This is a genomic window from Bradyrhizobium centrosematis, from assembly GCF_045571495.1.
GTDB lineage: Bacteria > Pseudomonadota > Alphaproteobacteria > Rhizobiales > Xanthobacteraceae > Bradyrhizobium > Bradyrhizobium centrosematis.
This window is the reverse complement of the sequence record NZ_CP120703.1, coordinates 6248772-6710144: the sequence shown is the minus strand read 5'-3', so window position 1 is coordinate 6710144 and position 461373 is coordinate 6248772. Positions and strand designations below refer to the sequence as shown.

Genomic DNA, 461373 nt, shown 5'->3' with positions numbered 1-461373 from the left:
CGAAATAGCCGCGCAGCGCCGCGGTATCGAGCTCGCCCATCAGCGTCACCGACATCGCACGGCTGGCGCTCGGCGACAGCATCACGATCTTGAGCCAGATGCTCTCGCTCTTGGCGGCGGAGAGGCGGGTCGCGGTCGCGACCAAGCCGTCGACGCTCTTGCCGACCACGGTGTTGATCTCGCTCGCCTGAGCGAGGTTGCGCGACGAGGCGGGGCGGGCGGAGCGCGGGATCGGTGCCGAGGCAGCGACGACATTGGCGCGGTCAACCGGGGAGGCGGCCGGCGCGAATGCCAGCGCCTGAAGGGCCGCGTTGGACACGCTCGCCGTTGGCTGCGGATCGGTGGCGGCTGCAAGGGCCTGGCGGGCTTTCAATGCGGCGACCTGAGCCGGCGTCGCCTGCTGCGGTGCGGCCGGGACATCATCCCAGAAGCCGCGGGCATTGATGATGTCGGCCGGGGTCTCGGGCTTGCCGGCTACAGGCTTCTCAGCCACCGGTGCGGGCTTCGTCTTGGGCGGCGCAGCGAGCTGCGCATCGGCCGATGCGAGCTGGATCGTGGTGGCGATCTGCGGCTTGGCGCGGGGCGTCGGCACCGGTTCAGCCGGCTTGGCTGCGGCTGCGACGACGGTCGGTGCCGCCGGCTTCGCGGCCGGCGCGGGCGCGCTCTCGTCATCCTCGTCGCTGGCGGCCGGAGCTGCCGACTTGCCCTTGAACAGCGCGGCGAAGAAATTCGGCTTGCTGCCGGAATCGTCGCCGCTGCCGCGTCGCTCGATCTCGGCCTTGGCGAGCTCATAGCCCTTCAGCGGCACGCCGTCGGTCGGCAGGTGCACTGTCTTGCCGTCCGGGAACACGCGGGCGAGCTGGTCATGCGTCATGCGCGGCCAGTGCCGGATGCTGCCGGTGTCCAGATGCACGAACGGCGAGCCTGAGGTCGGGTAGAAGCCGACGCCGCCGCGCTGCAGGCGCAGGCCGGCGAAGCGGATCTGCTCCAGCGGCACGCCCGGAATGTAGAAATCCATCGCATGTCCCAGCATGTGCTGGCTGAAGCGCGCCACCCCGGAGGAGCGGCGGCGGAGCATGGCGTTGGTGGCGGGAGAGCGGTAGGAGGAGATGATCTGGATCGGCTGCTTGCCGTCGACGTCGCGGTAGACTTCCCAGAGGATGTCGAACAGGCGACGGTCCATCACCGTCTCGTCCTGGGTGCGCCAGTCGCGCAGGAAATGGTTGAGCTGCTTCAGCGCCGCTTCGTCATAGCGGCCGTCGCGCTTGAAGGTGACGGTGAGGTCTTCGCCGGAATGGGTGTGGTGGAAGGAGAGCGTCTTGGTTTCGTTCAGCGCGGCGGCGTTATGAACCGAGCCCGCGCCAGCAAGCAGCAGGACGGCAGTGAGGCCGATCCGCGAACCGGCCTTCACTCCCGCATGGGACAACGACAGCACAGCGAATTGGCGTGCGAGACCAGTCAGCACGTATGAGCCCACCCAGTCGACGAGCGTTCAAAATGGACTCTCCCGCCAACCCCGTAGCGCGCGAAAGAGGATGAACGCTTTCTTAAAGCGAGAAGGTTAATTCGAGGTTGACCTTCCCGCCCCCAAACCAAGTCAGAATACAATCCTAAACGGTTGACTGTGGCAAAAAAACGCCCGCCGGCCGGGAAGCACGGTGGCAGATGGTTAACGCTAAACGACCCCTTCCAGGGGAAGGGGTCGCTGATCTCATTGAAGAATTCTCGTTGAAGCGGCGCCGAGCCGGGCTCAGCGGGTAAACACCCGTTGCGGCCGGCGGCCCACCGGCGCCGGCGGCGCGGTCGGGGTTGGTGCCCCGAACAGCCGCTCGAAGAAGTTTGGCCCCGACGAGCCGAAGCCGCCGCCATTGTTGGCCACCGCCACACCCGAGGGCAGGGTCGTCGCCGGGCGCGAATAGCTCGGCTGGGAATGCGCCACGACGGCCTCGAGGTCCTTGCCGCGGTTATTCTTCAGGATGTTGATCATGGTCGCGTCCCGGCCATAGACGTCCTTGCGGAACTGCAGCTTGCCGGCCTCATCCACGAACGCGGTCTGGTAGGTGATGTTGACCGGGATCGGCGTCGGGAATTTCAGATCGATCTCGCTCTTGCCGTACATGCTGCGCACGCGCTCGGGCGTGTATTTCTCGTTCGGCATGGTGATGTTGAGCAGCACGGACGCATATTGATCCGGATTCTGCACGCGCATGCAGCCGTGGCTGAAGGCGCGCTCCTCGCGAGCGAACAAATGCTTGTCCGGCGTGTCGTGCTGATAGACCAGGAACTTGTTCGGGAAGTTGAAGCGGATGCGGCCGAGCGCGTTGGCTTCGCCGGGCGGCTGGGAAATGTGCACCGAGCCGTCGCGGTTCTGCTCGAGCTTGAGGCCCATGCGCTGGAGCACGGTCGGGTCCTGCTGCAGCGCCGGCAAATATTCGTTGTAGACGATCGACGGCGGCACGTTCCAGGTCGGATTGACCGTGATGTACTTCATCGTCTCGGTGAGCAGCGGGGTCGCGTGCGTGCCCGGCTTGCCGGTGACGACGCGGGTGGTCCAGACCTGCTGGCCGCGCTGCATCACTTTCAGCGTGTAGTCGGGAATGTTGAGGATCACATAGGCATCGCCGAGCGCGGGCGCACCGAGGTCGCGCGGTAGCCAGCGCCAACGCTCCATGTTGACCAGCACCACGTCGATCTGCTTGTCCCGCTTCGGGGTGTTGAGCGCCTTCACCGTCTTGTCGTCGAGAATGCCGGTCGGCTTCATCTCGGCGCTGTTCTGGAATTTGCGCACGGCTTCGGCGACGGCGGCGTCATAGCGGGCGTCGCCGGGGTTCTCGGCGAGGCCGAGCTTGGCGCGCAGCTGCGGCACGCGCGGATCTTCCACGACGACTTCGGCCTGCTTCTTGCCGGCCGGGGTGTATTTCAGCGTCGGGCCCTCGGCGATCTCGATCGCCGGGCCGTTGCCCTGACCGCGAAGCTCGGCGAGCTTCGCCTTCAGCTCCTTGTAGAGCTTGTGCGGTGGGTTGTAGCTCTCGAGCGCCGCGGAGGCGTCGGCCGCAGTCGTGACCTTGGCGAGCACCTCGTTCGGGTCGACCGGATGGTCGGGATAGAGGATGTCGCCGCTGACCTGCGACCAATGCATGCGGCCGCTCTGAGCCTGGCGCGCATAGTCGAACATGCTGGCGGTGAGCTTCAGCTCGGCGTCGGCCAGCGCGTCGGGCGTGGTGGCGCTGGCGAAATCCGGCACGGGATAGTCGGCGGGATTGAGGCCGTCGGAGGCCGCGTCCTTCAGCCGTGCGATGACGCCCTTGGCCGCAGCGGTCAGGCTGCCGCCTTGAGTCCAGACCGGCGCGTAGTCGCGTGCGCCATAGAACTTCTCGATCGCCGCGCGCTCGTTCTTCCGATCGAAATGGCGCGAAGTCTTGGCGCCGATGATGTCCTTGAGCTTGTCGGCGACCGGCTGATCGGCGGCGGGAACGTTGCTGGCGGCCTTCACCGGCTCGGCGGCCGGAGCCGCCGCGGGTGCCGCAGGCGCAGCCGGCGTTGCCGTCGCAGTGTCGGCCTTGGCAGGCTCCGTCTTTGCCGGCTCGGTCTTGGCAGCCTCGGTGTTGCCAGGCTCGCTCTTTGCGGTTTCGCTCTTCGGCGCCTCGGTGGCGGGCGTGGTTGCGACGTCGGAAGGCTTGGTCTCGACCTTGTTCGGGGCCGGTGCAGCGTCAGCCTTGACGGGTTCCTGTGCTGGCTCCTTGGCGGAGTCCTGGATCGTTGCGGTGGTGTCGAGCTTGATGTCGGCTGCTGTCGGGGGCGGGACGTTGGCCGGCTCGGGACGCGGGATCGCGGCTTCGATCGCAAGCTCGGCAGCGCTGCTGCGCGCCTGATCCTGCGCCAGGGCTGAGCTGGCCGACACCGTGAGGAAGGTTGCCGCGACCGTCATCAAGACACGGTCAAAGCCCGCACGGTGGTTCAAACAGTCACGCATTGTGTCGCACCCCTCGGGTGAACTGTCCCTCATGGAACAGCTTCGTTTCGCCAATTGAGCTTCGGCTAAATCGCGCCGGCCTCTCGAAAGTTGCACGCCTGCACGCAACGATTCCCACGCAGACGATATACAGGCCCCGATTTTGCAGCCAGCGCTAACCGGGACAACTCACGCCAAACTGACTTCAAGGGAGCCTCTTGGCAACGGATTGTGCGCTTGCCGCACGCGCTTTTCCCTATGTCTGTCACTTCCAAGTCACGGTTCAAGACACAGTCGAATTCCGTCGTCATGCGAATGGCTTACGGCCTGTCCCGCATCGCCCGCGAACCCTCGCTTGCATCAAGCTCAGTGCGTCTCCTCGCCGCCTTTCCCGCCATGTCCGGGAACCCCGGCTTCGTCGAGTTTTCGGTAGAGGGTGGACCGGCCGATTTTGAGGCGGCGGGCAACCTCGGACATCTGGCCGCGATAGTGCGAGATCGCGAAGCGGATGATCTCGCTTTCCATCTCCTCCAGTGCGCGGACATCGCCGGTCGGGGTCAGCATGGCGAGGGTTCCCGCGGCCGGCAGGGGCGCGATCGGTATTTCACTACCTGACACCACGGAAGGGGTCGCCGCCGGCTCGAGCATCAGCGGCGCGGTCGGAATCTCCGTGACGGGATGCGGCTGCGAGGCGAGCAGCGGGAAATCACTGAGGTCGAGCTGATCGCCCTCGCTCATCACCACCGCACGATAAACGGCGTTCTCAAGCTGGCGGATGTTGCCGGGCCAATCGAGCCGGGCGAGATGCGCCATGGCCTCGCCGCTGATGCCGGTGATCTGGCGGTTCTCCTCGGCGGCAAAGCGCGCCAGGAAATGCCGGAGCAGATGCGGGATGTCCTCGCGCCGGGCCCGAAGCGAGGGGATCGTCAGCGGCAGTACGTGCAGGCGATAGAACAGGTCCTCGCGGAAGTGCCCTTGTTTCACCCGCTCCAGCAGCCGGCGATTGGTTGCCGAGACGATGCGGACGTCAACCTTGACGGGCTTGCGGCCGCCCACGGCCTCGACGGCGCCTTCCTGGAGCGCGCGCAGCAGCTTGACTTGAGCGGTCAGCGGCAGCTCGCTGACCTCGTCCAGGAACAGCGTCCCGCCATGGGCTTCGACGAACTTGCCCATGTGCCGTTCGGTGGCACCGGTGAAAGCGCCCTTCTCGTGGCCGAACAGAATGGACTCGACGAGGTTATCTGGGATCGCGCCGCAATTGACGGCGACGAACGGCTTTGCCTTTCGCTCGCCGCTGCCATGGATGGCACGCGCGAACATCTCCTTGCCGACGCCGGACTCGCCTTCGATCAGAACGGGTATCGAGGAGTTCGCCGCCTTCTGCGCGGCGCGCATCACCGGCGCCATCGCCTCGGCGCGGGTGATGATATCGGAGAAGGTCAGCCGGCCCTCGCGGCTGTGGCGGATGCGTTGCAATTCGCCCTTGAGCGCCGAGGTGTTGAGAGCATTGCGCAGCGAAACCTGAAGTCGCTCCAGGCCGACCGGCTTGACGACGAAATCGGCTGCGCCTGCGCGCATCGCCGAGATCACGTTGTCGATGCCGCCGTGGGCAGTCTGCACGATGACCGGCACGCTGAGACCCGCTTCGCGGATTTTGGCCAGCACGCCCATGCCGTCGAGGCCGGGCATCACGAGATCGAGGATGACGCCGTCGATGCCCGGAGCATCGGGGGCGGTGAGGGCGGCGATGGCCGCATCACCGGAATCGACGACGACCGTCTCATAGCCGCATTTCTGCACCATGTTCTCGACCAGCCGGCGGGCTACAGCGTCGTCGTCGGCGATCAAAATACAGGCAGCCATGGTGTTCCCCGCACGCTACTACTATCTGTCTCGAATCGGGGCACTCTGGCCGAAGCCGATTAACACACTCTTAAACCTTGATGCCCCAGCCCGCCGTCGCGATTGTTGAACACAGGTTTCCCACACAATGAATTCGCGCTCCAAGTCTGCCTTGAACAAGCCCGCTTCCAAGAAGTCCGCCTCCAACAAGCCCGCTCTCCGCAAGCCAAGCACCAAGAAATCCGCCGCCAAGGCAAAACCCTCCAAAGCTGCGAGCAAGACCGGCAAGCTTCCGGAGTGGAACCTCTCCGACCTCTATTCCGGGATCGACGCGCCGCAAGTGGCGCGCGATCTCGACAGGATGGATGCCGACTGCGTCGCGTTCGAGACGGACTACAAGGGCAAGCTGGCGACAGGGACAGCAAACGAAGATGGCGGAAAGTGGCTCGCGGAGGCCGTGCGACGCTATGAGGCGATCGACGATCTCGCCGGCCGGCTCGGCTCCTACGCCGGCCTCGTTCACGCCGGTGACAGCGTGGACCCAGCGATTTCAAAGTTTTACGGCGACGTCTCCGAGCGGCTGACGGCGGCGTCCACGCATCTTCTGTTCTTCGCGCTCGAGCTCAATCGCATCGATGACGATATTTTGAACCGCGCGATGCAGGCGCCTGAGCTCGCGCACTACCGCCCATGGATCGAGGATCTGCGCAAGGAGAAGCCGTATCAGCTCGACGACAAGCTCGAGCAGCTTTTCCTGGAGAAGGCGCAGACCGGCTATTCCGCCTTCAACCGGCTGTTCGACCAGACCATCTCCGGCTTGCGTTTCAAGGTCGGCTCCAAGGAGCTCGCGATCGAGCCGACGCTCAACCTGCTGCAGGATCGCGACGGCGCCAAGCGCAAGAGCGCAGCGGAAGCGCTGGCAAAAACCTTCAAGGCCAATGAGCGCACCTTTGCGCTGATCACCAATACGCTTGCCAAGGACAAGGACATCTCGGACCGCTGGCGCGGTTTTCAGGACGTCGCCGATTCCCGGCACCTCAACAACCGCGTCGAGCGCGAGGTGGTCGATGCGCTGGTGGCCTCCGTGCGCGCGGCCTATCCAAGATTGTCACATCGCTATTACGCGCTGAAGGCAAAGTGGTTCGGCAAGAAGCGGCTGGCCTATTGGGACCGCAATGCGCCGCTGCCGTTTGCCGCGACCGACGTCATCGCCTGGCCGGAGGCGCAACGCATGGTGCTGACGGCCTATCGCGGCTTCTCGCCCAAAATGGCCGACATTGCCGAGCGCTTCTTCACCGATCATTGGATCGACGCGCCGGTGCGGCCGGGCAAGGCGCCGGGCGCGTTCTCGCATCCGACCACGCCGTCCGCGCACCCCTATGTGCTGATGAATTATCAGGGCAAGCCGCGCGACGTGATGACGCTCGCCCACGAGCTCGGCCATGGCGTGCATCAGGTGCTGGCGGCGAAGAACGGCGCGCTGATGGCGCCGACGCCGCTGACGCTGGCCGAGACCGCCAGCGTGTTCGGCGAGATGCTGACGTTCCGGCGGCTGCTGGCGCAGACCAAGAGCGCCAAGCAGCGCCAGGCGCTGCTCGCCGGCAAGGTCGAGGACATGATCAACACCGTGGTGCGGCAGATCGCGTTCTACTCCTTCGAACGCGCGGTCCACACCGAGCGTAAGAACGGCGAGCTCACCGCGACGCGGCTCGGCGAGATCTGGCTGTCGGTGCAGGGCGAGAGTCTCGGGCCGGCGATCGAGATCAAGGCGGGCTACGAGAACTACTGGATGTACATCCCGCATTTCATTCACTCGCCGTTCTACGTCTACGCCTACGCCTTCGGCGATTGTCTCGTGAACTCGCTTTATGCCGTCTATGAGAATGCGGCCGAAGGATTCGCCGAGCGCTATCTCGACATGCTCGCCGCCGGCGGCACCAAGCATTATTCCGAGCTGCTGCGGCCGTTCGGGCTCGATGCGAAGGACCCGAAGTTCTGGGACGGTGGTCTGTCCGTCATCGCCGGGATGATCGACGAGCTGGAGGCGATGGGCTGAGCGTGAGCGCGGACGCTTCACCTTAGCCGGTGGCGTTGGGGCTGCCGGGGTCGCCTATCGACAGCATCATCAGCTTCCTGCGCGAGGCCGGCTTCTCCGATCGCGAGGCCGCCATCTCTTCTCACGAGCCCGGCTATCATCTCACCGGTGCCGCGCTGGATGAGACGGCGGGCTACGCCCGCGGTCCCTCATCGGGGGAGGCGGTCTTGCATGAAGCCATTTTGACGCGGCCTTCGAGACCGGTCTCGAGATCCTGCTCGCCGGCATTGAACGTTCGGGCCAGAGGCGAGACTAACCCTATAGATATTTGAGCTGTTTCCTCAACTTCTGATTGCTGATCGCCCATCGCCGTCCGGGAGGTCATGATGCCCGACCAGGGACAAGTCCCGCGACCTGAAGCCGCGCGGAACGCCGCGGCCTTCGAGGAGGAAACGCCCTGGTGCGAGAAGCACCAGCAGATCGTGCGCGACGAGATCGAGGCGATCAACACGCGCCGCGATAAGACGCGGCAGATCAATCCCGACGGCGTCGAAGCCTGCCAGATGCTCGACGTCGTCGGGCTCGCTTTGTCCGGCGGCGGCATCCGCTCCTCGGCGATGTGTCTCGGCGTGCTCCAGGCGTTGAACCACCACGATCTGATCGGGCGGATCGACTATCTCTCCACCGTGTCGGGCGGCGGCTACATCGGCACTTCGCTCAGCACGACCATGACGGTGACGGGGCGTTTCGTGTTTGGCCAGCGGCCGGCCGGCGGCACGGTGACCGCAAGCGAGATCAGCGATACGCCGTCGGTCGGCCATATCAGGAATTACTCCAATTACCTGATCCCGGCCGGCTTCCGCGATCTTCTGACCGGGATCGCGATCGTGATGCGCGGCCTGATCGCCAATATCGGACTGACGCTGCCGGCCGTGCTGCTGCTCGCTGCGGTCACGATCTGGTCGACGCCGCTGCGGAGCTGCTTGACGGTCGCGAACTTCTTCGGCGTCGATCTCGCAGACGGCGCGCTGCCGCAGTGCGAGCTACACCATTTCGGCGGGATCGCGGACCGCTTCGGCTTCACGGCGATCGGCACCATCGTCGCGCTGGTGCTGCTTGCCTGCGGCGGAGTTGCCTATCTGCTCGCCCGCGCCGAGCGCGGCATCGGCCCGACCGTCTTCTTCACCTATGCCGCGGCCATCGCGTTCCTGCTTGGTATCGCCTGTGATTTCGCGCGTGTCCTGCAGATCAAGCATTTCGCGCTGACGCTGGCGACCGCGATCATCGGCGTCGGCCTGTTCTTCGGCTGGGCGCTCAAGCAGTCGTTTGCAAGCCCCGAAAAGCGCCAGGAGTTTCGCTCACATTGGCCGACCGCCGGCGCCACCTTCCTGGTGCTGCTTGCGGCGATCGCATTCTTCGAGTTCCAGCCGTTCATGCTGTCGCAGATGTTCGATGTCGTCGACGGCGATGCGATCGGCAGCCCGGTCGGTGGTGTCGCGGTCACCTGGATCAAGTCGCTCGCCGCGCTCGCCGCGCCGATCGGCGTGTTCGTCACGGCCTTCAGGCAGCAATTCGCCGAATTCCTCAAGGGCAACGGCGCGTCTTCGCAATGGGGCTCACTGGTGCTCGCGATCGCTGCCAAGGTCGCGCTATGGATCGCAGGCCTCGCGCTGCCGCTGATCATCTGGGTCGTCTACCTCTATCTGTCCTATTGGGGCATCGCCAATGACCCGATCGAGAAATGCCAGGCGCCGCTCGCCACCATCGGGCAGAGGAGCTGCCTTGCCGCCAGCAAATCGACCGTGCCTGCTTCGGGCAATCTGGCCGGCAAAATCGCATTCGACGCGGGCGCGGGCACCTTCTCGGCCGAGATCACGCCGCAGCCCGCCGCACCGACGGCGGCGATGGAGTGGCTGACGCCGGTCTCTCACGTGCCGGCCTGGCTCAGATTCGCTGCGGGCAACATCGCACGGCAATTCCATTGGGCGGATGCAGGCTCCGGCTATTCGCACAGCCTGCCCCTGGTGATCCTTTATGCGCTCGTCGGCCTGCTGTTGTTTGCGATCTCCTGGTCCTTGACGCCGAACGCGAATTCGCTGCACCGCCTGTATCGCGATCGGCTCAGCAAGGCTTTTCTGTTCAACCCCGACCGTTCGGCGGACGGCAATATCGCGCGCGCCGAGGCAAGCCTCGACCAGGGCCGAGATTTCAAGCCGCTCGACCGCATGAAGCTGAGTGAGCTCTACGCTATCGGCAATGACGGCGCTGCGCAGGGCGAGCAACCGGCCGCACCGAAGCTGGGGGCGCCCTATCACCTCATCAACACCGCGCTGAACATCCAGGGCTCCGACTTCGCCAATCGGCGCGGCCGCAACGCGGACTTCTTCATCTTCTCGCCGCTCTATGTCGGCAGCGAGGCGACGCGCTACGCCAGGACAAAGGCTGTCGAGCGTCTCGAGCAGAGCCTCGACCTCGCCACCGCCATGGCGATCTCGGGGGCGGCGGCGTCCTCGAACATGGGCTCGAACTCGATCAAGGCGCTGACGCCGACGCTCGCGTTGTTGAACGTGCGGCTCGGCTATTGGCTGACCAACCCGCGCTATGTCGAGGTCACCACCCGGCCGCAGCGCCGCTCCACGCCGCTGTTCCTGTGGTCGGAAATCTCGGGCCGCCTCTATGAGAACAGCGATGGCGTCTATCTCACCGACGGCGGCCACATCGAAAATCTCGGTGTCTATGAGCTGCTGCGCCGCCGCTGCCGCGTCATCGTCGCGGTCGACGCCGAGGCCGATGCGCCGATGACTTTCGCCTCGCTGATGAAGCTGCAGCGCTACGCCCGCATCGATCTCGGCGTCCGGATCGATCTGCCCTGGACCCCGATCCGCGACCGCACGCGCGCCATCATGGCCGAGAATGCAGACAAGACCTCCGCGCCAACGTCCCCGGGGACATCGGAGGATCACGTCCATGTCGCGATCGGCGTCATCGATTATGGCGGCGATGACAAAGGCTATCTCGTCTACATCAAGTCATCGCTCTCGAACGATGAGAATGACTACATCCGCGACTATGCGCGGCGGAACGACACGTTCCCCCACGAGACCACCGGCGATCAGTTCTTCTCGGAGGAGCAGTTCGAAGTTTATCGCGCGCTCGGGTTTCACATGACCCATGGCTTCCTGGCCGGGGACCATGCCGTGGCGGTCGGTCCCGGTACGGCCCCGCGCATGGCGCGGTTCACCGCGGCCGGGGAGCCGGCCGTCGACGAGGTGCGCGAGGCGCTCGGCCTTCCGCCGCTCCAGTCACGGACCGAGAGCACCGCTGCCCCGATGATCGATCAGGGCTGAGCACGACAACTGCCCGATTCGTGGCAATTGGAATTCCAAATGACCTGATTTGCGGCAAAACCCCGCCCGCGTGCCGTTGCCCTGCCCGAAACTTTGCGGTATCCCAGCCCAAGAATTGAACTTTCGACTGGGGACATTCCATGGCTGACCATAGCGAAGTGGCGTACAGCACCGCCGACGGCAACGACTACGTTGCTCACGAGCAGACCTACGAGGGCTTCATCAAGCTGGTGAAGTACGGCACGGCCTCGGTCGCGCTCATCGTGATCCTGATGGCGATCTTCCTGACCTGATCTGTCGGCAGCTGCACACGCCAGCGGCAGCAGCTGCCCAGAATATTTGCATCCAAGCCGGTGCCAAAACCGGTATCGAACGCCGCGGGAGTAACGCTCAAGTTTGCGCGCGCGCTGTCCTGCGCCGCCGGAGGACCTATGAAGATCGCCGTTGCCAAGGAAATCGATCCGTCGGAGCCGCGGGTCGCCGCTTCGCCTGATACGGTGAAGAAGTTTAGGGCGTTAGGGGCCGAGATCGCCGTCGAGCCCGGCGCCGGCATCAAGTCGGGCCTGCCGGATTCCGAATTCACCGCAGCCGGCGCCACCGTCAGCGCAGACGCGCTGAAGGATGCCGACATCATCATCAAGGTGAAGCGTCCCGAAGCCTCCGAGCTGTCGCAGTACAAGCGCGGTGCGCTCGTCATCGCTATCATGGATCCCTACGGCAACGAGGCCGCGCTGAAGGCGATGGCCGATGCCGGCGTCTCCGCCTTCGCGATGGAACTGATGCCGCGCATCACCCGCGCTCAAGTGATGGACGTGCTGTCATCCCAGGCCAACCTTGCCGGCTATCGCGCCGTGATCGAGGGCGCGGAAGCCTTCGGCCGCGCCTTCCCGATGATGATGACCGCGGCCGGCACCGTGCCTGCAGCAAAGGTGTTCGTGATGGGCGTCGGTGTCGCCGGCCTCCAGGCGATCGCGACCGCGCGCCGCCTTGGCGCCGTCGTGACCGCCACCGACGTGCGTCCCGCCACCAAGGAGCAGGTCGAATCGCTCGGTGCGAAATTCCTCGCCGTCGAGGACGAAGAGTTCAAGAACGCACAGACCGCCGGCGGCTACGCCAAGGAAATGTCCAAAGAGTACCAGGCCAAGCAGGCCGCGCTCACCGCCGAGCACATCAAGAAGCAGGACATCGTTATCACCACCGCTTTGATTCCGGGCCGCCCGGCGCCGAAGCTCGTCAGCGCCGAGATGGTCAAGTCGATGAAGCCGGGCTCGGTGCTGGTCGATCTCGCCGTCGAGCGCGGCGGCAATGTCGAGGGTGCGAAAGCGGGTGAGGTCGTCGACGTCGATGGCATCAAGATCGTCGGCTACACCAACGTTGCCGGCCGCGTTGCCGCCTCGGCCTCCAGCCTCTACGCACGCAACCTGTTCTCTTTCATCGAGACCATGGTCGACAAGAAAGAGAAGAAGCTCGCCGTGAACTGGGACGACGAGCTGGTCAAGGCCACCGCGCTGACGAAAGACGGCGCCGTGATCCACCCGAACTTCCAGCCGAAGGTTTAAGGAGAGCCGCCATGGAGCATGCTGCACAGGTCGTCGACCCCTTCATCTTCCGGCTGTCGATCTTCGTCCTCGCCGTCTTCGTCGGCTATTTCGTGGTGTGGTCGGTGACCCCGGCGCTGCACACGCCGCTGATGAGCGTGACCAACGCGATCTCCTCGGTGATCGTGGTCGGCGCGCTGCTTGCGGTCGGCGTGGGCATGGTCTCAAGCGGCTCGGGCTGGGCGCGCGGCTTCGGCTTCGTCGCGCTCATCTTTGCCTGCGTGAATATCTTTGGCGGCTTTCTTGTCACCCAGCGCATGCTGGCGATGTACAAGAAGAAGTCGAAGTAAGCGGCCACCTCGGGCTGATGGGATAATGGGGACCTGAGATGAGCGCCAACCTCTCTGCATTTTTGTATCTCGTGGCGGGAGTGCTGTTCATCCTGTCGCTGCGCGGGCTGTCGAGCCCGGCTTCGTCGCGCCAGGGCAATCTGTTCGGCATGATCGGCATGGCGATTGCGGTCGCCACCACGCTCGCAAGCCATCCGCCTGCTGACGGTCTGGCATGGGTGCTGGTCATCCTCGCGGTCGCGATCGGCGGCGGCATTGGCGCGGTGATCGCCCGCCGCGTGCCGATGACCTCGATGCCCGAGCTCGTCGCCGCCTTCCACTCGCTGGTCGGCATGGCCGCGGTGCTGGTCGCCGCCGGCGCGTTCTACGCGCCCGAGGCCTTCGACATCGGCACCCCCGGCAACATCCATCCGCAGAGCCTGGTCGAAATGTCGCTCGGCGTCGCGATCGGCGCGCTGACCTTCACCGGCTCGGTGATCGCGTTCCTGAAGCTGTCCGCTAGGATGAGCGGCGCGCCGATCATTCTGCCGTTCCGCCATATCATCAACATCGCGCTCGCCGCGGCGCTGGTCTTCTTCATCGTCGGCCTCGTGCTATCAGGCAGCGCGTTCGACTTCTGGATGATCACCATCCTGGCGCTGGCGCTCGGCGTGCTCATGATCATCCCGATCGGCGGCGCCGACATGCCGGTCGTCATCTCGATGCTGAACTCCTACTCCGGCTGGGCCGCAGCCGGCATCGGCTTCACGCTGGGTAACTCGGCGCTGATCATCACCGGCGCGCTGGTCGGCTCCTCCGGCGCGATCCTGTCCTACATCATGTGCCACGCGATGAACCGGTCCTTCATCTCGGTCATCCTCGGCGGCTTCGGCGGAGAGACCGCCGCAGCCGGCGGTGGTACGGGCGAGCAGAAGCCCGCCAAGCTCGGCTCGGCGGATGACGCCGCCTTCATCATGAAGAACGCCTCCAAGGTCATCATCGTGCCCGGCTACGGCATGGCGGTGGCGCAGGCCCAGCATGCGCTGCGCGAGATGGCCGACATCCTCAAGAAGGAAGGCGTCGAGGTGAAGTACGCCATTCACCCGGTCGCCGGCCGCATGCCCGGCCACATGAACGTGCTGCTCGCCGAAGCCAACGTGCCCTATGACGAGGTGTTCGAGCTCGAGGACATCAACTCCGAATTCGCGCAGGCCGACATCGCCTTCGTCATCGGCGCCAACGACGTCACCAACCCGGCGGCCGAAGAGGACAAGTCCTCGCCGATCTACGGCATGCCCGTGCTCCAGGTCTGGAAGGCCGGCACCGTGATGTTCATCAAGCGCTCGCTCGCCTCCGGCTATGCCGGTATCGACAATCCGCTGTTCTACCGCGACAACACCATGATGCTGCTCGGCGACGCCAAGAAGGTCACCGAGAACATCGTGAAGGCGATGTAACGCGAAGGAAGCGGACCGTGGCCATCAACAAGGAATGGCACCGGTCTCATCGCATGCCAGTGAAGGCGACGCGCGAACAGCGCATCCAATGGCATGCCGCCCACAAGGCGGCATGCGGCTGTCGCGAGGTACCGGCAAGCCTTCGGTCCGATGTCATCAAATTGCTGCGGAGCCGCCCCAAGCCCTGAGAGAGGATCCAGGGCAGGCCGCGCAATGATCACCATCGCCAAATGGACAGTCATCCTGCTCGTGACCGTCTATCTTGCCGCGCTCGTCGTTCTGTACGTCCGCCAGCGCGAGATGCTGTTTCCCATCCCGACAGCCGCGCGGACTTCCCCTGATGCGGCGAATTATCCCGAGGCGGAAGAGCATGTCCTGACCACGTCCGACGGCGAAAAAATCATCGTCTGGCACGTCCCGGCCAAGCCCGGCCGTCCGGTGATCCTGTACTTCCCAGGCAACGGCGATTTTCTCGCCGGCCGCATCGATCGCTTCAAGGCGATGACGGCCGACGGTACCGGCCTCATCGCGCTGTCCTACGCGGCTATGCCGGCTCGAGCGGGGCGCCGAGCGAACAGGGCCTGCTGCGCGATGCCGCAGCCGCCTATGCCTTCACCACTGCGCGCTATGAAGCGGAACGAATCGTCGCCTGGGGCTTTTCGCTGGGGACAGGCGTGGCGGTCGCGCTTGCCTCGGAGCATCGAGTTGGAAAGCTCATCCTGGAAGCCCCCTATACATCGACGGTCGATGTTGCAGCTTCCTCGTTCTGGTTCGTTCCGGTGCGCCTGCTGATGCGCGATCCATTTCGCTCCGACCGGCGCATCGGACGCGTCACGGTGCCGCTGTTGGTCATGCATGGCACCATTGACCTTGCGATTTCGATCGTGTTCGGAGAGCGTCTGTTCGCGCGCGCGCATGAACCGAAGCAGTTCGTTCGCTTTGCGGGCGGCGGACATGACAATCTCGATAGTTTCGGTGCGATCGAAACGGCAAGGCGCTTCATTGAACAATAACCCACTCGCCACCCGGCTCCGGGGCGTATCCCTCGCCGCCATTCTCACCCTGCTGCCGCAGCAGGCATGGGCCGCAACCGGGCTCGATGGCGCGGCGATGCGCTGGCCCTATGCGCTGCCCTTTGCCGGTCTGCTGCTGTCGATCGCGCTCGGACCGTTGTTGTTTCCGAAAATCTGGCATCATCACTATGGCAAGATTGCCGCGGTCTGGTCGCTGCTGGCGCTCGTCTCGATCGTGATCTTCGCCGGCACCATGGCGACGCTGGTCGCGCTCGTGCACGCCCTGCTCGCAGAATATCTCGGTTTCATCGTGCTGCTGTTCTCGCTTTATGTCGTCGCCGGCGGCATTCTCATCACCGGCGATATCAAGGCCACGCCGGCGATCAATGTCGGCATCCTCGCGCTCGGAACGCTGGGTGCGAGCATTGTCGGCACCACGGGTGCGGCGATGATCCTGATCCGTCCGCTGATCCGCGCCAACCGGCCGAGGCGCCACAACGCCCATGTCGTCATCTTCTTCATCATTCTGGTTGCCAATGTCGGCGGCGCATTGACCCCGCTCGGCGATCCCCCGCTGTTCGTCGGCTTCCTGCACGGGGTCGACTTCTTCTGGACCACGCGGACCATCTGGTTGCAGACCGCGATCGTGGCCGGGCTGCTGCTCGCGATCTTCGCGGTCATCGACGTCTGGCGTTTCCGCAGCGAGCCGCCGCCGGGCGACGCCGTTCCCGGGCAGCCGGTTCGCATCCGCGGCCTCGTCAACCTGGTGCTGATCGCGGCCATCGTCGCCAGCCTCCTGATGTCGGCGATGTGGAAGCCCGGCGTTGCCTTCGACCTTCTCGGGACGAAGCTCGAGCTGGAGGATCTCGCGCGCAATCTGGTGCTGCTGGCCATCGCGGCGCTGTCGGTGTGGCTGACGCCGGACGAGCACAGGCAGGCCAACGGCTTCACCTGGGAGCCGATCCGCGAGGTGGCAAAACTGTTCGCGGGCATCTTCGTCGCCATCATCCCGGTCATTGCCATGCTCAATGCCGGCCACGACGGCGCCTTCGCTTGGCTGTTGTCGGCCGTGACGGGGCCGGACGGCGCGCCGCGCGAGGTCGCCTATTTCTGGTTCACGGGACTGATGTCGGCATTCCTCGACAATGCGCCGACCTATCTGTTGTTCTTCGAGCTCGCCGGCGGCGACCCGCAAGTGCTGATGCATCAGCTCTCGGGCACGCTCGCATCGATCTCGATGGGCGCGGTCTATATGGGGGCGCTCACCTATATCGGCAACGCGCCGAACTTCATGGTGAGCAGCATCGCCAGCGAGAACGGCATCGAGATGCCGAGCTTCTTCGGCTATCTCCTGCGGGCCGGTGCCGTGCTGATCCCGCTGTTCCTGCTGCTGACGTTGCTGCCCGTCGCGCCGATCCTGCGCTGGCATTGAATCTCGCGTCTGATTTGATACTGCTCATCCAGCAAATGGAGCCGGTGGATGAGCACGCATGACCAGATGCCCCGGTCGGCCTGGATCTTTCCGGCGCTGGCCGTGCTGTTGTTCGCAGCCGTCGGCGCGACGGACTATGTGTTCACGCTCTCGCTGAGCGGGCTCGTCTTCGCGGCCGTCCTGCTCGTCATCCTGTTCGGCACGGTGTTCGCTGCGGTCCATCATGCCGAAGTGATCGCCGAACGGGTCGGCGAACCCTATGGCACGCTGGTGCTGACGCTCTCGGTGACCATCATCGAGGTGGCGCTGATCACCACGATCATGCTCGGTGACAAGCCCGCGCCGGAACTGGCGCGCGACACGGTGTTCGCCGTGGTCATGATCGTCTGCAATGGCCTTGTCGGACTTTGCATCTTCATCGGCGGCCTACGCTATCGCGAGCAGGGTTTTCAGCTCTCCGGCGCCAACGTCTATCTCAGCGTCCTGTTTGCGCTCGCGACCATCACGCTGATCATGCCGAACTATACGACCAGCACACCGGGGCCGGTCTATTCGGCCGCTCAGCTCGGTTTCGTCGACGTGGTCACACTCGCATTGTACGGGGTGTTCCTCTACACCCAGACCGTCCTGCACAAGGATTACTTCGTCCACGAACGGGCGGACGGGGGGAGCGGCGGGGCGCATCTGTCCGGCAGGATGTTCGCGCTCAGCGTCGTGCTGCTGCTGATTGCGCTCCTGGCGGTGGTGCTGCTTGCGAAGAAGTTCTCGCTGGTGGTCGATGCCGTTGCGGCCAAGATCGGGGCGCCGCCGGCCTTTGCCGGCCTTTTGGTCGCGCTCCTGATCCTGATGCCGGAAGGTGTCGCGGCCGTTGCTGCGGCCCGCAAGAACGACCTCCAGAAGAGCATCAACCTCGCGCTCGGCTCGTCATTGGCCACGATCGGGCTGACGATCCCGGCCGTCGGCATTGCCACCTACGCGCTCGACAAGGAGCTCGAGCTTGGCCTCAGCGCCCAGGGCAGCGTGCTCTTGCTCCTGACCTTCTTCCTGAGCATGCTGACCTTCGGCACGGGCAGAACAAACGTCCTGTTCGGGCTGGTCCATATGGTGGTATTTGCCGTCTACGTGTTCATGGTTTTCGTGCCCTAAAGCGCAATCGCGTTAGGTCACGGCTTGGGCGTGATCGCTCCAGAAGGCCGCCCGAGCGCTCTGCGCCAAGGCGGCCCTGCAGGGTCGGATCATGCCGTAGGGGGAGTTTCCGATGCTTGCTGCCAAGTCCGAGGTTCAGGTCGACAACGAGGAGGTCCGGGTGACGGAGTGGCGCCTTCCGCCCGGCGGAGCCACCGGACATCACACCCATGGCATGGACTACGTCATTGTTCCCGTCGTGGCGGGGGAAATGACCATCGTGGCCCCCGGCGGTGAACGGTCCAAGGCCCAGCTGGCGGCCGGCAAATCCTATTTCCGCAAGGCCGGCGTCCAGCATGACGTACTTAACGAAACCTCAACCGAGATCGTGTTCCTTGAGATCGAGCTAAAGCCCTAAATCCGACCTTACCACTTGCCATCGATCCGTCGCAGTTGATCCCTTACAATGCCCCAAAGTTCCCGCATCAGATCGCGCGGGGAGTGGCCGGAATGCTGAAATACCTCGCTAAAATTTCGATGGATATTTTCCCCTCGGTGCTCGCGACGATCATCGGGGCTTACATCGTTAACCACTACATCAACGCCAAGCCGGCGGTTGATGCCCCTGCGGCCGTCGTGGCGCCTGCCGAGGCCGGCAAGAACGCCAAGCCCGCCGATGTCGCCAATCTCCCGGGCCCCGGCGTCAAGGCCAAGGGCATTTCCGAGAAGAGTGTAACGGACAAGCCGGCCGCCGAGAAGACCGCCGATCAGCCGGCTCCCGAGCACAAGGCGGCGGATGTGACCCCGACCGAGGCTGGCCCCCGCGGCAAGCCGACGGCGCGCGAGAAGACGGTCGCCAAGTCCAGTCCGGCCTCCGGTGCACCCGCTCCCGCTTCTCCGGTGGCAGAGGCCAATTCTGCGCCGGCCGCGGCTCCCGATGCCAACGATCTCGTGCGTGCCGCGATCGAGCGTCTGCGCAAGACGCCTGAGGGCAAGTCCGCCGAGGCCCGCTCTTCCGAAACCAAGGCGGCCGAGGTTCGGCCGTCCGAGACCAGGTCAGCCGAGAGGCCGGCGGAGCCCGCGGTGCGCGAAGCTGTCCGCACGCCGGAAGCCCCGCGGGTTGTCAATGCGGAGCCGACCGCCGTCCGTCCGTTGCCGCCGCCGATCACGGTATCGACGCCCCCGACTGAGGCCTATGGCAATGACGGCTCCTCGTCGGCCAATCCGGCCTACACAGCCTCGCTCGGCAATGACGACCCGAATCGGATCACGCCGCCGGCTGACATTCCCGTGCCGGTGATTGCGCCGCCGCTTGATCTGCGCGCTGACGCCGGCGCCTCCATGCCGCGGCCGAGGAAGACCAATGTCGCCGACGAGATGCTGTCGGGCATGAAGTCGATGTTCCACTCCGTTCTGCCGAAGAGCGCCACCCCCGACTAAGACCGCGCGTGCGCTGCGCCCGAACCGTCAGCCGCCGACGCGGGCGAGGCCGCTGCGCGCGGTGTCGTCGCGCGGACGCAGCGAGACAGCCCTGGTGTAGGACGCCGCCGCCTTGGCCTTGTCGCCCAGCCGTTCGTAGGCCTGTCCGCGCGCGGTCCAGACCTGGGCGTTGTGCGGGTCGGCCTCGGAGGCCTCATCCAGATCGGCTGCGGCTTCCTTGACCTTGCCGAGCGCGAGATAGCTGGTGGCGCGGCCGAGCAGCGGCTCGACCTTCTGCGGGTTGAGCCCGCTCGCGGCGCTGAAATCGGCGATCGCGAAATCGTGCTGGTTATTGGCCTGGTAGATCAGGGCGCGACCGTAGAGCGCCTGCGCGTTGTAGGGGTCGAGCCCGACCGCCCGATTGAACTCATCGAGCGCTGCTGCGGTCTCGCCCGATTTCGCCAGCGATTGGGCCTTTGCGGTGTGAGCCTGGGCCTCGGCGACATTGCCCGCGCTGACCGCGCTCTCAGCGGGCGCGGCGGCCTTGGGGGCTTCCTGCGGCTTGTCCTTCTCCGGCGTCAATGATCCCAGATCGAAGGAGCAGCCGCCGAGCGCGATCCCCATCAAAGCCAGCGCGAACGGCCGCTGCCAGATCTGGCGTAGCCGTGCCAAGCCGCGCTGGGGGAAAGGGGAGGCCATCTGCGGTTCGCTCGCGCTAGAGCCTGATCCGGAACAGTGTGAAGCGGCTTTACCTCGCGACAAACGCCGAACGCATTTGCGCGGAGATCGTGCCCGAGCAAACTAAAGCGCGATGATCGTTCGTCCTAGTGTCATCGCAGCTGCAGCGCCGCATCGGGAGCGCCCCATCTCAGAAGGCACCGCTCACAAACAATAACGCGGGCCACTGGCCCGCGTCATCGGAAACTGAAGAACTTGCAAGATCCGGTAAGATCAGCGCGGTCCGCGCGGACCTGCACCCGGGCCGCCACGACCGCCGCGATCACCGCCGGGACCTGCGCCGAACACCGGCTTCGGCTTCATCGGCAGCAGGCCCTCACGCTGCAGCTTCTTGCGGGCCAGCTTGCGCGCGCGGCGCACGGCTTCGGCCTTTTCGCGGGCCTTCTTCTCGGAGGGCTTTTCGTAGTGACCGCGGAGCTTCATCTCGCGGAAAATCCCCTCGCGCTGCATCTTCTTCTTCAGCGCCTTGAGGGCTTGATCGACATTGTTATCGCGAACGAGAACCTGCACGCGGCATCCTCTTCAGTGGATCGGATTTGAATTCTGGTAAGACGAAGGGGATGGCGAAACGCGCAAGCCCTTAACCTTGAGCGCGCGGATGTATCAGACAAAACCCGGGATGTCCACCGGCCAAGCGGGGATTCGGGCCAAGTTCAGCCATTAAATAAGGCAAAATATCTCCGTGCGGCCCTGATTTGGGAGATTTGAGGCCAAGGGTGGGGCCGTTTCCGGAGCTTTGTTCCGGAATCTTTGAAAGTAGGGGACGACAATGGACATGAAAAAATATGCTGCCGAAGCCATCGGTACCTTTTGGCTCACATTCGCAGGTTGCGGGAGTGCGGTGATCGCGGCGGGCTTCCCCCAGGTCGGCATCGGCTTGGTGGGCGTCTCCCTGGCCTTTGGACTGAGCGTGGTCACCATGGCCTATGCGATCGGCCATATCTCCGGCTGCCACCTCAATCCGGCCGTCACCGTCGGTCTCGCCGCCGGCGGGCGATTCCCGGCGGGCCAGATCCTGCCCTATGTGATCGCCCAGGTGCTTGGCGCGATCGTGGCCGCATGGCTGCTCTATGTGATCGCGAGCGGGGCCCCCGGATTCGACGTCGGCAAGGGCTTCGCATCCAACGGCTATGATGCGCATTCGCCCGGCCAGTACAGCATGATCGTATGCTTCCTCACCGAGGTGGTGATGACCATGATGTTCCTGTTCATCATCATGGGCGCCACCCATGGCCGCGCGCCCGCAGGATTCGCACCGCTCGCGATCGGGCTTGCGCTGGTGATGATCCATCTCGTCAGCATCCCCGTCACCAACACCTCGGTGAACCCGGCGCGCAGCACGGGCCCCGCGCTGTTCGTCGGCGGCTGGGCGACGGCGCAGCTCTGGCTGTTCTGGGTCGCACCGCTGATCGGCGGCGCGCTGGGCGGGGTGATCTATCGCTGGCTGAGCGAGGAGCCCGCAGGCGTCGTCGCGGGCGTGAAGACGGCGTAATCGCCAAGCGGGGATCGCAGCGGTCGCTGCGGCCCCGTCACTTGCCTTTCGATGGCCTGACCTCGGTGACGTGACCCATCTTGCGGCCGGGGCGCGGTGCCCCCTTGCCGTAGATGTGCACGGTCGCGCCCGGCACACCCAGCCATTTCTCGTAGTCGTTGATCTCGTCGCCGATCAGATTGGTCATGGTGACGACCTCGCCGTGGCGCACCGGCTTGCCGAGCGGCCAGCCGGCAATGGCGCGGATGTGCTGCTCGAACTGCGAGACCGAGGCGCCGTCCAGCGTCCAATGTCCGGAATTGTGCACGCGTGGTGCGATCTCGTTGACCAGCACCTTCGGTCCGGCGCCATTGGCGAGCACGAACATCTCGACGGCGAGCACACCGACATAGTCGAGCGCGCTCGCGATCTTGCCGGCGATGCTGCGCGCTTCTTCGGCGAGGGCGTCCGGGATCGGTGCGGGCGCGCGCGAGATCTTCAGGATGTGGTCGCGGTGCTCGTTCTCGGTGACATCGAAACACTCGACCTCGCCTGTGGCGGAGCGCGCGGCGATCACGGAGATCTCGCGCTCGTACGGCACAAAGGCTTCCAGGATCGCCGACTTGGTGGCGAGGCTGGTCCACGCCTTCGCGATGTCGTCGCCCTCGCGGATGATGGCCTGACCTTTGCCGTCGTAGCCGAAGCGGCGGGTCTTGAGCACGGCCGGAAGGCCGATCCTGGCAATCGCCTCGCGCAATGAAGAGACGGAGGTGACGTCGGCATAGGCCGCGGTGCCGATGCCGAGCCGGGTCACGAAATCCTTCTCGGCGAGACGGTCTTGGGTGGTCTCGAGAATCTTTCGGTTGGGCAGCACCGGTCGGCGCGCATCGAGCACCATCGCGGCCGCAGCGGGCACGTTCTCGAATTCGTAGGTGATGACGTCGACGTCGTTGGCGAACAGTTCGAGCGCTTCGACATCGGCATATTCGGCGCAGGTCGCGTTCAAGACGACGTCGAAGGCCGGCGAGTCCGGATCGGGCGAGAACACCTGGCAGCGCAGGCCGAGCCGCGCCGCAGCCATGGCCAGCATCCGGCCCAATTGTCCGCCGCCGAGGATTCCGATGGTGTCACCGGGCTTCAGCTTCACGTGCCTGGTGTCGGTCACGCCTTGTCCTCCGGGCGCTCGGCGACCGCCTCGGTCTGCTCCTTGCGCCAGGCGGCGAGACGATCGGACAAGGCCGGGTCGGACAATGCCAGCACGGACGCTGCCAGCAGCGCGGCGTTGGTGGCTCCGGCCTTGCCGATGGCGAGAGTGCCGACCGGGATGCCGGCAGGCATCTGGACGATCGAATAGAGCGAATCGAGGCCCTTGAGGCTCTTGGATTCGACGGGAACTCCGAACACCGGAAGCTCGGTCAGTGCAGCCGCCATGCCGGGCAGATGTGCAGCGCCTCCGGCGCCTGCGATGATGACCTTGTACCCCGCAGCCTTGGCGCCCTTGGCGAATGCAAACAGCCGGTCGGGCGTGCGGTGGGCCGAAACGATGCGGGTGTCGGCGGCCACGCCGAGCGCAGCAAGCGTATCGGCGGCATGCCGCATCGTGTCCCAGTCCGACTGGCTTCCCATGATGATGGCGATCGGCGCGGTCATGACGTTAATTGTGCCCGAAAAACAGAAGGATAGGCCAGATTAACGGTTCCGGCCGGCGGCTCGCAAGGCGGTGGCAAGGAGAAGGGAATCCACTATCCTGTCTTGGTGAATCCCCGCAAGCCTTCATTGAGCAGGATGCCCATGAAGAAACCAAAAAGGGCGAGCGCTGCGAAGGCCAAAAAGGGCCGAAAGACCAGCGCCCGCCGATCCAAAGCCGCCCCCGGGCAGCCGGCCAAGCCTCCGGCGAAGCGGCCTCCGCGGCGCGGTTCCCCGGGCGATGATGGAGCCAGGGAAACGGCCCAGGCGACGATCCGGGGCTTGCGGATCAAGCTCAAGAAGGCGCAGCGCCGGGTCGCGGAGCTGGAAGCGGCGGCCGATACCGATTTCCTGCTCGAGATTCCGAACCGGCGCGGCTTCAAGCGCGAGCTCGCGCGCGCCATCGCCTACATGAAGCGCTACCGTGCCAGTGGGGCGCTGATCGTGCTCGACGTCGACCGCTTGAAGCCGATCAACGATTCCTTCGGCCACGCCGCCGGTGACGAGGTGCTCAAGGCGATTGCCGCCACGCTGACGCGGCAGGTCCGCGCCTCCGACGTGGTCGGCCGGCTCGGCGGCGACGAGTTCGCGCTGCTGCTCTGGAATCTCAGCGAGACCGACGCCAAGGCCAAGGCGGCGGCCTTCGAGCAGGCGATCGATGAATTGTCCTTCATCTTTCGCGGCCAGCACGTGACCGCGGGCGCCTCCGCCGGTGTCGCGCTATTGGGAGCGCATTCCGATGCGGGCCGCGCCCTGGAGGAAGCCGATGCTGCGATGTATGTGCGCAAGGCACACCGGCGGCACGAGCCGCGGATCAGGCTGGTTGGCAGCTGACCGACGCTACAGCGTGGCGAGATCTTCCGGCACGTTGCCGAACTTGCGCAGCAGCGTGGCGTCGCCGAACTCCCCGGTCATGGGATCGCCGCGGCGGCTGAAGGCCACTGCGCCGATGTTGCCGGCTCCGCGCGACAAGATCTCGGCGCGCCGTAACGCCGCTGTGGAACTCTGGCACTCCTCGGCGGCGCCGGCGACTGGCGAGCCGTCGGCATCGATCAGAAAGGGCATTGCAACGTAGTAGGTCACATCCGACATGGCGTTGCTCCGGTTTTGAAGTCAGGCGGCGCTGCTCTTGCTTCGCATTCCGCTGCGTGGGGAGTCCGGGATGCAGCCGGCGGAAATCGCCGCCTGCAATTCCTCCAGTTCGGCTTCCAGATATTCGTTGGCCATGATCAGCGCCTTGATAGTGCTCCGCAGATTGCCGTCGCACATCGCGATGGCCTGGTCGCAGGCCTGTTCATAATGGCTGTTGTCGAAAAGGGCCGGTGCCGACATCTGGGGTGTCCTTCGATTGTCCTTGGTCGTTTCCTGGGGTGTTCAAATGTTCCTCTTTTGTTCTTTTTGAGTCAAGCGGATTCATGCGGCGAGCCAGCGGACAAACCGGCTCACGGATCAGGCGATGATGTCCGGGGTGATCTGGTCTTCGATGAACGCGATGCGGTCACGCAACAACAGCTTGCGTTTCTTCAACCGCTGCAACCGCAACAGGTCGGGGGCGGGCGATTGATGCAGTGCATCGATCGCCGCGTCGAGATCTCGGTGTTCCTGCTGCAACCGGGTGAGCTCGGCTTCGAGCTCACGCTCATCTTCATTGGTCATGTCTGCGGTGGCCGAAAACCGATAGGCGTGAGACTTAAGGCTGTGGATGCCCTGTGGAAATTATCGTCCTTGCGTGGCGTGATCGCAAGCGATCTGCGATCCCTCTTCGCTGATCTCCAGCAACATATTTCTGCGGGGCACCGAGGTGCCGCGCAAGTGTATTGATATCACGGATTTTTCCCGCGCGGTTCCTTTACTCACGCTTCGTTACATATGAATTTTCAAAAATGAAGCTGCGACGACGGATACCCATCGACAGAACGAATCGGTGATGTAGACTTCCTTGTCCGGATCGAATCCTAAGGTTCAACCCTACCGAGGAGGTTTCGAATGACAATTCAGGCACATCTCGTTGAATTGGAGCGGAAACACAAACTTCTCGAAAACGAATTGCACGAAGCTCTCGTGCACCTTTCAACAGACGACCTGCAAATTGTTGAGTTGAAGCGCCGGAAGTTGATGGTCAAGGACCAGATCGAGCGTCTGAAGCACGGCGACACGCTCCACTAGTGACCCCCATAACAGCGTAGAGTTGATCGTACCCTTATCACGCAGGGGTGAGAGTCTTTGCACTCATCCCTGCTGCAGGGTGCGCGCCGTGCAGAGATGTCTGCGCGGCGCGTCGTTCTTGCTTGTATGCGCCTCTTAGCGCGACCCAGCTCCATCGCGCTCGAAGACGCTCTAGACGTCTGCGAGCTCGGCGACGTGGTCTGCAATCGCGAGTGACGACGTCAGTCCCGGCGATTCGATGCCGAACAGATTGACCAAGCCTGCGACGCCGTGATCGCGCGGGCCCTGCATCAAGAAGTCCTGCGTCGCCACCGCGGGTGGTACGATCTTCGGCCGGATCCCCGAATAGCTCGGCATCAACGCGCCGTCGGGCAGCGTCGGCCAATATTTGCGGATCGCCGGGTAGAAGCGCTCAGCGCGGGACGGATCGACCTCGTAATTGATCGTCTCGATCCATTCGACGTCGGGCCCGAAGCGCGCCTGACCAGCCATGTCCAGCGTCAGATGCACCCCCAAACCGCCGGGCTCCGGCACTGGATAGATCAGCCGCGAGAACGGTGCCTTGGCATTGCAGCTGAAGTAATTTCCCTTGGCCAGATAGGCCGGCGGAATTCGCTCCAGCGGCATGCCGTCGATGTTGCGCGCCACCGTCGTCGCCGAGAGTCCGGCGGCGTTGACGAGCAGGCTGCATTGCAGCGTCATCGGTGCCTCGCCGCCCGCCTCGATCTCGATGATGCCACCACTCGCCTTGGCACGGATCAGCGGGGTGTGAAACGCGAAGGCCGTGCCGGCCTCCTCGGCTTCACCGCGCAGCGACAGCATGTAGGCGTGACTGTCGATGATGCCCGTTGACGGCGACAGCAGGGCGGCATCGCAGGCCAGCGCCGGCTCCAGCGCGCGTGCCGCCTCGCCCGTGAGCAGCTGCATGTCGAGCACGCCATTGGCCTCGGCATGGGCCTTGATGGACTGCAGCTTCGCGGTCTCCTGCGGGCTGGTCGCGACGATCAGCTTGCCGCAATTCTTGTGCGGGATGCCGCGCTCGGCACAATAGCGGTAGAGCGCGTGCTTGCCGTCGACGCACATGCGCGCCATCCAGCTCCCGGCGCGATAGTAGATGCCGGCATGGATCACCTCACTGTTGCGCGAGGAGGTGACGGTGCCGATCGCCTCGGCCTCCTCGAGCACGATGACCTCGCGCCCGGCCTGCGCAAGCTTTCGGGCCACCGCGAGCCCGACCACGCCGGCTCCGATGACGACGCAATCGACCCTATCCATTGTCGTGCAGGATCTCCGCTGGATGCGCCGGTGGCGCCAGGCCTGGAACGAATGGCTCGGGGCCGTTTTCCGTTAAGGAAGAATTTATCATGTCAGGGCAATTGCCGTATTTTACGTCACATTTTTCTGTTGCGCGTACAGGCGTTTACCCGATCCAAACCCGTGAAGCCAGACAATCCGACGTTGAGATCGCGGGTGGCTGATGGCTGAGAAGAACTGGCACGAGGGCAGCACGCTTCCGATTGCTGTGCAGGCCGTTGTGTGCCTGGCCGGCACGGTTGCGCCCGCGCGAGCCTTTGCGCTGCCGGACGGCTTCGCCCCGCCGAGCTATCTCGGCCAGCTCGACCCCGTCGTGGTCTGGGAGGCCCTGATCGCGGGCATCGTCGTCTGCGCCTTCCTCGCCGCGGTTGCGCTGTGGATCCATTCCTCGCTGCGCCGGACCAGGCGCCTGCAGCTGCGGCGCAATGCCTTCATCTCCTCCGCCATGAACAATCTCAACCAGGGCGTGGTGATGACGGATGTGCAGCGCCGCATCATCTTCTGCAACGATCGCTATCTCGAGATCTACGGCCTGACGCGCTCGGACCTCTGGACCAACATGAGCGGAGATGAGCTCCTCGAGCTGCGCCGCAAGCGCGGGGTGCTCGGCGTCGCTTCAGACGATGAGTTCTACGAGAAGGCGGCTAGCAGCAATGGCCTGATTACCGAGCTGCCGGACGGGCGGGCCATCCTGGTGAAATATTTCGTGCTGCCGAACGGCGGCTCGGTCGCGACGCATCTCGACCTCAGCGAGCAGCGCCGACTGTCGCGACAGCTCGCCTCGACCAAGCAGTTCCTTGAAACGGTGCTGGACAACGTCCCGGCCTGCGTGGCCGCGAAGAACATCGAGAATGGCCGCTATATCTTCGCCAACAGCGCCTATGAGCGGTTCTGGGGCTTCTCGCGTGACCAGGTCGTCGGCAAGAATGCGCGCGAGCTGTTCGCGCCCGTCTCCGCGGCCAGCATCGAGGCGACCGACCAGGCGGCGCTCAATTCGCCGGACGGCCAGTTCCGCAACGAATTCGAGGTCGACCGCGGCGGCGAGCGCCGCATGGTCGCCTCGATCCGCATCGTAGTCCGGGACGAGAGCAACAAGCCCGAATTTCTGATGCTCGTGTTTGAGGACATCACCGACCGCCGCTCGCTGTCGAAGGAGCTGGAGAGTGCCAAGAAGTTCCTCGAGCTGGTGGTCGACAACATCCCAGTGGCGCTGATCGTCGAGCAGGTCAAAGACGGCCGCTATCTGCTCGCAAATCGCAGCGCAGAGACGATCCTCAACCGTCGGCGCGAGGAAGCCACGGGCCTGACCGCCGCCGACATCTTCAACCCCAAGGAAGCCAAGCTGATCATCGCGCGCGACGAGGCCGCGATCAAGAAACGCGGGATGATCACCGAGGAGCATCCGATCTCCACCAAGGACGGCTTGCGGCTGTTCCTGACCCGCCGCGCCACCGTGCTCGGCGAAGCCGGCGAGCCGCAATATCTGATCAAGACCCACGAGGACGTCACCGACCGCCGGCAGACCGAATCGCGCATGGCGCACATGGCCTATCATGATGGCCTCACCGATTTGCCGAACCGCGCCGCCTTCCTTCAGGCATTGACCCAGATGATCGAGGCCTGCGAAGGCACCGGCGAGGAGTTCGCCGTCCTCTGCGTCGACCTCGACGGCCTCAAGGAGGTCAACGACGTCTTCGGCCACGCGCTCGGCGACAAGCTCCTGATCGAAGTGGCCCAGCGTCTGCAGGATTCCGCCCGCGGCGGCGTCGTGGCGCGCCTGTCCGGCGACGAATTCGGTCTCATCATCGACGGCAAGCAGCCGGACGCGGGCCTTGCGCTGGCGCAGCAGCTCGGCGAGGCCGTAGCGAAGGAGTTCCAGATCGACGGCCGGTCGGTGCGCGCCGGCGCCACCACGGGCATGGCAATCTTCCCGCACAACGGCGCCGACGGTGCCTCGCTGCTCGCCAATGCCGGTGCGGCGCTGTTCCGCGCCAAGCAGAAGTCTCGCGGCACGATCAGCCTGTACCAGCCGGAGATGGATCAGCAGATCCGTGATCGCCGCGTGCTGCACCAGGACCTGTCGATGGCGATCAAGAATGGCGAGCTCTCGCTGGCCTTCCAGCCGCAGGGAGCCGCGGGTCACAGCGTCGCCGAGACCGAGATCATCGGTTTCGAGGCGCTGGCACGCTGGCAGCATCCGGTGCGCGGCCAGGTCTCGCCGGCCGAATTCATCCCGATCGCCGAGGAGAGCGGCCTGATCGTGGAGATGGGCGAGTGGATCCTGCGCGAAGCCTGCCGCGAGGCGGCGTCCTGGCCGAAGCCGCTCCAGGTCGCGGTCAATCTGTCGCCGGCGCAGTTCATGCATGGCGACGTGGTTGGTCTCGTCCATTCGATCCTGATCGAGACCGGCCTTCCACCCGGCCGGCTCGAGCTGGAAATCACCGAGGGCGTGCTGATCGAAGATTTCGATCGGGGTCTTGCGCTGCTGCGCCGTCTCAAGGCGCTCGGCGTGCGCATCTCCATGGACGATTTCGGCAGCGGTTACTCCTCGCTCAGCTACCTCCAGGCGTTCCCATTCGACAAGATCAAGATCGACCGCGCCTTCATCATCAATCTCGGCCGCAACCCGCAATCGGCTGCGATCGTCCGCGCGGTGATCGATCTCGGCCATGGCCTGGACATGTCGATCATCGCCGAGGGCGTCGAGACGGTCGAGCAGCTCGCCTTCCTCGCCAAGGAAGGCTGCGACGGCGTGCAGGGCTATCTGCTCGGCAAGCCGCTGCCGATCGGAAAATATGCCGGTCTCGTCGGCCGCGCCGAAATGATGGAGCTTGCGCTCAAGACCGGCTAGCGAGAGCGCGTTCAAGCGAAGCGAATTCCCGTTTCGCGTCAAGAAAACCCGTCAGAAGCCAAATCCAAAGCTCCGTTCCGATTTCATCGGAGCGGAAATCGCTTTAGTGATGATGGGGCGCTTCGCTCCTTCTCGACGGCTCATGGCGGATTACGACCTTGCGATCATCGGCGGCGGCTTGAACGGTGTCAGCCTCGCGCGCGATGCGGCCGGCCGCGGTCTGCGGGTCATCCTGTTTGAGCAGGGCGATCTCGCCGCTGCGGCGTCCTCGGCAACACCGCGGCTGATCCACGGCGATCTGTCGGTGCTGGAGCGGCGAGGGTTCCGGCGGGTGCGCAGGGCTCTGGCCGAGCGCCGGATCTGGCTTCGGATCGCGCCGCATCTGGTCCGGCCGATGCGCTTCGTGATCCCCGCGCACGCCGAAGAGCGTCCGCCCTGGGTGCTGCGGGCCGCTCTGTATGTCTATGATCGCCTGACGAACCGGGGCGGCTTGCCGCCCTCAGTGACCCTCGACATCACGCATCATCCGGTCGGCGACGCACTGAAGCGCCCGTTCGGCACGGCCTTCGAATATTGGGACTGCGTGGTCGACGATTCCCGCCTGGTGGTTCTAACGGCGCTGGATGCGTCCGAGCGCGGCGCGGCGATCCGCACCGGGGCGCGTTGCGTCCGCGCCGATCGAACCGACATCTGGCGGCTCGCGGTGGTCGATCGCGGCCATCGCCGCACCATCACGGCCCGAGCGCTCGCCAACGCGACCGGAGGCTGGACATCGATGGTCGCCGACACCGTGCTGCGGCAACCGCAGCCTGCGATGGCGGCCACGCAGATGAGCCAGATCATCGTGCCCAGGCTGTTCGATTCCGAGAACGTCTACGTCTTCCAGAGCCATGATGGACGGCTAATTTTCGCCCGGCCGTTCGAGCGCGAGTTCACGTTAATCGGCACGGTCACGCATGCTTTCACCGGAGATCCCGCGATCGTGGCGATGCGAGGGGCCGACGTCAGCTATCTCTGCGACGCCGCCAGCCGCTATTTCCGCGAGCGCATTGCGCCGACCGACGTGGTCCGGACGGTCTCCGGCGTCAACCTGACGCTGGCGTCCGCACGAGGGCGCGACGGAACGACGCTGTTCCATGCCCGCCGGCGCAAGGCGCCGTTGATCACGATGTTCGGCGGCGACGTTACCACCTCGCGTCTTCGCGCCGAGCGGGCGGTGACCAAGCTGACGCCGTTCTATCCGATGTCGCCGCCCTGGACCGCCGCCGCCGCGCTGCCCGGCGGGGATTTCGCGTGGGACCGCTTCGATACCGAGGTTGACCTTGCGCGCGACCGCTGGCGCTTTCTGTCGGAGCCGGAGGCTCTGCGCCTGGTTGCGGCCTACGGCTCGCGGCTATCGGCGGTGCTGGGCGAAGCCAAGACCCGCGGCGAGCTCGGTCTCGCCTTCGGCCCTGAGCTGACCGCCGCCGAGGTGCGCTATCTCATGACCCACGAATGGGCACGCTTTCCGGATGACATCCTGTGGCGCCGCTCCAAGCTCGGTCTGACCCTGCCCGCGGCAGCGCACGATGCGCTGGCGGCGTTCATGGCTACGGGGTTGCAATGACGCTACCTCCGAACGGGTTGAGCTAGGGACGATCGGCCGCTAGCGTGCGGCGGAATCGGGGTTGGCAGGGATCATGGCGGAAGAGTTGCCCGGAACGGATATCGCGGCTGACGTAGCCGCCAAAGATGCGCTTCCCGCAGCCGGGCAACCGTTGCTGCGCATCGAGGGCGTCGCGAAGAGCTTCGGGACGTTTCGGGCCGTCGACGCCGTCTCGCTCGACATCAAAACCGGGGAGTTCTTCGCGCTGCTGGGCCCGAGCGGCTGCGGCAAGACCACGCTTCTGCGGATGCTCGCGGGATTCGAGGCGCCGGACGAGGGGCGCATATTGCTCGGCGGCAAGGACATTGCGCAGGCGCTGCCGCATGAGCGTCCCATCAACATGATGTTCCAGAACTACGCGCTGTTCCCGCATTTGTCGGTGCGCGATAACATCGCCTTCGGCCTGAAGCGAGCCGGCATGGCGCGCGCCGACATCGCCACGCGCGTGGCGGAGATGGTCGCGCTGGTGAAGCTCGAAGGGTTGGAGAAGCGCAAGCCGGACCAGTTGTCCGGCGGCCAGCGTCAGCGCGTGGCGCTCGCCCGCGCATTGGCGCGCCAGCCGCAGCTGCTGCTGCTCGACGAGCCGCTCGCGGCACTCGACAAGAAGCTGCGCGAGAGCACGCAAGTCGAATTGATGGAGCTGCAGCGCCGCCTCGGCATGACTTTCATCATCGTCACCCACGATCAGGAGGAGGCGATGACGATGGCGAGCCGGATCGGCGTGATGAAATCAGGCAAGCTTGCCCAGGTCGCACCCCCCCGCGAGCTCTACGAGGCGCCGCGCTCGCGCTGGATCGCGGAATTCGTCGGCGACGTCAATCTGTTCGACGGCGAGACCAAATTGCGCGACGGTCATCGTCTGGTCATTGGCACGCGTGATGCGGGTACGCTGGTGGTGGCCGAGCCGCGCGAGCCGCTCGGCGCGGGACGATTCTCGATCGCAATTCGTCCCGAGAAGATCAAGCTATCGCGCCGCGGGCCGGTGAGCGAGGCCGGTCGTGGAACCGTCATCAACGCTCTGGACGGCGTGATCGCCGACATCTGCTATCTCGGCGGCACCACCACTTATAAGGTGAGGCTCGACACCGGCGGGATAGTGCAGGCCTCCGTCGCCAACAGCGCCCGGCTCGACGTCGATGCCTACAGCCTGAACCAGCATGTCGTCGCCTGGTTCACGCCTGACGATTGCGTGGTGCTGCAATCATGAGCGCCCGCCGCATCTTCGCAAGGCCAGCGCGCTTTGCCGCGATCGCGCCTTATGTCTGGATGGTGCTGTTCTTCCTGGTGCCGTTCGCCTTCGTGCTGAAGATCAGCCTGTCGCAGACCGCGATCGCGCAGCCGCCTTATGAACCCGTGTTCGATCTGACGGCGGGGTGGGGAGCACTCGAGACGGCTTTTGCCGCGCTGTCGCTCGACAATTTCAGGCTGCTCGCCTCCGACGAGATCTACGTGTTTGCCTATGTGCGCAGCCTCACCGTCGCCGTGACGGCGACTGCCCTGCTGCTTTTGATCGGCTACCCCACCGCCTACGGCATGGCGCGGCTGCCGAGGAGTTGGCAGGCGGTGGCGATGGTGCTGGTGATCGTGCCGTTCTGGACCTCGTTCCTGATCCGCATCTATGCCTGGATCAACATCCTCCAGCACGACGGCCTGCTCAACCAGATCCTGCTGGCGCTGCACCTGGTCAGCCAGCCTGTGGTCTGGCTCTCCACCGACAGCGCGATGTATGTCGGCATCGTCTATTCCTACCTGCCGTTCATGATCCTGCCGCTTTACGCCACGCTCGCCAAGATGGAGCCTGCGCTGGAGGAGGCGGCCTCTGATCTCGGCGCGCCGCCCTGGCAGGTGTTCTGGCTTGTCACCTTCCCGCTGTCGCTGCCCGGGGTCGGCGCCGGCGTGCTCTTGTGTTTCATCCCTGTTGTCGGCGAGTTCGTCATTCCGGACCTTCTGGCCGGCTCCAATTCGCTGATGATCGGCCAGACCCTCTGGCTCGAGTTCTTCACCAACAAGGACTGGCCGGTCGCCTCCGCCGCGGCCATCGTGCTGCTGGTGGTGCTGCTGGTGCCGCTCTTGCTGTACGAGCGGCTGCAGAAACGGCAATTGGAACAGGGGCGTTGAGACATGCGGATGGCCCTTCGTCTCACCCGCTTCAACATCGCCTCGCTCGCGCTGGGGCTGGCCTTCCTTTACCTGCCGATCCTCGTCCTCATTATTTATTCGTTCAACGCCTCGCGCCTGGTGACGGTATGGGGCGGCTGGTCGCTGCGCTGGTATCACGAGTTCTTCAATGACCGTGCCATGATCGAGGCGGCCTGGATGAGCCTGCGGGTCGCGGTCTCCTCCGCCACCATCGCGACACTGCTCGGCACGCTTGCGGCGATTGCGCTCTCGCGCGGCGAGCGTTTTCGCGGCCGCACGCTGTTCTCCGGCATGCTCTATGCGCCGCTGGTGATGCCTGAGGTGATCACCGGATTGTCGCTGCTGCTGTTGTTCGTGGCGCTGAACGCCGAGCGCGGGTTCTGGACAGTGACGATCGCCCACACCACGCTGACGATGTGCTTCGTTGCCGTGGTGGTGCAGTCCCGGCTCGGCTCGCTCGATCGTTCGCTCGAGGAGGCCGCGATGGACCTCGGCTGCGACCCGGTCCGTGCCTTTCTTTCGGTGACGTTGCCGCTGATCGCCCCTGCGATCGTCGCGGGCTGGATGCTAGCCTTCACGCTGTCGCTGGACGATCTCGTGATCGCGAGCTTCACCACCGGCCCTGGCTCGGCCACCTTGCCGATCCGCATCTATTCCGAGGTACGTCTGGGGGTAAAGCCGGAGATCAACGCAATCTGCACGCTGGTGATTGCGCTGATCGCGGTCGTCATCGTCGTGGCTTCGCTCGCCTCGAAGCTATCGAGCTCGCAGGGCGAGAGCGCAGCGCCGCTGTAAACAGGGAAACTGACCGGGATGTTCGCCTATCAGGTGCTGATCCACACGCCGCCCTGGGTTTGGGTACTGCTGGCCTATCTGGTCTGGCAGGGCATCCAGTCGATGCAGCCTCGCAAGATGCCGATCTGGCGTGCGCTGATCCTGCCGGTCGTGTTCATCGTCTGGGGGATGTCGCGGATCGGCTTCGGGCCTCAGGGCAGTGCCTGGCCGCTGATCGCCTGGATTGCAGCCGCGCTGGCACTTCTGCCGCTGGGTGTGCTGACGCCACGCCCTTTCGATGTGGATCACGAGACGGGCGAGATCATCCGCCCCGGCAGCGCGCTTGGCTTGATCCGCAACCTCGTCGTGTTCTCGCTGCAATATGGGGTCGGCGTGATCTCGGCAATCGATGCGGCCGACCGCGCGTTGGCGATCATTGTCGGCCGTGCCATCTCGGGCGCGACCGCCGGCTATTTCATCGGCTCGACGATCGCGCTTCTTGTCGCCTATCGCCGGAAGCGCGCGGAGATTGCTTAGAGCGTTTTCGAGCGAAGAGGACACCGGTTCGCGTGAAGAAAACGCGTCAAAACAAGAATCTGGAGCTTCGGTTCTGAGTCAATCAGAACCGAAAATGCTCTAGGACTTCACCGCGCCCGCCGTGAGCCCGCCCACCATGTAGCGGCGGAAGGCGTAATAGACTGCGGCCGGCGGCAGCGCATAGATGAAGCCGGTGGTCATCAGCAGCTCCCACGGCGAATCGTCGGCAGCGAGGAAGTTGCCGAGCGCGACGGGGAGGGTGATCTCGCGGTCATTGGAGAGCAGCAGGAACGCGTAGAGGTATTCGTTCCAGGCCAGCAGCACCGCGTAGGTGCCGATCGCGACCAGCGAGGGCATCATCAGCGGCAGGTAGACCAGGCGGAAGATCTGCAGCGTCGTCGCGCCGTCCATCACGGCGGCTTCGTCCAGCTCGACCGGCAGCTTGTCGGAAGCCTGCTTGAGCACCCAGATCGCGTACGGGCTCGCGATCGTCACCATCGCCAGGATCAGCGACCAGTGATTGTTGAGCAGGCCGTAATTGCCCATGGTCCGGTACATCGGCACGGCGAGGAACGCTGCTGGGATGAAGTAGGTGAACAGCGCGAGGTTCAACACCATGCGACCGCCCGGCACCTTCAGCCGCGAGATCGAGAAAGCCGCGGCGGTCGCGATGAACAGCGTCAGCACGCCGACGGACGCCGCGATCACCGTCGAATTCCAGAACTGGACGTAGAAGTCGCGCAGGAAATAATGCTGCTGCTTGAACACGATCTCGAAGTTGTGCAGCGTCGGATGATCCGGCCACAGCTTGCCCGAGAACGCGTCCTCCTTCGGGGAGATCGCGAACAGGAACATGTGATAGATCGGGATCATCGTCCACAGGAAGACGGGAATGCCGATCAGCAGGAGCCGCGCTTCGGTCGCGACTTCACGCAAGGAGGGGAGCTTCATCGCGACAACCGTTTCATCATGAAGTACACGAGCGGCAGGACGAACGGCATCGCGCAGACGATGGACGCCATTGCCAGCGAGAGCTGGTCGAGCCGGAGATAGCGGATGCCGAGCGTCGACAGCACGTGGGTGAGGTCGGCCGGGCCACCGCCGGTGAGCAGGTAGACGCTGTTGAAATCGCCGAGCGTCCAGATCATCGAGAGCAGCGTGCAGGTGACGTAGAGCGTCTGCATCGACGGCCAGGTGATGTAGCGGAATTTCTGCCACCAGCTCGCGCCATCGACCTCGGCGGCCTCGAACAAATCGTGCGAGATCGCAAGGCGGCCGGTGATCAGGATCAGCGTCCAGAACGGCAGCGACTTCCAGATGTGCACGCCGATCGCCATGCTGAGCGCGACGGTCGGGTCGTTCAGCCAGTTCGGGCCGTCGTCGCCGGTGAAGGAGAAGATGAGGTGGTTGATCACGCCCCATTCGGGGTTGAGCATGAATCGCACCGACAGGATGGTCGGGATCGACGGCACGGCCCAGGGCAGGATGAAGATCACCGAGAGCCATTTGATCCAGGGGCGCTGCACGGCGAAGAAGCCTGACAGGAACAGCGCGATCAGCATCTTGATGTTGATGCCGATGACCAGGAAGATCAGCGTGTTGACCGCGGCACGTGCGAAGATCGGATCGTTGTAGAGCGCGACGTAATTCTCCGGAGCGCGCGCCAGCCAAAGCCCGTAGCAGACTGGATAGACGACGAAGGCAAGGAAAACGAGCAGATAGGGTGCGAGCAGCACGATGCCCCACACCTGCGCCGGGGTCAGCCGCGACGACAGGGGCGGGCTCGGAAGTGCCTGATCGCCTGAGAGCGTAATCGCCATTCTTTTTGGACTCTTCAAAGAGAAGCCGGCCGCGAAACGCGGCCGGTGTTGTTCTAACACCTCTCCCCGCGAGGCGGGGAGAGGGGCGGATGAATTAACCCGCGACCTGCTTGATGCGGGCGATCAGCTCGTCGACGGCCTTGTCGACCGGAACCTTCTCGCTGACGACGCGGTTCATCGCCTTGGCCCACACGTTCTCGTTGTTCAGGATCGTGAACTTCCAGTTCTTGGTGAAATCGAACGCCGCCGTGCCGCCCTTGAACTGCGTGTAGACGGCCTTGCGGTGCTTGTCAGCCTGCCAGAACGGGCTTTCCTGGCTCTCCTTCGTCACCGGGAACCAGCGGCCGAGCGCGCCTTCGATGTAGGGACGGACGTTCTCTTCCTGGAGCAGGAAGCTGATGAACTGCTTGGCCTCGGCCTTGTTCTTGGCCGCGGTGAAGATCAGTCCGGTCTTGACGTCGGAACGGTAGCGGATGGTCGAACCATCGGGCGCCTTCGGGAAGGACGCGGTGATGATGTCCTGCTCATAGGCCTTCTTGCCGGCGTCGCGCTGCTCCTGGGTAAGCGCCTGGTTCTGCGAGTCCTCGAACCATTTCGCCGCGATCGAGATCGTGAAATTGTGGGTCATCACGATGGTTTTGTTGTGGAAGGCGACGTTGTTGTCGGGATCCTTCCAGGTCGTCGAGGACGGCGGCGTGCAGCCCTTGATGTAGGTGTCGGTATAGTCCTTCATCGCCTTGATCAGGTTCTCGCGAACCTTGGGGTCGTCGACCAGCAGCTTGCCGTCGTCGTCGACCAGCTTGACGTGGTAGGCGTCCATGAAGGTGTAGAACGACTGGAAGGCGTCGGTGGATTCCACGCCCATCGGCTGGCCGACGGCGTAAATGCGCTGGCCGGTCGCCTTGCGGATCGCCGGCTGCACCTTGTCGCACCAGAACGTCCAGTAGCCCGACCAGTCGTTCGGGATATCGGCCTGCTTGAAGCCGGCCTTCTCCAGCATGTCGTTCCAGATCTGGACGTGCATGCTCTGCTGCTTCAGCGGGAAGCCATAATAGGCCTTCTTCTTGGTGACGTCATTGTAGAGGATCGACGCATCCAGCGTGTTCTGCACGAACCGATCCTTGATCGGCTCCATGACGTCGGAGAGATCCTCGAGCTTGCCTTCATAGGCCCACTTGCCCTGAGCCTGGACGTCATAGGAATCGGAATAGGCGACGTCGGGCACGGTGCCGGCATCGAGCGCGGCGACCGTCTTCGGGATCATGTCCTGGATCGCGTATTGCGACAATTCGACCTTGATGCCGGTCTTGGCCTCGAATTTCTTGATTGTCTCGATCAGTGCGTCGTCTTCGGAGCGATAAAAGCCCTTGCCCCACCAGACCGTGATCGTCTTCTGCTGCGCAAATGCGGGTGCAGCGGCTGCAAACAGCCCGGCCGCAGCGACCGCCAATGATACTGCGCCAATAACCTTGGATTTCACGTTTTTCTCCCTCAAACGGCCGGTGTTTTTAACCGGTCGTATAAAACACTAGCGCATGGCCGTCATCCGATCTAGCGGCTTCTTGTCAGACCTATGTCGCGGTTGAAGAGTGGCTGTGGGCATGCGAATTCGCGCATCGATCCAAAGGCCGCATCGATACATGCCAATCAATTCGCTTCGTGTCGTGTGGCCTTGTCAGCGTTTCCCTCTGGGGGCGGTCGCGGCGGCGTCTGAACCCGTGTCGGCAGATCGGGAGCGCGGCCTGGCTTGCACGCTCGTCCGGGCAGGCGAGCGCCACGCCTCGAGCAGCATCTTGAGAAACTGGTTGGCGTGAGGGGACAGAGTCGCCCCGCGCCTGCGCACGATGCCGATCGTTCGCGACACTTCCGGCTCGATCAGGCGAATGGTGTGAATGATGGGATGGCCGGCCGCGGGCGTCGCGAGCTTCGGTAATACGGCGATGCCGAGCCCCGCTTCGACCAGGCCGAGCGAACCGGAGAGGTGAGCGACTTCATAGGACCAGTTCAGCTGCAGGCCGTGTCGTGCCAGCGCATTGTCGATCAGCGCACGATTGCCACTGTTGCGACCGACGGTGATGACCCGGTGAGCCACGATCTCGGACCAACTGACCTGCTTGCGCGATGCCAGCGGATGATCATGACGGCAGGCCAGGACGAAAGGATCCTCGAGAAGCTTCTCGAATTCGATTTCGGCATGCGATGCACCGATGAAATTGATGCCGAAATCGGCTTCGCCGCGCGCGACCGCTTCCAATCCCTCATTGGCACCGATGTCGAGAATCCGGATGCGAATGCGTGGATAGGCTTCGGCAAACCGGCCGATCGCACGCGGCAGGAAGTAGAACACCGCCGTCGGCACCGCAGCCACCGAGACCAGGCCTGAACTTCGCGCCCCGATATCGTGAATGGCGAGCACGGAGGTCTCGAACTCATCGATCAGGCGGCGCACTTTCGGCAGGAAGTCGCGGCCGGTCATGGTGAGATTGACGTGGCGCGTCGACCGTTCGAGCAGCGGCGCACCGAGGCCTTCTTCCAGCTTCTGAATGCGTCGGCTGAGTGCGGGTTGCGACAAGTTGAGCGCCCGCGCGGTGCGGACGAAGCTTCCCGTCTCCGCCACGGTGATGAACGCCTTGAGATCGAGCAGTTCCGCGTTCATGGCAGCCTCCAATTATACCGATAAACGAAATAATACATCAGATATTTGCATTTCACAAAAGAGTTCTGCCGAGAGATGCTCTGGCCGCGCGAAATAGTCGCCAAACGGAACAGCTCCATGAACGATCAGATTGCCATCCCCTGCGTAGTCATGCGCGGCGGTACCTCGCGCGGGCCGTTTTTCCTGGCCCGCGATCTTCCGGCCGACGCAAGGTCACGCGACGCGGTCCTGCTGTCCGTCATGGGAGGAGGGCACGATCTGGGAATCGACGGGATCGGCGGCGGCAATGCCGTCATCAACAAGGTCGCGATCGTTGGGCCGGCGTCGGTGCCCGGTGCCGACGTCGACTACCTGTTTGCCCAGGTGCGTGTTCGTGAAGGGATCGTCGATACCTCGCCGAATTGCGGAAACATGCTGGCGGGGGTGGGGCCATTCGCAATCGAAGCCGGCCTCATCGCCGCCGCCGCAGATCGCACCCATGTGCGCATCCACAACGTCAACACCGGCAAGCTGATTGACGCAACGGTCGCCACGCCGGGAGGGCGCGTGACTTACGAGGGCGAGGCGCGGATCGACGGTGTGCCGGGAACCGCCGCGCCGGTCGAGTTGTCGTTCCCCGACGCGGCCGGCGCACGCACCGGCCGCCTCCTGCCGACGGGACGGGCGGTCGACCGCATCGGGGGAATCGATGTGACCTGCCTCGACGCGGCGATGCCGGTCATGCTGGTCCGTGCGGCAGATCTGGGATGGAGCGGCCGCGAGGCGCCCTCCGACTTTGCCGACAGTGGCTTCCACGCGCGTCTCGAAGAGTTGCGGATCGAAGCGGGACGCCGGATGGGCTTTCCCAATGCCGCGACGATGGTGATCCCGAAACCGGTTCTGATCGCCCCCGCGAGCGGAGCGACGTTGAACGTCAGGTACTTCATGCCGCATGACTGCCATACCGCGCTGGCGGTGACCGGCGCTGTCGCGATCGCCACGGCGTGCGTCACGCCCGGAACGATCGCTGCAGAGATGGTCGGACCACTGGCGCCGCCGGTGCCGATCACGCTTGCCCATCCCTCCGGCCAGCTCGTGGTCAGGCTTGAGCCCGGCCCGGTTGCCCGGGTGCTGCGGACGGCCCGGCGAATCTTCGAGGGCCACGTGTTCGCCCGCCGGTCACACGTGCCTCATTCGGTGCTGGCGGCCTGACGCTCGCGCCGCCAAACCAACAGAAAAAATCAGAGCCATGGGAGAAACGAGAATGCACAAGGAAGCGCTGGCTGGACACGCGAACACCGAGGCGAGAAAACCCTTCTACCGGATCCTCTACGTCCAGGTGCTGATCGGCCTCATGCTCGGTGTCGCTACGGGCCATTTCTGGCCCGAATTCGGCGCCGCGCTGAAGCCCCTTGGCGACGGCTTCGTCAAGCTGGTCAAGATGATGATCGCGCCGATCGTGTTCTGCACCATCGTGAGCGGCATCAACAGCATCAGCGATTCCCGCGAGGTCGGCCGCACGCTCGTGAAGTCCATGGCGTTGTTCTACCTGCTGACCGTGTTCGCGCTTCTGGCCGGGCTGATCGCCGTATCGTTGATCCAGCCGGGCGGCGGCATGCACGTTTCCGTCAGTACGCTGGATCCCTCGGTGGCTGCGAAATTCACCAAGCAGGCCGGTGCGACCGGATTTGCGGACTTCATGCTGCACATCATTCCGCATTCATTCTTCGGAGCGTTTGCGGATGGCGAGGTGCTGCCTGTCCTGCTGATCTCCATCCTGATCGCCTTTGGCCTCAGCCGTGCCGGCGATGGCGGCGTCGTGGTGACGAAGGCCGTGGCCTCGTTCTCTCATGTGCTGTTCGTGTCCTTTGGCTTCATCATGAAGCTCGCGCCGCTCGGCGCCTTTGGCGCCATGGCATTCACGGTGGGCCGCTACGGCATCCGCTCGATCGGCTCGCTCGGACTTCTGATCCTGACATTCTATATCGCCTGTTCCGTGTTCGTGGTGGTCGTGCTTGGTACGCTGGCACGGCTGAACGGCTTCAGCCTGTGGAAGACCATCCGCTACTTCAAGGAAGAATTGCTGATCGTGCTCGGCACGTCGTCCTCGGAGCCGGCGCTGCCTGGCGCGCTGCGCAAGCTGGAGCAGCTCGGATGCCGGAAGGGCGTATCGGGCCTCGTGCTGCCGATGGGCTATTCCTTCAACCTGGACGGCAGCGCCATCTATCTCACCCTGGCGTCCATGTTCATCGCGCAGGCCTGCGACATCCATCTGACGTGGGGACAAATCGCGGCGATGCTCGGACTGATGCTGCTGACGTCCAAAGGGGCGGCCGGCGTCACCGGCAGCGGCTTCGTCGCGCTTGTCGCGACGCTTTCGGTGATGCCGGACTTGCCCGTGACCGGCGTGGCACTGCTGGTCGGCATCGACCGGTTCATGTCGGAGGCGCGGGCACTGACCAGCATGATCAGCAATTGCGTCGCGTCCATCACGATTTCGCTGTGGGAGAACGCCTGTGACCGCGAGGTGTTGGCCCGCGAGCTAGGCCAGGGCAGCACGCCTGCGGTGGCGACCGGGCCGAAGATCGCTCCGGTCCTGGTGCGGGAGGACAAGAGCTGGATTTCGACGACCCAATCGGCCGCGTGAGGTGGATCGGATGAAGTCGGACGAGCGTTGAACTTGGCAGGCCGGCCGTTCACGCGCAGGCCGCCGAGCCAAGACGACGCTTTCATCGTTCCAAAGCGCGATGACGATGACTAGTCATCGCGCCTCAGGCCTGTTGTCGTTTGAGGATGATCTCTTCGCAGCGCCGCACAAGGCTCCGGATCATGGATTAGTTCGACTTGGCGTTTTCCTTGGCATTCTCCGCCGTCGGCGATCCCTCGGGACGCTTTCCGCCGCCCGTAATGCGCTGCTTCAGGAGATCGAGGAAGGGAGACGCCGCCGGCGATTGCCGGATCAGGCTTTCTGGGTCGGGGAAAATCAGTGGATCGTCCCAGGGGCCCTGCACCATGAAGGGCAACTGAAAGCCTGACGTCGTATTGAGGCTCGCCACGCCTTTCATGTCGTATTCGCGCGTCGGCACCGAGGCGGTGCCGGTCAGCGTGATCTTCGCCGCCGGCCCTTCGATGCGGATGTCCTCGGCGGTGGCGATCCCGTCGGAAAATCTCACCGCAATGGTGAGATTGTTGTACGGCGTCGAACCGTTGCGGAAATTGCCGCCGCCCGACAGCGGCCGCCGCTCCAGCCGCTTCAGGAGCTGCTCGGCGTTGAAGCCCGAGATCGCGCCGTCGTGACCGGTGACGGTGGCGCTGCCGTCGAGCGACTGCACGAGGCCGAACGGGCTCGAGCCCGAGGCGAACAGCGAGACGTTGATGTTGCCGCGGCCGGACAGCTTGTTGAGGCCGAACAGTTCGGTGGCGCAGGCCTGGAGATCGACGTCGGTGAACTGGAATTGCGCCTTGATGTCGGCGACCGTGTCGGAGCGGGCGATGCCGAACGAACCCTTGGCGATGCCGCCATAGACCTGCGCCTCGCCGACCGAGAGCGCCAGCGTGCCGTTGCGCAAATTAGCACCGATCGCGGTGCGGCCGAGCTTTGTCGGCCCGACCGTCAGTTTTGCTGCCGACAGGCGCATGTCGAGATCGGTGGTCGACAATCCGTTGAGATCGAACAGCTGCCTGTTCCAGTCGCGCGCCCCGCTCGCGAGCAGGCGGAAAGTGGAGATATAAGGCGTGAAGTCGAGCGCGTCGGCGGCCAGCGTCGCCTGCAGCATCTGCCGGCCGTTATTGGCGTAGGTCATCACGCCCTCGGCGGCGTTGCCGTCGAGCTCGACATTGACATTGGTGAGCGCGATCGAGGCGCCGATGACGTTGGCGCGCGCCTTCAGCGCGAAGCGGCCGAAGCCGCCGCTGGCGGGCTGCGGCTGTCCGGTCCAGCGCAGCGCGTTGCGCAAGGACGGGCTGTCGATCGTCAGCGTGCCCTCCATCATCGGGCTGGTGCGATTGGCAACGCTGCCGTCGAAGGCGAGCTTGAGCGGCGCACTGGCGATGCGCGCCTTCAACCCGGAGCGATCGCCGGAGAGGGCGGCGACGAAATCGGAAAAGCTGATCGAGCCGTCGACGCGCTCGCCGCGCCAGTCGAACTGTCCGGTGGCGGCGAAGGAGCGCGAGATCGAGGGCCAGGCCAGCGACAGGTCGATGTCGTCGAACTGCTCGGTGGCGTGCGTGGCGGCGTCCTCGTAATCGAGCACGCCGTCCTGGATCCGGATCTCGGAAAACGAGACCTGGTTCTCGGCTCCCGGCTTCATGGTGCGCGCGATGGTCTGGATGAAGGGCGTCCAGTTGCTCTCGCCATCCGGCTTCAGGCTGACATGGATGCGCGGTCGCAGCAGCGTCAGGTCGGCGATCTCGAACCGCTGTAGCAAGAGCGGCAGCAGCCGCAGATTGGCGGTAAGCACGTCGATATGGAGCGCGGAATCGCTGGTGCTGCCGCCCTTGAGGCCGACGTCATGGAAGGAGATGTAGCTCGCCGGCAGCAGCGAGATGTCGATGTTGCCTGCGACATTGAGCTCGAGCCCGGTGACGTCGCGGATCTGAGCTTCGACCGCCTTGCGCAGCGCGTCGCGGTTGATGAGCCAGGAGGTCGCGATCAGGACGATCAGCACGACGCCGAGCAGCGCCGCGATCGGCGTCCCGAGGCGCTTCATTCCTTGGGCCATGGTCAATGGCATGTCCTGATCGGGTTGGTCGTTGGAGCCAGAAGGGCGGGTCGGGAAACCTGCGTGCCCACGCCCAACCCTCGCAACTTGATGGGTTTTCTTGTCGCTTTCAAGGCCGCGGACGGTTCTGCCCACGGTGTGGGCAGCTTCTATCACCCGGGCGCGGTGCAGAGAACCCCGTATCATTGACGGCTTTGGAGGATTTCGCCTAATAATCGCCGCCAATAGGGCGCGAGGCCTCCAAGCCGCAGGTTCAGTCGAAGGTTTTTTGCATGAACAAGGTCTATCCCGACGCCAAGTCGGCTCTGTCAGGCATTCTGAAGGACAACATGATGATCATGTCGGGAGGCTTCGGGCTCTGCGGCATCGCCGAGGAGCTGTCGGATGCGATCCGCGAGTCCGGCGTCAAGGGCCTGACGGTGGTCTCCAACAATGCCGGCGTCGACGGCATCGGCCTCAGCCGCCTGTTGGAAACGCGGCAGATCAAGAAGATGATCTCGTCCTATGTCGGCGAGAACAAGCTGTTCGCCCAACAATTCCTCGCCGGCGAGCTGGAACTCGAGTTCAATCCGCAGGGCACGCTGGCCGAGCGTATCCGCGCCGGTGGCGCCGGTATCCCGGCCTTCTACACCAAGACCGGCGTCGGTACGCTGATCGCCGAAGGCAAGGAAGTGAAGGAATTCGACGGCGAGAAATATCTGATGGAGCGCGGCCTGTTCGCCGACCTCGCCATCGTGCATGCCTGGAAGGGCGACACCGCCGGCAACCTGATCTACCGCAAGACCGCGCGCAACTTTAACCCGATGATGGCGACCGCCGCCAAGATCACGGTCGCCGAGGTCGAGCATCTGGTTCCGGCCGGTGAACTCAATCCCGACCACATCCACACGCCCGGCATCTTCGTGAAGCGCATCGTCGAGGTCGGCACGGCCAAGAAGCGCATCGAATTCCGCAACACCCGTCCCCGTCCGACGAAGGCGGCGGCGGCCGGCACTGGAGTTGAAATCTGATGGCCTGGACCCGTGAACAGATGGCCGCGCGTGCCGCGAAGGAATTGCGCGACGGCTATTACGTCAATCTCGGCATCGGCATCCCGACGCTGGTCTCGAATTATATCCCCGACGGCATGGACGTCAGCCTGCAGAGCGAGAACGGCATGCTCGGCATGGGCCCGTTTCCCTATGAGGGCGAGGAAGATCCGGACCTGATCAACGCCGGCAAGCAGACGGTCAGCGAGCTGCCGTCCACCTCGTATTTCTCGAGCGCGGATTCCTTCGGCATGATCCGCGGCGGCCACATGGATCTGTCGATCCTCGGCGCCATGCAGGTGGCCCAGAACGGCGATCTCGCCAACTGGATGATCCCGGGCAAGATGGTCAAGGGCATGGGCGGCGCGATGGACCTCGTCGCCGGCGTCAAGCGCGTCGTCGTGGTGATGGAGCACTCGGCCAAGGATGGCGCAAAGCTCTTGAAGAAGTGCAATTTGCCGCTGACCGGCGAGCGCGTGGTCGACATGGTCGTCACGGATCTCGCCGTCTTTACGATCGACAAGCACGGCGACGGCGGCATGGCCTTGATCGAACTCGCCGACGGCGTTTCGCTCGACGAGGTCAAGGCCAAGACCGAAGCCGAATTCCGCGTCGCGCTGAAAAACACGTAAGGTCGGCGTGATTGGGGGGCGCGCATGACGATACGGTCGGCGCGTCCCCACGACGCCGAGTTCATCGCTCAAACCATCCTGTCGTCACAGCGCGGCTACCGGCCGCGCGGATGGTTCGACGTCGCCCTCGCGCTCCCCGACGCGCAGTGCCGTAACTTCATCGCGCGCATCGCGCTCGCGCGTGCCGTGTCGATGTGGCACGTCTCGCAATTCCTGGTCGCCGAGGTCGATGGCAAGCCGGCGGCGGCGCTTTGCGCCCTGCCTGCAGCGGGCACCGGAGTTGCGGCTTGGCGCGCGATCGAAGAGGTCGCGGCCGCGATCGGGCTCACTCCGCCGGAGCTCGAGGCGATCCGCCGCCGCGGCGCCTATACACGCGCCTGCTGGGTTCAGGGCGGCGAGGGCGATTGGATGATCGAGCATGTTGCGACCGATCCGGCCTCTCGCGGTCGCGGTCTCGTGCAAGCACTGATCGCCCACGCGCTGGACAAGGGGCGGGCGGCTGGATTCACCCGGGCGACGATATCGTTCCTGATCGGCAACGAGCCCGCCGAGCGCGCCTATGCCAAGGCGGGCTTTGTCTTTGCGGAAGAGAAGCGCGATCCCGCCTTCGAGACGATCATCGGCGCGCCCGGCTTTCGCATGTTCGCGCGCGCGATTTGATCCTCCGCGCGTTCAGGTGACTGTTGGGAGCAGGATGTCTGCCTCAATCTCGTCGTTGCGAGGAACTCTTGCGGCGAAGCCGTCCAGGCATCGCCGCGGCAAGATTCTGGATCGCTTCGCTCCGCTCGCAATTGACGGAGCATGAGGCTCCGTCGTCGCTCGTCCTAATATCTCGGAGCTAGTCACGACCTCGCTGCCCGCGCCTTGCTCCATCGCGCCGACAGGCTCGCCACCCACGACGTCTCCTCGCGCACCAGACGGAAGCCGAGATTGGCGGGCGGTACGCCTTGGGCGCAGCCGCCGGCGCGAGCGTCGCGGATGAAGTCGGTGACATAGGCGCGGTGCGCGCCCTCGGCGACGCGCACGCCGCAGTTCACGGTCGGGCGGCCGGCATTGCCGGCCTCATCGACACGGGAGCGCACGAAGCAGGTCGAGGTCCATTCCCAGACATTGCCGGCGAGATCTTCGATACCGTGCTCGTTAGGGCCGAACTTGCCGAACGGATAGGCCGTGGTGTCGGAGAGGTCGCGCTCGGCTTCACGCTCATAGCGGCTGATCCAGCGCTTTGAAGGATCGTTCGCATCAACCGCTACGCCGTCATCCTTGAATCTGGATCCGGCCGCGAAAGCCCATTCCTCGTCGCTCGGCAGCCGGTAGTGCCGGCCTGTCTTGCGCGACAGCCAACCGGCATAGGCTTCGGCGTCGTGCCAGTTCACCTGCACTGCGGGACGATCGTGGGCGATTGCCACGTCGCGATCGAGCGCGCGGCAGACGCCGTCCTGCACGCAAAGCTGATAGTCGGAAGACGAGACCTGATTTCGCATGATATGCAGCGGCCGTTCCATGCGCATCGCGCGCAGCGGTGCCTCGGCCTGCTGCCCGCCGCGCGTGAAATCGCCGGCTTCGCGGTAGGCCAGGCTGCCCGGCGCGACTTCGACGATCGCTGGTTCTCCCGCCGTGCCGTGAACCGCCATGCTCGAGACCAGCGGCGTGATCGCGATCGGTCCTGCGAGCCCGGCGACGCAGGCGAGTGCCAGTTTGAGCTTGAATGCGATCAGCATGGCCATCCCTCGAAGGAAGAAGGGGCCGGTGATGACCGGCCCCTTGTCGCGTCTAGTTGGTGCTGGCCGCCGGTATTTCGGCAGGTGCCTTTACTTGCATCATCAGATCGTCGTTCCACTTGCCTTCGACCTTGAAATGCGCGGTGGCACCGAGATCCGCGGCCTCGATCAGATTGTGCGTAACGTAGGCGTAGATGCCCGGCTGCTGGAACTTGTACAGCGCAGCTCCCGCCGAACCGCCGCGGATGAACCAAGTCTCGAGCCCGACCTCAGGTGCATTGCCGAACTTGCCGGTCTCCCAGACATAGTCGCCATGGCCGCCGATCAGATGCGGACGGCTGTCGCGATTGGCCTGCGAATGCACGATCAGCACGTTCTCGCCGACGTTCGCGGTCAGTGCGTTCTTGCCGGTGAGCGCGCCGACCTTGCCGTTGAACACGACGTGGGTGGGGGTCAGCTTCTTCATCACCTCTTCGGTCTCGGTGAAGGCTTCGCCCGGCGAGTCGTAGGACTTGAAGTTGCCCTTCTCGTCGCGGGGCACATACATGTCCTGCTCGCCGATATAGTAGATCTTGTCGTATTTCAGCGCGTGGCCCTTGCCGTCGTTCAGTCCGTCGCGCGGCAGCACCATCACGGCGCCGTTCATGCCGGAAACGACGTGCCAGGGGATCATCGGGCCGCCCGGGGCGCAGTGATAGACGAACACGCCGGTCTTGGTCGCCTTCCAGCGCAGCACGACCTGCTCGCCGGGATTGATCAACGTAAGCGCTCCGCCGCCGAGCGCGCCGGTCGCGGAATGGAAGTCGATATTGTGCGGCATGGTGTTGGTCGAGGGATTGACCAGCGTCGTTTCGACGTAGTCGCCCTCATGCACGACCATTAGCGGGCCCGGCATCGAGCCGTTGAAGGTCATTGCCTGGAAGGTGGTGCCCTTCTCGTCGATCACGACCTTCTTCTCCTGGATCGTGAGCTTGAACTCGATGATCTTGGGGCCCTGCTTGGTCGCCTGCTCGTGCGCATGCACGAAGGGCGGAGCCACCAGCTCGACCTTTTGACGCGGCAGTTTGAGATCATCAGCAGCCAAGACGGGGGGCGCCAGCATCAGAGCTGTCGCGGCGGCGCCGATCAATGCGACTCTGCGGGTGAACATCGGAAGCATCCTTCATCTGAAATGGTCTTTGATGACGGGATGCAGTGTGCGCCTGTTACGGCAAGCGTGTTTGCGCTGCGACAAGCTTTCGCCGGATTCGTCTCCGGTAAATTCCTCAAGCGATGCGCCGAAGCCCGCATCGATCATGCGAGGGACATGATGTTGTGCGGTGTCGGCCGCTCAAGCAGCAAATCGTTCGCATGTTCAGCTCCATTCGGCCGCGATCGTCTAGATGCATCCGATCAGAGCAGGTGTATCGCCATCCAGACCGTGCCCCAGACCGCGAGCGACAGTGCGGTGAAAACGGCAGCCATGAGGGCCAGGACCCGTGCGAGGTGACCGGCGCCGGTCACCGGCGCGGCGGGGACAGGACGAAAATCGTCGAAGCGCGGGATATGGCCACGAATACCGGTGAACCAGAGAACAAGATCGAGCGCGAACGACGCCATGGCCTATCTCCCGGAGGCAATGATTGAACCTCACCATGGCCCCAATCCGGCGCCCGAACTTTGAGCGAACGCAAAGCGAGCGCGCCGCAAGCGGGTAAATTGAGGCTTATCCGGGACTTGCCGCGATGGTTCGCGGTCGGAATTTACGAATAGGTAACAGCATGAGGACTGATCTCGCAGCGAATTACGGCGAAGAGAGACTGCCGCGCTACACGAGCTATCCGACCGCGCCTCACTTCTCGTCGGCGATCGGTGCCGATAGCTACGCCCGGTGGCTGTCCGAGCTCCCTGCCGGCGGCAGCGCGTCGCTCTATCTCCACGTGCCGTTCTGCCGCGAAATGTGCTGGTATTGCGGCTGTCATACCCAGATCGTCCGCCGCGACGAGCTCATCGCAGGCTATCAACGGACGCTGCGCAACGAGATCGTGCAGGTCGCCGAAACCATCGGCCGCCGCATCAAGGTGGAGCATATCCATTTCGGCGGCGGCACGCCGACGATCATGGCACCGGAAGCTTTCGCCGAGTTGATGGCGACGATGCGCCATGAGTTCTTCGTGCTGCCGTCGGCCGAGATCGCGGTCGAGATCGATCCTCGCACGTTGACCGCCGAGATGGTCGAGGCGATGCGGCTCTCCGGCGTCAACCGCGCGAGCCTTGGCGTGCAGAGCTTCGATCCGGTGGTACAGCGCGCGATCAACCGCGTGCAGAGCTTCGAGCAGACCGCTTCCGTGGTCGACATGCTCAGGCGTGCCGGCATCGCGGGAATCAATTTCGACCTGATCTACGGCTTGCCGCACCAGACCGTCGCGTCGTGTCTGGATACCGTTCGGCGCAGCCTCTCGCTCGCGCCCGACCGCTTCTCCGTGTTCGGCTACGCCCACGTGCCCGAATTCAAGAAGCACCAGCGCATGATCAACGAGGCCGTGCTGCCGGACAGCCTCGCGCGCCACGACCAGGCCTGCGCGATCGCGAATGCGCTGAAGGAGGCCGGTTACGTGCAGATCGGGCTCGATCATTTCGCGAAGCCAGAGGATTCCATGGCGGTGGCCTTCGAGGAGCGCACGCTGCGGCGCAATTTTCAGGGCTACACCACCGACAAGAGTGACGTCTTGCTCGGTTTCGGCGCGAGTGCAATCGGGCATTTGCCGCAGGGCTACGTCCAGAACGAGGTGCAGATCGGCGCCTATGCGCAGAGCATCGCCGCAGGCCACCTCGCCACCGCGAAGGGCTATGGGCTCACCGATGACGACCGGCTGCGTGCCGATATCATCGAGCGCATCATGTGCGAGTTCAGCGCCGATCTCGGCGACATCTGTGCGCGCCATGGCGCAGAGGCCGGGGCGATGCTGAACTCGGCGGCGCGCCTGAAACCGCTGATCTCCGATGGCGTCGTGAAACTGGAGGGCAACCGCCTCGCAGTTGCAACGGATTCGCGCTTTCTGGTCCGCAGCGTCGCCGCCGCGTTCGACGCGCATCTGAATCCGGCAAAGCAGCTGCACAGCCGCGCTGTGTAAGGTCTCTCGTCCCGTTATTCCGGGGCGCGCCCCTGCGGCGCGAGCCCGGAATCCATTCCTCCACGTCATCTGCTGCGCAGTAGAGCTCAGACGCGCAATTGCGCATCTGAGATCGTGCGCCGCGCGCCCCGGAATGACACGGCAGCTTGCGCTTCGACAAGGAGGCTCCGGCCCGTTCTGCTATCGTCGTATCGGAACGGAGTTATCCATGTCTTTCCGATCCGACGATCTGGTCGATGACATCATGCGCACGGCGCCGCACACGATCCGCGTGTTTCTGGCCTTCAGGATGGCCTGCGTGGGTTGCCCCATCGCAACCTTCCACACGGTGGACGATGCCTGCCGCGAGCATGGCATCGACCGCGCGAAATTCCTGGCAGCGCTGAGTGATTGCGTGCCGGCGTGAAGCGGTCTGGCATTCGCGCGGGGGCGCGCGGATTCCCGGGTGAGGGACGGCTTTCGCCGTAAGCGGAAGCCTTCCCCCCCCCTATTTTGGGCCGAGTCGTCCTGGTACGGCTGTCACGCCGCCCCGTCGGCGCTCCGCTCCGCCAGGACGACGATCCCATGCGGATCGCGCAGGATGATGCGCTGGCGGCCGCTCTCGACGAGGCCTTGGCTTTCCCAACCACTCAGGATGCGGCTGACGGTGTGCAGCGTGGTGCCGGTCATCTGTGCGATGTCCTGGCGGCTGATCGGGAAGTCGATCTTGATGCCGTGGTCGAGCTTCTTGCCGGACTGTTTGGCGAGGCGCAGCAACGCATGTGCGACGCGCTGCTCGACCTGCTGAGTCGACATTTCCAGAATGCGGGTGTGGCTCTCCTGCAGGCGCGTTCCGACCGTCTGGAGCGTGTTGGCGGCCAGCGAGGGAAATCGCTCGATCAGCCGCGGCCAGGCTGAGGTCGGCCAGATCAGCACCACGCTGTCGTCGACCGCGGTCGCGGTCGCTGGATACCGCGCGGCGCCGATCGCCATGGCAAGCCCGAACGTTTCGCCGGGTGCGACATAGCGCACCACGATCTGTTCGCCGGTCGGCGTGGTCTTGGCCGCGCGGACATGGCCATGCAGCAGCAGGAAAAAGGACTGGGCGTCCGCGCCCTGCTCGAAGATAGCACTGTTCTTCGGGTAACGCGCCGAACGGGCCTCGCGCAGGATCTCCTCCAGAGCTTCCGGGCTGACCCCGGCAAACAGCGGCAAATGCGCAACCAGCGATATGTCGACCTTGGCCATTGTGCCTCCTTGACGCTCGGGAGTGTGATGGCACCTGCAATCGCAGGATAGTTTGCGATAGCGCAAAACGAGAGGCGCGGCTGGCAGTATTTTTCCAGACAACCGTCTGAATTCATTGGAGTTGACCCATGGCTGGCGCCCGATCCCGTAACTCTGCGGGCTGGCCGCTGTTTGCGAACAGTTTTCGGCCCTTCTTCCTGCTCGCTGCGATTCAGGCGGGATTATCGATCCTGGCCTGGCTGCCGATGTTCTATGGCGAATTGTCGGTGAGCTCCGCATTCGCGCCGCGCGACTGGCACGTCCACGAGATGCTTTATGGCTTCCTGCCGGCGGTCATCACCGGGTTCCTGTTCACGGCGATTCCGAACTGGACCGGGCGGCTGCCGATCCAGGGCCCCTCGCTCGGGGCGCTGCTGATGGTTTGGCTGGCCGGGCGTGTCGCGGTCACACTGTCGGCCGATACCGGCTGGGCATTTGCGCTGGTCGTCGATGCTGCCTTCCTGGCGCTGGTCCTCGCCGCCGCGGCGCGCGAGATCGTCGCAGGCGGCAATTGGCGCAACTTGCCCGTGGTGGGGCTGGTGTTCGTTCTGCTCGGCGGCAACGTCGCTTTTCATCTCGAGGCGCACGACCAGGGCGCGGCCGATGTCAGCATCCGCGTCGGCATCGGCGTGGTTGTGCTGCTGATCGCGCTGATCGGCGGCCGCATCATCCCGAGCTTCACCCGCAACTGGCTGGTCAAGTTCAATCCTGGCCGTCTGCCGGTGCCGTTTGGCCGCTTCGACGGCGCCGTGATCGGATGCAGCGCGCTCGCGCTCATCTGCTGGGTCGTGGCGCCGCTGAATGCCGTCACCGGTGCCCTGATGGCGCTGGTCGGCGGGCTGCATCTGGTGCGGCTGGCGCGCTGGGCCGGCGATCGCACCTTCCGCGAGCGGCTGCTGGTGATCCTGCATGTCGGTTACGTCTTCGTGCCGCTCGGCTTCATCCTGCACGCCCTGGCGGTCCTCGGAGCGCTGCCGTCGAGCGCCGGCATCCACGCCTGGATGACAGGAGCGGCGGGAACCATGACGCTCGCGGTGATGACCCGCGCGAGCCTTGGCCATACCGGACAGGCGTTGACGGCTTCGCCGGCGGTTCAGGCAATCTATGCCGCGGTCATCATTGCAGCTCTGGCCCGGATCGCCGCTGTGGCGTTACCCGCGCATGGCGATCTGTTGCTGCACCTCGCCGCCTGTGGGTGGATCGTCGCGTTCCTCGGATTTGCCGTCGCGTTCGGCCCACTGCTTGCCGGCCGCCGCCGGCGTGCGCTCGCCATAATGGGCTTGCCCGCTCCCGCGCGCTGAACTCAAGCTGCAGTCGCCGAGGGCGTATCGGGCGGTATCGGGGGCCGCACGCCCTTGCGCCAATCGGTGATGCTGCAGCCGAACCGGCCGCGGAACCAGCGCGCCATGGCGCTCTGCGCAGAAAAGCCAAGCTGCACCGCGATGTCAGCCAGCGGCCGGCCGGGGTCGTCGATCAACTGAGTCACGAGATCGGCGCGTTGCGCATCCAGGATGGCCGAGAAGCTGGTGCCAGAGGCGGCAAGGCGGCGGTGGATGGTGCGACGGGTGCAGGCAAGATGCTCGGCTACGCGCTCGACGGTGCAGTCGCCGCTGGCGAGCAGGGTCCGCACGACCTCGTCGACTTTCCCCTCCCAATTTGCCGGCCGGGTTTCGATCGCCTCGATCCGCTTGCGCAGATAGGTCGCGATCAGGGGATGCGCGCTCGGGACCCGGCGATCCATGTCGTGCGCCGACAGCAGGATCGCATCGTCCTCGGCATTGAAGATCACGCGGCAGCCGAAGAAGTCGCGATAGCGCTTGCGATCGTGCGGCGGCGGGTAATGCAGATGCACCTCCAGCGGCCGCCAGTCATGGCCGTACAGCGACTGGATGATGCGGTGGATGCTGCCGAGCGCCATGTCGATCGACTGGCGCGGCGCGATCGGCCGACGGCCGCGCAGATGCAGCGTGACCGTGACGGTCTGCTTGCCGCGCGTCACGTCCAACCGCATGCCGTCGTGATGGGTATGGATGAAGCGCGAGAACGCCTCGATCGCCTCGCCGACAGTTGCCTGTTCGCGCACGATCAGGCCGACCGCGCCGAAATTGGTCAGGCCGCCGCGCTCGGCGAGGCGCAAGCCGAAATCTTCGGCGCCGGACGCTTCTGCCGACAATTCGAGCAGGCGACGCAGGCCAGCGACGGCAATAGGAGTGTCGGGCTTATCGAGGCAGGCCAGCGGCAGCCTGGCCTTGCGCATCATCTGTTTCGGATCGAGCCCGACCGACCGGGCGATTTCCGGGTAATAGCTCAAGCCTGCGCTGCGAACGAGATCGGGCATGCGAACCGTTCCTGCCAGCCATTCCCGCAGATGTCCCGAAATGTAAAGTTTCTGTCCCGATCCGTCAAATCCAGGAACCAGACGGAACATACATACGGGAAACCGAAGCACTGGCGTGAATGCCGTGCTCATGACGGCGCGGCGAGGCGATGCGGCCTGCTTCCGTCTCGGGCCATTTGACCAAGACATTGCTGGATCGGGATTATGCCGGGGAACATGCTTTCCAAGGGTGAGGTATTCGTCATCGACACCGACGCGGCCTCCCGCGAACAACTTTCGACTGCGCTCCAACAGAACGCCTATGACGTGATCTGCTTCGCCGATGGCGCGTCGCTGTTGTCCGAGGCAAAGGCGCGGATGCCGGCCTGCGTGCTGCTAGAGCTGCCGTCCGATCGCTCCGGTCTCGATGTGCTCAAGCGGTTGCGCGAGGAAAACTGCATGGCGCCGGTACTGGTGACCTCGGCGAATGGCAGCATTGCCTTGGCGGTCGACGCCATCAAGAGCGGCGCGGCCGACTTCATCGAAAAGCCGTTCCGTACCCACGACGTCATCGGTCGGATCGATGCCGCCATCGATGAATTCGCGCAGCCCGGCACAAGCCGGCAGGGCTGGCTGCCCGGCTGCGAGCCGCTGACAGCGCGCGAAGTCGACGTGCTCGAGCACCTTGCCGCCGGCCTGACCAACAAGGAGATCGCCCGGCGCATGCATCTGAGTGCGCGGACGGTCGAAGGTTACCGCGCCAGCATCCTGAAGAAGGGGTGTGCCAAGAACGTGACCGATCTGCTCCGGCGCATCTTCGGCCAGGGCGCGCCGACCCAGGCCTAGGCCTGCCGCGGGACTGTTGCACGTTCCGCGGCCTTTGTGCCGCCGCGGCGGCGCCCCACGGAAACCCCAATCGAACCGGTTCCTTTCCCGCCGCGTCCAACCATCTTGGCGAGGCATCTTTCGCGCGTCTGGCTGGCGGCGCGTCGATATCGGCAGAGAGGAATTTCATGCGCATCACCGCAAAATGTCTGGCCACAACGAGCCTGGTCCTGGTGACCACGGCCTTCGCGCTGCCTTCATGGGCCGCCGACGTCGACGCGACGTCGGCCATCGACACCGTCACCGTTTATCCGGATGGTGCCACCGTCACCCGCGTCATTTCGCTCGACCTCGCTTCCGGCGACTCAACACTCGTTGCCAAGGACTTTCCGCTTTCGCTCGATCCGTCCTCGCTCCGCGTCGAAGGCGAGGCGGGGGCCAAGCTCACCATCGGCACGATCGACGCGCGGCCGCCGCGCGCGGCGTCTCCCGTCAACCTGCCCGAGCTCGACAGGCGCATCGAGGCGTTGACGGACCAGCGCGCGGATCTGCAGGGCGCGATCGACTCGGCCACCGCCCGGCGCAAATTCGCGCAGCATTTTGCCGAAGCCGCGCCGGCCGGCCTCGGGGAGAAGGGCGAGGCAAGGCCGATCACCGAATGGCGCGCAGCATTTGCGGCGATCGCCGAGGAGGTCGCGACCGCCGACACCGCAATTCGCGATGCGACGCGTAAGCAGCGCGAGATCGACCGCCAGATTGCGCAATTGGAAGCCGAGCGCTCGGTCAAACCGCCGAGCAAGCTGGAGGTGCGGATCGACGTCGCCTCCGCCGCCGCGACCAAAGCGACGCTGCGGGTGACCTATGCCGTGCGCAACGCGCGCTGGGTGCCGCTCTATGACGCGCGCCTCGACACCGGCGCCAAGGACCGCAAGCCGCAGCTCGAGCTGGTCCGCCGCGCCGAGGTCACGCAGTCGACCGGCGAGGACTGGTCGAACGTCGCGCTCGGCGTCTCCACGGTTCGTATCGGCCGCGGCGGCAGTGCCCCGGAGCTGAACTCGCTTCTCGCGCAATATCCGCAGCTGCCCAAGCCGCTGGCGCTCGGCACCGCCTCGGATCTTGTGCGGCCTGCTCCCATGACACGACAGGCGCAATCGCCGGCGATGGCCAAGATCGCGGAGGCGGCCGAGCCGCGCGAACGCGCCGACGAGCAGCAGGCCGTCGCCGAGATCGGCGACTTCCAGGTCACGTTCAAGATTCCCGGCCGTGTCAGCCTCGGCGCCCAGGAGGGCGCCAAGAGCATGCGCATCGCGGCGATAACCGTGCCGGCCGATCTCGCTGTGCGCGCGGCGCCAGTGCTGGACCCGACCGCTTTCCTCGAAGCCAGCTTCAAGCAGACCGACGACACGGCGCTGCTGCCGGGCAAGGTCGCGATCTACCGCGACGGTGTCTTTGTCGGCCGCGGCAAGATTTCGGCGTCTGCCAAGGACGACATCGTGCGGCTCGGCTTCGGCGCCGACGACAGGATCAGGATCGAGCGCGCCGTGCTCAAGCGCAACGAAGGTTCGGCAGGCCTGCTGGTCACGACGTCCAAGACCGACGAGCGTTCGTTCAAGACCACGATCCGCAACGGACACGATTTCCCGATCAAGATTGCGATCGAGGATCAGCTGCCGGTCAGTGAGAGCGAGGACATCATGGTCGAGATGCTGCCCTCGAGCACCCAGCCGACCGCGAGCAACATCCGCGACAAGCGCGGCGTGCTGGAATGGTCGTTCGACGCCAAGCCCGGCGAAGTCCGCGACATCAACTTCGCCTGGCGCATCCGCTGGCCGAAGGACAAGAGCATGGTGATCGTGCCGGCGGGATAGGGGGCAGTGCTGGCTGTGAGGCGGAACGACTCCGCCGCGGTCTCTCTAAACCTCTCCCGCTTGCGGGAGAGGTCGGCGCGAGGCAATGCGGGGGGATGATGCGCCGTTCCGACCCTCTCCCCGCAAGCGGGGAGAGGGAGAGAAATCTTACTTCGCCTTCAGGAAGTCCGCGACTTCGAGCAGCATGAACTCGTCGTCGTCGGCCTTGTTGGGGTCGCGGCTGGAGGAGAACGGCAGGTTGTTGTCGTTGCCGACGATGATGTGAGTCTCGTCGACGCGATCGACGTTCTCGATAGTGAAGAACGGGAAGGTGTAGACGCCGTCATTGAGCGGCTTTCGCGCCTTCTTGTCGGGATCCTTGATCTTCATCAGGTCGATATAGCCGATCTTGCGCACGGGCTTGCCGACATTGGCATCGCTGAGCTCGATCTTGTAGATGCGCTTGAACTTGGCGAGATCCGGGAAGCAGTTCTCGCCGCGGGTGCCCTGCGGGCAAGCCTTGTCAGCCGTGCCTTCGCCGTTGTCGCGCTCGATGATGAGGCCGGAGTCCTGATCGATCATGTTGAAGTCGCCGATGGCGTTGCCGTTCTGCTCGAACACATACTGCCAGTAGCGGCCGGTGAACTTCTCGGCAGTGACGTCGAATTCGAGGATGCGCGAGGCTTCCTTGCCGTCGACCTTCTCCCAGTCCTTCTTCTCGGCATCCCACAGGGGGCCCTCGAGCAGGCCGTAGATGAACTTGCCGTCCTTCGACGCGGCGAAGCCCTCATAGCCCTTGGAGCGGCGGAGATTGACATTGGTGTAGGTCTGGCCTGGCGCGCCGGGCGTCGCGACGGCCCAGTTGTCCGGCGAGCGCACCGGCTTGCCGTCGGCAACCGTCTCGAACACGCCAAGGATCTTTCCAGTTTTGTCGGCCTTCAGGATGTAGGGGCCGAACTCGTCGCCGATCCAGAAGACATCGCCGATGATCTGGAAGCCTTCGGTGTCGAAATCGGAGCCGGTGAGGTAGCGCTTCTCTGTGTCCTCGTGGACGATGCGGAACGGCACCTTCTTGTCGGGATCGTGTAGGAAGACGGTCTCCAGCCGCTCGATCTTGCCGCTGGCCCAGTCCATCTTGTAGCGGTTGAGGTACAGCATCGAATCCGGCGAATTGGCGCGCGCGCCCATGCCGTTGTCGGTGATGACCCAGAACGTGCCGTCGGGCATGGTCTTGATGCCGGAATGGCCCTGCAGCGGCTGACCCTTGAACGGCAGGGAGATGCCGGTCGGACGCTCATAGGACTTGCCCATCACGGTGCCGAGCGCATCGACGCGCTTGCCGGTGGTATATTTGCCCGAGGTCTTGAGATCGGCGGGAGCGTCGGCCGGGGCATCGATGAAGGTCGCGGCCGGCATCACCACGTGGCCGGCGAGCTTGGCGGGGAATTCGCCTTCGCTCTGCGCGAGCGCGGTGCTCGCGGTGAGAATGATCGTTGCGACGGTGCTGAGAAAAGTCGCGCGCATGTGCGTCTCCTGTTGGCGGACGCACGCGTTATGCGGATCGCGTGTTGCAGTTTTGTGAAGCCGGGCCAAACGCCGCAGCTCACTCCCCCTTTCCCCATTAGAACGGCGAGAGGGCACGAGAGAGCGGATCTATTCCTTGACCGCGCCGGTCAACGAGGACACGTAATAGTCCACGAACAGCGAGTAGAAGATCGCAACCGGCAGCGAGCCGAGCAGCGATCCCGCCATCAGCGCGCCCCATTGGTAGACGTCGCCGGTGACGAGCTCGGTCAGGATCGCGACCGGCACGGTCTTCTTGGCGCCGCTCTGGATGAAGGCGAGCGCATAGATGAATTCGTTCCAGGACAGCGTGAACGAGAAGATGCCGGCCGAGATCAGGCCAGGCACCGCCAGCGGCAGCGTGATCCGCCGCAGGATCTGCAGCCGCGTGGCACCATCGACCAGTGCGCATTCCTCGAGCTCGTAGGGGATCGACTTGAAATAGCCGATCAGGAGCCAGGTGCAGAACGGCACGAGGAAGGTCGGATACACCAGGATCAGGGCAAGCGGCGAGTCGAACAGGCCGAACTGCACCACAACGGTGGCGAGCGGAATGAACAGGATCGATGGCGGCACGAGATAGGCGAGATAGATGCCGAGGCCGACATAGGGGCTGCCGCGGAAGCGCAGGCGCTCGATGGCATAGGCGGCGAGGGTGCTCGCGATCAAGGACAGCGTGGTCGAGCCGATTGCGACCAGCATCGTCGTCTTCAGCCAACGCGGATAGGCGGTATCGAACAACAGATGCTTGATATGGGCGAGCGTCGGCGAGGAGATCCAGAACGGGTTGTGCTCCCTGTAGTTCATCAGCTCCGCGTTCGGCTTGAACGAGGTGATCGCCATCCAGTAGAACGGAAACAGCAGGATCAGCACGAAGCAGCCGAGCGGCAAATAGATCATCATCAACCGCCGCAACCCGGAATCCCAGGCCATGGTGTCGGGTGCGGCCTTGGCGTCGGCGACGTCCGGTTGCGCGACGGTATCAGTCATTGGCCTCTCCCTGCTGCCATTTGCGGCGCGCCAGGCCGAAATAGGAAAACACCGTCGCGAACACCAGGAACGGGATCATCGACACCGCGATCGCGGCGCCTTCACCGAGCTCGCCGCCGGCGATGCCGCGCTGGAAGGCGAGGGTGGCCAGCAGATGCGTCGAGTTCACGGGACCGCCGCGGGTGATGGCGTAGACGAGCTGGAAGTCGGTGAAGGTGAAGATGATCGAGAAGGTCATGACGATGGCGAGGATCGGCATCATCATCGGGAAGGTGATGTAGCGGAAGCGCTGCCAGGCGCTGGCGCCGTCCAGCATCGCGGCCTCGTAGAGCGATGGCGAGATGGTCTGCAGGCCCGCCAGCAGCGAAATCGCGACGAAGGGAATGCCGCGCCAGATGTTGGCGGCGATCAGCGAGAAACGAGCCGGCCAGGGTGAGCCGAGGAAGTCGATATTGCTCGACCGCCAGTGCAGTACGTCGACGAGAAGGTAGGAGATGATCGAGAATTGCGGATCGTAGATCCACCAGAACGCCAGTGCCGAGAGCACCGTCGGCACGATCCAGGGCAGCAGCACGATGGCGCGCAGCAGGCTCTTGAATGGGAAATGGTTGTTGAGCAGTACCGCGAGCCAGAAGCCGAGCGCGAACTTTCCGAAGGTCGCGATTCCGGTATAGACCACGCTGTAGAACACCGCGTTCCACCACAGGGGATCGGTGAGCAGATACTGGAAGTTCTCGAGGCCGACGAAGATGCCGCGCCGGCCGATCGTGGTGTCGGTAAAGGCGAGCCAGACGCCGAGGCCGAGCGGATAAGTGAGGAAGACGGCGAGCAGCCCGAGCGCCGGTGCAAGGCACATCACGATCAGGAACGGCTTGTAGTCGAACAGCCGCACCAGCCAGTTCGGTTGCCGCTGGGCCAGCGCGGGAGAGGAAAGCGTGGTCACGGACATAGATTGGTTTGTCCCGTCTGAAGTGTCACCACACCGTCATTGCGAGCGAAGCGACTTGTCCGCCGAAGCCCCGGCGAAGGCGGAAGCAATCCAGTCTGTCTGCGCGGTGATCGTCTGGATAGCTTCGTCGCAAGTGTTGCTCGCAATGACGGCGGCTCTGTCGTCGTCGTTTGGCTCTATCTCTGCCGCCTGAAGTACCGCTTGCAGCGCTGCTCGGCTTCCGCGGCCGCGGCTTCCGGCGTGGCGGCGCCGGTGGCGACGGACGCGCACATCTGAATCAGCACGTAATCGGCGCTGACCGCGCCGGTCGCGGTCGAGATCGGGCCCTTGTAACCATCATAGTAAGTGCTGTTCATCGTGTCCTTGAACAGCCTCACTTTGGGATCCTGCGACCACACGGCGGCGTCGGCATAGGCACCTAGCGGCTGCGACCAGTAACCGGAATTGGCGTTGAGCCAGGGCTCGTACTGGTCCTTTTCCATCATGTATTGCAGGAAGGCTTTTGCGGCGTTCGGGTACGGGCTGTGCTTGAACACCATGGCATTCAGGGTCAGGCCTGCCATCGGGGAGACCTTGGCCAGGCCCTTGGGCAGAAGCTGGTGCTCGCTGTCCTCGGCGATCGCCTTGGTCGCAGGGTCGTTCTTGAGCGAGAAATACAGCGAGACGCCGTTGGCCGTCAGCGAGATTTCCTGCGAGGAATAGGCGCGGTTGTTGCTGACATCGTTCCACGACGTCGTGCCGGCGATGAAGGTCGGGTACAGCTCCTTGACCCAGTTCAGTGCGGCGACCGTCTCCTTGCTGTTGATGGTGACGTTGCCCTCCTCGTCGAGCAGGGAGGCGTTGTGCGACCACAGCGCCCAGTTGGCGAAGCCGTTGCCGTCGCCCTTGGCGTTGCCAAGTGCGAATCCGGCCGGCTTGCCGGCCTTGTGCAACTTGCGGCACAGATCGACCACGCCGGCATGATCTTCCGGAACTTTGTCGAAGCCGACCGATTGCAGAACCGATTTGCGGTAGATCAGGGGACCTGCGGTGGCGCCGAACGGCAGTCCGATCCAGGTATCGCTCTTGTTCTTCTTGCCGTAGCGTTGCGCCAGCGGCAGCCAGCCCCCGTAGCGCTTGCCGAGATAGTCGGCGACGTCGGTGAGCTCGATCAGCTTGTCGACATAAATGTGCGGCGCGTCGGAGAAGCCGATGATGATGTCGGGGCCGGCGCCGGAGTTCGAGGTCACGGCCGTCTGCTGGTTGATGTCTTCCCAGCCGACGAAGTCGACCTTGACCTCGACCCCGGTGTCCTTGGTGAACTTTGCCGCGTTGGCGCGGAACACGTCCTCGTCGGCCTGCACGAAGCGCACCGGGCGCAGCATGCGCAAGGAAGCGCCCTTCTCGATCTCCCGTTTCGGCGCAGCAACATCGGCCGCTTTGATATTGGATGTTTGCGCTGCAGCACCTGCGGCCGCGAGCGTTGCAGCGGATAGGCCCAGCGCCAAGGCATCACGACGTGTGATGTCGTTCCTCATCAGTACCTCCCTATATGTTCCCTTCCCGGCGTTGATCGCCGGTGAAGGGTCGTTTCGGTCGTTGGCGCCTTTGCGCCGGCCGTCTAGCTGTTCGGCCCGCGATCCATGCTGACGGGCTGCCAGCGGCGGAGCGCGGTCGTCTGCAGCACCGACGGATTGACGCAGCTTACCGGCCACATGCCCTGCAGCACCAGTGACAATTCGTAGCCCACCCGCCGCTTGCGCGCCTCGTCAAACCGTGCCGAGGCGGAGGCGACGTGGGCGGTCAGGGTCACGTTCTCCATGCCGAGCAGCGGATTGTTGCGCGACGGCGGTTCTTTCTCCAGCACGTCGAGCGCGGCATGCGCGATCCAGCCCTCCTGCAGCGCCTTGATCAGGCTCTCCTCGTCCACGGTGGCGCCGCGCCCGGTGTTGATGAAGATCGAGTCCTTCTTCATCTGCCGGAAGTGCTTCTCGGTCAGCATGTGGTGCACCTCGGGCCGCGCGGGGGCATGCATCGAGACGAAGTCGGATTGCGACAGCACCTCGTTCAGCGTCGCGGGGATGACGCCGTGGTCGTACATCAGCGTTTCCTGGATGAAGGGATCGTAGGCCATCATGCGCAGGCCGAACGGCGCCGCGCGTTTCGCAACCGCACGCGCCACGCGGCCGAACGAGATGAAGCCGAGCGTCTGGCCCATCAGCCTCGGGATCTTGAGCAGCGCCGGCCGGCCCTCGGCCCAGCGGCCGTCGCGTACCATGCGGTCCTGCTCGACCAGGCGGCGGAAGCCGGCGAGCAGCAGCATCATGGCGTGGTCGGCGACCTCCTCGATGAAGGTGTCGGGGATGTTGGTCACCGGAATTCCACGGGCGGTGGCGGCCTTGACGTCGACGCTGTCGACGCCGACCGAGCCGAGCGTGATGACCTTGCAGCTCTGCAGGCTGTCGATGATCGTCTTGGTGATGGGAATGCCCTTGGCATAGATGGCGTCGGCGTCTTTCGCGGCGGCGATGAACCCGGCCTCGTCGGCGGGCGCCTCGACGATCTCGGCGTCGATCGGATCGAGCGCCTCTCGTTCATAGGAATAATCGCTGCCCGCGACGGTGAAGCTCGCACCCTTCGGCGTCACCACCCTGTATTTCGGCATATCCTGCTCCCGATTTGGTTTCTTGTTGTGACCCGCCTTCGTGGCAGGCCTTTGCGTCTTTTACGCGAAATCGAGGTGATGGCGTACAATTCCCGGTTGTTGGATGAGAGATAAATTGCCGGTTTCGGCAGCTGCGTCCGGGCTTCTACGGAGGCACGTAAGTAACTTGCTAAGGGCTTCGCCCCTAAAAATTGATTCGATTTTGATCGATCTGGTCGCGTGCCCGTAGCCCTTTATTGCCGGAGCCATCCCGTGAAGTTGAGCAATCTGAAGATCGCCCCGAAGCTCGGCATTCTTGTCGGCGTCACCCTGTTCGGCCTGTGCATCTCCGGTGTCCTCGCCGGCTATCTGATGAAGCAGGAGATGGTGAACGCCCGCATCGACCAGGCCAAAGCGATCGTCGAACTGGGGCGCAACTATGCGGCCGCGCTGAAGAAGCGCGTCGATGCCGGCGAGCTGACGAAGGACGCGGCGATGGCCGAGCTGCGCCGCTACGGCAATGCGATGACCTATGACAACGGCGCGGGCTATCTGTTCGGCACGTCGTATGACGGCATCACCCAGCTCGCGCCCGATCCGAAGCAGATCGGCGCCAACCGCATGGACGTCGTGACCAACGGCCGCAAGCTGTCCGTCGAGCTGATGGATGGCGTGAAGGCGAACGGCTCGATCCTGCTGCACTATGAATATGTGAAGCCTGGGCAGGAGAAGCCGATCCGCAAGATCGGCTACGCCGTCGCTGTTCCCGGTTTCGACATGTATCTCGGCACCGGCGCCTATCTCGACGATATCGACGCCAAGATGGGTCCGGTCTATTGGCTGCTCGGCCTCGCCATGCTCGGCATCTTCATTGTCGCCGGCAGTGTCGCCTGGCTGATCGGACGCGGCATCAGCCGTCCGCTGGCGCTGCTCGGCACCCGGATGCGGGAGCTCGCCGATGGCAGGCTCGAGGGCGACATTCCCGGCGTCGGCCGCGGCGACGAGATCGGCGCGATGGCGGCCACCGTCCAGATATTCAAGGACAATGCGGTTCGCATCCGCGATCTCGAGAAGACCGAAGCCGATGCCAAGGAGCGCGCCGCGGCGGAACGTCGTAGCGCGATGGAAGAGATCGCCAACGACTTCGAGCGCAGCGTCAACGGCATCGTCCGCTCGGTCTCTTCGGCCGCCGCCGGCATGCAGTCGACGGCACAGTCGATGACTGCAACCGCCAGCGACGCCTCGTCGCGCGCGGCGACGGTCGGCGCCGCGTCGCAAAAGGCGTCCGGCAATGTCGGCACGGTCGCGGCGGCCGCCGAGGAGCTGTCGAGCTCGGTTGCGGAAATCTCCCGTCAGGTCACGCGCTCGACCGAAGTGGCGAGCCGCGCCGTCAACGACGCCGAGCGTACCAACGCCACCGTTCAGGTGCTCTCGTCCGGCGCCGAGAAGATCGGTGAGGTCGTCAAGCTGATCCACTCGATCGCGGCACAGACCAACCTGCTCGCGCTCAACGCCACCATCGAGGCGGCCCGCGCCGGCGAGTCCGGCCGCGGCTTTGCCGTCGTCGCCTCCGAGGTCAAGGCGCTGGCCAACCAGACTGCCAAGGCGACCGAGGAGATCTCGGCGCAAGTGGCGGCGATGCAGACTTCGACCAGCGACGCGGTCGCGGCCATATCCGGCATCACGCAGACGATCGCCGAGATGAGCGAGATCACCGCGGGCATTTCCGCGTCGATCGAGCAGCAGGGTGAGGCGACCCGCGAGATCGCCCGTAACATCCAGTCGGTCGCAGCCGGCTCGAGCGAGATCAACGCCCATATCGGCAGCGTCACCTCCGCTGCGGAAGCAACCGGCAGCGCGGCCACCGACGTTCTCACCAACGCTCGCGAGCTGGACAACCAGTCCGGCGCGCTGCGCAATGCCGTTGACGGCTTCCTCGCCAAGGTGCGCGCGGCGTAAATTCTTGCACTGAATTCGGAGGGTGGGCAAAGACGCGCAGGCGTCGTGCCCACCCTCTTCTCTTTGGATTCGCAATCTGGGTCCTGGCTCTGCGTCATGTCATTTCATGCCGCGCCCTGTCCGGGACCTGCGAACCCTACTGTTTCTCGATCTTCGCGTTGGTGATCAGCTTCTCCCACAGCACCAGCTGATCGTTGACGAACTTGCCGAGCTCCTCCGGAGTGCCGGAAAAGGCGTCCATGCCGAGCGTGGCGAGCTTGGCTTTGATCTCCGGGTTCTCGATGATCTTCCTGATCTCGGTATTGAGCCGGGTCACGATCTCCTTGGGCATGCCGGCCGGGCCGAAATAGCCCTGCCAGGACGAGATGTCGAAATCAGGCACGCCGGCCTCCTGCATCGAGGGCAGATGCGGCACCAGCGGCGAACGCTCCTTGGTGGTGACGGCGAGCGCGCGCAGCGCGTTGCCGTTGACGTGCGGAAGGCCGGTCAGGATGTCGACGAACATCATCGAGACGCGGCCGCCCATGACGTCGTTGAGCGCCGGCGGCGAGCTCTTGTAGGGCACATGCAGCAGGTCGAGCCCGGCATTGTGCGCAAAGGTCGCGCCGGAGACGATCGCGGAGGACGATCCCGAGGCGTAGCTCAGCTTGCCTGGATTGGCCTTGCCATAGGCGACGAGCTCCCCGACGGTCTTTGCCGGCACCTCGGGATTGACCACCAGCATGAAGGGGAGGTCACCGGTGCGCGCGATCGGAGTGAAGTCCTTGACCGGGTCGTAAGTCAGGTTCTTGAGCAGGAAGGGATTGGCCGAATGCGTGGTGTTGGTCGTGACCAGCAGCGTGTAACCGTCCGGGGCGGCCTTTGCGACATAGGTCGCGGCGAGCATGCCGTTGGCCCCTGCCTTGTTCTCGACGATGATGCCGACGCCGAGCGCCTGCGACAGATGCTGCGAGATCAGCCGAGTCGTCGTGTCGGTGCCGCTACCGGCTGCGAACGGCAGCACCAACGTGATGTTGCGGCTCGGATAATTGTCGGCCTGGGCCGTGGATGCGGCGGCTAGACACAGTGCGGCGGTACCGACGGCACGCAGGTTACGAATCAGCCCTGAAATCATCTTTGGACGTTCCCTCTTTTTGGTTGGCGGGGAACCTAGCTTGTTCATGCAAAAATCAAAAGACGCGAATTCACTCGGTCTCGTGCCCTGGACGCAGCGTAGCGCTCGCGCTGCGTCCGGGAGTCGAGAGCTGTCGTGCGTCCGCCGCGCGGAATTACTTCACCGCCGAACCCTGGCGCGAGGCGATCACGACGCCGGCGAGCACCAGCACATAGCCGATCAGATGAAACGGCTGGAGCTTTTCGCCGAGCAGCAGGATCGCCATCGCCGAGCCGAACACCGGCACCAGATGGAAGAACGGCGCGGCCCGGTTCGGCCCGATCAGCGCCACGCCGCGGTTGAAGAACAGATAGGCCAGCGTCGAAGGAAAGATCAGAATGTAGCCCAGCGTCGCCAGCGTCACCCCGTCCAATTGCAGCACGCGGCCGCTGGCCGCCTCCCAGATCGCCGCGGGGACCAGCATCGTCGCGCCGCAGCAGGTGGTGAAGGACAGGAAGGAAAGCTGATGGATCTTTGGCCGGCGCGGAATGAACGCGGAGTAGATCCCGAACGCGACCAGCGAGGAGGCGAACATGATGTCGCCCCTGTTGAAGCTGATGCTCGCAAGCGCGGCGAAATCGCCCCGCAGGATGATGACCAGCACCCCGACGAGCGAAATCGCGATGCCGGCGAATTGCGCGCCCGTCAGCCGCACGCCGAACAGCACCAGCGACCACAGCGCCACGAACAGGGGACCTGCCGACTGGATCAGCAGGGCGTTCAGCGCCTCCGTATATTGCATGGCCCAGTACGAGATCGCGTTGTTGAAGGCAAAGCCGACCAGCGACAGGAACAGCATCAGCGGCAGGCTGCTCCGCAACGCAGGCCAGTCCCGCTTCAGATGCGGCCAGGCGAACGGCAGCAGAATCAGGAAGACGCCGAACCAGCGGATCGTGGTCACCGTCAGCGGCGGCACATGCGCGCCGACATGGCGCGCGAGCACGATGTTGCCCGCCCAGAACAGCGAGCTCAGGCTGAGCAGCAGATAAGGCTGGTTGTTGAGCCAACCGACCGGATTGGCGGCCTTCGGCGCGGGGGGAGCAATCGTCATCGGCGTTAATACGAGCTTGCGCCGGATCGCGATCATGACACAAGTCACAGGGCCGCAATGCTACAATGCAGCTATGACCCCGGGAGGTGCCATTGGCGGTTAATATGTTGAACATCGAGGGCCTCGAGCGGCTCGATCCGAATGCGCCTGTGGTGATGGTGAACCTGATGCGCTTCCACGCGCGCTCGCGCGACGGCAATGGATCGGGCTGGGACGCCTATCTGCGCTACAGTGCCGTCACGGTGCCGATGATCAAGGCGCGCGGCGGCACCCTGCTCTGGACCGGCGAGGCCAAGGCCGTGGCGCTCGGACCGCAAGCCGGCAACGATTGGGATTTCGTCGCGCTGGTCTATTACCCGACTCTCACGGCCTTCCTGGACATGATGACGTCGGAAGCCTACGAGACGCAGGCCGACCTGCACCGCGTCAACGGTTGCGCCGAGCACGTCATCCTTGCGACCAGCGAGGCCTACAGCAAGATCAAGGTGAAATAGCGGGGCGCTCTTGCTTACCCTCCCCCTCCAGGGGAGGGCTATCGCATATGAGAATGATGTCGCGTGCGGCCATCCTTCGAGACGCCCGCCGTTGGCGGGCCCTCAGGATGAGGACCGAGTGCGTTTCGCTGGTTTCGACAGGCTCCGATGCCGCTTAGCCTCATCCTGAGGAGACCGCGGAGCGGTCGTCTCGAAGGACGAGGCGCTTGCTCAGCTCGTGCAAAGAGCCACATGCGATTCCCCTGCCCTCCAGGGGAGGGCAAGAGGCTCTTGCGTGTTTGGATAGAGCACTTGCCTACGTCGACTGCTTCCGCGACGCCGCGAACACGCCCGACAGCACCAATGCAAAGCCGATGAAGTGGAACGCCTGCGGACGCTCGCCGAGGAAGACCATCGCCATGATCGAGCCGAACACCGGCACCACGTGGAAGAATGGCGCGGCGCGGTTGGCGCCGATCAGGCGTACGCCCCGATTGAAGCAGAGATAGGCAAGCGTCGAGGGGAACACCGAGACGTAGAACAGCGTCAGCAGGTTCGGCCCGTCGAGCTTCATCACCGGGCGTGCACATAGTTCCCAGATCTCCAGCGGAATGAGACAGGCGGCGCCGCAGCCGAAAGTGAACGCGAGAAACGACAGGCCGTGCATCGCCGGTCGCTTCAGGCTCAGCACCGAATAGAGCGCGAAGATCAAGAGCGCGAGCAGGAAGATGAGATCGCCCTTGTTGAACTCGATGTTCGACAGCGTGGTGAAGTCGCCATGCAGGAGGATGGTCAGCACGCCGCACATCGACAGCAGCACGCCGAAGGCCTGCGCCGCGGTGAGGCGGATGCCGAGAATGACCAGCGACCACAGCGCCACCAGCAGCGGCGCAGCCGATTGCAGCAGCAGCGTGTTGAGCGCCTGGGTGTGTTCCAGCGCCCAATATTGCAGCGTGTTGAAGGCGCCGATGCCGGTGACGGAGAGCGTGACCATCAGGCCGAGCTTGCCACGGATCGCGGGCCAGTCCTGGGCAAGATGTTTCCAGGCGAACGGCAGCACCAGCAGGAAGGCGAACAACCAGCGCAGGAACGACAAGGTGACCGGCGGGATGTGGCCGGCGGCGAGCCGCCCGACGATGGCGTTGCCGGCCCAGCACAGTGCGGTGATGCTGAGCAGGATGTACGGCTGATTGGCGATCCAGCTGTGGCCGGACGTCTCGGTGCCGGTGGTCTGGCCGGTGGCGGACATTGTGATTGTTATGGCCCCGCGTCATACACGCCAGGCCCGACCCGGTGGCGGGCCGCTTCGTCGCCCGGCCCGACTCAAAGACACGGAAACGCAGCGAATATCAATGGGGCTGGTGCATCGCCTCCATGCGCTGACCTGATGCGGCGGGAACCTGGTCTATCTCGGCTGCAACAGCGAAGCGCAACCAAGCGTGCTCCTAAATTCGGCGTAACCTATTGACCTAAAACAACCTCGACCTCCGCCTCCGCGCTAGCGTGCTTTCATTGGCTGGCCCGCCCGGTCGGCAATCGAAACGAGGTGGAGCGCGTCGGCTTTTGCGCGGTCCGCATGGCAGTGTCATGGTCGAGCAAACAATCATCCTGCAGCAGAACAAGGGCCGGCTGTCCGTCGCGGCGCTGTGGTCGGGATTCCTCACGCACAAATGGTTCATCCTCGTCGTGATCGTTCTGCTCGGCCTCGGCGCCTGGCAGAGCGTGCGCGTCCTGCTGGGGCCGGCGATCGTTGTCGACCAGGTGAGGCGCGGCCGGTTGGTCGAGACTGTGGTGGCGAGCGGCCATGTCGAGACGCCTTACCGGGTCGAGATCGGCAGTCAGATCACCGCCACCGTGCAGGAGGTGCTGGTTCGGGAGGGCGAAAAGGTCAGCAAGGGCCAGCCGCTGATCTCGCTCGAGTCGCGCGAATTGAAGGCGGCCGTGGTGCAGGCGGAAGGCGCGTTGGCGCAGGCCGAGGCGCGAATCAGGCAGCTCGAGGAACTTACGTTGCCCTCGGCCAAGGAAGCGTTGGCCCAGGCGCAGGCGACGCTGCTCAACGCCCAGCAGACATATGACCGCACCGCCCAGCTCGAGCGCAACGGCTACGCGACCCGGGCCGCGCTCGATGATGCCCAGAAGACGCTCGACGTTGCACGAGCCGCAACGCGTGCGGCGCAATTCCAGGTCTACACCGCAAGCCCTGGCGGCAGCGACTACGTGATGGCGCAGACGCAAGCCAAGCAGGCGCACGCCAATCTCGATACCGCTGACTCCCGCCTCGGATATGCGACGATCACCGCGCCCCGCGACGGCGTCCTGATCACGCGCAGCGTCGAGCGCGGCACGGTGGTTCAGCCCGGCAAGGTGCTGCTGGTGCTGGCGCCCGCCGGTGACGTGCAGCTCGTGCTGCAGATCGACGAGCGCAATCTCGACAAGATTGCCCTCGGGCAGAATGCGCTCGCCTCGGCGGACGCCTATCCGGACCGGCGGTTTGGCGCCACGATCACCTATATCAACCCCGGGATCGACATTTCGCGTGCCTCGGTGGAGGTGAAGCTGACGGTCGCCGACCCTCCTGATTATCTGCGCCAGGATATGACGGTCTCGGTCGACATCGAGACCGCCGCAAAGGACGAGGCGCTGATCTTGCCCTTGCGCACGGTGCATGATGCGCTGTCCGGCAAGCCCTGGGTGCTCGGAATCAAGGACGGCCGCGCCATTCCGCGGGTGGTCAAGCTCGGGCTGCGCGGCAACAGCCAGGTCGAGATTACGGAAGGTGTCGCCGCCGGCGACGTCGCGATTCCCCAGAGCTCCGGTGTTCTGGCCGGCCAGCGCCTGCGGCCGGTATTGCAATGAACCACTGGCTGCCCATCGAATGGACCATGGCGGTTCGGTTCCTGCGCGAGGGGCGGCTCCAAACGATCTTCATCATCGGCGGCATATCGATCGGCGTCGGCGTCATCGTCTTCATGTCGGCGATGCTTGCTGGACTTCAGGCGAATTTCATCAAGCGCGTGCTGACCTCACAGCCCCAGATCCAGCTGCTCGCGCCCGATCAGGTCGCGCGCCCGCTGCGTAACGGGGCCGGCGAGATCGAGGATGCGGTGGTGCAGCGTCCGAGCCAACGTGTGATCTCGATCGATCAATGGCCGAAGATCGTGGCACAGATGCAGGCGATGGCGGAGGTCGTCACGGTCGCGCCAACGATCCTCGGCTCGGTGCTTGCGGTCCGTGGCGACGCCAGCCGCTCGGTGAGCCTGTCGGGTGTCGAGCCGGACTCCTATTTCAGGATCGTCAAAGTGCCGGACTACATCGTTGCCGGCGAGCCCCGGCTCACCAGCGAGAACGTCATCGTCGGGATCGAGCTCGCCAAGGAGTTGGGCGCCACCGTCGGCGACAAGCTCAACATCCGCGCCGCCTCCGGAGCAACCCGCGTCCTGACGATCTCCGGCCTCGTCGATCTCGGCAACAAGGGCGTCAACCAGCGGGTATGCTATGCCGCGCTGCGGACTGCACAGTCTTTGCTGGGCATGATCGGCGGCGTCACCACCATCGATCTGACGGTGAGCGATATCTATGCGGCCGAGCAAATCGCCCAACGCATCCAGGCGGCCAACGTGGTCGAGGCCGACAGCTGGATCAAGACCAATGCTCAGTTCTTCACCGCCGTGCAGGCCCAGCAGAACACCAACACGCTGATTCGCCTGTTCGTCGGCCTCTCCGTCGCGTTCGGAATCGCGGCCGTGCTGATCGTGTCGGTGATCCAGCGCTCGAAGGATATCGGCATCTTGCGCGCCATGGGGACGACACGCGGCCAGATCCTGCGCGTCTTCCTGGTTCAGGGCGGGCTGCTCGGCTTCGTCGGTTCGCTGTTCGGGGCGGCGATGGGTGCGTTCGCGTTGGTCTATTGGCACTCGGTCGCGCGTCAGGCCGACGGTACCGAGCTGTTTCCTTTGATCCTGGAGCACAGCCTGTTCGTCTACACGGCGCTGCTGGCTACTGCGACCGGTCTCCTCGCCGCGATGGCGCCGGCGGTGCGGGCTTCCAAACTCGATCCGGTGGAGGCGATCCGTGGCTGACCAGATCCTCCGTCTCGAAAGCGTCTGCAAGGCCTACAATGTCGGGCTGCCCACCGAAACCCAGGTGCTGCACGACATCGACCTCGAGCTCGACCACGGCGAGTTTCTGGCCCTCATCGGTCCGTCCGGCTCGGGCAAGAGTACGCTGCTCAACATCGTCGGGCTGCTCGACCGACCGACCTCGGGCCGCCTCCTGATCAAGGGCCAAGACACCGCGGCTCTCGACGATGCCAAGATTACCCGCCTGCGCGGCCACACCATCGGCTTCGTTTTCCAATATCATCTGCTGATATCCGCGTTCACGGCGCGGGAAAACGTCATGATGCCGATGCTGGTCGACAGTGGCTTCCCATCGGCGGGCATCGAAGCGCGAGCCAATCAGCTGCTGGCTCAGGTTGGATTGGAGAAATTCGCCGGCAATCTCGCCAACAACATGTCCGGCGGCCAGCAGCAGCGTGTCGCGGTGGCTCGTGCGCTCGCCATGAATCCCGATCTCGTGCTGGCGGACGAGCCGACCGGCAATCTCGACACCAGTTCGGCCGAGGCCGTGTTCAAGCTGATGCGCCAGGTGAACCGCGACAGCGGCACGAGCTTCCTTCTGGTGACCCATAATATGGACCTGGCGCGCCGCTGCGACCGGATCATCGAAGTGATCGACGGCCGCATTCGCGCCTGACGTTCCGGCAAGGCGGATTTTTCGGGGATATCAAAGGCTTGGGTCGGGCATTGGGGCATCGAAAAAGCCCCGTTCTTGCTTGCCTAGAGCGGCTGCTTCCTTTATCCGGTTGGCTGCCTTGCGTGCGGGCGGCTACGGCCGCCGCTTGGGCTGGGCGCAGGCATGACCCGGAAGAGTGGGCACCGGTTTTCCGCGAGGATCATGCCCGAGAGACAGATCGAATAGGATTACCCGCGAATGGCCAATGTTGTCGTCGTCGGCGCCCAGTGGGGCGACGAAGGGAAGGGCAAGATCGTCGACTGGTTGTCGGAGCAGGCGGATATCGTCGTCCGCTTCCAGGGCGGCCATAACGCCGGCCACACGCTGGTGATCAACGGCAAGACCTACAAGCTCGCGCTGCTGCCCTCGGGCGTTCTGCGCGAGGGCAAGCTGTCGGTGATCGGCAATGGCGTCGTGTTCGATCCCGCCGCCTTCCTCGACGAGGTCGCAAAGCTCAGGGCGCAGGGCGTCGATGTCAGTCCCGACAACCTGCGCGTTGCGGAAAACGTCACGTTGATCCTGCCGCTGCACCGCGAGCTCGATGCGCACCGCGAATCCGCAAGCGCGGCGACCGCGATCGGCACCACCCGTCGCGGCATCGGCCCGGCCTATGAGGACAAGGTCGGCCGCCGTGCCATCCGCCTGATGGATCTCGCCGATCACCAGACGCTGCCGCACAAGATCGACCGCCTGCTGGCGCATCACAACGCGCTGCGCCGCGGCCTCAACCTGCCGGAGTTCGACAGCGCGGTGATCCTGAAGGAGCTGATGGCGATGGCGCCGCAGCTTCTGCCCTACGCCGAGACGGTCTGGCGGCTGCTCGATATCGAGCGGCGCGCCGGCAAGCGCATGTTGTTCGAGGGCGCGCAAGGCGCGCTGCTCGACGTCGACCACGGTACCTATCCCTACGTCACCTCGTCCAACACGGTGGCGGCGCAGGCCGCCACCGGTGCCGGCCTTGGGCCGGGCGCGGTCGGCTACGTGCTCGGCCTGTGCAAGGCCTACACGACCCGCGTCGGCCAGGGCCCGTTCCCGACCGAGCAGGACAACGAGATCGGCCGCAAGATCGGCGAGCGCGGCCGCGAGTTCGGCACCAATACCGGCCGTCCGCGCCGCTGCGGCTGGTTCGACGCCGTGCTGGTCCGCCAGGCTGTCCGGACCTGCGGCATCAACGGCCTCGCGCTGACAAAGCTCGACATCCTCGATGGCTTCGACACCATCGAGGTCTGCACCGGCTACAGGCTCGACGGCAAGGAGATCGATCACTTCCCGGCCGGCGAGGGTGCCCAGGCCCGGGTCGAGCCGATCTACGAGACGATCGAGGGCTGGAAGGAGCCGACAGCCAGTGCGCGCTCCTGGGCCGACCTGCCGGCCCAGGCCATCAAATATGTCCGGCGGATCGAGGAATTGGTGGGATGTCCGGTCGCGCTGCTTTCCACCAGCCCCGAACGCGAAGATACTATCCTCGTGCAAAACCCGTTTGAGGCTTAACGATCTCTTACCAGGACGCGGGTATAGTTGAGTAGAAATGGCTGATTACTATCCGCTGATCGCCCGCGCTATTGCCGCCCTGGACCCCAACGCTCCCGGCGAAAGCCGTCGCGCGCTCTATGAGCGGGCGCGCACCGCCCTGATCGCGCAGCTGCGCAGCGTGCAGCCGCCGCTCTCCGAATCCGAGATCACCCGCGAAAGGTTGTCGCTGGAAGAGGCCGTCCGCAAGGTCGAATCGGAGGCTGCCCAGCGCGCCCGCGATGCCTCGCGCCCCGGCAGCGGACGCAGCGGCGGAAGCGGCGATGCGTTTCGACGCGCCAGCACCCGGGCCGCCGAGGGCAACCCGCCTGCGGCGCCGCCGCGGACGCGTCCGGCTCCGCCGCCGCCGCGGGCCGATCGGCCGTCCGTCAACGTCGACGACCAGGGCGATGCCCAGCGTACTCCACGCGCGCCCCGTTTCGACGCCCCGCGGCAGCCCGGACCGTCCGCGCCGCCGCCGATGCCGGAGCCGCCAGCGGCCGGACGCGATCGCGGCGGAGCGCGCCGTCCGCCCGATCTTGGGCCTCCGCCGCCGCTGCCGCCGGCACCGGGCGTGCGCGGCTTCCGCGACATCACGGCCGATGCCAATGATCTCGGCGGCGCTGCCGCGCAGGCCAACCGCGCCGCGCGCCGAACTTACGCCAACGTGCCTTCGCCCTCGCCGGAATTCGACCGGCTCGAGCCGAGCCTGGAAAACCGCGCCGGCGAGTCCGAGGCGCCCTATTCCTACGACGAGTCGATCGAGGAGGCCGAGCGTTACACGCCGCAGCCGCCTTCGCCGCGTCCGCGCGTCGCCCCCGAGCGCGAGGCCAAGAAGCGCGCCCGCACCGGCTCCGCCTTCCCGTTCAAGAGCGCGATCGCCGTCGGCATCGTGCTGATCCTGGTCGGCGCCGGCATCCTCTGGGGCAAGCCGCTGCTCCAGATTGCGACCAATCTGTTCAAGTCCTCGCCGACCCAGGTGGTGGAGGCGCCGAAGGATGCCTCGCAGCCGCAGACCAAGCCGAAGATCCCCGATCGCGTCGGTCAGCCTTCGGCCAGCGAACAGCCGGTCGCGCCGGTGGCGCAGAAGGTCGTGCTCTACGACGAGGATCCGTCCGATCCGAAGGGCAAGCAATATGTCGGCTCGGTGGTGTGGCGGCTGGAGCCGATCAAGGCGTCGGGCAACCAGAAGGCCGACGTTGCCGTGCGCGCCGACATCGAGATTCCCGACCGCAAGTTCAAGATGACGATGTCGTTCCGCCGCAATACCGACTCCTCGCTGCCGGCGAGCCACACGGCGGAGCTGACCTTCATCCTGCCGCCGGATTTTCCGGGCGGTAGCGTCTCCAACGTGCCGGGCATTCTGATGAAGTCCAACGAGCAGGCGCGCGGCACGCCGCTCGCCGGCCTCGCGGTCAAGGTCACCGACGGCTTCTTCCTGGTCGGCCTGTCCAACGTCGACGCCGACCGCGCCCGCAACGTCCAGCTGCTGAAGGAGCGCTCGTGGTTCGACGTGCCGCTGGTCTATGCCAACCAGCGCCGCGCCATCATCGCCATCGAGAAGGGCGCGCCCGGCGAGCGCGCCTTCAACGACGCCTTCGCCCAGTGGGGCGATTAGGCGAGCGCTGTCATTCCGGGGCGACGCGTAGCGTCGAGCCCGGAATCCATCTTCCCACATCACGTTCTGCGCGATCGATTCCGGGCTCGCGCTCCGCGCGCCCCGGAATGACTCGGAGCAGCTACTGCGCCGTTGCTTCCCGCTTGCGCGATGCGACCGCCTCGCGGTCCATCACGGCGCGGCAGCCGGGACTGACCTGCGCCTTGTTCCGCACCATGCAGGCCCTGACCCTGGGGATGTCAGGAATTTCGCTGGAGCACAGCCGCATCGCATCGCCCGTGCACATCTGCTGCGCTTCGGACGAGAAGGCGAGGCCGGGTGAGGTCTGGAATGCGATGGCGGTGGTTGCGATGGCGAAGAGCGAAGTGATCGTCTGATAGCGTGTCATGCAGAATGGGTCCCCGATTCCCTGGGCTTGAGCCACTTGGTTTTGGGGCGCCGCACGCGACTTGATCTGCCGCATGTCACAGCCTTCACGCCGGGAACTCACTCCCGCGTGTGGTCGCTCGATTTCTTGATGTTCGAATCGAAAAGTGCTGCGCCGCCCGAGCGAAGTATGCGCCATTGTCGCGCGGCTGCAATGGTCGGCATGAATGAATTTGCAGTTGTTGCGTGGACGTCACGCAGAATGCGCGCGCACGCGATCAGATCAGCCGATCGGAGGACGCGCTCGCTTGTTCCCCGTCGCTTGCGCCGAGCGCGGCGGCGTGTTCCTCGACGGCGGTGACGCCCTTGGCCGTGAGCTCGAACAGGTCGCCGTCCTTCATGACGTAGCCGTCGGCGATCAATTGTCCCATCTTGCCGTGGCGGTCGTCGGCGAAGGCAACGGATTGGCTGATGTCCCGCAGGATTGAGAGTTCTTCGTCGTGCAACATGGCGTCACTCTCCCTTGCGGAAATCGGTCCGATCCTCACATGCCGTGGCTTTGGAAGACCTTGCTGCACGCGCGCGACAGCTTGGCCCGGTTGGCCTGCAGACAGCCCTGCACTGCGCCGTCATTGCCGAGGTCCTTGCGACAGAAGCGCGATGCGTCCCGCGAGCAGGCCTGCTGTTCCTGCGGCGAACCCATGTGGCCCTGCGCAAGCGCGGGAGCATTCGACAGGGCGGTCAGGGCGATTGTCGCCAGAAGAAGTTTGCGGGCCATCGGTGGCTCCAATTTGCCAAAGGTAAATTCAGGTCCTGCATGAACTCATCGCCTTGCCACTTGTTCCCCTGGCGCCGCGCCCGCTATTCAATGTTCCCGCGGCGCTGCTATAATCCACCGCAGACGTGTGAGGGTGTTTGATGAAACGCTATCTGGTGTTTGCGCTGGTTGGCCCGTTCGTCGGCGGGTTCCTGCTGCTGCTGACGACGACTTATCAGTCCGGCTATTGGACCCAAACCAATCTCGCCGAGGTCGGCAAGCTGTTCGCAGTGTTCTTCAAGACCCTGCAATACAGCTATCTGTTCGGCCTGCTGCCCTCCCTGATGATCGGGGCGATCGATGACATCCTGATCCACGTCAGGCGCGTCGGCCCGGGCCTGCGGATGCTGCTGGTCGGCCTGTTCGCCTTCGTGCTGGCCTCGCTCACCTACAGCTCGCGCGGACCGGATTCGGGAGCGGTGCAGTTCGTTCTGTACGGCCTCGTCGGATTCGTGCCGGCGGTGATTTCGTCCTGGCTCGTGCATAAATACGTCGAGGAGCCGCAGCCGGTCGCGGCGTCGACCTGAGCGCGACGTTCGGGCGCGGCGCAGCAACTTCAGCCGAGCCGGCGCGTTTCCCTGAGGTCATGACCATGTCCGATGACGAGATCCTCGCTCCGCGCCGGCCCCGTTCGGGGAGCGGCCCGCACGCGACCTCTTCGGACGCCGAGGCGCGCGGGCCGATCATCGACCAGGAGGGGCGAGAAATCCGACCCGAAACGCTGGAGCAGGGCTTTCGCGAGTTCCGGTTCGAGTTCGGCAAGGACAATCCATTCGCCGGCAGCCCGTTCGGCAATCTGACGCGCGAGCAGCGGATCGCGCGGCTCGAGGCGATCGCAAAGCTGCTCGACGTCGCCTTCATCCTGCCCGGCACCAATATTCGCTACGGCATCGACGGGCTGATCGGCCTGATCCCGGTCATCGGCGACATCATCACCACGGCGATCTCGCTGTGGCTGGTGCGCGAGGCCCGTGCGCTGGGCGCGCCCTGGTATATCACCGCGCGCATGCTCGGGAATGTCGCGCTCGACGGCGTGGTCGGAATGGTGCCGTTCGCCGGCGACGCTTTCGACGTGATGTTCCGCGCCAACATGCGCAACGTGCGCCTGTTGCGCCGCTGGCTCGACAGGCAGCCGCGGCTTTAGTTCTTCTTCCCCTCTCCCCGCAGGCCGGAAGAGGGAGAGTAATGAGCGTCGCCAAAACGCAGAAAGCGCGACGGCCTTTCGGCCGTCGCGCCTTCTACGCACATCGTAAGGCTCAGCGAAAAACTTACGCCGCGTCCGCGTCGGTCTCGGCTGCCGGTGCCGGCTTGGGGCGGCGGGGCAGCGGGAAGGCTTCGCTCTCATAGAGCGAGCGGATGCCGTTCTGGTCGAACCGCGCTTCCTCGACCTGGAGATAGGCGCCGTTCAGCGAATCCGTCGGCAACTGCTCCATCGCGAACTGCACGGCTTCGGCCGCGGTGCCGAACCGGCGATAGGTGAAGCCGGCACGCTTCTTCTTGCGGATCGCAGCGGGGAAGAGTTCGGCGGAAGTGTTGAAGTTGAACGGACGCAGTGGACGCATGGTCAAAGACCTCGTGATCTTCTCTGGGGCTTTAAGCGCGTGGGGTTGGGGAGGGCAGGGGCCGCGATCAAGCGGGCCCGCCGCGCATGTCATTTTCGTCCTCTAATATAGGCCGATTTGACGGAAATGCGACCCCTGCGATGGGAGATGATGAATCCGCGCATGGCAGCCCCGCGGCTGGAATAAGTCTAGCTATTTCAATTAGTTATATGGCTCAAACCTTGCCGAGAAGCAGCAGGACCACCAACACCACCAGCACGACCCCGCCGATGCCCATGCCGGAATGGCCGAGGCCATAGCCGTAGCCGCCGAACCGGCCGGACAGGCCGCCGACAAGATAGATGATCACCAGGATGATCAAGACGGTCCCAAGGGTCATGGCATCCTCCCCGGCGGCCGCCAAGTTGCGCTGATCGGCCGCACCGCCAAAGAAGAAAAGCACATCGAGCGGCCGGGTTCCACGAAGGAACCCGACCGTTTAAGTCTCTTATTTGGGCTCCAGCTTCAATGCGGCCGAGTTGATGCAATAGCGCAGGCCGGTCGGCCCGGGTCCGTCGGGGAAGACGTGGCCGAGATGGCCACTGCACTTGGCGCAGAGCACCTCGGTGCGGATCATGCCGTGGCTGGTGTCGTTCTCCTCGTCGATATGGCTCTCGACCGCAGGCTGGGTGAAGCTCGGCCAGCCGCAGCCGGAATCGAACTTGGCGTCGGACTCGAACAGCACATTGCCGCAACCGGCGCAGACATAGGTTCCGGCGCGGTGGTCATGCTCGTACTCGCCCGAGAAGGGACGTTCGGTCGCCTTCTCGCGCAGCACCGCGTACTGCATCGGCGTCAATTCGCGCCGCCATTGCTCTTCGCTCTTGATGACCTTGTCGTCCGTGGCCTTCGTTTTGGTGTCGGGCATGGGTCTCCCGTTCGTAAGATGATCTTGCGATCAGTTGGTGGCCTTGCTGGCGCTCACCAGCGTCGGCTTTTCAATGTAGTTATCCGCGAACAGCTTTTTCAGGTTCTCGACCTTGGGGAGGTCGTTATAGGCGATGTAAGGCTGGTTCGGGTGCAGTGTCAGATAGTCCTGATGGTAGGCTTCCGCCGGGTAGAACGCCTCCAGCGCGCCGACCTTGGTCACGATCGGCTTGCCGAACACCTTGGCGCTGTTGAGCTGGGCAATGTAGGCCTCCGCCACCTTCTTCTGCTCGTCGGAGGTGGTGAAGATCGCCGAGCGATATTGCGGTCCGGTGTCGGGGCCCTGGCGGTTGAGCTGGGTCGGGTCGTGCACCACCGAGAAGTAAATCTGGAGGATCTTGCCGTAGGAGATCTTCTTCGGGTCGTACTTGATCTCGACAGACTCGGCATGGCCGGTTCGGCCGCTCGAGACCGTCTGGTAGTCGGCGGTCGCCTTGGTGCCGCCGGCATAGCCGGAGACCGCGTTGATGACGCCTGCGGTGTGCTGGAAGACGCCTTGCACGCCCCAGAAGCAGCCGCCGGCAACCACGGCGGTCTGGGTCCCGCTCGCCGGGGCAACATCCAGGGCGGGGGCAGGAATTACCACGGCGTCCTCCGCAGCTTGGGACGGCGCGGCAAAGGCCAGCGCAAAGGTGAGCGAGATGGCGGTGGTTGCGGCCAGCAGGGAGGCGAGGGCAGGTCGGCGCATGGCGGATCCTCTTTCTGAAGGTCTGACAGTCTAGGGCGGTCGGGGCCGGACGAACAGTTGCCCGGCCGCCTTTTCGCATCATCCGAGGTACGGACGCAGCCGCCGATTGTTACGACGGGGCGGACACGAGTCCGTGAAAGGAGCTGCCAGGAAGCGGTTCGATATCATCCGCGACGACGTCTGGGCCGCGACCAGGCACGGGCAGCAGCCTACCTACGGCTCGCCGCCGGGACGGGAAGACTTCTTTCTATTTCGTCGCGGGGCAATGAAGACCGGCGCCGCGCGCGGTCAGATCAGCGAATTGAACCAATCGAACGCGGTGGAATGTCCGTTCAACGCGGAACTGTCGCCATAGAGACTCGCCAGGAACGTGACGCGATGGCTTGCACCACCAACCGCCACGCCGTCCGCAAAATGTCCACCGGCGGCGATCGCCGGCTTGACCAGTCGCGGGTGCAGCGCTTCGTCAGCCAATCCGTAATAGAACCGGATCGGGGAATCGTAGTCCCAGAAAGTCGCGCCGTTGCGACCGAGCTGGCGCAGCAGCCTGCTGTTGGTGTCATGGGTGAAGCGGTCGAAAAACCCGTCCACCAGGAAGTCCGCGGCCGGCGGAACACTCTTCGCGCTCTCGCCGTCCAGGCTGTAGTCGGCCCAGTATTTTTCCGCGAACGCCTGGTATTGGGGCTTGATGGCCGTCTTGAACAGATCGCTTAGGCCGTAATACTGGCGATAGCTTCCGAGCAGCACGATCAGGCATGGCGTGATCCAGGCCGGAGGCATCGGGTACGTCACCGTCGACGGGATAAAGGATGTCGGGTCGACCCAGTAATGGAAGCTCTCGGCGAGATTGTTGAACGGGCTCTGGGCCGCGGTTGCCGTCACCTTCATGCCGCGGCGCTGCATCTCCTGCTTGAGCCATTGCGTGTTCAGCGCGCCCTGCGACCAGCCGTTCAGAAACAATGCGGATCGGCGGAGGCCGAGCGTTTTCAGCTCGAGGAGGCCGGCCTCGAGCACGTCGAGGCAGCACCGCGCGGTGGCGCCCTTCACCGCGTAGGCTTCGCCGCGGCCGTTGCGGTATGGGCCCTTGCCGATGTAGTCGGCGGCGATGACGGCATAGCCGTTGCCGGCGAAGCGCTGGACGTTGAACAGCGTCTCCAGCGAGTCGACGTTGTCGCGAAGCTGGTAGGCTTCGTCGCCAAGCCGCAACAGGTTCGACGGAACCTGGTCGAACGACAGGATCGTGCCGTGCTGCCAGGACAGCACCGGCAGCGCGCCGCGCACGCCGACGGGGACAGCGACGAGCCCGCTGACCTTCACGCGCTCACTCGTCTCAGGCACGTGCGTCGTGGTGGTGATACGCCGCAGCTCGACATCGTAGCGGGCGGCATGCTTGTCGGAAAAATCCTTGGGCAGGACGTCGTGTTCGTTGAACACCGCGTAGAATTGCGCCGCCAGTGCGTCGAGCCGCTGCTTCGAGACCCGCACCGGCTTGTCCGGCCGCGCATGCGCCGCGGGCAACGGGGCCGATCGCGCAAGTCTCGGCGCCGCGATCGACGCGGCAAGCGCGCCGGCCGCAATGCCTGCCGATTTCAGAAACCCGCGACGGCTCGCGTCGGAGGGATCACCACGCGCATCGCGGTAATCGGGTCTTGGTTCAGCCATGCGTGCCCTCCTGCCGACGGCGCGGTGATACATCGCAAAGCCTAGCGTTTGGTGAATGTATCTGTGCCGTCCGAGTTACGGCATCACACCACGACGCTCAGCCGTTTCGCCGCGCGCGTTATGCCCGTGTACAGCCATCTGGCGCGGCTGTCCTGGAACGCAAAGCTCTCGTCGAACAGCACGACGTCGTCCCATTGCGAGCCCTGCGACTTGTGCACGGTGAGCACGTAGCCGTAGTCGAACTCGTCATAGGGCTTGCGCTGCTCCCAGGCGATCTGCTCAATGCCGCCCTCGAAGCAATCGGCGCGCACCGATACCTTCGTCACCTTGTGGCCGAAATCCTCGTCGGGCGACAGCCGCATGCTGAGGATGCGTGACTTCGAGCGCGAGGTGTTGCGCGACTTCACGCGCCACAGGCCGCCGTTGAACAGGCCCTTCTTGCGATTGTTGCGCAGGCACACCAGCTTGTCGCCGGCCACGGGAAAAACGTCCTCGATGTTCTGGCGCTGGCGCACCCGCATGTTGTAGGCGCGGCGGGTGTTGTTGCGGCCGACGAGGACCTGGTCGGCGCCCATGACCCGATCGGGGTCGAGCTCCTTGCGCGAGACCACCTCGCTCTCGCCGTAGCGGCCGATGTCGAGCTCGCGGCCTTCGCGAACGTCCATCGACATCCGCACGATCGGATCGTCCTGCGCCTGGCGGTGCACCTCGGTCAGCATCGCGTCCGGCTCCGAATTGGTGAAGAAGCCGCCGCCCTGGATCGGCGGCAGCTGCGCGGGATCTCCCAACACGAGCAGCGGGCAGTCGAACGACATCAGGTCGCGTCCCAGTTCGGCGTCGACCATCGAGCATTCGTCGATCACGATCAGCTTGGCCTTGGACGCGGGCGCGTCGTCCCACAATTCGAAGCTCGGCTGCTCCTCGCCGGACTCGCGGGCGCGGTAGATCAGCGAGTGGATGGTGGAGGCGTCGTCGCAACCCTTGTTGCGCATGACGAGAGCGGCCTTGCCGGTGAAGGCGGCGAACTTCACCTCGCCGTCGACGCCTTCGGCGATGTGCCGGGCTAGAGTCGTCTTGCCGGTCCCGGCGAAGCCGAACAGGCGGAACACCGGCGGCGTGCCGTTGCGGCCGGGCTTGGCCTTGAGCCAGTCGCCGACGGCCTTGAGCGCGGCATCTTGATGCGGGGTGAAAGTGGCCATGTGTGACTTGAGGAGGGGCGAAACAACGCGATTCGCCTCCCTCAAAACTAACCATTCACGCCGGCCGTTCAAGTCGGCCTGACGGTCCTACTGCCAGCCGGGAACGCCGCGCATGTCGGGCAGCTGGTGGGCGATGCCCTTGTGGCAGTCGATGCAGGTCTTTTCCTTGGTGAACAGGAAGCGCTGGTGCGCCACCGAGGCACGCGGCGATTGCTTGGTGATGTCCATGGAATCGGCGCTGTGGCAGTTGCGGCATTCCAGGGAGTCGTTGGCCTTGAAGCGCGCCCATTCGTGGATGGCGAGCTCGAGCCGATGGTCCTGGAATTTTTCGCGCGTGTCGATGGTGCCGAAGATCTTGCCCCAGACCTCCTTCGAAGCCTGCATCTTGCGCGCGATCTTGTCGGTCCAGTTGTGCGGCACGTGGCAATCCGGGCAGGTCGCGCGAACGCCGGAGCGATTGCTGAAGTGGATGGTCGATTTCAGCTCGGCGTAGACGTTGTCCTTCATCTCGTGGCAGCCGGTGCAGAACTTCTCGGTGTTGGTAAGTTCCAGCGCGGTGTTGAAGCCACCCCAGAAGATCACGCCGGCAACGAAGCCGGCCAGCACCAGGGTGCCGAGCGCGAACACCGAGCTCGGCCGCGTCAGCACCCGCCAGAGCTCCAGCGCAAAGCCCCAGCTTCGCGCGATGAAGCCGCGCTTGACCTTCATCTCGGCATCGGGCTCGTCAGCAGTCGTCGTCATCGCCGACCACCGGGGCTGGAGCGAGACAGCAGCGTGTCGATGTCGGTGAAATCGTTGCTGACCGGCGGATTGGCCGTATTCTGCGGCACGTGGCATTCCGTGCAGAAGAAGCGGCGCGGCGAGACCGAGCCCAGGAACTGGCCGTCGCGATCCATGAAGTGCGTGATCGAAACCATCGGCGCCTGCGATTCCGCCGTGCGCGCACGCGCATGGCACGACAGGCATTTGTTGCCGTTGAGATCGATCTGGTAGCCGTCGATGGTGTGCGGAATCACCGGCGGCTGCTCGGGATAGTTTCGGACTTCCTTCTCCGAGGTGTTGCGGTTCGGCAGCATCGGCGGGGCCGGACCCTCGTCATTGAGCGGGGCCGGGCCGCGCAGGCCCGACGTTACGGTCTGCGCCGTCAATGAGCTCGCGCCCGCTGCGATCGCGAAGGCGATGAGGACGATTGCGGATCGTTTCATCATGACAGGTTCACCCGCTCGATGCGCACGGCGCATTTCTTGAAGTCGGTTTGCAGCGAGATCGGATCGGTGGCGTCGAGCGTCACCTTGTTGATCAGCTTGGATTCGTCGAACCACGGCACGAAGACGAGGCCACGCGGCGGCCGGTCGCGGCCGCGCGTCTCGATGCGGGCACGGATGAAGCCGCGGCGGGAGACCACCTTCACCTCGTCGCCCCGGCGCAGCTTCATGTCCTGGGCGTCATCGGGGTGCATGAAGCAGACCGCTTCGGGGAAGGCCTTGTAAAGCTCGGGCACGCGGCGCGTCATGGTGCCGGAATGCCAGTGCTCCAGCACGCGGCCGGTCGAGAGCCAATAGGGGTATTCGTTGTCCGGCGATTCCGCCGGCGGCTCGTAAGGCAACGCGAAGATCCGGGCCTTGCCATCGGAATGGCCGTAGAACTGCACGTCGGTGCCTGCCTTGACGTAAGGGTCGCTGCCTTCGCGGAAGCGCCACTTCGTCTCCTGGCCGTTGACGACCGGCCAGCGCAGGCCCCGCTCGCGGTGATAGCTGTCGAACGGCGCAAGGTCGTGGCCGTGGCCACGACCGAATTGGGCATATTCCTCGAACAGGCCCTTGTGGACGTAGAAGCCGAACGCCTTGGATTCGTCGTTGGCGTAGCCCGGCTCGATATCGGTCACGGGGAATTTGTCGACCTGGCCGTTCCTGTAGAGCACGTCGAACAAGGTCTTTCCGCGATATTCGGGCTTCTTGGCGATCAGTTCCTCGGGCCACACTTCCTCGACCTTGAAACGCTTGGAGAACTCCATGAGCTGCCAGAGATCCGACTTCGACTCGCCTGGCGCCGAAACCAGCTGATGCCAGAACTGGGTGCGTCGCTCGGCATTGCCATAGGCGCCTTCCTTCTCGACCCACATTGCGGTCGGCAGGATCAGATCTGCGGCAAGCGCCGTTACCGACGGGTAGGCATCCGAGACCACGATGAAATTGTCGGGGTTGCGGAAACCCGGATAGGTCTCCTCGTTGGCGTTAGGGCCGGCCTGCAAATTGTTGTTGACCTGCACCCAGTAGGCGTTGATCAGGCCATCCTTCAGCATCCGGCTCTGCAGCACGGCGTGTGCGCCGTTCTTGTCGGGAATGGTGCCTTCGGGCAGCTGCCAGATGTGCTCGGCGTGGTCGCGATGCGCCTTGTTGGTCACGACCATGTCGGCAGGCAGACGATGCGAGAAGGTGCCGACCTCGCGCGCGGTGCCGCAGGCCGAGGGCTGGCCGGTCAGCGAGAACGGGCTGTTGCCGGGTGAGCAGATCTTTCCGGTCAACAGATGGATGTTGTAGACGAGGTTATTGCACCAGACGCCGCGGGTGTGCTGGTTGAAGCCCATGGTCCAGAACGAGACCACCTTCGTCTTCGGATCGGCATAGAGCTCGGCCAGGGCTTCGAGCCGGTTCAGCGGCACGCCCGACATCTGTGCCGCCTGCTCCAGCGTGTACTCCGAGACGAACTTGACGAAGTCGTCGTAGCTCATGTCGGTGGAGTCGTTGGCTTTTGCTGCCCCCGTCGCCTTCTTTTGCAGCGGGTGGTCGGGGCGCAGCCCGTAGCCGATGTCGGTCTGGCCGCGTTTGAACACCGTATGCTTGGCGACGAAGTCCTTGTTGACCCGGCCGGTCTTGATGATGTGATTGGCGATGGCGTTGAGGATGTAGAGGTCGGTCTGCGGCTTGAACACCATGCCGATGTCGGCAAGGTCGAACGAGCGGTGCTCGAAGGTCGAGAGCACGGCGACGCGCACATGCGGCGCCGAGAGCCGGCGGTCGGCGAGGCGTGTCCACAGAATGGGGTGCATTTCCGCCATGTTGGAGCCCCACAGCACGAACGCATCGGTGGCTTCGATGTCGTCATAGCAGCCGGGCGGCTCGTCGATGCCGAAGGTGCGCATCATGCCGGCCACGGCCGACGCCATGCAGTGGCGCGCATTCGGATCGATGTTGTTGGTGCGGAAGCCGGCCTTGAACAGCTTCGAGGCCGCATAGCCTTCCCAGATCGTCCACTGGCCGGAGCCGAACATGGCGACGCCGCTGGGCCCGCGCTTCTTGATCGCCTCCTTCCACTTCAGCTCCATGATGTCGAAGGCTTCGGTCCAGGACACCGGCGTGAACTCGCCGTTCTTGTCGTACTTGCCGCCCGTCTTGCGCAGCATGGGCTGCGTCAGGCGGTCATGGCCGTACATGATCTTGGAGAGGAAGTAGCCCTTGACGCAGTTGAGGCCGCGATTGACCTCGGCCTTGATGTCGCCATGGGTGGCGACGACGCGATTGTCCTTGGTGGCGACCATCACCGAGCAGCCGGTGCCGCAAAAGCGGCAGGCGGCCTTGTCCCATTTCATTTCGCTGTTATTGCGCTCGGTGACAAGGTTGGCGGCGAGGGCCGGAGCCGGAATGCCGGCAGCGGCCGCGGCGATCGCGGCAGCTTCCAACTTCAACATCTGGCGGCGGTCGAGCTTGGGCGATGTCATGACGGCTCTTCCTGACTCAGGTGGTTTCGATGGCGTGGAAGACGAGCGCTGCGGAATAGACGTTGGGCAGCGACTGGATGGTATTGAGCAGTGAGCCGAGGCTGCCCGCGTCCGGCGCTTCGGTGACGACGACCAGCTTGCCGCGCGGATCGCGGCCGTGGATCTCGCAGCCCGGCAGGGCGGCGATCTCGGCTTCGAGCTCGCCGAGACGCTCGGGTCGCGCCTGCACCAGGATGCTGGCGATCTCGGCGCCGGGCGGCGCGATGACGCGGTCGGCGCTGAGCACGCGGCCGGTGATCAAGGCGCGGCGGTTGAGTGTGGCGTGAGCCATGATGCCTGTCCTTGGTTGCAGGGGAATCAATGCGGGGAGGGCGGCGGGCCGGGAGGGCCGGCAAACATCTGGTAGATCCAGACGCCGAGCCCGTAAGAGCCGACGGTCCCGATCGCGAGGACGGGCATCACGACTGCGGTCAGGAACAGGAAGGCGAAGATCTCCATGCGCTTACGGCGCATGCGGGGAGGCATGTCGTCAGCGGCCGACATATTCGGTCTCTCTGAATGGTATGGGAATCATGACGGCTTCCGGGCCGTCGCCTCGTTGCACTTTTAAGTGCAATCCAGGAACAAACGCGTTGATTTGAATCAACGGGTCAATTTGCGGGGATGTCGCGCCGGAGCTTACCGGATCCGTCGCGCTGCTTCGTAAACGCGACGGATGGATGCATCTCCCGCGTGGCGGAATTGTGCTCCCGTAGACAGCGCCGCCTTACGCATTAAGATGCGCGTAACAACAATAATGCGGGAGAGCGGCGCCATGAAGTTCGGCATCTTCTACGAGCTGCAACTGCCGCGGCCCTGGGAAGCCGGCGACGAGTTGAGGCTCTATCAAAACGCGCTGACGCAGATGGAGCTCGCCGACAGGCTCGGCTACGATCATGCCTGGGTGGTCGAGCATCACTTCCTCGAGGAATATTCGCACTCGCCGTCGCCCGAATCGTTTCTCGCGGCGGCCAGCCAGCGCACGCAGAAGATCCGGCTCGGCCACGGCATTCTTCAGCTCACCACCAACCATCCGGCCCGTGTCGCCGAACGCGTCGCGGTGCTCGACCTGCTCTCGAACGGCCGCTGCGAGTTCGGCATGGGCGAGAGCGCGTCCATCACCGAGCTCACCCCGTTCGGCCGCGACATGGAGACCAAGAAGGAAGTGTTCGAGGAAGCGGTCGCCGCGATCTTCCCGATGTTTCGCGATGGTGGCAGCGAGCATCACGGTAAATACTTCGACATCCCCCTGCGCAACGTCGTGCCCAAGCCCGTGCAGAAGCCGCATCCGCCGCTGTGGATGGCGTGCTCGCAGCTGCCGACCATCGAGCGTGCCGGCCGGCACGGCTTTGGCGCGCTCGGCTTCCAGTTCGTCAGCGCGGACGCGGCGCATGCCTGGGTGCACGCCTATTACAATGCCATGACCAAACGGCTCACCAAGCTGGCGGATTACGAGATCAATCCGAACATGGCGCTGGTGTCGTTCTTCATGTGCGCCAAGACGGACGAGGAAGCGCGGGCGCGCGCCGACGGTGCCACCTTCTTCCAGTTCGCGCTGCGCTTCTACGGCGCCTCGCAGAACCGCCAGCGCCCCGCGCCCGGCACCGTCAACATGTGGGACGAGTACAACAAGTGGAAGCGCGACAATCCCGAGGCGCAGGAAGCGGCGCTGCGCGGCGGCCTGATCGGCTCGCCCGAGACGATCCGCAAGAAGCTGAAGCGCTTCCAGAGCTCGCATATCGACCAGGTCATCCTGCTCAACCAGGCGGGCAAGAACAGCCACGAGCACATCTGCGAATCGCTCGAGCTGTTCGGCCGCGAGGTGATGCCGGAGTTCCAGAACGATCCGGCCCAGGAAGCCTGGAAGCGGGGCGTGATGAGCGGTGAGATCCAGCTGGAAGAGATCGACACGCAGGCTTTCACCGACCGCTACGGCAAGCTCGCGATCAATGTGGCCCCGGTGAAGGCGGCAGGATAGGAGCCACTCTAATCCCAGTACGGAATGGCCGGGCGGGCGATCATCAGCCAGAAGATGACCAGCACGGCGGCGAACGCCGGGAATCCGAACGCAAACCACCAGCGGAAGAGTTGGTGATACCTGCTAGGCAGCTCGGTATTGCTCGCGACAGCTGCAATGGCAAGGTCGCGCATTTGCATCTGCATCCACACCACCGGAAGCCAGAATGCGCCGGTCACCAGATAAAGGACGATGGAGGCCGCAACCCAGCCGTCGCCAAGCGAATACCCGCTCGACCAGGCGAGCCATGTGCCGGTGATCGGCTGCAGGACCACGGCACTCGCCGTGAACATGAAGTCGGCCAGCACCACCGTCCGGGCCACCGCCGCGATCTCGCGGCAATCGCCGCGCAGATGCGCCACCAGCATGAAGAAGGCGATGCCGGCTCCGGTGCCGAGCAGGACCGCGGCACCGATGATGTGCAGCATCTTTACGAGGAAATAGAGCATCAGCGATCCTCCCGGATCGCCATGGCCACCAGGTTGAGCATGATCACCGGCCAGATCTTCAGCATCGGGCCGAGCGGATCGGCCCACAGCCGCGGCACCAGAACGGTCCCGATCACGGCATAGGTGAGCGAGATCATCAATGCTGCCCACAGCCCGTAGCGGCTCAGCGGCCGCCAGAGAACGGCGAGGCCGATCACGATGTCCGCCAGCGCGCCTGCGGTGACGGTGAGCGCCGCGACGTTCCCTTGCAGTCCGCCCTCCCGCAGCAGCGACATGCCGATGTTCCAACCGGCGCTCAGCGAGACAATGCCCGTGGCGATCCAGAACACGCCGAAAACGCCGAAGATCATCGGCTTGAGCGCATACAGCCGAGCAAACCAGCGCTCCTGCACCGAGGCGGGCTCACGTGCGAGCGCCGCCTCGAGATCGCGCGGATTTACGCCGGTGGCCTGACGCCACGGCCCGGGATCGCCGGTCGCGCCGCGCCGCATTTCCGCCTGCGCGGTCGAGTTGATGGGGGCTGCCCAACCCAGCATCTGCGCGACGTCGCCGGCGCGATAAGCCGCTGAAGCCGCCCAAGATGGCAGGTGCAGGCGGTAAGCCGGCCGCCAGCGCAGCCAGGAACGAAACAGCGCGACCACGTCGCTGAAGTCAATCCGCTCTGGACCGGCCAATTCAAGGGCGACGCGGGATGGAGCCTCCGATCGCAGGAAGAACACCGCCGTCTCGACCACGTCGTCGAGATGGACGGGTTGAATAGCTGCCGTGTCGGGCATGACGGGAAGGATCGGGAGGGACGCCAGACCTCGCAACAGCGCGCTGCCACCGTACGCTGGACGACCCACAACGACAGAAGGCCGCAGCACGACCCAATCGAGATCCCGCGCCATCAAGACGGATTCGCCCTCGCGCTTGCTGCGGGAAAAATCGCTGCGCGCATCGACATTGCTGCCGATCGCCGAGAACAGGATGACCCGGCGGACGCCTGCACTTTCGCAGGCCGCATAGAGCGCCGCACTGCCCGCGACATGGACGCCTTGCATGTCTTGTCCCTGCAGCGCACCAGCCGTATTGACCACGGCATCGACACCGGCGAGAAGGCTTGTCCACTTGTACGGATCTGTGGTCCGGGCGAGATCGAGACTGATGTGGCGTGGATCGCGCGCCGTCGCCGGATTGCGCGAGACCAATATGCATTCGTGCCCGTCTGCGGTCAGTCTGGCGTAGATGGCCGATCCAATAAGCCCTGTGCCGCCGACGAGCAGGATACGCATCTCCCGATCCTTCGATAGCGGCCCGGATACTGCAACCGCTGATGAAACTCTCGAGATCCAGAGCGATAAATCGGGACTGGTGCGATCGTTCCTGCCACGGGAGCGGAAGATTCGCTGTCGGCAACGCCTTTCGCGGGGAGCATGTGACGTTGCAACGCGGACGGGTGCTGTGCATTTGGTGCCAAGGGCCGTTACGGCCTGGGGCCTGTGACCTCAAGTGGGGCTCGGATTGTGAAGAAGGGTTGAATTCGCAAGTCGCTCCGACTTCCGTCGCAATTCCCTTGCTGTTATCCTCCAGCAAAACAAGCGCCTTTCGGAGGAAGCGATGCGACCGGGTGGGATGCCCTCAAGTCTGGCGGCTGGCGACGTGACGTCCGCGGTGCTCGCCATCGGTCGTCCCGACTTCCCGAACATCCTCATCGACACGTTGCGGGGCCAGGCCGGTGTCGGCCATTGCATGGTGTTCGCGCTCTACCGCTCTGGTAGCGCGACCTGCCTGCTCGATGCCGGCAACATTCCGATCGGCGGCGATCTCGGTGCGGCCTATGCCGGCCAGTTCCACGAATCCGACCCCAACCGCGATGTGCTGTTCGAAGGCGAGCGAGGCGGGCCGATCATGTTGCCCGCGTTCGCGCCGCGCATGTACGGCGCGCGCTACCGAAAGATATTCTTCCACGATTCCGGCATCGTCGACAAATGCGCCACCGCGATCTGGGCTGGCGACACCTGCTTCTACGTCAACTTCTATCGCATTGCGGCCCAGGGCCGCTTCACCACGGCGCAGCGCGAGCGGCTTCAGGCGATCGCACCGGCGATCGGCGCGAGCGTGGCGCGCCATTTTCAGGGCAAAGCAACGCCCGAGCAGTCTCTCGCCGAATTGTTCGCGACCCGGGCGCCGCTCGCTTCTCTCACGCCGCGCGAGCAGGAGGTTTGCCGGCGCATCCTCGCGGGCTTCAGCTCCGAGGCGATCTCGCAAGGACTCGGCATCAGCCTGCATTCGACATTGACTTATCGCAAGCGCGCCTATCAGCGGCTCGGCATCTCCTCGCAAGGAGAGCTGTTCGCGATCGTGCTGCAGCTGCTGACGCGCAGCCTGAACTGAGGCATCCTTGAGATCGGTGATGCCCGGTTCCGAGAGCAGGCGACCGCGTAGATCCCGTTCGGGCCCTGCGGGATGCGTCGAACCGCATCCGCATCGCGTCACGAGCGATCTGAGGCGGTCAACGCCCACGGATGTCTTTCATATCTGAGCCTGTCGCGGCATTGGCAGTCCGTCAGGAGGAGCGCCGCGGTGAAGATCGGAGTGATTTCGGATACGCATGGCCTGCTTCGGCCGGAGGTGGCGCACTTGTTCGCCGGCGCGTCGCATATCATTCATGCCGGCGATATCGGCGCCGAACATGTGCTCCAGGGGCTACGCCGGATTGCGCCTGTCACGGCTATCCGCGGCAATGTCGATAGCGGCGGCTGGACGCAGAGCTATCGGGATACGGAAACCGTCCGCCTCGGGCGGCACGTCTTCTATGTCCTGCACGATCTGAACGAACTGCAGAGCAAGCCAGCCTCCGATGGCACCGACGTCGTGATTTGCGGCCATTCGCATCGCGCGAGCATCAGGACGGTCGACGGGGTCCTTTATCTGAATCCCGGAAGCGCCGGGCCACGGCGCTTCAAGCTTCCAATCACAGTGGCGACGCTCGATCTCGATGACGGGACCGCACCTCGGCCGGTCCTGCACACGCTGGGCGGGACCTAGCAGAGGGTGATTTTCGCAGATGGCGGTGGACCGACCTGCAATTGGGTGCACGCCGTCCGTTGACCAGGAGGCAACGCGCCTTGGAGACACTTCGCCAGCTTCTGTCCGCGGAGGACATTGTCCAGTTTGTGATCTCAACCCGGTGAGCGCCGCTAGGCTCCAATCCCGTGAATATCGCGGGCCGGCTGCTCCTCGAGGATTCGCCTCACCGCTTGTGAGCATCGTCCGCACCTGACCGTGCAGCCCAGGCAGTCGTAGACCTGCGCGGCCGAGCAAAGCTCGTCGTCGATCGACACGGCGCCTCTGATGTCGTGATCGCTGATGACGTTGCAGGAACAGACGATCATGCCGGATTCCAGTGTATCGAGCGCCGAGCAGCGTGGAGCCTGATGGCGGCGGCTATCGCCTCGGCAATGGCGCGTCCGCGCTGATCCGTTCCCGTCCATTGGGCATCGCGGCTGCGGGGATCGACCTCCAGCAGCTTCACGCCGGCAGGGACCTCGCTGCCGTCGCGGGCGATACCGCGCAAAACACCGTCACGCGGCGCAAGCACCGGAACGCCGGACAGATGGCCGAGCACCAGATCCCTGTAGACGCGGGTGCCGATCTCGATCGGCGTGTGCCAGCGTCCCGCGGACTGTGAGTAGACGAAACGTTCTGCACCGACTTCGCCCAGCGAACTCGCCACGCCGTCGGCGACATCCGTCCAGCGCGTGTCGGTCACGAGCCCGATCTTGCCGGGCCGGGTCTCCACCGCAACGTCGCAATTGAAGGTCGAGGAGAAGCCGGGGCCGAGCCCGATCGTCAGCCGGGCGAGCCGTCGGAGGTCGGGTGTGATGCGGCGCTTCTGCAGACGGGCGTCGATCAGTAGGTCGATGTGCCGGACCGGAAGCAGGTCGAGCAGGCCGAGCCAGGTTACCAGGATCTGCGGCGGCCGGCCCAGTGCCTGATAGACCTGCAGGCCGTCATCCACCCGTTCCGCCACGAACTCCTCGAGCTCCGCGGTGTCGGTGTAGAGCGCGTCATGGAAGGCCATCTTGCGCCGGATCACAGGTGGATCGGGATCGTGTGACAGCACCACACAATATCCCGCACGGACGAGCTGGATGGCGGCCGCGGAGGCGATCTCGTTGGTGCCGAGGATAACGGCAAAGAGACGTTGGTCGTTCGGCTGGGACATTTGAAACCACGGTTGCAGAGAAATGTGCAAGGCGCGAGCCGGCCCGGACCAGGAAGAGCAAGAGCCGGGCCATTTGGAACGATTGAAAAAGAGCGCTCAACTGCCGATCAACATTCACGAACCCGTCGCGTACCGATCTGGTCCGAAAGCACACGCGCGCGTGTTGCAAACCTTCCATCGTGTCGAAAAGCCGACATCAAGCCGGGAAAACCGCAACGATTGGAGGCGTGGCCCAAATCCTGCAAAGTTGATCCTGTCGTAATCGCCGAGCGTCCGATCGGACGCAGTGAGGAGTTGACGTGAGGCTCGATCTGCTTGATCGCGATGCTGCGCCGGGTGGCGCCTCCGCGCCAGATCTCGCTTTGTGCCCGTTTCACGGCGACAAATCGCGCGCACAAGGCGGGCAACGAAAGACGCTGGTGCTGACCGGCGCGTCTCGCGGCATCGGCCACGCGACGGGGAAACTGTTCTCGGAGGCTGGCTGGCGGATCATCACCTGCTCCCGGCAACCCTTCGATGGCGAGCGATGTCCGTGGGATTCCGGGACGGACAATCACGTGCAGGTCGAATTGAGCGACCACCGCGCGCTGCCGCGCGCAGTCGCCGACATCAAGGAGCGGCTCGGGGGCGGGCCGCTGCATGCGTTGATCAACAATGCCGGCATTTCGCCGAAATCCGTCGACGGCTCGCGGCTGAATTCGCTGACGACGCCGGTGGAAACCTGGATGAGCGTGTTCCACGTCAACCTCCTCGCGCCGGTCCTGTTCGCTCAGGGCCTCGTGGAGGAATTGAAGCGGGCTGCCGGTTCGATCGTCAACGTCACCTCGATCGTGGGCTCGCGGGTACATCCGTTTGCCGGCACGGCCTATGCGACGTCGAAGGCCGCGCTCGCGTGCCTCACCCGCGAGATGGCGCACGACTACGCGCCGTTCGGAATCCGCGTCAACGCGATCGCGCCTGGCGAGATCAAGACCGATATCCTGTCGCCGGAGACCGAGGCCCAGCTGGCGCCGATCATCCCGCTGCACCGTGTCGGGACGCCCGACGAGGTGGCGAAGGTGATCTTCTTCCTGTGCTCGGATGCGGCCAGCTACGTCACAGGTGCTGAAGTACCTATCAACGGAGGGCAGCACGTGTGATCAACCGGCAGGCGCCGGTCGCCAAAGAAACTTTGCCGATTTGCGCTGGATCAATGCGGTGATCCCACTTTCGTGCGTGTCGCCCATTCCGACGGTAAATTCCGCGAAGCGGATCACAAAGCGTGCAAGTGCGACGGAATCTTTTTGCAGCGATGCTGACAAGTTGAGCGCGACTCATGTCCGGTCTTCGTCTTGAAGACGGCAGCGATCTCCTTGGCGGCATCGGTAAAGTTGGCGGCCACGGCGACGTTGGTCTGTGCGGCCTGCGCCTCGGCGAATGCGAGCAGCAGCCCTGCGGCGACGGCGATCGTACGAAACAGTTTCATGAATGAACTCCAGCTGACGGTAACTGCCTCCGCGCGAGCTCGATTGCTGCGAGGCGCCGGTCAGGGAAGGCTCAGCAATCGGCGTGCCGGATGCGCGGGTGAAATCTGGTGTGCGGATTGCAGCAATGAGCGTCGAAACACGGCTATTGCCGCCCCTGGGGGCGGCGAGATCGCGGATCCGTGTCGGGTTCACGACAATTGGTCGAGAAGCCGACACCGGCGAAAGGAACGAGGCTATGGCAACCGTTGCATCGCGCGCCGAGCTCGAGCGTCTGCTCGAAGACGATGTGCCCTACGGCGACCTCACCACCGAGGCGCTCGGGATCGGCAGGATCGACGGCGTCATGCAGTTTACCGCGCGTGCGCCGATGGTGCTGGCGCTCGCCGAGGATGCCGCCGCGATCATCGCGCTCGCCGGCTGCAAGGTCGAGCTGTTCGCCGCATCCGGCGCGTCGCTGGAGCAGGGCGCGCCGATCCTCGAGGCGCGCGGCCCGGCCGCCGGCCTGCTCAGGAGCTGGAAGGTCGCGCAGACGCTGATCGAGATCTGGTCGGGTGTCGCCAGCGAGACCCGCGCCATCGTCGACGCGGCGAGGGCGGTGGCCCCGCAAATTCCGGTTGCCTGCACGCGCAAGAACGTGCCGGGTATCAAGCGCTTTGCGGTCGCGGCGGTGAAAGCCGGCGGCGCCGTGATGCATCGGCTCGGCCTGTCGGAGACGGTGTTGGTGTTTCCAGAGCATCGCGCCTTTCTCGGCGAGCTGCCGCTGTTTCTGGCGGTCGAACGGTTGCGCCAGGCGGCGCCGGAGAAGAAGCTCGTGATCGAGGTCAAGTCCGCCGATGCCGCCCTTGCCGCGGCGGTCGCCGGCTTCGACGTCATTCAGGCCGAGAAGTTCTCACCAGCCGAGATCGCCGCGCTGGTGAAGCGCATCGCGTCAATGGCCTATGCGCGAGTGCGCCCGATCATTGCTGCCGCCGGCGGAGTCAATGCGGCGAATGCCAGGGAATATGCAGAGGCGGGCGCTGATGTCCTGGTCACCTCGTCGCCGTATCTGGCGAAACCGAGGGATGTGCAGGTGCGGATTGCGGCAGCCGATGAAACAGAATCTCCTCTTCATCACGATCGTGCCAATGCCCTGCTGCGTTCCTGAGCCGCCTGCTGCGATGAAGTGCCCGTAGCGCCGGCACCTGCGCGCTGCGGCCGAGCCGTCGCGCGGTCTCGGTCGCTGCACAGATTTGCTGCATGGCGATATGAATTGGAGCAGTCTGCGCTGCAACAACGCGCTTGACTTCGCTTTCGATCTCAACGACCGTATCGTCCAAGCGTTGGGCAGCTCAGCCCGTCAACGCGACGAGTTCAAACCATTTCCAACACCACGCTCATGTCGCGTGTTTGGTTGGCGGCGAGGGCGCCCTCGGCTTAACGGCCGGCGGGCGCTTTTTTGTTTTGGATCGAGTGATGACGCGAACGCGATATCGTATCGGTGTGATGTTCTCGACGACAGGGTCGTACGGCGTCGTCGCGCGTTCGATGCTCAACGGGGCGCTGCTCGCCTTCAATGAGACAAATGCCGGCTCCGACACGGTCGCGCTGGAGCCGGTCGTGGTCAATCCCAGCGGCGATCTTGCCCGCTACCGCTCCCTCAGCCTGGAGCTGCTCAATTCCGGGGTCCGTCACGTCGTCGGCTGCTACACCTCCTCGAGCCGCAAGGAGGTCATTCCCTGCTTCGAGAAGTTCGACGGCATGCTCTGGTACCCGTCCCACTACGAAGGGTTCGAGAGCTCCGACAATGTCGTCTATACCGGCGCCGCGCCGAACCAGCACGTTCTTCCGTTGGTGGACTATCTCGCCACGCGCGTCGGCAAGCGCGCCTTCTGCGTCGGCTCCAACTATATCTGGGCATGGGAGAACAACCGCATCTTCCGCGAGGCGCTCGTCGCGCGCGGCGGCGTCGTGCTCGCCGAGCGCTATCTCTCGGTCGGTGATACCGAAGTCGACCAGGTGATCGCGGCGATCATCGACCAGCGGCCCGACTTCGTCTTCAACAATCTGATCGGCACCAGCGCCTACGCCTTCTTTCGCGCGTTCCGTGCCGCCTGCCGCGCGCGCGGCATCGACCAGGCTGCGGACATCCCGGTTGCCAGCTGCACGCTTTCGGAGCCGGAGCTGCCGGAGATCGGACCGGACGCGGTCGATGGTCATTTGTCGTCGAGCGTCTATTTCTCGTCGCTGAACTCCCCTGAAAATGCCGCCTTCATCGCCGCCTATACCCGATCCTTTCCGGAGGGACCGGTGTCGTCGGCCGATGCCGAGGCGTCCTACATCGCCGTCAAGCTGCTCGCAGCGGCCCTGTCGCAGGCCGGCACCGACGACGCGCGCACGGTGCGGGCCGCGGTTGCCGACCAGCGGCTGCGAGCGCCGCAAGGGGAGGTCCGTATCGACCGGCAGACGTTGCACGCCTGGCTCACGCCGCGGATCGGCCGCTCCTCCGCCGACGGGCAATTCGAAGTGCTGCTGGAATCGCGCGAGCCGATCGCGCCCGATCCCTATCTCGTCCAGTCGTCGCCGCGCTTTGCCAGCGCGATGCGCTCTCCGCTGTTGAAGGTGGTGCAATCATGAGCTCTCGACTGCTGCAGAACTTCAAGGGCGGCCGTGCCATCGTCGTCACAAGGCGAGGGGGATGGGAAAGCACGCTCGAAACCACGCTGGCCAAGCTCGGCGTCTCCACCGAATATCCCGAGATCGTCGATGGCCGCGCCCGGATCGACGTCGCCAGCCTCCAGGCCGATCGCGACATCCTGTTCGTCGACGGCGACCTCGAAGGCGCAGTCGCAATCGAGGTCAACCCGGCCTCGCGGCTGCCGCCGGTGCCGGTGATCGGCCTCGTCGGGGTCGAGGCGCCGAGCCGGTTGAAGGCGCTGGTCAATCTCGGCGCCACCTCGTTCCTGCGCAAGCCGGTGCATGGCGGGGCGGTCTATACCTCCCTGTTCATGGGCATCAACCAGTTCCTGCTGCGCGCCGAAATGTATGAGCGCCTGCAGGGCCTCGAGGAGCGCCGGCGCGGTCGCCGCGCGGTGATCCGGGCGGTCATCCTGCTGGTGCAGCAGGACGGTCTCGACGAGGAAGGTGCCTATTCCCAACTCCGCCGCGACAGCATGCGCGCGCGGCAGAGCATGGAGCTCTATTGCGAGGAGTTTCTGAGCAAGCGGGCGAAGCCGCCCGATACGACCGGCCGCACGACCGGCATGACGCTGCAAGGCGGCAATAAGCAGGCCATCTAGGAGAAGCAACATGAGCAAGTCTGTATTGCGGGGGCTGCGCGCCGCAGCCCTCACGGGGACGCTTGTCCTCGGATCACCCATCGGATCAAACTTGGCGCTTGGAGCGGAAAACCCGATCAAGCTCGGCGTGCTGGAGGACCAGTCCGGCGACTTCGCCGCGGCCACGATCGGCAAGATTCACGCCATCCAGCTCGCCGCAGACGAGATCAACAAGGCCGGCGGCATCATGGGCCGGCCGCTGGAGCTCGTCGCCTACGACACCCAGTCCGACAACACCCGCTACCAGGAGTTCATGCGTCGCGTGCTCCAGCGCGACAAGGTCGACGTCGTGTTCGCGGGCTTCTCCTCGGCCTCGCGCGAGGCGTATCGCCCGATCGTCGACCAGTTCAACGGCTTCGCCTTCTACAACAACCAGTACGAGGGCGGCGTCTGCGACGGCCACATGATCGTCACTGGTGCCGTGCCCGAGCAGCAGTTCTCGACGCTCATTCCATACATGATGGAGAAGTACGGCAAGAACGTCTACACGCTCGCCGCCGACTACAATTTCGGCCAGATCTCGGCCGAATGGGTGCGCAAGATCGTCAAGGAGAACGGTGGCAAGATGGCAGGCGAGGAGTTCATCCCGCTCGGCGTCTCGCAGTTCTCGCAGAGCATCCAGAACATCCAGAAGGCCAAGCCCGACTTCGTGGTCACGCTGCTGGTCGGCACCGCGCAGGCCTCCTATTACGAGCAGGCGGCGTCCGCCAACGTCAACCTGCCGATGGCGTCCTCGGTGAACGTCGGCCAGGGCTACGAGCACAAGCGCTTCAAGCCGCCGAGCCTGAAAGACATGTACGTCACCACCAACTACATCGAAGAGATCGACTCGCCCAAGAGCAAGGAATTCTACGCCAAGTTCAAGGCCAAGTTCCCGAGCGAGCCCTATGTGAACCAGGAGGCGGAGAACTCCTATCTCGCGGTCTATCTCTACAAGCAGATGGTGGAGCGCGCGAAATCGACCAAGCGCGAGGAGATCCGCAAGGTGATCGCGCTGGGTGACGTCTGCATGGACGCGCCGGAGGGCAAGGTCTGCATCGACCCGAAGAGCCAGCACATGTCGCATACGATCTATCTCGCCAAGGTCGGCGCCGATCACTCGATCTCCTTCCCGAAGACCTGGGAAGACATCAAGCCGTACTGGCTGGGTGAAGCCGGCTGCGACCTCACCAAGAAGGATCCGATGGCTCAGTACACGCCGTCGAACCCGCCGCCGAAACCCTGACCCGGCGGCCGATCGCTCCGGCCCTCCCGGCACGCCTCCGGCGTTGCCGGTGGGCCGGGGCGATCACGGACATCTGCGACGACAATTCTGCGTCTTCCCTCAGACCTGGTTGGTTCATGGACATCGCGACCCACGTCTTCTCGGCGCTCTATCAATTCGGCGACGCCTTCGCGTTTCTGGTGCTCTCGGCCTGCGGGCTCGCGGTGATCTTCGGCATGATGGGCGTGATCAATCTCGCCCATGGCGAGTTCATCATGTGCGGTGCCTACGTCACCGCCGCGACCGTGCATGCGGGCCTGCCGCTGCCGCTGGGAATACTGGCGGGCACCCTGGTCTCGGCGCTGGTCGGCGTCCTGGTCGAGCTTGCGGTGATCCGCCATCTCTACGACCGGCCGCTCGACACCATCGTCGCCACCTGGGGCCTCAGCCTGATCGCAACGCAGGGCACGCTGATCATGGTGGGCTCGACCATGGCCGGCGTCGGCACGCCGTTCGGCAGCTTCCAGGTCGGCGACTACTCCTATTCGATCTATCGCATCGTGCTGTTCTGCGCCGCTCTCGGCGTGCTCGCCGCGCTCTACGCGCTGTTCAACTGGACGCGCTTCGGCGTGCTGGCGCGCGCCACCATCCAGGTGCCGCACATGGCGGCGGCGCTCGGCGTCGACACCCGGCTGATCTACAGCCTCACCTTCGCTTGCGGGGCAGGGCTCGCCGGCCTTGCCGGCGGTCTCTACGCGCCGACCATGACGCTGGTGCCGACCATGGGGGCGACCTTCATCATGGAGGCTTTCGTCACCGTCGTGATCGGCGGCGCCGACGTCTTCCTCGGCACGGCGCCGGCCGGCGGTGTGCTCGCGGTGGTGAAGTCGGTCATGACCTCCTGGCAGGGGCAGCTGTTCGGACAGATCGGCCTGCTGGTGGCCGTCATCATCGTGGTCCGGGTGCTGCCGAAGGGCATTTCCGGCTTCGTGCTGCGCGAGCGCACCTGACGGAGTGATGGCGTCGTGACCGGTCTCCTCTCGCTGTTTCGCCGTCTCGAAGGCCCGCAGACCGCAGGTCGCGGTCCGGCCTTCTGGAGCCTGTTCGCACTCGTGCTCGCTGTCGCATTCGCCTATCCGCTGTTCAGCGACGGCTATACCGTCGGCAACACCGTGTACTTCTTCGTCTGGGTGTTCATCGCGCTCAGCCTGTGCCTGATCTGGGGCTATGGCGGCTCGCTCTCCTTCGGCCAGACCGCCTTCTTCGGGATTGCGGGTTATGGCTACGGCATCCTCACCATCAATTTTGGCGCGGCCTACGGCTTCACGCTGCTGGCTTTGGTCGCGGCGGTGGCGATCGCCGCGCTTTTCGCCGTGCTGCTCGGCTACTTCATGTTCTTCGGCCGCATCGCCGGCGTCTTCCTCGGCATCGTCACGCTCGCCGTCACCTTGATGCTGGAACGCTTCATGGCGCAGACCGCGGGGCCGGAATGGCACATCGGAGCTGCGCGCCTCAACGGCTTCAACGGCATGAGCGCGATGCCGCCGCTGACCATCCCCTGGCCGGGCGAGCCCATCGTGCTGTTCGCCGATGTCGGGCTCTACTATTTCGTGCTCGGCCTTCTGGTCCTGGTTTACCTCGCCTTGCGCATCCTGATGAACTCCTCCTTCGGCAACGTCATCGTCGCCATCCGCGAGAACCCTGAACGCGCCGAGATGCTCGGCTACGACGTCCGCAAATACCAGCTCATCACCTTCGTGATCGGCGCGGCGCTCGCAGGGCTCTCCGGCGTGCTTTACACGGTGTGGGGCCAGTACATCACGCCGTCGAGCATGGGCATGACCGCCGCTGCGCTGCCGTTGATCTGGGTCGCGGTCGGCGGCCGCAGCGATCTGACCTCGACCGTGATCGGCACACTGGTGGTTCTTGCCGCGTTCCAGGCGCTGACGATCTACGGCAGCCAGTACGCGCTGGTCTTCATGGGCGTGCTGCTCGTGCTCACGGTGCTGATCGCGCCCAACGGCCTGGTGCTGGGGGTCATGAACTGGTTGGGCCGCATCGCCTCCCGCCTCATGCAGAGGGCCGGCTGATGTCGCTGCTGGAGCTGCGCAAGCTGAACAAGCATTTCGGTGGCCTGCACGTGACCAATTCCGTGGATCTCACGCTGCGAGCCGGCGAGATCCATTGCCTGATCGGCCCCAACGGCGCCGGCAAGAGCACGCTGTTCCGCCTGATCCTCGGCGAGCATCATCCCGGCAGCGGCGACATTCTCTTTGCCGGAGAGAACATCACCGCGCTGAAATCCTTTGCCCGGATCCACCGCGGCCTGTCGGTCAAGTTCCAGGTGCCCGGGGTTTTCAAGGGTCTCTCGGTCCGTCAGAACCTCGAGATTGCCTTGCAGAGCCGGCACCGCGGCGCCGAGCTCGAAGCCGAGATCGGGCGGCTGCTCGCCTTCCTCGGCCTCGAATCCGAGCAGGCGCAGACCGCCGGCAATCTCAGCCACGGCCAGAAGCAATGGCTCGAGATCGGCATGGCAATCAGCCTGAAGCCGCGCCTGTTGCTGCTGGACGAGCCCACCGCCGGCATGTCGCCGGAGGAAACCCATATGACGGGCGAGATGGTGCAGCGGCTCAATGCCGACGGCATGACGGTGCTCGCGATCGAGCACGACATGGCCTTCGTCCGGCAGGTCGCGCACCGCGTCACCGTGCTGCATCTCGGCCAGGTCTTCGCGCAGGGCTCCATCGACGAGATCGTGGCCGATGAGCGCGTGGCGGCAATCTATCTGGGACAGGCCCATGCTTGATATGCCGCGCAAGGAAGTGATCCTCTCGACCCTGGGCTTGCGCGCCGGCTATGGCGGCAAGCCGGTGCTCCAGGGCCTCGAGATCGAGGTGCGCGAAGGCGAGATCGTCGCCGTGATCGGCCGCAACGGCGTCGGCAAGTCGACGCTGATGAAGAGCCTGATCGGGCTCGTGCCGGCGATGAGCGGCTCGATCGTCTATCGCGGTGATCCCGTGGAATCCTTGGCCGCCCACAAGCGGGCGCGTCTCGGCATGGGCTATGTACCGCAGGGGCGCGACGTGTTTCCGCGCCTGACCGTCGGCGAGAACGTCGCGGTCGGCGCGGCGATCAAGGGCGGCGGCATTCCCGAAGCGGGGCGGCGCAAGATCGTCGAGGCTTTTCCGATTCTCGAAGAGCGCTGGCATCAGCGCGCCGGCACCATGTCCGGGGGCCAGCAGCAGCAGCTTGCGATCGGTCGGGTGCTGATTGCCGATCCAAGTCTGATCCTGCTCGACGAGCCCTCGGAGGGCATCCAGCCCAACATCGTCCAGGACATTGCGCGCAACATGGTCGAGCTCAACCGCAGGACCGGCGTGACCATCATCCTGGTCGAGCAGAACCTCGACATGATCCGCGCCATGGCGCAGCGCTGCTACGTCATGGACAAGGGCCGCATCGTCGCAAACCTCGATCGCGCGGCGCTCGACGATGCGGCCGAGATGCGTCGCCATCTTGCGGTTTGAAGGCGAGCCAACGGCAGAAGGAGAAAAGCAAATGTCCTGGCAGAAAGACTCCATCATGGCCCGCAAGGGCGTCGCCAAAGGCGAGCGCGGCACGGCCTACACCATCACCGAGAGCGAGCAGGGCAAGTACCACTATGTCTACGGCCCCTATGTGAAGCCGGTGCTGACCGTCGATCCCGGTGCCGTCGTCTCCGCGGAGACCCATGATGCCTTCGAGGGCGCCATCAAGACCGAGACCGACAGCCCCTCGAAGATCCTCAACTTCCCCTTCCTCAATCCGCAGAACGGGCCGATCCACGTCAACGGCGCCGAGAAGGGCGACACGCTCGCTGTTTATATCGAGAGCATCGTGCCGCGCGGCCCGCAGCCGCGTGGCACCACGGTGATCATGCCGGAGTTCGGTGGCCTGGTCAGCACGGGCAACACGGCGCTGCTCAACCCGGCGCTGCCAGAGCGGGTCAAGAAGCTCGAGATCGACGCCAAGACCGGCACCAAATGGAACGACAAGATCACGCTGCCCTATGAGCCGTTCATCGGCACCATCGGCACCTCGCCGGAGATCGAAGCGATCTCCTCGCTGGTCCCCGATTACTATGGCGGCAACATGGACCTGCCTGACATCGGCGTCGGCGCCGTCATCTACCTGCCGGTCAACACCAAGGGCGCGCTCCTTTATCTCGGCGATTGCCACGCGGCGCAAGGCGATGGCGAGCTCTGCGGCGTCGCCATCGAGCATCCGACCGTGACCACGGTGCAGGTCGATCTCATCAAGAACTGGACCATCGCCTGGCCGCGCCTGGAAACAAAGGACTTCATCATGACCATCGGCTCGGCCCGGCCAATGGAGGATGCGGCCCGCATCGCCTATCGCGAGCTCTGCCGCTGGATGGCCGCCGACTACGGTTTCGACGAGATCGACGCCTACATGCTGTTGACCCAGGCCGGCCGGGTCAGGCTCGGCAACATGGTCGATCCCAAATACACGTTGGGTGCTTCGATCAAGAAGTCCTATCTCGGTTGAGCCAGGCCTGTTCATGTCCACCATTCACAAGGTCGCCGCCATCCAGTTCGAGCCGACCATGTTCGAGAAGGCGGGCAACATCGCCCGCCTGCTCGAGCTCTGCGAGCAGGCGGCGGCCGCCGGTGCAAAGCTGATCGTCACGCCGGAAATGGGAACGACCGGTTATTGCTGGTTCGACCGGGCCGAGGTTGCACCGTTCGTCGAGACCATTCCGGGGCCGACCACGAGCCGCTTTGCGGCGCTGGCGCGCAAGCATGGCTGCTACATCGTGGTCGGCATGCCTGAGGTCGATGAGGACAACATCTATTTTAACACCGCCGTCCTGATCGGGCCGGACGGCATCGTCGGCCGGCACCGCAAGACGCATCCTTACATTTCCGAGCCGAAATGGGCCGCGGCCGGCGACCTCCACAACCAGGTGTTCGAGACCCCGATCGGCCGCATCGCGCTGCTGATCTGCATGGACATCCACTTCGTGGAGACCGCGCGGCTGATGGCGCTGGGCGGCGCCGACGTCATCTGCCACATTTCGAACTGGCTGTCGGAGCGCACGCCGGCGCCTTACTGGATCAGCCGCGCCTTCGAGAACGGCTGCTATGTCATCGAGAGCAACCGCTGGGGGCTCGAGCGCACCGTGCAGTTCAGCGGCGGAAGCTGCGTGATCGCGCCGGACGGGAAGGTGATCGCGGTGCTCGACAAGGGCGACGGCGTGCTGCTGTCGGAGATCGACCTCGACGCCGCGCGCGCCCGCCGCGTGCTCGGCGAAGCTGTCTTTGCGCAGCGCCGGCCGGAACTCTATCCGGAGCTGCTGACCGATACGTTCAGCTGGAATCCGCGCGACTTCTTTGGTCTCTACGGCCACGAGCCGTGGCCGCCCGGCAAGACGTCGCGGGTCAGCGTCGCGCAATTTGCGCCTGGTGACGACATCGACCAGAATCTTGCGGAGATCGCGGCACTCGCGCGCAAGGCCGGCGCGGAAGGTGCGGATCTCGTCGTCTTCCCGGAGCTTGCGGTCACCGGTTTCGGCGATCCCGCGACGTCGGCGCAGCCGATACCAGGTGCGGTGACCGATCGCCTCGAGGAACTCGCCGCGGAGCTGGGTCTCTACCTCGTCTGTGGCCTGGCGGAGCGCGCCGGCGACACGCTTTACAACAGCGCCTGCCTTGTCGCTCCGGACGGGGACATCTCGGTCTATCGCAAGACGCATCTCACCGCCGACGAGCGAAGCTGGGCGACCGCGGGAGAAGGCTGGACCGTCGTCGACACGCCGATCGGCCGCATCGGGATGTTGATCGGCCATGACACCTCGTTTCCGGAGGCAGGCCGGGTGCTGGCGCTGCGCGGCTGCGATCTCATCGCCTGTCCTGCCGCAATCAAGGGCCGCTTCAGTTCGTCCCATGCCGGCACGGAGGTCGAGCAGCCGAAGCCGATTCCCACGGGGCCGGATCCGCATCACTGGCATCATCTGCGCGTTCGCGCCGGCGAGAACAATTTGTTCTTCGCCTTCGCCAATGTCGCCGATGCCGAACGCCTCTATCCCGGGCTGAGCGGCGTGTTCGGGCCCGACACGTTCGCGTTTCCGCGGCGCGAGGCGATTGCCGCCGGCGGCACAGGGCTTGCAACTGCGCTGATCGACACCACCAATCTCGACAGCGTCTATCCGACCAATGTGGTGCGCCGAAAGGATCTGGTCTCGATGCGCATGCCGCACAGCTATCGCGGATTGGTCAAAATGGCTGCGAGCAACTACTGAACCAAGAAGAAGGAAGCGGACCATGGATCTGGGACTCAAGGGCGCAAAAGTTCTCGTCACGGGAAGCACCAAGGGAATCGGCCGCGCGATCGCCGAGACATTTGCCGCCGAGGGCGCCGATGTCGGGGTATGCTCCCGTAATCCCGCCGAAGTCGAAAGCACCGTCGCTGCGCTCAAAGCCAAGGGCGTTGCGGCCTATGGCGGCGCGGTCGACGTGGCAGATGCGGCGGTCCTGAAGGCCTGGGTCGAAGATATGGCGTCCAAGCTCGGCGGCATCGACGTCGTCGTCGCCAATGTCAGCGCGCTTGCGATCGGGCAGGACGACGAGAGCTGGCAGAAGGAATTTTCGACCGACATGATGGGCACGGTGCGGCTGGTGAACGTGGCCATGCCGTATCTGGAGAAGAGCAAGGCCGGCGCGATCGTCACCATCTCCAGCGTCTCCGGCCGCGAAGTCGATTTCGCCGCCGGCCCCTATGGCACCTTCAAGGCCGCGATCATCCATTACACGCAAGGACTGGCCAACCAGCTCGCGGCGAAGGGCATTCGCGCCAATTCGGTCTCGCCCGGCAATACTTATTTCGAGGGTGGGGTCTGGAACATGATCAAGGACAACAACCCCGAGCTCTACAAGACCGCGCTGGCTCTCAATCCGACGGGACGGATGGGCACGCCGCAGGAAATGGCCAATGCGGTGGTGTTCCTCGCAAGCCGCGCGGCGAGCTTCATCACCGGGACGAACCTCGTCGTCGACGGCGCATTGACGCGTGGCGTCCAGTTTTAGCGAGACTGCGACCAGAGCATGCGGAGCCTTGGCAGGATGCAGTCGACGTCCTTGTTGCCGTCGACCACCTGCGTGCCCTTGAGATCGACCGCAATCACGCGGAGCCGATAGACATCCTGTGCGCCGAGGCCGCTTGTCCAGCCCATCCGTCCGGTGATATCGCCCGGCACGCCTTTGGCGCGCCGAACGCGTCCGGAATCCGAACGATCAGATATGCGCTTGAATATGCTGGGGAAAAATTCAGTCGCGCGCCGTTGCATTAGGGCGACAATTCGTTTAAGCCGTTGATATGAAATACAAATTTAGTGTTGCCCCGATGATGGATTGGACCGACCGGCACTGCCGGGTGTTCCATCGCCACCTATCGCGGCGGGCGCTGCTCTACACGGAGATGCTGACGACCGGAGCCGTCATCCACGGTGACCGCGAGCGGCTGCTTGGGTTCGACGCGGTCGAGCATCCGGTCGCGCTTCAGCTTGGCGGGTCGGATCCCGACGAGCTGGCGCAGGCGGCGCAGATCGGCGAGGCGTTCGGCTATGACGAGATCAATCTCAATGTCGGCTGCCCGTCCGACCGCGTGAAGGACGGCCGCTTCGGCGCCTGCCTGATGGCGGAGCCGGAGCTGGTGGCGAGGTGCGTCGAGGCGATGAAGCGCGCGGTCGCGGTGCCCGTCACGGTGAAATGCCGGATCGGGATCGACGACCAGGATCCTGAAGCTGCGCTCGACGAACTTGCGCGCGCGGTGGTCGCCTCAGGCTGCGATGCGCTGATCGTGCATGCCCGCAAGGCCTGGCTCAACGGTCTGTCGCCGAAGGAGAATCGCGATATCCCGCCGCTCGACTACGACCGCGTCTATCGGCTCAAGCGCGCGATGCCCGACTTGCCCGTCATCATCAACGGCGGCATCCCCGGTGTAGACGAAGCGAAGGCGCATCTCGAACATGTCGACGGCGTGATGCTCGGCCGTGCCGCCTATCAGGAACCGTGGCGGCTGCTCTCCGTCGATTCCGAGATCTTCGGCGAAGCGGCTCCGCATGCCTCCATGCAGGCCGCGCTCGAGGCGATGATGCCTTATATCGAGCAGCAGCTCGCGCGCGGCACGCGGCTGCACGCGATCACGCGGCATTTCGTCGGCGCATTTCACGCCGTGCCCGGCGCGCGGGCCTTCCGCCGCCATCTCGCCGAGCAGGGCACGCGTCCCGGAGCAGGCGGCGATGTCCTGAGCGATGCGATCGCCAAAGTCGGATTTAGGCAGGCTGCTTAGCCCTGTCCCAATCGCTGGGGACAGACGGCGGCGCCTGAACGCGCTAAGAGCTGACCCGGACAAGGACCGCGCAAGGGAGCGAAGCTTGAGCACCGCGCCACGCATCGACATCGATCCCGTCGCATTCTGGTGCGATCCTTATCCCATGCTCGCAAAAATGCGCAAGGAGGCACCGATCGCCTTCGTGCCGCAGCTCGGCTCGACGCTACTGACCAGCCGGGACGACATCTCGATCTCCGAGAAGCAGATCGACGTGTTCTCCTCGCACCAGCCCGCCGGCCTGATGAACCGGCTGATGGGCCACAACATGATGCGCAAGGACGGCGAGGCGCATCAGGTCGAGCGCCGCGCGATGTTCCCGACGGTGTCGCCGAAAACGGTGAAGGCGCACTGGACAGCGGTGTTTCAGGCCCATGCCGATCGCATCATCGATTCGATCGCGCCGGGACGGGTCGATTTCATGCGCGACTTCGCGCTGCCGTTCTCCGGCGAATGCCTGAAATCGATCACCGGTCTCACCAATATCGGCTTTGGCGATATGGACGCCTGGTCGCAGGGCATGATCGAGGGCATCGCCAATTACGCCGGCGATCCCGATGTCGAGGCGCGCTGTCATGCGGCGACGTCGGGCATCGACGCCGCGATCGATGACATCCTGCCGGTGATGCGCAAGCACCCCGACCAGAGCATCCTCGGCGTTCTTCTCGCCTCGGGCATGCCGATGGAGAGCGTGCGCGCCAACGTCAAGCTCGCAATATCAGGCGGACAGAACGAGCCGCGCAAGGCTATCGCCGGCACGGTGTGGGCGCTTTTGACCCATCCCGACCAGCTCGACCTGGTCCTTCGCGGTGAAGTGACCTGGCTGCAGGCGTTCGAGGAATACGCCCGCTGGATCTCGCCGATCGGGATGTCGCCGCGCCGGATCGCAAAGCCCTGGAGCATCCCTGACGTCGCCTTCGAAACTGATGAGCGCGTGTTCCTGATGTTCGGCTCCGCCAACCGCGACGAGAAGCATTTCGACCGCGCCGACGAGTTCGATCTGCGCCGCGACGTGACCAAGAGCGTCGCCTTCGGCGCCGGCCCCCATTTCTGCGCCGGCGCCTTCGCCTCCCGTGCCATGATCGCCGACGTCGCGCTGCCGACCGTGTTCGCGCGGGCGAAGAGGCTCGAGATCGCCGATGACGAGCCGGTGCGGATCGGCGGCTGGGCGTTTCGGGGCCTGCAGAATTTGCCGGTGCGGTGGCTGCATTAGGCCTAGCGCGCGTCTTGCCCGAACGCTCGCAAGGCCGCGATCATGCCATCATGCTCCTGTTTTGCCCGACAGAGCAAATTGTCTTGCCTGCGGCGCAAATCGCCGCCTCGTAAGTCATTGATCCTGCTATCGCCGTCTACTGTGCATGGGGTTGTTTTCGACGTTTTGAGCTCCAGCGCTCCGCCGCGCCTGGGCAGACTCGCGCGGCGCTCACATTCGCGTGCGATAAAAATCCCTCTGCATCATCGCGCGAGCTTGAAAGATTACTCATGCGCATCGCCGCACGCGCAGTGCTCGCATCGCTATTTTCCTGGACGCCTCGACACATCTCGCGCGCCGCACCATCATTTGCCGGCACGTGAACGATGGCGGCCGCAGGCGGCCGGGAGAGTGGAATGCAGCGTCGTGACTTCCTCAAACTGTCTGCCGGAACCGCAGTTGCCGCCGCGTTGACGGGGCGCGCGAATGCGCAAGGCGCGGTGAAGGAAATTCGTATCGGCTACCAGAAGACCGGCGTGCTGGTGATCGCGCGCCAGCAGGCTTCCCTGGAAAAACATTTCACGCCGCAAGGCATCGACGTGAAATGGATAGAGTTCTCCTCGGGCCCGCCGATGATGGAAGCGATGAACGTCGGCAGCGTGGACTTTGGCGCGGTCGGCGATTCCCCGCCGGTGTTCGCGCAGGCCGCGGGCGCCGCGATCGTCTATGCCGCCGGTCAGCCCATCACCAACGGGCAGGGCATCCTGGTGCCCAAGGATTCGCCGATCCGCGACATCGCTGAGCTGAAGGGCAAGCGCGTCGGCTTCACCAAGGGCTCCAGTGCCCACAACGTCGTGGTGCAGACGCTGGAGAAGGCCGGCCTCACCTATGCCGACATCACCCCGGTCTATCTGACGCCGCCGGATGCGGGCCCGGCCTTTGCCAATGGCAGCATCGAGGCTTGGGCGATCTGGGATCCGTATTTTGCGATCGGCGAGACCAGGCAGAACGGCCGCATCCTGATCAATGCGCGCGAGGTCACCAAGACCAACTCCTTCTACATCGCCAATCGCGCGTTCGCGAAGAACCATGCGGCGATCCTGCAGCAGATCGTCGACGTGACGACCGCGGCGGGCCAATGGGCCGAGCAGCACCGCGACGAGGTCGCCAGATCGCTCGCCGCGATCACCGGCGTTCCCCTGGATATTCAGACCGTCGCGGCCAACCGCGCGAACTTCGTGGTCGGCCCCGTCACCGACGACATCGTCGCAACCCAGCAGGGCGTCGCCGATCGCTTCTACAAGCTCGGCCTGATCCCCAAGCCGGTTCAGATCCGCGACATCGTCTGGCGCAACCCGGCGGCCTGACCGTGCCGACTACATTTCCCACGCACAAGGGCTTGAACATGAAGCGTATCATTCAGCGCGTGATCGCGGCCATCGTGCTGTCGATCGGCATCGTTGCCGCCGCGGTCGGCACGTCGTTCGGCTAGGGGGCAGATCGATGAGCCAACCAAACGCCAACATCCTCTGGTTCCTGCCGACCCACGGTGACGGCCGCTATCTCGGCACCGGCATCGGCGGCCGCGAGGTCAACTTCAACTATCTGCGCCAGATCGCACAGGCTGCCGATCAGCTCGGTTATTTCGGCGTGCTGTTGCCGACCGGGAGGTCCTGCGAGGATTCGTGGATCGTCGCTTCCTCGGTCGCCCCGTTCACCGAGCGGCTGCGCTATCTGGTCGCCGTTCGTCCCGGCCTGCAATCGCCGAGCGTGGCCGCGCGCATGACCGCGACGCTCGACCGCATCTCGAACGGCCGGCTGCTCGTCAACGTCGTCACCGGCGGCGATCCGGTCGAGAACAAGGGCGACGGCATCTTCCTCGGCCATGACGAACGCTACGAGGTCACCCGCGAGTTCCTGAACGTCTATAGCGACCTGCTCGCGGGCAGGACCGTCAATGCCGCGGGCAAGCACATCCGCATCGAGGACGGCAAGCTGCTGTTTCACCCGGTGCAGTCGCCGCGGCCGCCGCTCTATTTCGGCGGCTCCTCGGATGCCGGCATCGACGTCGCCGTCGACACCGTCGACAAATATCTCACCTGGGGCGAGCCGCCGGCGCTCGTTGCCGAGAAGATCGCGAAGGTGAGGGAGGTCGCCGCCGCCCGCGGCCGAAAATTCTCCTTCGGCATCCGTCTACATGTCATTGTCCGCGAGACCAACGAAGAAGCCTGGCGTGCTGCGAATGAGCTGATCAGGCATGTCAGCGACGCCACCATCGCGCTGGCGCAGAAGAACTTTGCCCGCATGGATTCGGTCGGTCAGCAGCGCATGGCGCAGCTCCATGGCGGCAAGCGCGACAAGCTCGAGATCGCCCCGAACCTGTGGGCTGGCATCGGCCTCGTCCGCGGCGGCGCCGGGACGGCGCTGGTCGGCGACGCCGAGACGGTGGCGGCCCGCATCAGGGAGTATCAGGATCTCGGCATCGATACCTTCATCATGTCGGGCTACCCGCATCTGGAGGAAGCCTATCGCTTTGCCGAGCTGGTCTTCCCGCTGCTCTCGCTGGAGCGGCCGAGCAACGTCACGAAGCTCCACTTCAACGGCGGTCCTTTCGGCGAGACGGTCGGCAGCGATTTCCGCCCGCAGCACCGGGTGTCGCAATCATGAGCCTGATCGACAGCATTCCCCTTCCACGCAGGGTCCGCCTGCCGCGCGTCGATGGCCTGGTCCAGTGGATCGTGCCGCTTGTCATCATCGCGATCTGGCAGGTCGCGAGCGTCACCGGCTTCGTGCCGACGCGCGTGCTGCCGGCCCCGAGCGACGTCGTGCTCTCGGGGTGGAAGCTGCTGCTCTCCGGCGAGCTCGGTCGCAACATCTGGGTCTCGTTCTGGCGCGCCTCGATCGGCTTCTTGATCGGCGGCAGCATCGGCTTTGCGTTCGGCCTCGCCAATGGCCTGTCGCAGCTCTCGGCGAAGCTCACCGATACGACGCTGCAGATGGTACGTAACGTGCCGCATCTGGCGCTGATCCCGCTGGTCATCCTCTGGTTCGGCATCGACGAGAGCGCCAAGCTGTTCCTGGTGGCGCTGGGGGTGTTCTTTCCGATCTATCTCAACACGCTGCACGGGATCCGCACCGTCGATCCGCAGCTGATCGAGATGGGACGCATCTACGGCATGACCGACGGCGAACTGTTCCGCCGCGTGATCTTCCCGGGCGCGCTGCCTTCGATCTTCGTCGGCATCCGCTTTGCGCTCGGCATCATGTGGCTGACGCTGATCGTCGCCGAGACCATCGCGGCGTCTTCGGGACTCGGCTATATGGCGATGCAGGCGCGCGAGTTCATGCTGATCGACGTCGTCGTGCTCTCGATCCTGATCTACGCCCTGCTCGGCAAGCTCGCCGACAGCGCCTCCCGCGTGCTGGAGCGTCTGACGCTTTCTTGGCACCCCGCCTTTCAGAAACGTTGAGCAAGAATACTGGGAATCACATGCAGACAGCGCTTCGTACCTCCCTTCCCGAGACCGAGCTCGCCAGCCGCGCCAATTTCGCGCCACATGCCCGCGTGGTGCGCGAGGAGCGGCCGGTTCAGGCCAGCGGCCTGCCGCTCAGCATCCGGGGCTTGCGCAAATCCTTCGGCAGCAACGAGGTGCTGCGCGGTATCGATCTGCACATCCCCGCCGGCCAGTTCGTCGCCATCGTGGGCAAGAGCGGCTGCGGCAAGAGCACCTTGCTGCGCTTGATCGCCGGCCTCGACAAGATCGACGCCGGCAGCATCAGCTTCGGCCAGGACATTCAGCCAAAAGACATTCAGCCCGAGGACATCCGTGTGATGTTTCAGGAGCCGCGGCTGCTGCCCTGGGCCCGTGTGCTCGCCAATGTCGAGGTCGGCCTCGGCCGCGATCGCGCCTCTCAAGACGCGCATGCGCGCGCCGAAAAGGCGTTGACGGAGGTCGGGCTCGCCGACAAGCGCGACCAGTGGCCTTCGGTGCTGTCGGGCGGGCAGAAGCAGCGTGTTGCGCTCGGCCGCGCGCTGGTGTCCCGGCCGCGCGTGCTCGCCTTCGACGAGCCGCTCGGCGCGCTCGATGCGCTGACCCGTATCTCGATGCAGCGCCTGCTGGAGCGCGTCTGGCGCGACCAGGGCTTTACCGCGATCCTGGTCACCCATGACGTCGCCGAGGCGGTCGCCCTGGCAGATCGCGTGCTCGTGATCGAGGAAGGCCGCATCGCCCATGACGTCACGGTTAACGCCGCCCGGCCGCGCCAGCGCGGTTCGGCCGAGCTCGCGGGCCTTGAAGGCTCGATCCTGAGCCACCTGTTATCGGCGGACGATCGTACCTAAATACTGGGAACCCCGCTTTCGGGGAGCGATGCCATGAATGTAGTGCCCCGCGATCTCATGACCGAAATCCCCGTCTCGTCCGCCGATTTCCGCGGCGCCATGCGCCACCTCACCGGCGGCGTCAGTGTCATCACCGCCGGCCGGGGCAAGGACATCACCGGCATGACCGTGACCTCGGTGACCTCGCTGTCGGTCGAGCCGCCGACACTGCTGGTCAGCGTCAACCGCGATGCCTCGTCGTTTCCCTTGATCCGGCGCCACGGCGCCTTCGGCGTGAACATCCTCAACGCCGACCAGCTCGATGTCGCCGAACGTTTTGCCGGCAAGGGTGGGTTGAAGGGGGCCGATCGGTTCGCGGGTGCCAAATGGGTGACGTCGGTCTCCGGCGTTCCGCTCCTGGTCGGCGCGCTGTCGGCCTTCGATTGCGAGGTCGAGGAGATCGTGGAGCGGCACTCGCACGGCATCGTCATTGGCCGTGTCAGGGACATCAGGAGTTCGACCCGCACGGCGGCGCTGGCCTATTGGCAGGGCCAGTACGTGGCGGTCGACCAGGACGAGGACGCGGCAACGCTTGCGGATGTCAGCGTTCCCGCGCGCAGCCGGCGCGGCGTTTGATTGGCACCGGTAGGCTGGCCTTTTTCGTTTCATCGCTCTAGAAGCGCCCGGAGCCTCCCGTTTCGGGACGGCAATGGAGCGGATCGATGAAGCGTATCGCGACCTTCGCTTTCTACGCCGTCGGCGCGCTCGCGATCGCCTATCTCGCGCTCTACGCCTATGCGATGTTCTCGGGCCAGCCGGTGATCATCCCCGGCGATCCCATCCACATCTTCCGCAAGCCGGACGCGCCGAGTTATACGTGACGACACGCTCTCCCCGTCATGGCCGGGCTTGACCCGGCCATCGACGTGCATCGCAATTTGGGATCGACATGGATGCCCGGGGGCAAGCCGGACGTGGCGGCGGGTGTGTGCCGCGGCTAGCCCCGCAAAATCGCCAGCGCCAGCGCCTGCGCACGCGGCACGATGCTGTCGATCTCGAGATATTCCTCCGGGGTGTGCGCCAGCCCTCCGACCGGTCCGAGGCCGCAGATGGTCGGCGTGCCGACCGCGGCGGTGAAGCCGGAATCGGCGCAGCCGCCTGAGAACTCGCCCTGCAGCGTGGTGAGGCCGACCTGCCGTGCGGCCGCTTGATAGCCCTCGAACAGCGCCTTCGACTCCGCGCTCTGCACCACCGGCACGAACTCACCCTTGATGGTCAGCGTTGCGGTCGTGCCCGGCACGTAGGACGTCGCGACGATCTTTTCGATCGCTGCCATCACGGTCGCCCGATCTCTGGGCTCGACGTAGCGGAGGTCGATCTGGCCCTCCGCGTAAGGCGCCGTCGTGTTGACGGACTGCCCGCCCGCGACGAGGCCGACATTGAGCGTGATGCCCTTGTCGAGATCGGTCAATGCGTGGATCTGCACGATCTTATGCGCGAGCTCGCCGATCGCGCTAACTCCGGCGGCGAAATTGGCACCGGAATGCGCGGCTTTGCCGGTGATGGCGAGATGCATGAAGATGCCGCCCTTGCGCCCCGTGACGACGTTGCCCGTGGGCCGGCCCGGCTCTGAATTGAATACGGCACGCGCGGCGCGCCCTTCGCGCTCGATCACCGGCCGGGAGGAGGGCGAGCCGATCTCCTCGTCTGAGGTGATCAGCACCTTGATCGGATGCGGTGAGCCGCCGAATTTGTGGAAAGCGGTCGCGACGAACACGTTCATGACGAGGCCGGACTTCATGTCGGCGACGCCGGGTCCATAGGCGCGTCCGTCCTTGATGGTGAACGGTCGTCGCCCGGCCTCGCCCTTGCCGAACACGGTGTCGCGATGTCCCATCAAAAGCACCGGCTTCTCGTTGCTGCCGGGCTTTGCCACCTCGGCGTGGATCGCATCGCCGAAGGTGGCATCGGCCTCGCGCCGGAACGGAATGCCGTGCTCGGCAAAATGCCGCTCGAACCGCGCACCGACCGCATCGACGCCTTCCTTGTCATACGAGCCGGAATCGATGTTCACGACGTCGCGGAGCAGATCGATCATGGCCTGCTTCTGCGACGCCAGCCAGTCCGTGATTTGAGCTTCAGACATGTGGTTTCCTCGCGTTGTTTTCGCAGGTGGGGTTATAGGGCCTGCCCAGAAGATGGCCTAGTCGCGTAGCGCGGTCCCGTTATGCGGGCAACGCTCTCAACGCCGTCATTGCGAGGAGCCCTTGCGACGAAGCAATCCAGACTGCCCGCGCTGAAAGACTCTGGATTGCTTCGCTGCGCTCGCAATGACGAGGTTGGCAGCTTGCACTCAAGCAAAATGCCCGGGACCGGCCCGGGCATTCGTTATCTCGACCAGCGTGGACCTCCTACGCCCCCATCATCGGCATCCTTGGATATTCGCCGGGCGTGCCCGCCGGCGGGATCGGGATGCCGCCGTCGGAATATTCGTTGAGCTTGTTGCGCAGCGTGCGGATCGAAATGCCGAGGATGTTGGCGGCATGCGTCCGGTTGCCGAGGCAGTGCTTCAGCGTCTCCAGGATCAGGTCACGCTCGACATCGGCAACAGTGCGTCCTACCAGCGCCCGCGTTACCTGCTCGGCGGCCATCGTGGCGTGGGCCACGGCCGGTGCGGTCTTGGCGAGGTCGAGACGGTCGCCGTCCGGCGTGATGATGGCATCGGGACCGATCTCATCGCCCTGAGCCATCAGCACCGCGCGGTGCATGGTGTTCTCGAGCTCGCGGACGTTGCCCTGCCAACGGTTGACCGAGAGCACGCGGCGCGCCTCCGCGGAGATCGGGCGCACCGGCACGCCGTTGGCCTCGGCGTATTTCTTCACGAAATGCTGGGCGAGCTCCAGAATGTCGGCCGGGCGTTCGCGCAGCGGCGGGATCTTCAGGTTCACGACGTTGAGGCGGAACAGCAGATCCTCGCGGAACGTGCCTTCGCGCACGGCCTCGGCGAGGTTGCGGTTCGAAGTCGCGATGATGCGGATGTCGACCGGCACCGGCTTGGTGCCGCCGACGCGGTCGATCACGCGCTCCTGGATGGCGCGCAGCAGTTTCGATTGCAGACGGACGTCCATCTCCGAGATTTCGTCGAGCAGCAGAGTGCCGCCGGTCGCTTCCTCGAACTTGCCGATGCGGCGCGCGACCGCGCCGGTGAAGGCGCCCTTCTCGTGGCCGAACAGCTCGGATTCCAGGAGATGCTCGGGGATCGCGGCGCAGTTGATCGAGATGAACGGGCGCCGGGCGCGGGCCGAGCGGGTGTGGACGTAGCGCGCCAGCACTTCCTTGCCGGTGCCGGATTCGCCGGTGATCATCACCGAGGCGTCGGAGCCCGCGATCTGCTGCGCCAGCTTGATGACGCGGGCCATGGCCTCGTCGCGATAGACCAGCTCGCGGGAATCGTTGGCGACGGCGGCCAGCACTGCGGCGATCAGCTCCGGATCCGGCGGCAGCGGGATGTACTCCTTGGCGCCGGCGTGAATCGCGGCAACCGCGGCGCGGGCGTCGTTGGTGATGCCGCAGGCGACGATCGGAGCGTGGATGTGCTCGGCTTCCAGCCGCAGCACGAGGTCGCGGATGTCGAGGGCGACGTCGACCAGTAGGAGGTCGGCGCCCTTGCCCCCGCGCAGCACGCGCATCGCCTGCTCGTGATCCTCGGCGTGGGTCACGGTGGCGCCGTTCTCCATCGCGATCTTGGTGGCCGTGGTGAGCTGGCCCTTCAATGTGCCAACGATGAGAAGCCGCATGTCAGTCTCCTGTCCGTCTGTTCGCGCCGTCGCGCGTCATTTCCTTGTGCTAGCCGCGTTCGGCCTTGATGATTTCCGTCATGGTCACGCCGAGCTTGTCCTCGACCAGGACGACCTCGCCGCGGGCGACCAGCTTGTTGTTGACGTAGATGTCGATGGCCTCGCCGACGCGCCGGTCGAGCTCGAGCACGGTGCCGGGTCCGAGCTTCAGCAGCTCGCCGACATCCATCTTGGAGCGGCCGAGCACGGCCGAGACCTGTACGGGAACGTCGAACACCGCCTCGAGGTCGGCGGCGGCGCGCGCCGCATATTCGTCCTCGTTGTAGCCGACGTCCGCGCCGGCGGGCGGCATCGGGCCGTTGAGATCGGGCAGCGGGACCTGTCCGTCGGTGTCGCTCATGGGTTAGCTCCCCCTCCGGGACGCGATATAGCGTCCGACCATTTCGTCGATCTTGGCCGCGATGGCGCCGCGTTCCAGCACGATGCCGCCATCGGCCCATTCGATCCGGCAGTCGCCGGTGGCAATTTCAGGCTCGGCCAGGATCACCAGCCGTCCCTCGAAGCCGCTCTGCTTGGCGAGCCGCTCGATCTTCTCGCGCGCGCTGTCGTAGAGCGAATCGTTGATACGGACGACGAGATGCGGCGTCGCGACCAGATGCGAGAAGCAGTCCTTGACCAGCGCGACAATCTCGCCGAGCGGCTCGGCGGCGACCAGGTCGGCGCACAGCTTGCGCGCGACGGCGACCGCGACGTCGACCGCCTCAGTTTCCATCTTGGATTCGATGCTGCCGATACCGGCCGCGATGCCGCGGATGCCGATATTGATCTCCTCCATAGCGAGCGCGACGCGGCGGTCGCTCTCGGCCTTGGCCTCGCGCTGGCCGGCGGCGAAGCCCTCCTGATAGGCGCGCGCTTCGGCTTCCGCGACCTTCTGGGCGATCTCGGCGGCAGTCGCGGCCTTCTCGCGCGTCGCCCGCTCAGGCGCCGCGAAGTCGGTATCGAACAGGAATTTCGCCGGAGCTGCCATCAGTACACCAGCTCGTCGTCGGCGCGGTTCTTGGTCAGCATGATCTCACCCTTGGCGGCGAGGTCCTTGGCGAGGTTGACCAGCAGCGCCTGGGCCTCGTCGACGTCGCGCAGGCGGACCGGGCCCATCGCCGCCATGTCGTCCTGCAGCATCTTGGCCGCGCGCGAGGACATGTTGCCGAAGAAGAAGTTGCGAACATCCTCGTTGGCGCTCTTGAGCGCGACGCCGAGCTTGTCCTTGTCGACGTTGCGCATCAGCGTCTGGGCGGAGCCGGAATCGAGCTTCACGAGGTCGTCGAAGGTGAACATCAGCGCCTTGATGCGCTCGGCCGATTCGCGGTTGTCCTCTTCCAGCGAGGTGATGAAACGGGTTTCGGTCTGGCGGTCGAAATTGTTGAAGATTTCGGCCATGACCTCGTGGGCGTCGCGGCGGCGGGTCTGCGACAGGTTGGACATGAATTCGGTGCGCAGCGTCTTCTCCACGCTCTCGATCACCTCCTTCTGCACCGCCTCCATCTTCAGCATGCGGTTGACGACGTCGAGCGCAAGCTCTTCCGGCAGGATGCCGAGCACGCGGGCGGCATGCTCAGACTTCAGCTTCGACAGCACCACGGCGATGGTCTGCGGATATTCGTTCTTCAGGTAGTTGGCGAGAACCTCTTCCTGCACGTTGGAGAGCTTCTCCCACATGTTGCGCCCCGCGGGGCCGCGGATCTCGTCCATGATGCCGTTGACGCGCTCCGGCGGCAGATATTGCTGCAGCAGCCGCTCGGTGGCGTCGAAATTACCCATCAGCGCGCCAGAGGCCGACATGCGCGAGACGAATTCGAGCAGCATGTCCTCGACCGTGTCGACCTCGACGGTGCCGAGCGTCGACATCTCGAGCGAGAGCTGGCGGACTTCGTCGTCGTCGAGCAGGCTCCAGATCTTGCCGCCATATTGCTCGCCGAGCGCCAGCATCAGGATCGCGGCACGCTTCGGCCCGGGCAGCTGCGCGAGCCCCTTGCCGTCGGCGGCGCGGCTGCCGGCGCGCTGACCGAGCGTGGAAATCACGCTGGTGATGTCGTTCGAATTGGCGTTTTGCAGACTGGCGGCCATGTCAGATCACTTCTTGATTCACTTGGCGGGTTACTTGGCTGGTTCGGTCAGCCACTGGCGGATGATGGCGACGGTCTCGTTGGGGTTGCGCTCGGCGAGCTCGCCGACGCGGTGAACGGATTGGGCGTGGACCTGGCCCTGGATGGTGGCGACGTCGATCGCGCTGGCGGCGCCGCTCGGCAGCATCGGCTGGCCGGAGGCCGGTGCCGCCTCGTCCGAGGCGGCGGGGCCGGCGAGGACGCCGGAAATGGCGGCGGCGACCTCGTCGGAGGCGAGGATGCGCTTGACCAGCGGGCGGATCACCAGGAACAGCACGACCAGGCCGAGCAGCATCATCACGCCGAGCTCGACGAAATACATGACGTCGTCCTTGGTGAACTGCAGCATGCCGAGGAAGCCTGAGGGCTCGCCGATCGGGGCGGTGGAGGGCGCATCGGCAAAGCGCAGGTTGACGACCTCGACCTGGTCGCCGCGCTTCTGGTCGAAGCCGATCGCCGAGCGCACCAGCGTGGCGATGCGGTCGAGCTGCTCCTTGGTCCGGTCCTGATAGGCCAGCTCGCCCTTCTCGTTCTTGGAATAGATGCCGTCGACCAGCACCGCGACCGAGATGCGGTTGACCCGGCCGGCCTCGGTCACTTCGGTCTTGGTGGTGCGGGAGATTTCGTAATTGTTGGTCTCTTCGGTCTTCTTGCTCTGGTCCTTGGCCGTGGCACCGCTGTTCTGCTGGTTGCCGGGCAGCTCGTTATTGACGGTGACCTGGCCGTTGTTGTCGGCGGTCATGCTCTGCTCTTCGCGGGTCTGGCTCGAGCGCAGCACGCGGCCTTCGGGGTCATACTTGTCCGAGGTCTGGGTGACCTTGTTGAAGTCGAAATCGGCGGAGAGCTGCACGCGGGCACGGCCCGAGCCGACCACGGAGGAGACGATGTCCTCGACCTGCTTACGCATCCGCTTCTCGAAGGCGATGCGGCGCTCGTCGCCGACCGCCTGCTCCGGATCGGTCGCAGCGCCGTCGGCGAGCAGCTGGCCGGCCTCGTCGACGATCGAGACCCGCTGCGGCTTCAGACCGTTGACGGCGGAGGCGACGAGGTGGCGGATGGCGCGGATCTGCTGGGCTTCCAGCGCGCCGCGAACGCGCACCACAATCGAGGCCGACGGCTCCGGCGCTTCGCGCGCAAACAGCGGGCGCTCGGGCAGCACCAGGTGGACGCGGGCGGCCTGGATGCGGTCGATGGCGCGGATGGTGCGGGCGAGCTCGCCTTCCAGGGCGCGAAGGTGATTGATGTTCTGGACGAAGGAGGTGGTGCCGAGGGCGTCGGACTTGTCGAACACCTCGTAGCCGACGCCGCCGCCCTTGGGCAGGCCGCCCTCGGCGAGCTTCATCCGCAGCCGCGTCACCTTGTCCTTGGGCACCATGATAATGCTGCCCTCATTGCGGATCTCGAACTGGATGCCTTGGCGTTCCAGGTCCTTGATAATGCTCGATGAATCTTCGACGCTGAGATCGGTGAACAACGTCGTCATCTGCGGCGTGGTGACGCGCATGATGACGAAGGCGAAGAAGCCGATGAGCGCGGCGGTGACCGCGATCATCGCCCCGAACCGGGCGGCACCGATACTCTTCAGAAAGTCCGCAAGCCCTTGCAAGCAACCGCCCCACAGCTTCGGCCGCTTCACTGGAAAGGCCGACTGGGCAATTATTGCCTAGGTGATGGTTTCGATATGGTTAACGAAGGTTAAGAGATCGGACAAAAGTGGCGACATGAAAAAAATCGGCCTCGCAGGGCGAGGCCGATTTTCGTCAAAGACCGCAGATTTCCGGATCGCTTACTGGCGATATTGCTGAATGCGGGTGGTGCGAAGACCCGCCAGACCGTGCTGGTCGATGGAAAACTGCCAGGAGAGGAATTCGTCGACCGTCAGGGTATAACGGCTGCAGGCCTCCTCAAGGGAGAGAAGTCCACCACGGACAGCGGCGACGACTTCAGCCTTGCGGCGGATGACCCAGCGTTTGGTGCCGGGTGCAGGCAGATCCGCGATCGTCAACGGACTGCCGTCCGGCCCGATGACGTATTTTACCCTCGGGCGATGGGGTTCTGTCATGGCGTACTCACAAACTCTCAACCACTGAACTCACGCCCGTAACCCTACGCCCGGCGGCTTAAAAATCCGCTAAGCCTAAGGCTTCAATACAATTCTCGTTGAAAATGCTGAAACGGCGCCCTGTTGGCCGGCGGAACGGTGGCATCCGGACCGGTCGAGCGGGTCTTCGTAAATACTTTACTAACGCCGAACGACCTTTGCGGCTCGCGCGAATCCGGAACTCTGATCCACCGCCGGGGCGAGGTGGATCACCTCGCAAGTCTTCAATTGCTGCCGGTCGCGATAATGCTCTTCACCTGGCTCAGGGTGTAGCTGGCGCCGTCGATAGTCAGCAGCGGCGGCGACTGGGTCAGGTCGACGGACGACACGGTGCCCTGCACCTGCGCGGCGATGCCGACATTGTTGTTCGCCACGTCCTTGCCCGTGGCCGAGATCGTGTACTTGCCGTCGGGCCATTGCGTGCCGTCATTGCCCTGGCCATTCCAGGTGAAGGGAATGTCGGTGCCGGCCGCGGCAGTATATTTGCCGGTGAACACGGTCTGGCCGCTGGCATTGGAGACCGTGATGTCGACGGTCGAGTCGGTCGGCACGTTGAGATGCCAGGTGGCCGACGCGTTCTTCATGGTCGCCGTCGAGCCGTCGACCAGGGCGGTCTTGCCGACGAAGCCCAGCGCCTGGGTCGCCTGCGTGGTCTGCTGCAGGGTGACGAGCTGGGACAGCGAATCGTTGGTCTTGAGCTGCTGCTCGACGCCGGCAAACTGCACCAGCTGCTGGGTGAACTGGTTGGTGTCGAGCGGATCCAGCGGGTTCTGGTTCTGCAGCTGCGTGGTCAGCAGCGTCAGGAAGGTCTGGAAGTTGCCGGCGAGCGTCGATCCCGTGGTCGAGCTCAGCGAGTTCGACGAGGAGGATTTCGGCAGCTCCGTCGTGCCGGAGACGACAGCAGGGGCCGTGGCGCCAGTCGTGGTGGTCATGTCGGATACTCCTTACACTCTGATGTCGACGCCGCTGCTCGGCCCGTACATGCGGCCATAGCCGCGGCCGACGGGCGCGGCTATGGCGGTGTCGTCCTCGCTGATGATCAGCCGGCGGGCATTGCCGCCATTGTCGCTGTTCTGGCCGGAATTCTGGCCCGATGAATTCTGGTCACGCAGACTGAAGGACAGTCCGTTGCTGCCGGTCTTCAGGCCGGCATCGTCGAGCGCGCGCTGCAATTGCGGCGCGTCCTGGCGCAGCATCTGCAGCGTCTCAGGCTTCTCCACCGTGAGATGCGAGGTGACGTTGCCGGCGCGGTCGACATTAATGCGCACGTCGATGCGGCCGAGCTCGGCTGGATCGAGGCTGATGTCGAAGCGCGACTTGCCGGAGCGGATCGCTGCCGCGATCTCGATCGGAACGCCGCTGATCGGCACGGCCGTGTTGGTTGCCGCGGTCGCGGTCAATGTCGCGGTCGATGCGGACGCGGTCGAGGTCGTATTGGTCAGCGGAGCCTGCACGGCGGAAGCGGCCTGCGCGCCAGCGTCGGTGGCGTTGAACGCGGCCTGCGCGTTGGCATGAGCCTGGGCGGCCGGTGCGGCCGGGATCGCATCGGGGCTTCGGTCTGCGGCGCCGGGCTTCGCATCGGTCGCGTTGGCGTCTGCCTGCGGCTTGGCGGCTTGCGAATGCGCGGCGGTGTCGGTGGTCGTCGGGCCCGGCACTTGCGCCGGCGCGGTCTTCGCCTTGCCGGTGTCCTGGCCGATATTGGAGACGTCGGACTGTCCTTGCGCGGTGGCGACGGCCTGGAACGAGGTCTTCGGCGTGCCGGGATTGACGGGGATCAGTCCGCCGTTGGTCTTGCCGCCGGATGCGGTCTCGTCGGTGGTCCCGGTCGCGGCATCGCCCAGCGTTGCCGAAGTATCGGCGTCGACCTTGGCGCCTGCGGTCTTGGCGCTCTTGTCGCCCGGCGTCGCGGTGTCGGTCTTGGCGCCCGTGATCTGCGCCGCGGTCGAGGCGCTGGCCGCGAGGCCGGCGGCAGCGATCGTCAGCGGCGAGGAGGCGGCGGACTGGTTTGACGTGGCGTTCGGAGCGGCCGGGACGACCGGCGCGGCGACCACGATCGCATTGGGATCGGGCAGGGCGGCCTGCGCCGCATCGGTCGTCGCGGCGGCCGTGGCGTCGACGGCGGTGGCGAGTCCGTCGGTGGCCTCGGCCTTGCCGCCCTTGCTCTCTGCGGATGTGTCAGCCGATTTGGCGTCCGACGTTTCGGTCTTGCCCTTGTCATGGGCCTTGGCGGCGTCCTTGACCGGATCGGAGGTCGTATCGCTGGGCTTGTCGTTGTCGGTCGCCGCGGATGCGCTGTCTCCGCTCGCCTTGCTCTTTGCAGGCTGATCCGCGGCGGAGCTGTCGCGCGGGCCCTTGTCCACGGAGGACGAGGCGGGATCGCTCCGGCGCGGCGCGTTGTCCTGGGCTTGGGTCTGGGCCTGCGCGGCCGCATTGGTGTTGATGGCCTGGGTGTTGCTGTCGACCAGCGAGCCGAAGGAGTCGTTCGCGGACGTCTCCTTGGCACTCTGCGACCGGGCAGGCTTTTGCTGCGTGCCGGGAACTTGCACGCTTGCTGCGACATCTGACGTACGACCGACCACAGGCAACCCCTCGGAAACAACTTCGGCATCAGGGGAGCAAGGAGCGGGCCAGTGTCGCGTTGCGTCTATTTCTCCTTAAAATTCAATATCTTGCCAATTTTACTCGCCGCCGCGAGGCCGCCCGCGACCCCGTCATTTCTGCCGCCCCGGCAAGAATTGCCCTGACCTCGTGACCCCCGTGATTGCTTCACCGGAATGCCGCCTATATTAAAGACGTTACTCTCAGCCGCTTTCGACCGGGCAATCGGCCTTTCGGGAACCGAAGTTCCCGGAGATTGCCGATGTCCCGCGAGAAGCATGAAATCGCGGATCGCCGCACGCCGCCGTCACAACCCCTTGAAGGCCCATGCTCAACAGTCTGGATCTCGAAGGCCGTCCTGAGGACACCAGGGTCGTCGTCGCCATGTCGGGCGGCGTCGATTCATCGACGACGGCTGCGCTCTTGAAGGCGGAAGGCTACGACGTCGTCGGCATCACGCTGCAGCTCTACGATCATGGCGCGGCGACCCACCGCAAGGGCGCCTGCTGTGCCGGCCAGGACATCCACGACGCGCGCGACGTCGCTGCCAAGCTCGGCATCCCTCATTACGTGCTCGATTACGAAGATCGCTTTCGCGAGTCCGTCATCGACAATTTCGCCGACTCCTACGCGCTGGGTGAAACGCCGGTGCCGTGCATCGAGTGCAATCGCTCGGTCAAATTTCGCGACCTCTTGAAGACCGCGCGCGAACTGGGAGCGCAGGCGCTCGCCACCGGGCACTACGTCGCCTCGCGTCGCCGTGACGACGGCTCGCGCGCGCTGGTCTGCGCGGCCGACGCCGACCGCGACCAGAGCTATTTCCTGTTCGCGACCACGCAGGAGCAGCTCGACTTCCTGCGCTTCCCGCTCGGCGACATGACCAAGCCAGAGACGCGCGAGCTCGCGCGGCGCTTCGGCCTTGCCGTCGCCGACAAGCACGACAGCCAGGACATCTGCTTCGTGCCGACGGGGCGCTATACCGACATCATCACCCGCCTGCGTCCCAACGCGATGGACCCCGGCGACATCGTCGATCTCGACGGGCGCGTGCTCGGCCGGCACAACGGCATTGCCAACTTCACCGTCGGCCAGCGCCGCGGCCTCGGCATTGCGGCTCACGCGCCGCTGTTCGTGGTGCGGCTGGAGGCCGCGACGCGCCGCGTCGTCGTCGGCCCGCGCGATGCCCTCAAGATGCACCGCATCTGCCTGCGCGACGTCAACTGGATCGGCGGCGGCGACATCGACCGCGCCATCGGCGGCGGCCTCGAGCTGTTCGTGCGCGTGCGCTCGACCCGCAGTCCGCAGCCGGCCTGGCTGCGCGGCGGCCACGGCCATTACGAGGTCGAGCTCGTCGCCGGCGAGGAGGGCGTCTCGCCCGGACAGGCCTGCGTGTTCTACGACGCACCTTCAGGGCAAGCGCGCGTGCTCGGCGGCGGATTTATTCAAAGCGCCGCGGCTAAGGTCGCAGGCCACACGTCGCGCCCGCTCGCGGAAGCCGTGCGCGGCTGAACGAGATGAGATCGAGCCCAAGTCGAGCCGCGGCAAAGCTGCTCCCCCTCTCCCGTCTGCGGGAGAGGACGGGGGAGAGGGCTCTCTCCACACGCGATATCTCGCGAGAGGAAAGGACCCTCACCCGGCGCTTCGCGCCGATCTCTCCCGCACGGCAAGCGGGAGAGGCGCTAGACTGAGTTCGGGGCGAGGACCGACATCACCAATGAACATCACCTGAGTAAGAGTATCCGGGGTAGGGCAGGGGCATGGCAGCAGACATCTCGCGGGCCGGGGTCGAGAAGGCCTATGGCCGCTGGGCGCCGGTCTATGATCTGGTGTTCGGCAAGGTGTTCGACGCCGGCCGGCAGTCGACCATCGCCGAGGCCGACCGCATCGGCGGCCGCATCCTCGACGTCGGCGTCGGTACCGGGCTCTCGCTCTCCGACTATGCGCGCAGCACGAAGATCTGCGGCGTCGACATTTCAGAGCCGATGCTGCGCAAGGCGCAGGCGCGCGTGCGGGCGCTTCACCTCTCCAATGTCGAAGTGCTCTCGGTGATGGATGCGAAGAACCTCGCCTTCCCGACAAACTTCTTCGACGCGGTGGTGGCGCAATATGTCATCACCGCCGTGCCGGATCCCGAAGGCACGCTCGACGAGTTCGTGCGCGTGCTCAAGCCCGGTGGCGAGCTGATCCTGGTCAACCATATCGGCGCCGAGGCGGGTCCGCGAAAACTGTTCGAGCTGGCCTTCGCTCCCGTTGCCCGCCGCCTTGGCTGGCGACCGGAATTCCCGTGGCAGCGCCTGGTCGATTGGGCCGCCAAGCACGGCGGCGTCACACTCAGCGAGCGGCGCCCGATGCCGCCGATGGGGCACTTTTCGCTGATCCGATACCGCAAATCGTGATCGAGCCGCGGGAACAGGCGCCGTGATCGGCGCGTTTTGCTCCCATGCGCACGACATCAATCATTCTGGCCAGCCTCCTGATCGCCGCTTCAGGCACTGCGATCGCGCAGGCTCCGCCCGCCCCGGCGACGCCGCCGCAACAGACCGCGCCGCCATCCCCGCAACATACGGCCAACTGCACACCGCAGGACCGGCCTAACCGGCAAGCCGATGGCACCACCACCGGCCAGTCCCGGGAACCGCTCGGCGACAAATTGGCCAAATCCGATGGCGTGCTCTGCCCGCCCGCTGGCGTTGACCCGGAGATGCACGCGCCGGCTCCCGACACCGGCGGCAACACCCCCGTCATCCCGCCCCCGGGCAGCCCCGGAGGCGACCCGAATGTGAGGCCGAAATAGGTTCGTTCCCCGGCCCAATGCCGTCATGTTCGGGCTCGGTCCGGGTACCCCACGTTGCTGAACCAGCGAGGAAAGGCGTGGATGGCCGGGACGAGCCCCGGAGAGGACGGATTCAACAGGAAACTCCACCCAAAACAGCCATTTTGGCCCGCCAGCGGACTTGTCCGGTCGAAGCTTTCGCGAGACCGGAAGCAATGGCGGATTGACTTCCCGCCGCCCCCTTCCTTATATGCCGCGCGTTCGCGAGATCGGCGTTATTCGCCGCCGCGATCCCTGTGGCGGGGTAGCTCAGCTGGTTAGAGCACGGGAATCATAATCCTGGGGTCGGGGGTTCGAGTCCCTCCCCCGCTACCACGTATCCCCCACTACGATGGTGGGCCTTGGGAAAGAACCCTCCGCCGACCAAGGCGGCCAGTTTTCCCTTGACCTCGACCTCGAAGCCTTCCCCTGGGCCTTTCGGGTAAACAATGACGCTGTGCACAAGGGACCTGAAGTCGGCGACCAACGGTCCGCGGTCGTCCTCTGCGCTTGCGTGGCTTGCCATCGCGTCAGCAAGCGCATTGACCGTCTCGATATAGCGGTCCAGCGTCGCCGGATGCAGTGAGATAGGGGTAGGGGCCTCCTCAAGGGCAGCTATTTCCGCCTCGACGCGCAACCGTTCTTGCTTCAACTCGGCGATCCGTTGCTTGGCATCCTCCTCAGAAATCACGTACTTGATCACGAGATCAATGTTGCGCTGACGCTCGCCTTCGATCCGGTCACGTTTGGCCTCTAGCCGTAGGCGCTCCGCGGAAGCGTTTCCCGCAAGCCGCTCTCGTTCAGTGTTATAGTTGCGGACGTAGGTTCCGATCAGCCGTGGGTCCTTCAACTCCTCGACCATCCCACTGAGCACAAGTGTTTCGATGTCGCGCAAGTAGATGATCCTGCGATTCGAGCAACTGCCACTCTCGCGCACAGCTGAGCAACGAATCCTGGTCTTTCCGGTCTTGTCGCGGTCGTGAACTGACAGGCCAGATCCGCAACAACCGCACCGAAGAAGGCCCGATAGGAGATGCGGGGCGCGTCGCTTCATGTGACTGGCCAAATGCCCCTTCTCAGTCTTCAAGGCGTGCGCCTGCTCCCAAACTGACTGTTCGACGATCCGCAGTCGGGGCGCATCGATGCTCTGCCACTCCTCACGAGGGTTTGGACGAGACAATCGCTTGCCTGTTTCGGGATCCTTCACCATCCTGACCTTGTTCCAGACAATACGGCCAGCATAGAGCTCATTGAAGATGAGTCCCGCACCGCGCTTGGCGTTGCCATTGATCGTCGACGCATTCCATCGCCGACCTCGCGGTGGATGGATATTTTCCCGATTGAGATCCTGCGCGATCTCTCGTGGTGCCCGTCCCGCTGCGTATGCCGCAAAAATCCGTCGTACAATCGCAGCTTCAGTCTCGATGATTTCGAGCTCGCCGGGTTTGCCGGCTACCGCTCGATATCCGTAAGCTCGCCCTCCTGCGTGTCGGCCGTCGCGTACCACGCCGGCCATGCCGCGGCGGACCTTCTTCGCGCCGTCCTCGCGCTGCATCTGCCCGACGAGGCCGCGGATTCCAATCAAGATTGAGTCCGCAGTGCCATCGTGGACGGCCTGGATCTCAATCCCCTGGAAAGACAACCTTTTGTGAATGCCGGCCAGATCCTCCATGTCACGTGAGAGCCGGTCCAATGCTTCTACAATCACCACCTTGAAGCGATGCTGACGTGCAGCGTCCATAAGCTGCATCAAGCCATCGCGGCCGAATACCGATGCCCCAGAACGCGCCTTGTCTTCAAACGTAGCAACGACATCGAGTTGGTGACACGCCGCATAAGAACGGCACAGCGCAATCTGGTCTTCAGTCGATTTTTCGTTTTGAAGCTCGGTCGAGAACCGAGCATAGATCGCCGCGGGTTTCATCTCGAATACCACTCCTGATGGGCGTGTCGTCAGCGGCATCAAGAGGATTATTCATGAGGCGCTTGCTGTCGAGAAGATGATCGCGCCTAGCATCGGCGATTGCAAGTGCTTCTACAAATTGGACCAAAGCAGGATCTAGTTCGCCTGAGGTTGCGCGCCCGGGTCCACGATCGCATACTTCCACCAATCTCGCGCGCTTCATCTCAGTAGGATGCATCGATCACTTGAGAAACGGCAGCGCGTTTTCGCTCGATCGTAGAATTGAAGGCTATGGCGTAGAGAAAGGACGGCCACTTCGAAACTCAATATATAAGTCTCGACCAGCTATCGGTAAAGTAAGCTCGCTACGAGCAGCGTGGTTAGTACCGGGATCGCTCCCAGCACCAGAATTGAACCACGACTTTGACGCTGGCGGCTAAAAGCTGGCTGAGCGCCGGATCCTCAACTCCATAGCGCCGAACCGCGCTACCTATTCGATTGTACCGCTCGACTGGCAGACGCGCTGCGACCCAAGCGCAGTTTGCATCGCTAACAAACCGTTTTTGTGTCATTGCCCACTTGGGCGGATTCGCGATGGCAGAACATTCCAGCTCGCGCCATCCGCGTTCTGACGAAATGGTAGGTTTAAGCGATGCTTTAGCGATCGGTCTCTATTACTTACGGCAACTGAAATGGAGATATCGGTACATAGTGGCACCTAGGCGCCATCTGATCGCTCAGGAGGACTGAGCGGCGTTAACTCGCTCGATCGTCAATTTTGGCCAACGATTTTTCGATTGGTGTTGTATGACCACCAATGTTGGTAGGCCACCCAAGGCTGCTCTCTCGCTAAAAGTTCTTTATCCCGAGGCTGCGAGCTTCACGGGAAAGTAGGGTGGGCTAGCCTGTGATCCCCCGGGCTACCCACTGAGCCGGCGGCACGTGATGAACAGCGCCCTTCTACGTCGGATGGCGGGTTCCCAGTCATGTCGCCTTTAGCTATCCGGCGAAGCGGATGCGGCAGAGATGGCGCGTTTATCCATCCTCCCCCGGTGGAAATAGGCGCTGAGTCGCATCCGTACTGCCTTCTCGAAGCGCCGATTGTGCCTAGCTTTAGCTGCTGGCGGTTGATGGGTGTGATGGAACCTGACAAGTTCATTTTGAGGAATCGGACCCATCGTCATCGAGATAAGAAACCAGCGTGGAGCGCGCCACGGTAAACTGCGCGAGGTATTTGGGTTCGGAAGCAACTGACGAGCGATCCGAATAATTCTGCTCCGTCGATAAGCCGCACCGTCCGCAGCATGAAGTCATAGCGGCGATCGGTCTTAAACTTGCAGTGGACTGGCTGAGTGCCAATCCGGCGCGTAGATCTCCCGCGGCTGCCGGTGATTGTATATGCGGCGGAGCGTTTGAGGCGTAAACGTCGATACCTACTTTGGCAAGTGGCCGCGCTGGGCCGCGCGTTTGCAAAGTTGCTGTGCGAGTCTGTCAGCTTTCGGTAAGCCAGCTCCGATAAAGAACCGCTGGGCTTAACGGGGCGTGGCAGGGACAGCACATGAGCTGAAGGACCACCATGTGCCGAGTTACGCTTTCGTTAAGCTCATTGCAGTGCGGACGCGGCAGAGATAATGCCTCATGATGCCCCCAAGCCGTCAGGCGCCGAGCCGCGTTCGCACTGCCTCCAACTCACGAGTTAGGTCTAGTTCTGGCCATCTCGCTCGCCTTGCGAGCGATGGGCGACCAATCTGGTTGTTGCAGCCCCATGAGGCTGAATTTGGAGGTAGCTAAGTGGCGGAGACAGAGCTCTGTCCCTGAGGCGTGCCCTCACGGCCTCCGATCAATCACCACATGGAGGATGGCTGAAATCTGTCGCTTTTGTCTCCGTGCAACTTTGTACCCCAATTGGGAGCCAATTGCGACGCCAATCCTTCAACGCGGTAGTCCTGTCGGGGCTTTCAAGGTCGGATCAGCATGACAACGTACTTCTTCTATCGCGCTCATCTGGATTTACCCGCCAACATTTTTACGTCGTTCACGTGCGGTAGGGCCTGTCATTCTCTTGCACGCAACGTGCCGTGTCTGACATGCTGCTGTCTCCAATGTTCAAAATGCAAAGACCCAGTTTAGGAAGACGGCGAAGAGGGTGGGGCCGACCGATTTTGGTAGGTGCCCTTTGACACTTTTCGAAGGTACTACTTTGGAGCCCTGAGAATTTGAGCCTCATGGGAGCAAAGGTGGCCAGCCCAGATTTTCGTGCCTGGGTTGGCCACCAGCGCTTGCGACATTCGTCCGCCGAGGTAGTTATAAGCTAAGAGATGCATATGTTTGAGCGGCATATTGCCTCTCTGCGGTCGCAAGCGTCTGCGGTACTTGCAGCCAACCAGGCCGCGCCGCCGTCGGTCCTTGGGATCATCAGACCGCAAAGTCATCACATTCAATATCGACGAAGTTCAGACGATGCTAGGCATACTCGATTGCGTGAACCCCAACCTGCGGCCAAAGGAAGCACGATAGGTCGCGCGCGCATAGGCCCGGCGGCGCATGGGGGACAACTGGTTCGGGTAGGATGTCTGTGAGACTAGGTCTGGGCTTTCAGCGGGTTGGCCAGCAGATCATGAAAGAGAAGCTTAACTTATCGAAGCTTTGGCTCACCCGGGCAGGAACGAATACGCTTCTAATCAAGAAGGTCGAGAGGCTATTGTGCCAAGCTCGGTCGTACATGGTCTGAAAGAATATAGCCGCGCTGCAATTCGATATCTCGGCGAAGAACGTGGCCACTCAGCGAGCCTTCCGCAAAGGTAAGGCGTGCATGGATGTGATCGATCAATAAGGCATCGCCAAGCCAAATCCTGCCTACCGCTCGCGCTAAGGAGCGTTGCGAAGAAAGGGCCATACTGGCAAATAAATCGCAATCGATGTCATCATCTCGTCGGCGACCGTCGGCTTCCAGCGGGCTGAACAATTGCACACCTGGCCAAGCTGAGGCGGCGCGGCACTATGAACGTAGGCATCAAGCAGATTGATCTACGCCGATACCAAAAGGTCCGGCAAGTTCAACGTGCGGGCTCACGGCGAACGTTCTGGCCTGGAAGGAATAGATTAGTGTCTGTGGACGATGCCTCCCGAAATTCCTTTAGCAACCGAATGAGCGCACGCAAAGGGGTTGCGCCGTGGCCTACATCAAGATCGCGATCCCCTAGAAATCATGGCTCGGCGTCAACGTCGCGCCGGAAATGGCCGACAAAATCTTGATAAATCGTTCGCTTTTCGTATAGCCTGGCAAGCTCTTCGGTGTCAGGCACCTCTGCACAAAACCGTGTCAGAGCTCTTAGCGATGGAGATCTGCTGCCCGCCCGGTTGGAACCAAGATCTATCATGCCGCCGTGTATTGGATCACCTCGGCGGATTTCGAACAAATCTGCATCGCAATTTATCGATGCAGTAAATCCAGACGCAGAACCGAGTGGTTGCAAATCGCGAAGATGGTCAGCGAATCGGCCGACGCCGAAGACGCGCGCCTGAGGCATGCAAGCTAAGAAAGGGTTCTGGCCTTGGTGGCGCAACCAAAAGGGATTTCCATCCACTAGCGAGCCTTTTTCGAGGTGTGATTTCTTTTCCTTGTGGGGAGGTTGACAATTTTCTTCTGCACTTCGTAGGAAGGTGCGGCCTGCGGGAGGCTTAACGTTCTTCAAATGAGAAGCGTATTCACTTCCAAACTCAGAGAGGGAGGCCAACCTTCATTGTCGCGTCTCGATCACCCACGATCCAAATCCAATTTCAGCGACCATTCGATCAAAGAGATTCGTGAAGCTCCGGAACAAGACCTCCCGGCTGCGGATATTCGCCTTTGTCACTGTGGGTGCATGCAGCTTGCGCTGCTGTATTCTCAACGGCACTAGTGCGCAGATCCGCCAAGCCTGTGACCACCTCATTGCTTGCTGTCGTCCTGTAGACGAGCATCAGATAGCTGAGTTGAGGTCGAAGACATTAACCCTCGCTTGCAGCAACAAGATTGCGGAAGGTCTGGCGTACTCGACAGGTTCGAATGCCGCGGATCGCTCGGCCAGTCGAATTCAGAGCTTTGCAATTTCCCACCGCAAAAATGAACTGAGGTCAAATGAGCCACGTTTCAGAACAGCCGATCGACCGAGTTACAATTCCCTTTCTGCAGCGATGGAAACAAGGCGGCCGGCGTATCGTCATGACAACTGCTTACGACGTGATTTCGGCGCGTATCGCGGATCCTTTCGTGGATATCATTCTCGTCGGTGACAGTGTAGGTAACGTTTGCCTTGGCTTCGAAAACACGCTTCCAGTGAGCGTTGCGATGATGAACCATCATCTGGAAGCCGTAGCCCGCAGTAAGCCTCATGCTCTGCTCGTCGCCGATATGCCTTACCTCAGCTTCCACGTCAGCGTCGGGAAAACCATACGCAATGCTGGTGGATTTCTGCAGCGAGGCGCAGCTGCGGTGAAACTCGAGGGCGGCGGCAGGAGAATCGACATGGTGCGTGCCCTGGTCGATTGCGAGATTCCCGTGATGGGCCACCTTGGCCTTATGCCCCAAAGCGTCAACGTCATGGGTGGGTTCAAAGTGCAGGGACGGAAGGCGGACGAGGCGCTGCGGCTGCTTGATGATGCTCACCGTCTGCAGGAGGCCGGTTGTTTCGCTTTGGTATTGGAGGGAATCCCTGCGGAGCTTGCCGCTCGAGCGACGGATTCCTTAACAATACCAACGATAGGAATCGGTGCTGGCCCGGAGTGTTCGGGGCAGGTGCTCGTGTTTCACGACGTGCTCGGCCTAACTGAAGGTCATCGTCCCAAATTCGTCCGCGCCTATGCAGATGGCTTTCAGCAGTTGAGTGATGCGCTTTCTCGCTGGGCCGCTGATGTCCGCGGTAGGGCATTCCCGGGACCGCAAGAATCCTATCGACTTCCGGAAGGCGTTGGCGAGGCCATTGCCAACTGGGTGCCACCCAACGCCATTTAATGTAGAGCTCAAGATGCAAACAATCACCTCGCTCGCTGAACTTCGCCGCACTGTTGAAGAAATCCGCAGTGCGGATCAACACATCGGATTCGTGCCGACAATGGGTTATTTGCACGATGGTCACTTATCGCTCATCGCGGCGAGTCAAGCGAAATGCGACGTCACGGTCGTAAGCATCTTCGTCAACCCGACTCAGTTCGGACCAAATGAAGATCTCGTCAGCTATCGGCGCGACTTCTTGCGCGATGAACAGCTGTGCCGCGATCGAGGGGTTGCAATTCTCTTCGCGCCAGATGCTCATGACGTTTATCCGAGCTATTTCGAAACCTTCGTTGAACCGGGCGCTCTCGCGAAGCCACTGTGTGGAGCTTTCAGGCCGGGACATTTTCGCGGTGTCGCGACTGTCGTATGCAAATTGTTCAACATGGTGCAGCCCGACGTCGCGTTTTTTGGGCAGAAGGATTTTCAGCAATGCGCAGTCGTGCATCGCATGGTAATTGATCTCAATCTCCCGATCGAAATTGTCACCGTACCAACCTATCGCGAGCAGGACGGCCTCGCGATGAGCAGTCGCAACCGGTATCTCAGCGAAGAGGAGCGTCAGCGGGCCCTTGCGATCAGTCGCGGACTATCCGCAGCGCTCGCTGAATTTATCTCGGGAGAGCGCAACGTTGAAAACCTGATTGCAGTCGCGAAGAAGCATCTAGGGATAGTCGACAGACTAGAATATCTTGAACTTGTTGACGGCGAGACGCTCAAAACGGCGGACAGTCCACTGCGGCGCTCCGCGGTGCTTTGTGTGGCTGCTTACGTTGGCTCAACGCGGCTGATCGACAACGTAATATTGACGTTACCAACTCGGTAGAGCAAAGCGCAGCTACCTGCTTCCAGTATATCGAGCTGGAATAAATGCGGAGGCTTCTTTTGCGATAGCCATGACGCGCTGGCGGCAGAACGCGAGCTCCGAAACGACGTTGTTCGGCGAGCTCGCGTAGCGGTAGTACATGCGCGCGAACCACCGCCCCCTCGACAAACCTTGGTATAGTGCTTCACTGCCGATGCTTTATCACCTACTTACCTTTGTAGAGTTGAGGATGCGTTAGATCGTTTGTAATTTCGATGGCGAGCCTAGATCATCCGATCGGAGCGGCGGAGCGAAGTCATACGTCATGCCTTCGCAAGTCGACGCATCCCAATCAGGGGTTGGGACGAACATCGGAGACGCCCCTTCTTGGCCGATTTGCACGCAAAAATGGGCGGGAGCCCCATACAAGGTGCCGTTGTTGAGATCGCGATCGGCTGCCCGCTCGGCGGAACAGAGTTCAATTGAGCTTCGAAAATTGGAAGTGGAGAATTGAGGACCTGCGCGCGTGAGGCATATGAGCCCTTTAGAGAACCAAACGCGTCGCTGGCCTCTCTAGTGTAGTAGCCGTCTTGATGATCATCGTCGCGGTTAATGTGCCGGCGAATTAGCGTTACAGCGTTGAAGGAAAAGCTACGTGGCATTTACCGAGCTATTCATCAAGCGCCCGGTGCTGTCTATTGTCATCAGTCTCTTGATCTTGCTGACCGGCCTGCGTGCCGCTACCCTCCTACCGATCCGGCAATATCCGAAGCTATCCAATACAGTCATCAGTATCACAACTTCCTATCCTGGTGCCTCCGCGGACATGATCCAGGGGTTCATCACCGCACCCCTCGAGCAGGCAGTCTCGTCCGCGGAGGGCGTTGACTACATCACTTCCTCGTCGGTGCTTGGTACCTCAACCATCCAAGTGCACGTCAAGCTCAATTTTGACTCCAACGAAGCGCTGACGGAGCTGCTCTCCAAGGTTAACTCAGTCAAATACCTAATCCCTAAGGAATCAAACGATCCGGTCGTCTCGAAGTCGACCGGGCAGGCCACGCCTGTCATGTTTGTCGGATTCTCCAGCGAGGAACTTGGCGCCAGCGCGATCTCCGACTACCTCTCCCGCGTGGTACAGCCGGCTATCTCAACCGTGGACGGCGTGGCATCAGCAGAACTGCTAGGCGGCCAGAGTTTTGCGATGCGGCTGTGGCTCGATCCTGCGCGAATGGCAGGGCACGACGTGTCGCCGGCTGAGGTTTCTGCTGCAATCGCCGCCAACAACTTCCAGGCCGCGGCGGGCCAGATCAAAGGCTATTTCACAATCTCCGATATTACGGCCGATACCGATTTGCGGAGTGTCGGCGATTTTAAGCGGATGGTCGTCAAGGCAAAAGACGGTGGACTCGTGCGCATCGAGGACATTGCGTCAGTTGAGCTTGCCGCGCAGACGACAGACACCAGCGTCACGATGAACGGCGAGCATGCGGTCTTTATAGGTGTGCAGGCAAGCCCGCAGGGCAATCCACTAAAAATAGTGCAAGGCGTCCGGGCGCTATTCCCGGAAATAGAGCGTAACCTGCCGCCATCTATAAGGATGAAAATCGCCTACGATTCTACCACATTTATTCAATCGTCTATCGACGAGGTGAAGAAGACGCTCATTGAGGCAGCCGTAGTCGTCGTGGTTGTAATCTTTCTGTTCCTGGCATCGCTGCGATCGGTCATCGTTCCTGTCGTCACCATTCCGTTGTCGCTCATTGGCGTTTGTACCATGATGCTAGCGCTGGGATTTTCGTTTAATCTGCTCACTCTCCTTGCGATGGTTCTCGCGATCGGTCTTGTGGTCGACGACGCCATAGTGGTGGTGGAGAACATTCATCGCCACTTGGAAGAAGGTACGACGCCCCTAGAGGCGGCTAAAAGCGGCGCGCGCGAGATTGTCCGTCCCGTTATCTCCATGACGATCACCTTGGCTGCGGTATATGCCCCAATTGGGTTTCTCGGCGGCCTGACCGGTGCGTTATTTCGGGAGTTCGCGTTTACGCTCGCAGGAGCGGTTATTGTGTCAGGGGTAATTGCCTTGACGCTATCGCCCATGATGTGTTCTCTATTCCTAGAGCGCGCCGACGCCGGAAAAGTTTCTAGGCTCGTAAATCGCGGCTTCGGTGTCCTAACTCGATGGTATGGCCGCCAGCTCGACCGCTCGCTTGACTATCGTCCAGTTTCCGGCCTGTTTGCGCTGACCATGCTGGGCCTCGTCGGTTTTTTCTATGTGAATATTTCGAAGGAACTTGCGCCGGAGGAGGATGAAGGCATCGTATTCGCTCTGATGAAAGCGCCGAAATACGCCAATATCGACTACCTCGATTACTACGGCACCAAGCTTGGAAACATCTTCAAGAAGTTTCCAGAGACTGATCTAAGCTTCGTGCTCAATGGCATAAGCGGAAATCAGAGCGGCATGGCCGGCATGTTGCTCAAGGCGTGGGATGAGCGCAAGCGATCGTCGATTGTACTAAAGTGGCTTGTCCAGACAGAGCTATCCAAGATCGAAGGCATTAACGCGTTTGCCTTTAGCTTGCCTTCCCATCCCGGTGGTGCGGATGGCTTACCAGTGCAAATGGTCCTCAATTCGACGCTAGGCTTTCAATCTATTTACGAGCAGATGGCGAAGCTGAAAGATGCTGCGCAGAAGAGCGGTCTTTTCATGGTTACCGACTCCGATCTCGAGTTCAACCAGCCGGTAGTACGAATCAAGGTAGATCGTTCCAAGGCTAACGAGCTTGGCATCACCATGCAGACTATCGGTAACGCGCTCGCGACGTTACTTGGGGGGAACTACGTCAACCGCTTCAATTTGCAGGGTCGCTCCTACCAAGTAATTCCGCAAGTGCCACGAGAAGAGCGCTTAGCGCCGCATGCGATTGGAGGCTATTACGTAAAGACTGCGACCGGATCGTTGCTTCCACTGTCTACCGTGGTCTCCACCGAGACTGCGACCGATCCGAACGCGCTCACCCACTATAACCAGCTAAATTGCGCGACGTTTCAGGCCGTGCCAATGCCGGGCGTCACGATGGAAAAGGCATTGGATTTCTTGGAAGCCGAGGCCAAGAAACTGCCTGCGGGGTACAGTTACGACTTCCTGGCCGATGCCCGCCAGTATGTACACGAGGGTAACCAACTCGCGATTACATTTGGATTTGCATTGATCATCATATTCTTGGTGCTTTCGGCGCAGTTCGAAAGTCTTCGCGATCCGCTCATCGTTATGATCAGCGTACCAATGGCAATGGTCGGCGCCTTGCTTCCGCTATTCTTTGGCTGGGCGACCATGAACATCTACACCCAGGTTGGTTTATTGACATTGGTCGGGCTGATTTCTAAGCACGGCATTCTAATGGTTGAGTTTGCCAATGAGCTTCAAATCAAGGAGAGACTTGACCCTCGCTCGGCTATCGAGATAGCGGCACGCGTCCGATTGCGCCCTATCTTAATGACCACCGCGGCAATGGTCGCGGGCTTCATACCCTTGTTGAACGCAACGGGACCTGGCGCAGCGAGCCGCTTCTCGATTGGGCTCGTCCTCTCCGCCGGCATGTCTGTTGGCACGCTGGTTACGCTATTCGTGCTCCCAGCGCTCTATGTCGCGATCTCGTCCAATCATCGCGACCCCGCGAACGCCAACCGCGCGAAACTTGTCGAGCTCGACCTGACCGACGCTTCTGGTGCAGAGATGGCCAAGCAATGATAGTCAAACCATCAGGTGTGCTATTGGCGCACTAGGATCACTTCGCGCTTCTAGGTGCATCGTGACCATCGCGGCTGCAGAGTTAGGGATTTCATCTGCTTGGCCCAGCAAGATCGCCGATCGGCTGCCGCCGTTCAGTGCTGCAACTGAACGTTTAAGCTCGATTTAGCGGGGGCCTAGGGAGAGTGTGGGCTCTCTTGCTAAACCGCGGACCACCTACCACGCACGGCTCTGCCGGCGATGCGGATCGTTGTTTGCTATACGATATTCGGGGCGCAGAGCGCGCTATTGTGATCAAGCCCATCACTCTGGTGTCGTCGATCGTTCTCAGCGCAAAAAGCTCGGTATGCCAGCTCGATGCCGTCCCTGAGGGACGTGCTGGCACGCCAGCCGAGCCCGGACAGCCGACCGACGTCGAGCAGCTTGCGGGGCATTCCGTCGGGGCGCGACGTGTCGAAGCTGATCTCACCGCGAAAGCCCACGGCGGCGGCAACTATGAGCGCCAGTTCGGCGATGCTGATGTCTTCGCCTGTGCCGATATTGACCGGTTCTGGCGATGAATAGGCCTTCATCAAATGAACGCAGGCGTCGGCGAGATCGTCGACGTAGAGAAATTCGCGGCGCGGCGTGCCAGTACCCCACACCACGACTGTGCTAGCGCCCGATATCTTCGCCTCGTGGAACCGGCGGATCAGAGCGGCAAAAACGTGGCTGTACTCAGGGTGATAATTATCGCCGGGGCCGTACAGATTTGTCGGCATCACGCTGATGAAATCGGCGCCATACTGAATGCGATAAGCTTCGGCCATCTTGATGCCAGCGATCTTGGCGATGGCGTAGGGCTCGTTGGTCAGCTCCAGCGGGCCGGTCAACAGGGAACTCTCTCGCAGCGGTTGCGGCGCCAGGCGCGGATAGATGCAGGAGGAGCCAAAGAACATCAGCTTCTGGCATCTGTTGGCGTAAGCTGCCTGGATCACGTTGCTCGATATTGCTAGATTATCACGGAGGAACTCCGCGCGCAGGGTGTTATGGCGACGATGCCGCCGACTTTGGCGGCCGCCAGGAATACGACCTGCGGCCGCTTCGTGGCAAACCAGGCATTTACTGCGGACTGGTCCCGCAAATCAAGCTGGCCACGCGACACTGTCAAGAGATCAACCTGCTCGCTTGCAAGTCGCCGCATCAACGCTGCGCCGACCATGCCGCGATGGCCCCCGACGAACACTGTCTTGCCCTTCAGCTCAAACACTGCGCTGCCCATTTGCTGCGTCCTTTCTGGCTTGGATGAGATCGCTGGCGACCATTTCCTTCACCATTTGTGAGAACGGCGTCTTCGGTGTCCAGCCAAGTTTCGCGCTCGCCTTGCTGGGCTCGCCGATCAGCAGGTCGACTTCGGTTGGACGGAAATAATTGGGGTCGACTTGCACCAGGGTCTGGCCAGTCGCCTTGTCGATTCCGATCTCCTCAGTGCCCTTGCCGCGCCATTCAATGCGGCGACCGACCTCAGCAAACGCCCGCTCGACGAACTCTCGGACCGACCTTGTCTGGCCGGTCGCGAGCACGAAGTCATCGGGCTCGTCGACCTGCAGGATCCTATGCATCCCCTCGACATAGTCGCGGGCATGACCCCAGTCGCGCTTTGCATCCAGATTTCCGAGATAAAGCTTGTTCTCGATGCCGACCTCGATGCGAGCGACGCCGCGGGTGATCTTGCGGGTCACGAACGTCTCGCCGCGGATTGGACTCTCATGGTTGAATAGGATGCCGTTGCTGGCGAACATGCCATAGGCTTCACGATAGTTTACCGTGATCCAATAGCCATAGAGCTTGGCTACACCATAGGGAGAGCGCGGATAAAATGGCGTGGTTTCCTTCTGTGGCACCTCTTGCACCAGCCCGTAAAGCTCGGAGGTTGAAGCTTGGTAGAAGCGCGTCTCCTTTTCCATGCCGAGGATACGGATGGCTTCCAACAGCCGCAGCACACCAACTGCGTCCGCATTGGCGGTGTATTCCGGGCTCTCAAAACTGACTTGGACGTGGCTCTGGGCAGCCAGGTTATAAATCTCCGTCGGCCTGATCTGCTGCACGAGCCGGATCAAATTGGACGAATCCGTCATGTCCCCATAGTGCATTAGGAACGGCACGTCGCGAGCATGTGGATCCTTGTAGAGATGATCGACGCGCGCCGTGTTGAAGGAGGACGACCGGCGCTTGACCCCATGTACCGTGTAGCCGAGACCGATCAAATACTCGGCGAGATATGCGCCATCCTGGCCCGTAACGCCCGTGACTAACGCAACGCGCCGCTTGGAGTTTTCAGTCGTCATAGTCTCCCTTAATTTTGCGGGAAGGGGTCTCGCCCTGAAATGTCTGTTCCGATGACGCGTCCTAGAATATCTAGAACCGCACGTGCGTTCTGCACTCAACTGAAGGCGCGATCGTCCGTCCCAGTCATACACGCCCTGCAGCAATCCACATCATATACATTGATTTATTTGCCGACTTGCTTATGCCAAGTCATTGATCTTAGAGACGGAAGTCAGGCGGAATCGCAACGACGATGATCCTGAGCAGCCGAGATGAGCTGTAAGCGCTGTTAAGTCCGCTCGTTCGCCTAGCGATCTTGGGTAAAAGATGACATCCATTTGCGAACGCTATCTATCCTCACGTGCGTGCATGCATTCGCGTGGGGCCTTGAGCATCCGCGCGTTGAGGCTTCCGAATAGAATGCCTACTCTCAACCGACGGCCTCGTCCTTAGAACTAGTGTCTCCACTCATACGGGATTTGTACGGCAGGCGATGGACAACGTCGCGAGACGAGTGGGGAGTGGTGTAAACGTCTGTATAAATCTTCGAACATTTCGATATCGAAAGCTTACGTTCGTACGATAGAGCTTTGTCGCCGATCCTATAACCTTGCCCAATGTGAGGGGCTTGGGACTCGACGACTGAACTGCCGTCATTTCAATTGCGTAGGTAAATCATTGTCGTGGGCCAGGTTGTTTGCAAACGTTAGCTGCGGGCCGCGAAAGAGAGCGCCAGGGTGGGCGAGTTAATCAAGACGGCTACCGGAGGATAGTAGACGCTTGATCTGCTGCTATCGCGCGGGAGGCTGCTTGCGCAAACTTAGATGTCACGGTGCGTCGTGCTGGACGTTTGGTTGGCTGACCAGATGAGGAATTTGGTCAGCAGCAGCGTATGATGGCTGAAGGAGACTTAATCAAGCCCGCGAATGCGGATGTGATGAGACTTTCTCGGAAAAGTTCGAAGTTTTAAACCGGTTGCTCACGCACGTAGTGGGCACTTCGACCTCGTAAGTTTGGGATTACATGGATTCGAATGTGTGGAATTGTTGGCATTTTGGGACGGGGGCCGGTCGTTGGGAATCTGGTCGCCTCACTTCAGCGACTGGAGTATCGTGGTTACGACTCAGCGGGTATTGCGACTCTAGAAGATCTGCATATTGAGCGCCGCCGCGCTCAAGGTAAGCTGAGAAATCTTGAAGAGCGGCTCAGCCATTGTGCCCCGGCGGGTCAAAGTGGCATTGGTCACACGCGCTGGGCAACTCACGGAAAGCCAACGGAGAGCAACGCCCACCCGCATGCGACTGAAAATGTTGCGGTGGTCCATAACGGCATCATCGAGAATTTTCGCGAGCTAAGAGCCGAGTTGGAGCGGAATGGAGCCGCCTTCAATTCAGAGACGGACACCGAGGTGGTGCCGCATCTGGTCGATTCCTATCTGAAGAAGGGCTACTCACCGCAAAATGCTGTGCAGGCGTCGCTGCCGCGGCTGCGCGGTGCTTTCGCCTTGGCATTTCTCTTCAGGGGGCACGACGATCTCTTGATCGGAGCGTGCAAAGGCTCGCCCCTCGCGATCGGACATGGAAACGGCGAAGTGTACCTAGGATCAGACGCGATTGCGCTTGCGCCTTTGACCGACATCATTACCTATCTTGAAGACGGAGATTGTGCCGTGCTTACGCGCGCGACGTGCGTGATCTACGACAAAGGGGGCTCTGTCATTGAGCGGAAAGCATCGAAGCATGTTGTCTCGTCGCTCGTAAACGATAAGGCGAATTATCGCCACTTCATGGCCAAAGAGATTCACGAGCAGCCGGCAGTAGTCGGCAAGACATTGCTCAACTATCTGGATAGTACAGCCAAGCGCGTCGCCATGCCGACGACACTGCCGTTCGAATTCAATTCCATTCAACGAATTTCAATCATCGCGTGTGGCACCGCAAGTTACGCTGGCCACATCGCCAAATATTGGTTCGAGCGGCTGGCGCGCTTGCCTGTCGAGATCGATGTAGCGTCCGAGTTCCGGTACCGGGAAGCGCCTCTGCGCCGTGACGACCTCGCAATCGTCATATCGCAGTCGGGCGAGACCGCCGACACGTTAGCTGCTCTGCGATACGCCAAGGATCAGGGCATACACACGATATCTGTGGTCAATGTCGCGACGTCAACGATTGCTCGCGAGAGCGAATCCGTTCTGCCGACGCTGGCAGGACCGGAGATCGGCGTTGCGTCCACCAAGGCCTTCATCTGTCAGCTGATGGTATTAGCCGTCCTCGCCGTCAAAGCAGGTCAAGAGCGAGGCGAGCTGTCTGCAATTGATGAATCGAACTTCGTGCGAGAACTCGTTGAAGTGCCGCGTTTGATTGCTGCGGCCCTGCTGGTGGAGCCGCTGATTGAGAAACTCGCGCATTATATGGCCGGCGCGAGGGCCGCAATCTTTCTCGGTCGCGGCACATCGGCCCCTCTGGCGTTCGAGGGCTCGCTCAAGCTAAAGGAAATTTCCTATATACACTCAGAAGGGTATGCCGCCGGGGAGCTTAAGCACGGGCCGATCGCGCTGATCGATGAGGCTGTTCCTGTAGTTGTGATCGCGCCTTACGACCGCGTCTTCGAAAAGACCGTCTCTAACATGCAGGAAGTGGCCGCTCGTGGCGGCAAGATAATCCTGATCACCGATGCAAGGGGGGCTTCGCAAGCGACCGTGGAGACGCTCGAGACCATCGTGCTCCCGACAATGTCCGCAACCTTTACACCGATGGTCTATGCTATTCCGGTCCAGCTCTTGGCTTACCATACCGCCGTCGCAAGGGGCACGGACGTGGATCAGCCGCGGAATCTCGCGAAATCAGTCACTGTAGAATGAAGCTGCGGCGTTGTTTTTCAAGCGATGAGGTCTCGGCGGCGCCCCATCCAGCTTGCGCTTCGTTGCCTCGGTTTGTGGGAATGCAACCAGGTTCCAGTCCGGAAATCCGTCATACCTGCCGGGTAGCTGCCCGCATTAATCGATGCGACGGTCGCCCACGAGGTAGGGCAGGATCCTCGGGTACCGCGTTGGACGCGGGGCACCGTTTCGTTGCTCGCGCGCTCCACAGATATCCGGAGCGTTTAGGTCTGGTTGCATCAAAAATCAAATGCCGTGTCGGGTGCGGTTTTGGCTGTGCTTGCCGGTGATTGATAAGGTTCGGTAATGGAACGCAGAGAGCGATCTTGCCGGAAAGTGGCTTCAGAAGCTGAACTTACGTTCTGGTGCAAGCTTGGCGGTGCCGCCAGAAGCAAGCGCGATGTCAGCTAGCCTAAACTTGGCCAACAGAACCATGTCTGAGCTGCTGCCGGTTTGATGGACACCGAGATTAGGTGTTTCATGGAGCCGGAGGTGGGCGATGAAGAGACGGAAGTTCAGTCGCGAGTTCAAGATCGAGGCGGTCAAACTGGTCAGGGAGCGTGGGGTGTCGGTGGCGCAAGCCGGCCGCGACCTGGATGTTCATGAGAACGTTCTGCGCAAATGGGTAAAGGAGTTCGGCTGCGACCCGGCGCAAGCCTTTCCTGGCCACGGGCAGGTGAAGCCGGAGCAGCAGGAGATCGAGCAGTTGCGCCGTGAGGTCGCCAAGTTGAAGGCCGAGCGGGATATCCTAAAAAACCATCACGGGCCCCGGCCCGCCTGTGCGCAGTAGAAACAGCCAGCGTCGATGCTATCTTCTCGAGCTGGAGGGTAGCGGCCGTCAGCTTATTGGAGGCACAGTCCCCGTTAAAAAACGTGGTCCATGGGTGGATGCGAACTTGAGAATGGTGACGCTGTTCGGACGGCGATCCCGATTAGGAAGATGACGATTGGCATAACCCAGACCCTCCAGCCCCATGACTGGACGGAGGAGTTGCAATGCCGAAGACGCCTGCCGGTGGCCGCCCGGAGTTAAAGCCGGTCAACGTAGGGGCCGCCGCCATCGACATTGGGTCAAAAATGCACATGGCGGCGGTCGACCCAGGCGGCACCGACACGCCGGTGCGTGCGTTTGGCACATTCACGCAGGACCTGCACGAACTAGCGGATTGGTTCAAAGCGTGCGGGGTGATCAGTGTCGCGATGGAATCGACGGGGGTCTATTGGATCCCAGTCTACGAGATTCTCGAGCAGCGAGGGTTCGAGGTCATTCTGGTCAACGCACGTTACGCCAAGAACGTGCCTGGACGCAAAACTGATGTCAGTGATGCCGCTTGGCTACGCCAGCTTCATTCCTACGGTTTGCTGCGCGGCAGCTTTCGGCCTGATGCCGATATCGCGACGCTACGCGCCTATCTCCGCCAGCGAGAGCGGCTAGTCGAATATGCAGCCGCCCATATCCAGCACATGCAGAAGGCCCTGATGGAGATGAACCTGCAACTTCATCACGTCGTCTCCGACATCACGGGCGCGACCGGGATGCGGATTATCCGAGCCATTGTCGCAGGCGAGCGGAATCCTGACGTGTTGGCGACCTACCGTGAAGTGCGCTGCCATTCCACCATCGAGACCATCCGCGCCGCGCTGGTGGGCAACAATCGGGACGAACATGTCTTCGCACTGACCCAGTCGCTGGAGCTCTACGACACCTACCAGGCCAAGATGCTCGACTGTGACCGTAAGCTGGAATCGTTGATCACGGCGCTGACTGGCAAAGGAGCCAAGCCGATCGGCAAGCTCTCCAAGCCGCGGGTGAAGACCAAGCAGGTTAACACACCGTCGTTCGACGTCAGGACCGCGTTATATGGCGTCCTCGGCGTTGATCTGACTGAAATCCATGGGTTGGGCCCATCACTCGCGTTGAAGCTCATCGGCGAGTGCGGCACGGATCTGAAGGCTTGGCCGACCGCCAAGCACTTCACCTCCTGGCTATGCCTCGCGCCGGGTAACAAGATCTCCGGTGGGAAGGTGCTATCTTCGCGCACGCGACGATCGTCTAGTCGAGCAGCGGCACTGCTGCGGCTTGCGGCTACCACGGTTGGGCGGAGCGATACGGCGCTTGGCGCATTCTATCGACGGCTGGCTTTGCGCGCCGGCAAGGCAAAGGCGGTCACGGCGACCGCTCGCAAAATAGCCGTTCTGTTCTACAATACGCTCAGGCACGGCATGACCTACAGGGATCCGGGTGCTGATCACTACGAGAAACAATATCGCAGCCGCGTCGTCGCCAATCTGAGGCGACGTGCCAAGTCACTCGGCTTCGTCCTGCAAGTGGACCCGGGCGGCCAATTGGCTGTTTCTTAGGAAGGCCGCAGCCTTCTTCGCGAAGGAAGCGACATGAAGTTCGTCTTCATCGCGAAGCACCGGGCGGTCTGGCCGGTGGCATGGCTATGCGATGCGCTGGGGGTGTCGCGGTCGGGCTTCCATGCCTGGCTGAATCGCTCGCCCAGCGCCAGATCCCGCAGCGACGAAGAGCTCGGCGGCAAGGTGAAGGCCAGCTTCATGGCGAGCGACCGCACCTATGGTGCGCGCTGGGTGTGGCGTGATCTGCTCGCCGATGGGGCGGACTGCGGCCTGCACCAAATCGAACGGCTGATGCGCTTGCAAGGTTTGCGGGCGCGGCCGCGGCGCCGGCGCTTGCCGAAGGACAGCGGCGATCGACAGCTCGAGACCGTGCCGGCGAACCTCCTTGACCGGCAGTTCGCCGCCGAGCGGCCGAACCAGAAGTGGATCGCCGACTTCACCTACATCTGGACGGCCGAGGGTTGGCTCTACGTCGCAGCAGTGATCGACTTGTTCTCACGCCGGGTGGTGGGTTGGTCGATGAGCGCCGCCATGACAGCTCAGTTAGTAACCGATGCCCTACTCATGGCCGTCTGGCGACGCGGCAAGCCGGACGCCCTGTTGCACCACTCCGACCAGGGCAGTCAGTACACCAGCGAGCAGTTCCAGCGTTTGATGGCCGACCACGGCATTGCCTGCAGCATGAGCCGTTCCGGCAACGTCTGGGACAACGCGGCGATGGAGAGCTTCTTCTCGTCGCTCAAGACCGAACGGACCGCCAACAAGATCTACCGAACCAGAGACGAGGCACGAGCCGATGTGTTCGACTACATCGAAAGATTTTACAACACGATCCGCAGGCACTCGACCATCGGCTATCTCAGCCCGGTTGAGTTCGAGCGCAAGGTGGGTTTAGCTTAACCCGGTGTCCATCAAACCGGCAGCAGCTCAGTCAGGCTTTGGTAAGCCAAGCTCGGTATCAATAGAGCTGGGCCAAAGGCCTAACGATGGGCTTTGTTGGGGTTGACGTCGACAACATGGTCTCAACCCCGAAAAGTCAGACAGGTGGGTAAGAAACAGCGATGGCGAATGGCAAAGACAAGGCACTGCTGCGCGGTATGTCTCTAAAGCTGAAGACAGTGATGTTAGTGATACCGACATCCCTGGCAGCCAGACAGCATACGATTATGAGGATGATTTCATGTGACGATGAAACAGCGAGGATAGAGGAGGCGATCTAGGTGGCGCGGTGCTCCTGGTGGCCGTTTAAGCCCAGGGTTCTTTGTGGGGCTCAGGACGCGTTTCCTCAGGGTTCCTAGGGAAAAAGTTGCTGACTTGTTTGCCCTCCGAAAGTAGCGAACACAGGCCAATCGCTGATGATGCTGCCTAGGCGCGGCCGTTTCGCGACTATCCAGCCGGGGAGCGGCCGGGACGTGTCGCGAAACAAGCTGGACGGCTTGCACCAGAAGTCTTCCTCAGATCAGGCCTACGAAGTAGGGAAGGCGCTCGTCTGATCATAACCGCAGGTAAACAATTGCCGGCGAGGCGGCGGCGCGATCGACAAGTGGGCCCTCGTCTACGGGGCTAACGATATCGCAAACGCAATCTTCGTGCAGAGCCACTCGCCAGAAAGCGGTGAGCAAAACAACGCACGGTGCCGGCGAAGCTCCATTGCTACCGTTAAGGTGGTCGAGTTGAGCAGAGCCAAGCTCGTGTCGCCGGGCGCTGTCAGGCAACTACGCACCGCAATGGAACATGGCCTCGCCCGAGATGAATGAAGATGTGCTTTGGCGCGTCGTCAGCGACGCTGCCGTGGGCTTATAAAGGTTAAGCCGACAGGCAACCAGCGTCCGTGTGGGACAAAAGGTTGCTGTCAGCTGGCAGAATTTAGAGCCAGTTGGGAATCCGAATCAATGCTTGTTGGTGGGATGTTCATTCCGAGACGTTGAATCGGACATACACTCGAGAAAGGGGTGTAATCAAACGCCGCCTTGAGCGCCATCTGCCTTCAGTGCGGTGTCGAGACATTTGAGTAACTCTTGGCCGGCAAACGGTTTGGCAAGAAATCCCATCGCTCCGGCGCCCAGGGCTGACGCACGCACGCGCTCGTCGGGGAAGGCTGTAATGAAGATGAACGGTGCGTCAAACCCGCGCCTGCGCACCTCGGCCAGAAGTTCCAACCCGCTCATCGTCGACATCTGCACATCGGTAATGACACAGGAGGTCTCGGATAACTGCGGCGACCGCAGAAAGGCCTCGGCCGACGCAAATATTTTCACGACGTAGCCACGCGATTTCAAAAGATTTTCTGTCGCCGCACGGACTGAGGCATCGTCGTCAACGACGGAAATCAATGGCGTGGACAAGATGAGCCCTCCCGACGCAGTACAGCGGCGATCAAAGCGTTAGCTGCTTTCGGAGCAACGTGGGCTCAAGTAATGGAATTGTAAAATCATACTTGGGTTTGTTCAGAACGATTGGTGCCAATTCCCAGCGTCTCGCTCATCCTGATCAAGTCAGCCAGGGAGCGGGCACGCATCTTTTTCATGACGTGTCCTCGGTAGATTTTGACGGTAATCTCGGCGAGCCCAAGTTCCGCGGCTACCTGTTTGTTCATTAGGCCGGCCGCGACGAGTTTCATCACCGCTTGCTCTCGTGGGCTCAGGGTCTCAAATAGCGACTGCAGATTTGCGATGGTTCGCTGCGCTTCTCGTCGTTTGCGGTCGCGCTCGGTCGCCGCAACCACCGCATCAAGCAGCTCCTGGTCGCGAAATGGCTTGCTGAGAAAATCGACCGCACCTCCCTTCATGGCCCTGACGGTCATGGGAATGTCGCCATGGCCGGTAATAAAAATGATCGGGATGTGTATGTTCAATCTAGCTAGCTCCGTCTGGAAGTCTAGGCCGCTCAAGCCTGGCAGCCGGACATCAAGAACTAGACAGCTTGTGATGTCTGGAATTGCGCTCTGCAGCATCTCGCGCGCCGATCCGAATGCCTCGACCTCTAACCCTACCGATTGGAAAAGGTTCGTGAGCGATCGACGCATGGAGTTGTCATCCTCGACGACAAAGACGATCGCCTTTGTCGAAGCTTCGGCATTGCCGACTTCTCCTGACGAGTTAAATCGTCCTGTCACGAGACGGCCTCCTTATGCAACGGCAGAGCGAACTGGAAAGTCGCGCCCGGTCCTTGTTTCTGAATAACGGAAATCCGCCCTCCGTGAGCTTCCACGATCGACCGGCAGATCGAAAGGCCCATACCTAATCCGCTTGGCTTAGTGGTGAAGAACGGATCCAAGACGCGGTCGGCGTCGTTCTCGGCGATCCCGATGCCGCAATCGCTTACCGCAACCTGCACGTAACCCAGATCGTCCGTAGAAGACCGGATCAGAAGCTCGCGCGGCCGCTCTGTAACTGATTCCATGGCCTCTATTCCGTTCATCACTAGATTGATGATCACCTGTTGAAGCTGAACTCTATCTCCGAGGACCCTGGGCGGCGCGAACATCAACTCACTTGTCAACGTTACTCGGTGGCTTGACAGCTCTCGTGTTACCAGTGCAACGACGTCCTTCACCACCTCATTGATATCGAGCGGCACCATCTCAATCTCGCCCTTTTTCGCAAGCGCGCGAATACTACGGATGACTTCGCTCGCCCGATTTGCATCTTCGATGATCCACTCCACTGAAGAGCGTGCGGCGGCAAGATTGGGAGCTTCGCGAACCATCCAGCCGAGACAGGCATCGGCGTTGCTGAGAATAGCGGCGAGTGGTTGGTTTATCTCGTGGGCGATAGAAGTTGTCAGTTCCCCCAAGGTCGTTATACGCGTCACATGTGTAAGCTCCGCCTGTGCCTTGCGCAGCTCTTGTTCGGCTTGGTCGGCGCGAATAATAGCCGTGATGTCCGTGCTGACTCCACGGTAGCCAAGAAAATTGCCCTTTCCGTCGAAGAAGGGCTTGCCGCTCGTGCGCACGTAGATTGGAGATCCCATTCTATTCACGGTACGATAGACGAGATCACGAAACGGCAGATGTGCCTTCAACGTCTCCCGATGCTGACGCCACTTCTCGGGTTCTTCTTCCGTGTCGCACGCAATGTCCCAGCGAAGCGAGCCAATCAATCCTGTCGCTAAGATTCCCGCAGCGCTAGTGTGTTGGGATAAGCGAGTGACACGATGATCTAGCCCGGTTTCCCAGAGCCAATCGGAAGCTGTTTCGGCGTAGTCGCGAAAACGCTGTTCACTTTCGCGCAGCGCGACAAGGGTGTTTTCCAAGCGCTCCCTTGTTGCGTGCTGCTCTGTGACATCCATATGTGTTCCGATCAGCTCGCTGATGTGACCATCGCCGCCGAGGACAACGTGTGCAACGGAGTGTATGCGCCTTATCCCGCCATCTGGTAGAAGAATGCGGAAATCATATTCGAACTGTTCCTGCTCGTGTTCACGCGCCTGGCGCTGCACCTCCTGTAGCCGCGGCAGGTCGTCTGGGTGGATCCGCGATCGGATGGTCTCGATCGATATGGGCTCTTGTGGCCTAAAGCCAAACAGACGGTCGACCTCGGCGGAGCGATAGATGAAATCTAGAACGTAGACGTCCCAGGACCAGCTGCCTGTGTGAGTGAGATGCTGGGCCTCGGCCAGATAGGCTTCGCTGCGGCGCAGCTGCTGTTCTGCTGTCCTTGCTGCCGTAACATCGGTGGCTGCGCCAACAAACTCAATCTCACCAGAGGCGGTTCGCGTGGTACGCGCCTGCGCCAGAATGTACTTTACCGAGCCGTCTGGTAGAAGAAGCCGGTATTCGTGCTCGAAGTCGCTCGGGTCTCGCATCGCGCGCTCGATAGTGTCTCGAACCGAGTCCCTATCGTCTGGATGAGTGCGCTCAATGACCAGCTGCGGCCCCGGTGGCCCTGCCTGAGGGTCTAATTGGAAAATGCGAAACGTTTCCTTTGACCAGAAGGCCTCGCCCGTCGCGGGTTTCCAGCCGAAGCTGCCTGTGTGGCTTAACTCCTGCGCCTGGGCCAAATGTGCTTCGCTCCGTTGCAGGGCAAGTTCGGTCCGCCTTCGTTCCGTGATGTCTTCGCAGGCGATAAGGACGATTGGGCGTTCGTCCGCCCAGAGCGTAGCCTTGGCGTTTTCACTTACCCACAACACCGAGCCGTCCTTCCTGACTTTCTGGGCCTCCCACGTGCGCGTTTGTCCAATATTCTCAAGGCACGTCGAAATGCATTCGCGAGCGAACGCGCGATCCTTTTCAAGAAATACGTCCAGCACCGATCGGCCGATCAGTTCGGCGCGAGTATAGCCAAGTTGTGTCGCGCCGAGCGTATTGACGTTGAGGACAGTGCCGGCTTCATCGACCATGAGGTACATGGCCGGATTGTGCTCGAAGATGGCGCGCCATCGTTTTTCACGATCCTCCAAATCTGAGGCGGTCTGCTGAAGCTTGGCAGCAGTTACACGTGCGGCTTCTCTTTCCTGGCGAAGCTTTCCGATCAGGTACGTTCCCACAATTGAGACAACAAAGAATGCAATAACGACAGGAATATCGCGGGGATCATCGATTCCCAGACTGAGCGGCGGCGGTGTAGAGAAGTAAGCGAGAGCAGCGATTGCGACGACACAAAGCGCCGATGAGGCGGCAAAGCTGCCCATCAACGAAAACAGTAAGACTACCAACAAATAAGCGAACGCTGTGGCAGCGAAATGCGCATCAAAGTACAAGCAAGTCAGCGTAACCGCGGCTAACGTTAAGCTGCCTAAAGTCAACTGAGGAGCCGAACCTTTGAAAGTGCTGATCCTATGCATGTTTAGACCGTCCGGCCTATCATCCGGCGGGGAGAGCTATAACATTTTAGGCAAAAATGGGGCGGTCGTCGACATCGCGCTCTCAGGAGAACGTAATTCCACTTTGATCACCTATTGCGGAACTCAGCATGCGCGGGGAAAAAACGCATTATAAACATACGTATAATTGTCCTAAACCTTTCGATAAGTGCCGTTGAGACGGCCGTAGCCGACGCCCAGATGTCTGTTTTGCGGCCGCTGCTAGTAGCGTCGGCCCGGTTGCTCGATGGTATGGCGATGCTCCTCCTTACGGCCCGGAGCACTGCCGAATCACTCATCTCACTGGCACGGCTCTTGCGCGAAGAAGCGCAAGCCCGCGGTGCGAGCGTCCTCCCTCTCCGATCAGACCATTACTAGGAGCAAAAGTCTCGTCCCAGCTATCGGTCGCTCGGACCGAGCGCCGACTCTGTCGAGCCAGGTCGCCTTGTACAACCTGCTCCGAGTGCCATCTTACACCGCCCATGATTTGGTGGCGGAGCGCGCAACTTACGGCTGATGATAAGTTGCAAGATCCTTGCGACGTCCTTACTCGCACAAAGCAAGACCGCGCGTATCAGTATTGGTAGGCGGAGCAATAACGAGACCGTCACGCCGGCCACGTCGTTCAGTGCTAGCCCTGTTATCCGGCTCGGCGAGCCTTGTGCAAGAGTTACACTGCCGGTGAGGCGAAGTGAAAAAAAACGACCTCTGAGCTCGCCCGCTTCTTAGCGACCGCCAAGTTGCAACGCTTATCCAGGGCTGCACACTGGCAGTGCACGAGATAGAAGTCGTGTTCAACGGGCGCGGTTAAGATCCCGACCTAGCTCATTGTGCTTGTGGTGTCCCTAGTTGAGGAACGGGGAGGCCGGTTGAGCCGAGCCTGCAGCATCACGTGATCGAGCTCGCCCTCCCACCAGGATACAAAAACGCATGCAATGCCATTGCCGATGATGTTGGTAAGGGCGCGCACCTCGCTCATGAACTTGTCGATCGAGAACACGATTGCCATGCCGGGCACCAGAGCCGGGTTGACCACCGATAATGTCGCAGCGAGCGTGATGAAGCCGGCGCCGGTGACGCCGCTGGCTCCCTTGGACGTTAGCATTGCTACGAGCAGGATCGTAAGCTGCTGGCCAAAGGTGAGATCGACGCCGAGCGCCTGGGCGATGAACAATGTTGCTAGCGTCATATAGATATTGGTGCCGTCAAGATTAAAGGAGTAGCCAGTTGGCACCACCAGCCCGACCACCGGCTTGGAGCAGCCCAGCCGCTCGAGCTTTTCCATCAATTGCGGCAGCGCGCTTTCGGAGGACGAAGTGCCGAGCACGATCAGGATCTCGTCTTTTATGTAGACAAGGAACTTGAATATCGAAAAGCCGACGAGGCGCGCAATTAGACCGAGCACCACCACCACAAATAGCGCCGCCGTCACATAAAATAGCGCGATCAGGCCGATAAGGTTGCCGAGTGCTGCGGGCCCGAACTTACCGACAGTGAAAGCCATGGCGCCGAAGGCGCCGATCGGGGCCGCTTTCATTATGATAGCGATCACTCCGAACGCCGCGTGCGCGACATCGTCAATCATGCCGCGCAAACGCTCGCCCCGCTTTCCCAGCGCCATCAGTGAGAAGCCGAAAAGGATCGCGAATAGGAGAACTTGCAGAATATCGCCGCGAGCGAAGGCACCGACCACGCTATCGGGAATGATATTGAGAATAAAGTCGACGGTCTTCGAGCTTTCCGCCTGCTTGACGTAACCGGCGACCGCCGCAGCATCCGGCCTGACCGCAAGGCCGTGTCCGATCCGCACCAAGTTACCCATGACGAGGCCCAATAGTAAGGCAAAGCTAGAGACGATCTCGAAATAGAACAGCGCCTTGACGCCAACGGATCCGACTTTCTTTGCATCCTGAATATGAGCGATACCAGATGCGACGGTGCAGAATATGATCGGCGCAATCACCATCTTGATGAGCTTGATGAAGCCGTCACCGAGCGCTTTAACCCAATCGTTCGTGGCGATAGACGGCCATAGGCAACCGAGGATGGCGCCGATCAGAATCGCGATTAGAACTTGGACGTAGAGTATTTTATACCAAACGCGCGAGGCGCGTACAGGCGCCGCAGCTGCCATGGTAGTCATGACGCTTCCTTCCCTTGCTCGAATGTCAGCCGTCGCGCATTGAGAGGCGACAGCATCATACGAGGCTCATCATTTTAGCCGTGTCCGATCGAACGCGGTTCCGGGAACCGGCGCGTCCCAAGGCAGGCGTTTAGTTGCGTTATCCATTATCGGTAAGCAAGATATGCACCAGATGTCCAAACTGCGGCCGCCCCAATCTGCCGGCACTCTGCTGCATCGGCCGATTGTTACGAGCGGATTGTCAAGGTCGAACACGAAACTGCAGGGCAACGCGCATCAACCGGAGTTGCTCGTCGGCTGGTAGGCGTCCAGTGCTGAGATCGATGCATCAATTCGTGCGATCGGTAAAATTGATAGTTTGGATTGCATGCATTCGGCGTGTGGAAGGGCGGATTAGTAACTAGGTTGTGCGAAGGAGTCTTCGTAAGTGTTGCGTTTTGGCTACCAGCAAAGCCCGTTCATGTGGGGTAGGCCAAGCCTTGCGCTAATGGATCCGTCTTTTGCCTGGTTTCAGAGGCGCGGCATTCGCCCGCGGCGCCTCGCGCCGTTTGCCACCTCGCAGAAGCAGCTCTACCTGCCCAAGTGGTCGACCAATCCTTTGACATTCTACGAGCGGCAAATTCGTTGCGCGGTCACTGTGCGCTCAGAAACAAAAGATGCCACAACCCTGACAGAGCGTTAGGTCCGCTCCAAAGTAACGATCGCGCACCGCGAATTTTTCTCCTTGGGCAAAGAGCCGCCATGTTTCGCAAGCGGCATAAGAATTGCTGATCGCAAAGGAGAAGCGACCGTTGTCAAACGGATCGACGCATATCTGCCACAGGGGTTCTCGATGACGTTCCCGATACTGCTTTTGCCCGCAGTCTCGACGAGTGTGAATTTCGCAGCCGTCACGACCTGCGGTGCGACCAAATCTCGATACGTGCCACATCGCCAAGTGAGTCCGGCATACGGGCAATCGCTGTCAGGATACGGCAGTCTGCGCCGATCTGTGAGCTGACGCACATGGATTTCGCTGGGGCAGAGATTTTGCAATCCGTTGCGCTTACGATCGAGCTCGCCAGTGTAACGACGGCAATCGCTCTCGTGGTTGGAGTGCCCCTCGCTTGGTGGTTGGCGCGTTCAAAGACGCTCGCTAGTGAGGCAGTGTCCGCGTTGATCCTCCTGCCGCTAGTGCTACCGCCAACGGCTCTCGGCTTTGGCGTATTTGTTCTGCTTGGCGCCCACGGACCGGGTGGCGTTATCGCCTCTTTCTGGGGCCAGCACACGCTCGCATTTACCTTTAGCGGAATCGTGATCGGATCGGCGCTCTCGGCGCTGCCGCTGGTGGTGCAGCCGATCCGCAATGCCTTTGTTGCGATAGGCCATTTCCCTTTAAAGACAACCGGGCGCGTTTCGTCGCTAAATCCTTTCATGGCCATCAGCGAGCCATCGGCGCGACTGGAGTTTGTAAAAGCCGCCTTGGTTGGCTTTTCTCATACGATCGGCACATTCGGCGTCGTGATGATAATCGGCGGCAATATTCCAGGGCGCACCAAGGTGGTGTCGGCCTATATAGTAGACTACGTTCAGGCGTCGCGCTGGCATGAGGCAAGTATCCTCGCAGGAGGGATGATAATGTTCGCCTGGGCGGTAATCTCCACTTTGGCGCTGATCAACAGGCATTGTGCCGGTAGGAGTACCTCGTTGTCTTAGACCTGCCTCCTGACCTATTGGCTGATGTCAAGCAGCAGTCTTTCAAATTGAATTATCCATCCTTCTGAGGTTGCAGTGAACAAACTTGTTATGGCCGCAGCGGTTGCTGGTGTCGGTCTCAGCTCAGTGCACTCCGCGCCGCTGCCCGAAGCGCCAGCCGATGAGGTTGGCGTTTCTCAGCAGCGCCTTGCCAAGCTAGACGAGTTCTTCGCTAGCGAGATCGCGAGCAAACGCCTTCCGGGTGCGGTGATTGCAATCGCGCGAGACGGCAAGCTAATTCATTACAAGGCGTACGGGCAACTCGATCCGGCAACCGGTAAAGCGATGAGGTTCGATGCCGTATTTGCGCTTGCTTCCATGACTAAACCAATGGTGGCCGTTGCGGGCCTTATTCTTATGGAGCAAGGGCGCCTGCCTCTACAGGCCAAGCTGACGGACTATTTCCCCGAGTTCGCAAAGATGCAGGTGGCCACGGCGGAGCGTGATGGCTCATTAAGGTTCCAAGCGCAGAGTTCTCCGATCTACATCCACGATCTTTATCGCCACACATCTGGGCTTACGTACGGCGGACCTCTCGACGGCCCTGACCAAGTGGCGCGTCTCTATCCCGATTTCGCCGGGCCGTCCCTAGTGGGCGATCAGCAGGCTTTTATCGAGGCGATTACCAAGCTGCCCTTAGCCCACCAACCGGGAACGGAATTCGAATACGGTTTCTCGACCGATGTGCTGGGAGTGGTCGTTGAAAAAGTTAGCGGACAGCGATTGGGTGACTATCTCGCCCGTAATCTATGGAAGCCTATCAAAATGCACGATGCCGCTTTCCATCTGTCGCAGTCGCAGCGCGAGCGCCTCGCACGCCCATTTCCAGACGATCCTCTGACGGGAAGGCCACAACACATCGAGCTCCTGGAGAGACAGACGAAATTTGACTGTGGGGGGGCCTGCGCATTTGCGACAGTCGGTGACTACGTGCGCTTTGGACAAATGCTGCTCAATGGCGGGGAGCTCGAGGGGCAGCGAATCCTTGGTCCGAGGACGGTGCGCCACATGATCTCCAACCACCTTGGGCCAGGGATCAAAAATAAAGTCGCCAATGTGGAGGCGCATCGTGCCGGTTTCGGATTCGGGCTCGGTGTGGCCGTACGTGTCACGGAGGGGCTCTCGGCGGTCCCGGGCAATCCAGGTGAGTTCACCTGGACCGGCGCTTACGGGACACAATTCTTTTGCGACCCGAAAGAGCGTTTGGTTGTGGTGGTCGGAACGGCTGCCCCTGGAGAAATCCGGAGGTACTATCGCGAACAGGTCCAGTATATGGTCTACGCTGCAATAATCCGATAGTTCGCTTTTCGCCAAAGAACTGAATGATCGTTGTGAGGCGCAGGCAGAACGCATTGCTGGTAAGCCGGGTCAACTGAATACAGCGTCGTCGGCTTCTACGCGTCGAAGATATGACTCCTAGGGTCGAAAGCGCGATCGCTACTTCTATTGCGAAGAGCAGTCTGCGAGAGGCCGAGTGCCGCATTGTGCCGAGAGGCCAGTTTTGTGATCGATCGACTTGCGCGATGAAAAGCTCCTCGACGCTAGTTTTAAATCCGATCTCTCGCTCATAGTGGTGCAACGAACGCTTGCGACTATGAGACCTTTTACCCTCCTCGATCATATGCGGCAAGCTTGCTGAAATGGGGCGGCGCCATGCCCGTCAAAGGGACTATTCAACAATTGCATTAACAAGTGAACGAATGTGGCGGTCATATAAGAGCAGGTACGGGGTAGTTCGTTTGAGGAGAACCATCGCGCCGATTGGTTTACTCAGATCGGCGTCGAGAGCTGGGCACCGTTGGTATTTTACATCAATGGCGCAGCTCCGGGCAGTACTGGCGGGGTTCAGCAAGCTGCAGCCTCGAAGGCGCTGCTCGATACCCTTCGAGCGGTCCATTTGTTTGATGGCCCAGTTTCTGCTGAATGTCGGAAATCGTAAGGGGCGACGACTGCTCAGTTGAGTTGTTTCATGAGTGATGTAACGGAAACCTTCTACAGCGTGATCAGAGGTCAGGGGGTCTCGCGTCGTAGCTTCCACAAACTCTGTTGTTTGGCGGCCGCGAGCTTTGGGCTTAGTCCGCTCGCCGCAAGCAGTATTGCCCACGCTCTGGAAACCAAACCACGCGTGCCCATCATCTGGTTGCATGGGCTCGAATGCACCTGTTGCTCGGAAAGTTTTATCCGCTCGGCCCATCCCCTGATTAAAGACGCACTGCTGTCTCTGATTTCGCTCGACTACGACGATACGATCATGGCGGCGGCCGGGCACCAGGCAGAGGCCATCCTGGACGAAACCCGCATGAAGTACAAAGGCAAATATGTGCTCGCCGTGGAAGGTAATCCGCCGCTGGACGAGCAAGGGATGTTCTGGATTGACGGCGGCAGACCTTTCGTTGAAAAGCTCAGGTCGATGGCGGAAGAGGCCATGGCGATCATCGCGTGGGGCACGTGTGCGTCCTGGGGATGTGTGCAAGCAGCCAAGCCCAATCCGACTGGTGCTGCGCCAATCGATAAGGTGATCACCAACAGGCCGATCATAAAGGTGCCCGGGTGCCCTCCGATTGCAGAGGTCATGAGTGGCCTGGTGACCTTCATGGTCAGCTTCAGATGACGACTGGTTTTGGCGGCCAACGAATTGTCGACTGGCTATGGGGCGAGCAATTGCCTCGGATCTGTTGAGCAGGCTGCGCAATGTCCATTTGCTGGAAGCAAATTTACCCTCAATAGTCATATGCCCATCCGTTATGAAAGCGCTTCGATTGATACGCAACCTTGCTTAATTGGCAAATCGCGATCCTCGCCGCTTGAGAACCCAGCCCGGATTTCGCTTGTCATTGGGAGACCTGCAATTCTGAACGATGTATCGCCATCGCGTAGTTTCAACGGATAATTTCGCCCTCAGGCCGCTCCGTTCAGCACCCAGAGTCTGAAATCCTGCGAAGCCTTTCAAATATCGCTGAATTCCTGCGCCATTTTAGTCGGCTGCGTCGCGATATTGCTTCGGGCTTCCGATAAGAATGGGCATCAGGCAGGGAGTTTTCAAATGAAAGTCGGAGTTCCGAAGGAAATCAAGACGCACGAATATCGCGTGGGCCTCACTCCTGGAGCTGCTCGCGAGTACGTGGCAGCCGGTCACCGCGTGATGATGGAAACCAACGCCGGCGCTGGCATTGGCGCAACCGATGACGATTATCGCAAGGCTGGCGCGACGATCCTAACCTCCGCAGCTGAAGTATTCGCATCAAGCGAGATGATCGTGAAGGTCAAGGAACCTCAGCCGTCAGAATGGTCTCAGCTTCGTGAGGATCATATCCTGTTCACCTATCTGCATCTGGCTCCCGACCCGGATCAGGCCAAAGGCCTTATGAAATCTGGATGCACCGCGATCGCTTATGAGACCGTGACGGATGTGCATGGTGGTCTTCCGCTGTTGGCGCCGATGAGCGAGGTCGCGGGTAGGCTTGCGATCGAAGCGGCGGGTAGTGCGTTGAAGCGCAGTACCGGTGGACGAGGGCTTCTGATCGGCGGGGTGCCCGGTGTCCAGCCTGCCCGAATTGTGGTGATCGGAGGTGGTGTCGTTGGGACGCATGCGGCACGCATGGCAGTCGGTTTGGGCGCAGAAGTGACCATCATCGATCGCTCGATAATTCGGTTGCGCGAGCTGGACGAGCTATTTGGAGGACGCGTCCGCACGAGATTTTCGACCATCGAGTCCGTAGAAGAAGAGGTGTTTGCGGCGGATGTGGTGATTGGTGCGGTACTCGTCCCAGGTGCGAGCGCGCCGAAGCTGGTTAGCCGGAGCATGCTGCGCTCGATGCGCAAGAGGGCGGTGCTCGTCGACGTTGCTATCGACCAGGGCGGTTGCTTTGAGACATCGCACCCGACCACTCATGCCGATCCAACTTACGAAGTGGATGACGTCATTCACTATTGTGTGGCCAATATGCCGGGAGCGGTGCCGCTGACATCCAGCCAAGCCCTGAATAACGCGACCCTACCGTTTGGTTTGGCTCTGGCTAGCAAGGGTTTTTCAGCCGTCCTCGAGAATCCGCATCTGCGCGCTGGCCTCAACGTGTATCGGGGGCGGCTAACTTACAAAGCGGTGGCTGAGAGTCTCGGGCTGCCCTTCTCACCGATCGAACAGGCTGCAGCCTGATCCCAGAGGCCCTAGTGGGCGTTTCCTCCCTGACTTAAGGGCCACCCTTCGGGGTGGCCTTTTTTTCGAGGTACATCAATCGGATGAACTCCACTTATTGGGGAGTTCGGATAGATGCAGGGGATCACTACAGGCGCGCCTGTCTTCAAAGGGCGTCACGATGGAAGTTTAGTGTGCCGCGCCGTGCGGCGTCCATGGATGTCGGTGTCCCTGCGGTACAGTTCAACTGAGACGGCATCCCTCGGTCCAGGAATGCTTAAGGCCGCTGCGATCTTATCTGAGGCAATCGCTTGCTCTGACCGGCTATGGAGAGGCGGACTCTACCTGCGACGACGACCGGCTGTTCGTCGGAATACTGTAAAATGAGCTGCGGCCCTCTCGATGAGTGGACCGAAGGTGATGAGTTCGGGCTTGACCTGAACGTCCGCGCAGAACCTGGTGATGTGCGCGTTTGGTGAATTGTAACTGCGCCACGGCTGATTTTTGAAGCTCTTAGATCGCTCGGTGATGGTGGCGAAGATGGTAACCGCGGGTTGCCGTCACACGGCCATGCGCAAACACCAGCACCAATACAAGCCGTCATGTCTCGCTGTAGGGTTTGCTCCACTTTGTTGGGGCGGCGACTTGCTACATCGAAAAATCGTCAGACGATTCAAGTTTAGACCATTTGGCACAAGACTTGTTAGCAAGGAACTGTCGCGCAACTTTGCTCATGGAATCCAAGTGATGGCCTACAAGATAATCGCATCCCAGTGCACCGTCTGCGGAGCTTGTGAGTTCGAGTGTCCAAATGCCGCGATCGGCCTAAAGAACGACATATATGTGATCAATCCGTCCAAGTGTACCCAATGTGAGGGGCAGTTCGACGCGCCACAATGCGCCGTCGTCTGCCCCGTGCCTGATACTTGCGTGCCAGCACAGGGGAGCTAGCCGATGAGCGGATCTCCTGCACGGCACATCATGACGGCGCTCTCGACAAACTGCCGGCTCTTCGCTTGGTCTCCTGAGTCTTTATTGGCTGCTCCCATATTCGAAATGGCTTACGCGAGCCGCTCGTGGCGCTTCCTGCGCAATGCCCGCTGGTGGCAGCCGTTCCGGCGCGGGTGGAGCGGGCAATTTGAGCCGTTCGAGAGACAGCCGAGCACGTCAAGCCCGTCGAAGCTGACCGGTATCGTTGTGGGATTGAGACCTTGATCGACCCCGGGCAGGCTCCTAAGGGGCTTTCGGAAGAGATAGTCAAGTTCATCTCGCGGAACGAGAACGAATCCGCCTCGATGCTTGAGCTGGTTAAGGCTTATCGCCGCGGGCTGACCATGCAGGACTTAACCTGGGGCCGCGTCGATTGTCTCAAACTCGACTTCCAGGACTTGTGTTCCTGCGCGGCGCCGAAGCCAAAGAAAGCGGTCGCCTCGCTCGACGAGATCGATCCGGAAATCTTGAAGACCTACGAGAAGCTCGGCATCTCCTTGAGGGAAGTCGCGATGCTTCGAAAGGAATCGAGCCGAAGCCCGGGGAGGAAAATGCCGCGCGCCGAAAGATCGCGCGCGATGCGCTCTTCGATTCGGTCTCAGCTGCGACTACCTTCAAGGCGGAGCTGAAGAAGGCCGGCGTGATCTTCATGCCGTCTCGGACGTCATCCGCGAGCATCTTGAACCGGTGCAGAAATATCTATGATCGGCGTTCTCAGCTTCTGACAATTTGAACGCGACGCTGAACTCGCCCGCTTTTACCGGAGACTCGCTGGTCTACGTGCAAGCGAACGTACGCTGCCCCATGGAGCGATCGACATATTTTAGCATGACGAGCCTAACACAGCCCGGTTCGAGCGCAGCCCGACCATCGCAAAGAAGAGATCTCCAATGTCAAGGGCTATACCGCGATACGCGCGATGCTGCGATCCGCCCAGGCCGAGGTCGACACGAGCCGGAGCTCGAGATCGTGGCTGACGTCGGGACCTGAGGCCGGAAGCGACATCGGGCGCACTCAACGGCAATCTCGCATTCCATTTGCACGCTCGGAGGCCCTTCGAAAGGGATGCGCAGATGTTACTGAGTTCCTTGGCGAGCGATTGACGGAATTGCCAGCAATCAATCCCGCGAGTTCGTGACCGAGCGATCTGAACACTGGCTACAGTTGGGGTCCAATCAGATTGAGGCTTGGCCAGCCGGGATCGGTCAGCGCGCATTGCACGCAACCTCCGCCTTGAGCGGATCGGGCTGCTACCACTGGCAAGCTCCGGGGCGGCACGAAGATTCAGGCCTCGACCAGCTTTGTTCCATTTTGAAAAGAAGCAAAGTGAGAGTTCTCAGAGAAAGCGTGATGTCGGATTCGCAACAACACGTCCGCTATTGGACTAAGTGAGCTAAGCAATGTTGATCGTTGTGCTTTTTGTACTCACAAGGCGCTGGCATGCTGGTTGCAAAGTCTTGGGGGCACCAAGCCGCACTCACAACAGCTAATCGTCAAAGGACATCAGATGAGTCTCGTCACGACCAAGAGCACCGCGGAAATAAGGGCTCGCAACAAAGAGCTGATCGAGGATGTGCTGAAGGTCTATCCGGAGAAAACCGCGAAACGGCGTGCCAAGCACCTCAGTGTTCACACGGCCGGAAAGGCCGATTGCGGTGTGAAGTCCAATATTAAGTCCATACCTGGCGTAATGACGATCAGAGGGTGCGCCTATGCAGGCTCTAAGGGGGTGGTCTGGGGACCAATCAAGGACATGGTCCATATCAGTCATGGCCCGGTCGGCTGCGGCCAGTATTCATGGGGCTCGCGGCGAAACTACTACGTTGGTACGACGGGAATCGATAGCTTCGTGACGCTGCAGTTCACCTCCGACTTTCAGGAAAAGGATATCGTATTCGGCGGCGACAAAAAGCTTGTCAAAATCCTTGACGAGATCCAGGAGCTGTTTCCACTCAACAACGGCATCACGATTCAGTCGGAATGCCCGATCGGCCTGATCGGTGACGATATCGAGGCTGTCTCAAGAGCGAAATCCAAGGAATATGGTGGCAAGACCATCGTTCCTGTCCGTTGCGAGGGCTTCCGCGGCGTATCGCAGTCACTGGGCCATCACATTGCGAACGATGCGGTCCGCGACTGGGTTTTTGACAATCTGGATGTCGACCAGAGGCCAAAGTTCGAGCCGACCCCGTACGATGTTGCGATCATCGGAGACTACAATATCGGTGGCGATGCTTGGTCGTCGCGAATCCTGCTGGAGGAAATGGGCCTGCGCGTCATCGCGCAGTGGTCCGGCGACGGTTCACTGGCAGAGCTCGAAGCAACCCCGAAAGCAAAACTCAATATTCTTCATTGCTATCGTTCAATGAACTATATCTCGCGCCACATGGAAGAAAAGTTCGGCATTCCGTGGTGCGAGTATAACTTCTTCGGGCCCTCAAAAATCTCGGAGTCACTGCGCAAGATCGCGGGATACTTCGACGACAAGATCAAGGAGGGGGCCGAGCGAGTGATCGAGAAATATCAGCCGTTGGTGGATGCCGTGATCGCAAAATATCGGCCGCGTCTGGAGGGCAAGACAGTGATGTTGTACGTCGGTGGCCTCCGTCCACGTCATGTGATCGGCGCCTACGAGGACCTCGGCATGGACGTCATTGGCACCGGCTACGAGTTCGGCCACAACGACGACTATCAGCGCACCGCCCAGCACTACGTGAAGGACAGCACACTTATTTACGACGACGTCAATGGCTACGAGTTCGAGCGCTTCGTCGAAAAGCTCCAGCCCGATCTTGTCGGCTCGGGCATCAAGGAAAAATATGTTTTCCAAAAGATGGGTGTGCCGTTCCGGCAGATGCATTCATGGGACTATTCGGGGCCATATCACGGCTATGATGGATTTGCGATCTTTGCGCGCGATATGGACATGGCCGTTAACTCGCCGATTTGGAGAAAAACGAAGGCTCCCTGGAAGAAAGCGCCCGCCGCCGGCCTCCAGGCTGCAGAATAGAGCAACCCATCTCGCCCTGTGGAAGCACACGGGCGGTACCAATATCGATACCGAAGGAGTTCACCAATGGCGCAGAGTGCAGAACACGTAGTCGATCATTTCGAACTGTTCCGCGGTCCAGAATACCAGAAAATGCTGGAGAACAAGAAGATATTCGAGAATCCTCGCGATCCAGCCGAGGTCGAACGTATCAAGGAGTGGACCAAAACGACTGAATACCGCGAAAAGAACTTTGCGCGCGAGGCGCTGACGGTCAATCCGGCCAAAGCGTGCCAGCCGCTCGGCGCAGTATTTGCCTCTGTCGGTTTCGAACGCACGTTGCCCTTCGTTCACGGGTCGCAAGGCTGTGTGGCCTATTATCGCAGTCATTTGTCGCGGCACTTCAAGGAGCCGAGCTCCTGCGTCTCTTCATCAATGACGGAAGACGCCGCCGTATTCGGCGGTCTGAACAACATGACCGATGGGCTTGCGAACAGCTACAACATGTACAAGCCCAAGATGATTGCGGTCTCCACAACCTGCATGGCCGAGGTGATCGGCGATGACCTTAACGCCTTCATCAAGACGTCGAAAGAGAAAGGTTCGGTTCCAGCGGACTTCGACGTGCCGTTCGCCCATACGCCGGCGTTTGTTGGTAGTCATGTCACCGGTTATGACAATGCGCTCAAGGGGATTCTTGAGCATTTTTGGGACGGTAAGGCCGGAACAGCGCCAAAGCTACAGCGCAAACCCAATGGGGCAATTAACATCATTGGCGGGTTCGATGGCTACACTGTTGGAAATCTTCGCGAGATCAAGCGCATCTTGGAACTGATGGGCATCCAACACACAATTCTAGCTGACAACTCTGAGGTGTTCGATACTCCTACAGACGGCGAATTCCGGATGTATGATGGTGGCACGACACTAGAGGATACTGCGAACGCCATTCACGCAAAGGCGACGATCTCCATGCAGCAATGGTGCACGGAGAAAACCCTATCGTTCGTGGCGGAGCATGGCCATGACGTCTTATCCCTTAATTATCCGGTGGGCTTATCCGCAACAGATGACTTCGTCGTGGGGCTGTCACGCATCAGCGGCAAGGAAATTCCCGAGCAGATCGCGCGAGAACGTGGTCGCCTGGTTGATGCTATCGCCGACTCCGGCGCTCACGTTCATGGCAAGAAGTTCGCGATCTATGGCGACCCGGATCTTTGCGTCGGATTGGCTGCGTTTCTGCTCGAACTCGGCGCCGAACCGACCCATGTACTGTGCACGAACGGGAACAAGGCCTGGCAAGAGAAAATGCAGGCTCTGTTTGCAAGCTCGCCATTCGGGAAGGATTGCCGAGCTTATCCGGGCCGGGACCTCTGGCATATGCGCTCACTCTTGTTCACCGAGCCCGTCGATTTTCTGATTGGCAACACCTACGGGAAGTACCTGGAACGCGATACCGGAACACCGCTGATTCGCATCGGCTTTCCGATTTTTGATCGGCATCACCATCACCGCTCGCCAGTGTGGGGCTATCAAGGCGGCCTCAACGTGCTGGTGAAGATCCTGGATAAGATCTTCGACGAAATCGACAAGAATAGCAGCGCTCTCGGCAAGACGGACTACAGCTTCGATATCATTCGCTGACGGGTCGTTGTGCGTGCCGTCGCGCAAGAGCAATGGCGCGTTCATACGAGGTTGGCTGTTCGGTTGTCGCCCTGAGAGGACACATGATGAGCTCACTAACGGCCGCGATCCAGAATATCTTCGATGAGCCGGGCTGCGCGAAGAATGGTAGTAAGTCGCAGGCCGAGCGCAGGAACGGCTGTACCAGACAATTGCAACCGGGTAGTGCCGCCGGCGGGTGCGCTTTCGATGGCGCCAAGATCGCGCTGCAACCGTTCACCGATGTCGCCCACTTGGTGCATGGTCCGATCGCGTGTGAAGGCAATTCGTGGGACAATCGCGGCGCTGCTTCATCGGGATCGAATCTATGGCGCACCGCGTTCACAACCGATTTGACCGAAACCGATATTGTGTTCGGTGGCGAGAAGCGGCTCTGCAAAGCGATTAAGGAGATCGTCGACAAGTGGGATCCGCCCGCAATCTTTGTCTATCAAACCTGCATTCCGGCGATGATCGGCGACGACATCAGCGCAGTTTGCAAGGCGGCATCTCAAAGATTTTCCAAGCCCATCATCCCAATCAATTCACCGGGCTTCGTTGGTTCAAAGAACCTCGGTAACAAGCTGGCGGGCGAGGCTTTACTTGACTATGTGATCGGGACGCGAGAGCCCGACCACACCACACCGTACGACATTAACTTAATCGGAGAATACAATCTTTCGGGCGAGCTCTGGCAAGTGAAGCCGTTGCTGGACGAGCTTGGACTGCGGATTCTCTCCTGCATCTCTGGCGATGGCAAGTATCACGAAGTCGCCTCATCTCATCGCGCGCGCGCGGCCATGTTGGTGTGTTCAAAATCCATGATCAACGTGGCGCGCAAGATGGAGCAACGCTACGGGATCCCGTTCTTCGAGGGGTCGTTCTACGGTATTCAAGACTCCAGTGAATCGCTACGGCAGCTCGCCCGCTTGCTGGTTGAACGCGGCGCACCGGCAGATCTGTTCGGGCGCACTGAAGCGGTGATCGCGCGCGAGGAAGCGCAGGCCTGGGCTGCCATCAAACCGTACAAGACGCGTCTTAAAGGCAAAAAGGCCTTGTTGATGACGGGCGGTGTTAAATCATGGTCGGTCGTCGCGGCACTCCAGGAAGCAGGGCTAGAGTTAGTCGGAACCAGTATCAAGAAATCGACTCGAGAAGACAGGGAGCGCATTAAGGAGCTGATGGGGCAGGGCGCTCACATGATCGAGGACATGACGGCGCGCGAAATGTACAGGATGCTGAAGGAGGCAAAAGCGGACATCATGCTGTCGGGCGGCAAATCGCAGTTTGTTGCGCTGAAGGCGGCTGTGCCCTGGCTGGATATCAACCAGGAGCGTTGCCATGCCTATATGGGCTATGTCGGAATGGTCAAGCTGGTGAAGGAGATCGATAAGTCACTCTCCAGCCCGATGTGGGAGGAGCTACGCCGACCCGCGCCATGGGACGCATTGGCGAAGGCCAGAGAGCATATGCAATCTCAGATTGTTGCGTCTACACGCGGTCCCGCACACGCCGAAGAGGTGCGCCGCTCGCGAAAGATTTGCGTGTGTAACAGCATTGATCTAGGTACGATTGAGGATGCAATTAGTACGCATGGCCTGAGGAGCGTCGCAGCGGTCAGCGAGCATACCAATGCGGTCGGTGGCTGCTGTCAAAGGCGCATCGAAGCGGTGTTGGCGTCTGAGCCATCTGACATGCGACAGGCTGCAGAGTAGGAACTGGTAGTGGCCCTGGTCCTTTCGCCATCAAAGGCCTGCGCGGTCAACCCGCTAAAGATGAGCCAGCCGATTGGCGGGGCATACGCCTTCATGGGGCTGCGCGGGGCAATGCCGCTTCTGCACGGCTCCCAGGGGTGCACATCCTTTGGATTGACGCTCTTTGTCCGGCATTTCAAAGAGGCAATACCGTTGCAGACCACGGCGATGAGTGAGGTGGCAACCGTCCTGGGCGGCTTTGAAAATCTCGAGCAGGCGATACTGAACATCTCCAACCGTGCCAAGCCGAAAATCATCGGAATTTGTTCGACCGGTGTCACCGAGACCAATGGCGACGATGTGGATGCGTACTTGAAGCTCATCCGGAGCAAGTATCCACAGCTCGCAAAGTTACCACTCGTTTATGTATCGACGCCTGATTTCAAGGGGGCGTTCCAGGACGGTTGGGAGAAGGCAGTTACGCGCATGGTGGAGGTACTGGTGGACGGGCCTAGCGCCCATGGCCTGCGGGATCCATTGAAGGTCAATGTTCTGCCGGGGTGTCACCTCACCCCCGGCGACCTTGATGAACTCCGTGTCGTCCTGGAGGATTTCGGATTGTGCGCCTCCTTTCTTCCTGATCTTGCAGGGTCGCTCGATGGGCATATCCCCGATGAGTTCACGTCAACGACCATCGGCGGCATTGAGGTCGACGAAATCGCCAGCATGGGACGCGCGGGGTGGACGATCGCAATCGGCGCGCAGATGCGGCGGCCAGCTGAGGTTATGAAGGCTAAGACCGGCGTACCTTTTCGTGTCTTCGAGCGGTTGTGTGGTCTCGGCCCAATCGACGAATTCATGACGGTTCTGAGCGAGATTAGCGGTCGTCCAATTCCGTTAAAGTACAGACGTCAGCGCAGCCAGCTTGCGGATGCCATGCTTGATGCTCACTTCCATATTGGCGGTCGCAAACTCGCAATCGGTGCTGAGCCAGACCTGCTGTTTGATTTGTCCAACTTGCTACACGATATGGGCGCGCATGTAACCGTCGCCGTGACGACCACTCAGTCGGAGGTGATCCAACGGATTAAGACCAAGCAGGTTCTCATCGGCGACCTCGAAGATCTGGAAGAACTTGCCAAGAAGAGGCATTGCGACCTGCTGATCACGCATTCGCATGGAAGGCAAGCGGCGGCGCGACTGGAGGTGCCGTTTCACCGCGCAGGCTTTCCGACGTTCGATCGACTTGGAGCGGGCCAGCGAGTGTCCGTGGGCTATCGTGGTACCCGCAATCTGATCTTCGAGATCGCCAATCTCGTGATCGCACATCGTGACGAGAGCGAGAGGCCTACGCCGGATAGCTGGCGAAGCACGCCCGAACTCTCGCAATGTTCTCGATATGGCCACTCAATCGGTGAGGCTGAAAGGTCAATTTCATGAAGGTCGCTTTTGCCACTCAGGACCTGAGGCACGTCGACGCTCATTTTGGCTGGGCAAAGAATATCGCAATCTACGATGTCTCGCCTAGCGGGCATGTATTGTTGAATGCGATAGAGTTTCAGGGCGATCTCAAGGAAGGCGGCATCGATGATAAGTTGGTCCCAAAGATTGACGCGATCAAGGACTGCGCAATCCTTTACGTCGCGGCCATCGGTGGTGCCGCGGCGGCGCGAGTGGTGGCTAACAAAGTCCATCCCATCAAGGTGAGTAAGCCAGAAAGCATTCTGGTGTTGCTGGAAAGGCTCGAGCGGGTGCTGAAGGGCACACCGCCTCCCTGGCTGCGAAAGGTCCTGGCAAAGGACCAACGGCGCACGTTCGAGTTCGATGAATGAGGTGATATGAGCACGAAAGGAGAGCAGCAGGGCAGTATTATCGAGGCACCGTTCCTAGTCGAACTGATCAAGATCTGGCGTGCTCAGGACCTCAACGGAGCCTGGGACCGGAAGAGCGATCTTGATCTGCTAGAACCCTATATCCTGAACAAGGAGAAACGGCGAGCCTTGCCGATTATTGGTGATCCCGATCCCAAGACACTGTGGCGGTTGGAGCTGTTCTTCAATGCGGTCGCGCTGTCAGTAGAGCGGGAGACCGGCGTTATGATCCAGCCGATATTGAAGCTGCATCCTGAAGGGTTCGGCCGCATAGTGCTCATCGCAGGGCGGTTGGTCGCCGTAAACAAGCAATTACGCGATGTGCATCGTTTTGGATTTGATAGTTGCTCCAACCTGGCTCAGGAGGGCGATAAATATGTCAGCGAGGGAACCCGCCTGATCCGGAAATTTCCAGACGTGGCGAACTATTGAGGATACTCACTCATGGGCGATCGTGAAACACTTAAGGCCGAGCTAAGAAAATTGTCCGTCAAGGCGGTACAAGCCAAGATGGATCTGCATGATCTTGCGGAAGAATTACCCATCAACTGGATCTCGATCATGAGGGTGGCGCAGGAGGCGTACGATGCCTATGCCGAACTTGATCGCAAGGGTCGTGACTTGAAGGCGCTCGAAAATACCTTAAATGGGCAGCGCAATGTCGTTTAAAACACGAGACGGGCGCGACTGGATACCACAATACCTGATCTCGATCGATCCCAAGAAGTGCATTGGGTGTGGCCGCTGCTTCAAGGTGTGTGGCCGAGCCGTCATGACGTTGAAGGGACTGAGCGAGAACGGCGAACTTGTCACTCTCGACGACGATGACGATGAGATCGAAAAGAAGATCATGGTCCTGGATGATCAGGGCGCTTGCGTTGGTTGCGGTGCGTGCGCCAGGGTATGCCCGGCCAACTGCCAGACTCACAGCTCCGCGGAGGCTGAGGCGGCTTGAGCCAAGCCTGTTAGCAGGTGGACTGATCGCGACGCGGCGCGCCAGGAAAGTGTCGATCAAACATCGAATATTTGGATTGACGGGTTAGTGCGCGAGTGTGGACCGCACGACGGGCGGGCGACAGCTATACATGCTGACAAAAGATCCGTTGCTCAAAAAACGCTCGCAAAGTCTACGCATTGTGAACTGCGTGTCGAGCAATATGACGTGTATCAAAGTGCATCTCATAACGAGCCCAGTTCAAAGGCAGCTAGACACCATATCGGGCCGTGCGATCGAAGCGGATGCACGGATCGGGAGAAAGCTAATTGGCCGTCGCTGCCGTGCGCAATGATGATGTGCGCCTAGATGGTGAATTCCTGGCAAAGGTGATCCGGGAACACTTTAGTTAGTTGATCCTTGGGCATGGCAGGCGCTGGACGGCATTTCGCTGCTCAGGTGGTCCTTGCAATAGAGCCGGGGTCATCGAGAGCACACTGCAAAGGCACAGCACAGTTCTAGGGTTCAGACTCAATTGATCCAATAGGCGACAATGGCGGCGATGTGGACCGCAGCCAAGAAGTTCCTGGCGAGCTTGTCGTAGCGAGTTGCGACACGCCTGAAATCCTTGAGGCGGCAGAAGCAACGCTCGATGACATTGCGCCCTTTATAGGCGCGCTTGCTGAAGCTGTGGAGAGTCACCCTGTTGGATTTGTTTGGAATGACGGGCTTCGCACCACGATTGACGATTTTGGCGCGAAAGCCGTCGCCGTCGTAGCCTTTGTCGCCAATGAGGGCAGACATGGGCGGCGCGAGTTCTAAAAGGGCCGGCGCCGCGGCGATATCTGCGTCCTGGCCTGGAGTGAGATGAAATGCGTAAGGTTTGCAATCAGGGTCGCTCAGCGCGTGAATTTTCGTGGTTCGCCCGCCGCGGGAGCGGCCGATCCCCTGTTCATGCTCCCCCCTTTTCCGCCGCTCGCCGAGCGATGCGCCTTGATCGAAGTGGAGTCGATGGACAAAGTCACGCGATCCTTGCCGCAGCGGGCGAGCGCTTCAAAGATCGCCTGCCAATGCCCGCGCTTGGCCCAGCGATTAAAGCGATTGTAGATCGTCGTGTAAGGACCATAGTCGGGCGGGCAATCGCGCCAGCGCGCGCCGCACTGAAGCATGTGAATGACACCGCTGATAATGCGTCGATCGTCATCGCGCGCCGGTCCGGTCTGGTTCGTTGGCAGATGCGGCTCTATCCGAGCCCACTGCTTGTCGTTCAGCCAGAACAGTCCATTGCGCATCGAAGTCCCCGAGCCCGAATTAACTCCGTGCGACGGAATCAGAGATCGCTAATTAGGTACAGACCCTAGTTTTCATTCCCGTTGTGTGCGTTCATGGGCAATGCGCCTGATTGGACCACGCACCGCGTGCTGGTGGGAACACTCGAGCCATTAAGCGTTGGCACTTAGAAAGTCCGGTGCCTGTTTATTGAGGTCGACTTCGTCTCTAGATCGCCGCCGTTGTTGCAAGGTAACGCTAACGTGCAGATTGTGTTCATAGCCGCGAGGCGGCGCAGAAGGGTTGGACAGGTTGTGGTCAGCTAGGAATATTATCCTTGTCGGCGGAGCTTGCACGGCAGTCGGCGGAGCTTGCACGGCACGAGCCCGATTGCGTGCAATTTTGCCGATAGGAGAGCGGTCTGATGTATGGCGGAATCGCTGGCTCATCCAGCCAGTTCAAGCGGTAACCAAACTGACGATTCGTCAGATGCGGGAGATAGCCCCCGGTTCGCGCAAACGGTTGCGGGAATGGAGCGAGGTGGGTCGTCATCCGAACCGGCGGGGTCATACTCTCTCGTCTCCGAACCACCGATTAGAGAAATCGACCGCGAAACGTTCAATGACGAAGTTCGCAGATACTTGGGCAGTGATATCAGGCACATCGCCGAGAACCCAGAAGAGTATTCGGACTTCGTCTCCGAGAAGGCTGAGCGCGCAGCAACAGTTGCTGGAAGTTACGCCAACACGTACGACAATCCAAACAAGTCAGCACGATTTTACAGCTACCGGTTGGGCGACGAAATTGTCGGCCTTCTAAGAGCGGGAGGTCCGGCCAGGATTAAGGGAGACCATTTTCAACAGCAGTTTGGGCGCAACGATATCACGTCCGTGGTGGATCTTAGGCTTACTCATCCTCTGGTCGAGAACGCCGGCGATATCCTGCTAGAACATCAACTGCGAGAGGAAGGCGAACATCCGCTGATTATGTCGCGGCCGGCCTTGCCAGGCATGGAACCGCGTCTGGCGGAAATGGGCTTTATTCACCTGGGTCGTAACCACTGGGTGCTCGATCCTCACCAGCACCCGGAGGTGTGGACGGAGAACGATAACGACGAGTGGCAGCGGGTAGGCAAGCCTACGAAGTATCTTTCGAAAGAGGGGGGCGGTGACGTCGGTCCTCAGAGAAGCAACGAATCGGATTCGTCGGACGATAACCCTTCATTCTACCTGGAGCGCGCTCTTGGAAGGATGCGCATGGAGTGAATTGATGACAATGACAGCGGGGGGCTCCGAGACGAACATTTTGCTGTGCAATCCGGGACCCAGCGGTCTTGCTTAAAAGGGGGGCGCGCTCGCCGCGTCCCCTCTGCTGGTTGAAATGACTGTTTATCCCTTCTCAGAAGGCTTATCCCGTCGGGGCTGGTAGCCACTAACGGGAAGCAACGACCGGTCACCGCATCAAAGCTATCCGGCAAATGAGGTTGAACGCATGGAGCGCCAAGCTGCAGTTGCGCTGCCTGGACGGAAACGGCAGACGAGGCCAATTGCCGAACGATGTTTCCGAAATTGTGCGCCGGAGCGTTAAACCAGCCAGCTCCTGCCTTGCGGGTTGGACGATCACGGCACGATACGCTCCAGCACTTGTGCGGTTCTTGCAAGTTGATTGCACATTCACATGACAGCGTCTTGTAATAACGTGCGATCAATGCAGCCAAAGCCAATCTACGCCATTTGCGGCTTTAAAGACATTCCGAACCGCCAGGCCATAGGATTCCATCTCATGGTCATCGAAGATGACGGTAAGCAGCGGCCATGGTCCGTTATTGTGGTGCGGTGGGGCAAAAAGGTGCTTGGCTATGTCAATAAATGTCCGCACAACAGCGTCCGATTGGATTGGGAGCAGAACCAATTCTTCGATCCATGCGGTATCCGGCTGATGTGCGGCAAGCACGGTTCGACCTTCGAACTCGGCACCGGCCGGTGCATCGATGGCCCATGTCAGGGTAGCGCGCTCACGCCGATCGCGCTGGCCGTTCTAGATGGTGATATTTGCGTCGTTGGTGTGCATCTTGTCGAAGAGGATGCATCGACCATCGGCTGATAGTCCCGCTCAGACCGGGCGGTTCTCATTCCGGTTTTTCACAGCTTCCATCCTCTCTAGTCCGTGCTCGTAGGAGAGTTCTTCATAGGACAGATCGAGATCCTTTGCTGCATCGAGGATGAAATCAAGCTTGCCGCCTGGATCGAGCTTCTTGATGTCGTCCTTGCTAAGTCCGGCCAAGTCCATCATCTCTTTCCAAACTGTCGATTCGTCACAGGGTAATACCTGGAAGTTAATCTCGCCAAATCTAACCCGGTACTTCGCCAGTAGATCGATGTTGTTGCAGAACAAAAAATAGCTGCCTGTTGGGCTTAATACGCCGTCGAGCACGCTCGCAACGTCGCCGAGATAAGCAAATGAGTGCAGGTAGCCGGCCAGCACCGGAATGGTGCGTTCTCCCTCCTGCGCGACGGTCAGAACTTGTTCGATCGAGTAGTCCGGCGGCCGTTTCTCATCCGCAACCTGAGTTTGGAACTTCAGTGCGATATCACCGCGGAATCCAAATCGGCCCGGCTTGGTGGTCGGGCCTTTAAGTACGGCGTTGAGCAAGCGGCCCTCCTTTTCAAGTCTGCCGAGTGCAGTGTTTTCGATTGAAGTCATTAAAGTCGTCCTCGATCTTTGCCATTCCCCGATCCACTGATCGGGTGCCAAATGCGATGCAATTTGCCTGCCGCCGAATATGTAGCGGCCGAGCCTAGAGAAAGACGGGTGGGTGACCCGGGGGCGGCCTCACCGAGCTGTCGGGTACCCGACATCTGTTCCAAATCCAACGGCGCCAAAGCAAGCATCACTAAGGGACCGCGCGCTGGCACGTGACTTGCACTTGGCGAGGTCCACACTCATGAGCAAAGACATGATCAACCTGACGGACAGTGCGGTGAATGCGATCAAGAGTGCGATGTCGTTATCGCCGCACTCAGCCGGCGGTCTGCGCCTGATTATTGAAGCGGGCGGCTGCAATGGATTCAAATACAAGATGGGCTTGGCCGAAGAACCAAAGCCTGACGAGACCGTGATCGAGTGCGGTGGTTTGAAGGTGTTTGTCGATAATAACTGCCGAGAGTATCTGGTCGGCACGACTATCGATTTCGTGCTGGGCCCGGAAAGCTCCGGCTTTACCTTTTGCAACCCGAACGCGACGGCAACCTGCTCCTGCGGAAAATCATTTGGCTGATGGAAAAAGCTCTGATCAGACGATGGGGATTGGATATTGAACAATGCCGGCCGAGCCACAGCAACTGGGGACATTGTGGTTCGCTACAGAGGGCTAGCGTTGCATTCGCCGCGCGCTCGAAGAACCCCCCCGATCTGCAAGCCAGAGATGCCCATCATCAGCTGATCTCCGCAATAGCTGTATGCTGTTTGCGAGGCTGGCTGGAGCTGCCACATCGAAAAAGGCTTTCAAGTACACGGTTGAGACGAATTCAGGCGCGATTGGCGATAAGACTAGAGGAGTGGACCGCCAAGTCCTTTTAGCTGCTGCAGACGGGGTGACGGATTGAGCGAAAATCGAGTGCCGATCTACCTTGATAACAATGCAACGACGCGGACGGACCCAGCCGTCGTACAAGCAATGTTGCCTTTCTTCACTGAGCAATTCGGCAATGCTTCGTCCACACATGCGTTCGGAAACGAAGTCGCAATCGCCCTGAGGCAGGCCCGGCGAAGCTTGAAGGCGCTGTTAGGCAGCGCCTTCGATCACGAAATCGTCTTCACCTCGGGAGGGACCGAAGCCAATAATGCCGCAATTCTCTCTGCGCTTGCGACTGAGGACGGTAGAGACGAAGTGGTCACCACTTCGGTTGAGCACTCCGCCGTACTTGCGCTGACGGAGCGACTGGCGACAAGGGGTGTCAAGACGCGTATTGTGCCCGTAGATGCTTGCGGGCGGCTCGACATAGGGGCGTTTCGCTGCGCGCTTGGACCGCGGACAGCGATCGCCTCTGTTATGCTAGCCAACAACGAGACCGGGACCATGTTTCCCGTGGAGTTTTTGGCCGGCTTAACACGTGCGGCGGGCGCGCTCTTTCACACGGATGCGGTCCAGGCCGTTGGTAAGGTGCGCTTGAACCTAAAGGACAGCGCGATCGACATGCTGTCGCTCTCCGCGCACAAACTTCATGGTCCCAAGGGGGTCGGCGCGTTATATTTGCGTAAAGGCACTAAATTCCGGCCGCTGATTTGCGGCGGATCGCAGGAACGAGGGCGTCGCGGGGGGACCGAGAATATTCCCGGAATCGTCGGCCTGGGAAAAGCTGCCGAGCTTGCGGCGGAGCGCCTTGAGCCTGAGAGCATTCGCATCGGTGTCTTGCGCGACCGACTTGAGCAAGGGATTTTGCACAATAGCAACTGCGCTGTGCTCGGCGACGTCAGCAATCGGTTGGCGAACACGACCAACATTGCCTTCGACCATCTCGAAGGCGAAGCCATTGCCCACCATCTCAATCAGGCAGGCATCGCCGTGTCGCTCGGATCAGCCTGCAGCTCCGGCTCAATGCAGCCATCGCACGTCCTGCGCGCCATGCAGGTGCCGACCTGGCGGATCCACGGTGCTGTGCGCTTTTCTCTTTCCCGTGAGATCTCCTTCGCTCAAGTCGATGAGGTCGTCTGCGCCGTATCGGATATCGTGACTCGCATGCGCGCCGGATCACGAGTTACAGCTGAAGGGTGGACCGAATGAAAATTATGATCCGTCGCTCTCCGGACACGGGGCTGTCGATTTACGTCCCGAAAAAGGATCTCGAAGAGCCAATCGTAGCCTCAGAGTTCGAGACCCTTTGGGGCGGCTGGATCAAGGCAGCTAACGGCTGGGTGTTCGATCTGCCCGAGATGGCGATAGACACGCGGTTACCGATCACGATTGACGCTAAAATGCGGGACGAGAGCGGCGGTGATCCATGAAGTCACTTTCGCCAATGGGCTTTATCGATGCGGATGCAACAGTCACTCTCTTGGTCCCCGCCGCGGGCCCTGGGGACCGCTAGCATTGCCACCTATCCGTTCGGGCGTCGTAACTATGCAGGTGCCAGTTTCTGGGACGCCGCCAGAGGCCCGAGCGGCTTAAACGGCAGTAAGTTCCCAGCGGCCTTTGGGAAAAGGAATGATTGTCCGCGTAGTACAAAGAAAAATGCACTTCGAAGGCATCAATGATGGGAGCTTTGCTCCACCAGCGGGCGGAGGAGATTTCACCATCACTTTTGGCCCCGATTGATCTGCGCGTCGTCGTACAACGCGTCGTGCGAGCTATGGTCCTAACAAGTCTGGATGTGCTGGTTCGGATCCTCTTTTGTGAGAGAGGCGGGGCGTGAAGGCCATTTAGATGGAGGCGGGTGACTGAACCGCGTGCGTACGTGAAAGCGAAAGCCATGGAGCGCTGGGTCAGAATGGCGACGCATCTGTTGTTTTGCCAACAAGTTAATCATTGCCGCCCTGCAAGCGCCAACGCCAGTTGCGCTAACTCAATGGACTACAACTGCAATTGCATCGTCTTCGCTATGGCATGCGCGTTGCTAGATGCCTTCGCGAGGCTCGCTCAAGAATAAGCTTGGGAGGGCGACGATGGCGGGAAGAATTGGAGTGAACGCGGTCGTGGAACGCGAAAAATATGCAAAAGCTGCGGCGAATGGCCGGGAGACGATGGGGCCTGTCGCCGAGCGGGAGAGCTGCAGCACTATTGTCAAGATCGGACAGGCGAGCTGCGGTTCCAGGGCCGGCCAAGGCGAGCTGCCGAACAAGCTCTGGGAGAAGGTCAAAAATCACCCCTGCTATAGCGAGGATGCCCACCACTATTACGCGCGCATGCATGTCGCTGTCGCGCCCGCTTGCAACATCCAATGCAATTACTGCAACCGAAAATACGACTGCGCCAATGAATCGCGTCCAGGTGTGGTGAGCGAGAAGCTGACCCCGGAGCAGGCGTTGAGAAAAGTGATCGCAGTCGCGACGACAATTCCGCAGATGACTGTGCTTGGCATCGCTGGTCCCGGAGATCCTCTGGCAAATCCAGCAAAGACATTCAAAACGTTCGAGCTGGTCACCAAGGCTGCTCCCGACATCAAGCTCTGTCTGTCGACCAACGGGCTGGCGTTGCCGGACTATGTCGACACCATCGTGAAGGCCAAAATTGACCATGTCACCATCACCGTCAACATGATTGATCCGCAAATAGGCGCCAAGATTTATCCGTGGATCTTCTTTAATCACAAGCGGTATACCGGCGTCGAGGCGGCAAGGATACTCACTCAGCGCCAGCTGCTAGGCCTCGAGATGCTGAGCGATCACGGCATCTTGTGCAAGATCAACTCAGTGATGATCCCCGGCATCAACGATGACCACCTGGTCGAGGTCAACAAGGCGGTCACCTCGCGGGGGGCCTTCCTCCACAATATCATGCCGCTGATCTCCGCGCCCGATCACGGCACAGCATTTGGCCTCAAAGGTCAGCGCGGGCCGACGGCGCAAGAACTCAAGGCTCTGCAAGATGCTTGTGAAGGGCAGATCAGCATGATGCGGCATTGCCGCCAGTGCCGCGCTGATGCCGTCGGTTTACTCGGCGAAGATCGTAGTGCGCAGTTCAGTATGGATCAGGTGATGAAAATGGACGTCCGCTATGACCTAGAGAAGCGCAAGGCTTACCAAAAGAGAATGGAAGACAAGCGAGTTTCCAAGGTCGCGATCGGTCAACATGGACTGACCGAGGTCCGTGAAGAGATGAGTGCGATAACTCTTCTAGTGGCTGTCGCAACCAAGGGCTCTGGGCTGATTAACGAGCACTTTGGACACGCTAAGGAGCTCCTGGTGTACGAACTTTCCACATCGGGCGCCAAGCTCATCGGTCCACGTCGCGTGCAGGGATACTGTCAGGGGGGATATGGCGAGGAAGAGAAGCTATCCGCCATCATGCGCGACATTCGCGACTGCCATGCGGTCTTCGTGGCTAAGATCGGCGGCAGCCCGAAGACCAATTTGATCAAGGAGGGGATCGAGCCGGTCGATCAATTTGCTTATGAGCTCATTGAGAAATCGATGATGGCGTGGTTCAGAGCCTATCTAGGCAGGGTGAAGCGCGGTGAGGTCCACCACGCGCAGCGCGGCAATGACGCGTGTCGTTTGGTGGATCGTATCTCTGCGGCATGAGGAGGATTATGTGCCATTCAAAATCATAGCCTCGCAGTGCACGAGTTGCTCAGCCTGCGAACCTTTATGCCCGAACGTTGCTATCTCTGAGAAGGGCGGGAACTTTGTCATTGAAGCGGCGAAATGCACCGAATGTGTCGGCCACTTTGACGAGCCGCAATGTGTCGCTGCCTGTCCGGTCGAGAATACCTGCGTGGTTGATAAGTCCTTGCCTCGCTCCGAAGCGCGGGTCTGAAGCGTGAAGCCTCATGACCCGTTCCACAAGGCGATTCATGAGCAGAATTGTTCGAGATAGCGACGTCGTCGAGCTCAACGGCCCGCCAGTCTTCAGCTTCGGCCAAAGGCTTCGGGCCAATCGGGTCATTCGAAATGATGGCACCTATCGCGGCAAGGATATAGGCGATGTCCTGGTCCAAAAGGGGGAAGTCGGTTACGTCGTCTCGATCGGGACATTCTTGCAGCAATTCTACATCTACGGCGTAGAGTTTTTGGGGAGCGGTCACCGCGTTGGTATGAAACGCAGCGAGCTTGAGCCGGTGGACTCCTACGAGGAGGTCGATGATTTGCCATTACCGGAGGAGTCATGACCGTTTTGGGCGATCATACATGAAGCTCACGAGCCGATCGACGTTGTTGGATCTTGGGGAGGAGTCGCTTATCGGTCGTCTTGACGAAAAACTACGCTGCTTTTTGAAGGGAGGCTTTCGCAATGAATGCCGCGCTGATGAGGAACGTAAAGGCGGGGATGTTGCATCACCCCAACGAGCTTGATCGCAAGAGAATCGAGCGCGGCTTGTGCGCGAGAAAGCGTTACCTCTACGTTTCACCTAGTGTGAGGCCGGTGAGAGGCGGCTACCTCATCGAGAGCCCTTGCTGCTCGCGCAACGTCGACAAGAATGGTGCGCTCGTCGATGTCGCGCTGATTCTCTATGATGCCGTGAGCGGCATTTGGAAGCTGTTTCGCAAGAATCACGCGGTCGGAACTTGGGAATTTTATAGTCTTTACCATCGCTTGGCACCTGCAATCGACGAATTGAGTGCGGATCCGGAGCGTCTGTTTTGGCAGTGAGTGGCGACCTTACTCGCGGCATGAAGCAAGCGAGGATCGCGCTCACCGCGGAGCAATTAATTGAAATAGAGAGATTGCTTTCTGCCGATGCAGCCGAGATGGGTGTGTTGTCTGAACTGTGCCGCCGCTTTCCGCAGCTTGCATGGGTACCGTGTGATGCGTCAGACTTATCAGATAAACCGTTTCGGTAATTTCGTCGCTTCGATCTTCACCTGCTCGATAGTTCGGATCACTGCGTGCAGATCACGGCCGACCCAATGCGAGCAACTGAGATGGTATTGGCCAGAAAAACGTTGCAGGTTGAGTACGCCGCAGGCTTTCCGGCGATATTCTGGACCTGTGTTGGATGGTTGGGCAGCGTTACGAGGGCGCATCTTATGCCTAAACGACCGTTACCGACGCTATCAGGAGCTGATTGTTAGATGGGAAAAAGACAGCCGATAGCATCACGGGTCGTCCATTTCAGGCCTATCTCGCGAATAGGCGGCTCGAGTTCATGGTTGAGACCATGGCGGGAGGCGTCGGTAAACATGGCGGCGTGCGCGGCGGTCATCCGCATAAAATGGATTGTCGGCATCCAAGGCGTAATCGTTTGTAACTGGAAAAAGGAGACCGATATGGACTCGCAGGAAATCATAATCCACGTCCGCTTCGCCCCGAACGGGAGAGTGATACAGATCAGCGAGCGTCCAGCAAAGCTCACTCCAAACCAATGGTTTGACGTCCTAAATTCTCGAGCGGGATCGGCTTATCGAGCGCTTGCTCGTGGTCGGGCGCTCTTCCGGTTGAGCCGGACTGCAGTAGATAAGTTCAAGCAGCAAACCGTGGGGCTTGGATGAAGGAACCGAGAGTCGGCGATTTAATGAACGAGAAGATCGCGTCTATTGGACGATGCCATCCTTCTAGGCGAGGCAATGGCCTTTTATCATTCTTAACGGCTTTCGCACGCGAGAGCAGGAATGAGTAGCATGTGCGGCCAATGGGCATTCCGTCGTTAGGCCTTGTGGCTGACCTTGTCGCTCAACCATCACTTTAGCTGAATGTATAGCAGAGGATAGTCGCGTGAGCTCGGAAGCAGAAGTCGTTCTCCCTCAGATCTACAGGCATCATGTCTTTGCGTGCGACACGCAGCGTCCGCCAGACCATCCCCACGGCAGTTGTGGAGCCTCCGGAGCCCAAACTTTGTGGGACCGGATGAGCAAAGCGATCGAAGCGAAAGGCCTCAACGATACTGGCTTCGCGACAGCTGGGTGCCTTGGCTTTTGTAACACTGGTCCCTTACTGGTCGTCTATCCTGACGGCGTATGGTATCGCGTGCGCACGCCTGAGGACGTTGACGAGATCGTCAACTCTCACCTCGATCAGGGCAAACGTGTCGATCGACTTGTCGTGGTGCTCAAGCGAAGCTAACGGCGTGGCTTGGCGTCCTCCTCCCAGGTCTTGCAGCATGGACGGTGTGGTCGTCCAGAGCTGGCCTATTGGAGCCCGGATAGTCTATGGTAGCGAGGCACGATACGCTCGCTGGTACGCTGACAGCGGGTCATTAAGGGGCTTGCGGCGTACCGCAGGTTAGTCGGGTCAACGAAAAGAGCGCCTCATACAATGTGCAACAAATAAAACATCGGATATGTCGGATCGAGTCATCTATTTGTTAGTTGTACCGTTGCACCCACGCGTGGCGCGATCGCTTAACCCGAAGGGTTAGCGATGCTGCGAAAAGGCTTTCTCTGTCGCTGGTTCTGTCTCGTGTGCGCGCCAGCGGGCTCCCACCATGCTGCGGGAAAAGTGGTAGAAGCCCTGCATGGCTTCGTTGCGTTCCGCGTTGATCAAACAGAGCCTTCTTTCCTGCCCTGTTCCGACCTCAGAATTTGTAAGCGACGCCACCGCTGACGAGCCATGGGTCAATATTGGCGCGTCAGGTGACGTCAATCGCATTGTTGACGGTCGCCGAGTACTCAGGCCGCAGCCACAGCTTCTTCACGTCAAAGTTGAGGCCCCAGTGGCGATCAAGCATGTAGTCGAAGCCGAATTGGACCGCTGCGCCGAATTGATTGCTGATGTGGAGATTGGTGACGGCAAGACCCGCGAACGACGTGTTGGCTGCCGACTGGTTGAGGAAGACAATGTAGTTGATGCCCGCGCCGATATAGGGCTTAAGCGGGCCGAAATCGGTGAAGTGATATTGCAGGGTCAGTGTCGGCGGCCACAGCCAGGCTTTGCCGATATCGAGTCCCGTGAGCACAGCACGGCATTACCGCTGATGTGATGGCTCGTCACGCTGAGAATCAATTCAGCGGCCAGGTTCTTTGTGAAAAAATAGGTGATATCGAGTTCGGGTATGGCTTGATCGCTGATCGAAAGCCCAGCTCGCGGCGAGGACAGCGAGGGTGCCCCCGCAACGTTGACCGAGCTGCCCTCGGCATCCGGCAAAACGCCAAGCACGCGCAAGCGGATCATCCACGGATTGGAGGGTTCGATAGGGGGGCTTTACAGTAGACCGGCGCCGGGCCGAGGTCAGCACCAGGTGCCGAGTTACTCGCCAACGAGGTCGCTAGAGCGAGGACCGATGCCGCCGCCAGAACTGTTCTTGCCCTCATCGTATTCTCCATCCAAAAATTGCGCGTAGCCGCGCAAGGTCTCTGTCCCATACAGGCAACGGCCGAAGATTTGACAGCAATCAAATATGGGGACAACCGCTAGCAGAATTGTGCCGGTCAGTTGCATTAGGGTCACGGCCGCGAAGCGTCCAAAGGCAACAGCACAGACTGCTGTTAAGGTTCTCGCACATTTCAAAGGTGGTGAGCATGCATTGTGAGCACCAGCCGGCGCCGAGCTAAGAGGCTACTCGTGCGTGTCTTCAAGGTCACCGTCGCTCAAGTACTTCCCGTGAGGAAAGCCGCAAGTGGAGAACGTCGTTCGTCGTCTGGTTTGCTTGCCTGGAGGACGCTCGTTGCCGTCCACGTCTGCGGGCAACGCATGCAGCTTGCTTCGTGCAAGGATCTCTGGCCATCGTCTTGCGTGTCGCGGCCAAGAAGCGACGGCGCGGGCTAACGATCGCTTCCGGCGCTTCGTGCCCCGTCTACGTCGATCAACGGTCGTCGTATCAGGAGCGGATCGGATAGCATCAACGCGACTGCGCGCGGCGCGTCGATGAACTCGGGATTGAGCTCGCCTGGCTTGATGCGAGGCGCGGCTCGGCTGAACCGGGCGTTGACCGGCATCCTGAGGAAGAAGCTGCGCAATTCGTCCGCTTGCCATGGCTCCTTCATGGTGTCCTTAACGACGACGTCGTGCCTACGGACCTGAGCGACCGAATCTGGCGCGCGTTCGTGGCGCAGCCGGGCTTTTGAAAAAAGATGATAATCGCCACGGCGTACCTACCTATGTGTGCCAGGCCGAACGAGTGGCACCGCGCTGCCGCATCCGCGAGCCTCTCTGGAGTGTCCGCCGGCCATCGCCGAAATCAGCGCCAAGTGTCACAGTGCATTTCCGACATTCGCCGCTGTTCGGGCCGACGCTTTGGGTTGATGGTGGGTTGTTTGTTATTTGTCCGACAACGACGCAGGTGCTGTCAGATCCAAAACAGCCAACGAACACGCGAACGGCGGGGTGCATTGTGCAGTGCGATCATGAACTTAAGCTGCGCAGTCAAGTGTTGGCACAGGCATTGCTAATGAGGGGTAGCAACACAGAGTGAGGGCTGAGTGCACGCCGGCGTGTAAGGCGAGCGATGCGCTCCTTCCCTTGGACCCGTGTGCCCTCGCTTTTGTGAGAGAAACAAGCTCTCACAAGAAGCGCGCAACTTTTGGCAAATCGGTTGATGGAGAGCAGGATGTCTTCACTAAGACAAATCGCGTTCTACGGAAAGGGTGGCATCGGCAAGTCCACCACTTCGCAGAACACACTGGCGGCGCTGGCTGAGATGGGTCAGAAAATTCTCATTGTGGGCTGCGATCCGAAGGCGGACTCGACCCGGCTGATCCTCCACGCCAAGGCGCAAGATACGATTCTGAGCCTTGCAGCGAGCGCCGGCAGTGTGGAGGACCTCGAACTCGAAGACGTAATGAAGGTCGGCTACAGGGACATTCGCTGCGTGGAGTCCGGCGGTCCTGAGCCAGGTGTCGGCTGTGCGGGGCGCGGTGTCATCACCTCAATCAATTTTCTGGAAGAGAACGGCGCTTATGAGAACATTGACTATGTCTCATACGACGTGCTTGGCGACGTCGTTTGCGGTGGCTTCGCCATGCCGATCCGCGAGAACAAGGCGCAGGAAATCTATATCGTAATGTCCGGTGAAATGATGGCGATGTATGCTGCAAACAACATCTCCAAGGGCATTTTGAAGTATGCGAACTCCGGTGGGGTGCGGCTGGGAGGGCTGGTCTGCAATGAGCGGCAGACCGACAAGGAATTGGAACTGGCAGAAGCGTTGGCCAAGAAGCTGGGCACGCAGTTGATCTACTTCGTGCCGCGCGACAACGTGGTGCAACATGCAGAACTCCGCCGTATGACGGTGCTTGAATATGCACCCGACTCCCAACAAGCAGATCACTATCGGAAGCTCGCTCAAAAGGTTCACAACAATGGCGGTAAAGGCATCATCCCGACCCCAATCTCCATGGATGAGCTCGAGGACATGCTGATGGAGCACGGCATCATGAAGCCGGTGGATGAAGCGATCATCGGCAAAACCGCTGCGGAGCTCGCAGCCTCGTAAAGGTTGCGGGTCGCGGCCTTGTAAAGTCGCGCGACAGATGCCGGTCTCCTTCAACGTCTCTCCCTCCCTGGAGACCGGCATACTGATGATCGACTTTTGCCGAGGTCAGTGCGCCGTGGCAGACCTCAGGATAGTGAAAACGAATAAAATGATGCCCGAGCTGCACAAGCGTCCGTTGATGGCTGTGGGTGCTGCTACTGCTACTGCGACCGGCTTGCACAGCGGGGTTACGGCCTACCGTTTGCTCACCGGTGAGGCTCCTGCAAACGCAAATATCTCGACCGACACTAAGCTCGATCGCCATGTCCTGGCATCCATCCTGGCGGCTGCGACGATAGACGGTGGCTGCCTTCTTGAGAAGGTCGGCCTGTCATACGTCGAACTGACGGCCCTGCTGGAGCGGTACTTTCCCTCAACCAAGATCAATGCCGCGGAGCAGGCGTCGCCCATCAAGCAGGAAGACCAGGAGGAAATCGCAATGCTTCGCGATCTTTTGCTCGAGCACCGCTCGACGCAAGGAGATATCGGCCGTTGGCTGGCTGCAATGATCGCACGTCGCGCCATGGAGCCGGACCATTTGTGGAAAGCGCTCGGCCTGCGCAATCGTGGCGAACTCGTTCTTGTGCTGCGCCGTCATTTCGGGCCGCTCGCCGCGCGCAATGTCAATAATATGCGGTGGAAGCGGTTCTTCTACCGCATGCTTTGTGAGAATGATGGGCTTGTGATGTGCACGACACCCGTGTGCGACCAATGTGGCGAATTCAACATCTGCTTCGGTGAGGAAAGCGGCGAGAGCCGGTTGGCCGAGCGGCGCCTTGATTTGCTGTTGCAGGAGGCTGCTCGCCCGGTTGGTCGGCGACCCGGCGTTTGAACAGCCGAAACGGACCGCAATTGCATCGGCATCGGAGACGGCCGCCCAGGATCTACAGTCGAAGCCGGGGGAGGCTGGGTAAGACATCGGCCGCAAGCCTTTTGCTATGAGTATAAGGCGGCAGCATCGAGGCTCGTAACCCAGATCATGATACCTGCGATGAAGGCTGGGCGCGAACAACGCACCAACGATCATCACAGGGCTCGGCAAGGCGGCTGAACATACGGATTAAGCAACGTGAGATTCAAGCGAATTTACTTGAGGCGGACGTCTTGCTCCCGGAGTTCAAGAGCCTCGACCAAGGGCCAGCCAGCCGCGCCGCAGGTGCGATCGGCATGACTGGAGCGATTGCCGATAAGGGTGGGTATTTGCGCACGAGGCCGGCGTTTATGCCCTTCGAAAGGCCAGAACTTCTATCGATCGCGCGATCACCCTTTGCTCGAGCGCTGCCCAGAGTTAATCTGAAGGAGAATGGTTGATGATCAACTCGTCCAATGCAGCCGGTATCCTGGATCGGCTCGGCAAGGCCGCAGCGGCGGAAGAGTTTTTCTCGCTGCTTGGCGTCGAGTATGACCCTAAGATCGTCAATGTCGCGCGCCTTCACATCTTAAGGCGCATGGGACAATACCTCGCTCAAGAGCAATTTGCTCACGCGCCGGAGGCGGAAATCAGAGCGCGGTGCAAGGCGATGCTGGAACGAGCCTATGCCGATTTCGTAGCATCGTCGCCGATCGAGCAGCGAGTTTTCAAGGTTTTGAAGGATGCCGTCGCAGACCATAAGAGGGCTGTGGCCTTTGTCCCCTTGAGTGATTTGAAGTGATGTCGCGTTCCACCGTAAGGGAAGCGTTCCCGACGGGCGCCGGGACGCTCCGTTTTGTGAGCGTTCTCTTTATCGGAAGCTAGTCTCCGCGGCCGTGACCCAATCAGTGGCTATTGTATTGCCGACCGATGTCTGGATTGTTCGTGCAACCAGCATCGTCGCAGTGTCACGGAATACGTTCGCTGAGTGTCCGTCTTTGCCACTGGTATGACACTTGCTTTTTATTGTGCTGATCCGATGATCGATGCCGACAGGCGTGGCGCTCGCGATGAGTTTGAAGGAGGAGCAATGATGTTACGTTTACTGCCCGCCGAGTCGCGCGGCGCCATCAAATCGAGACCAATTCTTTCGTCAGGTTCGTTTGCATCTGTCTTGAACGCGGTCAGGGTCTCGTGGCGACGGTGAGATAGTGCCGATGGATAGGTGTTCGCTCTGTTCGATTCCTGCAGCGGGTATGCCCAGCAGCATTCGCATAAAAGCGGCCCCCGCTTCCGCACGGGGTTATTTCCATCTCATGGCAGATAGAGACCAGGCCACGAAGAGCAGTAGCACCGACCCTTTCGGACCGGTGGCACTGGAGACGCCACATGGGCGTCACGGCAGAAGCGCAGCCGCGAGCGACTTTCTTGCCACCGTCGATGTTGAGCCGCTGGGCCGAACTGAGACGGAGTTACGGCGCAACGAACGGACTCGGCGGTTCGGACCACGAAGTCGCGGGTCAGGATTATCGCGACGCCGAGCCAGTCGGGACCGCGCTTGTCGATCCAATGTGCAAGCGCTCAGCGTGCAAGAGGTCTCCAATCCGGTCGGGCGCTACGCCTATCGCGAGGATGCGTGTTGTTGTGCGACTGGTCCTAACAAGCCGGCCGGGCAGAGAAGCCGACCAGTTTCTGACCGAAAGTGATCTTCAGTTAAAGAAAGCAAAAACGCAACCGTGGCGCGGGCGCGCCTATCGTTGAGAGGAATTGGACATGAGCAACGTCAGCAGAACGGCCATGCCACCGGGTGCCAGCCGCGCGGCAGCAAAAAAGGACCTTCCGGAGCGCTTCAAATCCTACAAGCACGTCTGGGTCTTCGTCGAGTTGGAGCGTGACCAGGTGCATCCCGTTTCCTGGGAGCTCATGGGTGCAGGGCGCGGTCTTGCTGACAAGCTCAACGTGAATCTTGCGGCGGTCGTTATCGGCCCGGAGGGGCAGCACACACGCAACGCCGCGCTTGACGCCTTCTGCTATGGCGCCGATCTGGCCTATCTCGTAAGCGACAATATCTTGTCGAACTATCGCAACGAATCTTATACCAAAGCGCTCACCGATCTCGTCGACACCTACAAGCCCGAGATCCTGCTGCTGGGGGCGACGACGCTCGGTCGCGATCTCGCAGGTTCCGTTGCGACGACCCTGTCGACTGGACTTACGGCCGACTGCACCGCGCTGGAAGTCGACGCAGATGGTTCGCTTGCGGCAACGCGCCCGACCTTTGGGGGATCGCTGCTCTGCACGATCTATACCCTGAATTATCGCCCACAGATGGCAACCGTCCGCCCGCGAGTCATGCCGATGCCTGAGCGCGTTGCGCGCGACGCCGCTCATATCATCGTTCATCCGCTCGGCCTTGTGGAAGACGACATAGTGACAAAGGTATTGTCGTTCCTACCCGACCGTGATGCGGAGACGTCTAACCTGGCCTATGCTGATGTGGTGGTTGCGGGCGGCTTAGGGCTCGGATCTTCCGAGAACTTTCAGTTGGTGCGCGAGCTGGCAACACTGCTTGGGGCGGAATATGGCTGCTCGCGCCCCGTCGTACAAAAAGGTTGGCTTACGCCTGACCGGCAAATCGGCCAGACAGGGAAAACGATCCGGCCCAAGCTCTATATTGCCGCCGGCATATCAGGGGCGATCCAGCACCGGGTTGGCGTCGAGAGCGCGGATCTGATCGTTGCTGTCAATACCGACAAGAACGCTCCGATCTTCGACTTCGCCCATCTGGCGATCGTCAGTGATGCCATGCAATTGCTGCCGGCGCTGACGGCCGCATTTCGCGCGCGGCTTTTGCCGGAGTCGCGTGCTCGGATTGCGGTTTAGAGGAGATTCTGATGATTGAAGAGAGATTCGATGCAATCGTGGTCGGAGCCGGTATGGCCGGCAACGCGGCGGCATTGACGATGGCGAAACGCGGCATGAAAGTGCTGCAGCTTGAGCGGGGCGAATATCCCGGGTCTAAGAATGTGCAAGGCGCTATCCTCTATGCCGATATGATGGAAGAGCTTGTTCCAAACTTTCGTGAGGAGGCGCCCCTCGAACGCCACCTCATCGAACAGCGGTTCTGGATGATGGACGATCGCTCCCATGTCGGCATGCATTACCGGTCGGAGGACTTCAACGAGGAGCGGCCGAACCGCTATACGATTATACGCGCCCAGTTTGACAAATGGTTTTCTTCCAAGGTGCGGGAGGCCGGCGCGATCGTGCTGTGCGAGACCACCGTCACCGAGCTCGTGCAAGACGAGCGGAAGAGGGTCGTCGGTGTTCGAACAGATCGCCGAGGCGGCGAAATACATGCCGACGTCGTCGTCCTGGCAGAAGGGGTCAATGGCCTGCTCGGCACGCGCGCGGCTCTGCGCGCACGTCCGACACCCGATAACGTTGCGCTGGCGGTGAAAGAAATGCACTTTTTACCTCGCGAGACTATCGAGGCGCGTTTCAATCTCAAGGGTGACGAAGGGGTCGTGATCGAGGCGGCAGGTACGATTTCCCGCGGCATGACCGGAATGGGATTTATCTACGCCAATAAAGAGTGCATTTCGCTCGGAATCGGTTGTCTCGTAGCAGAATTCCAACGCACAGGCCAAACGCCGTACGGCTTACTCGAGCAATTCAAGAGGCATCCCTCGGTGGCGCCTTTGATAGCAAGGTCGGAAGTGAAGGAATATGCCGCCCATCTCATTCCCGAGGGCGGTTACAACTCAATTCCGCAGCTCTATGGAGAAGGCTGGGTCGTGGCGGGCGATGCGGCCCAACTCAATAATGCTGTTCACCGTGAAGGCTCCAATCTGGCGCTGACCTCCGGCCGTATCGCTGCCGAAGCAATAGGGCTAGCTAAATCGCGCGGCGAATCGATGAGTGCAGCAAATCTGTCAATCTATAAGAAGATGCTGGATGATTCCTTCGTCATCAAGGATCTGAAAAAGTACAAGGATTTGCCGCCCCTAATGCACACTCACTCCCAGAACTTCTTTCTTACCTATCCGCAGCTCATCTCTAAGGCGATGCAGAACTTTGTGCGCGTCGATGGGACGCCAAAGGTTGAGAAGGAAAGGGCCAGCCTGAAATCCTTTGTCAAGGCCAGGTCGTGGTCAGGCCTGGTTGGCGATGCGTATCGCTTTGCTCGCGCCTGGCGCTGACGCAACAGGAGAGAAGTTAAACAATGGAAGGCCAAAGCATGAATTGCGCCCCCCCGGTGCGCGTCGAAGACAAGCTGTATTTCAACCGCTATCTTGTCGACGTCGGACACCCTCACGTTAAGGTCCGTGCGCATACAACTCCATCGCCTCAGCTACTTGCACTTTTGAAAGTCTGCCCCGCGCGATGTTATCAGCTCAACGATAACGGCCAGGTCGAGATAGCGGTTGACGGCTGCATCGAGTGCGGCACCTGCCGCGTGATCGCCGAGCCGACCGGCGACATCGAATGGAGCCATCCGCGCGGCGGATATGGCGTGTTGTTCAAGTTTGGATGATGGTCGACCAGCTGGCGTCAAGGATCGTGCAGGCTGGCTGAGGCCAGGCGAGGGAACTCATCCTATCGGAGGGGTGCATTCCCTGTCGCTCGCCGGGCGGCGGGAGTTTATGGACGACGCCTAGAACGCAGCGCTGCCGAAGCACCGAAGGGGACGTTGGTTTGGCAGCCGCAGGGGGACTCGACGTGGCGCCATCGTTGGCACTCTAGCTCGGCTGATGGGAGCTTAGCGTAGCGATCAGCCTCTCGCCTGAGGGGCGACGGCCCCAGGCGTTTCGATTGCGATCGCCACCGATTGAGTGACCGCGGCAAAGCGAACGGCGGTGTGTATCGCTTCAGAATCGACGCCCGCGGCTCTCAATGTCTTCTCATGGGCATCAATGCAGGTACCGCAGCCATTTATGACAGCGACCCCAAGCGACCGAAGCTCGAAATCTGACTTGTCCACGCCAGGACTGCCGGTCACGTCCATACATAGCCGTGGCGGCATCGTCTTGTATTCCGGCGCGGAAACGAGGTGAGCGAAGCGGTAGTAGACGTTGTTCATTGCCTCCACCGGAGCTGCGGCTTTCGCAGCGGCAATCGCTTCAGAGGTCATCACCGCGGACGCAGCGGATTCCATCCAGCAACCAGCGCTGCATTGCGGGTGGCCGTCGCACTCGCTAGCAGCAGCCCGTATTTTCGTTGCGGCGAAAGCGTCTCATCGGCCACCAAGGAGGTCAGGTTAAGCCCGACATCTTTCGCGAAGTCGGGAATCCTGGCATAGATCTGGTCGAGCGACGACATGCTGGGTCAGGCAACTTTCAAGGTTTCGCCGCCGATTTCGCGGTTGCAGGGACAGAGCTCGTCCGTTTGCAGCGCGTCGAGAACGCGGAGCGTGTCCGTAGGACTGCGTCCAACACGGAGATTGGTCGCATAGACGTGCTGAATCGTGTTTTCGGGGTCCACAATATAAGTGTAACGGTAGGCGACGCCTTCGGGTGATCGCACGCCAAGGCCGTCGACGAGCGTTCCCTTTGTGTCGGCAAACTGCCAGATGGGCAGATTGTGCAAGTCAACATGGGATCGCCGCCAAGCAAGCTTGCAGAATTCGTTGTCAGTCGAACCACCAAGAACGACCGCGTCGCGGTCAGCGAATTCCTTGGCAAGCCGGGCAAACTCAGCAATCTCCGTTGGGCAGACGAAGGTAAAATCTTTGGGATAGAAGAAGATGATCTTCCATTTCCTCGGAAAGCTCATTTCGGTCAACGTCTCAAATGCACTCTGCCCTTCTTCTTCCTGCGCTTGAAAACCGGGCTTGACGCCTGTGATGTCGAATGGCGGCAACTGACTTCCAATTCCGAGCATGCTGTCCTCATGCAACGTTCGTTCGCTAGATCGCGACCTCACCGTTGAAGCAAGCCACATGCCATCCGGTCGCAGGAGGAGGATAAATCGGTGTTGTTCAGGAATGCTCGTACGCTGGGAGCATCGATCAGCGCGCCTCGGAGCAAATTGTAGCCCATCGCTTCTTTGATAAACGCAACGAGCCGTCAATTGTAGGCAGCGCACTGAACACGTGAGAACAGTCTAGCGTCGCCAAGAGCGACCAGAATGTTGGTCCAAGCGGGTTGATGTTTCCTGCTATGGCTCGCGTGGGAGACTGCTTCACCTCGCGCCCCGGCAGATGCGATGACATTGCTCACAACGGGCCGGCGGTCTTCATCACAAGATGTGTAGCATCAGGTATGCGAAGAACGGCTAATCAAACCGGCCCCCTTTATATTTGTCGTAGAGTTTCACTAAATAGTAAAGTACGAATGCGCCGATTCCAAAAAAGGCGGCTAAGAATTCTACGACGTGCAACGTCGCCGGCCTCAATGTTCCCAGCGGATTGCCGCATAGATAATCGTCCATCTTAATTGGGATATTGATGGCGCCGCCAAGTTGCGCTCGGGGACCCCAGCGAAAGGTCGAACGACATCGTGGGTTGACCAAATGTTGGTCGCTCCAGAGGCTCTCTCCAGAGGAAGCGGACGGCGACGTAAAATTGGTGGCGGAAGCCGGTACCGGTGCAGTGAGCGCGACAATGCTCAAGATCAGGAGCAGATGAAGTTGCTCTTGCTTGCGAGATATCGTGGTCCATTGCGGTGGAACCTTGCCGTCCCTAGCCCGATGTACTTCCCGCGACCCGCGCCATCTTGTGCTTGCTAGAACCGCCATTGGGCGCACGACAGGGTTCAGTGGTAGTTGCTGCGGCAGGAATGCGGATCAATGACTTCTGAGCTTGATCTGCTGAGTTGAAAGTTGTCGCGGGTGCGATAATCACGGCCCGCGCATTTTTCGGGTGCCAGCAGAGTCAAAGCGAAATCCAATAGGATGAATCGGATAAGTCTCATTGGAACTCCGGCCGCAGCGACGGCTACTTTCGTTTGCGACATGTGCTTGATGTGTACGCCAGCAATTCGCGTGCCGCTTGTAGAAATATCTCCGTAATTTCCTCGAGAGGCGCTTTGTCGCTCTCGCATGCATTCTTCACCCGCCGCAAGTCATCGTAGGGCTTTCGACGCTCGCGTCGTCAACCGTACATGCAGGGACTACGTGACGAAGTGAGGATCGATAGCCTCCCGCACGGGAAATGGTGCCTAGGTGGAACAGTGTTGCCGAGCTGATCGACGCAAGTTGTCGCTGATCGAGTCGATGGATGCTCTTTGCGCCTTGACCCCTTGACCTTAGCGATAGGCTAGGGGTGATCCAGGCAGATCGGGACTTTCGCAAGCGGGAGCGGGCAGTAGCCTGAAGTCGTCGTAAATCGATTGTGCGGCCCCCAAGGAGGGGTACCCTCTTAGAGCATATTTACAATTGCCGAACACGAGAAAGGGCTTGAATCGATCGTAGCGTCAGGTTGTACGCCCTTATGAAGGAGAGCGCGATGTTCGAAGCGAGCACCGGCACAAAGCCGTTAAGTGCCAACTATGTCTTGCCGGCGACAGTGTTGCACTTATCGAGACGCTGATCCCAGAGGCCTTAATCAGTGCGTTCCGCACATCGCGCTGGCCGCAGCCGACGCGGCAGCCAATCGGGTGAACAGAACATGCTTGGGGAGAAACAACAACGGTGAAGCAGATGCGGCCTAGAACAGGATGCGCGGATCAAGAGCTAAGAATGAACTGCATCCGCGATGTCCATCCGTGTGTGGTCGCTCTTGCTGTGATAGTGATCGCGGCGTCATTGTGGACAGGACGCGCTGATGCGCGCGACCGTCGGTCTGAGCAGGTCTTTGCATTATGCAGATCAGAAATGGTGCGTTTCTGTGGCCAGTTTACAGAGCGCGGCGATAAGGAGGTAGCAATTTTTTGTCTTAGGGACAATTTCGAGAACTTGCGCAGCAGATGCCGCCGCATGATTCCGACCGCGGCAGAGAGAAGTGACGGACCGGTACGGCGTATCGGCAAGTTTCCACTCGTCCTCCATCGAGAGAGGGAACGGTCCGAGCGGAAGTTGCAAAATCCGAGCGGCAGTAAGGAATTCAGACGGCCGGCGCCTGAACTTGGCCAGCTTGGTAACCGAAAGCCCATCTGCCTGGAGCAGTCCGCCTGTCCAGCGACCACTCGTCAACCGGCAGACTGATGTCCCTGCATCAATTGGCCTCCATCACGACAATTGGAAACAATTGCCATGACGATTGTCCTTGTGCACGGAAATCCTGAGACAGACGTAATAGGGGCCGATCTAGTCCCACATCTGGGTGATCACGATATCAAACGTTTGTCTCCACCCGGATTTGGGCGGCTATTCCGTCGATGTTTAACTGCAGGGCTGATTCATACCGTGACTGACTAGCGGCCGAGCTCGGCAAATTGGCCTTCGGCGACTTTACAAGAGGGCTTTTGACAATACGGGCTCTTGCTCGAAGGATCAGTAGCGATTAGTTCGCTCGATCGTAGCGCCCTTGGAGGAATTCAATTTAGAACTCAAGATCAACGGGAATGCGGTCGACAAGAGCTGTTCAAAGGCAAGAAGCTGTTCAACGAGACGCTTCTCAATGACAATGCGCTCTGCGTCGGACCGACCACCTTTAAGCAATCGACGGCAGCGCCAGATTTCGTTCCGTCGCCATCTGATTTCACTTAGCGTATCGTCAATTAAAGTCATCACAGAATGGCTCGCTCGTGTTTGGAGTATCAAGCATGGCAGTCGTTATCGAGGGGCACATGAGTTGGCTACGCATTGCGTCCACATGATGTGATTTAGGACCTGTGGTCTCCCTGCTTTTAAGCGAAGAGCTCAACATAAGCAGCCCATATCGATCAATATCACCCTCGCGCCCCGGCGATGACGAGGAATCTACAGGAATCCTGGCGCTTTGCTGCGCTCCGGTTGGTTGACACGCATAATTCCTGCGCGGCATATCGATTGGTGTGCGACAGAATATCCAAGGTCCGGAAAGGAGCTGATCAAAGTGGGACGACGGCGCATCAGGATGCGTAAATGCAGTGGGATCGGAATTTCAAGTAGCCCTTGTGTAACGCAGACTGTCGATATCGGTCCCCCGAGATCGGAAGGGCTTTCGCAGCACCACGCTCGCGTCCAGGTCGCGGAAAATGTTGTAATTGCAGCGTATCCACTGATGTAGCTCAGTAGACCAGTCCTTCTCGCTACGTAGATACTCAGTGAAGGAAAAGCCGAGCCTGTCTATATATCTGTTGAGGAACCGCGGAAGCGCGGCGATCCGCAATAGCCGATCGCCATCCATCGCTTCAGAGAATCTGCCCCGCAACACGTATTCATTATGAATAGTGACCAACGACGCTGGCGGAATCCGCCGCTGTAGCATTTCGTAACCGCGGAGGGAAATGCGTTCAACGCTTGCAACGAAGAGGATTATCGGAGCGACATAGCGGCGTGCCGTCTCCTTCATGAAGCCAATCTCTTCGCACATTTTGAAAAACTCGTCGAAGGCGTGAAAGCCGAGATCGATTACCTTCGGCACCCCGTCGTGGATGACAAGTGGGTCCATCAGCTTCATCTTGCTGTAAGTGTCGATCAGGTCCGCGGTTTTTGTGGTGCTGGGTAGGTAGTCGAGCAGTGACGGCTCGTTCAGGTTGACGTCTAACGATAGCGCCGTGCCATGTCTTAGCAACAAGAACTCGCTCAAGATACGGGCGATGAGAGTTTTACCGACTTGCGGGCTAGGGGAGCAGATGATGTAGATGGGGGTTGCTAACATAGCCAGCAAGTCAGTCTTGATTTGTACGAGGTTAGCCGGAGCTCACCGAATATGAGGCTAATTCTCGCCGGCCCGAGCAGTGGGCTTGGCGCCGGCTAACTCCGTTAAATTGATGCGATCAAATTCGCTCCAGACACGTGCAAGCCAGTGTCGAACATAGCCGCGAAGCACGAACGAGTTGTTCGCAGGTTCATCGTTGCGCCCTTTGTTAGCCACGAAGTCTACAAAAGGTACGGATGCGACTTCCACCTGCTCATATGCCATCTCGTTGAGCTTTGGTATTACCAACTCGGTCGCATGCTTGATGCGGTGGAAATATGAATTGTAGGTCGCTTGGTCCCATTGGAAGAATTGAGTGTCGTTGATGAAGTTTTTGACGAGATAGTACTTCGCGCCGCTCATGAAAGTCGCGGTTTCCGCGATCTCGTCTAACGAAGCGATAGATGATCCAAGGATATGGAACACTGCGAAAGTAATCTGGCCAGAACGCGCCGAGTCCAGAAATCCAATGTCCCGCAGGGAAGCCAGCGCCGACGATAGTAACCCTGCGCGAGCGTCGATGACAGTGACGGACAGACCTGCATTGAGTGTGTCGAATATCTTCATCTGGTCTGTCGTCGTTGTCATGTCGACGATCTCGGTGATATCTGGATAAAAACGTTTCAGCGTTCCTCGCGGCGACTCCGTATCAAAGGCGCGTGTCTCGATGTTATTGACGCTGAAGTAGTCCAGCAGTGTTCGTGATACGGTCGTCTTGCCGACCCCACCCTTATCCGCACCTACCACAATTACAACTGGCTTCACCATGTAGATCTCCTGAGGCACTCTTGTGCTGTGCGCAAGATGCGCAATCGGCGCGCCTCTGCTTTGGGCGCGAACATGGCAGAAAGAAGGGACAATGAACCGCCGCTGCGAGCACTCTGCTCTTGATGAACGTTTTCAACACAAAGCGAGTGACGCCAACAGATCGTGACGACGTAGCCGGCCGGGCTTGTCGAGCAAATCACTCGGGCTGTTGATCTACGTGAGGTTTGTGTACGCTCGGCTCAGTTTCAAAAATGTCGAATAGCTTGGGTGTCGCTATTACTGCCGTCAGCATGGGTGGCTCGCGCGTCCGCAGTCCGGACCGACCTAAATCGTACGCGGCGTTTGGTTGAAAAGCTCGGTGCCTGATCGAGGCAGGTGCTGCCCGTTTGGATGAATGCTTGCAAATCCTGAGAGATCGCCGAGATCAAATCTCGTCTGTCGAGTGGTGCCGAACGTCTGGGAGATATCGTGCACGAAACAAGCTCTGAGTCTGTCGACTTACCCACGTGATATATAAGAGAGCCGCAGTGCGTTGATAATGCAAATTGCAGGCGACGATTACGCGCTCGATTAAACCCGGGACGGTGGAACTAATAAAGCGCCGAAAAGTCCGTTTGAACAGCGACAACGCCGATACAAGGCGGGCGCACATATTGCGGGCTGGCTACTTGAGGGGATTGGAAATATTTCTGATGGTTGCGAGGCGCGAATCGGCGAGCAGCTCTTTGGAGTACACCGCGCCGAAGTAGTCCAGGACGAATGTACCTGAATAGCGAAGAGTGTCCGCCGCGCTGATGAGGTTATCCAGGATCGTGCCGACTTGACCAATGCGGTCGCGATAGCGCACGCGGATAACGTTAACGGCGTTCATTGAGTGCACCGCCTCGTCCGCAATGAGTTCTCGTAACCAATGATGGAAAGCGCTATTCCCCAAGTTGTCGTAAAAGGGCTTCTCTGCTGCATAAGCGCGGCACGTGCACATCTCATCAAAAGCGATCAAAACCGTCAGAGAGAATTCGTCGTTCAGGTGTTCAAGAACTGGACCAAAGTCGTGCGATCGGCTTTCCAATTGTTCCCGAAGAGCCTGCTCGCATCCACCAGCTACAAGCTCAATGACCCGAATGAAACCATCGGTGTGGCGTTCTTCGTCAATCGCCCAGGCATTGAAGAACGCTGCAGCTTCGTTCGATGCGATGAGATTTCGTGTCTCTAATTCTTGTTTCAAGTACCGAGCGTCATCCTCCGTATATAGATCAGGCCACAATTTGGTCCAACGCGCGCGAACGTCCGAAGGACTGGCGGCGAACATCGCTGAGGTAAGACCCATGAACAACTCCCTTGCATCCCAGCGCCGCCGGACCGGTGTGAACATCTGAGTGCTCCTGATCGTCCTGAAGGTGTGCGGTGCGGTATTTTCGAGTAAAACGTCTGGGCAGACTTCCACAGGCGGGCCCTCCCGTCGCTTATTCGTCTTGGGAATTGATTGTGGGCCAGAGAGCCTAGGCGTTGGATCGATGTCTTGCCTTTCGTCGGGCAGTGGTTGCTTGCGGACGGGGGCCGAAAGTTGGAATAAACGAACGGTGCGCTGAAGCTGAAGAGCTAGAAGCCGAATGTGCCTTCGGCCGGTGTCAGCCACGGTGTCAAATAGTCTCGCGATTGAGCAAACGATTGGATCAACTTGGTGTCCGTTCTCAGGAACAAAGCACTCTTCTTGTCGGCGGTAGATGAATGATCTTGCTTGTTCGGACCGCCGTCATGCCGAAGTCAATGGCGAAATTGTCTCTGCCTTTTGGGGTTTTGGCGGACGGAATGCGGATCCGCGGCAGCATGACGTAACTCGCGGCGACAACCCCTCGCTAGGCGTCCTTCGGTTCATGCACTCGGCCCTGCGCGAGCTGACGTCGCGCCGCGAGCCTCTGCGATTCGCTTGTTCCTCGCCGCGCTATCTCGATCGAGCCAAGGTGTTTCGGCCGCCAGCGGCTTGTGCTGGGTCGGCTGTCTCAGCCTGCGGCTCGCCTTCAAGCACGTGCGAAAATCTAAGATTATTGCGAAGCATAGAATTTGAGGGGGCAGTCGCCAGCGCTTGATTATAGAGCTCCTGAGCATCCCGGTGACGGCCTTTGTAATCAAGCACAACAGCTTTCGCATTTAACGCGCGCAGATTGCCCGGAGCCACCAGGAGGGCGCTATCAAGCACCTCAAGCGCCTCATCCGGGCACTTGCGCTTCAGCATGGATCGGGCAAGCGCGATTGCTGCGTCGATGTTGCCTGGTCGTTCCTTTAACGCATCACGGAGCGCTCCCTCGTCAGCATCCCGACCGATCGTCTCTATAATCCGCTCGCGCGCGGCAGGATCGACATCCCTGGTATCTGCCAGCTCAGATGTGGGTGGATGCTGCGGTGAAAAATCATGTCTGTCGGGAGGAGCGCAGCCAACAAGCAGCACTAGAGCCAGCATCGCAAGCAAAGCTCGCCGCGGCCCTGAGCTGGCAGAGCACGAGCAGCGCTGGCGAATGGTGTTATTTGGAATCATCGCCTGCTCACGAGAAGATGCAGCTCACGCTTAGCTTGCGGCCGTTAGGAATGAGGAGGGCGCCTTGGGCAGCTTAACGGATCCGATCGGTTGAACCGTGAAGTCCGCGGCTAGGTCCTGATAGGACAGGACGGGCAGGTCTATCCCGTTGCGCGTGAGAAAACCGCGGACAAAGCGCCGAATATCCATCGAACCGAGAACGACAGGCTGGCTCTTACTTTGTGCAATGGTCGCATGGATCTGACGAAACTGAGCAAGCAGCTTCTCGCTCTGCCAATCATCCAAGACGAGGTATGGGCCGATCGCCGTTTCTCGTACTGCGCCGCGGATGGTCTCCTCGCTTTCACGCTCGATGATAAACGCGACTACGACGCGATGCGCGTTAGCATACCTGAAACAGATTTGCCGCTTTAAAGTAGCGCGAACATATTCCGTGAGCAGGACGGCGTTTTGCTCGCGCTCGCTCCACTCAGCCAATGCCTCCAGGAGCAAGCGCGTATTGCGGATCGGAATGCCTTCATCGAGCAAGCGGCGCAGCACCTCGGCGATCCGAGGGACAGTCGCCGTGCGCAGCACTTCTTTCACAAGATCAGGATATTCCTGCTCCATTCGGGCGAGCAACTGGCGGGTTTCCTGAATGCCCACCCAGCGCTGAGCATAACGTGTCAATGTGGAATGAAGACGCAAGGCAAGAACTTCGCTAGGCCGATGATATCCGATGCCGGCGGCTTTGAGAGCCGTTGCATGCCGTTCTTCGATCCAGATCCGATTGGTCTCGGGGTCTTGTCTAAAGGGGATGCCGCTCAATTCGATGTTCGCCACATCGTCGTTGAGCGCCAGGTGGCCCGGATTGATCACATCGCGCTCAACTGGTACACTGTCGACATCCACCCTGAATTGCGACGCGGACAAGCTCTCGCCGATCTGGGCCGGGATGCGCGGAATGGTGATGCCAAGGTCCGCCGACACGAGCGTTGAAACACGCGCAATGCTCTCTTCCAACTCGTCTTTGTCGATAGAATCCGTCAGGTTCGGTGCAAGGAACAACGCGATAGGAAGTGCTTCCGCATGTACGGGCTGCTTCTGAGGCGCTGCGGGAGCCGGAGCGGACGTGCCGGGGCGTACTCCTGCCTTGGCTTCACGCTTGTCACCTTTCGCGTTGACCTTGATGTAGCTGGCCCCAGCGAATAGAGCGGCCAGAATGATAAACGGGGGCAGGGGAAAGCCAGGCACGAGGCCCATGAATACCAAAACGCAGGCCGCTAGCCTGAGCGCCTGCGTGCTTGCGGTGAGTTGTTGAACGATATCGGCGCCGAGCTTGAGCTTGGATGGCCCGTTGACGCGCGTGACAATCGTTGCCGCGGTGATTGACAGAAGCAACGCAGGAATCTGTGAAATGAGCGCATCACCAATCGTCAAGATCGTATAGTGATGCAGCGCTTCATCGAGCGACATGCCCTTGGTGAGCAGGCCGATGCTGATACCGCCCAACATGTTGATGCAGATGACAATCAGTCCTGCGATCGCATCCCCCTTGACAAACTTCATGGCACCATCCATCGCGCCATGAAGTTGGCTCTCTTTCTCCAGCGCGGCCCGCCGGCGGCGTGCTTCGTGTTGGTCAATGTGGCTGTTACGCAATTCCGCATCGATCGCCATTTGCTTGCCTGGGAGTGCGTCAAGCGTGAAGCGCGCAGATACCTCTGCGACGCGTTCGGCGCCCTTGGCGAGAACCATGAATTGGACCATGGTCACGATCAAGAATATGACGATTCCGACCGCGATATTTCCTGAAATAACGAAGTCGCCGAAGGTGTGAATGATGCTGCCGGCCTCGCCCTCTGCAAGGATCAGCCGCGTTGTTGCGATCGTTAGCGAGAGGCGAAATACTGTGGAGATCAGGATAACGCCCGGCAAGGACGAGAAGTCGAGAGGTGTGCTGAGATAGAGCGCGACCATCAGCAGCAAAACGGCAAAGCCAAGATTGAACCCGATCAGCATGTCGATCACGATGATGGGGATCGGCATGATCATCATGCCGATCGCCAGGAGCAGCATCAAAGCAACGATGAAATCTGGGTGGGCCGGAGCGCGCGCCACGAAGTCACGCAAGACGTTGTGCATAAGAGAGCTCTATTGCTGTTTGATGAGGGCTGTGCTCGCGCGCAATGACACATAGGCCTGGAAGACCTCGCGGGCCTCGGCCATGCGTCCAGCTTGCCGCAGAGCGTGGCTGCGCAGTAACGTCATCGGTATGCGCGAAGAGGGATGAACATCGAGTGCCTGTAGCCGGTCGAGCACCTGAAGTGCTTCCTCGCCAAGGCGTTCCGAGATCAGCGTATAGGCGAAAATCCGGAGCAGCCCGACGTCATTGGAATGCTCACGAGCTGCAATTCGCAACAAGGCCAGGCTCTGTGTGCTCTGTCCGCATGCGAGATGGACATAAGAGAGGGCGCAAAGCAGGTCGCGCTCCGGGCCGGAGATCGACAAAATGTCGGCGGACTTGGAGGGGTCTGATGCGGGGGGAGCGGGGAGATGCTTGAGTCCGTCAGGATTGGCCATAGTTAGCCCTTGATCAAGCTGTTTTGATTTTGCCGGAGCATTAATAACCGTTGAAGTTCCTGCCGCAGGATTGCCAAGCCCTCTCGGGCGGTCTTGTCTTCCGGCGTCGCCTCCAGCATTCGGGTCAGGCGTTCCAGGAGAGCACCGTGCTTGTCGGCGCGCAGTACGTCGGGATGGCGGAGGCGTGGAACGACGAATGAGAGTAGTCCGCGGGACAGACTTGGACCATAGAGCGAAGCCAATATCGCGCGTGGATCTATTTCATCGGCGCCTGTCTCGCTTTCGAACAGGGCGACGCGCGAAATAGCGCCGACGGAATTAACCTCCAGCGCGGCCTCGCTAGCATCATCGATCGTCAGATCGTGCGCAGTCGGAATCCGCCACGACGCGCGTTTCGTGCCACCATCCGCATGGATGCCTCCGACTTCAGGTCTATTGCCTTGCGGGGTAGGCGAGCCGTTGACCGGTGCGTGCTGGCCTGCATCTAATCCCTGCGATGAGGTGCCGGGCCCTACGGGGTGCTGAGGCAACCTAGCCATCGCTTTCTCCTTCGTTCTTGCGGGGTATAGACCTTAATAGGGCAAAGCGGCGGATCGGCCATTGCGGCTGAGCAGGACTCGTCCGTCTTCAATTCGATCAACGGTCCATCCATTACTCAATAGCGCGCCGACGAAATACTTCTGGCCGGCAATGAGCAGATAAGGCTCGGTTCCGCGCCAGACGGCTTGGACGGCGATCGGAGAGGGCACCTTCTCCTCTTTGACCGTGACAGCATTCACAAGGGTAGGAGCGCCGTTGGTCTGACGATCGAACCATTGCTGGATTTCCTTCCATTTTGCGACGACGCCCGGCGGAATTGTGCCTTCTGCGGTCACGACACCGGGGTTGCGTCCAATTTTGATGTCTAAAATACCTGCTCGCTCGATCTGTTGGCGTAGTGCGTCGGCTATTTCGTCTGCCAGTCTCGAATCAGATTGAACGGCGGTTGGCTTGGCGGCCGTCTCCGCCGCACGCGTCGACTCTCTACTTGGCGCCGGCGGCTTGTCGCTCGGAGTGAGGAGAATTGAAACGGCGCCGATAACGACGGAGCTCAGCAAGACCAGGCCGAGTGCCATGATCGAGCGGGGAGAGCGGTTTCTGGAAGCGACTAGGTGGACTGTCTCAGTCGACCAACGGATGGACATCGCGCCGACTTGAACGATCGCGGGAAGGGGCACGCTCACGCGCTCGCCTGAAATGATTCCCGCGTGACCGTCTATGTTGATATTGGCGGCGAGTGCCTCGACCTCAATCGAATCGTTCTGGTGGATGACGCGAAAGTGGTGCGGTTCAAGCCCTTGTTCAACAAAGATCATGTCGGCATCGAGGGCGCTGCCGACGATGACGTTGGATCCCGCCGCCTTTCCGTTGAGCCCCGTATAGAGGCCGGAAAGCACCTCAAACTCGAGCGAAGTAGACTCCTTCACGGATAATCTCCTGAATAACGACAGAAGCCGTACGGCAGTGCCGTACGGCTCATCCAGATTTCGTCATTCACAGCGCAGCAACGCGGTGAGCCACCCGTCTTGCGGAATTACTGCACGCGCTCGTCTGCGACCTTTTTCTCGGACGAGAGTTCGGTCGTAATTCTGCGCATCGCTACCGCCTGCGCCTGAACCTTTTCGCTCACTCGCTCGAATTCTGCCATCTGGTTCTGGAAGCCGGAGTCGCCGGTCTGCTGTGCACCACCAGCGCCGCCATTGCCGCCAACATTGTCAACCGCCATGTCTATCTACCTTTCGTTTGGGGGGACGTAAGTCTAACTTGTTACGAGATGCGCGCCGGCGAAACGATCGCAGGAATGGAAAGGAACATGGGCGCGCCGCCGAGGGTGCTGAGCCCAAGGTTCAGCTCCGGGCTCTTGCCGGAAGTATCGGGCTTGGCTTGCACCTCACTCTTTTCGCCGGCATCTTTGTGTTCTGCGGCGTTATCGTGGTCGCCTGTCTCGGGCACGAGGGTGTGGACCACTTTGTCAAAGACCTTGTCCACGGTCCCCCCCAGTGCCGAACCAATGGCCGCCCCGGCCGGGCCGCCAAGGTATCCGCCGGCAGCGCTTCCGATCATTTCTCCGATCATCGCATTCTCCTATGCTCGTTTCGCTCGATAGACGACTGCTCGCCTAGATTCCAGCGGCCTTATCCTAGGATTGGTAGCTTTCGAAAAGCTGACGAGCCTTACGTAGAGGCGGGTGGTCGATTGTTTTTGTGATCGCAATGCATCTGCTCACGATCACCGATTCGCCGGCAAGTTCCTGGCCCTGTCTGAGAATGCGCTTGAGATAGTGAGACACTTACTTGCGCGTTAAGCAATGAGTTGACCAGGAAAAACCTGCGCACTCGTACGGCCACCTGTGGGCTTGCGAGAAAGCCGGTGTCTCTAAGTGCTTCATGATGGCGAAATTCATCGTGCCTTCGCGGTTTAAGCTATTAATTGATTCACGAGTACAATGTGCGCTTCCGACGGAAGCGCTGGCTGCGCGCTAGCATGGGATGATGGGCCTATAAGCAGACGTCGCATCCTTGGCCGTGGTGACGTAAGCCTCTGGCACTTAATGAGCTTACCCAAAAACGCGCGAGGCTCGAAGCTTGTGGTTCCATTCAGCAAATATTCGTCGCTTACGTCCGATCGATGCCAAAGCGGATGAGGCTTCGCTCGTCAGCTTTTCGACAGCTGTTCGGGCTAGCGTTTCTGTGAGTTAAATGCGCGTGATGTGGTTGTGCTGTTACCGCAGTGCGGTGGGAGGAAGGAGTTCGTCAAAGCTGATGGCCTTTGGCACAAGCGCATGTTCGCCCGGATGGGACAATGGTGCGTTCTTGTCCAGATCTGAAGCCGCGTGCCCTGGTTGACTATGCGCGTGATGCTCGCAGTTTTACAATCTCGTCTATGCAACAGGAGTGAACTAAATGCCGTATGTTCCCATGGCCGCTCTACCCGTGGTGGGCGCGCTCGACCCGACGAACGGAGTGTTGCCAGAAGGCGCGGTTGTCGTTCCCTCCTTCAACGCCTTTGTGGGCCAGTATGCTCCGGCGGGTTACCAGTACCTACCAGTGGCCCCGCCGGCGCTCGTCGGTTCGGTCGTTGCGAGCGTCGCGCCCGGCGCCGTGACACCTGTTGTTGCGACCCAGGCCTACATGATGGCGCCCCCCCCTCCGACCGCGCTGACGAGCCAGCTAAATCAGAGTTCTGAGTCTTCTGTCGATCCAGTCTGGACGCATGAAGTCAAGGATGGCAAAGCCACGATCAACCTTGGCGACAAGTATACGATTACGGCCAATGAGAAGGATGGTACGTGGACTGTTCGCAATAATCAGACTGGCCATGTCACCGTCATCCACGGCGACCCCCACGTCGATGCCAACGGAGACGGAAAGGATGACTTCGATTTCAAGAAGGACATGACGTTTCAGCTCGACGACGGCACGAAAATTACAGTCAACAATGTAGACTATGGCAATGGTCAGGCCATCTCCTCCAAGCTTACCATTACGAACGGTCATAATGCGATGGTTGTCGAGGGGCTCGGCGATGACAAGGACGGAAAAGATAATCTGAGGGTGACTCAATCTAATGCCGGCATGACCCTCGACGAACTAACGCCTGACGGAGCCCAAACGATCCATGAGAGTGGACAGGGCTGGGTGGATGGCGCCGGCCGCGCGGTAAACCAGGCGAGTATCGATGCCGGCGAACGAGGGCGCGGGCCGGGCAACAGCCAGTATGCGAGCGCAGCGCCTTCGTCTATGGCGCCCGTATTCTTCGTTCCTCCTCCGCCGCCGACTCTTGCTATGGTGCCGGTTGCGATGGCTCAGGCGCCGACGCAGTCCTCACAGCCCGCGCCGGTATGGTCGCACGAGGTCAGGGGCCATCAGGCGGAAATCAAGCTTGGCGATAAATACTCGATGTTGGTCGACGAGCATGACGGGACGGTGCGCATCCGTAACAATCAAACGGGCAAGGTCACAACGATTAAGGGCGATCCTCATGTCGATGCCGACGGTGACGGCAAGATCGATTTTGATTTTAAGAAGGATATGACCTTCCAACTTGACGACGGCACGAAAATTACCGTCGACACCGTCGATATCGGTAAAGGCAAAACAATGGCCTCGAAGCTGACGATTACCAATGGCGACAATGCCATCGTCGTCGAGGGACTCGCAGACCGCTTCGACGGTAAGAACAATCTCAAGGTGACGCAGTCGAATGCGGGGCGCACGCTTGATCAGCTGACTTCGGATGGAGGACAGACGATTTACGAACAACCAGGCTCGGGTTGGGTAGACCGGTCTGGACGCCAGGTAAACCAGGCGAGCATCGACAGCAATGAGAACTCGGACGCATCGTTTGATGCTTGAGCCGGCCGCATGCTTGGCCTGCCACTGAAGCGGGCGCTAGCGTCCGCTTCAGTTGAGATGAGATAAAGGCTGCGGGAGCGTAACGATCCAGGATCGCCGCTCCCGTGGCGCGCCTGGACGTTTGGCGGAATCGTACCGACAAACGGGCTAGCGCGGGACGATACGGCATCATCTTCAAGGCTGATGTCAGCCAACCACGCGTCGCGCACCCATGAGCGCAGCCAGTGCCTAGGCCGCCGATCGTACGATGAATCCTAGAGGCGCTCTCGCACGGACCGATCTGGCAGCTACAGCCCAGAACAGCCTAGCTAGATGTAAGATAGCGGTCCGTTGCAGCTTAAACCGTACGCCATCAAAGTCTAGGAGCCCGCCTGAAGCCGCATAGGAATACATGAGGTGCACAAGCAACTTGCGTGTTGTTAAGCTTGTGTGACTGCTAAGCCTCCGGCGTGCACATCTGCCCGCAGCAGAAGGAAAATTGAACCTCTACGGCGATTTCCGAACTTTCAAATAGGATCGGTTTGCGGTCCGGATCTCGCGTCGCCGGCATGGAGGACCGCCAGAGACGCGCCTTCGTGCTGCTATTTGTCAGGTCGGCTTGCTTCACCCGATCGTTCTCGATCTAGCCGGTCCTCGGACATACGCTTTCCTAGACGTATTCGAAAATCCGGGCTCACCCATCATCCAGCTCGCTCATCGCGTCGTCCATATCCGACTGGGACTCGCTGATGACTTGGTTCGCGACGGCAAACAGGGCCTTCTCGAAGGCTCGCTGCAACATTGCTGCACGCGAGTTGTCGCCACCGTTCCCGGCGTTATCGGTGTTGGTGGCAGCTTGTGTGGTCGTTTCTGCGATATCGGCTGCGCCTGCGTCCACGTTGTAACATCCAAGATAGCGGCTTTGCCGTGAGATGACGTATCTTCATCATGCTAGCAGGCGCAGCTTGCGAGAAGCTGACAAGGAGCAAGGCCGGATGCGACGATTCCTGCGATCAATGATAGCTGGTTGGTGCCGTGTTTTCGACCTTTGATGCAAAAGGACCGTGTTAGCTCGCAATATTCGGCAGCGGTGCGTCGTCGAAAAGTGGACCGGATCGATGCGCCTGAGAGCTGCGGGTCGGCTGCGCCCGCGTTCACCACCTTGCAACAGTGAGCTTGGTCCTCTGTCTCTCGATACGAGACTGAAAAAGTGCGATGGAGGTGCATCTTGCCCAATTTCGGCGATAGGTCATCGCGTAGTTGAAGCAGCGGCCTGACCGGGCCGCACCATGAGATAGGAGACATTTGGGTGCAAACAGAGTTTTTGCGGATCAATCGGTCTAAAGCGATCTTCGATGATATCTATGCTTTGGATGATCCGAGGCCTATTTTTCTGTCCTTGGAGACTTGGATTATATGGTCCCGGATGTGGCTGAGCCGGTTGTGCGGCAAATTCTGACAGCCAAAGCTTTGGAAGCCGGCTCTAAGCCGTTGGTGCTTGACGTCGGCTGTTCATACGGGGTCAACGCTGCGGTGCACCGCTTTCCCCTGACCTTCGGAGGCCTGCGTCACCGTTACGCTCGGCGCGAAATGAGAGCGATCAGTTCTGAGACACTGGTGCGTCTTGATCGACATTTTTATGCAGCTTGGCCTGATGCTGGTTTGGCGCGATTTATCGGACTGGACGTCTCGGCGCCGGCAATCAGCTACGCAACAAATGTAGGTCTGCTGGAGCAGGGGATTGTCGCTGACCTTGAAAAGAATGCGCTATCGACAGACAGCGCACACATTCTCCGCTCTGCGGATGTCGTCATGTCTACCGGTTGCATCGGCTACGTCACGGAGAAGACGTTCAGTAAAATTCTCGATGCGACCGACAAATGTCCATGGATCATCTCCTTCGTGCTTCGCATGTTCCCATTTGAGTCTTCGGCCTCGACGTTCTCCAGTCGTGGCCTTGTGACAGAGCGACTTGCCGGCGCGACCTTTATCCAGCGTCGGTTGCGCGATGCTGACGAGTTTGAAGGGTGTTTGGCCAGCTTGGCGGCTCTTGGCCTTAATGCGACCGGTCTTGAATCAGAAGGGCTGTTTCACGCCGATCTGTTCTTGTCCCGCCCAGAGGCGGACGCTCGTGCCGCTCCTCTGGAAAGCATTGTTACCGTTGCCAGCGGCAGGGGGCGGCCGATTGGGCCGCGTTACGTTCATGTTGAAGGCGCCGAGGGCCTGCAGGTCGAGCTTGAGCCGTGACAGGTGGCCGCCGCGGTCCATTCCTCGCTGGATCAAGAGATCGAGACGAAGCCTGTCTGGTCGACAGCGCGGCCGCAGCAAATGTCATTTGATTGATGGATAAGACTTCATCCGGATGTCCGGTGTGGAAGAACGCGTGATCTTACCGCCACAAGTGGCCGCTCCGCTCGGTAAGACCCCACCTTCTTCCACACCTATTGTCGCCGGGGTCGTTAAGCGCTAGCGAATGCCCTTCGTTCCCGACTGACGTTCCCTCACATCGACTCTCACGAGGGGCAGCATTTGCCTCAGCCAGGTGCAAGCGCAAGCGAGAATCGGAAAATGCAGTTTGCGGCATAGCCAACCATTTCGGATCAGGAAGGAAGGCAATGCTCTTCCAAGGCGCATTTTTCATTATGACAATGAGCGCGTCTATTTCGTACGCCCAGCCCGCGCTGTCATTGCCGTGAACGCAGCCCTCGCGACCTGGTCTAGGCATTTCTGAAGTGACCCGGAAAGAAAAGCTTGGCAGCGGTATACCCGCCGGCGACGACGCCTCTCACGAGCTGTCCCGCGGTTGGCAGGTTGCTGCCGGCCTGTGGAGATCACCTGCCGGTACCTGTCTGCAGCCATCAGCGGATGGGCGGATCTTCGGCTTCTAAAGGCTGGTCCTGCTGTGCATCTGCAGGCCAAAGGCTCGGATCTAGCGAGGGCGTAATGCGAATGAAGCCCTCCTCTCTCCATTCGGCGGTGTGAGGCACCCCGAGAAGAATAAAAACTGTCGTCGAGTGGTCCTTGCTCGGCTTCACTCCGCTGCGCTCCAGCATGTCGATCTGAGCGTCCGTGGCCGTTTGACCAGTAAACACCCAGTCATACTTGGCGAGATGTCCGTCCCGCATACGGAACTCTGACAGTTATGGTGGTCGAGCTGCGGAAGACGGAGGTTGGGGCGGTCCCGCCTGCAATGGTCGGGCAAGGCTGGGGCCGACGTGCGACGGCTCGCCCTTGAATAAGGGCGATGGGACATGGTCCTGCCTGCAATGGCCCCGCTTGTGGCAAAGCGTGCGGTGGCCCGGCTTCCAGCGGGCCGTCGTCCAGATTCTGCCATATCAGATCTTGATCGAAACCGGGATGTTCCTCGATCGCCTGAGCGATAGCCTGTCGCGAGAGATGCTGGGGACCGTTTTCCGGATCTGGCGCGGCCTCGGCCGCAGGCGCGGCATTTGGATTATCTTGCCAATTCGTGTCTGGCCAATGGGGGCGCGCCAAATCTGGATATCGCGGATAGAGGTGTCCGGTATCAAGATATTCAGAGTAGGGATGACCAGCGTCCAGATAAGGTGAATATGGCTCACCCGACGCCGTCGGACGAAGCGCCGGTATGTGCACCGTTGAGCTGCCGTTCGAATTCGGTTGTATCTGTACCTGTCCCTGCTGTGTTGGGCTCCCGGCTGGTATTCGCCGAGGTGACTGCGTCGAAATCCACCCTGTTCCTCCTTTCAACTCATGAGGCTCATTGAGCATGCGAAGACTCAGCGAGCTCCGAAGCAGGGGGTTCGAAGGCTCACACTGATCTTTGAGGACTCGCGCCGCGTGCAAAGATCGCTGCCCACCTTGCCTCGAGCACCCGGTCTGCGTTCATCTTTCGGGGGCTGTCACAGGCAAGGCAGGCGCCCAGACCACGAATGACCATGCTGAGCACCTCAGCTTTCTGAAACCTGACGGTCGGACGAATATATCCGGCGACGGATCGACCGCCTTACGTCGGAGAGCGTCTCGCATTTGCGAGCCGTCACTTCTGGCCTGGGTCGGCTCCGCCCAAAGCGCCCTCATGGTGCGGCGTTTCGGGAGAAACTTCCGGCCGCCCATCCCGGAAGACCGTGCTCGAGGAGCCGCGGAACAACATTAAGACCGACTCACGTTGTGGCTTCTCGGCTACGACAGGACCGCGCCGTGCCTGCGCTTCCGCCACCAGGCCTTTGAGCGTCTGGTCCACCAGCGCAACAAATCGGGGTGGGCCAGAAGCAAGGATGAGACCCTCGCCGGGTGCCGGTTTCATGATGTAGCGCTGATCAGAGATGTTGAGCGTGTCGAGCGCGGACTTGAACGTATCGAAGCTGATCGGGCTCAATACAATTAGCCGGCTTTGCGCCTCGTGGGCGGCCGAAATATAAAGGACGAGCCCGTCGTAATACCACTGAAGATTGTAAAGGGCAGTCAAGCGGTCGAGGAATTCTTGTGGCGGCAGCTCCGGCATCCGTCCGCGAATCCGGCCCCTGACCTCGGCGCTGACATTGATCCTTATATTGAGATTGTTCCCGAACTCCTGCAGAGCCGCAGAAAGATCCTGATCGAGAACGGTGTAGGTATAAGGGGTGGACGGCAGCGAAAGGGATGCAGCAGCCGAGCCCGTAATTCTGATGCAGGCGAAAACGCCGAGGCAAAGAATTGTTTTCGAGATATGTACGATCGTGGATCGCGCGAGCATTGCCGGCCGCCTCCCGCTCATCATGAGTTTGAGTTTGGTCTCAGCTTGGGAGCCAAACGTGATCTTTAGATGACGCAGTCAGCGCGATCTCCGTCAGGTATTCGTCAGCTCGCCAGCCTATGAACCTTGGTCGGTTCATCGGTCAAACGCCTAGGTCTCATCGCGAGCACAATGACGCATCCCATGTTGTTAGGCACAATGTCGATCTCTCCGAATTCGACCGACTGTCTTTCCAGCGCCTGCTCGCCGGTACCGGCTGGCGAGCAAGCGAGCTTTGAACAGTCCTTGGCGCAAGCCGCTCCCACTCAAGGATCTGCTTCTCCGCTCGCGGACAAGCCCGCGGCCGCTCCGCCGATATTGGAGATTGAGCGCACGAATGTGCTGGCCGCTCCCCCGGGTGACCGAATCCTTCAAACTCTCTCCAGTATGTATCGCGGGCCCGCCGTACCGCCGGCGACGGCGCCCGCAGCCGTCGCCGGCGTACAGCCTGGACCGGCTACGCAAGCGCTTTTACAGGCGGATCACGTCAGTGCACCTGCGTCTGTCAAGCCGGTCGGTGCCGATTTTGACTTGATGATGACGAGCCTGCGAGACGTGTACAGGGATGTCATTCAGGTTTCGCTGGTCTCCAAGGGCACTAGCGCGGTCAGCTCGTCGCTGAACAAGCTGCTATCTGCCGGGTGAGCAAACCAGATGATCAGTGTGATGAGAAGGGCTGGATTCGGCGGCCGTCAATCGTGGCGGCGGCTTCGCGTGTGTTTCGCGCTCCCTTTTCTGATCTCGCTAATCGGCTGTAAAGCCGATCTCTACACCAAAATTCAGGAACGCGAGGCCAACGAAATGCTCGCGCTTCTTCTTGGCAAGGGCGTTGATGCCGTCCGAGTTGTTGCCAAAGACGGAACCAGTACCATCCAGGTCGAGGACAAGCAGCTTGCTTATTCGATCGACCTGCTAAATGTTGAGGGCTTGCCGCGCCAAACCTTCAAAAATCTTGGCGAGGTTTTCAAAGGATCGGGCCTCGTCGCCTCGCCGATCGAAGAGCGGGCTCGGTACGTTTATGCTCTAAGCGAAGAATTGTCGCGCACGATCAGCGATATTGATGGTGTCCTCTCAGCACGTGTTCACGTCGTTCTGCCTAAGAACGATTTGTTACGGCAAGACGCGACGCCGTCCTCAGCCTCGGTCTTCATTCGGCATGGCTCCAGCGCGAAACTTTCGGCACTGTTGCCGCAAATCAAAATGCTTGTGGCAAACAGCATTGAAGGCCTCTCCTACGACAAAGTCGCGGTCGTCTTCGTGCCGGTCGAGCGCACACCAATGGAGCAGTTGGTCGCGCCCGTCGTTGCAACGGCTCAGTCAGTGAGCGCCGGCTCACTGCCGATACTCGCGCTGGCTGTGGGCGGCGCCGGAGCAGTATTCGGAATCGTGTGTTGGATACTGCTGAGCCCCCGCTTGCGTCAATTCGGACAATCGTCGCGTAAACTGAGCATGCTTGATAGAGGCTCGCGCGTGTCTGCTGATGAAGAGGCCGGCAAAAAGATGATTGCTGATGCGACGTAGCAGGGGCACCCATGTCGGCATCGAAGTCATCCCCCGAACCTAATCGTTCGTTCATGCTCCCTGCCGATCAGCTGCGCGAGCTTGTGGCCTCGGTTGACCCCAGTCGTGTTGCTGAACGTCTCGATCCGCTGCTTTCGCCGTCCACATTGGGCCGGCTGCAGCAGAGTGCCAGGCTGCAGCCAAGGCTGGCCGAATTGCTCCTGGGAAGCAAGGTGGAGATAGGGAACGTCGATTGGAAAGAGGATCTTCTCCTCGGGCATGACCCACGCCGCGCTGCGCTGCTCGCGGGCAGCATTTGGCATGCTCGCTCCATTCTAAAACTGGTTTCAAGGCCCAACCTGTCAATATTAGTCGAGATGATCGGTGCGGAAGTGCATGCTTTTGCAATTCGACATCTATCGAACGCCATCGCAACGAGCCCGATCGCCGATCCCCAGGAATTGTCACGACAGCTCGAATATGACGGGTATGCCTGTCTCGGTGCCTGGCTCGAACAGGTGTCATCGCTTGACCGTATCCGCGTGCTTCTACGCGTTCCCGCTGGGACCATGGCGGACAATCCGGCGGCTGAACATCGTAACGCAGCAGGCACGCTGCTCTCCCATGTGATCGCCCATTTGCGCACGGAGGCCATCGGGGCATGACAGCCGAAGCTCCAGCATCGCCCCCGGCACCGCAGATCCGACCTCTCGGACCGCTGATCTCAGCTGAGCAGCTGGAGATCTGGCACGATGCGGTACGCGCGCGGACCGCTGCCGAGCGGCATCTGCAGCGGGTTCGCAGATGGGCTCGTCAAGCTTATGAGCGGGAACGGGCGCGAGGTCACGCTGAGGGTACACAGGCGGGTGCAGAGGAAATGGCCCGGCTGATCGCGCAGGCCACTTGTGAACTGGCTCAGCGGAAGGCGCTTCTGGAGCAGGAATTGCCGCAACTGGTGTTTGAGATCGTCCGTGATCTGCTTGGTGCGTTTGATCCCGGCGAGATGCTGATCCAAGGTGTTCGTCATGCTATCGAGCAAAGATATAAGAACACGGAAGTCTGCCTTCATGTTTCTCCGCTGAAAGCTGATCTGCTCGCCCGTGAGTTCAAGGACTGTGATGGTCTGGAAGGCCGCCCGAAGGTGAGGATTGAGGCGGATCCGGCGCTGAGCGAGGACCAATGTGTCCTGTGGAGCGAGTTTGGCAATGTCGATCTCGGGCTTGCCGCGCAGCTGCGCGCGCTGCGTCTCGGGTTTGGCCTAGCGCAGGAAGCTCGATCATGACCGCGCAACGACCCACCCGCGATGGCGCGGCCGAATACGGAGCTGTGAAGGCTGCACTCTCTTCCTTGAGATCTTCCACCAAGCACATCGATACACGCGCCGTCCGCGGCCGGATCACGCGAGCCGTGGGGACGTTGCTGCACGCCGTCTTGCCGGAGGCACGGGTCGGAGAACTCTGCCTCTTGCAGGATCCTCGCAGCGGCTGGTCGCTTGAAGCCGAGGTGATCGGCCTATTGCCGGATGGGGTGTTACTCACGCCCATCGGGGACATGGTGGGGCTGTCCAATCGTGCAGAGGTGGTCACGACCGGGCGAATGCAGGAAGTGGCGGTCGGTGCCGATTTGCTCGGCCGCGTCATCGATAGTTTTGGCCGCCCGCTCGACGGCAAGGGCCCTATAAAAATCAACGAAACCAGGCCGCTACGCGGCAGGGCGCCCAATCCGATGAAACGGCGCGGGATTGAACAGCCGCTTCCGCTCGGCGTCCGAGTCCTGGATGGCCTTCTGACATGTGGAGAAGGTCAGCGGATCGGAATCTATGGTGATGCCGGTTGCGGCAAGTCGACGCTGATGTCCCAAATCGTAAGAGGAGCGGCTGCCGACGTTACTATTGTTGCACTGATCGGCGAACGCGGCCGGGAGGTTCGTGAATTCATCGAACGTCAACTTGGCGAAGCTCTTCGACGTTCGGTCGTCGTGGTGGAGACCTCCGACCGCTCGGCGATGGAGCGAGCTCAATGTGCCCACATGGCGACGGCGCTTGCCGAGTATTTTCGTGACCAGGGGCTGCGCGTCGTTCTGATGATGGATTCTTTGACGCGATTTAGCCGCGCCATGCGTGAAATCGGCCTTGCCGCAGGAGAGCCTCCCACGCGGCGTGGCTTTCCGCCCTCCGTTTTTGCGCTGCTGCCGGGCTTGTTGGAGCGCGCCGGCATGGGCGATCACGGTTCCATCACGGCCTTCTATACCGTGCTTGTCGAAGGTGACGGGACGGGTGATCCAATAGCGGAAGAGTCCCGCGGCATCCTTGATGGCCACATCATTTTATCTCGGGCGCTGGCCTCGCGAGAGCACTTTCCTGCCATCGATGTTTTAGCGAGCCGCAGTCGCCTGATGGATGCGATCGTGTCCGCGCCGCATCGGAAGGCGGCATCCTTCTTCCGTGATCTCCTCTCACGCTATGCTGAGGCCGAGTTCTTGATCAAAGTCGGTGAATACAAGCAAGGCTCTGATCCGCTGACCGATCGGGCGATCGCCTCGATCGAGCAGCTGCGAGCCTTTTTGCGGCAGGGGCAGGGTGAGTCGTGCAGCTTTGACGAGACGGTCGCATGGATATCGCGCCTGACCGCCTAAACCCTGTTCACGCCTCAAAGCTGCGGCTGGTCAAGGACATGCGGGAGCGAAGCGCCATCCGTGAATTGTCCAACGCGGAGGCCAAGCGCCGCCTTGCGGTCCAGGTTGTTGAACAAGCTCGCGAGCGTCTTGCAGATGCTGAACAGTGTCGTGCAAAAGTCGAGGCTGATCTCTACCGGGAGATGCTGGCGGCCGATGCAATATCTGTGTGCGAGCTACAACGGCGCCATCATCTCATCATCGGGCGGCTCACAGACGAGAGCACGGCGGCGCAGCGCAATTTTGAAGAGGCCTGTACTGCTCAGGAGCAAGCGGAGGCCGCGGTTTTTCAGGCGCGAGGCGTCTGGGCCAAGCGTTCAGCTGCGAGCCAGAAATGGCGAGAGATCGACCACGAAGTTCAGCGCATCACGAATGCTCATTTCGAAAGCGTCGCCGAAACCGAAGCCGATGACGAAGTCTTGCTCCGCTACCGCCGGGGACCATCAGGGCAGACCGGAGGCGAGGCAACTTGATTGCAGAATCTCTCCAACGGCAGCTAGGGGCCCTCGACGCAGAAGTTGCGCCGCTGTCATATCGGCCCGCCGAACCGGCAGCGTTCATGCCGGCGCCGACCCTCTCGCTCGCCGCGGCCTCGTGGCTCAACGAAGTCGCTGCCTTGCGTGCGCCTCTGCAAGGCGTCCTCGGCGAGAAGCCGATATCTGTGCGCGTGAGCCGAACCGTCTGGCAGGCGGAGCAGGCTGCGGCGTCAATGCTTGACTGCACCTTCGAAGTAGATGGTGAAGCCTTGATCTTGTCCTTGCCCCAAGCGCTCGTGCAGGCGCTACTTGGGACGGTGCAGGATGGCCTTACCTTACCTTCCGAGCCGTCGCTTTCGCTGGTTCTTGAACTTGCGATTGAACCTTTGCTTGCTCCGTTGGAAATAATAGTGGAGCGGAATCTGCAGCTTGTTCGCACTGGCGAGGCGTCTACTCCGAGGCCGTATCTTGAGATCGACGTGGCCTATGGCGAGTTCGTCGGCAAGGCCAGGCTGGTCCTATTCCCGGGCCTTGACGGTCCCGTACCGCCGGCGTTCCGTGCGCTCGGCGAGCTAATTGGCCGGTTATCGCGACCCGCGCCCAGGCTGCTTTCAGAACTCTCGGTCATCGTTGCAGGACATATCGGTTCGCTCCGCGTCTCGACCGGCATTCTTCGTCGAGCACGACAAGGCGATGCGCTGCTTCCCGACGCAATTCCACTCGCGCAAGGCCAGATCATTCTCACTGCAGACCATTTGTGGGCCGCTGCAGCGATCGACAGCGATAGGCTAGTGCTGCGAGGACCCTTTCGCTTGCGATCCAACCCCCTAAAAAGTGAAGATGTGATGACCAAAGGCCAGGTGCAACAACAACCGCCGTCTGAAGCAGATATCGATAGCATCGAGATAACTCTTATATTCGAGTGCGGGCGCTGGCCGATGCAGCTAGGGATCTTGCGGACCATCAACGAGGGCCACGTGTTCCAGCTTGGCCGGCCTCTTGATGGCCCAGTCGATATCCTTGCCAACGGTCAACGCATTGGCCGCGGCGACATTGTGCGGATTGGCGATGAACTGGCGGTCAGATTGCGCGGCGGGTTGGCGTTCAATGACTGAGATTCAGCCCAGTATCCTTACGCTTCTTGCAATAACAGTCGGCCTTGGTCTCCTGGCGTTTGCCATCGTTACGACGACTGCTTTCATCAAGGTGTCGGTGGTTCTCTTTCTCGTGCGCAATGCGCTGGGGACTCAATCGATCCCGCCAAACATCGTCCTTTACGGAGCGGCATTGATCCTCACTGTCTTCATTAGCGCTCCGGTCTTCGAGCAGACGTATAACCGTCTTACCGATCCACAACGTCGCTACCAAAGCTTCGATGACTGGGTGACGGCCGCCAAGGAAGGTCAGGAGCCGTTGCGTGCGCATTTGAAAAAATTCACCAATGAAGAGCAGCGCCGCTTCTTTCTGTCGTCAACAGAACGCGTGTGGTCGGAGGAGATGCGCGGCAGCGCAACGGCAGACGATTTTGCCATTCTTGTGCCGTCGTTCTTGATCTCCGAACTCAAGCGAGGGTTCGAGATCGGATTTCTTCTCTATCTTCCCTTCATCACGATTGATCTGATCGTTACAACGATTTTGATGGCCATGGGCATGTCGATGGTATCGCCCACGGTAATATCCGTCCCATTCAAGCTATTTTTGTTCGTCACTATCGACGGCTGGTCGCGTCTTATGCACGGGCTGGTACTAAGCTACACGACGACAGGAGGTTGACCATGAACGAAACCAGCATCCTCACGCATTTGAGCCAATCGCTCGTGCTCTTCATGATCTGGGTTCTGCCGCCGCTGCTCGCAGCTCTTATCTCTGGCCTGATCATTGGCCTTATCCAGACCGCGACCCAGCTCCAGGATCAAACCTTGCCACTGACGGTCAAGCTTTTGGTCGTCGTGGCCGTCCTCGTGGGGTTTTCGCCAGTGCTCAGCGCGCCACTGATCGATCAGGCTGAGCACATCTTCAGCGAATTTCCAGCAATCACAGCAAGATACTAGAGAGCTTGGATGGCTGGCCCGACCCCCTCAGAGGCGCAAGCTCTCGTTCAGGGCACGATCGAATTCGTCGCCGCAACGGGCCTCAGTGCGGCCCGCGCCCTCGGCATCATGTTGGTGCTCCCCGTCTTTACCCGGCCGCGAATTAGCGGCCTCATCCGGGGATGCCTGACAATTGCGATCGCCCTACCGTACCTCGTTCCGATCAAGCTCGGTCTGCAGGCTCTCGACCCGAACACGCGGCTCGTCAGCGTGACCGTGCTCGGCCTAAAGGAGGTGTTTGTCGGTCTGATACTTGGCATCCTGCTCAGCATCCCGTTATGGAGCATACAGGCGGTCGGCGACATCATCGATACCCAACGAGGAATTTCGAGCCAAGTCGCGGGGGAGGATCCCGCGACGCATAGCCAAGCATCCGGAACCGGACTTTTCCTTGGTGTTATGGCGGTTACGATCTTCGTTCTGGTGGGCGGGCTGAAGACCATGGTGAGCGGCCTTTATGGCAGCTATCTGGTGTGGCCCGTCTATCAATTTCTGCCTGCCGTGACAGCGCAAGGTGCAATGGCATGCCTGGCTCTACTCGACCGCATCATGATGACGACCTTGTTGGTCGCCGGGCCGGTGCTGGCCTTGCTGCTGCTTGTCGATATCTCGGTCATGATGCTCGGCCGTTTTGCAGCTCAGCTGAAGATGAACGATCTCTCCCCGATGCTCAAGAATATTGCATTCGGGATCATTATGGTCAGCTACACGGTCTATCTTCTCGAATACGCCGGAGCTGAAATCCTGACCTCGAACAACATGCTCGAGCATCTGAAAAAGCTCTTGAAATGAGCGGTACGAGCGAGGAGAAAAAGCTTCCTCCGACGCAAAAGAAGCTACGCGATGCCCGCAAGAAGGGACAAAGCGCGCGCAGCTCCGATCTTGTCAGCGGCGTCAGCGCCTGTGCCGGCTTTGGCTGCCTTTGGTGGCGAGCGGGTGCGATTGAAGACAAGTGGAAAGAAACTGTACAATTGGTCGACAAATTGCAAGGACAGCCGTTCGCGAGCGCGGCGCCGGAAGCGCTTAGCGGTCTGCTAGAACTATCCATTGCGACTGTCGCGCCCTTGCTCGCCGCCGCCGTCTTAGCAGCGCTTCTGGCCAATGTCCTCGCCAATGGCGGCTTCATGTTTGCCTCGGAGCCGCTCAAGCCGAAGCTTGAGAAACTCGATCCCGTCAAAGGCTTAAAGCGCATTGTCTCGAAGCGTTCGGCGATAGAGCTTGGCAAAACCTTGGTAAAAGTGGTTTTGCTTGGCGCGATCTTCTTTTTCATCGTGGTCGCGAGCTGGAAAGCCTTAGTCTATCTGCCGGTCTGCGGCCAAGGCTGCCTTGGCCTTGTCTTCGCCGAGGTCAAAATTCTGACCGGGATTGCGGCTGGAGCGTTTCTGGTGGGCGGATTGGCTGACTTGCTGATCCAGCGCTGGTTATTCATGCAGGATATGCGCATGACTGAAACCGAGGCCAAGCGCGAGAACAAGGAGCAGCAAGGCAATCCGCAGGTGAAACGCGAGCACCGGCGCCTGCGGCAGGAGTCCGCGAACGAGGCTCCTCTCGGTGTCCATCGCGCCACGTTGATACTGAAGGGCGCGGCAATGTTGATCGGGCTACGCTATGTTCGTGGCGAGACCGGCGTACCCGTCCTGGTCTGCCGCGGCGAAGGTGAGGCGGCTTCACAGTTGCTGGGCGAGGCGCGCGCGATGCACCTCTGCGTTGTCGATGACGAGTCACTGGCGCGTCAATTGCTTGGCAAGGCAAGGCTCGGCAACCCAGTCCCTTCGCAATATTTCGAAGCGGTCGCCAAAGCACTCTATGCCGCAGGACTGGTTTAGCATCGGCAACGAACAATGTGCCGGCGGACCGGGCAGTTGGTGACCAAACCTCCCGCGCATAGGGGGCTGGATGGTAAAGCTGGTGTATTGCCTGGCAATACGGACCCGCATCCCATCTCCGTTGTTGCCGACAACGTATTGCCGGGGTATCGCGGCCGATCATTGCCGAAGATCGACGGCATTGTTCTAGTTGCGCTATGGGACGCGCGATGCAATTGTCCGGGGTCTAGGGCCTTAGAAACTTCGACGATCGCTTCAAACGGGGACGGCTGTCGTTGGGGCTCGGGAACAACCTCTCTATCTTGGGTCGAGCGGAATGTATGGATCGGCATCTGTCGACCTCGCCTACATTCAGGCCGATCTTTCGGCACAAGGCGGGGGGCATTGAAGGACGCTATCGGCTATCAAGCAACAAGAGGCAGCAAGGCAGCATCGTGACGGACGAGATCGGCACCTGTGTCTTGTTGGACTTGGCCCGGAGCGATACAAAAGTGCACGCTATTGGCCGACGATCGGAAGGTCGGCCCAATAAACGTTTGCGGATCGACCTACGGTTTCGGTGGAGAAAAACCGTGCGCCGGCTGGTCGACAAGACGGTCATGCCCCCGACGTGCCTTGCAGGCATCCCTATTCAAGAACGAGCCCTCCTACAAGGGACGGGATCTCATCGTGGCATGCTCTGCCGCTTCAAAGAGGTCCAGTGCTTCGCAATCTTTATAACAAGCGAAGTCGTCTTGGCTGTACCCTGACCTCATGGATCGACTGTGTCCGACCCTGGTCGGCTTGGGCGACATCGCAAACCTTGCGCTAGCGAAACGGCTGGTTGTCCCTTGTTTTAGCGCCTGCTGCATCGGGTCCTACCTTGTCGCCTGCGCCATCTTCTCCCTTGCTCTTGCTGCGCGGGGCGAAGGTACCCTCCCGGGCGAGCGGATCTGCGGCACGTTCCCCATTGCTTGGCATTGTTGATCGATTCTCCAGTAAATCGACCGGATCATTGACCATGGTTGCAAGATTGTTTCTGGTCGAGCAGCCAAGTGTCGGGTCGAACGAATTGTCGTTCACAGCTGGACCAACGATGGAAAGCGATGGACAGGACGGAGGATAGGCTTCGAAGGTGATTGCCTCGATTTTTGCCCCGGCACGGGTGGACAAATCCAGAGCGGATGCAGACAGTCGGATGTTGTAGGGCGCAACACCCATCGCCCGAGCTTGGTGAGCCACCTGAGCGATGATGCGCGGCGCGCCGATGACATTGAGATGCAGTGCGTCCGGCCGACCGCGACTGGAAGTTGCAATGAAACACCGCAGCCGATTCGCTTCGGGGCGGCGAAGGCTTTGTAAGAACAAGATACTGCGCTTCTGCTCCACCTGGACCGTTTGCTCCGCGGGTCCGTAATGGACCGAAGCAGTGCTTGCGCAGCCACCCAATGTTGCCGCAATGCCGATTAAATGGCACATCTGTCGCAAGATCATTTGGCGATCCTCATTCGATAATAAAGCCCGCGCCGCCGGTTAATCCCGGCGCGCTGGCACGAGGCGCATCACGGTCTCGCGGCGGTCGGGCCACCGTATTCGTCAGAATGCGCCCTGCGTCTGAGGGCGGTGAGATGCGGTCGCTCGGCGCACTCAGCTTGTTGGGGCTCGATGCGGGCCGCACGATGTAGGGCGTGACAATAATCACCAGCTCGGTTTCACGTTTTTGAAACGATGAGGACCGAAACAGCGCACCCAGGATTGGGACATCGCCGAGCCAGGGAAATTCGCCGATATCGGTGTTGAAGTTGCGCCTGATGAGGCCGCCGATTGCAAAGCTCTGACCGCTGGCGAGCTCGACCACCGTGCTCGCCCGCCGAGTCGAGAGAGCCGGGACCGACATGCCATTGATTTTGACTTCGCCTTCACTCGACAGCTCGCTGACTTCGGGCTTCACCCGCACATTGATTTGATTGTTGTTGAGAACCGTTGGAACGAACTCGAGGCTCACGCCGAACTGGCGAAATTGGACTGAGACCTGTCGGTTGTCCTGCATCACCGGAATGGGGAATTCGCCTCCGGCAAGGAAGCTTGCGGCTTCGCCAGACATTGCTGTCAGATTCGGCTCAGCCAGAATTGAGGCGAGATGTTCGCTCGCGAGCGCATCGAGGACAGCGCTCAAATTCACTTTCCCAGCGCTAAACCCGATCCCGATCGTGCCGCCGCCGGCTGCCGCGCCGGCGCCGCTCGGTTTGCCGGTGACTAGGGAGGCCCCGTTTGGGCTCGAGGCGCTGAAGTTGATATTGAGATCTTTGACCGCGCTGCGTGAGACTTCCGCCACCCTTACGCTGAGATTCACCTGAAGGGAGCCGGCGACCTGAATTTTATTGACGACCAGCGCGCCGGCCCCAAGAAACTGGTCAGTAACTTTCTTGGCTAGCTCGACAATGTCGGCATTCGGCGCTGTACCGCTAAGGATCGCGCCGCGCGGGGTATAGCTGACCTGAATTGGATAGTCGCCGACCTCAGCCCTGAGCGCGGCTCGCAGATCCTCAATCGGCTGGGTAACCACAACGCGCAGCTCGGCCAGAGCCTCTCCCTTGTCGTTCAGAGCGAATAGGCTCGTCCGACCTGACTTCTTGCCAAACACGAAAATCGTCGTGTTCGACGGTGCCTGGTAATCAGCAATTGCGGGGTCGGCGACAAAGATGCTCGCTGCCGGTCCGTTCAGACGAACTGTCTTACCTTGAGAGGAGGTAAGATTGAGCGTGCCAGTGTTGCTGCCAGGCGCAACACGTGACGGCTCTTCATTGCGGTTTGTCTGAGCTGTGACAGGAAGTGGAAATAGCAAAGCAGCCGCGCACAGGGTGCGGGCGAGGCGGGGAAGCGCGACACGATAGGAGCCGCTGGCGACCACCGACGGCCCATCAGAGCCGTAGTCCGTGCTAAAGAGATTCAAGGGAGTTTGCCTTCGAAGTTCGATCGGCTAGGCAGCCGATGCTGCGCCAATGAGTTCTAGGGTGTAGCCGACACCACGCGCTGTCTTGATCCTGAGCGTTGCCCCCGCCTGGCTCAAATGCGTGCGTAAGCGATAAATGCCGACTTCCAGCGCATTGGTCGAGACTTCGTCGTCAAATGCATACAAGCTATCTTCAAGCGATGTGCGCGGCACGGTACGGCCCGCACGGTTGAGCAGATGCTCAAGAATGCATACTTCACGGCGCGCGATCCTCAGTACTCGGCCTCCGACCGACACCTGTCTCGCGATGGGATCAAAATGCAAATTCCCGAATGTCACCACCGGCGCCGTCATCTGCGTTGACCGGCGTAGAATAGCCCGCATGCGAGCAATGAGCTCGTCGATAGAAAAAGGCTTGGGTAGAAAATCATCCGCGCCGGCATTGAAGATGGCAATCCGCTGACTGAGATCGTTGAAATCGCTCATCATCATAGTCGGCATAGACCGCCCGTCACGCCGCAGCTGCTTCAGCCAGTCCAATCCATCTCCATCGGGTAAAGCCAATTCGAGCAGCACCATGTGATAATTCGCGCAATCGAGCGCCGCCGCGGCCTCATCCAGCGTGCGTGTTACGTCAACGGCGAAGCCGCTATTCAGCAGCTCGTCCTTCACGTGGCGGATGAAGTCCGCGTGATTGTCAACCAGAAGAATTCGCATCGCATCGCCTTTCGTCCAACCACGCCACGACCTGAGCACGTCACGATCGATCCGGGCATTCGATAGAACCGAGAGGCGGTTGCACTGATGTGAATACGAAGGACTCGAAACGAGTGGGCGGAACATGCGGCGAGGCCATCATAACTTGCCAATCCCTCGTTATCGGCCCAACTGCTGAACGTCGCGGTCCTTTTTTAACCCTGTCAGTGCTCGGCATGCTTCCGGTGTCAGCGATAGATCTGACCTTGTTTAGAGAGATCAAGGCCGCAGTAGCCTGCCGACGGGCTTGTGGCCTGATTACAGCCTCTCTTCCGCGCACTGACGGGTTGCCTGCAGTGTAAATAGCGCCAGGTTGCGCAATCAAAGCCAAACCGCAACAGACGATTGGATTTATGGCCGAACGAAAGAGCGAAACTGACATGTAAGAAGCCTTCCGAATTCGTTGGGTCCGAGGCGAAGCTTGCTGGGCTGTTGGGTCGACATGTCGCGGAGATCTCGCCAATGCAAAAGCATCGGCGTTAGGAGAGCGTCTGGCAATGTTTCCACGGGCCGACATATGAGATTTGAGCGACCAATGCAGTACTCGGCTTGAGGAGGACGCTCGCGATAGGCCTGCACGACGCCATATTGATGCGAGTGTCAATTGTGACATAGCTTGGTGTACGACAGAGGGGAGACCGCAAGCGACTTGCTCGCGCGGCGCCTCCCTCTTCTTGCCTGAGTAGTAGCGCTGGGTGCTCTGCTCCCCACATAAGCGATCACGAGCCATAGCACGCGAGGGAGATATGGCAGTCGCGCGACGGGGCGGAGTGGCCGAGCTTGGTGTTTTTGAGACGTTCGCAATTCTTGCTACCTGTCAGGAACGGTTCACGCGTTGGTGGGCTGTGTCACGGTCTGTAGGAAATCCTACAATCTGACGCTATGTGAGATTCAAGTGCCTTTGGCCGCTGGTTGTAGCATTCGCGACGATGCGAGCATTCTTAAGTGAAGGCGGACGCAGTCCGGGCCAGACAATTGGCCTCCGGGCAACGCTCGCGTCTCTCGCCATGTCATATGCGTTTCATCGATTCGATCGAGGCGTCGCTCGAGCCACAGCCGACTACAGCGAAGACAGTCGTCTTTGCTGGTCCTTGAGACGTGACGTCCCGCTGGTTCGGTCAAGCCCGTAGTTGTTATTTTTGCTCAGCAGACGCTGACGTGAGGGCCAATATTTCTCTGGGAAGCGGGAAAACGAACCTTTGGGAAGCGAGCGCGCAAGCACGCGGGCCGGCCCAAGCGGTTGGGGGCTATAAAGGAAACGATTGCCACGCGACATTCTTGAATGCTGCCTCCATAGATTCCGATCGATTATGCGACTGCTGGATGAGCAGGGCAAAATCGATTGTTTTGATGGAACACATCCAAGCAGCGAATACAGAATTGTGCGACCACACGACGTGCCGCAAAGCTATGCACTCTTGAGCTTCGCCGTTGAACCTATCGAGCTCCGGCTCTTTTGATCGATAGGCTACCGACGACAGGTCAATATTGCGAAGGGATCAATGATCCGTCGCCTCTCCAGTCTCCGGCGTCCTTCAGATGTGTCGGCGGCCATGGGGTCGAAATCGACGAAATCTAAGCACCTAAGTCATGGCGGTGCGAGCAATAGCGGCACGTGCGTTTCCCCCCCGGAAAGTGCCAGCGACCTCTTAGGACGCCGCTGCGCTTTATCCTTCGCGGATTTGGAGTGATGTAGTCGCGAGGCGATTATCTGGGGCGTGAAACGGCACCGCGGGGCCGAGGGTTCTTTAGGGTGGCGTGTGCTTAGAGGACGGAATCACCGAGAACTGCGCGCTCGCGGCTGGTCCAATCATTCCTCTCCACTTTCCCGCTTGTAGGGTTATCTTCTTCGCTATAGATTCGGTAGCTGTCCAAATTGCCGCCCACGAATAAGCGTTCGGTCTCACGCGTCGGCGTTCTGCCCAGCGAGCACATCAGATCCACGTCCGCGTCGACGTTGTCCTGGTCCTCCGCGTTCATTCCAATGGCAATACTGCACAGCAAGTCGTCAGTGTCCAGACCGCGGACTTTGGTACCGCATAAGTGTGCAGCGTATTTGCATTGTTGGCTATCGCCCTCGCCCAAGTGTCACGCGAAACTGTCAGTTTGGAGGGGTCTTCGACCAAAGACACGAATGGGGAAGCCGTTGTTTTGCCGCGCATATGCCACCCAGCCTGGCGTGCCCGATCGATGGGATCGCTCCAGAGGATCTCCAATGAAGGAATGATCCCTCGCCCTGTTTCGGACATGGGATATCGCACTTGTGCTGGTTTCTGCCCTTGCTATGCAATCGCCGCCCTGATTCTGAAAACGATGCAGCTTGAGATAGGACGATGTCGCGACATTTCCGAAGATGCGGTCCCGATCGTCCCGGTCCTCCTCTGGTGCGTCTGCTGGCGCCCATCGTGCTGACTGTTGCTCCGCAATGGCTATTTCGTTTTTGAGCGCTTCGAGCGCGGCACCTGTTAACGTTGCCCCAAGTTGAGCACGCGCGCCGACGAAGGATGCAGCCGGATAGTGAAGGGACATCGGCGGTGTCTCACTCTGCAAACTCGGTGATCCGGCAGCAGGAGCCGATACTCGGTGATCCGTATGCAAGGCATGCAGCGGCTCTCCGAATTCTGCTTGATGGTCTGACAGCCCCGTCGATGAGCCGGCCTTCAGGCTCAATTGGTCCGCTTGCTGATCTGGCTGGCGCGGTTCCGGCAGCGCTTCGTAATCGTCAGACAAGGCTTCTGCGGCATTTCGTGGATCGATGTTTATCCGTTTCCTCGCAGCGCGGTGTTAGTGAGTATCTCATCGCAAAAACAGCTTTCGAGAAGCTGACGGGTTTAATGCTGCTGCGTTGTTATTCGTGCATTGGCGAGTGGGCTGAAGCGCACGGCGCGAGTCAAAGCCGCAAGTCGCTATACTATGTGGAGGGGTGAGTTCAGCTGCCTCGATAGGACTGGCGCGGGAGGTTCGTGGCAGCCGGACCCCGGACCTATGCTCAGGCGGCAGATACCTGTTTGCGGTTATCAACGGCCCGGCTCGATCTGTCGTTTCTCCTGTTGAAACTTGCAAGCAAGCAATTTCATCGAACCTGACCCACGAGGTTGTGACGTCGGAATAGCTGGCACAACCTCTTGCATCTGATTACGGCAGGTCGTCTTGTTCGAAATGCGATGACGCTTCATGTCTGTGATCCGTCAAAACGGTTTGCGACGATCACGCGTTGTGACGTTTTGCTCGCGCGAACTGTAGTCCCTTGGAGAAAGAAGAGCATATGAACTTAGTCGGCAGAGCCATGTTAATCCTGTTGTCCATGCTTTCTGCCATCTCCGTGAGCGAGGTGGCCAAAGCAGAAGAGACTTCCCCGAAATACGCTGAGGTGCTCAATGCCCTGCTAGAGGGCAAGAGCGTGAAACTCATACTGGACATGAGTCGCTGTGCTCCCGCCGAAGGTGGAAAGCCCAGCTCTGCGACGCAAGCAGGATTGGCGATCAATGCATTCAGGGTGACCGCCCAGAATGGCATCAGCTTTGCCAATGCGCACCAAACGGTGGATAGTTCTGGACATGCCGTGACGGAATACATCCGCCATAGCCTCAGCCGCGAAGGCAAGCTTACCTTGCGAGCTTCGAAGCTTGTCGTCGGAAGCGCCGAATTAGTGAACCAGGGCGAGTTCATCTGCGAAGTGCCTGATGGGGCAAGGTTCGTTTGGTAGGTCAAAGATTGGATCGGGGTCTGGATCCGCGTTTGCCTTGGCTGTTTTAGCGGTCTGGCCGGCACTGCGCGCCCATCGGCTGATGGTCTCGATAAGTGACGACGGCCAGATTGCTTCTGGCCGTTTCGCAGCGATGCCGGTGATGAGCGAACTTGTGTCTCTTCGCTCGATGATCCTGAGGGACCGCGGCCGCGGATCTCATTGATCAGAAGGCCGTCACGGCCGTGCACGGATTGCGAGGCACCAGTGCTCACTTTTGATCGAGAACATAAGCCGGTGACAACTTATCTTCGCGTGTTTGTATACCTTTCCTGCGAGCGCATATTTACGTTCAATCTGTTGCCCCGATGATTACGACTGATCGAGAGCCGAGTCTCGGCGAGGGAGAACGCCCTTGTGTTTCCTTCCGGCCCTTTCGGCTGAAATGGACCCCGCCGGTTGAGCTAACCATTTGATTGATGCGTCCCACTTGAGATCACGCGCGAGCTGGCGGAGTAGCATTCTCTCGTAGCGTGGACGTCGTTCGCACGCAGGCCCAACAGCCCAGAAGTAGGCCTTAGTCGGGCAAGCCCATCAAAACGGCGATGGCTCTCGTTCAGTCAAACTGTGGCCGATGGAAGAGAAGAACGCCGCCTCCGTGAAGGCTTTCGGCCGTGTAGGGCTCCCCGTGGATCAAGAAACGAGTCATTGGGATATCTTGGTCCAGCAAAAGACCAAGGTTTTGCAGCATGTCCATCATGACTGGCGAAGCTTCTCGGGGGCCGTGCCTCCAGTCGTCGCCAAACAACGCTCCGAGTTCAAATATTTGCGGAGTTGGCTAAAGACCCGGTTGGTTGGACGTCAGTAGAAGTCTAGGCGCGAAGGCCGAAGGAGCCCTTTTGCAAGTCGAACGCTGTTGCGCTGTGGCATCAGGCGCCGTGAAAGTGCTGTCGGTTTGGTTGATATCGGTAAGTCGGTCCATGGTCCCGTCCGCTGACTGAGCTGCTGCTGGTTTGATGGACGCCGAGATTAGGTGTTTCATGAAGCCGGAGGTGGGCGATAAAGAGACGGAAGTTCAGTCGCGAGTTCAAGATTGAGGCGGTCAAGCTGGTCCGGGAACGCGGGCTGTCGGTGGCACAGGCCGGCCGCGACCTGGACGTTCACGAGAACGTCCTGCGCAAGTAGGTCAAGGAGTTTGGCACCGACCCGGTGCAGGCCTTTCCCGGCCACGGCCAGATAAACTCGGAGCAGCAGGAGATCGAGCGGCTGCGCCGTGAGGTCGCCAAGCTGAAGGCAGAGCGGGATATCCTAAAAAACTGTCACGGTCCGTTGCCCACCTGCGCGCGGTAGAAACAGCCCGTGCTATCCTCGTATCTCGGAGGGTAGCGGCCGTCAGCTTATTGGAGGCACTAGTCCCCGTTAAAAAACGTGGTCCATGGGTGCATGCGAACTTGAGAGTGGTGACGCTTTCCTGCGGCGACCCCGATTAGGAAGATGACGATTGGCATAGCCCAGACCCTCCTGCCCACAATCGGATGGAGGATCTGCGATGCCCAAGAGGACGACCGGTGACCGCCCGGAATTGAATCCCGTCAATGTTGGCGCAGCCGCCATCGACATTGGATCAAAAATACACATGGCAGCGGTCGACCCGATCTGCACCGACACTCCGGTACGTGCGTTCGGCACATTTACGCAGGACCTGCATGATTTGGCAGACTGGTTCAAAGCCTGCGGCGTGACTAGCGTCGCGATGGAATCCACCGGGGTCTATTGGATCCCAGCCTACGAGATTCTCGAGCAGCGCGGGTTCGAGGTCATTTTGGTCAACGCGCGTTACGCCAAGAACGTGCCTGGGCGCAAGACAGACGTCAGCGATGCCGCATGGCTGCGCCAGCTCCATTCCTATGGTCTGTTGCGCGGAAGCTTCCGCCCTGATGCCGAGATCGCAACCTTGCGGGCTTATCTGCGTCAGCGCGAGCGGCTAGTGGAATACGCAGCCGCTCACATCCAGCACATGCAAAAGGCCCTGATGGAGATGAATCTGCAACTTCATCACGTTGTCTCTGACATCACCGGTGCGACCGGGATGCGAATTATCCGAGCGATTGTCGCGGGCGAACGCAATCCCGACGTGTTGGCGACCTACCGTGATGTACGCTGCCACTCCTCAATTGAGACGATCCGCGCCGCACTGGTGGGCAATGATCGGGATGAACACGTCTTCGCGCTCACCCAGTCGCTGGAACTCTATGACACCTACCAGGCCAAGATGCTCGACTGCGATCGCAAGCTGGAATCCTTGATAACGGCGCTGACGGACAAAGGGGCCAAGCCAGTCGGCAAGCTCCCCAAACCGCGGGTGAAGACCAAGCAGGGCAATACACCATCGTTCGATGTGAGGGCCGCTCTATACGGCGTCCTCGGCGTCGATCTGACCGAGATCCATGGGCTAGGTCCATCAGCCGTATCGAGTTGTCGATCGCCACTATCCTTCGGCAAGCGCCGCCGGCGCGGGCGTGCCCGCAAGCCCTGTAGGCGCATCAGCCGCTCGATCTGGTGCAGGCCACAGTCAGCCCCATCGGCGAGCAGATCGCGCCACACCCGGCGCACCATAGGTGCGGTCGCTCGCCATGAAGCTGGCTTTCACCTTGCCGCCGAGCTCTTCGTCGCTGCGGGATCTGGCGCTGGGAGAGCGGTTCAGCCAGGTATGGAAGCCCGACCGCGATACCCCCAGCGCATCGCATAGCCATGCCACCGGCTAGATCGCCCGGTGCTTCGCGATGAAGACAAACTTCATGTCGCTTCCTTCGCGAAGAAGGCTGCGGCCTTCCTAAGAAACAGCCACCTCAGGGCCGCAGGGAACAGCTTGCAAAACGAAGCCCAGCGATTTGGCGCGCCGCTTCAGATTGGCGAGGACGCGGCTACGATATTGTTCCTCATAGTGGTCGGCACCCGGATCTCTGTAGGATATGCCGTGCCGGAGGGTGTTGTAGAACAGGACCGCAATTTTACGGGCGGTCGCCGTCACGGCCTTCGCTTTACCCGCACGAGAGGACAACCGACGATAAAATACGCCGAGCGCCGTATCGCTCCGTCCGATGGTGGTGGCCGCCAGCCGCAACAGCGCAGCTGCCCGACTGGATGATCTCCGAGTACGCGAAGAGAGCACCTTGCCGCCCGAGATTTTGTTGCCCGGTGCCAAGCACAGCCAGGAGGTGAAGTGCTTGGCGGTCGGCCAAGCCCTCAAATCGGTGCCGCACTCGCCAATGAGCTTCAATGCAAGTGAAAGGATCCGCCATCTATAACCGTCGAAAAGGGCATCGGCTCCTGCCGTATCCGAAGGCCGGTACCGTTATGTGGGTGCATTCGGCTCGATGTTGCCTCCAGCTCCTTGCCATCTCTAATCAGTCGTCCGTTAAGAAGCCGGATCGAGCTGGACTGGAGAGGCGAGCGTTCGCCATAGCAATCCCAGGAACAGATGCAAGAATTCCCTGAGCCAGGCCAAGATGCGGCGCAAGTTGTGGCCGACGGCTGAGAGGATAACGTTGGCGGCGTCGCCGGCACGGCCTTTGAGGTAGCAACGGCCGAGATGGCCTTCCGCTTTCATGTGTCCGATGATGGGCTCGATGGCGGAGCGGCGGCGCAGTTCGCGCTTGATGACGCCGAAGACGCCGCGCTTCTGACCGGAGATGAAGACGCGACGGGGATTTTGAGCGTCGTGGCCGCGATACCCCTTGTCGACATGGGCCCGCTCGATCGGACAGCCAGTGAGTGTCTCGGTGCGGTCGATGACGTCACGCAAGGTGTGACCGTCGTAAGGGTTGTCGGGCAGCGACCTGGCGTGCAGCACGAACAAGCCACCGGGAGCCCGGCGGTTGTTGGTGACGATAGAGGCCTTCACGCCGAACTCGTAAGGGGCAGCGGCCTTGCCCTTGCCGATGCACTCCACCTCCGGGGCATGGAAAGAATGCAGCTTCCAGCCACGTTGGCGCTGCTGCTGCGAGCGGATCTGCGAGGCGCGGCCAAGCGGCAGGGCGAACGCTTCCTCCAGTGCTGGCTGGCCCTCGATCTTGCGGCGGATGTCGCGAATGATCCGACCGAGCCGGCTGCGCAGGATGCGCAACTGCCGCTGGTGCCGCCCGAACTGCTTTGCATGAGCGTAGCGCCCCGCCATCATCGCCGCCGCCTTGGCCACGCGACAATAGGATTGCCGCAGCCTGACGCCGTGCTGTCTCGCCAGGCGGTTGAGCCCCCTGATGGCTGCATGCAAGAGCTTGGCATCGGTCGGAAAGGTGATGGCCTTCGGCTGTACCGTCGTGTCGACCGTGACGCGCTTGAGGTCCTGGCTGCGCAATGCGCCGGTCGCGTGCGCCACCCGCAGGCTCTCGGCCAGCAGCAGCTCCAGCTTGTCGCCGAGCCGCTTGCGCCAATGGCTCAGGTCCGAGCGCTCGTGCGGAAAGGTGTGCTGGAAGAACTCTTCGCCGGTGAAGAACTGGAAGTACGGATCGTGGACCCAGCGCTCGCACACCCCCTCATCGGATAGCCCATAAATGTGTTTGAGCAACAACAGCCCAATCATGAAGCGGGTCTCGATCCCGGGCCGACCGTTCTCGCTGTAGAGCGGAGCGATCTCGCTGTCGATCCAGTCCCAATCGATCTTGCCGGCGAGCAGAACCAACTCGTGCTTCATGTTGATGATCTGGTCCAGCCGTGCCCGGAACAGGTCATTCGATCCCGTGGTCTTGTGCTTCTTCGGCCGCATCGTCTTCTCCGATGCACCACAGAATCATGGCCCGCAGCAAATGGAAATCCAAAAACCAATTTGCAGGGTTTGGAAGCCTCAAGCCCCAAATCCCTGCAATCTCAAATGCCTCCAAAACCCGAAAACAGACTCCAGCTCAATCGCTTAGAGCCTTGTTCACCGGCGACTAATCAACGCTGAAAGCGCGCCCTCTGATCCACTGAGTAGACCGACGTGGAAGTCAATGCGTTACTTCCCGCCTGACCTGGTAGGGCGGGCTAGCTGCCATGTAAGGTATTCTGGCTGGGCGGCCCGCGCAGCGCAAGCTCGAAGCGATAAAACGCGCCCCTAGACCGCAAACTCTCGAGCGCAAAATCTGCAGAGATGATCATGACAACGCTATCTGAAGATTACAGGGCTGGCGATGCGTGCGTTGTGCCGCTGAGCAAGCTGGATGTAAGCGACGGCAAGCGCTTTCAGGACGACAGCATATGGACTTGCTTCGAGCGCCTGCGCAAGGAAGATCCCGTTCACTACTGTCAAGACGGCGCTCATGGTCCATATTGGTCGGTAACGAAATATCGGGATATCGTAGCCGTCGACACAAACCATAAGGCGTTCTCGTCAGAGCAAGGGGTTACCATTGTCGACGTGCCTGGAGAGCACTGGACCCCGAGTTTCATCAAGATGGGACCTCCCAAGCATGCCGAGCAGCGCAATACCGTAAGCCCAATCGTCGGTCCGGAGAGCTTGTCGAAGCTCGAATGCTTGATCCGGTCCCGGGTCAGGGCGATCCTCGCGGGCTTACCGCGCAATGAGACCTTCAACTGGGTGGACATGGTCTCCATAGAGTTGACGACGCAAATGCTGGCGACGCTATTCGACTTCCCATTTGAGGATCGGCGACTGTTGACCTATTGGTCGGACGTAGCTGTTACAGCTCCAAAAGCAGGCCATGCCATCGACAATTGGGAGAAGCGAAGTACCATTTTGTCCGAGTGCCTGGACTATTTCACCCAGCTTTGGAAGGAGCGCGTCACAGCCGAGCCGCGCCTCGACTTGATTTCCCTGATGGCGCATTCGCCAGCCACGCGCCGCATGGATCCGAGTGAGTTTCTCGGAAATCTGATTCTGCTGATCGTTGGGGGCAATGACACCACGCGCAACTCGATTACCGGCGGCCTCCTGTTTATGAATCAGTACCCCTCCGAGCTGCTAAAGCTAATTGACAATCCCAAGCTGATATCGAGCGCCGTGTCCGAGATTATCCGGTATCAAACGCCGATTGCGCATATGCGCCGTACCGCCGCGATCGACAGCATCGTAGGCGGAAAGCAGATCAGGAAGGGCGACAAGGTCGTCATGTGGTACATTTCCGGCAACAGGGACGATGAGGTCATTGAGAATGCCAACAGATTCGCGATAGATCGCAAGAATGTCAGGCAGCATCTCGCGTTCGGATTCGGCATCCATCGCTGTCTTGGGCGACATCTTGCGGAGCTGCAGCTGAGGGTCCTCTGGGAAGAAATTTTATCAGCGGAATTGTGGTTCGAAGTTGTCGGCGAACCCGAGCGGATTGCGTCCAACTTCGTGCACGGCTATTCCGCTCTCCCCGTGCGGCTTGCAGCCTAGGCACAAATTGCTCTGCTCACACAGACGGCGGGCGGCGGAGCGAGCGTGTCACGAACCATCGTTGGTGTCTGGAGAGCGCAGATGGGGTGAGCGGCGCGAAACAATGCTGCAGGTCGGAAGCCGATTGCCGGCCCGGCAGACGATTGGAAGGACCTACGAGAAGCGATAGGTCAGGCGTGTCCCGGCTCGCAAGCGCTTGGCATGCTGGTAATTGAACCTCGACGGCTACTCCGGGGTGGTTTCCAGGCTGACTTAAATAGTCGGAACCGTAAAGGCCGATGATCTTGATGCTGAAAATTGTAGCGTGTGGCAGCGATCTTCCTTGGAGAAGCGCTTTCGATATTGGCCGAGTTGGTTGCTTCAAGGCAATTCGGACGCACCGGTGGCGATCTAAAGATGCTGTGACCGATGTGTCTCCTGACATGCTTCGGTGGCATCCTCCTCGTTTGCGGATATGCGTTGGGCTACATGCATCTGAGGAATATCTGGATCATTGTCGCGATATCGGTTGGCGCCATCCTGGTCGTGGAGCCGATGCTCACGGTTCTGCTCTTTAGAGACGTGCCAGCCACCGGTTCGCTAATTGGACTGGTGCTTGGTGAGTTTGGTATCCTCGCTGCCATGTTTCTATGAAGCCGATCTGATCGAGCCTAAATCGACGCCGAACTTTTGCGAAACGCAGATGACAACCGAAGCTGCGGAAGGCCGGGTCTGCCAATTCGAACGAAAAATATCCTTGCTGATCGGCCCTTTCGGACTCATCGTCGTCGGTGAAATGATCACCGGTCCGCTACACTCGCTGGCAAGGTCCTCTTACCGTTTGCAAGACCAGACGGCGATCTTAAATCTTTCAATCGATACAAACTCATTTGCGTTTGACCATATTTTGCGGTGCAAGCTGCGAGCGTTCCCCGCGGTGCCCAACCGTTTCGGGATAACTTGCCGCTATTGGCGGGATCGAACCTTAAAAAAGCGGGCGGGACTGGCGCCGAACAGCATCGCGCCCAGCACACGTCCCTCGCGATCACGTCTTGGCAAGATTTGACTGATGCGTTACCGGCATCGCTCTCTTCAGGAACATGAGAGCTGCACCGGACCTGGAACCCTCGGCGATATCGGGCTTTCCGGTGCATCCCCAAGAATGCTTTTGGTCAGCTAGTCGTCAGTCACGCGGTCTATCCAGACGGGCTGCACATTCGTGACTTTCATCGGAGACAGAGTATGACGGGGATTAGCCGAGCTGGCACATCGGAAGTGGGGCCCACAGCAGCCGGCAGCAGCGGGGACGTAGGCCGTTCGAGCCCGGGGCCCAGCCTCGTCCCGGGAGGACGCAGCCAGGCCTTCGATGCCGTCATCGAGCGGATTCGTTCTGGGTCTCAAGACAGAACCGCGGAGCTTGGCAAGCGAACTTCGGATCTGGCAGCGCCAACGCGCGGAGAGATCAAGGCAGCAAGGCAAAAGATGGACAGCCTACTTGGGGAGCTTGAGACTAGCCGTCAAGCGGCGACGCAAGCCCGGAGCGAGCCAGAAGCGCAAGACTTGATTGATCAAGTCGTCAAAGCAGGCTCGACAGTTCTGGAGTACTACGCGGATCTGCCTGCCAATTTGGCGCGCCGTATTCTGCCCGATGATCAGGCTCGCCGGCTCCGCGATGACACGCTGCACGCTGCCGATAGATGTAACGAAATCGCCACCAGGATTGTCTACAAGCTGGAGGAGGACAGAAAGAGAGCCAAATTGTGGCTAGGGAGGATCAGAAACACCGGTACGCCTGCCCAGGTGAGCGGCGCGTTTGCAAGCGTGGCGAACTACTATGCAGCCTGCATGGAATGGTGGGGAAAGAAGGTGTTGCGCTTGGAGCGGATGCAGTCTGTCTGGGCAGCTACTGCCAACTTGCCAAGTAGCACGCCCGAGATGCGCAGCACCGAAGAGGCCGCACTAAGACTGCAAACCGGCTGGGCTGTCAATATGAAGTGCATGTATCTGCAATCGCGGATCGCTCTCACGGAGCTCTTGATCGACTCGCGCGCGAGCACGCTTGAGCGAGGCGTGCGCGATGCTCTCATGGACGAGATCGGGCGGGTGCGTCTGCTCGGAACTTTCATCGATGATGTTTTTCCGGCCTTCGTCTCGACGGGCCAAGCCGTTCTAAACAGCGAAGGAGCAGTGCTCGACGCGGAGCATCGCGCCGTTCTGGAAGGCGTCATGGAGCGGCTTTCGGAATTTGCATCAGGGCTGAGCGGCATCGTTGCCAATTTGCGGGGGGCCGGAACGGGAGCAGACCTTCCGCTGCAGTTGTTGGACGGGATTGTGGAAGGTGCGTGGGCGACAGCGAACGAGGTCATGCGGCTGCTGGCATTACAGCCAACAACGCCGGCGACGATGGAACCGCCGGATTGGGCTGCGCTGCCCGAAAATGCCGACGTCAGGGGTGAAGTCAATCCGCGGCGCCGAAAGGACAAAGGAAGGCGCCCAGCGCCTGGAGGCGAGGGGAGTTCAACGGCCGACTCATCCGAGCCACAACTCGCTGGGCCCGATAGCTCTGCGGCTCCGGCGCGAAAGGTTATCGTGCGCTCCGATCTCGGAACAAAGAAGCTTGCCACCGCGGAGGAAGCACGCGCCTCTTCCGCCGCATCCCGGCACCTCCAGATGTGGCAGGCGCCGCCGTCCAAGGAAGCGCTGGCGGGATTACTTGACCGATTGGACAAGCTGCTGCAGTTCGAGCTGCCGGCTCAGCAAAGGATTGTCTCGCAGACGCGCCAGATGAAGCCTGAGGACGCCGAACATGTTTTGGATCGCGTAATTTCGCGCTTGCAGACCCAGGCCGACGAAAGTGAGGCCTGTGTTTCCGCGCTGCGGGAGCCTCGCCGACGTGGCCTGCTCGCACCTTCGCAAGTTCCCGAAGTGCATGACAAGTTATTCCGGCTCAACGGGATGTTGTCTGAGCTCCAGGGACAGGCAAACTCATTAATAGCGCGGAAGTCAGCAATCACGAGCGATTGTATGAAGACCTACTCGTTTCCATCGCAAAAGTATCTCGAACAGTTGCGCGCGGCGGGGGAACTTGAGTCCGTAGGACTCCCGCATGCGCTGAAGGGCGAGCCAGGTAGGCTATTCGAGATCAAGCTGCAGCCCAAGGCGCTGCGCAGCGGCGCGATGCCAAGGCCGATGTGGGTGCACATCCATACCGAGCGGCCAGTTCATGCCTGGCAATTGGCAACGCTTGGCGATCGCGATTTCGCCGCATGCCACGTCAAGTCCGACGAACAGCGCGGATACAATAAGAATTGGCAGAACGCTCGAGCCGCCGAGGGCCACGACAAAGTCGTGATCCACCGCGGCAAGCTCACGCCTGCGTTTTGTAGGTCCTTGCTAAGCAGCGCAGCTGGCCATCCGTGGCAGCCCTTTCCCGATCCGGAGCACGTTTCGGCGCAGATGGCTCAACTACGGATCTAGTGAGCTGGCTGCCTTGCGGCGGTGGCCCATTCGGTGGCCGCGTTGATCCCTGCGGATCGGCTCGGCGCATCGCTTGAGCAGCGCCGAGCTCCTTCGACTTGATATTACAAAAGGGCGGGGCCCCGGGAGAGAGCACACATGACGACTGGCTTACCAGCGGGCGGTCCGGACGATCATCGGTCGTCGCACAAGCAAGCTGCTATTTCCGGGCAGCTGCTATTTCCGGGTGGGGCGAGGATCGGCGTTCGGCCAAGAAGGTATGCCAGTGAAGGTTGCAGATGAAAGCATGTCTCCGACCTATTCCGCTCGGACATTCCTTCGCTTGACGGCGCGCGACAAGCTGGTGCGCGATGCCCCGGCGCAACGTCGACCGATTGCGGATGGCCCGGATGCACGCGAGCTGAGCATCCCGGTCGCTTTGACGAATCGGGCCGAGCGGTGCACAACGAGGCTGCCTGTTGCTACACTTGCATAAGGCTACCACGGCCCCGGCATCACGCCTCTTTGGCCCCCAAAAGATGCTGGGGTCGTCTTCCTCAATGGAGCGTCTCAGTCCGAGATGAGTTGATTGCCGTCCCGCAAGGTGCCTGGCGTGGCGGCGGCCAGCCCCTCGAAGCTTTCTCTTGTGGCCTGCAGCGCATCCGAACAAAGAATGGCTAAGCCATCTTCGCAGTCCTCAACAGCACGCTTTGAAGCGCAACGCAGGCGGGTTCGGGCGAGGCATGTTGGCGACCATGCACATGAACTATGTCTTTGTTCGAGCCACACAAGTCACATTCAAGAGCACACCGTGCCCCGGGCGCTCCGAGACACGCAGTCAATCGGTCCGAGGCTCGTCGAGCGTTCGATCATCAAACCGGTTTGCAAATTCCGAGTTGCGGCCGATGGGGCCATATGGCGATCCGAACTTATTAATGCCGTAGACAGATCTCATCGAGAAAATCAATTTTACCGCTCACAGCGTCGTCATATAGACGTTGCAAGCGCGAGGGCGCTCGCTGTTACTAACACAGACATTTTCATCCGAGAATTCGCTTCCCTAGCTTGGCCCCAACCGTCCCCGACGGCTGCGGTGCCCCCTTTCGCTGCAACAAGTTGCTGCGCAGCCGGTCACCCCCAGGGTACAGGTAGCCGATACATCATATCCACAGTGCGCGGATGACCCGTTGGATGGTATCTGCGACCTGTTTTTTTGCTTGACCGATCTGTCGTGCGTGCGACGCTGATAGCGGAAAGCCAATCAAGCATAGAATGAGGATCGAGCCTCGTGCGGCCGCTTGCTCCGACAGCGGCCGCTTCCTCATGCCGTTCGTTTAAGCTGGCCGATGGTGCAACCGGCGCCATCCTTTTCTTGGAATGGCTAAAGTGATTGCTCACTTTTCGCTAGCCGGTGTGACCGCCAGTTGCGCAGTTGCCGTGTCGACGGAGATTGAGCAAGTGGGGAAGTCGTTTTAGACGGCCAGACTGTGTTCCGATGCGAGCTTTCGTTCGATCTAAACTTGGTCGAATGTCTAATATTTTGCTGTCCATGCGGCGTCCATAACGCCTTCGGTTTCGAAGATTTGTATTTGGGATCATGGATGTTCATCCTTACCGCTAGGCGTTGGTGGCGGTTGTCGCGTTACGAACGTTGCCTTATCGTCAGTCGTAAAATTGAGTGGCGCCGTCTCAGGCATCATGAGCATGGCAAAGAGCCCGGCCGCGCTCGCTAAAAGCATGTACCAGGCGGGAACGAGGGCGCTCCCTGTAAGGTGGATCAGCCATGTGACGATCGGTTGAGCTGTGCCTCCAAAAATCGCTATCGCAAAAGCGTAGATCATCGCGAAGGCGCCACCGCGAATGTTCCTGGGCAGACCTTCGGCCATGCTCACATAGAAGGCGCTATACGGAATTGTTCCGATCAAGGTGAGGGCGCCGAGACCTCCGAGCAGTGCGAAGGCACTGCGGCTCTCTGCAATCCATAAGAATACCGGGTAAGTCATCAGCAATGCCGTGATCTGCGGCCATATCATGACGTGCCGACGGCCGGCGCGGTCGGCGAGCAGACCGCCCAGCAGTGCTGCAGCAATTCCGACCGCATTGCTGAAGAGTGCGGTACCAAAAGCGAGGGGCGCGGAAACGTGGAGGGTGTCCATCGCGTAGGTGGTCATATACCCAGTAACATAGGTGGTGATCGTGCAACTGGCCAAGATGACAAATCCCAAGCACATGATGCGGCGATCGGTACGCGATTGGCCTCCAGGCCGGGCGGTCAGATCGGATGGTTGGGAAAGGTGCAGGGTTTCGGGTAGTGCGCTCCGCAACCAAAGTCCAAGTGGCAGCGTCGCGGCACCCAGCAACAGCGCGATGCGCCATCCGTACGCATTGAGCGCCTCGCTTGTCATGGTGACCGAGAGTATTTCTCCAACCAGCGCTCCGGTGGTCGCAGCTATCTGTTGGCTCGCGGGCTGAAAGGAGACAGCAAGTCCGCGCGCGTCAGCAGGGGCCGCTTCCATCAAGTAGGCTGTCGTCGGACCCACCTCGCCCCCGAGAGCAAAGCCTTGCAGCAAGCGCGCGAAGACGATCAGTGACGGAGCGGCAAGTCCTATTGTCTCGTACGATGGCGTGAGAGCTAACAACAGAACCGCGGCACCCATCATGGTGAAGCTGGCGGTCATCGCGGGCCGGCGGCCAGCCCGATCCGAATACGATCCGAGTACAATGGCTCCGATCGGCCTGGTCACAAAACCGGCGCCGAAGGTTGCGAGTGACAGCATAAGGCTGGCGAACGGGTCGCTTGCCGGGAAAAACGCCTGTCCGATCGGCATCGCAAAGAAGCTGTACGTCCCGAAGTCGTAGAATTCGAGAATATTGCCGATGGTTGCGCCCAACACCGCGCGGCTCGTCAAGCGTTCGTCTGAGGGGGCGAGGACCGGATCCAGCCTCTCTCGACTAAGTTGCCTCGACATCCTCGACCTAATCTGAAGCGTGATCCCTGACCGAAACATTTTGGCAGGCAGCTCGCACTGTTGCATTCAACCTGCCGTACTCGTCCCTCCCGGCCAGTCAACACGTAGACCTGTGGCATGCGAGGGCGAAGCGCACCATAACGTCTGCAGTTAGGATGCCTGTCTCTGCGCTAATCGGCTGACTTGGCGGAAAGACAAATCTGAGAAGTTGCGGAGTTCGTTGGCGAATGCAGACGTTCACGTGCTTTGGCGAGCGTGCGACAAAATTGGCGGACGCTGTACACAACTGACCACGAGCCGAACCATTCGGCCTACGCCAGATTGCGTCCGCTGACCAAAAATCAACGAGCTACGCGCCTGCATCGCCAATGCGTTTGCTGCCGCTCTTCGCACCTGCAACGCTTTTCGCGCATGCGGGATCAGCATTTTCTGGTGCTCCGTCTACGGCCGCAGACGCAAACGACGCGTCTGTTCAGAGGCTGCTCGCACCTGACGACAATCAAGACCCACTATCCGTCATCTGTGCGTTCGGTACGTCGCATTGCATTGTCTCTCCTCGAAGCGTGCCCTGACACGAGCGCTTTCTGCATGACGGAGCGGGCCAATAGCAGCCGGAACAAAGCTTGGTGACATTCGGATTGCCTTACCCCCAGTCGACCGATGTAGGCTCCGGCCGTCTCTTCCGAGGGGGCATCATGGCGCGCTGGATTGGAGGATCCGGGCGGGGCGGAGTGTCTATCGCCCGTAGTGGCAGCCGCAGCCCGGGATCAGCGGCAGCGCCGCACCCGTTTGCAATGCGCAAGATGATTGTCTCGGCTGCTTTGGGCGTGAGCGATTTTGTAGTGAGCTGCACAGTTCGCTTCGCGGCTACCGCACTCTCACGTGTCGGGCTCTCGTTTGTTCTCGGGCTGGCGCGGCTCCGATTAGCGGCCCGGGCACAGGATCGAAGAGTAAGGTGGACGACTGGTCGAGAGCAGAGATCGAAATGCGGAGATCAGATGCCCAGCTGGGGCTTGCGGCGGTCCACATCGCCAGACTTCCCAACCAGCTTTAGCGGCGGCTGAATGCGACGTACGACACAGACCTGCGCGCCAACTGGGGAGTCAGGCGGAATGAGCCTTGGCTCGGAGATGTTCGCCTCCGGCGTGGCAGTTGTGGCGGCGGGTTTCCTCCCTTCTTCGAGCTTTGTCAGCTTCTAGAAAGCCAGCCTCTTTAACATTCAAACTCGGCCTCTTGATGACATAGCCCCAATGTCTGAGTTCGCAACGAAGTTCAGCTCACTCCCGGGGAAACTCTTCAAGAGGCCTTTGTACTCATAGTAGACAGGAGAGCTCTATGGATCCGAACCAGATCGATAATGCCGGTTCACCAGAAACACCCCCGGCGCACGTCTGGACACAGGAAGATCGTGATTTGTTCAATCAGATCATGAATGAATCTGTGCCATCATCACCTGTAGCACCTGTAGCTCCTGTATCACCTGAGGAAGCGGTGGATGTCTCGTTCGCTGCTCCCCAGAGATTTTCACACGGTTCGCAATTCGCCCCCAACTTCATGGTCGAGAGGCTGTTCCACCAGGGTCTCTTGCCGGACTCGGACCAGCCGACGATGACCTACGAAATCCGAGGTCACCGTTACACGGCCGGTTTGGATGGGTCCAATCGCGTTCTTCTTGTTCACAACCCGGCCGAAGACCAAGTGGTTGGGGTCGGCCGGGCAGGGATACCGGACTTCGGAGCATTCTTCTCGGAGCACCAGCGCTACGGAACGCCGCTACCGGAGCAATGGGCCACGCCTGCCTTGATGGACAAGCTGCGCGAAGAGGGTTTCATGCCAACCGCTAACAACTCGCCAACAATCCTGCTTGACGGACGCGCCTACAAGGCCGAATTAGCTGAAGCTGGGTTCGTTAAGCTTACGCGGGTATAAGACGTAACTGGCGCGATCGTGCGGGACTGGAGTCCTGCGGTCGCTGCGGTTGTCCTTACCTGGATGGACAATTCACCGCTTGGAAGTGGAGTGCTGGCGCCGCCAGCGTGGACGCGCTGGCGGCATCGCCGCAATGAACGGATATCCGGGCCACATCGTTGCCGTGGAGCCGACCTTTCGTCCGGGCTTCAATATTGCCCCCAGATTTGGCTCACCTGGGGATGTTACTAACCCATGACCGATGCAACTTCGGTTGTTGGGTAGTGCGGTGTTGCACATTGCACACAGCATCGGAGGACTAGAGGACCTCGTGCAATGCCGATGACATGCGTCAGCGTCGTACCTTAGCTGTGCGCGGGGATGATCGTCCTGAGTTGCTTTGCGTCTCTGCGGTTCCAACAAGCGCTGCGCCATGGTGTGCTGCGCCGGGGAAACTATCCTTGGCGTTGTCAACGGGGGCGGAAAGGTGCAAACGCGACTCGGCCGCCAAGCCGGCGCTCGATATCGGCGCCGGGGTTCGCGCGAATTTGGCGAGAAAAAGCCGGTGACCGTGGAGGCATGCTCGGATTGAGCGTAATCTTGGCCGGGAGCGAACTTCCATAGTCACGCCGCCACCACTGATCGACGCAATTGGTGCAGTTGCTTTGCCTAGCAGTGCGACTGCGTGAGCGAATCTTTCGAGTGGAATTCCCGTGAGTTGGCCCTACCAGATCTGGGCGTTTTGCAAGCAGTACCTCCATCGTAGGGTGATCCTAGGTCGCATGCATATAGACGTGTGCAGCCAGCTTCGAAACGCGGGAAAGTGCCATGACAAACGCCAACCTCAGCTCCCAATTCTATTCTATTGCGGATGCACGCGCACGGCGAGTCATCACCGATCAAAAAGTAACGGAATGTAGAGTGGCCCCGCGACGTCGAGGCTTTCAGATCATACGTGGAATGAAGCCGATGGCGCGGATGGCTGTAGCAATTAAACGTGCACTTGCCATTGCCGACCTCGACCGGTGCTGCGCAATCTGGTGGCTCTACCGCATCCATTTCGGATTCACAGGCGAGGTGATGTTGGGGCTCGCCGCGGTCACTGTTGCCCAGGAGAGATCCCGCAGCGGAATTTAGGAACGTAACCTCCAGCGTATACCGGCTAGGTCGTCGAAGCGTTAGCTCGCGGACAAAAGCGTTGTCCGACGCCAATCGCCTCAATACTCCCCCAGCCAACAGGCCGCAATCACATACCGGCTGCAGAATGCCTGCCGCTGACAATACGTGTCCTTTATCCTGACGCGTCTTGCGTCTCTGGTAAGCCCGAAGTGTTTGCGGCCATAATTGTTACCCGGCCGACGCGTCAGCTGAGGGGCCGTCGAGGAGTGGCGCGTCGAGGCTTTCTATTTCAGGCATGGCCTTACCCGCAATGCCTTGCAGATCACCATACATTCCAATCGTGGACTCAATGACACTAGTCAACTGGCTTTCGCGCTTCGCCCACGCTCGCGTCATGAACTTCTTTTCCTTATCCAGATCCTCACGCATGTCGTTGAAGCGTTCAACAATCGCCTCTAAGCGCTGACGGAATCGTTTTCCGGTCAGATAGCGATAAACCTCCTCAGCCTTGCTGAGTTGCCCCTGCTGCATTGTTCGCGCACTGTTGACTGCTACAAGAGATTGGCGCAAGGCCAGGGCGACCGGGATTGCACAGCGCGGATGAGCCACCCAAATCCCGTCCACATAGTCGAAGTTTTCGATGTCCTTGGGAAGGGCGTTCGAGATCACCAACGCAATATCGGCCCCGCAGCGTCTCTGATCGTCGCGCAACTTGGGAAGCCATCCATCCGACCAATTTTTGGTACGCTTCGTTTCCCACAAGATTACCCCCGCAGGAACCCCGATCGTACCATTGACACGTTGAACAAGATCAGCGCCGAGCTCGCCTTTCGCAACTGGCTCAATTACATCGGTCGGAAATCGCGCCTTGAGCACTTCTTCAAGTTCAAGCTCTAGGACCTCACCTTGAGTCTGTTGTGAGGTTTGCTCCGCCTTTCGCTTCAACTCCTCGATCGTGCGCGCCATGCCCGCGATCTGCTGGTCTTTTTCCGAGACCTTGAGCTTTAGCTCGTCCTCGGCTTCCTGCCTGGCCTTCGTCCTAACGCCGGCTAGTTCCTCCTGAACCCTTTTCTGAATCGTGAGATCCAGCTCCCTGTGGGCGTCCTCGAGTTCGCGCTGTTTGCGCAAAAGCTCTGCCTGGTCCTTCTGGGCGACAGCAAGTTTCTCGTTATTCTTTGCCAGTAGCTCGCGAAGCTCTGAAGTTTCTCTGTCTTTGGTCTCGAGCTCGAGTGCTGTTGCATCGCGGGCCTTCTTGGCCTCGCTCGCGATGATTTGCGAGCGCTCGTTTTTCATCTTGGAGGCTACCAGCTCGTCAATTTTTTCTCGTGCTTTCACGATCTCATCTTGCTGTGCGCGAAGCTCTTCGGATCTCCTCGCGAACTCTGTTTCCTTGGCAGCAAGCTGGTGTTGGAACTGCTTCTGAGCTTGCGCAAGCAAGGGGGCAGCGAGCGACTCAGTCAGCTTTATTTCGCTGCTGCACTTCGGGCAGGTGATGGTCGGTTCGATCATATGTGTCTCTGTCCTTCCGGGTTTCTCCTCTATCTGACTCGCTTGACCCGGTAACCGGCATCCTTGATAAATTTGTTTAGGTAGCGCCCGACTGAGGACGCACTCCGAAGGCCATCAAACAGGGCCCTAGGGACCGCAAAGTAGTGGTATTCACTGCCGTTGAGAAATTGCACGCCGAGAGCCCCTGCCGTTTCGTCGTAACCGACCGCCGCCACCGTGCTGGATTTTACGTTCACGTAATCCATCATTTCTCAAATCTCCTATGTCAGCGCTAGAATTGCTGCACAAAGCCTGTCGAGCGTGGGAATCTTTGCGCCTTTGCTTCTCAAGATCGCCAGATGCTCGCCAATATGGACGGTATTCTTGATGAAGCTGCCCGAGGGATTGCCCAATCCTTTCGTGGCCGACGAATAGGAACTGTCCCACAGCGTTGCGCCCGCCTCTTGCTTGAGAATGGAGCCGAGATTCTCAGGCCAGACCGCATAGCTGCTGGTCCACACCGGATGGTCTGGAAAAGGCGTGTTTACATCGCCGTCCAAAAGGGTCAGAATTTTCAGATTGTCCAGTTTATGAAGGTTTCGCCGACCCGGGTCCTGGACGTTGCCGTCGGCATCGAAGACGACGAACGTCGGTATCCCAAGTTCCTTCGCTATGAGAAGTGGCTCTATGAGCGAGCTCTTTCCGTTCGCGGCGACAATGTTGCATCCGGACTTACGGTAGTCGTCCCACTGTTTCGAATACGAAAGCCACGCCGTGATATAGGCCGTATCTTCCAACCCCTCCACGAGCACCAACTTCTGCGTGAAGAACATCTCGTTGATGTGGGGTTGCAAGGCTTGGTGAAGCTGGGCGCGTTCAGCTTCAATGGGCGCCACCTTGTCTCCGGAGATTTCAGATAACCTCTGGGCGACCTTCTGGCAGGTGGTCCACCGTATGCCGGACTCCTTTTTCGTCTCATCCCTGCGAACAAGGCGTACATGTTCGAAGTGCCGCCCCGACACGAAATGGGGACTGTGCGTCGAAACCAGAATTTGAGCGTTTTTCTGACTCAGCTTTTTGAAAACTGAAGCCAGATGGCGTGCCTGAGGCGGATGCTGATAAAGCTCCGGTTCTTCGCACCCAAGAATCAAACGAGGCTGGGCTGTTTCGTTCGTGGCGGCAAGCTCCTGTAGGAGAGCAAGGAGATAAGATCGCTGGAGGCCGTGCCCAAATCTGGCAAGCTCGCCGGAAAACGCACCCTCGCTGGCGAAGAGCCGCGCAATTGGATCGGCTATTTGCACAGACTTGACCGGATCCTCGGTCCATTCCAGCCGCGCAACCGCTTCGGGATGTGCCCATTCGCCGAGCTTGGCTGTCAACGCCTGCGAGAGATGGTCTAACGCAGTCTGCTGCTTCTGGATTATCTTCTTGTAAGAGTCGAGTGTCAAATCCCGGAGCGAGGCGATCTCTTCGTCGAAATTTACCTTTGAGCGCACTGTCCGGGCGAGCAGTTTGCCAAGGGCGGTGTTACGGCCCTCAACGTTCTCTTTGGTCGCGTCCTTGACGGCAGGAACATAAACCCACTGGATGTAGCGGGATAGGCGATCACCCCCTTTGCTGAAGCCGTAGAATTGATCTTCGCTATCAATCAAAATACAACGCTCGGGATGATCTTCCTCGTAGGATCGAAGGGCTTGTCGATTTGCTTCCTTGCTGCCTTTCTTGGGGAGGCCAAATTCAGGGTGCCTCTCTCGAAGCTCCTCATAGATTCCTGCCAATTCCCCCGCTGGCGCTCCATCATTGTATCTGCGGAAGAATTCACTGAACTCCTTCATTGCGCTTCGCTTGGCAAACTGGCGCACAGGTGCCTTGCGGGTGGCCTCACTGAATTCCGCCAACGCTGACACCACCAACATGCCTGATCGGTAATATTCGGAGAAATCTGCCTGAGCTTCCGGTTCGAGATCGTGGAACGTCAACGTAATCTCGATCGGCTCCTTGACGTTGCCGTTGTGAAAATCTTCGATATCCAGCTCGATGAGATTCGTCGGCGCTTCTTCTGTCTGGCGAAAGAAGATATTCAGGGCGCACAGCACGGTCGACTTTCCAGCCCCGTTAGGACCGACGAAAGCGGTATAATCATCCAGATCAACAACCATGTTCTTGAAAGAGCGAAAGTTCTTGATCGCGATAGACTTTATCTTCAACTGTCGATCCCCAAAATACGACAGACCGACTTGGTGCGGATCTCTCGTGCGTGTTGTTAAGCACAACTGCAGGGTTGGAGTGCCCGCCGCAGGCGACACCAATCGCTACGTCAATCAAGAATGCTTGCGCGTTCGCATCTCGCGTTCTGCGTCCATCGCAGCATAGGTCTGGTAAAAATACTCGGCCGCTTCGCATGATTGTCGCCAAATTGCGATCGGTCGCGCTTAACTGGGGCGCATAGATTGAGCTCGGCGCAGCTTTCCTGCGTTGCTATCGTTGTGGCGCTACATCGCCAAATATCCCTAAAGGAGATCGGCTCTCGGTTTTGAAGGCCGTGTGTCGCTGTCGCCACTGTCTTCCTTTGACGCGCCCTCGGTGGCTCTTCTGTTCTCCTTGGAAGTCGCTATTCCAATCGTCCCGTTGGCCAGTCTCACGCAATGCATTCGTGCGTATTCGGCGACATCGGGTCGTTCAGCCTTGCGTTGGGCCGAATGCGCTCGCTAAGAATTTTTCTTGGGTCCATTGCTTCAGCGCGTCGTCGTTGAGTACCGAGTTGACCAAGGCCTTCCAATTCTCTCCAGCCTCCTTCCATTTCGCTTTTCGGTCCGGAATGGTCCGCAGCAATCGAAATGCCTTCATCGCGATCTTGCTTGCCTCTTTCCCTTCGGCGGCCTCGCGGATCAAGTCTTTGAACAACTGCTCGGGAAAGGTCCAGCTGGCGTCTGTGAAGCGGTCGGCAAAGATGTATTCAAACGAGGCGCGAAACACGACCGCTGCTAACGCGTCCTCATGTTCCGACCCTGCGCTGCGCAGGTCGAACCATTGCAACAATCTTCGAACGGCCGCAGCAGGCGAAAGCTGGCAGTCGCCCAACGTCAGAGATACAAACATATACGCGATGTCTGTTTGAAGTTCGTCGTCAAGGGCCGCGTACCAACGTTTGATGGCTTTGACAGGGGTCATCTGAAATTACTAGAGAAAGCGCAAGAATTCGGATAGGCCCGGTCAGGAGTGCTTGTTGGCGTAGCGCATGGTCTGCAATACGGGTGTCCGCAGAGGCTCAGCTGTTCGGGAGTTCCTGTTTCTCTGGAGGACATTGACGATGGTGCTGCCGCAATTCGATCTCACGTCGCGGTCCGCTGCAAAACAAGGGAGGTCTTCAGAGAAGAGAAGTATGAAATGGTATGCGGTGCGGCCCGCTGCAAAATGAAGGCACTCGGTCAGTTGTCCTCACAATAGACGGGAAATCATTCTTGCGACTGGTCCGAACCGCCGAACCGAGAAAACACGCGACGAGCTCAAGTCGTCGGCCCGCTAAGGTGCCCGGCAGCTCTTTTATTGGGGTTCTCACATCCTTAGCATGGCGTGTAAGCAGGCCGTTTCCAGTCATTGCCACTCCGCAAGGCAACTAGCTAGCTTTGCAAAGTCCGTCATATAAGATGATCAGAAACAGGCCGAGTTCCTCCTGCTGCGTCGCGATCCTTGCATGTCTTCTGCGAGTTCTGGCTGCAGCCATGGGTGAAACAATCTACCAAACGCGGGTGAATATATCGGTACCCTTCGTCTGGCCGGGCTTGCCGTTCTTATCAACGTAGAAAAGCGTCCACGACGTAGGCATGCTCGACCCCTTAAGCGCCCCAACCCACCTCGTAAAGGAATTGCACTGGGCGAAGGTCACGACAAAATACAGTCTGGTTGAACGAACGGTTCCGGATGCGGGATACGGAATGCCCCGGCACGCAAATCCTTGGGCGTGGTTTGTGAAAGTCCCTTGAATCGCCCCGCTGTTAGCGGACCAAACAAATAGTTCCGATCCTCGTTCATTCTTCCAGTACGAGGGCGTCGGAAGTCCCTGCGCCGTGGCTCCTGCGGGAAGAAAGAACGAATGGGCGAGAAGCAAGAATCCCAAAAGTCTCGTCATATCGCAGCCCCACGAAGATAGGAAAAGGTAGCAACCTGCATCACGACTTTGCTCCAGGTTGAGTTCACGTTCACTGCTCTTATCTGCTGTTCGACGATGGAACGCGGCTTTTCTAGCGAATTTGCGCTGAATTTCGGCGTACTCTCTCTACGCAGCAATGCCGTAACTTCTATCGACTTCGGGATTGGAGCGGAATTATTCCAGCGTCGGGGCCCAACTGGTTAGTGACAACCGCTCTCGTACTTTGCTCCTATCCTCCCAGCGCGCTAGATTTTGTGGAATTGAGCCGGCGCTTTACGCCGAGGACAATTGGACGCGGCCATGGCTTCGTGTGTTGATCAGTGTGACGCATCCACAAAAAAGGTGCCTTGCGAACAGCTGGTCATAGGCGTCCCAAAGCACAACCAGTGCAGCGTGAGGGCTCTACAGGTCCGGCTTCGCCGCTGCGGCACGCTCGATCCCGATGCTCGTCCGTCGACGATCGTCGGGCCGCGTGCTTGCGATGTCATCCCATGATGGCGCAAAGCTCTTCCAGGATCATCGAGGATTTGCGAGAACGGTCCGGGTCAACTGCGGCATGGCCGCCATGCGTGCACCTGCGCCCGGTCCGCTGTTTGCAACCCGGAGCAATGATGAGGCATTGCTCCCGTGCCGCCGCCGGCTTCATCGGCCGCGAGGGCGGGTTGTGAACCCCATGAAACACGGCCATGATTAGCAGCCGCGGGAAGTTTCGTTTTGCAGATATGCCGATGCCTTGCTTCGGCGATGGTCTCGTCAGCTTCTGGAAAGCCTATCCATAATACGATCAGCTCAATTGTTTTCTTGGGCGTGAGGCTAGCATGGACCCGGTCGATCTATCCAATGTCCCAGATCGGTCTCGGGCGCAGCAAGCTGTCCGGGACGAGCACCAGGGGAGCCATGAAGCGCAGGAAGTCTTTGAGCAACACGTGGCCCAGGCGCGCCCAACAAATCCGGGTCATGTCTCCGGTGGCGGCCGCAACTACCATTCCGACCTCTCTAAAGAACACCGGGACACTATCGACAAGGCGATTGCCCAATATGTGGCTCAGAAGAGCCCGACGGTGAAGACGGTTAAGCGCTACACTCAGGCGCTTCGTCGACTAGGAAATCATCTTGGCGCTCATCACCAAGCGATTGATCTGGGGGATCATGACGCCTTGGTCCGTTACGTCAAGGCTCACTTCCCAAAGGACGAAGACATGAAGAAGGGGTTGAGTGTTCTTCGTGCATACCATGATCCAAGCTTTGTCTCTTCTGGCGGGCGCCCGCGCACGATGCCCTCAGCGGAAGACGCGCCCCTCTCACAGCGGCTTAGTGCCAGTGGCATGACGTCAGGCAGCGCCGCTCGTCATGATCGAAGTCTTCGCAGATTTTCTAACGCGCTTGATCGTGCAGGCTACTCGATATCCGGGCTAGACCACGCTGCGCGCATTGAATTCGCTCAAAAGTCATTCCCGAAGGACGAGCATCTATTGTTCGCGTTAAAGAAGGTTGGCGAGGCTGAGGGCGTTTCCGGAGCGGGTGCGTCTCGGAAGCCAAGAGGTCGTGTTGTCCCGTCGCCCACATTGCATCTTTACCCTGATGACGCTCGCATCATAGATGACCTCGAAAAGACAGAGTTGAGCATGCTCAAACCCGGGGACAGCCGGAGAACAGTTGTCCGAGATCTAGCCCACAATCAACGAAGATTCGGGGCTTGGCTCCAAAGGGAGGGGCGAGGGAACATAGTGAGCCGACTCACCGGCACCAGTGAGCAGCAGAAGTCTTTGAACGACGATCACAGGGACTTTAAAAAAGCCAGTCGAAACGCCGACATGGGCTTCGATCGTCTTCGGAGCTACCTATTGCTCGTCAAGGCGAACGCTGTGCTGGGCGTCTCCCTCGACCAGGCGGGTGGAGAGCCGACGCGTGGCGAGCCGAACTCAACGTGGTCGCCGCACTTGCCGTCCGATTTCGAGTGGCCGACTCCGGAAGCGGTGCCCGATGGGTCGTCCGCGATCTACCGAGGTCTCGACTCTTTGGTTGATCTGCCGTCCACCTCGCGGGAGGTGAGAGACGATGCTCAGTCCGCGCCGGTGGGTAAGGCTGCCGCCGGACCGCCGCTCCTCACCGGACCATCTGGCACGCCAGCTCAGTCGTCGGACATCTACCGCGGTCTCAACTCTTTCGTTGATCTCCCATACACACCGCAGCAGATGCAAGACGATGCTCAGTCAGCGGCGGTGGGTAGGGTTGTCGCCAGACCGCCGGCCTTCACGGAACCATCAGACGCGCCAGTCCAGTCGTCAGATATCTACCGCGGTCTCAATTCTCTTGTTGATTTGCCGTACACACCGCAGCAGATGCGAGACGATGCTCAGTCAGCACCGATGGGTGAGGCTGCAGGCAGACCGCCGCTCTTCGCCGAACCATCATACTCCCGAGCTCAGTCGTCCGATATCTACCGCGGTCTCGACCCTTTGGTTGACTTGCCCTACACACCGCAGCAGATGCGAGACGATGCTCAGTCAGCGCCGGTGGGTGAGGCTGCAGGCAGGCCGCTGCTCTTCGCCGAACCATCATACACGCGAGCTCAGTCGTCCGACATCTACCGCGGTCTCGACTCTTTGGTTGACTTGCCGTACACACCGCAGCAGATGGGAGACGATGCTCAATCAGCGCCCTTGGGTGGGGCTGCCGCCAGACCGCCGCGATCCACCGAACCACCAGACACCCCAGCTCAGTCGTCGAACATCTACCGCGGGCTCAACTCTTTCGTTGACTTGCCGTACACACCGCAGCAGATGCAAGAAGATGCTCAGTCAGCGCCGGTGCTCAGCCCCGGCGGTAAACCCGCGTTCTCCGTCGGACAGTCGCGCGTACCTCGGGGCTTTGAGGACATCGGATACCGAGCCGGCGAGGATTGGCAGCATGGCTTCCAGCCAGTACCGGATGTTCTGATCGGTGTTTTGGACAACATCGAGGGCCTGCCGTCCCAGTTCAGCGGCCCAACAAAGGTCTCCATGAACGATGAGATCTACTCGATCACATTGGGGTCCCGAGGAAGCCGAGACGCGCAATTCGCCCATGATCCTTGCCCGTCCCCTGTCCCAGGCGCTCAGATCGCCCCTTCGGCTAGCATTGCCTATTCCGATCACCCCAGCGGACTCGTGCTGGGCCCCACGCAGTGGCTGGGCGACGAGCATATTCAGCGGGATTTTGAGGTCTTGGCGCATGAGTTGCAGCAAAGCAATCCAGATCTCGCCGCCCGAACGCGGTTCGTCGATCCCCTGATAGCCCAGATGTTGCGATCCCCCTCCAAGGAGGTCGCCGAACGAGCATTAGGGTGGCTTCGCTATGGTACAGCCGACTTCGTGTTCCTGCCGGTGAGCGATGCTAGTAATACGGATAGACATCGGCGCGGCAGTCACTGGTCGCTGCTGCTGGTTGATCGCCGCGATCGGGGCCGGCCGGCCGCCTACAACTATGACTCCACTCAGGGGTATAATGACAAGCCGGCAGCGGAGCTCGCAGCTCGGCTCGGCGCTCACCTGCAACGAGCCCCGATAAGACAGCAGCAGAACGGTTATGACTGCGGCGTATTTGTCGTGGACGGCACCCGGGAACTTGTTAGGCGATTGGCAGCAAGACGGCCGGACCTGAACCTGAGCAATCTTGTCATTAGCCGGCAGGCACTGCAAGACCGACTAGGCGTTGGTGTCGGCTTCAATTGAACGGGGTGCGACCGCGCAAGATGCTGTTCTCGCTAATCGAAGATCCGAAATCGGTGCGTTCGCAGACCATCATGGTGTCTCACGTGAGGAACTGAGACGCATACGATCAAGACCGCCTGGTTGGCACAAGCGCCCGGGCACAGCGAGCCCTATGATCGCTTGGGTGAAGTTCAGGCAGCCTGTTGACCGGCGGGCTTATCGGCCCTGGCGCGGGAGCTTTCATTCCCAAGGCAGCAGTTGGTGCAGTGATGACGCGGGAAGATCGGCGATCCGGGCCAGGACTTTGGCGAGCCAGGCTTCCGATCGACCTCGTTGAGGGACAGTCGTGATCAACGCCAGGCACCACGTCGCCTGCCAGCGAAGATCCAGTTGCGCCTTCCCAAGGCGCGCCTGCGCGCAGTATCGAGGGGGAAAGATCGAGCCGCGATCGGCAGTCGCACGCATTTGCGGACAGCACATCTGCGACTGTCAAGCGGCACGATCAGCGTATGATAATACGCTATCAAACTCAATTCCTGCGCTATCTCAGCGGCGATTGGGAATTGATCCAGCGCCACCAAAGGCTGAAAAAAGTGCGACATCCGCATTCGCGGAGAGATTGCCTCGCGCAGACTCTACGGATGGCGTGAAATCCGCGTCACGTCAATACGTCATCGAAAGTATGTTGCCGACTGTGCGCCATGCTCTGTGCGTGCCGGGGATGTCGGACAGGCTGAGCCCGTAATCATCTTCAATCTCGCGGAGGCAGCCGAAAAAAAGCTGCGTCGATCGTTGCTCAAAACAGTCGCCGAACTCTTCCCGTGTATAATCGCAGGCCAACCAAATCGTCAGATCGCGAACTCAATCCACTGCCGCCTAGCCCGTTGGGGCGTCAACATTCGTTGGGGGTTCTCTATTCCACGATAGGTCACCCCTGGGGTCGAACGACAAGTAGTCGCAAGTCAGTTCTTCACCAGGTTGTACGTCGCGCGCCGTTAAAATGCGGCGATGATCGTCTTCATATGTGTTTGGCAGACCGCTGTGGTTCATGAAGCGGGCGTTGTCGGCATTGTACTCTATCACACCATCGTTTGCCTGATAGTCTCTTGGATAGGCATGCTTATCAAGCAGAGCTTGAAATGTTGGAGCCAGACCTTCGTACTGCTCAGGCGTTACCGCGATGTCGACGATCGGGTTGTGAATCCAAATCAACGAATCTTTGGGTAAATGAGTAGCGGAAAAAAGTCCGATACCGCCAAATTGGTCTGGCTTCAAAATAGTTTCAACGATCAACATTAAAGAAGTCTCCCAGAGTCACCTGGCAACCTAACTGACCTCAGTCCTGAAATCTCCTGCACGGGTTGGTAGGTACGTTTATGGCGCCTCTATCGCAAAGTGGAGTTCTCAGCTTTCGTTTCTCGGCCTACGCGGATCGCGATCCGTGACACCGCCATCGTGTTGACGCTGGAGGGGTGGAAAATCCGTAAGATTCCGAGCAAAGATCCCCGTTGATCAAGGCGCCGCTTTTATGCCGCGCGACCACGACCTGTGGACCTATGAGCGCGGCGGCACGTCGGAATTTCTGGCACTCGGCAAGCCGCCGACAAGTCCTTCATCGAAGCTTTAAAGAGGCGTTGTGACGCCGAATGCGTCAATGCGCGATGATTCCTGGATCTTGTACCGCACAGCACAAAGCGGAGACATGGGCAGGTATTGCGGCACAGAGCGCGCGGTTGGGGGCCGGCGGCAGACCGCCGGTCCCGCTGCACAATCGCCTCCGTGCAACTCGTTCGCCAACGTGATCACGCGCTTCGCAAGGAACAGAGGGTAAGAGCTGCTTGGCTCGACGAGGAGCCGCTAATCGATGGCGTTTGCGGGTGCATCGGGGCCGCGCCGGTTATCCGCAGCGCGCCGAGCCTTACTAAGCCTCGTAAGAGTAGCTGAAGCAAGCGATAGCCCATCAATAAGTCCGCAACCCGAGCTATCGGTCCTGGCTCCTCACATAGGGCTGTCACTGACGTCTACATTTGCGGATGATGGATGAGCCGAACGTCATTGGGTCCTCCCGGCCCCAGGAGGCCGGTGTAGAGCTCCCCGAGAATATCATATTGCTTCATCGGTTGCGCTGCGTCCGGCAAGAGACCCCACTGGCCGAGCCTCTCGATCATCGTGATTGGGGCGGGCTGGGTGCCGTGCGAAAAGCCCTCAGGAACGGCAAATGATGCGGCGTAAACGTCGCGGGCCGCGGGGACCGTCGTCTCAGTTCTGGCGGACAGTGGCGCGGCTTGCTCCATCGTCTGGGCAAGCAGGGCTGGCGAAGGCTGACCCGCAGGGTCTGCGCCGGGCTGGGAAGCGTTTTCCAGTCGAGATCCGAAATAAATGGGTGCGCTCGACAAATTGAGTGGGGAGCCGCCCCTCACCGCTGCCGCGGGCACGAACAGCGCCGTGAAGCGGTCGTTGTGAACTATGAAAGGAGCGGATGGGGTGTCCTGGCTGGGCAGGATGCTGCTAACAGGCACTCCCAAATCGCCTGGCGGATCATGACGTTCGGCTGGCGCGCCAGACGACGAGGGGCCGGCGCTCTCCATCATGGCCCAAAGCAGATCCTGATCGTAGCCTTCCGGAGGAAGGACTAACCGATCGCTGGCCCGAAACGGGGTGCCGATGTCTTCCATCGGCTCGCGAGCGGCAGAATTACCCTTATCACTGGGCTGGCGATCAATAGCATTTCCTTCCGGCTGGTCGAGTGTCCTCTGCCTCATCGCAGGCCTCAACGACAAGCTCAAATCATCACCAGTGAGGACATCGTAACCTGGAAAAGAGGCGATCCCGGATGGCGCGTTCGTGGCCTGCTGGTGACCGTCGATCCAGTTGAAGTAACGAACGCCGCCATCTGGTGCCCCGTGATGGGGCGCAGGTGGGAGGAGAGACGATGCCAGGATGGCTTGGAGCGGATTCCGATCGTGACCTTCTGCAGCAAGCTCATGTGGCCAAGTCAATGCTTGTGATGGCGCGCCAAGCAGCGCGTTAGCGTTTTCGCGCCCGGTGACAGCGCGTTCCGGATAAAAACCATCCGCCGTCTGGTGATCAAGCCCAAGAGCTTCGGCGAGCCTACGGCCTTCTTCAGACAGGTGAGGCTGGTAAGGGCCTGGAGCAGCAGGATGCTCTGCGACGGCGGTGTCAGGATGAGGCAGTTGATCGACGTATGGATCAAACTCCATTTGTTGCTGCTGCGGTTGTGGCGCGCCAGCGTGGGGAGCGAAATTCCGGTCGAATGGATTGATGTTGTTGAATGGGTCCATGGACCACCTCATTCGAATAAGTTGCTCTCTGCTTCCATCTCTATAAGGATCAGCTGTCAGAAAGCTGACGCGGTTTTGAGACTCAAAGGCGAAAATGGCTTGGCCCGATTGCTGCACGTCTTCTAGGCAACACGGGAGAAGATGCTGGATTGCGACTTGTGCACCTACTGCCGGGTAAGTTGGAGTTGGCGGATGCATTCAATTTTGTAGAGAACGGTCGGGAGGGCTACAATCCATACAAAACCAGAGTTTCCTGATCTGAATCCTTGCTGGTGCTGCCCGGATCGTGCCTGAGCTCAGGGGAACATCCACGAAGCATGCCTTCGCGAGATGGCCCTGACATAATCGTCGTTAGACCGTGAATCAAATCAAGCCGTCTTGGCAGAGTCGCCCTTGCGGACCCCGCGGGAATCTTGCAGCTACCACGAACTCTGAAGCCGAGAGAGTAAGAAGGCCTGCGATCCGTTGCGGCCATCGTCATGGATTGCCGGCTTTTTCCGACCGAGGACCGACAGGTTTCAGCGCCCGCAACGGCGTGGTGTCTTTCGGAAGGAAGATGTTTCCGACCAAGCGTATAAGACGGTGCGGCCAATCATTAGGCTATTGATGGCTGGCCAGTCCACCGCGTCGAGCAACTACAGTTAGTCCCGCCGTACCGGCGAAACGCAGATCTGTAGACAGCTCATAGTCAGCGGCAAAGCGCAACTCCCGGAGTGGTCGTACGCACCTGATGGCTTCTTGATACAACTCGTGCGCTTTGTAGGCGGCGAGATCCGTCTCGCTCACAAACTCACCGTACACCACGATGTCGATGTCATTGCCCAGCTGATCGCTCTTGCGATTGCACGCAATCTCCAGCCGGTGTGCATGTGGGATTGAGATGAGAACCGACAGGCCTTTGAGGATTTGGTCGATACCGGCCTTGTCCCTGGCTGTGAAGAAGACAATGTGACGGATCATGGTGGCCGCAAACGTGATGCCGCAAATTTTGGCGCGTTCTTATATCGAGATCGAGCTCAAGGCAATGCTTGAACAGACGCCGGCAGTGCGGTTGTTCTTCACCTAAGAGACGCCGCTAATGTGCAGCTAATGCCTCGTTTGCGCAGAAAACCATTATGCATGCCTGCGTAAATAGGCCATGACCGGCGTCGCGCACTCTAAGCGTTCAAGGGCCTGATCCGAATCGCGAACTCTGCGGGAACTCGTTGCTCTCGCGAGGGCGCTTGGTGAATGGCATGGCCCCCGCAAGCCTCCAGCGTGCTACTTGGCGGGATCGCCTGCGACGGTGACCGAACCCGCTCGCGCCTCAGTGAAGAGGCGCGCGCAAAAGGAATAGGAAAATACCAAACTGGCGGAGCTGATCACGTCTCACCCGACCTTCTCAAGGGTGGGGTGGCTCCACACTCATCCAATGTCTAAAATCTCCGGTGAAATCAGTCACCTCTCGTAGAGTTGTCGCCCGATGCGTACCGACCTGCATCTAGTAAGGGGTTCTGTGAACGCCCATGCTTTCGTCCGATCTGGACACCAGATACCGATCTCGGCCGGCAAGAGGAGAGGAAAACGATTCTTGAGGGCGCAATGGTGAGTGGCGGCCAAATTGGTTCAATGTATTGCTTAGCGTCCGGCAGCTTTTGAAAATCCGCGCGGCGGAGTGGACCGCGACGGGTGTCTTGTATGCATTGTGCTCGCTCGCAAGCTGTGAGAAGGGCAGGAGCGATGATGCTCGACCGATGAGGTGCGAGCAGCTTGCGTTCAAGTCCGTCGACGAGTAAAGGCGTTCTCGTTGATCGGCGTTCGCTTTGCGACCTGTCGCTGCATTGTTGGAGGATGAGTTGCGTACAACGCCAGACATTTGGCCGAGCTCGACGAGCCAGCAGCGCATTGTGGTGACGGGAACAGGCCCTGGAGTTGGAAAGACCGTGTTCTGCGCAGGGCTTGTCAATCTCCTCGGCGCGACCTTTTGGAAGCCGATTCAAGTTGGCCTCGAAGGCGAAACGGACACGGAGCGCGTCGCTCGTCTTGCAGGTCTTTCGCCAGATCGCATCATGCCTGAGAGCTACCGGCTGCAAGCAATCATTTGGCCGAACTATTCCGTAGGCCCTGACGAGGGCTGTATCAAGACGGATACGCTGGACCTGCCGGACAGCGGAGGACAGCCACTCGTCATCGAGGCAACCGGCGGACTCATGGAGCCGTTGAATTGCGCCTCGCTCTATATTGACCTTCTGGAAAGATGGCGGCTTCCTGTCGTACTATGTGCAAGCACAGCTTTGGGCACGATCAATTGCTCGCTGCTGTCCATAGAGGCACTCCGAAGACGCCATATCGACATTCTTGGAATTGCTTTCGTCGGCGAAAGGAATTCGGATGCCGTGACGGCCATTTGCGAGATCGGACGGGTGCGGTGGTTAGGGCGACTACCTTGGATCCATTCTCTGTCAGCAGAGGCGCTGCAAGCTGCGTTCAACGCCTCCTTCTTGCGCGATGATTTCCAGGTTATAAAGCGAGCACCGGATCAATCATAAGGTCTTGAGATATTCGATAAGGGCTCGCCGCTCGACGTCGGTCAACCCTGGTCCGATCACGCCAGGTGGCAACTTCGATAAGTCGGTTTGCTTGCCTTCGAAGGAATGACCGCGGTTGCTGTTCCCAAGCAGCGACACATCAAAGTTTGTCAAGCCAGCCGCGCAGCCCTCACTCGACTTTGCTTTCGTAACAAGACCGACTTTGATCGGATCGAACGCGCGGCTGCCGACACAAAACGACGTGGGCCGTTCGGCTTGCGGCACCAACATGTCTGCCAGCGTCGGAACGGAGCCGTTGTGCAGATAAGGAGCTGTTGCCCAAACACCGTCCAAGGGGCGCGCCCGGTACTGAGGTTCAAGGGCGAGCACAAGTTCGTCCTTGCCGTTACGGCTCGCTCGAGCCGAGACATAGACTCGCTGGTTTTGGCAGTTCTTCCGTGGCCCCCACATCTGCCGCTTGATGTCTTCAGAAGTGCCGTTCGCAATCATCCATTGGTCGATCGTTTTGCCGACCAGGTCCATAAGCGCCAGGACAAACAGAGGATCTGCCCCTTTATCTACCAGAAGGCCGCAACCTCCGGCCTTGTTGAGGTCATCTGCGGGATTTAACCCCAGGGACTCTGGCAGGTGAACGCGACGCGTCGTGAGGACGTTGGATTGTTGGCGGTCTGTGCCGATCGCCGAGACCGGCATCTGGACCACATTGAAATAATGCCGCCCGCCAATCTCCACCCAATTCTTCTCGTTCTTGGCTGAGCGATCGGGGTTTTCCTCGTTCCAAAACGAGTCTTGCGGCCATTTTTTATCGAACGCAGCATCGTTGACCGGGCCTCGGTGGCATTCAAAGCAGTGAGCGCGATAAAGTTCGCGGCCCTGTTCAACGAGTGTTTCATTGATCGCCCAGGCCGGGTCACCACGGAACTTCTCCTGCGCATCCTTCCACCTCGGCGCTACAAGGCCTGTGAATTGTCTGCCCGATGCATCGGCGGACGAAAAGGGATCAGTCCCGCGCAGAAGCTCTTCAAACCGCGCGATGTCAGATAGATGTATCGATGAGGCAAAAAGCGGCCGCCCGGGCGCGGCCGCTCTCATATTGATTTTCGCGCTGACACCAAGGGCTTCGCCAGAATTGCGAACGAGTTCGTTGAGAACGGAGGCGTCATACTGTGCCCAGAGGAAATACGGCGTGTCCCAGATTGGCGGGAAGCTCACGGGCGCGTCATGGCGCGCGAAGTTGCCCTTGAGCAGTGGCTCGGAGAGTTTGCCGGTCACGGGATCAAGTAGGTTGGTATAGAAGACCTGGTTTCCGATCCGATTCAGCGCGTCAAGTCTTCCGAACCCTTCATCGAGATCTGTGGCGCCCTGTCCGGTCAAAAGTCTGTCGGTCGCTGCCTTCTCATTCCTGATCTTTCGAAGTGCCAGCTCAAGATCGTTCCGCAGCTGCTTTCGATCGACGCTCTGCCCTTTGATCTGCTCCAGTCTGCTGGCGAAACGCTCGAAACGCCATGGCAAGATCAGCGTGTAGCCGATCGACAGCCCGATGGCTCTTTCGACCTCGCCAAGATTGACCATCGCCGGCCCGCCGTCGAACCGTATGCTGACATTGTTGTATTCGAGATGACCCGTATGACAGGCGGCGCAGGTTAGCCCGATCTGGTCTTCATAGGCGGCCCCGGTGGTCGGATCGATACCGCCCTTGAGGATGGCAAAGCCGACCGGCAAAGCATTGGGATTCTCGGGCGTGTTTGGAACCCAGTCGGGGCGGGCTGTGTCTCCATTCCGCGCGTCGTCGTGATAACCGTATGCGGGGGCATTACCGCCGAAGTCCTTTGATCCAGGACTCGGAATGAAGCCGAGCCGACGCAGGTAATTCTCGTCCGTCAAGCTCGTGTAAGAGAAGGAAAGCTCCGGGCGTTCTAGGGCCAAAAACCACTGATAAGGAACCGGTATGGTGGCTGTGCCCTGCGAGGTATGGTGAAACCAGTAACGTTGGCGGAAACTCCAATTTTGAGGCAGCCAATAAGCGCCTCTAATTTTTGATGGCTCAGGCAGGGTCGCGGGCAGCAACTGAGCGACTAGATTGGCATCGTTCTTGATTTTAAGGGCTGCATCGCGAACTTTCTCTGGTGCGAAATACACCAGGCCCGCCGCTACCATCACGATAGCGACGATTGCCAATAACAGGCTGGTAATATGAGGCCAGCGCGTCACCCAGGAATAAAGACGAGAGCCAAAAGAAGGTCTGCCCATAGCAAGGACTCCATCCATCTTTTTTCGTGCGTCCAGCGAGTCCAGCAGGCTAGCGGAAGCATCGACGGCGTTTGTTACTTATTCAACAATTGACTGTTGATGAAGGCGACCACGTCTGTCGTCTCGGCTGCCGCGCGCCTGGTCACCGTCGCCGCGGCCGGGCCCCCGTGCAAAAAGGAAGGGAACCAACCGAAGTTGCGAACATTCCAGTCTTCCTTCGGCCAGACCGCGCGGTTCACGCCTGCGACTGCGAAGTTTGGAAGTTTCCTGGCGAGTGGCTGTGCCGTCTCGGTGTGGCAGCTCACGCAATCGGTATTGAAGAAGTGGCTCTTTCTCGGATCGGCAATGGTATTGACGATTTCGATGATGCGGCTATTGGGCACGTGACCGTCGATGAATTCCGAGGTCGAAACGCCCTTGCGATCAGCTTGGGGTAAGGGCGGATTTTGCAACGCGGCGTGTCGGCAAGTGATTGGATTTTGATTGTTAGGGCCCGGTTGCGGGACCACGTGCTTTCCGCCGATGGCGCTGAACATCTGCGCCGCGTGCATACCATCAAGCGTCGGGCCGGGCACCGTTATTAGGTCTGCTTGCGGGACCCTCAACATCGACACGAAAATCCAGGGTTCGGGTGGTGAGATGCCCATCACTGCCATGGTATTGAGGCGCTGGGGCGAGAGATGCTTCTCAATCAAGGCTTTGAGTGAATCGCGAAACGGTTTCGCCGATGCCCCCACAAGACCCGGATGCACGTTCAGATCACCGGCAGTGGAGACCTTGACATTGCCAAACTGTCCGGCCGCAAGCTGATCGCGCAAGGTCGCCACATCCCGAACGATTGCCTTGAATGCTTCGTCGTCCGGTTTGAACCGCGGGAACGGCGCGCAACCGTTGAGGGGCGCGTCCGGGTCGAGAGTAAAGCTGAAGATAAGATGGCTTGCAGTGTCGTGGACCTTGAAGCCATCAGCCCCGTTGGTCACCGGCTGAATGATCAGGCGGATTTGTGGTTGCCGACCAAACTGGGCGATGATCTCCGGCGACAATCCCGGCGCGCCCGGATCGATTCGGATGCCGGCCACAAACCAGGCTTCGATCTTTTTCACAGCATCCGGGAACTGAATGTGCCGTACCCCCGAATCTGGCACGCTCGGATGTTCGGGATTTTCCGCGTTGGCGATAAAGCGCGCAAAGTCCGCGTCGGAAAACAGTCGCTGCGGCGAGGTGGACGGGCCGGCGAGATCTGATACGGCGATCAGATTGGCAAGATCGGCCGCAGACTTCGGTGGTGGAAAGAGAATGGACACATCATTGGGTGCAAGCGGCCTTGACGCCGCTCGCGCCGAGATCGTTCCTACCTGCAACGCTGCGCCGAACATCATCGCCGCCGATAACAAGCGCGCGAGCCGTCGCGGAAACAGCGATCCCTTGATTTGGATCCTCGCGATCATTGGAAATCCCCCTGTAGACTGAAATGGAAAACATCGATTGTCGAATAACTATGATGGGTCACTAAGAAGACTTGCCTCCGCAATCCGGGCGAGTGGATCAAACCCCTCATTCCTCCCCGTAAAATCGGCTTTGCAAGGTCTTGAACTTCGTCGGGTGCAGCGCCTCCTCGATGCAGCCGAGAAACATCTCACTGCGTGCTTTGACCCGCGCGTGGTCGGCTGGATGCGCCATGTCTGTTTGCAAGGCGCGCACTTTTATCCAATCGTTCGCGCGATCCTAGAGTAACTCGAACAGCGTTCGGCGATTGTTGGGCGGTGATAGCCGATCGTCCTTGTACCGGTGCAACCGGAAGTGAGCGAAAGTGACCATGGCCGAAATCTTCGCGTCCCATAGCGCGTCTGGAAGCGTTAGTAGATCAAGTCCTTGTAGTTCGCCCAATTGCTGGATTTGATCCTGCGCTTCCTGATACTGCTCACGGCCGACCAATTGATACACACCGCGCGGTCGAAACAGCCAACCGTCTTCCGTTCCGGGCTGGTTGCCGAAGTCGTTGCCCTCGTAAGCGAGCACGAAATCGGCAAGTTCCTTGGGATGATTAAGCAACGAGTTCACGTCGACCGGGGGCTTGTTGGCGGCCACAAGCCTAGCGTTGTTCATGTCAATTCGATCGCGCCATTTCTGTGGGAGCTGAGAAACCGCGCTGTAGGAGAAATTCTCGCTGGTGCGAGTAAAGTCGGCGCTGTCGTAGGAGACCGATCCCAGGATGTAGGCCAGGACACGGGTATCCGTCTCCTCGACCCGATCCCATTCCTGCAACAGAGCCTTCACCTGCTCGGCCTGATAGTAGGCCATATAGGTCTTGCGATAAGGCGCAACGGGTGGAGGAGCCGGCGAATGATCCTTGCTTGATTGGCTCAGTTGACGCTCGTAAGCGGCGACGTTTTCCAGATAGTCCTCATAACCGCGCTTCTGCAACCAATTGCTCTCATAACAAGCAAGTAATGGCTGCGGCTTGATCTTTGAACTCAGTTGATATCCCTTCGCGAGCTCCTCGGCGTAGGCAGCTCGTGCGAGCTTGGCATCTTTGAGGGTCTCAAACGCGGTCGCGACCGATCCATTCAGAAGATGGAATAACTTCACTTGCAGGCAGTCAGCATTGCTCTGCCTTTCGCGAGACTGATCAAAATCGTCCTTCGGCACGCAGTCCCAAAAGCGGCCGCTGCTCAATGAGATGATATCCTCGGTCTTCTGGGATAACGTCCAGCCGAGGGGAAGGCTGTAAAACAAACCTGTGATGTCCGTCCGGCCGAACGTTGGAAAGCGCTGAACACTGGGCGTTACTTCGGCCTCGAGCCCACGGTCGATGCTGGTTGCATGATTGAGCGCGACATAGGTCCGGGAGGTTCGCGTGCTCAAAAGCGCGCGTACCGGCTCCATGAGCTCACCAAACATGAATGACCCATGATCACCAAATTGCCCGCTGACGAGAGACAGCAGGTAAATCCTAAACTTCGGCGCGTCGGAGGTGCCTTTGATGGCGTTAAGCTTCTGAATCAGGTCGAGCGCGGTCTCAATGCCAGAGTTCTCCACATATCCGCCGTCCACCAAGCGCGCCTGCGGATGAGAGGTTATGCAGTCGTTTTTGACCGAGACTGTCGCCGCCGGCGTCACCCAGGGGAACCGAGCGCTCGTGAAGGCGGCTGTGCTGAGCGGAATATGAAGCGACCGGCTTTTGACCCTTTGGTCGGCCCCGGTGCCCGCGCGTTCAAGCGCCACAAGAACGCATAAGTCGGTGTCTCTCGGGTGCTGCGAATCGAAATCAAAGGGAGAGAAAACGGCCCGTTTGCCGCTGCCGGCATCCGTCGTGTTGAACAACAGCGCCGGCATGTTGTTGCCAGGCGCCCAATGGGATTGAAAATCGGCCCTGAACAGATTGGATTGAACGCCAATGGTCTTCTGGTTGCCGAGCATCCTGTCACCGGCATTCTCCAAAGTGTATTCGAGAAAGCGGGCGCGATCGAAGGCGGGAATCGCAAATGGTGAAAACATCTGGGTGAAATCAGTAAACAGGAAGCCAGCCACCAAAGGGGACAGGAAATCGGTTGCCAAAACGCTTGCAACGCGCTGCTCGACCGGCCCAGGCGCATCCAGATCTTTGACCCCCCCAACCCCCGCAAGGAAATCTGCGATTTTGGGGCATGTCTTGGCGTCAACAGCATTCAAATTTAGGGACGCATTTTCGGCGTGGAGCGCAGCGGCAAAGATTGCCGAACCGACGCTGCCTCCGGAAACACCGCTGATTGCAAACAGATGCTGGCGAAATGCCGGGCAAAGATCCTGCAGCCGTGCAAGAAACCGTGCCGCGTTATTGGCGGCATAAATCCCTCCGCCTTGAGCTGCCACAATGAACACGGGATATTCACCGAGCCTGTTGGCTTCTTCCACCCGGGGTTTTTGTAGAAGCCACTCGCGGAACGCGGCGGCTGCGGACATGCGCGGCTTTTCTGGCTGGCTGTTTGCTTCAGAGACGGTCCGCAGCTCGTGGTCGTCGCCTCCCAGTAAGGAGGCAAGCAGAAATAAGCCGCCAAAGACAACCGGAATAAATGGAAACGCAAGTCTGATCGTCAAGAGAGAAAAATGAACCGTAAGGCCAACGATGCAAATCGCAAACAGAGCGATCACGCCGAATGATCCAAAGAATTGAGCGAGCCTATCCGGCAGCATGAGGAATGCTGCTGTCAACAGCACGATGCCGGCGATCGAGAGTGCGAGAAACCTGTAACGTATGAAGTAAGCGTTGTTGGCGCGACTCGCCACAGCAATCGAGCGATCCCTTGATCCGATTCGCCAAGTCAATACCACGAAACAGACAAGCGTGATCAGCATGCCAATTGCCAGGATCAGGAGCATGTTCCGCTCAAACGCGAGCGCCTGGTCTTGAATACGGAAGATGCTGCCGACTTCCTCGACTTCACCAATCTTTCGCGCCGGCCGTGATGCGAATTGGCCTGCTGTGGCGGCGATGATCGGCAGTGCTCCAAGCAGAACTGGAGCAAGTCGTATATAGAAGGCTAGGCGCCCGGTAGGGTGGGGAATTTGAGGCAGGGTTGCAGTTGTGAGCTGAAACGCGCTAGCCCAGATTGCTATGGCGATCACGCCCAAGGCAGCGAATTCCCGGAACGTCACCCAACCTAGGTCGTCAGCGGCGATCCGGTAGAGTTCCTGAATCTGATCCGGTAGGTACAGCAAGACTGAGAGGGCTCCCGAGAGAACGATGATCCATCGAAGGTTGCGCAATAAAGTAAATAGCTGCTCGCGCACAGTCATGGCGTCATCTCCCTCACGCTATTCATGGAGATCGCTGGCAAGCCACTGAAACAGGCTCGGATAGTAGGCATTCGCGCCAGCTCACATTGAAAAGTATTGAGCCCGTGGAGTACGGGGCGAATTGAAACAGATAGAACGGCGTGACACGCTCTTAGGTAGCGCGCTTCCTATTGTGCACTTACCTACAGCAGTGTTCCGGGTTTGTCGATATGTTCAGGGTACGTGCGCAGAGTTTTCCTCCGAATGACTTTCTACTTTTTGCCTCGCGTGCAAATGCCTGCCGTCATACGACCGCAAACGCTCGGCGCCGACTGCACGCTTGCTCCTACGGAGAATACACGCTTACCCGGCACGCGCGAATTGGGTCCGCGACGAGGCTTCGAATCGCTCTCAACAGCGAGGTCTTGCTGCTCAAAAATAAGGTCTTGCGCTCTTGTTCATCGTGACTGCGCGCTGGAACGCAAGAAAGCGGCGTCGTCGCTGCTCTAGTCTAGCGGACTTGTGAAGTGAGGTCCGCGGTAGTTTGCGCCCCGTTCCGAGCGGCATCGGTGACGCATGCAGCGAGCCCGGGAGCGATGCTCGTCAGTAGTGACGTGCGTCAGCCTCACATTGAGCTATGTCCAAGCCGGATTCCTCTCGGAGGGCGGGCGACGTCGGGAGCCTTGCAGTTGAAGTTCTTTCGTTGGGTTGAGCGTATCGGGCACACGATCGGGCTGTTGCTAGCGATCGTGGCCATTGTCGCTATCGGAGTGATCGTCGGTCGCCCTGCAGAGAAGAGTGGCAATCAGCCGAATTTTGCAGGCGCAGAGCAGCAGCAAAAACGTCTCGCGGTCTTTCTCGACGGGACATGGAATAGTGTCAACAGCAACACCAACGTCTGGCGAATGCGCGCTCTGTGCACAAGTAAAAGCGCGGATGGCAAGCCTCAACTTGTCTACTATGAGGTGGGCGTTAATGGCTTTTTGGGCGGTGTTTTCGGTCAGGGGCTCGATGAGAACATTCGTCTAGCCTATGAGTGGCTCATCGAAAACTACAACGAGGGCGACGAGATTTTCATTTTTGGCTTTAGCCGTGGAGCCTTCACAGCCAGGGCGTTGGCAGGATTGGTTGCCATAAACGGGGTCCTGAAAGCTGGCTCTCCGATCGGAGTGACAGAGCTATTTGATCGCTACAAAAAGGGCGATGAGGAGAGCATTTGGCGATTGAAGGAGATCGCAGCGAGTGGAGACACCAGCAAGCTGACAGAGCAAGAAAAGTGGCTCTTGAAATACTCTCAGCCAGCCCAGGTAAAGATGATGGGCGTGTGGGATACCGTAGGGTCAGTCGGCTTGGCGGCAGGGAATATTCCAGGCATTAGCCGTTCCCAGTTCGATTATCTCCAGACAGGATTGCGGATCCATATCTTAAACGCCTATCACGCCCTTGCCATCGATGAGCACCGCAACGACTTTGCCCCCACGCTTTGGGATGTTCGTCACCCAAAAGATCCAAATGCGGTTGTTGCAAAGCCGCGCCCCCTTCTAGGTGTTGAGCAGCGATGGTTCGTTGGTGCACATGCTAATGTTGGAGGCGGCTATCAGACCGATCTTCTCGCCCAGGCACCGTTGCGCTGGATGATGAAGAAGGCAGAAATGCACGGGCTATCGTTTCGTTCGGAAGTCGATCTCGATGGCGACGCTGTGACTGCGGGAATCGCCGATTCGTACGCGTCCTTTGGCTCTGGTCTCTATGCCTTGTTCACTTCGCCTCTGTATCGCGCCATCGGAAAGGAGCCGGATATCAGGGAAGACGGTAGCCACATCAACGTCAATGAGAGCATCGACGCCAACGTATTCAAGCGATGGCGAGCTGATCCAAGTTATCGCCCGGCGAACCTCGTTGAGTGGGCGCGGCGCAAGAACGTTGACCCCGCCCAGTTTCAAACAAGCGTGCGGGCTGACAACCCCATGGTCGAGGTGCCAGACCCATAGTGAAGCGAGGGCGTCGCGAGGTGAAAAATCTAGGCCATTTTACCGCGACAGGTGACTTCGCTCGAACGTCGTGTGAATCTTTTGACGATTGCAGGGGGGATGTCAGAAGACCATCGGGTTCGAGTTCGGTCCGATGAACGTCACGCGCCTTGGTATGAAGGGCGAACTCATTTCGCATCAAGCCTCTCCTCGACGGCACCGAGCGCGGCGCTCACGCCGAGTATTGCTCTACGATCGCTTTGCCCCGTGCCGAGATTCCGTCCAGCATCGTGTCAAGCACCGGCTCTTTCAGCCCTTCGACCCTCGCCTGCTTCACGACGGCGCTGAGCGCGTCGGGAATTTTCTCTCCAAGCCCCACCAATCGCGCGATCATCTCGTCGGGATCCATTCTCATCAGTTCCGCCTGGCGCCTCCAATGCCGCGGCAGGATTTCTGAGAACTTGTAGTCGCCGCCGATCTTCATCGCCATGCGCAGCCGCCGCCGCTCATACTCGTCGTCGTCGTAAGGCACAAAGCTCAGGACGTCGTAGAGTGGCGCAAGAAACATCCGCCGGCCCGGCAGGTGGATGACTGAGAAGTTTTTCGCGTGCGCGTCGGTACCGAGCACCAGGAAGCTGAAGGAGATCATGTCAGCGAACGCCGCTTTGTCGGACTCCGCATCGGTGCTGTAGCGCAGCACGTCGTTAGAGATTTGCTCGATCGAGGGGCCACCCTCGCTCTGGTACTTGATGGCGGGATGCACGCCGAGGGCCTGGCACATGTCCTCCTGGTGGAAGCGTCTAACGACACCGTCCTTGTCGATCTCGCGGTCATACCGGGTGACGACGACCGCGACCTCCTCACCAAACGTGCCGACCCTGGCTTCGGCTGCCGTGATCCCGAGCTGGTTCGCAAGGCGCAGGCACACGTACTCGTTCTCGGTCGTGCCTCGCAGGTGAGGCATTGGCGGCTTGAGGATGTGTGTGGTCGCGCGGCGTCCGCTCGGCACGCCCCACCGCTTTCCGTCGAACAATAAGGCCATCTTCGGCTGCGCACCGGCGAGACTGAAATGCCCCCGGTCGCCGTCGCGGCGTCCCGTCCAGGTCCTTTCCTCGCGCAGGCGCTTGAGGCGGCTTGCGACCTCCGCCTCTTCGATCCACTAGACCTCCCGGGCGAATCTGCGTTGGCGTCCATCCACTCATCGGTGACAATCTGGATCGCGCCGGCGCAGTCCTCTCCGACCTTCGATAGCAGAGCGAACGCGCTGTTCGGCGACACGCCGTAGGTCTGTCCCCATTTCTGCAGAGTCTGGTCGTTATCCGGAAGCAGATTCCAGAGATAATTGGCTACCTTCGCGCCGGTGTGCTTCTTGGCTGCGAGAGGCAGGGACATCGAAAGCGGAATTTGAACCCTGTCGGCTGCGAGCCAACGATCGGCGTACTCGATGGCGAGGACGCCGTATCCGTCTGCTCGAGACGGCCGATCGGGATCCCGCCCATCAGGACGTTCATGAATTTACTCATCGCTGCCGTTTCCTGAGGAAGCTGGGCTCGCCGAGCGCGAGATCACCAGTGTCCAAGTCGTCGTCCCGGACAGGCCCCGGCAGACCCGCGATGTTCAGGTCGATCCCTAGCGTGGCAAAGGCCTTTAGCACCGTTCCGAGGCTTGGATTCTCGAGGCGGCCGGTCTCGAATTGCGAGATCCACTCCTGGGTGGTCCCCAGCTTCTCAGCAAGTTGCTTTTGGGTCAGCTTCCGCTGATGGCGGGCTTCCCGGACAGCCAGGCCTAGGTCGCCGATCGTCTTCAAAATCATGCCGGTGAGCCCATATGAGATTTAAAACATATGGCGGGTATATGATTTTTACGCAATAGCGGATCTTTATTAGTTTTACATGATAAGATGGAGATATGAGCTAAAACTCATGCCGGGGCGGTGAGTGCTCGTCCAGGTCTTGGATTAGCCCCGAGCGATCCGAAGACTTCGCCGTTGCGGGTCTTGCCGCACGCTAACCGTCCCGCCGCTGGAGTAAGTACCTTGGGGGACGTGCTATGCCCCGGCTTGAAAGCGGTAACGTCGGATGTCCCGGCCTCTGAGGGGGCGGTGGAACTCTATGGCATACAAAATGAGCCCTTCGCGGCCTCGACAGAACGCGCGAAGCGAGAGTATACCGGAACATACTGTGAACCATTCTTCCGGTTGCAAATCGTAAATCTGCTCTCGGCTTTAAGTCTTACGCCTTTTCCTGGGCTTAAGGCCGACTTGATAAGCTCTGGGATGTCGGCGCAAGGAGCGTGTGATCATTGTCCCTGTTCCGCCATTTGCATGACGACGCGTTCTTGGCCTTCTCGCGCGATCACAAGCACCTCTATGCTGCTTGTCTGCTCGATCTCCATGAGCGTTTTTTCTCGGGGGCGCCAGCATTCCCGACCCCTCAGCAGGTTGTGCACGTGATCTACGACGTCATGCGTGCCAATCCCACGATGTGGAGCGAAACCGATGATTTCGGCAGCCTGCCGGAAATGATTTCGGCCGGTCGCCGCCGCATTCGCAAGGCGGATGTCGCGCTCGCCTCTGAGAAAGGGGAGAAGGCGCTTGGCCTGGCACGGCAGCTCTATGCCCGGCTCCTTGCCTGGGGGTGGCTCGAGGAGGAGGAATATGGTCTGCGCGTCACCGTGGACATGGCGATGGGACCTCTCCTCGTCATCCAGCGGTTGGCCAGCCTCAACAAGGATCTGTCGCAGCGCTTTGGGGGGCTGATCGTCCAGATACGCCTTAATCTCGAAGCGGTTGAGAAGCTTACGCCCGAGGTCACCGATCGCAAGCAGCGCGAAGCCGCGCTCGCAGTCCGAGAGGCTCGCAACCAAGCGGACCAATTCACCAAGAGCTTGCGCGCCATTCTCGCCGACCTCAAGCGCATCAGGCGAACGGTGATGGAATCAAAGACCGTCGGCAGCCGGCTTGAGGCCTTCTTCGAGGAATTCGTCGACCAGCTGTTGCTGAAGGATTTCGAGTCCATCCTGACCGTCAACCATCCTTACCGGTTCCGCGACGCCATCGTCGACCTGGCGCGCAGAATTTCCTACACGCCGGCCACCATGCAGGTGCTGGCTGAGGAGTACGTCGCCGCCAGCATGGCATCCGACCTTGAAGACGGCCACACGGCGGCGGCCGACGACCTGCTGGCCATCGAGAACATCTTCGAACAGATCGGCGAGATGTTCGACCGGATCGAGACCTTCCGGCGGCAACTGGAGGCCCGCGTCCGCAACACCATCAAGTACGCGGAGCGCGGCGCACAAGGTCTGGTCGGCCGCGCCGGCGATCTCGTCCGTCGTCTCGACGCGCTCTTGCGAGACGGACGTCATGAACGCGCTACCGTCGAGTGGAACATCGAACCGCTTCGTTCTCCCTGGTCGGAACACCACCAGGCACCGACCCGTCAGCCGCGCCGGCCAGTCGAGGCGAGGGAGCTTTCGGCGCCGCCTTCGGATCCGCTCTATGAGCTCAGGAAGCAACTCCGGCTCGAATACATCGCGCGCATCGCGCCGCGTCCGGAGGACGTCCGAAGGTTTCTCGAGGGTCAGGTCCCGCCGTTCGGAACGAAGGAGGCGCGCTTCTTCGAAATCGGAACGGTCGACGACTTCCTCGCGTTCGACTGCGCTCGCCGCTACGCCCTGACCGGCGACGTGCCTGCGCAGATCGCCGGAAACTTCGAACTCGAACCGTCGCCAGATACGCCGCCTCACGACAGCGAATGGGTGCGATGCGCGAATTTCGTGATCCGTCGTCGCGGTCTTGGCAGCGGCTCTGGCAAAGGAGCGGCGCATGCTTAGCGAATTCGAGAACATCGAGCGCTCCGCGGGCGCCGACAAGGCGGCTGACCTGCGCAAGGCGCTGCACTTCCTGCTGCGCCGGCAGTTCGTGTTCGCGGGCGATCCCCGGACCGGCACCGTCTACAACTCCATCATGGACGGGCGCTTCCGTGACGCAGTCGACGGGTTTTTCGATACCTGCGGTTACCGCGTCCACCGCGATCCCGAGGCGCAGTGGGCGGGCATCGTCGCCATGGATGAAGACGTGCCGCTGCCGCGGATGAAATTGGACGAAACCATCGTGATGCTCGTCCTCGCCGCGTACTGGCAGCAGGAGATCAACGCAGGTGCGATGGAAGACCGCGCGGTCGTGGTCGCCACCCTGAACGATCTGTTCGACCGCTATCGGGAGATGGTGCAGCCCAACGGCGGCAGCGCCATCTCCAGTCAGCGTTTCCGCGACATTCTCAAGGAGGCTGCGCAGCGCAGCCTGGTCGAGATCGGCGACTTCGACAACGAGCAGCAGGACTGCGAGGTCAGGATCCGCCCCATGATCAAGCTGATCAGCGGTGGCGACGCCCTGCAGCGGCTGGAGCGATACATCCGCAGCGAGGAGGTACGCTTTCCCCGCGACGTGGGAGATCAGTCATGATGGAGTTGCGGCATCTCGCGATGGTGAACTGGCACCTGTTCGACGTCGCCGACATCGCCGTCGCCGGTCACATCGGCGTGCTGGGCGAGAACCGGTCGGGCAAGTCGACCATCCTGGACATGGCCCAGGTCGTTCTCACCGGCGGCAACCGTCGCTTCCTGCGCCTGAACGCGGTCGCCGGCGACAGCGGAAAGTCCCGCAGCGGATCCAAGCGCAGCGTCGTCGACTACTGCCTCGGTACGCTCGGCGAGGACCAGCGACGCCGGGACGAGGCCAGAACCTACGTTGCGCTCGGATTCGAGGATACCGACGGGGAGCGGCCTCCGGTCACGATCGGCATGGCTCTCGAGGCACGGAAATCCGACAGCAAGGAGACGGTGCTCGCGCTTTTTGTCGCCGTCGGTGCGGTCCTGACCGCAAAGGACTTCATCGAGCGCAAGGGCGCGCAGCAGTTCCCGGCTCAGTGGGAGGACGTGCGTGCGCGGATCGTGTCGACGGTCGGCGAGGCGAACTTCGTCAATCACCGGGACCGGGCCGGAGACTACGTGCGCGAATACATGCGTCATCTGGTGCCCCACGCGCCTTGGGGCGAGCAGAACGCGAGCGCTTTGCAGAAGTCCATCGTGAACGCGATGACGCTCGACCACAATCAGACCGCCACCCAATTCGTACGGGACTACATCCTCGAGGATAGCCGCATCGGCATCAAGGAGCTGCGCGAGTCCATCCAGACCTACCGGAACATCAGCGAGACGATCCGGAAGATGCGGGAGAAGCTCGACGCGCTGAAGGCGCTGCGGGCGATCCTGGCAAGTCTCGAGGAGACTCTGGAGACCAGGTTCCGCGAAGAGTGGATCGCCAAGCGGGCCAATTGGCTTGCGGCCAGGGCGACCAATCGCGACCTGCGGGCCAGGTTGCGCGACGAGTCGGAGCGGCGTGCTGCGGCGACGATCGAGCTCGCCGACATCGACGAGGACGTCAAGGCCATCGATAAGGAGATCGAACGGCTCACGACGGCGATCGCGGAACACGACGCCAAGACGGGCCGGAAGGAATTATCGCAGACCGCCATGATGGCGGACCACGCCGCGCAGCGGGCCCTATCCGAATTCAGTGGCCGGGTGGAAAGCATACGGCGGCTGCGCCCGCTGCTCGCCATGTACGGCTGCGGCTTTGATGAGTTCATTCCCGCCATCGAGAAGCTCGTCGGCGAGGCCAAAGCTGCGGAGATCGGCGCGGTGTCCGATGGACTCTCAGCGGCCGAGCAGGCGTTCGTGTCGTCGGCTCCGGCATGGTCGGCCAAGGTCGACGAGGCGCGGCAGGCGATCATGGCCGAAGCGTCTCGGCTGCGCGCGCAGCGCGGAGAACTGCTCGAACGCATCCGACAGCACGACTCGGGAAGTGCACGCGCGCACCTCGAGCCGGACACCGAACGACTGTGCCTCAGGCTCCGTCAAAAGGGCATGGCGCCGCGGGTGCTCTGCGAACTGATCGAGGTCGCCGATCCGGAGTGGGTGGGAGCCGCCGAGGCACTTCTCGGTCGTGACCGGGACGCAGTTTTCGTGGACAGGCCGGACATCGGCGCGGCGACCTCGATCTTCAAGGAGGGGCGCCGCGAGTTTCGGCACACCTCGCTGGTCAGCCTCAACAAGCTGGAGCAATTCAGAGCCAAGCCGGACCGCGGAACGTTTCCTTCGATCTTCCGTACGGATGATCCGGATGCCTTGTCGTTCATCATGCGGCGATACGGCTCCGTGCGCCTGGCCGAAACGGTCGAACAGTTCAACAAGCCGGGCAGGGCCCTCATGAAGGATGGCCTGTACGACGATGGCCTGGTGCGGACTCACCGTTCGATCGATCCCTCGCAGCACAAGATCGGCAAGGTGGCCCAGGCGAACGCGCTGCGGGCGCTGCAGGACCAGGCGGACGCGATTGACGACGCGCTTTCGCAGAAGGCGAGGGAGGTCGAGGCGGCCGATGGCGCATTCGCGGCCCTGAAGTCCCTTTGCGCCGACGGGAGCGCCAGCCTGAAGGCCTGCGCGGTAGCCTTCTCCGCCGCGCGAGCCGAGAAGATCGACGCGCAGGCAAGATTGTCGGCGCTTGACGGGGCCGGCGATGGCGGGCTTCGGGCGAAGAAGAAGGCTCAGCTCGACCTGAAGGAGCGCCGCCGCATCGAGCGGGAAACGCAGCAGAAGGCCTTCAACAAGCACAATGGCGAGGTGCGGCTCATCGAGGGCAAGCTCGGCGACGGCGAGAATGTGCCCGGCTCCGAGCTCAACTTGCGGGTCGCCCGCTCGATCTTCCTCAAGAACCGGCCGCTCTACGCCGCAAGCAAGGGCCGCGCGGCGTACCGGTCCCGCCTCGACGCTCGGGCGCAGAAAAGCGAAGCGGAGAAGCATCGTTCCATCGCCGAGAAGGCGCTGAAGGATGCAGGGGCCTCGGATGTGGAGCGTAACCGCATCGAGCGCCGAGTACGGGAATTCCTGAGCGGCTACTTCGACGATTTCGGAATGAGCTCCCAGGTCGGCATCGAAAGCGAGCCCCTGCGTGAAGTGAAGCCCTGGATGAAGCAGTTGATCGACGACATCGAGTCCAACGAGCTGCGCAGGTACGAACGCCAGGCGCGCGAGGCCGCCGAGAAGGCTTCGACGCTGCTCCGCGGAGAATTCATCAATGCGCTGACATCCCGGATCGGAAAGATGGAACGGGACCTGCAGTCGCTCAACCGTAGCCTCCATGCCCATCCCTTCCATAACGAGCGCTATTCGTTTCATCGCACCCAGGTCGTGGAATTCCAACCGATCCTCAAGATCATCGAGATCGGCAAGACCTCTCCTGAGGCCTTGGACATGCTGTTCCGGGGCGACGTGCCCGACGACTTTCCGCACAAGGACACGATCAAGGCGCTGGAGGCTTTGCTCGAGGATACCGAGAAGGACTTTACCCAATTCGAGGACTACCGAAATTTCTACACCTTCGAGATCCACATGGAGGACGTGGCGACCGGTCGCTCGACCCGATGGGAGCAACGTCGTGGCACCGGCTCCGGCGCCGAACAGCAGGTGCCGATCTACGTCGCCATAGGCGCTTCGCTCGCCGCCGTCTACGGAAGTGCCGAACGGCGCGCCGGCAAGCCCTCGGGCTTCGCGCTCGCGATGTTCGACGAGGCGTTCTCCAAGATGGACGGCCGAAACCAGCGCCAAATGATGGCGTTCTACAAAAAACTCGGCCTGCAGTTCGTGATCGCGGCGCCGTTCGAGAAGCGGGTGGCGGTGCTGGAGCACATGGATACGATCGTGGAAGTTGACCGGATCGGGGAGCAGTCGAGGGCAACGGTGGTTTCGCTGAAAGAAAAGGCCAAACGCGAACTCATGGCGATCGATCCCGACCTCATGTCCGACCAGGATCTCGCCGCCCGGCTCGCTGCCGAATAATCATGCCTCGCCGCTTCACAGACGCGAAGGAGCTGCTTGGCGATCTTCTCGACCGTTTCGAAGCCGGTGCCGCAAGTCCGATCGCGCATCCGGACTATGCGGCTTTCGCCTCCGTTGTCGCTGCCGACGCCTTCCTGAAGCGTATTCGAGAAGCGGAGGCTGCCGGCGCAGTCTCCCTTGGTTGGGGCCGCGGCGGCAAGCGGGACCAGGTCGCCCACGTGAGGCTGGCCTCGGCGGAGAGCTTATACCAATACCTCGGCCGCACCCCGGCGCCGCAGATCGCGCAAGGCGCCGCCACGAGGCTTGTCGGCGGATCGGCGCTGCACGATTCGCTGAAGACGAGCGCTGCTCAGATTGCCGAAGTGTGGGCACGGGGAAAAACATGGCACGGCTTTGCTTCGTCCGATGTCGATACACTGCGCCACGCGTTCGATCTTGCCCAGGCTATCCTGGACAACAAGCATCTCGACGTCGACTACAAGACGTTCTCGCGACGGACGGTGAAGCACAGTAAGACGCTGGAACGCCTCGAAGGCGTTGTGGTTCGGCTCCTGAGCGGCGTCCTGGAGTTTCCTCCCGGCGCGCGGCCTCGCGAGGCACTGCGGGCGATCGGGCTGGAACGTTTTGCGCCGCCGCTGCTGATCGCGGGTAAGATCGATCTTCATGGGGCCGATCTCTCCGGAGCCTCTCCGCTCTATCTGGGGATCGCGCCTAAGGAGGCGGATCATCTCCGCTTCCGGGAGCCGCCGGGTTACGTTTTGACAATCGAAAACTTCGCAAGCTTCAACAGGCACGTCGCCGAGGCCGACCCGGGTCGACAGGGCGCTACGCTATATATTGGCGGGTATCCCTCGCTTGCCACTCAACAGGCCCTGCGCACGATTTCGGCCATGGTGTCCGAACAAACCCCGTTCTTTCATTGGTCGGATATCGATCCGGACGGCACCTGGATATTCCACACAATCGAGCGCGCTGTCGGACGACCGATCCTGCCGCATCTCATGAGCGTCGAGATCGCGGAACGCTTTGGCCAGGTGCCGACCCAAAAGTCTGCTCCCGCTCGTTGCCCACCAAATTCCGGCATCGCTTCACTGGCGGCATATTTAGCCGAAGACGGAGCTAAAACCCTCGAGCAGGAAGAGCTTGATCCGGTTCTTCCCACGCCCCCGTAAGCGTTCGGACAGACGAGGGCGCCAGCCTGCGTAGCGGACACGCTTGGCCATTGGCTTAAAGCGAGTCGTGACAAGCCGGAGTTTTTGCTGGTTGAGGGGACACATGAGACCGGGCGTTGCGGACGCGCGATCCCAAGCATGTGACGGGAGACCACCGTTCGGCCAAGGCCATCACCTCTCGACTGCCAAGCTGGACTGTGCGGCGATCAATCGGCTGCCCCGAGAGTGCGGCCTTTGGCTGCGGCAATCCTATCTGCGCATCGGCTCAGTTACCGCTCAATCATCGAGCCTGTGATCGGCCACGTGGAGAGCGATGGGCACCTTGGCCGCTGTCATCTTAAGGGCGGGGACGAGCACGCCGCCAGCGTGGTCTTCACCGCCGCCGACCACAATCTCCGCCGAATCCTCAACCTGGCTGAGGCTTCCGTGGCGGCTATCCGAAGCGCCTTGTTGCTGACGCTCGCGGTCGTGCTCGAGCTTCGCCCCGCAATATGGAGAGTTGAGAGACCAGATTGTGCGGATCAAGAAGATTGCGACAATGAATCGAGCACTCGTCCCTTAAAGCCAGCAAAATCAAGAACTGATTTACGCGTCGGTAGCGAGCGGTGAGATCAACGGAGTATTTGAACGAGCTACGATGCAACAGCTCGTGCGGTTAGTCCGGCTCATCCCTCGTTAGCAAGCCGGCCGCGCAGGCCCGAACATGTGTCTGCCATGATCATCTCCCCATGGCTTTTGCAACGGCTGCTGCCACACTGTTTCCCTGACTTACCCAAAAATACCCAACTTCGATCTGAATGGGTGCATATGGGCGGAAGATCACGGCTAGCGTTCCCAACACTCGCGCCCCTGTAAGACGACAGGCACGTGAATTTGAGGGCCGAAGAGCCCAGAGGAGGGACTGATGCCAAGGACGCTAGCCGCACCGCGCGGCCATTCTTCTCACTTCGTCAAGGCTACTCTGATTTGCTCAACTCTCTTGTCCGGTGCGGCCGCATCTTTCGGCCAGGCGAAAGCGGAGGAGATCAACTGGCGCCAATTCGAGGGCGCTTCGATCGTTTGGGCTTACGACATCCATCCGTATGCTGACGCCGTTGCAGCACAGCTTCCTGAGTTCGAGAAGTTGACCGGCATCAAGGTGACGCCCGAGCTTTATCCGGACGATGCCTATTGGAATAAGCTAACCATCCAGCTGAGCACAAAATCGCCCTCGTGGGACGTCGTCGGCACGGGAATTCAACCGGCTTGGGATCTTGCACCCGGTCAACTGCTTGAGCCGCTCGATCGCTATCTGAACGACCCGAAGCTCACATCGGCAAGCTATGACTACAAGGACTTCTTCCCCGCATTGCGTGATGCGCTGACCTGGCAAGTCAATGGCGGCCAGATCGAACCGGGCCGGGGGCAGGTGTGGGCCATTCCGCACGGGTTCGAGAACATCCAATTGTTCTACCGCAAGGACATTCTGGACAAATACGGTATCAAGGTTCCGACGACCCCGCCGGAAATGTCGGCGGCATGCGAAAAGCTGAAATCTGCCGATCCGGCGATCACGCCCTTAGGGGTGCGGGGCGTTCGCTTTTGGAGCAGCATCCACACAGCTGCGATCTCGATCGCCAAGTCCTATGGTGTACATGACTTCGTCATGAAGGACGGCAAGTTGGAAACCGGTCTCGATTCTCCCGAGTCGATCGCCTTCCACAAAGACTATGTGGACATGATCAAGAAGTGTGCCGCCCCATCCTTTGCCAACGACAACTGGTACCAGGTGGTCGACGGCATCAATTCGGGTCGGACGGCGATGGCGATCGATTCCAACATGTTCGGGTTCTGGAACGATGTTGCCGGCAAGCCCGCTTCGGGCAAGATTGCCTTCGCTCCGCCACTGCGCGCGCCGAGCGGTAAGACTTTCGAATCGAACATTTGGATCTGGTCCTTAGCCATGAATGCTGCTTCCCAGAAAAAGGGCGCGGCCTGGCTGTTCATTCAGTGGGCGACGTCTAAGCAGGTCGAGCTGAACGGTGCCATCGCCGGCAAGCTCGTCAACTCGCCGCGCGCTTCGACCTGGAGCGACAAGGTTTGGCTCGACTATGCAGCCAAACCGGAATTCACAAATTTCGTGGATACCTTCAAGAGTGTCCAGGACAGGGCTGCGCTCGCTTTTACGCCGCGCGTAGGGTTCGCCGAGGCTATGAATGCCTGGGCAGTTGCCATGCAGAAAATGGTGAATGGTGCGGACGTGAAGGCGACATTGGCCGACCTCGCCTCCGAGATCCGCTCCTCCATGTAAGGCAACCGGGGGCGGCATCAGCGGATTGCCGCCCTCACCATGCCCGCGCATCTTTCGAGACGTGAGCGATGAACCTTCGAGGCATCGACGCAACCGTGACGCTACAATCATCGGTAGGCCAACTGGCACCGTCCAAAAAAGAGCAGATGCAAAACGCCAAGCAGCATGCTCTTGACTGGGGGAGCCTTGCTGCGATCGCTCCTGCGATCATCATACTGCTTGGATTTCTTTTTCTATTTTTCTATGGCGTCTTCCAATCGCTGACCGATCTCAGGTTTGGCCGTCCCCTGGTTCGCTTCGTTGGATTCACTAACTATGAAGTCGCAATCAAGACCCAAGATTTTTGGAACAGCGTGCGTGCGACCACCGTGTATGCCTGCTCCGCCGTGCTCGCGGAAGCGTGCTTTGGGCTTGCGCTCGCCAAGTTGTTTGCAAGCCGCGTGTTTCTTGCACAACTGATGCGGCCTGTCATTCTTCTTCCGTTGGTATTGCCGCCAATGAGTGTTGCCTTGATGTGGACCACAATGATGGATCCACAAAACGGGATCCTGAACTATTTGCTTTCACTCGTCGGAATTGGCCGCTTTGCCTGGATTTCGGACGCCGGTACGGCGATGTTCTCGCTGGTTGTCATCGACATCTGGACTTACACACCATTTTATGCGCTCATCATCTTCGCCGGTTTGCAGGGCATTAACGAAGAGGTCAGAGAGGCCGCGCGGATCAATGGTGCCAAGGGTTGGGCGACGTTTCTCCATATCGAGCTTCCGCTCGTCGCACCGTATATCCTGATCGCCGCAGTCTTCCGGCTGATCGAATCGCTCAATCAGTTTGATATCATCTTCGGAACAACGCAAGGAGGCCCGGGCGACAGTACCTCCGTGCTCTCGGTTCGCGCCTATATCACGGCCTTTCAAAACCTTGCCTTCGGGCGTGGGGCCGCGCTCATGGTCGTCAACTGGTTGATGGTGCTTCTCGGGACCTTGGCCATGGTAAGATTGTGGCGGTTGGTCCGGCAGCGCGTAAGCTAGAGGAGGCCGGCAATGCGCTTCAATCGTTCAACGCCTGCAAGCTTGGTTCTCAATGGGCTGGTTGTTGCATGTACGCTCATCCTAACGTTCCCTCTGGTCTGGATCGTAATGATGTCGCTGAAGCAGCAGGCCGATGTCATGACCTGGCCGCCGCGCTTTGTCTTCACTCCCACATTTGAAAATTTCCGCGTTCTGTTCGATGCCGCCCAGGCGGGGGCAACAAGCTACGGCACCATCAAGGTTGATTTCCTGACGCCGGTCACCAACAGCGTCGTGATCTCGCTTGGCGCGGTGCTCGTATCGCTGATCGCCGGCGTGCCCGCAGGTTACGTCTTGGCAAGGCGTGAGATTCCTATGAAGGAGGACATCGCGTTCTTTATTTTGGGCTTCCGTTTCGCGCCGGCACTCCTTGTCGTCATACCGCTGTTCAGCGTGTTCCAGTCGATGGGCCTTTATGACACTTATTTCGGTATGATCTGGGTTTATCAGGTGGTCACGCTGCCAATGATCATCTGGCTGAGCCGATCATATATCGAGGACATCCCAAGGGACATTGAGGAGGCGGCGGCCATGGATGGTGCAAAGCCATTCCGTGTCGTCTGGCACATCGTTCTTCCGCTTCTCAAGCCCGGCCTCATAGGCGCTTCATTGCTCATTTTCTTGCTTGCCTGGCACAATTTTGCTCTCGGCTTGATCCTCAGTTCAACGAAAGCACCGGTCACCGTCGCCCTGCTCAAGCTGCTCAATCCAGGCGTTCAGTTCTATCCGGTTATGGCTGCGGGTCTGGTGGTGACCATGATTGTGCCGGTCATCCTGATCATGCTTGGCCAGCGTCATCTCGAACGTGGCCTAACCTTTGGGGCCGTGAAATGAGCCCCAGGCCATTGATGTTCTTCGGAACGACCAATCTTGACCTCTGCTTCAACGTCGAGCGGCTTCCGACGCCGGGTGAAAGCCTGATGGGTAGCTTGAAACAGAATGCCGGAGGCAAGGGCGCCAATCAGGCGGTCGCCGCTGCTCGGTTAGGGCTTCGGCCGAGCTTCTATACCCGGCTTGGCGATGATGGCGCCGGCCAGTCGTTGCTGCAAGCGCTGCGTGAGGCAGGTGTCTGCCTTGATGCTATTGAGGTGTGCCCAGGCGAGATATCTGGTTCTGCTCTCGTCCTCGTCGGCGACGACGGCTCCAACATGATTGTCATAGACCCGGGAGCCAATGCAAATGTCACCCCGAGCATGATCGAGAAGGCGGCCGAATTCATTGAGCGGGACGCAATCATCGTAGCCGAGATGGGCATGCCGGTCCCCGCGCTCAATCACCTTTTTGCGTTGAAGAGCGTCAAGGGATTCGATCTCATTTTCAATCCGGCTCCCGTGAGGGCGGGTCTGTCGCCGGAGGCGTGGAGAAGTGTCGATTTCGTCACGCCAAACCAGACCGAAGCGTTCGAGCTCACCGGTGTCGAGGTGCATGACTTCGACGGTGCCGCTCGTGCGGCTGGAAAGCTTCTCGATCTCGGGCCGAAAGCCGCGCTGATCACGCTCGGGGCGCAGGGAGCTTACTACGCCGATGGCAGCGCGACATTCGCGCTCCGGGCATTTCCTGTGAAGGTCGTTGATACGACCGCGGCAGGCGATGCTTTTAATGGCGCTTTCGCGGCCTCTCTTGCTCACCGGTTGCCGGTACGAGAAGCAGTCAAAAAGGCGCTCGCGGTTGCCGCCTTGTGTGTGACGCGACGCGGCGCCCAGAGCTCGATGCCTAGCAGTCGGGCCGTGGACGAATTTCTGAATTCACAATCGATCTTGGAGTTGGAATGACCGAACAGTTCTCAGTTGCAGACAGGACCGTGCTTGTGACCGGTGCAGGTGGAGGCATTGGCTCAGCGATCGCCAATGCTTTTCGTCAAGGTGGTGCGAACGTCCTGGCAACCGACACAAATGTCGACAGCCTACGGGAAATTCTGACTCGTTTGCCGCACGGCAACGGCATCCTGCCGATGAGCATGGACGTGTCACGAGAAGATGATGTCGGCAAGGTGCTTGATGAGATCGCCAAGCGCTTCGGCAGGCTTGATGTGCTAATCAACAACGCCGGAATAAAGTCGGCTCAGGCGCTTCTGACCGGAAATGTCGATCGAATAGAAAAAACCATCCAGATCAATTCCGTCGCCGTGCTTCGTTGCGCGAAGCAAGTCATCGAGCGCTTCATGAAAAGCAAGGGCGGCCGCATCGTCAATATCGGGTCTTCGTTGTCATCCCAGGGTGCTGTTTTCAACTACCAAGCCGGCGGCGCCGACTATTGCTTGTCAAAAGCCATTGTACACGATGTGACAAAGCTGCTCGCTTACGAATGTGCTCCGCTCCAGATCAACGTCAACGCAATTGCTCCTGGAATTATCGATACACCCATGCATGGGCGTCCGCGGGAGGAAACCGAAGCACGCCATAGTGGCCGAATTCCGCTGGGCCGGGTTGGACTACCGGAAGATATCGCAGGGCTTGCAGTGTTCCTGGCCAGCCCGGCAGCCTCCTACATGACCGGGCAAATTGTCCATGTGAATGGTGGGATGCTGATGAATGGTTAGCGTTAGCTCCAATATCAACTGGCCGCCGATAGACGGGATCATCTCCGATTTGGATGGCGTCGTTTATCGTGGCGGCACCGCAATAGCGGATGCCATAGAAGCGTTTGCGAGATGGCAGAAAGCCGGCGTGCCATTCTGCTTTGCGACCAACAATTCAACGCATAGTCCGCAGGACGTCGTCGGCAGGCTGAGAGGATGTGGTCTTTCGATCGCGCCGTCTCAGGTCGTTACAAGTGCAATCACCGCCGCAGAACTCGTTCGAACCGACTATCCGCAGCTGACGCGAATCTATGTCATCGGAGCTCCCTCGCTTGTGACGGCCCTGCGAGATGTCGGGCTGGAGGTCACTGATCGAGCGCCTGAAGCCGTGGTGATGGGGCTAGACCGGGGTATCACGCATGACAAGTTGCGGATTGCGGTTGAGGCGATTCTCGATGGAGCTGTGTTCATAGGAACCAATCCCGATCTTCTGCTGCCAACGGCCAGCGGGTTCGAGCCCGGCGCGGGTGCGACGATTGCAGCAGTCGCCGCTGCGACGCAAGTGCAGCCTTTGATCGTTGGAAAGCCGCAAGTGCCGATGATCGAGTCAGCGCTCTCACGCCTGGGTACGAAGCGAGGGTCGACCATCATGATCGGAGATCAAGTTCCTACCGATATTCAAGCCGGAAAGAGGGCGGGGCTTGCCACGGTGCTTGTTACAACCGGTGTGCCAACGCGTCAGGATCCGTCCTTGATGGCCCCCGACTTCACCGTATCGAGCTTGCGCGAGATTGAGGTCAGTGCTGCTCGCGCGACTCAACCGCGACAGAGGAGGGCCTAATGGCCGACGTTCGCCTAGAGGGCCTCAAGAAGACGTTTGGGACGATCGAGATCCTGCATAACATCGACCTGACTATCGATCACGGCGAATTTGTCGTCTTCGTTGGCCCGTCCGGGTCGGGCAAGTCCACGCTTCTGCGAATGATCGGCGGGCTCGAGCCCATCAGCGGTGGGCGTCTCCTCATCGACAACGAGGTCGTCAACGACATCGATGCGGCCGATCGGAACCTCGGGATGGTCTTTCAAAGCTACGCTCTCTATCCGCATATGACGGTGAAGGAGAACCTGGCCTTTCCCCTACGCATGGCCAAAGCCCCGAAAGCCGAGATCGCCGCCAAGATAGCCAAAACAGCCTCGCTCTTGCAGATCGGCCATCTATTGGAACGCAAGCCTCGACAGCTTTCAGGAGGGCAACGCCAGCGCGTCGCGATCGGGCGAGCCATCATGCGAGAACCCAAAGTGTTCCTGTTCGATGAGCCCCTGTCCAACTTGGACACCGAGTTGCGCGTGCAAATGCGTGTTCAGATCGCCAAGCTTCACAACCAGCTCGGAAATACCATGATCTATGTGACGCATGACCAAGTCGAGGCGATGACCATGGCCGACAAGATCGTCGTCCTCAAGGACGGCAACATCGAACAGGTCGGCAGCCCCCACGATCTCTATCACAATCCGGCGTCGCGCTTTGTGGCAGGATTCATCGGCTCGCCGAAGATGAACTTCCTGGGCGGCAAGGTCGAGACGGCCCACGAACATGGCCTAGACGTGCGACTGGAGGCCGGTTCTACAATCTTCGTTCCGGTCCAGCCGGACCAAAGCCTGGTTGGCAAGCCGGTCACTGTTGGTATTCGCCCTGATGACTTCTCCTCGCCGGCACCGGGGCAGCAGGCAATCTCTCTTGGGCTCGACGTGGATTTCGTTGAGCATCTCGGTAACGTCACGTACGTCTACGGTGTTGTTGGAGATGAAGCGGTCGTTGCCAGGGCGCCAAAATCCGGTTCGCGCAATGGCGCCGAAAAGCTCACTCTCGCAGCTGCTCCAGCCGACTGCCACCTGTTCCTCAGCAATGGAAGGGCCGTCCGACGGTTGCAAGCGCCTGCGACTTGGAGCTAGTCTCGACGTTAGCCGTGCAATGATGCCGGCTCAGGACCTTTAATCGGACGGCTGAGGTGAAGGGAGCTGGCATCAGGCAGTTCTTCCGGAATTCCCGCTCGTTTGTGCTTGGAGCAGGAATCGGGTCGGGCATGACCGCCAGGGCCGCGGAGCGGGCGGGCGCAGATTTCGTGCTCGCGCTCAACGCTGGCCGGTTTCGCGCGATGGGAGGGTCGTCACCCGCCTCAATCCTTCCCATACGAAACACGAACGAGTTCGTAGCTAGTTTTGGTCGAACCGAGATCCTGCCCAGCACGAAACTGCCGGTGTTTTTTGGCGCCTGTACCTTCGATCCGCAACTCGATGTCGATCGCTTTCTCGATCGCATCATCGGGTGGGGCTTTTCCGGCGTAACAAACTTCCCCTCCAATATCCATATTGACGACGTCAGGAGGGCAATTCTTGAGAAGTGTGGGCTCGGTTATGAGCGGGAAATCGAACTCCTGGTGAAGGCGGCAAGACGTGGCCTCATGACGGTTGCCTATACCCGCACCCAGTCGGAAGCAAGACGCATGGTTGACGCCGGAGCCGAGGCGATCTGCATCAACTTCAATCTCAACCGGGAGTACGAAGGTGGCGCCGATCCGTCCATCAGCCTATCGGAGCTGGCTGCACGGACAAGCGCGGTCGTGCGCGCGGCTCAATCTATCGACAAGGGCGTGATCTGTTTGCTTGGTGGCGGGCCGATTACGAAGCCGGACGAATTGCTGGACATATGTCGCGAAACGGGTGTTAAGGGGTTCATCGGCGGCTCATCGCTCGATCGCGTCCCACTGGAGATGTCGGTCCTTGAAGTTACCTCCGGGTTCAAGACCATCCATTTGCTGCGCGAGAAAGTTGATTTGCTCGAGCGCCAGCTCCAGCTGAGCGGCTTCACGCACGGCATCGTTGCGCAGTCCTCAAGCATGAAGCGTGTACTCGAGACCGCAAGGCGCTTGGCTGGTAACACAAATCCTGTGCTGGTGTGGGGCGAGGCGGGATCAGGCAAACGACGCGTAGCGAGCCTCATCCATGCTTTCAGCGATCGAAAGCACACGAAGCCGGCGCTGTTTCAGTGTCGCCGCGGCCCGGCGATCGACACGATCGGTGCGCTGTTCGGCTCCGAGGGCCATGCAAACAGGAAGCGACAACTGTCGCTCCTCGAAGCCGCGAGCAATTCTGCGATCTTGCTGATGCATGTCGATCAGTTGAGCTCGGATGGGCAAGAGCGTCTGGCCGACTATCTCGAGACGGGTAGTTTCACCCCCCTGTACGGCGTATCGGCTCTGAGATCGAATGCTCGCATTGTCGCAACCGCAACTGTCGCTCGCGGAGCCGGTTTGGAGAGTGTTCTATCCCCACGCCTTCTTTCACTTTTTGTCGGGTTAGACATCGAGCTTCCCGCGTTGCCGAATCGGCTGGAGGACCTTCCGCAACTCATTCAGCATTTTACCGTAGAGGCCAAGGGGGATTCGAACGCTCAAATCTTGGCGATCGAAAAATCTGCGTTCTTAGCGCTGGCAGGCCATCATTGGCCCGGAAACTTGAGAGAACTACGCCAGATCGTCAATCAACTTGTCGCGCAGAAAGATGCTCATATAGTCGCGGAGGTACTTAAGCCGTTATTGAGCAGTGGCGTACACCCCAAGCCCACATCGGCGTTCTCGGAGCGCGAATGGATCATCGAGGGCCTGAAAAGAAACAGGCTTCATCGCGGAAAGACTGCAGATTTTTTAGGACTTTCGAGAAAGACACTTTACAACAAGATGAAGAAGCTGCGGATCTTAGAGTAGCCTGATTTCGCTTTTTTCGGTCTGTTTCCTTCGAAGTGGCCCGCCCGCCAGCAAGAATTGTGGTCGCGATAATTCTTGTTGGCCACCGCTGACTAACTCCATCTCGTCCTCAATCCTCATCGCAAGATCCTCTTCCCGCACATGCAATATACCTTGCAAACTGGAACTAAGTCGTCTCTCGGCCACCGAGATTTCGGATTCAGTAGCAGCAGCGAACATCGTTTTGAAGTTTAGGCTTGCGAACCATTCCATACGCCGAAGCTCGATCTCCCGGCCTGGACTTACCGCCATGCCAACCGTCGGCCACTCAACGATCGATGCAGGTGGGAAATTAATTACGCCGGAAATTCCCGCACCTTTTAGTGCGTCCCGAAAATCTTCCCAGCAAGCAAAAGGGTCTATCATGACCATCGCCGCATAAACGTGAGCACCTCCCGTGTCGGACAGTGCTCGCAAATCTCGCAAAAGGCAGTCGTTCCAGTCAATGACAGGCAACGTTGCCATCACAAGCAACGATCCTTCTGGCAGGCTTCGCAAGGAAGGAGCATAGATCCGCAGCGGCAAGCCATCGACTGCTGCCGAGACATCGGTGGCAAGCCTGGAGACAATTTTAGCCTTCACGGATCTATCCGATCTGCTCATCTCGAAGTCATAACCCTTATATAGACGATTTTTCGATCTCGTGTAGACCACCGTTGAGACGCAGAATCGTATCGATACGAAGCGAGGCGGGCAACTCAGGCTCCCCCTCCCGCCGGTAAGCCAATCCTAAGAAAGGTTGCAGAGACGCCGCCGCACACTAATTCAATGACGGCCAGATCCGTACCTGAAGTCATGGCGCCCGGATTGCTCTACAGGGCGGACGATGCTGCGCAATCCTCTACATAACGGCGTGGCCTGACTTTCAAAGACCCGATTGAGCCGGAGCTGCCCATCGCGATGAGACGGAGTCTTGGGTGGACTGTTGAGGCATCCAGAAGTAGAGGAACAACAACCTACCTCGGATCCTAGCGGTCTAAGAGTCCATCTGTGAGACAAATGAGGTCGCGTCAGTTCGGCGTTTCCGTCAAACGGATCGTGTCCCGTGGCGTGGTGTAGCTGAGTGCGGGTCACCGCGTTCGCCGGCATGGGCCGGATCGGTCAGCTGGCGATTGCCGGGAAGCTGACGGCGGGATCATCGCCCAACGGGGCGATGGTTTCCAGTGTCATGTAGCGGCCGCGTTGGACCGCCCACTCGTCGTTCTGTTCGAGCAGGATGGCGCCGATCAGGCGGGTGATGGCGTCCTCATTTGGGAAAATGCCGACCACTTCGGTTCGGCGCTTGATCTCGCCATTGACCCGTTCGAGCGGATTGGTCGAGTGCAGCTTGGCGCGATGCGCGGCCGGAAAGCTCATATAGGCGAGCACGTCGGTCTCGGCCTCGTCGAGGAAGCCGGCGAGCTTCGGCAGTTTGGGGCGGAGCTGATCGGCGATGCGCCGCCACTGGGCCTTCGCTGCCTCCGCATCGTCCTGGGCGAATGCGGTGGCGATGAAGGCGGAGACGACGCGCCGGCCGCTCTTGCCCGCATGCGCCAGCGCGTTGCGCATGAAGTGGACGCGGCAGCGCTGCCAGGTGGCATTGAGAACCTTTCCGATCGTGGCCTTGATCCCCTCATGGGCGTCGGAGACCACGAGCTTGACGCCGCGAAGTCCGCGGCGGGCGAGCTTGCGCAGGAACGCGGTCCAGAACGTCTCGGCCTCGGACGGGCCGATATCCATGCCGATCACCTCGCGCCGGCCGTCGCTGTTGACGCCGACCGCGATGATCACCGCGACCGAGACGATGCGCCCGTTCTGGCGCACCTTCACGTAGGTCGCGTCGATCCACAGAGAGGGCCAATCGCCCTCGATCGGGCGATTGAGGAAGGCCTTCACCTTGTCGTCGATCTCGCCGCACAGCCGCGACACCTGGCTCTTGGAAATCCCGCTCATGCCCATCGCCTGCACCAGATCGTCGACCGAGCGGGTGGAGACGCCCTGCACGTAGGCCTCCTGCACCACGGCGGTCAGCGCCTTCTCGGCCATCCGCCGCGGCTCCAGGAAGCCGGGGAAGTAGGAGCCTTTGCGCAGCTTGGGAATGCGCAGCTCGACCGTGCCGGCGCGGGTCTCCCAGCTCCGGTCGCGGTAGCCGTTGCGCTGGACCTGCCGTTCCTGGCTCTTCTCCCCATAGGCCGCCCCGGTCAGGCCCTCGACCTCCAGCTCCATCAGCCGGTGGGCGGCAAAGCCGATCATCTCGCGCAAGAGATCTGCATCGGGGGTCTTCTCTACGAGCGTGCGCAGGTTCATCATGTCGTCGGTCATCGGTGGTTCCTCGAATCAGGTTGGCTGTCGCAATCCAAACCTTACCGACGAATCATCGATGACCACCCGCAAAGCCGCTCGCTCGCTACGGCGCTATTGAGGGCGCGCTTCGCGAGCGGCTTTGCTAATCAGCTACACCACTCTCTGGGAGTACGTCATGCCAAGCTGATGGTTGCTTGTGGGTGGAAGTCCCATCCGGCCAAAGCCGCAGCAGGCAAGCCGGGACCGAGTCTTGCGGGCGTCGCGGCAACGCGGGGTTCGAAGTGTAGACAGGAATCATGCGGGGTGCGGGAATGAGCCTCGAAAGGTGGATGTTCGCGGAGGCCGAGTGTGTTCCCTAGTCACGAAGGCAGCATGAGCATTGTCGTTATGCGAGACGATGCCGCTCCGTCGGGGTCGATGGCCGCATCACGCATGGAAGGCAATCCTCGGAACATGAGAGGCCCGACCGGGTCCATTGGATTGGTCTCCAGTGGGGGACAGCGGCAAGGCACTGCCAGAGCCGCGGTCCGAGCTGAGGTCGGGAGTCGGACTGGTCAATAGTACCTGTGAAGTCGTCGAAGGAAACGAGACGTATGGAGGGAAGGGGCCGGCCCGAGGGGAGCCCGCGCGAGAAGGCCAGGGTCCGGACCCAGAGACGGGTTGCCTTGCCGCCGAACCTCGATCGGGTGAACGCGGCGGCCAAGCAGGCTGCCCAAACCCGGTTCACAGCCTTGCTGCACCACATCGACGAGGACGCTCTGCTTCGGGCGTTTCGACGACAAAAGCGGCAGGCCAGCGCGGGGGTCGATGGGGTAACGGTGGCGAAGTACGAAGAGGAGCTCACGGATAACATCCGCGACCTCTGCGGACGGGTCCACACTGGTCGCTACCGGCCACAGCCGGTGCGGCGAGTCTACATCCCCAAAGCCGATGGCGGTAAGCGACCTCTCGGTGTGCCGGCGCTAGAGGACAAGATTGTCCAAAGCGCCGTGGCCGAGATGTTGAGCGCTGTCTATGAGGCCGACTTCCTCGGCTTCTCCTACGGCTTCCGGCCGGGGCGGAATCCTCATATGGCGCTTGATGCCCTGCATACGGCGATCATGAGCCAGCGTGTGAACTGGGTGCTCGATGCCGACATACGCAGCTTCTTCGACTCGGTCGACCACGAGTGGCTGTTGCGGATGGTGGCGCACAGGATCGCCGATCCTCGCATCCTACGGCTCATTGAGCTGTGGCTGCGGGCCGGTGTTCTGGAGAGCGGCGAGAAGCAAGAAACGGACAGGGGTACGCCGCAAGGCGCGGGCATCAGCCCGCTCCTTGCCAACGTCTTCCTGCACTACGTCCTCGATCTCTGGGCCCACCAATGGCGCCGTCGCCATGCACGCGGTCGCGTTGTGACCGTGCGCTATGCCGACGACTTCGTCATGGGCTTCGAGAGCAAGGCGGATGCGCAGGAGATGCTCTTGGCCCTCAAGGTGCGGCTGGCCAGCTTTGGCCTGATGCTTCATGAGGGCAAGACGCGACTGATCGAGTTCGGCCGGTTCGCGGCCCTCTCGCGTCAGCGGCGCGGCGAGCGGCGACCCGAGACCTTCGCCTTCCTCGGCTTCACCCACTACTGCGGACGGACCCGGGACGGCCGGTTCATCGTGAAGCACAAGACGGAAGGGAAACGCCTGACGCGCAAGCTGACGGCGTTGCGCCAGGACGCCTGGCGGCTCATGCACGAGTCATTGGCCACGCAGCACGAGTGGTTCGCCGCTGTTCTGCGTGGACACTACGGCTACTACGGCAGGCCGCACAATTATCCAGCGCTCAACGGCTTCTACCGCGAAGTGCGTCGGACCTGGATGCGCTGTCTGAGACGGCGCAGCCAGAAAAGTCGGCGCATGGGCTGGTCGGAGTTCGAGACCCTGACGGCTCGCTTCCGTCTGCCCGTTCCACGCATCACTCGCACTTGGGCGCAGGCACGGCTATGACGCGGGTTACCCTCGGGAAGAGCCGGGTGCGGGAAAGCCGCCTGCCCGGATCTGTGAGGGCGAAAGCCAAATGGCTGAGCTACTCGACCACGATCGATCGAGCTTTGCGTTGTTCCCAATGTGGTGGCCGCACGCGTGACGCTTCCTTCCCTGGCAACTGTCACAAAAGCCCGGATGGCATTTAAAGGAACTTCGTCGTCTTGAGCCGTCATGATCTGCTCCGGGACCAGAATCAAAGCCCATCACAATATCTGATGCCATGGCCGGATCGCCACGCATAAAATCCTCGTGGGGGCACGCCTGCGCCGTGAGCGCGCGACATCAGTGTCTCGCTGGTTTGTCAGGCTTAAGTCTTTTTGCCGCGTGCTGGCTTCGGCTTACGGCCTTTAGGTAAGGTTGCGGGCGGCGGGGAGCCCTTGGATGGCCGAACAAACAGCTCGGAGACCTCTACGCCGAGCGTATCGGCAAGGCGATCAAGAAGATCGACTGTCGGGTTCGCTTGTTGGCGCTCAAGTCGGCTCATGTAGGAGCCATCAACTCCTGCATCGTAAGCCAATTGCTCTAGCGGAATACCGCGCTGGACGTGGATCCGGCGCACATGTAAGCCACGAGCGCACGAGCTCTCATGCGCGACAGCAGCCATTTCGAGGGTCATCAAACCACTGGCTATAACCGACCTAAAACACCAACAAATTGGCGGTTCTAGGCCGACTCGAGAATGGGAGTGCTACAAGCGAGCACTGGCGGCGCCGTCTGCTAGAGCGAGTTGTGGATCAGATTTCTCGGCAGATGACTTCCGTCGTGCTTGCAACCACTAGGCAGGAAATCGGTTTCAGCATTGTGCACATCTTCCCTTCAGCGTACCGAACCGAACGGGCGTTCGAGCATGCGTCTGATGCGCACCGGCTGAGCACCGATGTGGAAAGCCACCGCTTCGCGGTCCAGCGCGCGCTCCGACTGCGTCGAACGGTTTCGCTGGCGCAAATAGTCTAGCCACGTCGGGCAATGATACCGCTCCGTCCACAGTTCGGGATCCGCTATATCGCGCGCAATCGACCACCCGTAGGCACCGTTACGCCGTCGAATCAGCTGGATCTCCTGCATGAGATTGTGGAAGCGGTGCGCATTCTCCTGTGCGACCCGATATTCAATCTCCACCACAAGCGGTCCACTGCGGCCGGTCAGCGCTAGCCGCACCTCTGGGTCGGCCAGGAATTCAGCCTGTTGGCCCCGTTCGCCAATGTGCGGCATGGGAAGCCAAAGCCCAAGGACTGGGGAGACGAGCATTAAAACTGCCGAAACCATGAGCGCTGTATCCACTCCAGCGGCATCAGTTAGTTGGCCCCAACCCCAGCTACCAATAGCTATCCCGCCCGAGCTCACGGCCTGATAGGCCGCGAGCGACCGTCCCGCCACCCAGCGTGGCGCCGAAAGCTGCACCCCAACGCTAAACAGCACCCAGGACATCATCCACACCACCCCCGCCAAGATCAGAGCGGCTGCTGTGAGAACTGGCTCGCGACTCAGTGCCACTGCGGCCATGGCGCCACCCATGGAGAGAGTGCACGCGCGTATCGCTGCCTCTCCATTCATGAGCTTTCGCAATCTCGTGATACTCAGGGCGCCGATCACAGCGCCCAGACCGAACGCGCTGAGCATGATGCCATAGGTCTGCGCGCCGCCATGCAAGAGATCGCGAGCTACCAGGGGCATGAGGGCAATGATCGCCCCGCCGATCACTCCAATGACCATTGAGCGCGTCAGCACGGTCCTGATCGGTGGAGAATTGATGATGTAGCGCACACCCGACACGATGGCACGGTTTAGCTTTTCGGGCGGAAGAGGAGCGGGTTCCGAGATGCGCTTCCAAAAGAAAAGCGCGAGTATGAGCGGCAGATAGAGTAGCGCGTTGAGGGCGAACGCTGCCCTCGCCCCAGCTGATGCAACGACAATGCCACCAATCGCCGGGCCAACGCTTCGCGCGATGTTATAACTGATGCCGTTAAGTGCGACCGCCGCAGGCAGTGCTTCTGAGGGTACCTGCTCGCTCACCGAAGATTGCCAAGCGGGGCCCATGAGGGCCATGCCGCTGCCGACCGAAAAGCAGAACGCTAGCAAGAGAGTCGGTGTAGTGAAACCCGACCAGTCAAGGACGGTCAGCGCGGTTGCTCCGCATAGCTCAATCGAGAGTGCAACTAGCCCCACGATACGACGGTCGTGCATGTCGGCAATTGCGCCTGCAGGCATCGCAATCAGCATAACAGGCAGCAGGAGTGCCGTCTGCACCAGCGCAACCTGATCCGCCGAAGAGGTCATCTGGGTCATCGCCCAGGCCGCGCCGACGCCTTGGATCAAAATGCCAAGATTGGTTAGCAAACTCGCAAGCCAGATGCGGCGGAAAGTTGGGTACCGCAGCGGCGCTGTGATGCCATCGGTGCCGGCCGGCACAGGCTTGGAGAGGTGCGTCATCTCGGCTTCTGGTTGCCTCCCATACCTTCTCGTGACCACGATCAGTAATGCCGTGGTGGAGTTAGCCGCCACCAAATTGTTGACCTCGGCATCAATGTCATTCGAGTTGTGTATGCTGCTTCACTGGCCTCCTGAATCGACCAAGACTCCGCTTGGCCAGCGACTCGCAACTGCCCCGGCCCGCGAGACTTCGCCTCTCGCCGTGACTGACTAATCGATAAGCGCTCCTCGCATCGGTTGGAGTTTGACAGCTGAGTGGCGCTATTGCCCGATTTCGGCGCGCCGATCTCGCGCGTGCTGTTTTGGAGTTTGATGCCAATCGCGCAGCAGGTGGGCATTACGTTGCATCTCGGTCAGTTAGGGTTAGGGTCGATCGAGCAAAACGAACCTCTTCAACCGCCGAGCTCCTGTCTTATGGGCCTGGTCAAGGGTGGATGGTTCACGCTACGAAAATGCAAACGCAATATTCATGAGACAGCTTGCGCATCGCACTTCCATCCGAGAAGAACTCTCCTGAGCTCGTCGATGGGAGCATACAGTAGCTGAACGCGGGTGTCGGTTTTGTGCGTTCTAAGCGAATAAGTAACGGAAAAGCGCGGGCGCACGATTAGGTGAGGTGAAGTAGCAGTATAGGTCGCATGATGAGGCTCGATCGTAGCGGCCGGGCTCTAGGCGATCTCTTATTAGCCGCTTTTTGCGATCAGACTTTCATAGCAGACTCGCCACGTGATTTGGTCGCGCTCTACCATGCCAAGCGCGTAAAGAAAGGATCGGCGTGCAAGAGCTAACGCAAGATCCATTAACATCTTAAACCGAAGATTTGGTCGCCTGTAAACCTATTTGATTTTATGGGGCACGCGAATTCAAATGCTGGATCAGAACAGGATTGCCCCGTGTTATGGAATCTCGCCACTGATGCGGCTCACTGATGTATCTCTCGACATTTTTCAGTGCTGCGGTAGCTTTTGGCGGCCAGAGATGAATACACGCCCTTCTGTAATGGGCCCGATGATGTCAAGCCCTCCCGAGTGAACGCCACGCCGCCGAGCTCATGCTTCTGTTCCCGGTCGACGCCTGGCCGCCTTTTGAGAATCGCGTTATGCGCGATAGCAGAACGTTGGTGGCTTCATACAAGCCCGTCCGCACCGTCTCATCACCGGCCAGCGTGATTCCGCCCGTGACGTCCTTTTCTCTCGATTGATATTTCTTTGGCGTGAGCCCGAACAGCGCGCCTGCTGCCTTTGACTTTACAATGCGATGAGGATCATCAATCGCCGATTTGTAGGTGATGGCCACTAGGGCACCAACGCCTGGTACTGTCATAAGCCGGCGGCAGACTGCATCATCACGCCCAATTGCCAGCACAGCCTCGTGTAGTCTTCCGTATTCTGCCTTCAGGGCCGATCGTGCCGAAAGCATCGCACCAGCAATGCGCTCCAATGTCGCCTGGCCTGCCGCAAAATCCCTCGGATACTTAATTCTACATCGATCAGCCGTCCGAGAAGCTGTTTGCGTGCGATCAGGAGTGCCCAGATCTCTTGCACATCAACTGACTTTGCGTGTACCTGCCGAAACCATCCTATCCGGATCAACTGGGCGATCCCGCGGGCATCCTTGCGATCCGTCTTGACCGTCGTTGCAGATAATGCGGCCTTCACGTGCCGCGTTTCCAGGAGAACTGTTTCAAACCCTGCACTTTTCAAGCCTGCATGCAGCCATTGCGACAGCGGCCCAGCCTCAAGCCCGATCCGCTTCACTGCAAAGCCGAGCGTCTTAAAAAACTCAAGTAAGGCGTCGGGTCCGCTTGTGACCTTCATTTCCTTCAGGATCTTACCCCGGGCGTCCACAACACACACACGCTCGCCAGTTCCAATGACACGTCGATTCCGGCATAATTCTTCAAGGCTGTCCTCCGTCTCCAGATGCTTGGGGCCGACTCAAGTCGGGGGACGCCACCATCATGACCCTTGCTCCGGAGCCGGGCCGGGCCCATTACCGCATCTAGTCGTTAGGCGGAGGCTCAATCGGAACAGCAAAGCCCGCCTTCACGCGATCCATTATGACCATCGTCTTGAAACCCTTGATGTCAGAATTTTCATAGAAGAACCGTCGGGTGAACTGCTCATAGTCTTCCATCGTACGAGCGGTGATGTAGAGGACGAAGTCAGCATCGCCGGTGACGTAGAAGCCATTGACGACTTCATCTGACGTTTTGATGGCCTTCTTGAATCTGTCGATGATATCTGAACGCTCCCGTTCCAGGTTCACAAGCACAAGCATCTGAATAGGTCGTCCTACAGCCCTTGCGGAGACGATCGAAACGTCCGCCTCAATGATACCTTCCGAACGGAGTCTCTTCAGTCGGCGCTGACACGCGGTCGGCGAAAGCCCCGCCATTTCGCCGATCACCTCGGAAGTCAGACGGTTGTTCTTCTGCACGATCTCCAGGATCCGGGCGTCTATTCGATCGTAACTCATAGTTGTCTCAGCCCCCAGCTGCATTCCCTCGCAAACTGTCGGCGTGCTGCAGGAAATCCTCCGAACGGAAGGAAAATGCGACGCAAATCTGTTTGCGACATCAGTATCCTCATTGCTCCGGCAATTTCAAGAAATGACCGCACGGTTCAGATGGCTCATCCAGCTTTTCGCCACAAAAATCCTCGTTTGTCCGGTCTTGCGATCCGACACCTAGAGAATCTCCGTCGCCGCGATTTTGTAGCGGGAAATGCGCTGATCGACGGTCAATGGATTGCGGGCAAGCAAAGAGGGATTGTTGTCGATCCCGCGACCGGGGAAGAGATCGCGGAGGTCGCCTCTTGCTCTGCCGCAGACATGAGTCTGGCCATCGTGGCGGCTGAACGGTCGTTTGCTTCTTGGCGCGATTTGTTGTCAGTGCAGCGTGGAGAGGTCCTGAGGTCTTGGGCCTCATTGATGCGCGACCATTCGGAAGAGCTCGCGATCCTGGTGACAAGCGAACAGGGCAAGCCACTGGCTGAGGCGCGCCATGAAATTGCCTACGGTGCCGGATTCCTCGAATGGTTCGCTGCAGAAGGAGAGCGTGCCTACGGTGAGACAATCCCCAGCCACAAGCTCGGTAGTCTGCTTCACGTCAGGATGCAGCCAATCGGTGTTGCTGCGGCCATTACTCCATGGAATTTTCCTGTCGCGATGATCACTCGAAAGGCAGGGGCCGCTCTTGCGGCCGGTTGTCCGATTATCGTGAAGCCTGCTCCTGAGACGCCGCTCTCGGCTTTGGCCCTGGCCAGACTGGCCGAAGAGGCCGGGGTTCCGCGCGGTGTACTTCAGGTGCTCGTTGGTAAGCCTGTCGAACTGTCGCCGCCGTTGTTGCGCGATACAAGAATACGCGCGCTGTCGTTCACGGGCTCAACGGAGGTCGGGCGTTTGCTCCTGGAGGGGGCGGCGGACACGGTCAAGAAGGTGTCGCTCGAGCTGGGCGGACATGCCCCTTTCATCATCTTCGATGATGTGGACCTCGAAAAGGCTGTAAAGGGGGCGATGGCCGCAAAATTTGCAACCTCCGGTCAGGACTGTCTCGCCGCAAACCGAATCTACGTACAAAAGAGCATCTATGGTCCTTTCGTCGAGGCATTTGCTCGGGCAGTCGGTCAACTGAAGGTCGGTCACGGCCTGGAATCTGCGACCGACATCGGTCCGATGACCAAGTTGTCGGTCGCCGACAAATGTCTGTCTCAAATTGACGATGCGGTGAAAAAGGGCGCGCAAGTATTCTCTACCAATCAGGGAGCTGGTTTGGGTCCAAACTTCGTTCCTCCGACGCTGCTGAGTGACGTCACGGAAGACATGCTGGTTGCGCAGGACGAGACGTTCGGGCCAGTGGCTGCTGTTCTCCCGTTTGAATCTGAAGAAGAAGTCATAGGCCGAGCCAATGCTAATGAGATGGGGCTGGCCGGGTACGTCTACACGGACAGCTTACGCCGGGCACTCCGGCTTTCTGAGCGAATCGAGTGCGGGATGCTGGGTATCAATACGGCATCATTCACCGGGCCGCCGATTCCGTTCGGCGGGTGGAAGCAGTCCGGTCTCGGTCGTGAGGGTTCGAGACACGGCTTAGCCGAATACATGGAATTCAAGTACGTCTGCTTCGGCGATCTAGCGAATTAGGAGAACTGGCATGACTGATATCAAGGCTATCGCTGAGCTAGATCGCTCCAGTGTTCTGCATCCCTTTACTCAGCTCAAGGATTTCGCGACGGGTAAAATCGGCGATCCCACCATCGTAACGGACGGCAAGGGTGTCAGGATCAAGGATGCTGAAGGGCGAAATTATATTGACGGGTTCGCTGGTCTCTATTGTGTAAACGTCGGCTACGGGCGTACCGAGGTCGCCGAGGCGATCGCGCGGCAGGCATACAAGCTGGCTTACTATCATACATATGCTGCTCATACGACCGAAGAACTGGCGACACTGTCTGATCGTCTCGTGCGCATGGCACCAGGCGCCCCGAGTAAGGTCTTTTATGGGCTGTCTGGATCTGATGCCAATGAGACACAAGCGAAGCTCGTCTGGTACTACAATAATCTGCGTGGTCAGCCCAAGAAAAAGAAGATCATCGCGCGCGAGCGGGGTTACCATGGCTGTTCGGTGGTTTCCGGTTCGATGACCGGGATGTCGTTTTACCATGACCACATGAATCTACCCTTTCCGGGCATTCTGCACACTGGAAGTCCGCATCACTACTGGGGAGCTGAGCCGGGTGAAACGGAGGAGTCTTTCTCTCGCCGACGTGCGGCTGAACTTGAGGAGCTGATCCTGCGCGAGGGGCCGGAAACCATCGGCGCCTTTATCGCTGAGCCTGTACTGGGTACGGGGGGCATCACGCCGCCGCCGACCGGGTACTGGCGAGAAATCCAGATAGTTCTCAGGCGGTACGATGTGCTTTTGATCGCCGACGAGGTGATCTGTGGCTTCGGCCGAACGGGCGCAGACTTCGGCAGCATCCTCTATGGGATGGAGCCAGATTTGGTGACTGTCGCCAAAGGTCTGACATCAGGTTATATGCCGCTCTCGGCCGTCATCGTCGGTCAGCGGGTCTACAACGTCATGGAGGAGGCGGCCGATCGAGTGGGTGCATTCTCCCATGGGTATACTTATTCTGGGCATCCAATTGCGGCCGCTGCAGCAAACGCAGTACTCGACATCTTCGAAAAGGAGCAGCTAACCAACCGCGCCAAGACAGTTGGCTCGCACTTCCAAAAGCGACTGATGGAACGGTTTGCCCAGCTCGAGATCGTCGGGGAAGTACGAGGCGTGGGCTTGCTCGGCGCGATCGAGTTCGTTGCAGATCGCCAGACGAAACGGCGATTTGATCCGCAGATGAAGGTGGGCGCCCGCATATCGAAGGCGGCCCGTGATAGAGGCCTGATTGCGCGAGCAATGCCGCACGGAGATATTCTTGGTTTCGCACCCCCTCTCATTGTATCTGAGGCTGAGATAGATGAGATGATTGATCTTGCGTACCGAGCGACGAAGCAGGTGATGGACGAGCTTGCGAAAGAATCACAAACCACTTGAAGGAAGAGAGACCAAGCTTGACGAGATTGCTGGGCGGAGTCGTTGACTAATGGTCCACCGGCAACGTCAAAATGTTGCAGAACCCTGTTCGCGCCGCGCGCGGGAAATTCGGTGTGCTCGGCGGACTTGATTGCGGCCGAGGCAAGGCTGCTATCCATCCGATCATGCCGTCTGATCGAAAGATGGCCACTACGGCGACGTGTCAAAAATTCCGCATGTCGCGGTTAGGTGAAACGCGCAAGTATCGACTCCGTACCCGAGTGGCGCGAACCGAGATCCTTCATCGGTCCGCTGACGCAGTCGATTAATGGGTGGCCATCGTCCGTCGACGCCTGACGTCTACCGTGCATTAGCTCTACCTCGTGTGACGGCTTATTCCATGGATTCGGCCGCAGCCACTCCGAGTGGCGCAGGCACTGCAACGACAAAGCTGACATTTGTTGCGGGCCGCAGCCTCACCGAAATAGCCGCCAAGGGGCGCTAAAGCGGGATGGTTTTAGTCTGAATCGATTTGGGATTCCCAAATCAGTCTGTTTCTGATTCACCATGCTGGCTGGGTAGGAGGCCAGCATGGATGGGCAAGCCTTACTCTCTGGACCTTCGCAAGCGCGTCGTGGCTGCGATTGAAGGCGGGATGTCCCGTAACCGGGCCGCCAAGCATTTTGGAGTGGCGATCAGCACGGCGATCGGTTGAATGAAGCGGTCGATGAGACCGGTAGCGTTGAGCCAAGCCAGATCGGCGGCTACAAGCCGAAGGCCATGCCGGGCGATCACGCGGTCTGGCTGTCGCAGCGGATCAAGAGTGACGACTTCACCCTGCGCGGACTCGTAGCCGAGCTGGCCGGTCGCGGCTTGAAGGTCGACTACCACTCGGTGTGGGATTTCGTGCATGCTGAGAAGCTCAGCTTCAAAAAAAAGCGTGGCGGCTGGCGAGCGCGATCGACCCGAGGTCGCGCGGCGGCGGGCCCAGTGGACAAAATATCAAGGTCGGGTCGAGGCTGAGCGGCTGGTCTTTATCGACGAGAGTGTGCTGCAGACAGCGGAAGGAGTTCAACATGAACTAAGACCGATGGTGAAGCTGCGGGCAAGATGGGGGATGGCCCCCCGAGATCGGCTTTCAGGAGCGGGTCTCAAACCAGTCCGAGCTGCTGCGGTAAAGAGCCGTGGTGGTGAGCGTCGGATCAAAAGTTCGGATTAAACCGAGCAGGTGAGTGTTCGAAAGACGAACGAAAGTGAACCCTCCGAAGACGCGTCGTTATGAATCAAAGTGTCGTCAAAACCAGGACCGTTTCGTTATCCTGGGACAAGTCCGCCAGATGCCTGACGACCGGGCGGGCGGCGACCGGCGTAGAGGGGGCGTGAGTCGGACACAGGCTTTCACGCGGAACTGCAGGAACCAGGCTCTTGATGCAAGGGAGAAGCGCAAGCGGCACCAACCGTGAGGCGAGAGTACCGATGCAAGAGACTGGGGCGGACCGATCCGTAGGAGCGTTGAGGGCCCTGTAATGGGGTCGGAGCAAAGGGATCGGGTCAGGTAGTTGTACTACTCTTGAACCAACTGGAAACAGGATGACTTCGAACGGTGCGACAAACAAGCCGTTCTCGATAGAGAAGCGGCGAGTGTACGAAGCGTACAAGGGGGTCAAATCCAATCGCGGAGCGGCCGGAGTGGACGGACAGACCTTGGAGATGTTCGAGGCAGATCTTGCAGGGAATCTCTACAAGATCTGGAATCGCATGTCGTCAGGGACCTACTTTCCACCTCCGGTGCGTGCCGTCTCCATTCCAAAGAAGACGGGTGGCGAAAGGATTTTAGGTGTACCCACGATTAGCGATCGGATCGCGCAGATGGTGGTCAAACAGATGATTGAGCCGGAACTGGAATCCATCTTCCTGCCGGACTCTTACGGATACAGGCCGGGAAAATCGGCTCTGGACGCTGTGGGCGTCACGCGTCAGCGGTGCTGGAAATATGATTGGGTCCTGGAGTTCGACATCAAAGGACTGTTCGACAATCTTCCGCATGATCTTCTGCTGAAGGCGGTTCGGAGACACGTGAAATGCAAATGGGCGCTGCTCTACATCGAAAGGTGGCTGACGGCGCCAATTGAACAGGACGGGCGGCTCGTTGAGCGGACTCGCGGAACCCCGCAAGGGGGCGTGATCAGCCCAATACTGGCCAACCTGTTCCTGCATTATACGTTCGATCTCTGGATGGCGCGGACACATCCCGACCTCCCTTGGTGTCGGTATGCTGACGACGGACTGGTGCACTGCCGGACGGAGCAAGAAGCAGAAGCCCTGAGGGCGGAGCTTCAAGCGAGGCTGGAGGTGTGCGGACTTCAGATGCACCCGACAAAGACGCAGATCGTCTATTGCAAGGACAACAGGCGTCGGCGAACATATCCGCAGGTCAAGTTTGACTTTCTTGGATATCAGTTCAGGCCGCGGCAGGTGGCAACGTCACAGCGGAAGGAGTTCTTCTGTGGATACACCCCGGCGGTCAGTCCGACAGCTTTGAAGGCCATGCGAGCGACGATCCGAAGCTTGCACATTCCCCGGCAAACGCCGGGGACGCTGGCTGAGATCGCCCAACAGATCAATCCGCTCCTCCGGGGGTGGATAGGTTATTACGGTCGGTTCAGCCGTTCGGCGCTGTTCTCTCTGGTCGACTACGTCAATCAGAAGCTGAAGGCGTGGATCATGCGAAAGTACAAGCGCTTCCGGCTCCACAAAACTCGCGCTTCGCTGTTCTTGCGAAAGCTGGCTCGGGACAATGCGGAGCTGTTCGTACACTGGCAGTTGTTCGGAACGACCACGTTCACCTGATGGGAGCGGTGTGAATCGAGAGGTTCACGCACCGTTCGGCGAGAGGCTGGAGGTGAAAATCCTCTGGCCTACTCACCCCTGGACCAGGACCGATATGGCTCCGTTGCGGGGATGGGCGCTGCGCGGGAGCAGACTTCCCGCCAAGGTTCCCCACGGCCGCTGGAAGACCATGACCTTCCTAGCTGCCCTGCGCCATGACCGGATCGATGCGCCGTGGTTCATCGAGGGGCCGATCGATAGTGTGAGCTTCCGCACCTATGTCGAGAAGGTTCTCCTACCCGTCCTTCGACCCGGCGATATCGTCGTCATGGACAATCTCGGCAGCCACAGAAGCAAGGCCGTGCGCCAGCTCATCCGCTCCGCCGGCGCCAAGCTCTTCTTCCTGCCAAAATACTCGCCCGACCTGAACCCGATCGAACAGGTCTTTGCAAAGCTCAAACACTTGCTCCGCAAAGCCGCGGCACGAACCGTCGACAACGTCTGCGCCGCAATCGGCCACGCACTCGATGCCTTCACCTCAGAGGAATGCGCCAACTACCTCAGAAATTCAGGCTATCGAACTTAATGCCATCAGGCTTTAGTCGATGCTGATGAGCGACTACGACGCCTGCTTTCGGTCCGAAGTGCATTGCTTGGATAATGACCATACGATCCCTGCCTGCAGCGAGACACGGGCAAGAATCGTGGCTTCGGCCCGCCAGAATGTAATCGTCCCGATCCTGCTGATCGTGTGGAGGTCACGAAAACGAATAAGAGTCCTAAGGACCTAAACGACTCATTGCCGCCGGTCCAGGGTCGTCCTTGTTGATAGCGCGCGCAATTTTGCTGGCCGGCACCGCGGGTTCGCTGCTTCGATAGTGCAAATACACGGCCAGCCGCGGCGAGCACTTGGTGCAGGTCTCCAGTTCCGAATTGAACTAGGGTCTGTACTCAATAGGGATTCCCGCTGAGGCGGAGTTGTGATTCAAGACCTCCGAGTCGAAGGGGGGCTTGATGGGGCAAAAGCTATATTGGCTGAGTGAGGCGGAGTGGAAGCGGATTGAACCGCTGTTGCCAAGTGGGCGGCGCGGCGCCCATCGCGTGGATGACCGACGCGTGATCAGCGGGATCCTCCACATGCTGCGATCGGGCGCACGCTGGCGAGACTGCCCGGCAGATTACGGCCCCTACACGACCATCTATAACCGCTTCAATCGCTGGAGCCGCCAAGGCGTGTGGGGCAATATTTTCTACGCCTTGACTGGCTCAACCAGCCGGGTCGGGACAATGTCCATCGACGCGACCCACATCAAAGCCCACCGCTCGGCGGCGGGCGCAAAAGGGGGGACTTCCAGCAGGCGGTCGGCCGCTCGCGAGGCGGACGCACCACCAAAATCCACGCGCTGACCGAGGATTATGGACGTCCGATCGCCTTCGTGATCACGCCTGGCAACTGCCATGACCTCACGGCGGCGCGCGATCTGCTGCCTGCCGTCTCACCTGCTCGACGATTGCTTGCTGACAGGGCCTATGACGCCAATAGCCTGCGTGAGTGGTTGGCCGAGCGCGGAACAAAGGCAGTAATTCCGCCCAACCCAACTCGCAAGCATCCGCACCGGTACGACGTGAAGGCCTACAAAGGACGCAATCTCATCGAACGCATGTTTTGCCGCCTCAAGGACTTCAGGCGGATTGCGACCCGCTACGACAAGCGAGCCGACAACTTCCTCTCGGCCATCCTCTTGGTCGCCGCCGTTACTTGGTGGATCAATTGAGTCCGGACCCTAATTCCACGCCGAGACGAAGCGGGATGTTTGGAAGCACCAAGTTCTCTGGATATCGTGCATAATTTCTGCATTGGGTGGTCATCAATAAGCGAAAATCACCTCTCGTCCCGAATAAAATTGACACAATGATGAGTGGACACGCGGCAAAAGATCGCGGATCAAAGCCATTGGGAGTGAAACAATGAGAGACGTGACGTGAACCGCAAGCGCGCAGAGCTAGGGAGCTGGTCCATATTCCCAAGTGAATGGGCTAAATTCTCTGCCGTTGAGGTTTCGGCTAGCCACCTCTCCAATCAACGCGATTGTGCAGGGTATGATCCAGCCGAGTTGCGGAAGATCGGCGTTAATGCGGAACTTGCGCCGAGCGACTGGGGCGGTGTTGTTACGCGCCGTGCCAACAAAGGACCCATCGAGAAAGGCAGCTTTTCATCACGAGCGGTAGCGGTATGGCAGCCAAGGCGATCCAATTGACAATGTTTTCTTCCTTGCGAACTGCGACCAGCTTGGGTCGGCTGGCCGAAAAGCGATGAATTTGAGACTCTTCGTACCAAATGGGGCAGACGTCGATGCGCTCGAAGCGCGCAAGGAGCGAGCCCGCAAGATGCAAAACGTATGGTGGGATTTCGTCGGTTCCGTCAAGTTGGGTCAGGCGTTCTGGCCTATCCCGCGACGGGAGAACCTCGCCAGTGTCACTGGCATGCCGTCGAACATCCCGATGTAGAACATGCAGAAGGTTTGACAAAAAGTGGGCGCTTACATCCTTCATAGGTTAGGCTGGACCGTCGTAGTGATGGTCATGGTCGGGATCTTCGTCTTCCTGCTCCTCAGGCTGGCCCCTGGAGATCCTGCGGCTATCCTCGCGGGCGATTCTGCCACGCAACAGATGATAGATGGCATCCGCGAAAAACTCGGATTCAGCGACCCTCTCCCGGTTCAGTTCGTGCATTGGGCAACGGCCATCCTTCGCGGCGATTTCGGGACGTCAATTTTTACGGGGCGGCCGGTGCTAGAACTTATCTCCCAGAGGGCGGAGCCGACCATTTCCCTGACAACGTTGACAATGATTGTTTCGGTGACGATCGGGGTCTCCTTCGGCGTTTGCGCCGCTTGGCAAAGTGGCGGCCTCATTGATCGCTTTCTTTCGGCCTTTGCGACGCTCGGATTTTCGGTCCCTGTGTTTGTGGTCGGCTATTTTCTCATCTACCTCTTCGCCATCAACTCGCAATGGTTACCGGTTCAAGGTTATGAATCTGTTGGCCACGGCATCGGGCGTTGGCTCTTGCGTCTGATCCTACCAACCGTCGCCTTGAGTATCCCCTATATTGCGTTCATCGCCCGGATCGCGCGGGCGAGCATGCTCGAAGTTCTGTCAGAAGATTATATGCGAACCGCCGCTGCCAAGGGTGCTTCGTCATACTCCATGCTTTTCCATCACGCTCTGAAAAATGCGGGTGTTCCGATTCTCACCGTCATTGGCTTAAGCTTCACCTCTTTAATCGGCGGGGTGGTCATCACAGAAACTGTGTTCAATATCCCTGGTGTCGGCCGCTTGGTAGTCGATGCAATTAACAATCGCGACTATCCCATCATTCAAGGCGCGCTGATCCTCATTTCCGGCCTGTATGTTATCGTCAACTTGTTGGTCGACCTTGCATACACTCTGGTCGATCCTCGCATCCGGTACTGATATGACCATCTCCTTCGTTTCAGTTGACGCCGTGCCAATGTCCCGGCTGCGAATATCAGACATTTCTCGTCTGGCGAAGCGGCATCCGCTGGTCTTTGCAGGCGCCGGCCTCCTAATACTGTTGAGCACTCTGACGCTGTGTGCCCCGTTTTTCGCTGGCGATCCACTGAATATGGATCCACTCAAGCGCCTTCGGCCTCCTTCAGCCGAGTTGTGGTTTGGAAGCGACAACTTGGGTCGTGACGTGTTTGCCCGAACGATCTTCGGCGCTCGGATCTCACTGGCAGTGGGATTAATGTCGGCGGCGAGCGCGGCTGTTTGCGGGCTTCTGATCGGCGTTATCGCCGGCTATGTTCGCTGGTTGGATAATGTTATAATGCGAATGATGGACTGTCTGATGTCCATCCCGACGATTCTGCTCGCGATTGCCCTTATTTTTCTGATGGGCCCTGGGCTGGGCATTCTCGTCATCGCCATTACGATCCGCGAAATCCCAAGCGTGACGCGTCTTGTTCGATCGGTCGTTCTCGGCGTACGGGAACGTCCCTATGTGGAGGCCGCGCTCTGCGGCGGAGCGCACCTGCCGAAGGTGCTGTGGCGGCATATCCTGCCGAGTACAATTCCCGCTCTTATGGTCCAGAGTGCAAATGTGTGCGCAAGTGCGATTCTGATAGAAGCCGGGCTAAGCTTTCTTGGGTTCGGTGTGCCGCCTGAGATCCCCAGCTGGGGCAACATGATATCAACATCTCGCTTGTATCTCGCCATTGCCCCGTTGACGGTCTTCGCCCCCGGCACCTGCCTTGCAATCACGGTGCTTGCCGCCAACCTGCTCGGGGACGGCTTGCGCGACCTGTTCGATGTCCGCTCACGGCGGAGACGCTGACATGAATATGCATGAAAAACCTGGTGACGTCCTTCTGACAGTTCGAGGCCTGGAGACACACTTTTACGGGCAAGAAAGCGTCACACGTGCCCTCGGTGGTGTCAGCTTCGAAGTAAGGCGTGGTGAAACCCTCGGCGTTGTCGGCGAATCCGGGTGTGGGAAAAGCGTTACTGCTCTTTCAATTCTTCGTCTGCTGCCGAAGCAGAACGCCAAGACCATTGGCGGCGAGATCCTCTTTCACGGACGTGATCTCCTGAAGCTCTCCGAATGCGAGATGCGAAAAATTCGTGGCGACCGGATAGCAATGATCTTCCAGGAGCCGATGACAAGCCTGAACCCAGTTCATACCGTCGGTCGTCAGATTGCTGAAGCGGTGCAGATCCACAGGAAAGCCTCACGTTCAGTTGCGAAAGAAAAGGCCCAAGAGATGCTCCGTCTCGTCCGCATCGCGGACCCGGAACGTCGGGTAGACAATTATCCCCACGAACTATCCGGCGGCATGCGCCAACGTGCCATGATCGCCATGGCTCTTGCCTGCTCACCGGAACTATTGATTGCCGATGAGCCGACGACTGCCCTTGACGTTACCATCCAGGCGCAGATCCTGCGGCTCATCATCGATCTGAAGAAGCAGATGGGAACGGCTGTAATGTTCATCACGCACGATCTGGGGGTTGTAGCCGAAACATGCCAACGGGTGATCGTGATGTATGCAGGGCAAATCGTCGAGCAAGCGACCGTAGTAGATCTGTTCGCGCGCCCAACGCACCCCTACACCTTGGGACTCATGCGCTCGGTGCCTCATCGACGGCATGGTCCTCGGCGCCGTTTGTCAGAGATTCCCGGCATTGTACCAAGCTTGCATGATCCGATCGTTGGTTGCAGCTTCGCGCCTCGTTGCCCATTCGCGATAGACATTTGCCGCGAAAAGACACCCACCATGCGTGATGTCGGGCCTGGCCATGCTGCGGCTTGCTGGCGTTCAGAAGAGGTGGCGCGCGCATGAGCGATCCTCTGCTGAAGGTTGAGAACCTGACGAAGCATTATGCGCTTGGTGCAGGTTTTCTGAAAAGGACTACCCCTGTGGTGCGGGCTGTCCAGGACGTATCCTTCTCCGTTCAGGCTGGTGAAACGCTCTGCATTGTGGGCGAATCCGGTTGTGGGAAGTCCACAATCGCGCGGCTTTTGATGCGGATTGCAGAGCCTACGAGTGGGCGCGTTCTGATCGACGGGACCGACATTGCCGGTTTGAGGGGGCGGGCGCTTCGGGCCTGGCGCCGCAGGATGCAGATGGTTTTTCAGGATCCGTACTCATCGCTCAATCCACGCCTCACTGCCGGACAAATCATTACTGAACCTGCCGAGAATTTTGAGCGCCTCAGTACAAACCAGCGCAAAGCGCTTGCTGCCGACCTTCTGAGCAAGGTCGGAATGTCGCCCGAGATGATGCATAGACTTCCGTCTGAGTTGTCGGGCGGCCAGCGGCAGCGTCTCGGCATCGCTCGGGCGCTGTCCCTTCAACCCTCGCTGATTATTGCCGATGAGGCAGTGTCCGCCCTTGACGTTTCCGTGCAGGCACAAATCTTGAATTTGCTTGTGGATCTCCAGCAGCAGATGGGCATCGCCTTCATTTTTATCTCGCATGACCTCAGCGTTGTGGAGCATATCGGTGATCGTGTGGCAGTTATGTATCTCGGGCGCATTGTGGAACTCGCCCCATGTGACGCCCTCTTCGCCAACCCGGTCCACCCCTATACCGAGGCGCTGATTGCGGCCGCTCCGGTGCCGGATCCCACGCGGGTTCGGCTTGAGGTGCCTGTGGAGGGCGAGGTGCCGAGCCCGATTAACCCACCTAGTGGCTGCGCCTTTCACCCGCGCTGCCCGCTTGCCCTTGAGCGTTGCCGCCTGGAAGTGCCGCCTCTGGTACCGATGGCAGACGGCCGCGTCGTGGCCTGTCATGTGCGCGCTCCCGCCTCGCTCATCCGGGCCGAGTTGACTGCTGGGAAGAGCTCCTGGGACGCGACCGTCGCGCAGCCCTAGCCCCTTTCGTGAGAAGGCGTTTCGCAGGTTTCGCGCTTTACTCCGAATCCAGGCACCCGAGCCCGATCCGGGTCGAATCGGAACTTTGTTTTGTACGCCGGGAAGTATAGCACCAACAGCCTGAGGCACGATCGGGATGGCGAGCGTCGCCGTTTATCAAACACGTGTTCATCAGCGGCCAAATATCTATAAAGGTCTAGTCATGTTGGCTTCGGGAGAAAAGCAGCGTCGACGACGGCCGACAGATTGAGAAGCTATATTGTCCCCCGTGGAGTGCGAACAGGCTGAAGCTAATTCAAGGGGCGCCTGCGATTGCTGGCAATCGCGATAGCGTGGCCGATTTCCTTGCAAAATCGAATGAGGGAAACCGTCGAATCGGCGGTCGTGATTCTCTGCTCGTCAGAGTGCGCGGGGCGGAGGTGGACGCGGCCACGGGAGCGGCGCGAGACCTGTGAGCCCTGTTTTCGCTCCCGGCTCGATCAGATCATCGACATGGAGCACGCGCTGGCGAAGCGGCGCGCACGGCGGATTGGGGTTTCCTTGACCGGAAGTTCGGAGCGGTCCCGGACGGCCCCGGCCAGCCGCCGCTGCCGACACGCCTGATGGCCGCTCGCGATCCTCAAGCACATCTGTGATCTGTCCCGACGAGTGCTGTGCGAGCAATGGGTGGAGAACTCCTATTACCAGTTCTTCTGCGGCGAGGAGTTTTTCCAGACCGGCTGGTGTTCGATTTGACGCGCTGGCGCAACCGGATGGGCGAGGAGCGGCTTCAGGCCCTGCTGCAGGAGAATCTGTCGGTTGCCGTCAAGACGAAGGCGATCAATTCGTCCGAGCTCTCCCGGGTGATCGTCGACACGACGGTGCAGCCCAAGAACGTGATGTTGTCGACCAATGCGAAGCTCCTGAACCGGGCGCGCGAGAAGCTGGTGGGCTGGCGCAGCTCACGGGGTGGATTTACGCCAGCCCCATGCGAGGGTGGGGCAAGTTCGCCCTGATCAAGCACCAACGCTAATATGCCAAGAAGTTCAAGCGTGCCAGGCGGGCGAAGACGTTGCGGACCATCTCGGCCGGTTGATGCGCGGCATCTGCCGCTAGTTGTAGGCGAAGCTGTGCTAGAGGAGAGGTTCTCCAAGCTGTTATTGCTGACGCGCCGCGTCCACGAACAGCGGCAAGGCCAGCGCGGAGCCGAAGGTCTATTCGCTGCATGCGCCGGACGTCGAATGCATCGGCAAGACGGCCCATCGCCCTTACGAGTTCGGCGTCGAGGTCTCCGTCGCAAGCACCCTCAGCGACGCCTAGGGCGGCCAGTTCGTCACTCATATCAAGGCGCTGCCGGGCAATCCCTATGACGGTCATACTACGCTGCAAACCTTGATTCCAGACATGGAGGAGCTCGTCGGGAACATCATCCAGGAGCTTCTCCTCGACAAGGGATATCGCGGCCACAACGCGCCGCCAGACTACAAGTTCAGGGTCTTCATCTCGGGCCAAAAACGAGGCGTCACGCCGTCCATCAAGCGAAACAAGCGCCGTAGGTCCGCGATCGAGCCTGTCATCGCCCATCTCAAGGCCGAGCACCGCATGGAACGCAACTATTTCTGGTTCAAGCAAGGTGATCCCAACAACGCCCTGTTTGCCACCCTCGGCTACAACTTCCGCCGTCTTCTCCGCTGGCTCAGACATTTGTTGCATTAAATCCTGGCCGCACTCTTCGCCAAGCCGCTGCTCCAACCTAAACCGGGAATCTTCACGGTGACTATATTGCTTTCGGCGCAATCGACGTTCGTCGTGACAACAGCTCCACACAAGGCCAGGTCCGGGCAACACTTGTTTACAACACCTATCCTCTCACGGGAGCGTCAGAGGCGGCCCCGCTCCGATCGCGTGCCCATACTCCAGGACGGATATCTCGCCTGGAATGAAGATACACTGGAATGAGTCATTGCGAGTCCCGTGTGAGCGGCTCAACGGCGACTAGCCGAGCTAGGTTTCGAATCGCCATCTCTGCTTTGAACTCACCATCGACGAGTACACTTGAAAGCTTTGCCTGATCCGCAGAATTTCGGCAACGGACGGCCAAAATTAGGGAAAATTCGGCTCATGCCACTCAGTAGAATACAACAAAGAAGAGGGTTCCGTTCGGCGGTGTCACTGGCTTTGAGCGGTGTGCCGGCGAGCTTTGGGAAGAGCTTTGAATGAATGCTAGAGGATGGCTCCCTACGTACTCTCATGGGTTCGATCATGTGCACGGCGGCCGGCCTCAGATATCAAAGAGGTAGAAGTTCCGCCCATTTGCGAAGTTCTCAATCCAGTCGCTTCGCGAGCCAAGAGAAGGAGACTGAATGATGATTGACCTGAAACGGATTAGTCGGCTTCTCGACGCTCGGGTCCCGGGATACAGCTTTCCGCAGGAATTCTACACGGATCCGGAAATATTCGAGTTCGATCTGGAGGCCATCCACGCGCGCTGTTGGTTCTTCGTTGGGCTGGAGGCTGAGCTTCCGGTCCCTGGGAGTTACTTGGCTACGACGATCGGGCGCTCTCCCATCGTAGTGGTTCGCAATGATAATGGAGAATTGCGAGCTTTTCACAACACTTGTCGCCACCGTGGTGCGCAAATTTGCGAGACGGGATATGGCCGCAAATCGCGGCTCGTTTGTCCCTATCACCAATGGACATATCGGCTCGACGGTTCATTGCAGGGGGCCGGCAGGATGCAAGAGAGCTTCGATCGTAAGAGCGTCCATCTGTTACCGATTCACGTCGAAGCGGTCGCCGGGACCATCTATGTTTGCGTTGCAGAGGAGCCGCCGCCCTTCGACGAATTCAGAGAGAAGGTCGGGCCGATGATGGCCCCAAGCCACCTCACGAATGTCAAGCTTGCGTATGAGGCCACTCTCGTGGAGCGGGCGAACTGGAAGCTCGTCCTCGAAAATGCAAATGAATGCTATCACTGCGCGGTGGGTCATGCGAGCCTTACCTCCTCGGCCTACCCGTTCGCGACCCGCCGAGATATCAATAGCTGGCGTCCGGTTGCGGATGAATTCGCGGCCCGCATGGCCGCCGCTGGAGTAGCGACGGGTCAAGCGCCAGGAGAGCCGCTCAATGCTGTGGCAGGGGACTGGTGGCGCGCGCATCGCTTTCCACTCAAGGCAGGCTGCAGCTCGCTTACAATAGACGGAAAACCTTCGGTCAGCAAACTGCTCTGCGAGCCGGAGATCGGCTGGTTTCGCTGGTCCCTAAACCCGCATGCCTATTTGCACGCGCTTTGCGATTACGTTGTTACGTTCAGTGCTATGCCGACAGCGGCTCAGGAGACCGTCGTCACCTGGAAAATGTTTGTCCACAAGGATGCGAAAGAAGGCGTCGATTACACCCTCGATGGACTCACCACGCTTTGGGCAAAAACCAACCAAGAGGACAAAGATCTTTCCGAGGTGAACCAGCGAGGCGTGAATGGCAAGGGATATCGGCCAGGTCCCTACTCGCAGGAGGCAGAGACGATGCTCATACGTTATGCCGACTGGTATTGCGCGGAAGCTCGGAAATATCTCGATCTTGCTACGAACCACAAAGCCGCCGCCGCGTAGGACGTGACGAGGCGATAGACATGTCTGCGAGCTGCCGCACAATTCATCTTTTCCGATAAGCAAAGCGCATCAGCGGTGATGGTGAATTCTGTCAACCAGAGGGTAAGTCACGGAGCGGCGACACCTGGGAGGACGCTGGAAGTTTTTGCCGAGGCGAAAGCCCTTGAGCAAGCAAGGCGTACCATGATCAAGCCGGTCCAGACGCTCGACGGCCGAACGTAGCGGTTGCGCTCGCTTCTGCCATAGGCTCCTTAAGTGGAGAAGTCGGGCCCTGGGGAACTCGTCCGCGATCACGTCTCAGCTGAGTTCTTCATTCCCGTGGCTGTGTGGAATGCCCACGATTTTGGCGATACGATCAGGCGTGACGCAAAAGTGCGACATTCGAAGGCGGTTCCTGCTCCTTAATTGATATCTCGACAGAATTGCAGAATAGAGAAGGGAGGGGTGAGCGCCGCATGCGCGTCCTCGTGAAGCAAATGAAAGGGCCTCGCTGCACGGGATTGTACATCCGCAATCTTCTACAAAATCGGGCGAATGTCGAGGTCTATCCGACGCACCACATAGGCATCGCTTCCAGACCTGAGCTGAAATTCACCGCGAAGCCTCTCTGTGATGCAGTAAATCCTTCGATTTACAAGAAAGCTGCGAAATAGCCGCCTCTGACGAGTCTATCTTGAATGCATCAATAATAGTTCGTCACGCTCGCCGATGGCAGGCGACGAAAAATCGTGGTCGCCGCTACTGCAAGAGCGAACTCGACGCAAATCCTCAGGTATCTATCATGAATGCTATCCAAATAGACGGAAAGGCGATCGCGGAGGCTATTCGGGTCCACGTGGCCCGTGATCTGGCGTTGCTCCGACGCGAATTCAACGTTATCCCGGGCTTGGCCGTCGTATTGGTGGGGGAGAATCCGGCCAGCGCGGTCTATGTGAAAACGAAAGCCAAACAGGCTCAGGCGGTGGGGTTCAAGTCTCAACAATTCCTGCTGCCGAGTAACGTTGACGAGGCCAAGCTGCTGCGGCTGATCGAGGAGCTCAACGTTGATGATACCATCGACGGCATCTTGGTTCAGCTTCCGCTGCCCGAGCACATTGACCGTTGGCGGGTCCTGGAGACCATCGATCCGGCCAAGGACGTCGATGGCTTTCATCCCTACAATGCTGGCCGATTGGCAGTGGGGCGGCCTGCTCTCGCCCCTTGCACACCGCTCGGGGTTGTCCATCTCATCAAGACGGTCGTGAGCGATTTGAACGGGCTGGACGTTGTTGTCATTGGTCGCTCAAACATTGTCGGAAAACCTCTTGGACTTCTGCTTGGCGACGCCGGGTGTACCGTGACCAGCGCGCAGCTTCAGACGCGAGATCTGCCGGACCTCTGTCGAAAGGCTGACATTGTCGTCGCTGCCGCCGGCTGCGCGGGTCTGGTGCGGGGCGATTGGCTCAAGCAGGGGGCGATCGTTATAGATGTCGGCATCAATCGTGCGATGGATTCGGCCGGCACCGCTAAGCTAGTCGGAGATGTAGCCTTCACTGAGGCGAGCAAGCGCGCAAGCTACATAACGCCAGTACCAGGCGGGGTGGGGCCGATGACTGTAGCTTATTTGCTCGCGAACACCGTTAGCGCGGCGGTGTCCCGCCGGCGGTTGTCATTGGTGGATAGTCATCCTGAAAGCCAACGCGTTTGGCCATGCGACTCCGAAAACAAGCTCGTACAACTCAATTCGCAGAACGATCTCAAGAACTGCGACATGGTCGATGGTTCTGCGCCTGGCTTGTTCTGCTGATTGACCTGCAATGTGCCAATTATGAGAAAGATGTGTTTGCATTGGCCGGCGCAAGCCGCTCGAGATTAGTAGGAATATTGACGCGAACTAGGGTCCGGACTCAATTGATCCACCAAGTAACGGCGGCGACCAAGAGGATGGCCGAGAGGAAGTTGTCGGCTCGCTTGTCGTAGCGGGTCGCAATCCGCCTGAAGTCCTTGAGGCGGCAAAACATGCGTTCGATGAGATTGCGTCCTTTGTAGGCCTTCACGTCGTACCGGTGCGGATGCTTGCGAGTTGGGTTGGGCGGAATTACTGCCTTTGTTCCGCGCTCGGCCAACCACTCACGCAGGCTATTGGCGTCATAGGCCCTGTCAGCAAGCAATCGTCGAGCAGGTGAGACGGCAGGCAGCAGATCGCGCGCCGCCGTGAGGTCATGGCAGTTGCCAGGCGTGATCACGAAGGCGATCGGACGTCCATAATCCTCGGTCAGCGCGTGGATTTTGGTGGTGCGTCCGCCTCGCGAGCGGCCGACCGCCTGCTGGAAGTCCCCCCTTTTGCGCCCGCCGCCGAGCGGTGGGCTTTGATGTGGGTCGCGTCGATGGACATTGTCCCGACCCGGCTGGTTGAGCCAGTCAAGGCGTAGAAAATATTGCCCCACACGCCTTGGCGGCTCCAGCGATTGAAGCGGTTATAGATGGTCGTGTAGGGGCCGTAATCTGCCGGGCAGTCTCGCCAGCGTGCGCCCGATCGCAGCATGTGGAGGATCCCGCTGATCACGCGTCGGTCATCCACGCGATGGGCGCCGCGCCGCCCACTTGGCAACAGCGGTTCAATCCGCTTCCACTCCGCCTCACTCAGCCAATATAGCTTTTGCCCCATCAAGCCCCCCTTCGACTCGGAGGTCTTGAATCACAACTCCGCCTCAGCGGGAATCCCTATTGAGTACAGACCCTAGAGCTCTCCTGCAAAGCCGGAATTCTGTAGAATTGCGTGCCAGGGCACATCACGCCACGCGGCGAGCGTGCGTGATGTCGAAGCGGGATGCTCCAGGACCCCGGTCGCTTTTCGAGCTAATGCCGATTGGCGATCTAACCGTCTGCGAACACATCGATGCGCCCCGCCGATCCGATCGTTTCCAGCCTTAGCTTACCTATGTGGGCGGTGTGAGTGCCGCGGTGGACGATACAAAAGCTTCACGCTTTATCGGTCACGCGCAGACTTCCTGCTGCGCGAAGCCCCACATTGATTAAATTCGGATCTCGAGCTCGATAATATGGCGGACAGATTCAGCTTCCTCGTTGACCCAAGTCACGGAAGGAAATGCGCGGAAAGGTGGTCGATTTTGCCTGCATTTGAACGCCTTGGGCTGCGCCACCCTTATTCGCTGGTAAGCGGGTCCTGCGCGGCAATCATGTTGATTCGCTCGAAATCGCGCAACTTGCTCCGACGCGCCACACAACCAACTTCGGTATGTTCGGTGCCTATGAGCGCGTCAACGCTGGCAACCACACTGATGCTGGCTAGCCCACACGTCCCTGTAGTCTTTTTTTCTGAGTCGTAGAATGCAAAGCAAGCTGCCCTCCCACGCGGAATACGTCATTATCGGCGGTGGTATCATTGGCTTGTCCATCGCCTATCACCTCACTCGGCTCGGACATCGCGATGTTCTGCTGCTCGAGCGCGATCAGCTGACCTGCGGGACCACTTGGCACGCGGCCGGCTTGGTTACTCAGCTTCGAGCCAGTGAGAACATGGCTAAACTGGCTCAGTACACCGCGGGGCTCTTCCGAGAACTTGAAGAGCTGACGGGGCAGCACACCGGATTTCGGCAATGTGGGTCGATTACCGTCGCGGCGACGCCCGAGCGGCTCGAGGAGCTTAATCGAGGTGCGTCAATGGGGCGTTCCTTTGGCCTCGATGTCGAGATTATCGATGCAGCCGAAACCAAGCGACGCATGCCCTTGCTCGACGTGGCAGATGTACTTGGTGCGGCGTGGATCCCCTCCGATGGCAAGACGAATCCGGTGGACACGGCGCGCGCTTTCGCAGCGGGCGCGCGGCAGGGAGGGGCGAGAATCTTGGAGCGGACTCCTGTGACGCGCGTCCTGCTCAAAGAAGGAAAGATTTCCGGTATTGAGACCGCGGAAGGAGTCGTGCGCACGGAAAAGGTCGTGATCTGCGCGGGGATGTGGAGCCGGGAGTTGGCTGCCGAGCTGAATTGGACGGTGCCGTTGCACGCGGCAGAGCACTTTTACGTCGTGACAGAGTCCATTGCGGGTTTGTTGCCCGATACTCCCACCGTCCGTGATCTTGATGCGTGTTTCTACGCAAAAGAAGATGCCGGCAAATTGCTTGTAGGTTTCTTCGAACCTAAGGGGAAGCCTTGGGGCATGGAGGGGATTCCGCGTGAGTTCAGTTTCGATTCTTTGCCCGACGACTTCGAACATATCGAGCCTCACCTTGCCAATGCCTTGCGACGTATGCCGGCGCTGGAAAATGTGGGGCTGCAGCTGAACTTCAATGGCCCGGAGAGTTTTACGCCCGACAATCGATTCCTGTTAGGGCCTGCGCCCGACATCGATGGGCTCTATGTCGCCTCGGGCTTTAATTCGTGCGGGATCGAGTCGTCTGGCGGCGCCGGCAAGGTAATGGCTGACTGGATGTCGACTGGTATGCCCGCCAGTGACTACTGGGAAATGGACGTGCGACGCGCCATGCCATTCCAGCGCAATCGACGATATCTGCGCGATCGGACGGGAGAGGCAGTTGGGCTACTTTACGCTTTGCATTGGCCTCATAAGTCGCCGGAGACTGCTCGCAGAGTGCGCGTCTCGCCGCTGCACGATCGATTGGCAGCCGCTGGCGCGAAGTTCGGCGAGGCTGCTGGGTGGGAGCGGGCCCAATGGTTTGGTGCGCCCGAGACCCCGGCGAACGCCCGCGCCACGTTCGCTCGCGACGACTGGTTCAAGGCGAGTGCGGCGGAGCACGAGGCAACTCGTTCCGGGGTCACGCTGTTTGATCAGACTTCATTCGCGCACCTGCTGGTACAAGGCCGTGATGCGCTAGCCCTTCTCCAGCGCCTCTCCACCAATGACGTTGATGTTCCGGTTGGTCGCATTGTGTACACGCCGTGGCTTAACGAGCGGGGTGGCATGGAGTCCGACGTTACGATCGCACGAACCGGTGATGAGGAGTTTTTAGTAGTGACTGCGGCGGTGCAGCGCATCCGGGATCTCGCTTGGCTGCGAAAGCATGCAAAAGGTGCCGGACACGTATTCGCGACCGACGTCTCGTCGGGATACACGTGCCTTTCCGTCATGGGCCCGCGCTCGCGAGAGCTGCTTATGCGCGTGAGTCCGGCGGATTTTTCTGACGCTGCCTTCCCTTTCGCTGCAGCCCGAGAAGTCGAGATTGGCTATGGCATGGCGCTCGCTTTCCGCATGACCTTTGTGGGAGAGCTTGGGTGGGAGCTGCACGTTCCGACTGAACAGGCACTGGGTGTCTACGATGCGCTTATCGCCGCGGGAGGCGACCTCGGTCTGCGCCACGCTGGTTACGTGGCGCTGAATACGTTGCGTCTTGAGGCGGGTTACCGCGACTGGGGCGCGGATGTAAGTGATGAGGATTCTCCGCTCGAAGCGGGATTGGGCTTTACGGTCGCCTGGAACAAGGCTGAGAATTTCATCGGGCGGGCGGTTCTTGAGTCGCAGCGTGGGCAGGTCCCGCACCGACGGCTTGTGCAATTGGCCGCGCCCCGGGCGGCGCCGTTGATGTTCGGAACGGAGCCTGTCTGGCGCAATGGATCGCTCGTCGGCTACCTGCGTTCCGCGGGCTTCGGCCATACCTTGGGCTGCGGTGTCGGTATGGGATATCTACGCTCGGAGCACGGAGTGACTGCCGAATGGCTGGCCAAAGGATCCTTTGAAATAGAAATCGCGGGTGAACGGCACGCCGCCATCGCGTCCCTTCGCGCTTTCTACGACTCAAACCGCACCAGAGTAAAGGGCGAGTATCGTAAGATCCAAGACTTGGTCGCCCAAGAGCTGCTCACAGCACGCTCCGAAGGATAACTTCCAACCCTCTTTTGTTTCAGCCAAATCCACGAGAGGCCGCCGTCGGGCGGTAACAGCAATGTCAGACCGCTCCATGGTCCTCGTTTTGTCCTGCCCCGATCGTCCAGGCATCGTGTCGGCGGTCTCAAGTCTTTTGTTTGAAGCTGGTTGCAATATCCTCGATGCTCAGCAGTTTGACGACACCGAGACAGGCCAATTCTTCATGCGCGTTGTCTTCGATCGCCTTGAGCAGGCTAGATCGGAGGCGGAAATCGCTGCGTCGATTGAGGAACTCGCGAAGCGTGTCGCCATGACATTCACTTTGCGGAAAAGCTCCGCAAAAAAACGTACTATGTTACTCGTTTCGAAATTCGACCATTGTCTGGCGGATTTGCTTTACCGCTGGCGCATCGGCGAACTGGCCATGGAAGTGACGGCGATCGTTTCCAATCACGACCAGGAGCATCTGGCTTCCACTGATCTAGGCGGGCTGCCCTTCCACCATTTCCCCATCACCAAGCAGACGAAAATGGAGCAAGAGGGGCGAATCTGGCAGCTCGTCCAGGAGACTAACACAGACCTCGTTATCCTCGCGCGCTACATGCAGATTCTGTCCGATGGGCTGTCGGCAAAGTTGGCGGGGCGCTGCATCAACATTCATCACTCGTTTCTGCCAGGCTTCAAAGGATCCAAGCCTTATCATCAGGCCCATGAGCGGGGTGTGAAATTGATCGGTGCGACAGCCCATTATGTCACCTCCGATCTCGACGAGGGCCCGATTATTGAGCAGGATGTCGAGCGGATCTCGCATCGAGATACTCCCGATGATCTCGTGCGCAAAGGGCGCGACATAGAGCGGCGGGTACTCGCCAGCGCGGTGCGCCATCATCTTGAGGATCGCGTGGTGCTCAATCGTAAGAAGACTGTCGTCTTCACCGGTTGACCGGAGCTGTAACCGGCAAGAGCCGAATCTATCAAGTTGCCCTTATGCTGCCCAAGACCCTTCAGGTCGCCTCGTCCTAGGTCGTGTCACCTCTATCGGAATAGTACGAGAAGGGACGCTCCCCGCTTCGCGCCAGGGTTGCACGCCAACCCATTGAGACGACATTGGCTCGAAAACCTACTGTCCTCCATTTGGCAACATTCGTATCATGTCGCGCAAGTGGTTCATGCGTTTGAGCCTGGGATCCCGCGCGTGGTTGTCGCGGAGAGCAGTCACCCCGTTCGCCGACTTCGGCCGGAGCCACTCGTCGTTTTGCTCGAGCAGGTTGCCGGCGGGCGGCTGATAGAGTCCTCATTGCGGAAAGGCCGACTATCTCGGTTAAGCTTTGATCTCGTCGTTGACCCGTTCGAGCGGATTGCTAACCCGTATGAGATTGCGGTGCCAGCTTTTCGCTGCGGAATTCTAATTAGTGGCGGATAGTGCGACGATTGAGACAGAAGTACCGAGAGCACGATGGCGACCTTGAAGCGAAATTCATCTGTGTCCACGGCGATAAGCAGGCGGCCGTTGGCCATCGCTCAGGCGCTCCGCGACAAGCTGGTCTCGGCTGGCATGAAACCGAGCAGCTTGTCGATGACTCAGCGCCTGCGAGCCTGACGCAGAATTCCTGCAGAATCTACGCAAGACGGTCAGGTTTTTGCGTCTAAAGGCGGAGAATTGCGGAGAGTCTGAAGAGAACCCGCAATAACATCGAAGCAGGTGCCAAGTGGGAGGAAGTTGAAGTACATGACAATCTCGCGACGCGACCTCATGAAGGCGAGCCTAGTGGCGGGAGCCGGTTTATCGATCCCTTCGGTCCTGCCGGCACAGACAGCCCCAACCGCCACGCGGACGGTCCGCATGGTGAAGGCAAGCGACCTGCGGATCTTCGATCCGATCTTTACGACAGCTGTTATAACCCAGGACCATGGCTTGGCGGTTTACGACACGTTGTTCGCGCTTGACTCCAAGTTCATGCCGCAGCCGCAAATGGTGGGGAAGTGGGGTGTTTCCGACGACAAGAAGACCTACACGTTCGAGCTGCGCGATGGTCTGGGTTGGCACGATGGCACCCCTGTCATGGCCGCGGACTGTGTGGCCTCAATCCATCGCTGGGCTCAGATAGCGGCCGGCGGACAACTGATCATGGAGCGGGCCAAGGATATCTCGAAGAAAGATGACAAGACTTTCACGATCGCGCTCAAGGAGCCGCTTGGGCTTCTGACCGAGATCCTCGGGAGATACTCGTCGCCGGACTTGTTCATCATGCGCGAGAAGGACGCAAAGCGGCCCCCAACCGAGCAGGTGACCGCGAACATCGGATCTGGGCCGTTCAAGTTCAACGAAGCTCTCGCCAAGCCGGGGGTCAGCTTCGCCTATGACCGCAACGAGAAATACGTGCCGCGCAGTGAACCGGCCGATGGGTTCGCCGGCGGGAAGCTCGTCAACGTGGATCGGGTCATCTGGGACAATATCGCTGATCAGCATACTGCGATAGCGGCCTTACGGCGCGGCGAGATTGATTACGTTGAGGGGCCGCCCGCCGATTTATACTCGGCGATCGAGAGCGATCCCGATCTTGCACTCCAGGTCCGAAATAAGACAGGTTCGGTCATGCACCTGCGGTTGAACTGTTTGCGGAAGCCGTTCGACAACGTGAAGGCGCGTCAGGCCATGCTTCACCTCGTCGATCAGGAGGTGTTCATGCGCGCGGCGATTGGCGATCCAAAATACTTCCAAACCGTCACGTCGATATTCGGAAATGGCACGCCCTATTCCAACGATGAAAACACGGGATGGTACAAGAAAGGTGGCGATCCGGAAAAGGCCAAACAGCTCTTCAAGGAGGCCGGATATGCCGGCGAGAAAATTGTCATTCTCCAGCCCACGAATCTGCCCGCGTTCGACAATGCCGTGCAGCTTCTAGCGGCTTCACTGCGAAAAATAGGCATATTTGCCGAACTCGCGCCGAGCGACTGGGGCGGGGTTGTCGCACGCCGTGCTAACAAGGGCTCCATAGAGAACGGTGGCTGGAACATCTTCATCACGAGCGAATCCGGTTTCTCCCGCACCGATCCGCTTGGGAACCCTGCTTTGCTCGCGAATGGCGACAGGGGCTGGTACGGCTGGCCGAGTAGCGAAGAGTATGAGGCTCTTCGAGCCAGATGGGCCGATGTCGAAACGCTCGACGAGCGCAAAGCGCTGGCCTGCCAGATGCAGCGCGTGTGGTGGGACTTCGTCGGCGACATTCTGCTGGGTCAGTATGTTTCGCCAATCGCGCGGCGCACGACGCTCGCCGGCCTGATCGAGATGCCCGCGGTTAATCCAATGTGGAACATGTACAAGACCTGACGGCACGATTGCCGCTTACATCCTGTGCAGGATCGACCGCCGGGCTCTTATTAAACGCTTGCACGGCCGACTATTATCGCGCTTCGTAAAGGACTAAAACGTGAGCAAGGTCGTGACAGAGATTGAACCGCGTGCACCCCTTGATAACGTCGAGGAAGGCACGCTCGAGTTCGAGGGCAAGCGCTACCTCGACGGCCGCGCCTCCGATCCGCGCGAACTTGGCTGGATGTGTGGTGCGCCGCCGCCCGAAGATAGGCGCGTCACATTCGAGAGCGACACTTCGTTCGATTTCCCGCAGAAGCGCTGGTCGCTGTCGCACATGCGCGAGCTCGTAGCGACGGTGAACGTGTGGCGTGGGCAGGGCATGCCTTCGCAGTTCGAACGCAGCGACAAATCCGCCGAGATCGACGCGCTCACGTTTGCAGATAAGGATGGCCGCATTCGCCGCTTCGACGAGGCGCTGTTCGACACCTACGCCGATGGCATCGTGGTGCTGCATCGCGGGCGCATCGTCTACGAGCGCTACTTCGGCGCGCTCCAGTCGCAGCTGCCGCATGCGTGCTACTCAGTCACGAAGTCGTACACGGGTACGCTGACGGCGGCATTCGTGCACGAAGGCGTACTCGACGACGCGAAGATGATCCCGCACTACCTGCCGGAGTTGCGGGGCACGGCGTGGGAGGATGCCACGCTGCGTCAGGTGATGGACATGCAGACCGGTCTGGCGCATACCGAAGAGTACACGGACGATCGCTCCGATGTCTGGGCGTATAGGATCGCCAGCGGTCGGCGGCCGCGGCCCGCTGGCTACGTCGGCCCACAGACCTTATGCGACTACCTGAGGACCGTTCGCAAGCAAGGTACACACGGCGAAGTCTTTGCTTACAAGACCGTCAACACCGAAGTGATGGCCTGGGTCGTGTCGCGTGTGACCGGCCGCTCGTTTGCACAACTGCTGCACGAGCGTCTGTGGGCGCCGCTCGGCTGCGAGGAGGACGGCTATGTCATCGTCGATCCGGCCGGCATGCCGGCGGCGGGCGGCGGCCTGAATGCGGCCCTCCGCGACCTCGCGCGGTTTGGCGAGTTGATCCGGCGTGAGGGCGAATGGAACGGTAAGCAGCTCATTCCCGCGTCCGTCGTGCACGACGTGCAAAGGGGCGGCGACCCCGCCAAGTTCCCCTACAAAGGACTGCCCGGCTACTCGTACCGCAGTATGTGGTGGGTGTCGCACAACGAGTTGGGCGCGATCGAGGCACGGGGCCAGCACGCGCAACGCCTTTATGTCGCGCCGAAGGCGGAGATGGTAATCGCGCGCTTTGCATCGCACCCCCTGGCATCGGCAGGCCACAGCGACACAATCAGCGTGCCGCAGATGCTGGCATTGGGGCGAATGCTGCGCGAATAATCTGGTGGATGAGTAAGCATGGAGTTGCGCTCCTCCTTAACCGCATGACGATGGTCTGTGAGTTCAGGCATGTTCGGTTACGGGATCAGGGTGGTGTCCTTGGATACGTGTTACGTGGAAAAACTTGAGGGATAAGCCTGCGACTGATTTCGCCAGTTTGACCAATTTGAGATCCAGCGGCAGGCGAGCGAATGGCTCGAGCACTACCCCCGACTCTAAGATCCGCGGGCTAACATCTCCGGAATGTTCGCGTGAAGGATATCGGCCAGAAGTGTGTTTACGTTACTTTCGATCATCTTTATCCGCACGCGCGTAAAACGGCGCGGTTCCGAAGCACCGCTGCCCTGAAAGTTTGGAGTTTAAAAATGCCATCCATGAATTCCACGGGCTCCGCGGATTCAGCAACAGGGTCAAGCCAGCAGAGCGCATTCAAAGCGTGGCGACCGGTAATTTCGGCTCGCCGGCACGCGATCTCCAGCGGGCATTATCTTGCGTCGCACGCTGGATTCGAGATTTTGCAGGCAGGCGGTAACGCGATTGATGCGGGCGTGGCCGCAGGCCTTGTGCTAGGGGTCGTACACAGTGATCAGGTGAACATCGCCGGCGTCGCGCCCATGATCATTTGGGTGGCGGATATAGCCGAACTCGTGTCCATCGATGGCGTCGGGCAATGGCCCGCGAAGGCGAGTTGTGAGTTATTCTTGCGTCAGCATGAGGGCCAAGTACCCGAAGGCATATTGCGGACGGTAATCCCCGCCGCGCCTGCGGCTTGGCTTGAAGCCCTCAAACGCTACGGAACGATGTCATTCGGAGACGTCGCGAGCTTCGCGGTACGCTTCGCGCGAGAAGGGTTTGTAATGTATCCCTTCTTGGCTGAGCAGCTTCAACTCGTGGCGCACAAGAATGCGCGCTGGCCCTCGAATCGTGAAATCTATCTCCCGGAAGGAATAAGCCCGGCTGTCGGAGATATCTTCATCCAACGCGATCTAGCGCGAAGTCTGCAATACATGATTGACGAGGAAGCTGCCGCCATCAACCGTGGCGGCGACCGGATCAGTGGGCTGCAGGCGGCCCGAGATGCTTTTTACCGCGGCGACCTTATGCGCGCAATCACGAACTTTCATGCAGAGAATGGTGGGTTACTTACCGAGCAGGACATGGCGACATACCGCGTCAAGCTGGCTCCGACCGTGTCGACCAAGTTAGGGGATCTAGACGTGCACTCGTGCGGATTCTGGAGTCAGGGTCCGGCCTTGCTGCAGGCGATCAATATCCTGGCGGGCTTTGATCTTCGTTCTCTCGGCCACAATGAGGCCGAGTACGTTCATGTCGTCGCCGAAGCACTCAAGCTTGTGTTTGCCGACCGCGAAGCATTCTACGGAGATCCCGACGTAATCCATGTGCCCGCCGACATGCTGCTGTCGCCGGCATACGCCGAGATGCGCCGAATGTTGATCCGAAAAGATAGGGCATGGCCAGAACTTCCACCAGCTGGAAACAACGTCAGCAGCTCCACAGTTGCTCACCATGAGAGCGATGATGGGCCGTTCGATACATCGCATGTCGCCGTCGTCGACGGACATGGAAACGCAATTTCCATTTGCCCGAGCGACACCTGCAGCGATACAATTGTCATTCCTGGAACCGGCCTCGCTCCTTCGTCGCGCGGCTCGCAATCGTGGGCAAATCCTGATCATCCATCATCCATCGCGCCGGGCAAACGCCCGAGGCTCACGCCGAACCCCGCGATGGTTTTTCGCAAGGGCAAGATGACGATGCCCATCGGCAGCCCGGGCGGCGACAGTCAGGTCCAGGCGGTGCTACAAGTATTGCTCAATATATCGATCTTTGGAATGGATCCTCAGACGGCCGTCGAGGCGCCGCGATTCATTACTTATAGTCACCCTGATTCGTTCGCACCGCACGCCGCATTTCCTGGCCGGCTGTGTCTGGAAGGGCGGTTTTCCGAGGCGACAGCCGACGTATTGTCAAAACTCGGTCATAGGGTCGTCTTATGGCCAGATCGTTTATGGCGCGCCGGCGGCGTGTGTCTCGTTCGCCATGATCGCGATAGAGGCGTCCTGGAATGCGGCGCCGATCCGCGACGAGCCGCCGCCTACGCGCTTGGGTGGTAGCACGCGGGTACTGGAAGAGCTGACGACCTGTCGTAGGAAATGCGTCGCGCGCCTAAGACCTCACGCCTCGTGCAAAAGTAAGCGTCAGTACGCCGAACGTCGGATCAGCTGGCCGACCCCAATCTTTTGCAGAAGTTTCTGCGTCGGATTCAGCCAAAATTTGTTTTGGAATTCGGCTAGCCATCCCTTCCGAGCTGCCGCCGGTCACTTGCCCTGCGGGCGTGTGTGCTGGTTGACCTGAGCATGTCAGCCCAACCGGACGTGCCTTCCTCTTGCACTCCTGCAAAGAACCTCATCTTGAGCTAACGACGGTGAGCCCTCGCCGTTCAAAGGAACAACTTGCGGCAAGTACCCATGCAGGAATTGTGCAGAATTGTGCGCAAAAGGTATGCATCTCTGCATCCAGAAAGGAAATTTGCGGCGACCCCAAATAGTAGCGGCGGTAAGAATTGAGAATGCTGTCAACCGGAGCCACCCCAAACCCGTCGAGAAATGAATGCTTCCAGAAACAAGGCGCCTCTACGTTCGGGCATGTGCCGTAAGAAGATCCCGCGCCGGATGGCTGCTGTTATAGCGGAAAGCGATAATCGACATCATAGTAATCTCGGAAGGATCAACGATCCTGCGCCTGAACAGCATTTGCAGGGCTAACGCAAGTTCACGTCGAAACAACTGAAGGGCCGGTTCGTGCAAACGATGCTCTCTCGGTTCCGGCTTAGACAAACGTCCGTTCACTTAGACAAACAGGATCGATTCCATGACCCAGCCTCCGCTTCTTCCTCCGCCTTTTCCTGCGGCAGAATTCCATTCTCGGCTGAAGGCACTGCGCACTGCAATGGCAGCGCGCCAAGTCGACCTTCTGATCGTCAACCAGTTTGAGCATATCGGTTACTTTGGCGGTTACTGGTCCACAGGGTCCATGTATCACGCATTTCTCATTCCCATCGATGGAGAGCCGGTCGCCGTCTTGCGCACGCTCGATGTTCCGATTTTTCGTGAGCTGAGCTGCTTCACCGAATGCGTGGCATTCAACGACAGCGCAAACCCGCTCAAGGTCGTGGCGGAAACAATCCTGGCTAAAGGATATGGGGCCTCAGCTATCGGGCTAGAGTACGACAGCAATTTTCTCACGGTCAACCGAGCTCATGAGCTTGAAAGCCTGCTGCCGAATGCCAGGATGGTCGATTTCTCCGGGATCATGTGGGAAATGCGGCAGGTCAAATCGGCGCTCGAGCTCACGTACCTCGAGACCGCGGCCGAGATCTGCGACCGAATGGTAGCCACAGCGTTTGACGCGGCCCAGGCCGGCGTTAGCGAGCGCGAGGTCTTTGCAGCCATGACTAGCGAGGCGTGGCGCAGTGGTGCTGATAATGGGGCCGTCGCGGTGATGACTTCAGGACCTCGCTCCACAATGTTACACGCCTCCCTCGGGCATCGCACGCTAGCGGAGGGCGACATTGTGCACGTGGAGCCGGTACTTCGATTTCGCGGCTACAGCTCGCGCATGCAACGTCCGAAATCCATTGGCGCACCAACCGATGAACAGATGCGGACCGCAGAAACAATGATTAGGATTCAAGATGAGCAGTATCGTGCCATGAAACCGGGCGCTGAGGCGAAGGAGGTCGATCGGATCCTGCGCGAGGGCATACTGGCGGCTGGCCTGCGAGACAACTACACCGGTATCACCGGCTATACGCTCGGTTTTGTGGCCGCCCCTCGTCTCAGTGACTTCACGCGTGTTTTCCTTGCTGACAGCAACTGGCAACTGAAGCAAAACCAAGTCTTCCATATGTATACGTCGGCGCGCGGCATGTCCTTTAGCGAAACTATCGTCGTCACCCCAGAAGGAGGAAAGCGCCTGACTAAGATGGAGCGGAAGCTATTCTGTTAGCCAGCCGATTTCTTGAGGGGGCGAGGGGGAGCTAGCCAAATAGCCGGACCACCTCCCTCTCGCTGCAATAGCAGGCGTACCGCCTTTGAAGACCAACTACTCGGCGAGGTGACGTGAGGATCTAGCGAAGGCGACGAGGAGCCGTGGCGCAGCAGGTAAGACTGGCGATTTGGTTTGAGCGTATCCGGTTGGGCCTTGATGGTCATGCCGCCGATCGGGGGACGTCGTACCGTCGCGGGTGAAGCTGGCAAAGCGAGCGCCTGGCTTCGGTCAGGCGGCGAGCTACTCTCCCACTCCTGAGCGTTGAGCAGGGCGAGGCCTTGGCGATTTTGATTCGGCGGCGCTGATGCGCGCCAGCGCGTCGCTGGAGGCGAGCGGACTCTGTAGCACCGACGATGTTCCGCCGGACCCCGCGGCGGTCAGGTCAGTTGCGGATTTCGTCAGCCATCGCTCGTGGGGGCTCTCCACGCCACGAGAGGGCCCTCCGATAGTCCGCCGAAACGATCTAGCCGGCCCAAGTCGAGGAGTCAGTTCGAGTTCACTCATCGTCCGTGTTTACCTCCGAATCTGAATCACCGTCGGAAGCATCCGTCATCACTGTTGGAAACACCTGTTCTTCATCTTTGGAATGCGCATAGATGGCAACGCCATGCCTGCGGCCGACGGGCTGTGTTCATGTGAACGAGCCGAATCTGAAAGAACGACTCCGCTCATTTCTTGATTTCTTGAAGGTTTCCTCGCGGACGAAAATATAATCGCGATGCCGACCATAGATACAGATCGACTGCCGGGAGGTCCGTAAAGCACCGCGACGTTCGTAGGGCCGCCGTCTCAAAGCCGACAGCGGAGTTCACGCTTAACTCGACTTAGGGCGCATCCGAGCAAAGCTGTATCACGCCGACACTGCCCTCTATGGCGATATGCGTGCCGAAAGGCTCCGATAGCCTTTAGAGACGTTCGAGAATGACGCGTCCTTGCGGAGGCGGCGCAAGGCGCGGCACTCCGCGATCGGCGAGCCTCTTAGTGAAATTCAGTTCGATCGGAAAAAGACGCACTTCGATCACCTGATTTTTCTTAAATCGGCTTACGGCTATAATACTTTCATAATGATCAGGGTTGGCGAAAGTTTTCATAGCGGTGGCAATCAAATCAGGTACTGTATGCTTCCTGGGGTCCAAGTCGTAAAATTCAAAGTAATCTGCACCTTCGACAGCATTTAGATTGTCATAGATGAAGTTGCCTAAGCTATAAAAGATGGGGCGTCCCTGTAGACTTCTATCCCGCGTAAGATGTGTGGTCCATGGCCCAAGAAGGCATCGATCGCCCCGTGTGCAAACGCCTGTGCATAATCTGCGGGCACCTCGCTCCAGTTGCCGGGCGAATGATCGTGGCTAGCCACAATTAGAAAGTCCGAAGATTGCTTGCCCTCGCGGATGTTCCGCAATATCGTCTCCACGTCGCGTGCGTTCGGTGTGAAGCTGTAACCTGGCCCGCTCTCCGCACGATAGACGGTGCCAGCTAGAACAACCTCATTTGAGTTGGCATCTTGCGTTATCGGTCCTGGTAACGCGTCGCGGATCTGGCGCAGGTTCTCCAGCATCTCTGGCAGTACATTAACCACTCGTGTTAGGCGAAGCGCATTTAGGCCGGGCGTGCCTGGCGCCTGCCCTGCTGCATCGGCAGCCCGGGAGGCGGGCGGAAAACTTTCTGTTAACGAGACCAGGCCGACGCGCCCGCGACTAGTCTCCAGATACTGAGCGGCCGCAGCCTCCGCTAGATTGTCGCCTACACCTCCGTGCACGATACCAACTTGGTCGAGCACTTCGGTTGTTTCTCGCATACCTTCGATTCCCCAGTCGTAGGTATGGTTATTCGCACGTGCCATCATGTTGAAGCCAATGGCTTTCAAATCCGGCGCCACGGTAGCTGTCGAAACGTGATAGGCATCCCCGTTGACGGTCGGGCCCCCCTTCGAGGTCCTTGATCTGTTATATTTGTCTCAAGGTTCCCAAAACGCACATCGGCGTCCTGCTCGTGGAGACCGGATCAAGGCTCGATGCTTGAACAACAGTATGGGGGCGCCTCATCATGACATCGCCAACCGCAGCCAACGTGAAGCCGTCCACTACATTTGTCTCAGTCGAGCCGACGAGATCGAATAGGCTACCTGCCTCAATTGCGGAGGTGACCTCCATGTTGCAAAGTTGTACGGCCCAGCCGCCACTCCCGCTATCATAAACTCAATTCACGTCCATTTCGTCCGAGAGGGAGCGGCGCTGCGCACAAGGACGGCGTCGAAACTAGATCTTCGTTCATTTTCCAACGCGAGTTAGGTTGCTCGTTCGAGGCCCTGCGCTGTCGAGCCAACCCGTCATCCTTAACGGGATCGGCGATACCAGCTCTCATCTCGGCATAGCCGGTCGCGCGCTGCAATGTCTATGTCCTGGATACATTCCTACGCTCTCCACCACATTGGCTCAGTTCGACCAGATTCGATACTATTGACAGGTCATACCGATGCTGCGCTAGCACACCATCCGCAACTTACACCTACCGGTTCTGGTCTCTATCGTGAACTGAAATTGAGCGTGGTCGCGATGCGCGGCTTTTGAGGTAATCGCGGCGATGACTTGTTGCACTGGCGCAACCGGCAGCTGCTGACTTAGGCCAGAATTCCCGCGTATTGAGTCGGAAACCTGCAGCCTTAGGCTCGACTTGCAAGAAAACTGCAGTCGACATCGATATGGTTCAATCAACAAGGCCGGAACTCGCGCAAATCGCCAAATCATCCAAAGCAGCGAGACTTCGGGGCTGCCCAGCGTGTCGGTATCATTCAGCAGTTGGATGCGAACAAGGCTGATTAGGGGGAACGAGGCATGACAAGTTCTCGACGTGACTTCATCAAAGCTGGGTTTGTCGCCGGAGCGAGTTGCTCGATTCCGTCAATCCTGATGGCGCAGACAACACCAAGTGCCGCGCGGACCGTCCGTATGGTCAAAACTGGTGACCTCCGTGCCTACGACCCAGTGTTCTCGTCTGCGATCATCACCGGTGATCATGCGTTTGCCATTTATGACAAGCTGTTCGCTCCTGACTCGAGGTTTAGGTACCAACCCCAGATGGTTGAGAGGTGGCGCGTTTCGGAGGATAAGAAGACTTGGACATTCGAGCTCCGTGATGGTCTGGGTTGGCATGACGGCACTCCTGTGACTAGCGCCGATTGTGTGGCATCGATTCGTCGTTGGGCTCCCGTTGAGCCTGGTGGCCAGTTACTGATGTCGCGGGCACGTGACATCTCCAAAATCGACGAGAAAACCTTCAGGATCGTGCTGAATGAACCATTTGGGCTCTTAATCGAGGCCCTGTGGAGACCATTCATGATGCGTGAAGCGGATGCCAATCGTCCCCCAACCGAGCAGGTCACAGCGAATATCGGATCAGGTCCGTTCAGATTCAATGAAGCTCTCGCCAGGCCAGGATCGAGCTTCACCTATGATCGCAACGACAGGTACGTACCACGCAAGGAGCCGGCCGATGGATACGCCGGCGGGAAAATCGTTAAGGTCGATCGCGCAATTTGGAGCAATATCGGTGATCAGCAAACGGCCATCGCGGCCTTACAGGCTGGCGAGGTGGACTACATCGAATCGCCGCCTGTCGATCTTTATCCTGCGATCGAAAGTGATCCAAATCTTGCGCTGCAAGTATTGAACAAGTCAGGGCAAGACTTGTATCTGCGCATGAACTGTCTTCAGAAGCCATTTAATAACCTAAAGGCGCGTCAGGCCTTGCTTCACTTGGTGGATCAAGAAGCGTTTATGCGTGCCGCGATCGGCAATCCGAATTATACGAACAGCATTCGTTCTTGGTTTGGAGATGATACGCCGTATACAAATGATGAAAATACCGGATGGTACAAGAAGGGTGGCGATCCGGAAAAGGCTAGGCAACTGTTCAAGGAGGCTGGATATGCTGGCGAGAAGGTCGTCATTCTCCAGCCCACGAACATAACTTTCCTGAGCAATGCCTCTCAGCTTCTCGCGGCTGAGCTGCGGAAGATCGGGGTCAATGCCGAGCTTGCACCGAGCGACTGGGGCGGGGTCGTCGCGCGCAGAGCAAAGAAGAGTTCGGTTGAGGATGGCGGATGGAGTATCTTCATTACGGCTGATTCGGATTTCTCTCACAGCTATCCCCTCTTCAGTGTCGTCATGCCAGCGAACGGAGAAAATGGTTGGTATGGCTGGCCGAAGAACGATGAATATGAGACCTTACGATTGACTTGGGCGGATCTGGAGACGCTCGAGCAGCGGCAAGCTTTGGCTCGCAAGATGCAACGGGCGTATTGGGACAATCCTGGTTCGATACTACTGGGGCACTATTTCTCAGCGATCGCCCGCCGTAAAACACTCACGGGGCTCATTGGTCTAATTGATTGGAGTCCGATGTGGAACATGCAGAAGGCATGAGCGCGAGGACTGCATCCTTCACGTGTACCGCGCCTCTGACTAGACGCGCGCCAGCAAGCGTCAGGACAAGAAGGGTCGAAAAGTGCGGGGCGGGCTCATGACAGAACACGGACTGCGTGCAGTTGTCGGCAACGGAAAGGAAGGTGTGGTTGGGTTCGGGGGCGGGCGCTACCTTGACGGCCGCGCTTCCGATCCGCGCGCACTTGGCTGGATGTACGTTCCGCGGAAATTGATCCGCTTACCTTAACGGACAAGCGTGCCGACACTTCGATGAGGGGCTGTTCGACACCTATGCCGACGGCAAGCACCTCAACAGAGCGGAGCGAAGGTTTTTCTACTGATCTCCGCCTGCGGAGAGGGGATCCATGTTTTCGATGTCGGCGCGATAGGCATTTTATTGTTGCCAGGGGCTTACCGCGTGAAGGATGGCCTCTCAGAGGCAGTGATCCCAAGAAACTACCACGACGACTTGAAGGAGAAACACATGAAAACTCTTGGTGTTTTGTGCCTATCGAACAATGGCGTCTACGACGGGGTTGATCCAGACTTTGGTCAAGGCCTTGCCGACCCGAGACGTTACAAAAGGTCTCCAATCCTGCGACGTATACCAACAGCTTGGACCAGCAATGTCGTCCCAGGTGATCCGAAGTGCGCAGATGAATACGCCAAGGCCGCTCGGGAGTTGGTACAGGAAGGAGCTGATGCAATCACGTGTGATTGCGGCTTCACGGTGCGCTACCAGCAGGCAATTGCAGATGCCGTATCGGTGCCCGTCTCTACTTCAAGTCTTCTTTTGCTTCCAATGCTGCTATCCAACGTACCTGCAAATAAGAAGGTTGCCGTACTTACCTACGACTCGCGATACTTGGATGCTGGCATAATGGCAGCGCTGAGCATCAAAGATACATCGAGGTTGGTCATTGAAGGATTGGAAGGTACGGAAACCTACGCCTACATGTGGGCTCAGAAAGGACAAATCCGTGTCGCGGATGCCCTTTCCGATACTGACGCTATCATCGAACGTGTCCGCAAGCGCGAAGACGTCGCGGCTATTCTATGCGAATGTACGTTTTTTGCCCGAGTCTCGCCTCGAATAAGGTCGGCGACGGGGCTGCCGGTCTATGATGCCGCACTCAACGCAGCCCTCCTTATGGCAGCGGCTGGCTAGCTGCCGATTGGCGGGTGGAGGCCATGCCTCGACCCGGACCTGACCTTCGCCAGGTCGAAGAGACCGAAGCCGAGATCTGTTACTCGTGCCACGTAATGACGCGGATGCTTGTGCGGCAATTGGTCGTATCCGCGTAGAGCCCCAGCTGTTAGTTGCCCCGATTTGGGGCAGCTGCAAAAAATTATCCGGAAATTGACGCGAAGGCCAAAATGGTGCGCCTCTCTTACCACTTCAAGCACTGTCTCTATCGGCAACTGCTTCGGCCCCGCTTGTGCACCTGATTCGCCTAGTGATGTTGTTCTCGGCAGGAGTGCCCACAATGCGCACCGCATCAGTAATGAGGAGAAATCGTACGCGAGCTAGAGGCGGTGGCCCTGCCGCCGGGGAGACCGGCAGATTAGATCGCTTAACGATTGCCAGCGCCGAGGAGCTAAAGCGCGTCGGGTCGATTGACTCCTTATTTCAGGTCGAAAATTCAACGTGTCGACGGTGAACGAGGCAGGCGATCTTAAGGCGTCTCGTAACGTCCCAAGGACAGACAGACTCACCGCGGTGCACACAACGCAAGCGCCGGCGCGGGACGTCAAGGTTCGCGGACTAAAAAACCTAAAACGCAACGGGGGTAAAGAAATGACGCTCACCAAAGGGCCACAGGCGTTCCCAAGATCAGAGTACCTACGAAGAGTTGCCGCGGTAAAATCAGAAATGGCTCGTCTAAACGTCGAGGCGCTTTTCGTAAGCAACCCGGGCAACCTTACTTATCTCACAGGTTTCTTGGGCCGGTCGTCCGCCCCGCAATGCAGTTTCAATGCACAAAGAAGAGCCGACGTTTATCGTACGTCCCATGGATGCGGCTGCAGCCATTTATCAGAGCTTCTTGGATCGCGCTAGCATGGTGATCTATCCGGAAAAACTTGTGGGCAACCCAGATACGGATGTCTACGACGCGGTGATCGATTTCCTCCACGATGCCGGTCTAGCAAAAAGTGGCGTGGGACTGGAAGGGTATCAGCTGCCTGCGCGAGCAGCAGAGAAGTTCAAGAGACGGTTGCCGCAAGCAAGAATAATCGACGTGAATAGGACGGTGACGTGGGTTCGGACGGTCAAGTCCAATCTCGAGATTGCTGTCATGAAGGAAGTTGCCGCTATTTCCGATGCGGCGATTATGCGTGCGAAAGAAGTGATACGGCCTGGTGTACGCGAACCTGATGTGGTCGCCGAGCTCCTGGCGACGCTGGCACGTGGGGTCAACGGCAAGGCGGGCACCAGCCTTCCCCACGTTTTCTTAAACGCCGGCCCGCGTTCGGCTACATCTCACATTTGTTGGACCGAAGAAACCATAGAGCGTGGTACTCACGTCAATCTTGAACTTTCCGGCTTCCGCTATGCTTACGCGGCACCGCTCTCGCGCACCTTCTCGATTGGCGTACCTTCCGATCATCTGCGTCGCGTACATGAGGCGCAGCGTGCAGGTCTAGAGGCCGCGCTAAATGCAGTGCGGCCTGGTGCGACCTGCAGCGACGTCGCCGGAGCGGCCTACCGGGCGATTGAGAAGCGAGGATTCAGCAAGGTCTCCCGATGTGGTTATGCCGTAGGCATTGATTGGGTAGAACAGACGGCGAGCCTCAACGAGCTAGACAAGACAGAGCTAAAGCCGAATATGACGTTCCATCTCATTCTGAGCAACTGGATGATGAGGGAAGGGGACTTCGGATATGTGCTTAGCCAAACTATTCGTGTCACCGAGTCTGGCGTTGAAACACTAAGCGCTGTACCCCCGAAGCTTTTCGAAATTTAACGCGTATGAAGTTCCCACTTCAAAAACAGAAATAGATCTGACTCGCAAAAAGGAAATAAACTGCGTCACCGAATTCTCCAAGGTGCCCCTACGCCGCTGTCGCCGCTCCTGTACCGGTGAGAGCTCCGTCAAAGGTTGATGGTGTGGTGCCGACTGTTTGATGATGACCATCGTCATCATGATTATCAATAGAACAATCGCAGGAGAACGGCTGATAAAGTTCCGTGCTACGTGTGGAGAAAGTAAGGCAATTTGTTTCGCTCAAAGTTGCGTAGCGATGTATGCGGCCCGAGTAGCGTGCTTGGACGAATGCCAACCTCGAAGGACTATGGAGGCCCGGAAACGCAAACGTGCCTTGAAACGGTTTGGACCAGCAGGTCTCACACTGCATCCTCAACGCTGCCATGCGCGAGCGTCATCTTCACCGTAAAATAAATTCTATGAGGATCTGACTTGAATCCAGCTCCTCGATACGTCAGCCAATTTAGAATTATGTCGGGGGAATCATGAAGGTACTCTGTTTATGGTACGCCACAGAAGATGAGGTCAATTATATCAGGGGCGCGATGCCGCCTTCCACAGAGGTGGTAGCACCAAAGGGGGATTATCTTTCTCGTTTCGATTGCGCATACTCAGACGCAAAGGACCTGGCCGCAGACGCCGATGCGATGATCGGCTTCAGCGTCCCAGAGGGTCTGTTGGAAATTGCAGAAAAGCTCAAGGTGTTTTCTTGGCTACATTCGGGCGTTGATGATCTCCGCCAGATGGGGGCGCTTTCTCTGTTTAAACAGCGCGGCGTTAAACTTGCGAATGTTCGCGGTGCCAATGCAGTTGCCGTCGCGGAACAGGCGATGATGTTCGTACTTGCTCTCGCCAAGAGAGCGTTGCTTAAGCAACAATTGCTGCAAGCCCGTAATAAACCTTTTCCTCTGTATGCCAACGAGTCTCGGTCGGCGATGTTACACGGTCGTACAATCGGAATAATCGGGGTTGGAAACATCGGCGCCCGCATTGCAAAGCACGCAAATGGTTTCGATATGCATGTTCTCGGAGTCCGCCGCAACAAAGAGAAGCTGGTGGAGTACGTAGACTCGATGCACGGAATGGACGAACTGCATGTCGTGCTTGCGAAAAGCGATTATGTCGTTTTGGCAATGCCGGCAACACCGGAAACCAATCAGTTTTTTGGCAAGGTAGAGATACAAGCTATGAAATCATCTGCCTTTTTGGTCAATGTTTCGCGCGGAAACCTGACACAAGAGAAACCACTCTATGAAGCACTTACGTCCGGGCGTTTACGCGGATACGCAGCAGACGTCTGGTGGAGCTATGGGTTTGGGCGGACCTTTCCGGCCGGATCGGGTTCGCGCTTGAAGATTCACGAGCTCCCGAATGTGATCGGCTCTGATGGGCAGGCCGCAAACGCCGATGACGTTCTTCAACGAAATATTCAGTGGGGCACGCACAGCCTAGTAGAGTTTGCGACGGGTAAGCCGCTCACTCGGGAGGTTAGCCTAGACTTGGGCTACTAGCTGCCAGCACGATCTTGATCGATTCACGATGTACCGTTCGCCCGAAAATTTTGCGCGACGAGTGTTTCAGGCGAAAGTGGTCCGAGATGCGCTTCAAAAGGGAAAATGCAGGCATCGGCAGAAGGTTGAGCAGTGCATTAAGCGGGGACGCTGCCACGACTTCAACCGCCTCAACGACAATGCCTCCAATCGCCGGGACAACGCTTCGCGCGAAAAGGCCTGGCCCCGTCTGAATCGGCTCCTGAATCGGGGGGCACGGCAGCGGACTTTGCCAGCGGGCGCTGGACACTCAAATGCGTGTTGTCGCCCTGGTCGAGCGCGACTTCGCGGTCCTATCATCCGTGTTATCTTGAGTGCGCGGCTGAAGGCGCACGGCTTCGGCGTCCCGCCGCCCCGGCCAAGGAACGCAGTGGCTTTGTAGTTGCCCAAGGGCGAGTGGGTGGCTTTGAAAGAAGGCTTAGTGGGACCATCGGACGATCTCGTCTGGCGCCACTAGTTCGGCAGTCTGCAGCGCCGCGGTGATGATCATTGGCCGAAGTCGATTTTGAAACCAGGAGATCAAACGCACTTGGCTGCGGACGCGAACCCGCCCCTCAGTGCGCAGGGACGATGTTGACGTTGAAGAGCAGTCCATCTGCGTCCGCAGCGGTATGATGGCGGCCGCTGCCATCGCTCAGGCGCTTTGCGATACACTGGTTACTTCCCGGCGCCATTGAACCAAACAAGTGTGACCGCAGAAATCCTGCAAAATTCACGCGAGTTGGTCAGGTTTTTGCACCCAAAGGCTGGGAATTGGGGTGAGCCTGAAGAGAACCTGCAATAAGATTGTCGCAGGTGCCAAATGGGAACAATTCGAAGCTAGCGGACCAGGATCGAGCTGCAGCATCAATATCATGAGACTGCAGAAAAGGATCCGGCAGTGTTCTGGCGACATTCAACGCCGCAGACTCTGTTGCTCTTCATCCAGCAAATGACGTGGGTCGTGCGCTGCCTGGCCCAGAAAGGAAATAGAACGTGACAATCTCGCGACGCGGCCTCCTGAAGACGGGCTTGGCCGCCGGGGCCGCTCTATGGACGCCTTCGATCCGGCGGGCACAGGCAGCCTCCACCACCGCGCGCACGGTTCGTATGGTGAAGGCCGGGGACCTCCGCGTCTTTGATCCCATCACTACTACGGCTAATATCACTCAAGATCATGGCCTTGCGGTTTACGACACGCTGTTCGCGCTCGATTCCAAGTTCATGTCGCAGCCGCAAATGGTGGGAAAGTGGGGCGTTTCCGACGACAAGAAAACCTACACGTTCGAGCTTCGCGATGGTCTGGGATGGCACGATGGCACCCCTGTGACGGCCTCGGACTGTGTTGCCTCGATCCGTCGCTGGACTCAGGTTAATACTGGCGGACAGCTGCTTATGTCTCGGGTGAGGGACATTTCTAAGAGGGATGATAAAACCTTTACAATCGCGCTCAAGGAGCCGCTGGGGGCTCTGATCGAGATCCTCGGGAGATATTCGTCACCGAATCCATACATCATGCGCGAGAAGGATGCGGAACGGGCGGCAACCGAGCAGGTGACCGCGAATATCGGATCAGGGCCGTTCAAATTCAATCATGCTCTTGCCAAGCCGGGGGCGAGCTTCACGTATGACCGTAACGAACATTATGTGCCGCGCAGTGAACCGGCTGACGGGTTCGCCGGCGGTAAGATCGTCAAGGCCGACCGCGTCATCTGGGACAATATCGCCGATGAGCAGACTGCTCTGGCGGCCTTGCAGGCGGGCGAAATCGATTACAGCGAACTCGCCTCCACCGATTTGTTTTCAGTGATTGATGGTGATCCCAGCCTTGCACTTCAGGTTCTGAACAAAACAGGTTCGATGCTGCACCTGCGGATGAACTGTCTGCAGAAGCCGTTCGACAATGTGAGGGCGCGTCAGGCCATGCTTCACCTTGTCGATCAGGAGGCCGTCTTGCACGCCGCGATCGGCGATGCAAAATACTTCCAAACCGTCACATCGATATTCGGAAATGGAACGACCTATTCCAATGACGAAAATACCGGGTGGTACAAGAAGGGTGGCGATCCGCAAACGGCCAAGCAGCTCTTCAAGGATGCTGGATATGCAGGCGAGAAAATCATCATTCTACAACCAACGAATATTGCGTTCATAAGCAACGCCTCACAGCTTCTGGCGACCGCGCTGCGCAAGATTGGCATCAATGCCGAACTCGCGCCAAGCGACTGGGGCGGGGTCGCCACCCGCCGTACTAACAAAGGCCCCGTCGAGAACGGCGGCTGGAGTATCTTCATTACATCTGAATCTATCTTCTCCCGCACCGATCCGCTGAGCAGTCCTGCCATGACCGCGAATAGCGACAGGGGCTGGTACGGCTGGCCGAGTAACGAAGAGTATGAGACTCTTCGAGCCAAATGGGCCGATGTCGAAACGCTCGACGAGCGCAAAGCGCTGGCCCGCCAGATGCAGCGCGTGTGGTGGGACTTTGTCGGCGACATTCTGCTGGGTCAGTATGTTTCGCCAATCGCGCGGCGCAAGACGCTCACCGGCCTGATCGAGATGCCGGGGAATACCGCTATGTGGAGCATGTACAAGATCTGACGGCACAACTGCCACTTACCTAGCTTGCAGAATTTACGAGCGGTGTTCAGGAGCCGCGCTCGCGAGCTGTTGTTTGCATCTTCCTAAAGACTGGATCTGGAGCAAGCTTATGACCGGCGTTGAATTAGGTGTGCCTCTCCGCGACGTGGAAGAGAGCATGCTGGAGTTTGAGGGCAAGCGCTACCTCGACGGCCGCGCGTCCGATCCGCGTGAACTTGGCTGGATGCGTGGTGCGCCGCCGCCCGAAGATAGGCGTATCACGTTCGAGAGCGATAGTTATTTCGATTTCCCGCAAAACCGTTGGTCGCTGTCGCACATGCGCGAGCTCGTAGCGACGGTAAACGTGTGGCGTGGGCAGGGCATGCCTTCGCAGTTCGAACGCAGCGACAAATCCGCCGAGATCGACGCGCTCACGTTTGCAGATAAGGATGGCCGCATTCGCCGCTTCGACGAGGCGCTGTTCGACACCTACGCCGATGGCATCGTGGTGCTGCATCGCGGGCGCATCGTCTACGAGCGCTACTTCGGCGCGCTCCAGTCGCAGCTGCCGCATGCGTGCTACTCAGTCACGAAGTCGTACGCGGGTACGCTGACGGCGGCATTCGTGCACGAAGGCGTACTCGACGACGCGAAGATGATCCCGCACTACCTGCCGGAGTTGCGGGGCACGGCGTGGGAGGATGCCACGTTGCGTCAGGTGATGGACATGCAGACCGGTCTGGCGCACACGGAGGAGTACGCTCCCGGCGATCGCTCCAGCGACGCCTGGGCGTATAGGATCGCCAGCGGCCGGCGGCCGCGACCGGACAGCTACGGCGGGCCGCGAACCGCTTGCGATTACCTGCGGACCGTGCGCAAGCAAGGTACTCACGGCGAAGCCTTCGCCTACAAAAGCATCAACACCGAAGTGATGGCCTGGGTCATGTCGCGTGTGACCGGCCGCTCCTTTGCGCAACTGCTGCACGAGCGCCTGTGGTCGCCGCTTGGCTGCGAGGAAGATGGCTACGTGATCGTCGACCCGATCGGGTTGCCATTGGCCGGCGGCGGCCTGTATGCGACGCTGCGCGACCTAGCGCGCTTTGGCGAGTTGATCCGGCGTGAGGGCGAATGGAACGGTAAGCAGCTGATTCCCGCATCCGTGGTCCATGACGTTCAAGAAGGCGACCATCCGGCTAAGCTTCCGGCCATTGGCTACTCGTATCGTAGCCAATGGTGGGTTCCGCATAACGAATTGGGCGCGATCGAAGCACGTGGCTTATACGGCCAGCGTATTTACGTCGCACCGAAGGCCGAGATGGTGATCGCGCGCTTTGCGTCACACCCTCTGGCGCCGGCCCGTTACAACGACGTGATTAGCGTGCCCCAGATGCTGGCACTGGGGCGAATGCTGCGCGATTAACTGGCAGAACGAGGAGTTGTCGCCTCGTCATTGCGGCTTCTTCGCCAGGCATCCCTATCAGGGATGCAAACCGAAGGATCGCTGAAGTGGGACAAAGCGAAGATACAGAATATGGCGCGGTTGCCGCCGCACAATTCGGAGACTGAAGATGAAACAGCCGCTAATCGCCGTCTCGACAGACGTCCGGGAACTGTACAACTATCTCTGGCACGCGGCGCCACAACAATACCTCGAGGCGGCGATCGCCACGGCCAACGTATTTCCTTTGCTGGTCCCTTCCTTTGGCGACCGGCTTGAACTCGACCAACTCCTCGACGTTGTCGATGGGGTGATGATCACGGGCTCTGGGTCAGGTGTCCACCCCTCGCTCTACGGCGGGGATGCGACTGAAGCAAACGGCCCCTATGACTCTGCACGCGATTCAACTACGTTGCCCCTAATCAAAAAAGCGATCGTCCATGGGGTTCCATTGCTTGCCATCTGCCGCGGCATCCAGGAACTGAACGTCGCTCTCGGCGGTACACTGGCGACCGACATCCAAGATCGTCCAGGCTCGGTTGACCATCTGGGCCCACAGAGCGAAAGCCGAGACGAGCGATTTGCCATCCGCCAGACGGTGACGATCACGTCCGGTAGCTGCCTCGCGGGAATAGTTGGTGCTGGTGAAATTCATGTGAACTCTCTTCATCGCCAAGCAGTCGACCGATTAGGTTCGGGCCTTCAGGTCGAGGCGGTTGCCGAAGACGGGACGGTTGAAGCAGTCTCGGTGCGCAATGCCCGGGCCTTCGCCGTGGGCGTCCAGTGGCATCCCGAATATTGGGTGAAGTCGGACGAAGCGTCCGCGCGTATTTTCCGCGCGTTCGGAGACGCCATTCGGGCCCACGCGGCAGAGAGGGCTGCTAGCAAAGGAACTAGCGGCAGATCATCTGCCAGTCGCATTGCGTCCGCTGAATTGCTTCCGCTCGGGCGAGCGGCGAGGGGCGATGACAAGTGACCTAGGTTGGAAGCTGGGCCAGCCAAAGTGGGAATATTCCCTTAATCTCTCCTGGTCGAAAGAAGGAAATAGGCCATGAGCGCCAAGCTCGTGACAGCCGCAGCGATCGACGGCATGGTCAAGAACGGGGCGGGCTTTGCCGGCTTTGCGACATGGTTCGACATGACGCCGGCCGATCCGACATGTTCGCGATGCCGGATCCGTCAAGCCTGATTCAACTGCCATGGAAGCCGGAGGTTGGCTGGCTAGCCGCCGATCGATGGATGAATGGCAAGCCGGTTGCACAAGCGCCACGCAATCTCTTGAAACGGCTGATCGCCGATGCTGCCACCAAAGGCCTCGAGTTGAAATCCGGCGTCGAATGCGAGTTCTTTTTGATGTCGCGCGATGGGAGAGGCATTTCCGATAACGCCGACTGTCAGCCAAAGCCCTTCTATGATCAGCAGGCGATGATACGACGATACGATGTCATTGCCGAGATCTGCGATGCCATGTTGTCGCTCGGCTGGAAGCCCTATCAGAACGATCATGAGGACGCGAACGGACAGTTCGAGATGAAACTGGGGCTTCGACGCGGCCTTGAAGACAGCGGATCGCCACGCCTTCTTCAAATACATGGTGCGCTGGACGCGGAAAAGCACGGGCTGCGTGCGACCTTCATGCCGAAACCGTTCGTCGACCCGACCGGCAATGGCTGCCATGCCCACCTCTCTGGCGCGATGATCGCAATCTGTTCGAGGATAAACGAGGCGAGCTCGGGGTTTCAAAGCTCGATTATCAGTTCCTCGGCGGCATCATGCACTCGGCCGATGCGCTCGCGGCTCTACTTAATCCGACTGTGAATTCTTACAAGCGCATCAACGCGCCGCGCACGACGACAGGAGCGACTTGGGCGCCGAACTCAGTGACCTACACCGGGAACAACCGTACCCACGTTATTCGCATTCCGGAGGGGGACGCTTCGAGGCCTCAGGCTGGCCGACGGAGCGGCGAATCCCTGCCTTTTGCAGGCAGGCTTGCAGCTGGACTCGACGGTGTCGACAACGAGCGTGATACCCGGCAAACGCCTCGACATCAACATGTAAACCGAGGGTCATACGGTCGAGGCCGGCAAGAAGTTGCTGTTGAATCTGCTCGATGCGATCCGAGCACTGTGATCTCATCAGTGCTGTCGGAAAGGTTGGGTGGATTCGTTCCGTGCTACGTCAAGCTCAAGACTGACGAATGGAATTCCCGCCATCTGACGGCCTGGGAGCGCCAAACCACGCTCGATTGCTGACGGGTCTCAAAGCGAAAAGGAGGCACAGGTTCGCTGTGCATTCCTGCTGTCGTGTGTCGAACAGGCAGATCGGTTGTTCCGGATCTCCGGAAAGTGACGCGGACAATCAGTTCGCGTCACTTTCAGCGCGCTCAGCTCTCGCCCCGCCGCTTCGTTGCAGCTTGCAGCGTGTTTCGCAATAGACAGGCGATTGTCATCGGACCAACGCCGCCGGGAACCGGAGTGAAGGCCTTGCTGAACTCTTCTGCTTTGTCGGTCCTACGAAGTTGAAGCGAATACCGGCGAAGAAGACGTTGGTCTCGAAGTTGTCGTACTGATGCGCTTCCTGGATATTGGCGCCGGTCTCGAAACAGCGTCTTGGCGATTGCGGCGACGATGCCAAGCTTGTTGGGACAGGAGAAGCTCAGAATATGGCTGTCGGTGGACATGGGCGTCTCTCGGGCGTACGCAGTTACCAAGCAACTTGGGTCTGCCATTCGCAGCCGAACTCGGCAGCGCTACTCGAGAACCATTTGGAAAAGCTCCTGGCGAGGCTGCGGAACAAGGCAATCTCAAAGCAGGCGCTGCCGTCGATGTTGTCTTCACAGCGCCAGATGGTGACGCCGATATGGGCGACAATCGTGGTCGCTGCGGCCCCGATGTCGAACGCGTGCGGATGAAGGTCGACCTGAAAGCCCTTGGCAAGGGTATCCCTGACCGCATGTCCACCGACGCGGAAGACGGCATAGCCGCCGCTTTGATCCGACACGGATGCGAGTGGCGCGACGATTTGTTTGAGTGCAATGCCAAACAGCGGGCCTGCGCCGTCGCTCATGGCGAGCCAGTAATTCGGGGCTATGCCCGCGCAGGCGATCTTGCCCGCGCGCACGATCGCAGGCGCTGTAGGCAGTTCGAGAAGGAAATGCTGCCTCATTCGGTCGCGCAGCCGCGCATACTGACCCTTGCGGGTCTGCAGCGTTGCCAGGCCAAGTCCGCGCAGTTCGCAAATCGTAACGCCGCCACCGGACTTCGATTGGTCTATGTCCGATAGTGCAGAGCGAGGAGATAGAGCAGGATCAGCCATGCAGACGTGTTCCTTGGGGATCGAAAAAGACGGGTGAGACGATTTGGACTTCGGTGTCACGATTCCGAACCGGATCGTAGGCGCGCACGAATTTGCCGATCCGGGCCGGTCCGTTCCTGATCAGGCCGAGGCCGATCCAATGCCCGAGCATCGGCGAGAAGGCTACGGACGTGACGTAACCTTCGTCATTCTCTGTGTTCGGTTTCGCGGCGAGTGCCAGGAAATGTGCGCCGGCATGCAGTCGCTCGCTCCTGGCAACCGGCTTGATGCCGATCAGCGCCGGCCGCTCCGGGTCGGCGAGTCCCGGCCGCATCGCGAGCATACGGCCAATAAAGTCTTTCTTGCGCGACATCATCCGGCCCAGGCCAAGATCGGTCGCCGTCGTCGTGCCGTTCAGTTCGTTGCCCGCGACATGACCTTTCTCGATGCGCATCACCCCGAGGGCTTCGGTGCCGTAGGGCACGACCCCGAGGTCGCTCCCGGCCTCCATGATCGCGCGGATGGTCGCATCGCCGAATTGTGCCGGCACCGCCAGCTCGTAGCCAAGTTCGCCGCAAAAGGACACTCGGAACAGGCGAGCAGGAATCTCACGCCAGCGGAACGCGATGCAGCCGAGATAGGGAAGGGCGACGTCGGAGATATCGGCGGCTTCACCGAGCAGCTGGGCCAGGAGCCGTCGGGAATACGGCCCCGCGATCGAATATTGCGACCATTGCTCGGTGACGGATACGAGCTGAACATCGAGCTCAGGCCAGAGAATCTGGCGTGCATGCTCAAGGTGTTGCATGACCTTGGCCGCACTGGCGGTCGTGGTCGACACGACATAGTGGTCGGGCGCAAAGCGGGCAGCCGTACCGTCGTCCATCACAATGCCGTCTTCGCGCAGCATCAAACCGTCGCGGACTTTGCCGATGGGAAGCGTCGAAAACATGTTGACGTAGACCCGATCCAGGAATGCGGCCGCATCGTCACCCTGAACGTCGATCTTGCCCAACGTGGACACGTCGCAGACGCCCACCTTGCTGCGAACCTCCCTGACCTCGCGTGACACTGTCGTCAGCCAATAAGATTCACCGGGCTCAGCGAACCACTGCGCGCGCAGCCACTGCCCCGCCTCCACGAAAGTCGCCCCGCGTTCTTCGGCCCAGTCGTGGCCCGCGGTCAGGCGCGTCGGCTTGAACTCCGAACCGCGATGGTGACCGGCGAGCGCGCCGATCGCGACCGGCGTATACGGCGGCCGGAACACGGTTGTGCCGACTTGTGATATCTGGCGTCCAGTCAGTTGCGCCATTAACGCATGACCGTTGACGTTCGATGTCTTACCCTGATCGGTGGCCATGCCAAGGGTGGTATATCGCTTCAGCAGTTCGACCGACTGAAAACCTTCGCGGGCGGCGAGTGCGACGTCGTTGCGTGTAACGTCGTTCTGGAAATCGATAAACGCCTTCGATCGGCTGTCGACCACGTACCAGAACGGCTTCGAGCTAGTGGTTTCATCATCAGCCCGAGGCAGAGGATGATTTTGCACGGCAAATCCGAGCGCCTCGGCTGCTGCGGTCCCGGCAGCATCGCCCTCGCGAAGGGCATCCGCAAGCGCAAAGGAACCCTGCGCGGCGCCGGCGACCGTCATGCCGGGAGGAGGCGCATTTGGAACGAATCCCCCCAGCGTGTCCGACCAGTTCGGTCGACCTCCGAGGTGGGTCGTCAGGGCGAGATTGGGATTCCATCCGCCGGACACGGCGAGCACGTCGACCGCAATGCCGCTCGTCCGTCCATCCGCAGTGTGAATGGAGATGGCCTTGAGACCTTGGCTTCCGCTCGTCTGGACAACCTGTGCGCCAGCATAGATCCGAATTCCCAGCCGACTCGCCTTCTCGATGAGACGGGAGTCGATCTCTGTTCGCATGTCGACAATGGCTTCGACGGGAGTGTTGCCCCCGAATAGGTCGAAAGCAGTCCTCCACGCGTCGTCGCAGCCTGTGAAGATCGCGGCGCGGCCGCCGGCCGGTACGGCAAACCGGTTCAGATAGGTGCGAACCGCCGAAGCCATCATCACGCCGGGCCGATCGTTGCCGCCGAACACGATCGGTCGCTCGATCGCGCCCGTAGCAAGGACGGCTCGTTTGGCGACGATCTTCCAAAGCCGCTGCCGAGGCTGACGCGGCGCCGGGGCCGGTAGATGGTCGGAAACACGCTCGACCGCGCCGTAGGTTCCGCCGTCATAGACGCCGAACACCGTCGTCCGGCGCAGCACGCGAACATTCGTCAGGGCGTCGAGGCAAAGGCCCGCATGGTGTGCCCACGTGGAGCCACTTTCGCCTCCGATTTCCCTAATGTCCCCATTGAGGCGGCCGCCTAGGACGTAGTCCTCGTCGCATAGGATAACGCGCGCGCCCGATCGGCCCGCGCTCAAAGCCGCGGCAAGCCCGGCCGCACCGCCGCCGACAACGAGTACGTCACAGAACGCGTACAGCTTTTCGTAGACGTCCGGATCGGCTTCCGTGCTGGCCCGTCCGAGACCGGCGGCGCGCCGGATCGCCGGCTCGTAGACCTTCTCCCAAAAGGAGGCGGGCCACATGAAGGTCTTGTAGTAGAAGCCCGCGGCGAAAAATGGCGACAGCAAAGAATTGACCGCGCGCACGTCGAATGTCAGCGAAGGCCAGCGGTTTTGACTTTGCGCGTCGAGGCCGTCGAACAGCTCGACGACAGTCGCTCGTGTGTTCGGCTCGCGCCGCGCACCGCTCCGCAACTCGACCAGCGCGTTTGGTTCCTCGCTGCCCGCAGTCAGAATGCCGCGCGGCCGGTGATACTTGAACGAGCGGCCGACGAGCTTGATGCCGCTGCCAAGCAGAGCGGAGGCGAGCGTATCTCCTGCATAGCCGTGATAGCGCTTGCCGTCGAAAGTGAAGCTGAGTGGCTTGCTGCGATCGATCAGGCCACCCTTCTCAAGCCGTTTGGCTTTCACTTGCGATGCTGCCCAACTCATGAAGGCTCTCCGGCTGCAAAGGTCGTGCCGAAGATTTCATGAGTGCGGGTGTCGCGGGTAACCCTAAGCCAGCTTCGGCATCCGCCGGCGTGATACCAGAGTTCCTTATGACGACCCGCCGGATTGTCGCGCAGATAGACTGCTTGATAGAATGGCTGCAGCGCATCCGACGTTGATGCTTCGGGTCGGCGCGTGGCATCGCCATGGTAGGCGAACTCGCCTACATCACGCGGGCCGCAGAAGGGACATTCGATTCGCATGTCGGTTCTCAATGCAGGTTCGGTTGGGCGCCTAGCCCTTTTTCGTCAATGAGATGGCCGGTCTCGAAGCGATCGAGACGGTAGGCGGCCGCCACCGGGTGCGGCTCATCGCGCGCCAGCAGATGCGCGAAGCACCACCCTGAAGCCGGCGTTGCCTTGAAGCCGCCGTAGCACCAGCCGGCGTTGAGATAGAGGCCGTCGACTGGCGTCTTGTCCATGATCGGCGAGCCGTCCATCGACATGTCGACCAGCCCGCCCCATGAGCGCAGCATGCGTAGCCGCCCGATTGCTGGCATCAGAGCCATGCCGCTTTCGCAGACGTCCTCGACGGTCGGCACGTTGCCGCGCTGGGCGTACGAGTTGTAGCCGTCGATGTCGCCGCCAAACACGAGCCCGCCTTTGTCAGACTGACTGATATAGAAATGACCTGCTCCGAAGGTGACGACGCCTGGAATGAAAGGCTTGATCGCTTCCGACACAAAGGCCTGCAGCACATGGCTTTCGATCGGAAGCCTCAGATCCGTCATCGCCGCGACGCGTGAGCTGCTGCCGGCTACGGCCAAGCCGACCTTCTTGGCGCCGATCTTGCCCCTAGTCGTCTCGACTCCGATGATACGGCCGCCCCCGCGCAGCAAGCCAGTAACCTCGCAGTTCTGGATGATGTCGACCCCGCGTTCGCTGGCGCCCCGGGCGTAGCCCCATACTACCGCGTCATGTCGGGCGGTGCCGCCCCGTCGCTGCAACAGGCCGCCCTTGATTGGAAACCGGGCATTCTCGAAATCGAGCATCGGAAGCATCCCGCGCACGTCGGCGGCATCGAGCAGTTCCGCGTCGGCGCCGGCGAGGATCATGGCGTTCCCACGCCGGGCGAAAGCATCGCGCTGGGCGTCAGAGTGGTAGAGGTTGAGCACGCCGCGCTGGCTCACCATCGCATTGTAGTTGAGGTCCTGCTCGAGCCCTTCCCACAGCTTCATCGACAATTCGTAGAATGGCTCATTGCCGGGCAGGAGATAGTTCGAGCGGATAATCGTGGTGTTTCGCCCGGCATTGCCGGAGCCGATGTGTCCCTTCTCGATCACCGCGACATTTTGGATGCCGTGTTCTTTGGAGAGGTAATATGCGGTGGCGAGGCCGTGTCCACCGCCACCAACGATGACGATGTCGTAATGCGTGCGGGGGGCCGCATCGCGCCACGTCGGCTGCCAATCGCTATGTCCGCGGAGCGCCTGCCAGGCGAGATTCAGGAAGGAGTAGTGCATGGGAGCCGAGCCATTTCGGAGCGAGCTTGTAGGAGGCATCCTGGGCTGTTATTGATTGCCCGAAATGGCAAAAAACGACCAAAAGATGGCAATTGGCGACATCTCGCGGCCGCGCCGAATCGGCTTTCTGCTGATCCCCGGCTTTGCATTGATGTCCTATGCATCGGCGGCCGAGCCGTTGCGGGCCGCTAACGTGCTGGCCGGCAAGAACCTCTACCGCTGGCGGCACATTTCCATCCGCGGTCGCGATATTGCTGCCTCGAACGGCGTGCGCATTCAGGCCGACGCCAGTATTGACGATGCCGGCCGTCTCGATGCGATCGTGGTTTGCGCGGGTGGCAATCCGCAAGCTTTTGATCACTCGCCGACGTTTGCTTTCCTGCGAAAGGCCGCTCGCCACGGGGTGCAATTGGGGGGCGTGTCAGCGGGGCCATTTCTCCTTGCACGGGCTGGGCTGCTCGAGGGATATCGATGTACCGTGCATTGGGAGCACATCCCGGCCTTCACCGAAATGTTTCCCTTCCTGCATCTCAGTCGCTCATTGTACGAAATTGATCGCGACCGCTTCACTTGCGCCGGGGGTATAGCGGCCCTCGACATGATGCACGCCGTGATCCGCATCGATCATGGCGCAGCGTTAGCTTCGGCGATGAGCGATTGGTTTCTTCAGACAGAGGTGCGCCGTGGCGAAGCCGCCCAACGGCTGGCGCCTACCGAACGCTTCGGAGTCCATCATCCCGGACTGGTTCAAACGCTGTTGCGGATGGAAGGACATATCGAAACGCCCCTGTCGCCGCGCGAGCTGGCCCAGTTCGCAGGTGTGTCTTTGCGACAGCTTGAGCGTCTGTTCGCACGCCATCTCGGCACGACGATCCACCGACAGTACCAACGGACACGGCTTGATCACGCCAGAATCCTATTGCGGCAGACAACGAAGTCAATCAGGGAAATTGCGCTTGCAACCGGCTTTGCGGTACCGACCCACTTTTCAAAAAGCTACAGGCGGCATTTTGGGCTTGCGCCGGCTCACGAGAGAAGAGTTGCTTCGGTCCGTTCACAGCTACAGGACAACCAAGCTTTTTAGGAACAATCTCTTTGAATCCTCTCCCACGCCTGATTGAGCCGACATCGCTTGTGCCCGCGCGGATCGCCGCATCTGTTGCGGGAATCTGGTTGGCGTAGCGTGTCAGCGTGCGATCAATAGCTCAGCGCATCTACGCAGGGCTCCCCATAGCGGTCGAAAATTTTGTGGTCGGTCTTGCGGGATGCTGAAATGCCGACGGACCACCGGTGATGGCTTCCAGACCCAGAAGTTAGCCACAAACCGCGGGCACTCTTCGATCACCGATCTCGCTGCCGTGACGATCTTGTGGCTGAGGTATTGCAGTTCCGATCGGGTAGATCAGCGGCTGCTGAGAATACCGGCGAGTGCGCCTTTGTTGTCGATCCCCAGCTTGGAGTAGGTCTTCGCAAGTCTTGAAGAAGATGGATGATCGCATCGCGAGCAATTCCTTGACGATCTTGTCCGCAAGGGACGCGATATCGAAGGGCGTGTGCTTGCCCGCCGTGCCATCACGTCGAGGATCGCGTGATGTCAAATGGAAGGAAAACCGTCGTCTTTATCGGCTGACGGAAGCTCCGGGACGCGGCGTTGCCTTCAGAGGTCGGCGAGATTGACGATGCTTGTGGAATTCGGGGGGCCGAGAAGCTGGCGAGCAACCCGATCCCTAAACAAGTCCGAATGCCGGGAGGCGACGTTGTCTGCCTCATCGGGCTTTTGCTGTTCGATGGCTGCGAAAAGGGCACGGTGATCTGCGACGATTAGCGCAATATGCGCCTCGAGCAGAACAATCGAATTGTCTCCGGCTTGGAAGCACTGTCGCGAGAGCCTCATCCCGTCCAGCAGGAGGTCCGAATAGGTTTGTTCCAGGACCCCGGAATCGGCCGCTCGCGCAATCTCGCGATGAAAGCGATAGTTGGCCTCGTTCATGATCACGTCGGTGCCTTCGCGAACGCTCCTCTCGAACGCGAGCATCTCGGTTCGAATCTTCTCGACCTGTGCTGGAGTTCGTCGGATCGCGGCCAGACGATGTAGCGATCGTGAAAGAAGGCGGTTTGCCTCAAAGAACGGCCGAAGCTGGCCGACCTCAAAGGAGGAGACGCGAATCTGCCGGCCATCGCGGCGCAGAAGCCCTTCCGATACGAGCCTGATGACCGCCTCCCGCACAGGCGTGCGCGAGACGCCGAGCTCGCCGACGATCCGGGCTTCATCGAATATGGCGCCGGGCGTTAAGTCGAGCGACAGGATTCGCCGTCGCAACTCCTCGTAGACGCGGTCAGCGTCGCGAACAGTCGTGTCGGACCCAGCCGCCAGACCCATCAATACCTCCCCACCGTCCGAATCCTGTCGAGGACGCCCGAACATACATTGTATTGACTACGTGTCCAAGTTGGATATTTAATGTATCCAAAATCGGAGGTAGGCATGAGTTGGACTGTCGGGGTCGATGTTGGTGGCACATTCACCGACTTTTACGTGCTGAATTCGTCGACCCAGGACGTCGTGGTGCACAAGCGCCCGTCCACTCCCGATGATCCCTCCCGCGCCATTCTCTCGGGTCTCGCCGAGATGGCCGAAGCTTTCGAGGTCGACCTCGGCGACGTCTCGCGCTTTGGGCACGGCACCACGGTTGCGACCAATGCGCTGATCGAGCGTAGCGGCGGGATGGTCGCTATGATCACGACGAAGGGGTTTCGCGACCTCCTGGAAATTGGGCGGCAGGTGCGTCCGAAGATTTACGACTTAAAGGTCGACGCCCCGTCGCCGGTCGTTCCGCGCCAACATCGGTTCGAGATTACGGAGCGGGTGGGTTCGCGCGGCGAGATCGTGATCGCGCTTTCTGATGCTGAAGTGAAGACCGTGGTCGAGGCCGTCGCCGCGAGTGGCGCCAATTGCTGCGCGGTCTGTCTGTTGTTTTCATTCCTTAATCCCGAGCACGAGAGACGCATCGGGGCCGCCTTGCGCGAGAGGTTGCCGGAATTGAACGTGTCGCTATCCTGTGAAGTGCAGTGCGAGTTCCGCGAGTATGAGCGCTTCTCCACCACGGTGCTCAACGCCTATCTCCAGCCCAAGGTCACGCGCTATATGGCACGTCTGGCCACGGCTCTCGAAAGCCGAACTGCCGGTGCCGCGATCGGCATCAGTCAGTCGGCAGGCGGCTTGATGGCGATCGATCGGGCGGGAGAGCTGCCAATTCGTACGGCGTTGTCAGGACCAGCGGCGGGCGTGGTTGGCGCAGTCGCCGTTGCGGGTCGCTCTCGCGAAAAGGACTTGATCACACTCGATATCGGAGGGACGAGCACCGACGTCTGCCTGATCGAAAACGGCACCGCAGCCATGACTTATGGCCGCGACATTGCCGAATTTCCGGTGCGGCTGCCCTCGATCGACATCAATACCGTCGGTGCCGGTGGCGGCTCCATTGCGCATGTTGGTCCGGATGGGTTGCTCAAAGTTGGACCGGAAAGTGCTGGCGCAGTCCCCGGACCGGCCTGCTACCGCCGCGGCGGCAAATTGCCGACAGTATCGGACGCGAATGCCTTTTTGGGCCGCCTTCCGGTTGCCCTGGTCGGCGGCGGCATGACGCTCGATCCTTCGGCATCGGAACGTGCGATTTCTCCACTTGCGGCCCAGTTGGGACTCGAATTGCCGGAGACAGCATTGGGTATCATCCGCATCTGCGTTTCGAATATGGTCCGTGCGATCCGCGCTATCTCGGTCGAGCGCGGTTACGATCCCCGCAATTTCACCCTCATGCCGTTTGGGGGAGCCGGAGGGTTGCACGCTGCCGATGTTGCCGAGGAATTGTCGATCCGAAAAATCCTCGTGCCGCTCTCGCCGGGCATTCTCTGTGCGGAGGGTGTCGCGATGTCCGACGTGCAGGAGAGCTTCGTTGCGACCTGTCGCATCAATCTCGACAGCGATCTGTCTCCTATTGCAGGGATCATCAGAAGCTTGACCGAGCAGGCGCAGGCCTGGAGCGAGGGCTTGAATGGCCTGGTTCTCAAGACGACTCTCGATATGCGCTATGTCGGGCAGAACTACGAGCTGTCGGTGCAACTCGACGAGAGCGGCGCTTTGCCGGCGGCCGCTCAGCTGCGTGAGCGCTTCCTGGCAACTCACCAGTCGAAATACGGACACAGCGATGCCGTTGCCGCCATCGAGCTTGTCAATGTCCGCCTGAAGGCGCGTATCACCAGAGGGCGCGAAGCGGAACCCCGGCTGCGCCAGGACGCAGCCGAAGCGAAGCGTTTGTCGGTAAAGGCCTGGTTCGACAAGTCCGGACCGGTCGAAACCGTTGTCGTCCACCGCTCCCGCCTTGATCCGGGTGAGGTGTTGCTCGGACCCGCGATCATCGCCCAGTTCGATTCCACGACGGTTGTCCCACCGCGCTGGTCCGCGCGCATTGACGAAGCGCGCAACATCATCATGGAGTTTCACCCGTGACCAGTCTCGATCCCATCACCCTGGAGATCTTGTGGAACGGACTGCGTTCGACGACGGATGAGTGTTTCCTGACCATCCAGCGATCTGCATTCTCAACCAACATCAAGGAGCGTCACGACCATTCGGTGGCGATCGTTGATCGGCGCGGTCGGCTCGTCGTGCAGGCGGAAAATGCGCTGCCGATCCACCTTGCATCGATGAGCGGGCTCGTCGAAATGCTCAAGAGCAGGTTTGCAGGAGATATCCGGCCCGGCGACATTTTCGTCGCTAACGACCCGCATGTCGCAGGTGGCACGCATCTATCCGACATAAATCTCGCCGCGCCTGTGTTTGTGGAAGGCAAGCTTGTCGCCTTCGTCTGCAACATCGCGCATCATGCCGACGTCGGTGGCGCGGCGCGGGGGTCGATGTCCGGCGGGTTGACCGAAATCTACCAGGAAGGTCTCCGCATTCCGGTCGTTCGGCTCTATCGCGCCGGAGAGCTGGTCACCGATATCTTCGATCTCCTTCTCCTGAACATGCGACTGCCGACGGAGCGGAAAGGCGATCTCAACGCCCAAATCGCGGCCTGTCGTCTGGGGACCGAGCGTCTGCACGACCTCTATCATCGCTACGGGCTCGCGAAGATGGAGCGGGCGTTCGACGAGATCATCGAGCGCAGCCGCACGCGGATGCGCGCTGCCATAGCTGCGCTTCCGGATGGCGAGTGGTCGAGCGCCGACATGATGGACGACGATGGTACCGGTCAATCCGACGTCATCATCGCTCTGACGGTGCGCAAGAGCGGAACGGAGGCGGTCTTCGATTTCACGGGGTCGGCCGGGCAGGTCGCAGGCAACATCAATCTTACGCTCAATGCCGTGCGATCTTCGGTCTGTTACGCCCTGAAGGCGCTTCTCGACCCTTCAATGCCCAACAACGAGGGCGTTGTGCAGGCTTTCGAAATCGTAGCTCCGCAGGGCACCATCGTGAATTGCGTTGCGCCCGCCGCAGTAGCCTTGCGGGCCAACACCTGCCAGCGCGTGATCGATGTGGTGCTTGGTGCTCTTGCCAACGTGCTGCCGGAGCGCGCGATCGGCTGCGCCAATGGCGCGAATACAAGCATGGTCTTCGCCGGGACCGATCCGTCGACAGGGCAGCCTTACGTCTATCTGGAAACGCTCGGCGGCGGGATGGGCGCGCGGAACGATCGAGACGGCAAGGATGGCGTGCAGGTGCACATCACCAATACCTCGAACCTACCGGTCGAGGCGATCGAAATGGAATATCCGCTGCGTGTCGAAGAATATGCCCTCGTTGCCGACTCCGGTGGCGCCGGCACTTACCGCGGCGGCCTGGGCCTGCGTCGCGTCGTCCGGCCGGTCGGCCATACCTGCGAGTTTTCCGGCGTGGGCGAACGTTTCCGCCACGCGCCGGGGGGAATCTTCGGCGGCGAGCCTGGTCGACCCGGACGATTCCAGCTGCATCGGGCTGATGGTGGCGTCGAACCGCTTCCCGCCAAGCTGACGGGCATGAAGCTCGCGCCCGAGACGGCCGTCTCCGTCGAAACACCGGGAGCAGGGGGCTATGGTCCGCCGCAGGGGCGCTCCCCAGCGGCGATCGCCGAAGACGTATCGGCTGGAAAGTACTCCGCGGCGTTCATCGCTCGTCGCTATCAAGATTCAGCCGGGAGTCGTCAGGGGAACGATCTGCAAAAACCGCGCGCGAGGAGCGGAATGGGGCAACCGCATGAAGCCAGCCGCGAACGTGGCGGATCTGTTCGCCCGGCCGATGCACCAAAAAGGAACCGATGATGCCAATCGTAAACCGCATAAATGACCTTCACGCGGAGATCCGGGGCTGGCGCCAACAGCTCCACAGCCACCCCGAGCTTGGATACAACGAACACGAAACATCGGCCTTTGTCGCCGACCGGCTGCTTGAATTCGGGTGCGACGAAGTGGTGACTAACATCGGCCGAACAGGCGTTGTGGGAATAATCAGAGGCGCCAAACCGGGCAAGGTCGTGATTGGACTGCGAGCCGACATGGACGCGTTACCAATCGAGGAATCGACGGGACTACCTTATACTTCCAAGTCTCCCGGCGTGATGCATGCCTGTGGTCACGATGGTCACACCGCAATGCTTCTGGGCGCGGCCAAATACTTGGCCGAGACAAGGAATTTTGCGGGTACGGCCGTGATGATCTTCCAGCCCGCGGAAGAGGCTGGAGCCGGGGCGAAGGCGATGCTTGATGACGGACTGATGGATCGCTTCGGCATCCAGCAGGTCTATGGAATGCACAATTGGCCCGGTATTCCAATCGGGAACTTCGCCACCCGTCACGGTGTGGTTTTAGCATCGGCAGACTCGCTTCGCATCAAGATCAAGGGACGCGGCGGACACACGGCGCACCCGCACGAATGTATCAATCCGGTCGTGGTCGGGTCAGAACTTGTCACCGCGCTGCAGCAGATCGTCGCCTTCAACGTCGATCCGCGAGAAACGGCGTCGATTTCGATTTCCGTGTTCCATGCCGGCGTCTCGGGGAGCATCGTCCCAGAGACTGCCGAACTCGATGGTCGGATTCGAACGACAAGCGAGGCCGTCCGCAGGATGGTGAGGGGCCGTATCCAGGAAATCGCCGATGGGATCGCGAAAATGACAGGGGCAGAAATAGATGTCGTGATCGGTGACGGCTATCCGGTCACGATTAACCATCCCGACGAGACCGACCTGACCATTGACGTTGCGAGGGAAATCGCTGGTGAAGCAGGTATTGGTGAGAAGGCGGTGTCGCCCGGCAGTGAGGACTTCTCGTTCATGCTGCAGGCTCGTCCCGGTTCGTTCATCTTCTGTGGCAACGGCGACAGCGCGATGCTCCATAATTCGGCATATGACTTCAATGACGAAGCCATTCCGTATGGGACATCTTACTGGGTCCGTCTCGTCGAGACTGCGCTTGCGACTGAGGCACTTTGACTGGCAATCGAGTGGCAGGGGTCTTGTTGCTGCATCCAATTATTCTCCGTCGAAGAGGCAATGCCGATCACTTCGAAATTCAACAGCAAGCAGAAGCCCGAGCAGAGCACCGCATTAGGCTTGTCTGTTAAGAGTTTCATAGCTGTGGCCGCGATTTGAGCGTCATCTGACCTCGCGACGGTACGCCTACCGATCTGAAATTAAATCGAAAAAGTGTAGAAGATAAAATTGAGGGACAAAGAACATGATTATATCGCGACGCAGTCTTATGAAAGCTAGCATTGCCGCCGGAACAGCCCTTGCGCTGCCCTCTCTAGTACGGGCTCAGACCGTTCCTGCTGGGGAACGAACCGCTCGCATGGTCATGGGAGGCGGTGATCTGCGCATATTTGACCCGGTCACGACCACCGCTACGATTACATACAACCACGCCCTTGCGATCTACGACATGCTATTCGCGCTCGATTCCAAATATACAGTGAAGCCGCAAATGGTGGATAAGTGGAGCGTGTCGGAAGACAAGAAGGTCTACACGTTCGCGTTGCGGGACGGATTGGGATGGCACGATAGAACCCCCGTGACTGCGTCAGACTGTGTGGCGTCAATCCGGCGTTGGGCGGAAGCGTCCCCAGGTGGAAAGCTGCTTAAGTCACGCGGCGCGGATATAACAAGGAAGGACGATAAGACATTCGCGATTTCGCTAAAGGAGCCCCTTGGAATATTGATTGAGATATTGGGCAATGCAGGAGCTACACTTTTTATAATGCGGGAAAAGGATGCAAGCCGCCCGCCGACGGAGCTGGTGACGGCCAATATTGGATCGGGGCCATTTAAATTCAACCATGATCTAGCCAAACCAGGCGCTAGCTTTACCTACGATCGGAACGAGAAGTACGTACCTCGTGACGAGCCCGCGGACGGATTTGCGGGCGGCAAGGTCGCAAAGTTTGATCGCATTGTTTGGGAGAACATTGCTGATCAGCAGACTGCTTTTGCTGCCCTGCAGGCGGGCGAGCTTGACTATCTCGGCGAGCCTCCCTCCGATCTTTATCAATTGATTGATGGCGATCAAAATCTTCAGTTGGAAGTGGTCGACCCTTCTGGCAGCGACTACTTTGTACGTATGAACTGTCTGCAGAAGCCATTTAACAATGTAAAGGCCCGACAAGCAATTCTTCACCTAATAGATCAGCGAGCTTATTCCGTTCTCATCAATTCAGAACCCCGTTTCTCACGCCCCGTGACATCGCTATTTGGAAACAGCTCGCCGTGTACGAATGCTGAGAATACCGGTTGGTTTCAAAAGGGCGGGAATCCAGAACTGGCCAAACAGTTGTTTAAGGAAGCTGGGTATGCAGGTGAGCGCATTGTAATACTGGACCCGACAAACGTTGCTTGGGCTCACGGGCCGGCGCAACTTTTGGCACTTTCCCTCCGTAAAATCGGTATCAACGCTGAGCTTTCACCAATGGATTGGGGGCAACTCGTGACAGTGAGAGGCAAAAAAGGGCCGGTAGAAGACGGTGGTTGGAGCATTCTTATCTCAGCTTATCCAGACTTCAGTCTAGGCTATCCGATCACCACAGCGTTTATGTCGATGAACGGCGAAGAGGGGTGGTACGGTTGGCCGAAAGACGATGCATATGAGGCCTTGCGTTTGACTTGGCCCAATCTTGAGACTTTTGAAGAGCGAAAGATTGCGGCTCAAAAGATGCAGCGTCTGTGGTGGGACGACGCTCCCGCAGTGTTTCTCGGCAATGTCTCTGGCCCAATCGCGCGGCGTAAGTCGTTAGTCGATATAATACATATGCCGGGGTTGCGACCTCTTTGGAACATGCAAAAGGCATCATCCTGATGGTGGGTTATGTCACTGCCCGTTCGCAATCGGCAGGCCGGCTTGGCTGTCGGGGCGAATAAAGGAGGGCGATTTCACCATACGTGGGCTCGTTTCCGAGCTTGCCGGCCGCGGCCTGAAGGTCGACTACCTGTTGTGAGATTTCGTGCATGCCAGAAGCTCAGCCTCAAAAGAAGCGTGGCGGCTGGCGAACGCGACCGATCCGAGGTCGCGCGGCGGCGAGCCCGGTGGGCAAAGTATCAAGGTCGCGTCGAGGCTGACCGGCTGGTCTTCATTGACGAGACCTGGACGCGGACCGATATGGCCCCCCTGCGGGGATGGGCTCCGCGCGGACACAGACTTCACGCCAAGGTTCCCCACGGCCGCTGGAAGACCATAACGTTCCTGGGGGTCCTGCGTCATGACCGGATCGATGCGCCATGGTTCGTCGAAGGGCCGATCGATGGTGTGAGCTTTCGCACCTATGTCGAGAAGGTGACCTTGCCCCAACGGGCTTAATCCAGTTTGAAGTTCGTTCTGGCCCACGACAAGGACCAGAGCATGAAGCGCAGCCGCTTTTCGGAAGAGATGGGGTATTCGGTCCCGATCGTCTGACCTATTTGCTGCGCGGCACGTTTTGGCTGACGATCATAGACCAACTCCATCCGAAGGAGAAAAGTCATGATCTACGTCGGTCTCGATGTTTCGCTGAATTCCGTTGCGGTATGTGCGGTGGACGAGACCGGAAAGCTTATCCGGGAGGGAACCACCTTGGCTGACGCGCCATCGATTGTGCAGTACCTCGAACCATGGGCTGGTCAAGTTCAACGGGTGGGCCTTGAGGCAGGACCGACGTCAGAATGGCTGACCGCAAATCTAATCGAACTGGGGCTGCCGGCCGTCAGTTTGGAAGCCCGCCAGGTTAAGGCGGCACTTTCGGCCATGCCGGTGAAGACCGATCGGAATGACGCCCATGGGATCGCGCAGGTGGTGAGAACGGGATGGTTCAAGCCTGTTCACGTCAAGAGCATCGGCAGTCAAAGGGCCCGGACGCTGGCCGCGGCTCGCAAGCATATCATCCGCTCCATCGCTCCCGCAGAGCAAGTCATCCGCGGACTTCTGCGTCCGCTCGGTCTCAAAGTCGGAGTCGTCTCGCGAAGTCTGTTCGCGACGCGAGTTCGTGAGTTGGTCGGCGATGACGACTTGCTGGAGGCGATCATGAATCCGCTGCTTGCCGGACGCGAAGCGCTGATGCGGGAGTACGGCCGACTGCATCGTCTGGTTCTGAAGGCCGTGCGCAGTGACCCGGCTTGTCGGCTCTTGATGACAATGCCGGGGATCGGCCCGGTGTCTGCGTTGACCTTCCGCTCCACGGTGGACGATCCGAGGCGATTCCTGCATTCTCAATCCGTCGGTGCCTATCTCCGGTTAACGCCCCGGCGATACCAATCTGGCGAGGTTGATCGGGTGGGACGGATCACAAAAGTCGGAGATGGAGAGACGCCGCACAGCCCTGTTCGAAGCTGCCAACGTCTTTCTCAGGCCATCAACCCGATGGTCTCCGATGAAGGCTTGGGCGGTGCGTGTTGCCCACCGGCAAGGAAGCAAGCGTGCGAAGGTCGCGCTGGCCAGAAAGATGGCTGTCGTCCTTCACCGAATGTGGGTTGATGGAACCGAATTCCGATGGACGGCGGTGGCGTAAGGACGCCATCGCCATCCCAAGAGACGCCCGTCGCGGGGCGTGGGGATGGTCGAGTTCGTATGATCTGTCGTGGCGTCCGCCCTCCAGGCGGCTGACTACGCCGAAGAGCTTGAACCGACCATTCAACCGAATCCCATCGTGTGGCGGCTTTGCCGACCACGAACAGAAGCAAGGTACCCGCGGCACGCGCTCTTAAGGGATTGACAGAAGCAGACCGAATACAGAAGCAGATCATCGGGATTTTGAAGGAGCACGAGGCCGGCGTTTCGGTTGCCGACCTGTGCCGCAAGCACGGCGTCAGCGACGCCAGCATCTACAAATGGAAGGCGAAGTTCGGCGGTATGGAGGTGTCGGAGGCTAAGCGGCTGAAGGCACTGGAGGATGAGAACACGCGGCTGAAGCGGCTGCTGGCGGATGCCATGCTCGACAATGTCGCGCTGAAGGACTTGCTGGGAAAGAAATGGTGACGGCCGCTGGGGAGCGGAAAGCTGTCGCGCATCTCATGGATGCCCAGGGGATGAGCGAACGGCGGGCGTGTAAAGCCATCGGCAGCTGCCGCATGACTGTGAGATACAAGACGATCCGGACGGACGATGGCGGCCTTCGCCAGCGCATGAAGGCGATCGCGCACGAGCGCCGCCGCTTCGGCTATCGGCGCGTGCATGTCCTGCTCAAGCGGGAGGGCTATAGGGTCAATGAACTGCTCCCTGTTTTGACCGGACACCGGCGTTAGCCGGAGGAGCTAGGCCTAGTCCTAGGCATACGCCTATGTCCGAGATGTTTTCAAAGATGGAAGTTATCACCGGCGTTGCCCGCCGGCGACGGTTTACGACGGAGCAGAAGCTCCTGGTCGTTAACGAGACGCTGCAACCGGGCATGTCGATCAGCTATGTTGCCCGTAACGGACGACTAACAAACGTGAGCGGCTGGACACTGGTATTGGTTGGAGCATTCCTGGCCAGACCGTGCTATTTCAACTGATCTTCCGACGGCGCCTCAATTGGTACGGCGAAGCCGGCCTTTACGCGATCCATGATCACCATTGTCTTGACTCCCTTTATATCGGGATTCTCATAGAAAAATCGTCGCGTGAATTGCTCATAATCTTCCATGGTACGCGCTGTAATATAGAGAACAAAGTCGGCGTCGCCGGTGACGTAAAATCCATTAACGACTTCGGCCGACGATTTGATGGCCTTTTTAAACCTGTCGATTATGTCTGAACGTTCCCGCTCCAGGCTCACCAGCACAAGCATTTGAATTGGGTTTCCTACCGCCTTCGGCGATACAATCGAGACATCCGATTCGATGATGCCTTCAGAACGAAGCCTCTTCAGGCGTCGTTGGCAGGCCGTAGCAGAAAGCCCTGCCAGCTCGCCAATAATATCGGAAGTTAGACGATTGTTCTTCTGAACGATCTCAAGGATCCGAGCGTCTATTCGATCGTACTGCATAATCGGCTCCAGCGTAGGTCTCGTCGTAAAAGCGTTAGTGGTAAAGGAAAATCATGTAGCAGGATCTGGGGCAAGCTTACCTAGCCTACTATCCTGAAGACACACGCAATTTTCAATGGGGCCGGATTGGATATGTCTTGACAAAATGGCTTTCTGGCTCACGCCAGGTGCCAAACGGAGAGGCCGTGCCGAGCATGTTGGCCACAACCATGTCCGCAGCGTTCGGCGGTCATGAGGTTGTCTCCTGACACCGCCACTCGCTGCGCCTCTGTCAGGGTCTGTCCTGGTTCGGATAGCCCGGAACGGAAGTGATGGCGGATCATGCTTGTATCGGTAAACCCAAGTGGAGTTGCTTGGCTGGCCAAATGAGCCGCGCGTACGGCGAAATCCTCCCTGGACCATGCGGAGGCAGTCAGCGTAGCAAAATGACAACTTTCTGAAGGCTAGCCGATCTTCTCAGATAAGGGGCCTGTCCCGCCAGCAGCTTTGTTCTGTCCCTTCGGCCTGTGCAAGTGTTCCGAAGAGCTGCTCAGACCTCCTCGGTCCCTGTGATCGGTCCAGGACGACGAACTTTCGAATCTCATATCATCTTTCGTGCCCTTAAGCGCAACGGCTCGGTGCTGCGTATGAAAGTGTTGCCCGTCAGTCCATGTACGCAGGATTTCGGCAGGGAATGGCCTAATATCACGCAAATTCGCCTCAGGCCCTCAGTAAGCTCGATGAATGATGATGCTTTCCAGTCGGAATAACATCGATATCAGGCGTGTCATGAGCAGGCTCTTGCGCAAAGTGCCGATTCGAGGTTGCGATCAGTTCGCTAGCCCGCGCCGTCTGGAAGCACAAGAAGTCAACAGGTGGCTAGGAGAAGCAGAATGACCGATTCAAAAACCGCCCCACGGTACACAGTGGGGTCGGGATGGAATGCGCTACTGCCGCCGCGAGCCCCGCACGAACAGCTCCCTAAAGAGAGGAGATATAATGCCATCGTTGTCGGGGCTGGCTATACGGGGCTAGGGGCAGCCCGCCGTTTGGCTGAATTGATGCCGGAAAAGGATATTATTGTCATCGAGTCGTCGGAGATCGGAGAAGGCTCATCGGCGCGGAACTCGGGTTTCTTGTCGCCGTCCGCGATCGAGCCGCGTCCAAATGCGTACGGCTCAGCAGAGGATGATGCAAATCGAAAAACGCGCATCGTGCTCGCCGGGCTCGATTGGCTACGGGCTGTTGTTGAGGAACAAAAGATTAACTGCGATTGGGATGAGACGGCCCCACGCATAGTTGCGGCTGCCACTCACCAAGGAGAGCACAGGCTCTTGAGCTCACGACAAGCTCTGGAAAGAAGGAATCTAAGCTACCGGGAGCATGATGCCCAGGGACTTAGAGCTCTTCTCGGTACCGACTATTACCAATACGGCTACGAAACGCTAACGCGCGCTTTTGTACAACCGGCCGCGCTTATCCGAGGTCTCGCTGACACGCTTCCTTCCAATGTCACTGTGCTTGAACAGGCGGCGGTCGACGCTGTGGAGGGATCGGGCCCGTTTAAAGTGCGGACGCCTCGGGCAGAGTTTGTGGCCGACCAAGTATTCATCGCGAATAATGCGCATGCGAGGGCTCTGGGTTTCCTGGCTGACCGAATGATCATCGTCTACACCTACGCGGGGCTAACCCCCGAGTTGGATGACGATGAACTTGGCCGTTTAGGCCCCTTGCCCGCCTGGGGAGTACTTCCGCCGACCCGAATGGGGACCACCATGAGGAAGGTCGGGCGACGATTCCTCATACGCAGCAGCTGGTCATACGAGAAGGAGGCAAACCCACAGAAGGTACGCTCAATTTTGACTCGATTGTTTCGGCGACGATTTCCACAAATGCGCTCGTATCACCTGGAGCACGTCTGGGGCGGCATGACCGCGATCACGGTCAACGGCGGAATGTATTTCGGGGAGCTGAGGCCAGGACTTTACGCCTCAGTTGGGTGTCAAGGGGCGGGGGTTTTGAGAGGCAATATTCACGGGAAGCTCCTGGCGGAGATGGCCTGTGGCTCCCAATCCCCTCTGTTGACAGATCGTTTAATGCTGACCGGCCCCGACTGGATCCCGCCGGAGCCGTTTCGTGGAATTGGCGCCATAGCGCGAATGACCTGGGAGCACTGGCGAGCCGGACGCGAATACTAGACCGGCAGAATAGGCGTTCATTCAGGTGCGTGGTCTTCAACCATGCGCGCCTGGGGTGATCATGAGGTCTAACTTCGACGAGCATTCAAGCTGAATTTGGCCCAGCACAGCCCGGCCGACAAATAAGATGTAAGCTTCAGATCATAGGATCAGCGGTGGAATTTCGGCGGCATGAGCCAGTTAATTCGATGAATTCGGCGTCAAGTGGCGGCTATTTTACTCTACCGAGCGCGCTGAACCTCGGTCCAACTTGCTTCGCCGCGGGACGTCCTTCGCTGCAGCGGATTTGCTCGGAGTTTCTCGATGGATAGTACGTATACCGATCTGACTGGCGCTCTTGCTCGGTTTGCCTCGAATCTTGACTTAGCTGACGTGCCAACTGATGTGAGAGCTGACGCTCGCCGACTTCTGCTCGATTCGATCGGTTGCATATTGGCGGCCGCGCGCACGCGCATGGCGCCGATCGTCCACGGACTGGCTGAAGTTTTGGGAGACGGCAATGTGGCATCCATCGCAGGCCGCAAACAACGCGCGAGCCTTGCGGGGGCGCTGTATGCCAACGGGCGTCTCGCGAACTGCATGGACCTGGATGAGACGTTCCCAGTAGGGCATCACTTCGGCGCAGGAGCGGTCGTTGCCGCGCTGGCGTTAGCGGAGGTACGCAAAGCAACCGGCTCGCAGCTCCTGCAGGCCTTGATCGCGGGCTATGAACTGGGTGGGCGCGTCGCAAGCGCGTGCGGCGCGCACATTTTCGGCAAGGCTGGTTCTGTTTCCCATTTCTCTGTGTCGACTGTCCTCGCGGCCGCGGGCGTGGGGATTCAACTGGAAGCTCAGGATGAAGGTTTGGCTCGGCAAACACTTGGCATAGCCGGTTCGAACACTCCGCTACCAAGCATGTGGCCGGGCAAATCAATGGATTTGCCGGATTCCAAATACCAGGATGCGGGTTGGGCCGTGCTTGCCGGCGTGTTTGCGGCTCGGTCAGCCACCCTTGGCGCAACTGGCCTTTCTGCTATTTTTGACGGCGAACGCAGTCTGATCAAAATGTGCGGCACGGATTGTTTCGACCCGGATACACTGGTCGGCGACCTTGGGTCTCGATGGATGCTGCCCGATATCACTTACAAGCCATGGCCGACGTGCCGGTGGATGCATCAGCCGCTCACCGCGCTCGTTGCTGCCGCTTCGAAGGCAAAGATCGATCCTCAGCAGATTGAAAGCATCTTGATCGACACCAATGCATTGGTATCTGGTCCTCGCTTTTGCAATCCTAAACCGCGCACCTGGGTTTCTCGGCAGTACAGCTTTCCCCATGCTGTAGCGATGGTCCTGCTCGGTATTCCTGTGGGGCCCGCCTGGTTAGACGATGCGACTGATGACATCCAGAACGTCAAGGAATTGCGAGAGAAAGTTTGCGTCGAGTCTTGGGACGTTGCTAATGAGTATGCGAGCCAGATCGTGCGCGGACAATTGCGCAATATGCCGTCACGCGTCACGATCGTGATGCGTGACGGCACGCGACTTCAAGCCGAGACGGACTTCGCGCTGGGCGATCCGTGGAAGAGCGATACAGCATACGGCGACGACCACGTCGTCGAAAAATTTCGCGTTGCGAGCGGGCTCTCGAAAGCGCGCGCGGATGAAGTGATCCAGGCCACACTGAATATCGAAACACAACCAGACATCGAACCTATTGTGTCGGTGCTGCGCGAGCCTGAGAAGTTTCGGGCGGTGTAGGATAGTCGTCGGTGCGGATCCGGATGCCGTTCCTGCACAACGCTGCTGGCGAGCTGGGTCGCAATGCACCCGGACGGCGGAATATCCGGGCATGCAGAAATCCGGCGGCATTGGCGTAAAGAAAGATGTAATCGTCCGGCTCGGGATGGGAACTCGCGATAAACTGCAGGCAAGCCCCAATATCGTTTGATAGCGTCCGAAGGCCACCGATCCAGAGTAACGCGCTGCAAGATTTGGGTCGCGGCAAAGCCTGACGATACTTCATCCAACAAGTAGGCGCGAGTCGACCGCGCCGTCGACTCAAGAGAGGAAGGGACCCATGGCAATATCTCGACGCAAGCTCATTAAGGCCGGGGCGGCTGCCGGGGCGGCTTTGTCGATTCCTTCAGCCCTATGGGCGCAGGCGGACCCCGCCGCTGCGCGGACCGTCCGCATGGTAACAGGGAGCGGTGACCTCCGCGTCTTCGATCCGATCTTTACCGCGGCATATGTCACCGCCAATCATGGGTTGGCGATCTACGATACGCTGTTCTCGCTTGATTCCAGGTTTATGCCGCAGCCGCAAATGGTGGCCAGCTGGGGCGTTTCCGACGACAAGAAGACCTACACATTTCAGCTCCGGGATGGTCTGAGCTGGCACGACGGCGCCCCTGTCACTGCGGCGGACTGTGTGGCCTCGATCCGTCGCTGGGCCGAAGTGAATCCCGGCGGACAGCTGATGATGGCACGGGCTAAAGATGTTTCAAAGAAGGACGACAAAACCTTCACGATCTCGCTCAAGGAGCCGCTGGGTCTTCTGATTGATATTCTGGCGAATATTGCCACGCCCTGCCTCTTCATCATGCGCGAGAAAGATGCGAGTAGCCCTGCAACAGAGCAGGTCACATCTAATATCGGTTCGGGGCCATTCAAATTCAATCGCGCTCTTGCCAAGCCGGGTGCCAGCTACACTTACGATCGCAATGAAAACTACGTGCCCCGAAAGGAGCGGGCCGACGGATTGGCCGGCGGAAAGGTCGTCAAGGTTGATCGTGTGATCTGGGACAATATCGCGGATCAGCAGACTGCTTACGCTGCTTTACAGGCGGGTGAAATTGACTTCTTCGGATCGCCGCCACTCGATCAACTCTCGACGATCAAGAATGATCCTAATCTTGAGCTCCAGGTTCTGAACACGGGCGGCAACGACTGGTACCTGCGCCTGAACTTTCTACAGAAGCCGTTCGACAATGTGAAGGCGCGTCAAGCTATGCTGCACTTGATCGATCAGGATGCGTTCATGCGCACCGAGTACCCGCCGGAATACATCAGCACCGTTACTTCGATATTTGGTACCGGATCAGTCTATTCGAATGATGAAAACACGGGCTGGCACAAAAAGGGCGGCGACCCTGAACGAGCCAGACAACTTTTCAAGGAGGCCGGATATTCGGGCGAGAAGGTCATGATTCTTCAGCCCACGAACATACCCTTCATAAACAACGCCTCGCAGCTATTGGCGGCATCCTTGCGCAAGATCGGAGTCAATGCCGAACTCGCACCGAGCGACTGGGGTGGGGTCGTCGCGCGCCGGGCGAACAAGGGTGCTGTTGAGAAAGGTGGCTGGAGCATCTTCATCTCGAGCGATTCCGATTACTCGCTGAGCAATCCGATCGGCAATATCAGCTTGGCAGCCAATGGTGACAAAGCGTGGTACGGCTGGCCGAACAACGAAGAATACGAGTCTCTTCGCGCCAAATGGGCAGACGTCGAAACGGTCGAAGAGCGCAAGGAGCTAGCCCGCAAGATGCAGCGAATCTTTTGGGATTTTGTCGGTTTCGTCTTCTTGGGGAAGAGTGTCTCGCCAATTGCGCGCCGCAAAACCCTGACAGGCGTGATCGGAATGCCGACGCTCCTTCCGATGTGGAATATGCAGAAGGTGTGACGCGTAATGGCTACCTCAACCCGGGGCGCCACGCGGCAGTTGGTCCCGTAAATGAATGTCACTGTAGTTCGGCAGGTGGAGTTGGGCGATCCGGGCGGTCCTTGCTGCGCACTGCCGCGCTCGTGAGCACGGCCCACATGAACACCTGAGTTGTGTTTGTTGCCGGCAAAGCAAGCTAAAATGCCGTAGCGAGTTGCCGATGGAGAAATCTATGGAATCCCATTCACACGAGAACCGATCATCTGTGACCGACCAGGATAATGGTTACGACGCTATCGCTTCGATTGAGACGAACATCGCGGATGGATTCACGATGGTAGCAGTGGGCGACCTGATCGCCACAAGGCCGCTGACGAAATATCAGGGAGCAGGCTTCGCCGCCGTCGTCAAAATTCTCCAGAATGCCGATGTCACATTCGGCAACATGGAAACGAACATCTTTGATATCCGATCGTTCAAGGGTAGCCCTGAGGCTGAGTATGGCGGTGCGTATCACGTCAGCCTGCCGGAGCTCGGGCCCGATTTAAGGGCGATGGGATTCAACATCCTGGGTCGCGCGAACAATCATGCCCTTGATTGGGGCCTTGAAGGGATGCGCGAGACGAGCCAGGCGCTCGATCAGAGCGGGATCGTGCACGCGGGGGCAGGCGAGAGTCTCGCACAGGCAGGGGCTGCTCGCTTTCTGGAGACGCCACGCGGTCGCGTCTCGCTGGTATCGTTTGCTTCGACCTTCACGCCGTTATCTCGCGCCGCCGATCCGGCGGGCGAGGCTCCGGGCAGAGCGGGCGTAAACACACTCCGCTTGGCGAAAACCACCATTGTTTTGCCGGAGATGCTCGAGAGCTTGAGGCGGATACGCAACGCGTTGCCAGGCTTCAAGTCCCATCGTGAGGATCCGAAAAGGGTGGTGCTCTCTGGAGTGACATACAAGACAGGCGATTCGATCAACTACAGCTACGAAGCCGACCCGCGCGATCTTGCCAAGATTGTGCGAAACGTTCGTCAGGGCAAGCAGTTCTCCGACTTTTGCATCGTTACGAATCACGGACACCAACCCGGGAATTGGTGTCAGGAGCCGCCTGATTATGAACAATCGCTTGCGCAAGGGCTGATCGACGCCGGCGCGGACGCATATGTGGGGCATGGGCCGCACCAGTTACGGGGCATCGAAATCTACAAGAACCGGCCAATCCTTTATGGGTTGGGCAATTTCATTATCGACGATCTCCGTACGCCGGTCGGGGCTGACATGTATGCTGCTTACGACAAGGACCCACAAACCGACACAGACGCTGAGGTGACGGCGAGTGAGATGACAAGAGGGTACGAGACGGAACCCGGATTTTCAGATCCAGTCTTTTACGAGAGTATAGTCGCGGCCAGCCGATTTGAGCAGAACCAGCTTGTTGAATTGCGGCTGTACCCGATCGAGCTCGATCGCTCCAAGAGGCTTGCCAACCGGGGCGTCCCGCGGCGCGCGCACGGGCCGCAGGCAATAGCTATTCTGGAGCGTCTGCAGAAGCTCTCGAAGCCGTTCGGTACGCAGATTGCGATTGTAGACGATGTTGGAGTTATAACTGCGCGCGCCAGTTCACCGCCTTGACGCTAGGTTGCTTCCAGTTGCTCTCACTCTGGGCGGAATGGATTGGCCTTAACACCCGGACCGTTGGATGCAGAGCACAGGTAAGCTCGATGCGCTGGGCCTTGTTCCCGACGCTGTCCAGCACGGAGTTGACGCCGAAGTGGGATTGTCAATCAGCGTGTGTCATTCACCCCCTCACGAACCAGCTGCTGATGAGGATACCGCCTTGCCGATGAGGCGTATTGTTGAGAACTGTCCTTATGGACACTGATAGGCGCAGTGCCCAAGTCGAACGGCTTGAGGTGGTGGACACGGGCCCGCGACGGCGCTGGTCCGAGGATGAGAAGCTCAAGATCGTCCTGGAGTGTCGGGCGACATGGAAAACTGACCCCCATATTGCCTCAGATGACAATGTTACTGAAGCGCACCCTGGTGTCTTTCGGGATCGGCTGCCGCGAGTCGGAGCAAGCCGCTCCGCGAAGCGCGCCCTCCAGAGCGCCGTAGCTAGCGAGCGGCTTGCGGTGCTTCGGCGAAAGAACCTGTCAGGATTAAATACGAAGGCGCGAAGCTTGGACCGATAGTGTGATCTCTGTGCTGTGATGAGCTGTCGAGCGGCCTTTGATCGCCAATTCTTCACCAGTCGCTGCACCGTGCGCCGCTGGGAGGCAATGCGGGGGGCAGTTTTCCATGGCCGCGCCTGCCCATCCAGCCATCGAAACCAATGAATCGCGATCGCTCCGCAATAGATTCCACGAGCGACGCGTTCAATTTCCGTGATGAGTTGCATAGATCGCACCTTTGGCGCGCGCGCAATAGAGCTGCCAGGAAAGCAAGCTCGAAGAAGACTGACGGCGTCATGATCTCGTGCAAGTTCGCCCGAACACAGCACGGGAACATCGACCGAATGCGGCGAGCAGACGCGCGATAGATCGTTGCGCAGGAGATCCACGATCATCATGTTCTCGGCCCGGTCTTTTTCGGATGCGACTAAGAGTTGGGCCCGCCGCTAGTCTTCATCAGGGTCGGCTGAACGTGCGATTGTGCCTTTGATCGGTCGCGTTTCAACTTGGCGACCGTCGAGTTTCAGAAATCGTTCCGGAGAGTTTGATGCAATGGTAAGGGTTCCGTAGCGCAGAAGCGCCGCAAAGGGCGCCAGATTCAACAACCGAAGTCGAGAATAGAAAGCAAGCGGATCAAATGACGGTGCCACACGCGGGCAGAAGCGCTGCGCAACATTAGCTTGGAAGATGTCTCCAGCCAGGGTCAAATCAATCGCGCGGCTTATCGCCGCGATATAGTCTTTGACGGCTGAAATTCGAATGCCACGCCAACTCGACCCAAAGAGTTTTTCGTCGCCTCAGCTGTGCTGGCAAGCAGCGATACCATCTCGTCGGCGCGACGTACGCATCGAGTCGTGCTCCGGCGAGCCGGTAGAAGCAACCCAACATCTCTACTGACTGCGATCGAAGCTGACGACTTCGTACAAGTGCAGCATGGAATCGGGCAAATATTGATCGATGATTGCTGGGAATGGGCAACAACTCCAACGTCCTGTTCAGATCATAAGCCCAAAAGCCTGCCGCGCCTCCTTGGAACGGTGGGAGACCAGAACGATGCTTCTGCGGATATTTAGCGAGCACGGCGCGAAGAACTTCCCATGGATTGCCCTCAAGAACCTCTTTGTTGCAACTCACCCGCTTCTCCGCGACCGTGTAGGTGCTGAAGCGATCACAGGCTAGATATGAATGGCGCCCCCACAATTCAGAACTTGAGGCGCTATCAAGAAACGTGAGATGTGGTCGATCAGCGAAACACCTCATTGCCATGACAGGCTCATCGCGAACGTGCATCGGGATCTCAGTTGCGGACGGGTATTGCTCTTGAATTGGAGCGTCGATCGTAATCGCCTATTCAGGGAGAGCGGTATACATCTGAGGCATTTAACTCGAAAGTTCGCGTCTCACAGTAGCATTTGCGCTTGAAGGCAAAGCGCGAAGTGACATTGCTTGTGCTGCCGCTCCTGCAGCACAAGCACCCGATGCACTGCAGCACGCAGCGATCCGCTGCTCGCGCAGTGCACGTCATCATCGTCTGGTCGACGCGCTCGGTATCGATCATCTTGTAAGCTGCGACGTCCGTCTCGTTGTCGAACTCATCCACGACGTCGATGCCGTTGCTCGAAATTGCGGATTGAGATTGCGCGCAGCCGCAAGATCGACCAACTCAGCAATAACCGGTCCATATTTGTTCGAGGTGTCACAACCGACGTTTAGCTATCCCAGCGACCTCGTATGCGTAAGGTGAAGTCTATTGAGGGTGCGGAGCAGGTGTTTGCGGCTACCAGAGGTCGGTTATCCAAGTCTTTTCACGATCAGCAATGCAGCATTGTAAAGCGTTTCAATGTTTTCGGGTGTCTATGAGTATGCGCTGTTCGCCGGCGTGAGCTAGGTCGCGCGCTGTACCGATGCGTTTGCAGCATCGTACGAAATGTACGGATCTGAGGTCGCAACAACACGGCTGCAGAGCGGCCGTTTGGAGTTGTCCGTTCCGTACAGAGTTTTTGCGTCAACAGCGGACGAAATCTGTCAACGTAAGTGGGCGAGCGGCGGAATAACCCGCACCGCGACGTTCACTGGTTCAAGCTACTGGTTGACGTTCGACGATGGCCCTGCAGGTCGAGAATGATTGGGGCGGGGGCGAAGGTGGGCGGCTCTTCCGCAGCCGGCACCTTACAGGCCAGACAATTTGGAGGACTTTTATGAAGATGGTGAAGAGCCTTTTGCTTGTTTCGGCGGCGGGATTGATTGCTGCAGGCGGAGCGCAGGCGGCCGATCTGCCCGTCAAGGCCAAAGCGATCGAATACGTGAAGATCTGCTCGCTTTATGGAGCTGGATTCTACTATGTCCCAGGCACGGACACATGCATCAAGCTGGGTGGTTATCTGCGCGCCGATACTCTGCTGGCCACAAGCTCTGACTTTAACGCTGCCACCGGTGGCGTGGCTGGTGCCCGGAACCGGCTGAGCAATTACTACACGACCCGGGCTCGACAGGATTTGCAAATCGATACGCGCACCGCGACCGAATACGGCGTGGTCCGGACGTTCGCCGAGCTCACGTTCACTTGGACCAGCGGCACTTACAGCGGTGCAGGAACGACCGCCGTAAATGGCGCGACGGCCTACACGTCGTCGGTCGGTTCTGCGGTCGCCGGTGGAGGACTTGGTGTCTACTACGCCTTCATCCAATTCGCCGGGTTCACATTTGGTAAGGCGGAGTCGCAGTTCAGGACCCCCTGGGCAGAATATCCCGCAAACAATATCGAATTGCCGGGAAGCGCCGGATGGGATCCTGTGAATCAGGTCACCTATACCGCTGATTTTGGTCAGGGCATCACGGCTTCTTTCTCTGCCCAAGATCAGGTCGCAAACTACACGACCAACCTCTGGAACGTGAGTGGCGCGACCGCAGCAGGAATCGCTACCGGTTCGTATGGTGCCAACGATATCGGCGGTTCGCGAGCGCCAGACCTCGTGGCGAGGGTCCGTATTGACCAAGCTTGGGGACTCTTTCAGGCGTCGTTCGCCGCGCACGACAACCATGCGGCATATTATGGCGCGTCCGAAGTCACCGGCCATCCGGGGGACAAATGGGGCTGGGCTGGACAATTGGCCTTGTCGATCAAAAACATCCCGACCGGCGCGGGTGACACGATCAATGTGACCGGCGTATATACGAACGGCGCGAGCGCGTACAACTTCCACGACTATCTGCCCTCGACCTACGCGATGTACGGCGGTACAGGCCTAGCTGGTGCATATCAAAGCCTTGGGTTTGGTGGTGTGTCCGACACGGTGTTCGTCACTGGCGCTGGCCAGGAGCTGACCACGACCTACGGCTTCAACGGTGGATATACCCACAATTGGGATCCATACTGGAATACGTCGATCTTCGGCGCATGGGCTGCCGTCCGGTACAACAACACGGCCAAGGGGTACATCTGCGGCGCGGTTGTCGCAACTGTCTCTCTCTCGAGCGGTCTTGCCGGTTGCAATCCTGACTTCAACTACGCGGTTGTCGGCACGAAGACGTCCTGGACTCCGGTCAGAAACCTGACCTTCACGGGCGAACTCGCGTATATGATGCTCGATCAAAAATATGCAAGCGGAAGCACTGTGACGCTCCCGCTGCAATCGGGGATCGCAAAGCCTGCTGCTCCCTACGAGCTGAAGGACCAGAACAGCCTCGTGCTGCTGCTCCGCGCTCAGCGCAACTTCTAAAGTCTATTCAAACTAGCGAAGGAGAAAACGCGACTTCATAGATGAAAAGCTGACCTCCAAGGAAAGGCCTCCGGCATGCCCGCCGGAGGCCTTTTAGCGAGGCTTGTTGCTCGGGCGAAGCGACCTCAGGCACGCTCGATTGAGGAACGCACGTCATAATTGTGTCTCGCCGAGACGCGGGTGAGTGCGGTGTCCGATCGAGGCGTTAACGCAATACTTGATGCGGGTGCAATTTTTCCGCGAATTGGTCTGGTTTGGCGAGAATAGACTTTTGCAGCGCAATGCAGTTGCGTCTGAGGCGCTATCTGCCCTTACATCGTCAGTTGACGTGGCGAGGCGATCATAGTTTAGGGGCGCCGCTTCATCGCTTCATATCATTGGAAACACCGTGGATGAACCAGACGCCGAGACCGGCGCCTCGGAATTCGGCAAATGCTTCGAGCGGCTTTTCCGTGAGCGGCTACGCCGCTACTGACTCGGTTGTCAGCCGAATCACCAAGCGGCGACCGCGGGTCACATTTTACAGCGACTTCGAAGACACGGAGTATCTGTCAGAAAGCTCACCAGAATTGGGGCAATCGAAGAACAAGAATTTTCGCGTGCTAGTGAACTAGTCGAAATGTGAAATTGCAGAATCGGTTGCAGCATACGCGCCGGAAATGATTCTGTAACAACCGCATGCCTTTTGCTCCAGGCCGCGACGCTCTCCAATTTGTAGCACGCCTCGTGTTTTACGAATTAAATGTTGTTCTTCAAAGCGGTTTAACGTCTCCGTTACTCCAGGGCGGCGCAGGCCTAAGACGGAGGAGAGATATTCATGGGTGACTGGAAGAACATGAGCTTCCACAGCATCGCTCGCCAAACAGAGCCAGGATGCAAGCCGCTTTTCGCGATCATGTCGGACGCCGCATAGCCCTGTCTGAGCACAATGCAGGCTCAGCGCTTGAACATACCGAAGTAGCTGTTCTCGGATTTCAGGGCGCTTGTCCATCAAGCGATACAAGTCCGCGACGCGGATCCTGTGCGCGCTTCCCGGAATCAGCACAACCGTTTGATAAGTCGAAACGTGTCCCCCCAACAGCGCGGCAGCTCCTACCGCCCCCCGACTACCTATTGTAGCGGTCTCTAGGATGCATCCTGCCGCAACAATCCTCAACGACACGAGACCCGATTCTACGAAATAGACGTGATCAAGATGCCTTTTCGGCTCTTGCAGAAGCATACGCGCTCTGAGTACGACCGGCTCCAAGAACTCTCCAATCGCCGCGAGGTCTTGCAATGAAAGCGCCGCCAAGATCGCGTTCTTGACGAAGAACCGCGTATTCGAACGCACGGCATTGAAGGGGCGGTTCGTGGTCTGCGTGCCGCCAGGCCGCACAAAAGCAGAATCTGCGGAGCTGTCAAAAATATCGACGGCGCTGGATACGTCACTGGTCATAATGCCCCCGTCCCTGGTGGTCACCCCGTCGACGTTCACGAACTGTTGAAGTGAATCATAGCAATGCATTCGTTCTGATTAATGCGAAAGTAGGTCCTTCAACGATTAAATCCCGCGTTGTAATGCGCCCTTTCGGCGGCTTTCGGCAGGTGCAGACTGCGAAAACCTGCCCCTTACATCTCCATTCCTTGGCTCGCGCAAGCTGCTTGGAGGGAGGTTCGAGGCCGACGTCGCCGAAGGGCTCAGCCGAAGGCTGCACGCGCCTGCCAGTAAGCGCGGTTTCAGCCCCGCGGTCCGTACCACGAGGTCAAGCATGATGGGTATTCCTACCCCTTGAGCTTTTCAGCGGACATCGATTCGGTTGATACAGAGTAGTCTGCCGCAAACCTTGGTTCTCGGAGCGGTCGCAGCAGCCTGTCGATTCCTGGTAAAGCTCATGCGCCTTGTAGGCTGCGAGTTCTGTCTCGTTGGCGAACTCACCATAGACTACTAGGTCAGTCTCGTTTCCGATCTGATCTTTCTTGAGATTGCGACCAATCTCGACGGGGCGTGCATGCGGGATTCGTCTCAGAAGTGACAGGTCTTCGATCATCTTTTCAATGTGGGACTCCTTCGTGGCGGTAAAAAAGACGATGTGGCGCGTCGAAATGGCACGCCTGAGACCGGAGGCTGTCCTGAAGATTGAGGCTACTGTTCACAAAGCGCGCACTACGACACCGGGCTGAAAGTCGCCCGCCTGATGCATCCTACCGATGTGGTGGCGACCGCGCGCGCTCCAAAGAGGCCGGCGCAACCCGCTTTTGCATCTGCCGAAATCCAAAGGATCGCGATCTTAATCAGGTCTGCGAGATGGTCAGCGCCGTCAAAGATCTTGGCATGGAGACCTGCGTCACCCCCGGAATGCTAACGCCGACCAAGACCGTGTGCCTGTCCGAGGCGGGGCTAGATTATTAGAATCATAACGTTGACACACCGCCGATGTTCTATGGCAAGATAGTCAGCACGCGCACCTTGGAGGATCGCATTGATACACCCGCGCGGTGCGTGAAGCCGGAATCGAGTCTGCTGCGGCGGCATCTTGGGCATAGGCGATCACGTCGAGGATCGACTTGGTATGCTCCTGCTACACCGGCGGCTCGTCGCCATACTGCAGGGAAGTGACGCCAAGAAAAAGCGATCTGCTGCTCGCTTATCTGGTTGTAGTTGAGCGCTTGGCATGTGCGGCCAAGCGCGAGAATCGGCAGCGCCCGCTTCAAACTCGAAGAGCAGACGATCTCTACGGCCCGCGGACGTGGGACGACAGCAATCAGGCAGCGATCTGGACTGTCACGCTGATTCGCGGTTCGCGAAGGATCGCCTGGTGATCAAAGTGGCACAGGTCGCCGGAGCCATGGCCGCACGAGGCCCCGGCTTATCGGTGGACCAAGGCTATAGCCGGCCGCGTTTTTAGCCGTTGTTAATCTGAACGCTCTGCAGGAGGCGGTCGAGGCGTCTCGCATCTGGATGGCACTCAAGCTCCAGATCCTCCCGTCTGTCGTCACATCTGAATAAGTCGAATTTTCCTGTTGATCTCTCGCGGCTCTTTGAGCTTCTTTTGGGCAAACAGCGGTAAAGCTTTGAGCGTAGGGGCGGCGGTTACCGCACAGAGCTCGCGCTGGCAGGCCGGAGCGGCGAGTTGCAGATGACCGTTCCCGCCGCCATCGGAGCAATGGCATCAGACGCCGCTTGGCAGACTTTAGCTGGAAGCCAATCGAAGGGAGGAACTTTGCCTTTCGATTCGGCCAGGACCGAGCACAAGATCACCTTGAACTACGGCGGCGGTCCGTCGACGCTGCCTGATCGGCGAGCGCTAGCTTGCGTTGCCGATTGGCCGAGCAAGGGGGCATCGATCTCGAGCTCGACGGACTGAAATCGCAGTCGCCGCTGTCTCGACGAGAGCCACGATCTCAATTTGATACCCCGAAACGGCTGGTTCGAGCTGCGTCTATCGCGAGCAGCTCTTCCTGCGCGCGGCTTACAAACGTCTGTTCGAGACCCTGCGGGAGCACGGTAACGACCCACGCGCCTGCAGGGTGACGGTCGAGCCTGTTGCGCGATCGCTTGCGACCCGAGACGACCTCGATCCCAGTGTCCCCATGAAGCTGGCGCGTTCTCGGCGTGATTGTCGCGCCATGACCTGTTTGGTAGCGAGACCGAGGAGCAAGTCGGCGAGGGCACCGCAGCGCTGCCGGGCACAATCTTTCCGTGCTCGCGGGAGAGGGAGCCGAGCTCGAGAATGGGGCGGCGCTCCTCACAGAAGATGGAGCAAACGCTGCCTGACTTCGGGCCGATCCGCGGGTGAGAACGGCGGCGAAACGTTGTAAGCGTTAACTGGACCCGACCCTATCGCAACCAAAGCGAGCAGCCGCGGGTCCCTCCCGGAAAGGTCGTCCGCAGGACTACATTCCTGTCCAGGGCTTTCCCTCCGTCGCTCGAGCGTTGCCGCACACTTCGATTTGCAGCAGGTCATAGTCATTGGCCCGGACTCTTCCGTGAAATTGTGCGCGACACCCGGAAATTTGCAGGAAATTGACGCGCTTATTGTCCAATGCGCAGCGCAGATGCCGTTGAAAACACCTATTGTCAGGCAGTTCAGTCTGCCAGACCTTCGATCACTGACCAACCGTGTTCCAACTACCACCCTTCCGGCCTAAGGTCCTTCTTCGGACTGAGGAAATAAAATGCGTAAGAATACAAAGCCCGTCTGGGACCACGTTGAAGCTCACAAATCAAAATTCTACGAGCTAAGCGACCGGATTTGGGGTCGCCCCGAAGAAAATTATCAAGAATTTTTTGCCTTCAGTGAGCACCGTCGCGCGCTTATCTCGGAAGGTTTTACCGTGAGCGAGGGGTTAGCCGACATTCCGACTGCGATTATGGGCGAGGCGGGCACTGGTCGGCCAGTCATAGCCATTCTTGGCGAGTACGACGCGCTACCAGGATTAAGCCAGCAGGCAGGAGTGGCGGAAAAGATGCCTGTCGTTCCCGGCGGAGCCGGGCACGGCTGTGGACACAATCTGTTGGGTTCCGCCTCTCTTTTGGCCGCTGTAGCACTGAAAGACTGGCTTGCCCAGACGGGGCTGCCGGGGCGTGTACGATATTACGGATGTCCTGCTGAAGAAGGCGGCTCTTCCAAAAGTTTCCTGGTACGGGCCGGCGCCTTCGATAACGTGGATATAGCAATCTCCTGGCATCCGTCTACTTTCAGCGGCGTATTTAGCCCGGTTTCCCTGGCCTGTGTGGAAATGGAGTTTACTTTTCATGGCCGCGCTTCTCACGCTTCCGTGGCGCCGCATCTTGGACGGAGCGCCCTCGACGCCGTCGAGCTTATGAATGTCGGTGTGAACTACATGCGTGAGCACATGCCTTCGTCCGCTCGCATTCACTATGCACTCGTTGATGGCGGAGGCATTGCGCCAAACGTGGTGCAGCCGCGCGCGGTTGTGCGTCACCTCGTGCGCGCGCGCGACCTCAACGGCATGTGGAGCTTGGTGGAGCGGGTCAAGAAAATTGCGGAAGGCGCGGCCCTGATGACGGAGACGACTGTCTCCGTAAAACAGCTTTCTGGAGAAGCAAATCTGGTCGCAAATCCACCCTTGGAGGAAGCCATGCAGGCAAACCTTTTGGAATTGGGAGGCGCCGGGTTTGACAGCGCAGACATAGAATTCGCAAAGAAGATCCAGGAAACTCTTACTCCCGAGGACATTAGCTCATCCTATGGGCGAGCTGGCCTGCCGGTTGGCACTGACGCACTGTGCGAACAGGTATCCCCGCTGTACGGCTCCTCAACGGACATCCTGGGATCGACCGATGTGGGAACGGTGAGCTGGGTGGTGCCTACGGTGCAATGCCGCGCGGCTTCCTTCGCAGTAGGAACTCCTTTCCATTCCTGGCAGCTGGTCGCTCAAGGCAAATCGCCAGCTGCACACAAAGGCATGGCACTGGCCGCAAAGGCAATGGCGGGCCTAGCAGCTGACGTCCTTTCAAATGAGGATCTCCTGTCGGCAGCGAAAGAAGCCTTCGCGACGTTTCGTCGTCAAAATCCTTTCAAAAACCCCGTTGGTCCGGAAACGAAGCCGTCGCTCGAAATGGCAAAATAATACAGGTCAGGCCCATTCTGCTTCGACACGCCGCAAAATGGTGCGGCGCTTTCGTAAGATCGTTCAAGAAATAATCGGCCGCGAAGCCTTCGCCGACAAAAAGCGTGCGCGAGGAAGTGACGATTTCGGCTTCTACTCAGCATGCGTGCCCTCGATCTACTTCTGGTTCGGCACTCGCTCGCCAGGCAAAGATTCGGATGTACATACCCCACATTCGGCGTCTCCGATGAGGTCATCATTCCAACGACTGAACTCACCGTCGGATACATCCTAGACCTCCCGAGCACGTGAGACGCCTTCCGGCAACTAGGAGGCTGAAATACCCGGCCAGCTAAATTGCGTTGCGCTCACACTGCAGCCTTTCGCATGCCTCTTCGAGGTCTCAAACGTCGTTATGTCAGTCCCTCCCACGTATCGTGAGCCCGATTCGGTAAGCACGCAGGCGAGCTCGCAGGGTCAACGGGACCCGTGATCTTTGGGTGAAGCAGCAGAGTAATCTCAATAGATATCAAGGAGGATCGATGAAGGTCTTAGTGCCGGTAAAGCGGGTGGTCGATTACAACGTCAAGGTCCGCGTCAAGGGCGATGGATCGGGCGTTGAACTCGCCAACGTCAAGATGTCGATGAACCCGTTCGACGAAATCGCGGTCGAGGAAGCGCTGCGTCTGAAGGAAGCCGGCAAGGCGACCGAGGTCGTGGTGGTCTCCATTGGACCGGCGCAGGCGTCGGAGACGATCCGCACGGGTCTTGCCATGGGCGCCGATCGCGGCATCCTGGTGAAAGCGGACGGCGCGGTCGAGCCGCTCGCAGTCGCCAAGATCCTGAAGAAGGTCGCGGAAGAAGAGCAGCCGGGCCTCATCATCCTCGGCAAGCAGGCGATCGACGACGATTCCAACCAGACCGGACAGATGCTGGCCGCGCTGCTCGGCTGGTCCCAGGCGACGTTCGCCTCGAAGCTCGAGGTCGAAGGCACCGACTTCAAGGTCACCCGCGAAGTCGATGGCGGTCTGCAGACCGTGAAGCTGAAGGGACCGGCGATCGTCACCACTGATCTCCGTCTCAACGAGCCGCGCTACGCCTCGCTGCCCAACATCATGAAGGCGAAGAAGAAGCCGATCGCGGAGAAGGCCGTCGCCGATTACGGGGTCGACGTCGCCGCGCGCCTCGAGGTTCTCAAGACCACCGAACCGGCGGGCCGCAAGGCGGGCGTCAAGGTCAAGGACGTCGCCGAGCTGGTGTCGAAACTCAAGAACGAAGCCGGGGTGCTCTGATGACGACGCTTCTGATTGCCGAACACGACAACGCCTCGCTCAAGGATGCGACCAACAAGGCCCTGACCGCAGCTGCCGCGCTCGGCGCGGATGTCGAGGTGCTGGTCGCCGGCCAGAAAGCCAAGGCCGCGGCAGATGCCGCCTCCAAGCTTGCCGGCGTGAAGAAGGTGCTGCTCGCCGACGGCGAGCTCTACGCGCACGATCTCGCCGAGCCGCTGGCCGCGCTGATCGTCTCGCTGGCCCCATCCTATGACGCGATCGTCGCGCCTGCGACCTCGCGCTTCAAGAACGTGATGCCGCGCGTCGCAGCTCTCCTCGACGTCATGCAGGTCTCGGAGATCGTCAAGGTGGTCGCCCCCGACACTTTCGAGCGTCCGATCTATGCCGGCAACGCCATCCAGACGGTGAAGTCGAAGGATGCCAAGAAGGTCATCACGGTCCGCACCTCCACCTTCGCCGCGGCGGGTGAGGGCGGCAGCGCGCCGGTCGAGACCGTGGCGGCGGCGGCCGATCCCGGCCTGTCGTCCTTCGTCGGCGAGGAGGTCGCCAAGAGCGACCGTCCCGAGCTGACCTCAGCGAAGATCATCGTCTCCGGTGGCCGCGCCATGCAGAGCCGCGAGAACTTCGCCAAGTACATCGAGCCGCTCGCCGACAAGTTGGGCGCCGGTGTCGGTGCCTCGCGCGCGGCGGTCGACGCCGGCTATGCGCCGAACGACTGGCAGGTTGGCCAGACCGGCAAGGTCGTGGCCCCCGAGCTCTATGTCGCGGTGGGCATTTCCGGTGCCATCCAGCATCTGGCCGGCATGAAGGATTCCAAGGTGATCGTCGCGATCAACAAGGACGAGGACGCGCCGATCTTCCAGGTGGCAGATTACGGCCTTGTCGCCGACCTCTACCAGGCGGTTCCGGAGCTGACGGCCGAACTCGGCAAAGCGGGCACGTGGTGCAAGTATCACTAGTCGATTCAAAAGCAGGAGGTTATCCTTCTTCCGCCCCGAGAAGGACGGACAGATGAAGAGAGCACGTTCACGGAAGAGCTAATTATTGCGGTGCAGAAGGAGCATGAGGTTGGGGCTAAGACGGTCGATCTGGCTCGCAAGCGCGGGATCTCCGAGGCGACGATCTACAATTGGGAAGCCAAGTTCGACGGCGTGGATGTTTCCGAGGCGAAGCGGTTAAGGGCCCTGAAGGAGGAGAACGGGAAGCCGAAGAAGCTTCTGGCCGAGTAAATGCTTGACCCAGCCGCACTCCTCGAGCTCATTTCAAAATAAGGTAGCGCCCGTCGCCAAGCGCGCTGCGGTCGCGCATCTGCAGGCCGTCATCAAGAGCCTCTCGGAACGTCGGGCCTGCTCGATCGTAGGTGCGAATCGGAAGATGGTGCGCTTCGCTCTAGCCGCCCGCCGGACGCAGTTCTGTCTGGCCGATTGCGCGATCTCGCCAAGAGCGGCGGCGTTTCGGCTATCGGCGCCGTTCGTCCTGCTGCGGGAGGGCGAGCCATCGGTAATCAATCGGGTCTACCGGCTTCATCGCGAGGAAGGGCTCGCCGTCCGCAAGCGGCGGGCTCGCCGCAAGTCCCTGGGGACCCCGGGCCCCGCTGCTAGTCGAGGCCAAGCCAAACGCCCGCTGGTCGGCCGACTTCGTCCACGACCAGTTTGCCAATGGCCGACGCTTCCGCACCTCAACATCATCGACGACGTGACCAAAGAATGCCTGGACGCCGAGTGCCGAAATAAAGGCAATACTAGGCGAACCTTGAGATCAACACGTGAGTCGAGCGCTCAGCCATGCCGCCTCTCGATCAGACGCGGCAACGCCATCACACAGAATTGGCGACCGGTGCTGCTGCGGCAGCCGCATTTGGGACACATCGTGCGCAGCATTCGAATATCGCCAAACGATGTCGAGCACCACTGCTGACGTCCTCCCGATCTTGTGGAGTGAACAGCACGGGCAGGCTGGATGCCCCAGGAGAGCAGCCTTGGTAGGCGCGCAAATGTTCGAAGTCTTGCGCGAGAAACTATTGGGGCAGGCTCGCGAATCTCGTTGCTCGGGCAACGCGGTCTCGATCGAGGGTTAGAACGCCTTCCCGCATCTCGGCGCCTTGCGTCCATCTGATGGTGGAGTTCACGCTCATCTTTACTTCGAGTTTGGGCACGGCGCCTCCACACAGACGGTGCTCTCCAGGGCCGAGTGGTGCTCACCGCGGTCGAAAACGGCCTTTTCGATGAGACATTGCAACACGCCATGCGATGCGCATCCGAGAGCGCCTCGTCACCCATATCTGGTCGAGGAGGCAAGTGATGACTTTGTCGTTGAACTCCATTTGTGGGATCACTTTGGGCGGCATTGTCAGACAAGCGCCTCTTCGGCGGCGCGCACGTTGAGAAGTGCCGCCTCCCATCGGCGCTCTCCAAGGCAACCAACGGAATATCTGGATCACCGCGGTTGAACTGCCGTTCGGCGAGGGCCGCCGTGTATCGCTTCCGCTCGATCCCTCGTTCTGCGCGTGAGCGTGACGCATCGTTCATGTGCTGCTGCATCCCGCCCGATCGCGACAAGGCATCCAGTTCGGCTAGCGCTAGCATTACAGTTGCATTTTGCTCTTGAGATGGGCTTTGCGCGCGTTGGCCTGATGAGCCCTGCGCCAGGATGACCATGCGAGGATATGGGCGTGCGGGATGCGCCGCTGGGCTAGCTTCATGGCGATGCGGCGGATTTCCTGGATCGACCAGCGGATCAAGACGGCTGCTTCGGTCGAGGCCGCGGTCGCGTTTTTTTGAGCAATGGCCCGGTGTTGGCCCGATGACGGATGACGGCCATCATGGCGAAGGCAAGCATGACGAGTGAGACATGGCGATGCCAGCCATGCCAGGAGCGGGTTTCGTTGTGATCCAGGCCGAGCTCGTTCTTGGCAGTTTCGAAGCTGTCCTCGATGGCCCGGCGATGGCCCTCCACCGCCACCAGCTTCTGCATGGACGTGCCCTTGGGGCACCATGTGGAGAAAAATGCCAAGCTGCCGTCGGCGATGTTGCGGCGGATCAGAAGACCCCGCGTCCATTCCCCGGCAAGGTCGTCGTTGTTGGCTTCGAGATCGGCCAACTCGAGATCGGCCAACTCGAGATAGGCCCAGTCGTGCCAGCGCGGGCCTTTGGTGCCTCCGCCGGACGACAGGCGGCGCCAGGCCTTCTTGGGAAGGCTCTGCGCGATCGCGGAGGCGGTGCCGGCAATAGGCTGCGGCTTGCCCCAGGAACGGAACACATGATTGGACGCAACACCCAGAACATAGCCTTTGCCTGCCTTGCGCAGCTGGGTTTCGATCTCTCCGGTGCCATAGACGCTGTCCGCCGCCACGAACGAGAACGGCATCTTGGCGACGATCGCGCGAGCGATCATTTGACGCGCGATCTTGGGCTTCGTCGCAAAGCCCTCATCGCTCGGTACATGCGCTGCCTTCAGGCGAGCGGGGTCGTCCGTCCATTCCTTTGGCAAATAGAGCGCCCGGTCGATGAAGGCGTGACCATGCCGCGACACATAGGAGGCGAACACTCCGATCTGGCAATTGGTGATCTTGCCCGCCGAGCCAGTGTACTGGCGTGCGACCCCGCACGAGGTCTTGCCCTGTTTCAAAAAGCCGGTCTCATCGATGACTAGGACCGCGTCCTCATCGCCAAGTGTTTCCAGTGCGTACTCACGCACAATGTCGCGCAGCGCATCGGCATCCCACTGTCCTCGGCCCAGGATCGCCTGCTGGCGCCATGGGCCTGGATCGCCGGCCGCTTCCGCCCGCATCCAACCCGTCTTGCGCGGCTCGTTGCCCAACAGTCCGTCGAGAAACTGCCCCGCCGAGGCCGCGACCCGCTCCTGCGTAAACAGCGGACGGATGCGTTGCTTGGCATCTCGCAACGACGAAGCCCACAGCGTCAGCGTATCTTCAACCGACGCGCCACCAATCATCATATCCCGAATCATGGTCGCCCATGGATTCAGAACCTTCAATAAAATGCAACTGTAATGCTAGGGTCTGTACCTAATTAGCGGGTTCTGATTCCCTCGCACCGAGTTGATTCGGCACGGGGGACTTCGATGCGCAAAGGACTGTTCTGGCTGAACGACAAGCAGTGGGCTCAGATACAGCCGCATCTGCCGACGAACCAGACCGGCCCGGCGCGCGATGACGATCGGCGCATCATCAGCGGTATCATTCACATGCTTCAGTGCGGCGCCCGCTGGCGCGACTGCCCGCCCGACTATGGTCCTTACACGACGATCTATAATCGCTTTAATCGCTGGGCCAAGCGCGGCCATTGGAGGGCGATGTTTGAAGCGCTCGCTCGCTGCGGCAAGGACAAAGTGACTTTGTCCATCGACTCCACCTCGATCAAAACGCATCGCTCGGCGAGCGGCGGAAAAGGGGGGAGCATGAACAGGCGATTGGCCGCTCGCGTGGTGGGCGGACCACGAAAATCCACGCGCTGAGCGACGCTGATTGCAAACCTTGCGCATTTCATCTCACTCCGGGCCAGATATTGCCGCAGGGCCGGCCCTTTTTGAAACTCGCGCCACCCATGTCTACCCTCATTGGGGACAAAGGCTACGATGGCGACGGCTTTCGCGCCGAAATCGTCAATCGGGGCGCGAAGCCTGTCATTCCAAACAAATCCAACAGGGTAACCCTCCACAGCTTCAGCAAACGCATCTACAAGGGGCGCAACGTTATCGAGCGCTGTTTCTGTCGGCTCAAGGATTTCAGGCGTGTCGCAACTCGCTACGACAAACTTGCCAGAAATTTCTTGGCTGCCGTCCACCTCGCCGCCATCGTCGCATATTGGATCAATTGAGTCTGAACCCTAGCACTACTTTGGCAGATTGTGCTTTCGCCGCTGTTTGTCAAGGATTTGCTTTCGGCAATATGGGCAGTGCCGAGCCGGCGGTCGAAGGATGAGATCGACGATGGCGTGGCGTACCGCTGGCATGGTTGGCTGAGGCGGGGGCCCATTGATTCTTTTTTTTCCGCCCCGCGTATGCGAGGCGACGATGTTGCAGGAAGGCGTAGGCAATCATTGTCATGAGGGCGTGGCGATGAAGTCCTTGCCATGATCGCCCTTCGAAGTGATCAAGTCCAAGCTCCTCCTTCAACTGTTGATGCGCTTGCTCACAGATCCACCGTGCCTTGATGGTGGCGGCCAGCGTGCGCAGATCCGTCGTCGCCGGAAGATTGGCGAGATAGTATTTCTTCTCCCCGGAGGCACGTTGCTCGCCAATGAGCCAGGCTTCGTCGCCCGGGAGATGCTGCTGACCTTTATCCCATATCCGCTGCGGTGGGCCGTCGGCGGTGCGGACACGGAGAGCAGCAAATCGGGCTTTGAGCCGACCTTTCGTCCCGCTACGCCAACTCACGGTTTTCCATTTGGCGCTGGCCAGCATTTGTTCTGCCGCAATCGATAAGACATCGGGCACGTGGTGCTTTCGTGGTTTGCCACGGACTTTGGTGATCGGCCAAATGAGCTTCACATCGACCGGATACACTTTCTGGTGCCGAGGGATACCGACAGCCCAGGCCAGCCCGCGCTCTGTTAGCCCTTGTCGAAACGGTGCGCTGAGGCCGTATCCTGCATCCGCCAGCACACATCCAAAGCGCATGTTGGCTGCCATCGCGCGGTCAATCTCGGCCAAAGCGATCTCCGGTTTGGACCGTGGCGTTCGGTGTTCGATTGGCACGCGCGCGCGCTTCAAACGAGGCATGTCGCTTGTCCAGCTATCAGGCAGAAAGAGACGTAACGCGACCATCACGGGCACTTCGCCGCGCGCAAGCGTCAAAGACACCAGAGTTTGTGCCGCGCGGCATGTATGGAACGGCCCGCGGGCGCAAGAACTTTCTCAGTCGACTTCACACATGGGAGCGGTGCGGTCATGTATACGGCCTGTAAAGCGCGGCGCATGACCGCTGGCCTCGATGAAGTCCGCGACACAAGGGGCTAAATCAATCAGACGCGCTTGAAGCGCATTGTCGCGCCAGCCTCACTCATGCCGGGATTTCGTCCCGTGGGTTCATCGCCTGTTATTGCTCCTTGCCCTCTGCCGGCCCGCGCCGGTCAGATCTCTTTGACAGCCGCTGTATTCATCAAGCGGCAGCCGTAGTCGTCGCCAGCGTCTCCGGACACCGGTAAATCCGCCCTTGTTCAAGAGCGCCCAAGCAATTCGCGCTGTCTTGTTGGCCAGCGCGACCGCTGCCACCCTGTACGGACGTCTGGCGAGCAGCGCCTTCAACCATGGCCGCGTCCGATCGACCTTCCGGGCAATTCGCAGGACGGATGTCGCCCCTAGAACGAGGAGGCTCCGAAGTTCGGGGTTTCCCATCTTCGAGATACGTCCCATCCGCTCCTTGCCCCCACTCGAATGCTGTCGCGGCGTCAGTCCCAGCCAGGCAGCAAAGTGACGAGCGGATTTGAAGCCGCCGGGATCCGGCACCAGCGCCTTGATGGTCGCGGCTGTAATGGCTCCAATGCCGGGGATCGTAGTCAGTCGGCGCATGTCCTTGTCGGTCTTTGCCGCAGCAACAATGGCTCTTTCGAGCTTGTCAATCTGGTCCGCCTGAGCCTCGATTTGATCGGCAATTGCCGTCAGGGCGAGGCGCGCTGCCGCAGGCAAGCGGATATCTGCTACATCCCGTACGATTGCAACCAACGCCTCGACCTTTGTTCGGCCAGCGGCGGCAATGATGCCCAACTCGGCCAGATGCGAGCGCAGGGCGTTGATCGTCTGCGTTTGCTGTTTCACCAGAAGTGCGCGACTCTTCAGGACCATCATTGCGGCTCGTTGCTCAGCCGTTTTGATCGGAACGAAGCGCATGGTCTTGCGAGTCACAGCCTCGCTGATGGCCTCGGCATCCGCCGCATCCGTTTTTCCACGCTTCACAAACGGTTTAACGTAAGCTGGTGGGATGAGCCGCACTTCATGGCCGAGAGCTGCAATCTCTCGTGCCCAATAATGAGCGCTGCCACAGGCTTCTATTCCCACAAGGCAGGCCGGCTGCTTCGAGAAGAAATGCAGCACCTCGCTGCGCCGTAGTCTCCGGTTGAACACCGGTGAGCCATCGCCACCCGCGCCGTGAACTTAAAAAATGTGCTTCGCCAAATCCAATCCGATGGTGCTAACCTGTTTCATGGAACGGTCCCTCCTTGTGGCGTTCAAACAACGACCACGTCTTAGCACGATGATGCTGTCGGAGCGGGCCGTTCCACCGCATCAATCAGGGTGACAGTGGAGCGTCAATCAGGGTGAGAGAGCTTCGCCGGGCTCGTGACGCAGGGAGGGCGTAGCCCGACCGGAGTTACGAGCCCGGCGTCGGCGCGATCCACAGGGGACCGCGCCGACTGGTGATCGCGGCCGGCTGGTTGTGCAAGTGGTTCTTCCGCCAAGAGGAATCACTCGCTTGCCAGGCCGACACATTACCGATCACCAGATGAGGCTCTACATGAAGTACCGTCAAACCGATACCCCGCCAGTGGCCGCCGCCAAGGCGTCGTTCAGTACCTCGACCGCGTATCACTTCGAGAAGGATCGAAGGCTCCCATCGCAGAAGAAGGGAGCCCGCGGCCGGCGCCGACCGGACCCGTTGGCCAGTGTTTTTGAGACCGAGGTCGTGCCGATGTTGAAGGCGGCCCCCGGCGTGCGGGCTGTCGCGATCTTCGAGGAGATGTTGCGTCGCCACCCTGAGCTCGGGGCTGGAATCCGCCGCACGCTCGAGCGCCGGATCCGCGCCTGGCGGGCAATCCACGGCGAGGAGCAGGAAGTCATCTTCCGTCAGACCCACGAAGTGGGTCAGGTCGGCCTGTCCGACTTCACCGACATGGGCGAGCTCGGGGTCACTATTGCGGACGTGCCGCTCGATCATCGCCTCTATCACTTCCGGCTGGCCTATTCCGGCTTTGAGCACGCCCATGTCGTGCTCGGTGGCGAGAGCTTCGTCGCCTTGGCCGAAGGGCTGCAGAATGCTCTGTGGTCGCTCGGTGGCGCGCCGCGGGAGCATAGGACCGACAGTCTGTCGGCCGCCTTCTGCAATCTGGACCGGAATGCTCATGACGATCTGACCCGGCGGTACGAGGACCTCTGCGCCCATTACGGCATGCGGCCTTCCCGCAACAATCGCGGCATCGCCCATGAGAACGGGGCGATCGAGAGCTCGCATGGCCATCTCAAGCGGACGATCGCCGATGCGCTGCTGTTGCGCGGCACTGCCGACTTCGATGATCTCGCCGCCTACCGCGGCTTCATCGACGAGATCGTCAGCCGCCGCAATGCCCGCAACGCCAAGCGCATCGACCACGAGCGCGCTACCCTGCAGGCATTGCCAGATCGCCGCACCTCGGACTACGAGGAGGTGATTGTCCGCGTGACATCAAGCGGCGGCTTCACCTTGCGCAAGGTGTTCTACACCGTGCCGTCACGCCTGATCGGCCACCAGCTGCGGGTGCGCCTTTACGATGATCGTCTCGACGTGTTCGTCGGCGGCACCCATCTCGTCACCCTGCAGCGTGGGCGGCCGCAACCCAACGGCAAGCACGATCAGGTCGTCGATTATCGGCACGTGATCCATTCCTTGCGGCGCAAGCCAATGGCGCTGCTCAATCTCGTCTACCGTGATCGGCTGTTCCCGCGCGATGCCTATCGGAAGACCTTTGATCGTTTGCGCGAGCGGCTGCCGGACAAGAAAGCCTGCCGGCTCATGGTCGATCTGCTTGCGCTGGCGCACGAGCGCGGCTGCGAGGCCGAACTCGCCGGTCAGCTCGCCGCTGACCTGGACGCCGGCCAACTGCCCGATCTCGGACAGCTGCGCACGCACTTCGCGCCCGATCCTGCCCGTGTGCCGCAGGTCGTGGTGCGTCTCGCGCCACTGGCCGCCTATGAGTGCCTTATCGGCACCGCCGAGATCGGAGACGCCGCATGAACACGGCCAGCATCGTCGACACCGCGCGCCTCAATCTGTTGCTCAACGAGCTGCGGCTGCCCGCCATCAAGGTGCTGTGGCCGCAATTTGCTGAGCAGTCCGACAAGGAAGGCTGGCCGGCGGCCCGCTTCCTCGCCACCATTGCCGAGCACGAGATCGCTGAACGCGGCCGCCGTCGCATCGAGCGCCACCTCGTTGACGCACGGCTGCCAGCCGGGAAGACCTTCGACAACTTCGACTTCGAGGCCGTGCCGATGGTCTCCAAGGCGCAGGTCACCGCGCTCGCCGCCGGCGACGGCTGGCTGGGCAAGGGCGCCAATTTGCTGCTGTTTGGCCCGCCCGGTGGCGGAAAGAGCCATCTCGCAAGTGCTCTCGGCCTCGCTCTGATCGAGAACGGATGGCGCGTTCTCTTCACCAGAACTACCGATCTCGTGCAAAAGCTCCAGGTGGCGCGGCGCGAGCTCAACCTCGAGGCCGCCATCAACCGCCTTGATCGCTTCGATCTCCTGATCCTCGATGACCTGGCCTACGTCACCAAGGACCAGGCCGAGACCAGCGTGCTGTTCGAACTCATCAGCGCACGCTACGAGCGACGCTCGATGCTGATCACAGCCAATCAGCCATTCGGCGAATGGAACAGGGTCTTCCCGGACCCCGCTATGACCCTCGCCGCCATCGATCGGCTTGTCCACCACGCTACCATCGTCGAGATGAACGTCGAAAGCTATCGCAGGCGGACCGCGCTCGAACGAAAACGCGGACCTGGACGCCCGCCGTCACACGCGACACCCAAAACCATCTCTGATTGACGCTCCGCGACAATCAGTGTTCAAAAAACTCTTGCGCGCGACAATCAACGCGGCAATCATCACCTCGCCGCGACACCGACTCGCCATCCTGATTGATGCGGTGGAACGGCCCGCTCCGACAGCATCATCGTGCTAAGACGTGGTCGTTGTTTGAACGCCACAAGGAGGGACCGTTCCATGAAACAGGTTAGCACCATCGGATTGGATTTGGCGAAGCACATTTTTTAAGTTCACGGCGCGGGTGGCGATGGCTCACCGGTGTTCAACCGGAGACTACGGCGCAGCGAGGTGCTGCATTTCTTCTCGAAGCAGCCGGCCTGCCTTGTGGGAATAGAAGCCTGTGGCAGCGCTCATTATTGGGCACGAGAGATTGCAGCTCTCGGCCATGAAGTGCGGCTCATCCCACCAGCTTACGTTAAACCGTTTGTGAAGCGTGGAAAAACGGATGCGGCGGATGCCGAGGCCATCAGCGAGGCTGTGACTCGCAAGACCATGCGCTTCGTTCCGATCAAAACGGCTGAGCAACGAGCCGCAATGATGGTCCTGAAGAGTCGCGCACTTCTGGTGAAACAGCAAACGCAGACGATCAACGCCCTGCGCTCGCATCTGGCCGAGTTGGGCATCATTGCCGCCGCTGGCCGAACAAAGGTCGAGGCGTTGGTTGCAATCGTACGGGATGTAGCAGATATCCGCTTGCCTGCGGCAGCGCGCCTCGCCCTGACGGCAATTGCCGATCAAATCGAGGCTCAGGCGGACCAGATTGACAAGCTCGAAAGAGCCATTGTTGCTGCGGCAAAGACCGACAAGGACATGCGCCGACTGACTACGATCCCCGGCATTGGAGCCATTACAGCCGCGACCATCAAGGCGCTGGTGCCGGATCCCGGCGGCTTCAAATCCGCTCGTCACTTTGCTGCCTGGCTGGGACTGACGCCGCGACAGCATTCGAGTGGGGGCAAGGAGCGGATGGGACGTATCTCGAAGATGGGAAACCCCGAACTTCGGAGCCTCCTCGTTCTAGGGGCGACATCCGTCCTGCGAATTGCCCGGAAGGTCGATCGGACGCGGCCATGGTTGAAGGCGCTGCTCGCCAGACGTCCGTACAGGGTGGCAGCGGTCGCGCTGGCCAACAAGACAGCGCGAATTGCTTGGGCGCTCTTGAACAAGGGCGGGATTTACCGGTGTCCGGAGACGCTGGCGACGACTACGGCTGCCGCTTGATGAATACAGCGGCTGTCAAAGAGATCTGACCGGCGCGGGCCGGCAGAGGGCAAGGAGCAATAACAGGCGATGAACCCACGGGACGAAATCCCGGCATGAGTGAGGCTGGCGCGACAATGCGCTTCAAGCGCGTCTGATTGATTTAGCCCCTTGTGTCGCGGACTTCATCGAGGCCAGCGGTCATGCGCCGCGCTTTACAGGCCGTATACATGACCGCACCGCTCCCATGTGTGAAGTCGACTGAGAAAGTTCTTGCGCCCGCGGGCCGTTCCATACATGTCGTGCGCTTCCCACCCAGATTGTCGCGCTATAAGTTTGGCAATTTGCGGTTTTACCGAGAGCCGACGCGTATTGAGCCGCAACGCCGACCGAGCGCTCACCTTTCTTGGGCAGTGAAGTGTCATCAATAACGAGCACCGCGTCCCTGCCGCCGACAAGTCGGTCCGCCTGGTTGAGCAGCTCTGTCTCCAGGGGCCTTGCGTCCCAGACGCCGTCCGCAATGAAATGGTGCAACTGGTCGTAGTTGCTCATGGCAAGGCGTTCCGCCATCGGCTGAACGCTCTTGCGATCGCCAGGACCGATCAAACCCGCAACATACAGAGGACACATCCGCTGCCGGGTCTTATGACCCAGCCGGTCCAAGAACGGCATCAGCCAGCGTTCGAGTTCGTCTTCCCATCCCGGCATGGTCAGCCCTCCAAGAGCCGACCACCCATGAATCATTGAAAAATTGATTCGGGAATCTTGAGGGTTCTATGAGGTCGCTGGGCAAAGGCCAACCGCGCGCGCGATGGCGCGTGCGACCTCATAGAAGCCGGATTGAACGAAGCCGCGGAGTTGTGGGCCCTATGGGGATAGTGCGGCGGGTTCGCCTGCGGCGAAGGCGCGCCTGTGATCACCGCGCGTCGGCGCGACCTTCAGCTGATGTGAGGGGTTGCATTGATCGGGCCAAAGGCGCGACCCAGTGAGAGATTTGCGGCGCTGGGATGCGTGGTCGAACGATCGGCCGGGTATTCGGTGACGAGTGCACCTACGGCGGCTTCGGACGTTGCCACCGCGAAGGTGATCATGGACGGAGTGGATGGTGCAGGCGTGGCTCATGACGTGTCACAACGAAATGGATGGTCGCGGGCGCAGGCTCGCGGGACGACGTCGACGCGCCGCATGGTGCCGCCGCAATGTGGGCAGGCGGGTATCTCGCATTTGGTGAGGGGATCGTCGCCGGCTTCTTGATCAGTCGGAGCGTTGCGGACGGCAAGGAGTTGACGGCAGAGGACGATTTTATCGTTGCGCCCGCCATTGGCGAGGAAGCCATAGTGGCGGATGCGATGGAAGCCGTCCGGCAGGGTGTGCAGGAGAAAGCGACGAATGAACTCACCGGTATCGAGCGTCATCACTTTGGCTCTACGATTCTGCCGATAGTCCTTCCAGGCAAAGCTCACCTTGTCGTCGGCAAGCGAGATCAGCCGACTGTTGGCGATGGCGACGCGATGCGTATAGCGGCCGAGATAAGCCAGCACCTGTTCAGGCCCGCCGAATGGCGGCTTGGCGTAGACGACCCAGTCGGTCCGTCGGAGCTGAGCGAGGCGCTCGGCGAATGCGGCGGGATCGGCGAGATGGACGAGATCGCCAAAGAAGCCCAACTGGCCAGCCGCGAAGGCAGCTTGCAGCTCTTGCAGAAACAGGCGGCGGAACAGCCTGGAGAGGACGCGCACCGGCAGGAAGAAGCCGGGCCGGCAAGCGAGCCAGTGTGTGCCGTCGAGTGAAGGTCCACCACCAGGCACGACGCAGTGGATATGCGGATGGTGTTGCAGGGTTTGACCCCAAATATGGAGGACGGCGGTCAGACCGAGCTGAGCGCCGAGATGCTTGGGGTCGGCCGCTATGGTGGTGAGCGTCTCGGCCGCGCAGCGGAACAGAATGGCATAGACCACCGCCTTGTTCTGGAAAGCAATCTCTCTGGCCGGCGCCGGCAAGGTGAAGACGACGTGGAAGTATGGCACGGGAAGGAGTTCGGCTTGTCGCTCGGCAAGCCATTGCGCGCGCGCCGAGCCCTGGCACTTCGGGCAATGCCGATTGCGACAGGAGTTGTAGGCGATCCGGGTGGCACCGCAGTCGTCGCATTGCTCGATGTGGCCGCCAATCACAGCCGTCCGGCATGCCGTGATCGCGCCCATGACGCGCCGCTCGACGCGGCCCAGATGTCCGGCACGAGCTTGCCGAAACGCTTCGCCGTAGCGGCGGAAGATATCCGCCACTTCCAGAACCGGAGCCATCAGGTTCGCTCAGCCGGGCGGCACGACCTCCAGGCGGAGCCGGTCAAGTGGACTTGGCGTATTGCTGATGGTCTTTGTGGCGACTTGGGTATAGCGCGCCGTGCTGGCCAGGCTGGCATGGCCGAGCAGCACCTGGATGATGCGTACGTCGGCCCCGTTCTCCAGCAGATGGGTCGCGAACGTGTGCCGAAGCGTATGCACTGTCACCGACTTGCTCAAGCCAGCCGCAGCACAGGCTGAGCGACAGGCGGCGTGCAGCACATTTGGGACGAGCGGACGCTCGTCGTCGCGGCCGGGAAATAGCCATCGTTTGGGCCGAGTGAGCCGCCAATATGTCCGCAGAATCCTCAAAGCTGCGGCGAGAGCATTACGTAACGGTCCTTGCCGCCCTTGCCGTGCTCGACCCGGATCAACATCCGTTGGCTGTCGATGTCGACAACCTTCAAGAGGACCACTTCCGATACGCGCAAGCCTGCGGCATAGACAGTGGTCAACGCGGTACGGCTCTTGAGGCTCGGGATTGCTTCCAGGAAGCGGACGACCTCGTCGGCGCTCAGCACCACCGGCAGTTTGCGCGGTTTACGCGCATAGGCGATGCGCTCAGGAACGGTGTCATGACCAAGCGTCACACCGTAGAAGGACCGCAGTGCGCAGACTATCTGGTTCAGCGCCGGCCAAGACATCCCCGTCGCAACCAGATGAACCTGGAAGGCGCGGATATCCTCCAGGTCGAGGCGGTCGGGAGAACGACCGAAATATCGGCTCAACTTCGCTACGGCGTTGAGGTAGGATTGCTGCGTCGCCGGTGACAGATTGCGGACCGTCATGTCCTCGATCATGCGGCGGCGAAGCGGACTGATCTCAGCCATCGGAAAACCTCCTGTCTAAAGGGTTGGGCTTCGAAAACCCGCAATCCTCTCAGACAGGAGGCAATCCTTGCTATGCCTCCCTACATGCCGCGCCAGCGGCTTCGTTCAATCAACAATCTGCCAAAGTAGTGCTAGCATTACAGTTGCATTTTGCTCTTGAGATGGGCTTTGCGCGCGTTGGCCTGATGAGCCCTGCGCCAGGATGACCATGCGAGGATATGGGCGTGCGGGATGCGCCGCTGGGCTAGCTTCATGGCGATGCGGCGGATTTCCTGGATCGACCAGCGGATCAAGAACGCTGCTTCGGTCGAGTTTTTTTGGGCAATGGCGCAGTGTTGGCCCGATGACGGATGACGGCCATCATGGCGAAGGCAAGCATGACGAGCGAGACATGGCGATGCCAGCCATGCCAGGAGCGGGTTTCGTTGTGATCAAGGCCGAGCTCGTTCTTGGCGGTTTCGAAGCTGTCCTCGATGGCCCAGCGATGGCCTTCCACCGACACCAGCTTCTGCATGGACGTGCCCTTGGGGCACCATGTGGAGAAGAAGGCCAAGCTGCCGTCGGCAATGTTGCGGCGGATCAGAAGACCCCGCGTCCATTCCCCGGCAAGGGCGTCGTTGTATTCGCTGGCGTCGAGATCGGCCAGCTCGAGATAGGCCCAGTCGTGCCAGCGCGGCCCTTTGGTCCCTTCGCCGGACGGCAGGCGGCGCCAGGCCTTCTTGGGAAGGCTCTGCGCGATCGCGGAGGCGGTGCCGGCGACCGGCTGCTGCTTGTCCCAGGAACGGAACACGTGATTGGACGCAACACCCAGAACGTAGCCTTTGCCCGCCTCGCGCAGCAGGGTTTCAATCTCTCCCGTGCCATACACGGTGTCCGTCGCCACGAACGAGAACGGCACCTTTGCGGCGATCGCACGAGCGATCATGCGACGCGCGATCTTGGGCTTCGTCGCAAAGCCCACATCGCTCGGGACATGCGCTGCCTTCAGGCGAGCCGCTGCGTCCGTCCATTCCTTTGGCAGGTAGAGCGCTCGATCGATGAGGGCATGGCCATGCCGCGAGACGTAGGCGGCGAACACTCCGATCTGGCAATTGGTGATCTTGCCGGCCGAGCCAGTGTACTGGCGCGCGACGCCGCATGAGGCCTTGCCCTGTTTCAAAAAGCCGGTCTCATCGATGACCAGAACCGCGTCCTCATCGCCCAGCGTTTCCAGCGCGTACTCACGGACAATGTCGCGCAACGCGTCGGCATCCCAGTGCCCGCGGCCCAGGATCGCCTGCTGGCGCCACGGGCCTGGATCGCCGGCCGCTTCCGCCCGCATCCATCTCGTCTTGCGCGGCTCGTTGCCCAATAGTCCGTCGAGAAACTGCCCCGCCGCGGCCGCGACCCGCTCCTGCGTAAACAGCCGACGGATGCGTTGCTTGACATCTCGCAACGACGAAGCCCACAGCGTCAGCGTATCTTCAACCGACGCACCACCAATCATCAGATCCCGAATCATGGTCACCCATGGATTCAGAACCTTCAATCAATTGCAACTGTAATGCTAGTACGGCTAGGAATGCATTTCTTCGCTGCATCGATATGGTCGCCGCCAAATTGCTGGAAGGTTGGTTGACCTTCCTGTGTGCGCGGTGATCGCAGACATACTCGCCACCCTTGGGGCCACCTTCATGCGCGATGACGGTTGTTACCACCTTCCGCCCTCCGCAACGTCTGCAGGAGTTGGGCGTCACGCACTTCCGCACCAAATCCTATACGCCGAGAACAAACGGCAAGCCCGACCGCTTCATCCAAACCGCAGTTCGATCGCTTTTGTAGCAGGGCTGCCTTGACAAAAAAACGCGCTGTCCTCCGCCTCGTCTGGTTTGATCTCCGAGGAGGCGCAGCGAGAATGGTCGACAATGCATGCGTGGACGAAATCCAGCCAGCGCCAGGGCTTCTGCTCGCAACCGCTCGCATCGCCGGTGATGCGGTGGCCAACGCTCGAAACGCCGATTTTTTGATGTCCATATGAATAGTCTCGCCTGGCTCTCGCGCTCACAGCGGGATCCCGGGGGAGCCGGCTCCATTGCGCATCCGGTTCAATCCCAAACGAATAAGAATGCGGCTGACGGTGGCCGGGCGACACCTTGACGTCGGCCGCGATCTGCTTGCCGGTGTGGCGCTGCGGCGCACGGCCTCGACAGCTGTGCATGTGGTTGGAGAAGTTTGGCTTGGCGGTCAATGGGAGCTGGAGGAGCATCGTACACCCGTCGACAACTCCCGCGCGGACCGGCTTGACCCATTTGGCGATCGGTCTTAGGCGTTGTGTCGGACTGGTCAGCTGTCGGTTTGGCTGGGTCCACAGTACACTGCGCATCAACAGCTCTCGACCTTTGGGTGTCAAGCGCGCATTCTTGCGGACGTTCATCTGGTCTGTGCTTGGAAGACTGAAGCTTCGCAACGTCAGTTTCCTCGGTTCAGACCAGATGCACAACTCCTACCACAGCTAGTCCGCTCGGGCCTTGGTGTTTGGGAGAAGTCGCCTTTCAACAGGCAGCTAGGAGAAGCAGAATGACCGATTTTTTGAAAAACGCCCCACGGTACACAGTGGGATCGGGATGGAATGCGCTACTGCCGCGGCGAGCCCCGCACGAACAGCTCCCAAGAGAGAGGAGATATAAAGCCATCGTTGTCGGGGGCGGCTATACGGGGCTAGCGGCGGCTCGCCGTTTGGCGGAATTGATGCCCGAGAAGGATATTATTGTCATCGAGTTGTCGGAGATCGGGGAAGGCTCATCGGCGCGGAACTCGGGTTTCTTTTCGCCGTCAGCGATCGAGCCGCGTCCAAATGCGTACGGCTCAGCAGAGGATGATGCAAATCGAAAAACGCGCATCGTGCTCGCCGGGCTCGATTGGCTACGGGCTGTTGTTGAGGAGCATAGATTACTTGCGATTGGGATGAGACGGCCCCACGCATAGTTGCGGCTGCCACTCGCCAAGGAGAGCGCAGGCTCTTGAGCTCGCGACAAGCTCTGAAAGGGGGTATCTAAGCTACCTGGAGCATGATGCCCAGGGACTCCGGGACCGACTATTATCGATACGGCTACGAAGCGCTAACGCGCGCTTTTGTACAACCAGCGCCGCTTATCGGAGGTCTCGCTGACACGCTTCCTTCCGATGTCACTGTGCTTGAACATGCGGCGGTCGAGCTGTGGAGGGATCGGCCCCGTTCAAAGTGCGGACGCCTCGGGCAGAGTTTGTGGCCGACAAAGTATTCATCGCGAACAATGCGCATGCGAGGGCTCTGCGTTTCCTGGCTACCGAATGATCATCGTCTACACTTACGCGGGGCTAACCCCCGAGTTGGATGATGGAGCTTGGCCATTTAGGCCCCTCGCCGGCCTGGGGAGTGCTTCCGCCTACCCGAATGGGCACCACAATGAGGAAGGTCGGGCGGCGTTTTCGCTGGACGTCGTAGACGGGGAGTTTGACGCTCGTAGGCAGCGGTGCATCCTCATACGCAGCAGCTGGTCATACGAGAAGGAGGCAAACCCACAGAAGGTACACTCAATTCTGACTCGATTGTTGCGCAGGGTGCTCTACACAAGTCACTGGCACTCAGAGGCGCGCCCGCCCGCGTCGCGAGCGCCCGCGACTCGTCTGGAGGCTAAGCCCCAATGCCCGCTGCACGCTGGACTTCGTCCACGCCTTCTTCGCCAAGAGCCGCGCTTCCGGATACGCAACATCGTCGATGGCGGGATCAAGGAACCCGGGGGGATATTCTGCACAACTCGCGCTCGGGACGGGGTCAGCGGCAACTGAATCGCTCGTCGGATGCAACCCAGAATGGTCGCGTCCGACCAGGGCACCGAGTTCACCTGCCGCGTTATGCCGGCCTGAGCAAGGACGCGGCCATCGACGGCACTTCAGCACTTCATAGCGCCAGGAAAGGCGGATGCAGGACGGCTTCATCCTTCATCCAGAGCTTCAGTTCCAATGGAGCTGCCTCCGGAGACCTGTTGTTTGGCCTCGATGACCCACACCAAAATCGCTGGCTTGCTCGCCCATGGCAATATCCGCCCGCCTCACTCGTCCCTAAGACCAGTTCTGCGGCCAATGCCCTCACCTCACCGCAGCAGACGACCGGTTCAGCAGCCTCCGCCAGCTCCGTCGATGGCCCGATGCTCCATCACATCGCTTTGCGTACGAACCACCAGACTCTAATAACCGCTCGTTGAAGGTTCACTTGCAGGTACTACGACAGTTTCCGGCGTGCTCTGTTGAGAAATCCGACCGGAAATCAGAAGAAGAGCCGGCGCTCCATTTTAGTCAACCGCTTTCCTCCCTCGGGTGTGACGACGATGGTCTCGCTGAAGGCCATCCCGCGCGCTGAGGTGTACATATGAAAAACTTGGTTTTCCTCGAGCTGCCAGTCGCTGTCTGGAAGGAATACACGAGTGAAATCACTGGTACGAGGAGGGTACTTAAGGCCGAGAGTATAGCCCGTTATATTAGTGTAGCTGTCGCGCAACCCATCCTTCAAGATCGCCTCTCGCACGATGCGATCGACGTCCTTCGCGTTAGCGCCAGGCTTCATCGCGCGGAACTGATCCTCTTGAATTCGGATCATCATTTCAGCCGCCCGGATTTGTTGATCCGTCGGCTCTCCGATCGACTTTGGGCGCATCATACGGGAGGTGTAGCCACGAAAGTGAGGGACCGGCTCCACATGCAAGATGTCACCTTTGGTTAAAAAACGGTGGCCAAGGGATGCATGCAATATACCCGAGCGAGGGCCAGAAGCCACGACGGCGACTTGCGCGTTGTCGGCGCCGCTTCGCCAGGCTTCATCAGTCATAGCTAAGAAAATCTCCCGCTCATTAACGCCTTCCTGAGCTGCCTCGAAACCGGCGCGCGCTGCACGGTCGCAAATCTCCGCGGCTACCTCTAGACAAGCAAGTTCGAGCGGAGACTTAATCTGGCGCATCTCCCACATGACACCAGAAAAATCAACAATCCTCGAATTCGGCAAGAAAGCTTCAAGCTCCGACGCTCGCTTCACGGTAAGAAAATGACTGTCCTGCTCAATGCCGATGACTGAGTCTTCAAAACCCCTCGTTGTGATCGCGTCGGCAACGATCCTAATTGGATTCGCATCGTCGCCGAACGAAATGCAGTCACTAAGCCAACTCCGTTCGGCGAAAACCTCAGCATCAACCGCACGAACCACTGCAAAGGGCTCTCGATCGAGCGGAACGAGTAAGGCTTGGTACATGGCTGCTGTGGAACAGTATCCGCTGAAATAAACCATGTGTTCACGCTGGTCGACGATAAGCAGTTCAACATGCCGCTCGGCCATGATTCTGCGCAAGGCTGAAAGGCGGCTCCGGAATTCCACGAGGGGGAAAGCTGGAGGGAAAAGCAGAGGTGTTGTCATCAGAAAAACCCTTCTAGTTGATCACTAAGCGGCCGTGGTCGAGCCGATGAAGGCCCTTCGCGTGGTAGCGCCCCAACCTTCATCGTCAAACGCGAGGTACTAATTGTTAACAGTAACCGGCGCTGCTTTGGCTCGATGCGTTGCGTGTGTTCTAAGTCTAAGAATGTGTTTGCCTGGTGTTCGCAGTCGCACAAGCCGGAGTTGCCAGCGCGTCGAGCCAATTCGTATCCACTCCCCGCTCAGAAAAAATCGTTATTCTCGCCTTTGGCGCGCTCCGCGTGCCCATTGACGTGCTGCAATGGCTCGCCGCCCTCGCCACTTTCGACGACGAGCCTCGGGTACGATCAGGGTTATCTGACGACACCTGTGTCGGTGGTTGGAGTAAGGCTGACACCCTGTTCGTGCCCACCTGGAGGTGGCAAAGGTGTAATCGACCATTCAATCAAGGCCACGGCACGTTCAAGCGCGCGCTTTGTCACAGCACGGTCAGGCGAAGTGGCGATGACATGCCCGATCCTGTCTCGATAGTCGTGTTTCTTAACGATTGGGGTCTTTGGCTCGACTGAAATACTGACTTCTGTGATACCGGGCACTTCCGCCGCGCGACTTTCGCCAGAGATTGCATCGAGAATGCCTTCGCGATCGGGAAGCAGAACCCGCGCGGCCGCTGTGTGCGAATGACTTCTGTGCAGATTGCATTCTTGCCCAATGGCTAGCCTGATGTGCTCGGCGACGAGATCAATACCACACGAAAGCGTGACCAACAGAGAGTTTGGTGTGCCAGCAAGGCGCGGATTGACCTCAATCACGACTGGGCCAAGCGCGGTCCATCGCAGATCAATGTTTGTTGGCCCCCAGCCCACGCCGAGGGCTTTCAAAGATTTCGATGAAATCTCGACGATTCGTCTATGCTGGTCCTCGGTCAATAAGGCGGGATAAATGTATTCGCGACAAACGAAATGCGGCTGGTTACCGAAGTCGGCAGCGCCAATTTCGATAATCTTATCTCCCATTATTTCTACACTGTAGTGGGGGCCTTGCGCGAATTCCTCGACGAGTATTCTAGGTGAAGAGCCCCAAATGTGCTTACTCAACAGACAGCTCGTATGCTTGGTTAGCTCGTCAAGATCGCGGCATAATCGAACACCCATGCCTCCGGCGCCGACCGCCGGCTTAACAATCACCGGTAGGCAGATCTGGGTAGCAGCGCGCTCTACATCCGTCGCACTCGTGGCCAGGCGAAAAGCGGGAGTTGGAATGCCGGCCTCTGCGAGAAGCTGACGTTGATAAAATTTGTCGCAGCATCGTTCGACCGCTACGGGATCGGGGCCCGGGAGCTCGAAATATTGGCAGAGCTTACCCACAGTTGCATAGACCGACTCTTGTGCGCTCGTTATGCCGGCAATGTGAGACGTCCGAGACAGCCGCAAACATTCCTGTATGATAGCATCAAGATTCTTTGTATCGACACGCACTGCTTCACAGCAGCTTGCCGCAATGTAGGGATGTCGACTTGGATCAGTCGAGAAAACAATAGGTTGCAGACCAAGACGCTGCGCCGCTTCGACGTAGAGCCGACCATTAAGTGCACCTTCGAGCACGATGAGAACTTGCTTCGGCATTGAGTATGACTCCGCCATTTTGTTCGGAACTATGATGGACGAGCAGCAATCGGGCCGCTCGCACGAATGTTCCAAAGCTAGATGTCAGCAGACCAAGTTTCTCGGCTAAGCCGCTTTCCAGGCGGACTGAAATGTCAGAGAATGTCTTGCGGTGATACTACCATGCTGTGTAGGTGTGCGCGTCTAAGGATAGTTGCTAAGGACGTGGCGTTATCCTGCGAGGCTCGAAGCGCAGGACTCTCATAAATGCGACGGCCGACGTGGCCCTCCAAACGGTAGACCAAAATGGCGCAGCCGCTAATTGCGGTTTCAACGGATGTCCGTCGTTTTTGCAACGCTGTCTGGCACGCTACGCCACAACAGTATCTAGACGCAGTAATCGCTTCAGCCGGCGTCTTTCCTCTGCTGGTCCCTTGCTTTGGTCGCCCACTTGATTTCGATCGTCTCGCAGCCGCTGTGGACGGAGTCCTAGTTACAGGCTCTGGTTCGAACGTCCATCCGTCGCTCTACGGCGGCAACGCCGGAGACCTCAACGGTCCTTATGACCCAGCGCGTGACGCGACGACGCTGCCTTTGATCGTCAGCGCTATCGATTACGGGATTCCACTGCTTGCTATCTGCCGCGGTATTCAGGAACTGAACGTTGCGTTGGGCGGAACGCTGGCGACAGAAATTCAGGAGCGTCCCGGCTCGCTTGACCATCGCGCGCCGCAGGGGGTTAGCCGGAGCGAGCAGTTTGCCTTAAAGCACAACGTGACGATGATGGAGGGCGGCTGCCTCCGGGAGATCGTTGGCGCAGATGAAATCAAGGTCAATTCCCACCACCGGCAGGCGATCGACAGGTTGGGCGACCGGCTCAAAATTGAGTCCGTGGCTGAAGATGGAACTGTGGAAGCGGTGTCGGTGAACCATGCACGCGCCTTCGCTGTGGGAGTTCAGTGGCATCCTGAGTATTTGTCCGCCTCGGATGAAGCATCAGGACGCATTTTCCGCGCGTTCGGGGATGCTGTCCGGATGCATGCAGTGGCAAGGAGCAACACCTAAGCCCGGAAGAAAGCTTAGGCTATGCCGCAAGACCCAAGGGTACAAATTTGCAGAAGATGTAACTTAATCGGTCTAGGCATGTGTGGACAACTCGTGGTGGCAAGAAGAACGTCTCCCAATCTTTGGCCGAAGCAGCAGTGTGTGTGCTCGGGGTTAAGTAACGCGGATCAGTTCTCGTTCCGAAAGCATGTCTTAAGACGCCGTGGTCTAAGAGTTATCCTGAGCGCTGAATAGACCGGCACTACAACGTCCTGTTCCCTCCCAATCGTCAGAATGCGCTCGAGACGTCCCGCACGATCTCGTGTGATCCGTAGAGCCCCCAGTTCTCGGTAGCGTTTGCGCCCATTGCTGTCCAGGCCCGCCCCGTCCTGGCGATCCTCTTGGCGAGCGCGATGACTGCAACCTTTGGTCGTGGCCGCATCAGCCCGCCTGCAAACCAAGGCCGTTGTCTGGTACGGCGGATGTTACTATAGCCGATCACGGAAGGGCGTCAGCCGTGAACAGGCTGCCCAAATAGCGTCGCCTCTGCCGATACTGCCGCGCTTCTCTTTGCTGCTTAACTTGGCGCGAGCCCGAGACAGATCAGAGAAGACGCGTCAGACGGACACCACCAGCGCCACGGCCTCACCCGGGGGGATCACATGCAGCCGGCCGCTCGTGAGGATCGCGCCAAGCCAGGATGCGTCGGCCGAACTCCAGGATGCGGGCTTCAGCGTAGGCGCGGATCAGTCAGACGCCGAATTTGACGCTTCACGCCCTCAAGGACGAGCTTGCCGCGCGCGGAGTCAAAGTCTCCCTCAATGCGGTTTGGCTGTTCTAAGGTGCGAAGTACCGCGGTTCAAAAAAAGCTGCTCGCCCCCGAGCGAGCTCGCTCCGACATCGCGCGTAGACGCCAGCGCTGGCGCTCATGGCAGGTCAACCTCGACCCCGGCGCTTGGTCTTTATCGACGAGACCTGGATCAAGAGTATCCGCCCGGTGAGGCTTTCAATTACCCATAACTTTGACTGCTTGGGTTGATGGAGTTGCCCCCGTTAGACCGGACACTCGGCTGGTTTGAGTGGTGCAATGTACTCCCGCGGTGAGCGGTAGCCCAGTCGGGAGTGTGGGTGTTCTGAGTTGTAATCCTCCATCCATTGGTCGATCCGCTGCAGCGCGGTGCTCGCGTCAGGGATCGGGTTCACCCGAACATAGTCACGCTTGAAGGTCTTCACGAACGCCTCGGCCATGCCGTTGCTCTCGGGGCTTTCGACCGGCGTGAAGCAGGGCTCGAGGTTGAGGGCCGCGGCAATCTCAAGAGTGCGATAAGCGGCGAAGATGGATCCATTGTCGGTCAGCCATTGCACTTTGCGTGGAGCCCGGATGTCGGCGAACCGCTGCTCGACACAGTGGACCATCATGTCTCGGATCATCTCACCGGAGATCCCGGCCGTTGTGGCCACCCAGCCGATGACCTCGCGGTCATGGCTGTCCAGGGCAAAGGCAACCCGCACGATCTCGCCATTCCAGCAGGTGAACTCCAGCGCGTCCGAACACCAACGCTCGTTGGAGCGGCTTGTCATGATCGTTCCGTCATGGGCCCGCGGGAGGCGGCGCCCTGTATGCCGGGCCAGCAACAAGCCACTTTTCTTCATCAGCCGGTAGACGCGCTTGGCGTTGACGGGGTCATGGCCGGCGGATCGCCGCTCGCGCTTGAGGAGCGCGGCGATCCGCCGGTATCCATAACTCGGGCGGCTATCCACCAGGCGCCGGATATCAGACGTGAGCTCCGCATCCCCGGCGCGGGTCTGGGAACCGCGGTTCGGACGCCTGCCACCCGCTCGCTCAACCAGGTTGGAACGGGCCACCCGGAGGGTCTCTGCGATCCGTTTCACGGGGTATCCTCCGGTGTGTGCCTGCGATCGCGACAGCAAGGTCGGTTTTTTTACCCGTGCAAGGTCAAGAGCCTCCTTGAGGATCTCGACCTCCATGGTCTTGCGGCCCAGCAGGCGTTCGAGGTCTCGAACCCGTTGCTCGAGCCGCCGGACCTCGGACGCGGCGACCACATCCTCGTCGGCCCGCACCGCTTCCTTGCCCCCTTCACTCATCAGCCTCCTCCATCGGAAGACCAGGCTCGGGGAGAGCCCATGGCGACGAGCAACATAGCTGATCGACATGCCCGGTTGCAGCGTCTCGTTGACGACCACGAGCTTCTGCTCCGTCGTAAACCGCCGCCGGCGGGCAACGCCGGTGATGACTTCCACCTTCGAAAACGTCTCGGACATAGGCGTATGCCTAGGACTAGGCCTAGCTCCTCCGGCTAACGCCGGTGTCCGGTCAAAACGTGGTGCAGTTCAGTTGATGCGCGGATCGGCGAAAACTTGAATCGAAAGAATCACTTGTGATTCCTTACTGAGCACCTGATTCGCGAGGGGGTGCTCTATGGGGCTGTCATTAAGTGATCGATCGGCAAAAGGCTGTTTGCGGTCCTTGGAAGGCGAATGTTGGATTGATCGAGAGAGTAGTGGATGCGAGTTTAGGGACGCGCGGCTCGGCGACAGATTCCGCAAACTGCTCACGCAGATTGGAAGCGCCATGGGACAAAGCATTCCGCTCGTCTGCCAGGATTGGGCGAATACCAAGGCTGCCTACCGCTTCTTCTCCAATGACCGGGTCAGCGAAGCGGACATTCTGGCCGGCCATTTCCAATCGACGCATGATCGTGCCGCCGCCGCTGAAGGTCTCGTTCTCGTGCTGCACGACACAACCGAGTTCAGCTATCAACGCGAGAAGTCAGAAGCGATCGGCATCACCAAGAGCATAAACAGTGGACGGGATAAGGCAGGCCGCGTCAGATCGCACACGGTTTGCGGCATCCTGATGCATTCGAGCCTCGCGGTTACAATCGAGGGTGTGCCGCTGGGGTTTGCGGCCGTTAAGTTCTGGACCCGGAAGAAATTCAAGGGGACGGCAGCGCTTAAAAAGAAGATCAATCCGACCCGGATTCCCATCGAGAAAAAGGAAAGCGTCCGGTGGTTGGAAAATCTCAAGCAGTCTACAAACTCGTGGATCATCCGGGACGATGCATCCATATCGGTGATCGCGAGAGTGACATCTACGAGCTTTTCTGCGCAGCACAGGAGATCGAAACTCATTTCCTGATCAGGACCTGCGTCGACCGCTTGGCTGGAGACGGGGATCACTCGATCGCTGACGAAATGGATGAGGTCGCCGTCAAAGGGCTCCTTCGCATCGAAATCAGAGACAGCAACGGCGATCCCGACCAGGCCGTTCTTGAGATCAGGTATCGCAAGATACGCGTCCTGCCACCGATCGGAAAGCAGAAGCGCTATCCCGCTCTGACCCTGACGGTGATCCATGCCGAAGAGCGCGGGACGCCTAAAAACAGAAAGAAGATCGATTGGAAGCTGATCACCGACCTGCCGGTTCGTTCCCGCACCGACGCCATTGAGAAGCTCGAATGGTATGCTTTGAGATGGAAGATCGAGGTGTTCCACAAGATCCTCAAATCGGGCTGCAAAGCTGAGGAGTCGAAGCTCCGGACCGCCCAGCGTCTGACCAATCTGATCTCAGTGTTTTGCATCCTGAGTTGGCGGGTCTTCTGGATGACGATGCTCAACCGTTCCGCCCCAGACGCGCCACCAACCCTCGCGTTGACTGCGACTGAAATCGGTGTGCTCGATCGCCTCGCCAACGGCAAACCAAAAGCAAGACAGAAAACGCTCTCGCACTATCTGATCAAGATCGCCCGGCTCGGCGGTTATCTCGCCCGCGCCAGCGATCCGCCGCCCGGCAATACCGTCATGTGGCGCGGGCTGTCACACCTCACCGACATCGCGCTGGGCGCCATGGTCGGAGGAGAATTTGTGGCCAATTGAAAGCTTCACCGGCCCCGTACGATCAAGACCAACATGGCTCCACTGCGCTGATGGGGACCAAAAGGCGAGCGGGTGCGCAGCCTCACGCCACACGGTCACTGGCGGACGCTGACATTCCTTGGCGCATTGCGCTGTGACCGTCTCACCGTCACTTGCCTGTTCGACGGCCCGATCAACGGCGAATGCTTCCGCGCCTATGTTCATAAGGTTCTCGTCCCGCAGCTTCAGCCGGGTGACATCGTCATTATGGACAATCTCGGCAGCCATAAATCAGCTGCACTGCGCAGCCTGATCAAAGCCGCCAGGCTCTGGTACCTGCCGCCATACTCCCCCGACCTCAATCCACTAAGATCAAGCACTAGATGCGTTCCGCCCAGAAGCGCACCCTTGATGACATTTGCCGCCATTTCGGCGGCCTCGTCACAACCATCCAGCCCGACGAATGCAGCAATTACTTCGAAAACGCCGGATACGCTTCTGTTCAACCGTGAAACGCTCTAAAGCTCGGTACGAGGCATCATCGGTATATCCATCGCGTCTACCGTGTATTGCCAATCGTAAGTTTTTCGTCGTTATTGGTCTTGTCGCCTCGTTTGTCGGCAGCTACAGCGGACATGGCTGCATCTTTTCGGAGAAGGCGTTTCCTTTGAGCGCCTTCCGATCGACAACTTCCGGAATGACGGCCGAGGGGCCATACTTTAACGTTCGGTATCGGTAGGTCGCCGATGCCACCGGAAAGTCGGGAATCAGGCGCACCTCCAGCAAGAGTGGAAAGCCTTGTTTATGGCCGTGTTGTCTAACCATCTTTCGAGCTCGATCACATGGCCCTAGCTGTCGCCAAGTCATAAATTTAATGGATGGTGTTGATGCCGGTCTCGTGAACGATTCGGAGAGCCGGACCCTACGCGCATCCGTCAAAGCACCGTTGGGGATCAGTAATGGCGCACTTCCTTGACGAGTTGGCTTGAGAAGAGATGTCTCCTGTATTCTAGCAGTTTGGTGCTTTTAGACGAGCGAATAAAGCTTTCTTGGCATTGAGCTTGGTCGGCCGCGCTTGCTTGAGCGTTGGATGCGTTCGTCATCAAGATAGAGCATCAGACCGTTCCAATGACGCAGCGTTTTGCAACGCCTTCGCGCTCAAGTCTCCACTCTAGATAGCCGCCTATTCGCGAGTATTTGGAAGCGCAGGACGAGAAAAGCTGCGTATACGGCCGTCCCAATTGCTAGGCCAATCCAGATACCAATGGGACCAAGCCCCACCTTGAAGGAAAGCACGTAGCACAACAAGAACCCGATCGGCCAATACGCGATGCCGGCGAGCAACAGCGGTACGCGTGTATCCTTCAGCCCGCACAGGCTACCCGCGGCGGCGCCCTTCAGGCCTTCAGCAACAAAAAAAAATGCGCCGACAAAAAGGAGCTCTGCCGCAAGTCTACTCGTTGGGTCGGCTTCGTCCCTCGATGTGCCTAGGAACAAGCGAACCAGGTCAAGACGTGCAACGACGACCACCATCGTCATGATGGAGGTGACTCCCACGCTGAGCAGCATTGCCACCATTCCTGCTCGCTTAATACCCGGTCCGTCGTTGCGGCCGACCGCTTGGCCAACACGCACTGTCGCCGCCGTGCTGATGCCGAACGAGACCATGAACAAGAGGCCGGCGATCTGAATCGCGATCTGATGCGCGGCCAGTGCGCTGCTGCTGATATGCCCGGCCAAGAGCGCTGCCGCGGAGAATAGTCCATAACCCACCAAGGCACCTATTGAAATGGGCATTCCGATCACAACCAACTGCCGCATTAAAGGCCAATCGAAGCGCCAGAGATGGGCAATCACGCGGTAGTCCCGAAAAGGGCGGCACATAGTAGCGAACCACAAGGCGGTCAAGAACGTACCCCAGTTCACCAGCGTGCTCGCAATGCCCACGCCGAACAGGTCAAAGGGAGGCAAGCCCAACTGGCCATGGATCAGCAGGTATACCAGCAAGCCCTTGGCGGGGACGGCCCCTAGTGTAATCCAGAAAACCGGCTCTGGCCGATTGGCGGCGGCCATGTAATGTCGGAGTGCAAGAAGGCCCAGGGCCGCCGGAACGCCCCATGCCAATCCGAACAAATATTGCTGAGCCAGTCGAGCCGCATTCGAGTCTTGCCCAAGCGCCAGTAGTACCGCCTCCCCGCGCAGTGCGAACGCTACGATCGGAGACGACAACAGCACAGCCATCCATAGCCCCATGCGCATAGAACGCCGCATCGTAGCTAGATTGTGCGCTCCAAATGCCTGTGCGGCCAACGGCGCGATTGGCGCCAAAAAGCCTGCGCCGAAGGTGATGCTGACCAGATAAACTCTGCTAGCCAAGGCGATGGCGGCAACCGACTCGACGCCGATGCGCGCGACGAAAGCGAGATCGATTGCCATCATCGCGATGTGCGCTAGCTGAATCATGACCATCGGCAGGGCAAGTTTCAAGGTTTCACCGAACTCGACAGCGAGGTGATTGCAGCCGGTGTGTCTCGCCCGTCTGTTCCCGGAATTTGATTCGGATTTTTCTTTGGCTGTTTTGACCATGGATTGTGCTACTTGTCCTCGGCGGCTTCCGCTTTTAGAAGAGTATCTCCGCCGGGAGTTTGCCTCACGATCACATTGCTGATTTGGGGAGTGTTTGTCGCCGACGCGAGCGCGCCTGTCGGGTTGCACTCACTGTTCAGCTGTTTCTCGAATTTGCTTGTAGACTGTTTACATCCCACCTTCTTAGCGCCACTCATGCAGCGACGCCGACGAGACCGCGGAGCTCGTCGCGAGCCACGTGCGGCTGAGGCTGGAGGCGGACACGCAGGCGGTGCGCCGCATTCGCCGCAGGCTGTCGTGTGTTAAAGGCGGCAGATGAAGTTTGCGGCCAGCAAATTGGATGGGTTGACCAACGAGCGTTCCGCCTCGGGCGACCGGAAGGGGGCCGAATGTCGCGATGTCGCTCACGGAAAGCCGGGGCAGCGCGTGTGCATTTCCGAGGAAACGATGTTGTTGACGTCACGTGCGATGCGTAGGTGAAGTGAGAGGCGATAGCTTTGTACGACATTGCTGCGGCTCTTCATGCGGCCCAGCTTCCTTCAAGATTCGCGCCAACTTCATGAACTAATGCGCATGGCGCTTTCGCGTGGTGAATCTGACAGTATGTCGCGACAGCGCCAGAAATTGGTCGGGCTGTCGAATCCAGATTTCGATGGTTCATTGGCCAGAAACCTGTCGCGACACGGTTGGGAGGCTGAAGCATGACATAAAACGCATTGCGACGGACTGCGCATAACGTTTCGCAAGGCGCCAGAGGGATGATGTTGAAGATGCGGAAGCAAACTGCGGTCGCTGTTGAGCCGCCTACGAAATCTATGGTAAGGCGAAAAAAGCACGGCGGCAGGCTGCCCAATCGTGTTTGCCTGCGACTTCGTGGTGTTGGGGCCGGATGGTCAATGCGGGGCGCAGAGCAGCCACCCTTAAAGCGCCAAACCACTATGACCGACCATATAGACTACTATACGGTTGTTTTGCTCGACCAAGGCCTACCCGTTCTTGCAATGCATGGGACAGCGCCTGAGCAATCCACGGGTCGCAGCCTTCCGAGTGCTTGTGAATCGCGACCTGCTGCACGCGCGGTGGATGCGAGCCTCTCCGGCCCGGAACGCGTCCCTGCCAAGCGGTGGTTGATAGCGGCTAAGCACTGAGTAGTGTCAACAAGCAGCGAGCCGATGCGCTCTCGAGATGGGGGCGTCCCCAGCGCTTTGAGCTCACGCCTTTAGCGCCTGGCAATAGGGGTGCACGCTGCGTTGCAGCGTTCGCCGACTGATCGCCGCCCCGCGGCAAACCGGCTTTCTGCCCAACAGCCATATTGCACTCGGTCAGTCGCTGCTGGCACGTTCCTTGCGGCCCAGCTCGGGGAGAAGTTGTCGCACTGGACGGCCCATCGCATGCTTCAAGCCGTTGCAATGGTTGATCGCGCCGTAGCTGGCACATCGCCTGGTCGCAGAAGGGCTTTTTCGAGCAGGCGCACGATTTTTTAATACAACGTTTCCAGCAGATTTTACACGTCTCGTCATTGTCGCAGGCCGGCTCCGCTGCCCTCTATTCCAGCCAAGCGAGCGATAGTAAATAGATGTTTTCGAGTGTTTTAGGTGTCACTAAATTGCTTCCGATAAGCCCCCACGTGGGTCCATCCTAGGCGTCGGGCCAGCCTCCGACTGATCTGGCCCCTATCAAAAGGCGAACGATCGAACGAGCTCCAGCTAACATTATACAGATCCAATTCTCCCACGATTGCCAGGCCCAGCCTATCGCACAACTGGTCGAGGGCAGCCGCGCTACCGCACCGCCGCGCAATGCGAAAGTCCACACAAGTCCCCGACCACAACCCGGTTCGCATCAAATTCGTAAGAACCGAAAACCAGGCTCGATTCGCCTGAAATGCCCGCATGTGACGGGCCACCGCCAGACATGTAAAGAGGCTTAGCGAGTTCGTACACGACGCAACGAACATGCCGTTTGGCTCCAACACGCATAGGGCGCGTCTGATAAAGGCAGAGTGATCCTCTACATAGGGCAAGACTCCAATTGCGGTAATGACATCAAAGGGCCCGTCGAATGACAAACACTGAGGAGTGCACACATGAAACCGTTTATCCGGAAAACTAAGCAGTCCGCGCGCAGCCTGAATCGCCATTTCAATTTGCACTGACGACAGATCGATCCCGTAAACGTCGAATCCACGCCTCGCGAGATCGAAACACAGCTGGCCGGCTCCGCACCCTATATCGAGCACTCTCCCGGACGAAATATGATTCGATACGAGCTCCGCGACCAAAGCAGCTCGGCGGGCAAAGAACGAAGCCGGATCACGAGCGACCCTTGCGAACTCTTCGCCCTTGTCATTCCAGAATTGGACCGGGCCAGGCATCTTGGACCTCAACTTTTGGGGCGATTGGTTAATCCTCAGTATTAAACTAGGTCGCCTCACTGATGGCATGTTCTCACCGGCCATTCATGACCGAATGTTTGGCTGTTTCTAGCTGCCGGAAGCCTTCGGAACGAAGGAATAGGATCGGCGCACTCAGCTCAGTACTCCAGCAACAAGCATGCCAGCTGCTTCGAGGGCAGCGGTGTCTTATGCAGAGGAAAATTCGAGCTCCAGAGAAAAGCCGTCATTGTTTTAAACCTGACAGCGATTGTGCGACTATCATCATGTGGAGGTCGCATTGGTGCAGTATTGGCGAAAACCTCCCGCAGGCGCGTGTCCTTCTTTTTCGAGACCTCACTTGGTCGGGTCGCACTAATCCTTTTTGTAAACGACGTTTACGCCAATGCCTCGGGCATGCCATCCGGCGGGCGGCGCGACAGGCGACCAGGCTTTGCGTCGGGCGTCACTATTCCACAGAATATGCTCGATAGCGTAAGAACAGTAGCGAGCGGATTGCCCGGCTTCGCCAAACCCACAAAGACTTGGATGCCGTTAGGCTAGCGATATTTTCATGCGCATTGATAGCTCTCACCTTAGGGAGGTGCAGGCAGCGCGATGTCTGTCTATGTTGGCCCTTGGCTCCATCCGATGGGGCGCCGCAGCGCCATCCCAGCGCAGTCGCAAATAGGTCAGGGGACCTGCGTCAGCAACGGCCTTGCGTCAGTTGCAAGTGCCCTCATATGAAAGTACCAACGAATGGCATCCGACTTGCTCTATTTGTCTAATGCCCATGTGCATGAACTACAGATTACGGCTAGCGAGGCGCGAGAGGCAGTGCTTGCCGGTTTTCGTAACAATTCGCTCGGCCGCAACGTCGGCCTACCGAAATCAGCCATTAGCATTGGCCCCGGCTCCTGGTTTATCTCGATGAACGCCGTGTCCGAAGCCGGGGGTATCGGAGTGGTGAAAATGGTCGCGGTCGCTTCAGACCAAGCCCATCGGACAACGTCCAGAGTTAACGGCCTGGTCTGCGTCAGCGATTATAAGACTGGGGTACCCCTCGCGGTTATGGATGGGAATTCCATTACGCTGCTAAGGACAGCTGCGATGTCGGCGCTAGCGGCCGTCTATCTCGCCCCTGAGGCGCCTGAGACCATTGGCCTCGTCGGCTGTGGCCAACAGGCGCTAAGCCACCTTGATGCGTTTGTCGATACGTTTCCATCTCTACGAAAGGTCCATTTACTGAGCAGGAGTGGCCGCTCTGCTGAAAGAGTCGCGGTCGCCGCGTCTAAGAAGCGTCTGGAGCCGATCATATCAGAGGACCCGAATGCCCTGGTGAGTCAAAGCGACATTGTTGTCTCCATGGTCTCGAGTTCGCCTGGATTGACGCCGTTTCTGGATGCTCGATTGATGCCGCCTTCGTCATTCGCCGCGGCTGTGGATGGAGCCAGGAGTTGGATATCGGAGGGGATCTCCGCTTTCGACAGACTTGTCACCGACAGCTTGGAGCAATCTAAATCGCCGATTGACGCGTCAGGACAGCGCGTTAAATCCGCAAGGTTCCAAGACGACCTTGTGCATCTTGCATCTGGTTCGTCGCGACCCGATGCACCAATTAGAGCCTTATTCGCTTTCCAAGGTTTCGTGATCGCAGACTTGGCATTGGCAGAATTGGCGATCCAAAAGGCGCGGGCCTCGGGGATCGGAACTTTCCTGCCACGATGAAGGGTGAGAATACGAGAGAACAGGCGGAGCAGCACGACGGGTGCCACTCCAGATTGCGGGCACGCTCCGCGTAGCCCAAGGCAAATGGAGCGCCTGACCGCGTCATGAACAAGGAGCGATCAGGCAGCCTCGGCGGCTCGCTAGCGTGGGCCTGAAGAACCTGAACTCCGAAGACGCTACCATCGGATTTGCGGCAGATGATGCTGTTGGACGGCTCCTGCATGGGACGTGAGTGCCAAGGAGTGGGTGCCCTTTAAGCTCCCAACGATTCGGAGGAGCAGCCTATCCAGTCAATTTCGACGATTGGCCTGGGATGGCGGAGCTGACCCCATTAGACCGGACACTCGGCTGGTTTGAGTGATGCAATGTACTCCCGCGGCGAGCGGTAGCCCAGCCGGGAACGCGGGTGTTTTGCGTTGTAATCCTGTAATCCTCCATCCAGTTGTCGATCCGCAGCAGCGCGATGCGAGCGTCGCGGGATCGGGTTCACACGAACATAGTCGCGCTTGAAGGTCTTCACGAACGCCTCGGCCATGCCGTTGCTCTCGGGGCTTTCGACCGGCGTGAAGCAAGGCTCGAGGTTCAGGGCCGCGGCAATCTCAAGGGTGCGATAGGCAGCGAAGATGGAGCCATTGTCGGTCAGCCAGTGCACCTTGCGTGGAGCGCGCATGTCGCCGAACCGCTGCTCGACACCGTGGGACCATCATGTCCCGGATCATCTCGCCGGAGATCCCAGCCGTTGTGGCCACCCAAATGATGACCTCGCGGTCATGGCTGTCCAAGGCAAAAGCAACCCGCACGATCTCGCCATTCCAGCAGGTGAACTCCAGCACGTCCGAACACCAACGCACGTTGGAGTCGCTTGTCATGATCGTTCCATTGTGGGCCCGCGGGATGCGGCGCCCTGTATGCCGGGCCACCAACAAGCCGCCCTTCTTCATCCAGCCGGTAGACGCGCTTGGCGTTGACGGGATCGTGGCCGGCGGATCGCCGCGCGCGCTTGAGGAGCGCGGCGATCCGCCGGTATCCATAGCTCGGCCGGCTATCCACCAGGCGCCGGATATCAGACGTGAGCTCCACATCCCCGGCGCGGATCTGGGGACCGCGCTTCGGACGCTTGCCGTCAACTCGCTCAACCAGGTTGGAACGGGTCACCCCGAGGGTCTCTGCGATCCGTTTCACGGGGTATCCCGCGCAAGGTCAGGAGCCTCTTTGAGGATCTCGACCTCCAGGGTCTTGCGACCGAACATGCGTTCGAGGTCTCGAACCCGTTCCTCCAGCCGCCGGACCTCGGATGCGGCGACCACATCCTCATGCGCCCGCACTGCTTCCTTGCCCGCTTCGCTCATCAGCCGCCTCCATCGGAAGACCCGGTTCGGGGAGAGCCCATGGCGATGGGCAACGTAGCTGATCGACATGCCCGGTTGCAGCGTCTCGTTAGCGAAAGGAGCTTCTGCTCCGTCGTAAACCGTCGCCGGTGGGCAACGCTGGTGATGACTTCCACCTTTGAAAACGTCTCGGACATAGGCGTCTGCCTAGGACTAGGCCTAGTCCTCCGGCTAACGCCGGTGTCCTGTCAAAACAGGGAGCAGTTGATGTCGCTAAGGCGGTCTTCCAAGTGCATGGCGTCGATGTGGCCGGTCAGGTGGTGGTCCGCCGGCGGCTAAAACGCCGTTTCGTGCTTTCCTTCGTTGAGAAGTTGCCGCCGTGCTTGGGGGAAGCCAAGTCTTGCGCGTCATCCCATTATTGGTCCCGCGAACTGCAGGCTTCGGGCATACAGTGCGATTGGTGGCTCCTGGGTACGTGAAGCTCTACTTCAAGCAGAGGACGCGGCGCGAGAGGATCGAGCATCCCTTCGGCACGATCAAAGCCCCTATGGGTGCGACTCACTTCCTAATGAAGCGCCTGCCAAATGTCGCTGCTGAGATGGCGCTGCATGTTCTCGCCTATAACCTCACACGGGTGATGAAAATCCAGGCGTCTCCCTCTGGTGAGGGCCGTCTTGCCGGGTTAAGAGGAGTGCTGTGTAACAGCCCTTATGGACAGCAATGAGTTCAGTGCTCAGATTGAACGGTTCGAGGCCGTCGAGACCGGCCGTCGTCCTCGCCGCATGATGAGAAACTCAAGGTCGTTCTGGACAGTTTGCAGGCACCGCGCGCGGTCTCGCCGACAGCACGTCGATACGGCATCTCGCGCTCGGTCCTGTTGACTTGGCGAGATCGTTCGGGACGCGGACGAGCGAGCAAACTCAGCCAGCCTTTGTGGCGATGGTGATGCCGGACCAACCGTCGGCGCTGCCAGTAGCTTTGGCGGCGTCAGGGGGCGGACCCATGGAGATTGTCGTCGGCAAGACCTGTCGCGTGATCGTGGACGCCGGCGTTGATATGACCGTGTTGTCTCGCCTATTGGATCTGCTGGAGCAGCGATGATCCCGATCGCGGCAGGGGCGAGGATCTGGATCGCGACCGATCACACGGACATGCACAAAGGAATGCAGGGTCTGGCATCGCTCGTACAGGAGGGTCAAGGTCGCGATCCTCCCCCACCCCCCAAAAAATGGACGGGTTTAGGCGGCCTTTAGCTCGATTTCGCTTCGCGCGATTTATCCGATGGCTGAATGGAGTCTTGTTCGATTGTGCACGCCTCGATGAAGGCGAAGTCGCGGTACGCGTGTGAGGCATCATGGCGTGTTCAACTGTCGTCATAACAGCATGAAGTTGAAGGTTGCGGTGAGAGTTATACTTCGACGTTCGGCGCGGTCAGGACGAGCGCCATTGCCATCGGCAGGCCGGCTGTCCGTGGCCGGACGCGATGAGCAGAATAGATTTTGGAAGGCGATTGCCACGGGGTAGAGCAGCGACGCTACTGCGTTTGAGGCCGGCTTATCGCAACCTGTCGGAAGCAGATTGTTCCGAAAGGTAGGCGGCATCCCAACCGCGGCTTCAGATTTTCGGCCAAGCCTCTCTGCGAGCGCTATCTTTCATTGGCTGAAAGCGAGGAAATCGCCCTTCTAAAGGTGCAGGGCCATCGACCAAGGTGCCGATCGCCAAGCTGCCTAGACGGAGGATGAGGTCTCCCTCCCAATGTACCGGCACGGCTCGATCAGCCGCTTCAGCGGGGCGCACACTGATCACGATCTCGGGCGAGAGAAAGCCCTTGCCTCGCCTGCGTACGCGCCCCCTGGGCACGCGCAACACGCGTCCTGTTCGCAAGCAGGCACTGAGTTCGCTGCGTGGTTCACCGCGGCCTGAACGAAGAGAACCTGATAGATGGCTTCGTGGCCAATGCGCATCGTCTTGTCGTCCGGGAAGTCAATCGGCAAGCCTCGGGCAATCTGGTTAGGGCTCCACGCCTTGGTCCATTGTCGATCCTTGCGCCGGCCATGCCGGCGATCGTTCCACCGGACGGTGGGCCGAATGCACGACGCTCTTCATGGCGAAGCTCCTCGCAAGAGGAATGAACCTGCCCTTGCGGGACACGGGCGGAAGTCGTGGTGACGCGATCTCGCGGACCATCATCACTTTGCCCGAAGAACTACGTCGCACGCAGACTTGGGATCAAGGGCCGAAATGGCTCAGCACGACCGCCTCAAGATCGACGCGGGCGTCCAAGTCTACTTCTGCGTCCCGCAAAGCTCTTGGCAGCGCGACGCTCACGAGAACACAAACGGGTTGCTGCGGCAGTACTTTCCACGTTGAGCATCGACAGCGACCGATAAGATATCCGCTGTAGCAACGGTCCTCAATGTCCGACCGAAGAAGACACTGGGCTGGAAAACGCCGGCAGAAGCGCTTGACGGCGCGGGACGGCATGAACGCGAGGACTGCCGTAGCGGCCGCTGTTGCCTTGATGGACTTGCCGACCGCAGCCAGGAGCGCGGCATCGGATTCGGAGACGTGATGAAGTTGCGGGTTCATCTCCATCAGGGCCTTCTGCATGTGCTGGATGTGGGCGGCCGCATCTTCGACTAGCGGCTCTCGCTGGCGGTGATTGGCGCGTAGCGTCTCGATAACGGCGTCAGCTCGAAAGCTGCCGTGCAGCAAACCGCAGGAATGAGGCTGGCGCAACCAAGCGCCGTCACTGACATCGGTTTTGCGTCCAGGCACGGTCTTGGCGTAACGTGCGTTGACCAGGATTACCTCGAACCCTCGCTGCCCGAGAATCTCGTAGACTGCGTTCCAATAGACCCCCGTCGATTCCATCGCGACACTGATCAGGCCGCACGCTTTGAACCAGTCCGCGAGTTCGTGCAGCTCTTGCGTAAACGGGGCAAACGCACGCAGCGGCATATCGGTGCCCCTGGAGTCGACCACTGCCATGTGCATTTTTTGACCCAGTGTCCATGGCCGCGGCTCTGACGTTGACCGGCCTTAACTCCGGGCGGCCACCGGCAAGTGTCCCCGGCGCTGCAACTCCATCGTTCATTGTTCATTAATGGAGCTGGAGGGTCTGGTTATGCCAATCGGCATCTTCCTAATCGGGATCGCCGTGCGAACAGCGTCACCATTCTCAAGTTCGCAGTTTTTTAACGGGAACTCTGCCTCCAATAAGCTGACGGCCGCTACCCTCCAGGTCGACAAGAAAGCATCGGCGCTGGCCGTTTCTACCGCGCACAGGCGGCTGGGTCCGTGATAGTTTTTAGGCTACCGCTCGGCCTTCAACTTGGCGACCTCACGGCGCACCGCTCGATCGCCTGCTGCTCCGGCTTCATCTTCCCGTGGCCCGGAAAGGCCTGCACCAGAGCCAGAGCCGAACCCCTTCACCCATTTGCGCAGAACGTTCTCATTATCATCCAGGTCGCGCCCGGCCGGCGCTCGACCGCCTCGATCTTGAACTCGCGCCTGAACGCCCGTCGCTTCATCGCCAGCTTCCGGCTGGATGAAACACCTAATCTGGGTGTCCATCAAACCGGCAGCAGATCAAACGACGTGATCTTCACTTAAGGCAGTGTTTCGGCCAAAGCTGTCTCAAACAGCTCTAAGCCTTCATCCATGGTCTCACGGTCGATCGTGAGCGCAGGCAGAAACTTTACGACTTGATCGACGGGCCCGCATCGTTCGAGCATCACCCCTTTCTCGAAAGCCTTGCGCGTCGCAGCCGCAGCTATTTCGGTGGCTTGACAATCAAAGCCGAGTGCAAGGCCACGGCCTCGGACAACAAAATGATTTCCGTGCGTGGATGCGATGACCTCGAGCCGTTGTCGCATTAGCTGCGACATTCGCTGTACCTGCTCCGAGAACGTCGAGTCGTACCAATAAGCATTTACAGCGGCGGTAGCAGCAACCAGTGCGACATTGTTCCCTCGGAAGGTCCCGGTGTGCTCACCTGGTTGCCAAGCATCAAACTCCTCTTTGATCAGCAACATTGAAAGTGGGAGGCCATACCCACTCAACGACTTGGACATCACAACAATGTCCGGCGACAATTCCGCAAATTCGAAGCTAAAAAAGTTCCCCGTCCGACCACATCCCATTTGGATATCGTCGACCACCAACAGCGCGCCAACTTCATTTGCAATTCCCTGAATTGACTTCAACCATTCCTCGCCAGCTACGTTTATTCCGCCTTCCCCTTGCACGGTCTCCACGAGAATAGCTGCCGGATGATCAAGGCCACTACTCTCGTCTGCCAATAGTTTTCGCAGATAGTTGGCAGTATCGACAGTTGGACCAAAATAGCCATCAAAAGGCATGAAGGTTGTGCCGCACAGGGAAGCGCCAGCGCGATAAAACCGATTACCGCTCGCGGCGATCGCTCCTAAGCTCATCCCGTGATAGCCGTTTGTAAATGCAATGACGTTTTGACGCCTGGTAACTTTGCGTGCGAGCTTTAAAGCTGCCTCAACCGCATTCGAACCCGTTGGCCCTGTGAATTGGAAGCGGTATTTCAGACCGCGCTCCCGAAGTATGACAGATGTGAAAGTATGCATAAACTCCAGTCTTGCCGGAGTCGCCATATCAAGACCATGGACAACGGCATCCGATGCTAGATACTCCGTGATAGCCTCCCTAATTGCATGGTTGTTGTGGCCATAGTTCAGCGCTCCAGCACCAGAGAAGAAGTCAATGACCCTTCGGCCTTCCTCAGTTAGCATAATGGAGCCGCGTGCGCGGGTGAAAATGGCAGGAAACGAACGTGAGTACGAGCGAACGTTAGATTCGAGGGTTTTTAAACCGTCTATTTTGCGCGACCGGTTGATTGCTTCATCCATACTTGTCTCCTCGAGCGCTGGTTAGACCGAACGAGCGCATTGCTTTCACAGATCGACCTAGAACAAGCAGCTCTTCAGGAACTGTATCTTGCCCGAGAGAGATCTCCCCGATACGCTTCGCTAGCTGAGAAGCGATACCGGCGAACCTATCAAGAGTGGTAGTACTCCTGGTTTGTGCTATCCGGGTCTGCGTTGGCGCGCTGTGCCCGTATCGACGACCTGAAGAATCAAATCGCGAGGATACAGGAAGCGCTCTTGGCCGGTACGCTAAGGTCGATAAAGCGCCGATCAATGATTGTATCCACTCCGTGAGGGTCGAGACTGATAGGGGAGCCCGCAGCCGAATCTGGGGGACGTGAACCGCAGCCGGAGGCATTGCCCCTGAGACTAGACGACCCGGTTACCATTACTCGCGCTGCGTCTGTCTCTATTGGTTCCTCGGAAAGTCTGCTGCACCTGAAGGCGCTCCTCGACACTCTGGACATTGGAAAAGCAGCGAATCGTCACCGAGAAATATACGCCCGCAATGAATGGCTACCGCCCGAGTACTCGCCGGTCTGCGCGCGCGCAATCCAGTCCGGATCTACCAGCTTTATCGCGAAGAAGGGCTCACCGTCCGCACGTGGCGGGCTCAGCGCAAGGCGGTGTGACCCGGGCTCCGATCGTGGTCGAGGCCAAGCCAAATGCCCGCTGGTCACTGGACTTTGTCCACGACCAGTTCGCCAATGGTCGACGCTTCTGTATTCCGGACACACGTCGATCTGGGGGTGGCGCGTGGCCCGCGAACTCACGGCAATCGTCGAGCGACGCACAAACCCGGAATGATTGCCTCCGACCATGGCACCGACTTCACCTGCAACGCCATGCTGGTTTGGTGCAAGGACGCAGACATCGATTGGCACTTCATCGCACCGGGAAAGCCGATGCAGAATGGCTATGCCCGGAAGAGCCAACTGCTAGAATAGGCAGCGCGGGCCTTTGACGCGCGTGTCGCAAGGGAGAGTGAGGAAGCTCGCGAATGCGAGATCGAGAAGCCGCACGCCAAGATTGACCAACTGACGGTCGATCGCGAGTGTTTTAGCGCGGGGGTCCGGAAGATGAGCACGCTGGATTGTCGAGGAATGCTCGATCGCGCCGACATGACGCTGTCGATCCGCCGGCAATGCATGTTGCTTGGGATGCGCGCGGCTATGCCGACGGCCGCGAGGCCAAGGCAGGGGTCGCGAGCTAAATCGCCTTCTACAACGATCGCCGCCTTGATCAGGCGCATGGCTATCGCACGCCGCTGGCGGTCTGGCGCGACTTTCAATTACCCATGTCTTTGACTGCTTGGGTTGATGCGCGGATCGGCGAAAACTTGAATCGAAAGAATCACTTGTGATTCCTTACTGAGCACCTGATTCGCGAGGGGGTGCTCTATGGGGCTGTCATTAAGTGATCGATCGGCAAAAGGCTGTTTGCGGTCCTTGGAAGGCGAATGTTGGATTGATCGAGAGAGTAGTGGATGCGAGTTTAGGGACGCGCGGCTCGGCGACAGATTCCGCAAACTGCTCACGCAGATTGGAAGCGCCATGGGACAAAGCATTCCGCTCGTCTGCCAGGATTGGGCGAATACCAAGGCTGCCTACCGCTTCTTCTCCAATGACCGGGTCAGCGAAGCGGACATTCTGGCCGGCCATTTCCAATCGACGCATGATCGTGCCGCCGCCGCTGAAGGTCTCGTTCTCGTGCTGCACGACACAACCGAGTTCAGCTATCAACGCGAGAAGTCAGAAGCGATCGGCATCACCAAGAGCATAAACAGTGGACGGGATAAGGCAGGCCGCGTCAGATCGCACACGGTTTGCGGCATCCTGATGCATTCGAGCCTCGCGGTTACAATCGAGGGTGTGCCGCTGGGGTTTGCGGCCGTTAAGTTCTGGACCCGGAAGAAATTCAAGGGGACGGCAGCGCTTAAAAAGAAGATCAATCCGACCCGGATTCCCATCGAGAAAAAGGAAAGCGTCCGGTGGTTGGAAAATCTCAAGCAGTCTACAAACTCGTGGATCATCCGGGACGATGCATCCATATCGGTGATCGCGAGAGTGACATCTACGAGCTTTTCTGCGCAGCACAGGAGATCGAAACTCATTTCCTGATCAGGACCTGCGTCGACCGCTTGGCTGGAGACGGGGATCACTCGATCGCTGACGAAATGGATGAGGTCGCCGTCAAAGGGCTCCTTCGCATCGAAATCAGAGACAGCAACGGCGATCCCGACCAGGCCGTTCTTGAGATCAGGTATCGCAAGATACGCGTCCTGCCACCGATCGGAAAGCAGAAGCGCTATCCCGCTCTGACCCTGACGGTGATCCATGCCGAAGAGCGCGGGACGCCTAAAAACAGAAAGAAGATCGATTGGAAGCTGATCACCGACCTGCCGGTTGGTTCCCGCACCGACGCCATTGAGAAGCTCGAATGGTATGCTTTGATGGAAGATCGAGGTGTTCCACAAGATCCTCAAATCGGGCTGCAAAGCTGAGGAGTCGAAGCTCCGGACCGCCCAGCGTCTGACCAATCTGATCTCAGTGTTTTGCATCCTGAGTTGGCGGGTCTTCTGGATGACGATGCTCAACCGTTCCGCCCCAGACGCGCCACCAACCCTCGCGTTGACTGCGACTGAAATCGGTGTGCTCGATCGCCTCGCCAACGACAAACCAAAAGCAAGACAGAAAACGCTCTCGCACTATCTGATCAAGATCGCCCGGCTCGGCGGTTATCTCGCCCGCGCCAGCGATCCGCCGCCCGGCAATACCGTCATGTGGCGCGGGCTGTCACGCCTCACCGACATCGCGCTGGGCGCCATGGTCGGAGGAGAATTTGTGGCTAATTGAAAGCTACGCCGGATGCTTACGCTTCTGCTGCGCGATCAGCGCTTCATCTTCCGACGCTTTCGCGCGGGCGACCGCAAGTTCAGCGGCGATTTCCAAACCTTTCGCGCGCTCGACCGCCAGCGCCTTCTTCAGCGCGGCAATGTCATCCGGAACAGCGTCGCGGTCGGCATCCATGCGACGCAGTGAATCACAGATTGGACGCGATGGGACTCCCGCAAAATGCCAGCAGCCGCAGATTTTCCTGTATCAGCGCGCGCTCCGCGGTCGCCAGCTCAGTTGCGGATTCCGCCAGTCGGTCCCTTCCAGCATATAGGCCATCTGCGCCGCCGAAATCGATACTGCGCCGTCCGACGCCGAAGGCCATATGAACTTCCCGAGCGGCGTCAGGGTCTGGATCGCCACCGGCCACACCGACATGCGCCGCGAGATGCAAAGCCCTCGCGCTTGCGGTCCAGGAGAGCCTGAAGCGCGATCCTCATGCGCGGCGATCTGGTCAAGATCCTCTGGCATGACGGGCTGGGCATGTCGCTCTACGCCGCCGGTTGGGGCGCGAGGGCAAGCTGAACGGGGATGCCGCGCCGGTGGGCGGGCGTGATCTCAACCGGAACAAGCAGACCCCGGAAGATGTAGAGATCGCCAGCAGACACCGGTTGTGGCGCGCCACTCGAGATCGTATCCGCCGCGGCCACGTGAACAATTGGCTTGTCGACAGCCCGTTACGTCGTGCCGTCACCGACACCAGGCGCGGCCCGCCATAGCTCTTTCTTCCAATGTCCAACGGCGCCGTGCGCCCGTCGAGACGACTTCAAGTTGGGAAACCTTCGGCATAGGCATATGGTCAGTCATAAGCCTCTTCATCGTCTATCAAACAGCGCAAGGCGATCCTCGCCGGAGCGATACTTCGAAAGATGAGCCGTAGACGCAGATGCAGTGCAAAATCACGCGAGCTTTTGGGCGGTGGCGTGATGGCCATCTCGGCTCTTGAGCCGACAGCTCTCGTAGCCGGACTCGACAATGTCGCGGTGACCGGTCAATCGGTCGAGCAGCGCGGTGGCCATTTTTTTGGCACCCCCGAAGACCTTCTCCGTTGGGGCAAATGGCTGGTGACTGTGATCAGCATTGAACGACGCTAGTAGGTGCGCTGACGAAATTTGGACAGCGCTTGTTCCAAATCCTCAGCAGCGTCGGTCTCGGGCATCGACGTTCGGAGCCTGAAGTGCAGGTTCTCGACGGACGACTCGATACCAGCTGATATCGACGGGTGAACTGGACCGCGAAGCGGGACCGCTTGAACCGGTTCTCCTGATTCATTCTCGCACCTTTACGGAGACTCTGCCTCTGCAGTTGCTGTAGGCATGTGGTCAACGCGTCAGCGTTGTCCACCATGTTCTCAGCCTCCGCGCCTGCACTTCGCGCCAGACCGCTATCGACGCATGCGCTCCGTCTATCAAACGGAGCAGCCCCCTTCCAGCTAAGCACGGGTCCTACCATCGGGGCCCTTTCATGATCTCGTCGATCCTCCTAGTCGGTGGCTAGCGCTAGTTGGCCTCAATGGGCACTGGAATTGCTGCGACAACCCGAGAAGCCACCGTAGGTGTTGGTCGATGCGCTCGAACAGGCCGGGCCGGCTGACCTTTCATCGACTTTCTCTTAAGCTAGGACAGTATTGCTATTATCTGCCGACCGAAGATGATGGACCAGTTGCCTGCTAGTGAGCGGCAATCCAGCGAAGTCTCTTGACACAAGGTTCAGACTGCGCATCGCCCAGGGCTCTCGAAGCTTTACACATACAAGCTCGCCTACACTCCGCTCAAAGCTGAATGCTCGACGGGGCATGATCCCAACGCCCAGGCCGTTCTGAATCATTCGGCACATTGCATGTGGGCTGGTTACTTGAATACGACTCTGGATGTGCCGGTTTGCAGCGGCTGCGGCATCGCGCATAGCAAGCGAGATCGAGCTTTTCTTTTGCAAGCTGACGTGGTCAAAGTCCAAGGTCGCGCCGAAGGACACCGTACTTTGCCGCGCAAGCGCGTGTTTCCGCGGCACCACTAAGACGAGTTCATCATTTCGATAGCGGACTGTTTCCAAGCCCGAGGGCGCCGGAATAATACCCGAGCTACAGATGCCAAGGTCGGCGGCGCCCTCGGCGACGGCCCTAACGATGTGAACGCTAAGATGTTCCTCTATTTCGATCTTCACTTTCGGCTGCAACTTGAGGAAGGTGCCGAGATCTTCCGGAAGATACTGAATTATTGCCGATAGGTTGGCCTGAATCCTGACATGTCCTCGAACCGCGTCACCATACTCACTGAGATCGATCTGCATCGTTCGGATTTTAAGCAGAATAGCTCGCACGTGATGGAGGAGTGCCTCACCAGCAGGTGTAACGTTTACGCCTCTTGTATGACGATAGAGCACTTGCGCGCCGATGACCGCCTCCAGGTCGGTAAGCCTCTTACTGATTGCGGAGACCGCCAGCGATTCCCGATCTGCCGCCCTACCAATCGAGCCCAACTCGCAAACGGTTACGAACAGCTGAAGCGAGCGAATATCTATACGCCGCGCGAATGAGCGGCCTGACAAGTGCACCATGTGAGCAATCGAGGATGTCGGCTGTTGTTTACGAGGCTCCGCTTTGACAGAGCAAGATACTCTATGAACCAATGAGCGTACAACGCTCGTCCGATTTGCACGCAGGCAACGTAGGCAACATACGCTGCCGCCTACATTGTTGCAGCACCTTCCGGAAATCACCGCGCCGCAAGCTCGGCAGCAACTAAGGCTTTAATGTCCTCATCAGAAATGTTTTTTTTCCGATCTGCCAACGCCTTAAACTGTACAAACGCGCGTTCTAGTGCGTGCTCTGAGTCCCCGTAGCCAAGCTCTTGCATTTTTCGTGCAAATGCTCGGCGACCCGAGTGTTTTCCCATAACAAACGACGTGCGTTCCACACCAACGCTCTCCGGCGTCATTATTTCGTACGTAAGGGCGTTCTTCAACATGCCGTCTTGATGAATCCCGGCCTCGTGCGCGAACGCATTCCGACCAACAATCGCTTTGTTGTACTGCACGGGAAATGAGGTCGCCGCGCTAACTAGCTTGGAGGCGCGAGCAAGCATCTGGGCGTCAATATTAGTCCAGTAAGGAAGTATATCGTTACGAACCTTGATGGCCATGACAACTTCTTCCAAAGATGCGTTGCCTGCGCGTTCGCCGATTCCGTTGACCGTGCACTCGACTTGTCGGGCGCCGGCGCAAATTCCGGCAAGTGAGTTGGAAACCGCCATCCCAAGATCGTTGTGACAATGGACTGAAAACGTCGCCTTGTCAGAGTTTGGTACGCTATCCTGAACCATTCTAATCATAGCGGCGTATTCCTCAGGCATCGAATACCCAACCGTGTCTGCCAGATTGATCGTACTCGCTCCGGCATTGATTGCCGCCTCGATGCACCGGCACAGAAAGTCGTGTTCGCTGCGCGTGGCATCTTCGCAGGACCACTCGACGTCATCTGTATGAGTTCTCGCCCTTGTTACTTGAGCGCTTACCAACTCGTAAACCTGTTCCTCGCTCATCTGAAGCTTCCACTTCATATGGATCGGGGAAGTGGAAATGAACGTGCTAATGCGGCCGCGCTTTGCAGGTCTAACAGCCTCAGCGCAACGATCTATATCCTCTAGTCTAGCCCGCGCAAGTCCACATACGATCGCGCATTTTGCTTGCTTTGCAATCGCATTTACCGCTTTAAAGTCTCCTTCCGAAGCGGCAGGATACCCCGCCTCTATGACGTCCACCCTCATTTCATCAAGCGTCTCAGCTATCTCGAGCTTTTCATCGAGGCTCATTGTCGCCCCTGGCGCCTGCTCACCATCACGCAAGGTCGTGTCGAACACAATGATCCTTTCTTTCTCGGTCGACGACGTCATAGTGTCCCCCTTCTTTGCCAGTTATCTTTTCTTGAAAGCAGCCCAGAGGATTACTCTGGTTTACACGACAACATTTTTCACGCCACTTGCATCGGCTCGCCGCAACGCCGTTGGCCGCACCAGAGTGCCAAGCGTGTGCTCGACTGCATCTCCTCAACTCTACTTCCGCGCCAATGGCGAGCCCCGCTTCTTTTGCTGTCGAGGCATGCTACGATGCCGATGTTGTGGCGGATACTACCAATGCTGCTAGTTCTGCCCGATCGGGCGAGCAAGCGGATGGCGTCCTGACGCGCTTTTAGTTATGCCGAGGGAAGCCATAGAGGCAAGGATAAGCAAAAAATGCGATCTTGCAGCAAAAGCACCGTGCATATGCTCCGACGATTGAACCAAAAGACTTTATCGTGTTTCTCACTTTAACCTCCCTTGCCCGCATTCTCTGGACGGTAATATGACCGCTGAGGTGCTGTATGGCCGCCATTGAAGTACAAAATCAGAGGTGGGCCATATCACTGCAGATATCGGTCGGTGATTGCGAGAAATCGGCGTTCGTACTTCGATGCAACAAATCACGCGGAGTGATCCGTGATGGGCACGCGGCGGAGAGACTGCGACAAGGACGCACCGCAATCTACATTGAATGCCGATCTTTTGCGCTTGGGTCATACTTGATCGTCGACCAAATGATGCATCTGACATCGAAGATCAATTGCTTGAGTTGGTAGTTGATCACGACCAGGACGTCCGCATTTCATAAGCGAAATCACGGCCGCCGCCCATATCGGACGGTCGAGTCACTAGTTCACTCAGCGACACCGTCGCTCTGGCACTCTCTAAAGTGTTTGACCGCTTTATAGGACGATCTGCGCTGTTAGGCGATAAAGATCTTCGAGAGTCGCTCGAATGGGGCCCGCGTTGTGATTCTTTCCTTACGGCGGACATGTCGGATCTGTAATAGCGCAACGGGACGCGATGATAGTTCTAGCTTGAGGTCGTCGTTTGCTGTTGTGTCTGCGTCATGCTCGGGCCGGCGCATCTCTCGGGAACCTAGCAATCCAAACTCTGACATTCGGCAAGAGCATCGAAAGCGAAATGTGCCAGCTGCCAGGATCTCCGGAATGCCAATTATGAAATCAGACGTAGCAACTTCTAGCAAGGAATACATCCGCAACCGCGACGCCTACACCGACCGCATCTCGGATCTTCGACGGCGCCGGGCTGCGGTCGCGATCGGCGGATCCGAGCGGGCCCGCAAGCTTCATAAGGACCGTGGTCAGCTCTTGCCGCGCGAGCGCATCGCGGCCTTGATCGACCCTGGATCACCATTCCTCGAATTCTGCCAACTGGCCGGTGAAGGCATGTACGACGGCGTGCCGGGTGGCGGCAGCATCATCACCGGTGTCGGAATCATCTCGAGACGTCCCTGTATGATCATCGTGAATGAGCCCACTATAAAGGGAGGAACCTATTACGGCATCACATGCAAGAAGCACGTCCGCGCTCAACGTTTCGCCTGGGAGCACCGCCTTCCGTGCGTAACTCTAGTCCAGTCGGGAGGTGCCAACCTGCCCGACCAGCCCAACATTTTCCCCGATGACGGCCAGTTCGGCTCGATTTTCTTTAACCAGATCAGAATGTCCGCCGAAGGTATTCCGCAAATCGCAATTGTGCACGGCCCCTCCACCGCCGGCGGCGCCTATATCCCCGCACTCTGCGACGAGACTGTTATCGTCCGAAACCAAGGCGCCATGTTTCTCGGGGGTCCGCAGCTCGTCTACGCGGCAACGCGCGAGGCGGTCGGAAGCGAAGCGCTCGGCGGCGGCGAAATGCACAGTCGCATCAGCGGCGTAACCGATCACCTTGCCGAGAATGACGCCCACGCAATTGCCATCACGCGTGAGATAGTGGCCAATCTGGGCGAGGTTCCCCGCCAGAGGTGGACGGTCGCCCCCGTACACGAACCGTTGTTCGAACCAGCCGAAATCTACGGCCTGATCAGCTCGGACCCTCGCGTTCCCACCAACAACCGCGACATCCTCGCCCGACTGGTCGACGGCAGCCAATTCCACGAGATCAAACCGCTATATGGCGACACTTTAGTGACTGGTTTCGCGCGGATCATGGGTTTCGAGATCGGTGTCCTCTGTAACAATGGCGTGCTGTTCTCCGAAAGCGCGTTGAAGGCGACGCACTTCATCGACCTGTGCTGTAAGCGGGGCATTCCGATGCTGTTCATGGCCGACGTCACCGGCTTCATGGTCGGCCGCGAGGCCGAGGAAGGCGGTATCACCAAGAACGGAGCCAAGATGATAACTGCAATGGCCAGTGCCAACGTGCCGAAGTACACGCTCATAGTTGGCAATGCCTATGGCGCTGGATACTTCGCAATGTGCGGGCGAGCGTTCCGGCCGAACGCCATGATGATGTGGCCTAATGCCCGTTCCGCGATTATGGGCGCCGACCAGGCGGCCACCACGCTCGTGATGGTCAAAGATAATGTTCACAAGCGCGATGGAACAACCTGGACGAGCGCCGAACGCGAGACTTATATGGCTCCTACTCGGCGCGCATTTGAAGACTTCGCCAATTCATACAACTTCGCCCGTAATACGTGGTGCGACATGGTGATCGATCCGCTTGAAACCCGCCAGGTGATGGCGCTGCTGCTCGATTTGGCCGGCCGCATTCCGCATCGGCACACCAACTTCGGCGTGTTGCGGATGTAGACCCAGGAGTTCCATTGTGTTCAAGAAGATATTGATCGCCAACCGGGGTGAAATCGCCTGCCGCATCGCGCGCAGCTGCCGCCGTCTCGGCGTCGCGGTGGCCGGTGTCCATTCCGCCGCCGATGCCGACGCCTTGCATGTCAAGACCATTGGCGAGTCAATCGAGATTGGGGCCGCCCCCGCATCACAAAGTTATCTACGAATCAATACCGTGATCGCCGCCGCCAGGGCCACCGGCGCCGAAGCCATTCATCCGGGTTTTGGCTTCCTAGCCGAGAACGCAGCGTTCGCTCACGCGGTCGAGGGTGCCGGCCTGGTGTTCATCGGGCCGACGCCGGACACTATCAAACGCTTGGGGGATAAGGCGTCTGCGAAACGGGAGGCCGTTGCGGCTGGCATTGCCACGGTGCCCGGCTGCCAAGCTCCCAGCGAGGATCCCGCCGAAATCGAAGACGCAGTCCGCCAACTCGAACTGCCGGTCATGCTGAAGGCTGCAGTCGGTGGCGGCGGTAAGGGCATGCGGGTCATCTCATCTATTGAGAGACTACGCGACGCAATTGAGTCCGCGATGCGCGAAGCCAAGAATGGCTTCGGTGACGCCCGCCTGATCATCGAGAAGCTGATTCAGCAGGCCCGGCATATCGAGGTGCAGATCGTGGGAGATGGTCACGGAAATGTGATTCATCTCTTCGAGCGCGAATGTTCGCTCCAGCGCCGTCACCAGAAGCTGATCGAGGAGGCGCCAGCTCCCAACCTGCCATCGAGGCTTCGCGAGCGCATGCTTGAGGATGCCGTCCAGCTCGGCCGGCGCCTCAAGTACCGGGGTGTCGGCACCATCGAGTTCCTCGTCAGCGGCGCTGACTGCTATTTCCTCGAAGTCAACCCCCGGATTCAGGTTGAGCATCCCGTGACCGAAATGGTTACCGGTACGGACATCGTCGAGCTCATGCTCCGCATCGCAGCGGGTGACGGGCTTTCGATCGCACAAGGAACGGTGACATGCCGCGGGCATGCGATAGAGGCTCGCATCTGCGCGGAAGACCCGAACGACGACTTCATGCCATCCACCGGAGAGATTGCGCACGTCAGCTTTCCCTCTGGTGATATACGCGTCGAAACCGGCGTCGAAAGTGGTTCAATCGTTACGCCTTACTATGACTCGATGCTTGCTAAACTCATTGTGCATGCCGATACTCGCGACGAGTCACTAGATCGGCTTCGTCGTGCGCTTAATGAGACATCGATCTTCGGCGTCACAACCAACAGAGAGTTCCTCGGACGGCTAATCGCGTTACCTGAGATGAGGAATGCTACATTCCATACGCGCCTCATCGATGACCAGATCTATGGATCGAACGAGGTCCATGATAACGACACCGATACGCTTGCGATGGCAGCCTATTTCTGGATGATGCGTCAACGGGAGACTGGATCCAAACAACCGTGGCTGTCCAGAGAGCTGACCGGTTGGCACATGGCGTGGGGCGACGACGGAATGGCGCCGATCCCCATCCTGTATCTCGAGAGCGCAGGAAAGCGCGCGGAGATCCGCTTCGCACCGATGCAAGCCGACAACTGGATGTTGATTGGCGTGAATGAGGCCAAGGTTGCAGTGAGACTGTCGGCGCTCGGTGACGACAGTTTTGTAGCCGCGATAAATTCACGCTGCGAGATCGTACGTATATTTCCACGGGACAACGCTATCTACGTTCACGATCCTCGTCGGGCTCACGCCTTATACGAAGTTTCCTATCTAAGATACCTCGATACGACTCCGGAGGTTAGCGGCGAACTGCGAGCCCCCATGACGGGCGTGGTTCTGAAGGTCAACATCGACGTCGGCGCGCGCGTGAAAGCAGGCGACGTGGCCATCATCATGGAATCAATGAAGATGGAGCTCCGCATTGTTAGCGAGGTGGATGGCACAGTGACTGCAGTCCACTTCAAAACTGGCGATACCGTCAATCGGAACGCGATCATTGCCGTTGTCGAGCGCGACTCAGCTCTGGTGGTTTAAGTACGGGAACAAGGTCTTGCGCTCGGGAAGCTTGAATCAAGTCGGCATGACGATTGCCGTCTTGCTCGACGAGCCGAACGGAATTAAAGCACTACACGGGTCGCTCGAGAATTTTCATTTGCTTCATCAGCTCAGGTCAAACAGCTCGCATCCTCGTTGATCTTAACCCGGCCCATTGAAGGAACGTGGGATAGATCAGCGCCGAGGAGCTGTGGGCTATCGAGCGCGCCGATCCGCGTTGCCCCGTTGCATCGAGCATGGCCAGCCGGATTGGCCTCCGCCTGTGAATAGATCCGGTACGCAAAAGGTATCTTTTATGTGAACCGATATCCATCAGCGGTCCTGCCACTGAGACGACGGCTTTTGCCCGAATGCACCGGGTTTCTCCTGCGGGTTCTCGCTAAGTGAAGCGAACCCGAAGAGGTGTCGCTCAGCGCGCACGCCGCACATGGGCCATGTCGGTCGAAAGGTACACAAGTTCGCTGGTCGCCCGCACCGTCAGGGTCACTTTGGCGGCTATTCTCCAAGGCCAGCCATAACCGCGACCCGCAATTCTTGCTGCGGCACCACGGCATTGACTTCCAAGCTCGGCGCCAGGTGCGCATTAAGAGGCGAGCCGATCATCAGCAGCTCCATCACGATGAGCTGGGACGGCATGTGCATCAGTGAGGTCACCCAATGCATGCCGCGGCCAACCCTCGCTCGGTGATAGCGAGAGAACCGTGGTCGCTCGCGACGCACAGGTCGCATATCTGCGTGAAAGGCGAGCCACCAGCGTGCGCCGCCGACCGGCCGACTGCAATCCCGGCTTGGCGCCGACAAAGCCGAGCACGCGGAAGACTTCGTCAACGAGCTGCGCTCGATGAACGTGACCCGTATGTTGCACAGGACACCAGCGGCCGTAGCTCCGCGATTGACGGACGAACTACCTGGCACGGCGGCTATGCCGTCAGCCAGCGCGTCCGCAAGCCGATCGTGAGGCTCGGCTGGATCAAGACGGTCGTCGGGCAAGAGAAAACCAGCTTCAGTATCCGTGATCGCGTCGCATGGGCCTTTATCTGTCTTCGCTGCCACGGCCTACAATCTGGTGCGGCTGCCCGGCTAATCGCGGAGACCGATTGATTGCCAAGGTGCCCGGCTTCGCCCAGGCCTTAGTCGGTCGCTTGCCGAATTGAGATGGTCTGCCGGGACAACGACTTCCTCGATCTTGTCGACGAGGCGCATCTCACCTTCGAGGGCACGTCGATGGCGAAATCGCCCTTGCGCCTCTCAAGGGCTTCCTGGACGTGCGTTACGGCACGCGTGGCGGACCGGCTCGCGCCGAGTTCTCGTGAGAAGGCCACGACGGGAATGATCCGTCTTGTGGTTGCGGATGGGCTATGATCGGCGCTGCGGGTAGGCTCGTCGGCCACTCCTACATTTGCAATGGCGACGATTCAGCCTTCGTTTGCGAACGCGGCTGAGTTCTACAACAGCCTGCTAGAGCCGACTCAGATCGCGACCTCATCATCAATTGAGATGGTCCGCCTCTTGCTGCGCGCGGGGCCGATACGGCATCTACGTCGCTGCCGAAGATAAGGAAAGACTGCATCCATCTTGCCCCTAGCGTGGCATGAGGGTCGACTGCACCCCCTTGCCGCATAAGATGTCCGAACACGCCTATGCAAGCGCTTTTCAGCTATGGTTGAACGAGCTTGACCCCCGAGGTTAAAAAATGACGTTCCCCCGAATCAATTGGCATGCACTCCGACCGAAGTCCCATCTGCGGAAGATGGCGTTCGTGGCGTTCTCGCTACTCGAATTGAGCAATCCTTCCTTGAATGGCGCTTGCTGCAACTGTGTATGGGCTCGCCAGCCAGACTTGGCCCGGTCCTGATCGACCGGGGTAGTTGCGGTTAATGGCACTGATGGTCACTTGCCCTGCATTTTCCGATTGGCCTGGCCCGCAATTAGCGCATGCACCGCAGCCTGGCATGAGCAGGACGGCGCCAACCTGCCGAAACGTCTCGAGGAAACCGCGGTCCGCACAATATTCATAGACGTCGAGAGTACCGAACTGCAGGAACAGTGTAGTTTCGGCAGCGACGCGAAAGCCGTGGTCGAGACCCCATCGAAGGACTTCATGATATGCATCGAAGTCGCTCCGCTTTCCCCCCGTGCAAGATCCCCCATATGCGATGTCGATCTTTACTGGGGCGGTCAACTGTTTAACCGAAATTCCGTTACCAGGATCACCGGGGCTAGCGATCATCGGGGACAGCAACCCTGCTTCAACCCTAATCCTAGCGCGATAGCGTGCATCAGCGTCGCTGGTCATCCATGGCTCGATACGGAACTCGATTTTACGGCGGTCCCGGAGAAAGGCTACCGTCTGTTCGTCCGGCGCGACTATGCCCGTAAAGCCTCCAAGCTCAGCGACCATGTTCGTGAGTGTCGCGCGCTCGTCCACTGGCATCGATCGAACTGTGGAACCACAGTATTCGAACACGCAACCCATACCCATTCCGGCGCGCATGTCAGGTTGCTGCAGTAGATGGAGTGCAACATCCTTTGCCGTAACCGCATGAGGAAGCAAGCCATCGATCTCAACACGGATTGTTTCGGGAACTTTGCATCTCACATAGCCGGTAACCCAGCTATTGGCCATCTCGGTTGCGCCCACGCCAAAAGCCAGACATCCGAGGGCGCCAGAGTGGGGGGTATGGGAATCTGTGCCGACGACGATTTCTCCCGGCAGCGCATACCGCTCCGCCATAATTGCGTGAGAGATTCCTTCTGAGCCCGTGCCGTCCCGCAAAGCTTCATGGGACCGAACGGGATATACCCGTGTAAACCGATGGTGGCCCTCTTCCAGTTCGGCCACACCGCCAAGCAAATTGTCATGCTGGTGTGGGATACTTTGATGCGCGAGAACCAAATGATCGCGAAACGCGACAACGCGATCGGGGTTAAACAGCGGCGCCGGCTCACCAAAGGCCCTGTGCATGAAGTGTGCGGTCATTCCAGTAAAGTAGTCGTGGCTGAATCGCCAGTCCGGACTCACGAAAATGCCAGTGCCGGGTTCAAGATCACATGTTTTCGGGTGGAGGTGGCGCTCAAGTATCTTGTCAACCAGTGTTCTCGGTGAGACCGCATTTGTGTTCACCTGTTGAACAACAGGTGGGTGCCAGACCTGCGACCGAGCGTAGAGCAACAACCCACCCGCGCGGACTATGCGGCAGGTTAGATCGTCGCGCCCATGAAGAAATTCCTCAATCGGAATCGGATCGCCCGCTTCTATGCTGTCGATGAGCGCGTAGTTTGTGCTCGTAAGAATGCCGAGGTTGTCGCAGTTTTGCTGGTAGATTTTCTCGAAGCTCTCGGCGATGACTAAACGTATGCCAGCGTGAAGCTCGGCTAGGGGACTCGATTCTCGCGACGAGCCTTTTCCGTAACGCCTACCCGCGACCGTTACAGCAAAGCCTCCGCGGCGTATGTCACCAACACCGATCGGTCGCTCGCCTCGCGTTTCGAAGCCGACGTAGGGATATTGTCCGAGCTTCTCGTCAAAGGAGAACATCACAGTAACCGGCGTAATCTCATCGGTCGAGATATTGTCTCGCAATTTGCCGGCACTGGTTATGCTCAACGAGTTTCCCTCTAGCTGCGCGAGAACAAGCGCGGGATCTTCTGTTAGGAAGAGTACCCGGCCGTTGATGCGGATGAGGTTGTCCGCTGGCATATGCGAGTGGCTCATTATCGAAGCTTAGCGGGAAATCTGCAAACCGGCGCGGCGAAAATGACGAAGCCCCTCTTATCGAGAAACGATTGCGTGGCTGCACCACAGATTCCGCTACTCTCACCAATACCGAAAAGCTTTGGGCGCCCCCCCGTTGCAAGCTTGAAGCAGACGACTCGACGCTGCTATCTATCGAGTCGCGCTTGTGCAACGATCCGGCGGGTCCTCAGCCTGTCAAAGAGTAGCTCGACACACGATCGTGTTCGGCCTTTGATCAGCAAGTACGGGCGCTATAACTCGTCGGCGCATTCAAGATGTGTCGTTGGGCGTGCCGCCGAGGCGCGCAATAACGATCTGCCGCACCCGATGGCGCTCCTCGACATTCTTGCCATTGATGGAGCGTTCGATCACGAACAGCGCATCGATCCGCCCCACGACCTCGATCTCGATCTGCGAAAGCGGGATCTCCTCTTTACCGGCGGGCTTTGCGCCGGGCATTCTTTTCGATCTCGGCCATGGCATAGAACGGCCGCCGTACGTGCGGCCGACAGGCAGCCTCGGGATCGAGCCAGAATGGTGTCCGCGCCAGAGCTGGTTGTATCGGTCATACGCACCGGACTGCACCATCCCGGGATACCGGGCCAGATGTCCCTGACGATGCTCGCCGTTGCGATTGCATGAGTAAATTGTCGCGCGGCAATCAGCGTGACTCTTCAGGATGACAGAGCTTCGCCGGGCTCATGACGCGGAGAGGGCGCAGCCCAATCAAAGTTACACGCCCGGCGTCGGCGCGATTCACAGGGGACCGCATCGACTAATGATGATCGCCGCCGGCTGCTTGAGGTGGTTCTTCCGCCAGAGGGATCACTCGCTTGCCAGGCCTACACGCTACCGTTCACCAGATGAGATGGGATGGTTGCCGCCCTCCCTCGATGGCATCGATATGTGCCAAAAAACGTGTTGTTTGATCACAGCGAAGAGGACGGCAAATCGATGGATACGGTGATTGGGGTAGATCTGGCGAAGAATGTCTTCCAGCTCCACGGCGCATCAACAACTGGGCATCTCAAGTTTCGAAAGAAGCTGTCTCGGCCACAGTTCAGGAAGTTCATGGCGGAGCACCCAACGGCAATGGTGGTGATGGAAGCTTGCGGCAGCGCTCACTATTGGTCGCGAGAGATGGTTAAGCTCGGCCATGAAGTTAGACTGATCGCGCCGCAATACGTGAAGCCTTTCGGTGCGCCCCGACGGCGCGTATTACCAGTGGAGGAAGGATCCACCCAGAGAATTGTCGATTTGATCTGGTAGCTGACGAGCGGTTTGGACGAGCAATCGGACGGACCGAAGCCTCGTGACAAAGGTCGCCTTGGGCGGCCGAGCAATCCAGCGGGCCGTAACGTGAGTGAAGTCTGAGCACGCCTCGAAAGTTACGATGTGAATGCCGACCCGATCGTATGGCGGGGAAGGCCGTGTGGACAGGGAAGCAATCGACACATGCACCTGTCTGGTTCACCGGGGTAATGGGCATGGCACGCTGGAAAGGTAGTGCGGGTAATCGGGGGAGACCCGTCTTGGTCGAAGGTCGCGCCTTCAGCATTGAGTAGTCGATGGACCGGATGGGAGTCGGACAGGGTCATAGGTACCGATGAAACCGGGTAATTCCGGTGGAGGAAAGGACCCTGACTTCAGGTGCGCTTTTGAAGATGGCGAGGGGAAGGGTCGATTGGCGATGAGCCTTGAAACGCCCGATAAGATCAGGAGCCTTCAGAGAAAGCTTTATTGCAAGGCGAAGGCGGAGCCTGCCTTCCGCTTCTACGTGCTGTACGACAAGATCTGCCGCGAGGACATTCTGAACCATGCCTACAAGCTGGCCCGCGCCAACGCGGGTGCGCCAGGAGTGGACGGAACAACTTTCGGGCAAATCGACGCGTCGGGACTCGAAGCATGGTTGGCCGGCCTGCGCGATGAACTCGTCACGAAGACTTACCGGCCCGATCCGGTGCGGCGGGTGATGATCCCGAAGCCCGGCGGCGGCGAACGTCCACTCGGTATCCCAACAATCCGGGACCGGGTCGTCCAAGCTGCCGCGAAGATCGTCTTGGAGCCGATCTTCGAGGCGGATTTTGAGGACGGTGCTTATGGATATCGCCCGCGTCGCAGCGCGGTCGATGCAGTCAAGGAAGTGCACCGGCTTGTGTGCCGGGGCTACACGGACGTTGTTGACGCCGATTTGTCGAAATATTTCGACACGATTCCGCACTCGGACCTCCTCAAATCGGTGGCCCGACGCATCGTCGACCGGAATGTGCTGCGGCTGATTAAGTTATGGCTGCGAGTACCGGTCGAGGAGCGGGATAGCGACGGGAAACGGCGCATGAGCGGCGGTAAGAGCAACAAGCGTGGCACGCCACAAGGCGGTGTCATCAGTCCGCTGCTCTCCGTCATCTACATGAACCGGTTCCTGAAACATTGGCGTCTCAGCGGTCGGCGTGAAGCATTCCATGCCCAGGTTATCTCCTATGCCGACGACTTCGTCATTCTCAGTCGCGGCCACGCGGAGGAGGCATTGACGTGGACGAAAGCGGTGATGACCAAGCTTGGGTTGACGCTCAACGAGACTAAAACCTCGGTGAAGAATGCCCGATTGGAAAGCTTTGACTTTCTTGGGTACACGCTCGGACCCCGCCGCTTCCGCAATGGGGGACGGTGGTCTTGGCGCGGCTCCGTCCAAGAAAAGCGTGCTGCGGATCAAGAGGAAGGTCAGCGAGCTGCTGACGCCGGGCAACAAGGGCGCTTGGCCCGAAGTACAGGCACGACTGAACCGCCTTCTGCGCGGCTGGTCCGCTTACTTCAGCTATGGCTCTCTTGCTACGGCTCATCAGGCCGTTGATCGACACGTCTTCGACCGCGTGCTCGCCTTTCTGCGCAGACATAAGACGCCAGGACGTGGCGTCAGACGGTTCTCTGATCAGATCTATGGGAACCCTGGCGTACTCGTGCTGAACCGCGTGCGCAAAGTGTCGCCGACGTGCGGCTTGTGACGAAACCTGTCGGAAAGCCGGATGCGGGAAAGCTGCACGTCCGGTTTGATGAGAGGGGAGAGGAAACGGAACGCGCAACAAGCGCATCACCGCGCCTCTCCTCGACTCTACTGAAGCGCCAAAAAAACGACGCGGCTGATGCCGAAGCAATAGTGATCGCTGCACAGCGCCCAGAGATGCGCTTCGTCGAGCCGAAATCGGAAGAGCAGCAGGCCAGAGCAATGTTGTTTCGGACTCGGCAGCGGCTTGTTCGTCAGCGTACTGATTTAGTCAACGCATTACGTGCTGCTGTTTACGAATTTGGTCATACCGTCCCAAAAGGCATCGAACAACTTAAACGCATTGCCGCAATCCTCAAGGAGCCGAACGTCGATCTGCCGGAACTAGTTCGGGAGGAATGCTGGAGTCTCATTGATCAAATTACCCAGAAGACGGAGCGGATTAATGCCAAGACAGAGCAACTCAAGAAGTTGGCGGCGCGGACGGGAGCGGCGCGCCGGCTGCAAACAATGCCAGGGGTCGGTCCGCTGACCGCGCTGGCGATCGAGGCTTTCGCGCCCGATATGACAACTTTCAAATGTAGTCGAACTTCGCAGCTTGGCTCGGCTTAGTCCCGCGGCAACATTCCTCCGGAGGAAAGGAAAGGCTTGGGCGCGTTTCGAGAGAAGGACAAGCGGACATTCGCCGATTACTCATCGTTGGAGCTATGTCGCGATTGAACTGGCTGGGGCGCAAGTCGATCCCCAAAGGCTCATGGCTTGCGCAGATTCTCGTCAGGAAGCCACGCATGCTGGTGGCGATCGCCCTGGCGAACAAGATGGCTCGGGCGATTTGGGCCATGCTCACCCGGAAGGAGGATTATCGGAACCCAGCGCAGGCAGTAACGGCATGACTGCAGCAGCACGAAATAGCCTGACGTTGGCGAAGGGGGTGTGAGAAGGCGACGACCCGAATGGGCGCAACGATCGAACAGATCTGGATCAGGAAACCAGCTAGAGCCAAAGAGCCGACGTGCTCGGAGATGAGAATTGAACCTGGTCCGCGGATCACCATACCGGCCAGCGGCTTCTGAAAATGCCGTAAAGGAAGGCCTGACAGAAGACCGCACTCGATCACACGCCAAAGGGTCAGAAACTTCTTGCATTGCGGGCGGCAACCACAGAAGGCTCTACATGAAGTGCCGTTAAACCGATACCCGGCCAGTGGCCATCGTCAAGGCGACGTTCAGTACCTGGACCGCATATCGCTTCGAGAAGGATCGAAGGCTGCTATCGCGGAAGAAGAGAGCCGCGACCGGCGCCGACCCGACCCTTTGGCCAGTGTGTTTGAGACCGAGATCGTCCCGATGTTGAAGGCGGCCCCCGGCAAGGGCTGTCGCGATTTCGAGGAGATGTTACGCCGCCCACCCTGAGCTCTGGGCTAGAATCCGCCGCACGCTGGAGCGTTGATCCGTGCCTGGAGGCCAATCCGTGGCGCGGAGCAGGAAGTCATCTTCCGCCAGACCCACGAAGTGGGCCAGGTCGGCCTGTCTGACTTCACCGACATGGGCGAGCTCGGGGGCACCATCACTTGCGCGCCGCTCGATCATCGGTTGTATCACTTCCGCTGGCCTATTCCGGCTTTGATCACGCCCATGTCGTGCTCTGTGGCGAGAGCTTCGTCGCCTTGGCCGAAGGAGTGCAGAATGCTCTGTGGTAGCTCGGCGGCGCGCGGCGGGAGCATCGAAACGACAGTCAGTCGGCAGTCTTCTGCAATCTTGACCGGAGTGCGCAGGACCATCTGACCCGGCGGTACGAGCACCTCTACGCCCATTACGGCATGCGACCATCCCGCAACAATCGCGGCATCACCCATGAGAACCGGGCGATCGAGAGCCCGCATGGCCATCTCAAGCGGACGAGCGCCGCCGCTCCGGGGCACTGCTGGCTTCGATGATCTCGCGGCCTACCGCCGCTTCATCGATGAGATCGTCAGTCGCCGCAATGCCCGAAACGCCAAGCGCATCGCCCACGAGCGCGCCACCTGCAGGCATTGCGAGATCGCCGCACCTCAAACTACGAGGACGTGATTGTCCGCGTGACGTCAAGCGGCGGCTTTACCTTGCGTAAGATGTTCTACACCGTGCTGTCACGCCTGATAGGCCACCAGCTGCTGGTGCGCCGTTACCGATGATGTCGAGGCGGGGGCACCCGCACCACGGTCTCGTGCAGGAGCTCACGGCGGCCCGGCTTCAGCTCAACCTTCGAGGCAGCCATCAAGATTATTGAAGACCTCGCTTACGTCAAAGGACTTGGCCGAGACCAGCGTGTTTTTCGAGCTCACCAGCCACGGCTACGAGCAGCGCTCGATGCCCATCAGTCAGCCATTCGGCGAATGGAATAGGGTCTTCCGGACCCGACTATGACCCTCGCCGAGATCGCACGCGACACCAAAACGATCGCTGATTGCCGCAATCATCAGAGCTGGCTCCGGAATCTGAACAGGGCGATAAGTGGAGTTTCTGCCTGACAGCGGGCAAGATTGTCCCGCGAATCAGGAGAGACGATGAGCAGACGAGCCCGCCGGCAGCACGCACCGGAATTCAAGATGGCGCTAGCGGATCAAGGGCGAGATGACGCTGGCCCAGTTGGCCGAGCATTTCGATGTGCACCCGAACCAGATCACGCAGTGGAAGTTTTAACTTCTGGAAGCAGCGGCCGAGGTATTTGGCCCTGGCGGTGGCAACGGAACGAGCGACCCGCGGTGGACGTGAAAACGCAGCAAGCCAAGATCGGAGAGCTGACGCTGGAGAACGATTTGTTTGGAAGGCGCGCTCAGCAATGGCAGCCTGCTGAGGGCAAAGGGGTGATCGAGCGTGGGCGAGACCTGCCGATCACAAAACAGGCGGATGTTTTGAAGAGTGGTAGTGTCTATATCTATCAGGCCCATTGCCGCCCGTCGATCTCGCCGTCATGTCGATCGCTCGACAGGCAGCATTGGAGTTTCCTTACACCGGTTAGCGATTATTGCGAAAACTGCTCGCTGCCGACGTGTGCAAGATCGGTCGCCGGCACGTCAAAACTCTGATGCGGGGATGGGAATAGAGCCGCTCTACCGCCGTCCGCGTACCACCAAACCCCAACCCGGGTACAAGATCTACCGTATCTGCTGCGCTGGATCGAGATCATATGCACGAACCGAGTCTGGGCGACGGACATCATCTACATCCCGATGGTACGCGGCTTCGTCTATCTCGCCAAGGTGCTTGACTGGTTCAGCTGCCCGGTGCTGTCGTGGCGCGTCTCGATCACGATGGAAGCCGCATTTTTGCGTCGGACGCTTGCGGACGCTCTCGCGCGCCACGGCAAACCGGCAGCTTCAACACCGATCAAGGCTCCCCGTTCACGGGGGGCGTGCTCGCCAGTCATGACATCGCCATCAGCATGGACGGCCGGGGCCGCTTGGCGCGACAACGTGTTCGTCGAGCGGCTGCCTTTTGCGATGGCCGGCGTCCCCAGTTGAGCCTTGACCACGGCACCCCGGATCAGGCCTACTTCAACCCGCTGCAGTTCCGCGTGGGGGCCTAACTCTGCCAGAAGCTCCACTTATTGGCCCGGAATTGCTGTCCAGACATCCCAGACCATCTCTATGAGCACGCCGCGGCACCACCATCTTGATTGATGCGGTGGAACGGCCCGCTCCGACAGCATCATCGTGCTAAGACGTGGTCGTTGTTTGAACGCCACAAGGAGGGACCGTTCCATGAAACAGGTTAGCACCATCGGATTGGATTTGGCGAAGCACATTTTTCAAGTTCACGGCGCGGGTGGCGATGGCTCACCGGTGTTCAACCGGAGACTACGGCGCAGCGAGGTGCTGCATTTCTTCTCGAAGCAGCCGGCCTGCCTTGTGGGAATAGAAGCCTGTGGCAGCGCTCATTATTGGGCACGAGAGATTGCAGCTCTCGGCCATGAAGTGCGGCTCATCCCACCAGCTTACGTTAAACCGTTTGTGAAGCGTGGAAAAACGGATGCGGCGGATGCCGAGGCCATCAGCGAGGCTGTGACTCGCAAGACCATGCGCTTCGTTCCGATCAAAACGGCTGAGCAACAAGCCGCAATGATGGTCCTGAAGAGTCGCGCACTTCTGGTGAAACAGCAAACGCAGACGATCAACGCCCTGCGCTCGCATCTGGCCGAGTTGGGCATCATTGCCGCCGCTGGCCGAACAAAGGTCGAGGCGTTGGTTGCAATCGTACGGGATGTAGCAGATATCCGCTTGCCTGCGGCAGCGCGCCTCGCCCTGACGGCAATTGCCGATCAAATCGAGGCTCAGGCGGACCAGATTGACAAGCTCGAACGAGCCATTGTTGCTGCGGCAAAGACCGACAAGGACATGCGCCGACTGACTACGATCCCCGGCATTGGAGCCATTACAGCCGCGACCATCAAGGCGCGCTGGTGCCGGATCCCGGCGGCTTCAAATCCGCTCGTCACTTTGCTGCCTGGCTGGGACTGACGCCGCGACAGCATTCGAGTGGGGGCAAGGAGCGGATGGGACGTATCTCGAAGATGGGAAACCCCGAACTTCGGAGCCTCCTCGTTCTAGGGGCGACATCCGTCCTGCGAATTGCCCGGAAGGTCGATCGGACGCGGCCATGGTTGAAGGCGCTGCTCGCCAGACGTCCGTACAGGGTGGCAGCGGTCGCGCTGGCCAACAAGACAGCGCGAATTGCTTGGGCGCTCTTGAACAAGGGCGGGATTTACCGGTGTCCGGAGACGCTGGCGACGACTACGGCTGCCGCTTGATGAATACAGCGGCTGTCAAAGAGATCTGACCGGCGCGGGCCGGCAGAGGGCAAGGAGCAATAACAGGCGATGACCCCACGGGACGAAATCCCGGCATGAGTGAGGCTGGCGCGACAATGCGCTTCAAGCGCGTCTGATTGATTTAGCCCCTTGTGTCGCGGACTTCATCGAGGCCAGCGGTCATGCGCCGCGCTTTACAGGCCGTATACATGACCGCACCGCTCCCATGTGTGAAGTCGACTGAGAAAGTTCTTGCGCCCGCGGGCCGTTCCATACATGTCGCGCTATAAGTAGTGAGAACCTAGCCGCCGGCGGGCCCGTCCCCATATGGTCGTTCGTCCCGGACGTACATCCTGCTTTGCCCGGAATGGGTTTCGCCCTCCGCCAACACCGAGCACGGTCGGGTGAGTAGGCCGGAGTGATTTCACTGTCGCAGATCCGGGCGGGAGACTCTCGCCTCACCCCGCGCCCATTAAGGCAAGCTTGCCGCCGTCGCCAAGCTGCCAATGCACAAAGAGCCTGCGGTTCTCACGTCCCTTCTTAGCGCTTCCGGATGCCGAGCTCGGCACGCTGGTCACGCTCCCCTTTGGGCAGAGCGGCTCATATCGCCTTTGCGAGATTGACTTCTCAGCTAGGAAGCCACTGATCGAATCGCTGCAAAGATCACGCGTATGATGCGCGCCTGCGGGCAGCTAGGCTGCAGACATGGTTCTGAGCTAAAGATCACCAGGATTAGTAGGTTCGCTTATGCTGGTTTTCATGTACCTGACGATATGCGTGCTTTTGGAAACAATCGCCGTGCGAATTAGGTCACATCAAAACGTTCGATCGATGCGTCCCAGTTCTGCCCATCTGAAAGAGAGAGCGTTCTTCGGGCTATCAAGAAGCATGCGTCGCGCCATTTGCTAATGGAAGATGGCCGGAAAAATCATTGAGTCTATGGTCCATGCTAGAGCGCTAAAGTAAGGGCATAACCAACAAATCAAAGAAACTGTTACGAAGTATCTAGCGAGGTTGCGGTAATACGGGGCCATGAGATGCCCCCTTTCTGCAAAACTCGGTCAGATAGTCGTGTCAGCAATTCGCCGTCTTGAAAAGAATGCAGCTCGACGAAGGACAATGGTATGGCAGTGAGTGGCGTGGTCAATCTGTTGCAAGTGTCGCGCTTCCTTAATGTATATGATGCTGTAGCAGCTGGAAAAGGCATCGAACTGTCAATAGGATTTGACTTTCACGAGTACGTCAGGATCACAGCCTCCGCTTCAACAAAGGGGCCGACATATCCAAATTTCCAGCCAGATCGCTCGCCAATCAAACTCGGCGAAGGATATTGGATCAAAGGCGTTGACGAGAATGATGAGGTTGCCCTGTTAGAGGCTGCTCGACTTTATGATCTGTCGCGCACCAATCTTGCAGAACACCTTCATTCGCTGAAAGCCTTTTACGCTGAACCGGCTGTACATGCGCACCCTTCGGACCGATGTACTTGCACGGCACCTAGCGCGAAGAAGATAACAGGAAAAGTTGCTTATCATGGAGACCTTTGGGTCCGCAAAGACTTCAGAGGACAGGGCATAGCGAAGATCGCATCTGGGATAACTCGCGGCCTGTCTTTCGCAATGTGGGCTCCTGACTTCGTATGTGCCCTTGCACCGCGCTGGCGGATTGATAAGGGCGTTGTTGCGCAAAGCGGTTATGCACATTCTGAACCCGGGGGATCTATCTTGCGGTTGGTGGAATACAACATCGTTGATGAGGACTGGCTTGTTTGGGTAACGGGCGAAGAGGTGAGGAGCGAGATCTATTCGCAATCAAAGTAGATCTTACCCATCAATTTTGCTGCCTCAGAGAGGCTACTATTAAATCTTATATGCCGAACTAAGGCTAAGGTATCAGCGTGCCTTAAGCGCTCCAAATTGGTGGTGCAGGTTAAGGATGCCGGCAATGATGGGCTACTTTGGTTCGAGTGAACTTTGTCCAATGGCGCGGAGTAGGAATGAAAGCGATCATTAGCAGAGAGATAGGCGGTCCCGAGACGCTTGTTCTAGAAGAGGTCGACGATCCGCAGGCCTCCGTCGGCCAGATTGTCGTTCGCATCAAAGCCAGCGGAGTAAACTTTCCGGACGCGCTGATCATAGAGGACAGATATCAATTCAAGCCAAAGCGACCATTTTCTCCGGGCGGCGAGTTTTCCGGCATAGTCGAAGCGATAGGTGATGGCGTTTCATTATTTCAACCAGGCGATCGCGTCATGGGTTTTTCAAGGTGGGGCGCGATGGCGCAGAAAATTGCCATAAACGCGAGCCGATGTGCGCTAATACCAGACAAAATGCCGTTTGACGAAGCCTCCGTGTTCTTTTTGACCTACGGCACTTCCTACTACTCGTTGAAAGAGCGGGGTGACCTTAGAGACGGTGAAACTCTCCTGGTGCTTGGAGCCGCTGGTGGCGTTGGGCTTGCGACAATAGAGATCGGAAAAGCGATGGGAGCTCGCGTTGTGGCAGCCGTTTCTACACCAGCGAAGGCGAGAAAAGCCCGAGAGTGCGGAGCAGATCGAGTCGTAACATATCCACCTGGGCCGTTTGATGCATCATCCCGGAGAGATCTTGCGTTCCTGTTTAAAGCGGCTTGCGCTCCGGACGGAGCTCACGTCGTGTGTGACGTTGTAGGCGGAAACTATTCAGAGGCAGCTTTGCGCGCTATAGCTTGGAATGGCCGTTTCCTCGTTGTGGGATTTACGGGAGGCATTCCACAGATTCCGCTCAATCTTACTTTGCTTAAGAGTTGCAAAATCGTTGGGGTGTTCTTCGGGCCGTGGCTTGACCGCGGTGTCGACCGTTTTAGTCATACCGCGGTCAAGTTACTCGAGTGGTATCAAGCGGGCAAGCTACGACCTTCCATATCGGCGCGCTTTCCCTTGGAAGAAGCGGGCATTGCCATCGCCCAACTGGCCACTCGAAAGGCAGTCGGAAAGATTGTCGTTAATATAGATTGAGTTGAGCTGCAGCGTCGACTGGCAAGATAGCTCGGCGTCACTGTGGCATCGGCTCCGACCCGCACTCAGCGGAATTCGTTCTCTCCTTCACGTCAGCCATACGTCCGCTTCTCTTCTTCGCCAAATTGCTAAAGGAGCTACCTGCATGAGCCTGGATATGATTCTGATGGCCGCGCCCATGATTGCCCCTGATCTGAGGCCGGAAAACTGGACCATTTTTGGCTAGAGTCTGCGCTGCCGAATCCCCTCGGCTGGGAGGAGCGGACGACGATGAAGGCCTCGAAATTTTCGGACGCCCAGAAGGCGTTTATCCTGAAGCAAGGTACCGACGGGGTCCCGGTTGCGGACATCTGCCGCAAGGCCGGGATCAGCCAGGCGACCTATTTCAACTGGAAGAAGAAGTACGACGGACTGCTGCCGACCGAGATGCGCCGGCTGAAGCAGCTCGAGGACGAGAACGCCAAGCTGAAGAAGCTGGTGGCGGATCTGTCGCTCGACAAGGAGATGCTGCAGGACGTGATCCGCCGAAAGCTGTGAAGCCTGGTCGGAAGCGCAAGCTCGTCGACGAAGTTTGTGGTGAGTGGCAGGTGTCGATCCGCAAGGCCTGCGCGGCTCTCGAGTTCGACCGATCGACCTACCACTACAAGTCTCGTCGCTCCGGCCAGGCTGCCCTCGAGGATCGGATCAAGGAGATCTGCCATGTCCGTGTTCGCTACGGCTATCGCCGCGTTCACGTCCTGCTGCGTCGCGAGGGATGGCGTCACGGCCAGAACAAGACCCGCCGCATCTACCGCGAACTGGGCCTGCAATTGCGCAACAAATCGCCCAAGCGCCGGGTCAAGGCCAAGCTACGCGATGATCGTCACCCCGCGACACGCGCCAACGAGACTTGGGCGATGGACTTTGTTCACGATCAGCTGGCGACTGGCGGCAAGCTCCGGGTGCTCACCATCGTCGATATCTTCTCTCGCTTCTCGCCGGCGCTGGAGCCGCGGCTCACCTTCCGCGGCACCGACGTCGTGGAGATACTGGAAAGGGTTTGCAATGAAGTGGGATTCCCGGCGACGATCCGTGTCGATCAAGGCAGCGAGTTCGTGTCGCGCGATCTGGATCTATGGGCCTACCAACGTGGGGTCACGCTGGACTTCTCACGGCCCGGCAAGCCGACCGACAACGCCTTCATCGAAGCCTTCAACGGGCGCTTCCGGGCCGAATGCCTCAACGTCCATTGGTTCCTATCCCTTGCGGACGCCCAGGAAAAGATGGAGACTTGGCGCAGATACTATAACGAGGAACGGCCCCACGGGGCGATCGGCAATCGACCGCCGATTTTGCTGCAAAATCACGCCGGCGCAACCAGCCCGCCAACGTGATCAGAGGCGTAAAACTCTAGTTCCGGATGGTCCAAAGTTCGGTCTCGCTGCACAAAACTCCGAGACTCTAACCGCCGCTGGATGAAAATTCAGTGGCAGGTCACGCCCGTCAAAGAAGCATGATCAGTCCCGTCCTTGTCAATCTGTTCTTGCATTGTGCGTTCGACATGAATGCCTGTCTCAGGACAATGGGTAGATAGCACTTGGACGGCCAATCGCGTACCAGCCAAGGAGGCTAAAATGGATTTTTCCCGCTGCTGTGACCGCAGGGAGATAGTCGTCGAGCCGCTTAAAGGACACGACGACTGGTCGTTTTCCGGGTCTTCAGCATCCAAGACATGCCAACCAAGTTCATACCGGAGAGGGCACTCAGGCCCGGAAAATAACCGGAGGTGTCCTTGTTCACCACGAGTTGCTGTTGTCGAGCTGAACGCAATAACCCAGTGTACGATTGCGTGATCAGTGCTTATTCTCCGCAACGCGCGCGAGCAGTTCGCCGCAAGCCGTGCAAGGTCTTCACTCCTCCGCCAGCTCAGAACGATAAGCGTCGCACTGAACGAGATCCCGACTTTTAACGGCCTCGCCGAAGCAGGTCTTACGAAGGAGCAGCTCATCGCAAGTGTCCGAAACGCGGGAGTCCTTTTCGTTCAAGTCGGCTTTGTCGCTTTCGGCGCATCTTATCAAAGCCGCTTGTGTCAGAAGGGCGACATCGAGCGAGCCAGGTATTCCGCCTGACCGCAACGAAGCATATGAATTCGCAAAGCCGGTTGCACAGCTTTCTCTTGGCACGCCGATTGCTGGCGCGTGAGGATCCAATAATAGTACCGTCCAAACGGCGAACGTCTTCAGCCTATCTCGACAGCTCTTACAACGAATCCGATTGAGACGACAGGAAACGAACAGCAGGAGCAGGCGCCAAATGCTTTGTAAAAGCCAGAAGCTTCGAAGTTCGTACATTAGAGCATCACGCTTGCACCGCTGGTCTCACTGGGTGCGAGCGAACGGCTCGACTCCCGTGCCCGATATTTCGGGCGTTGCGTGTACGCGAGCCACCCCGAGTTCAATAAGTATGTGCAAGCGTTGCGGCCCCCCGTTTAGATTAGGAGGATCGCCCAGAGCAGACGATGAACCGTCGCTTGATCATGTTTGTCTTTGCGCCGCCAGTTTTCTGCTGATGAAATCAAAACGGAACCCTCTACCGTCGTGCTCAACCAACGTTGGGACGCCGCGCTTCCATATTGGTTTTACAGCCGGCCTGGAGAATCTTAGTCAGTTGAACCACGTGGTTCGCGACCAGCAAGCGGTCCAATAGCGGTATTGTCCAGGTCTAAATGACGGCCAAAAGAGTCTAACGCATGGATGCCGAGCGACGCTTCTAAAAAGTTTGCGCGGTCGTGCAAAGGAAAGGACCTGGCATGTTTATTATTGAGCTCCAGGCGAACGATATGCATGCTGCGCTCGGCCGGCTGCTCGACCAGACCCGCGTTCATAATCTTCGAATTAGTGCTGTCAGCGCTCGAATGATGGCGGACGGATGTCGGATTATGGCTTCCCTTGACATCGGAGACCGGGGCCCGGTGGATAAGGTCGCTCGTCGCCTTGAAACTATGGTCTTCGTCCTTTCGGTCGATGTACGAAGCAGTGCAAATTGGCTCAAGCCTGACATCGCGAACTAAAACTTGAAGATCCAGATGCCGTACGTGACTAACCATCCACGATTGATACTTTACATGCTCGAGCTAGGCGAGCGCCTGTGAGGCACGTGTGACTTCTTAAGCTCTCTATCTCGCAGCGACGAAACTCCTGGAACGCGAGGAAGCCGCACAGGTAGTGGGGAATCATGAGCCACCGTTGTCGCTGTGCAACACTACTCGAGCCAGTAGCTGAAGCGACGAGTCTCCTAGCAATCGTTTGCGTGAATTCGAAGCCTGGCGCCATCCGGCTCAGCCAACTTCGTTGCTGTGGGCCAAGAACCGCCTTGTGGGCCCGACATTCGCTCATCGCGCAGGAGTTTCCAGAGATGCACGAATGCTTCCCGCCTTGCATTCGGCAACTTAGTTTTCCTTATAGGAGGTCAGCAGCCGAGGCGCCGCATACGTGCTTGGTGGGGCTAAATCTGTGATTGACGAGCTTGCAACGGGTACTGCGCCCCTCTTGATCAAAGTTGATTGTCGGGTCAGCCCTGCAGCATCAATGCAGACGACGGCGACCGGCGCTGTGGGTCTATGATCTCCGCTTCGCGTTCGAGCGCGCTGATCGACGGCGTCTATTTACTGAGTGCAAAATAACTATAATCAACGAGCGGGTCGTGTCCCCGGTGGTGGTGTAGCTCGGTAGAGCAAAGCCGCCCGGACGCGCGCCTCCAACAGCGCCGTAGCGGGCGGGCGGCTTTGCGGTGGTCACCGGCAGTTCTCCGGTAGGATCGGGTTGCGACACGCCAACGCAACCGAGGAACCACCGATGACCGACGATATGATGAACCTGCGCACACTGGTAGAGAAGACCCTGATGCGGATCTGTGGCGCGAGATGATCGGCTTTGCTGCCCACCGCCTGATGGAGCTGGAAGTCGAAGGCCAGACCGGAGCGGCCTACGGCGAGAAGAACCCCGAGCGTCTGGCCCAGCGCAACGGCTACCGGGACCGGATCTGGGAGACCCGCGCCGCGCGGTCGAACTGCGCATTCCCAAGCTGCGTAAAGGGTCCTACTTCCCGGGCTTCCTGGAGCCGCGCCGGATGGCCGAGAAGGCACTCACTGCCGTGGTTCAGGAAGCATATGTGCAGGGCGTCTCGACCCGCTCAGTCGATAACCTGGTGCAGGCGATGGGGATGAGCGGCATCTTCAAGAGCCAGATGAGCCGGCTGTGCGCGGAGATCGACGACAAGGTGAAGGCCTTCCTCGGCCGTCCGATCGAGGGCGACTGGCCGTATCTATGGATCGACGCCAACTACGTGAAGGTGCGCCAGGAGGGGCGCATCGTGTCGGTCGCGGTGATTGTCGCGGTCGGCGTCAACAGTGACGGCCGGCGCGAGATTCTCGGCGTGGATATTGGTCGCCGCGCGAATACAGTGGCGCAAGGTCTCTGATCAGCTGTTGTAGGCCTACGCTGGCCCACGACGGCTGCCTTTCTGTTGCGGATATCCGGCTTGAAGCTGCATCGCGCGGGTCTTGATGGCGACCAGTGCCGGGCGCGCCCACAAGTAATCCTCGCCCTTCGTCAACAAATGCCAGCAAGGCACGGTGAGCTTCCGGGCCACGGCCACCGCGGCGATCTGATGGCCGCGCCGGGCGCGGATGCGCACGAAAAACGCTTGCAGCGGACCGGGCGCCTTGGCCGCTGCCCAGGCCGCCTCGACCAGCATGGCGCGCGCGTGACTGCGGCCGATCTTGCTGATGCGGCTGTGATGGGCGGCGATCAAGGCATTGCGCGACCGCGAGATGTTGATTGCCGCCCAGGCAGAGCAAAGTTACGAGCGCTTGGTGACGCAGCCGAAGCTGGCTGGCTTCCTCAACGAAGCCGAGACCGACGACCGCCAAGTTGACAATCTGCGGGCGGCCGGGTACCTGCCGCAGATCTGGACGCCTGACGCGGAGACGTAACGCAAGCGTCGGCTGGTGGCGCGGCGCTACCAGGTCGTGCGACGCCCAGTCCGGACTGCCGCACCCGGGGGTTCAGCCCGAAATAGCTCACCAGCACGAGGTCGCCCGCGCACGTCCTCGCCTACATGACGTTCCGCCGCAGCATCGAACCAAGCTGCACTTCACGGATGGACAAGCGATTTTTTCGTGACCGAGATGACGATTGCAGAAATCGCGTACGTCCATTCTTTTGTTCGGCTGCGCCGCGGGCCCATTCTTCCGTCCCGGCCACCGATCTCGCGGCCGCCGCGCGCAGGGGCGGTCAAGGCTGGCCGCGTTTGCGGCCACCGCAAGGCTTGGCCTTGACCGGCCCGAGCACGGCGGCATGCTGGCGTGGAACGGGACTGCAATCCTGGCTGGCACTTGCCGTCAGGCGGGATTATCCTTTGGCGGGGCTGCAAGCGCCACCAGGCCCTATTTTGTCCTGCCGAGGGCTGTTGAACCGGCTGATGTCGCCGATCGCCGCCATGATGCCGGCGGCGGCACCACGCTTCGCCAGGCGAGCGTGCCGGCATCGATCTTGTTGGTCTTGACGTGAGCCTGGGCGATCGCTTTCACCTGCAGCGGATTGGCGATAATTACCCGTGCCACGAACGGCGCCAGAACCCGCGACACGGCCATGCTGTTGGCGGTCGCTTCGACCACCACCTCATCACTGGCTAGCAGGGTCTTGCCAAATCCCTCCAACGCAGTCCGCGTCATATCAATGCGGCCCGCATGTCGGAGCCTACCATCCTCCCAAACCACCACCTCCCCGAAAGTTCGGTGGACGTCGATGCCAATCACCCGTCGCATTCGCACCTCCTGCCAATCAGACCACATGACGGGAGCTACGGGCGACACGACAACTACGGATTCGCGCTCTCAGCGCAACCGGGCGACTCGCAGAGGCGGCCAGCTCTAACTCGAGCTCGCGGCTCATCGTATGCATCGGCCTGCCCGCACCTTCGTGCTCCCGGTGCCTCTGTCCCGATGGTCGCACCATAAGCTACGATCTTGAATATCGCAGCGGAACAGATCTCATACCGGTTACCAACCCGATCGAACGCCTCAATGGCGAGATCAAGCGGCGGACCGAGTTGGTCGGCATCTTCCCCAACGAGGATGCCATCGTCCGCCTCATCGGAGCGATCCTGCTCGAACAGAACGATGAATGGGCCTTCCAGCGTGCCCGCTACATGACACTAGAAATCATCGCCCGCGTTGGGCGATGATCCCGCCGTCAGCTTCCCGGCAATCGCCAGCTGACCGATCCGGCCCATGCCGGCGAACGCGGTGAACTGCACTCAGCTACACCACGTCACGGGAGTACGTCATGCCAAGCTGATGATTGCTTGTGGGTGCAAGTCCCATCCGGCCAAAGCCCTAGCAGGCAAGCCGGGACCGAGTCTTGCGGGCGTCGTGGTAACGCGGGGTCTGAAGTGTAGACAGGAGCCATGCGGGGTGCGGGAATGAGCCTCGAAAGGTGGAAGTTCGCGGAGGCCGAGTGCGTTCCCTAAGCACGAAGGCAGCACGAGCACCGTCCATAGGCGAGACGATGCCGCTCCGTCGGGGTCGATGGTCGGCTCACGCATGGAAGGTAATCATCGGAACATGAGAGGCCCGACCGGGTCCATTGGCTTGGTCTCCAGTGGGGGACAGCGGCACGGCATTGCCAGAGCCGCGGTCCGAGCCGAGGTCGGGAGTCGGACTGGTTCGTAGTACCTGTGAAGTCGTCGGAGGTAACGAGACGCATGGAGGGAAGGGACCAGCCCGAGGGGAGCTTGCGCGAGGAGGCCAGGGTGCGGACGCAGAGCCGGGTTACCTTGCTGCCAAACCTCGGGCGGGTGAACGCGGCGGCCAAGCAGGCTGCCCAAACCCGGTTCACGGCCCTGCTGCACCACATCGATGAAGACGCTCTGCTTCGGGCGTTTCGGCGACAAAAGCGGCAGGCCAGCGCGGGGTCGATGGGGTGACGGTGGCGAAGTACGAAGAAGGGCTCAGGGATAACATCCGCGACCTCTGCGCACGGGTCCACACTGCTCGTTACCGGCCACAGCCGGTGCGGCGCGTCTACATTCCCAAAGCCGACGGCGGCAAGCGGCCTCTCGGTGTGCCGGCGCTCAAGGACAAGATTGTCCAAAGCGCGGTGGCCGAGGTATTGAGCGCGTTCTACGAGGTCGACTTCCTCGGATTCTTCTACGGCTTCCCGGCCGGGGCGGAATCCTTATATGGCGCTTGATGCCCTGCATACGGCGATCATGAGCCAGCGCGTGAACGGGTTGCTCGATGCCGACATTCGCAGCTTCTTGGACGTGGCGTCATACTACACCTTCAGTCTTTTTGAGAGGGTCGAAGAGGTCCGGATCAACTGCAGGTATTTGAATTCGTATACCTTTTGCCCGTCCGCGATAGACGTGAACGGCCTTAAGCTCGCCGCGCTTTACACGTTGCAAGATGGTCTTCCGCGAGACGCCGAGTAGATTCATGGCCTTGAACATCTTCGCGTAACCTTCGGGCGCGCTCTCCACAAAGCGCGACCGCAACTCGTCATTGATACGGATGCGCCACGGCGCGCCAGGTGTGATCTGCTCTCCGGCAATGAAGCCATCGTTGAGGCGGCGATGCAAAGTAGAGGGTGCGATCCCGAGAGCGCGTGCTGCTTTCTCGATCATCATGCACTCGCCGTCCTGCACTTGCTGTTTCGGCTCGAAGCACGGGATCTCCCAGTGCGTCCGCAGGCTCCACACACGATTTGCCGTAAACGACAGTCCTGTGGCCGTTGTACGGCCTTGGCGATTGAGGATACCGGCGATCTTGGTGTCGGGATGATGTGCAGCCAGTCGCCGCAGCAGATCGATCGTATCGTCGGCGGTGCGGATCGGCGATGGATGCGAGTGCGGCAATGGGACATTAACTTCACTGAAGAGACCGCCGCGCCAACGCAGCGTCACGTGAGCGTTGTATTTATCGCGCTCGACTCTCAAGGTGACATCGTCGAACAGCGTGCGGAGCAACTCCTTGCGATCGCTCGTCGTGGGAGCGAACCAGATGCGCTTGAGGTCTTTACCGAGTGCAAGGATCGCGGCGCGTTCTTCATGCGTAAGCGAGCGCGGTCGGGCATGTTCGCGATCCGAGAGTTCGGATTCGGCAGTCTTGAGTTCCAGCACAGCGCTCTCCCATTCTGCTTCGAGTCCACGCGCGACGAGTCTATTCTCCGGGTCCACAGCGCGATAGCGTCGCTCGGCGCGCTGCGCGTTGTAGCGCGCAGGCTCGACGTCGCGACGGAACTGCGCGAGAGCCGTCTCGTGATCGGCGTCGAATTGCTCGATCGCCTGGAGCGAGGCTTCCAGGCCTGCGGGCGCGAGAGCCGCAAGGAACGCTTCGGCAACAGCCGCATCGATCTGCACACCGCCGATGTTGAGGCAGTACTGACCTCGGCCGTTGACGATGTTCTTGCCGGCGCAGCGATATCCGGGCGCCGAGAACCGGCCGCTGTAGTGTACGGCCAGGAGCCAACCGCAGTGTCCGCATACGGCGAGGCCTTGCAGGAATGCTGCGCCTTCTCTCACGGCACCCCGCTCTGGTGCGGTCGAGGACGGATGTTCTGCGCCAGGCGCTTCTGGTTTGCTTCGAAGGTATTCCAATCGATGTATCCGACATGATGGTCACGAATGAACACCGGTCACTGCTCGCGGTCGCGTTGTCTGATACGTTTTCGGATTCGACCGCCCGCATCGAGATAGCAGGTCTGCTGGGTGCGGCCATACACATAAACGCCGGCATAGAAAGGGTTGGGGAGGACCTGGTGGATCTTTGTAAGTAGGGGCGACCCAGCGGAGATCGACAAGGCTGTTGGAGTGCAGCGGAAAGCGCAAGCCGTGCGAGCGGAACCACAGCCACACGCGTCGTGCCGAGCCGAATTCGGCAAAGCGGTCGAAGACAGCATGGATCGCGGTTTGCACCGACTCGTCAGGATGCAACAGCCTCCCCGTCGGCGTCGCCCCGTACCAGACCCACCGGCAGCCCGCGGTGCAGTTCTCCGCGTGCGGCCTTGTTGCGGATTGCCACCGAGCAGCCGCGCACGCAGCACATGCAGCTCTGCCTCTGACATCGTACCTTTGAGCCCGAGCACCAGGCGGTCATTGAACAAGCCCGGATGATATATCCCATCTCCATCACCGATGAGCGTGTGGGTCAGGCCACATAGATCGAGCAGACGGTACCAATCAGCATTATTGCGCGCTAGTCGCGAGACTTCCAAGCCGAGCACGATGCCCATCTGGCCGAGGCCGACCTCCGCTGTCATGCGCGCGAAGCCGTGCGTTCGGAAGGGCCGGAACCGGAAATACCGAGGTCCTCATCGATGACCTTCACCTGATCGCGTCGCCAACCAAGTCGCGCGGCGCGTTCGGCTAACTCGTACTGACGGGCAGTGGACTCGCGATTATGCTCGACCTGCGTCGTACTGGACTGACGCACGTAGACGATTGCGCATCGGCAGAGGTGCTCAGCAGTGATCTTGCTCAGTTCGTTCATCGTTGTGATCTCCGGCAGTGGCGATTGCTCGGGCGATTAGTCGGGCGAGTCGCAGCACGAGATGTGCGCGCTGCTCTTTATCCAGGGCCTCCCATACGGGTACCGCACCGTGCTGAGGTGGTGGGTCGAGAAAGCTTAGCTGCTGCATGGCTGTCCTCCGATTCCGGTGGCAGGACAGTATGCGCGGCATCCAATTGCCGCAGCAAGGCGTCGACGATCGTCCGGGCGTGGAGCAGCTCGGCGTGGGAAGCCAGGAATGCCGCTCGAGCGCATTGCGGGCTTGCACGCGGTAAATGTTATGCGATAGGCAGATCTGTCCACGCGGCCGGCACAAGGGCACGGGTACCATCGGGCAGTACAAGCGTCCGATGAAGTTCGCCTCGTCGATGACACCAGCCAAGCACATTAGGTGCAGATCCCTCAAAGGGATGGCGCGACCGAACGATGGTTACTGATCGGGATAGTCGTCGAGATGATGAGCTCGGTGGTGGGTAGTCGGTCGAGTAGTCTTTCGACTCCGTCGACCACGAGTGGCTGCTGCGGACGGTGGCGCACAGGATCGCCGATCCTCGTATCCTACGGCTCATCGAGCTGTGGCTGCGAGCTGGCGTTCTTGAGAGCGGCGAGAAGCAAGAGACAGACAGGGGCACGCCGCAAGGGGCAGGCATGGCTCCCTGAACGCAAAAGATAACTTTGTGGTGGAGGAGCGGTCACAGAACTATCGGTGGCGTCGGGCGTCTTTCCACCCGGAGGGGTGGGTGGGAGGGGATGGAGTGGCGGATGACGATCTTGTCGTCGCCGACGAGGACTTCCTTCACGAGAAGGCGCAGCACGCGTTGGCGTTCGATTATATCGAGCGCACCGACGGACGAGCGCAGGCGGTCGAGGAAGCTCGTCACGGATTCGGCGAGACGTAGACAAACTTCCTGCTCCTTCGATTGGTCTTCGATCGCTTGCAGCTCCAACAGGCAAGCCTGTTCGCGGCTGCGCAAATCGGGCATGCGACTGCGCAGCTCTTCAAGTGAGAGAAGACTCTCCTGATAGGCCGTGAGGAGACGCTCGATGCTTTTCCGGGAGCGCGCAAGATCGCGGCGAAGCGTTTGCTCGTGGCGCTGTGTGGGATCGGCGTTGCGCGCCGCCTTGAGCCGGCGCTCAAGTTCGTCTTCGATTAGGTGTCGGTCTTCAAGTAAACGCGCGATCTCTTTCCATACCACCTCGTCCAGCAGATCCTGGCGCATCCGGCGACTGTTGCAGACCGGCCCGCCTAGCCGGCGCCAGCCGTCCGAGCCCAAGCAGCGGTAGTAATGGATGGTTCGAGCGCTCGATCTGGTGGAGGTGCGATAGAGCCCATAGCCGCATTTGGCGCAGCTCAACAATCCTTGCAGGGCGCTCGGCGTGATCGTGCGTCGCGGGGCATGCTTCTTGTTCGCGTCCAAAAGCTCATTCGCCAATGCGAAGGTCTCTTCGCTAATGATGGTCGGCACAGGGATTTCGATCCACCCCGTGCGAGGAAGTTCATGATTGGCGCTGTTGCGAGGCGCGACGCTGCCGCGCAATCGCAATGGCCGCGTCACGCATGGCGCTTCCCTCGTCGCGACCGCTCCAGGATTTGCGCGCGTTCGTACTCGGCGATCATGCCCTGAAACTGCAGCAGGAGCTCGTCTTCCGGCGTCGCCGTCCGTCTCGAGCGAATGAACAAGACCTCGACGCCGGCGCGCCCGAACTCTTCGATAAGAAGGATTTGATGCGCATAGCGCCGGCTCAGCCGATCGGGAGCATAGACGAGCACGGCTTGGATCCGTCCTTCTGCGGCGAGATCGCGCAGTCGTTCAAGCCCAGGGCGCAACAAACTCGCGCCGCTATAGCCGTCGTCTTCGATCACCCATTCCGCCGGCACGTCGCAGTCCTGCTCGCGCGCGAAAGCGATCAGCGCGCTCGTCTGACTGGCGATCGTGTTCTCCTCCTTCTGTTTGTCCGACGACACTCTGGCGTAAATCGCGGCGTCTTTCATCTTCGCCTCCCGTCACATCGGCACCGGCGCGCGCGAAGCGCACCTGATCTGGAACGAGAATTTCGTAAACCTGTTCAAGTTTGACGGCGACGAGGCGATCGAACGCAAATTCGAGTCGAACGTCGCGCTTTTTTCGCCGCTCAGCCATGTTCGCGGACAGACGCGAGATAAGCGGCCACCGCTCGGCGCATCACCTCGCTTGCCGAAAGCCCGGAAGCCGCCGCGTGCGCCGGGAGTTTTTGGGCGAGATCGGCCGGCATCTTCAGGGCGAGCGTCACAGATGGCTGCGGCGCGGAAAGGAGTGGCTCCTTCCTTTTGGCCACTTCGAGATAGCGATAGGCTTGCCGCAGCGACAAGCCCCTTTCGTGCGACAGCGCCAAGGCCGCCTCCGCCATGCCGATTTTCTTCGCGAGCAAGCGTCGCGCCGCCCTCAGCCGTTCGGCTTTCTGCGCTTGCGTCGATCGAATCATATGACATAATGGTATTACCTTTTGCGTCTCAAATCGACAACGGCCCCATCGCGCCAGCCGGTGATGACGCGTTCAAAGCGGAAGTTATCTTTTGCGTTCAGGGAGCCAGCAGCCCGCTCCTTGCCAACATCTTCCTGCACTACATCCTCGATCTCTGGATCCACCGATGGCGTCGTCGCCAGGCACGCGGCCGCATTGTGACCGTGCGCTATGCGGACGACTTCGTCATCGGCTTCGAGAGCAGGGCCGATGCGCAGGAAATGCTCTTGGCCCTCAAGGCGCGGCTAGCCAGCTTCGGCTTGACGCTCCATGAGGACAAGACGCGGTTGATCGAGTTTGGCCGGTTCGCGGCCCTCTCGCGTCAGCGGCGCGGCGAGCGGCGGCCAGAAACCTTCGCGTTCCTGGGCTTCACCCACTACTGCGGGCGGACCCGGGATGGCCGGTTCATCGTGAAGCACAAGACGGAAGGGAAACGCCTGACGCGGAAGCTGACGGCGTTGCGCCAGGACGCCTGGTGGCTCATGCACGCGCCACTGGCCAAGCAGCACGAGTGGTTCGCCGCCGTGCTGCGTGGGCACTATGGCTACTATGGCAGGCCGCACAACTATCCAGCGCTCAACGGCTTCTACCGGGAAGTGCGTGGGACCTGGCTGCGCTGTCTGAGACGCCGCAGTCAGAAAAGCCGGCGCATGGGCTGGCTGGAGTTCGAGACCCTGACGGCACGCTTCCGACTGCCAACTCCACGCATCACTCGAACATGGGCGCAGGCGCGGATATGACGCGGGTTACTCTCGGGAAGAGCCGGGTGCGGGAAAGCCGCCCGCCCGGATCTGTGAGGGCAAAGCCAAATGGCCGAGCTACTCGACCACGATCAACGAGCGATTTGCTGCCAGGTTAGTATTGAACTTGAATGAGTATCGCCTAGTTGGTCGAAGTAGCCGAGCCGGCCCCTCTTGAAAGCCGATGACCAATGACGGAATGGTCCAGGATCGCCGGCGAATGGCACTGTGACTGCTATACTTAGGAAAGGGAGGGGCAGATCATGCGCGCTTTGTCAACTACTATCTCCGGGAATTGATCTCGATGACCGGAGCGCGTCAGCTATCCATTGACGATCGTGGGCAAGTTGAGATGAACAGCGGCCGAGTAAAGTCGTGGTTAGGCAGGCAACGAATGGTGGCTCGGGTAAGCGCTGCACAAGGAATCTGTATACAGGATCAATCGCAAGCACTCCTCGTCAATGTTGATCACGGCGCTAAGTGCTCGAAGTCCGATATGCTACGCATCCAAGTCTGCTCGAATGCTGAACTCTCGTTTCTCATGGAGGTGCATGACGGATTTTCTGCCGCTATCGCCGAGCGTACAGGCTTCGAAGGGTTGTGGACGTCGGCTACATCAATTGCCTGCTCCCTTGGATATCGCAATGCCAGCAAACCTTCATGGAATCAGGTTATGCACATAATCGAAAGAATCGTCGGCTCGACTGAACTGCCGGTTCTCGTTGATGGAGACGTCGGTCTTGGTAATGCAAATAATGTGGGAGTTATCGCCCACGAGTTGCGTCGCTGTGGCGCTGCAGGCCTAGCACTGGAGGATAGCTCGAGGCTTAAGACGAGGCAGCTTGTACGCGAGCAATATCGTGGAGCAGATGTCGACAAAATCTGCAGCCGCGTGCGTGCAGTAAGAGACGCAGTCCGAAATGGTTTGGTCCTCGTGGCGGGCTTTGAGGCACCGGACGACGAATATGGAATAAAGGAAACGATGCTGCGAGCTCTCGATTGCGCAGAAGCGGGTGCCGATGTAATCCTTCTTCGCTCATGTAAGCGTGCCGTGGAGGGGATAGTTTCGTTCTTGCATGCGTGGCGGAGTTCGCTGCCCATTGTAGTGGTTCCAGCACAAGACGATCCAATGACGCTCTTTGCTTCTCTAAATGTTCCATTATCTGCGATTATCTGGGGAAATCACTCGATGCATGCTGCGATAAATGCAACAAGAAAGCTCCGATGCCACCTCGCGATTGACGAGAGTGCCGCAAGCATAGAACGCAACGTCGCTATCGCCGACGATTTGACTGAGCTTTTGATGTATGACGAACTAGCACGTGCGCAAGCACGATTAATGTCGCGAAGATGACCTCTCCTTTACGCATGAATGGGAGCTAAAGCTGATTAAACCCGTCAACTTCTTAGGGCGGAGATCAGTCAGGGCGACGACAAGATCGACACCTCGCAAGTTTGAAGGCGGCTCCAAGGAATAGAGCAAGACGCACTCTTAGATGATGCGCTCCAATGTTCCACCTTGCGATGCGAATTGCTTCGATCATTTGCGAGCGCGAGTTGATCGAACGCAGATAGCGCATCGTTCTAGCCTTTAGCGCGCAGCAGCCGGCGAGAGCAACCGCGTGCCGGCGGTTTGTCTCTAAGCCAGCGGCCGGCGTCCTCGGAATCCCGACCTCAACCCGAAGCGGGCCGGCCACCGAAAAGAAATGCGCACCACCAAGCGGCTGGTGATCCATTGGACGACTGGCTCATGTCGGTCGCCGACGTGTCGCCATTGCCGAATAGACGAATCTCTCTCATCCATCTGTTTTCCGTGATCGGGGTGGGGCTTTTCCGCTTTTTGCGATCTCCACCCAACAAGTGGTGATCTGTCCGGCCCGTTCTCCTGTGATGAAGATAGGCTCGGTACGCTGGGGTAACCCGCAGACGTGCAGTGAAGGACGACCTCAGAAGACTAACATACGGCCTTGCGAGAGGTGCAATCTAAGACAGCATCGCAAATCGGGGGGAAATAACTGCGCTAACCCCGCATTGATTTGCGCCAAATGGCATTCGCAATCAGGCTGATTCGTATACGTGCGGCCTTCCCGAATGAGGAGCTAATAGGAGAATTGATGTGCCTTCGGCCTAAAGGGCGTTGAATCTGCATGAAATCAGGGGCTTTTGCATGGTCTCTGAAATTCTTTTCTGCCGCAAGGCGACGAGTTCAATCGCGGACATCGCCGAAGCAATTCTACTTTCGAGCGGCCGTCGCCCTGTTGGGTAACGAACAAATGTTGTGCGGCCATATTGTTCGAGTGCAGCCGCCATAAACGGGCTAAGCGCGGCTGCAAGCGCGTTGCACAGGAGCACGCTGGCGCTGCCGCCTTTGGATTTGGGTCCTGCGCCGTTGTGACGCGCCCGATCGGCGCGGTCGCTGGCGTAATGATTGGCTGTTCCGTTAGACCGTGTTGGAGGCGCTTGAATGGCCCGGACATGCGTAGCGGAAGCAACGCAGTATTTTCGGTACGCTACGCCTGCCATGACGATATTGAGAGGGCAGTGAGGTGGAGCGCGCTATCCCGCCCCCGGCCGCAACCGAACGACCATCCGCGCAATCAGTGCCGCGACCTCTGCGATCCTGGGGCCGATGCGAAACTCCGGTCCCGCGACAACAACCGAGAGCCTGCGGTCGCCGATCGGCAGCGGGATAGCCGCTCCCGCAAGGTCGCGGCTGTAATCGGCAAAGCTCTGGCAGTAGCCACGTTCGATCGAATTGCGCAGCTCGGCCTCGACCGCCTCGATGCTGATCGGCGTCGAGGGGCCGTATTGCTTGAACTCGATCTTGCGATAGACGGAGTCGCGCTCGTCCGGCGAATATTGCAGCAGCAGCGCGCGGCCGCTTGCGGTGGCGTGGATCGGCACGCGGTGGCCGATGGTGGCGAAATAGCGGATGGCGGCCTTGGATTCGACGACGTCGATGAACACGGCCATCACGCCCGCCGGCGCCACGATCGACGCCGTCTCGCCGGTCTCGACGGAGAGGTCGGCAATCAGCTGATGCGTCCATTGCGGCAGCGGCTCGTCCTCGGAGATCATTCGCGCCATCGCCAGCCACCGCGGCGTCGGATAGAAGCCGGCGCGGGGACGTGGTTCGTAGAGATAGCCCTTCTCCGACAGCGTCGCGAGCAGGTTGAACGTCGACGAGCGCGGCCAGCTGAAATGATCAGCGATCTCGGCAAGCGTCGCCGGCTTCCTCGTTTGCGCGAAGAATTCCATGATCTCCAGGACGTTGGCGGCTTGGCGAACGATCATGGTGGGCTTTGCGTCCTGCTCTAGCTCTGGCCGAGGATCTTCTTCGCGGCGCGAAGATGCGGCTTGTCGATCATCTGGCCGTCGAGGCGCAGCGTGCCGGAGTTCGGATTGCTCGCGAATGCTGCAATCACCTTCTCCGCCCAGATGCGTTCGGCGTCGGTCGGATCGAACGCCGCGTTGACGACGTCGACGTGCTTGGGATGAATCAGCGCCTTCGCCGAAAACCCGTCACGGCGCGCTGCGCGCGTTTCCTGCTCGAGGCCGGCGAGATTGTCGATATCGGTATAAACGGTGTCGATCGGTGCGACCTCGGCTCCGGCCGCCGCCATCAGGCAGAGATCGCGCGCGAGGCGATAGGGGCTATGGAACACGCCGCCTGACGCCTTTTCGGTGGCGCCGAGCGAGGCCGAAAGGTCCTCCGCGCCCCACATCAAGCCTGCGAGGCGAGGGGAGCAGCCCTTGTAACTGCCGAGGCCGAAGATCGAGCTGGCAGTTTCAGTTGCGACGCAGACGATGCGGGTAGCGCCGACCGCAATGCCGGCGGCCGCTTCCAACGCTTCGAGCCATGTCGCGACCAGCCGCACATCGTCGCCACCTTGCGATTTCGGCAGCACGATGCCGTCAGGCTTTCCCGGCATCACTGCGGCAAGATCGGTCAGCGTCATGCCGGTGTCGAGTGCGTTGACGCGGACATAGAGCTGGTGCGGGCCAGGGCGGCTCTTCAGCATCGCCAGCGTCAGGGTACGCGCCTCCGGCTTCTTGTCGGTGACGACGGAATCTTCGAGATCAATGATCAGCGCGTCGGCCTTGCCTTCGCTCGCCTTCTCGAATTTGCGCGGGCAATCCCCTGGTACGAACAGCATGGAACGCATCAGACCGGCCTCTTGTGCATCATCGCCATGCGGCGGCATTTGCCGACGATCTCGTCACTCTGGTTCAAGGCATGATGCTCGAACTCGACGATGCCCGCCTTCGGGCGCGATTTGGATTCCCTCAACGAAAGCACCTTCGTCGTCGCCCGCAAGGTGTCGCCATGGAAGACCGGCTTTGGGAAGGTCACGTCGGTCATGCCGAGATTGGCAACGGTTGTGCCCATGGTCGTATCATAGACCGTCATGCCGATCATGATGCCGAGGGTGTAAAGGCTGTTGAAAATGCGCTGGCCGAACTCGGTCTTTTCCGCGAAATGCGCGTCGATGTGCAGCGGCTGCGGATTGAGCGTCAGCAGGCTGAACATGGTGTTGTCCATTTCCGTGACGGTCCGGGTCAGCGGATGCCGGAACTCCTGGCCTACGGAAAAGTCCTCGAAATAAAGTCCGGCCATCGCGGTTTCCTCCCTGTTGTCTTGCGATCTGGCCAGCGCCTGCCGCTTAAGGCGGCGCCGCCAGGTTAACTGCCTTTTTCTCTGCGAGCTGCTTGATTTCGTCGGCCGAGAAACCGGCCTCGCGCAGAATGTCGTGGCCATGCTGGCCGAGTGTCGGCGCCGGGCCTGCCGGCTCCGGCTGAGTCACGCTCCAGGTCGAGGGTACGCGCATCTGGCGGATGCGGCCTTCCACGGGGTGATCCACCGTTTTGAAGAAGTCGATCGCCTGCAGATGCGGATCCTCGAGGATTGTCTCCAGCGTGTGCATCGGCATCACCGGAATGTCGGCGCGTTCCAGTAGCTCACGCCATTCCGCCGAGGTGCGCGTCGCGAAGATGTGGCCGATCTCCTCGTAGATCTCGTCGATATGCTTGGTGCGCGCGGCGTGGTTTGCAAAGCGCGGCTGCTCGAGGAAGTGCGGCTGCCCGATCGCCTCGAAGAAGCTGCGCCAGTGCTTGTCGTTGTAGATGAGCACGCAGAGATAGCCGTCGCTGGTCTTGTAGGGCCGGCGATAGCGCGAAAGCAGGCGGGCGTAGCCGCCATGGTCGAGCGGGGGATCGTAGGTGAGACCGCCGAGATGATCGACCAGCACGAACTCCGTCATGGATTCGAACATCGGCACGTCGATACGCTGGCCCTGGCCGGTGCGGCTCTGATGCATCAGCCCGCCCATGATGGCGTTGACCATCATCAGACCGACGATGCGGTCGGCGATGGTGACGGGCACGTAGCGCGGCGTGCCGTCGCCGGCGGCAGCCAACAGCGTGGGGATCGTGGTGGCGCCCTGGATCAGATCGTCGTAGGCGGGCTTGGCGGCGTAGGGGCCGGACTGGCCGTAGCCGAACGCGCCGACATAGACGAGAGAGGGATTGATTGCAGCCAGCGTCTCGTAGTCGAGGCCGAGCCGCGCCATCGCCTGGGGGCGCACATTGTAGACGAGCGCGTTGGCGCTCTTCGCCAGCCGCAGCAGCGTGTCGCGCGCTTCGGGCTTCTTGAGGTCGAGCACGATGCTGCGCTTGCCGCGATTGGCGTTGTGAAACATCCCGCCCATGCCCGGTGTACGGCCGGGACCGATCTGGCGAACGATGTCGCCCTCGGGGCTTTCGACCTTGATGACGTCAGCGCCCATGTCCGCCAGCACCTGCGTGCCGTAGGGGCCCATCAGCACCGAGGTCAGATCGAGAATGGTGAAGCCGGCGAGCGGTCCCATGGAGCCTCGTGGGATAAATTCATATAGGTGGAATTAGAATTCAGAGATTGTCGGTGTCAATTCGTCCCGTCCGGCTCGAAGTGCATGGCGCCATGCATAGTTCATGTACTTGACAGATAAATTCACATATATGTACATTTTCCTCAAGTAAGAAATGGAGCGAGGGCCGAATGGCTTGGCAGCGAGCGGCTGTCGCCTTCGGCGCGGGACGCGTCAGGGAGAACGAAATGAAGAAGAACTTCGTGTGGGCTGCAGCCGCGCTCGCGCTGTCGTTGCCGGTGTCGACAATGTCGGCGCAGGCACTCGAGCTGAAGGTCGCTGATAGCTTTCCCGCCGGACATTATCTCGTCCGCCTGATGCTCAAGCCCTGGATGGACGACGTCACCAAGCGCACCAACGGCGCGGTGACCTTCACCTATTATCCGAACCAGCAGATCGGCAAGGCGGCGGACATGCTGCGCCTGACACAGTCGGGCGTGGTCGATATCGGCTACATCGGACCGTCCTATGTGTCCGACAAGATGCCGCTGTCGGAAGTGGCGCAACTGCCGGGTGCGTTTGCGACCAGCTGCCAGGGCACGCTCGCCTACTGGAAGACTGCGCGCGAAGGCGTGCTGGCCAAGCAGGAATACGCACCGAACAAGATCAAGCTGCTGCTGGCCGTGGTGCTGCCGCCCTACCAGGTGTGGACCGTCAAGTCGAAGGTCGAGACCACAAAGGACATGCAGGGCCTGAAGCTGCGCACCACCGGCGGCGCGCAGGACCTCACGCTGCGCGCGCTCAATGCCGTGCCGGTGCGTATGGCCGCGCCCGATGCTTATGAGTCGCTCTCGCGCGGCGCGATGGATGGCCTGCTGTTCCCGCTCGACAGCGTCGTGGCCTATGGCCTCGACAAGCTGGTCAAGCACGCGACCGAAGGCGTCAGCTTTGGCAGCTTCATCGTTGCCTATTCCATCAACCAGTCAGTTTGGGACAAGTTGCCCGACGACGTGAAGACGGCGATGAACGAGGCCTCCGAGGCGATCACGCCCAAGGCTTGCGCCGACGTCGACAAGGAAGGTGCGGTCACCAAGAAGCAGATGCAGGATGAAGGCGTCACCTTCGATCCGCTTCCGGAAGCCACGCGTGCCGAAATGAAGGACAAGCTCAAGGGGGTCGGCCATGAATGGGCGGCCGGTCTCGACAGCCGCGGCAAGCAGGCCTCGGCTGCGCTGAAGGAGTTCGAGGATTTGCTCGCCGCCGGCAGCAAGTAATCCGCGAAACGAAAAGGGAGACGCGACGTGATCGAACGGGCAGGGCAGGTGCTCGGCGCGCTGGAGCGCGCGCTGACTGTGATCGCAGTGCTGTTCATGTTCGTGATCATGCTGCTGGTCGTGACCGACGTGTTCATGCGCTATGTGCTGAACAGCCCGTTTTCCTTCACCTATGACCTGATCGGGCTCTATCTGCTCGCCGGCGTGTTCTTCTTCACGCTGTCGGATGCCTTGCGCGAGCATGTCCATGTCGGCGTCGACATTCTCTTGTCGCGCTTCTCGCTGACGGGGCGGCGGTTGTCCGAGATCGTCACCGCGCTCGCCGGCCTGTTCGTCTTCGTCCTGATCTGCAAGGTCGGCTTCGCGCGTGCGCTGGAGAATTACGAGCAGCATGACGTGCTCTCCGGTGCCATCCCCTGGCCGACCTGGATCTCGGCCGCGCTGGTACCGTTCGGCTGCGGCGTGCTGGTGCTGCGGCTGGCGCTTCAGCTGATCGGCAATTTGCTGAGCCTCGTCAGCGGACGTGATCTCTATCCGCTGCCGCCGGTGACCGGTGTCGGCGAAGCGCGCGGCTTTGAGTAACGGGAGGCATCCATGACACCCCTCATCGTTCTTGCTCTGCTGTTCGGCCTGCTGGCGCTCGGCACGCCCGTCGGTTTCGCCATGGCTTTTTCCGGCTCGGTCGGCCTTGTGATGGTCGGCGGCTTCCCGACGCTCTCGGGCATCCTGGAGACCGCGCCGCTCTCGACCGTCTCGTCCTACGAGCTCATCACCATTCCGATGTTTCTGCTGATGGCGGACCTCGTGCTGCTGTCGGGCGTTGCGGACGATCTATTCGAGACGGCCTCGGCCTGGGTCGGCCGCGTTCCCGGCGGG

The 461373-nt window shown here is 59.9% G+C and carries 340 protein-coding genes, 1 tRNA gene and 59 pseudogenes (2 of these 400 running past the window's edge); 233 read left to right on the top strand and 167 right to left on the bottom strand.

Features of this window, described 5'->3' with window-relative positions; genetic code table 11:
• The 3 genes from P6U31_RS31640 to P6U31_RS31630 all read right to left on the bottom strand — a co-directional run.
• Nucleotides 1-1465, bottom strand: the 5' portion of a protein-coding gene (locus P6U31_RS31640; RefSeq protein WP_407185558.1) for a DUF882 domain-containing protein. Its footprint begins 137 nt before the window's first position; 1465 of the gene's 1602 nt are visible here — the first part of the coding sequence; the start codon lies at nucleotides 1463-1465; the stop codon falls past the left edge of the window.
• A 285-nt stretch (nucleotides 1466-1750) separates the two neighbouring features.
• A complete protein-coding gene (locus tag P6U31_RS31635) occupies nucleotides 1751-3973 on the bottom strand; it encodes a murein L,D-transpeptidase (protein WP_407185557.1) in 2223 nt (740 codons plus the stop codon).
• A gap of 345 nt (nucleotides 3974-4318) precedes the next feature.
• The gene (locus P6U31_RS31630) at nucleotides 4319-5815 is read right to left on the bottom strand and encodes a sigma-54-dependent transcriptional regulator (protein WP_407185556.1); all 1497 of its coding nucleotides are present in this window, start codon (nucleotides 5813-5815) and stop codon (nucleotides 4319-4321) included.
• Between the two features lie 127 nt (nucleotides 5816-5942).
• Between P6U31_RS31630 and P6U31_RS31625 the strand changes: the two genes are divergently transcribed.
• From P6U31_RS31625 to P6U31_RS31575, 11 genes and pseudogenes are all read left to right on the top strand, one after another.
• Nucleotides 5943-7850, top strand: a complete 1908-nt coding sequence (locus tag P6U31_RS31625; protein WP_407185555.1) for a M3 family oligoendopeptidase — start codon at nucleotides 5943-5945, stop codon at nucleotides 7848-7850.
• 365 nt (nucleotides 7851-8215) lie between these two features.
• The gene (locus P6U31_RS31620) at nucleotides 8216-11176 is read left to right on the top strand and encodes a cell division protein (protein WP_407190009.1); all 2961 of its coding nucleotides are present in this window, start codon (nucleotides 8216-8218) and stop codon (nucleotides 11174-11176) included.
• 140 nt (nucleotides 11177-11316) lie between these two features.
• On the top strand, nucleotides 11317-11469 hold the full coding sequence (locus P6U31_RS31615) for an aa3-type cytochrome c oxidase subunit IV (protein ID WP_018317799.1): 153 nt from the start codon (nucleotides 11317-11319) through the stop codon (nucleotides 11467-11469).
• A 138-nt stretch (nucleotides 11470-11607) separates the two neighbouring features.
• Nucleotides 11608-12735, top strand: a complete 1128-nt coding sequence (locus tag P6U31_RS31610) for a Re/Si-specific NAD(P)(+) transhydrogenase subunit alpha (RefSeq protein WP_407185554.1) — start codon at nucleotides 11608-11610, stop codon at nucleotides 12733-12735.
• 11 nt (nucleotides 12736-12746) lie between these two features.
• Nucleotides 12747-13064, top strand: a complete 318-nt coding sequence (locus P6U31_RS31605) for a proton-translocating transhydrogenase family protein (protein WP_024337650.1) — start codon at nucleotides 12747-12749, stop codon at nucleotides 13062-13064.
• Between the two features lie 38 nt (nucleotides 13065-13102).
• Nucleotides 13103-14500, top strand: coding sequence for an NAD(P)(+) transhydrogenase (Re/Si-specific) subunit beta (locus tag P6U31_RS31600; protein WP_407185553.1), 1398 nt, complete (start codon nucleotides 13103-13105; stop codon nucleotides 14498-14500).
• A 216-nt stretch (nucleotides 14501-14716) separates the two neighbouring features.
• Nucleotides 14717-15513: pseudogene (locus P6U31_RS31595) on the top strand (alpha/beta hydrolase).
• A gap of 97 nt (nucleotides 15514-15610) precedes the next feature.
• Nucleotides 15611-16945, top strand: a complete 1335-nt coding sequence (locus tag P6U31_RS31590) for a sodium:proton antiporter (protein ID WP_407190008.1) — start codon at nucleotides 15611-15613, stop codon at nucleotides 16943-16945.
• Between the two features lie 48 nt (nucleotides 16946-16993).
• A complete protein-coding gene (locus tag P6U31_RS31585; RefSeq protein ID WP_407185552.1) occupies nucleotides 16994-18091 on the top strand; it encodes a calcium:proton antiporter in 1098 nt (365 codons plus the stop codon).
• Nucleotides 18092-18203: 112 nt separating this feature from the next.
• A complete protein-coding gene (locus P6U31_RS31580) occupies nucleotides 18204-18488 on the top strand; it encodes a cupin domain-containing protein (RefSeq protein WP_091956448.1) in 285 nt (94 codons plus the stop codon).
• A 92-nt stretch (nucleotides 18489-18580) separates the two neighbouring features.
• Nucleotides 18581-19510 (top strand): hypothetical protein, encoded by a 930-nt coding sequence (locus P6U31_RS31575; protein ID WP_407185551.1) that lies wholly within the window; start codon nucleotides 18581-18583, stop codon nucleotides 19508-19510.
• A gap of 27 nt (nucleotides 19511-19537) precedes the next feature.
• On the opposite strand, the gene P6U31_RS31570 is transcribed toward P6U31_RS31575, so the two are convergent.
• Together P6U31_RS31570 and rpsU are read right to left on the bottom strand one after the other, a co-directional pair.
• On the bottom strand, nucleotides 19538-20188 hold the full coding sequence (locus P6U31_RS31570; RefSeq protein ID WP_407185550.1) for a tetratricopeptide repeat protein: 651 nt from the start codon (nucleotides 20186-20188) through the stop codon (nucleotides 19538-19540).
• Nucleotides 20189-20440: 252 nt separating this feature from the next.
• A complete protein-coding gene (rpsU, locus tag P6U31_RS31565; RefSeq protein ID WP_008546194.1) occupies nucleotides 20441-20737 on the bottom strand; it encodes a 30S ribosomal protein S21 in 297 nt (98 codons plus the stop codon).
• 259 nt (nucleotides 20738-20996) lie between these two features.
• Between rpsU and aqpZ the strand changes: the two genes are divergently transcribed.
• Entirely contained in the window at nucleotides 20997-21719 is a 723-nt protein-coding gene (aqpZ, locus tag P6U31_RS31560) for an aquaporin Z (protein ID WP_407185549.1), read from the top strand.
• A 37-nt stretch (nucleotides 21720-21756) separates the two neighbouring features.
• On the opposite strand, the gene P6U31_RS31555 is transcribed toward aqpZ, so the two are convergent.
• Nucleotides 21757-22863: a 5-(carboxyamino)imidazole ribonucleotide synthase gene (locus P6U31_RS31555; RefSeq protein ID WP_407185548.1), complete on the bottom strand. Its 1107-nt coding sequence runs from the start codon at nucleotides 22861-22863 to the stop codon at nucleotides 21757-21759.
• Nucleotides 22860-23348: a 5-(carboxyamino)imidazole ribonucleotide mutase gene (gene purE, locus P6U31_RS31550; protein ID WP_407185547.1), complete on the bottom strand. Its 489-nt coding sequence runs from the start codon at nucleotides 23346-23348 to the stop codon at nucleotides 22860-22862. Before purE ends, P6U31_RS31555 begins: the two co-directional genes overlap by 4 nt.
• 141 nt (nucleotides 23349-23489) lie before the next feature.
• Between purE and P6U31_RS31545 the strand changes: the two genes are divergently transcribed.
• On the top strand, nucleotides 23490-24218 hold the full coding sequence (locus tag P6U31_RS31545; RefSeq protein ID WP_407185546.1) for a GGDEF domain-containing protein: 729 nt from the start codon (nucleotides 23490-23492) through the stop codon (nucleotides 24216-24218).
• Between the two features lie 6 nt (nucleotides 24219-24224).
• Here P6U31_RS31545 and P6U31_RS31540 read toward each other — a convergent pair whose 3' ends face one another.
• The 3 genes from P6U31_RS31540 to P6U31_RS31530 all read right to left on the bottom strand — a co-directional run bounded on the left by P6U31_RS31540 (nucleotide 24225) and on the right by P6U31_RS31530 (nucleotide 25040).
• A complete protein-coding gene (locus tag P6U31_RS31540; RefSeq protein WP_128927815.1) occupies nucleotides 24225-24476 on the bottom strand; it encodes a hypothetical protein in 252 nt (83 codons plus the stop codon).
• A 21-nt stretch (nucleotides 24477-24497) separates the two neighbouring features.
• Nucleotides 24498-24716 carry a hypothetical protein gene (locus P6U31_RS31535; RefSeq protein WP_407185545.1) on the bottom strand — a complete coding sequence of 73 codons (219 nt, stop codon included), beginning with the start codon at nucleotides 24714-24716 and terminating at the stop codon, nucleotides 24498-24500.
• 117 nt (nucleotides 24717-24833) lie between these two features.
• A complete protein-coding gene (locus P6U31_RS31530) occupies nucleotides 24834-25040 on the bottom strand; it encodes a YdcH family protein (RefSeq protein WP_008546179.1) in 207 nt (68 codons plus the stop codon).
• A 330-nt stretch (nucleotides 25041-25370) separates the two neighbouring features.
• Between P6U31_RS31530 and P6U31_RS31525 the strand changes: the two genes are divergently transcribed.
• On the top strand, nucleotides 25371-25550 hold the full coding sequence (locus P6U31_RS31525) for a YdcH family protein (RefSeq protein WP_061880823.1): 180 nt from the start codon (nucleotides 25371-25373) through the stop codon (nucleotides 25548-25550).
• A gap of 171 nt (nucleotides 25551-25721) precedes the next feature.
• On the opposite strand, the gene P6U31_RS31520 is transcribed toward P6U31_RS31525, so the two are convergent.
• On the bottom strand, nucleotides 25722-26825 hold the full coding sequence (locus P6U31_RS31520; protein ID WP_407185544.1) for an NAD(P)/FAD-dependent oxidoreductase: 1104 nt from the start codon (nucleotides 26823-26825) through the stop codon (nucleotides 25722-25724).
• Nucleotides 26826-27027: 202 nt separating this feature from the next.
• On the opposite strand from P6U31_RS31520, the gene P6U31_RS31515 reads away from it, so the two are divergent.
• The 6 genes from P6U31_RS31515 (at nucleotide 27028) to P6U31_RS31490 (ending at nucleotide 34810) form a co-directional block, all read left to right on the top strand.
• A complete protein-coding gene (locus P6U31_RS31515; RefSeq protein ID WP_407185543.1) occupies nucleotides 27028-29715 on the top strand; it encodes an EAL domain-containing protein in 2688 nt (895 codons plus the stop codon).
• Between the two features lie 142 nt (nucleotides 29716-29857).
• Nucleotides 29858-31321, top strand: a complete 1464-nt coding sequence (locus tag P6U31_RS31510; RefSeq protein ID WP_407185542.1) for a glycerol-3-phosphate dehydrogenase — start codon at nucleotides 29858-29860, stop codon at nucleotides 31319-31321.
• A 73-nt stretch (nucleotides 31322-31394) separates the two neighbouring features.
• Nucleotides 31395-32567 carry an ABC transporter ATP-binding protein gene (locus P6U31_RS31505; protein WP_407190007.1) on the top strand — a complete coding sequence of 391 codons (1173 nt, stop codon included), beginning with the start codon at nucleotides 31395-31397 and terminating at the stop codon, nucleotides 32565-32567.
• Complete coding sequence (locus P6U31_RS31500) at nucleotides 32564-33478, top strand: ABC transporter permease (protein WP_407185541.1); 915 nt, start codon at nucleotides 32564-32566, stop codon at nucleotides 33476-33478. Before P6U31_RS31505 ends, P6U31_RS31500 begins: the two co-directional genes overlap by 4 nt.
• Nucleotides 33479-33481: 3 nt before the next feature.
• A complete protein-coding gene (locus P6U31_RS31495) occupies nucleotides 33482-34294 on the top strand; it encodes an ABC transporter permease (protein WP_407185540.1) in 813 nt (270 codons plus the stop codon).
• A gap of 18 nt (nucleotides 34295-34312) precedes the next feature.
• On the top strand, nucleotides 34313-34810 hold the full coding sequence (locus tag P6U31_RS31490; protein WP_407185539.1) for a DUF6622 family protein: 498 nt from the start codon (nucleotides 34313-34315) through the stop codon (nucleotides 34808-34810).
• A gap of 99 nt (nucleotides 34811-34909) precedes the next feature.
• On the opposite strand, the gene P6U31_RS31485 is transcribed toward P6U31_RS31490, so the two are convergent.
• The 4 genes from P6U31_RS31485 to P6U31_RS31470 all read right to left on the bottom strand — a co-directional run bounded on the left by P6U31_RS31485 (nucleotide 34910) and on the right by P6U31_RS31470 (nucleotide 39286).
• Nucleotides 34910-35761 carry a carbohydrate ABC transporter permease gene (locus tag P6U31_RS31485; protein WP_128927805.1) on the bottom strand — a complete coding sequence of 284 codons (852 nt, stop codon included), beginning with the start codon at nucleotides 35759-35761 and terminating at the stop codon, nucleotides 34910-34912.
• Nucleotides 35758-36630: a carbohydrate ABC transporter permease gene (locus P6U31_RS31480; protein WP_407185538.1), complete on the bottom strand. Its 873-nt coding sequence runs from the start codon at nucleotides 36628-36630 to the stop codon at nucleotides 35758-35760. The genes P6U31_RS31485 and P6U31_RS31480 overlap by 4 nt, the downstream gene beginning before the upstream one ends.
• A gap of 94 nt (nucleotides 36631-36724) precedes the next feature.
• The gene (locus P6U31_RS31475; RefSeq protein WP_128927803.1) at nucleotides 36725-38110 is read right to left on the bottom strand and encodes an ABC transporter substrate-binding protein; all 1386 of its coding nucleotides are present in this window, start codon (nucleotides 38108-38110) and stop codon (nucleotides 36725-36727) included.
• A 195-nt stretch (nucleotides 38111-38305) separates the two neighbouring features.
• Complete coding sequence (locus P6U31_RS31470) at nucleotides 38306-39286, bottom strand: LysR substrate-binding domain-containing protein (protein WP_407185537.1); 981 nt, start codon at nucleotides 39284-39286, stop codon at nucleotides 38306-38308.
• Nucleotides 39287-39403: 117 nt separating this feature from the next.
• On the opposite strand from P6U31_RS31470, the gene P6U31_RS31465 reads away from it, so the two are divergent.
• Together P6U31_RS31465 and dctA (P6U31_RS31460) are read left to right on the top strand one after the other, a co-directional pair.
• On the top strand, nucleotides 39404-40477 hold the full coding sequence (locus tag P6U31_RS31465; protein WP_407185536.1) for a 4-oxalomesaconate tautomerase: 1074 nt from the start codon (nucleotides 39404-39406) through the stop codon (nucleotides 40475-40477).
• A gap of 52 nt (nucleotides 40478-40529) precedes the next feature.
• Nucleotides 40530-41912: a C4-dicarboxylate transporter DctA gene (gene dctA, locus P6U31_RS31460; RefSeq protein ID WP_407185535.1), complete on the top strand. Its 1383-nt coding sequence runs from the start codon at nucleotides 40530-40532 to the stop codon at nucleotides 41910-41912.
• A 187-nt stretch (nucleotides 41913-42099) separates the two neighbouring features.
• Here dctA (P6U31_RS31460) and P6U31_RS31455 read toward each other — a convergent pair whose 3' ends face one another.
• A complete protein-coding gene (locus P6U31_RS31455) occupies nucleotides 42100-43986 on the bottom strand; it encodes an AsmA family protein (protein ID WP_407185534.1) in 1887 nt (628 codons plus the stop codon).
• Between the two features lie 272 nt (nucleotides 43987-44258).
• On the opposite strand from P6U31_RS31455, the gene P6U31_RS31450 reads away from it, so the two are divergent.
• The 3 genes from P6U31_RS31450 to P6U31_RS31440 are packed head-to-tail and all read left to right on the top strand — an operon-like array spanning nucleotide 44259 to nucleotide 46306.
• Nucleotides 44259-44996, top strand: a complete 738-nt coding sequence (locus P6U31_RS31450) for a CoA transferase subunit A (protein ID WP_407185533.1) — start codon at nucleotides 44259-44261, stop codon at nucleotides 44994-44996.
• On the top strand, nucleotides 44996-45646 hold the full coding sequence (locus tag P6U31_RS31445) for a CoA transferase subunit B (RefSeq protein ID WP_407185532.1): 651 nt from the start codon (nucleotides 44996-44998) through the stop codon (nucleotides 45644-45646). Before P6U31_RS31450 ends, P6U31_RS31445 begins: the two co-directional genes overlap by 1 nt.
• 24 nt (nucleotides 45647-45670) lie before the next feature.
• Nucleotides 45671-46306 carry a GNAT family N-acetyltransferase gene (locus tag P6U31_RS31440; protein ID WP_407185531.1) on the top strand — a complete coding sequence of 212 codons (636 nt, stop codon included), beginning with the start codon at nucleotides 45671-45673 and terminating at the stop codon, nucleotides 46304-46306.
• A gap of 182 nt (nucleotides 46307-46488) precedes the next feature.
• Here the strand turns inward: P6U31_RS31440 and P6U31_RS31435 are convergent, their stop codons facing one another.
• From P6U31_RS31435 to P6U31_RS31425, 3 genes are all read right to left on the bottom strand, one after another.
• A complete protein-coding gene (locus P6U31_RS31435) occupies nucleotides 46489-47367 on the bottom strand; it encodes an SUMF1/EgtB/PvdO family nonheme iron enzyme (RefSeq protein WP_407185530.1) in 879 nt (292 codons plus the stop codon).
• 52 nt (nucleotides 47368-47419) lie between these two features.
• Nucleotides 47420-48517, bottom strand: coding sequence for a copper-containing nitrite reductase (nirK, locus tag P6U31_RS31430; RefSeq protein ID WP_407185529.1), 1098 nt, complete (start codon nucleotides 48515-48517; stop codon nucleotides 47420-47422).
• A gap of 242 nt (nucleotides 48518-48759) precedes the next feature.
• Nucleotides 48760-48966, bottom strand: a complete 207-nt coding sequence (locus tag P6U31_RS31425) for a hypothetical protein (protein WP_407185528.1) — start codon at nucleotides 48964-48966, stop codon at nucleotides 48760-48762.
• A 161-nt stretch (nucleotides 48967-49127) separates the two neighbouring features.
• On the opposite strand from P6U31_RS31425, the gene hemN reads away from it, so the two are divergent.
• On the top strand, nucleotides 49128-50480 hold the full coding sequence (hemN, locus tag P6U31_RS31420; protein WP_407185527.1) for an oxygen-independent coproporphyrinogen III oxidase: 1353 nt from the start codon (nucleotides 49128-49130) through the stop codon (nucleotides 50478-50480).
• Nucleotides 50481-50688: 208 nt separating this feature from the next.
• Nucleotides 50689-50886, top strand: coding sequence for a DUF1858 domain-containing protein (locus P6U31_RS31415; RefSeq protein ID WP_407185526.1), 198 nt, complete (start codon nucleotides 50689-50691; stop codon nucleotides 50884-50886).
• Between the two features lie 113 nt (nucleotides 50887-50999).
• On the opposite strand, the gene P6U31_RS31410 is transcribed toward P6U31_RS31415, so the two are convergent.
• Nucleotides 51000-51707 carry a Crp/Fnr family transcriptional regulator gene (locus P6U31_RS31410; protein ID WP_407185525.1) on the bottom strand — a complete coding sequence of 236 codons (708 nt, stop codon included), beginning with the start codon at nucleotides 51705-51707 and terminating at the stop codon, nucleotides 51000-51002.
• A 128-nt stretch (nucleotides 51708-51835) separates the two neighbouring features.
• Here P6U31_RS31410 and P6U31_RS31405 point away from each other — a divergent pair, with 128 nt between their 5' ends.
• Entirely contained in the window at nucleotides 51836-53047 is a 1212-nt protein-coding gene (locus P6U31_RS31405) for an NnrS family protein (RefSeq protein ID WP_407185524.1), read from the top strand.
• 2 nt (nucleotides 53048-53049) lie between these two features.
• On the opposite strand, the gene P6U31_RS31400 is transcribed toward P6U31_RS31405, so the two are convergent.
• Complete coding sequence (locus P6U31_RS31400) at nucleotides 53050-54084, bottom strand: AraC family transcriptional regulator (RefSeq protein ID WP_407190006.1); 1035 nt, start codon at nucleotides 54082-54084, stop codon at nucleotides 53050-53052.
• A gap of 204 nt (nucleotides 54085-54288) precedes the next feature.
• Between P6U31_RS31400 and P6U31_RS31395 the strand changes: the two genes are divergently transcribed.
• A complete protein-coding gene (locus tag P6U31_RS31395; protein ID WP_407185523.1) occupies nucleotides 54289-54909 on the top strand; it encodes a response regulator transcription factor in 621 nt (206 codons plus the stop codon).
• Nucleotides 54910-55076: 167 nt separating this feature from the next.
• Nucleotides 55077-56756: a mucoidy inhibitor MuiA family protein gene (locus tag P6U31_RS31390; protein ID WP_407185522.1), complete on the top strand. Its 1680-nt coding sequence runs from the start codon at nucleotides 55077-55079 to the stop codon at nucleotides 56754-56756.
• 147 nt (nucleotides 56757-56903) lie between these two features.
• On the opposite strand, the gene P6U31_RS31385 is transcribed toward P6U31_RS31390, so the two are convergent.
• From P6U31_RS31385 to P6U31_RS31365, 5 genes are all read right to left on the bottom strand, one after another.
• Nucleotides 56904-58259, bottom strand: a complete 1356-nt coding sequence (locus P6U31_RS31385; protein ID WP_407185521.1) for an esterase-like activity of phytase family protein — start codon at nucleotides 58257-58259, stop codon at nucleotides 56904-56906.
• Between the two features lie 129 nt (nucleotides 58260-58388).
• Nucleotides 58389-59288, bottom strand: a complete 900-nt coding sequence (locus P6U31_RS31380) for a carbohydrate ABC transporter permease (RefSeq protein WP_407185520.1) — start codon at nucleotides 59286-59288, stop codon at nucleotides 58389-58391.
• The gene (locus tag P6U31_RS31375; protein WP_407185519.1) at nucleotides 59281-60237 is read right to left on the bottom strand and encodes a carbohydrate ABC transporter permease; all 957 of its coding nucleotides are present in this window, start codon (nucleotides 60235-60237) and stop codon (nucleotides 59281-59283) included. The genes P6U31_RS31380 and P6U31_RS31375 overlap by 8 nt, the downstream gene beginning before the upstream one ends.
• A gap of 176 nt (nucleotides 60238-60413) precedes the next feature.
• The gene (locus tag P6U31_RS31370; protein ID WP_407185518.1) at nucleotides 60414-61754 is read right to left on the bottom strand and encodes an ABC transporter substrate-binding protein; all 1341 of its coding nucleotides are present in this window, start codon (nucleotides 61752-61754) and stop codon (nucleotides 60414-60416) included.
• 83 nt (nucleotides 61755-61837) lie between these two features.
• Nucleotides 61838-62881, bottom strand: a complete 1044-nt coding sequence (locus P6U31_RS31365; protein ID WP_407185517.1) for a C-terminal binding protein — start codon at nucleotides 62879-62881, stop codon at nucleotides 61838-61840.
• Between the two features lie 252 nt (nucleotides 62882-63133).
• Here P6U31_RS31365 and P6U31_RS31360 point away from each other — a divergent pair, with 252 nt between their 5' ends.
• A complete protein-coding gene (locus P6U31_RS31360) occupies nucleotides 63134-64819 on the top strand; it encodes a methyl-accepting chemotaxis protein (RefSeq protein ID WP_407185516.1) in 1686 nt (561 codons plus the stop codon).
• Nucleotides 64820-64955: 136 nt separating this feature from the next.
• On the opposite strand, the gene P6U31_RS31355 is transcribed toward P6U31_RS31360, so the two are convergent.
• Together P6U31_RS31355 and P6U31_RS31350 are read right to left on the bottom strand one after the other, a co-directional pair.
• Nucleotides 64956-65933: a Bug family tripartite tricarboxylate transporter substrate binding protein gene (locus P6U31_RS31355; protein ID WP_407185515.1), complete on the bottom strand. Its 978-nt coding sequence runs from the start codon at nucleotides 65931-65933 to the stop codon at nucleotides 64956-64958.
• A gap of 154 nt (nucleotides 65934-66087) precedes the next feature.
• Complete coding sequence (locus P6U31_RS31350; RefSeq protein WP_407190005.1) at nucleotides 66088-67023, bottom strand: DMT family transporter; 936 nt, start codon at nucleotides 67021-67023, stop codon at nucleotides 66088-66090.
• Nucleotides 67024-67127: 104 nt separating this feature from the next.
• Here P6U31_RS31350 and P6U31_RS31345 point away from each other — a divergent pair, with 104 nt between their 5' ends.
• The gene (locus P6U31_RS31345; protein WP_407185514.1) at nucleotides 67128-67517 is read left to right on the top strand and encodes a DUF1330 domain-containing protein; all 390 of its coding nucleotides are present in this window, start codon (nucleotides 67128-67130) and stop codon (nucleotides 67515-67517) included.
• A gap of 295 nt (nucleotides 67518-67812) precedes the next feature.
• Here P6U31_RS31345 and P6U31_RS31340 read toward each other — a convergent pair whose 3' ends face one another.
• A complete protein-coding gene (locus P6U31_RS31340) occupies nucleotides 67813-68745 on the bottom strand; it encodes a DMT family transporter (RefSeq protein WP_407185513.1) in 933 nt (310 codons plus the stop codon).
• A 338-nt stretch (nucleotides 68746-69083) separates the two neighbouring features.
• On the opposite strand from P6U31_RS31340, the gene P6U31_RS31335 reads away from it, so the two are divergent.
• From P6U31_RS31335 to P6U31_RS31315, 5 genes are all read left to right on the top strand, one after another.
• Complete coding sequence (locus P6U31_RS31335; protein ID WP_407185512.1) at nucleotides 69084-70352, top strand: efflux RND transporter periplasmic adaptor subunit; 1269 nt, start codon at nucleotides 69084-69086, stop codon at nucleotides 70350-70352.
• Nucleotides 70349-71575 carry an ABC transporter permease gene (locus tag P6U31_RS31330; RefSeq protein ID WP_407185511.1) on the top strand — a complete coding sequence of 409 codons (1227 nt, stop codon included), beginning with the start codon at nucleotides 70349-70351 and terminating at the stop codon, nucleotides 71573-71575. Before P6U31_RS31335 ends, P6U31_RS31330 begins: the two co-directional genes overlap by 4 nt.
• The gene (locus P6U31_RS31325; protein WP_407185510.1) at nucleotides 71568-72251 is read left to right on the top strand and encodes an ABC transporter ATP-binding protein; all 684 of its coding nucleotides are present in this window, start codon (nucleotides 71568-71570) and stop codon (nucleotides 72249-72251) included. Before P6U31_RS31330 ends, P6U31_RS31325 begins: the two co-directional genes overlap by 8 nt.
• Before the next feature lie 237 nt (nucleotides 72252-72488).
• Complete coding sequence (locus P6U31_RS31320) at nucleotides 72489-73781, top strand: adenylosuccinate synthase (protein WP_407185509.1); 1293 nt, start codon at nucleotides 72489-72491, stop codon at nucleotides 73779-73781.
• A 37-nt stretch (nucleotides 73782-73818) separates the two neighbouring features.
• Complete coding sequence (locus tag P6U31_RS31315) at nucleotides 73819-75417, top strand: hypothetical protein (protein ID WP_407185508.1); 1599 nt, start codon at nucleotides 73819-73821, stop codon at nucleotides 75415-75417.
• Nucleotides 75418-75538: 121 nt separating this feature from the next.
• Here the strand turns inward: P6U31_RS31315 and P6U31_RS31310 are convergent, their stop codons facing one another.
• From P6U31_RS31310 to P6U31_RS31300, 3 genes are all read right to left on the bottom strand, one after another.
• Nucleotides 75539-75805: a hypothetical protein gene (locus tag P6U31_RS31310; protein ID WP_407185507.1), complete on the bottom strand. Its 267-nt coding sequence runs from the start codon at nucleotides 75803-75805 to the stop codon at nucleotides 75539-75541.
• Nucleotides 75806-76061: 256 nt separating this feature from the next.
• Complete coding sequence (locus P6U31_RS31305) at nucleotides 76062-76292, bottom strand: hypothetical protein (RefSeq protein WP_407185506.1); 231 nt, start codon at nucleotides 76290-76292, stop codon at nucleotides 76062-76064.
• A gap of 35 nt (nucleotides 76293-76327) precedes the next feature.
• The gene (locus P6U31_RS31300; protein WP_407185505.1) at nucleotides 76328-76561 is read right to left on the bottom strand and encodes a hypothetical protein; all 234 of its coding nucleotides are present in this window, start codon (nucleotides 76559-76561) and stop codon (nucleotides 76328-76330) included.
• 140 nt (nucleotides 76562-76701) lie between these two features.
• Here P6U31_RS31300 and P6U31_RS31295 point away from each other — a divergent pair, with 140 nt between their 5' ends.
• Both P6U31_RS31295 and P6U31_RS31290 read left to right on the top strand, forming a co-directional pair.
• On the top strand, nucleotides 76702-77127 hold the full coding sequence (locus P6U31_RS31295; RefSeq protein ID WP_407185504.1) for a DUF5413 family protein: 426 nt from the start codon (nucleotides 76702-76704) through the stop codon (nucleotides 77125-77127).
• A 59-nt stretch (nucleotides 77128-77186) separates the two neighbouring features.
• Entirely contained in the window at nucleotides 77187-77744 is a 558-nt protein-coding gene (locus tag P6U31_RS31290) for a DUF4112 domain-containing protein (protein WP_407185503.1), read from the top strand.
• Nucleotides 77745-77868: 124 nt separating this feature from the next.
• On the opposite strand, the gene P6U31_RS31285 is transcribed toward P6U31_RS31290, so the two are convergent.
• The 11 genes from P6U31_RS31285 to napE form a co-directional block, all read right to left on the bottom strand.
• Entirely contained in the window at nucleotides 77869-78162 is a 294-nt protein-coding gene (locus P6U31_RS31285) for a hypothetical protein (RefSeq protein ID WP_027560969.1), read from the bottom strand.
• Nucleotides 78163-78376: 214 nt separating this feature from the next.
• Complete coding sequence (locus P6U31_RS31280; protein ID WP_407185502.1) at nucleotides 78377-78541, bottom strand: DUF3309 family protein; 165 nt, start codon at nucleotides 78539-78541, stop codon at nucleotides 78377-78379.
• A 108-nt stretch (nucleotides 78542-78649) separates the two neighbouring features.
• The gene (gene msrB / locus P6U31_RS31275) at nucleotides 78650-79069 is read right to left on the bottom strand and encodes a peptide-methionine (R)-S-oxide reductase MsrB (RefSeq protein ID WP_407185501.1); all 420 of its coding nucleotides are present in this window, start codon (nucleotides 79067-79069) and stop codon (nucleotides 78650-78652) included.
• A 30-nt stretch (nucleotides 79070-79099) separates the two neighbouring features.
• Nucleotides 79100-79816, bottom strand: a complete 717-nt coding sequence (gene msrA, locus P6U31_RS31270) for a peptide-methionine (S)-S-oxide reductase MsrA (RefSeq protein ID WP_407185500.1) — start codon at nucleotides 79814-79816, stop codon at nucleotides 79100-79102.
• Between the two features lie 288 nt (nucleotides 79817-80104).
• Complete coding sequence (locus P6U31_RS31265) at nucleotides 80105-81478, bottom strand: lysophospholipase (protein ID WP_407185499.1); 1374 nt, start codon at nucleotides 81476-81478, stop codon at nucleotides 80105-80107.
• A gap of 83 nt (nucleotides 81479-81561) precedes the next feature.
• Nucleotides 81562-82677: an ATP-dependent RecD-like DNA helicase gene (locus P6U31_RS31260; RefSeq protein WP_407185498.1), complete on the bottom strand. Its 1116-nt coding sequence runs from the start codon at nucleotides 82675-82677 to the stop codon at nucleotides 81562-81564.
• 87 nt (nucleotides 82678-82764) lie between these two features.
• Nucleotides 82765-83418 carry a NapC/NirT family cytochrome c gene (locus tag P6U31_RS31255; protein WP_407185497.1) on the bottom strand — a complete coding sequence of 218 codons (654 nt, stop codon included), beginning with the start codon at nucleotides 83416-83418 and terminating at the stop codon, nucleotides 82765-82767.
• On the bottom strand, nucleotides 83415-83918 hold the full coding sequence (locus P6U31_RS31250; RefSeq protein WP_407185496.1) for a nitrate reductase cytochrome c-type subunit: 504 nt from the start codon (nucleotides 83916-83918) through the stop codon (nucleotides 83415-83417). Before P6U31_RS31250 ends, P6U31_RS31255 begins: the two co-directional genes overlap by 4 nt.
• Nucleotides 83882-86395 (bottom strand): nitrate reductase catalytic subunit NapA, encoded by a 2514-nt coding sequence (gene napA / locus P6U31_RS31245; protein WP_407185495.1) that lies wholly within the window; start codon nucleotides 86393-86395, stop codon nucleotides 83882-83884. The genes P6U31_RS31250 and napA overlap by 37 nt, the downstream gene beginning before the upstream one ends.
• Nucleotides 86396-86411: 16 nt before the next feature.
• Nucleotides 86412-86726, bottom strand: coding sequence for a chaperone NapD (locus P6U31_RS31240; RefSeq protein ID WP_407185494.1), 315 nt, complete (start codon nucleotides 86724-86726; stop codon nucleotides 86412-86414).
• Nucleotides 86727-86752: 26 nt separating this feature from the next.
• Entirely contained in the window at nucleotides 86753-86938 is a 186-nt protein-coding gene (napE, locus tag P6U31_RS31235; protein WP_407185493.1) for a periplasmic nitrate reductase, NapE protein, read from the bottom strand.
• 271 nt (nucleotides 86939-87209) lie between these two features.
• Between napE and P6U31_RS31230 the strand changes: the two genes are divergently transcribed.
• Nucleotides 87210-88412: an LLM class flavin-dependent oxidoreductase gene (locus P6U31_RS31230; RefSeq protein ID WP_407185492.1), complete on the top strand. Its 1203-nt coding sequence runs from the start codon at nucleotides 87210-87212 to the stop codon at nucleotides 88410-88412.
• A gap of 8 nt (nucleotides 88413-88420) precedes the next feature.
• On the opposite strand, the gene P6U31_RS31225 is transcribed toward P6U31_RS31230, so the two are convergent.
• Both P6U31_RS31225 and P6U31_RS31220 read right to left on the bottom strand, forming a co-directional pair.
• The gene (locus P6U31_RS31225; RefSeq protein WP_407185491.1) at nucleotides 88421-88900 is read right to left on the bottom strand and encodes a DUF2269 family protein; all 480 of its coding nucleotides are present in this window, start codon (nucleotides 88898-88900) and stop codon (nucleotides 88421-88423) included.
• Nucleotides 88900-90174 (bottom strand): SDR family oxidoreductase, encoded by a 1275-nt coding sequence (locus tag P6U31_RS31220; protein ID WP_407185490.1) that lies wholly within the window; start codon nucleotides 90172-90174, stop codon nucleotides 88900-88902. The genes P6U31_RS31225 and P6U31_RS31220 overlap by 1 nt, the downstream gene beginning before the upstream one ends.
• Nucleotides 90175-90499: 325 nt before the next feature.
• Here P6U31_RS31220 and P6U31_RS31215 point away from each other — a divergent pair, with 325 nt between their 5' ends.
• Both P6U31_RS31215 and P6U31_RS31210 read left to right on the top strand, forming a co-directional pair.
• Nucleotides 90500-91276 (top strand): helix-turn-helix transcriptional regulator, encoded by a 777-nt coding sequence (locus P6U31_RS31215; RefSeq protein ID WP_407185489.1) that lies wholly within the window; start codon nucleotides 90500-90502, stop codon nucleotides 91274-91276.
• Nucleotides 91277-91465: 189 nt separating this feature from the next.
• The gene (locus P6U31_RS31210) at nucleotides 91466-91930 is read left to right on the top strand and encodes a metallophosphoesterase family protein (protein WP_407185488.1); all 465 of its coding nucleotides are present in this window, start codon (nucleotides 91466-91468) and stop codon (nucleotides 91928-91930) included.
• Between the two features lie 152 nt (nucleotides 91931-92082).
• Here the strand turns inward: P6U31_RS31210 and P6U31_RS31205 are convergent, their stop codons facing one another.
• Both P6U31_RS31205 and P6U31_RS31200 read right to left on the bottom strand, forming a co-directional pair.
• The gene (locus tag P6U31_RS31205; protein ID WP_407185487.1) at nucleotides 92083-92277 is read right to left on the bottom strand and encodes a bacterioferritin-associated ferredoxin; all 195 of its coding nucleotides are present in this window, start codon (nucleotides 92275-92277) and stop codon (nucleotides 92083-92085) included.
• Entirely contained in the window at nucleotides 92274-93110 is an 837-nt protein-coding gene (locus tag P6U31_RS31200) for a xanthine dehydrogenase (protein ID WP_407185486.1), read from the bottom strand. The genes P6U31_RS31205 and P6U31_RS31200 overlap by 4 nt, the downstream gene beginning before the upstream one ends.
• Nucleotides 93111-93409: 299 nt before the next feature.
• On the opposite strand from P6U31_RS31200, the gene P6U31_RS31195 reads away from it, so the two are divergent.
• The gene (locus tag P6U31_RS31195) at nucleotides 93410-94249 is read left to right on the top strand and encodes an SDR family NAD(P)-dependent oxidoreductase (protein ID WP_407185485.1); all 840 of its coding nucleotides are present in this window, start codon (nucleotides 93410-93412) and stop codon (nucleotides 94247-94249) included.
• Between the two features lie 113 nt (nucleotides 94250-94362).
• Here P6U31_RS31195 and P6U31_RS31190 read toward each other — a convergent pair whose 3' ends face one another.
• A complete protein-coding gene (locus tag P6U31_RS31190; protein WP_407185484.1) occupies nucleotides 94363-94575 on the bottom strand; it encodes a hypothetical protein in 213 nt (70 codons plus the stop codon).
• 236 nt (nucleotides 94576-94811) lie between these two features.
• Here P6U31_RS31190 and modD point away from each other — a divergent pair, with 236 nt between their 5' ends.
• The 11 genes from modD (at nucleotide 94812) to P6U31_RS31135 (ending at nucleotide 106179) form a co-directional block, all read left to right on the top strand.
• Entirely contained in the window at nucleotides 94812-95720 is a 909-nt protein-coding gene (modD, locus tag P6U31_RS31185) for a ModD protein (RefSeq protein WP_407185483.1), read from the top strand.
• Between the two features lie 308 nt (nucleotides 95721-96028).
• Nucleotides 96029-97189, top strand: coding sequence for a transporter substrate-binding domain-containing protein (locus P6U31_RS31180; RefSeq protein WP_407185482.1), 1161 nt, complete (start codon nucleotides 96029-96031; stop codon nucleotides 97187-97189).
• Nucleotides 97186-97851 carry an ANTAR domain-containing response regulator gene (locus P6U31_RS31175; protein WP_407185481.1) on the top strand — a complete coding sequence of 222 codons (666 nt, stop codon included), beginning with the start codon at nucleotides 97186-97188 and terminating at the stop codon, nucleotides 97849-97851. Before P6U31_RS31180 ends, P6U31_RS31175 begins: the two co-directional genes overlap by 4 nt.
• Nucleotides 97852-97861: 10 nt before the next feature.
• A complete protein-coding gene (locus tag P6U31_RS31170; protein WP_407185480.1) occupies nucleotides 97862-99115 on the top strand; it encodes an urea ABC transporter substrate-binding protein in 1254 nt (417 codons plus the stop codon).
• A 116-nt stretch (nucleotides 99116-99231) separates the two neighbouring features.
• Nucleotides 99232-100104, top strand: coding sequence for an ABC transporter permease subunit (locus tag P6U31_RS31165; RefSeq protein ID WP_407185479.1), 873 nt, complete (start codon nucleotides 99232-99234; stop codon nucleotides 100102-100104).
• A gap of 15 nt (nucleotides 100105-100119) precedes the next feature.
• On the top strand, nucleotides 100120-101184 hold the full coding sequence (locus tag P6U31_RS31160; protein WP_407185478.1) for a branched-chain amino acid ABC transporter permease: 1065 nt from the start codon (nucleotides 100120-100122) through the stop codon (nucleotides 101182-101184).
• A complete protein-coding gene (locus P6U31_RS31155) occupies nucleotides 101184-101900 on the top strand; it encodes an ABC transporter ATP-binding protein (protein WP_407185477.1) in 717 nt (238 codons plus the stop codon). Before P6U31_RS31160 ends, P6U31_RS31155 begins: the two co-directional genes overlap by 1 nt.
• A 1-nt stretch (nucleotide 101901) precedes the next feature.
• A complete protein-coding gene (locus tag P6U31_RS31150) occupies nucleotides 101902-102621 on the top strand; it encodes an ABC transporter ATP-binding protein (RefSeq protein WP_407190004.1) in 720 nt (239 codons plus the stop codon).
• A 31-nt stretch (nucleotides 102622-102652) separates the two neighbouring features.
• Nucleotides 102653-103642 carry an acetamidase/formamidase family protein gene (locus P6U31_RS31145; RefSeq protein ID WP_407185476.1) on the top strand — a complete coding sequence of 330 codons (990 nt, stop codon included), beginning with the start codon at nucleotides 102653-102655 and terminating at the stop codon, nucleotides 103640-103642.
• Nucleotides 103643-103655: 13 nt separating this feature from the next.
• Nucleotides 103656-105395, top strand: a complete 1740-nt coding sequence (locus tag P6U31_RS31140; RefSeq protein WP_407185475.1) for a nitrilase-related carbon-nitrogen hydrolase — start codon at nucleotides 103656-103658, stop codon at nucleotides 105393-105395.
• Nucleotides 105396-105417: 22 nt separating this feature from the next.
• On the top strand, nucleotides 105418-106179 hold the full coding sequence (locus P6U31_RS31135) for an SDR family NAD(P)-dependent oxidoreductase (protein ID WP_407185474.1): 762 nt from the start codon (nucleotides 105418-105420) through the stop codon (nucleotides 106177-106179).
• On the opposite strand, the gene P6U31_RS31130 is transcribed toward P6U31_RS31135, so the two are convergent.
• Nucleotides 106176-106325 (bottom strand): hypothetical protein, encoded by a 150-nt coding sequence (locus P6U31_RS31130; protein ID WP_407185473.1) that lies wholly within the window; start codon nucleotides 106323-106325, stop codon nucleotides 106176-106178. The two genes, P6U31_RS31135 and P6U31_RS31130, sit on opposite strands and share 4 nt — an antisense overlap.
• 170 nt (nucleotides 106326-106495) lie before the next feature.
• Here P6U31_RS31130 and dusA point away from each other — a divergent pair, with 170 nt between their 5' ends.
• The 9 genes from dusA (at nucleotide 106496) to P6U31_RS31085 (ending at nucleotide 113876) form a co-directional block, all read left to right on the top strand.
• A complete protein-coding gene (gene dusA / locus P6U31_RS31125; RefSeq protein WP_407190003.1) occupies nucleotides 106496-107443 on the top strand; it encodes a tRNA dihydrouridine(20/20a) synthase DusA in 948 nt (315 codons plus the stop codon).
• An 85-nt stretch (nucleotides 107444-107528) separates the two neighbouring features.
• Complete coding sequence (locus P6U31_RS31120) at nucleotides 107529-108695, top strand: cytochrome P450 (RefSeq protein ID WP_407185472.1); 1167 nt, start codon at nucleotides 107529-107531, stop codon at nucleotides 108693-108695.
• A 395-nt stretch (nucleotides 108696-109090) separates the two neighbouring features.
• Nucleotides 109091-110041: an aliphatic sulfonate ABC transporter substrate-binding protein gene (locus tag P6U31_RS31115; RefSeq protein WP_407185471.1), complete on the top strand. Its 951-nt coding sequence runs from the start codon at nucleotides 109091-109093 to the stop codon at nucleotides 110039-110041.
• Between the two features lie 2 nt (nucleotides 110042-110043).
• Nucleotides 110044-110166, top strand: coding sequence for a hypothetical protein (locus P6U31_RS31110; RefSeq protein ID WP_407185470.1), 123 nt, complete (start codon nucleotides 110044-110046; stop codon nucleotides 110164-110166).
• Nucleotides 110167-110177: 11 nt separating this feature from the next.
• The gene (gene ssuD, locus P6U31_RS31105; RefSeq protein WP_407185469.1) at nucleotides 110178-111341 is read left to right on the top strand and encodes an FMNH2-dependent alkanesulfonate monooxygenase; all 1164 of its coding nucleotides are present in this window, start codon (nucleotides 110178-110180) and stop codon (nucleotides 111339-111341) included.
• Nucleotides 111338-112144 (top strand): aliphatic sulfonate ABC transporter permease SsuC, encoded by an 807-nt coding sequence (ssuC, locus tag P6U31_RS31100; protein ID WP_407185468.1) that lies wholly within the window; start codon nucleotides 111338-111340, stop codon nucleotides 112142-112144. The genes ssuD and ssuC overlap by 4 nt, the downstream gene beginning before the upstream one ends.
• 20 nt (nucleotides 112145-112164) lie before the next feature.
• Entirely contained in the window at nucleotides 112165-113016 is an 852-nt protein-coding gene (locus P6U31_RS31095) for an ATP-binding cassette domain-containing protein (RefSeq protein WP_407185467.1), read from the top strand.
• A 33-nt stretch (nucleotides 113017-113049) separates the two neighbouring features.
• On the top strand, nucleotides 113050-113631 hold the full coding sequence (locus P6U31_RS31090) for a flavin reductase family protein (RefSeq protein WP_407185466.1): 582 nt from the start codon (nucleotides 113050-113052) through the stop codon (nucleotides 113629-113631).
• A gap of 86 nt (nucleotides 113632-113717) precedes the next feature.
• Nucleotides 113718-113876 carry a hypothetical protein gene (locus P6U31_RS31085; protein ID WP_407185465.1) on the top strand — a complete coding sequence of 53 codons (159 nt, stop codon included), beginning with the start codon at nucleotides 113718-113720 and terminating at the stop codon, nucleotides 113874-113876.
• 116 nt (nucleotides 113877-113992) lie between these two features.
• On the opposite strand, the gene P6U31_RS31080 is transcribed toward P6U31_RS31085, so the two are convergent.
• The 9 genes from P6U31_RS31080 to P6U31_RS31040 form a co-directional block, all read right to left on the bottom strand.
• Complete coding sequence (locus tag P6U31_RS31080; RefSeq protein WP_407185464.1) at nucleotides 113993-115141, bottom strand: M20 family metallopeptidase; 1149 nt, start codon at nucleotides 115139-115141, stop codon at nucleotides 113993-113995.
• A gap of 265 nt (nucleotides 115142-115406) precedes the next feature.
• Nucleotides 115407-116792 carry a sigma-54 interaction domain-containing protein gene (locus tag P6U31_RS31075; protein ID WP_407185463.1) on the bottom strand — a complete coding sequence of 462 codons (1386 nt, stop codon included), beginning with the start codon at nucleotides 116790-116792 and terminating at the stop codon, nucleotides 115407-115409.
• Between the two features lie 49 nt (nucleotides 116793-116841).
• Entirely contained in the window at nucleotides 116842-117192 is a 351-nt protein-coding gene (gene fliN, locus P6U31_RS31070) for a flagellar motor switch protein FliN (protein ID WP_407185462.1), read from the bottom strand.
• A gap of 3 nt (nucleotides 117193-117195) precedes the next feature.
• Nucleotides 117196-117819, bottom strand: coding sequence for a FliH/SctL family protein (locus P6U31_RS31065; protein WP_407185461.1), 624 nt, complete (start codon nucleotides 117817-117819; stop codon nucleotides 117196-117198).
• On the bottom strand, nucleotides 117819-118916 hold the full coding sequence (fliG, locus tag P6U31_RS31060) for a flagellar motor switch protein FliG (protein WP_407185460.1): 1098 nt from the start codon (nucleotides 118914-118916) through the stop codon (nucleotides 117819-117821). Before fliG ends, P6U31_RS31065 begins: the two co-directional genes overlap by 1 nt.
• Before the next feature lie 30 nt (nucleotides 118917-118946).
• Nucleotides 118947-120560, bottom strand: a complete 1614-nt coding sequence (fliF, locus tag P6U31_RS31055) for a flagellar basal-body MS-ring/collar protein FliF (protein WP_407185459.1) — start codon at nucleotides 120558-120560, stop codon at nucleotides 118947-118949.
• Nucleotides 120561-120740: 180 nt separating this feature from the next.
• Nucleotides 120741-121016 carry a DUF1153 domain-containing protein gene (locus P6U31_RS31050; RefSeq protein WP_002714638.1) on the bottom strand — a complete coding sequence of 92 codons (276 nt, stop codon included), beginning with the start codon at nucleotides 121014-121016 and terminating at the stop codon, nucleotides 120741-120743.
• Nucleotides 121017-121279: 263 nt separating this feature from the next.
• Entirely contained in the window at nucleotides 121280-121987 is a 708-nt protein-coding gene (locus P6U31_RS31045; RefSeq protein WP_407185458.1) for a flagellar hook assembly protein FlgD, read from the bottom strand.
• Between the two features lie 12 nt (nucleotides 121988-121999).
• A complete protein-coding gene (locus tag P6U31_RS31040; protein WP_407185457.1) occupies nucleotides 122000-123634 on the bottom strand; it encodes a flagellar hook-length control protein FliK in 1635 nt (544 codons plus the stop codon).
• A 346-nt stretch (nucleotides 123635-123980) separates the two neighbouring features.
• Here P6U31_RS31040 and mnmA point away from each other — a divergent pair, with 346 nt between their 5' ends.
• From mnmA to P6U31_RS31020, 4 genes are all read left to right on the top strand, one after another.
• Complete coding sequence (mnmA, locus tag P6U31_RS31035) at nucleotides 123981-125162, top strand: tRNA 2-thiouridine(34) synthase MnmA (protein ID WP_407185456.1); 1182 nt, start codon at nucleotides 123981-123983, stop codon at nucleotides 125160-125162.
• A gap of 248 nt (nucleotides 125163-125410) precedes the next feature.
• Entirely contained in the window at nucleotides 125411-126049 is a 639-nt protein-coding gene (locus P6U31_RS31030; RefSeq protein WP_407185455.1) for a class I SAM-dependent methyltransferase, read from the top strand.
• A 44-nt stretch (nucleotides 126050-126093) separates the two neighbouring features.
• Complete coding sequence (locus tag P6U31_RS31025) at nucleotides 126094-126447, top strand: hypothetical protein (RefSeq protein WP_407185454.1); 354 nt, start codon at nucleotides 126094-126096, stop codon at nucleotides 126445-126447.
• Between the two features lie 277 nt (nucleotides 126448-126724).
• Nucleotides 126725-126801 (top strand) — tRNA-Met (locus P6U31_RS31020).
• Here the strand turns inward: P6U31_RS31020 and P6U31_RS31015 are convergent.
• Nucleotides 126758-128389, bottom strand: coding sequence for a recombinase family protein (locus tag P6U31_RS31015; protein WP_407190002.1), 1632 nt, complete (start codon nucleotides 128387-128389; stop codon nucleotides 126758-126760). The two genes, P6U31_RS31020 and P6U31_RS31015, sit on opposite strands and share 44 nt — an antisense overlap.
• 4099 nt (nucleotides 128390-132488) lie before the next feature.
• Between P6U31_RS31015 and panB the strand changes: the two genes are divergently transcribed.
• The 3 genes from panB (at nucleotide 132489) to P6U31_RS31000 (ending at nucleotide 137962) form a co-directional block, all read left to right on the top strand.
• Nucleotides 132489-133361 (top strand): 3-methyl-2-oxobutanoate hydroxymethyltransferase, encoded by an 873-nt coding sequence (gene panB, locus P6U31_RS31010; protein ID WP_407185453.1) that lies wholly within the window; start codon nucleotides 132489-132491, stop codon nucleotides 133359-133361.
• Between the two features lie 13 nt (nucleotides 133362-133374).
• Nucleotides 133375-134226 (top strand): pantoate--beta-alanine ligase, encoded by an 852-nt coding sequence (gene panC, locus P6U31_RS31005; RefSeq protein ID WP_407185452.1) that lies wholly within the window; start codon nucleotides 133375-133377, stop codon nucleotides 134224-134226.
• Between the two features lie 634 nt (nucleotides 134227-134860).
• Nucleotides 134861-137962, top strand: coding sequence for an efflux RND transporter permease subunit (locus tag P6U31_RS31000; protein WP_407185451.1), 3102 nt, complete (start codon nucleotides 134861-134863; stop codon nucleotides 137960-137962).
• Between the two features lie 257 nt (nucleotides 137963-138219).
• Here P6U31_RS31000 and P6U31_RS30995 read toward each other — a convergent pair.
• Together P6U31_RS30995 and gmd are read right to left on the bottom strand one after the other, a co-directional pair.
• Nucleotides 138220-139223 (bottom strand): annotated as a pseudogene (locus P6U31_RS30995) (GDP-L-fucose synthase family protein).
• A complete protein-coding gene (gene gmd, locus P6U31_RS30990) occupies nucleotides 139204-140289 on the bottom strand; it encodes a GDP-mannose 4,6-dehydratase (protein ID WP_407185450.1) in 1086 nt (361 codons plus the stop codon). Before gmd ends, P6U31_RS30995 begins: the two are co-directional and overlap by 20 nt.
• 1013 nt (nucleotides 140290-141302) lie before the next feature.
• Here gmd and glmS point away from each other — a divergent pair.
• From glmS to P6U31_RS30970, 4 genes and pseudogenes are all read left to right on the top strand, one after another.
• The gene (gene glmS / locus P6U31_RS30985) at nucleotides 141303-143129 is read left to right on the top strand and encodes a glutamine--fructose-6-phosphate transaminase (isomerizing) (protein WP_407185449.1); all 1827 of its coding nucleotides are present in this window, start codon (nucleotides 141303-141305) and stop codon (nucleotides 143127-143129) included.
• A 517-nt stretch (nucleotides 143130-143646) separates the two neighbouring features.
• Nucleotides 143647-143901 (top strand): annotated as a pseudogene (locus P6U31_RS30980) (transposase); the annotation flags it as partial.
• A 242-nt stretch (nucleotides 143902-144143) separates the two neighbouring features.
• The gene (locus tag P6U31_RS30975) at nucleotides 144144-145508 is read left to right on the top strand and encodes an IS110 family transposase (RefSeq protein WP_407185448.1); all 1365 of its coding nucleotides are present in this window, start codon (nucleotides 144144-144146) and stop codon (nucleotides 145506-145508) included.
• Nucleotides 145509-146408: pseudogene (locus P6U31_RS30970) on the top strand (IS3 family transposase); the annotation flags it as partial.
• Between the two features lie 1058 nt (nucleotides 146409-147466).
• Here the strand turns inward: P6U31_RS30970 and P6U31_RS30965 are convergent.
• From P6U31_RS30965 to dctA (P6U31_RS30950), 4 genes are all read right to left on the bottom strand, one after another.
• Nucleotides 147467-147853, bottom strand: coding sequence for a response regulator transcription factor (locus P6U31_RS30965; protein WP_407185447.1), 387 nt, complete (start codon nucleotides 147851-147853; stop codon nucleotides 147467-147469).
• 86 nt (nucleotides 147854-147939) lie between these two features.
• Nucleotides 147940-148623 carry a response regulator transcription factor gene (locus P6U31_RS30960; protein ID WP_407185446.1) on the bottom strand — a complete coding sequence of 228 codons (684 nt, stop codon included), beginning with the start codon at nucleotides 148621-148623 and terminating at the stop codon, nucleotides 147940-147942.
• A complete protein-coding gene (locus tag P6U31_RS30955) occupies nucleotides 148620-151292 on the bottom strand; it encodes a PAS domain S-box protein (protein ID WP_407185445.1) in 2673 nt (890 codons plus the stop codon). The genes P6U31_RS30960 and P6U31_RS30955 overlap by 4 nt, the downstream gene beginning before the upstream one ends.
• Before the next feature lie 838 nt (nucleotides 151293-152130).
• Nucleotides 152131-153453, bottom strand: coding sequence for a C4-dicarboxylate transporter DctA (gene dctA / locus P6U31_RS30950; RefSeq protein WP_407185444.1), 1323 nt, complete (start codon nucleotides 153451-153453; stop codon nucleotides 152131-152133).
• 1005 nt (nucleotides 153454-154458) lie between these two features.
• Here dctA (P6U31_RS30950) and P6U31_RS30945 point away from each other — a divergent pair.
• The 14 genes and pseudogenes from P6U31_RS30945 (at nucleotide 154459) to fdxB (ending at nucleotide 169483) form a co-directional block, all read left to right on the top strand.
• Nucleotides 154459-155148 carry a molybdate ABC transporter permease subunit gene (locus P6U31_RS30945; protein WP_407185443.1) on the top strand — a complete coding sequence of 230 codons (690 nt, stop codon included), beginning with the start codon at nucleotides 154459-154461 and terminating at the stop codon, nucleotides 155146-155148.
• 90 nt (nucleotides 155149-155238) lie between these two features.
• On the top strand, nucleotides 155239-156486 hold the full coding sequence (locus P6U31_RS30940) for a serine hydrolase domain-containing protein (RefSeq protein ID WP_407190001.1): 1248 nt from the start codon (nucleotides 155239-155241) through the stop codon (nucleotides 156484-156486).
• Nucleotides 156487-157156: 670 nt separating this feature from the next.
• A pseudogene (locus P6U31_RS30935) lies at nucleotides 157157-157792 on the top strand (hydrogenase small subunit); the annotation flags it as partial.
• Nucleotides 157793-158230: 438 nt separating this feature from the next.
• Entirely contained in the window at nucleotides 158231-159343 is a 1113-nt protein-coding gene (ald, locus tag P6U31_RS30930; RefSeq protein WP_407185442.1) for an alanine dehydrogenase, read from the top strand.
• 726 nt (nucleotides 159344-160069) lie between these two features.
• Nucleotides 160070-160273, top strand: coding sequence for a 4Fe-4S binding protein (locus P6U31_RS30925; protein WP_407185441.1), 204 nt, complete (start codon nucleotides 160070-160072; stop codon nucleotides 160271-160273).
• A gap of 260 nt (nucleotides 160274-160533) precedes the next feature.
• On the top strand, nucleotides 160534-160941 hold the full coding sequence (locus P6U31_RS30920) for a hypothetical protein (RefSeq protein WP_407185440.1): 408 nt from the start codon (nucleotides 160534-160536) through the stop codon (nucleotides 160939-160941).
• Nucleotides 160942-161819: 878 nt separating this feature from the next.
• Nucleotides 161820-163322 carry a nitrogenase molybdenum-iron protein alpha chain gene (gene nifD / locus P6U31_RS30915; protein ID WP_407185439.1) on the top strand — a complete coding sequence of 501 codons (1503 nt, stop codon included), beginning with the start codon at nucleotides 161820-161822 and terminating at the stop codon, nucleotides 163320-163322.
• A gap of 66 nt (nucleotides 163323-163388) precedes the next feature.
• Nucleotides 163389-164945 carry a nitrogenase molybdenum-iron protein subunit beta gene (gene nifK, locus P6U31_RS30910; protein WP_407185438.1) on the top strand — a complete coding sequence of 519 codons (1557 nt, stop codon included), beginning with the start codon at nucleotides 163389-163391 and terminating at the stop codon, nucleotides 164943-164945.
• A gap of 86 nt (nucleotides 164946-165031) precedes the next feature.
• Nucleotides 165032-166678 (top strand): nitrogenase iron-molybdenum cofactor biosynthesis protein NifE, encoded by a 1647-nt coding sequence (gene nifE / locus P6U31_RS30905; protein WP_407190000.1) that lies wholly within the window; start codon nucleotides 165032-165034, stop codon nucleotides 166676-166678.
• A 9-nt stretch (nucleotides 166679-166687) separates the two neighbouring features.
• The gene (gene nifN, locus P6U31_RS30900) at nucleotides 166688-168097 is read left to right on the top strand and encodes a nitrogenase iron-molybdenum cofactor biosynthesis protein NifN (protein WP_407185437.1); all 1410 of its coding nucleotides are present in this window, start codon (nucleotides 166688-166690) and stop codon (nucleotides 168095-168097) included.
• The gene (nifX, locus tag P6U31_RS30895; protein WP_407185436.1) at nucleotides 168094-168489 is read left to right on the top strand and encodes a nitrogen fixation protein NifX; all 396 of its coding nucleotides are present in this window, start codon (nucleotides 168094-168096) and stop codon (nucleotides 168487-168489) included. Before nifN ends, nifX begins: the two co-directional genes overlap by 4 nt.
• Before the next feature lie 6 nt (nucleotides 168490-168495).
• Nucleotides 168496-168960: a NifX-associated nitrogen fixation protein gene (locus P6U31_RS30890; RefSeq protein ID WP_407185435.1), complete on the top strand. Its 465-nt coding sequence runs from the start codon at nucleotides 168496-168498 to the stop codon at nucleotides 168958-168960.
• Nucleotides 168961-168972: 12 nt separating this feature from the next.
• Nucleotides 168973-169197 (top strand): CCE_0567 family metalloprotein, encoded by a 225-nt coding sequence (locus P6U31_RS30885; RefSeq protein WP_407185434.1) that lies wholly within the window; start codon nucleotides 168973-168975, stop codon nucleotides 169195-169197.
• Nucleotides 169187-169483, top strand: a complete 297-nt coding sequence (gene fdxB, locus P6U31_RS30880) for a ferredoxin III, nif-specific (protein WP_407189999.1) — start codon at nucleotides 169187-169189, stop codon at nucleotides 169481-169483. The genes P6U31_RS30885 and fdxB overlap by 11 nt, the downstream gene beginning before the upstream one ends.
• A 510-nt stretch (nucleotides 169484-169993) precedes the next feature.
• Here the strand turns inward: fdxB and P6U31_RS30875 are convergent.
• Nucleotides 169994-170754, bottom strand: a pseudogene (locus tag P6U31_RS30875) (IS5 family transposase).
• 405 nt (nucleotides 170755-171159) lie between these two features.
• Between P6U31_RS30875 and P6U31_RS30870 the strand changes: the two are divergent.
• On the top strand, nucleotides 171160-171996 hold the full coding sequence (locus P6U31_RS30870) for a host specificity protein (protein WP_407185433.1): 837 nt from the start codon (nucleotides 171160-171162) through the stop codon (nucleotides 171994-171996).
• A gap of 517 nt (nucleotides 171997-172513) precedes the next feature.
• A complete protein-coding gene (locus P6U31_RS30865; protein WP_407185432.1) occupies nucleotides 172514-172834 on the top strand; it encodes a Rieske (2Fe-2S) protein in 321 nt (106 codons plus the stop codon).
• Nucleotides 172835-172843: 9 nt separating this feature from the next.
• Here P6U31_RS30865 and P6U31_RS30860 read toward each other — a convergent pair whose 3' ends face one another.
• Nucleotides 172844-173434, bottom strand: a complete 591-nt coding sequence (locus P6U31_RS30860; protein WP_407185431.1) for a hypothetical protein — start codon at nucleotides 173432-173434, stop codon at nucleotides 172844-172846.
• Between the two features lie 253 nt (nucleotides 173435-173687).
• Between P6U31_RS30860 and P6U31_RS30855 the strand changes: the two genes are divergently transcribed.
• The 8 genes from P6U31_RS30855 to P6U31_RS30820 all read left to right on the top strand — a co-directional run bounded on the left by P6U31_RS30855 (nucleotide 173688) and on the right by P6U31_RS30820 (nucleotide 180449).
• Nucleotides 173688-174008, top strand: coding sequence for a HesB/IscA family protein (locus P6U31_RS30855; RefSeq protein WP_407189998.1), 321 nt, complete (start codon nucleotides 173688-173690; stop codon nucleotides 174006-174008).
• 324 nt (nucleotides 174009-174332) lie between these two features.
• The gene (locus P6U31_RS30850) at nucleotides 174333-175514 is read left to right on the top strand and encodes an aminotransferase class V-fold PLP-dependent enzyme (protein ID WP_407185430.1); all 1182 of its coding nucleotides are present in this window, start codon (nucleotides 174333-174335) and stop codon (nucleotides 175512-175514) included.
• Nucleotides 175511-175735 carry a putative nitrogen fixation protein NifT gene (gene nifT, locus P6U31_RS30845; protein ID WP_407185429.1) on the top strand — a complete coding sequence of 75 codons (225 nt, stop codon included), beginning with the start codon at nucleotides 175511-175513 and terminating at the stop codon, nucleotides 175733-175735. The genes P6U31_RS30850 and nifT overlap by 4 nt, the downstream gene beginning before the upstream one ends.
• Before the next feature lie 735 nt (nucleotides 175736-176470).
• Entirely contained in the window at nucleotides 176471-177970 is a 1500-nt protein-coding gene (nifB, locus tag P6U31_RS30840) for a nitrogenase cofactor biosynthesis protein NifB (protein ID WP_407189997.1), read from the top strand.
• A 10-nt stretch (nucleotides 177971-177980) separates the two neighbouring features.
• Nucleotides 177981-178205, top strand: a complete 225-nt coding sequence (locus P6U31_RS30835) for a 4Fe-4S binding protein (RefSeq protein WP_407185428.1) — start codon at nucleotides 177981-177983, stop codon at nucleotides 178203-178205.
• A gap of 37 nt (nucleotides 178206-178242) precedes the next feature.
• A complete protein-coding gene (locus P6U31_RS30830) occupies nucleotides 178243-178557 on the top strand; it encodes a nitrogen fixation protein NifZ (RefSeq protein WP_407185427.1) in 315 nt (104 codons plus the stop codon).
• A gap of 122 nt (nucleotides 178558-178679) precedes the next feature.
• Nucleotides 178680-179039, top strand: a complete 360-nt coding sequence (locus P6U31_RS30825) for a DUF3024 domain-containing protein (RefSeq protein WP_407185426.1) — start codon at nucleotides 178680-178682, stop codon at nucleotides 179037-179039.
• Between the two features lie 1062 nt (nucleotides 179040-180101).
• Entirely contained in the window at nucleotides 180102-180449 is a 348-nt protein-coding gene (locus P6U31_RS30820) for a (2Fe-2S) ferredoxin domain-containing protein (RefSeq protein WP_407185425.1), read from the top strand.
• Between the two features lie 505 nt (nucleotides 180450-180954).
• On the opposite strand, the pseudogene P6U31_RS30815 reads toward P6U31_RS30820, so the two are convergent.
• Nucleotides 180955-181648, bottom strand: a pseudogene (locus P6U31_RS30815) (OmpW/AlkL family protein).
• 1223 nt (nucleotides 181649-182871) lie between these two features.
• On the opposite strand from P6U31_RS30815, the gene nifH reads away from it, so the two are divergent.
• The 6 genes from nifH (at nucleotide 182872) to P6U31_RS30785 (ending at nucleotide 189182) form a co-directional block, all read left to right on the top strand.
• Complete coding sequence (gene nifH / locus P6U31_RS30810; protein ID WP_407185424.1) at nucleotides 182872-183756, top strand: nitrogenase iron protein; 885 nt, start codon at nucleotides 182872-182874, stop codon at nucleotides 183754-183756.
• A 178-nt stretch (nucleotides 183757-183934) separates the two neighbouring features.
• Nucleotides 183935-184627 (top strand): nitrogen fixation protein NifQ, encoded by a 693-nt coding sequence (locus P6U31_RS30805; protein ID WP_407189996.1) that lies wholly within the window; start codon nucleotides 183935-183937, stop codon nucleotides 184625-184627.
• A gap of 478 nt (nucleotides 184628-185105) precedes the next feature.
• Nucleotides 185106-185447 (top strand): nitrogenase stabilizing/protective protein NifW, encoded by a 342-nt coding sequence (gene nifW / locus P6U31_RS30800; RefSeq protein ID WP_407185423.1) that lies wholly within the window; start codon nucleotides 185106-185108, stop codon nucleotides 185445-185447.
• Nucleotides 185448-186418: 971 nt separating this feature from the next.
• Nucleotides 186419-187528 (top strand): electron transfer flavoprotein subunit alpha/FixB family protein, encoded by a 1110-nt coding sequence (locus P6U31_RS30795; RefSeq protein ID WP_407185422.1) that lies wholly within the window; start codon nucleotides 186419-186421, stop codon nucleotides 187526-187528.
• An 11-nt stretch (nucleotides 187529-187539) separates the two neighbouring features.
• The gene (locus tag P6U31_RS30790) at nucleotides 187540-188847 is read left to right on the top strand and encodes an FAD-dependent oxidoreductase (RefSeq protein ID WP_407185421.1); all 1308 of its coding nucleotides are present in this window, start codon (nucleotides 187540-187542) and stop codon (nucleotides 188845-188847) included.
• A gap of 38 nt (nucleotides 188848-188885) precedes the next feature.
• A complete protein-coding gene (locus P6U31_RS30785) occupies nucleotides 188886-189182 on the top strand; it encodes a ferredoxin family protein (protein ID WP_407189995.1) in 297 nt (98 codons plus the stop codon).
• Nucleotides 189183-189419: 237 nt separating this feature from the next.
• Here P6U31_RS30785 and P6U31_RS30780 read toward each other — a convergent pair.
• The 12 genes and pseudogenes from P6U31_RS30780 to P6U31_RS30725 form a co-directional block, all read right to left on the bottom strand.
• A pseudogene (locus P6U31_RS30780) lies at nucleotides 189420-189967 on the bottom strand (carboxymuconolactone decarboxylase family protein).
• A gap of 6 nt (nucleotides 189968-189973) precedes the next feature.
• Complete coding sequence (locus tag P6U31_RS30775) at nucleotides 189974-190528, bottom strand: peroxiredoxin (protein ID WP_407185420.1); 555 nt, start codon at nucleotides 190526-190528, stop codon at nucleotides 189974-189976.
• Between the two features lie 3142 nt (nucleotides 190529-193670).
• Nucleotides 193671-194390 (bottom strand): hypothetical protein, encoded by a 720-nt coding sequence (locus tag P6U31_RS30770; RefSeq protein WP_407189994.1) that lies wholly within the window; start codon nucleotides 194388-194390, stop codon nucleotides 193671-193673.
• Nucleotides 194391-194447: 57 nt separating this feature from the next.
• Nucleotides 194448-195197 (bottom strand): hypothetical protein, encoded by a 750-nt coding sequence (locus P6U31_RS30765; protein WP_407185419.1) that lies wholly within the window; start codon nucleotides 195195-195197, stop codon nucleotides 194448-194450.
• 664 nt (nucleotides 195198-195861) lie between these two features.
• Nucleotides 195862-196569, bottom strand: a complete 708-nt coding sequence (locus P6U31_RS30760) for a hypothetical protein (RefSeq protein ID WP_407185418.1) — start codon at nucleotides 196567-196569, stop codon at nucleotides 195862-195864.
• A gap of 570 nt (nucleotides 196570-197139) precedes the next feature.
• Entirely contained in the window at nucleotides 197140-197655 is a 516-nt protein-coding gene (locus P6U31_RS30755; protein WP_407185417.1) for a tetratricopeptide repeat protein, read from the bottom strand.
• Between the two features lie 105 nt (nucleotides 197656-197760).
• Nucleotides 197761-199854 carry a type III secretion system export apparatus subunit SctV gene (sctV, locus tag P6U31_RS30750; RefSeq protein ID WP_407185416.1) on the bottom strand — a complete coding sequence of 698 codons (2094 nt, stop codon included), beginning with the start codon at nucleotides 199852-199854 and terminating at the stop codon, nucleotides 197761-197763.
• Nucleotides 199855-199863: 9 nt separating this feature from the next.
• Nucleotides 199864-200292 carry a tetratricopeptide repeat protein gene (locus tag P6U31_RS30745; protein WP_407185415.1) on the bottom strand — a complete coding sequence of 143 codons (429 nt, stop codon included), beginning with the start codon at nucleotides 200290-200292 and terminating at the stop codon, nucleotides 199864-199866.
• Between the two features lie 2 nt (nucleotides 200293-200294).
• Nucleotides 200295-200831, bottom strand: coding sequence for a hypothetical protein (locus tag P6U31_RS30740; RefSeq protein ID WP_407185414.1), 537 nt, complete (start codon nucleotides 200829-200831; stop codon nucleotides 200295-200297).
• Nucleotides 200832-200864: 33 nt separating this feature from the next.
• On the bottom strand, nucleotides 200865-201758 hold the full coding sequence (locus P6U31_RS30735) for a hypothetical protein (RefSeq protein ID WP_407185413.1): 894 nt from the start codon (nucleotides 201756-201758) through the stop codon (nucleotides 200865-200867).
• A gap of 107 nt (nucleotides 201759-201865) precedes the next feature.
• Entirely contained in the window at nucleotides 201866-202057 is a 192-nt protein-coding gene (locus P6U31_RS30730; RefSeq protein WP_407185412.1) for a hypothetical protein, read from the bottom strand.
• 41 nt (nucleotides 202058-202098) lie between these two features.
• Nucleotides 202099-202407, bottom strand: coding sequence for a hypothetical protein (locus P6U31_RS30725; RefSeq protein WP_407185411.1), 309 nt, complete (start codon nucleotides 202405-202407; stop codon nucleotides 202099-202101).
• A gap of 827 nt (nucleotides 202408-203234) precedes the next feature.
• Here P6U31_RS30725 and P6U31_RS30720 point away from each other — a divergent pair.
• Nucleotides 203235-204686, top strand: a complete 1452-nt coding sequence (locus P6U31_RS30720) for a DUF1521 domain-containing protein (RefSeq protein WP_407185410.1) — start codon at nucleotides 203235-203237, stop codon at nucleotides 204684-204686.
• A gap of 673 nt (nucleotides 204687-205359) precedes the next feature.
• Here P6U31_RS30720 and P6U31_RS30715 read toward each other — a convergent pair.
• On the bottom strand, nucleotides 205360-205563 hold the full coding sequence (locus tag P6U31_RS30715) for a hypothetical protein (protein WP_407185409.1): 204 nt from the start codon (nucleotides 205561-205563) through the stop codon (nucleotides 205360-205362).
• 411 nt (nucleotides 205564-205974) lie between these two features.
• Between P6U31_RS30715 and P6U31_RS30710 the strand changes: the two are divergent.
• Nucleotides 205975-206912 (top strand): annotated as a pseudogene (locus P6U31_RS30710) (class I SAM-dependent methyltransferase).
• Nucleotides 206913-207523: 611 nt separating this feature from the next.
• Here P6U31_RS30710 and P6U31_RS30705 read toward each other — a convergent pair.
• Both P6U31_RS30705 and P6U31_RS30700 read right to left on the bottom strand, forming a co-directional pair.
• The gene (locus P6U31_RS30705) at nucleotides 207524-207790 is read right to left on the bottom strand and encodes a hypothetical protein (RefSeq protein WP_407185408.1); all 267 of its coding nucleotides are present in this window, start codon (nucleotides 207788-207790) and stop codon (nucleotides 207524-207526) included.
• A gap of 893 nt (nucleotides 207791-208683) precedes the next feature.
• Complete coding sequence (locus tag P6U31_RS30700) at nucleotides 208684-209379, bottom strand: nodulation protein NolW (protein WP_407185407.1); 696 nt, start codon at nucleotides 209377-209379, stop codon at nucleotides 208684-208686.
• A 171-nt stretch (nucleotides 209380-209550) separates the two neighbouring features.
• On the opposite strand from P6U31_RS30700, the gene P6U31_RS30695 reads away from it, so the two are divergent.
• The 11 genes from P6U31_RS30695 (at nucleotide 209551) to P6U31_RS30645 (ending at nucleotide 217983) form a co-directional block, all read left to right on the top strand.
• Nucleotides 209551-210063, top strand: a complete 513-nt coding sequence (locus tag P6U31_RS30695; protein WP_407185406.1) for a nodulation protein NolB — start codon at nucleotides 209551-209553, stop codon at nucleotides 210061-210063.
• 9 nt (nucleotides 210064-210072) lie between these two features.
• The gene (gene sctJ, locus P6U31_RS30690; RefSeq protein ID WP_407185405.1) at nucleotides 210073-210939 is read left to right on the top strand and encodes a type III secretion system inner membrane ring lipoprotein SctJ; all 867 of its coding nucleotides are present in this window, start codon (nucleotides 210073-210075) and stop codon (nucleotides 210937-210939) included.
• Between the two features lie 11 nt (nucleotides 210940-210950).
• Nucleotides 210951-211583, top strand: a complete 633-nt coding sequence (locus P6U31_RS30685; protein WP_407185404.1) for a nodulation protein NolU — start codon at nucleotides 210951-210953, stop codon at nucleotides 211581-211583.
• Nucleotides 211580-212200, top strand: a complete 621-nt coding sequence (gene sctL / locus P6U31_RS30680; protein ID WP_407185403.1) for a type III secretion system stator protein SctL — start codon at nucleotides 211580-211582, stop codon at nucleotides 212198-212200. The genes P6U31_RS30685 and sctL overlap by 4 nt, the downstream gene beginning before the upstream one ends.
• Nucleotides 212197-213552: a type III secretion system ATPase SctN gene (gene sctN / locus P6U31_RS30675; RefSeq protein WP_407185402.1), complete on the top strand. Its 1356-nt coding sequence runs from the start codon at nucleotides 212197-212199 to the stop codon at nucleotides 213550-213552. Before sctL ends, sctN begins: the two co-directional genes overlap by 4 nt.
• Nucleotides 213528-214064 (top strand): hypothetical protein, encoded by a 537-nt coding sequence (locus P6U31_RS30670; protein ID WP_407185401.1) that lies wholly within the window; start codon nucleotides 213528-213530, stop codon nucleotides 214062-214064. The genes sctN and P6U31_RS30670 overlap by 25 nt, the downstream gene beginning before the upstream one ends.
• Nucleotides 214065-214150: 86 nt before the next feature.
• Nucleotides 214151-215182, top strand: a complete 1032-nt coding sequence (gene sctQ / locus P6U31_RS30665) for a type III secretion system cytoplasmic ring protein SctQ (protein WP_407185400.1) — start codon at nucleotides 214151-214153, stop codon at nucleotides 215180-215182.
• Nucleotides 215175-215840: a type III secretion system export apparatus subunit SctR gene (gene sctR / locus P6U31_RS30660; RefSeq protein ID WP_407185399.1), complete on the top strand. Its 666-nt coding sequence runs from the start codon at nucleotides 215175-215177 to the stop codon at nucleotides 215838-215840. The genes sctQ and sctR overlap by 8 nt, the downstream gene beginning before the upstream one ends.
• A 2-nt stretch (nucleotides 215841-215842) precedes the next feature.
• Entirely contained in the window at nucleotides 215843-216118 is a 276-nt protein-coding gene (locus P6U31_RS30655; protein ID WP_407185398.1) for an EscS/YscS/HrcS family type III secretion system export apparatus protein, read from the top strand.
• 9 nt (nucleotides 216119-216127) lie between these two features.
• Complete coding sequence (gene sctT / locus P6U31_RS30650; RefSeq protein WP_407185397.1) at nucleotides 216128-216949, top strand: type III secretion system export apparatus subunit SctT; 822 nt, start codon at nucleotides 216128-216130, stop codon at nucleotides 216947-216949.
• Nucleotides 216946-217983 (top strand): EscU/YscU/HrcU family type III secretion system export apparatus switch protein, encoded by a 1038-nt coding sequence (locus P6U31_RS30645; protein ID WP_407185396.1) that lies wholly within the window; start codon nucleotides 216946-216948, stop codon nucleotides 217981-217983. Before sctT ends, P6U31_RS30645 begins: the two co-directional genes overlap by 4 nt.
• An 807-nt stretch (nucleotides 217984-218790) precedes the next feature.
• Here the strand turns inward: P6U31_RS30645 and P6U31_RS30640 are convergent.
• The 4 genes from P6U31_RS30640 to P6U31_RS30625 form a co-directional block, all read right to left on the bottom strand.
• The gene (locus P6U31_RS30640) at nucleotides 218791-219456 is read right to left on the bottom strand and encodes a CpaD family pilus assembly lipoprotein (protein ID WP_407185395.1); all 666 of its coding nucleotides are present in this window, start codon (nucleotides 219454-219456) and stop codon (nucleotides 218791-218793) included.
• 10 nt (nucleotides 219457-219466) lie between these two features.
• Nucleotides 219467-220873 carry a type II and III secretion system protein family protein gene (locus P6U31_RS30635; protein ID WP_407189993.1) on the bottom strand — a complete coding sequence of 469 codons (1407 nt, stop codon included), beginning with the start codon at nucleotides 220871-220873 and terminating at the stop codon, nucleotides 219467-219469.
• 69 nt (nucleotides 220874-220942) lie between these two features.
• The gene (locus P6U31_RS30630) at nucleotides 220943-221632 is read right to left on the bottom strand and encodes a response regulator (protein ID WP_407185394.1); all 690 of its coding nucleotides are present in this window, start codon (nucleotides 221630-221632) and stop codon (nucleotides 220943-220945) included.
• Nucleotides 221633-223759: 2127 nt separating this feature from the next.
• Nucleotides 223760-224401 (bottom strand): hypothetical protein, encoded by a 642-nt coding sequence (locus tag P6U31_RS30625; RefSeq protein WP_407185393.1) that lies wholly within the window; start codon nucleotides 224399-224401, stop codon nucleotides 223760-223762.
• Between the two features lie 535 nt (nucleotides 224402-224936).
• On the opposite strand from P6U31_RS30625, the gene P6U31_RS30620 reads away from it, so the two are divergent.
• From P6U31_RS30620 to P6U31_RS30610, 3 genes and pseudogenes are all read left to right on the top strand, one after another.
• Entirely contained in the window at nucleotides 224937-225377 is a 441-nt protein-coding gene (locus tag P6U31_RS30620) for a VirK family protein (protein WP_407185392.1), read from the top strand.
• A gap of 1038 nt (nucleotides 225378-226415) precedes the next feature.
• Nucleotides 226416-226670 (top strand): annotated as a pseudogene (locus tag P6U31_RS30615) (transposase); the annotation flags it as partial.
• Between the two features lie 235 nt (nucleotides 226671-226905).
• Nucleotides 226906-227820, top strand: a pseudogene (locus tag P6U31_RS30610) (IS110 family transposase); the annotation flags it as partial.
• A 14-nt stretch (nucleotides 227821-227834) separates the two neighbouring features.
• Here P6U31_RS30610 and P6U31_RS30605 read toward each other — a convergent pair.
• The 3 genes and pseudogenes from P6U31_RS30605 to P6U31_RS30595 form a co-directional block, all read right to left on the bottom strand.
• Nucleotides 227835-228189: pseudogene (locus P6U31_RS30605) on the bottom strand (IS3 family transposase); the annotation flags it as partial.
• Nucleotides 228190-228645: pseudogene (locus P6U31_RS30600) on the bottom strand (transposase); the annotation flags it as partial. It lies immediately after the preceding pseudogene.
• Between the two features lie 129 nt (nucleotides 228646-228774).
• The gene (locus P6U31_RS30595; RefSeq protein ID WP_407185391.1) at nucleotides 228775-230121 is read right to left on the bottom strand and encodes an IS5 family transposase; all 1347 of its coding nucleotides are present in this window, start codon (nucleotides 230119-230121) and stop codon (nucleotides 228775-228777) included.
• Between the two features lie 369 nt (nucleotides 230122-230490).
• On the opposite strand from P6U31_RS30595, the gene P6U31_RS30590 reads away from it, so the two are divergent.
• The 3 genes from P6U31_RS30590 (at nucleotide 230491) to P6U31_RS30580 (ending at nucleotide 235188) form a co-directional block, all read left to right on the top strand.
• Entirely contained in the window at nucleotides 230491-231732 is a 1242-nt protein-coding gene (locus P6U31_RS30590; RefSeq protein WP_407185390.1) for a cytochrome P450, read from the top strand.
• 595 nt (nucleotides 231733-232327) lie between these two features.
• Nucleotides 232328-232777 (top strand): hypothetical protein, encoded by a 450-nt coding sequence (locus P6U31_RS30585; RefSeq protein WP_407185389.1) that lies wholly within the window; start codon nucleotides 232328-232330, stop codon nucleotides 232775-232777.
• A gap of 176 nt (nucleotides 232778-232953) precedes the next feature.
• Nucleotides 232954-235188, top strand: a complete 2235-nt coding sequence (locus P6U31_RS30580; protein WP_407185388.1) for a hypothetical protein — start codon at nucleotides 232954-232956, stop codon at nucleotides 235186-235188.
• A gap of 1574 nt (nucleotides 235189-236762) precedes the next feature.
• On the opposite strand, the gene P6U31_RS30575 is transcribed toward P6U31_RS30580, so the two are convergent.
• Nucleotides 236763-238136, bottom strand: a complete 1374-nt coding sequence (locus P6U31_RS30575) for an MFS transporter (protein ID WP_407185387.1) — start codon at nucleotides 238134-238136, stop codon at nucleotides 236763-236765.
• 1335 nt (nucleotides 238137-239471) lie between these two features.
• On the opposite strand from P6U31_RS30575, the gene P6U31_RS30570 reads away from it, so the two are divergent.
• Both P6U31_RS30570 and P6U31_RS30565 read left to right on the top strand, forming a co-directional pair.
• On the top strand, nucleotides 239472-240065 hold the full coding sequence (locus P6U31_RS30570) for a hypothetical protein (protein ID WP_407185386.1): 594 nt from the start codon (nucleotides 239472-239474) through the stop codon (nucleotides 240063-240065).
• Nucleotides 240066-240872: 807 nt separating this feature from the next.
• Nucleotides 240873-241181 carry a hypothetical protein gene (locus P6U31_RS30565; RefSeq protein WP_407185385.1) on the top strand — a complete coding sequence of 103 codons (309 nt, stop codon included), beginning with the start codon at nucleotides 240873-240875 and terminating at the stop codon, nucleotides 241179-241181.
• 210 nt (nucleotides 241182-241391) lie between these two features.
• Here P6U31_RS30565 and P6U31_RS30560 read toward each other — a convergent pair whose 3' ends face one another.
• The 5 genes from P6U31_RS30560 to P6U31_RS30540 all read right to left on the bottom strand — a co-directional run bounded on the left by P6U31_RS30560 (nucleotide 241392) and on the right by P6U31_RS30540 (nucleotide 246780).
• Nucleotides 241392-242672 carry a DUF2130 domain-containing protein gene (locus tag P6U31_RS30560; RefSeq protein ID WP_407185384.1) on the bottom strand — a complete coding sequence of 427 codons (1281 nt, stop codon included), beginning with the start codon at nucleotides 242670-242672 and terminating at the stop codon, nucleotides 241392-241394.
• Nucleotides 242673-242701: 29 nt separating this feature from the next.
• A complete protein-coding gene (locus P6U31_RS30555; RefSeq protein WP_407185383.1) occupies nucleotides 242702-242920 on the bottom strand; it encodes a KTSC domain-containing protein in 219 nt (72 codons plus the stop codon).
• 12 nt (nucleotides 242921-242932) lie between these two features.
• The gene (locus P6U31_RS30550) at nucleotides 242933-244858 is read right to left on the bottom strand and encodes an ATP-dependent nuclease (RefSeq protein ID WP_407185382.1); all 1926 of its coding nucleotides are present in this window, start codon (nucleotides 244856-244858) and stop codon (nucleotides 242933-242935) included.
• A 472-nt stretch (nucleotides 244859-245330) separates the two neighbouring features.
• Entirely contained in the window at nucleotides 245331-245822 is a 492-nt protein-coding gene (locus P6U31_RS30545) for a hypothetical protein (RefSeq protein WP_407185381.1), read from the bottom strand.
• 565 nt (nucleotides 245823-246387) lie between these two features.
• The gene (locus P6U31_RS30540) at nucleotides 246388-246780 is read right to left on the bottom strand and encodes an avidin/streptavidin family protein (RefSeq protein WP_407185380.1); all 393 of its coding nucleotides are present in this window, start codon (nucleotides 246778-246780) and stop codon (nucleotides 246388-246390) included.
• Between the two features lie 1748 nt (nucleotides 246781-248528).
• Here P6U31_RS30540 and P6U31_RS30535 point away from each other — a divergent pair.
• Nucleotides 248529-250514, top strand: a complete 1986-nt coding sequence (locus tag P6U31_RS30535) for a Ulp1 family isopeptidase (RefSeq protein ID WP_407185379.1) — start codon at nucleotides 248529-248531, stop codon at nucleotides 250512-250514.
• Nucleotides 250515-250733: 219 nt separating this feature from the next.
• Here P6U31_RS30535 and P6U31_RS30530 read toward each other — a convergent pair.
• From P6U31_RS30530 to P6U31_RS30515, 4 genes and pseudogenes are all read right to left on the bottom strand, one after another.
• A pseudogene (locus P6U31_RS30530) lies at nucleotides 250734-250909 on the bottom strand (IS66 family transposase); the annotation flags it as partial.
• Nucleotides 250910-251369: 460 nt separating this feature from the next.
• Nucleotides 251370-251789, bottom strand: coding sequence for an SET domain-containing protein (locus P6U31_RS30525; protein WP_407185378.1), 420 nt, complete (start codon nucleotides 251787-251789; stop codon nucleotides 251370-251372).
• 725 nt (nucleotides 251790-252514) lie between these two features.
• Nucleotides 252515-253795, bottom strand: coding sequence for a hypothetical protein (locus P6U31_RS30520; RefSeq protein ID WP_407185377.1), 1281 nt, complete (start codon nucleotides 253793-253795; stop codon nucleotides 252515-252517).
• 600 nt (nucleotides 253796-254395) lie between these two features.
• On the bottom strand, nucleotides 254396-254755 hold the full coding sequence (locus tag P6U31_RS30515) for a Dabb family protein (protein WP_407185376.1): 360 nt from the start codon (nucleotides 254753-254755) through the stop codon (nucleotides 254396-254398).
• 875 nt (nucleotides 254756-255630) lie between these two features.
• Between P6U31_RS30515 and P6U31_RS30510 the strand changes: the two genes are divergently transcribed.
• Complete coding sequence (locus P6U31_RS30510) at nucleotides 255631-256323, top strand: dethiobiotin synthase (protein ID WP_407185375.1); 693 nt, start codon at nucleotides 255631-255633, stop codon at nucleotides 256321-256323.
• On the opposite strand, the gene P6U31_RS30505 is transcribed toward P6U31_RS30510, so the two are convergent.
• The 4 genes from P6U31_RS30505 to P6U31_RS30490 all read right to left on the bottom strand — a co-directional run bounded on the left by P6U31_RS30505 (nucleotide 256318) and on the right by P6U31_RS30490 (nucleotide 263349).
• A complete protein-coding gene (locus tag P6U31_RS30505) occupies nucleotides 256318-258573 on the bottom strand; it encodes a di-heme-cytochrome C peroxidase (RefSeq protein WP_407185374.1) in 2256 nt (751 codons plus the stop codon). The genes P6U31_RS30510 and P6U31_RS30505 overlap by 6 nt on opposite strands.
• A 74-nt stretch (nucleotides 258574-258647) precedes the next feature.
• On the bottom strand, nucleotides 258648-260021 hold the full coding sequence (locus P6U31_RS30500) for a hypothetical protein (protein WP_407185373.1): 1374 nt from the start codon (nucleotides 260019-260021) through the stop codon (nucleotides 258648-258650).
• 106 nt (nucleotides 260022-260127) lie between these two features.
• Entirely contained in the window at nucleotides 260128-260253 is a 126-nt protein-coding gene (locus P6U31_RS30495) for a hypothetical protein (RefSeq protein ID WP_407185372.1), read from the bottom strand.
• A 45-nt stretch (nucleotides 260254-260298) separates the two neighbouring features.
• Entirely contained in the window at nucleotides 260299-263349 is a 3051-nt protein-coding gene (locus P6U31_RS30490; protein WP_407185371.1) for a hypothetical protein, read from the bottom strand.
• A 668-nt stretch (nucleotides 263350-264017) separates the two neighbouring features.
• Between P6U31_RS30490 and P6U31_RS30485 the strand changes: the two genes are divergently transcribed.
• Entirely contained in the window at nucleotides 264018-265319 is a 1302-nt protein-coding gene (locus P6U31_RS30485; RefSeq protein WP_407185370.1) for a DUF2235 domain-containing protein, read from the top strand.
• A 211-nt stretch (nucleotides 265320-265530) separates the two neighbouring features.
• Here P6U31_RS30485 and P6U31_RS30480 read toward each other — a convergent pair whose 3' ends face one another.
• The 3 genes and pseudogenes from P6U31_RS30480 to P6U31_RS30470 all read right to left on the bottom strand — a co-directional run bounded on the left by P6U31_RS30480 (nucleotide 265531) and on the right by P6U31_RS30470 (nucleotide 267111).
• Complete coding sequence (locus P6U31_RS30480) at nucleotides 265531-266340, bottom strand: HipA domain-containing protein (protein ID WP_407185369.1); 810 nt, start codon at nucleotides 266338-266340, stop codon at nucleotides 265531-265533.
• Between the two features lie 224 nt (nucleotides 266341-266564).
• A pseudogene (locus P6U31_RS30475) lies at nucleotides 266565-266702 on the bottom strand (HipA N-terminal domain-containing protein); the annotation flags it as partial.
• A 115-nt stretch (nucleotides 266703-266817) separates the two neighbouring features.
• On the bottom strand, nucleotides 266818-267111 hold the full coding sequence (locus P6U31_RS30470; protein ID WP_407185368.1) for a helix-turn-helix transcriptional regulator: 294 nt from the start codon (nucleotides 267109-267111) through the stop codon (nucleotides 266818-266820).
• Between the two features lie 488 nt (nucleotides 267112-267599).
• Between P6U31_RS30470 and P6U31_RS30465 the strand changes: the two genes are divergently transcribed.
• Genes P6U31_RS30465 through P6U31_RS30450 form a run of 4 tightly spaced genes read left to right on the top strand, consistent with a single transcriptional unit; the run spans nucleotide 267600 to nucleotide 274369 of the window.
• Nucleotides 267600-269132 (top strand): Wadjet anti-phage system protein JetA family protein, encoded by a 1533-nt coding sequence (locus P6U31_RS30465; RefSeq protein WP_407185367.1) that lies wholly within the window; start codon nucleotides 267600-267602, stop codon nucleotides 269130-269132.
• Complete coding sequence (locus P6U31_RS30460; RefSeq protein WP_407185366.1) at nucleotides 269125-269763, top strand: DUF4194 domain-containing protein; 639 nt, start codon at nucleotides 269125-269127, stop codon at nucleotides 269761-269763. Before P6U31_RS30465 ends, P6U31_RS30460 begins: the two co-directional genes overlap by 8 nt.
• Nucleotides 269760-273197 (top strand): SbcC/MukB-like Walker B domain-containing protein, encoded by a 3438-nt coding sequence (locus P6U31_RS30455; RefSeq protein ID WP_407185365.1) that lies wholly within the window; start codon nucleotides 269760-269762, stop codon nucleotides 273195-273197. Before P6U31_RS30460 ends, P6U31_RS30455 begins: the two co-directional genes overlap by 4 nt.
• A gap of 2 nt (nucleotides 273198-273199) precedes the next feature.
• Nucleotides 273200-274369, top strand: a complete 1170-nt coding sequence (locus P6U31_RS30450) for a Wadjet anti-phage system protein JetD domain-containing protein (RefSeq protein WP_407185364.1) — start codon at nucleotides 273200-273202, stop codon at nucleotides 274367-274369.
• Between the two features lie 276 nt (nucleotides 274370-274645).
• Here P6U31_RS30450 and P6U31_RS30445 read toward each other — a convergent pair whose 3' ends face one another.
• Complete coding sequence (locus tag P6U31_RS30445; protein WP_407185363.1) at nucleotides 274646-274894, bottom strand: hypothetical protein; 249 nt, start codon at nucleotides 274892-274894, stop codon at nucleotides 274646-274648.
• 379 nt (nucleotides 274895-275273) lie between these two features.
• Between P6U31_RS30445 and P6U31_RS30440 the strand changes: the two genes are divergently transcribed.
• The 8 genes from P6U31_RS30440 to P6U31_RS30405 all read left to right on the top strand — a co-directional run bounded on the left by P6U31_RS30440 (nucleotide 275274) and on the right by P6U31_RS30405 (nucleotide 284011).
• Nucleotides 275274-276659, top strand: a complete 1386-nt coding sequence (locus P6U31_RS30440; RefSeq protein WP_407185362.1) for an ABC transporter substrate-binding protein — start codon at nucleotides 275274-275276, stop codon at nucleotides 276657-276659.
• A gap of 68 nt (nucleotides 276660-276727) precedes the next feature.
• Nucleotides 276728-277690 carry a carbohydrate ABC transporter permease gene (locus P6U31_RS30435; protein ID WP_407185361.1) on the top strand — a complete coding sequence of 321 codons (963 nt, stop codon included), beginning with the start codon at nucleotides 276728-276730 and terminating at the stop codon, nucleotides 277688-277690.
• Nucleotides 277691-277702: 12 nt separating this feature from the next.
• A complete protein-coding gene (locus tag P6U31_RS30430; RefSeq protein ID WP_407185360.1) occupies nucleotides 277703-278563 on the top strand; it encodes a carbohydrate ABC transporter permease in 861 nt (286 codons plus the stop codon).
• A complete protein-coding gene (locus P6U31_RS30425) occupies nucleotides 278560-279501 on the top strand; it encodes a ribokinase (protein WP_407185359.1) in 942 nt (313 codons plus the stop codon). The genes P6U31_RS30430 and P6U31_RS30425 overlap by 4 nt, the downstream gene beginning before the upstream one ends.
• Entirely contained in the window at nucleotides 279498-280268 is a 771-nt protein-coding gene (locus P6U31_RS30420) for an SDR family NAD(P)-dependent oxidoreductase (RefSeq protein ID WP_407185358.1), read from the top strand. Before P6U31_RS30425 ends, P6U31_RS30420 begins: the two co-directional genes overlap by 4 nt.
• Nucleotides 280261-281088 (top strand): HAD-IIA family hydrolase, encoded by an 828-nt coding sequence (locus tag P6U31_RS30415; RefSeq protein WP_407185357.1) that lies wholly within the window; start codon nucleotides 280261-280263, stop codon nucleotides 281086-281088. Before P6U31_RS30420 ends, P6U31_RS30415 begins: the two co-directional genes overlap by 8 nt.
• Complete coding sequence (locus tag P6U31_RS30410; RefSeq protein ID WP_407185356.1) at nucleotides 281088-282200, top strand: ABC transporter ATP-binding protein; 1113 nt, start codon at nucleotides 281088-281090, stop codon at nucleotides 282198-282200. The genes P6U31_RS30415 and P6U31_RS30410 overlap by 1 nt, the downstream gene beginning before the upstream one ends.
• A 131-nt stretch (nucleotides 282201-282331) precedes the next feature.
• Nucleotides 282332-284011, top strand: coding sequence for a phosphoenolpyruvate hydrolase family protein (locus P6U31_RS30405; protein WP_407185355.1), 1680 nt, complete (start codon nucleotides 282332-282334; stop codon nucleotides 284009-284011).
• On the opposite strand, the gene P6U31_RS30400 is transcribed toward P6U31_RS30405, so the two are convergent.
• Complete coding sequence (locus tag P6U31_RS30400) at nucleotides 284003-284632, bottom strand: hypothetical protein (protein ID WP_407185354.1); 630 nt, start codon at nucleotides 284630-284632, stop codon at nucleotides 284003-284005. The genes P6U31_RS30405 and P6U31_RS30400 overlap by 9 nt on opposite strands.
• Before the next feature lie 519 nt (nucleotides 284633-285151).
• Complete coding sequence (locus P6U31_RS30395) at nucleotides 285152-286351, bottom strand: IS256 family transposase (RefSeq protein WP_407185353.1); 1200 nt, start codon at nucleotides 286349-286351, stop codon at nucleotides 285152-285154.
• Nucleotides 286352-286899: 548 nt separating this feature from the next.
• Here P6U31_RS30395 and ltrA (P6U31_RS30390) point away from each other — a divergent pair.
• On the top strand, nucleotides 286900-288309 hold the full coding sequence (ltrA, locus tag P6U31_RS30390; RefSeq protein WP_407185352.1) for a group II intron reverse transcriptase/maturase: 1410 nt from the start codon (nucleotides 286900-286902) through the stop codon (nucleotides 288307-288309).
• A 137-nt stretch (nucleotides 288310-288446) separates the two neighbouring features.
• On the opposite strand, the pseudogene P6U31_RS30385 reads toward ltrA (P6U31_RS30390), so the two are convergent.
• From P6U31_RS30385 to P6U31_RS30365, 5 genes and pseudogenes are all read right to left on the bottom strand, one after another.
• Nucleotides 288447-288521 (bottom strand): annotated as a pseudogene (locus P6U31_RS30385) (hypothetical protein); the annotation flags it as partial.
• A 134-nt stretch (nucleotides 288522-288655) separates the two neighbouring features.
• Nucleotides 288656-288964: a helix-turn-helix domain-containing protein gene (locus tag P6U31_RS30380; RefSeq protein ID WP_407185351.1), complete on the bottom strand. Its 309-nt coding sequence runs from the start codon at nucleotides 288962-288964 to the stop codon at nucleotides 288656-288658.
• A gap of 200 nt (nucleotides 288965-289164) precedes the next feature.
• Complete coding sequence (locus P6U31_RS30375; RefSeq protein WP_407185350.1) at nucleotides 289165-290778, bottom strand: MFS transporter; 1614 nt, start codon at nucleotides 290776-290778, stop codon at nucleotides 289165-289167.
• A 1086-nt stretch (nucleotides 290779-291864) separates the two neighbouring features.
• Nucleotides 291865-292681 (bottom strand): annotated as a pseudogene (locus tag P6U31_RS30370) (IS110 family transposase); the annotation flags it as partial.
• Between the two features lie 98 nt (nucleotides 292682-292779).
• The gene (locus P6U31_RS30365; RefSeq protein ID WP_407185349.1) at nucleotides 292780-293256 is read right to left on the bottom strand and encodes an Lrp/AsnC family transcriptional regulator; all 477 of its coding nucleotides are present in this window, start codon (nucleotides 293254-293256) and stop codon (nucleotides 292780-292782) included.
• 186 nt (nucleotides 293257-293442) lie between these two features.
• Here P6U31_RS30365 and P6U31_RS30360 point away from each other — a divergent pair, with 186 nt between their 5' ends.
• The 13 genes and pseudogenes from P6U31_RS30360 to folD all read left to right on the top strand — a co-directional run bounded on the left by P6U31_RS30360 (nucleotide 293443) and on the right by folD (nucleotide 310913).
• Nucleotides 293443-294921 (top strand): NAD-dependent succinate-semialdehyde dehydrogenase, encoded by a 1479-nt coding sequence (locus tag P6U31_RS30360; RefSeq protein WP_407189992.1) that lies wholly within the window; start codon nucleotides 293443-293445, stop codon nucleotides 294919-294921.
• Nucleotides 294922-294931: 10 nt separating this feature from the next.
• The gene (locus P6U31_RS30355; protein ID WP_407185348.1) at nucleotides 294932-296332 is read left to right on the top strand and encodes an aminotransferase; all 1401 of its coding nucleotides are present in this window, start codon (nucleotides 294932-294934) and stop codon (nucleotides 296330-296332) included.
• 574 nt (nucleotides 296333-296906) lie between these two features.
• Nucleotides 296907-297371, top strand: a pseudogene (locus P6U31_RS30350) (IS630 family transposase); the annotation flags it as partial.
• Between the two features lie 530 nt (nucleotides 297372-297901).
• Nucleotides 297902-299161 carry a group II intron reverse transcriptase/maturase gene (gene ltrA, locus P6U31_RS30345; protein ID WP_407185347.1) on the top strand — a complete coding sequence of 420 codons (1260 nt, stop codon included), beginning with the start codon at nucleotides 297902-297904 and terminating at the stop codon, nucleotides 299159-299161.
• A gap of 55 nt (nucleotides 299162-299216) precedes the next feature.
• Nucleotides 299217-299726 (top strand): annotated as a pseudogene (locus P6U31_RS30340) (IS630 family transposase); the annotation flags it as partial.
• A gap of 428 nt (nucleotides 299727-300154) precedes the next feature.
• Nucleotides 300155-300915, top strand: a protein-coding gene (locus tag P6U31_RS30335; protein WP_407185346.1) for an IS5 family transposase whose coding sequence is annotated in 2 segments (ribosomal slippage) — nucleotides 300155-300491 and nucleotides 300491-300915 — 762 coding nt in all. Because the reading frame shifts where the segments join, the coding sequence is not laid out codon by codon here.
• Between the two features lie 757 nt (nucleotides 300916-301672).
• Nucleotides 301673-302614, top strand: a complete 942-nt coding sequence (locus tag P6U31_RS30330) for an ABC transporter permease (protein ID WP_407185345.1) — start codon at nucleotides 301673-301675, stop codon at nucleotides 302612-302614.
• 37 nt (nucleotides 302615-302651) lie between these two features.
• The gene (locus P6U31_RS30325) at nucleotides 302652-303497 is read left to right on the top strand and encodes an ABC transporter permease (RefSeq protein WP_407189991.1); all 846 of its coding nucleotides are present in this window, start codon (nucleotides 302652-302654) and stop codon (nucleotides 303495-303497) included.
• A gap of 1 nt (nucleotide 303498) precedes the next feature.
• On the top strand, nucleotides 303499-304503 hold the full coding sequence (locus P6U31_RS30320; RefSeq protein WP_407185344.1) for an ABC transporter ATP-binding protein: 1005 nt from the start codon (nucleotides 303499-303501) through the stop codon (nucleotides 304501-304503).
• Entirely contained in the window at nucleotides 304500-305537 is a 1038-nt protein-coding gene (locus tag P6U31_RS30315) for an ABC transporter ATP-binding protein (protein WP_407185343.1), read from the top strand. The genes P6U31_RS30320 and P6U31_RS30315 overlap by 4 nt, the downstream gene beginning before the upstream one ends.
• Nucleotides 305538-305924: 387 nt before the next feature.
• Nucleotides 305925-307232 (top strand): annotated as a pseudogene (locus P6U31_RS30310) (IS5 family transposase).
• Between the two features lie 647 nt (nucleotides 307233-307879).
• A complete protein-coding gene (locus P6U31_RS30305; RefSeq protein ID WP_407185342.1) occupies nucleotides 307880-309127 on the top strand; it encodes an aromatic ring-hydroxylating oxygenase subunit alpha in 1248 nt (415 codons plus the stop codon).
• Nucleotides 309128-309908: 781 nt separating this feature from the next.
• Nucleotides 309909-310913: a bifunctional methylenetetrahydrofolate dehydrogenase/methenyltetrahydrofolate cyclohydrolase FolD gene (folD, locus tag P6U31_RS30300; protein WP_407185341.1), complete on the top strand. Its 1005-nt coding sequence runs from the start codon at nucleotides 309909-309911 to the stop codon at nucleotides 310911-310913.
• Between the two features lie 169 nt (nucleotides 310914-311082).
• Here folD and P6U31_RS30295 read toward each other — a convergent pair.
• Nucleotides 311083-311774: pseudogene (locus P6U31_RS30295) on the bottom strand (IS5 family transposase); the annotation flags it as partial.
• A 683-nt stretch (nucleotides 311775-312457) separates the two neighbouring features.
• Here P6U31_RS30295 and P6U31_RS30290 point away from each other — a divergent pair.
• From P6U31_RS30290 to P6U31_RS30265, 6 genes are all read left to right on the top strand, one after another.
• On the top strand, nucleotides 312458-314965 hold the full coding sequence (locus P6U31_RS30290; protein WP_407185340.1) for an FAD-dependent oxidoreductase: 2508 nt from the start codon (nucleotides 312458-312460) through the stop codon (nucleotides 314963-314965).
• 61 nt (nucleotides 314966-315026) lie between these two features.
• Entirely contained in the window at nucleotides 315027-315890 is an 864-nt protein-coding gene (gene purU / locus P6U31_RS30285; protein WP_407185339.1) for a formyltetrahydrofolate deformylase, read from the top strand.
• A 786-nt stretch (nucleotides 315891-316676) separates the two neighbouring features.
• The gene (locus P6U31_RS30280) at nucleotides 316677-318281 is read left to right on the top strand and encodes an ABC transporter substrate-binding protein (protein ID WP_407185338.1); all 1605 of its coding nucleotides are present in this window, start codon (nucleotides 316677-316679) and stop codon (nucleotides 318279-318281) included.
• A 100-nt stretch (nucleotides 318282-318381) separates the two neighbouring features.
• Nucleotides 318382-319686, top strand: coding sequence for a serine hydrolase domain-containing protein (locus tag P6U31_RS30275; RefSeq protein WP_407185337.1), 1305 nt, complete (start codon nucleotides 318382-318384; stop codon nucleotides 319684-319686).
• A 251-nt stretch (nucleotides 319687-319937) separates the two neighbouring features.
• The gene (locus P6U31_RS30270; protein ID WP_407185336.1) at nucleotides 319938-321821 is read left to right on the top strand and encodes a gamma-glutamyltransferase family protein; all 1884 of its coding nucleotides are present in this window, start codon (nucleotides 319938-319940) and stop codon (nucleotides 321819-321821) included.
• A 757-nt stretch (nucleotides 321822-322578) separates the two neighbouring features.
• A complete protein-coding gene (locus tag P6U31_RS30265) occupies nucleotides 322579-323715 on the top strand; it encodes a M24 family metallopeptidase (RefSeq protein WP_407185335.1) in 1137 nt (378 codons plus the stop codon).
• A gap of 866 nt (nucleotides 323716-324581) precedes the next feature.
• Here P6U31_RS30265 and P6U31_RS30260 read toward each other — a convergent pair.
• Nucleotides 324582-325910 (bottom strand): annotated as a pseudogene (locus tag P6U31_RS30260) (CapA family protein).
• A 681-nt stretch (nucleotides 325911-326591) separates the two neighbouring features.
• On the opposite strand from P6U31_RS30260, the gene P6U31_RS30255 reads away from it, so the two are divergent.
• From P6U31_RS30255 to P6U31_RS30210, 10 genes and pseudogenes are all read left to right on the top strand, one after another.
• On the top strand, nucleotides 326592-328181 hold the full coding sequence (locus P6U31_RS30255) for an ABC transporter substrate-binding protein (RefSeq protein ID WP_407185334.1): 1590 nt from the start codon (nucleotides 326592-326594) through the stop codon (nucleotides 328179-328181).
• A gap of 484 nt (nucleotides 328182-328665) precedes the next feature.
• Nucleotides 328666-329349, top strand: a complete 684-nt coding sequence (locus tag P6U31_RS30250) for a hypothetical protein (RefSeq protein ID WP_407185333.1) — start codon at nucleotides 328666-328668, stop codon at nucleotides 329347-329349.
• Between the two features lie 630 nt (nucleotides 329350-329979).
• A complete protein-coding gene (locus P6U31_RS30245) occupies nucleotides 329980-330240 on the top strand; it encodes an aminopeptidase P family N-terminal domain-containing protein (protein ID WP_407189990.1) in 261 nt (86 codons plus the stop codon).
• Nucleotides 330158-331147: a M24 family metallopeptidase gene (locus tag P6U31_RS30240; RefSeq protein WP_407185332.1), complete on the top strand. Its 990-nt coding sequence runs from the start codon at nucleotides 330158-330160 to the stop codon at nucleotides 331145-331147. The genes P6U31_RS30245 and P6U31_RS30240 overlap by 83 nt, the downstream gene beginning before the upstream one ends.
• Nucleotides 331148-331653: 506 nt before the next feature.
• Nucleotides 331654-332679 (top strand): NAD(P)-dependent oxidoreductase, encoded by a 1026-nt coding sequence (locus tag P6U31_RS30235; RefSeq protein ID WP_407185331.1) that lies wholly within the window; start codon nucleotides 331654-331656, stop codon nucleotides 332677-332679.
• A gap of 1014 nt (nucleotides 332680-333693) precedes the next feature.
• A complete protein-coding gene (locus P6U31_RS30230) occupies nucleotides 333694-335298 on the top strand; it encodes an ABC transporter substrate-binding protein (protein ID WP_407185330.1) in 1605 nt (534 codons plus the stop codon).
• A gap of 109 nt (nucleotides 335299-335407) precedes the next feature.
• Nucleotides 335408-336697 carry a serine hydrolase domain-containing protein gene (locus P6U31_RS30225; RefSeq protein ID WP_407185329.1) on the top strand — a complete coding sequence of 430 codons (1290 nt, stop codon included), beginning with the start codon at nucleotides 335408-335410 and terminating at the stop codon, nucleotides 336695-336697.
• A gap of 148 nt (nucleotides 336698-336845) precedes the next feature.
• Complete coding sequence (locus P6U31_RS30220) at nucleotides 336846-337691, top strand: gamma-glutamyl-gamma-aminobutyrate hydrolase family protein (protein WP_407185328.1); 846 nt, start codon at nucleotides 336846-336848, stop codon at nucleotides 337689-337691.
• A gap of 75 nt (nucleotides 337692-337766) precedes the next feature.
• Nucleotides 337767-337904 (top strand): hypothetical protein, encoded by a 138-nt coding sequence (locus P6U31_RS30215; RefSeq protein WP_407185327.1) that lies wholly within the window; start codon nucleotides 337767-337769, stop codon nucleotides 337902-337904.
• Nucleotides 337844-338970: pseudogene (locus P6U31_RS30210) on the top strand (type III glutamate--ammonia ligase). Before P6U31_RS30215 ends, P6U31_RS30210 begins: the two are co-directional and overlap by 61 nt.
• A 131-nt stretch (nucleotides 338971-339101) precedes the next feature.
• Here P6U31_RS30210 and P6U31_RS30205 read toward each other — a convergent pair.
• From P6U31_RS30205 to P6U31_RS30185, 5 genes and pseudogenes are all read right to left on the bottom strand, one after another.
• Nucleotides 339102-339200: pseudogene (locus tag P6U31_RS30205) on the bottom strand (bifunctional methylenetetrahydrofolate dehydrogenase/methenyltetrahydrofolate cyclohydrolase); the annotation flags it as partial.
• A 221-nt stretch (nucleotides 339201-339421) separates the two neighbouring features.
• Nucleotides 339422-340033 (bottom strand): sarcosine oxidase subunit gamma, encoded by a 612-nt coding sequence (locus P6U31_RS30200; RefSeq protein ID WP_407185326.1) that lies wholly within the window; start codon nucleotides 340031-340033, stop codon nucleotides 339422-339424.
• Nucleotides 340026-343019, bottom strand: coding sequence for a sarcosine oxidase subunit alpha family protein (locus P6U31_RS30195; RefSeq protein WP_407185325.1), 2994 nt, complete (start codon nucleotides 343017-343019; stop codon nucleotides 340026-340028). The genes P6U31_RS30200 and P6U31_RS30195 overlap by 8 nt, the downstream gene beginning before the upstream one ends.
• Nucleotides 343016-343279 carry a sarcosine oxidase subunit delta gene (locus P6U31_RS30190; RefSeq protein ID WP_407185324.1) on the bottom strand — a complete coding sequence of 88 codons (264 nt, stop codon included), beginning with the start codon at nucleotides 343277-343279 and terminating at the stop codon, nucleotides 343016-343018. The genes P6U31_RS30195 and P6U31_RS30190 overlap by 4 nt, the downstream gene beginning before the upstream one ends.
• 8 nt (nucleotides 343280-343287) lie before the next feature.
• On the bottom strand, nucleotides 343288-344538 hold the full coding sequence (locus P6U31_RS30185) for a sarcosine oxidase subunit beta family protein (protein WP_407185323.1): 1251 nt from the start codon (nucleotides 344536-344538) through the stop codon (nucleotides 343288-343290).
• A 64-nt stretch (nucleotides 344539-344602) separates the two neighbouring features.
• On the opposite strand from P6U31_RS30185, the gene P6U31_RS30180 reads away from it, so the two are divergent.
• Nucleotides 344603-345622, top strand: a complete 1020-nt coding sequence (locus P6U31_RS30180; RefSeq protein ID WP_407185322.1) for a GlxA family transcriptional regulator — start codon at nucleotides 344603-344605, stop codon at nucleotides 345620-345622.
• Between the two features lie 573 nt (nucleotides 345623-346195).
• Here P6U31_RS30180 and P6U31_RS30175 read toward each other — a convergent pair.
• Nucleotides 346196-346918: a GntR family transcriptional regulator gene (locus P6U31_RS30175; RefSeq protein ID WP_407185321.1), complete on the bottom strand. Its 723-nt coding sequence runs from the start codon at nucleotides 346916-346918 to the stop codon at nucleotides 346196-346198.
• A gap of 105 nt (nucleotides 346919-347023) precedes the next feature.
• On the opposite strand from P6U31_RS30175, the gene P6U31_RS30170 reads away from it, so the two are divergent.
• From P6U31_RS30170 to P6U31_RS30135, 8 genes and pseudogenes are all read left to right on the top strand, one after another.
• Nucleotides 347024-349045: a hydantoinase/oxoprolinase family protein gene (locus P6U31_RS30170; protein ID WP_407185320.1), complete on the top strand. Its 2022-nt coding sequence runs from the start codon at nucleotides 347024-347026 to the stop codon at nucleotides 349043-349045.
• Nucleotides 349042-350838 (top strand): hydantoinase B/oxoprolinase family protein, encoded by a 1797-nt coding sequence (locus P6U31_RS30165; RefSeq protein WP_407185319.1) that lies wholly within the window; start codon nucleotides 349042-349044, stop codon nucleotides 350836-350838. Before P6U31_RS30170 ends, P6U31_RS30165 begins: the two co-directional genes overlap by 4 nt.
• Nucleotides 350838-352007 (top strand): M20 aminoacylase family protein, encoded by a 1170-nt coding sequence (locus tag P6U31_RS30160; RefSeq protein WP_407189989.1) that lies wholly within the window; start codon nucleotides 350838-350840, stop codon nucleotides 352005-352007. Before P6U31_RS30165 ends, P6U31_RS30160 begins: the two co-directional genes overlap by 1 nt.
• Before the next feature lie 244 nt (nucleotides 352008-352251).
• Nucleotides 352252-353862 (top strand): ABC transporter substrate-binding protein, encoded by a 1611-nt coding sequence (locus P6U31_RS30155; RefSeq protein ID WP_407185318.1) that lies wholly within the window; start codon nucleotides 352252-352254, stop codon nucleotides 353860-353862.
• 43 nt (nucleotides 353863-353905) lie between these two features.
• A pseudogene (locus P6U31_RS30150) lies at nucleotides 353906-354348 on the top strand (transposase); the annotation flags it as partial.
• A gap of 174 nt (nucleotides 354349-354522) precedes the next feature.
• Nucleotides 354523-355543: pseudogene (locus tag P6U31_RS30145) on the top strand (IS110 family transposase).
• A 200-nt stretch (nucleotides 355544-355743) separates the two neighbouring features.
• Nucleotides 355744-356240 (top strand): annotated as a pseudogene (locus tag P6U31_RS30140) (transposase); the annotation flags it as partial.
• Nucleotides 356241-356311: 71 nt separating this feature from the next.
• A pseudogene (locus tag P6U31_RS30135) lies at nucleotides 356312-356443 on the top strand (transposase); the annotation flags it as partial.
• A 68-nt stretch (nucleotides 356444-356511) separates the two neighbouring features.
• Here P6U31_RS30135 and P6U31_RS30130 read toward each other — a convergent pair.
• Nucleotides 356512-356997: an Lrp/AsnC family transcriptional regulator gene (locus tag P6U31_RS30130; RefSeq protein WP_407185317.1), complete on the bottom strand. Its 486-nt coding sequence runs from the start codon at nucleotides 356995-356997 to the stop codon at nucleotides 356512-356514.
• Between the two features lie 872 nt (nucleotides 356998-357869).
• Here P6U31_RS30130 and P6U31_RS30125 point away from each other — a divergent pair.
• The 4 genes from P6U31_RS30125 (at nucleotide 357870) to P6U31_RS30110 (ending at nucleotide 364438) form a co-directional block, all read left to right on the top strand.
• Nucleotides 357870-359174, top strand: a complete 1305-nt coding sequence (locus P6U31_RS30125) for an NAD(P)/FAD-dependent oxidoreductase (protein ID WP_407185316.1) — start codon at nucleotides 357870-357872, stop codon at nucleotides 359172-359174.
• Nucleotides 359175-359477: 303 nt separating this feature from the next.
• Entirely contained in the window at nucleotides 359478-360911 is a 1434-nt protein-coding gene (locus P6U31_RS30120; protein ID WP_407185315.1) for an MmgE/PrpD family protein, read from the top strand.
• Nucleotides 360912-361230: 319 nt separating this feature from the next.
• Nucleotides 361231-362835 carry an ABC transporter substrate-binding protein gene (locus P6U31_RS30115; protein WP_407185314.1) on the top strand — a complete coding sequence of 535 codons (1605 nt, stop codon included), beginning with the start codon at nucleotides 361231-361233 and terminating at the stop codon, nucleotides 362833-362835.
• A 211-nt stretch (nucleotides 362836-363046) separates the two neighbouring features.
• Complete coding sequence (locus P6U31_RS30110; protein ID WP_407189988.1) at nucleotides 363047-364438, top strand: CapA family protein; 1392 nt, start codon at nucleotides 363047-363049, stop codon at nucleotides 364436-364438.
• A 166-nt stretch (nucleotides 364439-364604) separates the two neighbouring features.
• Here the strand turns inward: P6U31_RS30110 and P6U31_RS30105 are convergent.
• Together P6U31_RS30105 and P6U31_RS30100 are read right to left on the bottom strand one after the other, a co-directional pair.
• Nucleotides 364605-365684, bottom strand: a pseudogene (locus tag P6U31_RS30105) (chorismate-binding protein).
• 1 nt (nucleotide 365685) lies between these two features.
• A complete protein-coding gene (locus P6U31_RS30100) occupies nucleotides 365686-366237 on the bottom strand; it encodes a hypothetical protein (RefSeq protein ID WP_407189987.1) in 552 nt (183 codons plus the stop codon).
• Nucleotides 366238-367175: 938 nt separating this feature from the next.
• Here P6U31_RS30100 and P6U31_RS30095 point away from each other — a divergent pair.
• Complete coding sequence (locus tag P6U31_RS30095) at nucleotides 367176-368696, top strand: porin (protein WP_407185313.1); 1521 nt, start codon at nucleotides 367176-367178, stop codon at nucleotides 368694-368696.
• Between the two features lie 610 nt (nucleotides 368697-369306).
• On the opposite strand, the gene P6U31_RS30090 is transcribed toward P6U31_RS30095, so the two are convergent.
• Nucleotides 369307-370134, bottom strand: coding sequence for a Crp/Fnr family transcriptional regulator (locus P6U31_RS30090; protein ID WP_407185312.1), 828 nt, complete (start codon nucleotides 370132-370134; stop codon nucleotides 369307-369309).
• Nucleotides 370135-370441: 307 nt separating this feature from the next.
• On the bottom strand, nucleotides 370442-370726 hold the full coding sequence (locus P6U31_RS30085) for a Dabb family protein (RefSeq protein WP_407185311.1): 285 nt from the start codon (nucleotides 370724-370726) through the stop codon (nucleotides 370442-370444).
• A gap of 66 nt (nucleotides 370727-370792) precedes the next feature.
• Between P6U31_RS30085 and P6U31_RS30080 the strand changes: the two are divergent.
• The 5 genes and pseudogenes from P6U31_RS30080 to P6U31_RS30060 form a co-directional block, all read left to right on the top strand.
• A pseudogene (locus tag P6U31_RS30080) lies at nucleotides 370793-371260 on the top strand (radical SAM protein); the annotation flags it as partial.
• 1594 nt (nucleotides 371261-372854) lie between these two features.
• Nucleotides 372855-374273, top strand: a complete 1419-nt coding sequence (locus P6U31_RS30075; RefSeq protein ID WP_407185310.1) for a M20 family metallopeptidase — start codon at nucleotides 372855-372857, stop codon at nucleotides 374271-374273.
• 521 nt (nucleotides 374274-374794) lie between these two features.
• The gene (locus P6U31_RS30070; protein ID WP_407185309.1) at nucleotides 374795-375544 is read left to right on the top strand and encodes an electron transfer flavoprotein subunit beta/FixA family protein; all 750 of its coding nucleotides are present in this window, start codon (nucleotides 374795-374797) and stop codon (nucleotides 375542-375544) included.
• On the top strand, nucleotides 375544-376503 hold the full coding sequence (locus P6U31_RS30065; protein ID WP_407185308.1) for an electron transfer flavoprotein subunit alpha/FixB family protein: 960 nt from the start codon (nucleotides 375544-375546) through the stop codon (nucleotides 376501-376503). The genes P6U31_RS30070 and P6U31_RS30065 overlap by 1 nt, the downstream gene beginning before the upstream one ends.
• Nucleotides 376504-376524: 21 nt before the next feature.
• Nucleotides 376525-377264 (top strand): annotated as a pseudogene (locus P6U31_RS30060) (transposase); the annotation flags it as partial.
• A gap of 864 nt (nucleotides 377265-378128) precedes the next feature.
• On the opposite strand, the gene P6U31_RS30055 reads toward P6U31_RS30060, so the two are convergent.
• Nucleotides 378129-378284, bottom strand: coding sequence for a hypothetical protein (locus tag P6U31_RS30055; RefSeq protein WP_407185304.1), 156 nt, complete (start codon nucleotides 378282-378284; stop codon nucleotides 378129-378131).
• Nucleotides 378281-379513 (bottom strand): IS701 family transposase, encoded by a 1233-nt coding sequence (locus tag P6U31_RS30050; RefSeq protein ID WP_407189986.1) that lies wholly within the window; start codon nucleotides 379511-379513, stop codon nucleotides 378281-378283. Before P6U31_RS30050 ends, P6U31_RS30055 begins: the two co-directional genes overlap by 4 nt.
• A 114-nt stretch (nucleotides 379514-379627) precedes the next feature.
• Here P6U31_RS30050 and P6U31_RS30045 point away from each other — a divergent pair.
• A pseudogene (locus P6U31_RS30045) lies at nucleotides 379628-380382 on the top strand (IS5 family transposase).
• Between the two features lie 49 nt (nucleotides 380383-380431).
• Here P6U31_RS30045 and P6U31_RS30040 read toward each other — a convergent pair.
• Nucleotides 380432-381376 (bottom strand): annotated as a pseudogene (locus tag P6U31_RS30040) (IS701 family transposase); the annotation flags it as partial.
• Nucleotides 381377-381665: 289 nt separating this feature from the next.
• Nucleotides 381666-382627: pseudogene (locus P6U31_RS30035) on the bottom strand (IS110 family transposase).
• 313 nt (nucleotides 382628-382940) lie between these two features.
• Between P6U31_RS30035 and istA the strand changes: the two are divergent.
• The 3 genes from istA to P6U31_RS30020 all read left to right on the top strand — a co-directional run bounded on the left by istA (nucleotide 382941) and on the right by P6U31_RS30020 (nucleotide 386521).
• Entirely contained in the window at nucleotides 382941-384491 is a 1551-nt protein-coding gene (istA, locus tag P6U31_RS30030; RefSeq protein ID WP_407185307.1) for an IS21 family transposase, read from the top strand.
• Nucleotides 384488-385300, top strand: a complete 813-nt coding sequence (gene istB, locus P6U31_RS30025; RefSeq protein ID WP_407185306.1) for an IS21-like element helper ATPase IstB — start codon at nucleotides 384488-384490, stop codon at nucleotides 385298-385300. Before istA ends, istB begins: the two co-directional genes overlap by 4 nt.
• Before the next feature lie 258 nt (nucleotides 385301-385558).
• Complete coding sequence (locus P6U31_RS30020) at nucleotides 385559-386521, top strand: IS110 family transposase (RefSeq protein ID WP_407185305.1); 963 nt, start codon at nucleotides 385559-385561, stop codon at nucleotides 386519-386521.
• A 312-nt stretch (nucleotides 386522-386833) separates the two neighbouring features.
• Here P6U31_RS30020 and P6U31_RS30015 read toward each other — a convergent pair.
• From P6U31_RS30015 to P6U31_RS29990, 6 genes and pseudogenes are all read right to left on the bottom strand, one after another.
• Nucleotides 386834-387244: pseudogene (locus tag P6U31_RS30015) on the bottom strand (transposase); the annotation flags it as partial.
• 374 nt (nucleotides 387245-387618) lie between these two features.
• Nucleotides 387619-388800 (bottom strand): IS91 family transposase, encoded by a 1182-nt coding sequence (locus P6U31_RS30010; RefSeq protein ID WP_407189985.1) that lies wholly within the window; start codon nucleotides 388798-388800, stop codon nucleotides 387619-387621.
• A gap of 6 nt (nucleotides 388801-388806) precedes the next feature.
• Nucleotides 388807-389624, bottom strand: a pseudogene (locus tag P6U31_RS30005) (tyrosine-type recombinase/integrase).
• 179 nt (nucleotides 389625-389803) lie between these two features.
• Nucleotides 389804-389959 (bottom strand): hypothetical protein, encoded by a 156-nt coding sequence (locus P6U31_RS30000; protein ID WP_407185304.1) that lies wholly within the window; start codon nucleotides 389957-389959, stop codon nucleotides 389804-389806.
• Nucleotides 389956-391167, bottom strand: coding sequence for an IS701 family transposase (locus P6U31_RS29995; RefSeq protein WP_407189984.1), 1212 nt, complete (start codon nucleotides 391165-391167; stop codon nucleotides 389956-389958). Before P6U31_RS29995 ends, P6U31_RS30000 begins: the two co-directional genes overlap by 4 nt.
• Before the next feature lie 288 nt (nucleotides 391168-391455).
• The gene (locus P6U31_RS29990) at nucleotides 391456-392079 is read right to left on the bottom strand and encodes a hypothetical protein (RefSeq protein ID WP_407185303.1); all 624 of its coding nucleotides are present in this window, start codon (nucleotides 392077-392079) and stop codon (nucleotides 391456-391458) included.
• 143 nt (nucleotides 392080-392222) lie between these two features.
• On the opposite strand from P6U31_RS29990, the gene P6U31_RS29985 reads away from it, so the two are divergent.
• A complete protein-coding gene (locus P6U31_RS29985) occupies nucleotides 392223-392630 on the top strand; it encodes an FAD-dependent oxidoreductase (RefSeq protein ID WP_407185302.1) in 408 nt (135 codons plus the stop codon).
• Between the two features lie 1321 nt (nucleotides 392631-393951).
• Here P6U31_RS29985 and P6U31_RS29980 read toward each other — a convergent pair.
• The gene (locus tag P6U31_RS29980; protein ID WP_407185301.1) at nucleotides 393952-395088 is read right to left on the bottom strand and encodes a M24 family metallopeptidase; all 1137 of its coding nucleotides are present in this window, start codon (nucleotides 395086-395088) and stop codon (nucleotides 393952-393954) included.
• 350 nt (nucleotides 395089-395438) lie between these two features.
• Nucleotides 395439-396710: an ATP-grasp domain-containing protein gene (locus P6U31_RS29975; protein ID WP_407185300.1), complete on the bottom strand. Its 1272-nt coding sequence runs from the start codon at nucleotides 396708-396710 to the stop codon at nucleotides 395439-395441.
• A gap of 285 nt (nucleotides 396711-396995) precedes the next feature.
• Between P6U31_RS29975 and P6U31_RS29970 the strand changes: the two genes are divergently transcribed.
• Both P6U31_RS29970 and P6U31_RS29965 read left to right on the top strand, forming a co-directional pair.
• Nucleotides 396996-397754 carry a gamma-glutamyl-gamma-aminobutyrate hydrolase family protein gene (locus tag P6U31_RS29970; protein WP_407185299.1) on the top strand — a complete coding sequence of 253 codons (759 nt, stop codon included), beginning with the start codon at nucleotides 396996-396998 and terminating at the stop codon, nucleotides 397752-397754.
• Nucleotides 397755-398475: 721 nt separating this feature from the next.
• Nucleotides 398476-398721: pseudogene (locus P6U31_RS29965) on the top strand (IS630 family transposase); the annotation flags it as partial.
• Nucleotides 398722-398786: 65 nt separating this feature from the next.
• Here the strand turns inward: P6U31_RS29965 and P6U31_RS29960 are convergent.
• Nucleotides 398787-400016 (bottom strand): IS3 family transposase, encoded by a 1230-nt coding sequence (locus P6U31_RS29960; RefSeq protein ID WP_407185298.1) that lies wholly within the window; start codon nucleotides 400014-400016, stop codon nucleotides 398787-398789.
• Nucleotides 400017-400173: 157 nt separating this feature from the next.
• Here P6U31_RS29960 and P6U31_RS29955 point away from each other — a divergent pair, with 157 nt between their 5' ends.
• From P6U31_RS29955 to P6U31_RS29945, 3 genes and pseudogenes are all read left to right on the top strand, one after another.
• On the top strand, nucleotides 400174-400893 hold the full coding sequence (locus P6U31_RS29955) for a transposase DNA-binding-containing protein (protein WP_407185292.1): 720 nt from the start codon (nucleotides 400174-400176) through the stop codon (nucleotides 400891-400893).
• Nucleotides 400797-401630, top strand: coding sequence for an IS4 family transposase (locus P6U31_RS29950; protein WP_407185297.1), 834 nt, complete (start codon nucleotides 400797-400799; stop codon nucleotides 401628-401630). Before P6U31_RS29955 ends, P6U31_RS29950 begins: the two co-directional genes overlap by 97 nt.
• Nucleotides 401631-401651: 21 nt before the next feature.
• Nucleotides 401652-402121 (top strand): annotated as a pseudogene (locus P6U31_RS29945) (transposase); the annotation flags it as partial.
• A gap of 646 nt (nucleotides 402122-402767) precedes the next feature.
• Here the strand turns inward: P6U31_RS29945 and P6U31_RS29940 are convergent.
• Both P6U31_RS29940 and P6U31_RS29935 read right to left on the bottom strand, forming a co-directional pair.
• Nucleotides 402768-404195, bottom strand: coding sequence for an MATE family efflux transporter (locus P6U31_RS29940; protein ID WP_407185296.1), 1428 nt, complete (start codon nucleotides 404193-404195; stop codon nucleotides 402768-402770).
• Between the two features lie 1591 nt (nucleotides 404196-405786).
• Nucleotides 405787-406569, bottom strand: a complete 783-nt coding sequence (locus P6U31_RS29935) for a class I SAM-dependent methyltransferase (RefSeq protein ID WP_407185295.1) — start codon at nucleotides 406567-406569, stop codon at nucleotides 405787-405789.
• A 756-nt stretch (nucleotides 406570-407325) separates the two neighbouring features.
• On the opposite strand from P6U31_RS29935, the gene P6U31_RS29930 reads away from it, so the two are divergent.
• The gene (locus tag P6U31_RS29930; protein ID WP_407185294.1) at nucleotides 407326-408294 is read left to right on the top strand and encodes an ornithine cyclodeaminase family protein; all 969 of its coding nucleotides are present in this window, start codon (nucleotides 407326-407328) and stop codon (nucleotides 408292-408294) included.
• Between the two features lie 331 nt (nucleotides 408295-408625).
• Here the strand turns inward: P6U31_RS29930 and P6U31_RS29925 are convergent.
• Nucleotides 408626-409819: pseudogene (locus tag P6U31_RS29925) on the bottom strand (IS3 family transposase).
• 305 nt (nucleotides 409820-410124) lie between these two features.
• Here P6U31_RS29925 and P6U31_RS29920 point away from each other — a divergent pair.
• Nucleotides 410125-410346, top strand: a pseudogene (locus tag P6U31_RS29920) (transposase); the annotation flags it as partial.
• Nucleotides 410347-411320: 974 nt separating this feature from the next.
• On the opposite strand, the pseudogene P6U31_RS29915 reads toward P6U31_RS29920, so the two are convergent.
• Nucleotides 411321-411673 (bottom strand): annotated as a pseudogene (locus P6U31_RS29915) (IS30 family transposase); the annotation flags it as partial.
• 52 nt (nucleotides 411674-411725) lie between these two features.
• On the opposite strand from P6U31_RS29915, the pseudogene P6U31_RS29910 reads away from it, so the two are divergent.
• Nucleotides 411726-412091 (top strand): annotated as a pseudogene (locus tag P6U31_RS29910) (IS30 family transposase); the annotation flags it as partial.
• A gap of 171 nt (nucleotides 412092-412262) precedes the next feature.
• Here P6U31_RS29910 and P6U31_RS29905 read toward each other — a convergent pair.
• From P6U31_RS29905 to ectB, 3 genes and pseudogenes are all read right to left on the bottom strand, one after another.
• A pseudogene (locus P6U31_RS29905) lies at nucleotides 412263-412583 on the bottom strand (transposase); the annotation flags it as partial.
• A 357-nt stretch (nucleotides 412584-412940) separates the two neighbouring features.
• Nucleotides 412941-413155, bottom strand: a pseudogene (locus P6U31_RS29900) (transposase); the annotation flags it as partial.
• A 78-nt stretch (nucleotides 413156-413233) separates the two neighbouring features.
• On the bottom strand, nucleotides 413234-414505 hold the full coding sequence (gene ectB / locus P6U31_RS29895; protein WP_407185293.1) for a diaminobutyrate--2-oxoglutarate transaminase: 1272 nt from the start codon (nucleotides 414503-414505) through the stop codon (nucleotides 413234-413236).
• Between the two features lie 578 nt (nucleotides 414506-415083).
• On the opposite strand from ectB, the pseudogene P6U31_RS29890 reads away from it, so the two are divergent.
• The 4 genes and pseudogenes from P6U31_RS29890 to P6U31_RS29875 form a co-directional block, all read left to right on the top strand.
• Nucleotides 415084-415443, top strand: a pseudogene (locus P6U31_RS29890) (IS3 family transposase); the annotation flags it as partial.
• 480 nt (nucleotides 415444-415923) lie between these two features.
• Nucleotides 415924-416643, top strand: coding sequence for a transposase DNA-binding-containing protein (locus tag P6U31_RS29885; RefSeq protein WP_407185292.1), 720 nt, complete (start codon nucleotides 415924-415926; stop codon nucleotides 416641-416643).
• 56 nt (nucleotides 416644-416699) lie between these two features.
• A complete protein-coding gene (locus P6U31_RS29880; RefSeq protein ID WP_407185291.1) occupies nucleotides 416700-417026 on the top strand; it encodes a hypothetical protein in 327 nt (108 codons plus the stop codon).
• Nucleotides 416989-417378: an IS4 family transposase gene (locus P6U31_RS29875; protein WP_407185290.1), complete on the top strand. Its 390-nt coding sequence runs from the start codon at nucleotides 416989-416991 to the stop codon at nucleotides 417376-417378. The genes P6U31_RS29880 and P6U31_RS29875 overlap by 38 nt, the downstream gene beginning before the upstream one ends.
• Before the next feature lie 3 nt (nucleotides 417379-417381).
• Here P6U31_RS29875 and P6U31_RS29870 read toward each other — a convergent pair whose 3' ends face one another.
• The 5 genes and pseudogenes from P6U31_RS29870 to P6U31_RS29850 form a co-directional block, all read right to left on the bottom strand.
• Nucleotides 417382-417552, bottom strand: a complete 171-nt coding sequence (locus P6U31_RS29870; protein ID WP_407190085.1) for a hypothetical protein — start codon at nucleotides 417550-417552, stop codon at nucleotides 417382-417384.
• A gap of 13 nt (nucleotides 417553-417565) precedes the next feature.
• Nucleotides 417566-417742 carry a hypothetical protein gene (locus P6U31_RS29865; protein WP_407185289.1) on the bottom strand — a complete coding sequence of 59 codons (177 nt, stop codon included), beginning with the start codon at nucleotides 417740-417742 and terminating at the stop codon, nucleotides 417566-417568.
• Nucleotides 417743-418316: 574 nt separating this feature from the next.
• On the bottom strand, nucleotides 418317-418436 hold the full coding sequence (locus P6U31_RS29860; protein WP_407185288.1) for a hypothetical protein: 120 nt from the start codon (nucleotides 418434-418436) through the stop codon (nucleotides 418317-418319).
• A gap of 592 nt (nucleotides 418437-419028) precedes the next feature.
• Nucleotides 419029-419973, bottom strand: coding sequence for a LysR substrate-binding domain-containing protein (locus tag P6U31_RS29855; RefSeq protein ID WP_407185287.1), 945 nt, complete (start codon nucleotides 419971-419973; stop codon nucleotides 419029-419031).
• A 167-nt stretch (nucleotides 419974-420140) separates the two neighbouring features.
• Nucleotides 420141-421307, bottom strand: a pseudogene (locus P6U31_RS29850) (2-isopropylmalate synthase); the annotation flags it as partial.
• A gap of 1115 nt (nucleotides 421308-422422) precedes the next feature.
• Here P6U31_RS29850 and P6U31_RS29845 point away from each other — a divergent pair.
• The gene (locus P6U31_RS29845; protein WP_407185286.1) at nucleotides 422423-424030 is read left to right on the top strand and encodes a carboxyl transferase domain-containing protein; all 1608 of its coding nucleotides are present in this window, start codon (nucleotides 422423-422425) and stop codon (nucleotides 424028-424030) included.
• Nucleotides 424031-424046: 16 nt separating this feature from the next.
• On the top strand, nucleotides 424047-426047 hold the full coding sequence (locus tag P6U31_RS29840) for an acetyl/propionyl/methylcrotonyl-CoA carboxylase subunit alpha (RefSeq protein ID WP_407185285.1): 2001 nt from the start codon (nucleotides 424047-424049) through the stop codon (nucleotides 426045-426047).
• Nucleotides 426048-426563: 516 nt separating this feature from the next.
• Here the strand turns inward: P6U31_RS29840 and P6U31_RS29835 are convergent.
• Nucleotides 426564-426710: a hypothetical protein gene (locus P6U31_RS29835; protein WP_407185284.1), complete on the bottom strand. Its 147-nt coding sequence runs from the start codon at nucleotides 426708-426710 to the stop codon at nucleotides 426564-426566.
• Nucleotides 426711-426830: 120 nt separating this feature from the next.
• Here P6U31_RS29835 and P6U31_RS29830 point away from each other — a divergent pair.
• Nucleotides 426831-427152, top strand: a pseudogene (locus tag P6U31_RS29830) (IS5/IS1182 family transposase); the annotation flags it as partial.
• A gap of 16 nt (nucleotides 427153-427168) precedes the next feature.
• A pseudogene (locus tag P6U31_RS29825) lies at nucleotides 427169-427510 on the top strand (hypothetical protein).
• 329 nt (nucleotides 427511-427839) lie between these two features.
• Here P6U31_RS29825 and P6U31_RS29820 read toward each other — a convergent pair.
• Complete coding sequence (locus P6U31_RS29820) at nucleotides 427840-429768, bottom strand: aconitase family protein (RefSeq protein WP_407185283.1); 1929 nt, start codon at nucleotides 429766-429768, stop codon at nucleotides 427840-427842.
• A 351-nt stretch (nucleotides 429769-430119) separates the two neighbouring features.
• A pseudogene (locus P6U31_RS29815) lies at nucleotides 430120-430449 on the bottom strand (transposase); the annotation flags it as partial.
• A gap of 309 nt (nucleotides 430450-430758) precedes the next feature.
• Here P6U31_RS29815 and P6U31_RS29810 point away from each other — a divergent pair.
• From P6U31_RS29810 to P6U31_RS29740, 15 genes and pseudogenes are all read left to right on the top strand, one after another.
• A pseudogene (locus P6U31_RS29810) lies at nucleotides 430759-431001 on the top strand (IS110 family transposase); the annotation flags it as partial.
• Between the two features lie 493 nt (nucleotides 431002-431494).
• Nucleotides 431495-432655, top strand: a complete 1161-nt coding sequence (gene ltrA / locus P6U31_RS29805) for a group II intron reverse transcriptase/maturase (protein ID WP_407189983.1) — start codon at nucleotides 431495-431497, stop codon at nucleotides 432653-432655.
• A complete protein-coding gene (locus P6U31_RS29800; RefSeq protein ID WP_407189982.1) occupies nucleotides 432537-432806 on the top strand; it encodes a group II intron maturase-specific domain-containing protein in 270 nt (89 codons plus the stop codon). Before ltrA (P6U31_RS29805) ends, P6U31_RS29800 begins: the two co-directional genes overlap by 119 nt.
• A gap of 107 nt (nucleotides 432807-432913) precedes the next feature.
• Nucleotides 432914-433097 (top strand): annotated as a pseudogene (locus P6U31_RS29795) (transposase); the annotation flags it as partial.
• Nucleotides 433098-433315: 218 nt separating this feature from the next.
• A pseudogene (locus tag P6U31_RS29790) lies at nucleotides 433316-433467 on the top strand (transposase); the annotation flags it as partial.
• A 511-nt stretch (nucleotides 433468-433978) separates the two neighbouring features.
• Nucleotides 433979-434972: pseudogene (locus P6U31_RS29785) on the top strand (IS21 family transposase); the annotation flags it as partial.
• Between the two features lie 35 nt (nucleotides 434973-435007).
• A pseudogene (locus tag P6U31_RS29780) lies at nucleotides 435008-435230 on the top strand (ATP-binding protein); the annotation flags it as partial.
• Nucleotides 435231-435350: 120 nt separating this feature from the next.
• A pseudogene (locus P6U31_RS29775) lies at nucleotides 435351-436372 on the top strand (DDE-type integrase/transposase/recombinase).
• A 175-nt stretch (nucleotides 436373-436547) separates the two neighbouring features.
• A pseudogene (locus tag P6U31_RS29770) lies at nucleotides 436548-437593 on the top strand (IS110 family transposase).
• 1124 nt (nucleotides 437594-438717) lie between these two features.
• Entirely contained in the window at nucleotides 438718-439413 is a 696-nt protein-coding gene (locus P6U31_RS29765) for a hypothetical protein (RefSeq protein WP_407185282.1), read from the top strand.
• Between the two features lie 176 nt (nucleotides 439414-439589).
• Nucleotides 439590-440588, top strand: a complete 999-nt coding sequence (locus P6U31_RS29760) for an NADPH:quinone oxidoreductase family protein (protein ID WP_407185281.1) — start codon at nucleotides 439590-439592, stop codon at nucleotides 440586-440588.
• Nucleotides 440589-440858: 270 nt separating this feature from the next.
• Nucleotides 440859-441011 (top strand): annotated as a pseudogene (locus tag P6U31_RS29755) (transposase); the annotation flags it as partial.
• Nucleotides 440939-441961 carry an IS3 family transposase gene (locus tag P6U31_RS29750; RefSeq protein WP_407189981.1) on the top strand — a complete coding sequence of 341 codons (1023 nt, stop codon included), beginning with the start codon at nucleotides 440939-440941 and terminating at the stop codon, nucleotides 441959-441961. The pseudogene P6U31_RS29755 and the gene P6U31_RS29750, both read left to right, overlap by 73 nt.
• A gap of 1415 nt (nucleotides 441962-443376) precedes the next feature.
• Nucleotides 443377-443637, top strand: coding sequence for a hypothetical protein (locus P6U31_RS29745; RefSeq protein WP_407185280.1), 261 nt, complete (start codon nucleotides 443377-443379; stop codon nucleotides 443635-443637).
• Nucleotides 443638-444489: 852 nt separating this feature from the next.
• A pseudogene (locus tag P6U31_RS29740) lies at nucleotides 444490-445046 on the top strand (transposase).
• 15 nt (nucleotides 445047-445061) lie between these two features.
• Here the strand turns inward: P6U31_RS29740 and P6U31_RS29735 are convergent.
• Nucleotides 445062-445379 (bottom strand): transposase, encoded by a 318-nt coding sequence (locus P6U31_RS29735; protein ID WP_407185279.1) that lies wholly within the window; start codon nucleotides 445377-445379, stop codon nucleotides 445062-445064.
• 4 nt (nucleotides 445380-445383) lie between these two features.
• Here P6U31_RS29735 and P6U31_RS29730 point away from each other — a divergent pair, with 4 nt between their 5' ends.
• Nucleotides 445384-445560, top strand: a complete 177-nt coding sequence (locus tag P6U31_RS29730; protein ID WP_407185278.1) for a hypothetical protein — start codon at nucleotides 445384-445386, stop codon at nucleotides 445558-445560.
• A 453-nt stretch (nucleotides 445561-446013) separates the two neighbouring features.
• Here P6U31_RS29730 and P6U31_RS29725 read toward each other — a convergent pair whose 3' ends face one another.
• A complete protein-coding gene (locus P6U31_RS29725; protein WP_407185277.1) occupies nucleotides 446014-446394 on the bottom strand; it encodes a hypothetical protein in 381 nt (126 codons plus the stop codon).
• 236 nt (nucleotides 446395-446630) lie between these two features.
• Between P6U31_RS29725 and P6U31_RS29720 the strand changes: the two are divergent.
• Both P6U31_RS29720 and P6U31_RS29715 read left to right on the top strand, forming a co-directional pair.
• Nucleotides 446631-446847, top strand: a pseudogene (locus P6U31_RS29720) (transposase); the annotation flags it as partial.
• 709 nt (nucleotides 446848-447556) lie between these two features.
• Nucleotides 447557-447820: a hypothetical protein gene (locus tag P6U31_RS29715; RefSeq protein WP_407185276.1), complete on the top strand. Its 264-nt coding sequence runs from the start codon at nucleotides 447557-447559 to the stop codon at nucleotides 447818-447820.
• A 79-nt stretch (nucleotides 447821-447899) separates the two neighbouring features.
• Here P6U31_RS29715 and P6U31_RS29710 read toward each other — a convergent pair whose 3' ends face one another.
• The 5 genes from P6U31_RS29710 to P6U31_RS29690 form a co-directional block, all read right to left on the bottom strand.
• On the bottom strand, nucleotides 447900-449225 hold the full coding sequence (locus P6U31_RS29710) for a zinc ribbon domain-containing protein (RefSeq protein WP_407185275.1): 1326 nt from the start codon (nucleotides 449223-449225) through the stop codon (nucleotides 447900-447902).
• Nucleotides 449226-449883: 658 nt separating this feature from the next.
• A complete protein-coding gene (locus P6U31_RS29705; RefSeq protein WP_407185274.1) occupies nucleotides 449884-450117 on the bottom strand; it encodes a hypothetical protein in 234 nt (77 codons plus the stop codon).
• 710 nt (nucleotides 450118-450827) lie between these two features.
• The gene (locus P6U31_RS29700) at nucleotides 450828-451691 is read right to left on the bottom strand and encodes a recombinase zinc beta ribbon domain-containing protein (RefSeq protein ID WP_407185273.1); all 864 of its coding nucleotides are present in this window, start codon (nucleotides 451689-451691) and stop codon (nucleotides 450828-450830) included.
• On the bottom strand, nucleotides 451688-452128 hold the full coding sequence (locus P6U31_RS29695; protein ID WP_407185272.1) for a recombinase family protein: 441 nt from the start codon (nucleotides 452126-452128) through the stop codon (nucleotides 451688-451690). Before P6U31_RS29695 ends, P6U31_RS29700 begins: the two co-directional genes overlap by 4 nt.
• Before the next feature lie 140 nt (nucleotides 452129-452268).
• Nucleotides 452269-452544: a ribbon-helix-helix protein, CopG family gene (locus tag P6U31_RS29690; RefSeq protein WP_407185271.1), complete on the bottom strand. Its 276-nt coding sequence runs from the start codon at nucleotides 452542-452544 to the stop codon at nucleotides 452269-452271.
• Nucleotides 452545-452606: 62 nt separating this feature from the next.
• On the opposite strand from P6U31_RS29690, the gene P6U31_RS29685 reads away from it, so the two are divergent.
• Both P6U31_RS29685 and P6U31_RS29680 read left to right on the top strand, forming a co-directional pair.
• On the top strand, nucleotides 452607-453377 hold the full coding sequence (locus tag P6U31_RS29685; protein ID WP_407185270.1) for a reverse transcriptase domain-containing protein: 771 nt from the start codon (nucleotides 452607-452609) through the stop codon (nucleotides 453375-453377).
• Between the two features lie 496 nt (nucleotides 453378-453873).
• Nucleotides 453874-454731, top strand: coding sequence for an isocitrate lyase/PEP mutase family protein (locus tag P6U31_RS29680; RefSeq protein WP_407185269.1), 858 nt, complete (start codon nucleotides 453874-453876; stop codon nucleotides 454729-454731).
• 1202 nt (nucleotides 454732-455933) lie between these two features.
• On the opposite strand, the gene P6U31_RS29675 is transcribed toward P6U31_RS29680, so the two are convergent.
• From P6U31_RS29675 to P6U31_RS29660, 4 genes are read right to left on the bottom strand one after another with little or no spacing between them, the layout of a single operon-like run.
• Nucleotides 455934-456671 (bottom strand): IclR family transcriptional regulator, encoded by a 738-nt coding sequence (locus P6U31_RS29675; RefSeq protein WP_407185268.1) that lies wholly within the window; start codon nucleotides 456669-456671, stop codon nucleotides 455934-455936.
• Nucleotides 456672-456691: 20 nt separating this feature from the next.
• Nucleotides 456692-457543 carry an HpcH/HpaI aldolase/citrate lyase family protein gene (locus P6U31_RS29670; RefSeq protein ID WP_407185267.1) on the bottom strand — a complete coding sequence of 284 codons (852 nt, stop codon included), beginning with the start codon at nucleotides 457541-457543 and terminating at the stop codon, nucleotides 456692-456694.
• On the bottom strand, nucleotides 457543-457995 hold the full coding sequence (locus P6U31_RS29665; protein ID WP_407185266.1) for a MaoC family dehydratase: 453 nt from the start codon (nucleotides 457993-457995) through the stop codon (nucleotides 457543-457545). The genes P6U31_RS29670 and P6U31_RS29665 overlap by 1 nt, the downstream gene beginning before the upstream one ends.
• A gap of 46 nt (nucleotides 457996-458041) precedes the next feature.
• Nucleotides 458042-459244 carry a CaiB/BaiF CoA transferase family protein gene (locus tag P6U31_RS29660; RefSeq protein ID WP_407185265.1) on the bottom strand — a complete coding sequence of 401 codons (1203 nt, stop codon included), beginning with the start codon at nucleotides 459242-459244 and terminating at the stop codon, nucleotides 458042-458044.
• 227 nt (nucleotides 459245-459471) lie between these two features.
• Between P6U31_RS29660 and dctP the strand changes: the two genes are divergently transcribed.
• The 3 genes in view from dctP to P6U31_RS29645 are tightly spaced (at most 27 nt apart) and all read left to right on the top strand, a layout consistent with a single transcriptional unit that may run on beyond the window.
• A complete protein-coding gene (gene dctP, locus P6U31_RS29655) occupies nucleotides 459472-460497 on the top strand; it encodes a TRAP transporter substrate-binding protein DctP (protein WP_407185264.1) in 1026 nt (341 codons plus the stop codon).
• A 27-nt stretch (nucleotides 460498-460524) separates the two neighbouring features.
• Nucleotides 460525-461079, top strand: coding sequence for a TRAP transporter small permease (locus tag P6U31_RS29650; protein WP_407185263.1), 555 nt, complete (start codon nucleotides 460525-460527; stop codon nucleotides 461077-461079).
• Between the two features lie 12 nt (nucleotides 461080-461091).
• Nucleotides 461092-461373, top strand: the 5' portion of a protein-coding gene (locus P6U31_RS29645; protein WP_407185262.1) for a TRAP transporter large permease. It continues 1008 nt past the right edge of the window; only the first 282 of its 1290 coding nucleotides appear in the window; its start codon is at nucleotides 461092-461094; its stop codon lies beyond the right edge, outside the window.

Coding starts and splice junctions, on each gene's coding strand:
- panC (WP_407185452.1), top strand. CDS start 133,375: ATGCAAACAATCACCTCGCTCGCTGAACTTCGCCGCACTGTTGAAGAA.
- P6U31_RS29705 (WP_407185274.1), bottom strand. CDS start 450,117: ATGAACGAACTGAGCAAGATCACTGCTGAGCACCTCTGCCGATGCGCA.
- P6U31_RS31365 (WP_407185517.1), bottom strand. CDS start 62,881: ATGCCGAAATACAGGGTGGTGACGCCGAAGGGTGCGAGCTTCACCGTC.
- P6U31_RS30565 (WP_407185385.1), top strand. CDS start 240,873: ATGACAAACGCCAACCTCAGCTCCCAATTCTATTCTATTGCGGATGCA.
- P6U31_RS30120 (WP_407185315.1), top strand. CDS start 359,478: ATGGATAGTACGTATACCGATCTGACTGGCGCTCTTGCTCGGTTTGCC.
- P6U31_RS30955 (WP_407185445.1), bottom strand. CDS start 151,292: ATGCATAGGATCAGCACTTTCAAAGGTTCGGCTCCTCAGTTGACTTTA.
- P6U31_RS31495 (WP_407185540.1), top strand. CDS start 33,482: ATGCGGATGGCCCTTCGTCTCACCCGCTTCAACATCGCCTCGCTCGCG.
- P6U31_RS29820 (WP_407185283.1), bottom strand. CDS start 429,768: ATGCCAGCGGACAACCTCATCCGCATCAACGGCCGGGTACTCTTCCTA.
- folD (WP_407185341.1), top strand. CDS start 309,909: ATGAATGCTATCCAAATAGACGGAAAGGCGATCGCGGAGGCTATTCGG.
- P6U31_RS31590 (WP_407190008.1), top strand. CDS start 15,611: ATGCGCTGGCCCTATGCGCTGCCCTTTGCCGGTCTGCTGCTGTCGATC.
- P6U31_RS30480 (WP_407185369.1), bottom strand. CDS start 266,340: ATGGCCTTATTGTTCGACGGAAAGCGGTGGGGCGTGCCGAGCGGACGC.
- P6U31_RS29935 (WP_407185295.1), bottom strand. CDS start 406,569: ATGCCTGGCCCGGTCCAATTCTGGAATGACAAGGGCGAAGAGTTCGCA.
- P6U31_RS31320 (WP_407185509.1), top strand. CDS start 72,489: ATGGCCAATGTTGTCGTCGTCGGCGCCCAGTGGGGCGACGAAGGGAAG.
- P6U31_RS30155 (WP_407185318.1), top strand. CDS start 352,252: ATGATTATATCGCGACGCAGTCTTATGAAAGCTAGCATTGCCGCCGGA.
- P6U31_RS30200 (WP_407185326.1), bottom strand. CDS start 340,033: ATGGCTGATCCTGCTCTATCTCCTCGCTCTGCACTATCGGACATAGAC.
- P6U31_RS31075 (WP_407185463.1), bottom strand. CDS start 116,792: ATGCGGCTTCTCATCGTTGGCACATTGAAGGGCCAGCTCACCACGGCC.
- P6U31_RS30570 (WP_407185386.1), top strand. CDS start 239,472: ATGGATCCGAACCAGATCGATAATGCCGGTTCACCAGAAACACCCCCG.
- fliG (WP_407185460.1), bottom strand. CDS start 118,916: ATGGCCGCCAGTCTGCAAAACGCCAATTCGAACGACATCACCAGCGTG.
- P6U31_RS30430 (WP_407185360.1), top strand. CDS start 277,703: ATGCGCTTCAATCGTTCAACGCCTGCAAGCTTGGTTCTCAATGGGCTG.
- P6U31_RS30500 (WP_407185373.1), bottom strand. CDS start 260,021: ATGATCGCGAGGATCCAAATCAAGGGATCGCTGTTTCCGCGACGGCTC.
- P6U31_RS30870 (WP_407185433.1), top strand. CDS start 171,160: ATGGCGGAATCGCTGGCTCATCCAGCCAGTTCAAGCGGTAACCAAACT.
- P6U31_RS31175 (WP_407185481.1), top strand. CDS start 97,186: ATGAGCTCTCGACTGCTGCAGAACTTCAAGGGCGGCCGTGCCATCGTC.
- P6U31_RS30685 (WP_407185404.1), top strand. CDS start 210,951: ATGTCGGCATCGAAGTCATCCCCCGAACCTAATCGTTCGTTCATGCTC.
- sctQ (WP_407185400.1), top strand. CDS start 214,151: ATGCCGGCGCCGACCCTCTCGCTCGCCGCGGCCTCGTGGCTCAACGAA.
- P6U31_RS30305 (WP_407185342.1), top strand. CDS start 307,880: ATGATGATTGACCTGAAACGGATTAGTCGGCTTCTCGACGCTCGGGTC.
- P6U31_RS30320 (WP_407185344.1), top strand. CDS start 303,499: ATGAATATGCATGAAAAACCTGGTGACGTCCTTCTGACAGTTCGAGGC.
- sctJ (WP_407185405.1), top strand. CDS start 210,073: ATGATCAGTGTGATGAGAAGGGCTGGATTCGGCGGCCGTCAATCGTGG.
- P6U31_RS29835 (WP_407185284.1), bottom strand. CDS start 426,710: ATGCACATGCCGTCCCAGCTCATCGTGATGGAGCTGCTGATGATCGGC.
- P6U31_RS30425 (WP_407185359.1), top strand. CDS start 278,560: ATGAGCCCCAGGCCATTGATGTTCTTCGGAACGACCAATCTTGACCTC.
- glmS (WP_407185449.1), top strand. CDS start 141,303: ATGTGTGGAATTGTTGGCATTTTGGGACGGGGGCCGGTCGTTGGGAAT.
- P6U31_RS30235 (WP_407185331.1), top strand. CDS start 331,654: ATGAAGGTACTCTGTTTATGGTACGCCACAGAAGATGAGGTCAATTAT.
- P6U31_RS30655 (WP_407185398.1), top strand. CDS start 215,843: ATGAACGAAACCAGCATCCTCACGCATTTGAGCCAATCGCTCGTGCTC.
- P6U31_RS29985 (WP_407185302.1), top strand. CDS start 392,223: ATGACCGATTTTTTGAAAAACGCCCCACGGTACACAGTGGGATCGGGA.
- dctA (WP_407185535.1), top strand. CDS start 40,530: ATGCACAAGGAAGCGCTGGCTGGACACGCGAACACCGAGGCGAGAAAA.
- ectB (WP_407185293.1), bottom strand. CDS start 414,505: ATGGATGAAGCAATCAACCGGTCGCGCAAAATAGACGGTTTAAAAACC.
- P6U31_RS29980 (WP_407185301.1), bottom strand. CDS start 395,088: ATGACAACACCTCTGCTTTTCCCTCCAGCTTTCCCCCTCGTGGAATTC.
- P6U31_RS29870 (WP_407190085.1), bottom strand. CDS start 417,552: ATGGATGCCGACCGCGACGCTGTTCCGGATGACATTGCCGCGCTGAAG.
- P6U31_RS31140 (WP_407185475.1), top strand. CDS start 103,656: ATGTCCACCATTCACAAGGTCGCCGCCATCCAGTTCGAGCCGACCATG.
- P6U31_RS30315 (WP_407185343.1), top strand. CDS start 304,500: ATGAGCGATCCTCTGCTGAAGGTTGAGAACCTGACGAAGCATTATGCG.
- P6U31_RS30555 (WP_407185383.1), bottom strand. CDS start 242,920: ATGATGGATTACGTGAACGTAAAATCCAGCACGGTGGCGGCGGTCGGT.
- P6U31_RS30110 (WP_407189988.1), top strand. CDS start 363,047: ATGGAATCCCATTCACACGAGAACCGATCATCTGTGACCGACCAGGAT.
- nifW (WP_407185423.1), top strand. CDS start 185,106: ATGATCAACTCGTCCAATGCAGCCGGTATCCTGGATCGGCTCGGCAAG.
- P6U31_RS30545 (WP_407185381.1), bottom strand. CDS start 245,822: ATGACCCCTGTCAAAGCCATCAAACGTTGGTACGCGGCCCTTGACGAC.
- P6U31_RS29680 (WP_407185269.1), top strand. CDS start 453,874: ATGCTACGCATCCAAGTCTGCTCGAATGCTGAACTCTCGTTTCTCATG.
- P6U31_RS31400 (WP_407190006.1), bottom strand. CDS start 54,084: ATGCCCGATCTCGTTCGCAGCGCAGGCTTGAGCTATTACCCGGAAATC.
- P6U31_RS30220 (WP_407185328.1), top strand. CDS start 336,846: ATGAAACAGCCGCTAATCGCCGTCTCGACAGACGTCCGGGAACTGTAC.
- P6U31_RS30490 (WP_407185371.1), bottom strand. CDS start 263,349: ATGACTGTGCGCGAGCAGCTATTTACTTTATTGCGCAACCTTCGATGG.
- P6U31_RS29930 (WP_407185294.1), top strand. CDS start 407,326: ATGGCATCCGACTTGCTCTATTTGTCTAATGCCCATGTGCATGAACTA.
- P6U31_RS30790 (WP_407185421.1), top strand. CDS start 187,540: ATGATTGAAGAGAGATTCGATGCAATCGTGGTCGGAGCCGGTATGGCC.
- P6U31_RS31280 (WP_407185502.1), bottom strand. CDS start 78,541: ATGACCCTTGGGACCGTCTTGATCATCCTGGTGATCATCTATCTTGTC.
- nifX (WP_407185436.1), top strand. CDS start 168,094: ATGAAGGTCGCTTTTGCCACTCAGGACCTGAGGCACGTCGACGCTCAT.
- P6U31_RS30855 (WP_407189998.1), top strand. CDS start 173,688: ATGATCAACCTGACGGACAGTGCGGTGAATGCGATCAAGAGTGCGATG.
- P6U31_RS29660 (WP_407185265.1), bottom strand. CDS start 459,244: ATGGGACCGCTCGCCGGCTTCACCATTCTCGATCTGACCTCGGTGCTG.
- P6U31_RS31220 (WP_407185490.1), bottom strand. CDS start 90,174: ATGCGTATCCTGCTCGTCGGCGGCACAGGGCTTATTGGATCGGCCATC.
- purU (WP_407185339.1), top strand. CDS start 315,027: ATGTCAGACCGCTCCATGGTCCTCGTTTTGTCCTGCCCCGATCGTCCA.
- P6U31_RS31115 (WP_407185471.1), top strand. CDS start 109,091: ATGCAGCGTCGTGACTTCCTCAAACTGTCTGCCGGAACCGCAGTTGCC.
- P6U31_RS30290 (WP_407185340.1), top strand. CDS start 312,458: ATGCAAAGCAAGCTGCCCTCCCACGCGGAATACGTCATTATCGGCGGT.
- P6U31_RS29970 (WP_407185299.1), top strand. CDS start 396,996: ATGGCGCAGCCGCTAATTGCGGTTTCAACGGATGTCCGTCGTTTTTGC.
- P6U31_RS30255 (WP_407185334.1), top strand. CDS start 326,592: ATGACAAGTTCTCGACGTGACTTCATCAAAGCTGGGTTTGTCGCCGGA.
- P6U31_RS30070 (WP_407185309.1), top strand. CDS start 374,795: ATGAAGGTCTTAGTGCCGGTAAAGCGGGTGGTCGATTACAACGTCAAG.
- P6U31_RS31630 (WP_407185556.1), bottom strand. CDS start 5,815: ATGGCTGCCTGTATTTTGATCGCCGACGACGACGCTGTAGCCCGCCGG.
- P6U31_RS30195 (WP_407185325.1), bottom strand. CDS start 343,019: ATGAGTTGGGCAGCATCGCAAGTGAAAGCCAAACGGCTTGAGAAGGGT.
- P6U31_RS31170 (WP_407185480.1), top strand. CDS start 97,862: ATGAGCAAGTCTGTATTGCGGGGGCTGCGCGCCGCAGCCCTCACGGGG.
- P6U31_RS30730 (WP_407185412.1), bottom strand. CDS start 202,057: ATGGCGGTTGACAATGTTGGCGGCAATGGCGGCGCTGGTGGTGCACAG.
- napE (WP_407185493.1), bottom strand. CDS start 86,938: ATGTCGGCCGCTGACGACATGCCTCCCCGCATGCGCCGTAAGCGCATG.
- msrA (WP_407185500.1), bottom strand. CDS start 79,816: ATGCGCCGACCTGCCCTCGCCTCCCTGCTGGCCGCAACCACCGCCATC.
- purE (WP_407185547.1), bottom strand. CDS start 23,348: ATGACCGCGCCGATCGCCATCATCATGGGAAGCCAGTCGGACTGGGAC.
- P6U31_RS30940 (WP_407190001.1), top strand. CDS start 155,239: ATGGCCGCAGCGGTTGCTGGTGTCGGTCTCAGCTCAGTGCACTCCGCG.
- P6U31_RS29685 (WP_407185270.1), top strand. CDS start 452,607: ATGGTATTACCTTTTGCGTCTCAAATCGACAACGGCCCCATCGCGCCA.
- P6U31_RS31310 (WP_407185507.1), bottom strand. CDS start 75,805: ATGACACGCTATCAGACGATCACTTCGCTCTTCGCCATCGCAACCACC.
- P6U31_RS30620 (WP_407185392.1), top strand. CDS start 224,937: ATGAACTTAGTCGGCAGAGCCATGTTAATCCTGTTGTCCATGCTTTCT.
- P6U31_RS31255 (WP_407185497.1), bottom strand. CDS start 83,418: ATGACGACGACTGCTGACGAGCCCGATGCCGAGATGAAGGTCAAGCGC.
- nifB (WP_407189997.1), top strand. CDS start 176,471: ATGGGGCCTGTCGCCGAGCGGGAGAGCTGCAGCACTATTGTCAAGATC.
- P6U31_RS30075 (WP_407185310.1), top strand. CDS start 372,855: ATGCGTAAGAATACAAAGCCCGTCTGGGACCACGTTGAAGCTCACAAA.
- P6U31_RS30265 (WP_407185335.1), top strand. CDS start 322,579: ATGACCCAGCCTCCGCTTCTTCCTCCGCCTTTTCCTGCGGCAGAATTC.
- P6U31_RS31385 (WP_407185521.1), bottom strand. CDS start 58,259: ATGCGCGCGACTTTTCTCAGCACCGTCGCAACGATCATTCTCACCGCG.
- P6U31_RS31155 (WP_407185477.1), top strand. CDS start 101,184: ATGTCGCTGCTGGAGCTGCGCAAGCTGAACAAGCATTTCGGTGGCCTG.
- P6U31_RS31065 (WP_407185461.1), bottom strand. CDS start 117,819: ATGGCAGCTCCGGCGAAATTCCTGTTCGATACCGACTTCGCGGCGCCT.
- P6U31_RS29885 (WP_407185292.1), top strand. CDS start 415,924: ATGGGGCTGTCATTAAGTGATCGATCGGCAAAAGGCTGTTTGCGGTCC.
- P6U31_RS31290 (WP_407185503.1), top strand. CDS start 77,187: ATGACCATGTCCGATGACGAGATCCTCGCTCCGCGCCGGCCCCGTTCG.
- P6U31_RS31095 (WP_407185467.1), top strand. CDS start 112,165: ATGCAGACAGCGCTTCGTACCTCCCTTCCCGAGACCGAGCTCGCCAGC.
- P6U31_RS31625 (WP_407185555.1), top strand. CDS start 5,943: ATGAATTCGCGCTCCAAGTCTGCCTTGAACAAGCCCGCTTCCAAGAAG.
- P6U31_RS30460 (WP_407185366.1), top strand. CDS start 269,125: ATGCTTAGCGAATTCGAGAACATCGAGCGCTCCGCGGGCGCCGACAAG.
- dctA (WP_407185444.1), bottom strand. CDS start 153,453: ATGACTACCATGGCAGCTGCGGCGCCTGTACGCGCCTCGCGCGTTTGG.
- P6U31_RS30525 (WP_407185378.1), bottom strand. CDS start 251,789: ATGTTGATCGTTGAAACTATTTTGAAGCCAGACCAATTTGGCGGTATC.
- P6U31_RS31615 (WP_018317799.1), top strand. CDS start 11,317: ATGGCTGACCATAGCGAAGTGGCGTACAGCACCGCCGACGGCAACGAC.
- P6U31_RS30785 (WP_407189995.1), top strand. CDS start 188,886: ATGAATTGCGCCCCCCCGGTGCGCGTCGAAGACAAGCTGTATTTCAAC.
- P6U31_RS31515 (WP_407185543.1), top strand. CDS start 27,028: ATGGCTGAGAAGAACTGGCACGAGGGCAGCACGCTTCCGATTGCTGTG.
- P6U31_RS31045 (WP_407185458.1), bottom strand. CDS start 121,987: ATGACCACCACGACTGGCGCCACGGCCCCTGCTGTCGTCTCCGGCACG.
- P6U31_RS30825 (WP_407185426.1), top strand. CDS start 178,680: ATGAATGCCGCGCTGATGAGGAACGTAAAGGCGGGGATGTTGCATCAC.
- ssuD (WP_407185469.1), top strand. CDS start 110,178: ATGAGCCAACCAAACGCCAACATCCTCTGGTTCCTGCCGACCCACGGT.
- nifT (WP_407185429.1), top strand. CDS start 175,511: ATGAAAATTATGATCCGTCGCTCTCCGGACACGGGGCTGTCGATTTAC.
- P6U31_RS30765 (WP_407185419.1), bottom strand. CDS start 195,197: ATGGTGAAGCCAGTTGTAATTGTGGTAGGTGCGGATAAGGGTGGGGTC.
- P6U31_RS31350 (WP_407190005.1), bottom strand. CDS start 67,023: ATGACGATTGCTCCCCCCGCGCCGAAGGCCGCCAATCCGGTCGGTTGG.
- P6U31_RS31145 (WP_407185476.1), top strand. CDS start 102,653: ATGTCCTGGCAGAAAGACTCCATCATGGCCCGCAAGGGCGTCGCCAAA.
- P6U31_RS30645 (WP_407185396.1), top strand. CDS start 216,946: ATGAGCGGTACGAGCGAGGAGAAAAAGCTTCCTCCGACGCAAAAGAAG.
- P6U31_RS31600 (WP_407185553.1), top strand. CDS start 13,103: ATGAGCGCCAACCTCTCTGCATTTTTGTATCTCGTGGCGGGAGTGCTG.
- P6U31_RS30795 (WP_407185422.1), top strand. CDS start 186,419: ATGAGCAACGTCAGCAGAACGGCCATGCCACCGGGTGCCAGCCGCGCG.
- P6U31_RS30100 (WP_407189987.1), bottom strand. CDS start 366,237: ATGAGGTGTTTCGCTGATCGACCACATCTCACGTTTCTTGATAGCGCC.
- P6U31_RS31610 (WP_407185554.1), top strand. CDS start 11,608: ATGAAGATCGCCGTTGCCAAGGAAATCGATCCGTCGGAGCCGCGGGTC.
- P6U31_RS31030 (WP_407185455.1), top strand. CDS start 125,411: ATGGCAGCAGACATCTCGCGGGCCGGGGTCGAGAAGGCCTATGGCCGC.
- P6U31_RS31450 (WP_407185533.1), top strand. CDS start 44,259: ATGAACAAGGTCTATCCCGACGCCAAGTCGGCTCTGTCAGGCATTCTG.
- P6U31_RS30355 (WP_407185348.1), top strand. CDS start 294,932: ATGACTGATATCAAGGCTATCGCTGAGCTAGATCGCTCCAGTGTTCTG.
- P6U31_RS31240 (WP_407185494.1), bottom strand. CDS start 86,726: ATGGCTCACGCCACACTCAACCGCCGCGCCTTGATCACCGGCCGCGTG.
- P6U31_RS30890 (WP_407185435.1), top strand. CDS start 168,496: ATGAGCACGAAAGGAGAGCAGCAGGGCAGTATTATCGAGGCACCGTTC.
- P6U31_RS30595 (WP_407185391.1), bottom strand. CDS start 230,121: ATGCGGCCGAAGAAGCACAAGACCACGGGATCGAATGACCTGTTCCGG.
- P6U31_RS30190 (WP_407185324.1), bottom strand. CDS start 343,279: ATGCGAATCGAATGTCCCTTCTGCGGCCCGCGTGATGTAGGCGAGTTC.
- P6U31_RS30185 (WP_407185323.1), bottom strand. CDS start 344,538: ATGCACTACTCCTTCCTGAATCTCGCCTGGCAGGCGCTCCGCGGACAT.
- P6U31_RS31355 (WP_407185515.1), bottom strand. CDS start 65,933: ATGATTTCAGGGCTGATTCGTAACCTGCGTGCCGTCGGTACCGCCGCA.
- P6U31_RS29860 (WP_407185288.1), bottom strand. CDS start 418,436: ATGGCCACCGCGCTGCTCGACCGATTGACCGGTCACCGCGACATTGTC.
- P6U31_RS31130 (WP_407185473.1), bottom strand. CDS start 106,325: ATGGGCTGGACAAGCGGCCTCGGCGCACAGGATGTCTATCGGCTCCGC.
- P6U31_RS30405 (WP_407185355.1), top strand. CDS start 282,332: ATGACCGCCAGGGCCGCGGAGCGGGCGGGCGCAGATTTCGTGCTCGCG.
- P6U31_RS31570 (WP_407185550.1), bottom strand. CDS start 20,188: ATGGCCTCCCCTTTCCCCCAGCGCGGCTTGGCACGGCTACGCCAGATC.
- P6U31_RS30505 (WP_407185374.1), bottom strand. CDS start 258,573: ATGGGCAGACCTTCTTTTGGCTCTCGTCTTTATTCCTGGGTGACGCGC.
- P6U31_RS30700 (WP_407185407.1), bottom strand. CDS start 209,379: ATGCTCGCGCGATCCACGATCGTACATATCTCGAAAACAATTCTTTGC.
- P6U31_RS31605 (WP_024337650.1), top strand. CDS start 12,747: ATGGAGCATGCTGCACAGGTCGTCGACCCCTTCATCTTCCGGCTGTCG.
- P6U31_RS30740 (WP_407185414.1), bottom strand. CDS start 200,831: ATGGCTAGGTTGCCTCAGCACCCCGTAGGGCCCGGCACCTCATCGCAG.
- P6U31_RS29695 (WP_407185272.1), bottom strand. CDS start 452,128: ATGAAAGACGCCGCGATTTACGCCAGAGTGTCGTCGGACAAACAGAAG.
- P6U31_RS31080 (WP_407185464.1), bottom strand. CDS start 115,141: ATGTCTGAAGCTCAAATCACGGACTGGCTGGCGTCGCAGAAGCAGGCC.
- nifH (WP_407185424.1), top strand. CDS start 182,872: ATGTCTTCACTAAGACAAATCGCGTTCTACGGAAAGGGTGGCATCGGC.
- P6U31_RS30325 (WP_407189991.1), top strand. CDS start 302,652: ATGTCCCGGCTGCGAATATCAGACATTTCTCGTCTGGCGAAGCGGCAT.
- P6U31_RS31525 (WP_061880823.1), top strand. CDS start 25,371: ATGACAATTCAGGCACATCTCGTTGAATTGGAGCGGAAACACAAACTT.
- P6U31_RS31545 (WP_407185546.1), top strand. CDS start 23,490: ATGAAGAAACCAAAAAGGGCGAGCGCTGCGAAGGCCAAAAAGGGCCGA.
- P6U31_RS30925 (WP_407185441.1), top strand. CDS start 160,070: ATGGCCTACAAGATAATCGCATCCCAGTGCACCGTCTGCGGAGCTTGT.
- P6U31_RS31050 (WP_002714638.1), bottom strand. CDS start 121,016: ATGACAGAACCCCATCGCCCGAGGGTAAAATACGTCATCGGGCCGGAC.
- P6U31_RS31405 (WP_407185524.1), top strand. CDS start 51,836: ATGGCTGGCGCCCGATCCCGTAACTCTGCGGGCTGGCCGCTGTTTGCG.
- P6U31_RS29765 (WP_407185282.1), top strand. CDS start 438,718: ATGGCAGTGAGTGGCGTGGTCAATCTGTTGCAAGTGTCGCGCTTCCTT.
- P6U31_RS30160 (WP_407189989.1), top strand. CDS start 350,838: ATGCCAATCGTAAACCGCATAAATGACCTTCACGCGGAGATCCGGGGC.
- P6U31_RS31465 (WP_407185536.1), top strand. CDS start 39,404: ATGAACGATCAGATTGCCATCCCCTGCGTAGTCATGCGCGGCGGTACC.
- P6U31_RS30455 (WP_407185365.1), top strand. CDS start 269,760: ATGATGGAGTTGCGGCATCTCGCGATGGTGAACTGGCACCTGTTCGAC.
- P6U31_RS29675 (WP_407185268.1), bottom strand. CDS start 456,671: ATGATCGTTCGCCAAGCCGCCAACGTCCTGGAGATCATGGAATTCTTC.
- P6U31_RS30180 (WP_407185322.1), top strand. CDS start 344,603: ATGGCAAAAAACGACCAAAAGATGGCAATTGGCGACATCTCGCGGCCG.
- dusA (WP_407190003.1), top strand. CDS start 106,496: ATGATGGATTGGACCGACCGGCACTGCCGGGTGTTCCATCGCCACCTA.
- P6U31_RS29725 (WP_407185277.1), bottom strand. CDS start 446,394: ATGCGACGGGTGATTGGCATCGACGTCCACCGAACTTTCGGGGAGGTG.
- P6U31_RS30705 (WP_407185408.1), bottom strand. CDS start 207,790: ATGCGGGACGGACATCTCGCCAAGTATGACTGGGTGTTTACTGGTCAA.
- hemN (WP_407185527.1), top strand. CDS start 49,128: ATGAGGACTGATCTCGCAGCGAATTACGGCGAAGAGAGACTGCCGCGC.
- P6U31_RS31085 (WP_407185465.1), top strand. CDS start 113,718: ATGAAGCGTATCGCGACCTTCGCTTTCTACGCCGTCGGCGCGCTCGCG.
- P6U31_RS31520 (WP_407185544.1), bottom strand. CDS start 26,825: ATGGATAGGGTCGATTGCGTCGTCATCGGAGCCGGCGTGGTCGGGCTC.
- P6U31_RS31150 (WP_407190004.1), top strand. CDS start 101,902: ATGCCGCGCAAGGAAGTGATCCTCTCGACCCTGGGCTTGCGCGCCGGC.
- P6U31_RS31340 (WP_407185513.1), bottom strand. CDS start 68,745: ATGTCCGCCACCGGCCAGACCACCGGCACCGAGACGTCCGGCCACAGC.
- P6U31_RS30410 (WP_407185356.1), top strand. CDS start 281,088: ATGGCCGACGTTCGCCTAGAGGGCCTCAAGAAGACGTTTGGGACGATC.
- istB (WP_407185306.1), top strand. CDS start 384,488: ATGAACACGGCCAGCATCGTCGACACCGCGCGCCTCAATCTGTTGCTC.
- P6U31_RS29990 (WP_407185303.1), bottom strand. CDS start 392,079: ATGAACGTCCGCAAGAATGCGCGCTTGACACCCAAAGGTCGAGAGCTG.
- P6U31_RS31510 (WP_407185542.1), top strand. CDS start 29,858: ATGGCGGATTACGACCTTGCGATCATCGGCGGCGGCTTGAACGGTGTC.
- P6U31_RS30415 (WP_407185357.1), top strand. CDS start 280,261: ATGGTTAGCGTTAGCTCCAATATCAACTGGCCGCCGATAGACGGGATC.
- P6U31_RS30860 (WP_407185431.1), bottom strand. CDS start 173,434: ATGACTTCAATCGAAAACACTGCACTCGGCAGACTTGAAAAGGAGGGC.
- P6U31_RS31015 (WP_407190002.1), bottom strand. CDS start 128,389: ATGAAACCCGCGGCGATCTATGCTCGGTTCTCGACCGAGCTTCAAAAC.
- nifD (WP_407185439.1), top strand. CDS start 161,820: ATGAGTCTCGTCACGACCAAGAGCACCGCGGAAATAAGGGCTCGCAAC.
- dctP (WP_407185264.1), top strand. CDS start 459,472: ATGAAGAAGAACTTCGTGTGGGCTGCAGCCGCGCTCGCGCTGTCGTTG.
- P6U31_RS31190 (WP_407185484.1), bottom strand. CDS start 94,575: ATGAAACTGTTTCGTACGATCGCCGTCGCCGCAGGGCTGCTGCTCGCA.
- P6U31_RS30095 (WP_407185313.1), top strand. CDS start 367,176: ATGAAGATGGTGAAGAGCCTTTTGCTTGTTTCGGCGGCGGGATTGATT.
- msrB (WP_407185501.1), bottom strand. CDS start 79,069: ATGCCCGACACCAAAACGAAGGCCACGGACGACAAGGTCATCAAGAGC.
- P6U31_RS31265 (WP_407185499.1), bottom strand. CDS start 81,478: ATGGCTGAACCAAGACCCGATTACCGCGATGCGCGTGGTGATCCCTCC.
- P6U31_RS31250 (WP_407185496.1), bottom strand. CDS start 83,918: ATGCGCCGTGCGCATCGAGCGGGTGAACCTGTCATGATGAAACGATCC.
- P6U31_RS30495 (WP_407185372.1), bottom strand. CDS start 260,253: ATGGCGCATCCAGCCGACCACGCGCGGGTCAAAGCACGCAGTGAGATG.
- P6U31_RS31370 (WP_407185518.1), bottom strand. CDS start 61,754: ATGAGGAACGACATCACACGTCGTGATGCCTTGGCGCTGGGCCTATCC.
- P6U31_RS31635 (WP_407185557.1), bottom strand. CDS start 3,973: ATGCGTGACTGTTTGAACCACCGTGCGGGCTTTGACCGTGTCTTGATG.
- P6U31_RS31455 (WP_407185534.1), bottom strand. CDS start 43,986: ATGGCCCAAGGAATGAAGCGCCTCGGGACGCCGATCGCGGCGCTGCTC.
- modD (WP_407185483.1), top strand. CDS start 94,812: ATGGCAACCGTTGCATCGCGCGCCGAGCTCGAGCGTCTGCTCGAAGAC.
- P6U31_RS30420 (WP_407185358.1), top strand. CDS start 279,498: ATGACCGAACAGTTCTCAGTTGCAGACAGGACCGTGCTTGTGACCGGT.
- P6U31_RS31345 (WP_407185514.1), top strand. CDS start 67,128: ATGTTGAACATCGAGGGCCTCGAGCGGCTCGATCCGAATGCGCCTGTG.
- P6U31_RS29845 (WP_407185286.1), top strand. CDS start 422,423: ATGCCAATTATGAAATCAGACGTAGCAACTTCTAGCAAGGAATACATC.
- P6U31_RS31225 (WP_407185491.1), bottom strand. CDS start 88,900: ATGCTCTATTTCCTCGTAAAGATGCTGCACATCATCGGTGCCGCGGTC.
- P6U31_RS31330 (WP_407185511.1), top strand. CDS start 70,349: ATGAACCACTGGCTGCCCATCGAATGGACCATGGCGGTTCGGTTCCTG.
- P6U31_RS31490 (WP_407185539.1), top strand. CDS start 34,313: ATGTTCGCCTATCAGGTGCTGATCCACACGCCGCCCTGGGTTTGGGTA.
- P6U31_RS29940 (WP_407185296.1), bottom strand. CDS start 404,195: ATGGTCAAAACAGCCAAAGAAAAATCCGAATCAAATTCCGGGAACAGA.
- P6U31_RS30640 (WP_407185395.1), bottom strand. CDS start 219,456: ATGATCTTGCGACAGATGTGCCATTTAATCGGCATTGCGGCAACATTG.
- P6U31_RS31410 (WP_407185525.1), bottom strand. CDS start 51,707: ATGGCCAAGGTCGACATATCGCTGGTTGCGCATTTGCCGCTGTTTGCC.
- P6U31_RS30760 (WP_407185418.1), bottom strand. CDS start 196,569: ATGTTCACACCGGTCCGGCGGCGCTGGGATGCAAGGGAGTTGTTCATG.
- P6U31_RS31295 (WP_407185504.1), top strand. CDS start 76,702: ATGAAACGCTATCTGGTGTTTGCGCTGGTTGGCCCGTTCGTCGGCGGG.
- P6U31_RS31530 (WP_008546179.1), bottom strand. CDS start 25,040: ATGACCAATGAAGATGAGCGTGAGCTCGAAGCCGAGCTCACCCGGTTG.
- P6U31_RS31205 (WP_407185487.1), bottom strand. CDS start 92,277: ATGATCGTCTGTTCCTGCAACGTCATCAGCGATCACGACATCAGAGGC.
- P6U31_RS31620 (WP_407190009.1), top strand. CDS start 8,216: ATGCCCGACCAGGGACAAGTCCCGCGACCTGAAGCCGCGCGGAACGCC.
- napA (WP_407185495.1), bottom strand. CDS start 86,395: ATGACATCGCCCAAGCTCGACCGCCGCCAGATGTTGAAGTTGGAAGCT.
- P6U31_RS31470 (WP_407185537.1), bottom strand. CDS start 39,286: ATGAACGCGGAACTGCTCGATCTCAAGGCGTTCATCACCGTGGCGGAG.
- P6U31_RS30450 (WP_407185364.1), top strand. CDS start 273,200: ATGCCTCGCCGCTTCACAGACGCGAAGGAGCTGCTTGGCGATCTTCTC.
- P6U31_RS30395 (WP_407185353.1), bottom strand. CDS start 286,351: ATGACCGACGACATGATGAACCTGCGCACGCTCGTAGAGAAGACCCCC.
- P6U31_RS30720 (WP_407185410.1), top strand. CDS start 203,235: ATGCCGTATGTTCCCATGGCCGCTCTACCCGTGGTGGGCGCGCTCGAC.
- P6U31_RS30520 (WP_407185377.1), bottom strand. CDS start 253,795: ATGGACCCATTCAACAACATCAATCCATTCGACCGGAATTTCGCTCCC.
- aqpZ (WP_407185549.1), top strand. CDS start 20,997: ATGGACATGAAAAAATATGCTGCCGAAGCCATCGGTACCTTTTGGCTC.
- P6U31_RS30130 (WP_407185317.1), bottom strand. CDS start 356,997: ATGCAGTACGATCGAATAGACGCTCGGATCCTTGAGATCGTTCAGAAG.
- P6U31_RS30575 (WP_407185387.1), bottom strand. CDS start 238,136: ATGTCGAGGCAACTTAGTCGAGAGAGGCTGGATCCGGTCCTCGCCCCC.
- P6U31_RS30885 (WP_407185434.1), top strand. CDS start 168,973: ATGGGCGATCGTGAAACACTTAAGGCCGAGCTAAGAAAATTGTCCGTC.
- P6U31_RS30215 (WP_407185327.1), top strand. CDS start 337,767: ATGAGCGCCAAGCTCGTGACAGCCGCAGCGATCGACGGCATGGTCAAG.
- ald (WP_407185442.1), top strand. CDS start 158,231: ATGAAAGTCGGAGTTCCGAAGGAAATCAAGACGCACGAATATCGCGTG.
- P6U31_RS30580 (WP_407185388.1), top strand. CDS start 232,954: ATGACGGGGATTAGCCGAGCTGGCACATCGGAAGTGGGGCCCACAGCA.
- sctN (WP_407185402.1), top strand. CDS start 212,197: ATGACCGCGCAACGACCCACCCGCGATGGCGCGGCCGAATACGGAGCT.
- P6U31_RS31135 (WP_407185474.1), top strand. CDS start 105,418: ATGGATCTGGGACTCAAGGGCGCAAAAGTTCTCGTCACGGGAAGCACC.
- P6U31_RS31505 (WP_407190007.1), top strand. CDS start 31,395: ATGGCGGAAGAGTTGCCCGGAACGGATATCGCGGCTGACGTAGCCGCC.
- P6U31_RS31480 (WP_407185538.1), bottom strand. CDS start 36,630: ATGGCGATTACGCTCTCAGGCGATCAGGCACTTCCGAGCCCGCCCCTG.
- P6U31_RS30365 (WP_407185349.1), bottom strand. CDS start 293,256: ATGAGTTACGATCGAATAGACGCCCGGATCCTGGAGATCGTGCAGAAG.
- P6U31_RS30695 (WP_407185406.1), top strand. CDS start 209,551: ATGACGCATCCCATGTTGTTAGGCACAATGTCGATCTCTCCGAATTCG.
- P6U31_RS31395 (WP_407185523.1), top strand. CDS start 54,289: ATGCCGGGGAACATGCTTTCCAAGGGTGAGGTATTCGTCATCGACACC.
- P6U31_RS30380 (WP_407185351.1), bottom strand. CDS start 288,964: ATGACCCTCGAAATGGCTGCTGTCGCGCATGAGAGCTCGTGCGCTCGT.
- P6U31_RS31435 (WP_407185530.1), bottom strand. CDS start 47,367: ATGCTGATCGCATTCAAGCTCAAACTGGCACTCGCCTGCGTCGCCGGG.
- P6U31_RS31180 (WP_407185482.1), top strand. CDS start 96,029: ATGACGCGAACGCGATATCGTATCGGTGTGATGTTCTCGACGACAGGG.
- P6U31_RS30090 (WP_407185312.1), bottom strand. CDS start 370,134: ATGACCAGTGACGTATCCAGCGCCGTCGATATTTTTGACAGCTCCGCA.
- P6U31_RS29995 (WP_407189984.1), bottom strand. CDS start 391,167: ATGATTCGGGATCTGATGATTGGTGGTGCGTCGGTTGAAGATACGCTG.
- P6U31_RS30540 (WP_407185380.1), bottom strand. CDS start 246,780: ATGACGAGACTTTTGGGATTCTTGCTTCTCGCCCATTCGTTCTTTCTT.
- P6U31_RS30590 (WP_407185390.1), top strand. CDS start 230,491: ATGACAACGCTATCTGAAGATTACAGGGCTGGCGATGCGTGCGTTGTG.
- P6U31_RS29955 (WP_407185292.1), top strand. CDS start 400,174: ATGGGGCTGTCATTAAGTGATCGATCGGCAAAAGGCTGTTTGCGGTCC.
- P6U31_RS31300 (WP_407185505.1), bottom strand. CDS start 76,561: ATGGCCCGCAAACTTCTTCTGGCGACAATCGCCCTGACCGCCCTGTCG.
- panB (WP_407185453.1), top strand. CDS start 132,489: ATGAGCCACGTTTCAGAACAGCCGATCGACCGAGTTACAATTCCCTTT.
- P6U31_RS30065 (WP_407185308.1), top strand. CDS start 375,544: ATGACGACGCTTCTGATTGCCGAACACGACAACGCCTCGCTCAAGGAT.
- P6U31_RS31025 (WP_407185454.1), top strand. CDS start 126,094: ATGCGCACGACATCAATCATTCTGGCCAGCCTCCTGATCGCCGCTTCA.
- P6U31_RS31585 (WP_407185552.1), top strand. CDS start 16,994: ATGAGCACGCATGACCAGATGCCCCGGTCGGCCTGGATCTTTCCGGCG.
- P6U31_RS31230 (WP_407185492.1), top strand. CDS start 87,210: ATGAAGTTCGGCATCTTCTACGAGCTGCAACTGCCGCGGCCCTGGGAA.
- P6U31_RS29960 (WP_407185298.1), bottom strand. CDS start 400,016: ATGTCCGAGACGTTTTCGAAGGTGGAAGTCATCACCGGCGTTGCCCGC.
- mnmA (WP_407185456.1), top strand. CDS start 123,981: ATGCTCAACAGTCTGGATCTCGAAGGCCGTCCTGAGGACACCAGGGTC.
- P6U31_RS29855 (WP_407185287.1), bottom strand. CDS start 419,973: ATGGTGCACTTGTCAGGCCGCTCATTCGCGCGGCGTATAGATATTCGC.
- P6U31_RS30170 (WP_407185320.1), top strand. CDS start 347,024: ATGAGTTGGACTGTCGGGGTCGATGTTGGTGGCACATTCACCGACTTT.
- P6U31_RS30470 (WP_407185368.1), bottom strand. CDS start 267,111: ATGATTTTGAAGACGATCGGCGACCTAGGCCTGGCTGTCCGGGAAGCC.
- P6U31_RS30085 (WP_407185311.1), bottom strand. CDS start 370,726: ATGATCGAAGACCTGTCACTTCTGAGACGAATCCCGCATGCACGCCCC.
- P6U31_RS30745 (WP_407185415.1), bottom strand. CDS start 200,292: ATGGCCAATCCTGACGGACTCAAGCATCTCCCCGCTCCCCCCGCATCA.
- P6U31_RS30225 (WP_407185329.1), top strand. CDS start 335,408: ATGACCGGCGTTGAATTAGGTGTGCCTCTCCGCGACGTGGAAGAGAGC.
- ltrA (WP_407189983.1), top strand. CDS start 431,495: ATGAGCCTTGAAACGCCCGATAAGATCAGGAGCCTTCAGAGAAAGCTT.
- P6U31_RS29880 (WP_407185291.1), top strand. CDS start 416,700: ATGGATGAGGTCGCCGTCAAAGGGCTCCTTCGCATCGAAATCAGAGAC.
- fdxB (WP_407189999.1), top strand. CDS start 169,187: ATGTCGTTTAAAACACGAGACGGGCGCGACTGGATACCACAATACCTG.
- P6U31_RS30280 (WP_407185338.1), top strand. CDS start 316,677: ATGACAATCTCGCGACGCGACCTCATGAAGGCGAGCCTAGTGGCGGGA.
- P6U31_RS31335 (WP_407185512.1), top strand. CDS start 69,084: ATGGTCGAGCAAACAATCATCCTGCAGCAGAACAAGGGCCGGCTGTCC.
- P6U31_RS30375 (WP_407185350.1), bottom strand. CDS start 290,778: ATGACGCACCTCTCCAAGCCTGTGCCGGCCGGCACCGATGGCATCACA.
- P6U31_RS31535 (WP_407185545.1), bottom strand. CDS start 24,716: ATGTCGGCACCGGCCCTTTTCGACAACAGCCATTATGAACAGGCCTGC.
- P6U31_RS29760 (WP_407185281.1), top strand. CDS start 439,590: ATGAAAGCGATCATTAGCAGAGAGATAGGCGGTCCCGAGACGCTTGTT.
- P6U31_RS29975 (WP_407185300.1), bottom strand. CDS start 396,710: ATGCCGAAGCAAGTTCTCATCGTGCTCGAAGGTGCACTTAATGGTCGG.
- sctV (WP_407185416.1), bottom strand. CDS start 199,854: ATGCACAACGTCTTGCGTGACTTCGTGGCGCGCGCTCCGGCCCACCCA.
- P6U31_RS30770 (WP_407189994.1), bottom strand. CDS start 194,390: ATGTTAGCAACCCCCATCTACATCATCTGCTCCCCTAGCCCGCAAGTC.
- P6U31_RS30515 (WP_407185376.1), bottom strand. CDS start 254,755: ATGATCCGTCACATTGTCTTCTTCACAGCCAGGGACAAGGCCGGTATC.
- nifK (WP_407185438.1), top strand. CDS start 163,389: ATGGCGCAGAGTGCAGAACACGTAGTCGATCATTTCGAACTGTTCCGC.
- nirK (WP_407185529.1), bottom strand. CDS start 48,517: ATGTTCACCCGCAGAGTCGCATTGATCGGCGCCGCCGCGACAGCTCTG.
- P6U31_RS30975 (WP_407185448.1), top strand. CDS start 144,144: ATGCCGAAGACGCCTGCCGGTGGCCGCCCGGAGTTAAAGCCGGTCAAC.
- P6U31_RS31425 (WP_407185528.1), bottom strand. CDS start 48,966: ATGGCGTCGTTCGCGCTCGATCTTGTTCTCTGGTTCACCGGTATTCGT.
- P6U31_RS31200 (WP_407185486.1), bottom strand. CDS start 93,110: ATGTCCCAGCCGAACGACCAACGTCTCTTTGCCGTTATCCTCGGCACC.
- P6U31_RS31380 (WP_407185520.1), bottom strand. CDS start 59,288: ATGACTGATACCGTCGCGCAACCGGACGTCGCCGACGCCAAGGCCGCA.
- P6U31_RS31260 (WP_407185498.1), bottom strand. CDS start 82,677: ATGGCCACTTTCACCCCGCATCAAGATGCCGCGCTCAAGGCCGTCGGC.
- P6U31_RS31575 (WP_407185551.1), top strand. CDS start 18,581: ATGCTGAAATACCTCGCTAAAATTTCGATGGATATTTTCCCCTCGGTG.
- P6U31_RS31165 (WP_407185479.1), top strand. CDS start 99,232: ATGGACATCGCGACCCACGTCTTCTCGGCGCTCTATCAATTCGGCGAC.
- P6U31_RS30050 (WP_407189986.1), bottom strand. CDS start 379,513: ATGATTCGGGATATGATGATTGGTGGCGCGTCGGTTGAAGATACGCTG.
- P6U31_RS31305 (WP_407185506.1), bottom strand. CDS start 76,292: ATGTTGCACGACGAAGAACTCTCAATCCTGCGGGACATCAGCCAATCC.
- sctL (WP_407185403.1), top strand. CDS start 211,580: ATGACAGCCGAAGCTCCAGCATCGCCCCCGGCACCGCAGATCCGACCT.
- P6U31_RS30755 (WP_407185417.1), bottom strand. CDS start 197,655: ATGCTGGCTCTAGTGCTGCTTGTTGGCTGCGCTCCTCCCGACAGACAT.
- ltrA (WP_407185347.1), top strand. CDS start 297,902: ATGACTTCGAACGGTGCGACAAACAAGCCGTTCTCGATAGAGAAGCGG.
- P6U31_RS29665 (WP_407185266.1), bottom strand. CDS start 457,995: ATGGCCGGACTTTATTTCGAGGACTTTTCCGTAGGCCAGGAGTTCCGG.
- P6U31_RS30630 (WP_407185394.1), bottom strand. CDS start 221,632: ATGCGAATTCTTCTGGTTGACAATCACGCGGACTTCATCCGCCACGTG.
- fliN (WP_407185462.1), bottom strand. CDS start 117,192: ATGAGCGACACCGACGGACAGGTCCCGCTGCCCGATCTCAACGGCCCG.
- P6U31_RS30175 (WP_407185321.1), bottom strand. CDS start 346,918: ATGGGTCTGGCGGCTGGGTCCGACACGACTGTTCGCGACGCTGACCGC.
- P6U31_RS30945 (WP_407185443.1), top strand. CDS start 154,459: ATGGATTTCGCTGGGGCAGAGATTTTGCAATCCGTTGCGCTTACGATC.
- gmd (WP_407185450.1), bottom strand. CDS start 140,289: ATGACGACTGAAAACTCCAAGCGGCGCGTTGCGTTAGTCACGGGCGTT.
- P6U31_RS31315 (WP_407185508.1), top strand. CDS start 73,819: ATGGCTGATTACTATCCGCTGATCGCCCGCGCTATTGCCGCCCTGGAC.
- P6U31_RS31285 (WP_027560969.1), bottom strand. CDS start 78,162: ATGCGTCCACTGCGTCCGTTCAACTTCAACACTTCCGCCGAACTCTTC.
- ssuC (WP_407185468.1), top strand. CDS start 111,338: ATGAGCCTGATCGACAGCATTCCCCTTCCACGCAGGGTCCGCCTGCCG.
- P6U31_RS30440 (WP_407185362.1), top strand. CDS start 275,274: ATGCCAAGGACGCTAGCCGCACCGCGCGGCCATTCTTCTCACTTCGTC.
- P6U31_RS30245 (WP_407189990.1), top strand. CDS start 329,980: ATGACGCTCACCAAAGGGCCACAGGCGTTCCCAAGATCAGAGTACCTA.
- P6U31_RS31445 (WP_407185532.1), top strand. CDS start 44,996: ATGGCCTGGACCCGTGAACAGATGGCCGCGCGTGCCGCGAAGGAATTG.
- P6U31_RS31390 (WP_407185522.1), top strand. CDS start 55,077: ATGCGCATCACCGCAAAATGTCTGGCCACAACGAGCCTGGTCCTGGTG.
- P6U31_RS31485 (WP_128927805.1), bottom strand. CDS start 35,761: ATGAAGCTCCCCTCCTTGCGTGAAGTCGCGACCGAAGCGCGGCTCCTG.
- nifE (WP_407190000.1), top strand. CDS start 165,032: ATGAGCTCACTAACGGCCGCGATCCAGAATATCTTCGATGAGCCGGGC.
- P6U31_RS31540 (WP_128927815.1), bottom strand. CDS start 24,476: ATGTCGGATGTGACCTACTACGTTGCAATGCCCTTTCTGATCGATGCC.
- P6U31_RS30865 (WP_407185432.1), top strand. CDS start 172,514: ATGGTCATCGAAGATGACGGTAAGCAGCGGCCATGGTCCGTTATTGTG.
- P6U31_RS29865 (WP_407185289.1), bottom strand. CDS start 417,742: ATGGCCTTCGGCGTCGGACGGCGCAGTATCGATTTCGGCGGCGCAGAT.
- sctR (WP_407185399.1), top strand. CDS start 215,175: ATGACTGAGATTCAGCCCAGTATCCTTACGCTTCTTGCAATAACAGTC.
- P6U31_RS30775 (WP_407185420.1), bottom strand. CDS start 190,528: ATGCTCGGAATTGGAAGTCAGTTGCCGCCATTCGACATCACAGGCGTC.
- P6U31_RS29670 (WP_407185267.1), bottom strand. CDS start 457,543: ATGCGTTCCATGCTGTTCGTACCAGGGGATTGCCCGCGCAAATTCGAG.
- sctT (WP_407185397.1), top strand. CDS start 216,128: ATGGCTGGCCCGACCCCCTCAGAGGCGCAAGCTCTCGTTCAGGGCACG.
- P6U31_RS30560 (WP_407185384.1), bottom strand. CDS start 242,672: ATGATCGAACCGACCATCACCTGCCCGAAGTGCAGCAGCGAAATAAAG.
- P6U31_RS31580 (WP_091956448.1), top strand. CDS start 18,204: ATGCTTGCTGCCAAGTCCGAGGTTCAGGTCGACAACGAGGAGGTCCGG.
- P6U31_RS30250 (WP_407185333.1), top strand. CDS start 328,666: ATGAAAACTCTTGGTGTTTTGTGCCTATCGAACAATGGCGTCTACGAC.
- P6U31_RS30115 (WP_407185314.1), top strand. CDS start 361,231: ATGGCAATATCTCGACGCAAGCTCATTAAGGCCGGGGCGGCTGCCGGG.
- P6U31_RS31090 (WP_407185466.1), top strand. CDS start 113,050: ATGAATGTAGTGCCCCGCGATCTCATGACCGAAATCCCCGTCTCGTCC.
- P6U31_RS30830 (WP_407185427.1), top strand. CDS start 178,243: ATGAGCAGAATTGTTCGAGATAGCGACGTCGTCGAGCTCAACGGCCCG.
- P6U31_RS29745 (WP_407185280.1), top strand. CDS start 443,377: ATGTTTATTATTGAGCTCCAGGCGAACGATATGCATGCTGCGCTCGGC.
- P6U31_RS31415 (WP_407185526.1), top strand. CDS start 50,689: ATGTCTTTCCGATCCGACGATCTGGTCGATGACATCATGCGCACGGCG.
- P6U31_RS30805 (WP_407189996.1), top strand. CDS start 183,935: ATGGCTGTGGGTGCTGCTACTGCTACTGCGACCGGCTTGCACAGCGGG.
- P6U31_RS30240 (WP_407185332.1), top strand. CDS start 330,158: ATGCACAAAGAAGAGCCGACGTTTATCGTACGTCCCATGGATGCGGCT.
- P6U31_RS30435 (WP_407185361.1), top strand. CDS start 276,728: ATGAACCTTCGAGGCATCGACGCAACCGTGACGCTACAATCATCGGTA.
- P6U31_RS31440 (WP_407185531.1), top strand. CDS start 45,671: ATGACGATACGGTCGGCGCGTCCCCACGACGCCGAGTTCATCGCTCAA.
- P6U31_RS30725 (WP_407185411.1), bottom strand. CDS start 202,407: ATGATCGGAGAAATGATCGGAAGCGCTGCCGGCGGATACCTTGGCGGC.
- P6U31_RS30125 (WP_407185316.1), top strand. CDS start 357,870: ATGACCGATTCAAAAACCGCCCCACGGTACACAGTGGGGTCGGGATGG.
- P6U31_RS31215 (WP_407185489.1), top strand. CDS start 90,500: ATGCGACCGGGTGGGATGCCCTCAAGTCTGGCGGCTGGCGACGTGACG.
- P6U31_RS30670 (WP_407185401.1), top strand. CDS start 213,528: ATGGATATCGCGCCTGACCGCCTAAACCCTGTTCACGCCTCAAAGCTG.
- P6U31_RS31500 (WP_407185541.1), top strand. CDS start 32,564: ATGAGCGCCCGCCGCATCTTCGCAAGGCCAGCGCGCTTTGCCGCGATC.
- P6U31_RS31375 (WP_407185519.1), bottom strand. CDS start 60,237: ATGTCCGTGACCACGCTTTCCTCTCCCGCGCTGGCCCAGCGGCAACCG.